Origin of the sequence: Micromonospora musae, assembly GCF_003626545.1 — a bacterium.
Taxonomy (GTDB): Bacteria; Actinomycetota; Actinomycetes; order Mycobacteriales; family Micromonosporaceae; genus Micromonospora; species Micromonospora musae.
Genome location: NZ_RAZS01000003.1, coordinates 55,068 through 516,440, shown reverse-complemented (window position 1 = coordinate 516,440; position 461,373 = coordinate 55,068). Strand labels below are relative to the sequence as shown.

General features: G+C 70.8%; 398 protein-coding genes and 6 pseudogenes (2 of these 404 running past the window's edge). 182 read left to right on the top strand and 222 right to left on the bottom strand.

Translation table 11 applies throughout. The features are described 5' to 3' along the window. The 4 genes from D7147_RS10470 to D7147_RS10455 form a co-directional block, all read right to left on the bottom strand. Positions 1 to 1,324: the 5' portion of a potassium transporter Kup gene (locus tag D7147_RS10470; protein ID WP_233563072.1), read on the bottom strand. Its footprint begins 644 nt before the window's first position; only the first 1,324 of its 1,968 coding nucleotides appear in the window; it begins with the start codon at positions 1,322 to 1,324; the stop codon falls past the left edge of the window. A gap of 246 nt (positions 1,325 to 1,570) precedes the next feature. Further along, positions 1,571 to 2,389: an alpha/beta hydrolase gene (locus D7147_RS10465; protein ID WP_120676161.1), complete on the bottom strand. Its 819-nt coding sequence runs from the start codon at positions 2,387 to 2,389 to the stop codon at positions 1,571 to 1,573. A 286-nt stretch (positions 2,390 to 2,675) separates the two neighbouring features. Then, positions 2,676 to 4,007 (bottom strand): hypothetical protein, encoded by a 1,332-nt coding sequence (locus D7147_RS10460; protein WP_233563071.1) that lies wholly within the window; start codon positions 4,005 to 4,007, stop codon positions 2,676 to 2,678. A 10-nt stretch (positions 4,008 to 4,017) separates the two neighbouring features. Next, positions 4,018 to 5,544, bottom strand: coding sequence for an alkaline phosphatase D family protein (locus D7147_RS10455; protein ID WP_120676749.1), 1,527 nt, complete (start codon positions 5,542 to 5,544; stop codon positions 4,018 to 4,020). A gap of 270 nt (positions 5,545 to 5,814) precedes the next feature. Between D7147_RS10455 and D7147_RS10450 the strand changes: the two genes are divergently transcribed. From D7147_RS10450 to D7147_RS10420, 7 genes are all read left to right on the top strand, one after another. Further along, positions 5,815 to 6,993, top strand: a complete 1,179-nt coding sequence (locus D7147_RS10450; RefSeq protein WP_120676159.1) for an RNA ligase RtcB family protein — start codon at positions 5,815 to 5,817, stop codon at positions 6,991 to 6,993. After that, positions 6,990 to 7,664, top strand: coding sequence for a peptide chain release factor H (gene prfH, locus D7147_RS10445; protein ID WP_120676157.1), 675 nt, complete (start codon positions 6,990 to 6,992; stop codon positions 7,662 to 7,664). Before D7147_RS10450 ends, prfH begins: the two co-directional genes overlap by 4 nt. A gap of 103 nt (positions 7,665 to 7,767) precedes the next feature. Beyond that, positions 7,768 to 8,130: a hypothetical protein gene (locus D7147_RS10440; RefSeq protein ID WP_120676155.1), complete on the top strand. Its 363-nt coding sequence runs from the start codon at positions 7,768 to 7,770 to the stop codon at positions 8,128 to 8,130. A gap of 90 nt (positions 8,131 to 8,220) precedes the next feature. Continuing rightward, complete coding sequence (locus D7147_RS10435; RefSeq protein ID WP_120676153.1) at positions 8,221 to 9,519, top strand: vanadium-dependent haloperoxidase; 1,299 nt, start codon at positions 8,221 to 8,223, stop codon at positions 9,517 to 9,519. A gap of 211 nt (positions 9,520 to 9,730) precedes the next feature. Next, positions 9,731 to 10,270 carry a PadR family transcriptional regulator gene (locus tag D7147_RS10430; RefSeq protein WP_120676151.1) on the top strand — a complete coding sequence of 180 codons (540 nt, stop codon included), beginning with the start codon at positions 9,731 to 9,733 and terminating at the stop codon, positions 10,268 to 10,270. Further along, on the top strand, positions 10,267 to 10,989 hold the full coding sequence (locus D7147_RS10425; RefSeq protein WP_199716415.1) for an ABC transporter ATP-binding protein: 723 nt from the start codon (positions 10,267 to 10,269) through the stop codon (positions 10,987 to 10,989). Before D7147_RS10430 ends, D7147_RS10425 begins: the two co-directional genes overlap by 4 nt. 1 nt (position 10,990) lies before the next feature. Then, on the top strand, positions 10,991 to 12,766 hold the full coding sequence (locus tag D7147_RS10420; protein ID WP_120676149.1) for an ABC transporter permease: 1,776 nt from the start codon (positions 10,991 to 10,993) through the stop codon (positions 12,764 to 12,766). Between the two features lie 74 nt (positions 12,767 to 12,840). Here the strand turns inward: D7147_RS10420 and D7147_RS10415 are convergent, their stop codons facing one another. The 4 genes from D7147_RS10415 to D7147_RS10400 all read right to left on the bottom strand — a co-directional run bounded on the left by D7147_RS10415 (position 12,841) and on the right by D7147_RS10400 (position 16,199). Then, positions 12,841 to 13,422, bottom strand: a complete 582-nt coding sequence (locus tag D7147_RS10415; protein WP_120676147.1) for a DinB family protein — start codon at positions 13,420 to 13,422, stop codon at positions 12,841 to 12,843. Between the two features lie 108 nt (positions 13,423 to 13,530). After that, positions 13,531 to 15,117 (bottom strand): metallophosphoesterase family protein, encoded by a 1,587-nt coding sequence (locus tag D7147_RS10410; protein ID WP_407663332.1) that lies wholly within the window; start codon positions 15,115 to 15,117, stop codon positions 13,531 to 13,533. A gap of 162 nt (positions 15,118 to 15,279) precedes the next feature. Then, positions 15,280 to 15,714, bottom strand: a complete 435-nt coding sequence (locus D7147_RS10405) for a ChaB family protein (protein ID WP_233563070.1) — start codon at positions 15,712 to 15,714, stop codon at positions 15,280 to 15,282. A 2-nt stretch (positions 15,715 to 15,716) separates the two neighbouring features. After that, positions 15,717 to 16,199 carry a phage holin family protein gene (locus tag D7147_RS10400; protein ID WP_120676145.1) on the bottom strand — a complete coding sequence of 161 codons (483 nt, stop codon included), beginning with the start codon at positions 16,197 to 16,199 and terminating at the stop codon, positions 15,717 to 15,719. Between the two features lie 164 nt (positions 16,200 to 16,363). Between D7147_RS10400 and D7147_RS10395 the strand changes: the two genes are divergently transcribed. Together D7147_RS10395 and D7147_RS10390 are read left to right on the top strand one after the other, a co-directional pair. After that, positions 16,364 to 16,894, top strand: coding sequence for a MarR family winged helix-turn-helix transcriptional regulator (locus D7147_RS10395; protein WP_120676143.1), 531 nt, complete (start codon positions 16,364 to 16,366; stop codon positions 16,892 to 16,894). Positions 16,895 to 17,053: 159 nt separating this feature from the next. After that, on the top strand, positions 17,054 to 17,788 hold the full coding sequence (locus D7147_RS10390; protein WP_120676141.1) for an ATP-binding protein: 735 nt from the start codon (positions 17,054 to 17,056) through the stop codon (positions 17,786 to 17,788). A gap of 6 nt (positions 17,789 to 17,794) precedes the next feature. On the opposite strand, the gene D7147_RS10385 is transcribed toward D7147_RS10390, so the two are convergent. Together D7147_RS10385 and D7147_RS10380 are read right to left on the bottom strand one after the other, a co-directional pair. Then, positions 17,795 to 18,337, bottom strand: coding sequence for a cupin domain-containing protein (locus tag D7147_RS10385; protein ID WP_120676741.1), 543 nt, complete (start codon positions 18,335 to 18,337; stop codon positions 17,795 to 17,797). 55 nt (positions 18,338 to 18,392) lie between these two features. After that, a complete protein-coding gene (locus D7147_RS10380; protein WP_158609336.1) occupies positions 18,393 to 18,989 on the bottom strand; it encodes a DsbA family oxidoreductase in 597 nt (198 codons plus the stop codon). A 198-nt stretch (positions 18,990 to 19,187) separates the two neighbouring features. Here D7147_RS10380 and D7147_RS10375 point away from each other — a divergent pair, with 198 nt between their 5' ends. Then, positions 19,188 to 19,850: a TetR/AcrR family transcriptional regulator gene (locus tag D7147_RS10375; RefSeq protein ID WP_120676139.1), complete on the top strand. Its 663-nt coding sequence runs from the start codon at positions 19,188 to 19,190 to the stop codon at positions 19,848 to 19,850. A 71-nt stretch (positions 19,851 to 19,921) separates the two neighbouring features. Here D7147_RS10375 and D7147_RS10370 read toward each other — a convergent pair whose 3' ends face one another. Both D7147_RS10370 and D7147_RS10365 read right to left on the bottom strand, forming a co-directional pair. Then, the gene (locus D7147_RS10370; protein WP_120676137.1) at positions 19,922 to 20,527 is read right to left on the bottom strand and encodes a TetR/AcrR family transcriptional regulator; all 606 of its coding nucleotides are present in this window, start codon (positions 20,525 to 20,527) and stop codon (positions 19,922 to 19,924) included. A 97-nt stretch (positions 20,528 to 20,624) separates the two neighbouring features. After that, positions 20,625 to 21,728: an aldo/keto reductase gene (locus D7147_RS10365; RefSeq protein ID WP_120676135.1), complete on the bottom strand. Its 1,104-nt coding sequence runs from the start codon at positions 21,726 to 21,728 to the stop codon at positions 20,625 to 20,627. Between the two features lie 165 nt (positions 21,729 to 21,893). On the opposite strand from D7147_RS10365, the gene D7147_RS10360 reads away from it, so the two are divergent. Further along, positions 21,894 to 23,120, top strand: a complete 1,227-nt coding sequence (locus D7147_RS10360) for a hypothetical protein (RefSeq protein WP_120676133.1) — start codon at positions 21,894 to 21,896, stop codon at positions 23,118 to 23,120. A 28-nt stretch (positions 23,121 to 23,148) separates the two neighbouring features. Here the strand turns inward: D7147_RS10360 and D7147_RS10355 are convergent, their stop codons facing one another. From D7147_RS10355 to D7147_RS10320, 8 genes are read right to left on the bottom strand one after another with little or no spacing between them, the layout of a single operon-like run. Beyond that, positions 23,149 to 23,934: an IclR family transcriptional regulator gene (locus D7147_RS10355; protein WP_120676131.1), complete on the bottom strand. Its 786-nt coding sequence runs from the start codon at positions 23,932 to 23,934 to the stop codon at positions 23,149 to 23,151. Further along, positions 23,931 to 24,311 (bottom strand): 4-carboxymuconolactone decarboxylase, encoded by a 381-nt coding sequence (gene pcaC, locus D7147_RS10350; RefSeq protein ID WP_120676129.1) that lies wholly within the window; start codon positions 24,309 to 24,311, stop codon positions 23,931 to 23,933. The genes D7147_RS10355 and pcaC overlap by 4 nt, the downstream gene beginning before the upstream one ends. Then, entirely contained in the window at positions 24,308 to 25,087 is a 780-nt protein-coding gene (gene pcaD / locus D7147_RS10345) for a 3-oxoadipate enol-lactonase (RefSeq protein ID WP_120676127.1), read from the bottom strand. The genes pcaC and pcaD overlap by 4 nt, the downstream gene beginning before the upstream one ends. Continuing rightward, on the bottom strand, positions 25,084 to 26,424 hold the full coding sequence (gene pcaB, locus D7147_RS10340) for a 3-carboxy-cis,cis-muconate cycloisomerase (RefSeq protein WP_120676125.1): 1,341 nt from the start codon (positions 26,422 to 26,424) through the stop codon (positions 25,084 to 25,086). The genes pcaD and pcaB overlap by 4 nt, the downstream gene beginning before the upstream one ends. Then, a complete protein-coding gene (pcaG, locus tag D7147_RS10335; protein WP_120676123.1) occupies positions 26,399 to 26,968 on the bottom strand; it encodes a protocatechuate 3,4-dioxygenase subunit alpha in 570 nt (189 codons plus the stop codon). The genes pcaB and pcaG overlap by 26 nt, the downstream gene beginning before the upstream one ends. Beyond that, positions 26,961 to 27,713, bottom strand: coding sequence for a protocatechuate 3,4-dioxygenase subunit beta (gene pcaH / locus D7147_RS10330; RefSeq protein WP_120676121.1), 753 nt, complete (start codon positions 27,711 to 27,713; stop codon positions 26,961 to 26,963). Before pcaH ends, pcaG begins: the two co-directional genes overlap by 8 nt. Next, a complete protein-coding gene (locus D7147_RS10325; RefSeq protein ID WP_233563069.1) occupies positions 27,710 to 28,489 on the bottom strand; it encodes a CoA-transferase subunit beta in 780 nt (259 codons plus the stop codon). The genes pcaH and D7147_RS10325 overlap by 4 nt, the downstream gene beginning before the upstream one ends. Further along, positions 28,486 to 29,304: a CoA transferase subunit A gene (locus D7147_RS10320; RefSeq protein ID WP_120676119.1), complete on the bottom strand. Its 819-nt coding sequence runs from the start codon at positions 29,302 to 29,304 to the stop codon at positions 28,486 to 28,488. The genes D7147_RS10325 and D7147_RS10320 overlap by 4 nt, the downstream gene beginning before the upstream one ends. Positions 29,305 to 29,608: 304 nt before the next feature. Here D7147_RS10320 and D7147_RS10315 point away from each other — a divergent pair, with 304 nt between their 5' ends. From D7147_RS10315 to D7147_RS10275, 9 genes are all read left to right on the top strand, one after another. Beyond that, positions 29,609 to 30,577 (top strand): ABC transporter substrate-binding protein, encoded by a 969-nt coding sequence (locus tag D7147_RS10315; protein WP_120676117.1) that lies wholly within the window; start codon positions 29,609 to 29,611, stop codon positions 30,575 to 30,577. After that, entirely contained in the window at positions 30,574 to 31,410 is an 837-nt protein-coding gene (locus D7147_RS10310) for an ABC transporter permease (RefSeq protein WP_233563068.1), read from the top strand. The genes D7147_RS10315 and D7147_RS10310 overlap by 4 nt, the downstream gene beginning before the upstream one ends. Further along, positions 31,407 to 32,201 (top strand): ABC transporter permease, encoded by a 795-nt coding sequence (locus D7147_RS10305; RefSeq protein ID WP_120676115.1) that lies wholly within the window; start codon positions 31,407 to 31,409, stop codon positions 32,199 to 32,201. The genes D7147_RS10310 and D7147_RS10305 overlap by 4 nt, the downstream gene beginning before the upstream one ends. Next, positions 32,198 to 33,037: an ABC transporter ATP-binding protein gene (locus D7147_RS10300; RefSeq protein ID WP_233563067.1), complete on the top strand. Its 840-nt coding sequence runs from the start codon at positions 32,198 to 32,200 to the stop codon at positions 33,035 to 33,037. Before D7147_RS10305 ends, D7147_RS10300 begins: the two co-directional genes overlap by 4 nt. Beyond that, a complete protein-coding gene (locus D7147_RS10295; protein WP_120676111.1) occupies positions 33,034 to 34,638 on the top strand; it encodes a thiamine pyrophosphate-dependent enzyme in 1,605 nt (534 codons plus the stop codon). The genes D7147_RS10300 and D7147_RS10295 overlap by 4 nt, the downstream gene beginning before the upstream one ends. 41 nt (positions 34,639 to 34,679) lie before the next feature. After that, entirely contained in the window at positions 34,680 to 36,140 is a 1,461-nt protein-coding gene (locus D7147_RS10290) for a benzaldehyde dehydrogenase (RefSeq protein WP_120676109.1), read from the top strand. A gap of 48 nt (positions 36,141 to 36,188) precedes the next feature. Further along, on the top strand, positions 36,189 to 37,391 hold the full coding sequence (locus D7147_RS10285; protein WP_120676107.1) for an MFS transporter: 1,203 nt from the start codon (positions 36,189 to 36,191) through the stop codon (positions 37,389 to 37,391). A 50-nt stretch (positions 37,392 to 37,441) separates the two neighbouring features. Beyond that, positions 37,442 to 38,614 carry a 4-hydroxybenzoate 3-monooxygenase gene (locus tag D7147_RS10280; protein WP_120676105.1) on the top strand — a complete coding sequence of 391 codons (1,173 nt, stop codon included), beginning with the start codon at positions 37,442 to 37,444 and terminating at the stop codon, positions 38,612 to 38,614. 151 nt (positions 38,615 to 38,765) lie between these two features. Further along, positions 38,766 to 39,146 carry a hypothetical protein gene (locus D7147_RS10275; protein WP_233563066.1) on the top strand — a complete coding sequence of 127 codons (381 nt, stop codon included), beginning with the start codon at positions 38,766 to 38,768 and terminating at the stop codon, positions 39,144 to 39,146. Between the two features lie 104 nt (positions 39,147 to 39,250). Here the strand turns inward: D7147_RS10275 and D7147_RS10270 are convergent, their stop codons facing one another. The 3 genes from D7147_RS10270 to D7147_RS10260 all read right to left on the bottom strand — a co-directional run bounded on the left by D7147_RS10270 (position 39,251) and on the right by D7147_RS10260 (position 42,084). Beyond that, positions 39,251 to 40,144, bottom strand: a complete 894-nt coding sequence (locus D7147_RS10270; RefSeq protein ID WP_120676103.1) for an NAD-dependent epimerase/dehydratase family protein — start codon at positions 40,142 to 40,144, stop codon at positions 39,251 to 39,253. Between the two features lie 125 nt (positions 40,145 to 40,269). Beyond that, complete coding sequence (locus D7147_RS10265) at positions 40,270 to 41,049, bottom strand: ABC transporter permease (protein ID WP_233563065.1); 780 nt, start codon at positions 41,047 to 41,049, stop codon at positions 40,270 to 40,272. A gap of 18 nt (positions 41,050 to 41,067) precedes the next feature. Continuing rightward, a complete protein-coding gene (locus D7147_RS10260; protein ID WP_120676101.1) occupies positions 41,068 to 42,084 on the bottom strand; it encodes an ABC transporter substrate-binding protein in 1,017 nt (338 codons plus the stop codon). 348 nt (positions 42,085 to 42,432) lie between these two features. Between D7147_RS10260 and D7147_RS32405 the strand changes: the two genes are divergently transcribed. The 5 genes from D7147_RS32405 (at position 42,433) to D7147_RS10240 (ending at position 46,156) form a co-directional block, all read left to right on the top strand. Continuing rightward, a complete protein-coding gene (locus D7147_RS32405; protein ID WP_233563064.1) occupies positions 42,433 to 42,687 on the top strand; it encodes a DUF6282 family protein in 255 nt (84 codons plus the stop codon). 59 nt (positions 42,688 to 42,746) lie between these two features. Beyond that, entirely contained in the window at positions 42,747 to 42,920 is a 174-nt protein-coding gene (locus D7147_RS32400) for a hypothetical protein (RefSeq protein WP_158609335.1), read from the top strand. A gap of 57 nt (positions 42,921 to 42,977) precedes the next feature. Continuing rightward, positions 42,978 to 43,490, top strand: a complete 513-nt coding sequence (locus D7147_RS10250; protein WP_158609334.1) for a hemerythrin domain-containing protein — start codon at positions 42,978 to 42,980, stop codon at positions 43,488 to 43,490. Between the two features lie 297 nt (positions 43,491 to 43,787). Beyond that, a complete protein-coding gene (locus D7147_RS10245; RefSeq protein ID WP_120676096.1) occupies positions 43,788 to 44,858 on the top strand; it encodes a LacI family DNA-binding transcriptional regulator in 1,071 nt (356 codons plus the stop codon). 308 nt (positions 44,859 to 45,166) lie between these two features. Next, positions 45,167 to 46,156 carry a LacI family DNA-binding transcriptional regulator gene (locus D7147_RS10240; RefSeq protein WP_120676094.1) on the top strand — a complete coding sequence of 330 codons (990 nt, stop codon included), beginning with the start codon at positions 45,167 to 45,169 and terminating at the stop codon, positions 46,154 to 46,156. Between the two features lie 24 nt (positions 46,157 to 46,180). Here D7147_RS10240 and D7147_RS10235 read toward each other — a convergent pair whose 3' ends face one another. Continuing rightward, entirely contained in the window at positions 46,181 to 47,371 is a 1,191-nt protein-coding gene (locus D7147_RS10235; RefSeq protein ID WP_120676092.1) for a cytochrome P450 family protein, read from the bottom strand. Positions 47,372 to 47,985: 614 nt separating this feature from the next. Here D7147_RS10235 and D7147_RS10230 point away from each other — a divergent pair. The 9 genes from D7147_RS10230 (at position 47,986) to D7147_RS10190 (ending at position 61,537) form a co-directional block, all read left to right on the top strand. Beyond that, positions 47,986 to 51,081 (top strand): beta-L-arabinofuranosidase domain-containing protein, encoded by a 3,096-nt coding sequence (locus D7147_RS10230; protein ID WP_120676090.1) that lies wholly within the window; start codon positions 47,986 to 47,988, stop codon positions 51,079 to 51,081. 346 nt (positions 51,082 to 51,427) lie between these two features. After that, positions 51,428 to 53,125, top strand: coding sequence for a ribulokinase (gene araB, locus D7147_RS10225; RefSeq protein WP_120676088.1), 1,698 nt, complete (start codon positions 51,428 to 51,430; stop codon positions 53,123 to 53,125). After that, positions 53,122 to 53,820, top strand: a complete 699-nt coding sequence (locus D7147_RS10220) for an L-ribulose-5-phosphate 4-epimerase (protein WP_120676086.1) — start codon at positions 53,122 to 53,124, stop codon at positions 53,818 to 53,820. The genes araB and D7147_RS10220 overlap by 4 nt, the downstream gene beginning before the upstream one ends. A gap of 148 nt (positions 53,821 to 53,968) precedes the next feature. After that, a complete protein-coding gene (locus D7147_RS10215; protein ID WP_120676084.1) occupies positions 53,969 to 54,979 on the top strand; it encodes an ABC transporter substrate-binding protein in 1,011 nt (336 codons plus the stop codon). Between the two features lie 184 nt (positions 54,980 to 55,163). Beyond that, positions 55,164 to 56,711: a sugar ABC transporter ATP-binding protein gene (locus tag D7147_RS10210; protein ID WP_120676082.1), complete on the top strand. Its 1,548-nt coding sequence runs from the start codon at positions 55,164 to 55,166 to the stop codon at positions 56,709 to 56,711. A 72-nt stretch (positions 56,712 to 56,783) separates the two neighbouring features. Next, positions 56,784 to 57,857: an ABC transporter permease gene (locus tag D7147_RS10205; protein ID WP_120676080.1), complete on the top strand. Its 1,074-nt coding sequence runs from the start codon at positions 56,784 to 56,786 to the stop codon at positions 57,855 to 57,857. Next, positions 57,854 to 58,864 carry a galactofuranose ABC transporter, permease protein YjfF gene (yjfF, locus tag D7147_RS10200; RefSeq protein WP_120676078.1) on the top strand — a complete coding sequence of 337 codons (1,011 nt, stop codon included), beginning with the start codon at positions 57,854 to 57,856 and terminating at the stop codon, positions 58,862 to 58,864. The genes D7147_RS10205 and yjfF overlap by 4 nt, the downstream gene beginning before the upstream one ends. A 16-nt stretch (positions 58,865 to 58,880) precedes the next feature. Beyond that, complete coding sequence (araA, locus tag D7147_RS10195; RefSeq protein WP_120676076.1) at positions 58,881 to 60,386, top strand: L-arabinose isomerase; 1,506 nt, start codon at positions 58,881 to 58,883, stop codon at positions 60,384 to 60,386. A gap of 125 nt (positions 60,387 to 60,511) precedes the next feature. Next, positions 60,512 to 61,537, top strand: coding sequence for a LacI family DNA-binding transcriptional regulator (locus D7147_RS10190; RefSeq protein ID WP_233563063.1), 1,026 nt, complete (start codon positions 60,512 to 60,514; stop codon positions 61,535 to 61,537). 162 nt (positions 61,538 to 61,699) lie between these two features. Here the strand turns inward: D7147_RS10190 and D7147_RS10185 are convergent, their stop codons facing one another. Together D7147_RS10185 and D7147_RS10180 are read right to left on the bottom strand one after the other, a co-directional pair. Next, positions 61,700 to 62,419, bottom strand: a complete 720-nt coding sequence (locus tag D7147_RS10185; RefSeq protein ID WP_120676072.1) for a VOC family protein — start codon at positions 62,417 to 62,419, stop codon at positions 61,700 to 61,702. Positions 62,420 to 62,599: 180 nt separating this feature from the next. Beyond that, positions 62,600 to 63,163, bottom strand: coding sequence for a GNAT family N-acetyltransferase (locus D7147_RS10180; RefSeq protein ID WP_120676070.1), 564 nt, complete (start codon positions 63,161 to 63,163; stop codon positions 62,600 to 62,602). 183 nt (positions 63,164 to 63,346) lie between these two features. Here D7147_RS10180 and D7147_RS10175 point away from each other — a divergent pair, with 183 nt between their 5' ends. The 6 genes from D7147_RS10175 (at position 63,347) to D7147_RS10150 (ending at position 71,288) form a co-directional block, all read left to right on the top strand. Beyond that, on the top strand, positions 63,347 to 64,057 hold the full coding sequence (locus tag D7147_RS10175; protein WP_120676068.1) for a siderophore-interacting protein: 711 nt from the start codon (positions 63,347 to 63,349) through the stop codon (positions 64,055 to 64,057). Positions 64,058 to 64,145: 88 nt separating this feature from the next. Next, positions 64,146 to 65,720, top strand: coding sequence for an MFS transporter (locus tag D7147_RS10170; RefSeq protein ID WP_120676066.1), 1,575 nt, complete (start codon positions 64,146 to 64,148; stop codon positions 65,718 to 65,720). 39 nt (positions 65,721 to 65,759) lie between these two features. Beyond that, the gene (locus tag D7147_RS10165) at positions 65,760 to 66,929 is read left to right on the top strand and encodes an ATP-grasp domain-containing protein (RefSeq protein ID WP_120676064.1); all 1,170 of its coding nucleotides are present in this window, start codon (positions 65,760 to 65,762) and stop codon (positions 66,927 to 66,929) included. Then, positions 66,926 to 68,554: an IucA/IucC family protein gene (locus tag D7147_RS10160; RefSeq protein ID WP_120676062.1), complete on the top strand. Its 1,629-nt coding sequence runs from the start codon at positions 66,926 to 66,928 to the stop codon at positions 68,552 to 68,554. Before D7147_RS10165 ends, D7147_RS10160 begins: the two co-directional genes overlap by 4 nt. After that, positions 68,551 to 70,146: an IucA/IucC family protein gene (locus D7147_RS10155; RefSeq protein ID WP_120676060.1), complete on the top strand. Its 1,596-nt coding sequence runs from the start codon at positions 68,551 to 68,553 to the stop codon at positions 70,144 to 70,146. The genes D7147_RS10160 and D7147_RS10155 overlap by 4 nt, the downstream gene beginning before the upstream one ends. After that, a complete protein-coding gene (locus tag D7147_RS10150) occupies positions 70,143 to 71,288 on the top strand; it encodes an alanine racemase (RefSeq protein ID WP_120676058.1) in 1,146 nt (381 codons plus the stop codon). Before D7147_RS10155 ends, D7147_RS10150 begins: the two co-directional genes overlap by 4 nt. Before the next feature lie 72 nt (positions 71,289 to 71,360). Here D7147_RS10150 and D7147_RS10145 read toward each other — a convergent pair whose 3' ends face one another. The 4 genes from D7147_RS10145 to D7147_RS10130 form a co-directional block, all read right to left on the bottom strand. Then, positions 71,361 to 72,446 carry an alkene reductase gene (locus D7147_RS10145; protein ID WP_120676056.1) on the bottom strand — a complete coding sequence of 362 codons (1,086 nt, stop codon included), beginning with the start codon at positions 72,444 to 72,446 and terminating at the stop codon, positions 71,361 to 71,363. Between the two features lie 151 nt (positions 72,447 to 72,597). Further along, positions 72,598 to 73,554 carry an NAD(P)/FAD-dependent oxidoreductase gene (locus tag D7147_RS10140; RefSeq protein WP_120676054.1) on the bottom strand — a complete coding sequence of 319 codons (957 nt, stop codon included), beginning with the start codon at positions 73,552 to 73,554 and terminating at the stop codon, positions 72,598 to 72,600. Between the two features lie 146 nt (positions 73,555 to 73,700). Next, positions 73,701 to 74,495, bottom strand: a complete 795-nt coding sequence (locus tag D7147_RS10135) for an SDR family NAD(P)-dependent oxidoreductase (protein ID WP_120676052.1) — start codon at positions 74,493 to 74,495, stop codon at positions 73,701 to 73,703. Between the two features lie 26 nt (positions 74,496 to 74,521). Further along, positions 74,522 to 75,223 (bottom strand): type 1 glutamine amidotransferase domain-containing protein, encoded by a 702-nt coding sequence (locus D7147_RS10130; protein WP_120676050.1) that lies wholly within the window; start codon positions 75,221 to 75,223, stop codon positions 74,522 to 74,524. Between the two features lie 131 nt (positions 75,224 to 75,354). Here D7147_RS10130 and D7147_RS10125 point away from each other — a divergent pair, with 131 nt between their 5' ends. Together D7147_RS10125 and D7147_RS10120 are read left to right on the top strand one after the other, a co-directional pair. Further along, positions 75,355 to 76,269, top strand: a complete 915-nt coding sequence (locus tag D7147_RS10125) for a LysR family transcriptional regulator (RefSeq protein WP_120676048.1) — start codon at positions 75,355 to 75,357, stop codon at positions 76,267 to 76,269. 64 nt (positions 76,270 to 76,333) lie between these two features. Further along, on the top strand, positions 76,334 to 76,966 hold the full coding sequence (locus D7147_RS10120; protein ID WP_120676046.1) for a CG0192-related protein: 633 nt from the start codon (positions 76,334 to 76,336) through the stop codon (positions 76,964 to 76,966). Between the two features lie 5 nt (positions 76,967 to 76,971). Here the strand turns inward: D7147_RS10120 and D7147_RS10115 are convergent, their stop codons facing one another. The 3 genes from D7147_RS10115 to D7147_RS10105 all read right to left on the bottom strand — a co-directional run bounded on the left by D7147_RS10115 (position 76,972) and on the right by D7147_RS10105 (position 80,447). After that, positions 76,972 to 78,348, bottom strand: a complete 1,377-nt coding sequence (locus tag D7147_RS10115; RefSeq protein ID WP_120676045.1) for an FAD-dependent oxidoreductase — start codon at positions 78,346 to 78,348, stop codon at positions 76,972 to 76,974. A gap of 72 nt (positions 78,349 to 78,420) precedes the next feature. Further along, the gene (locus tag D7147_RS10110) at positions 78,421 to 79,113 is read right to left on the bottom strand and encodes a response regulator (RefSeq protein WP_120676043.1); all 693 of its coding nucleotides are present in this window, start codon (positions 79,111 to 79,113) and stop codon (positions 78,421 to 78,423) included. Further along, complete coding sequence (locus tag D7147_RS10105) at positions 79,110 to 80,447, bottom strand: sensor histidine kinase (protein WP_120676041.1); 1,338 nt, start codon at positions 80,445 to 80,447, stop codon at positions 79,110 to 79,112. Before D7147_RS10105 ends, D7147_RS10110 begins: the two co-directional genes overlap by 4 nt. A 194-nt stretch (positions 80,448 to 80,641) precedes the next feature. On the opposite strand from D7147_RS10105, the gene D7147_RS10100 reads away from it, so the two are divergent. From D7147_RS10100 to D7147_RS10040, 13 genes are all read left to right on the top strand, one after another. After that, entirely contained in the window at positions 80,642 to 81,238 is a 597-nt protein-coding gene (locus D7147_RS10100) for a PH domain-containing protein (RefSeq protein WP_120676039.1), read from the top strand. Beyond that, positions 81,235 to 82,809 carry a PH domain-containing protein gene (locus D7147_RS10095; protein ID WP_120676037.1) on the top strand — a complete coding sequence of 525 codons (1,575 nt, stop codon included), beginning with the start codon at positions 81,235 to 81,237 and terminating at the stop codon, positions 82,807 to 82,809. The genes D7147_RS10100 and D7147_RS10095 overlap by 4 nt, the downstream gene beginning before the upstream one ends. Beyond that, complete coding sequence (locus D7147_RS10090; protein WP_199734142.1) at positions 82,791 to 83,561, top strand: DUF998 domain-containing protein; 771 nt, start codon at positions 82,791 to 82,793, stop codon at positions 83,559 to 83,561. The genes D7147_RS10095 and D7147_RS10090 overlap by 19 nt, the downstream gene beginning before the upstream one ends. A 231-nt stretch (positions 83,562 to 83,792) precedes the next feature. Continuing rightward, positions 83,793 to 84,833: an aldo/keto reductase gene (locus tag D7147_RS10085; RefSeq protein WP_120676035.1), complete on the top strand. Its 1,041-nt coding sequence runs from the start codon at positions 83,793 to 83,795 to the stop codon at positions 84,831 to 84,833. Between the two features lie 243 nt (positions 84,834 to 85,076). Continuing rightward, entirely contained in the window at positions 85,077 to 85,832 is a 756-nt protein-coding gene (locus D7147_RS10080; RefSeq protein ID WP_120676033.1) for an alpha/beta fold hydrolase, read from the top strand. After that, entirely contained in the window at positions 85,829 to 87,148 is a 1,320-nt protein-coding gene (locus tag D7147_RS10075; protein ID WP_233563062.1) for a cytochrome P450, read from the top strand. Before D7147_RS10080 ends, D7147_RS10075 begins: the two co-directional genes overlap by 4 nt. A gap of 114 nt (positions 87,149 to 87,262) precedes the next feature. Beyond that, positions 87,263 to 88,597 (top strand): glycoside hydrolase family 18 protein, encoded by a 1,335-nt coding sequence (locus D7147_RS10070; RefSeq protein ID WP_120676031.1) that lies wholly within the window; start codon positions 87,263 to 87,265, stop codon positions 88,595 to 88,597. A 336-nt stretch (positions 88,598 to 88,933) separates the two neighbouring features. Continuing rightward, positions 88,934 to 91,012, top strand: coding sequence for a septum formation family protein (locus D7147_RS10065; RefSeq protein ID WP_158609333.1), 2,079 nt, complete (start codon positions 88,934 to 88,936; stop codon positions 91,010 to 91,012). After that, the gene (locus tag D7147_RS10060; RefSeq protein ID WP_267900758.1) at positions 90,916 to 91,800 is read left to right on the top strand and encodes an FHA domain-containing protein; all 885 of its coding nucleotides are present in this window, start codon (positions 90,916 to 90,918) and stop codon (positions 91,798 to 91,800) included. The genes D7147_RS10065 and D7147_RS10060 overlap by 97 nt, the downstream gene beginning before the upstream one ends. Further along, on the top strand, positions 91,797 to 92,861 hold the full coding sequence (locus tag D7147_RS10055) for a serine/threonine-protein kinase (protein ID WP_120676025.1): 1,065 nt from the start codon (positions 91,797 to 91,799) through the stop codon (positions 92,859 to 92,861). The genes D7147_RS10060 and D7147_RS10055 overlap by 4 nt, the downstream gene beginning before the upstream one ends. Beyond that, complete coding sequence (locus tag D7147_RS10050; protein ID WP_120676024.1) at positions 92,858 to 93,421, top strand: hypothetical protein; 564 nt, start codon at positions 92,858 to 92,860, stop codon at positions 93,419 to 93,421. The genes D7147_RS10055 and D7147_RS10050 overlap by 4 nt, the downstream gene beginning before the upstream one ends. After that, the gene (locus D7147_RS10045; protein ID WP_120676022.1) at positions 93,414 to 95,900 is read left to right on the top strand and encodes an Hsp70 family protein; all 2,487 of its coding nucleotides are present in this window, start codon (positions 93,414 to 93,416) and stop codon (positions 95,898 to 95,900) included. Before D7147_RS10050 ends, D7147_RS10045 begins: the two co-directional genes overlap by 8 nt. After that, complete coding sequence (locus D7147_RS10040; protein WP_120676020.1) at positions 95,897 to 96,814, top strand: hypothetical protein; 918 nt, start codon at positions 95,897 to 95,899, stop codon at positions 96,812 to 96,814. Before D7147_RS10045 ends, D7147_RS10040 begins: the two co-directional genes overlap by 4 nt. A gap of 52 nt (positions 96,815 to 96,866) precedes the next feature. Here D7147_RS10040 and D7147_RS10035 read toward each other — a convergent pair whose 3' ends face one another. After that, entirely contained in the window at positions 96,867 to 97,298 is a 432-nt protein-coding gene (locus D7147_RS10035; protein WP_120676018.1) for a VOC family protein, read from the bottom strand. A gap of 187 nt (positions 97,299 to 97,485) precedes the next feature. Here D7147_RS10035 and D7147_RS10030 point away from each other — a divergent pair, with 187 nt between their 5' ends. Beyond that, on the top strand, positions 97,486 to 98,814 hold the full coding sequence (locus D7147_RS10030) for an alpha/beta hydrolase (RefSeq protein ID WP_120676016.1): 1,329 nt from the start codon (positions 97,486 to 97,488) through the stop codon (positions 98,812 to 98,814). A gap of 101 nt (positions 98,815 to 98,915) precedes the next feature. Here D7147_RS10030 and D7147_RS10025 read toward each other — a convergent pair whose 3' ends face one another. From D7147_RS10025 to D7147_RS10015, 3 genes are read right to left on the bottom strand one after another with little or no spacing between them, the layout of a single operon-like run. Next, positions 98,916 to 99,575, bottom strand: a complete 660-nt coding sequence (locus D7147_RS10025) for a dihydrofolate reductase family protein (RefSeq protein WP_120676014.1) — start codon at positions 99,573 to 99,575, stop codon at positions 98,916 to 98,918. Positions 99,576 to 99,632: 57 nt separating this feature from the next. Beyond that, positions 99,633 to 100,361 (bottom strand): helix-turn-helix domain-containing protein, encoded by a 729-nt coding sequence (locus tag D7147_RS10020; protein ID WP_120676012.1) that lies wholly within the window; start codon positions 100,359 to 100,361, stop codon positions 99,633 to 99,635. A 55-nt stretch (positions 100,362 to 100,416) separates the two neighbouring features. Then, complete coding sequence (locus D7147_RS10015; RefSeq protein WP_120676010.1) at positions 100,417 to 102,351, bottom strand: DUF6461 domain-containing protein; 1,935 nt, start codon at positions 102,349 to 102,351, stop codon at positions 100,417 to 100,419. A 295-nt stretch (positions 102,352 to 102,646) separates the two neighbouring features. On the opposite strand from D7147_RS10015, the gene D7147_RS10010 reads away from it, so the two are divergent. Then, on the top strand, positions 102,647 to 103,192 hold the full coding sequence (locus D7147_RS10010; protein WP_233563061.1) for an excalibur calcium-binding domain-containing protein: 546 nt from the start codon (positions 102,647 to 102,649) through the stop codon (positions 103,190 to 103,192). Between the two features lie 116 nt (positions 103,193 to 103,308). Next, entirely contained in the window at positions 103,309 to 104,382 is a 1,074-nt protein-coding gene (locus tag D7147_RS10005; RefSeq protein ID WP_120676006.1) for a hypothetical protein, read from the top strand. 252 nt (positions 104,383 to 104,634) lie between these two features. Here the strand turns inward: D7147_RS10005 and D7147_RS10000 are convergent, their stop codons facing one another. The 16 genes from D7147_RS10000 to D7147_RS09925 all read right to left on the bottom strand — a co-directional run bounded on the left by D7147_RS10000 (position 104,635) and on the right by D7147_RS09925 (position 125,680). Further along, positions 104,635 to 106,509, bottom strand: coding sequence for a DUF2207 family protein (locus tag D7147_RS10000; RefSeq protein WP_120676004.1), 1,875 nt, complete (start codon positions 106,507 to 106,509; stop codon positions 104,635 to 104,637). A gap of 9 nt (positions 106,510 to 106,518) precedes the next feature. Further along, positions 106,519 to 107,094, bottom strand: a complete 576-nt coding sequence (locus tag D7147_RS09995; protein WP_233563060.1) for a LemA family protein — start codon at positions 107,092 to 107,094, stop codon at positions 106,519 to 106,521. A gap of 590 nt (positions 107,095 to 107,684) precedes the next feature. After that, entirely contained in the window at positions 107,685 to 108,935 is a 1,251-nt protein-coding gene (gene mmsB, locus D7147_RS09990) for a multiple monosaccharide ABC transporter permease (protein ID WP_120676002.1), read from the bottom strand. Further along, positions 108,932 to 110,470, bottom strand: a complete 1,539-nt coding sequence (mmsA, locus tag D7147_RS09985) for a multiple monosaccharide ABC transporter ATP-binding protein (protein ID WP_120676000.1) — start codon at positions 110,468 to 110,470, stop codon at positions 108,932 to 108,934. Before mmsA ends, mmsB begins: the two co-directional genes overlap by 4 nt. 171 nt (positions 110,471 to 110,641) lie before the next feature. Then, entirely contained in the window at positions 110,642 to 111,784 is a 1,143-nt protein-coding gene (gene chvE / locus D7147_RS09980; RefSeq protein WP_407663327.1) for a multiple monosaccharide ABC transporter substrate-binding protein, read from the bottom strand. 227 nt (positions 111,785 to 112,011) lie between these two features. After that, complete coding sequence (locus tag D7147_RS09975) at positions 112,012 to 113,538, bottom strand: aldehyde dehydrogenase (NADP(+)) (RefSeq protein WP_233563059.1); 1,527 nt, start codon at positions 113,536 to 113,538, stop codon at positions 112,012 to 112,014. Beyond that, the gene (locus D7147_RS33370; protein ID WP_120675995.1) at positions 113,531 to 115,036 is read right to left on the bottom strand and encodes an FAD/NAD(P)-dependent oxidoreductase; all 1,506 of its coding nucleotides are present in this window, start codon (positions 115,034 to 115,036) and stop codon (positions 113,531 to 113,533) included. Before D7147_RS33370 ends, D7147_RS09975 begins: the two co-directional genes overlap by 8 nt. Further along, positions 115,020 to 115,340, bottom strand: coding sequence for a (2Fe-2S)-binding protein (locus D7147_RS09965; RefSeq protein WP_199734141.1), 321 nt, complete (start codon positions 115,338 to 115,340; stop codon positions 115,020 to 115,022). The genes D7147_RS33370 and D7147_RS09965 overlap by 17 nt, the downstream gene beginning before the upstream one ends. Then, the gene (locus D7147_RS09960) at positions 115,337 to 116,494 is read right to left on the bottom strand and encodes an NAD(P)/FAD-dependent oxidoreductase (RefSeq protein ID WP_120675993.1); all 1,158 of its coding nucleotides are present in this window, start codon (positions 116,492 to 116,494) and stop codon (positions 115,337 to 115,339) included. Before D7147_RS09960 ends, D7147_RS09965 begins: the two co-directional genes overlap by 4 nt. Then, the gene (locus D7147_RS09955; RefSeq protein WP_120675991.1) at positions 116,491 to 117,174 is read right to left on the bottom strand and encodes a GntR family transcriptional regulator; all 684 of its coding nucleotides are present in this window, start codon (positions 117,172 to 117,174) and stop codon (positions 116,491 to 116,493) included. The genes D7147_RS09960 and D7147_RS09955 overlap by 4 nt, the downstream gene beginning before the upstream one ends. Further along, positions 117,171 to 118,172: a proline racemase family protein gene (locus D7147_RS09950; RefSeq protein WP_120675989.1), complete on the bottom strand. Its 1,002-nt coding sequence runs from the start codon at positions 118,170 to 118,172 to the stop codon at positions 117,171 to 117,173. Before D7147_RS09950 ends, D7147_RS09955 begins: the two co-directional genes overlap by 4 nt. Beyond that, a complete protein-coding gene (locus D7147_RS09945) occupies positions 118,169 to 119,074 on the bottom strand; it encodes a dihydrodipicolinate synthase family protein (protein WP_120675987.1) in 906 nt (301 codons plus the stop codon). Before D7147_RS09945 ends, D7147_RS09950 begins: the two co-directional genes overlap by 4 nt. A gap of 47 nt (positions 119,075 to 119,121) precedes the next feature. Beyond that, entirely contained in the window at positions 119,122 to 120,450 is a 1,329-nt protein-coding gene (locus D7147_RS09940; RefSeq protein WP_120675985.1) for an aminopeptidase P family protein, read from the bottom strand. Next, positions 120,437 to 121,792 carry an alpha/beta fold hydrolase gene (locus D7147_RS09935; RefSeq protein ID WP_120675983.1) on the bottom strand — a complete coding sequence of 452 codons (1,356 nt, stop codon included), beginning with the start codon at positions 121,790 to 121,792 and terminating at the stop codon, positions 120,437 to 120,439. Before D7147_RS09935 ends, D7147_RS09940 begins: the two co-directional genes overlap by 14 nt. 273 nt (positions 121,793 to 122,065) lie before the next feature. Then, on the bottom strand, positions 122,066 to 123,871 hold the full coding sequence (gene ggt, locus D7147_RS09930) for a gamma-glutamyltransferase (protein ID WP_120675981.1): 1,806 nt from the start codon (positions 123,869 to 123,871) through the stop codon (positions 122,066 to 122,068). 36 nt (positions 123,872 to 123,907) lie between these two features. Continuing rightward, a complete protein-coding gene (locus tag D7147_RS09925) occupies positions 123,908 to 125,680 on the bottom strand; it encodes a CHAT domain-containing protein (protein ID WP_120675978.1) in 1,773 nt (590 codons plus the stop codon). A gap of 455 nt (positions 125,681 to 126,135) precedes the next feature. On the opposite strand from D7147_RS09925, the gene D7147_RS09915 reads away from it, so the two are divergent. Next, complete coding sequence (locus tag D7147_RS09915; RefSeq protein WP_120675974.1) at positions 126,136 to 126,594, top strand: hypothetical protein; 459 nt, start codon at positions 126,136 to 126,138, stop codon at positions 126,592 to 126,594. Positions 126,595 to 126,787: 193 nt separating this feature from the next. On the opposite strand, the gene D7147_RS09910 is transcribed toward D7147_RS09915, so the two are convergent. Further along, positions 126,788 to 126,967 carry a hypothetical protein gene (locus tag D7147_RS09910; protein WP_120675972.1) on the bottom strand — a complete coding sequence of 60 codons (180 nt, stop codon included), beginning with the start codon at positions 126,965 to 126,967 and terminating at the stop codon, positions 126,788 to 126,790. A gap of 2 nt (positions 126,968 to 126,969) precedes the next feature. Then, positions 126,970 to 127,713 carry a DUF6338 family protein gene (locus D7147_RS09905; RefSeq protein WP_147437383.1) on the bottom strand — a complete coding sequence of 248 codons (744 nt, stop codon included), beginning with the start codon at positions 127,711 to 127,713 and terminating at the stop codon, positions 126,970 to 126,972. A gap of 264 nt (positions 127,714 to 127,977) precedes the next feature. Here D7147_RS09905 and D7147_RS09900 point away from each other — a divergent pair, with 264 nt between their 5' ends. Continuing rightward, the gene (locus D7147_RS09900; protein ID WP_120675969.1) at positions 127,978 to 129,273 is read left to right on the top strand and encodes a ThuA domain-containing protein; all 1,296 of its coding nucleotides are present in this window, start codon (positions 127,978 to 127,980) and stop codon (positions 129,271 to 129,273) included. Between the two features lie 56 nt (positions 129,274 to 129,329). Here D7147_RS09900 and D7147_RS09895 read toward each other — a convergent pair whose 3' ends face one another. Continuing rightward, the gene (locus D7147_RS09895; RefSeq protein WP_120675967.1) at positions 129,330 to 130,169 is read right to left on the bottom strand and encodes an alpha/beta fold hydrolase; all 840 of its coding nucleotides are present in this window, start codon (positions 130,167 to 130,169) and stop codon (positions 129,330 to 129,332) included. 94 nt (positions 130,170 to 130,263) lie between these two features. Here D7147_RS09895 and D7147_RS09890 point away from each other — a divergent pair, with 94 nt between their 5' ends. Further along, a complete protein-coding gene (locus tag D7147_RS09890; RefSeq protein ID WP_158609331.1) occupies positions 130,264 to 130,869 on the top strand; it encodes a TetR/AcrR family transcriptional regulator in 606 nt (201 codons plus the stop codon). Positions 130,870 to 130,875: 6 nt separating this feature from the next. Here the strand turns inward: D7147_RS09890 and D7147_RS09885 are convergent, their stop codons facing one another. The 6 genes from D7147_RS09885 to D7147_RS09860 form a co-directional block, all read right to left on the bottom strand. Continuing rightward, positions 130,876 to 131,688: an alpha/beta hydrolase gene (locus tag D7147_RS09885; RefSeq protein ID WP_120675963.1), complete on the bottom strand. Its 813-nt coding sequence runs from the start codon at positions 131,686 to 131,688 to the stop codon at positions 130,876 to 130,878. Positions 131,689 to 131,824: 136 nt separating this feature from the next. After that, entirely contained in the window at positions 131,825 to 133,273 is a 1,449-nt protein-coding gene (locus D7147_RS09880) for a hypothetical protein (protein ID WP_199734140.1), read from the bottom strand. A 164-nt stretch (positions 133,274 to 133,437) separates the two neighbouring features. Further along, positions 133,438 to 134,613 carry a glycoside hydrolase family 3 N-terminal domain-containing protein gene (locus D7147_RS09875; RefSeq protein WP_233563058.1) on the bottom strand — a complete coding sequence of 392 codons (1,176 nt, stop codon included), beginning with the start codon at positions 134,611 to 134,613 and terminating at the stop codon, positions 133,438 to 133,440. A 95-nt stretch (positions 134,614 to 134,708) separates the two neighbouring features. Then, positions 134,709 to 135,305 (bottom strand): TlpA family protein disulfide reductase, encoded by a 597-nt coding sequence (locus D7147_RS09870; protein ID WP_120675957.1) that lies wholly within the window; start codon positions 135,303 to 135,305, stop codon positions 134,709 to 134,711. Next, positions 135,302 to 135,733 (bottom strand): hypothetical protein, encoded by a 432-nt coding sequence (locus D7147_RS09865; RefSeq protein WP_120675956.1) that lies wholly within the window; start codon positions 135,731 to 135,733, stop codon positions 135,302 to 135,304. The genes D7147_RS09870 and D7147_RS09865 overlap by 4 nt, the downstream gene beginning before the upstream one ends. 103 nt (positions 135,734 to 135,836) lie before the next feature. Then, positions 135,837 to 137,855: a M6 family metalloprotease domain-containing protein gene (locus D7147_RS09860; RefSeq protein ID WP_199716418.1), complete on the bottom strand. Its 2,019-nt coding sequence runs from the start codon at positions 137,853 to 137,855 to the stop codon at positions 135,837 to 135,839. Between the two features lie 389 nt (positions 137,856 to 138,244). Between D7147_RS09860 and D7147_RS09855 the strand changes: the two genes are divergently transcribed. The 3 genes from D7147_RS09855 (at position 138,245) to D7147_RS09845 (ending at position 142,610) form a co-directional block, all read left to right on the top strand. Beyond that, on the top strand, positions 138,245 to 140,281 hold the full coding sequence (locus tag D7147_RS09855) for a hypothetical protein (protein WP_120675951.1): 2,037 nt from the start codon (positions 138,245 to 138,247) through the stop codon (positions 140,279 to 140,281). A gap of 335 nt (positions 140,282 to 140,616) precedes the next feature. Further along, positions 140,617 to 141,135: a SigE family RNA polymerase sigma factor gene (locus tag D7147_RS09850; RefSeq protein WP_120675949.1), complete on the top strand. Its 519-nt coding sequence runs from the start codon at positions 140,617 to 140,619 to the stop codon at positions 141,133 to 141,135. After that, positions 141,132 to 142,610: a hypothetical protein gene (locus D7147_RS09845; RefSeq protein WP_147437382.1), complete on the top strand. Its 1,479-nt coding sequence runs from the start codon at positions 141,132 to 141,134 to the stop codon at positions 142,608 to 142,610. Before D7147_RS09850 ends, D7147_RS09845 begins: the two co-directional genes overlap by 4 nt. A gap of 85 nt (positions 142,611 to 142,695) precedes the next feature. Here D7147_RS09845 and D7147_RS09840 read toward each other — a convergent pair whose 3' ends face one another. The 3 genes from D7147_RS09840 to D7147_RS09830 all read right to left on the bottom strand — a co-directional run bounded on the left by D7147_RS09840 (position 142,696) and on the right by D7147_RS09830 (position 147,198). After that, on the bottom strand, positions 142,696 to 143,652 hold the full coding sequence (locus D7147_RS09840) for a cation diffusion facilitator family transporter (protein WP_120675945.1): 957 nt from the start codon (positions 143,650 to 143,652) through the stop codon (positions 142,696 to 142,698). Between the two features lie 106 nt (positions 143,653 to 143,758). After that, positions 143,759 to 146,347, bottom strand: coding sequence for a M14 family metallopeptidase (locus D7147_RS09835; RefSeq protein ID WP_147437381.1), 2,589 nt, complete (start codon positions 146,345 to 146,347; stop codon positions 143,759 to 143,761). Between the two features lie 230 nt (positions 146,348 to 146,577). Next, the gene (locus tag D7147_RS09830; RefSeq protein WP_199716419.1) at positions 146,578 to 147,198 is read right to left on the bottom strand and encodes a TetR/AcrR family transcriptional regulator; all 621 of its coding nucleotides are present in this window, start codon (positions 147,196 to 147,198) and stop codon (positions 146,578 to 146,580) included. 72 nt (positions 147,199 to 147,270) lie between these two features. Between D7147_RS09830 and D7147_RS09825 the strand changes: the two genes are divergently transcribed. Then, positions 147,271 to 148,017 carry a 3-oxoacyl-ACP reductase family protein gene (locus D7147_RS09825; RefSeq protein WP_120675941.1) on the top strand — a complete coding sequence of 249 codons (747 nt, stop codon included), beginning with the start codon at positions 147,271 to 147,273 and terminating at the stop codon, positions 148,015 to 148,017. A gap of 70 nt (positions 148,018 to 148,087) precedes the next feature. On the opposite strand, the gene D7147_RS09820 is transcribed toward D7147_RS09825, so the two are convergent. From D7147_RS09820 to D7147_RS09800, 5 genes are all read right to left on the bottom strand, one after another. Next, positions 148,088 to 149,704: an amidase gene (locus D7147_RS09820; RefSeq protein ID WP_120675939.1), complete on the bottom strand. Its 1,617-nt coding sequence runs from the start codon at positions 149,702 to 149,704 to the stop codon at positions 148,088 to 148,090. Continuing rightward, positions 149,701 to 150,003 carry a hypothetical protein gene (locus D7147_RS09815; protein WP_120675937.1) on the bottom strand — a complete coding sequence of 101 codons (303 nt, stop codon included), beginning with the start codon at positions 150,001 to 150,003 and terminating at the stop codon, positions 149,701 to 149,703. The genes D7147_RS09820 and D7147_RS09815 overlap by 4 nt, the downstream gene beginning before the upstream one ends. Before the next feature lie 203 nt (positions 150,004 to 150,206). Next, complete coding sequence (locus D7147_RS09810; RefSeq protein WP_233563057.1) at positions 150,207 to 153,482, bottom strand: GH92 family glycosyl hydrolase; 3,276 nt, start codon at positions 153,480 to 153,482, stop codon at positions 150,207 to 150,209. Between the two features lie 342 nt (positions 153,483 to 153,824). Beyond that, positions 153,825 to 154,457 carry a hypothetical protein gene (locus tag D7147_RS09805; protein ID WP_120675936.1) on the bottom strand — a complete coding sequence of 211 codons (633 nt, stop codon included), beginning with the start codon at positions 154,455 to 154,457 and terminating at the stop codon, positions 153,825 to 153,827. A 123-nt stretch (positions 154,458 to 154,580) separates the two neighbouring features. Further along, positions 154,581 to 158,504 (bottom strand): ThuA domain-containing protein, encoded by a 3,924-nt coding sequence (locus tag D7147_RS09800; RefSeq protein ID WP_147437380.1) that lies wholly within the window; start codon positions 158,502 to 158,504, stop codon positions 154,581 to 154,583. Between the two features lie 274 nt (positions 158,505 to 158,778). Here D7147_RS09800 and D7147_RS09795 point away from each other — a divergent pair, with 274 nt between their 5' ends. Then, positions 158,779 to 159,501 carry an SMI1/KNR4 family protein gene (locus D7147_RS09795; protein WP_158609330.1) on the top strand — a complete coding sequence of 241 codons (723 nt, stop codon included), beginning with the start codon at positions 158,779 to 158,781 and terminating at the stop codon, positions 159,499 to 159,501. A 28-nt stretch (positions 159,502 to 159,529) separates the two neighbouring features. Here D7147_RS09795 and D7147_RS09790 read toward each other — a convergent pair whose 3' ends face one another. From D7147_RS09790 to D7147_RS09770, 5 genes are all read right to left on the bottom strand, one after another. Beyond that, positions 159,530 to 160,549 (bottom strand): phosphatase PAP2 family protein, encoded by a 1,020-nt coding sequence (locus D7147_RS09790; RefSeq protein WP_120675930.1) that lies wholly within the window; start codon positions 160,547 to 160,549, stop codon positions 159,530 to 159,532. Positions 160,550 to 160,734: 185 nt separating this feature from the next. After that, complete coding sequence (locus D7147_RS09785) at positions 160,735 to 161,355, bottom strand: TetR/AcrR family transcriptional regulator (RefSeq protein ID WP_120675927.1); 621 nt, start codon at positions 161,353 to 161,355, stop codon at positions 160,735 to 160,737. A 686-nt stretch (positions 161,356 to 162,041) separates the two neighbouring features. Continuing rightward, positions 162,042 to 163,043, bottom strand: a complete 1,002-nt coding sequence (locus tag D7147_RS09780; protein WP_120675925.1) for a hypothetical protein — start codon at positions 163,041 to 163,043, stop codon at positions 162,042 to 162,044. 197 nt (positions 163,044 to 163,240) lie between these two features. Continuing rightward, a complete protein-coding gene (locus tag D7147_RS09775; RefSeq protein ID WP_120675923.1) occupies positions 163,241 to 163,546 on the bottom strand; it encodes a MoaD/ThiS family protein in 306 nt (101 codons plus the stop codon). Continuing rightward, complete coding sequence (locus D7147_RS09770) at positions 163,543 to 164,658, bottom strand: WD40/YVTN/BNR-like repeat-containing protein (protein WP_120675922.1); 1,116 nt, start codon at positions 164,656 to 164,658, stop codon at positions 163,543 to 163,545. Before D7147_RS09770 ends, D7147_RS09775 begins: the two co-directional genes overlap by 4 nt. 358 nt (positions 164,659 to 165,016) lie before the next feature. On the opposite strand from D7147_RS09770, the gene D7147_RS09765 reads away from it, so the two are divergent. The 3 genes from D7147_RS09765 (at position 165,017) to D7147_RS09755 (ending at position 169,861) form a co-directional block, all read left to right on the top strand. Then, a complete protein-coding gene (locus D7147_RS09765) occupies positions 165,017 to 166,639 on the top strand; it encodes an SLC13 family permease (RefSeq protein WP_233563056.1) in 1,623 nt (540 codons plus the stop codon). Further along, the gene (locus D7147_RS09760; RefSeq protein ID WP_120675918.1) at positions 166,636 to 167,700 is read left to right on the top strand and encodes a tartrate dehydrogenase; all 1,065 of its coding nucleotides are present in this window, start codon (positions 166,636 to 166,638) and stop codon (positions 167,698 to 167,700) included. The genes D7147_RS09765 and D7147_RS09760 overlap by 4 nt, the downstream gene beginning before the upstream one ends. Before the next feature lie 520 nt (positions 167,701 to 168,220). Then, positions 168,221 to 169,861: a DUF4127 family protein gene (locus tag D7147_RS09755; RefSeq protein ID WP_120675916.1), complete on the top strand. Its 1,641-nt coding sequence runs from the start codon at positions 168,221 to 168,223 to the stop codon at positions 169,859 to 169,861. An 81-nt stretch (positions 169,862 to 169,942) separates the two neighbouring features. Here the strand turns inward: D7147_RS09755 and D7147_RS09750 are convergent, their stop codons facing one another. From D7147_RS09750 to D7147_RS09730, 5 genes are all read right to left on the bottom strand, one after another. Continuing rightward, on the bottom strand, positions 169,943 to 170,347 hold the full coding sequence (locus D7147_RS09750) for an MmcQ/YjbR family DNA-binding protein (RefSeq protein WP_199734139.1): 405 nt from the start codon (positions 170,345 to 170,347) through the stop codon (positions 169,943 to 169,945). Positions 170,348 to 170,583: 236 nt separating this feature from the next. Then, a complete protein-coding gene (locus tag D7147_RS09745; protein ID WP_120676715.1) occupies positions 170,584 to 172,830 on the bottom strand; it encodes a penicillin acylase family protein in 2,247 nt (748 codons plus the stop codon). A gap of 96 nt (positions 172,831 to 172,926) precedes the next feature. Further along, complete coding sequence (locus D7147_RS09740) at positions 172,927 to 174,864, bottom strand: M14 family metallopeptidase (protein ID WP_199734138.1); 1,938 nt, start codon at positions 174,862 to 174,864, stop codon at positions 172,927 to 172,929. A 280-nt stretch (positions 174,865 to 175,144) separates the two neighbouring features. Next, complete coding sequence (locus D7147_RS09735; protein WP_158609329.1) at positions 175,145 to 177,742, bottom strand: M64 family metallopeptidase; 2,598 nt, start codon at positions 177,740 to 177,742, stop codon at positions 175,145 to 175,147. 235 nt (positions 177,743 to 177,977) lie between these two features. Further along, positions 177,978 to 178,340, bottom strand: coding sequence for an STAS domain-containing protein (locus D7147_RS09730; RefSeq protein ID WP_120675910.1), 363 nt, complete (start codon positions 178,338 to 178,340; stop codon positions 177,978 to 177,980). 237 nt (positions 178,341 to 178,577) lie between these two features. On the opposite strand from D7147_RS09730, the gene D7147_RS09725 reads away from it, so the two are divergent. After that, on the top strand, positions 178,578 to 179,333 hold the full coding sequence (locus D7147_RS09725) for a GAF and ANTAR domain-containing protein (protein ID WP_158609328.1): 756 nt from the start codon (positions 178,578 to 178,580) through the stop codon (positions 179,331 to 179,333). Positions 179,334 to 179,380: 47 nt separating this feature from the next. Here D7147_RS09725 and D7147_RS09720 read toward each other — a convergent pair whose 3' ends face one another. The 3 genes from D7147_RS09720 to D7147_RS09710 all read right to left on the bottom strand — a co-directional run bounded on the left by D7147_RS09720 (position 179,381) and on the right by D7147_RS09710 (position 182,320). Then, the gene (locus tag D7147_RS09720) at positions 179,381 to 180,199 is read right to left on the bottom strand and encodes a TetR/AcrR family transcriptional regulator (protein WP_120675906.1); all 819 of its coding nucleotides are present in this window, start codon (positions 180,197 to 180,199) and stop codon (positions 179,381 to 179,383) included. A gap of 104 nt (positions 180,200 to 180,303) precedes the next feature. Further along, positions 180,304 to 181,308: an SDR family NAD(P)-dependent oxidoreductase gene (locus tag D7147_RS09715; protein WP_120675904.1), complete on the bottom strand. Its 1,005-nt coding sequence runs from the start codon at positions 181,306 to 181,308 to the stop codon at positions 180,304 to 180,306. Between the two features lie 112 nt (positions 181,309 to 181,420). Continuing rightward, positions 181,421 to 182,320: an SDR family oxidoreductase gene (locus tag D7147_RS09710; protein ID WP_233563092.1), complete on the bottom strand. Its 900-nt coding sequence runs from the start codon at positions 182,318 to 182,320 to the stop codon at positions 181,421 to 181,423. A 303-nt stretch (positions 182,321 to 182,623) separates the two neighbouring features. Here D7147_RS09710 and D7147_RS09705 point away from each other — a divergent pair, with 303 nt between their 5' ends. The 3 genes from D7147_RS09705 (at position 182,624) to D7147_RS32640 (ending at position 184,939) form a co-directional block, all read left to right on the top strand. Continuing rightward, a complete protein-coding gene (locus D7147_RS09705; protein WP_120675900.1) occupies positions 182,624 to 183,526 on the top strand; it encodes a LysR family transcriptional regulator in 903 nt (300 codons plus the stop codon). Between the two features lie 142 nt (positions 183,527 to 183,668). Beyond that, complete coding sequence (locus tag D7147_RS09700; protein WP_120675898.1) at positions 183,669 to 184,133, top strand: nuclear transport factor 2 family protein; 465 nt, start codon at positions 183,669 to 183,671, stop codon at positions 184,131 to 184,133. Positions 184,134 to 184,309: 176 nt separating this feature from the next. Further along, entirely contained in the window at positions 184,310 to 184,939 is a 630-nt protein-coding gene (locus D7147_RS32640; protein WP_199734137.1) for a GNAT family N-acetyltransferase, read from the top strand. Positions 184,940 to 185,058: 119 nt separating this feature from the next. On the opposite strand, the gene D7147_RS09690 is transcribed toward D7147_RS32640, so the two are convergent. Continuing rightward, the gene (locus D7147_RS09690) at positions 185,059 to 188,787 is read right to left on the bottom strand and encodes a S8 family serine peptidase (protein WP_199734136.1); all 3,729 of its coding nucleotides are present in this window, start codon (positions 188,785 to 188,787) and stop codon (positions 185,059 to 185,061) included. 192 nt (positions 188,788 to 188,979) lie between these two features. Then, entirely contained in the window at positions 188,980 to 189,402 is a 423-nt protein-coding gene (locus D7147_RS09685; protein WP_120675896.1) for a DUF6069 family protein, read from the bottom strand. 131 nt (positions 189,403 to 189,533) lie between these two features. On the opposite strand from D7147_RS09685, the gene D7147_RS09680 reads away from it, so the two are divergent. Both D7147_RS09680 and D7147_RS09675 read left to right on the top strand, forming a co-directional pair. Continuing rightward, complete coding sequence (locus D7147_RS09680; protein ID WP_233563055.1) at positions 189,534 to 190,703, top strand: sensor histidine kinase; 1,170 nt, start codon at positions 189,534 to 189,536, stop codon at positions 190,701 to 190,703. Then, positions 190,691 to 191,353, top strand: coding sequence for a response regulator (locus D7147_RS09675; RefSeq protein WP_120675894.1), 663 nt, complete (start codon positions 190,691 to 190,693; stop codon positions 191,351 to 191,353). Before D7147_RS09680 ends, D7147_RS09675 begins: the two co-directional genes overlap by 13 nt. Before the next feature lie 324 nt (positions 191,354 to 191,677). On the opposite strand, the gene D7147_RS09670 is transcribed toward D7147_RS09675, so the two are convergent. Further along, positions 191,678 to 194,158 (bottom strand): LamG-like jellyroll fold domain-containing protein, encoded by a 2,481-nt coding sequence (locus D7147_RS09670; protein WP_120675892.1) that lies wholly within the window; start codon positions 194,156 to 194,158, stop codon positions 191,678 to 191,680. 230 nt (positions 194,159 to 194,388) lie between these two features. Continuing rightward, on the bottom strand, positions 194,389 to 194,823 hold the full coding sequence (locus tag D7147_RS09665; RefSeq protein WP_233563054.1) for a winged helix-turn-helix transcriptional regulator: 435 nt from the start codon (positions 194,821 to 194,823) through the stop codon (positions 194,389 to 194,391). A gap of 113 nt (positions 194,824 to 194,936) precedes the next feature. Between D7147_RS09665 and D7147_RS09660 the strand changes: the two genes are divergently transcribed. From D7147_RS09660 to D7147_RS09645, 4 genes are all read left to right on the top strand, one after another. Next, on the top strand, positions 194,937 to 195,638 hold the full coding sequence (locus D7147_RS09660; protein ID WP_120675890.1) for a DsbA family oxidoreductase: 702 nt from the start codon (positions 194,937 to 194,939) through the stop codon (positions 195,636 to 195,638). Between the two features lie 86 nt (positions 195,639 to 195,724). Continuing rightward, complete coding sequence (locus D7147_RS09655) at positions 195,725 to 196,330, top strand: isochorismatase family protein (protein WP_120675888.1); 606 nt, start codon at positions 195,725 to 195,727, stop codon at positions 196,328 to 196,330. Positions 196,331 to 196,435: 105 nt separating this feature from the next. Continuing rightward, positions 196,436 to 197,410 (top strand): SDR family NAD(P)-dependent oxidoreductase, encoded by a 975-nt coding sequence (locus D7147_RS09650; protein ID WP_120675886.1) that lies wholly within the window; start codon positions 196,436 to 196,438, stop codon positions 197,408 to 197,410. Between the two features lie 20 nt (positions 197,411 to 197,430). Continuing rightward, complete coding sequence (locus D7147_RS09645; protein ID WP_120675884.1) at positions 197,431 to 197,871, top strand: nuclear transport factor 2 family protein; 441 nt, start codon at positions 197,431 to 197,433, stop codon at positions 197,869 to 197,871. Between the two features lie 295 nt (positions 197,872 to 198,166). Here the strand turns inward: D7147_RS09645 and D7147_RS09640 are convergent, their stop codons facing one another. The 3 genes from D7147_RS09640 to D7147_RS09630 form a co-directional block, all read right to left on the bottom strand. Beyond that, entirely contained in the window at positions 198,167 to 199,429 is a 1,263-nt protein-coding gene (locus tag D7147_RS09640) for a GTP-binding protein (RefSeq protein WP_120675882.1), read from the bottom strand. Further along, on the bottom strand, positions 199,426 to 199,605 hold the full coding sequence (rpmF, locus tag D7147_RS09635; RefSeq protein WP_120675880.1) for a 50S ribosomal protein L32: 180 nt from the start codon (positions 199,603 to 199,605) through the stop codon (positions 199,426 to 199,428). Before rpmF ends, D7147_RS09640 begins: the two co-directional genes overlap by 4 nt. A 391-nt stretch (positions 199,606 to 199,996) precedes the next feature. After that, positions 199,997 to 200,470 carry a Fur family transcriptional regulator gene (locus D7147_RS09630; RefSeq protein ID WP_120675878.1) on the bottom strand — a complete coding sequence of 158 codons (474 nt, stop codon included), beginning with the start codon at positions 200,468 to 200,470 and terminating at the stop codon, positions 199,997 to 199,999. Positions 200,471 to 200,584: 114 nt separating this feature from the next. Between D7147_RS09630 and D7147_RS09625 the strand changes: the two genes are divergently transcribed. Together D7147_RS09625 and D7147_RS09620 are read left to right on the top strand one after the other, a co-directional pair. Next, on the top strand, positions 200,585 to 201,634 hold the full coding sequence (locus tag D7147_RS09625; RefSeq protein WP_199734156.1) for a permease: 1,050 nt from the start codon (positions 200,585 to 200,587) through the stop codon (positions 201,632 to 201,634). Beyond that, positions 201,631 to 202,362: a TIGR03943 family putative permease subunit gene (locus D7147_RS09620; protein WP_120675874.1), complete on the top strand. Its 732-nt coding sequence runs from the start codon at positions 201,631 to 201,633 to the stop codon at positions 202,360 to 202,362. The genes D7147_RS09625 and D7147_RS09620 overlap by 4 nt, the downstream gene beginning before the upstream one ends. A 40-nt stretch (positions 202,363 to 202,402) precedes the next feature. On the opposite strand, the gene D7147_RS09615 is transcribed toward D7147_RS09620, so the two are convergent. From D7147_RS09615 to D7147_RS09600, 4 genes and pseudogenes are all read right to left on the bottom strand, one after another. Then, positions 202,403 to 203,086, bottom strand: a complete 684-nt coding sequence (locus D7147_RS09615) for a hypothetical protein (protein WP_120675872.1) — start codon at positions 203,084 to 203,086, stop codon at positions 202,403 to 202,405. Positions 203,087 to 203,331: 245 nt separating this feature from the next. Beyond that, a complete protein-coding gene (locus D7147_RS09610; protein ID WP_407663331.1) occupies positions 203,332 to 203,976 on the bottom strand; it encodes a choice-of-anchor M domain-containing protein in 645 nt (214 codons plus the stop codon). A 5-nt stretch (positions 203,977 to 203,981) separates the two neighbouring features. After that, positions 203,982 to 204,629, bottom strand: a complete 648-nt coding sequence (locus tag D7147_RS09605; RefSeq protein ID WP_120675868.1) for a choice-of-anchor M domain-containing protein — start codon at positions 204,627 to 204,629, stop codon at positions 203,982 to 203,984. Positions 204,630 to 204,766: 137 nt separating this feature from the next. Next, a pseudogene (locus D7147_RS09600) lies at positions 204,767 to 205,285 on the bottom strand (iron chelate uptake ABC transporter family permease subunit); the annotation flags it as partial. A 584-nt stretch (positions 205,286 to 205,869) separates the two neighbouring features. Between D7147_RS09600 and D7147_RS09595 the strand changes: the two are divergent. Continuing rightward, a complete protein-coding gene (locus tag D7147_RS09595) occupies positions 205,870 to 210,294 on the top strand; it encodes a S8 family serine peptidase (protein ID WP_407663326.1) in 4,425 nt (1,474 codons plus the stop codon). A gap of 53 nt (positions 210,295 to 210,347) precedes the next feature. Here D7147_RS09595 and rox read toward each other — a convergent pair whose 3' ends face one another. The 8 genes from rox to D7147_RS09555 form a co-directional block, all read right to left on the bottom strand. Next, entirely contained in the window at positions 210,348 to 211,778 is a 1,431-nt protein-coding gene (rox, locus tag D7147_RS09590; RefSeq protein WP_120675864.1) for a rifampin monooxygenase, read from the bottom strand. A gap of 471 nt (positions 211,779 to 212,249) precedes the next feature. Then, the gene (locus tag D7147_RS09585) at positions 212,250 to 217,667 is read right to left on the bottom strand and encodes a ThuA domain-containing protein (RefSeq protein ID WP_120675862.1); all 5,418 of its coding nucleotides are present in this window, start codon (positions 217,665 to 217,667) and stop codon (positions 212,250 to 212,252) included. A gap of 93 nt (positions 217,668 to 217,760) precedes the next feature. Next, a complete protein-coding gene (locus tag D7147_RS09580) occupies positions 217,761 to 218,612 on the bottom strand; it encodes a sugar phosphate isomerase/epimerase family protein (RefSeq protein WP_120675860.1) in 852 nt (283 codons plus the stop codon). After that, complete coding sequence (locus D7147_RS09575) at positions 218,609 to 219,784, bottom strand: substrate-binding domain-containing protein (protein ID WP_120675858.1); 1,176 nt, start codon at positions 219,782 to 219,784, stop codon at positions 218,609 to 218,611. The genes D7147_RS09580 and D7147_RS09575 overlap by 4 nt, the downstream gene beginning before the upstream one ends. 31 nt (positions 219,785 to 219,815) lie before the next feature. Further along, positions 219,816 to 220,820: an ABC transporter permease gene (locus D7147_RS09570; protein ID WP_120675856.1), complete on the bottom strand. Its 1,005-nt coding sequence runs from the start codon at positions 220,818 to 220,820 to the stop codon at positions 219,816 to 219,818. Further along, positions 220,817 to 221,842, bottom strand: coding sequence for an ABC transporter permease (locus tag D7147_RS09565; RefSeq protein ID WP_120675854.1), 1,026 nt, complete (start codon positions 221,840 to 221,842; stop codon positions 220,817 to 220,819). The genes D7147_RS09570 and D7147_RS09565 overlap by 4 nt, the downstream gene beginning before the upstream one ends. After that, positions 221,839 to 223,341 (bottom strand): sugar ABC transporter ATP-binding protein, encoded by a 1,503-nt coding sequence (locus D7147_RS09560; protein WP_120675852.1) that lies wholly within the window; start codon positions 223,339 to 223,341, stop codon positions 221,839 to 221,841. Before D7147_RS09560 ends, D7147_RS09565 begins: the two co-directional genes overlap by 4 nt. Continuing rightward, the gene (locus tag D7147_RS09555; protein WP_120675850.1) at positions 223,338 to 224,462 is read right to left on the bottom strand and encodes a Gfo/Idh/MocA family protein; all 1,125 of its coding nucleotides are present in this window, start codon (positions 224,460 to 224,462) and stop codon (positions 223,338 to 223,340) included. Before D7147_RS09555 ends, D7147_RS09560 begins: the two co-directional genes overlap by 4 nt. A gap of 619 nt (positions 224,463 to 225,081) precedes the next feature. Between D7147_RS09555 and tnpB the strand changes: the two genes are divergently transcribed. The 4 genes from tnpB (at position 225,082) to D7147_RS09535 (ending at position 230,470) form a co-directional block, all read left to right on the top strand. Continuing rightward, positions 225,082 to 226,497 carry an IS607 family element RNA-guided endonuclease TnpB gene (tnpB, locus tag D7147_RS09550; RefSeq protein WP_233563050.1) on the top strand — a complete coding sequence of 472 codons (1,416 nt, stop codon included), beginning with the start codon at positions 225,082 to 225,084 and terminating at the stop codon, positions 226,495 to 226,497. A gap of 8 nt (positions 226,498 to 226,505) precedes the next feature. Then, positions 226,506 to 229,118: a tetratricopeptide repeat protein gene (locus tag D7147_RS09545; RefSeq protein ID WP_147437379.1), complete on the top strand. Its 2,613-nt coding sequence runs from the start codon at positions 226,506 to 226,508 to the stop codon at positions 229,116 to 229,118. A gap of 81 nt (positions 229,119 to 229,199) precedes the next feature. Beyond that, positions 229,200 to 229,997, top strand: a complete 798-nt coding sequence (locus D7147_RS09540) for a thymidylate synthase (RefSeq protein WP_120675846.1) — start codon at positions 229,200 to 229,202, stop codon at positions 229,995 to 229,997. Next, positions 229,994 to 230,470, top strand: coding sequence for a dihydrofolate reductase (locus D7147_RS09535; protein WP_120675844.1), 477 nt, complete (start codon positions 229,994 to 229,996; stop codon positions 230,468 to 230,470). Before D7147_RS09540 ends, D7147_RS09535 begins: the two co-directional genes overlap by 4 nt. 294 nt (positions 230,471 to 230,764) lie before the next feature. On the opposite strand, the gene D7147_RS09530 is transcribed toward D7147_RS09535, so the two are convergent. The 3 genes from D7147_RS09530 to D7147_RS09520 form a co-directional block, all read right to left on the bottom strand. Then, entirely contained in the window at positions 230,765 to 231,577 is an 813-nt protein-coding gene (locus D7147_RS09530) for a class F sortase (RefSeq protein ID WP_120675842.1), read from the bottom strand. After that, positions 231,561 to 232,232: a hypothetical protein gene (locus D7147_RS09525; RefSeq protein ID WP_147434644.1), complete on the bottom strand. Its 672-nt coding sequence runs from the start codon at positions 232,230 to 232,232 to the stop codon at positions 231,561 to 231,563. The genes D7147_RS09530 and D7147_RS09525 overlap by 17 nt, the downstream gene beginning before the upstream one ends. Before the next feature lie 432 nt (positions 232,233 to 232,664). Beyond that, positions 232,665 to 233,513, bottom strand: coding sequence for a helix-turn-helix transcriptional regulator (locus D7147_RS09520; RefSeq protein WP_120675838.1), 849 nt, complete (start codon positions 233,511 to 233,513; stop codon positions 232,665 to 232,667). Positions 233,514 to 233,629: 116 nt separating this feature from the next. On the opposite strand from D7147_RS09520, the gene D7147_RS09515 reads away from it, so the two are divergent. After that, positions 233,630 to 234,457 carry an SDR family NAD(P)-dependent oxidoreductase gene (locus D7147_RS09515; protein WP_120675836.1) on the top strand — a complete coding sequence of 276 codons (828 nt, stop codon included), beginning with the start codon at positions 233,630 to 233,632 and terminating at the stop codon, positions 234,455 to 234,457. A gap of 91 nt (positions 234,458 to 234,548) precedes the next feature. Here D7147_RS09515 and D7147_RS09510 read toward each other — a convergent pair whose 3' ends face one another. From D7147_RS09510 to eno, 13 genes are all read right to left on the bottom strand, one after another. Beyond that, positions 234,549 to 234,983, bottom strand: a complete 435-nt coding sequence (locus D7147_RS09510) for a nucleoside deaminase (protein WP_120675834.1) — start codon at positions 234,981 to 234,983, stop codon at positions 234,549 to 234,551. A gap of 217 nt (positions 234,984 to 235,200) precedes the next feature. Then, positions 235,201 to 236,148 (bottom strand): DUF389 domain-containing protein, encoded by a 948-nt coding sequence (locus tag D7147_RS09505; protein WP_120675832.1) that lies wholly within the window; start codon positions 236,146 to 236,148, stop codon positions 235,201 to 235,203. A gap of 190 nt (positions 236,149 to 236,338) precedes the next feature. After that, the gene (locus tag D7147_RS09500; protein ID WP_120675830.1) at positions 236,339 to 237,802 is read right to left on the bottom strand and encodes an aminotransferase class V-fold PLP-dependent enzyme; all 1,464 of its coding nucleotides are present in this window, start codon (positions 237,800 to 237,802) and stop codon (positions 236,339 to 236,341) included. Then, positions 237,799 to 239,229, bottom strand: a complete 1,431-nt coding sequence (locus tag D7147_RS09495; protein ID WP_120675828.1) for an amino acid adenylation domain-containing protein — start codon at positions 239,227 to 239,229, stop codon at positions 237,799 to 237,801. Before D7147_RS09495 ends, D7147_RS09500 begins: the two co-directional genes overlap by 4 nt. Then, positions 239,226 to 240,434 (bottom strand): cytochrome P450, encoded by a 1,209-nt coding sequence (locus D7147_RS09490; RefSeq protein WP_120675826.1) that lies wholly within the window; start codon positions 240,432 to 240,434, stop codon positions 239,226 to 239,228. The genes D7147_RS09495 and D7147_RS09490 overlap by 4 nt, the downstream gene beginning before the upstream one ends. Further along, the gene (locus tag D7147_RS09485; RefSeq protein WP_120675824.1) at positions 240,431 to 240,661 is read right to left on the bottom strand and encodes a phosphopantetheine-binding protein; all 231 of its coding nucleotides are present in this window, start codon (positions 240,659 to 240,661) and stop codon (positions 240,431 to 240,433) included. The genes D7147_RS09490 and D7147_RS09485 overlap by 4 nt, the downstream gene beginning before the upstream one ends. Then, positions 240,639 to 241,730, bottom strand: a complete 1,092-nt coding sequence (locus D7147_RS09480) for a condensation domain-containing protein (protein WP_120675822.1) — start codon at positions 241,728 to 241,730, stop codon at positions 240,639 to 240,641. Before D7147_RS09480 ends, D7147_RS09485 begins: the two co-directional genes overlap by 23 nt. After that, positions 241,723 to 243,054 carry an MFS transporter gene (locus D7147_RS09475; protein ID WP_120675820.1) on the bottom strand — a complete coding sequence of 444 codons (1,332 nt, stop codon included), beginning with the start codon at positions 243,052 to 243,054 and terminating at the stop codon, positions 241,723 to 241,725. The genes D7147_RS09480 and D7147_RS09475 overlap by 8 nt, the downstream gene beginning before the upstream one ends. After that, positions 243,051 to 244,262, bottom strand: coding sequence for a condensation domain-containing protein (locus D7147_RS09470; RefSeq protein WP_120675818.1), 1,212 nt, complete (start codon positions 244,260 to 244,262; stop codon positions 243,051 to 243,053). Before D7147_RS09470 ends, D7147_RS09475 begins: the two co-directional genes overlap by 4 nt. Before the next feature lie 237 nt (positions 244,263 to 244,499). Next, positions 244,500 to 245,789, bottom strand: coding sequence for an MFS transporter (locus D7147_RS09465; protein ID WP_158609327.1), 1,290 nt, complete (start codon positions 245,787 to 245,789; stop codon positions 244,500 to 244,502). A 232-nt stretch (positions 245,790 to 246,021) separates the two neighbouring features. Next, positions 246,022 to 249,339, bottom strand: a complete 3,318-nt coding sequence (locus D7147_RS09460; RefSeq protein ID WP_120675814.1) for a ThuA domain-containing protein — start codon at positions 249,337 to 249,339, stop codon at positions 246,022 to 246,024. A gap of 77 nt (positions 249,340 to 249,416) precedes the next feature. After that, entirely contained in the window at positions 249,417 to 250,526 is a 1,110-nt protein-coding gene (locus D7147_RS09455; protein WP_120675812.1) for a sugar phosphate isomerase/epimerase family protein, read from the bottom strand. A 399-nt stretch (positions 250,527 to 250,925) separates the two neighbouring features. After that, positions 250,926 to 252,224: a phosphopyruvate hydratase gene (gene eno / locus D7147_RS09450; RefSeq protein WP_120675810.1), complete on the bottom strand. Its 1,299-nt coding sequence runs from the start codon at positions 252,222 to 252,224 to the stop codon at positions 250,926 to 250,928. Positions 252,225 to 252,389: 165 nt separating this feature from the next. Between eno and D7147_RS09445 the strand changes: the two genes are divergently transcribed. Next, positions 252,390 to 252,812, top strand: a complete 423-nt coding sequence (locus tag D7147_RS09445; RefSeq protein ID WP_120675808.1) for a MarR family winged helix-turn-helix transcriptional regulator — start codon at positions 252,390 to 252,392, stop codon at positions 252,810 to 252,812. Positions 252,813 to 252,900: 88 nt separating this feature from the next. Here the strand turns inward: D7147_RS09445 and D7147_RS09440 are convergent, their stop codons facing one another. Next, positions 252,901 to 253,887: an NAD-dependent epimerase/dehydratase family protein gene (locus D7147_RS09440; RefSeq protein WP_120675805.1), complete on the bottom strand. Its 987-nt coding sequence runs from the start codon at positions 253,885 to 253,887 to the stop codon at positions 252,901 to 252,903. Positions 253,888 to 254,141: 254 nt separating this feature from the next. Here D7147_RS09440 and D7147_RS09435 point away from each other — a divergent pair, with 254 nt between their 5' ends. Beyond that, positions 254,142 to 255,113, top strand: coding sequence for a zinc-binding dehydrogenase (locus D7147_RS09435; protein WP_120676699.1), 972 nt, complete (start codon positions 254,142 to 254,144; stop codon positions 255,111 to 255,113). A 74-nt stretch (positions 255,114 to 255,187) separates the two neighbouring features. On the opposite strand, the gene D7147_RS09430 is transcribed toward D7147_RS09435, so the two are convergent. From D7147_RS09430 to D7147_RS09410, 5 genes are all read right to left on the bottom strand, one after another. Next, on the bottom strand, positions 255,188 to 255,976 hold the full coding sequence (locus D7147_RS09430; protein ID WP_120675803.1) for an ABC transporter permease: 789 nt from the start codon (positions 255,974 to 255,976) through the stop codon (positions 255,188 to 255,190). Then, entirely contained in the window at positions 255,973 to 256,953 is a 981-nt protein-coding gene (locus tag D7147_RS09425) for an ATP-binding cassette domain-containing protein (protein WP_120675801.1), read from the bottom strand. Before D7147_RS09425 ends, D7147_RS09430 begins: the two co-directional genes overlap by 4 nt. Positions 256,954 to 257,097: 144 nt before the next feature. Continuing rightward, positions 257,098 to 257,943, bottom strand: a complete 846-nt coding sequence (locus D7147_RS09420) for a DUF4097 family beta strand repeat-containing protein (RefSeq protein WP_120675799.1) — start codon at positions 257,941 to 257,943, stop codon at positions 257,098 to 257,100. Positions 257,944 to 257,980: 37 nt separating this feature from the next. Continuing rightward, positions 257,981 to 258,520, bottom strand: coding sequence for a toxin-antitoxin system HicB family antitoxin (locus D7147_RS09415; protein WP_120675797.1), 540 nt, complete (start codon positions 258,518 to 258,520; stop codon positions 257,981 to 257,983). Positions 258,521 to 259,259: 739 nt separating this feature from the next. Continuing rightward, positions 259,260 to 260,114: an SDR family oxidoreductase gene (locus tag D7147_RS09410; RefSeq protein ID WP_120675795.1), complete on the bottom strand. Its 855-nt coding sequence runs from the start codon at positions 260,112 to 260,114 to the stop codon at positions 259,260 to 259,262. A gap of 119 nt (positions 260,115 to 260,233) precedes the next feature. Between D7147_RS09410 and D7147_RS09405 the strand changes: the two genes are divergently transcribed. Then, positions 260,234 to 260,869: a TetR/AcrR family transcriptional regulator gene (locus tag D7147_RS09405; protein ID WP_120675793.1), complete on the top strand. Its 636-nt coding sequence runs from the start codon at positions 260,234 to 260,236 to the stop codon at positions 260,867 to 260,869. Here the strand turns inward: D7147_RS09405 and D7147_RS09400 are convergent. The 5 genes from D7147_RS09400 to D7147_RS09380 all read right to left on the bottom strand — a co-directional run bounded on the left by D7147_RS09400 (position 260,856) and on the right by D7147_RS09380 (position 267,489). Then, on the bottom strand, positions 260,856 to 261,845 hold the full coding sequence (locus D7147_RS09400) for a ketopantoate reductase family protein (RefSeq protein WP_233563049.1): 990 nt from the start codon (positions 261,843 to 261,845) through the stop codon (positions 260,856 to 260,858). The genes D7147_RS09405 and D7147_RS09400 overlap by 14 nt on opposite strands. 177 nt (positions 261,846 to 262,022) lie before the next feature. Next, positions 262,023 to 264,548 (bottom strand): DUF6493 family protein, encoded by a 2,526-nt coding sequence (locus D7147_RS09395; RefSeq protein ID WP_120675789.1) that lies wholly within the window; start codon positions 264,546 to 264,548, stop codon positions 262,023 to 262,025. Beyond that, complete coding sequence (locus D7147_RS09390; RefSeq protein WP_120675787.1) at positions 264,545 to 265,879, bottom strand: SWIM zinc finger family protein; 1,335 nt, start codon at positions 265,877 to 265,879, stop codon at positions 264,545 to 264,547. The genes D7147_RS09395 and D7147_RS09390 overlap by 4 nt, the downstream gene beginning before the upstream one ends. An 80-nt stretch (positions 265,880 to 265,959) precedes the next feature. Continuing rightward, a complete protein-coding gene (locus D7147_RS09385; RefSeq protein WP_120675786.1) occupies positions 265,960 to 266,793 on the bottom strand; it encodes an oxidoreductase in 834 nt (277 codons plus the stop codon). Positions 266,794 to 266,970: 177 nt separating this feature from the next. Beyond that, positions 266,971 to 267,489 carry a CGNR zinc finger domain-containing protein gene (locus tag D7147_RS09380; protein ID WP_233563048.1) on the bottom strand — a complete coding sequence of 173 codons (519 nt, stop codon included), beginning with the start codon at positions 267,487 to 267,489 and terminating at the stop codon, positions 266,971 to 266,973. Between the two features lie 91 nt (positions 267,490 to 267,580). Here D7147_RS09380 and D7147_RS09375 point away from each other — a divergent pair, with 91 nt between their 5' ends. The 4 genes from D7147_RS09375 (at position 267,581) to D7147_RS09360 (ending at position 275,100) form a co-directional block, all read left to right on the top strand. Then, positions 267,581 to 268,453 (top strand): alpha/beta fold hydrolase, encoded by an 873-nt coding sequence (locus D7147_RS09375; protein WP_120675782.1) that lies wholly within the window; start codon positions 267,581 to 267,583, stop codon positions 268,451 to 268,453. A 161-nt stretch (positions 268,454 to 268,614) separates the two neighbouring features. Further along, positions 268,615 to 270,987 (top strand): IPT/TIG domain-containing protein, encoded by a 2,373-nt coding sequence (locus D7147_RS09370; RefSeq protein ID WP_147437378.1) that lies wholly within the window; start codon positions 268,615 to 268,617, stop codon positions 270,985 to 270,987. 224 nt (positions 270,988 to 271,211) lie between these two features. Then, positions 271,212 to 271,535: a plasmid stabilization protein gene (locus D7147_RS09365; protein WP_120675778.1), complete on the top strand. Its 324-nt coding sequence runs from the start codon at positions 271,212 to 271,214 to the stop codon at positions 271,533 to 271,535. Positions 271,536 to 271,914: 379 nt separating this feature from the next. Beyond that, entirely contained in the window at positions 271,915 to 275,100 is a 3,186-nt protein-coding gene (locus tag D7147_RS09360) for a glycosyl hydrolase family 95 catalytic domain-containing protein (RefSeq protein WP_233563047.1), read from the top strand. A 116-nt stretch (positions 275,101 to 275,216) separates the two neighbouring features. Here D7147_RS09360 and D7147_RS09355 read toward each other — a convergent pair whose 3' ends face one another. Next, positions 275,217 to 275,618, bottom strand: coding sequence for a hypothetical protein (locus tag D7147_RS09355; protein WP_120675776.1), 402 nt, complete (start codon positions 275,616 to 275,618; stop codon positions 275,217 to 275,219). 256 nt (positions 275,619 to 275,874) lie between these two features. Between D7147_RS09355 and D7147_RS09350 the strand changes: the two genes are divergently transcribed. After that, complete coding sequence (locus tag D7147_RS09350; RefSeq protein WP_120675774.1) at positions 275,875 to 276,294, top strand: ester cyclase; 420 nt, start codon at positions 275,875 to 275,877, stop codon at positions 276,292 to 276,294. A 188-nt stretch (positions 276,295 to 276,482) separates the two neighbouring features. Beyond that, positions 276,483 to 277,601 carry a phosphatidylinositol-specific phospholipase C1-like protein gene (locus D7147_RS09345; RefSeq protein ID WP_199716602.1) on the top strand — a complete coding sequence of 373 codons (1,119 nt, stop codon included), beginning with the start codon at positions 276,483 to 276,485 and terminating at the stop codon, positions 277,599 to 277,601. Between the two features lie 64 nt (positions 277,602 to 277,665). On the opposite strand, the gene D7147_RS09340 is transcribed toward D7147_RS09345, so the two are convergent. The 6 genes from D7147_RS09340 to D7147_RS09315 all read right to left on the bottom strand — a co-directional run bounded on the left by D7147_RS09340 (position 277,666) and on the right by D7147_RS09315 (position 282,952). Further along, positions 277,666 to 278,406: a hypothetical protein gene (locus D7147_RS09340; protein ID WP_120675770.1), complete on the bottom strand. Its 741-nt coding sequence runs from the start codon at positions 278,404 to 278,406 to the stop codon at positions 277,666 to 277,668. Positions 278,407 to 278,630: 224 nt separating this feature from the next. After that, a complete protein-coding gene (locus D7147_RS09335; protein WP_120675768.1) occupies positions 278,631 to 279,869 on the bottom strand; it encodes a DUF1501 domain-containing protein in 1,239 nt (412 codons plus the stop codon). A 13-nt stretch (positions 279,870 to 279,882) separates the two neighbouring features. Next, positions 279,883 to 281,184, bottom strand: coding sequence for a DUF1800 domain-containing protein (locus D7147_RS09330; RefSeq protein WP_120675767.1), 1,302 nt, complete (start codon positions 281,182 to 281,184; stop codon positions 279,883 to 279,885). 97 nt (positions 281,185 to 281,281) lie between these two features. Continuing rightward, the gene (locus D7147_RS09325; RefSeq protein WP_120675765.1) at positions 281,282 to 282,046 is read right to left on the bottom strand and encodes a hypothetical protein; all 765 of its coding nucleotides are present in this window, start codon (positions 282,044 to 282,046) and stop codon (positions 281,282 to 281,284) included. A gap of 95 nt (positions 282,047 to 282,141) precedes the next feature. After that, positions 282,142 to 282,438: a LysR family transcriptional regulator gene (locus D7147_RS33365; protein WP_120675763.1), complete on the bottom strand. Its 297-nt coding sequence runs from the start codon at positions 282,436 to 282,438 to the stop codon at positions 282,142 to 282,144. A gap of 1 nt (position 282,439) precedes the next feature. After that, a complete protein-coding gene (locus D7147_RS09315) occupies positions 282,440 to 282,952 on the bottom strand; it encodes a CGNR zinc finger domain-containing protein (RefSeq protein ID WP_120675761.1) in 513 nt (170 codons plus the stop codon). Between the two features lie 109 nt (positions 282,953 to 283,061). Here D7147_RS09315 and D7147_RS09310 point away from each other — a divergent pair, with 109 nt between their 5' ends. Next, entirely contained in the window at positions 283,062 to 283,739 is a 678-nt protein-coding gene (locus D7147_RS09310) for a type 1 glutamine amidotransferase domain-containing protein (protein ID WP_120675759.1), read from the top strand. Positions 283,740 to 283,914: 175 nt separating this feature from the next. Continuing rightward, entirely contained in the window at positions 283,915 to 285,183 is a 1,269-nt protein-coding gene (locus D7147_RS09305) for an Nramp family divalent metal transporter (protein ID WP_120675757.1), read from the top strand. Between the two features lie 131 nt (positions 285,184 to 285,314). Here the strand turns inward: D7147_RS09305 and D7147_RS09300 are convergent, their stop codons facing one another. Together D7147_RS09300 and sodN are read right to left on the bottom strand one after the other, a co-directional pair. After that, positions 285,315 to 286,640 (bottom strand): radical SAM protein, encoded by a 1,326-nt coding sequence (locus tag D7147_RS09300; RefSeq protein ID WP_120675755.1) that lies wholly within the window; start codon positions 286,638 to 286,640, stop codon positions 285,315 to 285,317. Positions 286,641 to 286,785: 145 nt separating this feature from the next. Further along, complete coding sequence (gene sodN / locus D7147_RS09295) at positions 286,786 to 287,190, bottom strand: superoxide dismutase, Ni (RefSeq protein ID WP_120675753.1); 405 nt, start codon at positions 287,188 to 287,190, stop codon at positions 286,786 to 286,788. Between the two features lie 224 nt (positions 287,191 to 287,414). On the opposite strand from sodN, the gene D7147_RS09290 reads away from it, so the two are divergent. Further along, a complete protein-coding gene (locus D7147_RS09290) occupies positions 287,415 to 288,296 on the top strand; it encodes an NAD(P)-dependent oxidoreductase (RefSeq protein ID WP_120675751.1) in 882 nt (293 codons plus the stop codon). 94 nt (positions 288,297 to 288,390) lie between these two features. Further along, complete coding sequence (locus D7147_RS09285) at positions 288,391 to 289,272, top strand: ribokinase (protein WP_120675749.1); 882 nt, start codon at positions 288,391 to 288,393, stop codon at positions 289,270 to 289,272. A gap of 147 nt (positions 289,273 to 289,419) precedes the next feature. Here D7147_RS09285 and D7147_RS09280 read toward each other — a convergent pair whose 3' ends face one another. Both D7147_RS09280 and D7147_RS09275 read right to left on the bottom strand, forming a co-directional pair. Then, positions 289,420 to 289,677 carry a transcriptional regulator gene (locus D7147_RS09280; RefSeq protein ID WP_199734135.1) on the bottom strand — a complete coding sequence of 86 codons (258 nt, stop codon included), beginning with the start codon at positions 289,675 to 289,677 and terminating at the stop codon, positions 289,420 to 289,422. Between the two features lie 26 nt (positions 289,678 to 289,703). Continuing rightward, positions 289,704 to 290,168, bottom strand: coding sequence for a hypothetical protein (locus D7147_RS09275; protein WP_120675745.1), 465 nt, complete (start codon positions 290,166 to 290,168; stop codon positions 289,704 to 289,706). A gap of 90 nt (positions 290,169 to 290,258) precedes the next feature. Between D7147_RS09275 and D7147_RS09270 the strand changes: the two genes are divergently transcribed. Continuing rightward, entirely contained in the window at positions 290,259 to 290,729 is a 471-nt protein-coding gene (locus D7147_RS09270) for an SRPBCC family protein (protein ID WP_120675743.1), read from the top strand. Positions 290,730 to 290,836: 107 nt separating this feature from the next. Here D7147_RS09270 and D7147_RS09265 read toward each other — a convergent pair whose 3' ends face one another. Further along, positions 290,837 to 291,718, bottom strand: a complete 882-nt coding sequence (locus D7147_RS09265; RefSeq protein ID WP_120675741.1) for a helix-turn-helix domain-containing protein — start codon at positions 291,716 to 291,718, stop codon at positions 290,837 to 290,839. Positions 291,719 to 291,867: 149 nt separating this feature from the next. Between D7147_RS09265 and D7147_RS09260 the strand changes: the two genes are divergently transcribed. Then, a complete protein-coding gene (locus tag D7147_RS09260) occupies positions 291,868 to 292,821 on the top strand; it encodes an aldo/keto reductase (protein ID WP_120675739.1) in 954 nt (317 codons plus the stop codon). A gap of 119 nt (positions 292,822 to 292,940) precedes the next feature. Then, entirely contained in the window at positions 292,941 to 293,360 is a 420-nt protein-coding gene (locus tag D7147_RS09255) for a hypothetical protein (protein WP_120675737.1), read from the top strand. Here the strand turns inward: D7147_RS09255 and D7147_RS33675 are convergent. From D7147_RS33675 to D7147_RS09225, 5 genes are all read right to left on the bottom strand, one after another. Then, positions 293,357 to 293,809: a GNAT family N-acetyltransferase gene (locus D7147_RS33675; protein WP_120675735.1), complete on the bottom strand. Its 453-nt coding sequence runs from the start codon at positions 293,807 to 293,809 to the stop codon at positions 293,357 to 293,359. The two genes, D7147_RS09255 and D7147_RS33675, sit on opposite strands and share 4 nt — an antisense overlap. Before the next feature lie 103 nt (positions 293,810 to 293,912). Continuing rightward, the gene (locus D7147_RS09245) at positions 293,913 to 294,206 is read right to left on the bottom strand and encodes a transcriptional regulator (RefSeq protein ID WP_120676697.1); all 294 of its coding nucleotides are present in this window, start codon (positions 294,204 to 294,206) and stop codon (positions 293,913 to 293,915) included. A 68-nt stretch (positions 294,207 to 294,274) separates the two neighbouring features. Then, the gene (locus D7147_RS09240) at positions 294,275 to 294,973 is read right to left on the bottom strand and encodes a hypothetical protein (RefSeq protein WP_120675733.1); all 699 of its coding nucleotides are present in this window, start codon (positions 294,971 to 294,973) and stop codon (positions 294,275 to 294,277) included. 338 nt (positions 294,974 to 295,311) lie between these two features. Further along, positions 295,312 to 295,656 carry an STAS domain-containing protein gene (locus D7147_RS09235; RefSeq protein ID WP_120675731.1) on the bottom strand — a complete coding sequence of 115 codons (345 nt, stop codon included), beginning with the start codon at positions 295,654 to 295,656 and terminating at the stop codon, positions 295,312 to 295,314. 333 nt (positions 295,657 to 295,989) lie between these two features. Continuing rightward, entirely contained in the window at positions 295,990 to 296,475 is a 486-nt protein-coding gene (locus D7147_RS09225) for a DUF2975 domain-containing protein (protein ID WP_120675726.1), read from the bottom strand. 156 nt (positions 296,476 to 296,631) lie between these two features. On the opposite strand from D7147_RS09225, the gene D7147_RS09220 reads away from it, so the two are divergent. Together D7147_RS09220 and D7147_RS09215 are read left to right on the top strand one after the other, a co-directional pair. Next, positions 296,632 to 297,177, top strand: coding sequence for a VOC family protein (locus tag D7147_RS09220; RefSeq protein ID WP_120675724.1), 546 nt, complete (start codon positions 296,632 to 296,634; stop codon positions 297,175 to 297,177). Next, positions 297,161 to 297,964, top strand: a complete 804-nt coding sequence (locus D7147_RS09215) for a MerR family transcriptional regulator (RefSeq protein ID WP_199716603.1) — start codon at positions 297,161 to 297,163, stop codon at positions 297,962 to 297,964. The genes D7147_RS09220 and D7147_RS09215 overlap by 17 nt, the downstream gene beginning before the upstream one ends. 31 nt (positions 297,965 to 297,995) lie before the next feature. On the opposite strand, the gene D7147_RS09210 is transcribed toward D7147_RS09215, so the two are convergent. Beyond that, positions 297,996 to 299,774 carry a glycoside hydrolase family 15 protein gene (locus D7147_RS09210; protein WP_120675720.1) on the bottom strand — a complete coding sequence of 593 codons (1,779 nt, stop codon included), beginning with the start codon at positions 299,772 to 299,774 and terminating at the stop codon, positions 297,996 to 297,998. Between the two features lie 106 nt (positions 299,775 to 299,880). Here D7147_RS09210 and D7147_RS09205 point away from each other — a divergent pair, with 106 nt between their 5' ends. From D7147_RS09205 to D7147_RS09180, 5 genes are all read left to right on the top strand, one after another. Further along, on the top strand, positions 299,881 to 300,024 hold the full coding sequence (locus D7147_RS09205) for an LPXTG cell wall anchor domain-containing protein (RefSeq protein ID WP_120675718.1): 144 nt from the start codon (positions 299,881 to 299,883) through the stop codon (positions 300,022 to 300,024). Between the two features lie 333 nt (positions 300,025 to 300,357). Next, positions 300,358 to 300,837, top strand: a complete 480-nt coding sequence (locus tag D7147_RS09195) for a nitroreductase/quinone reductase family protein (protein WP_120675716.1) — start codon at positions 300,358 to 300,360, stop codon at positions 300,835 to 300,837. Positions 300,838 to 301,364: 527 nt separating this feature from the next. After that, positions 301,365 to 302,711: a YcaO-like family protein gene (locus tag D7147_RS09190; RefSeq protein ID WP_120675714.1), complete on the top strand. Its 1,347-nt coding sequence runs from the start codon at positions 301,365 to 301,367 to the stop codon at positions 302,709 to 302,711. After that, the gene (locus D7147_RS09185) at positions 302,708 to 303,367 is read left to right on the top strand and encodes a TfuA-like protein (RefSeq protein WP_199734134.1); all 660 of its coding nucleotides are present in this window, start codon (positions 302,708 to 302,710) and stop codon (positions 303,365 to 303,367) included. Before D7147_RS09190 ends, D7147_RS09185 begins: the two co-directional genes overlap by 4 nt. Positions 303,368 to 303,536: 169 nt before the next feature. Further along, the gene (locus D7147_RS09180) at positions 303,537 to 304,190 is read left to right on the top strand and encodes a response regulator transcription factor (protein ID WP_158609325.1); all 654 of its coding nucleotides are present in this window, start codon (positions 303,537 to 303,539) and stop codon (positions 304,188 to 304,190) included. Positions 304,191 to 304,211: 21 nt separating this feature from the next. Here the strand turns inward: D7147_RS09180 and D7147_RS09175 are convergent, their stop codons facing one another. The 8 genes from D7147_RS09175 to D7147_RS09140 form a co-directional block, all read right to left on the bottom strand. Continuing rightward, complete coding sequence (locus tag D7147_RS09175) at positions 304,212 to 304,544, bottom strand: hypothetical protein (protein WP_120675710.1); 333 nt, start codon at positions 304,542 to 304,544, stop codon at positions 304,212 to 304,214. Positions 304,545 to 304,572: 28 nt separating this feature from the next. Then, positions 304,573 to 306,543: a TOMM precursor leader peptide-binding protein gene (locus tag D7147_RS09170; protein ID WP_120675708.1), complete on the bottom strand. Its 1,971-nt coding sequence runs from the start codon at positions 306,541 to 306,543 to the stop codon at positions 304,573 to 304,575. Further along, positions 306,533 to 308,638: a YcaO-like family protein gene (locus D7147_RS09165; protein WP_147437377.1), complete on the bottom strand. Its 2,106-nt coding sequence runs from the start codon at positions 308,636 to 308,638 to the stop codon at positions 306,533 to 306,535. Before D7147_RS09165 ends, D7147_RS09170 begins: the two co-directional genes overlap by 11 nt. Next, positions 308,635 to 310,023 carry a SagB family peptide dehydrogenase gene (locus D7147_RS09160; RefSeq protein WP_120675704.1) on the bottom strand — a complete coding sequence of 463 codons (1,389 nt, stop codon included), beginning with the start codon at positions 310,021 to 310,023 and terminating at the stop codon, positions 308,635 to 308,637. Before D7147_RS09160 ends, D7147_RS09165 begins: the two co-directional genes overlap by 4 nt. Then, on the bottom strand, positions 310,020 to 311,120 hold the full coding sequence (locus tag D7147_RS09155; protein WP_120675702.1) for a thiopeptide maturation pyridine synthase: 1,101 nt from the start codon (positions 311,118 to 311,120) through the stop codon (positions 310,020 to 310,022). The genes D7147_RS09160 and D7147_RS09155 overlap by 4 nt, the downstream gene beginning before the upstream one ends. Before the next feature lie 3 nt (positions 311,121 to 311,123). Continuing rightward, positions 311,124 to 312,095, bottom strand: coding sequence for a lantibiotic dehydratase C-terminal domain-containing protein (locus tag D7147_RS09150; RefSeq protein ID WP_120675700.1), 972 nt, complete (start codon positions 312,093 to 312,095; stop codon positions 311,124 to 311,126). A 1-nt stretch (position 312,096) separates the two neighbouring features. After that, complete coding sequence (locus tag D7147_RS09145) at positions 312,097 to 314,676, bottom strand: lantibiotic dehydratase (RefSeq protein WP_158609324.1); 2,580 nt, start codon at positions 314,674 to 314,676, stop codon at positions 312,097 to 312,099. Between the two features lie 186 nt (positions 314,677 to 314,862). Continuing rightward, positions 314,863 to 315,048 carry a thiomuracin/GE37468 family thiazolyl RiPP peptide gene (locus D7147_RS09140; protein WP_199716605.1) on the bottom strand — a complete coding sequence of 62 codons (186 nt, stop codon included), beginning with the start codon at positions 315,046 to 315,048 and terminating at the stop codon, positions 314,863 to 314,865. A 422-nt stretch (positions 315,049 to 315,470) separates the two neighbouring features. Between D7147_RS09140 and D7147_RS09135 the strand changes: the two genes are divergently transcribed. Both D7147_RS09135 and D7147_RS32990 read left to right on the top strand, forming a co-directional pair. Beyond that, the gene (locus D7147_RS09135) at positions 315,471 to 316,502 is read left to right on the top strand and encodes a JmjC domain-containing protein (RefSeq protein WP_325050642.1); all 1,032 of its coding nucleotides are present in this window, start codon (positions 315,471 to 315,473) and stop codon (positions 316,500 to 316,502) included. A 402-nt stretch (positions 316,503 to 316,904) separates the two neighbouring features. Next, positions 316,905 to 317,324, top strand: a complete 420-nt coding sequence (locus D7147_RS32990) for a hypothetical protein (protein WP_120675692.1) — start codon at positions 316,905 to 316,907, stop codon at positions 317,322 to 317,324. Positions 317,325 to 317,398: 74 nt separating this feature from the next. Here the strand turns inward: D7147_RS32990 and D7147_RS09120 are convergent, their stop codons facing one another. Further along, positions 317,399 to 318,829 carry a serine/threonine-protein kinase gene (locus D7147_RS09120; RefSeq protein WP_120676693.1) on the bottom strand — a complete coding sequence of 477 codons (1,431 nt, stop codon included), beginning with the start codon at positions 318,827 to 318,829 and terminating at the stop codon, positions 317,399 to 317,401. A 202-nt stretch (positions 318,830 to 319,031) separates the two neighbouring features. On the opposite strand from D7147_RS09120, the gene D7147_RS09115 reads away from it, so the two are divergent. Beyond that, positions 319,032 to 319,565, top strand: coding sequence for a DUF2690 domain-containing protein (locus D7147_RS09115; protein WP_158609323.1), 534 nt, complete (start codon positions 319,032 to 319,034; stop codon positions 319,563 to 319,565). A gap of 182 nt (positions 319,566 to 319,747) precedes the next feature. Here the strand turns inward: D7147_RS09115 and D7147_RS32115 are convergent, their stop codons facing one another. Beyond that, a complete protein-coding gene (locus D7147_RS32115; RefSeq protein ID WP_158609322.1) occupies positions 319,748 to 320,632 on the bottom strand; it encodes an AfsR/SARP family transcriptional regulator in 885 nt (294 codons plus the stop codon). 274 nt (positions 320,633 to 320,906) lie between these two features. Here D7147_RS32115 and D7147_RS09105 point away from each other — a divergent pair, with 274 nt between their 5' ends. Then, complete coding sequence (locus D7147_RS09105) at positions 320,907 to 323,753, top strand: AfsR/SARP family transcriptional regulator (protein WP_158609321.1); 2,847 nt, start codon at positions 320,907 to 320,909, stop codon at positions 323,751 to 323,753. 88 nt (positions 323,754 to 323,841) lie between these two features. On the opposite strand, the gene D7147_RS09100 is transcribed toward D7147_RS09105, so the two are convergent. After that, a complete protein-coding gene (locus D7147_RS09100; RefSeq protein ID WP_120676691.1) occupies positions 323,842 to 324,699 on the bottom strand; it encodes a helix-turn-helix transcriptional regulator in 858 nt (285 codons plus the stop codon). A 93-nt stretch (positions 324,700 to 324,792) separates the two neighbouring features. Further along, the gene (locus D7147_RS09095; protein WP_233563046.1) at positions 324,793 to 325,794 is read right to left on the bottom strand and encodes an aldo/keto reductase; all 1,002 of its coding nucleotides are present in this window, start codon (positions 325,792 to 325,794) and stop codon (positions 324,793 to 324,795) included. A 167-nt stretch (positions 325,795 to 325,961) separates the two neighbouring features. Between D7147_RS09095 and D7147_RS09090 the strand changes: the two genes are divergently transcribed. Further along, positions 325,962 to 326,765 carry a metallophosphoesterase gene (locus D7147_RS09090; RefSeq protein WP_120675686.1) on the top strand — a complete coding sequence of 268 codons (804 nt, stop codon included), beginning with the start codon at positions 325,962 to 325,964 and terminating at the stop codon, positions 326,763 to 326,765. Positions 326,766 to 326,821: 56 nt separating this feature from the next. Here D7147_RS09090 and D7147_RS09085 read toward each other — a convergent pair whose 3' ends face one another. Continuing rightward, the gene (locus D7147_RS09085) at positions 326,822 to 327,208 is read right to left on the bottom strand and encodes a hypothetical protein (protein ID WP_147434648.1); all 387 of its coding nucleotides are present in this window, start codon (positions 327,206 to 327,208) and stop codon (positions 326,822 to 326,824) included. A 222-nt stretch (positions 327,209 to 327,430) separates the two neighbouring features. Continuing rightward, positions 327,431 to 328,369, bottom strand: coding sequence for a LysR family transcriptional regulator (locus tag D7147_RS09080; protein ID WP_120675682.1), 939 nt, complete (start codon positions 328,367 to 328,369; stop codon positions 327,431 to 327,433). Positions 328,370 to 328,442: 73 nt separating this feature from the next. Here D7147_RS09080 and D7147_RS09075 point away from each other — a divergent pair, with 73 nt between their 5' ends. Further along, positions 328,443 to 329,453 carry a DMT family transporter gene (locus D7147_RS09075; protein ID WP_120675680.1) on the top strand — a complete coding sequence of 337 codons (1,011 nt, stop codon included), beginning with the start codon at positions 328,443 to 328,445 and terminating at the stop codon, positions 329,451 to 329,453. A gap of 153 nt (positions 329,454 to 329,606) precedes the next feature. Next, positions 329,607 to 330,956 carry a M14 family zinc carboxypeptidase gene (locus D7147_RS09070; protein ID WP_120675678.1) on the top strand — a complete coding sequence of 450 codons (1,350 nt, stop codon included), beginning with the start codon at positions 329,607 to 329,609 and terminating at the stop codon, positions 330,954 to 330,956. Positions 330,957 to 331,100: 144 nt separating this feature from the next. On the opposite strand, the gene D7147_RS09065 is transcribed toward D7147_RS09070, so the two are convergent. The 3 genes from D7147_RS09065 to D7147_RS32395 form a co-directional block, all read right to left on the bottom strand. Next, complete coding sequence (locus D7147_RS09065) at positions 331,101 to 331,415, bottom strand: TraR/DksA family transcriptional regulator (protein WP_120675676.1); 315 nt, start codon at positions 331,413 to 331,415, stop codon at positions 331,101 to 331,103. Between the two features lie 33 nt (positions 331,416 to 331,448). Further along, positions 331,449 to 332,264, bottom strand: coding sequence for a rod shape-determining protein (locus D7147_RS09060; protein WP_120675674.1), 816 nt, complete (start codon positions 332,262 to 332,264; stop codon positions 331,449 to 331,451). 137 nt (positions 332,265 to 332,401) lie between these two features. Beyond that, complete coding sequence (locus tag D7147_RS32395) at positions 332,402 to 332,551, bottom strand: hypothetical protein (RefSeq protein ID WP_158609320.1); 150 nt, start codon at positions 332,549 to 332,551, stop codon at positions 332,402 to 332,404. A 243-nt stretch (positions 332,552 to 332,794) separates the two neighbouring features. Between D7147_RS32395 and D7147_RS09055 the strand changes: the two genes are divergently transcribed. After that, complete coding sequence (locus D7147_RS09055; RefSeq protein WP_233563045.1) at positions 332,795 to 333,019, top strand: hypothetical protein; 225 nt, start codon at positions 332,795 to 332,797, stop codon at positions 333,017 to 333,019. A 54-nt stretch (positions 333,020 to 333,073) separates the two neighbouring features. Beyond that, the gene (locus D7147_RS09050) at positions 333,074 to 333,304 is read left to right on the top strand and encodes a potassium transporter TrkA (protein ID WP_120675670.1); all 231 of its coding nucleotides are present in this window, start codon (positions 333,074 to 333,076) and stop codon (positions 333,302 to 333,304) included. Positions 333,305 to 333,308: 4 nt separating this feature from the next. On the opposite strand, the gene D7147_RS09045 is transcribed toward D7147_RS09050, so the two are convergent. Together D7147_RS09045 and D7147_RS09040 are read right to left on the bottom strand one after the other, a co-directional pair. Next, positions 333,309 to 334,538, bottom strand: a complete 1,230-nt coding sequence (locus D7147_RS09045) for a PucR family transcriptional regulator (protein WP_120675668.1) — start codon at positions 334,536 to 334,538, stop codon at positions 333,309 to 333,311. Positions 334,539 to 334,865: 327 nt separating this feature from the next. Continuing rightward, positions 334,866 to 335,357: a winged helix-turn-helix transcriptional regulator gene (locus tag D7147_RS09040; protein ID WP_120675666.1), complete on the bottom strand. Its 492-nt coding sequence runs from the start codon at positions 335,355 to 335,357 to the stop codon at positions 334,866 to 334,868. A gap of 72 nt (positions 335,358 to 335,429) precedes the next feature. Here D7147_RS09040 and D7147_RS09035 point away from each other — a divergent pair, with 72 nt between their 5' ends. Continuing rightward, positions 335,430 to 336,017: a dihydrofolate reductase family protein gene (locus D7147_RS09035; protein ID WP_120675664.1), complete on the top strand. Its 588-nt coding sequence runs from the start codon at positions 335,430 to 335,432 to the stop codon at positions 336,015 to 336,017. Between the two features lie 17 nt (positions 336,018 to 336,034). Continuing rightward, positions 336,035 to 336,844 (top strand): MBL fold metallo-hydrolase, encoded by an 810-nt coding sequence (locus D7147_RS09030; RefSeq protein WP_233563044.1) that lies wholly within the window; start codon positions 336,035 to 336,037, stop codon positions 336,842 to 336,844. 186 nt (positions 336,845 to 337,030) lie between these two features. On the opposite strand, the gene D7147_RS09025 is transcribed toward D7147_RS09030, so the two are convergent. Beyond that, entirely contained in the window at positions 337,031 to 338,251 is a 1,221-nt protein-coding gene (locus D7147_RS09025; protein WP_120675660.1) for an MFS transporter, read from the bottom strand. A gap of 62 nt (positions 338,252 to 338,313) precedes the next feature. Here D7147_RS09025 and D7147_RS09020 point away from each other — a divergent pair, with 62 nt between their 5' ends. From D7147_RS09020 to D7147_RS09005, 4 genes are all read left to right on the top strand, one after another. Beyond that, positions 338,314 to 339,072 carry a DeoR/GlpR family DNA-binding transcription regulator gene (locus D7147_RS09020; protein WP_120675658.1) on the top strand — a complete coding sequence of 253 codons (759 nt, stop codon included), beginning with the start codon at positions 338,314 to 338,316 and terminating at the stop codon, positions 339,070 to 339,072. A 4-nt stretch (positions 339,073 to 339,076) separates the two neighbouring features. Next, positions 339,077 to 339,694, top strand: a complete 618-nt coding sequence (locus D7147_RS09015; protein WP_120675656.1) for an HAD family hydrolase — start codon at positions 339,077 to 339,079, stop codon at positions 339,692 to 339,694. Between the two features lie 154 nt (positions 339,695 to 339,848). Then, positions 339,849 to 340,562, top strand: coding sequence for a hypothetical protein (locus D7147_RS09010; RefSeq protein ID WP_120675654.1), 714 nt, complete (start codon positions 339,849 to 339,851; stop codon positions 340,560 to 340,562). A gap of 119 nt (positions 340,563 to 340,681) precedes the next feature. After that, on the top strand, positions 340,682 to 343,525 hold the full coding sequence (locus tag D7147_RS09005) for an FtsX-like permease family protein (RefSeq protein WP_147437376.1): 2,844 nt from the start codon (positions 340,682 to 340,684) through the stop codon (positions 343,523 to 343,525). Positions 343,526 to 343,780: 255 nt separating this feature from the next. Here D7147_RS09005 and D7147_RS09000 read toward each other — a convergent pair whose 3' ends face one another. Beyond that, complete coding sequence (locus D7147_RS09000; protein ID WP_199734133.1) at positions 343,781 to 344,614, bottom strand: sulfite exporter TauE/SafE family protein; 834 nt, start codon at positions 344,612 to 344,614, stop codon at positions 343,781 to 343,783. 12 nt (positions 344,615 to 344,626) lie between these two features. On the opposite strand from D7147_RS09000, the gene D7147_RS08995 reads away from it, so the two are divergent. Continuing rightward, a complete protein-coding gene (locus D7147_RS08995; RefSeq protein ID WP_120675650.1) occupies positions 344,627 to 345,529 on the top strand; it encodes a LysR family transcriptional regulator in 903 nt (300 codons plus the stop codon). A gap of 162 nt (positions 345,530 to 345,691) precedes the next feature. On the opposite strand, the gene D7147_RS08990 is transcribed toward D7147_RS08995, so the two are convergent. Then, positions 345,692 to 347,332 carry a carboxylesterase/lipase family protein gene (locus tag D7147_RS08990; protein WP_199734132.1) on the bottom strand — a complete coding sequence of 547 codons (1,641 nt, stop codon included), beginning with the start codon at positions 347,330 to 347,332 and terminating at the stop codon, positions 345,692 to 345,694. A gap of 112 nt (positions 347,333 to 347,444) precedes the next feature. Here D7147_RS08990 and D7147_RS08985 point away from each other — a divergent pair, with 112 nt between their 5' ends. Continuing rightward, on the top strand, positions 347,445 to 347,879 hold the full coding sequence (locus D7147_RS08985; RefSeq protein ID WP_120675646.1) for a VOC family protein: 435 nt from the start codon (positions 347,445 to 347,447) through the stop codon (positions 347,877 to 347,879). A gap of 110 nt (positions 347,880 to 347,989) precedes the next feature. Here the strand turns inward: D7147_RS08985 and D7147_RS08980 are convergent, their stop codons facing one another. Together D7147_RS08980 and D7147_RS08975 are read right to left on the bottom strand one after the other, a co-directional pair. After that, positions 347,990 to 349,552, bottom strand: coding sequence for an IPT/TIG domain-containing protein (locus D7147_RS08980; RefSeq protein WP_158609319.1), 1,563 nt, complete (start codon positions 349,550 to 349,552; stop codon positions 347,990 to 347,992). Positions 349,553 to 349,735: 183 nt separating this feature from the next. Continuing rightward, positions 349,736 to 350,707: a helix-turn-helix domain-containing protein gene (locus D7147_RS08975; protein ID WP_120675642.1), complete on the bottom strand. Its 972-nt coding sequence runs from the start codon at positions 350,705 to 350,707 to the stop codon at positions 349,736 to 349,738. Between the two features lie 245 nt (positions 350,708 to 350,952). Here D7147_RS08975 and D7147_RS08970 point away from each other — a divergent pair, with 245 nt between their 5' ends. Next, positions 350,953 to 352,158 carry an MFS transporter gene (locus tag D7147_RS08970; protein WP_120675640.1) on the top strand — a complete coding sequence of 402 codons (1,206 nt, stop codon included), beginning with the start codon at positions 350,953 to 350,955 and terminating at the stop codon, positions 352,156 to 352,158. Between the two features lie 172 nt (positions 352,159 to 352,330). On the opposite strand, the gene D7147_RS08965 is transcribed toward D7147_RS08970, so the two are convergent. The 3 genes from D7147_RS08965 to D7147_RS08955 form a co-directional block, all read right to left on the bottom strand. After that, positions 352,331 to 353,125 carry a maleylpyruvate isomerase N-terminal domain-containing protein gene (locus D7147_RS08965; protein ID WP_120675638.1) on the bottom strand — a complete coding sequence of 265 codons (795 nt, stop codon included), beginning with the start codon at positions 353,123 to 353,125 and terminating at the stop codon, positions 352,331 to 352,333. A 202-nt stretch (positions 353,126 to 353,327) separates the two neighbouring features. Next, entirely contained in the window at positions 353,328 to 354,230 is a 903-nt protein-coding gene (locus D7147_RS08960; RefSeq protein WP_120675636.1) for a DUF2470 domain-containing protein, read from the bottom strand. 146 nt (positions 354,231 to 354,376) lie between these two features. Beyond that, positions 354,377 to 354,673: a DUF1540 domain-containing protein gene (locus tag D7147_RS08955; RefSeq protein ID WP_120676684.1), complete on the bottom strand. Its 297-nt coding sequence runs from the start codon at positions 354,671 to 354,673 to the stop codon at positions 354,377 to 354,379. A gap of 634 nt (positions 354,674 to 355,307) precedes the next feature. Between D7147_RS08955 and D7147_RS08950 the strand changes: the two genes are divergently transcribed. The 3 genes from D7147_RS08950 to D7147_RS08940 all read left to right on the top strand — a co-directional run bounded on the left by D7147_RS08950 (position 355,308) and on the right by D7147_RS08940 (position 362,436). Then, a complete protein-coding gene (locus D7147_RS08950) occupies positions 355,308 to 357,200 on the top strand; it encodes a CocE/NonD family hydrolase (RefSeq protein ID WP_233563043.1) in 1,893 nt (630 codons plus the stop codon). A gap of 121 nt (positions 357,201 to 357,321) precedes the next feature. Further along, positions 357,322 to 358,815 (top strand): glycoside hydrolase family 43 protein, encoded by a 1,494-nt coding sequence (locus D7147_RS08945; protein ID WP_233563042.1) that lies wholly within the window; start codon positions 357,322 to 357,324, stop codon positions 358,813 to 358,815. A gap of 447 nt (positions 358,816 to 359,262) precedes the next feature. Then, entirely contained in the window at positions 359,263 to 362,436 is a 3,174-nt protein-coding gene (locus D7147_RS08940; RefSeq protein ID WP_158609318.1) for a glycoside hydrolase family 97 catalytic domain-containing protein, read from the top strand. A gap of 174 nt (positions 362,437 to 362,610) precedes the next feature. Here D7147_RS08940 and katG read toward each other — a convergent pair whose 3' ends face one another. From katG to D7147_RS08925, 3 genes are all read right to left on the bottom strand, one after another. Continuing rightward, positions 362,611 to 364,887, bottom strand: coding sequence for a catalase/peroxidase HPI (gene katG, locus D7147_RS08935; RefSeq protein WP_120675630.1), 2,277 nt, complete (start codon positions 364,885 to 364,887; stop codon positions 362,611 to 362,613). Further along, complete coding sequence (locus tag D7147_RS08930; RefSeq protein ID WP_120675629.1) at positions 364,884 to 365,339, bottom strand: Fur family transcriptional regulator; 456 nt, start codon at positions 365,337 to 365,339, stop codon at positions 364,884 to 364,886. Before D7147_RS08930 ends, katG begins: the two co-directional genes overlap by 4 nt. A 354-nt stretch (positions 365,340 to 365,693) precedes the next feature. Continuing rightward, complete coding sequence (locus D7147_RS08925) at positions 365,694 to 370,859, bottom strand: peroxidase family protein (RefSeq protein WP_199734131.1); 5,166 nt, start codon at positions 370,857 to 370,859, stop codon at positions 365,694 to 365,696. A gap of 751 nt (positions 370,860 to 371,610) precedes the next feature. Between D7147_RS08925 and D7147_RS08920 the strand changes: the two genes are divergently transcribed. After that, positions 371,611 to 372,078 carry an SAM-dependent methyltransferase gene (locus D7147_RS08920; RefSeq protein ID WP_120675625.1) on the top strand — a complete coding sequence of 156 codons (468 nt, stop codon included), beginning with the start codon at positions 371,611 to 371,613 and terminating at the stop codon, positions 372,076 to 372,078. Next, positions 372,039 to 372,707: an RBBP9/YdeN family alpha/beta hydrolase gene (locus D7147_RS33670; protein ID WP_407663324.1), complete on the top strand. Its 669-nt coding sequence runs from the start codon at positions 372,039 to 372,041 to the stop codon at positions 372,705 to 372,707. The genes D7147_RS08920 and D7147_RS33670 overlap by 40 nt, the downstream gene beginning before the upstream one ends. 218 nt (positions 372,708 to 372,925) lie before the next feature. Here D7147_RS33670 and D7147_RS33665 read toward each other — a convergent pair. Further along, a pseudogene (locus D7147_RS33665) lies at positions 372,926 to 373,567 on the bottom strand (SDR family NAD(P)-dependent oxidoreductase); the annotation flags it as partial. A 134-nt stretch (positions 373,568 to 373,701) separates the two neighbouring features. Beyond that, positions 373,702 to 374,307 (bottom strand): TetR/AcrR family transcriptional regulator, encoded by a 606-nt coding sequence (locus D7147_RS08905; RefSeq protein ID WP_120675621.1) that lies wholly within the window; start codon positions 374,305 to 374,307, stop codon positions 373,702 to 373,704. A gap of 217 nt (positions 374,308 to 374,524) precedes the next feature. Here D7147_RS08905 and D7147_RS08900 point away from each other — a divergent pair, with 217 nt between their 5' ends. Continuing rightward, the gene (locus tag D7147_RS08900; protein ID WP_120675619.1) at positions 374,525 to 375,355 is read left to right on the top strand and encodes a tautomerase family protein; all 831 of its coding nucleotides are present in this window, start codon (positions 374,525 to 374,527) and stop codon (positions 375,353 to 375,355) included. Between the two features lie 112 nt (positions 375,356 to 375,467). Further along, entirely contained in the window at positions 375,468 to 376,004 is a 537-nt protein-coding gene (locus D7147_RS08895) for a DUF302 domain-containing protein (protein ID WP_120675617.1), read from the top strand. A 90-nt stretch (positions 376,005 to 376,094) separates the two neighbouring features. On the opposite strand, the gene D7147_RS08890 is transcribed toward D7147_RS08895, so the two are convergent. From D7147_RS08890 to D7147_RS08875, 4 genes are all read right to left on the bottom strand, one after another. After that, a complete protein-coding gene (locus tag D7147_RS08890) occupies positions 376,095 to 376,463 on the bottom strand; it encodes a GNAT family N-acetyltransferase (RefSeq protein ID WP_120675615.1) in 369 nt (122 codons plus the stop codon). A gap of 173 nt (positions 376,464 to 376,636) precedes the next feature. Beyond that, positions 376,637 to 377,581, bottom strand: a complete 945-nt coding sequence (locus tag D7147_RS08885) for an NADP-dependent oxidoreductase (RefSeq protein ID WP_120675613.1) — start codon at positions 377,579 to 377,581, stop codon at positions 376,637 to 376,639. Positions 377,582 to 377,765: 184 nt separating this feature from the next. After that, complete coding sequence (locus D7147_RS08880; protein WP_120675611.1) at positions 377,766 to 378,239, bottom strand: GNAT family N-acetyltransferase; 474 nt, start codon at positions 378,237 to 378,239, stop codon at positions 377,766 to 377,768. Between the two features lie 34 nt (positions 378,240 to 378,273). After that, complete coding sequence (locus D7147_RS08875) at positions 378,274 to 378,762, bottom strand: GNAT family N-acetyltransferase (RefSeq protein ID WP_120675609.1); 489 nt, start codon at positions 378,760 to 378,762, stop codon at positions 378,274 to 378,276. Between the two features lie 1,369 nt (positions 378,763 to 380,131). Between D7147_RS08875 and D7147_RS08870 the strand changes: the two genes are divergently transcribed. From D7147_RS08870 to D7147_RS08860, 3 genes are all read left to right on the top strand, one after another. Beyond that, on the top strand, positions 380,132 to 381,037 hold the full coding sequence (locus D7147_RS08870) for a ferritin-like domain-containing protein (RefSeq protein WP_120675607.1): 906 nt from the start codon (positions 380,132 to 380,134) through the stop codon (positions 381,035 to 381,037). Positions 381,038 to 381,400: 363 nt separating this feature from the next. Continuing rightward, positions 381,401 to 381,877: a tetratricopeptide repeat protein gene (locus D7147_RS08865; protein ID WP_233563041.1), complete on the top strand. Its 477-nt coding sequence runs from the start codon at positions 381,401 to 381,403 to the stop codon at positions 381,875 to 381,877. Between the two features lie 300 nt (positions 381,878 to 382,177). Next, on the top strand, positions 382,178 to 382,459 hold the full coding sequence (locus D7147_RS08860; RefSeq protein ID WP_233563040.1) for a hypothetical protein: 282 nt from the start codon (positions 382,178 to 382,180) through the stop codon (positions 382,457 to 382,459). Here the strand turns inward: D7147_RS08860 and D7147_RS08855 are convergent. The 3 genes from D7147_RS08855 to D7147_RS08850 form a co-directional block, all read right to left on the bottom strand. Then, entirely contained in the window at positions 382,447 to 384,822 is a 2,376-nt protein-coding gene (locus D7147_RS08855; protein ID WP_233563039.1) for a HelD family protein, read from the bottom strand. The genes D7147_RS08860 and D7147_RS08855 overlap by 13 nt on opposite strands. A gap of 189 nt (positions 384,823 to 385,011) precedes the next feature. Beyond that, positions 385,012 to 385,185 (bottom strand): hypothetical protein, encoded by a 174-nt coding sequence (locus D7147_RS32630; RefSeq protein WP_199734129.1) that lies wholly within the window; start codon positions 385,183 to 385,185, stop codon positions 385,012 to 385,014. Next, complete coding sequence (locus D7147_RS08850) at positions 385,182 to 385,400, bottom strand: hypothetical protein (protein WP_120675601.1); 219 nt, start codon at positions 385,398 to 385,400, stop codon at positions 385,182 to 385,184. The genes D7147_RS32630 and D7147_RS08850 overlap by 4 nt, the downstream gene beginning before the upstream one ends. 608 nt (positions 385,401 to 386,008) lie before the next feature. Between D7147_RS08850 and D7147_RS08840 the strand changes: the two genes are divergently transcribed. From D7147_RS08840 to D7147_RS08805, 8 genes are all read left to right on the top strand, one after another. Beyond that, on the top strand, positions 386,009 to 387,136 hold the full coding sequence (locus tag D7147_RS08840) for a helix-turn-helix domain-containing protein (RefSeq protein ID WP_120675597.1): 1,128 nt from the start codon (positions 386,009 to 386,011) through the stop codon (positions 387,134 to 387,136). Continuing rightward, a complete protein-coding gene (locus D7147_RS08835; RefSeq protein ID WP_120675595.1) occupies positions 387,133 to 387,717 on the top strand; it encodes an HD domain-containing protein in 585 nt (194 codons plus the stop codon). Before D7147_RS08840 ends, D7147_RS08835 begins: the two co-directional genes overlap by 4 nt. 41 nt (positions 387,718 to 387,758) lie before the next feature. Next, positions 387,759 to 388,271, top strand: coding sequence for a hypothetical protein (locus D7147_RS08830; RefSeq protein WP_120675593.1), 513 nt, complete (start codon positions 387,759 to 387,761; stop codon positions 388,269 to 388,271). A gap of 515 nt (positions 388,272 to 388,786) precedes the next feature. Further along, positions 388,787 to 389,353, top strand: a complete 567-nt coding sequence (locus D7147_RS08825; RefSeq protein WP_120675591.1) for an RNA polymerase sigma factor — start codon at positions 388,787 to 388,789, stop codon at positions 389,351 to 389,353. Beyond that, positions 389,350 to 390,417, top strand: coding sequence for a hypothetical protein (locus tag D7147_RS08820; RefSeq protein WP_120675589.1), 1,068 nt, complete (start codon positions 389,350 to 389,352; stop codon positions 390,415 to 390,417). The genes D7147_RS08825 and D7147_RS08820 overlap by 4 nt, the downstream gene beginning before the upstream one ends. A 291-nt stretch (positions 390,418 to 390,708) precedes the next feature. Continuing rightward, complete coding sequence (locus D7147_RS08815; RefSeq protein WP_120675587.1) at positions 390,709 to 391,641, top strand: hypothetical protein; 933 nt, start codon at positions 390,709 to 390,711, stop codon at positions 391,639 to 391,641. Between the two features lie 37 nt (positions 391,642 to 391,678). Further along, positions 391,679 to 392,296: a SigE family RNA polymerase sigma factor gene (locus D7147_RS08810; RefSeq protein WP_120675585.1), complete on the top strand. Its 618-nt coding sequence runs from the start codon at positions 391,679 to 391,681 to the stop codon at positions 392,294 to 392,296. Position 392,297: 1 nt separating this feature from the next. Further along, positions 392,298 to 393,158: a hypothetical protein gene (locus D7147_RS08805; protein ID WP_120675583.1), complete on the top strand. Its 861-nt coding sequence runs from the start codon at positions 392,298 to 392,300 to the stop codon at positions 393,156 to 393,158. Positions 393,159 to 393,287: 129 nt separating this feature from the next. Here D7147_RS08805 and D7147_RS08800 read toward each other — a convergent pair whose 3' ends face one another. Continuing rightward, the gene (locus D7147_RS08800) at positions 393,288 to 394,382 is read right to left on the bottom strand and encodes a class I SAM-dependent methyltransferase (protein ID WP_233563038.1); all 1,095 of its coding nucleotides are present in this window, start codon (positions 394,380 to 394,382) and stop codon (positions 393,288 to 393,290) included. Between the two features lie 228 nt (positions 394,383 to 394,610). Between D7147_RS08800 and D7147_RS08795 the strand changes: the two genes are divergently transcribed. From D7147_RS08795 to D7147_RS08780, 4 genes are read left to right on the top strand one after another with little or no spacing between them, the layout of a single operon-like run. Then, positions 394,611 to 395,588: an ABC transporter ATP-binding protein gene (locus tag D7147_RS08795; protein ID WP_120675581.1), complete on the top strand. Its 978-nt coding sequence runs from the start codon at positions 394,611 to 394,613 to the stop codon at positions 395,586 to 395,588. Continuing rightward, complete coding sequence (locus D7147_RS08790; protein ID WP_120675579.1) at positions 395,585 to 396,349, top strand: ABC transporter permease; 765 nt, start codon at positions 395,585 to 395,587, stop codon at positions 396,347 to 396,349. The genes D7147_RS08795 and D7147_RS08790 overlap by 4 nt, the downstream gene beginning before the upstream one ends. A gap of 28 nt (positions 396,350 to 396,377) precedes the next feature. Then, positions 396,378 to 397,571 carry a sensor histidine kinase gene (locus D7147_RS08785; protein WP_120675577.1) on the top strand — a complete coding sequence of 398 codons (1,194 nt, stop codon included), beginning with the start codon at positions 396,378 to 396,380 and terminating at the stop codon, positions 397,569 to 397,571. Then, a complete protein-coding gene (locus D7147_RS08780) occupies positions 397,568 to 398,191 on the top strand; it encodes a response regulator transcription factor (RefSeq protein WP_120675576.1) in 624 nt (207 codons plus the stop codon). The genes D7147_RS08785 and D7147_RS08780 overlap by 4 nt, the downstream gene beginning before the upstream one ends. Positions 398,192 to 398,212: 21 nt before the next feature. On the opposite strand, the gene D7147_RS08775 is transcribed toward D7147_RS08780, so the two are convergent. The 7 genes and pseudogenes from D7147_RS08775 to D7147_RS08745 form a co-directional block, all read right to left on the bottom strand. Next, positions 398,213 to 398,419 (bottom strand): hypothetical protein, encoded by a 207-nt coding sequence (locus D7147_RS08775; protein WP_120675574.1) that lies wholly within the window; start codon positions 398,417 to 398,419, stop codon positions 398,213 to 398,215. A 323-nt stretch (positions 398,420 to 398,742) separates the two neighbouring features. Continuing rightward, the gene (locus tag D7147_RS08770) at positions 398,743 to 401,382 is read right to left on the bottom strand and encodes a TIM-barrel domain-containing protein (protein WP_233563037.1); all 2,640 of its coding nucleotides are present in this window, start codon (positions 401,380 to 401,382) and stop codon (positions 398,743 to 398,745) included. A gap of 429 nt (positions 401,383 to 401,811) precedes the next feature. After that, entirely contained in the window at positions 401,812 to 401,937 is a 126-nt protein-coding gene (locus tag D7147_RS33360) for a hypothetical protein (protein ID WP_267900757.1), read from the bottom strand. 75 nt (positions 401,938 to 402,012) lie between these two features. Continuing rightward, complete coding sequence (locus tag D7147_RS08760; RefSeq protein WP_120675568.1) at positions 402,013 to 402,231, bottom strand: e9imm peptide; 219 nt, start codon at positions 402,229 to 402,231, stop codon at positions 402,013 to 402,015. Between the two features lie 65 nt (positions 402,232 to 402,296). Further along, entirely contained in the window at positions 402,297 to 402,869 is a 573-nt protein-coding gene (locus D7147_RS08755; RefSeq protein ID WP_158609316.1) for a hypothetical protein, read from the bottom strand. A 214-nt stretch (positions 402,870 to 403,083) separates the two neighbouring features. Continuing rightward, positions 403,084 to 403,413: pseudogene (locus D7147_RS08750) on the bottom strand (MBL fold metallo-hydrolase); the annotation flags it as partial. Positions 403,414 to 403,425: 12 nt separating this feature from the next. After that, the gene (locus D7147_RS08745; protein WP_120675564.1) at positions 403,426 to 404,082 is read right to left on the bottom strand and encodes a TetR/AcrR family transcriptional regulator; all 657 of its coding nucleotides are present in this window, start codon (positions 404,080 to 404,082) and stop codon (positions 403,426 to 403,428) included. 116 nt (positions 404,083 to 404,198) lie between these two features. Here D7147_RS08745 and D7147_RS08740 point away from each other — a divergent pair, with 116 nt between their 5' ends. Together D7147_RS08740 and D7147_RS32625 are read left to right on the top strand one after the other, a co-directional pair. After that, entirely contained in the window at positions 404,199 to 405,209 is a 1,011-nt protein-coding gene (locus D7147_RS08740; protein WP_120675562.1) for a hypothetical protein, read from the top strand. Positions 405,210 to 405,616: 407 nt separating this feature from the next. After that, a pseudogene (locus D7147_RS32625) lies at positions 405,617 to 405,760 on the top strand (hypothetical protein); the annotation flags it as partial. Between the two features lie 96 nt (positions 405,761 to 405,856). On the opposite strand, the gene D7147_RS08735 reads toward D7147_RS32625, so the two are convergent. Together D7147_RS08735 and D7147_RS08730 are read right to left on the bottom strand one after the other, a co-directional pair. Further along, a complete protein-coding gene (locus tag D7147_RS08735; RefSeq protein ID WP_120675560.1) occupies positions 405,857 to 406,279 on the bottom strand; it encodes a DUF6234 family protein in 423 nt (140 codons plus the stop codon). Between the two features lie 358 nt (positions 406,280 to 406,637). Further along, entirely contained in the window at positions 406,638 to 407,198 is a 561-nt protein-coding gene (locus D7147_RS08730; protein ID WP_120675558.1) for a hypothetical protein, read from the bottom strand. A 522-nt stretch (positions 407,199 to 407,720) separates the two neighbouring features. Here D7147_RS08730 and D7147_RS08725 point away from each other — a divergent pair. The 5 genes from D7147_RS08725 (at position 407,721) to D7147_RS08705 (ending at position 412,722) form a co-directional block, all read left to right on the top strand. Continuing rightward, complete coding sequence (locus D7147_RS08725; RefSeq protein ID WP_120675556.1) at positions 407,721 to 408,560, top strand: MBL fold metallo-hydrolase; 840 nt, start codon at positions 407,721 to 407,723, stop codon at positions 408,558 to 408,560. Positions 408,561 to 408,608: 48 nt separating this feature from the next. Beyond that, entirely contained in the window at positions 408,609 to 408,965 is a 357-nt protein-coding gene (locus tag D7147_RS08720; RefSeq protein WP_120675554.1) for a DoxX family protein, read from the top strand. A gap of 117 nt (positions 408,966 to 409,082) precedes the next feature. Beyond that, the gene (dxs, locus tag D7147_RS08715; protein ID WP_120675552.1) at positions 409,083 to 411,008 is read left to right on the top strand and encodes a 1-deoxy-D-xylulose-5-phosphate synthase; all 1,926 of its coding nucleotides are present in this window, start codon (positions 409,083 to 409,085) and stop codon (positions 411,006 to 411,008) included. 230 nt (positions 411,009 to 411,238) lie between these two features. Further along, positions 411,239 to 412,033 (top strand): class I SAM-dependent methyltransferase, encoded by a 795-nt coding sequence (locus D7147_RS08710; RefSeq protein WP_158609315.1) that lies wholly within the window; start codon positions 411,239 to 411,241, stop codon positions 412,031 to 412,033. Continuing rightward, entirely contained in the window at positions 412,030 to 412,722 is a 693-nt protein-coding gene (locus D7147_RS08705) for a demethylmenaquinone methyltransferase (protein WP_120675548.1), read from the top strand. Before D7147_RS08710 ends, D7147_RS08705 begins: the two co-directional genes overlap by 4 nt. Positions 412,723 to 412,800: 78 nt before the next feature. Here the strand turns inward: D7147_RS08705 and D7147_RS08700 are convergent, their stop codons facing one another. Next, a complete protein-coding gene (locus D7147_RS08700; protein WP_120675546.1) occupies positions 412,801 to 413,013 on the bottom strand; it encodes a helix-hairpin-helix domain-containing protein in 213 nt (70 codons plus the stop codon). 163 nt (positions 413,014 to 413,176) lie between these two features. Between D7147_RS08700 and D7147_RS08695 the strand changes: the two genes are divergently transcribed. After that, the gene (locus tag D7147_RS08695; RefSeq protein WP_120675544.1) at positions 413,177 to 414,388 is read left to right on the top strand and encodes a low temperature requirement protein A; all 1,212 of its coding nucleotides are present in this window, start codon (positions 413,177 to 413,179) and stop codon (positions 414,386 to 414,388) included. A gap of 261 nt (positions 414,389 to 414,649) precedes the next feature. On the opposite strand, the gene D7147_RS08690 is transcribed toward D7147_RS08695, so the two are convergent. Continuing rightward, complete coding sequence (locus D7147_RS08690; RefSeq protein ID WP_120675542.1) at positions 414,650 to 415,102, bottom strand: winged helix-turn-helix transcriptional regulator; 453 nt, start codon at positions 415,100 to 415,102, stop codon at positions 414,650 to 414,652. Positions 415,103 to 415,192: 90 nt separating this feature from the next. Between D7147_RS08690 and D7147_RS08685 the strand changes: the two genes are divergently transcribed. The 4 genes from D7147_RS08685 to D7147_RS08670 all read left to right on the top strand — a co-directional run bounded on the left by D7147_RS08685 (position 415,193) and on the right by D7147_RS08670 (position 418,515). Then, positions 415,193 to 415,786: a dihydrofolate reductase family protein gene (locus D7147_RS08685; RefSeq protein WP_120675541.1), complete on the top strand. Its 594-nt coding sequence runs from the start codon at positions 415,193 to 415,195 to the stop codon at positions 415,784 to 415,786. Next, positions 415,783 to 416,244: a PPOX class F420-dependent oxidoreductase gene (locus D7147_RS08680; RefSeq protein WP_233563035.1), complete on the top strand. Its 462-nt coding sequence runs from the start codon at positions 415,783 to 415,785 to the stop codon at positions 416,242 to 416,244. The genes D7147_RS08685 and D7147_RS08680 overlap by 4 nt, the downstream gene beginning before the upstream one ends. Positions 416,245 to 416,322: 78 nt before the next feature. Continuing rightward, complete coding sequence (locus D7147_RS08675) at positions 416,323 to 417,714, top strand: serine hydrolase domain-containing protein (RefSeq protein ID WP_147437373.1); 1,392 nt, start codon at positions 416,323 to 416,325, stop codon at positions 417,712 to 417,714. A 177-nt stretch (positions 417,715 to 417,891) separates the two neighbouring features. Beyond that, positions 417,892 to 418,515 (top strand): HIT family protein, encoded by a 624-nt coding sequence (locus tag D7147_RS08670; RefSeq protein WP_120675537.1) that lies wholly within the window; start codon positions 417,892 to 417,894, stop codon positions 418,513 to 418,515. Between the two features lie 63 nt (positions 418,516 to 418,578). Here D7147_RS08670 and D7147_RS08665 read toward each other — a convergent pair whose 3' ends face one another. After that, positions 418,579 to 419,208, bottom strand: coding sequence for a DUF4291 domain-containing protein (locus tag D7147_RS08665; protein WP_120675535.1), 630 nt, complete (start codon positions 419,206 to 419,208; stop codon positions 418,579 to 418,581). A gap of 169 nt (positions 419,209 to 419,377) precedes the next feature. Here D7147_RS08665 and D7147_RS08660 point away from each other — a divergent pair, with 169 nt between their 5' ends. Continuing rightward, positions 419,378 to 420,001: a YdeI/OmpD-associated family protein gene (locus tag D7147_RS08660; protein WP_120675533.1), complete on the top strand. Its 624-nt coding sequence runs from the start codon at positions 419,378 to 419,380 to the stop codon at positions 419,999 to 420,001. Between the two features lie 69 nt (positions 420,002 to 420,070). Here D7147_RS08660 and D7147_RS08655 read toward each other — a convergent pair whose 3' ends face one another. From D7147_RS08655 to D7147_RS08630, 6 genes are all read right to left on the bottom strand, one after another. Beyond that, complete coding sequence (locus D7147_RS08655; RefSeq protein WP_147437372.1) at positions 420,071 to 420,421, bottom strand: hypothetical protein; 351 nt, start codon at positions 420,419 to 420,421, stop codon at positions 420,071 to 420,073. A gap of 216 nt (positions 420,422 to 420,637) precedes the next feature. After that, entirely contained in the window at positions 420,638 to 421,321 is a 684-nt protein-coding gene (locus tag D7147_RS08650; protein WP_120675528.1) for a GNAT family N-acetyltransferase, read from the bottom strand. A gap of 263 nt (positions 421,322 to 421,584) precedes the next feature. Then, complete coding sequence (locus D7147_RS08645) at positions 421,585 to 422,319, bottom strand: SDR family NAD(P)-dependent oxidoreductase (protein ID WP_120675526.1); 735 nt, start codon at positions 422,317 to 422,319, stop codon at positions 421,585 to 421,587. Positions 422,320 to 422,475: 156 nt separating this feature from the next. Further along, positions 422,476 to 424,305, bottom strand: coding sequence for a carboxypeptidase-like regulatory domain-containing protein (locus tag D7147_RS08640; RefSeq protein ID WP_120675524.1), 1,830 nt, complete (start codon positions 424,303 to 424,305; stop codon positions 422,476 to 422,478). 11 nt (positions 424,306 to 424,316) lie between these two features. Continuing rightward, entirely contained in the window at positions 424,317 to 427,175 is a 2,859-nt protein-coding gene (locus D7147_RS08635; RefSeq protein ID WP_120675521.1) for an outer membrane protein assembly factor BamB family protein, read from the bottom strand. 35 nt (positions 427,176 to 427,210) lie between these two features. After that, positions 427,211 to 428,341 carry a HupE/UreJ family protein gene (locus D7147_RS08630; RefSeq protein ID WP_120675520.1) on the bottom strand — a complete coding sequence of 377 codons (1,131 nt, stop codon included), beginning with the start codon at positions 428,339 to 428,341 and terminating at the stop codon, positions 427,211 to 427,213. Positions 428,342 to 428,542: 201 nt separating this feature from the next. Here D7147_RS08630 and coaD point away from each other — a divergent pair, with 201 nt between their 5' ends. Together coaD and D7147_RS08620 are read left to right on the top strand one after the other, a co-directional pair. Then, positions 428,543 to 428,986, top strand: a complete 444-nt coding sequence (gene coaD / locus D7147_RS08625; protein WP_120675517.1) for a pantetheine-phosphate adenylyltransferase — start codon at positions 428,543 to 428,545, stop codon at positions 428,984 to 428,986. A gap of 107 nt (positions 428,987 to 429,093) precedes the next feature. Continuing rightward, the gene (locus tag D7147_RS08620) at positions 429,094 to 429,486 is read left to right on the top strand and encodes a hypothetical protein (RefSeq protein ID WP_120675515.1); all 393 of its coding nucleotides are present in this window, start codon (positions 429,094 to 429,096) and stop codon (positions 429,484 to 429,486) included. Between the two features lie 75 nt (positions 429,487 to 429,561). On the opposite strand, the gene D7147_RS08615 is transcribed toward D7147_RS08620, so the two are convergent. Then, positions 429,562 to 430,791: a serine hydrolase domain-containing protein gene (locus tag D7147_RS08615; RefSeq protein ID WP_120675513.1), complete on the bottom strand. Its 1,230-nt coding sequence runs from the start codon at positions 430,789 to 430,791 to the stop codon at positions 429,562 to 429,564. Between the two features lie 592 nt (positions 430,792 to 431,383). Between D7147_RS08615 and D7147_RS08610 the strand changes: the two genes are divergently transcribed. Continuing rightward, on the top strand, positions 431,384 to 432,862 hold the full coding sequence (locus D7147_RS08610) for a metallophosphoesterase family protein (protein WP_233563034.1): 1,479 nt from the start codon (positions 431,384 to 431,386) through the stop codon (positions 432,860 to 432,862). A 953-nt stretch (positions 432,863 to 433,815) separates the two neighbouring features. Here the strand turns inward: D7147_RS08610 and D7147_RS08605 are convergent. The 3 genes and pseudogenes from D7147_RS08605 to D7147_RS33515 all read right to left on the bottom strand — a co-directional run. Further along, on the bottom strand, positions 433,816 to 434,058 hold the full coding sequence (locus D7147_RS08605) for a hypothetical protein (RefSeq protein WP_120675510.1): 243 nt from the start codon (positions 434,056 to 434,058) through the stop codon (positions 433,816 to 433,818). Between the two features lie 301 nt (positions 434,059 to 434,359). After that, complete coding sequence (locus tag D7147_RS08595; RefSeq protein ID WP_120675506.1) at positions 434,360 to 434,539, bottom strand: hypothetical protein; 180 nt, start codon at positions 434,537 to 434,539, stop codon at positions 434,360 to 434,362. A gap of 555 nt (positions 434,540 to 435,094) precedes the next feature. Continuing rightward, a pseudogene (locus D7147_RS33515) lies at positions 435,095 to 435,217 on the bottom strand (peptidase M23); the annotation flags it as partial. A 385-nt stretch (positions 435,218 to 435,602) separates the two neighbouring features. Between D7147_RS33515 and D7147_RS08585 the strand changes: the two are divergent. The 8 genes from D7147_RS08585 (at position 435,603) to D7147_RS33660 (ending at position 445,506) form a co-directional block, all read left to right on the top strand. After that, positions 435,603 to 436,565 carry a TIGR03619 family F420-dependent LLM class oxidoreductase gene (locus D7147_RS08585; protein ID WP_120675504.1) on the top strand — a complete coding sequence of 321 codons (963 nt, stop codon included), beginning with the start codon at positions 435,603 to 435,605 and terminating at the stop codon, positions 436,563 to 436,565. Positions 436,566 to 436,766: 201 nt separating this feature from the next. Beyond that, positions 436,767 to 437,606 (top strand): helix-turn-helix transcriptional regulator, encoded by an 840-nt coding sequence (locus tag D7147_RS08580; RefSeq protein WP_120675502.1) that lies wholly within the window; start codon positions 436,767 to 436,769, stop codon positions 437,604 to 437,606. A gap of 61 nt (positions 437,607 to 437,667) precedes the next feature. Next, on the top strand, positions 437,668 to 439,107 hold the full coding sequence (locus D7147_RS08575) for an MFS transporter (protein ID WP_199716612.1): 1,440 nt from the start codon (positions 437,668 to 437,670) through the stop codon (positions 439,105 to 439,107). Between the two features lie 562 nt (positions 439,108 to 439,669). Then, a complete protein-coding gene (gene argS, locus D7147_RS08570) occupies positions 439,670 to 441,388 on the top strand; it encodes an arginine--tRNA ligase (RefSeq protein WP_120675498.1) in 1,719 nt (572 codons plus the stop codon). Between the two features lie 188 nt (positions 441,389 to 441,576). Continuing rightward, positions 441,577 to 442,164, top strand: a complete 588-nt coding sequence (locus D7147_RS08565; RefSeq protein ID WP_120675496.1) for a GNAT family N-acetyltransferase — start codon at positions 441,577 to 441,579, stop codon at positions 442,162 to 442,164. Between the two features lie 125 nt (positions 442,165 to 442,289). Continuing rightward, entirely contained in the window at positions 442,290 to 443,582 is a 1,293-nt protein-coding gene (locus D7147_RS08560) for an asparaginase (RefSeq protein WP_120675494.1), read from the top strand. An 829-nt stretch (positions 443,583 to 444,411) separates the two neighbouring features. Beyond that, a complete protein-coding gene (locus tag D7147_RS08550; protein ID WP_233563032.1) occupies positions 444,412 to 445,155 on the top strand; it encodes an SDR family NAD(P)-dependent oxidoreductase in 744 nt (247 codons plus the stop codon). A gap of 180 nt (positions 445,156 to 445,335) precedes the next feature. After that, positions 445,336 to 445,506, top strand: coding sequence for a hypothetical protein (locus tag D7147_RS33660; RefSeq protein ID WP_407663330.1), 171 nt, complete (start codon positions 445,336 to 445,338; stop codon positions 445,504 to 445,506). Here the strand turns inward: D7147_RS33660 and D7147_RS08540 are convergent. Both D7147_RS08540 and D7147_RS08535 read right to left on the bottom strand, forming a co-directional pair. After that, a complete protein-coding gene (locus tag D7147_RS08540) occupies positions 445,500 to 446,099 on the bottom strand; it encodes a uracil-DNA glycosylase family protein (RefSeq protein ID WP_120675490.1) in 600 nt (199 codons plus the stop codon). The genes D7147_RS33660 and D7147_RS08540 overlap by 7 nt on opposite strands. A gap of 271 nt (positions 446,100 to 446,370) precedes the next feature. Further along, positions 446,371 to 446,997, bottom strand: coding sequence for a mycothiol-dependent nitroreductase Rv2466c family protein (locus D7147_RS08535; protein ID WP_120675488.1), 627 nt, complete (start codon positions 446,995 to 446,997; stop codon positions 446,371 to 446,373). Positions 446,998 to 447,036: 39 nt separating this feature from the next. Here D7147_RS08535 and D7147_RS08530 point away from each other — a divergent pair, with 39 nt between their 5' ends. Then, on the top strand, positions 447,037 to 447,528 hold the full coding sequence (locus D7147_RS08530; RefSeq protein ID WP_120675486.1) for a MarR family winged helix-turn-helix transcriptional regulator: 492 nt from the start codon (positions 447,037 to 447,039) through the stop codon (positions 447,526 to 447,528). A 21-nt stretch (positions 447,529 to 447,549) separates the two neighbouring features. Here the strand turns inward: D7147_RS08530 and D7147_RS08525 are convergent, their stop codons facing one another. Next, complete coding sequence (locus D7147_RS08525; RefSeq protein WP_120675484.1) at positions 447,550 to 448,749, bottom strand: low temperature requirement protein A; 1,200 nt, start codon at positions 448,747 to 448,749, stop codon at positions 447,550 to 447,552. 209 nt (positions 448,750 to 448,958) lie between these two features. Next, positions 448,959 to 450,149 (bottom strand): amidohydrolase family protein, encoded by a 1,191-nt coding sequence (locus D7147_RS08520; RefSeq protein WP_120675482.1) that lies wholly within the window; start codon positions 450,147 to 450,149, stop codon positions 448,959 to 448,961. A 464-nt stretch (positions 450,150 to 450,613) separates the two neighbouring features. On the opposite strand from D7147_RS08520, the gene D7147_RS08515 reads away from it, so the two are divergent. The 3 genes and pseudogenes from D7147_RS08515 (at position 450,614) to D7147_RS32975 (ending at position 452,557) form a co-directional block, all read left to right on the top strand. After that, the gene (locus D7147_RS08515; RefSeq protein WP_120675481.1) at positions 450,614 to 451,138 is read left to right on the top strand and encodes a hypothetical protein; all 525 of its coding nucleotides are present in this window, start codon (positions 450,614 to 450,616) and stop codon (positions 451,136 to 451,138) included. Between the two features lie 184 nt (positions 451,139 to 451,322). Continuing rightward, positions 451,323 to 451,930: pseudogene (locus D7147_RS32980) on the top strand (methyltransferase domain-containing protein); the annotation flags it as partial. 108 nt (positions 451,931 to 452,038) lie between these two features. Continuing rightward, positions 452,039 to 452,557 (top strand): class I SAM-dependent methyltransferase, encoded by a 519-nt coding sequence (locus D7147_RS32975; RefSeq protein ID WP_233563104.1) that lies wholly within the window; start codon positions 452,039 to 452,041, stop codon positions 452,555 to 452,557. A 257-nt stretch (positions 452,558 to 452,814) separates the two neighbouring features. On the opposite strand, the gene D7147_RS08505 is transcribed toward D7147_RS32975, so the two are convergent. From D7147_RS08505 to D7147_RS08485, 6 genes are all read right to left on the bottom strand, one after another. Next, on the bottom strand, positions 452,815 to 453,570 hold the full coding sequence (locus tag D7147_RS08505) for an alpha/beta fold hydrolase (protein ID WP_120675479.1): 756 nt from the start codon (positions 453,568 to 453,570) through the stop codon (positions 452,815 to 452,817). 3 nt (positions 453,571 to 453,573) lie between these two features. Next, complete coding sequence (locus tag D7147_RS08500; RefSeq protein ID WP_120675477.1) at positions 453,574 to 454,509, bottom strand: sigma-70 family RNA polymerase sigma factor; 936 nt, start codon at positions 454,507 to 454,509, stop codon at positions 453,574 to 453,576. A gap of 150 nt (positions 454,510 to 454,659) precedes the next feature. Next, positions 454,660 to 455,175 carry a GNAT family N-acetyltransferase gene (locus D7147_RS32970; RefSeq protein WP_233563031.1) on the bottom strand — a complete coding sequence of 172 codons (516 nt, stop codon included), beginning with the start codon at positions 455,173 to 455,175 and terminating at the stop codon, positions 454,660 to 454,662. Positions 455,176 to 455,444: 269 nt separating this feature from the next. After that, a complete protein-coding gene (locus tag D7147_RS32965) occupies positions 455,445 to 455,585 on the bottom strand; it encodes a hypothetical protein (protein ID WP_233563030.1) in 141 nt (46 codons plus the stop codon). Positions 455,586 to 456,041: 456 nt separating this feature from the next. Then, the gene (locus tag D7147_RS08490; protein WP_120675475.1) at positions 456,042 to 456,581 is read right to left on the bottom strand and encodes a hypothetical protein; all 540 of its coding nucleotides are present in this window, start codon (positions 456,579 to 456,581) and stop codon (positions 456,042 to 456,044) included. 239 nt (positions 456,582 to 456,820) lie between these two features. After that, the gene (locus D7147_RS08485) at positions 456,821 to 457,537 is read right to left on the bottom strand and encodes a methyltransferase domain-containing protein (RefSeq protein ID WP_233563029.1); all 717 of its coding nucleotides are present in this window, start codon (positions 457,535 to 457,537) and stop codon (positions 456,821 to 456,823) included. On the opposite strand from D7147_RS08485, the gene D7147_RS08480 reads away from it, so the two are divergent. Next, positions 457,527 to 457,967: a MerR family transcriptional regulator gene (locus D7147_RS08480; protein WP_199734128.1), complete on the top strand. Its 441-nt coding sequence runs from the start codon at positions 457,527 to 457,529 to the stop codon at positions 457,965 to 457,967. The genes D7147_RS08485 and D7147_RS08480 overlap by 11 nt on opposite strands. A 126-nt stretch (positions 457,968 to 458,093) precedes the next feature. Here D7147_RS08480 and D7147_RS08475 read toward each other — a convergent pair whose 3' ends face one another. Continuing rightward, positions 458,094 to 458,519, bottom strand: a complete 426-nt coding sequence (locus tag D7147_RS08475) for an anti-sigma factor (RefSeq protein ID WP_120675473.1) — start codon at positions 458,517 to 458,519, stop codon at positions 458,094 to 458,096. Positions 458,520 to 458,641: 122 nt separating this feature from the next. On the opposite strand from D7147_RS08475, the gene D7147_RS08470 reads away from it, so the two are divergent. Next, positions 458,642 to 459,166, top strand: coding sequence for a RidA family protein (locus tag D7147_RS08470; protein WP_120675471.1), 525 nt, complete (start codon positions 458,642 to 458,644; stop codon positions 459,164 to 459,166). A 287-nt stretch (positions 459,167 to 459,453) separates the two neighbouring features. On the opposite strand, the gene D7147_RS08465 is transcribed toward D7147_RS08470, so the two are convergent. Beyond that, positions 459,454 to 459,738: a hypothetical protein gene (locus tag D7147_RS08465; RefSeq protein WP_120675469.1), complete on the bottom strand. Its 285-nt coding sequence runs from the start codon at positions 459,736 to 459,738 to the stop codon at positions 459,454 to 459,456. 341 nt (positions 459,739 to 460,079) lie between these two features. Further along, the gene (locus tag D7147_RS08460) at positions 460,080 to 460,433 is read right to left on the bottom strand and encodes a hypothetical protein (protein ID WP_147437371.1); all 354 of its coding nucleotides are present in this window, start codon (positions 460,431 to 460,433) and stop codon (positions 460,080 to 460,082) included. 258 nt (positions 460,434 to 460,691) lie between these two features. Between D7147_RS08460 and D7147_RS08455 the strand changes: the two genes are divergently transcribed. Both D7147_RS08455 and D7147_RS08450 read left to right on the top strand, forming a co-directional pair. Beyond that, positions 460,692 to 461,228: an LOG family protein gene (locus tag D7147_RS08455; RefSeq protein ID WP_120675465.1), complete on the top strand. Its 537-nt coding sequence runs from the start codon at positions 460,692 to 460,694 to the stop codon at positions 461,226 to 461,228. A 109-nt stretch (positions 461,229 to 461,337) separates the two neighbouring features. Next, on the top strand, positions 461,338 to 461,373 hold the start of the coding sequence (locus D7147_RS08450) for a hypothetical protein (protein WP_120675463.1). 408 nt of this gene lie beyond the right edge of the window; 36 of the gene's 444 nt are visible here — the first part of the coding sequence; the start codon lies at positions 461,338 to 461,340; its stop codon lies off the right edge, out of view.

Sequence of the window (461,373 nt, the reverse complement as noted above, 5' to 3'; positions counted from 1 at the left end):
CGTTGGCGCCCAGCAGCAGCAGGTCCCACACCAGCAGCGGTATCGCGCCCAGGGCGAGCAGCCAGAGCGGCACCTTCCACTTCCACCGGCCGAGGTAGAACAACAGGAAGGTGCTGATCGTGATCGTCGCGGTGACCGCCATGCCGTACGCGAAGGCCAGCCCGGTCGAGCTGCCGTAGGCGAGGACGAGGGTGAGCACCGCGACCATCAGCAGCCAGTTGACCCACGGAACGTAGACCTGGCCGATGGTGGACTCCGAGGTGTGCAGGATCCGCAGCCGGGGCAGGTAGCCGAGCTCCGCCGCCTGTGAGGCCACCGAAAAGGCGCCGGTGATCACGGATTGGGAGGCGATGACCGTCGCGGCGGTGGCGAGCAGGGTCAGCGGCAGTCGACCCCAGTCCGGCGCGAGCAGGAAGAACGGGCTGCTGATGTTGCTCGGATCCTTGAGGATCAACGCGCCCTGGCCGAAGTAGCTCAACGTCAACGCGGGAAACACCAGTACGAGCCAGGCGCGGGTGATCGATCGGCGACCGAAGTGCCCCAGGTCGGCGTAGAGCGCCTCGGCCCCGGTGACGGCGAGCACGACGGCGGCGAGGGCGAAGAACGCGACCTCGAAGCGGCCGGCCAGGAACCCCAGCGCATAGGTCGGCGACAGCGCCTTGAGGATGTCCGGATGCGCGGTGATGCCCCGCACCCCGCAGACCGCGACGATGAGGAACCAGACGATCATGATCGGCCCGAAGAGGCGGCCGACCGCGGCGCTCCCCCGGCGCTGGGCGACGAAGAGCAACGCGATGATCACCACGGTGATGGGGACGACGAGATTTTCGAGTGAGGGTTCGACGACCTTGAGCCCCTCGACGGCGGAGAGCACCGAGATCGCCGGGGTGATCATGCTGTCGCCGAAGAAGAGCGCCGCACCGAAGATGCCGAACAACACGAGCACCGGCACGGCTCGCCCGCCGCGGCGTACGTTGCGCCGCAGCAGGGTGATGAGGGCCATGATGCCGCCCTCACCGTCGTTGTCGGCGCGCAGCGCCAGCAGCACGTAGGTGACGGTCACGATGATCATCACCGTCCAGAACACCAGTGACACCACGCCGAAGACGTTCTCCGTGCTGACCGGCACGGGATGCGGGTCGCTCGGATTGAACACGGTCTGCATCGCGTAGATCGGGCTGGTGCCGATGTCGCCGAAGACGACGCCCAACGCGCCGATGACCAGCGCGAGTCGGGCGCTGTCACGGGCGATCGAACTGCTGGCCCCCAGCGGACGCGACGCCGGTCCGGCCTCGGGCGCGCCCGGCTGCTGGCGCTCGGTCACGGCCATCCCCCCTGTAGCCGGCGACGGCACCGGCTGAACGCCCAGGGCACCAGATGCCCGACGTCGGCATATCGGCACATTACCGGCACAACGCCGCCTCCGGCGGCGGGTCACGCAGAGAGCAGCCGTCGCCGGAGGCGCGCTCCGCGGCGCGGGCGTGCTTCCCCTGCGGCGAGCCGCCGGGGAACCGGTCCGGCCGGGACCGCCCGCTCAGCCATTCAGCAGGGTCCGGCCGGGACCGCCCGCTCAGCCGTCCAGCAGGGTCCGGACGTCCGCGAACAGCCGGTCGTCGGCCGCGGCGGCCGCCGGAGAGGTCGCCTCCTGCTGGATGAAGTTGTGCTCCAGGCCGGACTCCTGACGGTGCAGCACCCGCACCCCGGCCTCGGCCAGCCGGCGGGCGTAGGCGTTGCCCTCGTCGCGCAGCGCATCGTGCTCGGCGGTCACGAGGACGGTGGCCGGCATGCCACGCAGGTCCGTCGTCAGCAGCGGGCTGGCGGGAGCCCGGTCGGCCGCCCGCGGCGTCCACTGCTCGACCGCCCAGACGAGGAAGTCGGTGTCCAACGCGTGACCGGACCCCTCGTCCACGATGCTCGGCTGCGAGAGCGTCAGGTCCGTGTTGGGGAACATCAGGACCTGCCCGGCGGGAAGCTCCTCGCCCGCGTCGCGCAGGCGCAGGCAGGCCATGGTGGCCAGGTAGCCGCCGGCGCTGTCCCCGGCCACCGCCACCGGCCGAGCCCAGCGCAGGACCGCCACCACGTCGTCGACGGCCGCCGGGTACGGGTGTTCGGGCGCGCGCCGGTAGTCGACGGCGAGCACCTCGACGTCGCAGGCGTCGGCGAGCCGCCGGCAGATCCGGTCGTGGGTGTCCAGGTCACCCAGGACGAAGCCGCCTCCGTGTGCGAACACCACCCGCGGCCGCGCCTGCTCGGACGGGCGGTAGTGGCGCAGCCGCAGGCCGTTCGGCCCCTCGACGTCCGCCACGCGGGCCAGCGCGGGCCCCCGGGGACGTGCGGCGGCTCGCCGACGCGAGCCTTCGCGCAGTTCCGACGCATCGAAGGACGCCATGAGGTTCTCTCTTCCGGGCAGGATCGACGCCGGGAAGCCGGAGTTCCGGCCCCTGCTCGGGCGACCCTGCCGGCCGGAGCGGCCCGGGTGACGCCACACGCGGCTCAGACTCTAACGCCCGCCGGCGCCGCTGCTCGTACGGGCGGAGCTACCGCACCAGGATCTCCCCCGCCCGGGGCAGCGGCCGATCGGCCCGCAAGAGCCCCGCGCGGTCCGTGGCGGGCTCGGTGACCTCGTCACGGCACCGAGGTCAACCGAGCCCCTCCCACTGGGATATCCGTACCGGTCAGCCTGCCCGGTTCGCGGCTCGGGCCTTCATCCGGCGCAGCTCCTGCGCCGAGACCTGCCAGGTGGAGTTGGTCGTACCCAGGCCGAGGAGCACCTGGTCGAACGTGTTCCCGTCGTTGTCGTCGGTGTAGCAGACGGTCACCTCACCCCACGGCGAGGCGGCGACGGCCATCTGGTCCTGACGACCGGTCGTGGTCTGGCTCAACGCCTGGGCCGGCAGCCGGCCGCCGCTCGTGCCGTCCGGGTTGAGACCCCGCGCCCACACGTCCGAGTCGGCGCCGACGACCGTCCAGCCCACGACGACGTTGCCCTGGTCGTCGATGCCGACGCCGGGCGCGGTGGCCCCGCCGCCGATGGAGACCTGGACCTCGGCGTGCCGGGCGGCACCGGCGGCGCCGAACGAGCGCGCCCAGACACCGCCGGTTCCCGTGTGATCGGATTCCCACGCCACCGTGAAGTCACCGGCGAAGTTCGCCGCGACCGAGGCGCGCTGCTGCTGCCCGTCGCTCTGCGCGTTGGCCGTCCGCCGCGACAGCACCACCGAACCGTTGGATCGCGCCAGCCGGGCGAGGCCGATGTTGTAGAAGCCGTTCGCGTCGGCGTCCTCGTCCCAGACCACGAGGGCCTCGCCGGAGGCGGAGACCGCCACGTCGGGACGGTGGTGCGCCCCGGTGGCCTGGGAGGCGGTCACCTCGTACGCCTTGCTGGTGGCGGCGGTGTATCCGGCGGCCCGGACGGTGGCGGGGGCGGTTCCCTGGATGTCCTCCCAGACCACGGCGAACCCGACCGCGGCGGCGTTGTTGGGCGCGCCGTCCGGGTCCACCGCCACCTTCGGCCAGATCTGCTGCCCGGCGTCGCTCGCGTTGACCTGGCCGGAGCCGAGCACCGCCCCGGCCGGCGACACCACCCGGTACTGGATGTTGTAGACGCCGTTGCCGTCGCCGTCGGCGGCCCAGACCACCACCGCGTTGCCTCGGTCGTCCAGTCCGACGTCCGGGCTGATGTGCCGCCAGGCGGCCCCGCTGGTCCCACCGCCGGTGAGCTTCACCTCGTACGCCGGCACGCCGTCGCGGAACAGCCGCAGGAAGATCTCGCTGTGCGTGTCGTCCGCCGGGTTGGTGCTGTCCCGGTCGTCCTCCCAGACGACCGCCACCTGGCCGTTGCGGTTCATGGCGACGGCCGACAGGTCCTGGTCGCCGGCGGAGGCGCTGTTCGCCGTGGTCCAGGTGACGGCCTCGGCGGTCATCGCGGTCGGCGCGGCGGCGGGGACGGCGCCCGGTACCGCCAGGACGGGCGCGACGAGCAGTGCGGTCAGTAGTGACATCGACATCTTCTCTCTCCTAACCGGCCTGCAGCCCGGGCCGGCCGTCGAGGATGACGAACGAGCGGGCCGTGGAGACGGCCGCGCCGTGCTCGGTCACCGTGTTCACCGAGCGGAAGTCCGCCCGGATCTGGCTGCGGCTGATCGTGGTGCGGACGTAGCCGCGCCGGTTCGAGTAGAACTTCAGGTGCGGATTGGTCGCCGCGTTCGGGATGGTGGTGGTGGCGCTGCCGTTACCGCCCGAGGTGATCGAGGTGCAGACCAGCTCGGTGCCGATCGTCGCTGAGGCGGGGTTCGCGTAGTCGGCCTTGAGCTCGTTGGCCCAGGAGTTGTGCACGTCGCCGGTGAGGACGACCGGGTTGCGGACCCCACGCTGCTGCCAGCCGGTCTGGATCCGGGCGCGAGAGGCCCGGTAGCCGTCCCAGGCGTCCATGTTCGCGGCCCCGTTCGCGTCGAGCTGGCGGGCGAAGAAGACCTGCTGCCCGAGGATGTCCCAGGTGCCGTAGTGCTGAGCCAGCCCGTCGAGCAGCCACGTCTCCTGCGCCGCGCCGGTGAGCGACCGGGTGGCCAGGTCGGCGTCGGAGCAGACCTTCCACCCGTCGCCGCACGCCTGGTCGTCCCGGAACTGCCGGGTGTCGAGCATGTGGAAGGTGGCGAGCTGCCCCCACCGGACGCGCCGGTACAGCGGGACGCTGTTGCCGGCCGGCGCCGAGGTCGGCCGCAGCGGCATGTTCTCGTAGTAGGCCCGGTACGCCGCGGTGCGCCGGGCGGTCCACTGCGCGGTCGTCAGCGCCGGGCTGCTGTCCGCGCGAACCATGTTGGCGTAGTTGTTCTCCACCTCGTGGTCGTCCGGCACCACCAGCCAGGGCGCCGCCGCGTGCGCCGCCTGCAGGTCCGGGTCGGACTTGTACAGGGCGTACCGGCGGCGGTAGTCCGCCAGCGACACGATCTCGGCGCCGACGTGCTGCCGTACCGCCGAGGTGTTGGTGCCACCTTCGTAGATGTAGTCGCCGAGGTGCAGGACGAGGCCCGGATTGTCCTCGGCCATCCGCCGGTAGGCCGTGTAGTAACCCGACTCGTAGTGGGCGCAGGAGGCGAACGCCATCACCAGGTCGCGGCCGAAGGTGCCCGGCGCCGGGGCGGTCCGCGTCCGGCCGACCGGGGAGATGTGGCCCTGCGCGCGGAAACGGTAGTAGTAGTCGGAGTCGGCCGCGAGGCCACCGGCGATGACGTGCACGGAGTGCGCGTCGGCGTAGCGGGCGGCGACGGAGCCGGAGGCGACCAGCGAGGAGAAGCTCGCGTTCGTCGACACCTGCCACTCGACGGTCACGTCCGCGTTGGCCATGCCACCCTGCCCGTCGGCGTTCAGCGGCGACGGCGCCAGCCGGGTCCAGAGCACGACACTGTCGGGCGCCGGGTCGCCGGAGGCGACACCGAGTTTGAAGGGGTACGGCGCTGCGGCTCGGGCACCCTGCAGGGGCGTCAGCGCGGCGCCCGCGGCGGTCAGTCCACCGAGGACGAATATGCGACGGCTCAGCCTTGTCATGGCGAGCACTTTCGAGAACGTCGATGAACGGCGGGCTTTGCGACCCGGAATCCGGAGTGACACCACGCCGTCCGGTGCACGGCGATTCGGTGTACGGCCCCGGCGTCGTCCACCGCGCCGGCTGAAATTCGATTGCCGGACGCCACGGGTTCCACGAGGGTGGTGCGCATGAGGTTCTGACGGACACCACCCACGTTTCCCGAGGCGTCGTGACATCGACCGGCGCCGCGCTGTCGTCCGCCCTCTCTCCTCCGCGAAAAGTGAGCCTCCTTGTCTCTGCACGCCTCCGCTTCGGAGTTCCACCCGCACGCCACCCCCGCCACCGTCACCGTCTTCGCCTCGGCCGAGAGCTGGATCGAGTCGGACGCCCTCCGGCAGTGCCAGCAGGTGGCCGCCCTCGACGGGATGCTCCACGTCGCCGCCATGCCGGACCTGCATCCGGGCAAGGGCGCGCCGATCGGCGCCGCCATGTCTGCCACCGTGCTGTATCCGTTCCTGGTCGGCTCCGACATCGGTTGCGGCATCGCCGTGTTCCCGATCCGGCTCAAGCGCGCCGTGCCCGAGAAGCTCGCCGCCCGGTTCCCCGACCTCGACCGGCCGCTGGACCCCGAGCGGGACGCCGACGACCCCGCCTGGGCCGTCGTCGAGGGCGACCTTCCCGCCGGCCACGTCGACGGGCTCGGGACGGTCGGCCGGGGCAACCACTTCGTGGAGCTGGCCCGCATCGGCACGGTCTTCGAGCCGGGCCACGCCGCCCGCCTCGGGCTGGAGACCGCAGACCTGGTGCTCGTCGTGCACAGCGGCTCCCGTGGGCTCGGCGAGCGGATCCTGCGTACGCACACCGAGGTCCACGGCGCCGGCCCCGCGCCCGACGTCGCCGCCTACCTGACCGCGCACGACGAGGCCGTACGGTGGGGATCGCTCAACCGGCGGCTGCTCGCCGCGCGGGTCGCCCTCGCCCTCGGCGCGGAGCCCACCGAGCCGGTCGTCGACCAGTGCCACAACCTGGTCGAGGTCCGCGACGGGCGCTACCTGCACCGCAAGGGAGCAGCGCCGGGTGACGGCCGCGACGTGCTGATCGCCGGGACCCGCGGCACCCCGTCCTACCTGGTGGCCGCGCACGCCGGTCCGGCCGCCAACTTCTCGGTGGCCCACGGCGCGGGTCGCAAGATGTCCCGCGCCGACGCCCTGCGTCGCGGCCGGGCCAAGCACACGGTCGAGGAGCTGCGCCGCACCCCGGTCGGTTCGGTGGTGGTCTGCGGTGAGCGGCAACTGCTCTTCGAGGAGGCGCCCTCGGCCTACAAGCGCATCGAGCGGGTCGTCGCCGACCTCGTCGACCACGAGCTGGCCACTCCCGTGGCCACCACCATTCCCCTGGTCACCTACAAGACGCCCGAGGCCGGTACCGCCGACCGCCGGGACGGCCGTCGTGGACGCAGGCGCGCATGACCGTGCACCTGCTCCTCTCCGCCGGCCGCGGCCCGCAGGAGTGCGCCTGGGCGCTCACCCACCTGCTGCGCCGCCTCGAGGCCGACGCCACCCGGCAGGGCCTGACGATCCGGCGGGTCCGGACCGTGCCCGGTGAGCGGCCCGACACCCTCCGCTCCGCGTTGATCCGGATCGACGGAGTCGACACCGAGGTCTTCGGCGCCTCGTGGACCGGCACGCTCTGCTGGCAGGCCCCCAGCCCGTACCGGGCGGGCACCGGGCGCAAGAACTGGTACGTGGTGGCCCGCCCCTGTCGGCTCGACGGGCCGACCACGGGCTTCTCCGAGGACGACGTCGACGTCGTCGCCTGTCGTACCGGTGGGCCGGGCGGCCAGCACCGGAACAAGGCCAGCACGGCCGTGCGGGCCACCCACCGCCCGACGGGCACCGTGGTCGTGGTCGACACCGAGCGGCAGTTCAGCCTGAACCGCCGGATCGCCATGCAGCGGCTACGGCAGCGCCTCGAGGACGGCGACGAGGCGGCCCGACGCGACGTCGCCACCGACCGGTGGCGGATCCACGACGAGCTGGTGCGCGGCAACCCCACCCGGGTCGAACGGCCGGAGCCGCCGCCGCGCGACTCAGCGCCCGTCCGACGGTCCCGGCCGCTTCGGCCACGATCGCCGCGCTGATCGCGGCGGGCCGTCCCGCCACGGTGCGACGGCGTGGTGACGCCACAGAGACGGCGGCCGAGGACCATCGGCTACACGGCCTCTCCACCCCCAGGGAGGAAAGATGGACTCCGTCATCCTGCCCGAGCTGCCCACCTACCTCTTCGCTCCCAACCTCGCCGGCGTCCTGTCGTTGGCGGTCACCTTCCTGCTACCGCTGGTCGCCGCCCTCTTCATGCGCACCTCCTGGTCGGCCTTCCGCAAAGGACTCGTCCTGCTGCTCGTGTCGGCGGTGAAGACCTTCCTCGAGGCGTGGCTGGTCGCCGTCGAGGCGGAGGGTGCCTTCCACGTCGGCGAGACGGCGTACGCGGTGGTGGTGAACTTCGGCCTGGCGGTCGTCTTCTACGCCGGGCTGCTGCGGAACACGTCGGTCCAGCAGGCGGTCATCAGCCGCGGCCCGGTCAAGGAGCAAGCCACGGCTGGCTGACCACAGTAGAATCCGGTGCTAAAGTCGACATCCGTCGATGTCTGACCATCGGCGGCCACCCGACCGCAGCACCGACCCTGGGAGCGCCCCATGTCGAGCCGCCCGACGCGCCGGAGCCTCTGGTCCCGCCTCCTCCCCGCCTCCGTCGCGCTCGGCACGCTGATCGCGTCCACCGCGTCCGGACCGGCGGCCACCGCCTCGACCGGAGCCGCCGGCACCGGCACGACCAACCCGGTCGTCGTCTGGGACGCCAACGCCCAGACGGCGATCTGGGACGTCGCGGCGCAGCAGCCGAACGAGCAGGTACGCAGCTTCGCGATGGTGAACGGCGCCGTCTACGACGCGGTCAACGCGATCGCGGGCACGCCCTACCAGCCGTACCTGCTCGCGCCCGCGGCCCGGGGCACCGAGTCGATACAGGCCGCCGTCGCCACCGCCGCGCACGGCGTGCTCAGCGCCCTCTTCCCCGCCCAGCAGGAGCGGCTCCGGACGCAGTACGACGAGGCGCTCGCCGCGATCCCCGACGGGCCGTCGAAGCGCGGCGGCGTCCGGGTCGGGGCCCGGGCAGCGGACGCGATGGTCGCCGCGCGGCAGGACGACGGCGCGTTCGGCGACCAGCAGTGGACGAACGGGACCGAGCCGGGCCAGTGGCGTCCCACGCCGCCGCTCTTCCTGTCCCAGGGCGCCTGGACTGGGCACATGCGCCCGTTCCTGCTCCCCCGCGCGTCGCTGTTCCGCACGCCGGGCCCGCCGCCGCTGACCAGCTGGGCGTACGCCCGCGACGTCGCCGAGGTCGCCGAGGTCGGCTCGGCGTCGAGCACGGTGCGCACCCAGGACCAGACCGAGGCGGCGCTCTGGTGGCACGACCGACGGTCGGCCAACTGGGAGATCAAGCGTCAACTCGCCACCACCCAGCGGCTGAACGCCCTACAGACCGCCCGCTTCTTCGCGATGACCGACCTCGTCGTGGCCGACTCAGGGGTGGCCTGCTTCAGCCAGAAGGAGCACTGGAGCTACTGGCGGCCGGTCACCGCCATCCAGCAGGCCGACGCCGACGGCAACCCCGCGACGGCGGCGGATCCGGGCTGGACGCCGCTGCTCGTCACGCCGCCCTTCCCCGAGTACCCGTCCGGCCACGCCTGCGGCACCGGCGCGCGGATGTCGCTGTACCGGCACTTCTTCGGCCGGGACGACGTGGCGTTCAGCGGCTCCAGCGCGGACTCCGGCACGACGCGGCACTTCGGGAGCTTCTCCGAGGCGCTCGACGAACTCATCGGCGCCCGCGTCTGGGGCGGCGTCCACTTCCGCAGCGCCGACGTCGACGGCGCGGCGCTCGGTGAAGCCGTCTTCCGCTACGCGGTGCGGCACCACTTTCGTCCGCTGAGGTAACCCGGCCCGACGGCCTGACCTTCGACACCCGCCCTGCCGGCAAGGAGCGCCGGCAGGGCGGGTGTCGTGCGGATTCGTCCGTCTCCGCCGCACGTCCGGTGTGCCGAACTCCTCCGCCGATCGCCATCGCCATCCCGCGCGCCCCGCCGCCGGAGGTTGACAGCGCCATGGCTAGCGGTTATCTATTGTTGATCTACAGAGGGGTGCCCGCGTGCAGGACGTGGTACTGGCCATGCTGGCGAAGGAGCCGGCGTACGGGTACGAGCTGCGCAGCCGGATGCGGGGCGCGCTCGGGCCGCTCGGCGAGGCGATGAACGACGGGCAGATCTACGTGACGCTGACTCGGCTGACGAAGGCGGGCCTGGTGACCTCGCAGCTCGCCGACGGCCTGCCGGATCGTCCGGCCCGCCGCGTCTACGCGCTGACACCGGCCGGGCAGCAGCGGGTCACCGCCTGGCTGACCGAGGTGAGCTGGCCGAAGCCGGACCTCACCGAGTTCCACCTGAAGCTGGTGGCTGCCGCTGCCGCACGGCTGGCCGATCCGGTGGCGCTGGTCGACGCGCAGCGGCGCGAGGTGCTGCGCCGGTTGCGGGACGCCCAGCGGGCCGCGCTGGCGCGTTCGGTGGACCCGGTCGCCGGGCTGTTGCTGGAGGGGGTCGTGCTCCGGCTCCGCGCCGACCTGGAGTGGCTGGAGGCGTGCGAGCGCATGTGGACCGGGCGTGATCGGACCGAACGGAAGGCGGGGGCGTGACCGGATCGACGGTGCTGGCAGCACGCGGACTGAACAAATGGTACGGACGGGACAGCGGGCTGGTGCGCGCGGTCGACGAGGTCGACCTGGACGTGCCGGCTGGGCAGGCCGTCGCGATCATGGGGCCCAGCGGTTGCGGCAAGTCGAGCCTGCTGCATCTGCTCGGCGGGCTGCAACGCCCGAGCGACGGCGAGGTGTGGCTGGCGGGCCGCCGGATCGACACCCTGAGCGAAGGCGCGCTGGCCCGGCTGCGGCGCGACAGCGTCGGCTTCGTCTTCCAGTCCTTCCACCTCATGGACGAGCTCACCGCGGTGGAGAACGTCGAGTTGGCCGCGTTGCTGGCCGGTCAGTCACCCCGCCGGGCCCGTCGGCGGGCCCTGGAGCTGCTGGACCGCGTCGGGCTCGCCGACCGGGCGACGCACCTGCCCTCGGCGTTGTCCGGCGGGCAGCGCCAACGGGTCGCCATCGCCCGGGCGCTGAGCAACGAGCCGCTGGTCGTACTCGCCGACGAGCCCACCGGGAACCTCGACAGCGCGGCCACCGTCGAGGTGTTGCGGTTGTTCGAGGAGCTGCGGGTCGCGGGGCAGACGTTGGTGGTGGTCACCCACGACGCGCGCATCGCCGCCGTCGCCGACCGGGTGATCTCCATGCGGGACGGATCGTTCGCCGACGACAGCTGGCTCGCCGGCACCGGCACGATCTACGGCGGAGGGCGCTGAGGTGGGCGGACGTCTGCTGCTCGTGTGCCGGCTGCTGGTACGGGACCTGCGTCGGCGCCGCGCCGAGACCGTGCTGCTGCTGCTCGCGATCAGCGCCGCGACCGCGACGCTCACCCTCGGTCTCGCCCTGGACAACGCGCTCGCCGAGCCGTACGAGCGGACCCGGGCCGCGACCGCGGGCCCCGACGTGGTGGCGACGCCGGTCACGACGGGCCCGGGGGCGCTGGCCGCTCTCACGCCGCTGGCCACCGCCCCCGGCGTCACCGCACGGAGCGGGCCGTACCCGATGGCCTATCTGATGATGACCGCCCACGGCAGAACCGTGCAGACGGTCGTCCAGGGGCGGGACACCTCCCCGGCGGCGCTCGACCGGCCGGCCGTGACCAGCGGAACCTGGGTACGCCCCGGTGGCGTGGTCGTCGAACCCACCTTCGCCAACGCCCTCGGCCTGCACACCGGCGACACCGTCGAGGTCAACGGTCACCCGCTGGAGGTGGTGGGGACCGCGGTCACCGCCGCCCGAGCCGTCTACCCGCGCGCCGACTGGCGCTTCCCGGGCAGCATCCTGATCCAGAGCTCCGGTCTCGTCTGGGTCGACAGTAGCCAGATCGGCGCGCTCGCCGGTGGCCAGCGACTGTCCTACACCATGAATCTCAAACTGGCCGACCCGCACGCCAGCACCTCCTTCCGCAACAAGATCAGAGGCGGGGTCGAATACCGCAGCTGGAAGGCGATCGCCGAGGCGGACGGCAAGCTCGTCCGCAAGGCGCACACGGCCCTGCTCCTCGGCAGCTGGCTGCTCACCATGCTCGCGGTGGCCAGCGTCGCCAGCATCGTCGCCGGCCGCATCGTCGAGCAACGTCGCCGGGTGGGGCTACTCAAAGCCGTCGGCGCCGGACCAGCGATGATCGCGGCCGTCCATCTCGCCGAGTACCTGGTGATCGGGCTCGCCGCCGCCGGCGTCGGTTTGGCCGCCGGTTGGCTCGCCGCCCCCGCGCTGACCAACCCTGGCGCCGGACTCCTCGGCTCCACCGGCGTTCACCCACCCGCACTGCGTACGGTGGTCACGGTCACCGCCCTCGCGCTCGCCATCGCCGCCGCGGCGACGCTGACGCCCGTACTGCGCGCCGCGACCACCGACACCGTCGACGCGCTGGCCGACGCCGCCACCCCACCGCGTCGCCGCGGGTGGCGCGTCTGGCTGTCCCGCCGGATGCCCACCGCTCTGCTTCTCGGGGTACGCGTCAACGCCCGCCGCCCCCGCCGCGCCCGGCTCGTCATGGTGAACACCCTGATCACCACGACCGCGCTCGCCGCCCTGCTCATGGGCCTGGCACAGGACCGGCAGGTCAAGCTCGGCGAATCGGAGCTGGCCGACCCCCAGGACACCCGCACCCTCCAGGCGATGCTCCTCGTCGTCGGCGTGCTCTGCCTCCTCGCGCTCATCAACGCGATCGTGAGCACCTGGACCGCGGTCCTCGACGCCCGCCACCCCCTGGCCGTCGCCCGCGCGCTCGGCGCCACCCCCGGGGAGGTCACCGTGGGCATGGCGGTGGCGCAGCTCCTTCCCGCGACACCCGGCGTCGCCCTCGGGATCCCGGCCGGCATCGGGCTGTTCCTGACCGTCTCCGCGGGGGAGATCCGGTACGCGCCCGCCTCCTGGATGCTCGGCGTGGCGCTCGCGGTCCTGCTCGCCGTCGCCGTGCTCACCGCGATCCCCGCCGTGCTCACCGCCCGGCGTCCGGTCGCGGACACCCTCCACTCCGCACCGGCCTGACGGCAGGTGAATCGGGACGTGCGGACGCCGGGGCCCGTCCGGCCACCGGGCGGGCCCCGCGCAGGGCCGCTCGGCTACTGGCCGATACGTCCGTCGATCCGCTCGCGCAGCAGGTCGACGTGGCCCATGTGGCGACCGTACTCCCAGACCATTCCGACGAGCATCTCGCGCAGCGACGTCGCCCCGCCACCGCTGCCGTGCTGGTTCAGGGGGTCCTCGGCGGTGATGTCGAGACTGGGCGCCTCGGCCACGAACCGGTTCGCGAAGTCCACCTCCGCCCGCCACGCGTCCCACGCCTCGGCGACCACCCGCGGATCGGCGACGGCGCCGTCGAAGTCACCGTCCCGGTCGGTGTCGGAGCAGTACAACTTCGGCACGTCCTGACCCGCCATCAGCACCCGGAACGTCGCCCGCTCCACCTCGGCGAGGTGCCGCACCAACCCCAGCAACGACATCGTCGACGGCGGCACGGATCGCCGGGCCATCGCCTCCGCGTCGAGACCCTCGCACTTCATCTCCAACGTGAGCCGCGCGAAGCGGAGAGTCTCGACCAGCGTGGTGCGCTCGTCGCCCAACGTCGGTCCGTTCTCCCGTGGGTCGTCGTCGGAGGGCTTGCCGTCGGCGGTGAACATGTCGGCGCGTCGAGTGGTGGCCATGCCCGCATCATCGGTGACGCCACAGCTGCCGGCCACACGTTTTTCGGGCGCTCATGGACGTCCACGGAGCACGCCGTGCGCGCTGGACCGGTCTGCGGAGGCGGGCGGTCAGTCCGAACGGGCACCGGCTGGCGGGGGCGTCGTCGCAGCCGGCACGGGCGTCTCGGGTGCCGCACCGCCGGCCCCGGCCCCGGCCCCGGCGACGTCCGCCGGAACGTCCGGATCGATCACCTGCCGGTCCAGACTCACCTGAGCCAGGCCGGTGCCGCCCACCCGGATGTCGTCGTACGCCTCGAGGCGGTGGTTCGGACCGAGGTAGAGGACGGACATGGCCAACGGGGTGGGCTCCTCCCCCTGCAGCCCGCGCAGGCCCGCCCCGCCGGTGGAGCCCTGCACGGCGAGCCGACTACCGGGCTCGCCCTCGGGCCCGGGCAACATCCGGACCTCCCGCTGGTGGGTGTGTCCGGCGAGGATCAGCGGCGCGGTCCCGGCGAGCGGGTCGGCGGAGGCCGGGTCGTGCACGAGGGCGATGTCGACCGGGGCGCCGGCGGCGCGGATGGTGTCGGCGAGCCGCTGGCCGGAGCCCGGGAGACTCGTCGGCCCCTCGTCCCACGGGCCGCCCTCCTGCTCCTGCTTGTCCGGGGTGAACCGCGGGTCGCCGATCCCGGCGATGCGCACGCTCGACACGCTGGTGATCGAGTTGTCCAGCACGACGGCGTTCGGCTGCCCGGCGACGGCCTGGGCGGTACGGGGCGAGTCGTGGTTGCCGCGGATGTAGACGTAGGGCACCTTGAGCTGGCCGATCATCGACACGTAGGAGGTCTCCGGTTCGCTGCCCCAGTCGGTGATGTCGCCGGTGTCGATGACGAGGTCGATGTCGAACTGCTCGACCACGGTCTTGATCACCGGCCAGACGGCCGGGTTGAGGTGCAGGTCGGAGACGTGCAGGATCCGAGTGGTGTCGGCGGACGCCTCGTAGACGGGCAGGCTCGACATGGTGCCGTAGAGCTTGCTGACGTTGCCGACGAGCCGTTGCAGCTGGTCGGCGTACCGGGTGTAGTCGTCGGCGATCCGGCGAGCGTCGCCGACCAGTGCCGGCGCGTTGACTAGGAGCCCTTCGTAGCGTGGCTCGGCGACCGCGGCGGGTCGTACGGTGAGCGCCGCGGCGCCCAGGGCGCCGCCGGTGACGGCGAGGGCGAGGGTTCCCGCCCAGGCCGTCCGGCGGGTGGAGCGGAAGGTCAGCGCGGCGAGCAGCATGGTGCCCAGCACGGACGCGGCGACGGTGCGCAGGCCCAGCCGGAGCAGGGCGTCGCGGATGTCGCTCGGCGCGGAGGCTCCGGCCGCGGCCAGCCCGCCCGGTTCGTGGATCAGCGCCTCGGCGCGCTTCTGGTCGAGGGAGTCGAGGCGGGCGGTGAGCCGGGCCGGTCCGGAGTGGCTGTCCAGGAAGAGCGAGCCCAGCGGTGGGACGGCGATCTCGCTGCCGCCGTCGGTCGACGGACTGAGCCGGAACTCCACTCGGAGCGGACCGACGTCCCCGGTGACCCGGCCGCCGAGCATGGTGCCGCCGGTCACGCCGACGAGAGTCACGATGATCATGGCGAGGGCCACCAGTCCTCGCCGCGCCCAGCGGGCAGCGCTTGCCGTCACGGCTCCCCACCCCTCCCCCGAGACCGAAACATGCAAGGATGCACGTATTCGTGGGGGCCAAGGGTACGCCGGGTGACCGGCTACTGACGAACGTCGGAGCGCTGGCCCGGCGGCCTCCGGATCACCGCCTCCGCTGCCGCCGCAGGGGCCGACCGCCCCGCGGTCGAGGCACGGTGCCGACCGGCGCTGCGCAGGCCGGGACGGCCGTGTTCAGCGCCGGCGGGCGCGTGCGGTGGCCCGAGCGTTGGCCTTCTCGATCGCCCGGACCAGGTCGCCCTTCCCCAAGCGCTGCGGATCCTCGACGCCCACCCGTCGGGCCACGTCCTCGAGGTGGTCCCGGCTCGCGTTGGCGTCCACCCCCTGGGCGGTGGGGCGGGTGCGGTCGCGCGACGCCGGCGTGCCCTGCTCGGCCTGCGGATCGGAGGGGCCGGGCCGCTCCTTGGGCTCCCAGTGGTCGCCCACCTTCTCGTGGGTGTGCTTCAGCGACGCGTACGCCGTGCGGTGCGCCCGCTCGCCGTCGCCGTAGGTCTCCTCGGCCGACTCCAGCGTCTTCTTGTAGGTGCGCACCGCCTTGTCGTCCGAACGGGCGATCGTCGACGGCACGTCGTCGCGCATCTCCTCTGCCTGTTCGTGCTTGTCCGCCATGTTCAGGCCTCGTTCCGTCCGTCGGCCCCGCCGCCGCGAGCGCCGCCCAGGGCCTGGCGGGCGGCCGCCGAGCCGGCGGGCACCACGGCACCGGCCGTCGCCGACACGGCCTCGCGCATCTCGTCGGCCACCCGCCCCGAGCTGTCGCCGGCCGCGCTCAGCTGCTGCAGTCCGAGCCGGCCCAGGACCACGGCCGCGGTGAGGTAGCCGGAGGCCAGGCCGGCCACGGCGAGCCGACGGGGCAGGAACGTCTCCAGCGCGCGCAGCACGGTGGTCGACGCCGCGCCGACACCCAGCATGAGGCAACCGCCGGCCGCCGCCAGCAGGACGATGCCGGCGCCGGCCGGTCGGGCGGCCTGGGTGAGCTGGTGGCGGACCGCGTTCATCTCCTCGCGGACGACCTCGGTGATCTCCTCCGCGAAGCGCCCGGCGGGGTTGCCCGTCCGGTCGCCGCGGCCGGGTTGCTCGGAAGCCGCGCCTGCCATGGTGTCCTCCCCGCTGCTCGCTGCCGACGCGGCTTCGTACCCCGGTTCCTCCGCGGCACACCGGGCAGCCCGTCGGCAACGCCCGACGGTGTCGGCCGGCGGGGTGTTACCGACCGGCGAATCCCCGTCATCCCGTTTCTTGCTGCCGTGCAATCATTGCCACCATGGCGTCGACCGTGCTCCCCGCGAGTACGTCCACGGGCCCCGAGACCGGGCTGGTCGAGAGCCTGGCCGCGTTGAGTCGGGCGCTCGTCGGCATCACCACCCGCAGCCTCGCCTCGCTGGACGTGGACCTCACGCTCTCCCAGTACCGGGCGATCGTGGTGCTCGCGTCGCAAGGGCCGTTACGGACCGTCGATCTCGCCGCGGCCCTGCACGTGCACCCGTCGACCGCGACCCGCACCTGCGACCGGCTGGTACGCCGTGGCCTCGTGGCCCGACACCACAGCGAGGCCGACCGGCGGGTCTCCTGGCTGGGTCTGACCGCGAGCGGAAAGGAGCTCGTGGGTGAGGTGATGCGGCGGCGCACCGAGCAGATCCGCGAGCTGGTGAACAGCCCGCAGACCACCGCGGCCGCCAACCTCGCCGAGCTGGTCGAGGCGTTGGTCGTCGCGGCCGGGGAGCCGACCGAGCGGCAGTGGTGGCAGCAGTGGGAACGCTGCACGGAGGAAGCGGTTGGCGCGGGCGGCTGTTGAGCCGCACCCTCGCTCCCCGGTTACCTGCACGGGTACAGGTATCGTACGGGCATCGTTCGCTCGCAGCATGTCGCGAATTCGATCGGGAGGCACGGTGTCCGGCTCCATCGCCACGGCGTCCTCGCCAGGGGCCAGTGAGCACCGAACGCAGTCGCGCACATGACCGAGGTCGCGCTCGCCTGGTCGGTGCGGCGGGACTTCACCGCCGGTTCGACCACCGTCCGCCCCGGAGCGGGCCGGCCTGATCAGGGACTGATCGCGCTGCTGGACGACGCCGACCTCGACGCCCCGCTGAGCCTGATCGTCGACTTCGCGGAGGTACCGGAGAGCGCCCTCGAGACGGTCTCCTCGCTGCTGGCCGGCTGGGCCGCGGCGCGCCGGGCCGGACCGGAGCTGCTGCTGGCGGTCGGCCCGGACACTCCCGCCGGGCGGCTCCTGTCGGCTCTGCTGGGCCGGCAGGCCATCCTCTCCGCGCAGCCGGCCACGGCGACCCGGGCTCTTGCCACCTCGGGCCGGGCGCACCGCTACCTGACCAACGACCGGCGCTCACCGGCTGCAGGCCGCCGCCTCGTCACCGACTGCTGCCGCTCCTGGGGGCTCGACGCGATCGCCGACCAGGCGTCGGTGGTCGTCTCCGAGCTGGTCAGCAACGCGGTCCAGCACGCGGGCAGCGACCTCGATCTCACCGTCGCCCACGTCGACGGGGTGCTGCGGCTGAGCGTCCGGGACCGGACGGCGCATCCTCCGCTCGCGGCGGCGGCAACTGCCGAGGGGGTGCTCGGCGAGCGCGGCCGGGGCCTGCCGATCATTCAGGCGCTCGCCGCGAGCTGGGGCTTCCTCACCTTCGCCGACGGCAAGACCGTCTGGGCCACGGTGGACGCCGGGCCGGTGTGAGACGCGTCAGTCCACCGTCGCCCGCGGGTGGCGCAGTCCGTGCCGCGCCACGACGTCGTCGAGCCAGTCGGGCGTGCCGTAGGTCAGGCCGTACTTCGCGGCGAGTTCGCCGAACTCGGTGGTGTCGCGCATGCTCACACCGGCCGGCGGCTCGACGGCGGTGAAGAGCTCGCTGAGCTCCCGGAAGTAGTTCTCGAAACCACCGGGCGTGATCACCTCGATGATGCGGCCGGGCACTGTGCCCGCGTTCCACATCGCGTGCATCTGACCGCGTGGTTTGGTGATGTATCCACCAGGGCCGAGGACGACCTCGTCGGCGTCGGACCGGAACCCGATCTCGCCGGCCAACACGATGGAGTGCTCGTCCTCGCGGCTGTGGCGGTGCGGCATGGTGATCGTGCCGACGGCGAACGGATGCTCGACGATCGCCACCTGACCGCCGTTGTCGCGGCTGTGGAGCTTGAAGACGGCGCCGAACCCCGGAATGTCGACGGACTCGCCGCCGCCGGGGGGCACCACCCGCACTTCGGGGGCGTTGCTCACCTCCATCGACATCTCCTCTCCCGTAGCGGGCACCTGCACCTGTCGAGGTGACCGGCCGGCGTCACGCACGGCTGATCGCCTTCTCGGCGAGCCGTTCGAACTCCGCTTGTGGCAGGAGACCCGACACCACTTCACCCCCGATGAGCCAGGTCGGCGTCGCCCGTACGCCGAGGCGGACGCCGAGCGACTCGGACTCGGCGAGGGCGGCCAGCGCGGTGCCGTCGTCCAACGCGGCGCGGAGGGCCTCGAGGTCGACGCCGACCCGGCCGGCGTGCTGCTCGACGACCGCCCGGTCGCCGATCTCCTCGCCGTGCACGAAGCGCGCGGCGAACAGCGCCTTGTTGAAGTCGCCGGAGACGGCCGGCTGGTGGAGACGGATCCATTCCGCGGCGGCCAGCGCCCGGCGTGTGTTGGGCAGTCGCTCGGGCCAGTTCAGGGCGAGGCCGGCTGCGGCCGCTTCGCGCTCGAGGGCCGCGTACATCGGTCCGTTCCGCGGCCCGGCTTCGACGCCGCCGTCGGGGATCTCGGGGTGGATCTGGAACGGCAGGTGCACGACGTCCAGGCCGCGCCGTTCGAGGATGTCGTCGCGCTGCTGCCCGACGTAGCAGAACGGGCAGATGAAGTCGAACCAATGCAGGACGGAAACGCTCGGTTCCACGTCGGCTCCCTTGCCATCGCGAGTCGGTCGGCCGGCGGGTCGAGGGCTCGCGGTTGTTTCGTTACAGCAAATGACTGTAACTAGTCGGGCCTCGGTCGCCCAGTCCGGCCGGCCTGCCGGACCGGTGTTCCGTGTTACAGTCACTGGCTGTAACGAATCCCGCGCCCCGCGCTGACCGTCGCTGTCCCGAGGTGAACCATGGCTCGAAGACGACCACCGGGCGAACCGGTCCGGGACGGTGGACCCGGCGGCGGCGAAGCCGCGCACCCCGGCGGCCGACCCCGGGACGCCGCCATCGACGAGGCGATCATCCTGGCCACCCGCGAGCGTCTGGTGCGCGACGGCTACGCGAAGATGACGATCGGTGACATCGTCGCCGACGCCAAGGTCACCAGACCCACGCTCTACCGTCGCTGGAGGAACAAGTTCGACCTGGTGGTCGACGCGCTGGACTACGGATTCCGCCGACAGCGCGAGATGTACGTGGTCGACCTCTCGGAGCTAACGCCGCGTAATGCGCTCGTCGAGGCGGTCCGCCGGCTCGACCCGGCCTACTTCAACCCGGACGCCATGGTGCTGATGGGCAACTTCGCCGGCGAGGCGCGCCGCACGCCCGAACTGCTCGAGATCCTGCGACGGCATGCAGTCGAACCCCGCGTCGCCCTCGTCGAGGAGGTGCTGAAGCAGCTACGGGAGCGTGCCGCAATCAGGGCCGACCTCGACACCCGCGTCATCGCCATGATGTGCTTCGGCAGCTACTTCGCCGCCTTCTACGCCGGAGAGCCGAAGGAACGACTCCCTGAACGCGTGGTGGCGGTGCTGTGGCCGGCCATCGCCTCGGCGCGACCGCCGGTCGGCTGAGCCCGGGCCCGTCACGCCGCGCCCCCGGAACGGGGCGGGGCCGCATCGACCCCGAGCGGCGCCCGAGCCCGTCAGGAGCCAGGGCGCGGCGGCCGCAGCCCGTCGATGGTGAGGTCGAGGGCGGCCTGGAGGTGGTCGATCCGCCCGGTCGAGAGCAGCAGGAGCACGCCACCCTGGATACCGGCCAGCAGGGCCGCCGCCGCCCGTTCGGCGTCCACCTCGGCGGTCATCTCACCTGTCGACTGCATGTGCCGGATGCCGACGACGATCGCGTCCTCCCAGCGCCGCATCAGCCCCACGATCACGGCCCGGGCGCCCGGTGCCCGGCGGCCCGTCTGGCCGAGCAGGCCGTTGAGCGGGCAGGTGTCGCCCTGCTCCTGGTAGCGCGAGATCAACCGGTCCCGCCACGCCTGCCACGCGGCCCAGGAGGTGAGGTTGCCGAGCATCGGTTGCTGGTCGCAGAGCACCTGGTCGGCCTCGTGCTCGGCCACCGCGAAGAGCAGCTCCTCCTTGCCATCCGGGAAGTAGTGGAAGAGCTGGCTCTTGCTGACGGCGGTGCGGGCCATCACGTCCTCGAGGCGGACCTCGTCGACGCCGCGCTCGCGTACCTCGGCGGCCGCGCCGGCGACGATCCGGGCGCGGGTCGCCTCGCCCTTGCTGGTCAGCGAACGCGCCATGCGGCCTCCTCGGGGATGTGCAGGTCAACGGTAGGTCACAACGGGCGCCGGCGGCGGGGCGGGCGAAACGTCCGGTCGCCCCGCCGCGCAACAGCCGTCAGGCGGCCGGCCGGGCGGCGCCGTTGAAGACCGGCGGCGCGTACCCGGCCGGCTTGTCGCCGATCTCCAGCCCTGGGTTGACGATCCAGGACTGGTACTGCGGCGTGAACATCGAGTAGTGGCCGGGCAGCGGCTCGGCGCTGGCCTCCTCGAGCCGGGCCCGCAGCTCGCCCGGGATCTCGAAGTCGAGCGCGGCCAGGTTGCCGTCGACCTGCTCCGGGCTGCTCGCGCCGATGATCACGGAGCCGACGGCGGGCTGGGTGGCCACCCAGTTGATCGCCACCTGGGCCATGCTCCGACCCAGCTCGGTGGCGACGCCGTCGAGCGCGTCGATCACCCGCCAGTCACGGTCGCTGACCGGACGCCCGTTCGCACTGTCGCCGCCGTCGAGTCGTCCCGTACCCGCCAGGCCGTCCGCCGTCCGGCGGTACTTTCCGCTGAGCAGCCCGCCGGCGATCGGACTCCACGCCGTGAGGCCCATGCCCAGGGACTGCGCCATCGGCAGGTATTCCGGCTCGATCCCGCGCGCGATCAGGGAGTACGGCAGTTGCAGGTTGATCATCGGGGTCAGGCCGTGCGCCTCGGCGTAACTCTGGGCCCGGGCGGCGTACCAGGCCGGTACGTCGGAGAGCCCGGCGTAGCGGATCTTGCCGGCGCGTACCAGGTCGTCGAAGGTGCGCACGACCTCCTCGACCGGGGTGATCCGGTCCCAGGTGTGCAGCAGGTAGAGGTCGAGGTAGTCGGTGCCGAGCCTGCTCAGCGACGCCTCCAGCGCGCGGATCAGGTGTTTGCGGCCGTTGCCGCTGGCGTTGGGGTCCCCGGGGTCGGTGCTGTTGGTGAACTTACTGGTCAGCACCAGCCGGTCCCGGACACCGGCGGAAGTGATCAACCGGCCGAGGATCCGCTCGCTCTCCCCGGCGGTGTAGAAGTCGGCCGTGTCGATGAAGTTGCCGCCCGCCTCCAGGTAACGCCGGAAGATCGGTTCGGCCTCCGCCTCGGTCTTGCCGTACGCGGCGTGGAAGCCCGCGGTGCCGAAGTTCATCGTGCCGAGCGCGAGCCGGCTGACCCGCAGCCCGGAGCGGCCGAGCAGGTAGTAGTGCATCGTCTGGTACTCCAGTCGCCTTGTCCGCCAGATTCGTCGGCGGCCGCAACGGTCCGCCGGAGCACACTGTGGCTCGGCAAAATTGGACCGGCAAGTCCAGAAGATCGGTCCCGGCTCGGCCCGTCCCGCTGCCGCCCGACCGGCGGCGGTGGGAGAACATGGATCATGCTCGACGGACTCGACGACATCGAGTGGCGGCGACTCGGCCACGCCTACGGGGCGGCCGACGACGTGCCCGACCTGATCCGCGCCCTGCGCTCGCCCGACCCGGCGACCCGCGACGACGCCCTCGGCACCCTCTACACCACGGTGTACCACCAGGGCAGCCGGTACCAGGCCAGCGCGTACGCGGTGCCGTTCCTGCTCGAACTCCTCGCCGACCCGGCCACCCCGGACCGGCCCGCGCTCCTCGCCCTGGTCACCTCGCTGGCGATCGGCCCCGACGAGGCCGTCCTGCCCGACGGGTTCCCGATCGGGGCATACCGCCGAACCGCCGAGGGCGGGCGGGAGCTGCTCGCCGCCAAACCCGCACCGTGGACCGGTGTGGACGAAACCGCCAAGGAGTACGTCGAGTACGCGTACGTCGAGTCCCTCGACGCGGCCGAGCGGGATCGGCTGTGGGCGTACATCGACGTGGCGGTCTACGACGCCGCGCTCGCCGGAGTCCCGCTCTTGCGCGACCTGCTGGACGACTCCGATCCGTGGGTGCGCGTCGGGTCGGCGTACGCGCTCGCTTGGTTTCCCGAGGAGGCTGCCGGCAGCCTGCCCGCGCTGGCCCGCGCGACTCAGACCGCACCGGTGACCGGCGCGGGGGCGGTCGAGGTCGCCACCCTGCTCATCGCCTCCGGGCTGCTCGGCGCCGCACCGGACCACCGGTCGCTCGCCGCCCCACACCCGGTGGTCCGCTGCGGCGCCGCGATCGGACGTGCCCGGGTGCGGGGCCCGGAGACCGACCCCGAGGCGGTCGAGGAGCTGCTGGCCTGGGCCGCCGCCCCGCCCACCGGCGCGGACGACCCGACGGACGGCGGCTGGGTGCCGTTCCTCGGTGGTGACCTGAGCGGGTACGCGGGTCTCGCCCTGCGGCAGCTCGGTCCCCGGCACGCGGACCGCGCCTTCGACGCGCTGACCGGCCGGCTGCCCACGGTCAGTGGAGACCAGTCGCTGACCGTGCTGGGCGAGGCGCTCCGGATGGCGTTCCCCGACGGGCCCCTGCCGCCGGGTACACCGGGAGCGGGGTTGACGCCCCGGCAACGGCGACTCGCCGAGGTGCTGAGCCGCTCCCCCGAGCCCTGGCTCATCGACGGGCAGGAGTTCGGCAACGTGGCCATGCTCGTCGAGGAGTACGGGCTGCCGGACGACCGGACGGCCCTGACCGCGTACCTGACCACGTAGCAGCCGCCGGCGTGAAGAATTCCGGCCGCTACCGGTTGAGGCCGGCGCGCAGGTCCTCCTCGATGCGCCCGGCGGTGGCGAGCAGCGGCGGCAGCAGTTCCTTGCGGATCGTCTCCGAGGAGCCGCGGCTGGCGTGCGCCGAGACGTTCACCGCGGCGATCACCGAGTCGTTGTCACCGCGGATCGGCGCGGCGAGGGACCGAAGGCCCTCCTCGAGCTCCTGGTCGACGATCGCGTACCCCTGCGTGGCGATCTTCTTCAGGGCGGAGCGCAGCTTCCCCGGGTCGGTGACCGTGCGGCGGGTCAGCGGCCGCAGGTCCGCCCTGGCGAGGTAGTCGTCCAGCCACTCGGCCGGCTGTGCGGCGAGCAGCACGCGCCCCATCGACGTGGCGTAGGCGGGGAACCTCGTACCGACGCTGATCCCCACCGTCATGATCCGCTTCGTGGGGACGCGGGCGACGTAGACCACCTCGGGGCCGTCGAGCACGGAGACCGAGCAGGATTCGTGGACCTGCGCGACCAGTGCCTCCATGTGCGGCTGCGCGACCTCGGGAAGGCTCAGGCTGGACAGGTAGGCGTAGCCGAGTTGGAGGATCCGGGGCCGCAACGAGAAGAGCCGGCCGTCGGTGTGCACGTACCCCAGCTCGACGAGGGTGAGCAGGAACCGGCGCGCGGCGGCCCGGGTCAGCCCGGTCATCCGCGCCACGTCGCTGAGGGTGAGCTGCGGGTGTTCGGCGTCGAAGGCCCGGATGACGGCGAGCCCTCGTTCCAGCGACTGGACGAACTCCGGAGATCGTGTCGTCTCCTCGGTCACTGCTCCTCCTGCCGCAGGGTCTCCCGAGCCACCTTGAACGCCCGGTTGGCCGCCGGTACGCCAGCGTAGACGCCGACCTGGAGCAGAATCTCACTGACCTCCTGCGGGGTGAGGCCGTTACGCAGCGCGGCCCGCACGTGCATGGCGAGCTCCTCGTCGTGGTGCAGGGTCGCGAGCACGGCGAGGGTGACGCAGCTGCGGGTGCGGCGGTCGAGACCGGGCCGGGTCCAGATCTCCCCCCACGCGTAGCGGGTGATGAAGTCCTGGAAGTCGGCGGTGAACTCGTCGGTGCCGGCGATCGCGCGGTCGACGTGCGCGTCGCCGAGCACCTGCCGGCGTACCGTCATGCCTGCCTCGTGCCGTTCGCGGTCGTTCACGCTTCACCCTGTTCCTCGTCGAAGTGCTCCAGCAGCAGCCGGGTCACCTGCTCGGGTTGTTCGACGTTGGCCAGGTGTGCCGCCCGATCCACCACGGTCAGCCGCGCCCGCGGGATCCGCTCGACGATCGCGTGGGCGTGCTCCACCGGGGTGGCCGGATCGTCCGCCCCCGCAAGCACCAACGTCGGCGCGGCGATCGTGTGCAGGTCGCCGCGGAGGTCCATCCTGGCGATCGCCTCGCAGCAGGCGGCGTAACCGGCGGCGGGTGTCGCGTTCAGCGCGACCCGGTACCGGGCCACCACGGACGGCTGGGTCGCGGCGAAGGCCGGGGTGAACCAGCGGGCGACCACCACGTCGGCGACCGTCCCGACACCGCCGGCGCGTACCTTCGCGGCCCGGTCCCGCCAGCCCTGCGCCGGGCCGAGCGAAGCGGAGGTGCAGAGCAGCGCCAACCGCCGCACCCGCTCGGGCGCGTGCGCGGCGAGCCACATGCCGACCATGCCGCCGAGGGAGAGGCCCGCGTAGTGGACGACCGGCACGTCGAGGTCGTCGAGGAGTCGCAGCACCTCCCGGCCGAGCAGGTCCACCGTGTACGGCCCGGCCGGCAGCGCCGAGCGACCGTGGCCGAGGTGGTCGTACCGGAGGACCCGGAAGCGTTCGGCGAGGGCGGGCACCTGCGGGGCCCACATGGCGCCGGTGGTGCCGAGGGAGCCGCCGAGCAGCAGCACGGGTGCGTCGGCCGCGCCGTCCACCGTGACGTGCAGGCGGCTTCTCACGACCGCGTCCCCCGATGGGCGGCCAGGGCCCGCTCGACGAACCGGTCTGCCGATCCGAGCCAGCCGTGCGGGTCGAGGGCCTCGTCGATCTCCTGCTCGGAGAGGTGGGCGCGGATCTCGGGGTCGGCGAGCAGCGCGGCCCGCAACGGCGGGCGGGACGCGGCCCGGCTGACGAGGTCGTGCGCCGCGCCCCGACCGAGCAGTGGCGCCAGGCGCGCGGCGACGGCCTCGGCCAGCACCAGCCCGCCGGTCTCGTCGAGGTTGGCTCGCATCCGCTCCGGACGCACCTGGAGCCCGCTCAGCATGCGGGCGGACCGCGCGGCGGCGCCGCCGGCGACGTGCAGCAGGTCGAGCAGCGGCTCCCACTCGGCGTGCCAGGCGCCGGCCGCCCGCTCGTGCTCCTGGACGGCGGTGGCGAAGAGGGTCGCCACCAGGCCCGTGCCGCGCCGCGCCGCGGCGGTGACGAGGACCGAGTCGACCGGGTTGCGCTTCTGCGGCAGCGCCGACGAGCCACCCCGTCCGGCACCGCCCTCGGTCACCTCGCCGACCTCGGTCTGGGCGAGCAGGCCGACGTCCACCGCGGCCTTGCCGGTCGCCGCGAGCAGGCCACCGAGGGCGGCGGCCAGGTCGATCAGGGGCTGGCGGCGGGTGTGCCAGGGCAACGGGCTCGTGGCGAGACCGAGGCGCTCCGCGTACCGGTCGCTCACCGCCAGGCCGGCCGGGCCGAGCGCGGCCAACGTGCCGACCGCGCCACCGAGCTGCGCGGGCAGGAGCGCCCGCGCGGAGACCAACCTGGCCCGCGCCTCGACCAGACCGACCAGCCAGCCGGCGGCCTTGAGGCCGAACGTGGTGGGCGCCGCCTGCTGCCCGAGTGTCCGGGCGACCAGCACGGTCCGGCGGTGGGTGTCGGCGAGTCGGGCCGCGGCGTCGGCGGCGATGTCGAGGTGGCGCAGCAGCGGCTCGGTCGCCCGCACCGTCACCAGGACCAGCGCGGTGTCCAGGATGTCCTGACTGGTCGCCCCGACGTGCACCCACGCCCGGGCGTGCTCCGGCACGGCGGCGGTCAGCTCGCGTACGAGCGGCACCACCGGGTTGCCCGTGGCATCGGCGGCCCGGCCCAGTGACACCGGGTCGTACCGCTCGGCGCGGCAGTGGGCGGCGATTGCCTCGGCGGCCGACGCGGGCAGCACGCCGTACTCCGCGGCGGCTCGGGCGAGCGCGGCCTCCGCGTCGAGCATCGCCCGCAGCAGAGACCGGTCGGTGAGCTCCGCGTCCACGTCCGGGACGCCGGAGAGCCCGCCGAGCAGCCCGTCAGACGGCGAAGAAGACGGTCTCATGCTCGCCCTGCAGGTGGATGTCGAACCGGAATCCGTCCGGCGCGGCGGCCGCGACGAGCGTGGCGCGGCGTTCGGCGTCGACACCGGACAGCACCGGGTCGGCGGCGTTCGCCGGCTCGTGCGGGAAGTAGAGCCGGGTCACGAGGCGGTGCAGAAGTCCGCGGGCGAAGAGGGAGAGGGTCAGGTGCGGCGCCTCGGTGCCGCCGTCCGGGTCGGGCAGCGGACCCGGCTTGACCGTCAGCAGCGCGTACCCTCCCTGCGCGTCGGTCTCGCTGCGTCCGAAGCCGCGGAAGCCGGGAATCGCCGGCTGCCGGGCGCCACGGGGGTCGTCGGGGTGGTCGAAGCGGCCGTCCGGATCGGCCTGCCAGGTCTCCACCAGCGCGTCGACCACCGGCGCTCCGGTGCCGTCGAGGACGCGACCGCGGATCCAGAACGCGCCCGACGTGCCCTCGGGCACGACGTACGGGCCGTCCGGCCAGCGCAGTCCGAGGTGCAGGAACGGTCCGACGGTCTGCGCGGGCGTGACACCCAGCCGTTCACTCATCGTCGTCCTCGTCCTCGAAGGGGATGCTCTCCCGGCCGCGCAGCACGATGTCGAACTCGTACGCCAGCGCCCACTCGGGCACCGTGGTGGCGTGGTCGTACCGGGCGATCATCCGGTCCCGGGCCGACGGATCACGGACCGAGTTGAAGATCGGGTCCTGGAAGAAGAGCGGGTCGCCCGGGAAGTACATCTGGGTCACCAGTCGTTGGGTGAACGCCCGGCCGAAGAGGGAGAAGTGGATGTGGGCCGGCCGCCAGGCGTTGTCGTGGTTGCGCCACGGGTACGCGCCGGGTTGCACGGTGACGAAGCGGTAGCGGCCCCGGTCGTCGGTGAGGGCCCGCCCCACCCCTTCGAAGTGGGGGTCGAGCGGCGCCGACCAGTTGTCCACCGCGTGGCGGTAGCGCCCGGCGGCGTTCGTCTGCCAGATCTCGACGAGCGTGTGCGGCACCGGACGACCGTCGCCGTCGAGGATCCGGCCGTGCACGATGATCCGCTGGCCCTGCGGCTCGCCGTCGTGCTGGCAGGTGAGGTCGTGGTCGAGTTCGCCGAGGCGCCCCTCGCCGAGCAGCGGGCCGGTGACCTCGGTCAGCCGCTGGGGCAGGTAGGTCAGCGGCCGTTGCGGCGCGCGTTGGAGCGTCGACTTGTAGCCGGGGCTGAGCAGGGGCGGGTGCGCGTCGGCGTCGTCGCGCCGGTACTGCGGCAGGACCAGGCCGCTGGCGGTCTGGTCGACGGTCTCCTGGGTCATGTTCCTCCTCTTCCGTTCTCCCGCGTGGTCGCCGTCAGGGCCCGCATCCTGGTGAGTTCGTAACGGGTCGGCGGGTCGCCGGTGGTCAACCGCTCGGCGACGGCGAGGTCCCAACCGGTGGCCGCCCGCGCCTGGTCCGTGGTCACGCCGGGGTGCAGCCGGGTCAGGGTCAGCTCGCAGCTGACCGGATCGGGTTCGAGTACGCCGAGGTCGGTGATGACGACGCGCGGGCCCCCGCCGCGCAGCCCGAGCCGCTCGCGGTCGCCGGGGCCCGCGCCGTACCCGACGGAGGTGACGAAGTCGACGCGCTCGACGAAGGTCCGCAGGTTCTGCCGGACGATGACGACGACCTCACCGCAGGAGGCGGCGATCTCCGGGGCGCCGCCGGCGCCGGGCAGCCGGACCGACGGGTCGTCGTAGTCGCCGCCGATGACCGTGGTGTTGATGTTGCCGTACCGGTCGAGCTGCGCCGCGCCGAGGAACCCGACGTCGATCCGTCCGGGTTGCAGCCAGTAGTTGAACACCTCGGGCACGGAGACCACGGCGTCGGCGGTGTCGGCGAGGATGCCGTCGCCGATGGAGAGCGGCAACCGGTCCGGTTTCGCGCCGAGGCAGCCGGATTCGTAGATGAGGACGAGGTTCGGGGCGTGGGTGGCGCGGGCGAGGTTCGCGGCGGTGCTGGGCAGTCCGATCCCGACGAAGCAGGCCGTGCCGTCGCGCAGCTGCCGGGCGGCCGCGACGGTCATCATCTCGTCGGCGGTGTAATCCGCGTTCACGCCTGCACCTCGACCTTCAGCACGTGCCGCTCGATCCAGTCGCGGAAGGCGTCGCGGTCCCGGCTGATCGCGTCCCAGCCGACGTAGAAGGCGTTGTCGCGGACGGAGTAGCCCTGGGCGTAGGAGGGGTGGGAGCCGCCGGGCGCCTCGGCCACCGCGGTGACCGCCCAGCCGGGCAGGACGACCTGCCCGGGTACGGGGTCGAGCTCGTCGACGATCTCCTCGACGGTCACCAGTGACCGGCGCGCGGCGAGCACGGCTTCCTTCTGGACTCCGGTGATGCCCCACATCTGCACGTTGCCGGCGCGGTCGGCGCGCTGCGCGTGCACGACTGTCACGTCGGGGCGCAGTGCGGGAACCGCGGTGAGGGTCTCCGCGGTGAACGGGCAGGTGATGGTCCGGATGTTGGCGGTGTGCCGGGGCAGATCGGTGCCGGTGTAGCCACGCAGGACGGCGAACGGCAGTCCGGACGCTCCGGCCACGTAGCGGTTCGCCATGCCGGCGTGGCTGTGCTCCTCCAGTTCGAGCGGTCCGGGCCAGGAGTTCTGCACCGCGTCCCGGAAGCGGTGCAGCGATCCGACGCCGGGATTTCCGCCCCAGGAGAAGATCAGGCGACGGGCGCAGCCGGCGCCGATGAGTTGGTCGTAGATGACGTCCGGGGTCATCCGTACCAGGGTCAGGTCGCGCCGTCCCTGACGGATGATCTCGTGTCCGGCGGCGAACGGGATGAGGTGTGTGAATCCTTCCAGGGCCACCACGTCGCCGTCGTGGACCAGGTCCGCCACGCCGTCGGAGAGCGCAACGAGCTTCGCCATTGGCCTCACCGCCTCCCGCGGGTCCGGAAACCGTCGGCTGTTCGCTATGCGGACTGCCGTACTTATATCGAACGTAATGCCCGCCGACGGCTTCCGTCAACGACGACCGTCCTCGTGCGACCGGGGCCGTCCGGCTCGTACGTAGAAATGTTTCCGCGACCCGTTGACGTGAGCCAGGTCACGTGCCAACGTTCTAAATGAGAACAGCCGTTCGGCTAGCGAACATCCCCTCGGGGGTCTCCCCGAAAACGGAGGCCCACCACCCCTCGGTCCCCGGTGGACCGCCGGACGCGGGAGTACCTGCATGCGCCGTCTTGTCATCAGCGCCATCACCGTCGCGGCACTGCTCGCGACCACCGCCGGCTGCGGCTCCTCCGACGACGCCGGCGAGGCCGGCGGACAGGCCGGGGGCACCACCAAGGTCAAGGTCGGGGCCATCCCGATCGTGGACGTGGCACCCCTGCACCTCGGCATCGAGAAGGGTTTCTTCGCCGAGCAGCGGATCGAGGTCGAGGTGGTCAACACCACCGGCGGGGCCGCCGCGGTGCCGGGCGTCGTCAGCGGGGAGTTCGACTTCGCCTTCGGCAACGTGGTGTCACTCATCGTCGCCCGCTCGCAGAAGCTGCCGCTCAAGGCGATCGCGGAGGGCAACTCCTCGACGGGCCAGCAGGGCAAGGACTTCGGCGGGATCGTGGTGCCGAAGGAGAGCCCCATCACGACCGCGGCTCAACTCGCCGGCAAGACCGTCGCCGTCAACAACCTCAAGAACATCGGCGACACGACCGTCCGCGCCTCGATCCGCAAGGCCGGCGGTGACCCGTCGTCGGTCAAGTTCGTCGAGCTGCCGTTCCCGGACATGCCGGCCGCCGTCTCCGCGAAGCGCGTCGACGCCGCCTGGATCGTCGAGCCGTTCTTCACCGTGGCTCAGGACCAGGGCGCCCGGGTCGTCGCGTCCAACTTCGTCGACGCCGCGCCGAACCTGACGATCGCCGCCTACTTCACCACCGAGCGGACCATCCAGCAGAAGGCGGACCTCACCGAGCGCTTCACCGCCGCGATCGAGAAGTCCCTGACGTACGCCCAGGAGCACCCGGACGAGGCGCGCAAGGTGCTGCTGACGTACACGAAGATCGACCCCGCGGTCGCCGAGAAGATGACCCTCCCGGCCTGGTCGGGACAGATCAACCGGGAGTCCGTCCAGACGCTCGCCGACCTGATGCTCACCGACGGCCTGGTCACCGAGAAGGTCGACGTGGCGGAGCTGCTTCCGTGACGTCGGCGCCCACCCGCGCCGCGCCGGTCCGCAGTTCCCGGGCCGGCGGGGCCGGTCGGCTGACCGGGGCGAACGCCCTGCTGGGCGTCCTCGGCTTCGCCGCCTTCCTCGCGTCGCTGGAAGCGGTGCCGCGCCTCGGTCTCGTCTCCCCCGACTACCTGCCGCCGGCCAGCCGCATCGGCGCGGCCCTCGTGGAGCTCGTCGGCGAGGCCGGATTCTGGACGGCTCTCGGCGACACCGTCCGCGGTTGGTCCACCGGTCTGCTCATCGCGGTCGTCCTCGGGATCGCCGTCGGGTTCGTCGTCGGCACGGTCCCCGTGCTGCGCGAGGTCACCGCCTCGACCATCGAGTTCCTCCGGCCCATCCCGTCGGTCGCGCTCATCCCGCTCGCGGTCCTGGTCTTCGGCACCGACCTGCGGTCCGTGCTGCTGCTGGTGGTGTACGCGTCGTTCTGGCAGGTCCTGGTCCAGGTGCTCTACGGCGTGCAGGACGTCGACCCCGTCGCCGCGGAGACCGCCCGCACCTTCGGGCTGGGGCGCTGGGCCCGAATCCGGCACGTCACCTGGCCGACCGCCCTGCCGTACCTCCTCACCGGAGTCCGTCTCGCCGCGGCCGTCGCCCTGATCCTCGCCATCACCGCCGAACTCGTCATCGGCGCGCCCGGTCTGGGCAACGAGATCGGCGTGGCGCAGTCCGGCGGCGCCGTCGCCCGGATGTACGCGCTCGTCGTCGTGACCGGGCTGCTCGGCGTCGCGGTCAACGTGCTGGCCCGACGGTTGGAGAAGTGGCTGCTCTCCTGGCACCCATCGCTGCGGCGGGAGGTGGCGGCATGAGACTCGCCGTCCGCGTCACCCGTACGGTCGTGGCGGCCCTCGCGCTGCCCGTCGCGCTGCTCGCCCTCTGGTGGATCCTCACCGCGGACAGCGAGAGCTACTACCTGCCACCGCTGTCGGAGATCCTCGCCGACCTCGACGACGTCTGGCTGCGCTCCGACCGGCTGAGCGCCGACGTCCTGCCGAGCCTTTTGCGCCTCTCCGGCGGCTTCCTGCTGGCCGTGCTGCTCGGCGTCTCCCTCGGCGTGGCCATCGGGTCGTCCCGGCGGCTGCGGGCGTTCTGCGAGCCGGTGCTGGAGTTCCTGCGGGCGATCCCACCGCCGGTGCTGGTGCCGGTGCTGATGCTCTTCGCCGGGATCGGCGACACCATGAAGGTGCTGGTGATCCTCTCCGGTTGCCTCTGGCCGATCCTGCTGAACACCGTCGAGGGCGTACGCGCCGTCGACGAGGTGCTCGTGGAGACCGCGCGGTGCTACGGCGTACGTGGTCCGGCCCGGCTGTGGCACCTGGTCGTCCGGTCGGCGAGCCCGCAGATCGTCACCGGCATGCGGCAGGGCCTCTCCATCGGGATCATCCTCATGGTCATCAGTGAGATGTTCGCCGCGAGCAACGGGCTCGGGTTCAGCATCATCCAGTTCCAGCGCACCTTCGCCGTCACCGAGATGTGGACCGGCATCCTGCTGCTCGGCCTGCTCGGGTTCCTGCTCGCCACGCTCATGCGGCTGTTCGAGCGGCGCGTCCTCAACTGGTATTTCGGTCTGCGCCAGGCGCAGCGAGGTGGGAGTCGATGAGTGCCATGAGCCAGACCCAGACCGAGGCCGGCCCGCGGACCGAGGTGCTGCTCGACGTTCGCGCCGTGCGCAAGGTGTACGAGGGACGCGGCCGCTCGGTGGAGGCCGTACGCGACCTGACCTTCGCCGTCGCCCGGGGCGACCTCGTCTGCGTGGTCGGCCCCTCCGGCGCCGGCAAGACCACACTGCTCAAGTGCATCGCCGGTCTGCTGGCGCCGACCTCCGGCGAGGTGGTCCTCGAAGGTGAGTCGGTCGACGGTCCGCCGCCGGGCATGGCGGTGGTGTTCCAGGAGTACGGTCGCAGCCTCTTCCCCTGGATGACGGTCCGGAAGAACGTGGAGCTGCCGCTCAAGCAGAAGAAGCTGCCGAAGGCGCGCCGGGCGGAGCTGGTCGGTCAGGCGCTGGACGCCGTCGGCCTCGGCGACGTGCACGGCGCGTACCCGTGGCAGCTTTCCGGCGGCATGCAGCAGCGGGTCGCCATCGCGCGGGCCATCGCCTACGAGCCGCACATCCTGTTGATGGACGAGCCGTTCGCCGCCGTCGACGCGCAGACCCGGGCGGATCTGGAGGACCTCGTCCGGTCGCTCTGGCAGCGACTCGGCGTCACCACGCTCTTCGTCACGCACGACATCGACGAGGCGGTCTACCTGGGCCAGCGGGTGCTGGTGCTCTCCTCGTCGCCGACGGTGGTGCTCGACGACGTCGCCGTCGACCTGCCGGCGCAGCGGGACCAGCTCACCACGCGCTCGTCGGCCCGCTTCACCGAGCTGCGCGGGCACGTCTTCGCGCAGATCCAGCGGGCGAAGAAGCACAGCGGGGCGTCGGTGGTCGAATGACCAGCGTCCGCGAGGCCACCCTCGACGTCCTGCGACAGTGCGGGATGCACCGCATCTTCGCCAACCCGGGCTCCACCGAGGTGGCCTTCCTCGCCGACCTGCCGGACGACCTGGAGTTCGTCCTCGCCCTGCACGAGGGCTCGGTGGTCGGCATGGCCACCGGCCACGCGATCGCGACCGGCCGGCCGGCCTTCGTCAACCTGCACACCACCGCCGGGCTCGGCAACGCCGTCGGCGCCCTCGCCACCGCCCGGGTCAACCGGGCGCCGCTGGTCGTCGTGGTGGGTCAGCAGGACCGTCGCCACCTGGCGCTGGAGCCGTTCCTCGCCGGCCACCTCGACGGGCTCGCCGGGCCGTACCCGGTCTGGGTGAACCAGCCGGTCCTGGCGCAGGACGTGCCGGCGGCGGTGCGGCGGGCCTGGCACGAGGCGGTCCAGCATCGTGGCCCGGCGATCGTCGTGGTGCCGATGGACGACTGGTCGGCGCTGATCGACCCGGCGCTCGGGCTCGCCGCGCCGAGGACCGTCCGGCGCGCCGGGTGGGCGCCCGGACCGGCCGTCGACGAGGTGACGAGCCTGCTCGACGACGCCGCGAATCCGGTGGTGGTGGTCGGCGCCGGAGCCGACGAGGACCGTACCTGGGACGCGCTGGTGTCGCTGGTGGAGCGGCTCGGCGCGCCGGTCTGGCAGGAGGCGTTCGGCGCCCGGGCCGGCTTCCCCCAGGACCATCCGCACTTCGCGGGGCACCTGCCCGCCGGCCGGTCACGGCTGCGCTCCGTGCTCGCCGGGCACGACGTGGCGCTCGTCGTCGGCACCGGCGCGTTCCGGCAGTACCCGTACGAGCCGGGCCCACTGACGCCGGACGCCCTCACCGTCGCGGTGGTCTCCGCCGACCCGGACGAGCTGCACCACAGCCGGGCGGACCTCGCCGTACTCGCCGATCCGGCGACCCTCTGCGCCGCTGTCGCCGACCGGATCACCCCCCGGCCGGCGGGCGAGGCGGTGGCGGCGGTACGCCCCGAGCGGGTCGAACCGCCCGCTGCCGGCGAGCCGATGCGGGCCCGACACGTGTTCGCCGCGCTCGCCGAGCGGCTCCCCCGCGACGTCGTGCTGGTCGAGGAGACCCCGTCGACCCGGCCGGAGCTGCACCGGCTGCTGCCCGCCCGGCAGCCGCGCGGGTTCGTGAGCGCGGCCATGGGCGGCCTGGGCTTCGGGCTGCCGGCCGCGGCGGGCCTGCGCCTGGGTGACCCGACCCGGCCCGTCGTCGCCGTGCTCGGCGACGGGTCGTCGCTCTACGGCATCCAGGGGCTGTGGAGCGCCGCGCGGTACGGCTGCGGGGCGCTCTTCGTGGTGCTCTCCAACGGCCGGTACGCGGTGATGGACCGGCTCGCCGACCGGGTCGGCGGCAAGGCCCCGTGGCCCGCCTTCGAGGACGTGTCGGTGCACGGCCTGGCAAGCGCCCTGGGCTGCCCCGCCCGAAGGGTGACCGACCATCCGGACCTCGTCGCGATCCTCGACGAGGTCGTCCCCACCCTCGCCGGCCGGACCGAGCCGCTCCTGCTCGACGTGCCGGTCCGCACCGAACAAGGCTTCGAACCCTGACCCCTTCGGCGCGGCCCCGCGCCAACTCCGAGAGGACCGCCATGACACTGCTGGACACGGCGACGTGGCAGGGCATGCTCTACAGCGACGGCTGGGTGGAGGCGACCGGCGGCAGCAGGGCCGTCCGCTCCCCCGCCAGTCGGGAGGAGATCGGCCGGATCGGCGTGGCGAACGCCGACGACGTGGCGCGCGCCTGCGCGCGGGCCGCCGAGGCGCAGCGCGGCTGGGCCGCGACCAGCTACCTGGAGCGTGCCGCCGTGCTGCGCCGGGCCGGGCAGTTGTTCACACAGCACGCCGCCGCGATCGGCGACTGGCTCGTGCGCGAGGCGGGATCCATTCCGCCGAAGGCCGGCGTCGAGACCGACACCGCCGCGCAGGAGTGCTACGAGGCGGCCGCGCTCGCGTCGCAACCACTGGGCGAGATCATCCCGAGCGCACAGCCGCGGCTGAGCCTGGCGCGCCGGTTGCCGGTCGGCGTGGTCGGCGTCATCGCGCCGTTCAACTTCCCCCTCGTCCTGGCGATCCGTTCCGTCGCCCCGGCGCTGGCCCTGGGCAATGCCGTGGTGCTCAAGCCGGATGCCCGCACCGCCGTCTCCGGAGGCGTCTCGATCGGCCGGATCTTCGAGGAGGCGGGCCTGCCCGAGGGGTTGCTGCACGTCCTGCCCGGCGAGGTCGACGCGGGTGAGGCGCTGGTGGCGGACCCGCACGTGCGGGTGGTGAGTTTCACCGGTTCGACCGCCGCCGGGCGCCGGGTCGGTGCGGTGGTCGCCCGTCACCTGAAGCGGGCACACCTGGAGCTGGGCGGCAACTCGGCGCTGATCGTGCTCGACGACGCCGACCTGGGCCTGGCCGTCTCGGCGGGGGCCTGGGGGTCGTTCCTGCATCAGGGACAGATCTGCATGACCACCGGGCGGCACCTGGTGCACGAGAGCCTGGCCGAGAAGTACGTCGAGCAGTTGGCCGAGAAGGCGGATCACCTGCCGGTCGGTGACCCGGCCAAGGAACAGGTGGCGCTCGGGCCGGTCATCGACGAACGGCAACGCGACAAGATCCACTCGCTGGTCCGGGCGAGCGTGGACGGGGGCGCGCGCCTCGCTGCGGGCGGCACGTACGAGGACCTCTTCTACCGCCCCACCGTGCTCGCCGACGTCGCCCCCGACTCACCGGCGTACGCCCAGGAGGTCTTCGGCCCGGTCGCGCCGGTGATCGCCTTCTCCGACCTGGACGAGGTCGCGGCGCTGGCCGGGCAGACCGAGTACGGGCTGTCGCTCGGCATCCTCAGCCGCGACGTGATGAAGGCGATGGCGCTGGCCGAACGGATCCCCAGCGGCATCGTGCACATCAACGACCAGACGGTGAGCGACGAGGCGGTGGCGCCGTTCGGCGGCGTCAGGGCGTCCGGCACCGGCTCCCGGTTCGGCGGGGCGGCGGCGAACATCGAAGCGTTCACCGAGACGCAGTGGCTGACTGTGCAGGGCGAGATCACCCGCTACCCGTTCTGACGTCGGAGGACGGAGCATGATCGTGTTGGCCGGGGCGAGCGCCCGACGATGACGCGCAGCCAGTCGAGTGTGGGCGAACACCCGGCCGGGGCCCGCCCAGCGGGTCCGCCGGCCGGGCCGCTCACCCTGCTCGGCGTCGTGCTGCTGGCGCTCAACCTGCGGGCCGCGATCGCCGGGCTCGCTCCGCTGCTGCCGGACGTCCGGCTCGAGCTCGGCCTCGGCAGCGGCACGGCCGGGCTGCTCACGACGCTGCCGGTGCTCTGCTTCGGGCTGATCTCCCCGTTCGCCGCGCTACTCGGACGCCGGATCGGCGTGCAGCGGTCGCTGCTGATGGCGATGCTCGTCATCCTCGCCGGGAGTCTGGTTCGGGCGGCACCCGGAATCTGGTGGCTGCTCGCCGGCACCGTGCTCATCGGGGCCGGCATCACGGTCGGGAACGTGCTGGTCCCCAGCGCCGTCAAGCAGGACTTCCCGCAGCGGCAGGGTGCGGTGACCGCGCTGACCACCGCCGCGCTGACCGGAGGCGCGGCCCTCGCGGCCGCCGTCACCGCCCCGCTGGCGCACACCGGCCTGGGTTGGCGGGGCGCCCTGCTCGTGGTCGGCGCGCCGGCGGCGGTCGCGGCGGTCGTCTGGCTGCCGCAGCTGCGCCGCAGGCACGTCGCGCCGCCCGTTCGGTTGGGTGGCGCGGCGGTGCTGCGCTCTCCGGTCACCTGGGCGCTCGCGGCGTTCATGGGGATGCAGTCGCTGACCTACTACGCGATGCTCGCCTGGTTGCCCACGCTGTTACGCGACGGAGGTGTCTCCGCTGCCGACGCCGGGTGGGCGCTCGCCCTGTTCAACCTGCTCGGCATCGCGACGGCGGTGCTCACGCCAACGCTCGCGGCCCGGCGCGGCGACCAGCGCGGGCTCGGTCTGCTGGTCTGCCTCACCTGGGCTGCCTGCCTGCTCGGGCTGCTCGCGGCGCCCTCGTGGTACCTGGTCTGGGCCACGATCGGCGGGCTCGCCCAGGGCGCCGGGATCGGCCTGGCGCTGACGCTGCTCGTGCTGCGGGCCCGTACTCCGGAGTCGGCACGCGACCTGTCGGGCACGGTTCAGTCCGTCGGTTATCTGCTGGGGGCCACCGGGCCGGTGCTCGTCGGCGTGCTGCACGACGGCTCCGGCGGGTGGACTTTTCCGCTCACCACCCTTTGCGTCGCGGTGGCGGCAATGGCGGTGGCCGTCCTCGGCGCAGGACGCGATCGCCAGGTGTGAGCCCTACGGGTGACATGACCAGGAACGGAACGAACGAGGAGGAGGCGAGGATGCGTACCCAGGTCGGCATCGTGGGAGCGGGCCCGGCGGGACTCATGCTGTCGCACCTGCTGCACCTGCACGGCATCGAGTCGGTGGTGCTGGAGTGCCGCAGCCGGGAGTACGTCGAGCATCGGGTCCGCGCCGGAGTGCTGGAGCAGGGCTCGGTCGACCTGCTCCACCGCACCGGTCTCGCCGACCGGCTCCTGCGGGAGGGGATGCGGCACGAGGGCATCGAGCTGCGCTTCGACGGGGAGTCGCACCGGGTACCGATGACCGAGCTGACCGGGCGGGCGATCACCGTCTACGGGCAGCAGGAGGTGGTCAAGGACCTGATCGCCGCCCGGCTCGCCGCCGGCGGCTCGCTCCTCTTCGAGGCCGACGCCGTACGCCTCGACGGCCTCGACTCGGACTCACCGGTCATCCACTTCCGCCGCGACGGACAGGCCGAGGAGCTGCACTGCGACTTCGTGGCCGGCTGCGACGGATTCCACGGCGTCAGCCGCGGCGCCGTCCCGGACGGCGTGCTCCGGACCTACGAGCGGACGTACCCGTTCGCCTGGCTGGGCGTGCTCGCCGCCGCTCCCCCGGCGGTGGAGGAGCTCGTCTACGCCAACCACGAGCGGGGCTTTGCCCTCTACAGCCTCCGGTCGCCCGAGATCTCCCGTCTCTATCTCCAGGTCGACCCGGACGAGGAGATCGCCGCGTGGCCGGACGAGCGGATCTGGGCGGAGCTGCGTACGCGGCTGGAGACCGTGGCGGGCTGGTCGCTCAACGAGGGACCCGTCCTCGAAAAGTCCATCACCCCGATGCGCAGCTTCGTGGTCGAGCCGATGCAGTGGCAGCGGCTCTTCCTGGCCGGGGACGCCGTCCACATCGTCCCGCCGACCGGGGCGAAAGGCATGAACCTCGCGCTCGCCGACGTGGCGCTGCTCGGCGACGCCTTCGCCGCGTGGTACGGCCAGCAGCGAACCGACCTGCTGGAGAACTACTCGACCACCGCGCTGCGCCGGGTCTGGCGGGCGCAGCACTTCTCCTGGTGGATGACCTCGATGCTGCACCGGCTGGAGAAGGACGACCCGTACGAGACGAAGCTGCAGGCGGCGACGCTGCGCTACGCCGTCTCTTCCCCTGCCTACGCCGCGAGCCTTGCGGAGAACTACGTGGGGTTGCCCGCGGTGTGAACTCGGGTCGGCGCCCGGTCCACCAGTCGTCACGGTCCGCTTCCTGACAGTGACTTGCTGCCGCATCGTAATACATCGATAACTATCAGTTCATCGATGTGCACTTGGCTGGAAGGAACCGAGTCACCCGAGCTACCTCGAAGGAGAGGCAGTGGGCAGAATCCGCCGTCCCCTGACCGTCGCCGCGGCATCGATCGCACTCGTCGCCGCCGGCGCGATCGCCGCCCCCTCACCCGCCTCAGCCCACTGGAGCTGCGGAAGGGCAGCCCCGCCCGACCTCGACACCAGCGGTGGCCACCACACCCTCGAGGCCGCCAACATGCGGGTGGGATCCAGCACCCGCTGCGCGATCAGCGGCATCTCGTACGCCAGCCAGTCGCTCGACTACCACTGCTACGCCCTCGACATCAACGGCGTCGACACCTGGACCTACGTCGTCAACGTTCAGACGAAGGCCGGCGGCTGGATCCGCGACGACCTGCTGAACGACTACGGCTCCGGCGTGTGGTGCCCGAACCAGACCAACCTCTGACCCACCCGGTACCCGGGGTGTGACACCCAGGTGGAGGACGCCGGCCCTCATCCCGAGTCCGGCGTCCTCTCACCGGCCGCGTGCGACTCCCGCCCGCGCAGCCGTCAGCTCACGTGGTCGCGCCACGTGTGCCGGGGCTCGTAGCCGAGCATCCGGCGCGCCTTGTCGATGCTGAGCAGCGTCTCGTGCTCGCCGAGTTCCTTGCGGATCTCGACCTGCGGGTACACCTCGCTCATGAGGTCGGCGCTGGACCTGCTCATGACGGTGTCGGCGTTGGCGATGACGAACACCTCGGCCCCGGGCCGGTCGTACGCCAGTGCCCGCTCGACGGCCTGGGCGCCGTCGCGCGCGTCGATGTAGCCCCAGAGGTTCCACCGGCGCAGCTGCGGGTCGGCGTCGAAGGACGGGAACCGGGCGTAGTCCTCGACGTCCATGACGTTGGAGAAGCGCAGGCCCAGAAGGGTCAGCTCGGGGTCCCAGCGGCAGAAGTGCCGGGCCATCTCCTCCTCGAGCGCCTTGTTCAGCGAGTACGTGGACTCGGGGCGCGGCGCGTACTCCTCGTCGACGGGCGCGTACGGCGGCGGGGTGTCGAACGGCAGGCCGAGCACCGTCTCGCTGGAGGCGTACACCACTCGCTTGATGCCCGCCGCGCGGGCGGCGGTGAAGACGTTGTACGTGGCGGCCGAGTTGTTCGCAAAGGTCGTCGCGTTGGGCAGCAGCCCGGGGGCCGGGATCGCGGCGAGGTGCACGACCGCGTCGACGCGGCCGGCGTGTTCGTCGACACCGCCGAGCAGAGCCTCCAGCACCTGCCCGTAGTCGGTCAGGTCGGCGAGGAGGAACTCGCCGTCGACGTCGCGCGGGTCCCGGCCGGCGGCGCGGTCGAGGGCGAGCACGTCGAGGCCCACGTCGCGCAGCCGCGCCACCACGGCACGCCCGAGCTTGCCGGTGGCGCCGGTGACGACGACGCGCCGGGGAAGTGCGGAAGCGGAGTCGGTCATGCTCCCATCTTTGTCCTGCCGCGTGGCCCGCCCGGTGCCGGGGCCCGCCCACCCGATCCCGGGATCGCCGCTCGGCGGTCCGGGCCGGCGCCGCCACAGGGACGGGACTGTCGGAGGGGGGCGGATCAGGACGAGATGGCCTTCGCCCAGGGCGCGAGAAGCCGCTCAAGGCCGACCATCAGGTAGAAGAGGGTGGTGCCCATGATGGCGAGCAGGGTCAGCGCGGCGAAGGCGAGGGGGGTGTCGGCGGACTGCCCGGAGCTGGCGATCACCGAGCCGAGCCCGGCCTCAGGGTTGATCACCTCGCCGATGATCGCGCCGATGATCGCCAGTGAGCTCGCCACCTTCAGCCCGACGAAGAGCTGCGGCAGGGCCCATGGAAGGCGAACCTTCAGGAAGGTCTGCCACCAGGAGGCGGAGAGGGAGCGGGCGAGTTCGCCGAGGTCGCTGGGGGTCGAGGTCAGCCCGGCCATGGTCGAGACCAGGATCGGGAAGAAGCAGAGCAGGACGACCATCACGACCTTGGTCTCGTACCCGAAGCCGATCCAGACCAGCAGCAGGGGTGCGAGGGCCACCTTCGGCACGGCGTTGATCCCGGCGATGAAGGGGAGAGCCATCCGCTCGACCGTCCGCGAGGCGGCGAGCAGGACGGCGAGGAGCAATCCACCGGCCGCGGCGATGCCGAAACCGATGAGCGTCTCCAGCAGGGTCACCCAGGCCTGCTCGGCGAGGTAACCGGGGAGCCGGATGAACGCGTCGACCACGTCCGGGGGCGCGGGCAGGAAGAAGGGATCGATGTCGAAGGCCCAGGTCACCAGCCACCAGAGGGCTATCGCCAGGACGGCGCCCAGGGCGGGCAGGCCGACGCTTCGCCATCGCCGCGGTGGCGGCAGGTTGTCGGTCACGTCGACTCCGCCGAATCGTCAGGGCTTCATCACGAAGCTGGAGTCGACCACGTGCGACGGGGTGAGCCCCGGCCGGATCAGACCGGCGTTCTGGAGAACCTCGATGGTGCGGCTCACCCGGGTCTCGTCCAGGAATCCGATCGGGGCGCCGTCGGCGGGTCGGACGTGCGGAGTCATCGCCTCGATCTCGCTCCGGCCCGCCGCCACCGTGTAGGTCGGCTTCACCTTGTTGAGGATCGTCGCCGCCTCGTCCGGGTGCTCGATGCTGTACGCGAGCCCCTTGAGCAACGCGGTGGTGAACCGCCGCACCAGGTCGGGGTCCTTCGCGATGAGCGACGGGGTGGTGATGACGGCGTTGCCGAAGAGGTCCTTCAGGTAATCGCTGTACGGCAGGACGACGACCTCCTTCCGGGAGGCCGTCTCGAGTGCGCCGCGACTGAGCAGAAAGGTGCCGAGCGCGTCGACCTTCCGGCTCGCCATCAGCCCGTTGAGCGCGGTGGCCTGCACCCCCTCGATCTTCACCGTCTTCGGGTCGACTCCGGCCAGTTGGGCGTACGCCGGAAAAAGCAGCTCGGTCACCGAGCCGGCGCCGGTGGCCATCGTCTTGCCCCGCAGGTCCTTCGGGGTGGTGATGCCGGTGTCCGTGGTGGTCATCACCGAGATCAGGGTCTGCTGGTGCACGGCGGCGACCGCCCGCCAATCGGTGAACTCGCCCCTGCCGGCCTGGATCACCGCGCCGGTGAAGTCGAGCGCCGCGAACTGGACCTGACCGGCCTTGAGCGCGGTGAGATTCTGCTGGTTGCCGGCGCCCTCCTTGATATCGACCTCGACGCCGACCTCGGCGAAGTAGCCCTTCTCCTTCGCCACCCAGGCGAAGGCGTCCCGGCCCACGGCGCCGAAGGCGGTGATGTAGGAGACCTTGTCGCTCTCTCCGCCCGCCGGGTCGCCGCTGCCGCCGTCGGAGTCGCTGCAGCCGGTCGCGACGAGCGCCGTGGCCAGCAGGGCCGCCGCCAGCGCGCGAATGCGCATGGTCATGTGGAGCCTCCAGCTTCGACGCGTCGACGGGACGCGGGCTCTCCGCGCCGGCGGATTCCGGAGGGAGCCGCTTCACGGCGCTCCGATTGATTGAGGATCGTAGATGATGCGGAGCGCGGCTGCCACCGAGTCGATCCGCAGGGCGGCTCAGATCCCTTATGGCGCAACGATTTCCGTCGACCTGGGCATCGTGGACAATGGATATCGGGGCGGGAATCCTTGCTGCAGTGCGTCGGCTCCTCGGCCCCGCGGAATCGATCCCGACCACCCGGCCTGACCGGTTCGGTCCGCCCGGCGCCATCCGCCCCTCCCCCGCCGGCGCCGGTGGCGAACCCTCGAAGGAACCGGATGTCTGATCACCCCACCCCGTCGGCACGCGCCCGCGCCCTGGTCGCTGGCGCGTACGACACGCACGTGCACGTGGCCCCCGACGTGATGGCGCGCCGGATCGACGACCTCGACCTGGCGTACCGGTGCGCCGAGGTCGGTCTCGCCGGTTTCGTCCTCAAGTCCCACTACGTGGCGACGGCCGAGCGAGCGGCAGTGGTCCGCAAGGTGGTGCCCGAAGTCGACGTCCTCGGTGCGATAACACCAAGCGCGTAAGGGGCTCGCTCGACGTTCCGGTACGGGTCGGCGGCACGACCCTCGGCCCCGGCGACGTCGTGGTGCTCGACGCCGACGGTGGTGTGGTCGTGGCGCGGGACCGGGTGGCCGACGTGGCCGCTGCGGCGACCGCCCGGATCGAACGGGAGTCCGGGCTGCGGGCCCGGCTGGCGGCCGGCGCGCACAGCTACGACCTGCACGGGATGCGGGCCGAGGACGAATCGGCCGGGTGACGCGGAGCACCGTCCGAGTCGTTCGTGGTGTGCCAATTGTTTGCTAGCTTTCCCCGCGTGACCCGCCCCACCCCGCAGGGACTCCAGTTGGCTCGCGACCTGCTGTGGGTCCACGACCTGATCCGCCGCGACCTCGAGACGGTGCAGGGCCTGAGCCGGGCGGTCGCGGAGGGGGTGAGCGGCGAGCGGGTCCGCGCCGCCATCGCCGACCTGCGGACTCGCGGGCCGCTCTTCCAGTTGAAGGTCAACTGCCTGCACTTCTGCGAGTTCGTTCATCACCACCACTCGCTGGAGAGCGCGATGCTCTTCCCCGCGCTCCGGCGCGCCGATCCGGAGCTGGGCCCCGCCGTGGACCGGTTGGAGTCCGACCATCGCAGGGTCGCCGAGCTGCTCAGCCGGGTCGAGTCGCTGGCCGGCGAGCTCGGCGGGGGCGGCGTCGACGACGATGCCGCCGTCCGGGCCGAACTCGTCGCGGCGCTCGACGGCCTGGGGAGCCACCTGCTCGAGCACCTCGACTTCGAGGAGAACTCGGTGCTCGCGACCATCCGGACGATGCCGGCCCTGTGGTGACCTCGGATCATCCTCGCCGACCGGCCCGGCGCCCGGACCGTCCGCCGCGCTGATCCTGCCCTCGATCGGCTCCTGCGTTCGGTCGGCGTCGCATCGGGCCATTGCGCCCTGTCACCGGATCGGGGCGTCGAACCACACACCCTCAGCCCGTGGGGCGGGCGGGAAGACCACCTACCCTGCGGCACGAAAACCTTTTCGACCAGTGGCCTGTCGGGTAGCAACCAAGCCACCTGGAAGGCGTACTGTGGATCGTTAAGCTCCGGGTTAGTTCCGAAACAGCACGTCGAAAGGGTTTCGATGGCAAGGCATCGCACGCAGGCGGTGACGTTGAGCGACGTCGCGCGTCGAGCCGGCGTCTCCGTCGCCACCGCCTCGAAGGCGCTCAACGACCGCGGTGAGGTCGCGCCGGCGACGCGGGAACGCGTGCTCAGGGCGGCGAGCGAGCTGTCCTTCCAGCCGAACGCCCTCGCCCGGGGGCTGATCTCCGGCCGCACCCGCACCATCGGCCTGCTCACCGACGAGCTCGGGGGGCGCTTCTCCATGCCGATCCTGCTGGGCGCGGAGAACGCCCTCGGCAACGAGCAGATGTCGGTGCTGCTCTGCGACGCTCGCGGCGACGCCATCCGCCGCCAGCACTACATCCGTACGCTGCTCGCCCGCCGGGTGGACGGGTTCATCCTGGTGGGCGACAGCAACGACGTCCGGCCGTCGCTGACCCGCGACATCCCGGTTCCCGTCGTCTACGTCTACGGCGAGTCCACCGACCCGGACGACGTCTCCCTGCTGGCCGACGACGAGGGTGGCGCCCGACTCGCCGCCGAGCACCTCGTCGCGCTGGGTAGACGCCGGATCGCGCACGTCACCGGGCCGCACAGCTACCGGGCCGCCCGCGACCGGGTGACCGGACTGCGCGCCGTCCTGGCCGAGCACGGGCTGCCGCTGGCCGGACGGGAGCCGTTGTACGGCGAGTGGTCACAACGATGGGGCCGACACGCCGCCCACCTGCTGCTCACCGCCGACCCCGACATCGACGCCGTCTTCTGCGGCAACGACCAGATCGCGACAGGTGTCGCGCAGACCCTGCTCGATCTCGGCCGTCGCATTCCCGAGGACGTCGCCATCGTCGGCTACGACAACTGGGAGGACTTCGCCACCGACTCCCGGCCGCCGCTGACCACCGTCGACGTCAACCTGGAGCAGCTCGGGGCGAGCGCGGTCATGCACCTCTTCTCCGCGCTCGACGGCACGCCGTCGCGTGGCGTCCTCCGGCAGGCCTGTCGCCTGGTCGTCCGCGAGTCCACCGGCCCCGCGGCACCGCCGGTCCAACGACGGCCGCCGAAGACGGACGCACACCGGGCTCAGCCATGACGCCGCCGGTCCAACGACGCCCGCCGAAGACGGACGCACACCGGGCTCAGCCAAGACGCCGCCGGTCCAACGACGCCCGCCGGCGGGGGACTCACCCGGGGCGCAGTCGTGAGACGGTCGGCGGCGTCGCGGCGCGTCACGGCCCCGGCCCGACTCGCCGTCGCTACTGGGCGGCACGCCGACGAGGCGCCCACCACGCAGCGTTAGAGTGATCGGTGTCATCGAGCAGAAGGTGGGACCAGGTGCCACGGGGAGGCTCACCGAGTCAGGCGGGGACCAGCAGTGTGGGTCGGCCCCGCGCCACTGTCATGCGGGACGTCGCGCGGCTCGCCGGGGTGTCGCACCAGACCGTCTCCCGGGTGCTGAACAACCATCCGAACGTCCGGCAGGAGACCAGGGACCGCGTCGTCCAGGCCATGGAGGCGCTCAACTACCGGCGTAACCTGGCCGCGCGCACGCTGGTCACCCGACGCTCCGGGGCGCTCGGCATCGTCGGCTTCGAGAGCACCCTGTTCGGTCCGGCGTCGATGCTCTACGCGATCGAGGACGCCGCCCGCGCCGCCGGATACTTCGTCAGCGTGGCCACGGTGCGCAGCCTGGACCGGCAGTCGGTGCTCGACGCCGTCGACCGGCTGGCCCAGCAGTCGGTGGAGGGCATCATCGCGATCGCGCCGAAGCAGGCCGTCACCCACGCGCTCGTGCAGGTGTCGCCGGTGCTGGCGTGCGTCGGTGTGGGCGGTGGCGCGGACGACGACGGCGTGCCCACGGTCCGGGTCGACAATCGGGTCGGCGCGGCGTTGGCCACCCGCCACCTGCTGGACCTCGGCCACGCCACGGTGCATCACGTCGCCGGTCCGGTCGACTGGCCGGAGGCGGTGGAGCGGCTCGACGGTTGGCGCGACACCCTCTACGCCGCGGGCGCGGTCGTGCCACCGGTGCGGCCGCAGGAGTGGAGCGCCCGATCGGGGTACGAACAGGGCCGGCAGCTCGCCGCCGATCCGAGCGTGACCGCGATCTTCTGCGCCAACGACCAGATCGCGTTGGGTGTGCTGCGGGCGCTGCACGAGGCGGGGCGGCGGGTGCCCGAGGACGTCAGCGTGGTCGGCTTCGACGGCATGCCCGACTCGGAGTACTTCCTGCCGCCGCTGACCACCGTCCGTCAGGACTTCGCCGAGCTGGGCCGCCGGAGCATCAACATGCTGCTGCGCAAGATCGACTCGACCGGTCAGCTGCCGGAGCACATGCTGCTCGCACCCGAGTTGGTCCGGCGGGACAGCTCCGGACGGCCCCGAGGCTGACCGGGCCGCGCCCGCCCGTACGGCTCAGACCAGCAGCGGCAGTTCGTTGCGGTGCAGGCGGAACGCGTCGACGTCGCGGGGATCCACGGCGAGTCGCAGGTCGGGCAGCCGCTGGGCGATCCGCTCGAACATGATCCGGCTCTCCAGCCGCGCCAGGTGGGCGCCGAGGCAGAAGTGGATGCCGTACCCGAACGCGATGTGTTTGCGGACGTCCGGCCGGTGGATGTCGAACTCGTGCGGGCGTTCGAAGACCGCCGGGTCGCGGTTGGCGCCCCACAGCGAGAGTCCCACCCGGTCGAAGGCCGGTATCACTCCCCCGCCCAGTTCGACGTCGCGGAAGGCGAAGCGGGGCGGCACGATCTCGACCGGCCCCCGGAACCTGAGGGTCTCCTCGACCACCAGCTCCGCCAGCGCCGGGTCGTCTCGCAGGGCCTGCCACTGTGGCGGGTGGGTGAGCAGGAGCCGGATGCCGTTCACGATCAGGTCGACGGTCGTCTCCTGCCCGGCGATGAGCAGGAGCTGGACGAGGGCCACGAGCTCGTCCCGGTCGAGGCGGTCCGCCTGCTCCTCGATCGCCACCAGCTCGGAGATCAGGTCGTCGGTCGGGTCGGCGCGTCGCCGCGCCGCGAGTTCGTCGAGGTAGGCGGCGAACTCGACGGTGGCCCTCGGACCGTCGGGGCTGGCCGAGACGATCGCGGCGGACCAGGCGCGGAACTGCCACCGGTCCGGCTCCGGGACGCCGACCAGCTCGGCGATGACGTTCACCGGCACCGGGTCCGCGAGGTCCGCCACCCCGTCGATCCGGCCGCGCCGCAGCGCGTCCTCGACGAGCCGATCGGCCAGGGTGTTGATCCAGGGCTCCAGCCGCGTCACCGCGCGTGCCGTGAAGCCGGCGCTGACCAGCCCTCGTAGCCGGGTGTGGTCCGGCGGGTCCAGGCTGATCAGCTGTCGGGCCTCGATCGTGGCCACCTCGTCGGCCTGGTGCCGGTCGGGTTGGTGCGCGACGGGGCAGTGCCGGTGCACCTCGTGCCCGATCGCCGGGTGGCGCAGGCCCGCCAGCACGTCCGCGTGTCCGGCCACGACCCAGAGGCGGTTGCCGGCCGGGTCGATCTGGAGGATCGGGCGTCCGGCGTCGCGTACCCGGTCGTAGAAGCGGTGCGGGTCTCGGCGGACCTCCGGATCCCACAGCTGCGACACGTCGAAACCGGCGGCCACGCTGCCTCCTCGATCCGAGCATCCATCCGGTGTTCGCGGCCGCGCCGCCCGCGCGGGCGTCGCGCCCTGCCGGTCGGCCGGAGCGGTGTGGACACCACCTTCGGGCCGCCCGCATCCGGCCAGTTGAGCGTTAACATAGATACGTTTCTGGACCGTGTCAAACATCGAACTTACTTGCGTTCAGGGATTGACGGTCGCGTAAGTGAACGTTCACACTCCCTGGCAACGGTGGTCTCGTCTGCGGCAGCGCGCCGCCGCGGACGAGGCCACCCGCGACGCCGGCTTCCACGGATCTCGCCAACGCCCCGGATGGAGGAGCCCCGATGGGCTGACGGTGCACCAGAGAACTCAACCGACGGGCGGCCGCTGGTCGCCCGCAACAGACGCGCAGCGGGGTGTCCGCTACCGGCCACGGACCTCGTGCCGATCCCGCCGCTCGCGCCGGTGTCACTGCGGGCGATCGCCGTGGCGCTGACCGAAACCGATTCGTTCCCCGGCCGGCGGCCGCCGGCACGAACGCGCGCAGAGATTAACCGGTTCCGCAGATCCAGACACCGCGCAGATCGCTGCCCAGACGGTCTGCCCAGCCACCGAACGCGGAAGGACGATCCTCAGTGGCCCAACCCGACAAGCTCTCCGTCAATCGACGTCAGCTACTCCAGGCATCGGCGGTCGGCGCGGCCGCGGTGGCCGGCGTCAGCGCGGTCCCGACGGCGGCCGCCGCGGCACCGGAGACCGCACCGGCGGCCGGCGCGGAGGTACTCCGCCCGGCCGCGCCCGACCCCGGCCCCGGCGGCACCGCCCCGGTCCGGCCCTTCCAGCTGCGCGACGTGAAGCTGGGCAACGGCCTGCTCCAGGAGAAGCGCGACCGCACGAAGAACTACCTCCGGCAGTACGACGAGCGGCGCTTCCTGGTGCTCTTCAACAACCAGGCCGGCCGCCCGAACCCCGCGGGCGTCGCGGTGCCCGGCGGCTGGGAGGACGGCGGGCTGCTCAGCGGCCACTGGGCCGGGCACTTCATGACCGGCCTGGCGCAGGCGTACGCCGACCAGGGCGAGCCGATCTTCAAGACCAAGCTCGACTGGATGGTCGACGAGATCGCCGCCTGCCAGGACGCCATCACGGCCCGGATGGGCAGCGGCGGCGGCCCGGGCGGCGGCGATCCCGAGGAGCCGCAGATCGGCCGTACGCCGGGCAAGTTCGGCAGCGGGCTCCGGCTGAACGGACCCAGCGCGGCGCAGCACGTGACCCTCCCCCAGGAGGCGATCAGCCAGCTCAGCGACTTCACGATCGCCACCTGGGTGAACCTCGCGTCCGCCCAGAACTGGAGCCGGGTCTGGGACTTCGGCCAGAACACCACGGTCAACATGTTCCTGACCGCCCGCGCGGGCGTCACCGGCAACGTGCCGCGGTTCGCCATCACGACGAGCGGCTCCGGCGGAGAGCAGCAGATCAACGGCGACGTGGCGTTGCCGACGAACGAGTGGGTGCACCTGGCCGTCACGCTGACGCAGAACACCGGCACGCTCTACGTGAACGGCCGGGCGGCCGGCACGAACTCGAACATGACCCTCAACCCGTCCCACCTCGGCAACCCCGGCAACAGGTGGATCGGTCGGTCCCAGTACGGCGACGCGTTCCTGGACGCGACCATCGACGAGTTCCACATCTTCGACCGGGCGCTGAGCCAGCCGGAGGTGCAGTCCCTGCTGGACTCGGCGGCGGGCAGCACCGGCGGCGGCACGATCGCCTGGTACCGCTTCGACGAGGAGGGCGGCTCCACCCTCAAGGACGCCTCCCCCAACGGCCGGGACGCGGGTGTCGTGGCGAACCAGAGCGAGACCGAGCTGTGGATCCCGACCCACCCCGGCTACGTGGGCGCCATCCCGGAGGACGCGGTGCTCCGCCTCGGCCCGCCCAGGTGGGCGGTCTACGGCGGCAACAAGGACACCAACACCTGGGCCCCCTGGTACACGCAGCACAAGATCATGCGTGGCCTGCTCGACGCCTACTACCACACGGACAACCAGAAGGCGCTCGACGTGGTGGTGAAGATGGCCAACTGGGCCCATCTCGCGCTGACCGTCGGGGACAAGAACCACCCCGACTACACCGGCCCCATCACCAGGGACAACCTGAACTACATGTGGGACCTCTACATCGCCGGCGAGTCCGGCGGTGCGAACGAGATCTTCCCCGAGGTCTACGCGCTCACCGGGGAGGCGAAGCACCTGGAGACCGCCAAGTGCTTCGACAACCGCGAGTCGCTCTTCGACGCCTGCGTGCAGAACCGCGACATCCTCGTGGTGACGCCGGAGACCCGGCCCGGCCGGCGTCGTCCGGACCGGCTGCACGCCAACACCCACGTCCCGCAGTTCATCGGGTACATGCGGGTCTTCGAGCACACCGGTGACCGGGAGTACTTCCAGGCGGCGAAGAACTTCTTCGGGATGGTCGTGCCGCACCGCATGTTCGCCCACGGCGGCACGGGCGGCAACTACCCCGGTTCGAACAACAACATCGAGATGTTCCAGAACCGGGGCAACATCGCGAACGCGATGGCGCAGGGCGGCGCGGAGACCTGCACCACGTACAACCTCATCAAGCTCGCCCGGAACCTGTTCCTGCACGAGCACGACCCCGCGTACATGGACTACTACGAGCGTGGTCTGCTCAACATGATCACCGGCTCCCGCGCCGACAGCACGAGCGTCAGCAACCCGCAGGTCACCTACTTCCAGCCGCTGACGCCGGGCGCGAACCGCAGCTACGGCAACACCGGAACCTGCTGCGGCGGCACCGGCCTGGAGAACCACACCAAGTACCAGGAGACGATCTACTTCAAGTCCGACGACGGTAAGACGCTCTGGGTCAACCTCTACGCGGCCTCGACGCTGACCTGGGCGGAGAAGGGCTTCACCGTCGTCCAGGAGACGAACTACCCGCGGGAGGATCGCACCCGCCTGACCGTGAACGGCAGCGGTCGGCTCGACATCAAGCTGCGGGTACCGGGCTGGGTGGAGAAGGGCTTCTTCGTCTCGATCAACGGCAAGGCGCAGAAGGTCGACGCCAAGCCCGGACGTTACCTGACGTTGAGCCGTACCTGGCGGCGCGGCGACACGATCGACATCCGGATGCCGTTCAGCATCCGGATCGAGCGGGCGATCGACCGTCCCGACACCCAGTCGATCTTCTGGGGGCCGGTCCTGCTCCAGATCCTCGGCAACCCCGGGAACGGGGCCTACCGCGAGCTCTCCCTCTACAGCCAGCTCAAGCGGGACGGCGACTACGGGCGCTCGGCCATCACGCACGCGAGCACCACGGCGGCGGGAGACCCGCTCTTCACCACTCACGATCTCACCCTGCGTCCGTACTACATCAGCGACACCCAACCGGTCTCGTCGTACTTCCGTCGGGTCGAGCCGACGATCGTCTTCGGGGACGTCGACACGGAGGTGCCGAACCGCAAGCGCAACGAGGGCCTGCCCAACTACAACGTGCCCGTGGAGGGGATCACCTCGCCCGGCACCGACGGCCCGACCTTCCTCGACCTGGTGTGGGACCGGGCGCCCTTCGCCAACCACGGTCACTTCGTGACGACCGTGACGCTCCTCGCCGAGTCGTTCCGCCGGGCGGGCGTCTTCACTCCGGTGGAGCTGGCTCGGGTGGTCTCGGGCGCGGCCCGGGCGAGCCGGGAGCTCGAACCGTAGGCCGGAGCAGGTGTAGCTGACGGCACGACGGCTCCACGCGCGGGCGGCGGTCCGGTCGACGACCGGGCCGCCGTCGCGCGCCCCGTGGCCACTGTCGCGCCGCCCCGGCTCGGGGCGGCGCGGCTGTGAGCGCTAACAGGAGTTACCCCCGGGAGTGCGGCGACCGGAGCTGGGCCGACTCGGCCGCGGGCGCGGGGCCGTCCGCACCGCGAGCGTGCCCATGCGACAGGTCATCGTGGTCGGTCACGGGTGTGGGCCAGACCGTTACCCGCATGTTTCCGGCGAGGCCTTGACGGATGTTTATGTGAGCGCTAACACTATGGCCAGGATGCGAGCGGAGGATGTCATGAACGTTTCGGCGGAGCCGGACGACCGGTTCGTCATCGGCGTCGACTTCGGAACGTTGTCCGGGCGGGCCCTGGTGGTACGCGTCCGTGACGGCGCCGAGTTGGGCACTGCGGTGCACGCCTACCGCAGCGGGGTGATGGACTCGGCGCTGGCCGCCGACGGGCAACCGCTGCCGGCCGACTGGGGACTGCAGGACCCGGACGACTACCGCGAGGTGCTGCGGCAGGCCGTGCCCGCGGCGCTCGCGGCCAGCGGCGTCGACGCCGAGCAGGTCGTCGGCATCGGAATCGACTTCACCGCCTGCACCGTGCTGCCCACCCGGGCCGACGGCACCCCGCTGTGCGAGCTGCCCGACCTGCGCACCCGCCCGCACGCCTACGTCAAGCTCTGGAAGCACCACGCCGCCCAGCAGCAGGCCGACCGGATCAACGCCCTCGCGCACGAACGGGGCGAACCGTGGATCGGTCGCTACGGCGGCAAGATCTCCGCCGAGTGGCAGTACGCGAAGGCCCTGCAGCTGCTCGAGGAGGATCCCGAGATCTACACCCGCGCGGAGCGGTGGATCGAGGCCGCCGACTGGATCGTCTGGCAGCTGTGCGGCGCCGAGACCCGCAACGTGTGCACGGCCGGCTACAAGGGCATCCGTCAGGACGGGCAGTATCCGTCCCGGGACTACCTCGCCGCGCTGAACCCGGACTTCGCCGGCTTCGTCGAGAAGATCGACGGTCCGCTGGTCGCGCTCGGCGAGCGGGCCGGCGGGCTGACCGCGGAGGCCGCGGCGTGGACCGGGTTGCCGGCCGGCATCGCCGTGGCGGTCGGCAATGTGGACGCCCACGTCACCGCCGCGGCCGCGCAGGCGCTCGAGCCCGGCCGGCTGGTCGCCATCATGGGCACCTCCACCTGTCACGTGGTCAACGGCACCGAACTGGCCGAGGTGGCCGGCATGTGCGGTGTGGTCGACGGCGGCATCAGCGCGGGCCAATGGGGCTACGAGGCCGGCCAGAGCGGGGTGGGCGACATCTTCGGCTGGTACGTCGAGCACGCCGCCCCCGACGGCTACGCCTCCCACGAGACGCTGACCGAGCAGGCCGCCGAGCAACCCGTGGGCGCACACGGGCTGGTGGCGCTGGACTGGTGGAACGGCAACCGGTCGCTGCTGGTCAACCACGACCTGAGCGGGGTGATCGTGGGACTCACCCTGGCCACCCGCCCACCGGACATCTACCGGGCGCTGCTGGAGTCCACCGCGTACGGCACCCGCATGATCATCGAGGCGTTCGCCGACGCGGGTGTGCCGGTGGACGAGCTGGTCGTCGCGGGCGGACTGACCGGCAACCGGCTGCTGATGCAGATCTACGCCGACGTCACCAACCGGCCGCTGAGCATCATCGGCTCGGCGCAGGGGCCCGCGTTGGGTTCGGCGATCCACGCCGCGGTCGCCGCCGGAGTCCACGCCGACGTGCCGACGGCCGCCGCCGCGATGGGCCGGGTCACCCGCGACGCGTACCTGCCGGACCCGGAGCGGGTGCGCGCCTACGACGCGCTGTACGCCGAGTACCGGCGGCTGCACGACCACTTCGGCAGGGGCGGCGACGACGTGCTACTGCGCCTGCGCTCCATCCGTAACGCCGCCCGGTCGGCGGCCGTACCCGCGCCGGCCGGCGAAGTGGCGCTCCCCCTGGAGGTGATGGCATGAGCGAGCAGCTCAGCCGGGACGATGCGGTGGCGCGGCTGCGCGAGACGGTCGCCGCCCTGCACGCCGAGCTGGTCCGAAACAACCTCGTCGCCTGGACCTCCGGCAACGTGTCGGCGCGGGTACCGGGTCACGACCTGATGGTGATCAAACCGAGTGGGGTGTCGTACGACGACCTCCGGCCCGACAACATGGTCGTCTGCGACCTCGACGGGACGGTGGTGGAGGGCGACCTGTCGCCGTCGAGCGACACCGACGCGCACGCCTACGTCTACCGGGCGATGCCCGACGTCGGCGGGGTCGTGCACACCCACAGCGGCTACGCGACGGCCTGGGCCGCCTGCGGCGAGTCGATCCCCTGCTATCTCACCGCGCAGGCCGACGAGTTCGGCGGTGAGATCCCGGTCGGACCGTTCGCCCTCATCGGCGGCGACGACATCGGCAAGGGCATCGTGGCGACCCTCTCCGGGCACCGCTCGCCGGCGGTGCTGATGCGCAACCACGGCGTCTTCACCATCGGCCCGAACGCGAAGGCCGCGGTGAAGGCGGCGGTGATGTGCGAGGACGTCGCCCGCACCGCCCACCTGGCGCGGACGCTCGGCGAGCCGCTGCCGATCGCCGCCGAGGCCGTCGACTCGCTGTACGCGCGCTACCAGAACGTCTACGGGCAGCCCACCGTCCCGTCGCCCCGCCGGTAGCGCCACCGGTACCCCGGCCGGCTCGCTCCCCCAGGCGTCGGCTGGTCGAACGCACCTCTGTGCCGTACCACGATCGCCTGCCCGGCGGCGCGCCGCCGGGCAGGCACCGCAAGGAAGGCCCATCTCACCCCCAACAAGGAGTCCGCACATGCGAATCACGGGCAACACCCTCACCCGCCGCGGCTTCGGCGCCATCCTGGCCGCCGGGCTGCTCGCGACCGGGCTGACCGCGTGCGCCAACAGCGACACCGGTGACAACGCCGGTGGCACGGCCGGCGACGACAAGATCGTCCTCGGGTTCTCGCAGGTCGGCGCGGAGAGCGGCTGGCGTACCGCGAACACCACCTCCGTCAAGGAGGCCGCGACCGAGGCTGGGATCGAGCTGAAGTTCGACGACGCCCAGCAGAAGCAGGAGAACCAGATCCGGGCGATCCGCAACTTCATCCAGCAGAAGGTCGACGTGATCGCCTTCTCGCCGGTGGTGGAGTCGGGCTGGGACACCGTGCTCAAGGAGGCCAAGGACGCGCAGATCCCGGTCATCCTGACCGACCGGGCCGTCGACTCGGCCGACAAGACGCTCTACAAGACCTTCCTCGGCTCGGACTTCGTTAAGGAAGGTCGGCTCTCCGCGGAGTGGCTGATCGAGGAGACGAAGTCCGCGACCGGTCCGGTGAACATCGTGGAGCTGCAGGGCACCACCGGCTCGGCGCCGGCCAACGACCGGAAGAAGGGCTTCGCGGAGGCGATCGCCGCCAACCCCAACCTGAAGATCATCGCCTCGCAGAGCGGCGACTTCACCCGGGCCGGCGGCAAGGCCGTCATGGAGCAGTTCCTCAAGGCCAACCCGAAGATCGACGTGCTCTTCGCGCACAACGACGACATGGGCCTGGGCGCGCTCGAAGCGATCACCGCCGCCGGCAAGGTGCCCGGCAAGGACATCAAGATCATCACGATCGACGCGGTCAAGGACGGCATGCAGGCGCTGGCCGACGGCAAGTTCAACTTCATCGCGGAGTGCAGCCCGCTGCTCGGCCCGCAGCTGATGGACCTCGCCAAGAAGGTGCACGCCGGCGAGGAGGTCCCCGCGCGCATCGAGACCGAGGAGACCACCTTCACCCAGCAGACGGCCAAGGAGGCCCTGCCCACCCGTAAGTACTGACGGGCCGGAGCCCTCGGGCAGTGTCGTGCCTCGCGGCGAGCGGTCGCCCGACGCGAGGGAGCGGGCCGGCGGTGTCGACAGCACCGCCGGCCCGGCCACTCCTCCTCCCCGCACCCCCGCTGCGGGAGCGCCGCGCGGCCCCGACGGCCGCGCACCCGACGACAATCACGAAAGGTCTGGTGGGATGTCGGATCCGAATCCGGTCCTGACGATGACCGCGATCAGCAAGTTCTTCCCCGGGGTGCGGGCTCTCGACGGCGTCGACCTGCGCCTCTTCCCCGGCGAGGTGCACGCCCTGATGGGCGAGAACGGCGCCGGCAAGTCCACCCTGATCAAGGTGCTGACCGGTGTGTACGGCCACGATGCCGGCAGCATCACCCTCGACGGCGAGCCGGTCGCCTTCTCCGGCCCGATGCAGGCCACCGAGGCCGGCGTGAGCACCGTCTACCAGGAGGTGAACCTCTGCCCGAACCTGTCGGTGGCGGAGAACATCTTCATCGGGCGTCAGCCACGGCGGCTCGGCGCGGTGCGCTGGCGCGACATGCGCCGCCGCGCGTCGGCGGTGCTCGCCCGCCTCAACCTGGACCTCGACGTCGGCGAACTGCTCGGAAGTCAGTCGCTCGCCGTGCAGCAGATGGTGGCGATCGCCCGGGCCGTCGACGTGCAGGCCCGCGTGCTGATCCTCGACGAGCCCACCTCCAGCCTGGACGCCGACGAGGTCAAGCAGCTGATGCGCATCATGCGCCAGCTGCGAGACGAGGGCATCGCCATCGTCTTCGTCACGCACTTCCTCGACCAGGTCTACGAAATCGCCGACCGGATCACGGTGCTGCGCAACGGGCGTCTCGTCGGCGAGTACCCGACCGCGGAGCTGCCCCAGCTCGCCCTCGTCGAGAAGATGATCGGCAAGGAGCTCGACGCGTTGGAGCGCCTCGACGAGGCGGCCGGGCGGGACCTGGCCGCCGTCGAGGCGGGCACCCCCGTGGTCGAGGCGACCGACCTCGGCAAGTCCGGGTCGGTCGAGCCGTTCAGCCTGACCATCCACCGCGGCGAGGTGGTCGGGATGGCCGGGCTGCTCGGCTCGGGACGTACCGAGGCCGCCCGCCTCTTCTTCGGCGCCGACCGCGCCGACCGCGGTCAGCTGGCGGTGGACGGACGCCCCGTCACCATCCGGGGTCCGGTCGCGGCCATCGAGCACGACATCGCGTTCTGCTCGGAGAACCGACGTACCGAGGGCCTGGTCGGTGAGCTGTCGGTGCGGGAGAACATCATCCTGGCGCTGCAGGCCGCTCGCGGCTGGCTGCGGCCGGTGCCTCGCCGGCGGCAGGACGAGCTGGTCCGGCGCTACATCGACGCGCTCAGCATCCGCCCGAACGATCCGGAGATGCCGGTACGCAACCTCTCCGGGGGCAACCAGCAGAAGGTCGTGCTCGCCCGATGGCTGATCACGGAGCCGCGCCTGCTGATCCTCGACGAGCCGACGCGGGGCATCGACGTCGGCGCGAAGGCGGAGATCCAACGCCTGGTGGTGCAGCTCTCCGACGGCGGGATGGCGGTGCTGTTCATCTCCGCCGAGCTAGACGAGGTGCTGCGGCTCAGTCACAAGGTCGCCGTGATGCGGGACCGACAGCTGGTCACCGAGCTCGCCAACGACGACGACCTCGACGCCGATCGCGTCATGCGCGTCATCGCCGGCGGAGCGGAGCAGAAGGACGGGACGAGGCATGAGTGAACGCAGCGCACGCGCGGTGGCGCCGGCCGCGTCGACACCGCCGGACGGCATGGCGCGCAAGGAGGTACGAGCATGAGCAGCTGGCGAACGCGCCTGCCCGCCGTCACCGGCCACCGGCTCTTCTGGCCGGTCGTGGTTCTCATCCTGCTGCTGGCGGCGAACGCGATCTACCGGCCGAGCTTCCTGGCCGTCGAGATGAAGAACGGACACCTCTACGGCAGCCTCGTCGACATCGTGCGGCTCAGCGCGCCGCTCATCCTGGTCGCGCTGGGCATGACACTCGTGATCGCCACCGGCGGGATCGACCTCTCCGTCGGCTCCGTCGTCGCCGTCAGCGGCGCGGTGGCCTGCCTGCACATCAGCCAGCAGCCGGACCAGAACAGCCTCGGCAGCGTGCTGGTCGCGCTGGCCATGGCCTTCGGCGTATCCCTGCTCCTCGGCCTCTGGAACGGCACACTCGTCGCCGTGATCGGCATCCAACCGATCATCGCCACGCTGATCCTGATGGTGGCGGGGCGGGGCCTGGCGCAGCTGATCACCTCGGGGCAGATCATCACCATCAACAGCGACCCGTACCGGATGATCGGGGTCGGGCACGTGCTGACCCTGCCGTTCGCGATCGTCCTCGCCCTGGCGGTGACGTTGCTCGTGGCCGTGCTGACCCGCCGCACCGCCCTCGGGATGATCGTCGAGGCGGTCGGCGGGAACGCGGAGGCCAGCCGGCTGGCGGGGATCCGCGCACGGCGGATCAAGCTCCTCGCCTACGTGGTGAGTGCCGCGTGCGCCGCGGTGGCGGGTTTCATGATGACCGCGAACGTGTCCAGCGCCGACGGCAACGCGGCTGGCCTCTGGGTCGAGCTCGACGCGATCCTCGCCGTCGTCATCGGCGGCACCTCGCTGGCCGGCGGCCGGTTCTACCTCGGCGGCACGGTCGTCGGCGCGCTGCTCATCCAGACCCTCACCACCTCCGTCTACGCCATGAACATCGACCCGCAGACCGCCCTGCTGTTCAAGGCGATGGTGGTGATCGCGGTCTGCCTCGTCCAGGCACCCGCCTTCCGCGCCAAGTTCCGGCGCCGGCGGGCCATGACAGCGGGGCCGGCGGCCCCGACCGGCGAGCAGCGGAAGGAGCAGGTGGCGGCATGAGCACCAGCCAACTGGCCGAACGACTGAACCGGACGACCCGGTGGCGGCTGCCACGCCGGCAGCTGCCGGTACTGGTCAGCCTCGCCCTGCTGCTGGTCATGTACGGCATCGGCGTCTCGCAGTACCAGGCCTTCTCCAACATCCAGGTCGTCTTCAACGTCTTCATCGACAACGGGTTCCTGCTCGTCGTCGCGGTCGGCATGACCTTCGTGATCCTGACCGGCGGCATCGACCTGTCGGTCGGCTCGGTGGTGGCGATGACCGCGATGGTGTCGGCCGCGCTGCTGCGCGACGGCCTGCCGCCCGCGCTCGTCCTGCTGATCGCGCTGCTGATCGGACCGACGCTCGGCTTCGTGATGGGCTGCATCATCCACTTCTTCGAGATCCAGCCCTTCATCGTCACGCTGGCCGGGATGTTCTTCGCCCGCGGCCTCTGCACCTGGATCAGCTCGTCGTCGATCCCGATCACCGACGGGTTCTGGACCAGCGCGGCCCAGGAACGCATTCGGATCGGCGACAACTTCCTGACCGTCGGCGTTCTGATCACGGTCGTGGTGGTCGCGGTGGCCGCGTACACGCTGGCGTACACCCGGTTGGGCCGCAACGTGTACGCGATCGGCGGCAACCCGCAGTCGGCGCTGCTGATGGGCCTGCCGGTGGGTCGTACCCGGATCGCCGTCTACACCATCAGCGGCCTCTGCTCGGCCATCGGCGGCATCCTGCTGTCGTTCTACACCCTCTCCGGCGCTCCGCTGATCGCCGTCGGCATGGAGCTGGACGCGATCGCCGCCGTGGTCATCGGCGGCACCCTGCTCACCGGCGGCGCCGGCTACGTCCTGGGCACCATGCTCGGTGTGCTGGTACTCGGCGTGATCCAGACGCTGATCACCTTCGACGGCACCCTGAACTCCTGGTGGACCAAGATCGTGATCGGCGGGTTGCTGTTCGCGTTCATCGTGCTCCAACGGCTCCTCGGCTTCCGCAAGAAGTCGTTCTCCACTCGCTGATCGGAAGGCAAACCGCATGACTCGCCCATCACCGGCCCCCGAGGTCTGGTTCCTCACCGGCAGCCAGGGGCTCTACGGCCCGGAGACGCTGCAGCAGGTGGCCGCCCAGTCCCAGCAGATCGCCGCGCAGCTCGACGCCGACCCGGCCATCCCGGCCCGGGTGGTCTGGAAGCCCGTACTGACCTCCAGCGCGGAGATCCTGGCCGTCTGCCGCGACGCGGCCGTCCAGGGCGCCGTCGGGGTGATCGCCTGGATGCACACCTTCTCGCCGGCGAAGATGTGGATCTCCGGTCTGGACGCCCTGCGCACGCCCCTGCTGCACCTGCACACCCAGGCGAACGTGGCGCTGCCCTGGTCCGAGATCGACATGGACTTCATGAACCTGAACCAGGCCGCCCACGGCGACCGTGAGTTCGGGTTCGTGCAGACCCGGCTCGGGGTCGCCCGCAAGACGGTCGCCGGGCACGTCAGCAACCCGCAGGTCGTCTCGCGGATCGCGGCGTGGACCCGGGCCGCCGTCGGGTACACCGCCATGCGGTCGCTGCGGCTGGCCCGCTTCGGCGACAACATGCGCGACGTGGCGGTCACGGAGGGCGACAAGGTCGAGGCGGAGCTGCGCTTCGGGGTCTCGGTCAACACGTACGGGGTGAACGACCTGGTCGCCGCCGTCGACGCGGTCGCCGACGCCCGGATCGACGAGCTGGTGAAGGAGTACGAGGACAGCTACCGTCTCGACGCCGTACTGCGGCCCGGCGGCGACCGGCACGACTCGCTCCGCTACGCGGCCCGCATCGAGGCCGGAATGCGGCAGTTCCTCACCGACGGCGGCTTCGGGGCCTTCACCACGAACTTCGAGGACCTCGGCGGGCTGCGTCAGTTGCCCGGCATCGCGGTGCAGCGGCTGATGGCCGACGGCTACGGGTTCGGCGGCGAGGGTGACTGGAAGACCTCGGTGCTCGTGCACACGCTCAAGGCCATGTCCGCGGGCGCGGCAGCCGGCACCTCGTTCATGGAGGACTACACCTACGACCTCACCCCCGGGCAGGAGGTCGTGCTCGGCGCGCACATGCTCGAGGTCTGCCCGAGCATCGCCGCCGGCACGCCGAACGTGGAGATCCACCCGCTGGGCATCGGCGGACGCGAGGACCCGGTGCGGCTGGTCTTCGACGCCCAGCCGGGTCCGGGTGTCGTGCTGGGGCTGGCCGACATGGGCGACCGGTTCCGACTGGTCGCCAACGAGATCGACGTCGTGGCCCCCACGCAGCCGCTGCCGAAGCTGCCGGTCGCCCGTGCGGTGTGGCGGCCCCGTCCGGATCTCGCCACCTCGGCGGAGGCGTGGCTCACCGCCGGCGCGCCGCACCACACGGTCCTCTCCCAGGCCGTCGGTACCGAGGAGCTGCACGACCTCGCTGAGATGACCGGCACCGAACTCCTCGTCATCGACGCGGGGACGACCCCTCGACAGCTGGCGAACGAGATCCGCTGGAACCAGGCCTACTACCGGCTGGCCAAGGGTTTCTGAGCGGATCCGCTGCCGTCGATCGACAGTCGGTGCGCCCCCGTCACGGGGGCGCACCGGCGGTTCCGCCCCTGGCAGGAGGCCGATTCCGTCGACGGGGGCGGGGCTACGATGACCATGAGGGGGACATGACGATGCAACACCAGCCGGCCGCTCGTGCCGCGGTCATGAGCGATGTCGCACGGCTCGCCGGCGTCTCGCACCAGACCGTGTCCCGGGTCCTGAACAACCACCCGAGCGTCCGTCAGGAGACCCGCGAGCGGGTGCTGCGCGCCGTGCACCAGCTCAACTACCGGCCCAACGCGCTCGCCCGGGGGCTGGCGGCCCGGCGGTCGAAGGTCATCGGCGTGATCAGCTTCGACACCATCCTCTACGGTCCTGCCGCCACCCTGCTCGGCATCGAGCGCGCCGCCCGCGCGGCCGGCTACGGGATCAACATCGTCACCCTGGAACGGTTGGACCGCTCCGGCGTGGCCGCCGCGATCGACGCCCTCAGCGAGCAGTCGGTGGCCGGGGTGGTACTCATCGCTCCGATGGTCAGCGCCGCCGTGGCCGTGCACGGCCTGCCCACCGGCGTACCGGCCGTGCTGGTCGAGCCGGGCGTCGACGGCGAGCTTCCGAGCGTCTCGGTCGATCAGGTGGCCGGCGCCCGCCTGGCCGTCGAGCACCTCCTCGCCCTCGGGCACGAGACGGTCGTGCACATCGCCGGTCCCCGGGACTGGCTGGAGGCCCGCGACCGCCTGGAGGGGTGGCGGTTGGCCCTGGAGACCGCCGGACGACGGGTTCCCCCGGTCATCACCGGCGACTGGAGCCCGCGGGCGGGCTATGAGATCGGCCAGTCGCTCGCCGAGCGACGGGACGTCAGCGCGGTCTTCTGCGCCAACGACCACCAGGCGCTCGGCCTGCTCCGCGCCCTGCACCAGCGCAGGGTACGGGTGCCGGAGGACGTCAGCGTGGTCGGCTTCGACGACATCCCCGAGGCCGAGTACTTCACCCCACCCCTGACCACCGTGCGTCAGGACTTCGACGAGGTGGGGCGCAGGTGCGTGGCCGCGCTGCTGGACCTGCTGAACGGCTCGGTGGGGGACGCACGCCCGTCCCCCGTGGAGCCGACCCTCGTGGTCCGCGCCAGCAGCGGCGGCCGGCCTTCCTGAGCGGTCAGCTCACCTCGCCGAGTCGGGGGCGGACGCCCCCGGCCCGGAAGGCACGCCGCACCTCCCAGTCCCCATGCCGGGGCTGGCCGGTCCGGTCCTCCGGGCGCTGCCGCACGGCAGTGCGCGGATCTGCCGAGCTGAGGGAGGCGTTCGTACGGTGAGTCACCTTAGTGCTGCGGCGAGTTCGGCGGCGTTGTCGAACGCGGATGCCGCCCTTTCGGATTCGTCTTCCGTGAGCGTGACGGAGTGGGCGCGGGCCAGCATCTCGGCCGCCGTCTTCGGATCGTGCAGCACCATCGCCAGTTCGGCGCGGTAGACCAGGATCTCCACCTGCTCGACCGGGTCGTCGTCGGCTTGTGGGCGGGCCAACGCGCTGTCGAGGATCCGAACGGCCTGTCCGACGCTTCCCCTGGAATCGGCCTGCACGACCGCGTTCGCCACGGCCTTGGCCAGCCGCCCGGCAGGCGTGGCGGCCGGCATGGGCGCGGTGGCGGCGTCCCGGAAGACGCGGATCCAGTTGCCGCCCGGGTCGATGACGCTGAATCCGCCCAACCCGTCGGCGTTCTTCCGCGCCCTGGGCCGGGTCATCCGCGGCGTTCCGGACACCAGCACCTTGCCGTACGCGGCGCGCATGCCGGCTGCGAAGGCCCGATGTAGTCCCTCGATGTCCGCGGTGATTACGAGACAGGAGCCATACGACTGCTCCGGGTCGAATCCGGCGATCTCGAAGAATTGCAGATACAGGTCTTCCCGCTGCACCGCCACACACGCGTTGGGCTTGCGTTGCTTGTACGTGGTGCGGAAACCGAGAACTCCGTAGAAGGTTTCGATGTCGTCGATGGATGCGCACGGCAGCAGGGGAACGGTCACCTCGTTGGTCATGCCTCCTTTCTAAGGATCGCGGGGTGTCCGTCGCACATGGAAATAGCCGATCATCACCTTCGGCCATCCGATCGGCTGATGACTCAGAAAGCAACGCTGCCCGGCCGAGCCATCTGCGGTGCAGCGGTGACCGCGCGGACGTGGTGCACGACCGGCGGGGTGTGCACCACGTCCCGTGCGTCATCCGGCATGCGCGCGTTGCGTCGCCTCGAAGCGAGCGCGGTCGAGGAAGGCGAGCTGGGCGCGCTTCTCCGGCAGGTCGATCTCGGGGCCGAGGACGAACCCTTCGATCTCCAGCCGGTGCAGGGCCCGGTGGTTGCGTACGTCGGGTTCGACGACGATCCGCCGGGCGGTCGGATCCGCGAACAGGAACCGGGCGAGGGCGGGACCGATCGCGGTGGTGAGGCCCCGCAGGTAGCGCCGGGCGGGGCTGAGCAGCAGGTGCATCCCGATGTCGCCGGGCTGGACGTCGTACCGCTCGCCGACCGGGTCCGCGTCGGGTTGGTAGGTCTGGAACAGCCCGACCGGCTCATCGTCGATCGTGATCAGGTACGCGTGATGGGTCGGCAGGCCGTCGATGAACTCGTAGATCTCGCGTACCTGCTCGACGCTGTGCGTGCCCATTCCCCAGAACGAGTTGCGGGGTCGGCTGACCCAGGCGTGCAGCAGGTCCGCGTGCGCGTGCGGGTTCACGGTCACGAGCGACAGCTCGCCGAGGTCGGGGATCTTCTCCTGGTAGGTCATGGTGCCCTGTCCTTGGGTGAGGTGAGGTGGATCGGCTGAGCGGGCGGTCGACGCCGGCTCGGGTGGTCCGCGAGGGCGAGACCCGGGTCGTCGTCGCGGGTGCCGAGGTGTGGGCCGGCGTTCCGTCCGGCGCGGCATTAGGTTAGCCTGACCTAACTAAGGCTGACCTTAACTGGAGGGCGCGTGAAACGTAACTGGGAAGCTGTGGTGCTCCGGGCCATGGGCGGCCGGGACTTTCGGCTTACCGTGCGCGCCACCGAGTCCGTCCACGGGCACTACCAGCGACTGATCGTCGACGACGGTGGGCTGCTGGAGACCTGCGGCGTGCACCCCACCATGTGGATCCGCCTCTGGTTCGACGACGGCGGCCGCGCGCACCAGCGCGCGTACACACTGGTCGACCCGGACCCCACGACCGGCCGGTTCGGTCTCGAGTTCGCGCTGCACGACGGCTGCGCCGCCCGGTGGGCGACCACCGCGAAGATCGGCGACACCATCGACGCGACCGTGCAGGGCAGCGCCTTCGAACTCCCGGACCCCGCGCCGGAGCATCTCTACCTGGTCGGGGATGCCGCCTCCCTGCCGGCGGTGAACAGCCTGCTCGACACGGCCGCCGACATCCCGGCGACGATCTGGCTGGAGTACGCCCACGAGGGCGAGCAGGCGCTCACGCCTCGGGCCCGTCCGCACCACGACGTGACCTGGGTGCCGCGCCGGGACGGCGGTCAGCACCTGGTGGAGACCGTCTGCGCCGCGCTCTCCGGCAGCGACACCGCCCACTACTGGGTGGCCTGCGAGGCGGCCAGCACCCGCAGCATCAGCCGGCACATCCGGCGCACCCTCGGCGTCGACCGACGGCAACTCACCTCGCTCGGCTACTGGAGAGCCACGTGACGGAGGCCCCCGACGCCCGCCGCGCCCACCACCGGCCCGGACGAGCGCGACACGTGCACGGACCGGCCGGTGCCGCGACGGCCGCCGCGTGAGCGTTGCCCGAACCGCCGGCCCGGAACCGGTCACGCGGCCGGCCGGCCGCTGGCTGGTCCTCGCCGTGCTCTGTCTCGCCCAACTCGTCGTGGTGCTGGACAACACCGTGCTGACCGTGGCGGTGCCGGTCCTCACCGCCGAACTGCGGGCGAGCACCGCCGACATTCAGTGGATCATCAACGCGTACGCCCTGGTCCTCTCCGGGCTGCTGCTCACCGCCGGCAGCGCCGCCGACCGGTACGGACGCCGGCGAATGCTGCTCGCCGGGCTCCTCCTGTTCGGGCTCGGCTCACTCGCCGCCGGGCTCGCCCGCAGCAGCGAGCAGCTGATCGCGGCCCGGGCCGGGATGGGTATCGGCGGCGCCCTGCTGGTCACCGCCACCCTCGCCGTGGCGATGCAGGTCTTCGACGCGGCCGAACGGCCCCGCGCGATCGGCATCTGGGCGGCCACCAGCGCATTGGGCTTCGCCGCCGGACCGCCGATCGGCGGGGCCGTCCTGGCCCACCTGCCGTGGAACGCCATCTTCCTGATGAACCTGCCGGTCGTGCTGGTCTGCCTGGTCGCCGCGCGGGCCCTCGTACCCGCGTCCCGCGACCGGGCCGGCGGACGCCCCGACCTGGTCGGGGCGTCGCTCTCGATCGCCGGGCTCACCGCGGTCGTCTGGTCGATCATCGCCGGACCCGAGCGGGGCTGGGCCTCGACCGAGGTGGTCGGTGCGGCCGTCGGCGGAGTGCTCCTGCTCGGGGTCTTCGTCGGCTGGGAACGCCGGGGCAGCGCACCCATGCTGGACATGCACTTCTTCCGGGACCAGCGCTTCGTCGGCGCGGTCTGCGGCGTCGTGCTCATCACCTTCGGCGCGACCGGCGCGCTCTTCCTGCTCACCCAGCACCTGCAGTTCGTCCGCGGCTACCCCGCCTGGGAGGCGGGTCTGCGGATGGCGCCGTTCGCACTCTCCATCGTGGTGCTCAACGTCAGTGGTGTCGCCACGGCGTGGATCCGCCGGCTCGGCCGTCCGGCCGCCATCGCGCTCGGCATGGCGCTGCTCGCGGGCGGCCTCGCCCTCGTCACCCACGGCCCGCCCGACGGCTACGGGACGCTGCTCTGCGGTCTGCTCGTGATGGGCACGGGTTGCGCCGTGGCGAACCCGGCGATCGTAGAGGCGGTGATGAGCGCCATCCCGGCGGAGAAGGCCGGCGCCGGCGCCGGCGTCGACGGCACCATGACGGAGGTCGGCAGCAGCCTCGGCATCGCCGTGCTCGGCGCCGTGCTCAACGCACGGTTCACCGCCTTGCTGCCGGCCGCGCTGGCCGGCGCCGGCTCGTTCCCGGCCGCCCTCGCCGCCGCCGACGGGCCGCACCGGGAGACCGTCGTCGCCGCCTTCGGCGCCGCGCTGAAGACCGGCCAGAGCGTGGGGGCCGTCGCCGTCCTGGTGGGCGGCCTGGTCGCCGCGGGGCTGCTGCACCGCGCCGAACGCCGGCACTCCCCGCCGGACGGCCGAGAGCACCGGCCGGAGCGCGAGACCGGTGCGGCCCTCGACGCGCGGCCCCGCACAGCCGGGCCGGCGCGCTAGGCGAAGACGTTCTCGACTCGTTGCATCGACGGAGGCCGGATGCCGCTGTACCTCACCGCGTTGAACCCCACCGACGCGGTCCTGGACGGGTTCCTGCCCGCCGCCGCCCGGCTCGGGCTGCCGGTCACCGTGCTGACCGACCGTCCCGACCAGTGGCCCGCCGGGGTGCCGGTCGCGCGGTGCGCGGTCCGCGACCCGGCGGCCGTGGCCGCCGCAGCCACCCGAGCGCTAGCCCTGCTCTCCAACAGCGACCACCTCCAGGAGGCGACCGCGATTGCCGCGGGCACGCTCGGACTGCCCGGCAAGGATCCCCGATCCGCCCGGATCTGCAAGGACAAGGCCGCCGCCCGCCAGGTGATCGCCGACCGGGGGCTCGACGTGGTACGCACCGTGCCCGTCGACCCGGGCGCGCTGCCCGCGACACCCGACGACCTGTTCCCTGCGGTGGTGAAGCCCCGCGACGGGGTCGCCAGCGAGGACGTCTACCTGGTGGCGGAGCGCGACGAGCTGACCGCCCGGATCGCGGAGATCCGCAGCCGGCGGCCGGAGGTCGCGTTGGTCGTCGAGGAGTACCTCGACGGGGAGCTGCGCACCTACGACACCCTCGGCGACGCGACCGGGCGGGCGCTCCTCGGCGGATGGCGTACCGGCCTCGGCCCGCCGCCGACCTTCACCGAGCTGAGCCTCGACTGGTCGCCCCCGCCGGACACCGACCACGCGCAGCTCCGCACCCGGCTCGACGCGCTCGGCGTCGGCTTCGGCGCCTGCCACACCGAGTACGTCGTGCAGGACGGCCGGGTACGGCTGATCGAGGTGAACTACCGTCTGATCGGCGACCGGATGGACCTGATCCTCGCCGAGCTGCTCGGCGTGCCCTTGTTCGAACACGTCATCCGGCTGCACCTCGGTGAGCCCCTGAGCGCCCTCACCCTGCCGGACCCGGCCGCCGTCGACAGGTACGCCCGCGTCGAGTACGTCTGCGCCGACCGGTCGGGACGGCTCGCCGCCGCCCCCGGCCGCATCGACACCGTCCACGACGGTGTCCGGCTCGGCTGCCGGCCGCTGCGCGAGGTCGGCGGTGTCGCCGAACGCACCGGCACCAACCGCGACTACCTCGCGGTGCTGCACGGCATCGGCCCTGACCGGGACGCGGTCCGGGCCGCGCTGACCGCCTTCCGACGCGATCTACGGTGGACGATCGACGGATGACCGACGACAGCGAGCGGGAGGTCTTCTCCCGGGTGCTCGACGCGCTGCTGCGCGAGGACCATCTCGGCCTGACCAGCAACGGCAGGCCGCGGGGCGGGCAGTGGTGGGAGGCTCCGCACCGCGACGGGCTGCTCCGGATCCCGGTCCGCGCGGACGGCTTCCAACAGCTTCTCCGCAGCGCCGCTCCCGTGCTGCACGTCGAGCCCGCCAGCGGCGACGGGTACCGTGTGGACACCGTGGACGGGCTGCTCACCTTGTTGGCGCCGCAGGAAGACGCGGAGGCCGAGGCGGGCTGGGCGGTCTTCACCGACGAGTGCCGGGCGGACCTGCGGGCACGCCGGCTCGCCGCCCGCGCCCGGCCCCGGGTGTTCGCCTCGATCGCCGCCGAGCTGGCCGCCGCGCCCACGGGGATGCCGGCGGCGATGCTCGACGACGTGCTCGCCGCGTACGCCGGGCATCCGATCTACCCCACCGACCGCTGCCGGCACGGGCTCGGCGACGACGAGCTGCGCCGCTACGCGCCCGAACACGCGCACCGCTTCGCGCTGCGCTGGAGTCCCACCCCGGCGGCGGCGCTGCGGCTCACCGGTGAGCTTCCTGCCTGGTGGCCGCGCTCCCCGCACCCGGAGACGATCCTGGTGCCGGTCCATCCGCTCACCGCCGCCCGCAACGCACTGCCACTGGTCGACCCGCCGCCCGTGCATGTGCGGCCCACCCTCTCCATGCGGACCGTGGCGCTCGCGGACGATCCGTACACGCATCTGAAGCTGCCGCTGCCGACGGCGACCCTCGGCGCGCGCAACCGCCGGATGCTGCACCCGGACACCCTCGCCGACGGCGCCGCGATCGCTGGTCTGCTCGACCGGACCGCCGCCGCCGAACCGGCCTTCGCCGGCCGGATCCGGCACGCCGACGAGGGGACCTACGGGCGGGTCGGCGACGACGACCGGCGCAGCTTCCTGCTGCGCCGCTTCCCCCGCGACCTGGCCGACGTGCGGGTGGTCCCGGTCGCGGCGCTCGCCGCCCCGGACCCCGTCGCGGGCACCGTGCTCGAACGGGTCAGCCCGGGTGACCCCGAGGCGCTGCTCGCGTCCTATCTGGACCTGCTGCTCGACTGGCACGTCTGCCTGTGGCTACGGTACGGGGTGGCCCTCGAGGCGCACCCGCAGAACATCCACCTCCTGCTGCGCGGCGACGGGACGGTCGGTCTGCTCTACAAGGACAACGACGGGGCGCGGCTGGACCCCCGCCACCGCGGTCCCGACCGGCTGTCGCTGCGCGACGAACGGATGTGGGCACGTGATCCACAGGAGCTCGCCGACGTGTTCATCACCATCACGCTCCACCTGGCCGCGGCCGCGCCGCTGATCGCGCTCGCCGCCCGGGGGGTACGGGTCCCTACGCCGGCGCAGGCGTTGACGTCCCGGCTGGCCGCGGCCCGGGACCGGTGGGGCGACGCGACCACGTCGCGGATGTTCACCGAGCGGGTGTTGCGGGCCGCCCGGCTCCCGGTCAAGGCGATGGTCACCGCCGGCACCCTCCTGCCCAAGCAGCGCCTCGGCTGTGCCGACGTCAACAAGTACTACCGGCGGACCGGGCCGAACTACCTGCGGGAGACGCGATGACGGGCACCCGACTGTGCTCCCGGCGGCACCTCGACACCGACCGGCGGGCCGACCTCGCCGCCGCGCACGCCGTCTTCGGCTGCCTCCTGCGCGAGCTCGCGCTGCCCCACGGCGACGCGACCGCGACAGACGGCGAGGCGCGGCTGCGGCTGCGGCACCTCGACGTGACGCTGCGCTGCGCCGTCACGCGCCGCTCGCCGCTCGGCGCCCACCGGTACGCGGGTCCGGTGCAGCGGCAGGTCGGTGAGCAGCGGTGGGAGGACCTGGACCCGATCCAGTTGGCCGATCTCGTCGCGGCGGAACTGACCGCGCGCACCGGCCAGGTCAACGAGGAGTTCCTCGATCAGGTGCGGGCCAGCCGGGACGCGGTGGCACGGCTGCTGGCCGAGCGGCCGGCGCAGGACCCGACCCCGACCGGTGAAGCCGCCGTCGACAGCTACGTGGACTCCGAACAGTCGCTGGTCTTCGGCCACCCGCACCATCCCGCCCCGAAGTGGCGCAGCGGCGACCCGGAGACCTGGCGGTGCTACGCGCCGGAGCTGCGCACCGCGTTCCAGCTGCACTGGCTCGCGGTTCCGGACGAGCTGGTCGCCGACGCCGGCCCCGTCGACCCGCTCCTGGCGGCCCTCGATCCGCCCCGACCGCCGGCCGGGCACCGGGTGCTGCCCGTACACCCGTGGCAGCTGAGCCTGGTCCCTCCGCCCGCCCCGCTGCGCCGGCTCGGCGCGGCCGGCGTTCCGGTGCGACCCACGGCGAGCGTACGCACCCTCTACTCCCCCGCCGCCGACCTGTTCGTCAAGACCAGCCTGCACGTGCGCATCACCAACTGCCTGCGCAAGAACGCGCGGTACGAGCTCACCGGCGCGGTGGCCCTGACCGGCCTGCTGTCCCGGATACCGTTGCCGCCCGGCGTCGCCCTGCTCACCGAACCCGCCTACCGCACCGTCGACGGGCCGGGCGCGGACGAGGCGTACGGATCGATCCTGCGCACCGGGCTGCGCCCGCACCTGCGGTCCGGGGAGACCCCCGTGCTGGCGGCCGCGCTCGCCGCCGCACCGCTGACCCCGCCCGAGCCGGTGGCCTGGTGGCGGGCGTACGTCCGGCTGCTCGTCCCGGCGGTGCTGCGCTCGTGGCTCGCGCACGGCGTGGTGCACGAGGCGCACCTGCAGAACGTCGTCGTGCTGCTCGACCAGGGCCGCCGCCCGGTGCGGATGCTGCTGCGGGACCTGGAGGGCGTGAAGCTGGACACCGAACGGTGGACGGTCTGGCCGGACGGCGTTCCGCCGCAGGTCGGCTACGGCCCGCAGGCCGCCCGCCGACGGGTCGTCTACTGCCTCTTCGTCAACCACCTGGCGGGGATCTGCGGCGCGCTCGCCGACGGGCTGGCCGGGGTCGAGCCCCAGCTGTGGCGGGAGGTGCGGGCCGTCGTCGCGGCCGTCGCCGCCGATCTCGGCGATCCACCGGAGCTACGCGGGTTGCTGCGGGGAGAACCGTTGACCGCGAAGGCGAACCTGCTCGTCCGGTGGCGGCGCGACGCCGACCGGGCCGCCCCGTTCGTTCCGGTGCCGAACCCGTTCGGCGGGGCACGATGACCCGACCGGTCTACGTCCACGACCTCGACGCGCTGGCGGCGCACGTCCGGTCGCTGCGGGACGCGTTGCCGCACCGGGTCGAGCTGCTCTACGCGGTCAAGGCGAACCCGGAGCCGGACGTGTTGCGTACCCTGGCGCCGCTCGTCGACGGGTTTGAGACCGCCAGCCGTGGTGAGCTGCGCAGGCTGGCCGAGGTGCTGCCCGAGCGGCGGGCGGCGGCGTACGCGGGGCCGGGCAAGACGGACGAGGACCTCACCGCCGCTCTCGCGGCCGGGGTGCACCGCATCCACGTCGAGTCGCCGGCCGAGCTGCGACGGCTCGGCGCGCTGGCCGTGGCCGCGCGACGACCGGCGCGGGTGCTGCTGCGGGTCAACCTGCCCGTCGCGGCGCCCGGCGCGAGCCTGGTGATGGGCGGCCGACCCAGCCCGTTCGGCATGGATCCGGCCGACGCGGTCGAGTGCGCCCGCCGGCCGCCCGCCGGCGTCGAGGTGCGCGGGGTGCACGCCCACCTCGCCAGCGGGCTCGACGCCCCACTCGCCGGCGCGGTCGCCGCCGACGTGCTCCGCTGGTCGGTGACCGAGCTCGGCGCGACGGAGGTCGACGTCGGCGGCGGCATGGCGGTGGACTATCTGCGCCCGAGCAGCCGGTTCGACTGGGCCGGGTACGGGCGGACGCTGGCCGGTCTCCTCGACGCCCATCCGCGGGTGCGGCTGCGGATCGAGCCGGGCCGGTCGTTGACCGCCTACTGCGGGGCGTACCTGACCGAGGTGATCGACGTGAAGCGGTCGGAAGGCGTTTGGTTCGTGGTCGTGGCGGGCGGAACGCACCACCTGCGTACCCCGGCGGCGAAGGGACACCCGCAACCGTTCACCGTGCACCGCCGGCGCGGTGCGACCGGCCCTCGCACCGACGGTGGTCCGGTCACCGTCGTCGGGCAGCTCTGCACGCCGAAGGACGTGCTGTCCCGGTCCACCTCGGCGGGCGTGATCGGCGTCGGCGACGTGCTGTTCTTCGGCATGGCCGGCGCGTACGCCTGGAACATCAGCCACCGGGACTTCCTGCTGCACGAGCCACCCGAGTTCCGGACCGGCGATCCACGGGAACTCGCCGCCGAATGGTCGACCCGCCCGATCCACCCGTGATCCCCGTGTCCGCCGCAAGACCGGGCGGGCCCTGACTGGCCACGGCCACCGGGCCCGGCGCCGCCCCCGACCTCAGCCCGGCACCACCGCCCGGCAGGGCGGGTAGTCGGTGTAGCCGGCGGCCACTCCGCCGTAGAACGTCGACGGGTCCGGCTCGGTCTCGGGCAGGTCGTTGCGCCAGCGCTCGACGAGATCGGGGTTCGCGATCGCCGGCCGGCCGACGACCACCGCCTCGGCGACGTCGGCGGCGACCGTCGCCGCCGCCCGTTCCCGGGTGCTGGTGGTGGAGAAGCCGGTGTTCACGACGAGTGGCGCGCCGACGCGGGCACGCAGCCGCTGGACGAGCGCCGACGCCGGCTTGGGGTGCACGACGCTGAGGTAGGCGAGGCCGAGCGGCGCGAGCCCGTCGGCCAGCGCGTCGTACGTCTCGCGCAGGTCGGCGGGATCGGTCTCCAGGGCTCCCTGGATGTTGACCGCGGGCGAGAGCCGGATGCCGACCCGCGATCCGCCGATCTGCTGGGCCACCGCCGCGGCGACTTCGACCACGAAGCGTGCCCGCGCCTGCGGGCTGCCGCCGTACTCGTCGGTGCGGTGGTTCGCGCTGGGCGCGAGGAACTGGTGCAGCAGATACCCGTTCCCGGCGTGCAGCTCGACACCGTCGAGTCCGGCGTCGATCGCTCGCTGGGCCGCGGCCACGAACTCGTCGCGTACGACCGCCAGCTCGGCCGGCGAGAGCGCGTGTGGCGTGGGGTAGGCCCGTTTGCCGTGAGCGGTGTGCCCGTCCCCGCCGAGCGGTACGGCGCTGGGTGCGACGATCCGGTCCGTTCCGGTGACGTCGGGGTGGGAGACGCGTCCGGCGTGCATGAGTTGCAGGACGATCCGGCCGTCGTTGGCGTGGACCGCGTCGGCAACGTGTCTCCAGCCGTCGCGCTGCTGTGCGGTGACGATGCCCGGCTGGTGTGGATAGGCGCGTGACTCGGGGCTGGGATAGGTGCCCTCGGTGACGACGAGTCCGAACCCGGCCCGCTGGGCGTAGTACGTGGCCTGGAGGTCGGTCGGCACTCCCGCCGCGTCGGCGCGCAGCCGGGTCATCGGCGCCATGATCAGGCGATTCCTCAGGTTCAGGACGCCCAGGGTGGTTGGTGTGAACAGGTCCATGGTCGTTGCCTTTCGGTCAGAGATGCCCCTGCGGTGGATCCGCCGACCGGTCACCGGGCGAACGCAGCCTGGGTGCGATCTCTTCCAGGCCGTGGGCACCGGGTTTCCGGTGGCGGCGCGCCTCGGGGCGACAAGCTGCGGGGCGACGCGGCTACTCGGGTTCGGCCGGGGCCGGCGCGACGGCGCAGACGGCGCGGCGGATGTCGTCGAGGACCAGCGCGTGGTTGATCGCTCCGGCGGCGAGCGCGCCCGCGCCGATCGAGACGGCGACGTTCGCCATCGCGTTCACCACGTTTCCGGCCGCCCAGACGCCGTCGACGCTGGTCTGTCCGTTCTCGTCGACGGTCACGAACGAACCCCACGGGTGCTCCGTCCGCTCCGCCCCGAGCTGTCGCAATGGCTCGTCGCGGGGCACCAGGCGCGGAATGGTGAAGATCGCGTCCAGTTCGATGAGGCGGCCGTCGGCCATCTCCACGCCGGCGATCCGGTCGTTCCGGGAGACGACGCGCCGTACCGGGCCCTCCTCGACGTGGATGCCTCGGGCGTCGAACGCGTCTCGGGTCTCGCCGCCGGGTCCGCCGACGGCGTCCGCCAGGTAGCTGATCGATGGTGACCACTGTCGCAGCAGCTGCGCCTGGAACTCGCTGCCCGGACCGGTGGCGAGGATGCCGATCCGCTGGTCCCGAACCTCGTATCCGTCGCAGTAGGGGCAGACCGCGACGCCTCGGCCCCAGCGTTCGGCCAGGCCGTCGAGGTCGGGAAGCTCGTCGCGTGCTCCGGTCGTCACCAGGAGTTTGCGGGCGCGTACCACCTCACCGTCGGCGGTCTCGACGGCGAACCCGTCGCCGTCTCGACGCGTCCGCGTCGCCGTCGCGGTGATGATCCTGCCGCCGTAGGACTCGACCTCGCGCCGTCCGTCGGCCAGCAGGTCCGCCGGGGGCCGGCCGTCGTGGCCGAGGAGGCCGTGCATGTGCGCGGCGAATCTGTTTCGTGGCGCGGCGGCGTCGATGACGATTACGCGGCGACGGGCTCGGCCCAGCATCAGCGCGGCGCTCAGCCCCGCGCTCGCGCCGCCGATCACCGCCACATCCCAAGAGATCTCGTTCATGCGCCCCACGGTGCGTCAGCGCGGCGGCGATCGCAAACCGAGTTGCGGGATTAGCAAACCGGCCCGGGAGCTTGGACGTATCGGGCCCCCGGAAGGGCCTGATACGTCCAAGATCCCGCCCACCGGTGCGACCGGCGGCGGCCGGGTCAGAAGTTGACCAGCAGGTCGTGGGTCAACGCCCGCAGCCGCCGCCGGTAGGCCGGGTCATAGGCCTCCGCCGCAGCGCGCGCCTCCTCCCCGCTGTCGAAGTAGCGGCCGGTCACCCCCGCCAGCTCAACTCCGTCGACCAGGCGGCGCACGGCGGAGACCCCCTTCTCCAAGGTGTCGACGAACCCCATTCCGGAGCGCCTCGACATGCTCGTCGGCATGTACGCCGCCGGGTGGACGCTGTTCGCGGTGACACCACTGCCGGCGAGCTCGTCGGCGAGATCCAGGGTGTGGCAGATCAACGCGAGCTTGGAACGGCTGTAGGCAGCCGGCTCGTGGAAGTCGCGGGCGAACTGCGGATCGTCGAAGTCGATCGGCTGCTGGCCGATCGAGGCCACGTTCACCACCCGCCCCGCCGCGCTCCCGTGCAGCAGTGGGAGTAGTTCCCGGGTGAGCAGCACGGGTGCGAGGTAGTTGACGGCGAGGCGTAGTTCGTACCTGTCGCGGGAGAGGTGACGGGTCGTGCCGTCCACGTGGAAGCCGACACCGGCGTTGTTGACGAGGACGTCCAGCCGGCCATGCTCCCGCGTGACCTCCGCGGCGAGGCGCTTCACCTCGTCGAGCGCGGCGAAGTCGGCCCGCAGTGCAACGCCGCCGGTGGCCCGCGCGACCTCGGCGAGCCGGTCGGTGTCGCGTCCGTGCAGCAGGAGCTGGTGCCGGCCGTCGGCCGCGAGCTCTTCGGCCAGGGCACGACCCAGCCCGTCGGAGGCGCCGGTGATCAAGATCAGTGACATGTTCCGAGTCCTTCGGGTGCGACGGGTCAGGCCGGGCCGAGCCGGCCGAGCAGAGCGGTGGCCAGCTCGGCGGAGGAGCCGGGGTTCTGGCCGGTCAGGAGGTTGCGGTCGGTCACGACGTGCGACGACCACGCCGGGGCCTCGGTGAAGTGCGCGCCGAGCGCGACCAGCCGGTCCTGGAGCAGCCACTCGGCGCGGTCGGCGAACCCGGTCTGGGTCTCCTCGGTCCTGGTGAACCCGGTGAGCCGGTAGCCACGCAGCGGCGAGACACCGTCCGGACCCTCGGTCGCCAGCAGGGCCGCCACGCCGTGGCAGACCAGGGCCAGGGGCCGGCCGGAGTCCAGCGTCTCGGTGATCACCCGGGCGGACCGGGGGTCGCCGGAGAGATCCTCCATCGGGCCGTGTCCGCCGGGGTAGAAGACCGCGGCGTAGTCGGCGGGGTCGACGTCGGCCAGCGCCACCGGTCGGCGCAGGGCCCCCGCGCCGTCGAGCACCCCGGCGACCGCCTCGGCGCCCTGCGGGCCGCCGTTGAACTCGGGCGCCAGACTGACCCGGTCGACGGTCGGGACCACCCCACCCGGCGTGGCGACGGTCACCTCGTGCCCGGCCTCGGTGAGCGCGCGGTACGGGGCGGCGAACTCCTCGGCCCAGAAGCCGGTGGGATGCTCTTCACCGTCGGCCAGCGTCCAGTGGTCGGCGCCCGTCATGACGAACAAGATCTTTGCCACTTCAACTCGCTCCGTCTGCTCGTTCCGGGCCCAGAACCCGGAGACCTTGTCGGCGCGCGCGGGTGATCGCGCCTGTTCACGGGCCCGACGGTAGGCCGGTGTGCGCTCAGCCAACCAATAGGATTACCGGTGTGGTACCCAAGAATTCCGATGGTTCGAGGCAGCTGGACCTCACCCAGCTGCGCACCTTCCTGACCGTCTACCGGGCCGGTTCCCTCACCGAGGCCGCCCGCCGTCTCGGGCTCGCGCAGCCCACCGTGACGGGCCAGATCCGTGCGCTCGAACAGCAACTGGACCGCCAGCTGTTCGAACGGCTACCCCGCGGGGTCGTCCCGACCGCCGTCGCCGCCGACCTGGCCGCCCGGATCTCGGCCCCGCTGGACGAACTGGCCATGGTGGCCGACCGGGACGCGGCGGCACCCACCGAGCCGGTGCACCTGGGTGGCCCCGCCGAGATGCTGGCCATCCGGATCCTGCCGGTCCTCGCGCCGCTCGTCGCCGACGGCGTACGACTGCGGGTCACCCCGGGACTCGCCGACGACCTGCTCGACGGCCTGCGCGCCGGGCGTTTCGACCTCGTGCTCTCCGCGATCCGGCCGCGCGGGCGCTCCGTGCTGGCGGCCGCGCTGATGGACGAGGAGTTCGTGCTGGTCGGCGCGCCGGCGTGGCGGGCACGTGTCGGCCCCCTCGGCCCGGACGACGCCGCCGCCCTCGACGGCGTACCACTGATCAGCTACGCGGAGGACGTGCCGATCCTGCGCCGCTACTGGCGTCACGTGTTCCGCCAGCGGCTGACCACGCAACCCGCCCTCGTGGTGCCCGACCTGCGCGCCGTGCTGGCCGCGGCGGTGGCGGGCGCGGGCGTCACGGTGGTGCCGCGCTACCTCTGCGCCGACGAGCTGGCAACGGGCGCCCTGGTCGCCCTGCTCGAACCGGAGGACCCGCCCATCAACACCGGATTCATCGCCCAGCGCGCGAACACCACACTCCGCCCGGAGGTGACCCGGGTCCGCGACGCGATCCGGCAGGCCGCCCGGGAGTGGTGAGCGCGGCACGCGCCGCCCTGCCCGGGGCGGCACCCGCCGCGCGGGCCTCCCTATGATCCGGCACATGGCATTGCTGCACCGGGCGGAAGTACGCCCCACGAAGCTCGAACTCCTGGCCGCCTGGCTGCCCGACCGCCCCTGGTTCGAGGGGGACCCGGGCGCCGAGGTGGAGCGGGTCGCCGCGTACCGCTTCGACGATCCGGCGGGCGAGGTCGGGATCGAGACCCTGCTGGTACGCGCCGGAGCCGGGCCGGTCCACCAGGTGCCGCTGACCTACCGCGGCGCGCCGCTGGACGGGGCTCAGCAGTGGCTCGTCGGCACCTGTGAGCACTCGGTCCTCGGGCGACGCTGGGTCTACGACGCCTGCGGCGACCCGGTCTACGCCGCGGCCCTCGCCACGGCCGTGCTGACCGGAGCGGGTCAGGTGCAGGAGTACTTCGAGGTGGACGGTGTGCGCGAGGTACGGGCACCGAGCATGACGATCGCCGTGGCGGGTCCCCGGACGGCCGTCGTACCCGAGGTCAACCCGGTCCTGCGGGTGGAGGAGGGCGACCCGAGCCGGATCGTCGGTGAAGCGGTCGAGCTGGCGGTGCTCCGGCGCGTCGGGGAGCACCTCGACCTGCCCGGCAGCCGGCTGACCGGATCGTGGGAGGGACAGTCCACGGCGCTGCCGTTGGCGTACGTCTCGCCGCGCTGACCTGCTCAGCGAGCCCGTCGGTTGGCCCGCAGGGCACCCAGGATCACGCCCGGGGTGACCAGCGAGTTCGGGTGCTCCCGCATGGAGACGACCTTGTTGAATCGCCGGGCGACCGCCACGTCCGTGACGGTTGCCGCGACGATCTGCCCGCTGACCCAGCTACGGAGCCGGTAGGCGCGCGGATAGGGGCCGTGGACGTGCGGCAGCGCGAGATCGGCGGAGGTCGACGTCGACCAGGCGGCGTCGACCACCACCTCCTGCAGGGCGAAGAACTCCCGCGCGGGTTCGCTGAGGTCGGGCTTCGACCGCAGGTACGTCGACAGGCAGGCGGCGTGCAGGGTGGCGGCGGTGATGCCCTGCCCGTACACCGGGTTGAACGACGCCACGGCGTCGCCGACGCTGACGAGCCGGGCGGGGAAGCGCGTCAACGCGCGGAAGTCACGCCGCCGGCTGTCGGCGTGGTGGTACGTCTGGACGTCGCCGAGCAGCTCGTTCCCGGCGACCGCGCCGAACTCCGGCGGGAACTGTTCACGCATCCGGCGGACGAAGTCCTCGGCGGTGCGTCCCGGGCGGTTGTCCCCGTAGCCGGCCATCATGGCCATCCACCGGTCGCCCTCCACGGCGAAGTACGCGGCGCCCGCCACGTCCGAGGAGACGCGGGGGCTGTGCAGGGCCAGGACGAGAGCGGGCTCCGGGTTCGCCTCGCGTCGCCGGAACATCGCCGTCGCGTAGTTCAGGTTGACCGTCATCCGTCGGGTGGCGGGCCGCTCCCAGCCCGCCTGCGCCAGCCAGTCGGAGAGCCGGCTCGCACGTCCCATGGCGTCCACGACGAGGTCGGCGTTCTCGATGCCGGGCACGCCGTCGACGTCCACCTGGACTCCGGTGGCCGCGGCGGCGTCGAAGACGAGGCCCGTGGCCCGGGCGGCCACCGTCTTGACGTTGGGTAGCTGGAGTACCCGCCGTCGGATCAGCCCCTCCAGGAACGGCCGGGTGCCGGCCAGGCTGTCCGCGTCGTCGGGTACGACGACCTTCATGCGGCCGTCGAGGTAGTTGCGCCTGCTCGCCGGCGGCGCCTCGATCGCGCCCCGCTGCACGGCCTCGTCGCGGAAACCCGGGAACAGCTGTTCGAGCTGGAGGAATCCGCCGGGCAGCAGCGCGTGCAGCTGGGTCCCCTGCGGCACGCCGGGTCGCGCGCCGGTCGCGTGCAGGTCGTCGCGGTCGATGATGACGACGCTCTCCGCGAAGTCCGACAACACCCGCGCGGCCAACAGACCGGCGACGCTGCCACCGACCACGACGGCCGTACCCATGACCGGACGTGCCTGATCCGGTGGCCGTACCGCGTTCAGCTCGGCGAAGATCCGGGCCGGCGAGGATGCCATCGTGTTCCTCCAGGGATGCGAAAGCGCTGCTCACTGCATCCTGCCAGCGGCGCGCTCAGGGTCGCCGTCGGGTCACCACTGCGGGCCCGCGTCGTCGCTCGCGTCGTGGGCGAGCAGCGCGAGCTGGATCCGGTTGGCCAGGTCCAGTTTCGTCAGGGCGCTGGAGACGTGCGCCTTGACGGTGCCGACCGACATGAACAACCGATCGGCGATCTCAGCGTTGGTCAGCCCCTCCGCCACGGCCGCGGCGACCTCCCGCTCCCGCTCGGAGAGCCGACCGAACCGCTCCCGGGCCTGCTGGCGGCGAGGGTCCGGCGGGTGTCGGACGTCGCCGGCCACGTGCTGGAGCAGGGTGCGGGCGGCGGTCGGTGACAGGACCGGCTCGCCGAGGGCGGCCCGGCGGACCGCGTCGACGATCCGCTCGGGCGGGGTGTGCTTGACCAGGAAGCCCGCCGCGCCGTTGCGCAGCGCGTCGAGGATCGTCTCGTCGGCGTCGAAGGTGGTCAGCACGATGACCTCGGGGCGGTGTCCGGTCCGGGCGGCGATCGCCCTGGTCGCCGCGATGCCGTCGAGCACCGGCATGCGTACGTCCATCAGGACCACGTCCGGGCGCAGCCTGGTCACGGCGTCGGCGACGTCCGCGCCGTCGGCCGCCTCCCCGACGACCTGGATGTCGGGTGCTCCGCCGAACATCAGTCGCAGACCGGTCCGGACCAGGGCGTCGTCGTCGACGAGCAGCACCCGGATCGTCACGCCGCCGGTCATAGCGGCCACGGTAGCCGAGTCGTCAGCCGAAATGTTCCGTCGGTCACCCCGTGTTCGATGACGCCCCCGTCGATGGCGAGCCGTTCGGCGAGTCCGGTGAGACCGGCGCCGGCGCCCGGGATCGTGGCGGCGGTGCTCTCGGGTGGGAGCGGATTGCTGACGGTGGCGACGATCCCGGTGGCCGGGGTGACCTCCACCCGCACCGCCACCTCGGCCTGACCGGCGTGTTTGCGGGCGTTGGTGAGTCCCTCCTGCACGGTGCGGTACACGGTGCGCTGCAAGGCGGGCTGCAACGACTCGGCGGCGCCGGGTGCGCAGACGAACTCGAACCGCACCCGCTGCCCCGCCGCCTGCGCCTCGCTCACCAGCCGGCCGAGGTCGGCGAGTCGGGGCTGCGGCGCGTTGCGGCCGGTCGGCTGGGCCCGGCCCTCATCAGGCGAGGGCCGGCGACCGTCCTGGTGGAGATCACCGCTCTCCGGCTCGGTGTCGTCCTCGGCGCCGGTCCGCAGCACGGCCAGCACGTCCCCCAGCTCGGTCAGCGCCTGCCGGGCGTTGTCCCGGATGACCTCGATCGCGCCGCCCACCTCGGCGGCGTTCAGCGCCGCGCCCGCGCCCGCGTCGGCCTGCGCCGTGCGGTACGCCAACGCTCCGGCGTGCACCGAGATCAGCGAGATGCGGTGGGCGAGGACGTCGTGCATCTCCCGGGCGATGCGCTCGCGTTCGGCGCGGCGGGCGCCGTCCAGCCGTTGCTGCTGGTCGCGGCGTTCCCGGTCGACCTCGCGGCGCAGGTTCGCGATGAGCTGCCGGCGGGCCCGCACCGCGATCCCCCAGCCGAGCGGTACGAGGTACATCAGGCAGATCAGCGTCACGTACGCCCACCGGGTGACGCCCGGCGGCGGGTTCTCGTAGCCGAACGCCAGGGACGGCAGCAGTTGGATGCCGGTGATCAGGGTCGCGGGCAACCAGTTGCGGTACACGGCGACGGTGAGCACGACGACCAGCGCGGCGCCGAGACCCGTCGCGGCCAGCATCAGCACGACGAACATCGCGATGCCGAGAGCCACCGGATACCGGCGACGCCACCACAGGCTCAGGCAGGCGACCGCACCGACCCAGGGATCGATGGTGTGCATCCATCCGGGGATGCCGTCGACGTGGTGCAGCGGGGTGGTGTGCCAGGTCCAGGCCCAGTGGGCGACCGCGATGCCGAACAGGACGGCGTCGACGAACCAGTCCCGGGCGGTCCGCCGCCGGAGCTCGGGACGCGGGCCGGTCGGCGTACGCGGGGACCACAGCCGGCGACCGGCCGGATCGATTCGCAGAGCCCGATCCATGCCGCCAGCGTACAAACGGAGCCGGCCGTCGGGCCCTGGTCCAAAGGCTGAGGGACCTGGCCAGGCGGCCAGGCCGGGCTGGTCGGCTGGCAGTTGCGGCGACGTCGTCCGACGCCGCACCGTCTACCCATAAGGGAGCGGGTGAAGCTTGTTCGCTCCGTTCGTGTCACTGACGAGCGCGGCGAGGAGATGCCATGAATCGCCTGAGCCCTGGGGTCGAGCCGGCACCGGTGCAGCCACCGCCGGCCCGGCCGGAGCAGGTGGAGGCACGGTCGGTGGCGCCGGCCCCGGCGGAAGGAGCACGATCGATCGGGTTGCGGTCGCTGCGGCACCGGGTCGACCGGCGGGCCGTCTGGTGGTGGACGATACGGGCCGTCCTCGCGATGGCGCCGCTGGTGGCCGCGGTGGCGACCGGGCGCGCCGTGCTCGACGCGGCCCGACCGTGGTCGACGCCGCTGCTGGTCGCCGTGGTGGCGATCGCGATCGCGTACGTCGCCGTCGTGCCGTCCCTGCGTTACGCCGTGCACCGCTGGGAGACGACGCCGGAGGCGGTCTACGCGGTCTCGGGTTGGTTCGTCCGCGAGTGGCGGGCCGCGCCGGTCTCGCGGATTCAGACCGTCGACACGGTGCGTGGGCCGGTGCAGCGGCTGCTCGGGCTCGCCACGGTGACGGTGACCACCGCCTCCGCGCACGGTCCGGTGGTACTCGTCGGGCTCGACCTGGAGGTGGCTGACGAGACCGCCCGGCGGCTCACGGAGATCGTCCAGCGGACCCGGGGGGACGCGACATGACCGTCGACTCGCAGTGGCGTCGCCTCGACCCCCGCGTCATCTGGATCGACGGGCTCTACGCCGCGCTGTCCCTGGCACCGACCGGGCTGACGCTGCTCCTTCTCGATGAACCCGGCGCGGCGGTTCTGCTGCCGGTGCTCGTGGCGGCGGCGGTGGGCGTGTTCGACGCGGCCCGGGACGGCCTGCGGTGGTGGAAGACCCGCTATCGGCTGACGGACGAGCGGGTGGAGATCCGCACGGGTCTGCTGGTCCGGAAGGAGCGGTCGCTGCCGATCGACCGGATCCGCAGCGTGAGCACGACCGCCCGGTTGCGGCATCGGCTCGCCGGGGTCCGGGTCGTCGCCGTCGGCACCGGCCAGCCGGGGGCGGCCGGCTCCGAGGCGCTGCACCTCGACGCGGTGTCGCGGGCGACCGCCGAGGAGCTGCGCCGGAGGTTGCTGACCGGTACGTCGGGGGCGATCCGCGGCGGCGCGGAGCTGGCCCCGGTGGGGGACGAGCCGCGCGATCCGGATCCCACGTCGGACGCCGCGGACGAGCCGGCCGGCGACCGGACCCTGGCCCGGATCCGCTGGTCCTGGCTGCCGCACAACGTCCTCGGGTTCTGGTCCTTGGTCACCGCGGCCGGCCTGCTCTGGGGCGGTTACGCGACGGCCGGCGCGTTCGGGGTCGACGCGGCCGGGTTCGTCGGCGGGCTGCTCGACTGGCGGGCTCTCGGCCCGTGGTGGTCGGCCGTGATCGTCGGGCTGCTGGTCGGCACGCTCGGCGTGCTCGGCATGGCCGTCGCGTTCGTCGCGGAGAACTGGGATTTCCGTCTCGCCCGGGTGCGGACGGCGAGCGGCAGCGTCCTGCGCACCACCCAGGGCCTGTTGAACACCCGGGAGGTGAACCGGGACGAGCACCGGGTGCGGGGCATCGAGATCTCCGAACCGCTGCTCTGGCGGTGGATGGGAACGGCCGACACGAACGTCGTCTCCACCGGCCTGCGGATCTGGAGCATGCACCCGGCCACCACCATCCTGCCGCGCGGCCCGGTCCGGGTGGCCCGTACGGTCGCCGCCGAGGTGCTGGAGCTGGACGAGGCGCAGAACCCGTTCCGGGTGCCGCTGCGCCCGCACCCGCCCGCCGCGCTGCGCCGCCGGATCGGCTGGGCGGTCCTGGCGACCACGGCCTGCGTGGTCGTCCTGCTCTGGCTGGGCGAGGTGGTGCCGGCGCTGCCCGACCGGATCTGGCTGGCCGGCCTCGGCCTCCTCCCGCCGGCCGTGCTCGCCGCCGTGATCGCGTACCGGTCGCTCGGGCACGGCATCGTCGGCGACTACCTGGTGGTTCGCTCGGGCCTGCTCAGCCGCTCCACCACGGCTGTCGCCCGCCCCGCAGTCATCGGCTGGCGGGTGCGTCAGTCGGTGCTGCAACGCCGCCTCGGCCTGGCCACCCTGGCGGCGACCACCGCGGCCGGGCACGGCTGGTACGCCGCGGTCGACGTTCCCGCGGCCACCGCGGTCGCCTTCGCGGAGGCTGCCGCGCCGGGCCTGCTCACCCCGATCCTGGTGGAATCGTGCGAGCACGCCGCCTGACCCGGGCTCTGCTGGCCTGCGGGGCTGCCGCTCCCGCGCTGTTCATCCTGGTGTTCCTGCTCGACGGTGCGACCCGGGCCGGGTACGACCCGACGTACCACCCGGTGAGCGCACTGAGCCTGGGCGAGCGCGGGTGGCTCCAGATCGTCAACTTCGTGCTGACCGGACTGCTGTTGCTCGCCTTCGCCGTCGGGATGCGCCGTGCGTTGCATCCGGGCCCCGCCGGAACGTGGGGTCCGGTCGCCGTCGCCGTGTTCGGACTCGGCCTGCTGTTGTCGGGCACGTTCGTGATGGACCCGATGCGGGGCTATCCGCCCGGCACCTCGCGCGGCGGCGGCACCGATCAAAGTTGGCACCACGTCCTGCACGACAATCTCGGCCTGGTGGTGTTCCTGTCGGTGCCGCTCGCCTGCGTCGTTCTCGCCCGGCGGTCGCTCGGCCGGCCCGGCGGGCGGGGCTGGGCGGCGTACGACCTGCTCAGCGGGGTTGCCGGGCTGGGCCTGCTGGTCGCCTTCGGCACCGCGTGGGAGGTGGACCATCGGTCGACGGGACTGATCCAACGGGCGATGATCCTCGTCGACTGGGCCTGGGTGACCGTACTCGCGCTGCGGCTCCTGATCGGGCTCCGGAACCCCGCGGGCCGCTCTGCGGCCCCGACCGGGTGTGGGGGCCGCAGCGTGGACCCGGTGGGGGATCTGCCGGCCGAGCCTCGCTCTCGACTGCCCGGCACAGAACTACCCAACGGCAGGTGACGCGGTGGTGGCATCTCGGTCGATCGAAACGTAAGCCTTGCCGGCAGGCCCTCCGGTTTGGCCAGATCCGGGTAGTTTCCATGATATCGGGCGTTTTTTCCGTTTCGGAAGCCGACTTCGACCGCGTGTAGCATTTCTGCCGGACAACGTGTCCGACACTGTGTCCGCGCAGCCCGGCGCACGGCATGCTGGCATCTCCGCGCGGCAGAATACGACCAATTGGAGCTATAGGTGAAGTATCGGCTTTTGGGGCGGACGGGCGTCTGGGTCTCCGAGATCTCGCTCGGGACGATGACGTTCGGCGGCGCCGGACACCCGGTGTTCGACAAGATCGGCGCGCTCGGGCAGGAAGATCTCGACAAGATGCTCGGCGTGGCCCTCGACGCCGGGGTGAACTTCATCGACACGGCCGACGTCTATGCCGACGGCGAGAGCGAGGAGATGGTCGGCCGGGCGATCAAGCAGCGCCGGCGTGACATCGTGCTCGCCACCAAGCTCCTCGCCCCGGTCGGCCCCGGCCCCAACGACCAGGGCCTCACCCGCCTGCACGTGATGCGGGCGCTGGAGGACAGCCTGCGCCGGCTGCAGACCGACTACATCGACGTCTACCACATCCACAACTACGACCACCTGACGCCGATGGAGGAGACGCTCGCCGCCCTCGACGACGCGGTACGCCAGGGCAAGGTCCGCTACATCGCCAGCTCCAACCTCGCGGCCTGGCAGGTGAGCAAGGCCCTGGGCATCTCCGCGCGGCAGGACCGGGCCCGGTTCGTCGCCAACCAGATCCACTACTCGCTCGTCTCCCGCGACGCCGAACGCGACCTGGTGCCGATGGCCGAGGACGAGGGAGTGAGCCTCACGGTGTGGAGCCCGCTCGCCGGTGGCTTCCTCTCCGGCAAGTTCAAGCCGGGCAGCACCGACAGCGCGGAGATCTCCCGGCGCAGCCAGGTCGGTGGTGACTTCGTCCAGTTCGACGAGGAGAAGGGCCACCAGATCGTCGACGTGCTGCGCGCCGTCGCGGCCCGGCACGAGGTGAGCCCGGCCCGGGCCGCGGTCGCGTGGGTGCTCGCCCAGCGGGCGATCACCAGCGTCATCATCGGCGCCCGCCGGTTGGACCAGCTCACCGACAACCTGGCCGCCGCCGACCTGACGCTGACCGAGCAGGACCTCGCCGAGCTCGACGCGGTGAGCCGTCCGCAGCCGGCGTACCCGAACTGGATCCAGGAGAGCTTCGGCCCCGTCCGGATCCCGGCCGCCAACCAGGCGTGACCCTCGCCGTCGCGCGGCGGGACCACCCGCCGCGCGACTGATGAGCCGCCACCCGGGCGGGTCGATCCCGGCCGGACCGGTGTGGACCTCGGCGACCGCCCGCCCGGGTCCACACCGGCGCATCGACAGCGGAAATCTGTACAGCCGGCGACCGCCCCCTTCCGCTCGGTTGCCGCGGGCACTACGGTCGCTTCCACGTGCGCCGGGTCCCGTCGGAGCGCCGCAGCAGCGGAAGGGGTCGTCATGACGATCAACCACATCACCGTCGGGCATGGGCCGCGGCGGGTGCTCGCCCTGCACGGCTGGTTCGGCTCCGCCCGCGGCTGGGGCTGGCTGCCGGAGCTGATCGACGGCGACCGCTTCACCTGGGCGTTCCTGGACTACCGCGGGTACGGCGACCGCACCGACGTAGCCGGTGACCACAGCATCGCCGAGATCTCCCGCGACGCAATCGACCTGGCCGACTCACTGGGCTGGAGCAGCTTCTCCGTGGTCGGGCACTCCATGGGCGGCAGCGCGGCCCAGCGGGTGCTCGCCGACGCGCCGGGGCGGGTGGAGCGCCTCGTCGGCATCAGCCCGATCCCCGCCGGCGGGGTGCCGTTCGACCTGCAGAGCTGGACGCTCTTCGACGGGGCGGCCGCCAACCCGGACAACCGGCGCGCCATCATCGACCTCACCACCGGCAACCGGCTCTCCGGCCGGTGGCTCGACGAGATGGTCCGCTTCTCCGTCGAGAACTCCGACCGCGAGGCGTTCGGCGCCTACCTCACCGCCTGGGCGCGTACCGACTTCACCGACGAGGTGAAGGGCAATCCGGTGCCGGCGCTCGCCGTCGTCGGCGCGCAGGATCCGGCGCTCGGCGCCGACACCATGCGCGAGACCTGGATGCGCCACTACCCCAACGCCCGGCTCGAGGTGCTCCCCGACGCCGGGCACTACGCGATGTACGAGGCGCCGGTGCGGTTGGCCACCGTGGTCGAGGACTTCCTCGGACGGTGAGGCTCGACCCGACTCCGCTGGTCGATCCCCGCACCTACGTCGACGGCGTTCCGCACGAACTGCTCGCCGCGCTGCGCGCGACCAGCCCGGTGGTGTGGGTCGAGGAGCCGCCACTGCTCGGGCTGCCCGGTGGACCGGGCTTCCGGCTGGTGCTCCGGCACGCCGACGTGACCGACGTGCTCCGGCAGCCGGAGCTCTTCTCGTCCTGGCTCGGCGCCACCCAGGTCCGTGATCCGTCCAGTGCGGAGGACCTCGGTTACGTCCGGCGGATGATGCTCAACCTGGACCCGCCGGAGCACGGGCGGCTGCGTCGGCCGGTGGCCCGTTCGTTCACTCCGCGCGCGGTCGCCGCGCTGGAGGCGTCGATCCGCGCGAACGCGGCGATGCTCGTCGACCGCGTGCTCGGCGACGCGGACGAGGGGGTATTCGACTTCGCCCGTGACCTCGCCGCCGACCTGCCGCTGCTCACGCTCGCGGACGTGCTCGGGGTGCCCGAGGCCGACCGCTGGTTGCTCTACGACTGGTCCAACCGGGTGATCGGGTTCCAGGATCCGGACTACGCGGTGTCGGCCGCGTTCGACGCGCGGACCGGCACCGAGGCGGCGCGCGAGGCGTTGCGGCAGCGGCCGGCGCCGGGCCCCGACGGCCGGATGCCGGATCCGCGCAGCCGAGCCGGAATGGCCGACCTCTACGCGTACGCGCATCTGCTGGCCGAGTCGAAGCGCCGCACTCCGGGGCGGGACGTGATGTCCGTCCTGCTGGCGCAGCGGGGCGAGGAGCGGCTCTCGACGGAGGAGTTCGAGAACATGTTCTGGCTCTTCGCCGTGGCCGGGAACGAGACGGTCCGCAACGGCCTGCCGGGGGCGATGATCGCCCTGCTGGAGCATCCCGCGCAGCTGGCGCGGCTGCGTCGGGAGCCGGCGCTCTTCGACACCGCCGTCGACGAGCTGCTGCGCTGGTGGACGCCGGTGATGGTGTTCCGGCGTACCGCCACCGTGGACACCACCATCGCCGGCACGCCGGTGCGGGCCGGCGAGAAGGTGGTCGTCTCGTTCACCTCCGCCAACCGCGACGAGCGGGTGTTCGCCGAGCCGGACCGGCTCGACGTGACGCGGCACCCGAATCCGCATCTCGCGTTCGGCCACGGACCGCACTTCTGTCTCGGCGCGCGGCTGGCCCGGTGCCAGCTCCGCGCACTGCTGGAGGCGTTGCTGGCGCGTACGGCCGGCGTCTCGTACGCGGGCGAGCCCGCCTACCTGCGGTCGAACTTCCAGCGTGGGGTGAAGCGGCTGCCGATCCGCTGGCGCCGCCACTGATCGGCATCGCCGGCGAGTGCTCGGTGTCAATGCTTGACCGCAGAGTGTGATCCGTTTAACTTCATCGATCAGGAAGGGCTCTTTACTAATTTCGCGCAATCCTATGGGAGTGCCATGCGAACATTCCGTCTCACCGCCCTCGTCGCCCTGGCGACCATGCTGATCACCGCCGGCCCACCGACCGCCGCGAGCGCGGGCGGAAAGAACCACGACCGTTCCGGTTACCTCCGGGTGGGTTACTTCACCCAGTGGGGGATCTACGACCGGGGCTACACGGTCGGCAAGCTCGAATCCTCGGGGGCCGCGAGCCGCCTGACCCACATCAACTACGCCTTCGGGAACGTGAGCGAGGACGGCCGCTGCTACGTCGACGGCGGGCCGGGTGAGGGCGACGCGTGGGCCGACTACCAGCGCCCCGTCCCGGCCGAGGAGAGCGTCGACGGCGTGGCGGACGCCTGGGGTGAACCGCTCAACGGCAACTTCGGCCAGTTGGCGAAGCTGAAGGCCCGCCACCCCGGCCTGAAGGTGCTGATCTCGCTGGGTGGCTGGAGTTGGTCGACGTACTTCTCGAACGCCGCTCGCACCGACGCCTCCCGCAAGGCGTTCGTGGCCTCCTGCATAGACCTCTACCTCAAGGGCAACCTGCCGATCCTCGACGGGGGCAGCGGCGGACCGGGTGCGGCCGCAGGCGTCTTCGATGGAATCGACCTGGACTGGGAGTGGCCGAACTGGCCGGGCGAGCCGGGCAACGTCCTCCGCCCGGAGGACCGGGAGAACTTCACCAAGCTGCTCGCCGAGTTCCGCCGGCAGTTGGACGCCTACGGCCGGACGACCCGCAAGCACCACGAGCTGACGGCCTTCCTGCCGGCCAACCCCGCCACGATGGACGCCGGTTACGAGGGACGCAAGATCTTCCGCTACCTGGACTTCGCCACCGTGCAGGGGTACGACTTCCACGGCGGATGGGACCCGGTGACGAACCAGCACTCGGCGCTGCGCGTGCCGACAGGCGCGCCGGACGACCCGGACTTCTCTGCGGAGGTCGCGATCGACGGTTGGATCGCCCGGGGCGCGCCGCGCGGGAAGCTGGTCCTGGGCGTGCCGTACTTCGGTCGGGGCTGGACCGGTGTCACCGGGGGCGGGGACGGTCTGTTCCAGCCCGCGGCGGGGCCCGCGCCGGCGACCTTCGAGGCGGGGTTCGAGGATTACCGGCGACTCAAGACCCTGCCGGGCAGCGGCTACACCCTGCACCGTGATCTTCGCGGTGGGCACGCCTGGCTCTTCGACGGCACGACGTTCTGGACGTACGACGATCCGGCGGTCGTCCTGCAGAAGATGCTCTACATCCGCCGCTCCGGCCTCGCCGGAGCGATGATCTGGTCGTTGGACGGCGACGACGACGAGGCCACGTTGACCAGGACGATCGGCCTCGGGCTGGCGACGCCGTAGCTGGTCCTCCCGGCGCTCCCCCGCCGGCCCGCCGTCGACCGACTCCCCGGTCGGCGGCGGGCCGGCGGACGCGGCGACGCCCATCTGAATTCCAACTGTTTTCCGTGGCTCGGAGCGACCCCTTCCCGGCAGACTCGGTACATCGCCCCGGCGCTGGACCGAGCGGGGCGATGGCGGAGCACGACACGCCCGGACGGGGCTCCCGAAGCCGTCCATTGTGGCTAATGTTCATGGCGCCGTCGGCGTGCCGAGCATCGTCAAGGTCCACTGAGAGGGCTACGTTCGGATCGGGTAAACCGATCTTTGCCGTGCGTGATGTCGTCCTGGGGAGCCGACGTGGATGAGGCGGTGCTGACGGGTCTGCGTGAGGTCGCCGGGCCGGAGCTCTACCGGCGTAACGCCTTCCGGGTGACAGGCCTGCCGGTCGACGTGGACCGACCCACAGCCCGCCGCCGGCAGCAGCGCCTGGCGGCGGCGCTCAAGGTCGGCGCGGACGTCGACGGGTTGGGTTCGTCGGTCAGCCCGGAGCAGCTGCGGGGAGCGTTCGACGTCCTGCTCGGTGACCCTCGACGTCGCCTGGTGCACGAGGTCTTCGGCACCTGGGGCGCGCCGAACGGCTGCGAGTGCCCGTCCACGACACACGCCGAACACGATCGCGCGGTGCAGGCCCACGCCGAGGTGCTCGACATGGCTGCGGCTGACGTCCTGGCCCTGGCCATGGATGGTCGGGTGGACGACCGGTGGGCCGCGGCGGCGGCGGCCTGGACGAAGACCCTGCGGTCGGCGACGTTCTGGCGCCACCTGCACCACCGCGTCGAGCGGCTCGACGACCGGCAGCTCGACGCCTCGGTGGTGGAGTCGCTGCGCGCCGAGCTGCCGGGTGTGCTGGTTGCGCCGCTGCTGCAGCTGGCCGCCACCGCGGATTACCCCGCTCCGCTGCGAAAGAGCCTCGCGGACTGGCCCGTTCCGGAGCGTGACCGGGATCGGCTCATCGAGGAGGCCGCCGGTCCGCAGTACGAGAAGCTCGAGACGATCATGGGTGAGCTGCACCGGCTCCTCGAGTCCGGTGACATCGAGGGCACGGTGGCGAGGGTGCACGCGGAGGCCCTTCCCGCCCTCGCCCGCCTCGAAGGGCTCGCCCCGGTCGATCGGCATCGCCGTACCTCCACCGCGCGCAACCGGATCGCGGTTGCCCTGAACAACTGCGCGGTCGCCAAGCAGGGCAAGGTCGGGCGGTACGAGGGCGACGTGCAGACGTGGCTGGACGAGGCGGAGTCGCTCGCGACCGACCCGGAGACGGTCCGCAGGATCGACGAGAACCGCGAGGGTTTCCTCGGCGAGGAGCGGGCGATCCAGGAGTTCCGGGCCCGGGTCTACCTGCTGCAGCGGACTCACGGGCGGTACGCCGCCCTGCAGTTCCTGCGCAACATCCTCAGCCAGTCGGACGACGAGGCCATGACCACCGTGGTCCGGGGGATGCTGGCGGAGCTCAACGCCGGCGAGTTCAGCTACCGGCCCGCCCAGCGGGCGGCGTACGAGCGACAGGGCCGGCGGCGCCGCGTCCTCGGCGCGGTCGCCGTCTGCGCGCTGCTGCTCGTCATCTACGTGCTGTACCAGGTCTTCGACGATCCTGACGGACAGGGGGTCGACGTCCACGGCCGGAGCATCAGCGACAACCCGCCGGTGGTCGCCTGCGTCGCCGACGGGGGCGACTGGCGCGACGGCGACGCGGCCGTCAGTCTCGTGGACTGCTCGCAGGAGCACTGGGCCGAGGTGGTGGCCTATGTGCCGCTGGCGGTGGAGGCTGAGGAGTACCCGGGCACCGAAGAGGTATCTCGACTGGCCAGGTTCCTGTGCGCGGAGAAGCTGGCGCAGTTCAGCCTGCCCGCGCAGACCTACGACCCCGAAGTGATCTATCCCGGCCAGTCCGACTGGGAGGCGTCGGATCCGGAGGCGAACTACGCCACCTGCGCGGCGCGCCGGAGCAACGAGACACGGTGGAACGGCCAGGCCACGGCGGCGAGTTCCCGAAACGTCGAAGTGCCCGCGATGCTGCCGTTGACGTCGCACCAGGGCAGTTTCAGCAATCCCCCGGCCGGCACCTGCCTGGCGGCACCGCAGCCGCTCGCCAAGTGGGACGAGAAGATGCCCGTCGTGCGCTGCGACCAGCCGCACTGGGCGCAGATCCTCGGCTATCCGCCGGTGACCGGGCCATGGTCCGACGAGAGCGAGGTGCGGGCGGAGGCGGACGCCGCATGCAGCAGTCTGGCGAATTCGCAGCCGTCCGACAAGTACACGGTGACCGCCGCCTGGCCGCCGTGGTGGAACGGGCGGGGGGCCCCGCCGCCGGACTACGTGGTCTGTCTGGGCCACCGGGTGGACGACCAGCTCTTCAGCGAGTGGTTCTGGCAGTGAACACGACACCGACGACGACCCGCGGGGTGACGCTGCGAGTGCGCTCACCCGAGGGCAGGGTCACGGGCCTGCAGCTGGCGGACGGCCCGATCACGGTCGGCCGTACCGCGCCGGACCACACTCCCGACGTGAATCTCGAACCGGATCCGCAGCGCTGGGTGGGGCGGCTGCACTGCACGTTGGACGTGGTCGACGGCGGGTGGTCGGTGACCGACAACGCGAGCGTCAACGGCACCCTGCTGCGTACGCTCGGCGGACGCACCGAACGTCTGGTCGGGCGCCGCCGCCTGCGGCACGGCGACACGCTGCTGGTCCTCGGCGACATGTCACCCGAGGGTGAGCCGCTGTACTGGGAGCTGACGCTGCTCGACCCGCACACCACCCAGCCCGCACCGTTCGAGCCACCGCCGGCGGTGCCCGTACGCGGCCCCAGCCTGCGCTACGACTGGGTGGAGGCACGGGCGTACCGCTGCGACTCGGACGGCGTGACTGCGGTGAGTGGGCTGCGTCCGCAGGGCCACCAGTTACTGCGGTACATGGTCGGTCGCAGCAGCAACGGCGCCGCCGTCGCGTGCGGGCACGAGGAGCTGATCACCGCGCTCTGGGGTTCGGCCGAGGAGTGGCCGCCGAGCCGCTCCTACACCCGCGCCGACCTGGCCGGCGTGGTGCGCGCGGTGCGCCGCAGCATCGAGGCGGACCCGTCCGCGCCGCGCCTCTTGGAGACCATCACGGGCATCGGCTACCGGCTCAACGTCCACCCGGCCGACGAGGCGGGAGACGGCCGATGACGCTGCTCGACAACGGTGACCGGGTGACGGAGACGCTGGTCGTGGACCGGATGCTCGGCGAGGGAGCGTTCGCCGAGGTGCACCGGGTACGGCACGAGTACCTGGGCTGGCAGGCGATGAAGGTCTTCAAGCGGGTCGCGTCGCTGGAGGAGACCCGCACGTTGCTGGAGGAGGCGCGGCTGCTCTCCACGCTCGGCCACCCGAACATCGTCCGCGTCTTCGACGCCGGGACGGTGCGCACGGCACGGGGCGTCCGTGGCTTCTTCACGATGGAGTACGTCGCCGGGGGCAGCTTGGAGCGGCTGGCCCGCGCGCACTCCCCCACCGCCCCCGTCGAGCTCGTCGTCGAGGTCGTCGAGCAGATCGCCGCGGGCCTGACCGCCGCGCACGAGCAGGACCCGCCGATCCTGCACCGGGATCTCACACCGGCGAACATCCTCGTGGGGTACGACGGCAGCGGCATGCGGCTGCGCGTCAGCGACTTCGGCCTCGCCAAGCGGGCCGACCCGTTCACGATGCTCGCCAGCGCCCAGGGGACGTTCGCCTTCATGGCGCCGGAGGTGCTGCGCCGGGAGGGGTACTCCCGGGCCAGCGACGTCTGGTCCGTCGGCACGATCGCCTACCTGTTGCTCACCAACCGCCTGCCGTACGACGACGGTGGCCCGCTCTCCTCGTACTCGCCGAGCCGGTTCGCGCGCGGGCCGCTGCCGCCGAGCCGCTACAACCCGGGGGTGGACGCCGAGCTCGACCGAATCGTGCTGGCGACGCTGGAGGTGACGACGGGTGATCGGCTCGCGTCGGCGGGCGTTCTCGCCGACGAGCTGCGCAAGCGGCGGCAGCGCGTCGACCGGGCCGGGAAGCCGGACGGCGGCGTCGTGGAGCCGCCTCCGCCGAGCGCACGGGCCCGGCTACTGGCCGAGGAGGCCCTGGAACTGTCCCGGCGCGCGGGGCAACTCGATCGCGCCGCTGACCTGATGGAGGAGGCGGTGAACTTGTCACCGGATCTCCGGGCGCGTTACCTGCCCATGCTGACCCTGTGGCGCCGGGGGGTGACGTTGTGACCCGGTTGGTTCGGCTGCGCGAGGAGCTGCGTCAGCGTCGGCACCATCCGGCGTTCCGGATCTCCGCGCCGGTCTGGACGGAGCAGCAGTGCCGCCAGATCGAGGCGCTGCTGGCCCAGGCGCAGGCGGCCACGCCGACGCAGCCACCGGATCCGGTGGCGCAGGCCGCGCCCGACGAGCCGGTGGCGGTCACGCCCGCGCAGCCCGACGAGGCGGCGCTCGCGACGGCCGCGACGAACCTGTGGCGGGCGGAGCGCAAGCTGACCCCGCCGGGTGAACGCCCCAGCCCCCGCGACCGTCAGGCCGCGCGATACCTGCGCACCTGCTCGGAGGCGCTGGCCGACGCGGGACTGGTCCTTCAGGATCACGACGGTGACGCCTTCAACCCCGGCCGGGCGCTCGAGGTGCTCGTCTATCAGGAGAACCCGGCCCTCACCGCCGAGACCGTCCTCGAGACGGTGCGGCCCTCGGTCTACCTGCACGGCCGCCTGGTCCAGATGGGACAGGTGATCGTCGGTACCCCCAGCCAATCCCCCGACGGAGGGAACGACAATGCGTGACACCATCGACTTCGGCATAGACCTCGGCACCACCAACAGCGCGATCGCGATGGTCGAAGAGGATGGCGCCGTCGCGGTCATCAAGAACAACGACGGCTGGGACATCACGCCGTCGGCGGTGTGGATTCCGAAGCCCGGCACGGTGCACGTCGGCCGGAAGGCGCGCGAGCGGGTGGAGAGCGACCCCGACAACGCGACCTCGGAGTTCAAGCTCGAGATGGGGCTGGCCGACGCCGGCAAGGACTTCGTCAAGGGCGGGTTGCGGCTCACTCCGCCGCAGCTCTCCGCGGAGGTGCTGAAGTCGCTGCGGGCCGACGCGGCGCACCACGCCGGCAGCCCGCCGGACGCCGCGGTGATCACCGTGCCGGCGGCCTTCTCGCTGAACCAGAACAAGGCGACCCTGGAGGCGGCCACCCTGGCGGGGTTCAGCGCCGCGTGCCCGCTGGTGCAGGAGCCCACCGCTGCCGCGTTCGCGTACGGCTTCCACGACGCCGACGATCGGGCCTACTGGATGGTCTTCGATTTCGGCGGCGGGACCTTCGACGCCGCGGTGGTGAGCAAGCGCGACGGCGACCTGCGGGTGCTCAACCATGCCGGCGACCCCTACCTGGGCGGCAAGCTGATCGACTGGGCGGTTGTCGAGCGGGTCCTCGCACCGGCGGCCGCGGAGGCCCTCGGGCTGACCGACTTCCGCCGGGACAACCCGGCGTGGCGGGGTAACTTCGCCAAGCTGAAGGGTGCCGCCGAGGACGGCAAGATCCAGCTCTCGCGCCGGGACGCGGTCGAGCTGATGGTCGAGCTGACGGTGGGCGACGGCGAGACCGAGACGTTCGAGTACACGCTGCGGCGCGGCGAGCTCGACCGCATCGCCGAGCCGTTCTACGCGCGGGCCGTCAACCTCTGCCGGCAGGCGCTGGCCGACGGCGGGCTGCGCCCGGACGACATCGACAAGCTGCTGCTCGTGGGTGGTGTGACCCTCTCCCCCGGCCTCCGTGAGCGGCTGGCCGATCCTCGGGACGGCCTCGGCATCACGCTGGACACCAGCCTCGACCCGACGACCGTGGTCGCCCGCGGAGCCGCGATCTTCGCCAGTACGGTCCGGCACCCCGACCCGCCGTCGTTCCAGCCGGCGGCGGACGAGTTCGGGCTCGAACTCGCCTACGAGCCGAGCGTGACCACGACGACCCCGACGGTCGCCGGGCGGTTGCACGCCTCCTCGGAGGTGGACTTCACGGGCTTCGGTGTCGTCCTCAGCAATCCGGGCGGCCAGCCCCCGTTCCGCAGCGGCCGGATCGCGGTGAACGCCGCAGGCGCATTCATGGCCGAGGTCGACATCGACGAGCACAAGGTGTCCCATTTCCGCATCGAGCTCACCGACCGGGCCGGTGTGCCGCGGAAGGTGGTCCCCGACTCGTTGACGATCACCCACCGGGAGGTGGAGTTCGGCGGCGCCCGCCTCACCCACTCGCTCGGCATCCAGCTGGCCGACCGGGCCTTCGCGCCGCTGCTGCGCAAGGGGGCGACCCTGCCGGCGCGGGCGCGGGAGGTGTTCCGCACCGCGGCCGCGCTGCGGCGGTCGGACGGCGAGGCCCTGGTCCGCATCCCCGTCGTCCAGGGCGAGCGCAACCGCGCCGACCGCAACCGGCAGGTCGGCATGCTGGAGATCCGCCCGGTGGACCTGCGGATCGACCTGCCGGCCGGCACCGAGGTCGAGGTCACCTTCGAGGTGGACGCCTCCAACCTCATCACCGTCGTGGCGGACGTGCCGCTCATCCAGACCCAGTTCGACGCGGAGATCAACCTCGACGACGTACGCGCGCCGAAGGCGGACGACCTCGTGAAGACCCTCGGCGAGGTCGAGGGCCGGGTGGACACCCTGCGCCAGTCGCACGCCGCCCAGACCCCGGAGGTGCGCGACCGACTCGACCAGCTCTCGGCGGAGGGCACGCTGACCACCGCGCGGGAGCAGGTGCGCGCCGCCGCCGTGGACACCGGCGCTGCGGCGACCGCTGAGGACCGGTTGCGTGAGGTGCAGGCGCAGCTGGACGACATCGAGGAGGCCGCCGACCGGCCCGCGATGGTCCAGGAGCTGCGTGAGCTGCTCGCCGAGGCGGCCGACCTGGCCGCCCGGGCGGGGCAGCAGGCCGACCGTCAGGAGCACGCCGAGTTGGAGCGGCGCGCGGAGGACGCCATCGCCAGCGGCAGCTCGGCGCGGATCCGGGCGGAGATCGACCGGGTGACCGGCTACCTCATCGACCTGCAGCGCCGCCAGCCCGGCTGGTCGGTGCAGGTCTTCTACTGGCTCGGTGAGCAGCAGCACCGGATGCAGCCGGCCGGCGAGGCGGCGAGGCTGGTGCAGGAGGGTCGGGAGGCGCTGGCCGCCAACGACGAGCGGGCCCTCGACGCGGTCAACAGCCGACTGGTCCGGCTGCTCCCGGACGGCGAGCAGAACAAGATCATTGGATTGACCCTCCGATGAGCGGGCCGGCCATCGACACCGACCTGGCGGTGAGCCGGGCCGCGGCGGCGGCCCGCCGTGGCGAACTGGACGCCGCCGCCGAGGTGCTCGCCGGGTTGGAGACCGAGGACGTGGCGGTCTTCGACCTGCTCGCCCGGATCCGCGCGCAGCAGGGCCGCTGGCGCGACGCCGACGAGTACTGGGCGCGGGTGCAGGCCGGCGACCCGGAGCATGCCGGCGCCGCCGAGGGGCGGCGGGTCCTCGCCGGGATCACGGCCGGGCAGCTCCGGCCCCGGCCGGTCGCCCAACCCACGCGGGTGGCGGTGGCGGGCGGGGTGCTGGCCGTGGCCGCCGTCGCCGGCGCGGCCGTCGCCGTGGCCGGCGACGACCCGCCCCGGCCGGTGGCGACCGCACCCGCTGCCGCCACCGCGTCGCCGTCCGACGCGGCCGACGAGGAGCGGCGGCGCGCCGAGGAGCTGGCCCGCCGGTTGGCGCAGGTGGAGGCCGAGCGCTCCACCGCCGCCGAGCGGCTGACCGCTCGGCTCGACGTGATCAGCCGGCGGCTCACCATGCCCGGGGTCATCGTGAAGCGCGGGCCGGGCGCCGTCGAGGTCTACTTCCGGGAGGGCCTGTTCATCGAGGACACTCGGCTGACCGCCGACGGGGCCGCGCTGCTCGAGAGGGTCGGCCGTCGGCTGGACGGGCTCGACGCGTCGATCACCGTCGTCGGGCACAGCGTGCCGGTTCCGGGTGGGCGGACGAGCGGCGGTTCCGGAACGGCGTTGAGCCGGGCCGAGGACGCCGCGCGGGAACTCGCCGCGGCGAGCGGGCTGCCGTTGACGGCGTTCGCGATGAGGTCCGCGGAGCAGTCGGAGCGGCCCTTCGAGCGGGAGGCCCGCAACCGGACGGTCAGCCTGGTCCTGACTCCCCGCTGAGACGGACCGCGGCACCGGCCGGTCCGGGCCGTGGCGTTCGGTGGGCGGCGGTTCAGGAGGCGAACACCTGGGAGTCGTCGGCGAACGCCTTGAACTCCAGCGCGTTGCCGGCGGGGTCGTGGAGGAACATCGTCCACTGCTCGCCGGGGCGTCCGGCGAAGCGCAGGTAGGGCTCGATGACGAAGGACGTACCGGCGGCACGTAGCCGCTCGGCGAGGTCGTGGAATTCGGGGATGCTCAGCAGCAGGCCGAAGTGCGGGATGGGCACGTCGTGGCCGTCGACCTCGTTGTGCGCCGCCGTCGTACGCCGGGGGGCGAGGTGGGTCACGAACTGGCGGCCGCGCAGGTTCCAGTCGATCCAGCTTTCGGAGCTGCGCCCCTGCTCACATCCGATGATCTTCCCGTAGAAGTGACGGGCGGCGTCGAGGTCGTCGACGGGCATGGCCAGGTGGAAGCGCGGGATGGGCGAGTTGAGGCTGGTCACGTGCGCTGGTCCTCTCCGAAGGGTTCACGGCCGGCTGCTGTCGCCTGTCGGGACGGCGTCGCGGCCTCGCCTGCCCCGTCATCCTCCGCCATCGACCGCGCCTGACGAAAGGGTTGGCGGGTCCGCCGCCGTCTGGCACGATACTTGCGCTTGCAGTGCAAAAACCTCGTCGCTCGATGGAGGATCGATGCACACTCTCCGCCGACGGATGCTCGCCCTGCTCACCGGGATCGCGGTCGCGGCCGGGCTCACCGTCACCACCAGCCCACCCGCCGCCGGGGCAGCCGCCGGGGCTTCGTACCGTCCCGTGGTCTTCGTGCACGGCAGCGCCGGATCGGCGTCGCAGTTCCAGACCCAGACCAAGCGGCTGGCCAGCAACGGCTACTCGATCGACCTCATCGAGGCGCAGGAGTACGACTCACCGAACGTCGCCGCGATCCTGCCGCAGATCTACGCGGAGCTGGACGCGCGGATCAGCCGCCTGCTCGCCGCCAGCGGCGCGGACAAGGTGGACCTGCTCGCGCACTCCCTCGGCACCTTCGTTCTGCAGGGGTACCTCAGCAGCTCGCCGGCGCGCGCCGACCGGGTCGCGCACTACGTCAACCTGGACGGGCGCACCGCGACGTCTCCGCCGGGCGGAGTGCCCACCCTCGCGATCTGGGGTGAGGGCGACCCGGCCAGAACGATCGCCGGTGCGACCAACGTGTACCTCCCGGACCAGTCCCACACCCAGACGGTCTCCTCGGCGGAGTCGTTCCGCGAGATCTTCCGGTTCTTCCGAGGTCGGGAGCCGCGTACCACCCGGATCGTTCCGCAGCTGCTCGGCACCGCTCGGGTCTCCGGCCGCGCCGTGCTCTTTCCGAGCAACGTCGGCGTCACCGGCGCGACCCTGGAGATCTACCCGGTCAGCGCCCTGACCGGTCGTCGGCTCACCAACCGCCCCGCACACCGGCTGCCGCTGACCGGCGACGGCTCGTTCGGTCCGATCCCGGTGCTCGCCACCGCGCGGTACGAGTTCGCGATCGTGCGTACGGGCGCGGCGACGCACCACTTCTACTTCCAGCCGTTCCTGCGCTCCGACGCGTTCGTGCGGCTGCTCACCAGCCGGCCCGGCGAGGGGCTCAGCGCGCTGATCGACACCAGCGACCGGCACACGGCGCTGACCATCCAGCGGCAGAAGGAGTGGTGGGGCGACCAGGGCGACGCCGGCGACAAGCTGTGGATCAACGGCCGTGAGGTGCTGAACGCCGCGAACTCGCCGCGCGCCAAGCGGACGATCGGCATCTTCGCCTTCGACGACGGCAGTGACCGGGTCACCGACCTGACCGCTCCCCTGCCGGAGTTCTTCAGCCAGACCTTCATGACCGGCATGGACGTCTTCATCCCGGCCGCGCCGGCGCACCTCGGCCTCGTCTCGATCGCCGTCGACCCGCGCGGCGGCGGGCTCGACCTGATCACCGTGCCGAACTGGAGGTCGAGCGAGCACCGCGTGACGGTGAACGTCGACGACTTCTGACCACGAGCCAGGGCGGGTGTCGACGTCGGCGAGTGGCCGTGGCCGACGTCGACACAGGCCCGGGCCGGAGTTCAGGTCTCGAAACCGGGCGGAGGCCGACGTCAGTCGAGGACCGTCGTCGAGCGCCCCTCGTCCACCGTGTACGCGCCCGCGGAGATCGCGCCGAAGCTCCTGGGGTCGAGGGTCAGCGAGACGACGCCGCCGGGCAGTACCCGTGTGCTCTCCTCGACGGTCGCGAACGTCGTGGGCGTCGATCCGTCCGGGAAGAGGCGCTTGCTCGTGCCGACGACGACCGGGTACTGGAGCAGCCGGTAGACGTCGACGAGCCCCGCCTGATGCAGCGTCTGCACGAGCTTCCAGCTCCCGTGCACCTGGAGTTCCCTGCCGGGAAGCTGCTTGAGGCGGCGTACCTCGTCGGCCGGGTCACCGCGCAGGACCGTCGTCGGGCTCCAGTCGGCTTCGTCGTCGGTCAGCGTGGAGCTGACGACATACTTCGGCAGCGTGTTGAGCTTGGTGGAGATCAGGTTGTCGGGTTCGGTGACCTTCGGCCAGTACCCGCCGAGCAGGCCGTAGCTGGTTCGGCCGAAGAGGAACGCGTCGGCCGCGCGGAACCAGCTCTCGACGACCTCGTTGGTGTGCGTCGAGGCGTACGGTACGAGCCACCCGCCGCGGTCGAAGCCGCCGGAGCGGTCCTCGCCGGGCGCGCCCGGTCCTTGCACGACGCCGTCGAGACTCACGAAGATGTTGACGCTGAGCAGCATGGTGTCCTCTGAACTCGGGTCGCGGAGAGCCGGCCGGGGTCGGCCGGCAGACGGACGTTAGCTGCCGGGCCCGGGGTGCGTCTTGTACAGGAACGACATCGGGGCGAGGTGGCCCGCCCGCAGCTCGCGTGCGGTGCGCCCGACGTAGCGACGCAGCGCGTGCCCGAGGTGGGCCTGGTCGAAGTACCCCAACGTCTCGACGACTCCACGCCAGTCGAGGCCGTCGCGCAGCATCGTGGCTGCGGCGTTCGCGCGGTCGATCTGCCGCACGGCGGTCTGCGACAGCCCGGTGACCGCTCGGTAGCGGCGTGGCAGGGTTCGCTCGGTCGGGTTGGCTTCGGGATGCGCGGCGACCTGCCCCTCATTCCCGAGCGGCGATCGCACCAGCAGAGCCGCGTCCTGCAGCCGCCGGACGAAGTGCTCGACGTTGTCGAACGTCGGCGCTTCCCAGCTCTCGCCGCCGATGACGATCCTGCCTGATTCGGTCACCGGGAACGGCACGTACCCGTCGACGATCGCGGCGGCGGGATGCGGCCGAAGAACCGCGCCGAACGCGAACCGGATCCCGAGGAACTCGGTGCCCGGCGGGACCGGTGCCGTGCTCGCCCTCGTCTCCGGTCCGCGTAGGCCGGCGAGGAGGCGTCCCTGCGCCCGCGAGAGGATCAGATGCCAGCAGGTGCGTGCTGTGGACGTCATCGTCTCCTCCGCGTCGGAGCGGGTGCGCCACACGCGGTCGACGAGGTTCACGTCGATCTCGGTGCCCCGATGCTCGAACCGCAGGGCCATGGCCTCCTCCGTCTGCAATCCGCCGAGGTGTCGGCGACCTCGGGCAGCCTCAGAGCTAGGGGACGATCCGGTAGCCGATCCCGGCCGCCGTGATGCGGTCGAGGTCGGCCGCCCTGATGCCGTGTCCGGTGAACCGCTCCACCGCGACCAGACCCTTCTGTCTGCGGTCGACGTGGTCGTCGAGGTCGAGCCCGGCGAGCGCCGCCGCGATCGCCGGCTCGGCGGCGACCTTCGGGTCGAGGTCACCGACCGTCCCGGGCTCGAACGCGGCGAGCAGTCGCCCGTGCTCCGCGAAGGAGAGCCGGGTGAGCGCGTGGGCGTTCCAGAACATGCTCGCCGACCGACCGCCTGCGGAGGCCCGCCGCAGGACCGACCCCTGCGAGCCGCGGAAGCCGTTGAACTCGACGGCCAGGATCGCCGGCCCGGCGTCGAGCACCGTGACCCAGGGGAAGTTCGCGTCCCCGGCGAACAGGTCCTCCTCGATCGAAGGGATCGGCTCCGGCCGCTTCGGGTCGGCGCCGAAGGCGTTCAGCACCTCCTCGACGGTGGCGCCGGTCGTCACGGTGACCGTCGCCGCCTCCGACAGGGAGCTGCGGCGGATCCACCGGTACGCCTGCTCCGGCCCGGGCGCGCGCACCGGCGCGGTCTCGCCCGGCACGCGGTCTCCCGGCCGGTCGGCGCGCCGATGGACGACCTCCGCGGCGGCGGGGGCCGCCCAGACCATCAGCTCGTACGTCTCCGCGTCCGGGTCCTCGGTCGCGGCGCGGCCGCGCGCGTGCACCCGTAGGCGGTAGTCGCCGGGCCAGGGCGGGGTCTGGGCGCGTAGCTGCGGCTCGCTCGTGCCGTCGGGGCCGAGCACCGACGCGAGCCCTTCGGCCGCGCGCCAGCTGACCTCGACGACCTCCTCCCAACCGGCCGCCACCTCGGGCGGCGCCTCGGCCAGCACCGTGAGGTGGACCCGCACCGCGCCATCGGCCCGGCCGGTCCGGATCACGGCGCCGCCGTCGACCACGGTGACCAGCGCGTTGTCGGGGAGGTCGGCGGCGTCGGGGAACGCGCCCTCGACCAACGCGAACCGGTGGCCCGACACCGGAACCGTGCCGTACGACTGCCGGGGCAGCAGGTACTCGGCTCGGACCTTCTCCAGCAGCGCCGGGGCGTACGTGGGCGGCATCGGCGTCTCCCGCAGCACGACGGCCGCCGCACCGATCCCGATGCCCACGACGGCCGCGGCCCGGTCGACGACGGGCGGCACCTGCGCCGGGCCGACGACGGTGTGCGCCACCGCCACGGCGAGAGCCAGGTGCGTCCTGCCGTGCTGCGCCGCGATGGCGGGCTCGTCACCGGCGTCTGGCATTCTCGCCAGAAGCGGGGCGACGGACGGGTGCGCCGCGAGCCGCCGGGTCAGCGCGAGCACCAGGTCGGCGAGGCCGGGTCGCAGCCCCTCCACCAGCAGCGCCGCGGTCAGTGGCTCACTCTCCTGGCCGGTCGAGGCGAACCCGAAGCGACCGCCGGCGGGTGGCGGCGGCAGGTACGTCGCGAGGCCCGGCAGGTCGGGTGTGTCCGCGCTCGCCACGGTCAGCTCCAGCGCGCCGAGCAGTCGTTCGGGGAGCAGCGGCCCCAGGCCGCGTAGCGCGGCCGTCGTCGCTGGTTCCGCCGGCGTCGGGTCGGGGCGCTGGGCCACTCGGGGCAGCTCCTGAGGGTTCAACGTGCCCAGGCGGCGCAGCCCGACCGGCGCGGCCGATTTGCGCTGCGCGGCAACGGGGGCTTGCAACGATCGGACCGCCACCCGGCCGTGGCCAGCGCGCCCGAGGGTGGATCGCCTCTCCTGTCGCGCCTCGTCAGGTGTGCCCAACCGCCCGAGCCGCGCCGCGGGGCCCGACGGGATCAGGCCCCCGAGCGCCCGCATCGCGGCGGCGACCGGTGGCAGGAGTTCGTCGACGAGTCTGTCGGAGACGTCGAGCACCGCGTACCCCCGTTCGCTGACCATCGGACTGCTCCGTGAGGCTACCGAAGGGATCCGACAGGACGGCTCGCGTCGTCGTCCGGATCAGGCGCTTCGTCCGAGCGGTCAGCCTCTCGGGCGCCTGTCTCGTACCGGACACGTGTCCTGGCCAGGATCACCCATGCTGCCCGTCGTGACTGATCATCCTCCTCCTGACCCTCGGCGCGGCGAGGCACCATACCCACCACCGTCCGACCCCACCGCGAACCACGCCGCCGCTGCCACGCCCTCGTGGTGGAAGCGGCAGTCGACCGCCGTGCAGTCCTTTCTGATCAGCGTGATGGTCATCTTGCTGCTCTGCTGCGGCGGTGCGCTGGGCGGGTTCATCGCCGGAGACTCACCCGAACCCGACTCGAGCGCTACCGCCGGCTCCGGCACGGAACCGGCCCGGGCCGCGGCCGCAGCCGCACCGACACCCTCCGAGCCGTCGACCTCGCCCGCCACGGCCGCCACGTCGGCGAAGCCGTCGCCGTCGAAGGTGGCGCCGAGCAAGGCCGCGCCGACCGCCGTCCACTACCGCAACTGCGACGCCGTGCGCGCCGCGGGCAGGGATCCGCTGCTGGCGGGAGAGCCGGGCTATCGCGCCGGTCTCGACCGCGACGGCGACGGCGTTGCCTGCGAGTCGGAGGGCGCCCGAGGCGACGACGGGGAGCCGGCCGGAGGTGGCCCGGGTGGCGGTGACAACGGCGACGGGGATGACACCGACCCGCGCTTCTCCACCTGCGCCAAGGCGAAGGCGGCCGGTTATGGTCCCTACCGTCGTGGGGTGGATCCGGAGTACCACTGGTACCAGGACCGCGACGGCGACGGCACGGTTTGCGAGTAGCGGAACGTTCAGCCGTCGAGATTCCTCTATCTGATCTTCGCTCGGCGGACACCCGTCCAGCCTCCGATCCCAGAATAATCCACGGTGATCTATTCGTTCGGACGCGGGAGCGGAACATGCGCGACAGGATCAGCAGAGGTCGACGGTCCAGGATGGTACGGGCGTTGACGGCGGCGGGCGCCGCCGCGACACTGGCGGCGGCGCAGCTCGCAGCGCCCGCACCGGCGAGCGCCGCCGTCAGCCGGGCCGAGCTCGCCCTACGCTGGGCCCCCATCCACTACCAGGACGTCGACGCCACCGGGGCCCACGCGCTGGGCGGTCAGTCCGACTACATCGCCAAGGTCGACTTCGACGGCGACCTGAACGGTCGCAACAACTGGGACCGGACGGGCCAGGCCGGCACCTCGCTCGCCGCGCACGCGTACTACTCGGTGGTGGAGACCAGCACCCACTGGTACCTCACGTACCTCTTCTTCCACCCTCGGGACTGGACGGACCACCCGTTCTTCGAGACCGAGCACGAGAACGACGGCGAGGGTGTACTGCTCGCGGTCGAGCGGGACGGCTCCACCTACGGCGCCCTGCGTGGCGCGGTCACCGTCGCGCACAGCGACTTCTACTCGTACACGCCGACGGGCAGCACGTGGAGCGGCGGCCGGGAGACCGTCGACGGCACGCTCCAGTTCCAGGCGTCGCCGCACGACTCCTTCCAGCACCCGGTGACGGCGCAGGAGGCGCAGGGCCACGGCCTGAAGGCGTACCCGCAGTACACGATCAACGGCGACGGCCTGGTCTACTACCCGTCCACCGTCGCCGAGACGCCGAGCGACGGCAACGACCGTGACGTGCGGTACAAGCTGATCGACATCTTCGCCGCCGACGGGCTCTGGGCGCAGCGGGCCGACTCGACCCTCTTCGCCGGGCTCGGCACGTTCGCCGGTGACACCTCCGGTGACTGCGGCTCCGGCACCTGGAGCTGCTCGGCGAACTCGGCGAACGCGCCGTGGGGCTGGGACGACGGCAACGACCTGCCCGCCCGCGGTGAGCTGGCCAGCGACCCGGCGAAGTTGTCCGTCGAGTACTTCACCATCCCGGCCGGGCTGTCCCGGACGTACACCTACAACCCGTACGCCGGCGCGGCGGCCGAGTTGGCGAAGGTGGCGAAGACCGCTCCGCCGGTCGTCGACTGATCGCGGACGAGGGACGCGGCCGGCCCGAGCGGGGCCGGCCGCGTCGCGATGACGCCGGTCCAGAGCCGGCGGTCACCGGGTCCGCCACTAGGGTCTGTTTCATAAGGCTCGCCCGAGCGAGCCGAGGCCCAGGCGGCGATCCGGCAAGGCGGAGGTTCGCGCGGATACCGGTGTCGTATCCGGACGAACCTCCAACGCCGCCGGTCGTCGCCTGGGGCCGGCGCAGCCGGGCACGGTCTTATGAAACAGACCCTAAGGCCGAGGAGCGGCCACGTCCGCCGGGAGACGCGACAGCGCGGTCGCCAGCAGGCCGGCGAGCGCCGCGCCGCCGCCCGGCGCCTCCTGCGGGTGCAGGACGAGCAGGACCACGTCGCCGCGCCGACCAACGACCCGATCCCGTGCGGCATAGGCCTCGTCGCCGACGCCGGGCAGCGCCTGGCCGACGCTGCGGCTCAGCAGCAGCGCGGCCCGCGCCATCCTGCCGCCCGCCACGACGTTGACGACGAGCACGGTCGAGCCCCGGCCGTCGACGAACCGGGCGCCCCACCGCGCCTCGGCGGCGGATTCGGGACGGACGAGCGACACCCGCATCCCGAGCGCGGCGCCGACCTCCGCCGCGCTGAGCAGGCGCTCCGGATGGAGACCACCCGGGGCCGCCCCGGCGGACCCGGTCTCCTCGCCGTCCGCGTCGTCGCGCGGCTCGGCGATCTCGGGTGCCGGCCGCTGCACGGCGACCCGGATGACGCGGCGGGTCCAGGGGCGGACGCGTACGGTGACGACGTCGCCGAGCCGGCATTCGCCCGCGATCTCCTGCGGCAGGACCCAGGCGCGCAGCTGGTCGGCGTGGCCGTCGTCAACGACGAGGTAGTGGTTGACCGGGGTGGAGCTGCTGTCACTGTCGGAGGAGTGCACCTGCCAGACCTGGTGCCAGAGCACCTCACCGCTGACGTCGGCGGGTGCGACCAGATCGATCACCACCCGGACGACGAGGTAGGCGGCGTAGCCGAGCAGCAGCAGGCCGAGCGTGATGACGCCGAGCGTGACGGGGTCGATCGACGTCCACCGCGCCCCGGGGCCCACCGACGCGGCGGAGCCGGAGGCCGAGTCGAGCAGCGCCACGCCGACGATCCTCGTGAGGGTCCAGCCGATCATGCCGGCGAGGACCGCCCGGAAGACGATCCAGCCCAGGGCCTGACCGTAGCGGGGCATGCCCGCCGGGTAGGTGACCGGCACCTGGCGCCAGCCGCCGCCGTACGACGACCAGAGCCGAGTGCGGTCGGCCACGCCGAGATGGATCACCCGCGAGGCGACCCGGGTGACGCCGAGGGCTGCGCCGTAGGAGAGGTACCGGTCCCAGACCGCCACCGCGGCGGGAGGCAGCTCGGCGAACGACTCGTGGCCGGCGAGCCAGGCGCGCAACCCGAGCCACCGGGTGGCGGCCTCCCGCCCGGCCGGGGTGTCCCGTTCGCCGAGGTCCCGGCCGGCGACGCCGACGAGCACCGCCGCCGTGACGACGAACGCGGCGACGCTGCCGAACTGGTCGTCGCCGGTGCGACGGACGAGGTGCCAGACGCCGGCGGCGACCCCCGCGGCGGCCACCACGCCGAACACTCCGAGCACGGTGACCAGAACCTTCGAGAACCGTCGGCGGGAGAGCCCGAGTCGTCGGGCGTCGGCGATCACGTACCGTCGCATCCGCTTCGACCAGGAGGCGGCGCGCCCCGCGTCGGCGAAGCTCAACGCGGTAAGCGGGACCACGCCGTCGACCGCGCGCTCGGTGACCCGGTCGTGGACCAGGCGCTCGTAGCGGGTGAGGTGCTCGGGCGACCGACCGGTCAGGTGGACCGTCGTGTGCTGCGGGTCGGCGTCGGCCTGCCGCAGCTCGACGTATCCGCGCGCGGCGAGGTCGAGCAGAGTGGACTCGGCGGCGTCCACGGTGACCCGCCACTGGTTGGCCAGGAGGCTGACCACCGCGGGCGGCTCCTGCCCGGGTAGCTCCATCGCGGCGGCGGCTGCCGGGACGCCGGCCGGGCTGTTCGACAGCCGGGCGAGGCAGTAGGCGGCGGCCCAGGCCGCGAGGCAGGCCACCGGCAGGCCGAGTTCGACGGCGAGGTCGTAGGCGGTCATCGGGCGGGCTCAGAAGCGCACGGAGACGTCGGCGCGCTCCTCGCCGACGGCATCGAGGTACGGCTCGGCGCGGAAACCGCCGACCCCGGCAATGATGCTGGTGGGCACGGTCTGCACCGCGGTGTTCAGCGACTGGACGGCGCTGTTGTAGAACTGCCGCGCGTAGGCGATCTTGTCTTCGGTGCCGGCGAGTTCCCGCTGCAGGTCGGTGAAGTTCTCGCTGGCCCGCAGCTGCGGGTACGCCTCGGTGATCGCGATCAGTCGACCCAGCGCCTGGGTCAGGGCGGCCTCGGCGGCCAGCCGGTCCGGTGCGCCGCCGGGGGCGCCGGCGGCCGCGGCCCGGGCGGCGGTCACCGAGTCGAGGGTCTCCCGTTCGTGGGCGGCATAGCCCCGCACCGTCTCCACCAGGTTGGGGATCAGGGAATGCCGACGTTTGAGCTGCACGTCGACCTGCGCCCAGGAGGCCTGCACCTGCGTTCGCAGGCGGACCAGGCGGTTGTAACCGCGCACCGTCGCGACGAGCACGACGACCACCAGCAGCACCACCAACGCCACGATGACGACCAGCACCAGGCTCGAACTCACGACACCCACTCCTCGATCGACGTACTCCGCGGGACACCACAGCGGACGCAGCCATGATGATCTCTTGGCGCCGCAACCGAATCGGCTCTGTCGACGATGTGACGCTCCACCGTCCGGTCGACTTCGAGGATCGCGTGAACCGTGCTCCTACCAGCAGTTTCGGGTTCCGGGCCTACGGGTTAACGCACGGTACTCGCGCCGGCGAGGACCCGGGATCGACCAGGTGCGAGGGGGCTTCCGCGGCACGGGGGCGCGAGTCGCCGGGATGACCCGGCGGTGCCGACAGCGCCGGAGGCCGGTTCGCCGTACGCTCGTCGCCGTGCCACCGGGCGGCTGCGACGCGGCGGCCGGCGCGGTGTCGATCGCGGGGCCGCCGGCTGCGGGTGCCGGGAAGGCGTCCGGCTAACGCGGAGGGAGCGATGTTATCGCTAACATCGCTCCCTCCGGAGTGGACTTACGAGATCCACACCGGCCGACCTCGGTGATCGACTCTCGGATTCCCTGACGTCGGCGCGGGCCGCTTTCCGCGACGGATCGCCCGCGCGAGACGTCGAGTCGATCACCGGGGGTCGCCCGGCGTGGATCGTCGGTCAGCGGGCCTGTCCGGCCCGGCGCTTGTTGTACACGTCGAAGGCGACGGCGACGAGCAGGACGAGCCCCTTCACCACCGACTGCGTCGACTGGTCGACGCCCATCAGCTGCATTCCGTTGCTCATCACGGCCATGATCAGGCCGCCGACCATCGCGCCGACGACGGTGCCCACGCCGCCCGTGACCGCCGCGCCGCCGATGAACGCCGCCGCGATCGCGTCGAGTTCGAACATGTTCCCGGCCGCCGGCTGGGCGCCGTTGGAGCGGGAGGAGTAGATGACCCCCGCCACCGCCGCGAGGAAGCCCATGTTGACGAACATCCAGAAGTTGACGGTGCGGACCTTCACCCCCGACAACGTCGCGGCCGAGAGGTTGCCACCGATCGCGTAGACCCGCCGACCGAAGACGGTACGTCGGGTGACCAGCCCGTAGACGAGCACGAGCACAGCGAGGATGATCAGCACGATCGGGAGTCCTCGGGCGTGGGCCAGCTGCCAGGCGAAGTACATGATGACCGCGCCGACCAGCAGCACGCGGGCCACGAAGAGCGGGAACGACTCGACGGGCTGCTGGTAGCGGATGCGCGCGAGCCGGGTCCGGAAGACGCTGACCGCGTAGCCGGCCACCGCCACCGCGCCGATGAGCAGGGTGAAGGCGTCGTAGCCCTGCCCGCCGATGAGTCCGTTGAGGAAGCCGGCCGCGACGCGCTGGTACTCGGCCGGGAACGGCGAGAGCGAGATGTTGTCGAGCACCCGCAGGGTGAGCCCCCGGAACAGGAGCATGCCGGCCAGGGTCACGATGAACGCCGGGATCCCCGCGTAGGCCACCCAGAACCCGTGCCAGGCGCCGACCGCGATACCGACGGCCAGCGCGGCCAGGACGCCGATCCACCACGGCTGTCCCTGCCGGATGACGAGTACGGCGGAGACCGCGCCGGTGAGCGCGACCACCGACCCCACCGACAGGTCGATGTGACCGCCGATGATCACGATGACCATGCCGATCGCGAGCACCAGGATGTACGAGTACTGCAGCACGATGTTGGTGATGTTGCCGGGGCTCAGCGAGACGCCGTCGGTGAGGACCGCGAAGAGGGCGACGATCACGACGAGGGCGACGTAGATGCCGCTCTGGCGCAGGTTGCCCAGGATCAGCGTCCGCGGATCGCTGGTGCCGGTGTGCAGCGCGGCGGCGGGGGTGTCGTCGGACGAGGGGCGCTGCGGGGTCGCCGACGGTTTGGTGGTGGTCATCGGGCGACTTCCCTGTCCTTCGTCATGAGCTCCATCAAGTTCTCCTGGGTGGCCTCGCCGACCGGCACCTCACCGGTGATCCGGCCGGCCGCGAGGGTGTAGATCCGGTCGCACATCCCGAGCAGCTCGGGCAGCTCGCTGGAGATGAGGATGACGGCCCGGCCGTCGGCGACCAGCCGGTTGATGATGGTGTAGATCTCGAACTTCGCCCCGACGTCGATGCCGCGGGTGGGCTCGTCGAGGATGAGGACGTCCGGGTCGGTGAAGAGCCACTTCGACAGGACGACCTTCTGTTGGTTGCCGCCGGAGAGCTTGCCGACCACCGACATGACGCTCGGCGCCTTGATGTTCATGTCGCGCCGGCCGTCCTCGGCGACTTTGATCTCCTCGTTGCCGTTGACCCAGCCGAGCCGGGCGAGCTTGCCGAGCGCGGCGGCGGAGATGTTGCGCCGCACGTCGTCGATGAGGTTGAGCCCGAAGCGCTTGCGATCCTCGGTGGCGTACGCGATTCCGTTCTCGATGGCCTCAGCGACGCTGCGGGCACGTACCTGCTTGCCGCGGACGAGGAGCCGGCCGGTGACGCCACGGCCGTACGAGCGGCCGAAGACGCTCATCGCGAGTTCGGTGCGGCCGGCGCCCATGAGGCCGGCGATGCCGACGACCTCTCCCGCGCGGACGTTCAGGTTGGCGCCGTCGACCACCAGCCGGTCCTGCGTCGAGTGCCGGACGGTCCAGTCCTCGATGCGCAGGACCTCCTCCCCCGGTTCCGAGACCCGATCCGGGTAGAAGCTGGAGAGGTCGCGGCCCACCATGCCGCGGATGATGCGGTCCTGGGTCGCCTCGCCCGAGCTCATGTCGAGCGTCTCGACGGTCCGCCCGTCGCGGATCACCGTCGTGGAGTCGGCGATCGCGGTGATCTCGTTGAGCTTGTGGGAGATCATGATGCAGGTGACGCCCTCGCTGCGCAGCCGCCGGAGCAGCTCCAGCAGGTGCGCGGAGTCGATGTCGTTGAGCGCGGCGGTCGGCTCGTCGAGGATGAGCAGCCGTACCTGCTTCGACAGCGCCTTGGCGATCTCCACCAGCTGCTGCTTGCCGACGCCGAGCTGGATGATCGGGGTGACCGGGTTCTCCCGCAGCCCGACGGAGGCCAGCAGCTCCGCCGCGTCGGCGTTGGTCCGGTTCCAGTCGATCAGGCCGCCGGCGCCGCGGCGTTCGTTGCCGAGGAAGATGTTCTCCGCGACCGACAGGTAGGGCACCAGGGCGAGCTCCTGGTGGATGATGACGATGCCGTTGGCCTCGCTGTCGTTGATGCCGCGGAAGTGCACCGGCTTGCCGTCGAAGACGATCTCACCGTCGTACGAGCCGGTGGGATGGACGCCGGAGAGCACCTTCATCAGGGTGGACTTCCCCGCGCCGTTCTCCCCGCAGATGGCGTGGATCTCCCCGCGCCGCACGGCGAGCGAGACGTCCTGGAGGGCCTTCACCCCGGGGAAGGTCTTCGTGATGTGACGCATCTCGAGGATGTTGTCGGACATGGTCACCGTCCTGGTCGTACCTGTCGTGAACGAACCCTGTCGATCGGGGGCCGCGACATAGGCCGCGCTCCGGTACCTGCCGCCACGACGGACCGCAGGCGAGAGGGACGAGGGTTCAGGGATCCCGTCGGGCCCGGCGCGGTGCGGCCGGCGCCGGGCCCGACGGACGTGTCAGCCCTTGGCCTGACCGCTGGCGACCTCTTCGGCCGTCCAGTAGCCGGAGTCGACCAGGACGGGCTTGATGTCGTCCTTGTAGACGGTCTGGACCGGCAGGAGGTTCGACGGAACGACCTTGACGCCGTTGTCGTACGTCTTGGTGTCGTTGGCCTGCGGCTCCTTCTCCTGAAGGAACGCCTCGGCCGCGACCACGGCCTGCTCGGCCAGCAGCCGGGTGTCCTTGAAGATCGTCGAGTTCTGCACGCCGTCGTTGATGAGCTTGACCGAGGCGATCTCCGCGTCCTGGCCGGTCACCACGGGCATCTTGACGCCCTTGGCGCCGTAGCCGGCGTTCTGCAGGGCGGTGATGATGCCCCGGGACAGGCCGTCGTACGGCGACAGCACGCCCTGGACCCGGGTGCCGTCGTTGTAGCTCGACGTGAGCAGGTCCTCCATGCGCCGCTGCGCGGTCTCCTGCTGCCACCGCAGGATCGCCACCTGCTCGATGGTGGTCTGGCCCGACTTCACCCGGAGCGACTTGTCGTCGATGAACGGCTTGAGCGTGTCCATCGCGCCGTCGAAGAAGAAGTGGGCGTTGTTGTCGTCGAGCGAGCCGGCGAAGAGCTCGATGTCGAACGGCCCCTTCGCGGTGCCCTTCGAGCCGTCCTTGTTCTGCAGGCCGAGACCGACGAGCAGCGCGGTGGCCTGGGCGACGCCGACCTTGTAGTTGTCGAAGCTGACGTAGAAGTTCACGTTCGGGCTGTCGCGGATCAGCCGGTCGTAGGCGATGACCGGGATCTTCGCGTCCGCGGCCGCCTGCAGTTGGCTGCTGAGGGCGGTGCCGTCGATCGCCGCGATGACCAGGACGTCGGCGCCCTGGGTGATCATCTGGTCGACCTGCTGGGACTGGGTGGGGATGTCGTCTCCCGCGTACTGGAGATCGACCTTGTAACCCTTGGCCTCCAGCTTCTCCTTGACCGAGTTGCCGTCGGCGATCCACCGCTCCGACGTCTGGGTCGGCATGGCGACGCCGATGGTCAGATCGGCCGGCTTGTTGCCGCTGGTGTCGCCGCCACCTCCGGCTCCTTCACCGCCGCAGGCCATGAGGCCCAACGCCAACACCGTCGCACCGAGAACGGCTAGAAATCGTTTACTCACAAGCAGTCTCTCCTCTCCGGACTCGCCGGAAACGCGGGTGACACTGCCGTAGTGTTAGCGCTCACAAAGAGGGCGTCAACACTTGTTCTCGAAATACACCCGTCACGGTCTCGTAACGGTGTCGACTATCGAGCGTCAGCGTTGCCGAATGCAGCGCTGTGGTCACGACGACGTCACCCACCGTCCGCGGTCGGCGCCCCGACACCGACCGCGGACGAGGAGGGCGATCAGGTCGTCGGAACGCCGTCGACCAGGCGGGGCAGGCGCAGCGGGTTCGCCTCCCGCAGCTCCGGCGGGAGCAACGACTCCGGCACGTTCTGGAAGCAGACCGGGCGCAGCCACCGCTCGATCGCGGTGCTCCCCACCGAGGTCGAACCGGTCGTGGCGGCCGGGTACGGCCCACCGTGCTGCATCGCGGGAGCGACGGTCACCCCGGTCGGCCAGCCGTCCACCACGACCCGCCCCGCGATCTCACCCAACCCGGCGACCAGCTCCGCCGCCGCGCCGTCCCGCTCGTCGACGCCCAGCTGAACGGTCGCCGTCAGGTTGCCCGGCAAGGCGTTGAGCAGCGCGTCCCGCTCGGCCGTCGAGCCGTAGCGGACCAGCACGGTGACCGGCCCGAAGCACTCCTCCAGCAGCTGCTCGTACGGCCCACCGTCGGCCAGCCGCGACGCCCCGACGGAGAGCACCCCCGGGCGTACGGCCAGCGGAGTGTCGTCGTCGCCGGCCTCGCCCGCCGCGAGCGGCTCCGACACCCCCGGCAGCCCCGCGCGGGCACGAACCCCGGCGAGGAACGCCTCCCGCATGCGCGGGTCGAGCAGCGGGCCGGACGGGACCGCCGCCGACACCACCGCCTCGGCGACGGCGTCGCCCGCCGCCCCCTCGGGGAGCAGCACGAGACCCGGCTTCACGCAGAACTGGCCCATGCCCAGGGTGTACGAGGCCGCGAGCCCCGCTCCGACCTCCTCCGCCCGGGTCTCGGCCGCCCGCTCGGTGACCACCACCGGGTTGAGGCTGCCCAGCTCACCGTGGAACGGGATCGGCCGAGGCCGGGAGGAGGCGATGTCGAAGAGCGCGCGGCCGCCCCGCACCGAGCCGGTGAACCCCACCGCCGCCGTCAGCGTATGGCGGACGAGCTCCGGGCCGGCGTCGAAGCCGTGCACCACGGCGACTACGTCCTCGGGCAGCCCGACCTCGGCCGCCGCCGCCCGCAGGATCCGGCCACAGAGGACGGAGGTGGCGGGATGGTCCGGGTGGGCCTTCACCACCACCGGGCAGCCCGCGGCCAGGGCGCTCGCGGTGTCGCCGCCGGGCACGCTGAAGGCCAGCGGGAAGTTGCTCGCCGCGAAGACCGCGACCACCCCGAGCGGCACCTTGTAACGCCGCAGGTCGGGACGGGGCGCGGGCGCCGCCGACGGGTCGGCGTGGTCGATGATCACGTCCAGGTACGCGCCGGTCTCCACCACGTCCGCGAACGCGCGGAGCTGGTAGCAGGTGCGGGCGAGTTCACCGGTGAGCCGCACCCGGCCGAGGGCCGACTCCGCGTCGGCGGTCGCGACGATCTCCTCGCCGCCCTTCTCGAGCAGCGCGGCGGCCGTACGGAGCAGGTCCGCGCGCCGAACCGGGTCCCGCAGCGCGGCTCCGGCGGCCGCGGCGGCGCGTACCGCCCGGTCCACCTCCTGGGGCGTCGACTCGGTCGCTACGCGTTCCCGCGACCGGCCGGTACGCGGGTCGCGGCTCAGCACGTCAGTCACCGTTTCGTCCTCCTTCATCCAGCGCCTCTGCGGGCGTCGTCTCCTCGGCCAGTGCGGCGAGCTCGCCCAGGGGCACCGGCACGGCGAGGCTGCGGGTGGCGAGTGGACGCAGGTCGTCCAGACCGGTCTCGCGTCCGCCCAGCCAGGCGGCGATACCGGCGGTGGCGAGGCCGCAGACCCGCCCCTGGCACCAGCCCATTCCCGGTCGCGCCAGCATCTTCAGCGTGCGCGCGTCCTCCGCGCCGAGATCGTGGTGGGCCCGGCGCAGGTCAGCGTAGGGGACCTCCTCGCAGCGGCAGACGAGGGTCGTCTCCGTGAGCCAGTCCGGCCAGGCGCGGGGCAGCGGGTAGGTCCGGTGCATGGCGGCGGCGAAGCGGCGTGCCCGCCGCACGGCGGCGCGCAGCCGTCTCGCCCGGGCCGGGTCGGCCGGATGGCCCCGGTCCGCGGCGACGGCGAGCGCGCTGAGCCGCCCCTCCTGCACGGCCAGCGTCGCGCCGCCCACCCCGGTGGCCTCACCGGCGACGTAGAGCCCCTCGACGCTGCTGCGCTGGGAGTCGTCGACGGCCACCACGAGGGAGCCGTCGGTGTCCTGCGCCGTCTCGGCGCCGAGCATGAGCGGCAGTTCGAGCGAGGGCGTGAAGCCCCAGCCGAGCGCCACGAGGTCGACGGCGATCTCCTCGTCCGGTCCGGTCGGGCGGCCGTCGCCGTCCACCCGGGCGACCCGGACCGCCTCGACCCGGCCGTCCCCGAGCACCTCACGGATCACGGTCCTCGTCCGGTACGGGATGCGGTGCCGGAGCATCGACGCGGCGTAGCGCAGGGCCTCCACGCCCTTGCCCGGCGCGGAGACGGCGCCGGCCGGGGAGCGCAGCCAGCCCACTGTCGCGTTGGCCTCGATGACGGCCGCGACGCGCACCCCCGCCCGCGCCAGGCCGGTCGCCACGGGCAGCAGGAACGGGCCGGTGCCGGCGACGACCGCCCGCTGTCCGGCCGGGGTGCGGTGTCCCTTGAGCAGAGCCTGCGCACCTCCCGCCGTGAGTACGCCGGGCAGGTCCCAACCGGGTACGGGCAGTTGCCGGTCGTACCCGCCGGGGCAGAGGATCAGCGCGTGCGCGGCGAGCGTCGTCGGGTCCGCGTCGCCGGAGCGTCGACCCGCGGTGGCCGACGTGGACGTGGCGGCCGTGACCCGGAGAGTGAACGCGCCCTCGGCGTCGCGGGTGATGAGCCACACCTGGTGTCCGGGGAGGTACCGGATCCGGCCTTCCGCCGCCAGCTCGTCCAGACGGGTGCGCAGCCGGGTGAAGACCGGCCAGTCGTGGTGGCCGATCCGGTCCTCGGGGCGGGCGTGGGTCCGGTCGTAGTGCCGCCAGTACTGCCCGCCGGGCTGCCCGGCGGTGTCGATCAGCAGGACGCCGAGTCCCGCTTCGGCGGCTTCGACCGCCGCGGCGAGTCCGGCCGGGCCGGCGCCCACCACTGCCACGTCATGCACGTGCGACATCCTCGCCTCCCGTCCGACCGGCCTCCTCGAAGTCCGCGCCCGGCTCGACGTCCGCGCCCGGTTCGGCGTCGCCGAGTCGCATGCCGTCGGCGGCGGCGACGAGGCAGGCGCGCTGGTCGGGAATCCCGTCGACGGTGATCAGGCAGTCGAAGCAGACACCGATGCCGCAGAACAATCCGCGCGGCCGGCCGCCCTTGCCGGTGGTGCGCCAGTCCGTGATGCCGGCGGCGATCAGGGCGGCGGCGACGCTCTGGCCGGGCTCGGCCGCGACGGTGACGCCGCGGAAGCTCAGCTGGTGGGTCATCGGGGTGCCTCCTCGGCCGGCGGAAAGCGGTCCGGGGCGAACGGCGTGAGGTCCAGGTCCGTCCGCTGCCCCACGAGGGCCTGGCTGATCAGCTTCCCGGTTCCGGCGGAGAGGCCGATGCCGGCGCCCTCGTGACCGCAGGCGTGCCAGAGGCCGGGCGCGCGGGGGTCCGGACCGATGACCGGAAGATGATCCGGGCAGTACGGGCGGAAGCCGAGGTAGGTGCGGATGGCCCGGACCTCCCGGAGCATCGGGAAGAGCGCTATCGCCTTCGCGGCGAGCGTGCCGATGGCGGTGACGGAGATGCTCCGGTCGAATCCGACGCGTTCCCGGGACGCGCCGATGAGGACGGTGCCGCCGGCGGTGCCCTCGACCACGGGAGAGGTCTGCAGCGCCGCGTCGGAGCTGGCCACGTCACCGACGTACTCGGCGGCGTAGACCTTGTGCCGGATCGTCCGGGCCGGCAGCGGCTGGGTGACCAGGATGAACCCGCGCCGGGGCAGTACGGGCACGTGCACCCCGGCGAGGTCGGCGATGCCGCCGGCCCAGGTGCCGGCGGCGTTGAGCACCGCGCCGGCGGTGATGTCGCCCGATGAGGTCCGCACCCCGGTCACCCGGTCGCCGGCGCGCAGGAACCCGGTCACCTCGGTCCGGGTACGCACCTGCGCGCCGCCGGCCCGCGCCAGCCGCAGCAGGTGGGCGGCGACCAGCATCGGCTGGACCTGCGCGTCCTGCGGGTAGAAGGCGCCCCCGGCGAGCTGCGGGGCGAGGTGGGGTTCGTAGTCGGGCAGCTCGGACCGGGTGACGTCGCGGACCTCGACCCCGGCGCGGCGCTGGTGCACGGCGAGGGCGCGCAGGGATGCGACGCCCTGCTCCGAGGCCGCGACGACGAGCCCGCCCTTGGACTCGAACTCCCAGAGGTCGCCGTGTTCGGCGAGGTCCTCGCGCCAGATCCGCTGCGAGTAGAGGGCCAGGTCGAGTTCGGGGCCGGCCTCCTTGTCGGAGACCAGCACGTTGCCCTCGCCGGCGCTGGAGGTGCCGCCGGCGATCGCACCGCGCTCGACGACGACCACCCGCAGCCCGGCCAGCGTGGCGAAGTACGCGCTGGCCGCACCGACCACGCCCGCCCCGACGACCACGAGGTCCACGCTCACGGCGTCTCCTCGACACCGCCGGCCCAGAGGCCCCGTACGTGGCCGATGTGGCGGCGCATCAGCAGTTCGGCGCCGGACGGGTCGCGGGCTTCGACGAGGTCCAGCAGCTCGTGGTGCTCCGCGGCGGAGCGGCCCAGCCGTCCGCTCTCGAGCAGCGGGGTCAGGCCGAGCAGCCGGGTCCGGGACCGCAGGTCGGAGACGACGTCGACCAGGAAGCGGTTCCCGCTGTAGCCGAGCAGGGTCAGGTGGAAGACGTGGTCGGCCTCGATGTAGCCGACCAGGTCGCCGCACTCCACCGCGTCGACGATGGCCTGCGCGAGGGCGCGCAGGTCACCGAAGTCCTCCTTCGGGATCACCGGTACGACGTCGCGCACGGTCGGCGGCTCGATGAGCAGCCGGACCGCGGCGAGGTCGTCGAGGTCCTGCTCGGACATCTCGGTGACCCGGAACCCCTTGTTCGCGTGCGTGACGACCAGGCCCGCCTTCACCAGGTCGAGCATGGCCTCACGTACCGGGGTGGGTGAGACGCCGAGCTGCGCGCCCAGTGCCGGAGCCGAGTAGACGACGCCGGGCTCCAGCTTGCCGGAGATGATCGCCGCCCGGAGCGCCTTCCCGATCCGGTCGCGGAGATTCTCCCTGGGGCCGATGTCCGGCAGGTCCGGCACGGGCGTCGGGCTCACAGCAGGAACCCCGCCGGGAACGGGTCGGTGGGGTCGAGGTGCAGCTGCGACGTCGCGGTGATCCAGGCCCGGCCGGTGATCGACGGCAGCACCGCGGGCAGCGACCCGACAGTGGTGTCGCCGAGCAGCCGCCCGGTGAACCGGGTGCCGATGAACGACTCGTTGACGAAGTCGTCGCCGACGGCCAGCTCGCCCCGCGCGTGCAGCTGCGCCATCCGGGCGCTGGTGCCGGTGCCGCAGGGCGACCTGTCGAACCAGCCGGGGTGGATGGCCATGGCGTGCCGCGACAGCTGCGCGGTCGAGCCGGGGGCCTTGAGGTAGACGTGGTGGCAGCCGTTGATGTCGTCGCGCTCGGGATGCACCGGCCGGTCGTGCTCGTTGACCGCCTCCATGATCGCCAGGCCTGCGGCGAGCAGGTCGTCGCCGCGGGAACGGTCGAAGGGCAGGCCCAGCGCCGCCAGGTCGACGATCGCGTAGAAGTTCCCGCCGAAGGCCATGTCGTACTCGACGGTGCCGAAGCCCGGGACCTCGACCTTGCGGTCCAGCGCGTACGCGAACGACGGGACGTTCTGGATGGTGACCGACTCCGCCGCACCGTTGCGTACCGCCACGGACGCGACGACCAGCCCGGCCGGGGTGTCGAGCCGGATCGTGGTGACCGGCTCGACGACGGGCACCATCCCGGTCTCGACCAGCACCGTCGCCACGCCGATGGTGCCGTGCCCGCACATCGGCAGCAGGCCGGAGACCTCGATGAAGAGCACACCGTAGTCGGCGTCGGGTCGGGTCGGCGGTTGCAGGATCGCGCCGCTCATCGCGGCGTGGCCACGGGGTTCGTACATCAGCAGGGTGCGGATGTCGTCGCTGTTCTCCATGAACCACAGCCGACGCTCGGCCATCGTCGCGCCCGGGATCGTGCCCATGCCACCGACGACGACCCGGGTGGGCATGCCCTCGGTGTGCGAGTCGACCGCGTGGAAGGTGCGCCGGGACCTCACTTGTAGCCCTTGGCGAGAACGGCCTCGGTGTCGGCGGTGATCCGGGCGGCCACCTCGGCCGGCAGCGCCAGCCGCGGCGGCCGGCAGGCGCCGCCCTTGCGGCCGGCCAGGTCCATCGACAGCTTGATCGACTGGACGAACTCGGTCTTCGAGTCCCAGCGCAGCAGCGGGTGCAGGTCCCGGTAGATCGGCACCGCCTTGGCGATGTCGGCGGGGTCGTCCGAGGTGACCAGCCGGTAGAGCTCCACGGTGCTCTCCGGGATGGCGTTCGGGTAGCCGGCGATCCAGCCGACCGCGCCGGCGACCCCCAGCTCGAGCAGCACGTCGTCGGCGCCGACCAGGAGGTCCAGGCCGGGGGCGAGCTCGGCGATCTCGTACGCCCGCCGGACGTCGCCGGTGAACTCCTTCACGCCGACGATCAGGCCCTCGTGGAACAGCTCGGCGAGCAGCGCGGGGGTCAGGTCCACCTTGGTGTCGATCGGGTTGTTGTAGGCGACGACCGGCAGGCCGGCGCGGGCGACCTCCCGGTAGTGCTCGACGACCGCCCGATGGTCGGCGCGGTACGCGTTCGGGGGCAGCAGCAGCACGGAGGTGGCGCCGGCGGTGGCGGCCTGCTCGGCCCAGCGCCGGGCCTCGATCGAGCCGTAGGCGGCGACGCCCGGCATGACGCCGAATCCGGCCGGCGCGGCCTGGACGGCCGTCTCGACGACCCGTTCCCGCTCCTGCGGGGTCAGCGTCTGGTACTCGCCGAGCGAGCCGTTGGGGGTCACACCGTCGCAGCCGCCGGCGGCGAGGAACCGGACGTGCTCGGCGTAGGCGTCGTAGTCGACGGAGAGGTCGTCGTGCAGGGGCAGCGCCGTCGCGACGTGTACGCCGCGCCACGGCTTGGTGGGGGTGGTCATGCTGTTTCTCCTCAGCGTCGTAGGGGGAACGCGTCGATGGTGGGGTGTCACGCGGTCTGGGCGGCGGTCATCCACTTCTCCAGGCCGTCGGCGTCGAGCGGAAGCGCGCGGGACAGCACCTCGGAGCCGTCCGGGGTGACCAGGATGTCGTCCTCGATCCGCACGCCGATGCCGCGCAGCTCCGGCGGCACCGTCGTGTCGTGCGCGTGGAAGTAGAGACCGGGTTCGACGGTGAGCACCATGCCGGGCGCCATCGCCGCGTCCTGGTACGCCTCCTTGGCGGCCCGGGTGCAGTCGTGCACGTCCAGCCCGAGGTGGTGGCCGATGCCGCAGACCAGGTAGCGCCGGTGGTGCTGCCCGGTGTCGGAGAGCGCCTCGTCGACGGAGACCGGCAGCAGTCCCCAGTCGGCCAGCCCGTGGGCGATCACCTCCATCGCCGCGTGGTGGAACTCGGTGAAGCGGCGACCGGTGCCCACCGCGGCCAGCCCGGCCCGGTGGGCACGTTCGACGAGGTCGTGCACCTGCCGCTGGGCGGACGAGAACCGTCCGGAGGCGGGGAAGGTGCGGGTGACGTCGGCGGTGTAGTAGCTGTTCACCTCGACGCCCATGTCGAGCAGGAGCAGCTCGTCCGGCAGTACCGGGCCGTCGGCGCGTACCCAGTGCAGGGTGGGCGCGTGCGGCCCGCTGCCGACGATGGTGGCGTAGCCGGGTCCGTTGCCGTACGCCCGGGCGTACCGGTCGAAGGTGCCCTGCAGCCACCGCTCCCCCGGCCCCGCGATCGCGGTGGGGAATTCGCGGACGACCGCGGCGAAGCCCTCGACGGTGCGGTCCACCGCCGCGCGGAGCTGGCCGATCTCCCACTCGTCCTTGTACATGCGCAGCTCGGCGAGGGTGCGGGCGACCTCGTCGTCGCGGGTCACGTCCTCGGTGAGCTCCTGGAGCGGCCGGACCTCGACGCCCAGCGCCCGCGCCCAGTCGTCGAGGCCGGGCGCCGCGCCCACCCACAGCTCCCCGTAGCGGGCGTCGGAGAAGAAGCGGGGGTCGCCGGGGTAGGCGGGCGGCGGTAGGTAGAGGGTGGGGTGGCCGTCACGGAGCACCACCGTGGCGTTCTCCACCGCGCAGCCGGTGGTCCAGTAGAAGTCGCTGTCCGGACGGAAGTCGTACGCCGTGTCGTTGCTGCGTACGGGCGCCTCCCCCGCGCTCAGCACGATGGTCCGGCCGGGCAGCGCCTCGGCGAGCCGGGCCCGGTGGGCGGCGGCGGCCTCGGCGGCGCCCGCGACGACCGGCGGGGTCCGGTCGGGTACGTCCCATCCCGTCGCCAGGTACTGCGTGAACGCCGGGATCTCGGCGAGCTTCGGCGGTCTACCGGTGCGCATCGGAGGCTCCTTCCTGCCGGATGTCGTGGGGGGCGGTCGCGGCGTCGCGCTGGTCGGGAATGCCTCCGCCGCTCTCGCGGACCAGCTGGGTCAGCCGGGCGAAGACCCGCTCGTCCTCGCGGACGCCATCGTGCTCGTACTCGTTGGTGACCCAGGTCCGGATGTTGCCGACGCGGGACGCGGTGTCGAGTTGCAGGCCGGCGTCGACGTACATGTCGTCGTGGTAGACCGCGGCGGCGACCGGGATCTCGTTGGCGGCCAGCCGGTCCGGGTCGTAGAGCGGCGGCCACTGTGACCGGGTGGCGAGCAGCTCGACGGCGGCGCGGAACGGGCGCAGCTCGGCGATCTCCTCGAACATCCAGGGGTAGATCATCTCGCCGGTGAAGAGCAGGGGCCTGGCGTCCTGGGCGAACTGCGGATGCCTGTCGTGTTCGGCCTGGGCCGCCCAGCCGGTGGCGGTGTTCCCGTGCGCGTAGATGCTCTCGTGCAGGGCCGCGAAGAGCGGGTTGTCGCTGTACGACGTGCGGGCCAGCACCTCGTGCAGGAACGTGGTCGACAGCTCGTCAGCGGAGAACGCCTCGTCGAGCAGCCAGTGCAGCCGCTCGTTGCCGGGCTTCATGCCGAGGTCCAGGCCGAGCGTCTGGAACCGGCGGACGGTGAGCAGGTCGCCGTCGGGCAGCCGGACGTCCCCTGCGGCCAGCCGGTCGGCGATCCGGGCGACCTGCGCGACCTGGTGCGGATAGCGCTGGAAGAACTGCCGGTTCTTGCCCTCGACGCGGGGGTAGGTGCGCCGGTAGACCTCGGCCGCCGACGGGTCGAGACCGGGCAGGCCACCGGTGACGTAGCAGGCGTGCAGGCCTTCGGGGGCGTTCGACAGGTAGGTCAGGGTGAGGAAGCCGCCGTACGACTGCCCGAGGGTGGACCAGCGCCGGCCGCCGAAGACGGTCTTCCGCAGGTGCTCGTGGTCGGCCACGATCGAGTCGGCCCGGAAGCAGGCGAGGTAGGCGGCCGCCTGCTCGGCGCTGGTGAACGCGCTCATCCGGCGGCCGTCGATGCGGGTGCTGCGGCCGGTGCCGCGCTGGTCGACGAGGACGACGCGGTGCTCGCGCAGCGCCCGGTCGAGCCACCCGGACCGGGTGAGCGGGCGGGGGCCCTTTCCGCCGGGCCCGCCCTGCAGGTAGACCAGGCACGGCAGGTCCTCGCCGTCACGTACCGGGTCGACGATCTCCCGGGCGAAGATCTGGATGGTGCCGCGCGCCGGATCGGACCAGTCCAGCGGAGCGTCGCTGACGTGGTCCCGGACGCGCATGCCGGGGAGGGTGTAGGTCGCGGTGACGGTCATCGGCTTCTCTCTTCCGCGGTGCCGGTCGACCGTGGACGGCCCTCGACGAGGCGGCTTGCGCCTCGTGCGGCACCGCGCCGACCTGGGGGCACGGGCCCTACATGCGCCGCTGCGGGGTCGGCAGCGCTCGCAGTAGGGTGTGCCATTGCACTGACCCTAATGTGAAAGCCAGTCGCTGCCAAGAGCAGGCACCACGCGTGACCCGCCGCAGCCGGACGACAGCGGGCCGCGAGGGCGCGGCGACGGCAGACACCGTCGCCGCGGCCCCCCGGGTCAGTGCTGCGGCCACCTCCCGACGACCGCCGCGGCGCCGCCACCACGACGGACCGGCTCGGCCGCGGCGACCATCCGACCGTTGCGCAGAAGCTCGATCCCGGTCGCGGCGCCGAGCTCCGCGGTGGAGGCGAGGACATGCCCCGGCGGCAGATCGTCGGCGTAGGCGGTGATGAAGGCCGGCTCGGCCTGGGTGCTGGCGCCGTTGCGCTGCGACGCCCGCGGCGCGGCCAGCGCCTGCGGCAGGCTCATACCGAGGTCGATCCGGTTGACCAGCATCTGCAGGACGGTGGTGATGATCGTCGCGCCGCCGGGAGTGCCGACGGCGAGGAACGGCCGCCCGTCGGCCAGCACGATGGTGGGCGCCATCGAGCTGCGCGGCCGCTTGCCCGGCGCCGGCAGGTTCGGGTCCGGCGCGCTGCCCTGGGTCGGCGCGAAGTTGAAGTCGGTGAGCTCGTTGTTGAGCAGGAAGCCTCGGCCCGGTACGACCATGCCGTTGCCGCCGGTCGCCTCGATCGTCAGCGTGTACTCGACGACGTTGCCCCACCGGTCGGCCACGGTGAGGTTCGTGGTGCTCTTGCGGTCGTCGCGGGTGTCGGCGGCCGGCGCGGCCGAGCAGCCGCCGTAGGCGCCGTCGGGAACGCCGGGCGCGACCGGTTTGGGCAGCGCCGCCGCGGCGTCGATCAGGCAGGCCCGTTCCTTGGCGTACCCGTCCCGGAGCAGCTCGCGCAGGACGCCCGATGGGGTGTGGTCGCCCACGTAACGGTTACGGTCGGCGAAGGCGAGCGCGCTGGCCTCCAGGTAGTGGTGCATCGCCTGGGCCACCGACATCGACCGCAGGTCGTAGCGCTCGAGGATGTTGAGCGCCTCCCCCACCGCGACGCCGCCGCTGGAGGGGGTGGACATGCCGTACACCTCGAGACCGCGGTACTCCGACCGGGTCGGCGCGGGGAAGCGCGTGCGGTAGCCGGCGAGGTCGGCGGTGGTCATCCCGGCCGGGCGGATCGGGTACGGCCACGCCCCGAGCGGCCGCGCCGAGAGCGGCGGGTGCTGCACCGTGGCGGCCAGGTCGCGCCCGACCTCGCCCCGGTAGAACACGTCGGTGCCGCGCTCGGCGATCAGCCGGTACGTGTCGGCGAGGTCCCGGTTGCGGAAGGTGCTGCCGACCGCCGGCGGCTGGCCGCCGGGCAGGTAGAGCGCGCTGGTGGAGCTGAACTGGCCGAACGCGTTGCGGTTCGCCGCGATCTGGCTGGCGAAGGTCTCGTCGACGGTGAAGCCCTTCTCGGCCACCCGTGCGGCGGGAGTGAGCAGCTGCGCCAGCGACCGGCTGCCCCAGCGGGCCAGCGCATCCCGCCAGGTGAGCAGCGTGCCGGGCACGCCGACCGAGAGGCCGCTGATCCGGGCCTCGTCGAACGCGTACGGCTGCCCGGTGGCCGGGTTGGTGAAGCTGGTGGCGGTCATCGAGGCCGGCGCCGCCTCGCGGCCGTCGATGGTGTGCACCCGTCTGCTCTTGGCGTCGTAGTAGACGAAGAAGCCGCCGCCGCCGACACCCGCGGAGAACGGTTCGGTCACGCCGAGCGTCGCCGCGGCCGCGACCGCCGCGTCGACCGCGTTGCCGCCGCGGCGCAGCACGTCCAGCCCGACGGCGGTCGCCGTCTCGTCGACCGTGGAGACCGCGCCGCCGTAGCCGACGGCCACCGGCTCCTTCGGTGGCTCGGCCGGCTTCGCCGCCTGGGCGGGAACGGCCGCTCCGGCAGCCATTGTGGCCAGGGCGATGGTCGCGGTGAAGAGGAGTCGTGGTCTCATGTGGCCTCCGGGGATCGACGCACGTGGACCCTCTGCCTACTCCCCCGACGGGATGCGGGCAACCCCGGCGGAGGCGACACCCGTCGTCGTGTCGGTCACCATGAGCCCCGCCCAGGCGAGTGGGTTGACCCGGGTCGGATCGACGCCGACGGCGAGCGGTGCGGCGGCGGCGATGTCCCGTAGGGCGGCTCCGCTAGGCAGGCGCCGGTAGATGTGACTCATCAGCCGCCCCGTCGGCCCGTCCGGTAGACGCCACAGCCCGGAGAGGACGGTGGTGGCGCCGGCCGCCAGACACGCCGCGATCATCCCGGTGGCGTCGCTGCCCGCGTCGGCGCCGGAGTAGCAGGCCGGAGCCAGGACGGTCCGCGGTACCCGGGCGGTGAGCAGGCGTGCGGACGAGATACCGCGCTCGCCGTGGAGCTGGAACTCGAACTCCAGGCCGTGTCCTCGGCCGTGGGTGGCGAGGATCAACACATCATGGCGGCCGGTGGCCAGCTCGTCGAGCAGCTCGTCCCGGCTGCCCGCGACGGTCAGGTCGACCTCGCCGGACTCGTGCATCCTCGTCAGCAGTTGCCGTTCCCGCTGCGCCCCGGCCAGCCGCGGATGGAAGTAACCCAGCAGCGCGGGCCGCGTAGGAGCCTCGGCCGGCGGGTTTCCGATCAAGCGGAGCAGGGGAAGCCGGTTGACGGTGGCGTTGGAGATCACGGCGACGCCGTCGGCGAGCGGGAGGGCGGGGAAGGGCATCGCGCGCAGCGGTCCGTCGGCGCAGATGACCAACCGGTGCCGATCCGGTGCACCCACCGGTGTGGACCGGATCCAATCCCGGAGCTGCTCGGGCAGCAAGGTCTTGGCGATCTCGTGTCGGGTCGACTCCCAGAGTTCCCCGAAGGCTCTCGCGGCGTCCGCGCTGCGGGTGGCCGCCCCGCTGCGAAGCTGGTCGAGCACGGTCGCCGCGGCGCCGACCAGCTGGAACTCCTGGATCTTCGGAGCCTCACCCGGCACCCGGAAGACCAGGTGTCCGGCGTAGTCGGCGGTGCCGCTGTCGGTGACCGTGAGGGACAGCAGGCCGTCCTGCCCGCAGCGGTCGAGGAGATCGGTGCCGGCGATGGGGGTCGGCACGTACAGCTCGGCGAAGGTGCCGCCGATGAGGTCGGTGAGCCGGCTCGTCAGCGTCGCCTGTTCGTCCTTGAGCCTGCCGGTCAGGACGTCGATCTCGCCGAGCTGTCCGGCGTGCGCGGGGTCTGCGATGTGGGCCAGGGTGTGCCGCACCTCGTCGGCCCGGTCGGCCACCTCCCGCAGCTGCGGCGGCATCGCGGTCTTCGTCGCGGAGAGCACGCCCACCAACGTGTCCTCGCGCTGGGCCTCGGCGACCTCGATCCCCGCGAGCCCCGCCTGACTTGCTGCCGCGCTGGCCGTGAGCGTCTCCATGAGGCCGGCGAAGCTGCTCCGCTTGGTGGCGAGCAGTCCTCGTCGCTGAGCCAGCCGGCCGACGTGACCACTGAGCAGGTGCAGGTCCCGCACCGCGGCCCGGACCCGGGCCACCGCGACCGTCACGTGGCCGCTTCGGGCCGCGACATCGGCGGCGAGCCCGTACACGTCGGCGGCGACCTCGGGCGTCCCGATGTTCGCCAGCAGAGCGACCATCGCGTCGGCGGCGGCACCGGCCCGGTCGAGCTGACCGTCCGCGCAGAGAGCCGCCGCCTCCACCTGCCGCATCTGGAGGTCCGCCAGCGGGTCGGTGAACGGTTGGCCACCGGCGATCGAGAGCTGCCGAAACGCTTCGCTGACGTCCGCGGGTGAGCGCGACATCGGCGAGCAACGTGGAGACCGCCTGCACGACGCTCAGCGCGTGTGCCGCCTCCCCCATCTCCCGGAGCGTCGTCAGCTCCTCCACCAGGAGGTCGAGGTCCCCGTCCGCCGCGCGGATCTTGGCCACCTCGAAGACGGTCAGGGCCAGAACCTTGACGAGGTACGCCACATGCGTGGTGGTGAGGATGACCTCGCGGTACCGCTCGTCCCCGGCGAGCGTCATCACCGCGTCGACGCAGTGCCGGGCGTCGTCCCGCTCGCCGACGGTGTGGTGCAGACCGGCTCGGGTGGCGGCGGCCGCGATGAAGACCGACAGGTCCTGCCGCTGCCCGGCGGCCTCGAGGACGGAGTCACAGCCGGCGGCGGCCTCGGCGAGGTGTCCCCGCAGCATGTCCAGCCACGCCAACCCGAGCACGGCCTGGTCGCGGTAGTGATCAGTTTCCTTCGTCAGGTTCATGCCGAAGCCGCCGACCCGCTGGCGCAACCGGGTCGCCGCCTCGATGGCCGTGCGGTACGCCCGAGTGCTGCCGGTCAGATCGCTACGGGTCGCGCAGAGCTCTCCCTCGATGAAGTGCAGCTGGACGCCGACCACGTCCGCCTCGGGTGCCCGGGTCCTGCGCAGCAGCTCCAGGCCTCGCGTCACGGATTCCGTCGCGTCCTGCGGTCTGCCGAGCAGCACCTGGGCGCGGGCGCAGACCATCCAGCCCATCGCCGCGTCCACGTACCGACGGCGTCGCTCACCGTCCTGCGCGGCGTGCGCCCCCGCGTCGATCGCCTCCGCGTACCGCAGGTTGTCGAACGCCACCAGCGCCGAGACGAGCAGCCGGTCGCTCCCGACGCCGGCGGCCCCGATCAGCACGACGGTGTACCCGAAGGCGGCGACGAGCGCCCACCAGGGAGCGTCGAGCAGGTGAGCCACGCCCAGCAGCCCCGCGGCGAGGAAGAGTTCGAAGCGTTGCGCCGACGCCTTCGTGGGCCGCCGCTGACCGATCACGACGCTGGCGACCACCGGGATCGCGGGCAGCCAACCGGCGGCCCGCCAGGTCGCCCAGGCCAGGAGGAGCATCGGCGTCCACCGGATCAGCAGACCGGCCGAGCGCATCCCGCCTACTCGTCCACCGGCGGCGGAACCGGTTCGGGCAGCTCGGTGGCGGTCGGTGGGGGCACCTCGGGGTCGACGAGCTGTTGTCCGCCGCGGAAGTCGTCGAAATCGAAGTCGGAGAAGTCGGCGAAGCCCGCGTCCGGGTCGTCGTTGAAGCCGGGAGTTCCACGAGCGTCGGGTTCCACGACTACTCCTCTCGGGTGGGGGTCGGTTGGGCGGGCAGGTTCACGCTCTCGGGGGTCGCCGGCTCCGGTGCCGTCCGGTACGTGACCGTCAGCAGGACGATCCGTCGAGCGCTGATCGCGACCGCGCCGATGTTCGTCAACGGATACGTCTGCTGGGCGCCCTTCGGGCGGTAGACCAGGGGGTGGTCCGGATCGTGCCGCAGCGACAGATCCCGGTCGGCGATCTCGTCGGAGACGCGGCTGAAGCTGTGCAGCCGCCCGGCGACGTACGAGCCGTCGTCGAGGTAGCAGCCCACGTACTTCGGAAGATCCGAGTGCTCCCGCAGCAGCAACCACCAGGAGGACTGCTGTGGATCGGCGTTCCGCCGCAGGTTGCCGAGGCGGGTGTTCGGGCGCAGCCAGCGGTGCCATGGACGCGCCGCCACGAAGTAGGCCCAGAGGCAGGCCAGCGCCATTCCTCCCACAGCCCACTCGGTGACGAGCCACGGCTTCGCGATCACGTACTCCCTCGGCGTACGCAGCAACGCCGCGAGGTCCGGCGCCCGCACGGGCAGGGTCGACCAGACCGAGGCCAGGATCAGACCGGCGAAGCCGTCGGCGGCCACGCCGACGAAGAGGACGGACATGGTCTCGCGAAGCGGTGACCTCGTCCGTTGCGGGATGTCCCGCTCGCGGCGCCGTTCGTAGAGGTATCCGGGCAGCAGCAGGGCGACGAAGATCACGACTCCCAACACGGTCGCGGGCATCGATCTCCTCGCAGCGGGGGCGGCACGTGCCCACGATGATGTCGACACCGTCGGGCGGATCCGGCGTGCGGGTCGCGTTTCCGACAGCAGCGTTGCGGCAGGGCGCTCGCCCGCCACCGGTACGCCCCGGTCGGCAGGTCGCAAGCTGCCCGATTCGTTCACGTCCGAGATTGACCTGAGAATTATTCGGACATAGCCTGTCATCGATCGATGCGCCGCGTCCCGGCGCCCCGGCCAGCGCGACGACAACCGAGAGGACGCGCCATGATCGCCCGTACCCGCCGCACCGTGATTCGAAGGTCGGCCCAGCTCCTCGCGCTCTGCCTGGCGCTGGTGACCGTCTTCGCCCCGCCCGCCCACGGCGCGGCCCGAGCCGCGGCCCCGGACTTCAACGTCATCGCCTTCTACAACGGCACCTGGGACCCGGCCCACATCAGCTTCGTCCGGGAAGCCAACCAGTGGTTCCCGCAGATCGCCGCGCAGAACAACTTCTCGTACACCGCCACCAACGACTGGAGCCGGCTGAACACCGCCAACCTGGCCCAGTACCAGGTGGTGATCTTCCTCGACGACCTGCCGCCGGCCGCCCAACGCCCGGCGTTCGAGCAGTACATGCGCGGCGGCGGGGCGTGGCTCGGCTTCCACGTCTCCGCGTACACCGACAACCCGGGCGGCTGGGACTGGTACCACAACCAGTTCCTCGGCAGCGGCGCGTTCCAGACCAACACCTGGGGGCCGACGACCGCCGTGCTGCGGGTCGAGAACGGCAGCCACCCGTCCACCTCCCGGCTGCCCGCCACCTTCACCTCGTCGGTGAGCGAGTGGTACAGCTGGAGCCGCGACCTGCGCACCAACCCGGCCATCGACGTCCTGGCCTCGGTCGACCCCAGCAGCTTCCCGCTCGGCACCGACCCGAACCAGACCTGGTACGGCGGCTACTACCCGATCATCTGGACGAACACCAACTACAAGATGCTGTACACGAACTTCGGCCACAACGCGATGGACTACGCCCGGGACGTGCCGCTGTCGTCCACCTTCGCCAGCGAGGTGCAGAACCGGTTCCTCATCGACGGTCTGCGCTGGCTCGGCGGCGGTGGCAGCACTCCCCCGCCCACCGACCCGATCTCCCCGACCGCCTGGTACAGCCTGACCAGCAAGGTCAGCGGCAAGTGCGTCGACGCCCGCGCGGCGGGCACCGCCAACGGCACGGCGATCCAGCAGTACACCTGCAACGCGTCCTTCGCCCAGCAGTACCAGTTCCAGCCCACCAGCGGCGGCTACCTGCGGGTGAACAACCGCAACAACAGCAGTCGCGTGCTCGACGTGACGAACGTGTCCACCGCCGACAACGCCCCGATCCAGCTCTGGACCTACAGCGGCGGCAACAACCAGCAGTGGCAGGCGGTGCCGGAGGCCGACGGCTACTACCGGCTCGTCAACCGGCACAGCGGCAAGTGCCTCGACGTGCCCGGCGGGTCCACCGCCGACAGCGTCCAACTGGTCCAGTACGCCTGCAACGGCACCGCCGCCCAGTCGTTCCGGCTCGTGCAGCGATAGGTCCGACCGGTTGGTTGCCGGACACCCTGTTGCCCGGCAACCAACCGCGGATCCGCCTAGCCGAGGAACTCGGTGAGCGCCCGGACGAGGTCGTCGGGGCGCTCCTCGGCGAGATAGTGACCGGCGTCGGGAATCTCCAGGAACCGGATGTCCGTCGCCTTGCCCGCCAGCGCCAACGGCATGGCCTGGTAGTAGAGGCTGCCGAGGGCGAGGACCGGCACGGAGAGGGCGCCGTACGTCTGCATGTCCTCGATGTCCTGCGGAAACGCCTGGTACCAGCCGTTGGCGGCGCGGATCGCGCCGGGCTGGTCGTACGCCGTGGCGTAGACCGTCCGGCTGTGCTCGTCGATGGCGTCCCGGTCTCGGGCCATCTGGTCGACGCACCAGTCGATGAGCAGCCGGGCCCGGCCGGCGAGCAGACGCTCCGGCAGCTCCTTGACCTGGTTGAAGGCGAACCACCACAGGTGGGGCTGCCCGGCCTGGGGCAGCACGGTGAACTGGTAGAAGAACGTGTCCGGGTGCGGCACCTCGATCATCGCGAGCTTCCGCGTGAGGTCGGGGTGGTTGGCGGCGAAGCTGAAGGCGACCATCGCGCCGATGTCCGTACCGGCGATGTTGACGCTTTCGTAGCCGAGCTTGCGGACCAGCTCCGCCACGTCGCGCGCCATGGTCTTTTTGTCGTACCCGGTCTCCGGCTTGCCGGAGTCGCCCATGCCGCGCAGGTCGACGGCGATCACCCGGTACCGCTCGGCCAGCAGCGGCATGACCTTGTGGAACTCCCACCAGGTCAGCGGCCAGCCGGGCAGCAGGAGCAGGGGCTCGCCGGTTCCGCCCGAGACGTAGTGCAGCCTGACGCCGTTGACCTCGGCGTAGCCCTCTTCGAACCCGACGAGCATCTGCTTCCCCCAGAATGTGAATGCGCGTTCTCAATGCGTCGCCCACCGTAGCGCAATGTGTACGCGCGTTCAAATAAGAGCTATCCTGGCGCTCATGTCCAGACCACGGGGCTTCGTCGAGGCCGACGTCCTCGAACGCGCGATGCAGTACTTCTGGACAAACGGGTACGAAGCGACCTCGATGAGCGCCCTCACCGGACACCTCGGGTTGCATCCCGGCAGCCTCTACCGCACCTTCACCGACAAGCACACCCTCTTCCTGCGGGCACTCGAGCACTACCGGGACACCCACACCCGCCAGCTGGCGCCGACGCTGCTCGCGGGCGGCCCGGTCCTGCCCCGCATCCGCAAGGTCCTGATCGACTACCTCGACGCCGCCGCCGACGAGTCCGTGCCGCGCGGGTGCATCGCGGTCAACACGGTCGGCGAACGGCTGCCCCGGGACGAAGCCGCCGGGCGGATCGTCCAGGAGATCCTGGCGCTGGTGGAGGACGGGTTCCGGCAGGGCCTGGAAGCCGCCGCGCGGCACGGTGAGATCCCCGCCGACACGGACGTCGCCACCGAGGCGACCATGCTGATGACCCTGCTCCAGGGCCTACAGGTCGTCGTCAAGGCCGAGCGGGACCCACGCCGGCTCACCCGGATGATCGACGCCGCGCTGACCCGGCTCGCCGAGCCGGTGCGGCACGTCGACGCCTGACTTCGTTCAGTGCCCCTTGAACACGTCGTCCAGGAAATCGGCGCTCGCCTCGATGAGGCCACCGATGTCCGAGCAGCCGACGAAGCAGTGTTCGGCGCCGGGCACCGGGTGCAGATCGCAGCGCACGCCCTGGGCGCGTAACGCCTCGGCCAGCCGTTCGCTCTGCTCGAACGGGACCAGCTGATCGTTCGTGCCGTGCATGTTGAGAAACGGCGGCGCCCCCGCGTGCACGCGGTGCAGCGGACTCGCCCAGGCGGCGAGGTCACGCCGCTCGGCGGGTGGCCCACCGAGCAGCAGCGCCGGCGGGGTGAACGGATACGGGTCACCGGGAGGGGTGACCAGGTCGATCACGCCGTACCAGTTCACCACCGCCTGGATCGCCGTGTCACCCTCGCCGACCAGTCCGGCCATCGCGGCCAGGTGACCTCCGGCCGACTCACCCAGCACGGCGAACCTGCCCGGGTCCAGCCGCAACTGGCGCCGGTGGTGGCGCAACCACCGGATCGCCGACTGCACATCGACCAGCTGGGCCGGGTACTGCGCCTCGAGGGAGAGCCGGTAGTCCACGTCGGCGACCGCGTAGCCACGAGCGAGCAGCCGTTCGTGGAAGCCGAACGGCGCGACGGAATCGGGCAACCCCACGCGGCTGCCCTCCTGCCAGCCGCCGCCGTGCACCCACAACACCACCGGGAAGGGACCCGCTCCGGGTGGGAGATGCAGGTCGAGGTGCAGCGGTCGAAAGCCCGTCGGTGCGGAGACCGTGCAGTTGGCGTACGTCACCGTGGGTCGCTTCGCGGGCGGCGGCCAGAACTCAGTCACGACAGGCGATCCCATCCTCGGCGTGCTCCCGGAGCCATCGACGCACACGATACCGAGCGGGCCGGTGTCGGCGCTGCCTCGCGGCGTCCGGTGGCACTCGTACCACCGGACGCCGCGACCCGACCCGTCGCAATGGTCAGGGGGCGATCCCGACGTTCTCGATCCGGCTCCAGCTCCGCTCCTGGCCGGCGGTCATGGCCGGCCAACGCAGCCCGCCCGGGCGCGGGTTGACCCGCGAGGCGTAGGGGGCGGGACGGAACCGCGGCTCGTAGAAGCAACCGGTGCCGTAGCTGCGGTCGAAGCCGGCGCAGGAGGCCGCGATCGAGGTGGGTGTCGGCTTGCGGCCGGTGCGCACCCACCCGTCGAGCGCGGAGATCGAGGCGGCGTACTCGGCGTTGCTCAGCTCGCTGTGCTCGGACTCCCGGGTGAAGGTCTGCACCAGGTGCTCCTCCCGACCGGCGCCCTGCAGACTGGCGCGGTAGGCGGCCTCGTGCTCGACGAACGCCGTCGGGTCGTCGATGGCGTGCAGGGTCAGCACCGGAATGGAGACCTTGCCGGTGAGGTCGCTGTCGTAGGAGAGGTCGCGTCGGGCGGTCGGGTCGGCGGAGAAGCGCTGCACGCCGGCGTTGAGCGCCGCGTCGTCGTGTGAGCCGGCGTAGCGGACTCCCTCGTTGCTGAACGGGTTACGCCCGCCGAGCCGAGCGTGGACGATGTCGCGGAAGGTGAAGGTGGCGAACCGCAGGTGCGATTCCAGCGTGCGCTCCGGCACGCCCGTCACGGCCAGGATGTCGTCGAGGTTGCGCTGCTGCGACGCCGTACGCTCCAGCGGGTCGGAGGCGTAGCCGGTGCACTCCTGCAGGCGGGCGCGCAGCCCGTTGGTGGTCATGGTCGAGTCGGCTCGCAGGCCCTCCCAGAGCGGGTACTGGGGCTCGCTGGGCCGGGGATGGTTCTGGCAGTAGTACTGGTAGACGACGCGCAGGTCGACCCGGTAGTCGTAGCCGCGCGAGCCGCCGCCGAGGACGCCGCTGGTGAGCAGGGCGCCGTCGTACGGCCCGCGCGCCCCGGCGTAGGTCTCCACGACCTTGGCGGCGACGTCTCCGCCCCACGACTGCCCGTGCACGTACGTCCGCTTCGGCTTGCCGAACTCGGTGACGAAGAGGCGGCGGAGGTTCTCGGTGTCGGTGGCGGCCATCCGGGTGCCGTAGCCGCCTCGGCGGTAGGACGAGCCGGCCCAGGCGTAGCCCTCGTCCACCATGACCGCCCAGCGGTCCAGGTCCTCGACGCTGCGCTGCGGGTCGGACGTGTCGCCCAGGTCCGGCCCGCCGTGGGCGTGCACGACGAGCGAGCGGTTCCACCGGTTGGGGATGGCGATCGCGTAGTAGGCCCCGTTGGTGTCCTGGCCGGTGTAGCAGGTGGCCTTGCCGGTCAGGTTCGCGGGACACTCGGTCACCGCCGGAGGTGGCGCGTCCGCCTGGGCGGCGGGCGCGACGGTCAGGGCGCCGACCAACGCCGCGCCGAGCAGGGTGACCAGCCCGAGCGGGCGGCGGGACCGGCGGGCAGGTCGGGTGGTTCTCGACGTGATCACGGCAGGGCTCCTCGTCCTCACCGGCGCATCGATGCGCCTCGCTGCGAGGTTAGGCAGGGTCTCCGGCAAACGTGATCATTGCGTTCATACTGTTCATCGACGCTCTCTCCACCCGGGACACATCGTCGCGTCGGGCGCGGCGGGAACCAGCGGGCAGCCTCGGCTCAGCCCTTCGGGCGGAGCGCGTCGACCCGGGCGACGGACTGGTCGATCCGCTCCTGGCTGAGCTGCCCGCGGCGGACCAGGTCGACCACCGTGTTCACCGTCTTGTCGACGATGCCCGGGTCGAACACCTGCTGGTTGGCGAAGACGAGCAGGTCGACGCCGGCCTGCAACGCCCGGCGGACGGCGTCGGCGGAGCCGTGCCGGCGGGTGATGGCAGCGGCCTGCATGTCGTCGCTGACCACCGGGCCCTGCCAGCCCAGTTCGCCGCGCAGCAGCTTCGTGACGGTTGCTGGCGACAGTGACGCGGGCAGGTTCGGATCCAGCTGCTTGTTGAGCACGTGAGCGACGAGCACCGAGTCCGCCGAGCCCGCCCGGATCAGTCGCCGGAACGGTTCCAGCTCGACGGGCTTCCAGGTGGAGCTGACGTCGACGACCTCGAAGTCGGTGTTGCCGGCGGCGCTGCCGATGCCCGGGAAGTGTTTGAGCGAGGTCTTGACGCCCGCAGTGCGGTGGGCGTGGATCTCCTCGGTGGCGTTGCTGACGACCACGTCGGGGTTCGCGGAGAAGCTACGGTCGAGCCTCCCGATCGCCCGGCTCTCGGGGTTGACGTTCAGGTCGACGACCGGCGCGTAGTTGAGGTTGACACCGATTCGCGTGAGGCTCGCGACCAGTCCCCGCGCCCACTCGCGCGTCGCCGCCGGCGAGTTCTCGGCACCGATCTCGGCCTCGGACCTGGTGGCGGGAAAGCCGTTGTCCGGCTTCAAGCGGGAGGTGCGTCCGCCTTCCTGGTCGATCGACACGATCAACCGGCGGCCCGGCGCGGCGTTCTTCAGGTCCCGGATCAGCGTCGTGACCTGCTGCGGTGAGCGGATGTTACGTTCGGTGTCCGTCCGCAGGTCGCGATCGAAGAGAATCACCCCGCCGAGGCCGTTGCGGATCGCCCTGATGATCCAGTCATCGCGACCCACGGAGTCGCCGCGGAAGCCCACCACGAGCAGACTCGCGATCTTCCGGCGAAGCGCTGCCTCATCCAGCTGTCCGTTGGTGGTTGGGTGGGTCGGCTGTGGTGTGGGGGGCGTGGTGGACTGGCTGGCCTGGCAGGCCGTCAGCGCGGCCACGGCGGCCGAGCCGGCTCCCGTGAGCAGCAACCGGCGAGGCATACGCACTCTGTCCACGACCGCACGCTACGACCCACCCGGGCCCCGGCGACGAGCGAACGCGAAAGTCTCACCCGTTCGATGTGGGGGTTGATCCGTCGTCTCGGCACCGGCTACGAGGCCAGCACCAGTTCGCGGAGCTTGCCATCGAGCGCCGCCGCGTCCACCCCGCCGGGCCAGCCCCGCAGCAGCGCGCCGCCCTTGGCGATCACCACCACGGTCGGAGGTTCACGCACGGCGTACGACCGCGCGATGGCGCCGTCCTCGTCGAGCACGACCGGATACTCCACCCGGTGCTCCCGCAGGTACTGCTGCAGCTCCTGCGGTTCGTCCTCGGTGGCCACCCCGACGAAGACGACCTTGTCCCGGTGGGTGCGGGCCAGTTCGCTGAGGGCGCCCTGTCGTTCGGCGCAGAGGGTGCACCACGAGCTGAAGAAGGTCAGCACCACCGGACGGTCGGCCCACAGGTCGGCGAGGGTGACGGGGCTTCCGTCGGTGAGCGCGCCGGTGACGGCGGGCGCGCCGGGCAGCCCGGACGGGGCCGGGCGCAGCGCGAGGTTCGCCGGCGCCGGGCCGGGCAGCGCCGAGGCCCCACCGGCGACGGACTCCGGCCGGGCCGGCGCGTCCTCACCACCGGAGCAGGCGGCAGAGGAGAGCGTCACCGACAGCGCCAGCACGACGGCGGCCAGCCGGGCGTACCCGCGGGTCATGAGGGCACCACCGCGACCAGCGCCGGCCCTTCGCTGTCGTTCGGGGTGAGCGCGATCGGCGGGTGCCCGTCGACGACCAGCTGGTAGGCGCTGCGATCGGCCACCGTGACGGGGACGGCGAACTCGCAGTACGTGGGCACGCGCTCCACCTCCAGGTCCTCCTTGAAGGTCGCCACCGAGGTGCCCGGCGGCAGGGCGCCCTCGGCCAGGGTTCGGCCGTCAGCGTCGATCACCTGGAACGGCGACCGGTTGTGGAAGTGGGTGTAGGGGCCGGTTCCGGCGCACTCCACGCCCTCCGGCCGGATGTTGATGTCCCGCACGAGAACCCGCACGGTCGTCGCCGAACGGGCCTCCTCGGCGTCGCCGCACGCGGTCAGCGCGCCGGTCGCCAGCGACGGCAGCAACAGCGCTGCGAGCAGACGCCGCATCAGTCCTCCAGATCGTTCGGTGGCCGCAGGCCCGGAGCGGTGGGCAGGTGATCATCCCACCGCCCCGGGCCTGCGGGCAGGTCTCCCGTCGCGCCCTGGGGCGTCAGCCGAGCTGCGCGCGGGGCCGCTCGACCCGGCACTGGCTGGTGACGGTCTTGCTGGGGTCGCTCTCCGAGGTGGCGGTCAGCGTCACCAGGGTGGTCGGGCTCGCCTTCTTGCTGGCGCCCACCGACACGTCGACCGACGTCTTGTCGCCGAACTCGGCCGTGGCCAGTTCGTTCGGCAGCTCGACCTGCCAGCCCTTGCCTCCGACGCTCGCCGAGAGCCGGTACACGTCGGACTTCAGGTACGCGCTGGCGTCCTCCGGGTGCGGCTGCCCGCCGGCCACGTACCGACCGGTGTTGGTCAGGTCGAACGAGCAGGTGGCGCCCTTGCCGCTCGGCTTGCCCCGGGTCTCGAGGTGGCCCTTGGACAGCTTCACGCCGTGCCGGCTCGGACCGGCGCCGTCCAGCGAACGGACCGCCACCGTGTACGACAGCACGCCGGCGCGGTCCCGGCGGAGGTTGAGCACGTAGAAGTGCAGCCGGTTGGCCTCGTCCACGTACTCGTACTCGCTGCCGGAGTTGGCGCCCGCGTGGAACAGCGCGTCGGAGAGCTGCCGGTAGTCACCCATGGTGATCTTCTGCGGGGTGCCGTCCGGCTGGTAGAAGTCCACCATGTCGATGTCCTGCGGGTTGGCGTCGACGACCCAGACGAACGGCGCGCTGTCGGCGTTCTTCGTCTTGCTGATCAGTACGCCGTTGTCGGGCGTGAACGAGTCTGCGCCCATCCGGTCGACGACCTCGACGGTGTAGTTGTTGTAGCGGCCACCGTCGCAGAGCGGGTCGGTCGCCACGGTGCACGCCGGTGAGCGGTCGGCGTCCATGGCGATGTTGATGCCGGTCAGCCCGTTCTCACCCGCGTCCACCGCGCGGGCGGTCACGTCGGCGACGACCATGCCCGACGTGCCGAGCGCCTCCCGCGAGAGCCGCAGCGCGTGCTCCTCACCGAGCAGCCCGATCTTCAGCTTGTCCCGCAGCGTGTGCAGCGACCCCATGGATCCGCCGTTCACCGGCGGGATCTGCCAGCGGGTGTGCGGGCCGCCGGGGCCGTTGAACGAGCCGCGCGACATCATGCTCCAGATGCCGGTGTACGCGCGACGCAGCGGGGTGCCGTACGGGTTGTTGTAGTTGTCGCCGATGCTCAGCAGGTGGCTCAGCTCGTGGGCGTAGACGCCCATGCCCGAGCTCTCCGCCTGCGTCGACGAGCCGCCGCCCGCGTTCGGCCAGATGGTGGCCGCCGCCTTCCAAGACGTCCAGGGGACGTAGCGGGTCGACGCCCAGTTGGGCAGCGCGGGGTCCGGCGGGCCCCAGGCGTCCGGCACGTCCTCCTTGGTCTGGAACATCATCTGGCCGAACTCCTGCCAGGTGGAGGACTCGTCCTGGCCGGCGGAGAGGATGAAGACCAGCTCGAAGCTGTCGGCCACCTCCTCGCCGACCGCGGCGCGCCAGGCGCCCAGACCGTCGGTGCGGATGTTCTTCGCACACGTGTCCCCTGCCGGGCAGGCGCCGGGGTTGAAGCCGTTGTCGATGCCGTACTGGTAGGACTTCGCCGGCATCTCGTACGGGCCGAAGCCGGTGAGGTCGACGCCGTAGCGGCCGTTGGAGTCCTGCATCCAGTACTCGTGCAGGGTGTGTCCCTTGTTCAGGTCGCCCGGCTTGTTGAGGAAGTCGGTGTAGAACTGCGAGACCTGGGTTCGGGGCACGTTGGTGGCGCTCGCCTGCGGGTTGCCGAAGACCGTCGAGCCGGCGGGCTGGGTGATGACGAAGGGCTGGTCGACGTAGTCCAGGGTGACCAGGGCGATGTTGAAGTTGCGGACGGATCCGCGCACGTTCGGGTCGGCCCAGTTCTTGCCCGGAACCCGCTTGTAGTCGTCCCAGGTCATCGAGTCCGGGTTCTGCCAGTTCTGCGGATCGATGGCCTGAAAGGGCGCGGGACCGTCCGGCGGATGGCCACCTGGTGCGGCGGTGGCCGGCCCGGTGGCGCCGGTCGCGACGAGGACGGTCGCGACTGAAGCGGCCATCACCGAACGCCACACCGCGCGCCTGGAGGGCAGAAGGTGCATCAGATCACCTCTCAGGTCGGGGGTTGGAGAAGGCGGGGCGATCGACGGCCGATGACGCTCACCGTCCACATGATCACTCCAAGTTTCGAATCTAGGAGTCGACCCGTCCCCGGTCACTGTGCAGATGTCGGCACGTGGACCGGGTCGCGTTCCGACACCTGCAGGAGACGGGTTTGCGTCGGTTCCACCGGCACGTCGGAACCGACGGCCTCGCAGTTGGATCACCTCTTGCCGATGGCCGGTACCGGGCGTAGGAAGAACACCACCCCGCACCCGGTCCGCGCCCGCCTCCGCCTCGCACCTCACCGGGTGTCCGTCCACTGAGTCCACCGTCGAAGGAGATGCGTGTGACGACCCGCAGCCGGCTCCGTCTTTCCGTGTCCGCGCTGGTGACCGCCGGTGTCGTGCTGCTCGGCACGGCCGCCGCCGCGACCCCGCCCGGCGGTCCGACGCATCCCGCCACCAACGGCGACTGTGATCCGATCGACCCGACCGCCTGCCTGCTGCCGTTCCCGAACGACTACTTCACCGTGCCCGATCCGGCCAGCCCGACCGGCAAGCGGGTGCGGCTCACGGCCGACGCGATGCCGTCGAACGTGCAGGGCGTCCCGATCGACCCGACGGAGTGGAACCGGCAGGACGGGTTCAGTCCCGGCTCACCGATCCTCGTGCACGTGCCCGGCCTCGACGCGGCGGCCACCGGGATCGCCCCGGTCACCGACATCGGCCGCTCGCTCGCCCCGGACGCGCCGATCGTGCTCGTCAACAGCGCCACCGGCGAACGCACGCCGTACTGGGCGGAGCTGGACGCGCACGGCACCGGTCAGCCCGACCGGCAGCTGCTCATCATCCGCCCGGCGGTGGCGCTCGCCGAGGGCACCCGGTACGTCGTGGGCCTGCGCGGCATGCGCGACGCGCAGCGGTCGGTGATCCCCACGCCGAAGGCGTTCAAGTCCTACCTCACCGGCGCCGGTCTCGGCCGCCGGGATCCCCGCGTGCCCCAACTGAAGCGAGTCTTCGCCGACCTGAGCCGAGCCGGCGTCAAGCGTCACAACCTCTATCTGGCCTGGGACTTCACCGTGGCCAGCCGGCAGGGTCTGACCGGGCGGATGTTGAGCATCCGCGACAGCGCGTTCGGCGCTCTGCGCGCCGCGGCACCGCCGGTCACCGTCAGCCAGGTCACCGACTACACGCCGGAGCAGGACCCGCGGATCGCGCGGCAGGTGGTCGGCACGGTCGGCGTGCCGTCGTACCTGACCGGCGACGGTGGCCCCGGCTCGCGGCTGCACTACGGGCCGACCCGCGGCGACGGGACGCCGCCGACCAGGTACGCGCTGCCCACGCCGTCGGGTGCGACGGTGCAGGCGGACTTCGTCTGCAACATCCCGCGCAGCGCCTCCGCGTCCCGCCCGGCACACCTGTCGCTCTACGGCCACGGGCTGCTCGGCAAGCCGACCGAGATCAACGCCGGCAACGTCAAGACGATGTCGGCCACCTACGACTTCACGTTCTGCGCCACCAGTTGGATCGGCATGGCCGACGCCGACGTGCCCTACGTGGCCGACACCTTCGCCGACCTCAGCGCCTTCCCCGCCGTGGTGGACCGGCTGCAGCAGAGTTACCTGAACTTCCTCTTCCTGGGCCGGGCGATGATCCACCGCAAGGGGTTCGCCGCCGAACCGGCGTTCCAGGACGCTCACGGACGGCCGCTGATCGACGTGGCGGGCGGCCTGCACTACGACGGCAACAGTCAGGGTGGGATCAACGGTGGCGCGCTCACCGCCATCGCCCAGGACTGGACCCGCTCGGTGCTCGGCGTGCCGGCCATGAACTACTCCACGCTGCTGCAGCGCAGCGTGGACTTCGCCCCGTTCCAGCAGATCATGGACGGCTCCTACCCGGATCGCGCCGACCAACAGCTGATCTTCGCCCTGCTGCAGATGCTCTGGGACCGGTCGGAGGCGAACGGGTACGCCCAGCACATGACCGAACGGCCGCTGCCGCGCACCCCCGCACATCAGGTGCTCATGCACGTGGCCTTCGGCGACCAGCAGGTCTCCCCCGCCGCGGCCGAGGTCCAGGCGCGCACCATCGGCGCTCGACTGCACACACCTGCCCTCGCCGCCGGCTGGTCGGCCGACGTGAAGCCCTACTGGGGCATCCGGCCGATCGCGAGGTACCCGTACACCGGTTCGGCGATCGTGATCTGGAACAGCGGCGCGGCGTACGCGCCACCGACGACGAACCTCGCCCCGGCCGGTCCCGAGTACGGCGACGACCCGCACGAGTTCCCGCGCGCCCAGCCCGGAGCGCAGCAACAGAAGGCGACGTTCCTGCTCACCGGCAAGGTCATCGACGTCTGCGCCGGTCGACCCTGCGCATGACTCGGGCCCGCCCGACGCGGCACGCGCCGCGTCGGGCGGTTCGCCGTCGACCGAGGTCTCGGCGCGCCCGGCCCTCGAGAGCATCCATATCCCACCTCGGGAACTCCGGTTGCTCCGCTGCCCGCTGCCGGAGACCGCCGCTGACCTGCTCATCGCGTCGCCCTCGCCGGCCTGGGCCGTGCCCACCGGTGGGCCCCTCCCATCCGTAGCCGCGCTCGCAGTGGTCGGTGTACGTCGAGGCCTGTCAACCTTCGGGCCCCCTTCCGCGTCGTCTTCGGTGACAGCGCGGCGGGGAGGGAGCGGCAGGATGGGCGGTCACGGCGAGGGGGCGGCGGGTGGATGACGGCGGTTTTCGCGAGTTCGTCGAGGTGCGCTACGGCGATCTGCTGCGAACGGCGTACCTGTTGACCGGTAGCCGGGACACGGCGCAGGACCTGGTGCACGACGCCCTGCTCAAGGCGATGCGGCATTGGCGCACGGTCGGTGACCCGATGGCGTACGTGCGCCGGTCGATGGTCAACGAGCGGACAAGTCGGTGGCGGCGATTCGGGATGCGCGAGCTGCTGACCGCGGCCGTGCCGGATCGGTCTCGCCCGGACTCCACCGAGGCGGTCGTTGTTCGGGACGAACTGCTGGCGGCTCTGGATCAGCTGCCCGCGCGGATGCGGGCGGTGCTGGTACTGCGGTATTGGGAGGACCTTTCCGAAGCTGAGGTCGCGGCGACGATGGGCTGCTCCGTCGGGACGGTGAAGAGCCAGGCCGCGCGTGGGCTGGCTCGGTTGCGTGCGGTGCTGCGGCCGGCCCCGGTTGCTCGGCCGGGGGTCGGTGGCGAGTTGATGGGGGATCGGGCATGAGCGTGGACGAACTGCGTACCGGGCTGGCACGGATCGCGGAATCGGTGGTGCCGGACGAAAATCCGTACGGCCGGTTGCTGCGTCACGCCCGACGGCGCAAGCGCCGCCGACTCGCCGGCCTGGGAGCGGCGGTGGCCGGCGTTATCGCCGCGGCGCTGCTCGGCCCGGTCACACTCGGTGCCGGATCGGGCGGCCAAGACCCGTCCGGCGATTGGGTGGCCACCGGCTATCCGATCACCTCGGACTGGGAGTGGCGGCTGATCAACTCACCGACGCGAGGGAGCCTGGCCGCAGACGGGGATCTCATCGAGGAGTTGACCAGGCTGTTCGACCGGAACCGCGCCGAGCTTCGGGTGTCCGAGTCACTGCCGCAGGTCAAGGTGCTCTACGCCGACGAGTCGGCCGGGTTCCGGCAGATACTGGTCGTCTATCACTCGGACACGGCCGCTGCTCTGGTCGACCAGAAGGTTCCGGCGGGCACCCCGCCTCAGCAGGCCCTGCGCAACCACACCGGCTTCGTCAACGGGCGGGTGAGCCCGTTCAGCGTGATCGATGCCGCGTACCTGCAGGGGCCGGAGGCACAGGCATTCCTGGGTCTCGCTCCGGCCGGCTGCATCGTCTCGGTGGCGGACGGAGCCGTCGTGGGCGCGGACGGAGCCGTACGCCGGCGGTGGGAACCGTCGCCGACGGGTGACTACGTCGTCCTGGATGCGTCGCGGGTTCGCGGGTGGTGGCGGGTCGAGTGTGAGGGGCAGGTCCGGGTGGCAGAGCCGGTGGGCGACCGTAGCGACGTCATCCGTGGCGAAGGTGGCCGGTACCAGCCGACCGAGCTGGCCGACGCCCTGCCTGCCGGAGCTACCTCCAGAAGAATGGACGCGTGGCGGGCCGAGCGGTTTGGCGGCGTCTCCTACCGGACGCTGATGGACATGACCGGCCTGCCGTCCACCCCTGACCCCGTGGTCCGCTGGTCCGGACGCTTGGACGGCGAAGGCCATCCGGAGGCCGCCGTCGTCGGCCCGGCCTCGGGCACCGGCCCTCTCGTGCTGCACGTGGGAGCCCAGGGAAGCCTGCTGGCACTCGCCGGGCCCGGCAACATCGCTTCGGAGGACGCTGCGGGAGAAGACCTCTCCAGCGCCAAGGTCTCACTGGTCGCAACGGCGGTCGCAACCTCGGCGAAGTTGGCCGCGGTCCGGGTGCCGGCTGCCTCCGGCGGGCACGCCGTGTTGACGAATCGGCTGCTGGTCGTCCCACCACCCGGGGCGGCCCGCGTCGATGCCGTCGCCGCCGAAGCTCCTGGCGGGGTGCGGGCTTCGGCAGAGGTCCGAAGCGGTGCGGCCGTACTCACGCTGGATGTCGGTGCGGAAGTCACCCTACGCGCGCTGGACCGCACCGGCGCACTCCTCGCGTCGGCACCTCTCCGGGAGCTGGCCCGCGGCGAGCGCATCTTCAACGAACCACTGGTCCACGCCTGGTAGCGACCTGCCGGCCCGGCCCCGCCTCTCGGTAGCCGGGCTGGCAGGTGTCCGCAGGCGACGCCGCCGCGACCCACGTCCCGTCCGGTCAGGTCGGCGAGGTGGGGCGTACCTCGGATCCGCCGCCTCCGGTCGGGTCGAGGAAGACGTAGCGGATCGTCGGGAAGAGCTCAAGGAGGCGCCGCTCGGCCTCGTCGGCGGCGACCTCGACGTCGGTGCTGCTCGCCGTCGAGACGAAGTCGACCTTCGCGGCGACGAGAATGCTCTCCGGGCCGAGGTGGAGGGTGAGCAGCTCGTGCACGCGCTCCACGGCGGGCACGGCGAGCAGCTCGTGCCGGATCCTGGCCCGTCCACGCGCCGGCACCGAGCGGCCGATCAGCAGGGTGATGTTGCTGTAGCCCAGGATCCCGGCGACGCAGATGAGCAGCACGCCGATGGCTATCGACGCCAGGCCGTCCCAGAGCGGATCACCGGTCAGGTGGGTGAGGCCCACTCCGGCGGCCGCCAGCGCGAGGCCGACCAGGGCTGCGGAGTCCTCGAAGAAGACGGCCCTGGTCGGGGTGTCGGAGCCCTGCCGCACCAGCAGGAGCGGGTGGACGACGAAGCGCCGGGCCCGGGCCCGGATCTGGCGGACCGACCGGGCCAGCGAGATGGACTCGAGCACGGCGGCGACGGCGAGCACGAGGTACGCGAGGAGCTGTTGCTGTTGCCGGTCGGGGGACCGGATCGCCTCGACGCCCTCGTCGATCGAGAGGCCGCCGCCGATCAGGAAGGTGGCGACGGCGGCGAGCAGCGCCCAGACGTACGTCTCCCGGCTGTGCCCGAACGGCCGCTCCTCGGTGGGTGGCCGGGCGCCGCGGCGTAGGCCGACGAAGAGCAGCACCTCGGTGGCGGTGTCGGCCAGCGAGTGCATGGCCTCGGCCAGCATCGCCGCCGAACCGGAGACGAACCCCACGATGCCCTTCGCCACCGCCACACCGAGGTTGACCAGGCCGGCCAGCACGACGGTGCGGAGATTCCCTCCGGATTCTGGCGATTCGGGCATGCCCGCAGCTTATTGCCCGACGAGTGGCCGGATCGGACAGTCGGTCAGACCCGGGGACGGCGTGGCGGCCGGGCGCGTGCGCGCCCGGCCGCCACGGGCTGTCAGGTCAGCTCTGACCTCCCAGGTACATCGCGTTGAAGAGCAGGCGGTAGGTGCCGTGCGACTGCGCCCGGTGCTGCGGCTTGAAGCCGATCATCACCACCTGGCCGTCGCCCACCTTGGCCGTCACGACGGCGGCCTTCCCGCCGATGACGTCCTCACCGAGGAGGAAACCGCTCTTGAGCAGGTTCGACTCCGGCCAGGTGGCCGCCACCGAGACGCCCTTCGCGCCCTCCTCGACCTCGAACGCGGGGCCGTCCGCGACGAACGCCGCCGTGTTCGAACCGAATCCGGAGCCGACCGGGTCACTGCCGTCGACGTTCAGGTTCAGCACCGAACCGGGGATGTTGTACTGGGTCTCCTCCACCCCCTGCGTGACGTCCGTGACCGGCACGTCGAACGCCTCGATCGGCAGCTGGGCGGCCCGGTTCAAGGTCACCACGGTGCCGCCGGCCTCGACGAACGCCTTCAGGTTGGCCACGCCGGCGTCGGTCATCCCGCCGGTGTACTCCGCGGGCAGGGAGCCCGCGGCCCGGCCGTTGCGCATCGAGTTGTACGTGGCGTCGGGCAGCACGATGGTGTCGAACTTCGCCCGCAGGTCACCGGCGCGGACCGCCGCGTTCGTCAACTTCTCGTACCCGAACCCGAACTGCTCCAGGATGAGCCGGGTCCAACCCTCGTCGTAGTTGTTGTACCCGTCGTACAGGCCGACCCGCGGCGCGGCGATCTTGGTCACCTTCTTCGGCTTCGCGTCCACCGCCGCGATGCTCAGGCCCAACCGGGTGGCCAGCTCGGTCACCCGCGTGTCGGTGCCCGCCCCGGGCGTGACCAGGAAGGTTCCGGCCGGCAGCTTGCCGGTTCGGGTCGTCACCTCGCCGTCGCTACGGGAGACCTTGTCCCCGGCGGCGAGCAGCGCGTTCACCGCGGTCGCGCTGTCGTTGACCCGGGGGTCGAGGGCGTACGCGTGCTTCGGCGCGCCGGCGACCACCCCCGCCGGCACGGTCGGCCAGTCGACGTCGACGGTGCTGGCGCGCACCTTCTCGTCGAGCTTGTCGACGGTCACGCCCATCTGGAACGACAGGGTGTAGCCGGTGATGTCGTACGGCGGCTCCAGCGGGCCTCCGGGGTAGAGCCGCCGGTCCGGGTACTTCTGCGCGTTGAGCAGGTCGAGGACCGCCGCCCGGTAGGGCTGGGCCTCACGCACCAGGTAGCTGCCGGCCGGGTAGGTGCGCTCCCCCACGACGAACGAGTCCGTGGCGCGCTCGACCCGGACGTTGTTCCACCGCAGCTTGTCCACCAGCTTCGTGGCGGTCGGGAAGTCGGCCTGGTCGGCGGGGATCACGTAGGTGGTCTTGGCGCCGTTCTTGGCACCGTCCCGGGCCATCTTCGCCACGCCGGCGAGCAGGGCCTCCCGGTCGTCGCTGGCGACCCGCAGCATCGCCCACGACGCCGTCTTGATGTACTCGCAGCTCTGCGACAGGTGCCACTCCCCACCCTTCCAGGGGCTGGGGTAGAAGACCGACGGTTCGCTGGTCGAGGTGCCGTCGGCGAACGTCTTCGGGAAGCTCGCCGGGTCGTAGTAGCGCGGCGTCGCCGAGGCGTGCGCCGTCTCGGTCAGGATGCCGATCTGGTTGTGGTAGTACGGCGCGGTGCGGGCGCCGCCGTTCCACCAGATGTCGTAGGACTGGCGGGCCAGTGCGCCGCCCTTGTCCTCGCGCTCCAGCCGCTGGCCCATCGCGTCACCGACGAGGTTGACGCCCCGGACCACCTGGGGGTGGATGTTCGGGTTCAGCGGGTCCTCGTAGGGCGGGATGCTGATCCGGGCGGGGAAGACCGCCGTCTGGTGCACGTTGTGCATGACCTGCGGGATCCACTCGTGGAAGAGTTGGCGACCGACGTTCTGGGTCTCCTGCAGGTTGAACATGTACCAGTCACGGTTGTTGTCGTGGCCGGCGTACTTCTGGTACAGCTCCGGATAGCCGGCGTCCTGGTACGGGCCGCCGAGGTTCTTGCGGTACCACTCGGCGACCTTCGTCCCGCCGTCCGGGTTGACGTTCGGCACCAGCAGGGTGACGACGTTGTCCCGGATCGACTGGGCCTCGGGGGTCTCGCTGGTGACCAGGTCGTACGCGAACTGCGGCGCGGTCTGGTGCCCCGCCACCTCGGTGGAGTGGATGCCGAAGTCGACCCAGGCGACGGCCTTGCCGGTCTTCGCCAGGTCACGCGCGTCCTTCTCGGAGAGCTTGTCGCCCTGGGAGAGCCGTACGGAGGTCTCCCGGTAACGCTCGAGGTTCTCGTCCTTGAGGTTCTTCTCGGAGGAGACGATGGCCATCAACTGCGGCCGACCCTCGCTGGTCTTGCCGATCTCGACCAGCTTCATCCGGTCGCTGGCCTTGTCGAGCTTCCGGTAGTAGTCGGCGATCTGCTCGTAGGTGGCGAGCTTGAAGTCGGCGCAGGGCACCCAGCCGAGCACTGCTTCCGGTTTCGGTACCCGTTTGTCGGCGGTGGCCACGGATCCGGACGTCAGCACCGGCGCACCGATCATCGCCAGTACGCACGCGACCGGAACCGCGGTACGAGACAGTCTTCGTTTCACCAGACATCCCTTCACGTTGAACGACGAAAAAGGGACCGAGAGGGCGGCCGCGCCACATCGGACTCGATCGATTCAACAAGCTTCGATCGATTTGAGGAACGGCCGGGCCCGCACTAGAGCAAATCTTGAGCCTCGCCGGAGCGGCACCCGGGCCGCCCGGGCGGCGATATCCGGTGGAGTGTGCGGATTCCGCGCCGACGATTCGACGGGAACGGTCGATCAGGGAGGAACTATTCCCAGGGGAGCTTGCGCAGGGCGAGTTCGGCCAGGCGTCGCAGCTCGGTGCGGCCGGCGCCGGAGGCGGCCTGGACCGCGAAGCCCTGGGAGAGGGCGATGACGTAGGCCGCGGCGTCACGTGGCTCGACGGCCGGCGGGAGGTCGCCGGCGGCCCGGGCGCGGGCGAAGCGTTCGGTGAGCAGCTCTTCGGCGCTGCGCCGGCGGGCGGTGAGGTCGGCCTTGGCCTCGGCGGCGGTGTCGCCGGCCACCAGCGCGCCCTGGACCAGCAGGCAGCCGGGTGGGGTGTCGGTTCCGGTGGTGGCGTCGGCGGCCCCGAGCAGCCAGCGTCGCGCGACCTCCCGGGCCGTGTCGGCCTCGATCGCCTCGGCGCCGTAGCCGAAGACGGTGCTGCTGTAGTGGTCGACGACCTGCTTGAACAGGCCTGCCTTGGAGCCGAAGGCGGCGTAGATGCTGCCGGGCTTGAGGTTGGTGGCGGTCGACAGATCGGCCATGGTGGCGCCCTCGTAGCCCTTGGTCCAGAAGACGTGCAGCGCCGACTCCAGAACGCGCCCGGTGTCGAACTCGCGTGGCCTGCCCATCGCCATGGTGACCTCCCACACTTTTTGGTCGCTCATTCAAGATATCACTTGGCCGTCCCGACCTCGCATGACATCTTGAATGGGCATTCAACAAAGATGGAGGCAAGTATGACGACGAAGACTCTGGCCGGGAAGGTCGCGATCGTCACCGGCGGCTCCCGCGGCATCGGTGCGGGCATCGCCCAGCGGCTCGCGGCGGCGGGCGCGACGGTCGCGATCACCTACAACTCCTCCGCCGAGCGGGCCGAGACGGTGACGAAGTCGATCGGCGAGGCCGGCGGCACGGCGGTGGCGTTGCGGGTCGACGCCGCCGACCGGGAGGCCGTGCGTGCCGGCGTCGCGGAGGTGGTGGAACGCTTCGGTCGGCTGGACATCCTCGTCAACAACGCCGGCGTCACCGTCGTCGGCCCCGTCGAATCGATCAGCGAAGCCGACTACGACCGCAACCTCGCCGTCAACCTCACGGCCGTCTTCATGGCGAGTCAGGAGGCGCTGCGGCACCTCGGCGACGGCGGGCGCATCATCACGATCGGCAGCATCAACGCCGACCGGATCCACTTCGGCGGCGGCAGTGTCTACGCCCTGACCAAGGCCGGTGTGGCCGGTCTGACGCGGGCGCTCGCCCGGGAGGTCAGTGGCCGGGGCATCACCGTGAACACGGTGCAGCCGGGCCCGGTCGACACCGACATGAACCCGGCCGACAGCCCGTTCGCCGAGATCACCCGACCGCACATCGCGGTCGGCCGTTACGGCACCGCGGGCGAGGTGGGCAGCCTCGTCACCTACCTCGCCGGTCCGGACGCCGCCTACATCAGCGGGGCCACGATCAACGTCGACGGCGGCTTCGCCGCCTGAGGAGAGCCGGCCGCCGCGAGCACCGACGGTGCGGGTGCAGGGCGGGAACGCCTCCCGCCCTGCACGCGCGTCACTGGGTCAGTTCGGCGACCTGTTCGGCCGTCAACCGGGGAGCGTCGGCAGCTCGCGTGCGCAGCGCCGCGGGAGACGGGTCGGCGGGGCGGCGCAGGTGCCAGTCCGTCGTGGCCTGGTAGGCGGCGACCACCGACAGGAGCCGGTCCTCGCCGTACGGGAGGCCACCGAGGATGGTGCCCATCGGCACTCCCGCGGCGGTGAACCCGATGGGGAAGGCGATCTCCGGCAGACCCAGGATGTCGAAGGGCACCGGGTCGGTCTGCACGACGACGTCACACCCGTCGAAGAGCTCGTGCAGGACCCGTTCCATCAACAGCAGCCTGGCCCGTTGCCCGGTGATGAACTCGTTGCCGCCCATCAACGCGCCCTGCAACCAGCTGGTCACCGACACACCGAAACCGCGCAGGTCGCTGCGCAGGTACGGCATGAACGGCTCGCTGCGCTCGGGCAGGCGCACGTTGTTGAAGGTGCCTCCGGTCAGCTGGCTCCACCCCTCGGGCAGAGCCACGTCGACCAGCGTGACACCGGGGATCGCGGCGAGCTGCGTCAGGTACACCTGCCGGGCCAGCGCGGTGGCCGAGGTGCCGTCCGCGAATCCGGGCAGCACGCCGACGCGGGTGTCCCAGCGCAGCCTGACCCGGTTACGCCGGTACACGGGAGTGGCCGCGTCGATCAGATCGGGCACCTCGGGCAGGCCCTGGCTGCGCGGGTCCGCCGGATCCTCGCCCGCCATCGTGGTCAGCATGATGGCGGCGTCCTTGGCGTCGCGGGCCAGCGGACCGGGATGGTCGCGGGTGTACGTGAGCGGAATGATGCCGGCCGCCGAGACCCGACCCATGGTCGGCTTCAGGCCGGTCAGGTTCTGCGCGTTCGACGGGGAGGTGATCGAGCCACCGGTCTGCGTGCCGATACCCGAGGTGGCCATCCGGCCGGCCACCGCCGTGGCGGTGCCGGTGGACGACCCGCCGGGGTCGACGTTGCGGTTGGCGGGCGCCCAGGCGTTCACCGTGGTGACCACGCCGGCCGGGGTGGTGGCCCGGGTGGTGGCCAGCGGCCCCATCTGGGTCTTGCCCAGCAGGATCGCGCCGCCCGCCTTCAACCGGGCCACCGCGGTGGCGTCGTAGGGCGGCACGAAGTTCTCGAAGAGGAAGGAGTTCGCGGTGGTGCGTACCCCTTCGGTGTAGTAGTTGTCCTTGATCGCCAGGGGGATGCCGTGCAGCGCGCCTCGCCGGGGTCGCCGGGCCGCGTCCCGTGCCGCGGCGATCGCCGCGTCGGCGAGCACCACGTTGAACGCCTGGTAGACGCCGTCGTACGTGGAGATCCGTGCCAGCATGGCCTCGACCAGCCGCTGCGGCGTGAGCTTGCCGGCGCGGATGAGCCAGGCCGCTTCGGCGATGGTGAGTTCGGTCGGATCGGCGAGCGCCTCCGGCCGGGGCTTCGTGTAGGCGTTGGGCCGGTCCAGCGCGGGTTCCCGCTTGCCCGCAGGCGTGCCCGCCGTGGCGATCGCGGGGAGCGCGACGGTGGCGCCCGCGGCGGAGGCGGTCGCCAGTACGGCGGCGCGGGTCAGAAAGGCCCTACGGTCGATCGAACGGTCGAGTGGTTCGCCAGTCATGCCTTCCGCCATTCGGTGCTGTTCGCGGGGTAGAGGACCGGGGCGTGCTGCTGCGACAGCGCCTTGGCCACCTCGGGGTCGGTGGCGCCGCTCACGGGCAACTGGTACGCGGCGAGCGTCGCCACGGTGCCCCGCAGGAACGAGCGCAGCGACGCGAGTACGGAGTCCTGACCCGGCGAGCCGGTCTCCGGATCCGGGGTGCTACCCGGCGGAAGCTGGTCCAGGTCGATGCCGAGCGCGGCGAGCCGGGCCCGGATCAGGGTGTTCAGCTCGGCGTCCGTCGGTGGAGTAGGGGCCATGCGCTCTCCTCCAAGTGCTTCACGGGTGGGGGTGGCATTGCGCGAAATGATCTGAACCTAGGCCCGACCCGATGATCTGAAAGCGCGGAGAGCATGGAAATTGAGCAATATTTGAGTCTGTCGTTCGGCGGCCCCCTCCCCCGCAGACGGAGGAGGGCCCGCTCCGCCCCGTGGGGTGGAACGGGCCCTCGCCCCGGCTTCGGTCAGGCGGTCGCCACCCCGAAGACGTGGATGACGCCGCCGTTGGCGTTGGTCGGCAGCGTCAGGCTGGTCAGCTGCTTGCCCGGCTGCAGCTCGATGGGGGTCGTCGCGAAGACGTAGGTGCCCACTGGGTCGATGCCGTTGCCCAGCACGTCGCGGTACGCGGTGTGCACGGCCGTCAGGTTGCCGAAGGACGGCTGCTGGAAGCCGCCGCTCAACGTCCAGTCGCTGAAGCCGATCTCCGCCTGCTGGGTGGTGCCGTCGGCGTAGGTGAGCGTCACCGTGCCGCTCGCGTCGCCGAAGGCGGCGCTGCCGAGCACACTCAGCTTCGTGTCACCCTCGGCCGACGCGACGCGCAGCACCTGGTTGCCGCCGCCGACGAGGATGTTGTCGGGGTCGCCGGGGGCCACGTTCGGCCAGGTGAAGTCGAACCCGTTGACCGAGACGGTGGAGCCCGGCGTCACCCCGGCCGCCTCGAGCGCCTTGGCGGAGTAGCTCCAGCCGCCGGTGTCGAAGTTGGCCTGCGGGTTGGTGTCGTCGGCCGAGATCCCGTTGTTGTTCAAATTCCACAGCACGCTGTCGCGTACGGCGACCGTCACCGGGAGCGTCACGGTGGGCAGCGCCCGCCCGGACGAGGTGGCGGCGGTGACCGAAACGGTGTAGGCGCCGGGCTTCACGCCGGCGTCGGCCGAGACGGTCAGCGTGATGGCGGCGGAGCCGTCGCCGGAGAGTCGGAGTTCACCCGCGCCGGGGGTCACGGTCAGCCCGGCGGGCGCGGTGACGTGCCAGCGAACCTTCGCCGGGTCGTCGGTGAGCGCCTGCACCTTGTACGTCGTCTCCGCCTTGCTGCCCGGCTCCACCTTCATGGCCTGCGGGCTGACACCGGTCAGGTACGGCTGCCGGCCCTGACCGAACGACGGCGGCGTGTCGGCGGGCGAGCTGCCCCAGGATCGGTTCGGCTTGGCGCCGAGCGCGAAGTCCAGCTTGCCGCCCTTCTCGACGAGCGAGGCGGGGACCCAGGTCTTCGTCGACTTCTTGCCGTCGACCCGCAGCGACTGGATGTACAGGTTCTTCGCCGAGGCGTCGGGGGCGTTGACCGTGATACCCCGGCCGTGTCCGGTATCGATCACCGCGCGGGTGAAGAGCGGCGCGGAGAGCACCAGGTCGGCGCGGCTGGGGTTCTGCGGGTACAGGCCGAGCGCCGAGAAGACGTACCACGACGACATGGTGCCGGCGTCGTCGTTGCCGGGGATGCCGCCGGGGGTGTTGCCCCAGAGCTGGTCGAGCACCGCCCGGACCGTCTCCTGCGTCTTGTGCGGGACACCCAGGTAGTTGTAGACGTACGGCGCGTTCATGTCCGGCTCGTTGGTCGGGTCGTAGCGCGTGAGATCCCGGGCGGAGAAGTCGAAGCTGCCGTCCGGCGTACGGAAGAAGGCGTCGAGCCGCTGCTCCGCCGCCTTGTCACCGCCCATCGCACGGGCGAGACCGGCCACGTCGGAGTAGACCATCCAGGTGTAGCGGGCGCTGCTGCCCTCGACGAACCCGTTCTCGGTCGCCGGGCTGAAGGACCGCTCCGCCCACGCGCCATCGGCCTTGCGGGCGCGGGGGTACCCGCCCTGCGGGGTGGCCGTCAGGTCGAACACGTTGCTCCAGTTCCCCGAGCGGTCGAGGAAGGTCTTCTGGGTCGCGTGGTCACCGAGCCGCCCGGCCAGCTCAGCCAGGCCGAAGTCGGCGACGGCGTCCTCCATCGTCTCGGCCGTACCACCCCAGCAGGAGCAGCCGTCGGCCGGGACATAGCCGAGTTCGAGGTACTTGTCGAGGGCGGGACGCTGACCGACGCAGGCGACGTTGCAGCCGGCGCTGTCCGAGTCGTTCGCCGTCGGGACCGTCGCGGCGGTGATCAGCGAGCGGAGGGCGCCCTTGACGTCGAAGTCCCGGCCACCGAAGGCGTAGATGCCGGCGAGCGCCGGCGCCGCCGGGTCACCGGACATGACGCTCGTCTTCCCGCTGCCCAGCAGCCAGCGGTCCCACTCGCCGTCGCGCTGCGACGCGTAGTTGAACAGCGACTGCGCGAAGTCACTGCCGGCCTTCGGGTTGATCAGGGTCATCAGCTGCACCTGGGCGCGGTACACGTCCCAGCCGGAGAAGGTGCCGTACTGCGCCTTCTGGCCCTTGGCCAGCTGGTGGGGCTTGCCGTCGGCGCCGAGGTAGCGGCCGTCGACGTCGTTGGCGAGCGTGGGCTCGAGCATGGAGTGGTACAGCGCCGTGTAGAAGGTGCTGAGCTGGTCGGCGGTGCCACCACCGACCTTGATCTTGCTCAGTTCACGCTGCCACGCCTTGCTGGCGTCAGCGCGGACCGCCTCGAAGGTCTTCTGCTGCGGGTTCTCCGCCCGCAGGTTGGCCTCGGCGTTGTCCAGGCTGACGTAGGAAACGGCGACCTTGACGCCGACCTGCTTCGTGCCGTCGGCGAAGGTGACGTAGGCGCCGGAGCCCTTACCCGCCACCGGGTAGCCGTTGTCGAAGCCGGTGCTGCCGGTGGCGGAGGAGCCGCCGGGCGTCACGGTGCCGTCCTGCCAGGTGCCGAAGCGGGCGAACGGCTGGTCGAAGTGCGCGGTGAAGTGCAGGGTGTAGAGACCCTTGCGGTTGTTCGGGCTCTGCGGGCCGCAGAAGTTCCCCGCGGTCACCGAGCCGGTGACCGTCCGGGCCTTCGCGTCCACCTGCACGGTGGCGTCGGTGCTGCCGGTCTCCGAGTTGGCGGTGCGGAACAGCATGCTGGCGGGTTGGTCGGCCGGGAACCCGAAGCGGCCCGTTCCGGTGCGCTCGGTGGTGGTGAGCTCCGCCGAGGCGCCGTTGGCGAGGCCCACCCGGTAGTAGCCGGCCCGAGCCGTCTCGTCGGCGTGCGAGAAGTCGCTCGCGTACTTCGCGTCGGAGGTGTCGGCCGTGGGTGAGGAGTCGACGTCACCCACGTACGGCATGATCGGGATGTCGCCGGCGCCGCCGTTGCAGCCGACGCCGTTGAGGTGGGTGAGGCTGAAGCCGCGGATCCGGGTCGCGCCGTACTCGTAGCCCCCCGGCGCGGGGGTGGAGACCTGGTTGCCCCGGGTGGTCTGCGGGCTCCAGGCCAGCATGCCGAAGGGGCGTACCGCCCCCGGGTAGGTGTTGCCGAGGTTCGTGGAGCCGATCAGCGGGTTGACGTAGGAGACGGGGTCGCTGACCAGTCGTGGGGCCGGGGCGGCCGAGGCGGGGGTGCCCGCGGCGGCGGTCGCGAGGGCGACCACGGCTGCGGTCGCTACTCCGGCGAGGGTTCGGCGCCGTGCGGTGTGCGCCGCACGCGCCAGTGGGTCTGACACAGTAGATGCCCTTCAGTTGACGGACCGTGTGCGCCGTGAGCACGGCGGATACGGCGCTCCGCCGGTGCTCCATCCACACCGGAGGGCCGTACCGCACCGTTCTGACAACGTTGTCGGAAGCCAACGAAGGATGTTCTGCCTTCACTCAAGGCGTGTCAAGATCTCGTGTGAAGGTCACCTGTCGGACCGGTTCGACCTCACCCGATCCGACAGGGGGCTCCGGTCACCGAAGAGGCGACCGGGATCGCCGAGACTCCGCTCACCCGCCGATCACCGGTGCCCTGCGGGCGTCGCCGGGTCCGACTCTGTCGGCTGCGCCACCATCGGCTCCGCCACCGGAGGGTGCTCCTGGGTTGACCGCCCGCGCCGGGCCCGCACCATCTCCCGGAGCCGGTAGGACCAGGCGGCGAGCAGCAGCAGGAGCAGCCCCGCCCCGAGTGACCAGGCGATCACGTCGGCCGGCTTCCTTACGGCGGGCAGGGTGATCGCCAGCGCCACCGTGGAGACACCCGGAAAGATCAGGCCCATCGCCAGGGCCTGGGCGAAGTGGCCGTCGTGCTTGCGCTTCCAGTAGAAGCTCTCCCAGCCGAAGACCCTCGCGTTGCCCGTGTACCGGGCGATGGCCGGGCCGAGGACCTGCTCGATGTACTCGCCCGCGATCCGGATGTCCCGGTACTGCGACACCACGTTGAGCCCCAGCGCGGTGCTGAGCAGCGGGAGGAGCAGCAGCAGCCGAAGGTCGGCCCGCTCGACGAGGATGAAGCCGGCCAGCGCCGCGACGACCGTGAGGTGCAGGCCGATCACGTTCTGGTTGTGGTTCGCCTTGCGCTCGATGGTGCTGCGGATCGCCGCGGCGTCGGCCAACGCGGCGGTCAACGCTCGGTTCTGCATCTCCTCGGTCATGGCGTCCCTTCGTACGCGGCCCCACTCCGGTCTACCAATCGCGATCAATACCCGGCGGCGTCGGCGTGCAGCAACCGCCGTGGCCGGCGCGGAAGGATCCGCGCCGGCCACGTCGGAGATGGTTCAGCTGGTATACGCCTCCAACTCCCAGGGCGAGTGCCCCCACGGGGTGCCCCGGGCCGTGCCGTAGATCCGCAGGTAGCGGCCGTTGGCGGCGAGCGCGGAGTGCTCGTCCACACCACCGTCGGCAGCGGTCACCGTCTTCACGTCGACCCAGGTGGTGCCGTTGTTCGAGGTCTGGATGACGTACGAGCTGCTGTAGGCCGCCTCCCAGGTCAGCTTGACCCGGCCGATCGCGGTCGGGCTGCCCAGGTCCACGCGGATCCACTGCGGATCCGAGAAGGCGCTCGACCAGCGGGTGGTGAGACTGCCGTCGACCGCCTGGGCGCCGGACATGCCGGCCCCCTCGTCGCTTGAGGTCGACGTCGGCTTGTTCAGCAGCAGATTGCCGCCCGGCGGACCGGTCGGGCCGCCGCTGTCGCCGTACACCTCGAACTCGAAGAGCGAGTAACCCCAGGCGGTGCCCCGCGTCGTGCCGGTGAGGCGGACGTACCGGCCGCTGCCGGTCAGCCCGGTCAGGTCGTCCACACCGCCGTCGCCGCCGGTCACCGTCCGGATCGTGGTGAAGTTGACCCCGTCCGGTGAGGTCTGGATCTGGTACCCGCTGCCGTACGCCGCCTCCCAGGTCAGCTTGACCCGCTCGATGTCGTACGTCGCCCCCAGGTCCACGTCGATCCACTGCGGGTCGCCGAAGGCGCTGCCCCAGCGGGTGCCGAGCGCGCCGTCGAACGCGTTGGCGGCGACGAACGCCCCCTCGACGCTGGACGCCCGCGCCGGCTTACCCCGGGCCAGGTTGCCGCCCGGGTCCGGTCCCGGCCCAGAGCCGGTGGAGAGGGTGAACTCGTCGACGTCGAAGTACGGCCCGGTGCCCTTGAAGACGAGGTAGAGCGAGCGGGTGCCGGTCGGGGCGGTGACTGCGCCGGTGACCGTGGCGAAGGTGGCGTACCCGCCGGTGGGCACCACCGTCGCCTGGCCGACCAGCGGACCGGTGGGCGAGTCGACGCGCAGCTCCAGCGTTCCACCGCCGCCGGGCGGGGCACCGACCCGGGCACTGAACGACTGGACGCCGGCCAGGTTGTACGGGTGGAACGAGATCCAGTCGTTGTTGTCGACGTAGCCGATCGCGGCTCCGCCGTGCGCGCTGCCCGGGTTGACGACCTGGATACCCGAGGAGTCGCCGAAGTGCTCGGCCTGGCGGACCCGCGGTTGCAGGACGGCCTGGGCGTGCGTGGTGAGCGGCGGCTGGCCGCCCCCGCCCAGGTCGGTGTACTCGGCGTCGATGATGCCGAAGATGTTCGCCGCGGTGTCGTGCTCGCCGTCGACCGAGGTCTGGATGACCCCGGAGCAGCCCTGCACGCTGCTGAGCTGGTGGCCGTGCGAGTCGTGGCCGAGGACGTAGTTCACCTTCACCCGGGCGCAGTTGATCGGGCCGTCCTGGGCGTCGGTGACGGTGACGGTGAACGGCACCGCGTCGCCGAAGTTGAACGTCTGCCCGTTCGACGGGGTGTTCACGGTGACCACCGGGGCGCTGTTGCCGACCGTGATGACGGTGCTCGCGGTGCCGACCTTGCCGGTGCTGTCCCGGACGGTCAGGGTCGGCGTGCGGGTTCCGCTGGTGGTGTAGGTGAAGCTCGGGTTCGCCGCTGTCGAGTCGGTGCTGCCGTTGTTGTCGAAGTCCCAGGCGTAGGTGAACGGGTCACCGTCCGGGTCGAGGGTGCCGGCCGAGGAGAACTGGACGGTCAGCGGCGCGACGCCGCTGGTCGGGTTGGCCGAGACGACCGCGCGGGGTGCGCGTCCCTCGCGGGCGTACTCGATGCGGTAGAGCGCCGAGTTCGCGTCGCCGTTGAACCAGCCGGTGCCGTAGTCGAGGACGTAGAGCGCGCCGTCGGGGCCGAACTCCATGTCCATGACCTGGGTACCGGTCCACGGAAACGGGTTGATCTTCAACGGTTGGCCGGTGCTGTCGAGCTTGATGTTCTTGATCCAGCGGCGGCCGAACTCGCCGGCGAAGTAGGTGCCGTCGAAGTACTCCGGGAACGCCACGTCGGAGGTGCTGGCCGGGTCGTACCGGTAGACCGGGCCGCCCATCGGGGACAGCCCCCCACCGGTGAACTCCGGCGGTGAACCGGAGCCGCCGTACGGCAGCCAGGCCGAAACGGCCGGCGGCAGCTGGGTGATGCCGGTGTTGTTCGGCGAGTTGTTCACCGGCCCGGCGGCGCAGGCGAACTTCGGCCCGGACGGGCCGGAGGGGAAGGTGTAGTCGTTGTAGGCGTCGTTGCGGGCCGTGCAGTACGGCCAGCCGTAGAAGCCGGGCTGGGTGATGCGGGCGAACTCCACGTTCCCGGCCGGTCCCCGGTTCGGGTCGGCGGTGCCCGCGTCCGGACCGTAGTCGCCGAGGTAGACGATGCCGGTGGCCTTGTCCACGCTCATCCGGAACGGGTTGCGGAAGCCCATGGCGTAGATCTCGGGGCGGGTCCGCGCGGTGCCCGGGGCGAACATGTTGCCGGCGGGGATGGTGTAGCCGCCCGCCGCGCTCGGCCTGATCCGGAGCACCTTGCCGCGCAGGTCGTTGCTGTTCGCCGAGGTGCGCTGGGCGTCGAAGGCCGGGTTGCGGCCGGACCGCTCGTCGATCGGGGTGAACCCGCTCGACTCGAACGGATTGGTGTCGTCGCCGGTGGAGAGGTACAGGTTGCCGGCGGCGTCGAAGTCCATGTCCCCGCCGACGTGACAGCACATGCCCCGGCTGGTGGGTACGTCGAGGATGAGCGTCTCGCTGGCCAGGTTGATGGTGTTGTCCGGGTTCACGGTGAAGCGGGAGAGTCGGTTGACGCCGTCCCAGCGGGCGAAGTCCGCCGGGGTGCCGGTGGCCGGAGCGCCGCCGCCAGGGGTGTCCAGCGGGGGCGCGTAGTAGGCGTACACCCAGCGGTTGGTGGCGAAGTTCGGGTCGGCCTTGATGCCCTGCAGGCCCTCCTCGTCGCCGGTGTAGACCGGAAGGGTGGCGGCGACCTTGGTGTTGCCGGCCGCGTCGGTGTGCCGGATCACGCCGCTGCGGGCGGTGTGCAGCACGCCCCGGTCGGGCAGGACGGTGAGGCTCATCGGCTCGCCGGTCTCGGCCACGCCCTTGGCCAGCTCCACCTGCTGGAAGTTGGTGTCGACGGTGCCGCCGCAGTCGGCCTCGGTCTCGCCGGCGGCGGTCCGGATGCCGCCGAGCAGGTGTTGCCGGAAGTTCGGGTCGGTGTACGACTCGTCGGTGTGGCCCATGCCGGTGTACCAGGCGCGGCCGCCGGAGTAGTTCTGGCACCAGGAGATGGGGTGGTCGTAGCCCATGCTGCCGCCGGTGTAGGTGCTCTCGTCCAGCGTGGCGAGCACGTGCACGCTGCCCCGGGGGTTGGTGCGGTAGTTGTACCACTCGTCGAGCCGGCTCCACCGCTGCGGCAGCGTCTCGGTGGAGGGGTGCACGTGGTCGGCGACCTTGACGGTGGCGGTCTGGTTGGCCGGGTGGGAGGCGAAGTACGCCCCGACCAGCCCGCCGTACCAGGGCCACTCGTACTCGGTGTCGGAGGCGGCGTGCACGCCGACGTAGCCCCCGCCCCCCTGGATGTAGCGCTCGAACGCGGCTTGCTGGGCGGCGTTGAGTACGTCACCGGTGGTGGAGAGCCAGATCACCGCGGCGAACCGGTCCAGGTTGGCGTCGGTGAACTGCGCGGCGTCCTCGGTGGTCTCGACGGTGAACCCGTTGGCGGCGCCGAGCTGCTGGATGGCGGCGATGCCGGGGCCGATGGAGCCGTGCCGGAACCCGGCGGTCTTGCTGAACACCAGCACGGTGAAGGGTGCGGCGCTGGCTGCGGGCGGAAGGGCGGTGATGCCGCCGAGCACGAGGATCGCGCTCAGCGCGGCACCGAGCCACGCTCTCAGGGGTCTGCGCACGGTGGGTCCTTTCGCGCGGTGGGGACGGCGTGCGCCGATCACGCCTCGGTGGTGTGGAGGGGGTGATGGTCGGGCCTTGATTGCCGCTCGCCCGGCGCGCCGACGCCACTACGAGCCTGAGACATTTAGCTGCATCGTTGCGATACGCGTGGCGAGCGTCAAGCGGTCTATCGCCATTTGTGAGAGCGCTTTCTCCGCAGTTCAGGGACGACCGTCGAGCGCGAGCTCAAACACGGGTGAGAAGAAGGGAACGACGATGTCTAGACTTCGCGTCGTGACAGGCATCGGCGCCGATGAGCGCGTTCGCGAGGCGTGGATGCGGGTCGAGGGTGGGCTCGGTCGCGTCCTGCCGGCTTCCCTACCGCAGCTTGCGGCACCGGCCGAGCTGCCGGCGATCGACGCGGTGGAGGTCGCCTTGGCCGTGTCGCTGCCGGAGGATTTCCGCGCCAGTCTCCGCATCCACGACGGAACGGGGTGGCCCCACTCCGGCTCCGGCCAGCCGAGCCCGGTACCGCTGGATCACCTCTACGACACCGACCAGATCATCAAGGCGACCCGGATGTGGCGCGACGGCTATCATCCGGAGCCGGATTGGGACGACCCGCAGGTCTGGGCGCACCTGGTCGACAAGGGGACGCTCCTTCTGAACGGGCCGGTGCGGCCGGTCGTGGGTGCGCCGGGCGCGGTGGTGGTGGGCGACATGAACGGCGACGTGCACTGGCTGCTCGACCTTGATCCAGCGCCGGGAGGCACGCCCGGACAGGTGGTTCGGGTCGATATCGAATGCGCCTCGTGGGACGTGCTGGCGCCGTCCTGGACTCAACTGCTCGTGCGCTACGCCGAGGATCTCGAGCTGTTCGCCGCCGATCCCGACAGCTCGACGTTGACGATCGATCAGGACCTCGGACCGGAGTGCGAATGGGGCGTGTCGCTCGACCTCGGGGGTACGCGTCCCGCCTGGCTCCGGGACGTCCAGGCCCGCGATCCGCACCAGTGACGGCCCGCGCCCGCGGCCGTCGACCGCGCTAGCCGAGGTACTGCCGGTGTTCGTGGTCGCCGGCGACGACGATGCCCCGCTCCAGGTCGCCCTGCCGCAGGTCGAGGCGGCGCGGGCCGGTCCGGCGGACGAGTTCGGCGAGCGCCGGGAGGTCGACGGTCGGCGCGGCTCGATCAGCTGCGCGCACGCCGACGACCAGGTCGTCGCGGCTCTGCCACCGGCCAGCCTGCCGCACCGGTGAGGTGGGCCAGTACCCGTCCGGGGCGAGCCGGGTTCCCGCGACAGGGACAGCGGCCGGCACCGGCACGGGGCCGGCTCGCGTCGCCGCGGGCGTTGTCGCCCTGGCGAGCGCCGTGCGTGGACGCGGCACCACCAGCACGATCACGCCGAGCAGGGCCAGGGCGGCCACGGCGTCGAGCCAGTAGTGGTTCCCGGTGAGGACCACGATGCTGAGGGTGAGCAGCGGGTGCAGCAGCCAGAGCCAGCGCCACCGGCTGCGGCCGGCGGCGATCAGGACTATGGCGACCACCGTGGCCCAGCCGACGTGCAGGGAGGGCATCGCGGCGTACTGGTTGGAGAGGGTGTCGGTGGCGGGGTCGCCGTAGGCGCGCGGCCCCACCAGCTGTCCGGTGTCCAGCACGCCGGTGGCGGAGAGCAGGCGCGGTGGGGCCATGGGTACGAGCGCCTGGATGGCGAACCCGACGGCGGTCAGCACCGCCAGGAGCGTCCGCGCCCACCGGTACAGGGCGGGGCGGAACAGGTACGTGAAGAGCAGCAGCGCCCCGGTGGCCGGGAAGTGCACCGAGGCGTAGTACCTGTTCGCCGCGCGGACCAGGCCGTCGTGCGGCAGGACGCCCTGCTGCAACGTCGCCTCGTCCGGCAGCGCCAGCGTGCGCTCCAGCGCCCAGACGTGCGTGGCGTTGTCGTACGCGGTGGACAGGTCACCCACGACGAAGAGTCGGCAGATCTTGTACGCCAGGAAGAGCGCGGCCACGAGCAGCAGTTCCCGGAGAGGGTGCGGGCGCTTCCCGCGGTCGTCGGCACCCACAGCTTTCCTTTCGCGCGACGAGGTTCGGGCGGGCGACAGGACTGGTTGTCGCCTGCGAGCGGCGGCGGCCCTTCCACCGGCCGGCTGGTCAGGTGGGGGGGGACACACCCCGGAGGTCCGGCTCGAGGTCGAGCCGCAGGCGGAGTGGATCGATCAGAGCAGGCTGGGCCGCCTCCCGCCCGAGGTCAGGTGGGCGGTGCGGCACGGCCGAGGGGGAGGCCGTCGCGCAGCTGCGCGATGCTCATCCGGACCAGGTCGGGCAGGGCGTCGCCGGCGGCTCCCCCGGCCCAGCGGGTGACGACCGCGCGCATCGTGATTGCGGGAACGGCGGCCAGCAGGAGCGGGGCGAGGTCGCGCTCGACGTCGGCGCCGGTCCGCTCGGCGATCACCTCAGCGATCATTCGCTCGACGCGACCGAGCATCGCCAACTGCTGCGCCAACATCGCCGGATTCTCGGCGCAGGCGCGCGCCATTGCGTCGGCGTCGCGCTCCCGTTCACCGAGCAGTCCCATGATCATGTCGGGCAGGACGTGCGCGAAGGAGTCCCACACCGGTTCGCCGGCCGGTCGGGCGCGCAGTGCCTCGACGAACGTCTTCGCCCGCTGCAGGATCCCGTCGAGGATCGCCTCTTCGCGGCTCGCGAAGTAGTTGCGGAAGGTCCGGGGTGAGACGTCCACCGCTGCCGCGACCGCTTCGGCGGTGACCGCCTCGATGCCACGCTCCGTCATCAGCGACCACGCCGCATCGCTGAGCGCCGCGCGGGTCGCGCGCTTCTTCCGCTCACGAAGGCCAACGTCCGAGGTCACGGCACAACTATCCGCGCGCCCTTCCGGACCGGCAAAGTTTCCAAGTCGGAAAAATCGTGGAATGAGTCACATTCATGATCCGCTACGGAGAGCTACCAAACGCGGGGCTGACGCGGGTCGCCCGGCACCGTGCAGCGAGCGGAGCACCGCACGAACCGGGCGGCCGGCGGCCCTCATGCGCGCCGATGATCGACTCGGTTTCCTTGATGTCGGGGTGTCCCGGCCGTGTGATGACCCGACTTCAAGGAACCCGAGTCGATCACCGGGTGCGGCCGGGGTGGTTGGCGAACGATGCCCGGTTTGCGGCCCGCGCGGCCCTCGAATGGACGTTCGCGCGGATCGGGCTGGCACCCCCGGGGCAGAGCCCGGTCGCTGGCACCACCCGCCGCCCCTCCAGGCCCGCAAACCGGACACGGTGCGCTCATCGCCCTGCGCCCGCCGATGATCGATTCGGTTTCGGAGCGGGCCGGGCAGACGGACCGGAGCGGGCCGGGCAGACGAACCGGAGCGGGCCGGGCAGACGAACCGGAGCGGGCCGGGCAGACGGGTGCCGGGCGGGGCCGGCACCCGTCACCGGCGTGGTGTCACAGCGGCTGCCACGGGAGACCCGCCGGCGAGACGGGACGAGTCAGGCCGGGGGACGCCAGTCCCGCCGGAACGGGACACTCGGAGCTTCCGACGCGAAGTCACACCCTCGCCCGCGCTTCGGAGCGCTGCTCCCGCCCGATGGGCGAGGCAGATCGCCGACGGGCACCGGCGACCACCGCGGCGGCCGTCACGATGGTGAAGACCGCCACGCCGGCGAAGACCATCAGGGTCTGCCGATCGAGCTGGGTCACCGGAATGCCGCGCTTCGCCTGCCAGGTGAGCGCGGCGAAGACACCGGTGTAGGCGAGGCCGGCGATGCGGACGAGTCGGGCCCGGACCCGTTCGTCGCGGAGCCAACCGTGGCTGGTCGCGAGCACACCCAGGATCGCCGTCATGAGCAGCAGCACCTGGATCGCGTGCAGGCCGACGAAGTGCGGTACGCGCAGGTCCCCGCCGGTGGTGCTCCAGTTGGTGAGGAACATGCCGTTGCCGTCGGGGTCGCCGATGCCGTGGCCGCCGTTCATCGACACCGGATCGCCGTCGGCGTCGGTCACCGTGCGGGGTCCCGCGGAATTGCTGAGCCAGAGGGCCACCACCATGCTGGCGGCGGCGAGCCCGAGCCCGGCGCGGAGGGCACTGGTCATGGCGCGGTCGCCGGTGCGTTGGATCAGGACCAGGATCGCGATGACCAGGGTGATCAGCAGAAGCGGCGCGACGCCGAAGGAGAACACGGTACGCACGGTCTCCGCGACCGGCTCGGCGTTGTTGTTGAAATGGCTGATGGTGCCATGCGCGGCGGCGAGGACGACGGCGCCGACGTCCAGCAGGCCGGCGACCGCGAAGATGGTGCCGAGCCACCAGCCGAGGCGTCGGCCCTTATGCAGCTTGCTGAGCAGCCACGCCAGGGTCAGTCCGTACACCCCCATGGCGAAGCCGAACTTCATCGGCTTCACCCAGACCGACTCCCCCAGCAGCAGGCGATCGTCGACGAACAACGCGGCGGCGGAGAAGAGCGTCAGGGTGAACATGAGCGTCGCGTTCACCACGAGCGGGCGGTGCCAGCCCCGCATCGCGCGGAGAGATGTGGCAAGGATGGTCATCGGCTTCCCCACGAGGATCGGCCGCTCCCAGCTCCGCTGGACGGCCTTGGACGATGACCATCAGCCTCATCGAGCGCGCGCCGGGCAACCATCCGATGCGCCCCCGGACCGGCCCGCCGGTCTACCCCCGACCGGCCCGCCGGTCTACCCCCGGCCGGGCCGGGGGCTAACCCCCGGCCCGGGGCGTTCAGCTGGGGCTATCCCCCGGCCATCGCGCCGAGCACGATGAACGGCTCCTCGCCGGCGACGACCCGCTCGGGCAGCGGCGTGTCGGGCGAGGAGTTGGAGAGGTCGTCCTCGCAGGCGTAGAAGCGGACGAACGGTCGGCGCTCGCCGCTGTGCCGGTCCCGGATGGTCCCGAGCAGCATCGGATACCGCGTCTCGAGAGCGTCCAGCACCCGTCGCGGGGTGACCGGACTGTCCTGCCCGGCCACCTCCAGTCTCACCTCTCCGGTGACGTGCGCCAGGGTCTTCAGATGGGCCGGGAGGACCACCCGGATCACGGCAGCACCTGGACTTCCACGGAGAGTACGGGCGGCAGGTCCCGGACGATCGGCGCCCAGCTGTCACCGCCGTCGGCCGAGTGGTAGACCTGACCACCGGAGGTGCCGAAGTAGATCCCGCACGGGTCGAGCGCGTCGACCGCCATCGCGTCACGCAGGACGTTGACGTAGCAGTCGGACTGGGGCAGGCCCCGGGTCAGCGGCTCCCACTCGTCGCCGCCGGTGCGGCTGCGGTAGACGCGCAGCTTCCCCTCCGGCGGGTAGTGCTCGGAGTCGCTCTTGATCGGCACCACGTAGATCGTCTCGGGTTCGTGCGCGTGTACAGCGATCGGGAAGCCGAAGTCCGACGGCAGGTTGCCGCTGACCTCGCGCCAGTTCGCACCGGCGTCGTCGCTCCGCATGACGTCCCAGTGCTTCTGCATGAACAGGGTGTCCGGACGGGACGGGTGCTGGGTGATGTGGTGCACGCAGTGGCCGACCTCGGCGTCGTCGTCGGGAATCTCCCCGGAGCGCAGGCCCTTGTTGATCGGCAGCCAGCTGACGCCACCGTCGTCGCTGCGGAACGCGCCGGCGGCCGAGATGGCGGTGTAGATCCGGCCCTGCTGCGCCGGGTCCAGGATGATCGTGTGCAGGCAGAGGCCGCCCGCGCCGGGCTGCCACGACGGCCCGGTCGGGTGCGTACGCAGGGCGGTGAGCTCCGTCCACTTCGCGCCGCCGTCGGTGGAGAGGTAGAGGGCCGCGTCCTCGGCGCCCGCGTAGACCGTGTCGGGGTCGTCGCGGGACGGCTCCAGGTGCCAGACGCGCTTGAACTCCCACGGGCGCGGGGTTCCGTCGTACCAGAGGTGTTCGCCGACGTCACCGTCGTAGGCGAAGTCGTTGCCGACCGTGGTCCAGCTCCTACCACCGTCGTCCGAACGCTGGATCAACTGCCCGAACCAGCCGCCGGACTGGGAGGCGTAGAGCCGGTCCGGGTCGGCCGGCGATCCGGTGAGGTGGTAGATCTCCCAGCCACCGAAGTGCGGCCCCTCGACCGTCCAGTCGCCGCGTCTGCCATCCGACGTCAGCACGAACGCACCCTTGCGTGTTCCCACCAGCACTCGTACGCCACTCATGCCGATTCCTTCCGCTCGGTTCGGCGGTGGCCTCGGGTGACACCCTCCACGACGCCGAAGACTCATCGGTCGATGTCAGTCGTACCCGGAGGGTACGACGAAACAGCGCCTTCGGGGTGCGACGGCGTGTCGGAGGGCCGGAACAGCGCCTGACCAGCGCGTCAGGCGGGGTGGGCGATCGCCTGCTCCAGGAGGTCGCGTAGCTCGCGCAGCTCTAGTGACACTCGGCGAGGGAACCCGGGTGGACGACGACCCGGCGGAGCCGGTCGGCCCAAGGGGCTTGCGTGAGCCAGGTCACTGGTCGGATCATCGGACGATGGCAGACATCGATGCTGATGGACGTGATTCACGTACGGCGGTGCCGGAGCAGCGACGCGACGGCCAGCCGGACGATCCGGCCCAGGTCGACGTCGACCAGGCACTTCTCGGCGGTGCCACGTACCGGGGCCTCGCCGAGCAGCGCCTCTCCCCCGCCGAGGAACGCTTCGAGAAGCGGCGGCGGACGTCGGGCCTGATCCTCGCGCCCGCACTGGCGTTGATCTTCCTCGCCCTGCCGCTCGACATTCCGCCCAGCCAGCAGACCCTGGCCGGAATCCTGATCGGCGTCATCGCCCTGTGGATCACCGAGGCGGTGCCGATCCCGGTCGGCGGTCTCATCGGCGTCGGCGTGATCGTGCTGATGGGCGTCGCCCCGGCCGGTGACGTGCTGGCGCCGTTCGGCTCGTCGACCGTCTTCACCTTCATCGGCGCGTTCATCCTCGCCCAGGCCATGCTCAAGCACGGCCTGGCGCAACGGTTCGCGTTCCGCGTCCTGTCGCTGCCCGGCGTGGGCAAGACGACCGGCCGGGTGGTCGTCGCCTTCGGCGTCATCACCTGCCTGCTGTCGGCGTTCGTGTCGAACACCGCGACCGTCGCGATGCTGCTCCCCACCGCGCTGGGCATCCTCGCCGTCATCGCCAAGCTGCTGCAGAGCCGCGGCCTGGCCAAGCCCGGCTGGGACCCGACCCGCCTGCGGATCGGCTTCGCGCTGATGCTGATGCTCGCCTACGGAGCCAGCGTCGGCGGCCTGCTCACGCCGGTGGGCACGCCCCCCAACCTGATCGGCCGCGCGCTCATCGAGGAGGCCACCGGCGAGCGGATCTCGTTCGCCGGCTGGATGGCCACGGCGTTCCCGATCTGCCTGGTCATGTTCGTGGCGCTGGCCACCATCCTGCTGCTGCTCAACAAGCCGGAGATCCGCCGGATCGAGGGGGTGGAGGAGTACGTCGCCGCCGAGCGCGCCCGGCTGGGCAAGCTGTCCCGAGCCGAGAAGAACACCCTCATCGCCTTCACCGTGACGGTGACACTCTGGATCTTCCCGGGCGTCGTCGCGCTGATCGCGGGTACCGACTCCAGCGTCTACGAGACGGTCAGCGGCCGGCTCAACGAGGGTGTCGTCGCGGTGCTCGGTGCGTCCCTGCTCTTCCTGCTCCCCACCGGCTGGCGCAACCGGGAGTACACCCTCAACTGGAGCGACGCCGCGCGGATCGACTGGGGCACCATCCTCCTCTTCGGCACCGGCATCATCTTCGGGGCGCTGCTCGACGACACCGGCCTCGCCGCGACCATCGGCAACGCCAGCTCCGACTGGCTCGGCCTGACCAGCGTCTTCGCGATCACCGCGTTCGCCGTGCTGCTGGCGATCGTCATCTCCGAGACGACCAGCAACACCGCCTCGGCGGCGGTCGTCGTACCGATCATCATCCCGGTCGCCGTCGCCGCGGGCGTGGACCCGTTCGTACCCGCCCTCGCGGCCACCTTCGCAGCCTCCTTCGGGTTCATGCTGCCGGTCTCCACACCGCAGAACGCGGTGGTCTACGGCTCCGGGACCGTACCGATCACCCGGATGATCCGATCCGGCGCCTCGTTCGACGTCATCGGGGCGATCGTCATCCTGCTGCTGCTACCCGTGATGCTCAGCCTGACCGGGGTCGGCCGATGAGTCAGCGCATCGCCGTCATCCCCGGCGACGGCATCGGCACCGAGGTCATCTCGGCCACCCGCACCGTGCTCGACGCCGTCTGCCGGCGGCACGCCATCACGCTCGACTACGACGAGTACGACTGGTCGTGCGAGCGTTACCTGCGCACGGGCGCGATGATGCCGGCCGACGGGCTCGACGTGCTCCGGCCGTACGACGCGATCCTGCTCGGCGCGGTCGGCGCGCCCGGCGTACCCGACCACGTCTCGCTGTGGGGCCTGCTGATCCCGATCCGGCGGGCCTTCCGGCAGTACGTCAACCTGCGGCCGGTGCGGGTCTTCGACGGGGTCGACAGCCCGGTACGCGGCGCGCTGCCGGGCGAGGTCGACTTCGTGGTCGTACGCGAGAACGTGGAGGGCGAGTACAGCGAGATCGGCGGCCGGCTCGGCCGCGGCCACCCCGAGGAGATGGCGGTGCAGGAGGCGGTATTCACCCGGGCGGGGGTCAGCCGGATCGCCGACTACGCCTTCGAGCTGGCCCGCACCCGCCGCGGGCACGTCACCTCGGCGACCAAGTCGAACGGCATCGTGCACACCATGCCGTTCTGGGACGAGGTGGTGGCCGAGCGGGCCGCGGCCTTCCCGGACGTGCGATGGCGAAGTGAGCACATCGACGCGCTCGCCGCGAAGTTCGTGCTCCAGCCGGGGAGCTTCGACGTGGTGGTGGCCTCCAACCTCTTCGGCGACATCCTCAGCGACCTGGCCGCGGCGGTGGCCGGCTCGATCGGGATCGCCCCGTCGGCCAACCTCGACCCGACCCGGAGCTATCCGTCGATGTTCGAACCGGTCCACGGGTCCGCGCCGGACATCGCCGGCAAGGGGGTGGCCAACCCGCTCGGCGCGGTGTGGTCGGCGGCCCTGATGCTCGACCATCTCGGCCATACTCCGGCCGCGCAGGACCTGGTAGCCGCCATGGAGGCGACGCTGCGGGAACCGGGCACCCGGACCCGCGACCTCGGTGGCACCGCCGACACTCGGACGGTGACCGTCGCGCTCCTCGACCGGCTGGGGCCGGTCTCATGAGGCTCGCCCGAGCGAGCCGAGGCCAGGCGACGGTCCGGCGAGGCGGAGGATCCCTCGGCGCCTGAGCCAACTGAGGCCCCGATGAGGATCGCTCCTCGCCGGCTCTTGACATTGCTCCGGTGAACCGAGCAGCATCCCAACGCAACCCGCGTGCTAATACGTATTAGCCAGCAGGAGGATGCCCCGCCGTGCCGAGCGCACCACGTCGTGTCAGAGCACACGTCACCGTGCGCTCGTCCGGATGGACCGGTCGACCGTGGACGCCACCGGGACCACTCCACGCCGGCCGGCAGACCGCCTGGCCCGGTCTCACGCTCGTGGCGCGACCCGCCGCGCTGAGACCGGTTCCGGCAACGGCCGAGGGGCCGCACCACACCAGGAAGCAGGTCGGCGCGGCCCTCCGGGGCCGTCGCGCACGCGGTCCTGATCGGCGAGGACCGACGCTTCCCTGTGGTGAGTCACGCACGGCTCGTGCTGGCACGTCTCCGCACGGCGGGCGATCCAGAGAAGAGGACGAGACATGAGAAGACGTGCCCTGCTCGCCGCCGGTGTGGCCGGCGTGACCACCGCAGCCATCGGCCGACCCGCGTCGGCCGGGCCCGGTAGGCGGCAGCGAACGGTGGCCCTGGTGCCGCTGGACGACCGGCCGGTCAACACCTACTGCCCGGAGATGACCGCGGCGAGCGCAGGTGCCCAGGTGCGCCTGCCGCCCCGGGACCTGCTCGGTCGCTTCTTCGTCCCCGGCGACGGCGCTGCCGTCGCCCGCTGGCTCACCGCCGTCGAGGGGGTCGACGGATACGTCGTCTCGGTCAGCATGCTCGCCTACGGCGGCCTGATCGCCTCCCGCACCGCCGGCCCGACCCTGGCCTCCGCCCTGGAGAACGTGGGCGCCATCCGCACGCTGCGCTCGACCCGGCCGGACGCCGTGATCGAGGTGCACGACACGATCCAGCGGCTGGCCATCACCAGCACCGGCACCGACCTGGACAACTACCGGACGCTTCTGGTCGATTGGGCGAAACTCTACGACCAGGTGGTCAACCTCGGGCAGGAGGAGCTGCGGGCCCGACTCGACGCCGTCCGGGCCCAGATCCCGGACCAGGTCGTCGAGGACTACTTGGCCGCGCGGGCTCGTAACCACCAGGTCAACCGGTTGATGGTCGAGTGGGTCGCGGACGGGACCATCACCCACCTCGTGCTCTCCGAGGACGACACCGCACCGGTCGGCCTGGCTCGGGCTGAGCGGGTCGAGCTGGAGGCCCTGGTGGAGCAGCTGGACGTGGGCGATCGGGTGGAGATCTTCCCCGGCGCCGACGAGGTCGACGCGCTGCTGGTCGCCCGGGTGCTCGCCGCCGGGACGGCGCCCACCTACCGGGTCCAGTACGCCGGCGTCTCGGGTGAGGAGTGGACCGCGCAGCTCGAGGGCATCCCGTTCGCGGAGAACATCCGGCGGCATGTGACCGCGGTGGGCGGGCGGGTCGTGACGGGCGACGCGGACATCGTGCTCGCCGTCAACACCCCCTCGGCGGCGGCCACACAACGGGCCGCCGACCTGGACGCCTTCGTCGACTCGATCGGCGGCCTGCTCTCCGCCGGGACCCCGGTGATCGTGGTGGACCCGCTGATCGTGAACAAGGCGGACCACGAACTGGTCACCCGGATGGAGGCCCGACTGGACCTCGCGGCGCTGCTGTCGTACTCGGGGTGGAACACCGGTGGCAACGCGCTCGGCCTGGCCCTCGGCCACGGCACCGCCCGGTGGGCCTACCTGCGCTCCTCGGGCAGTGGCTACGGCGTACCGGAGATGCGGGGGCCGGGGCTGGCGCACGCCGAGTACCTGCTCTACCGGTTCGTCAAGGACGACCCGTGGAAGAACGTGGTGCAGGTCGAGGCGTACGCGCACGCACGGGCACAGGGCTGGGACCCACTCGCCCTCACCGCCGAGCAGAAGACCTACTTCGACGGCTGGGTGCGCGAGCGGTTGGTCCCGCTGACCGAGCGCTACTTCGCCGACCACTTCGCCGGGCACCGCGTCGTGCTCGGCCGGCGCGGCAAGCGGGTGTTCACCGGGACCCTGGCCTGCTTCGAGTCGGCCCGGGTCGAACTTCCGTGGGACCGGCTCTTCGAGGTGATCCTGGAGCCTCGGCTGCGGCTGTCGTGACCGGACGCCGGACGCGTCGGCGCGGCCGTCGACGCGTCCGGTTCGCCCGGTGCGACCCGGAGGGGGCCTCGGCCCGAGGAGCTACTGCTCGGCGCCGAGCGACGAGCTCAACGAACCGGCGTCATCGTCGAGGTCGCCGGCGATCTCCCCCGGCGCCCGCATCCGCCACGCGTCGGTGACCAGTTCGCTGAGACGCTCGACCGTCACCTGGTCCAGCCGGAGCATGACCAGCGGCAGGCCGTCGTAGGCGGGGGTGGTGAAGAAGCGCTCCGGCTCGCCGAGCAGGAGGGCCTGCTTCTCCGCCTCGTCGCCGACGTAGAGCACCGCGATGTCGCCGCGGATCAGGCGCGGCTTGCCCGGTCGCGGCTCGGGATAGGACCAGACGAAGCCCTTGTCGGCGACCCGGAAGTCGAAGCCCGCGCTGTCGATCTCGACGACGTGGGGCAGCGCGAGAGCCAGGTGACGTACGTCTTCGGCGTCAGCCACGGAGGTCTCGCTCGGATGTCCGCTCCCGCATCGGCACAGGCTAGCGCCCGGCGGTGACATCCGGCGCGCGATCGCGCGGGCCGGGCCGCCCCGACCGCCCGATTCCGGTCGGCTGCAGGCGACGACGCCGAGGCGCGTACCGGCCGGTCGGTCGGCTGCGCCTCGGCGTCGGCGGGCTGTTCGCGATGGGGCCGGCGAACCGTCTCTCGCGCGGTCGCCGGCCCCGCCGCCGGTGGTCAGCTACCCGGGCGGTAGACCCGCTCGATGTGGCCCTTGAGGTCCTGCGGATAGAAGTAGACCGGTCGCAGGTCGCCGCTCGCGTAACGGTCGACCTGGTCGTCGAAGTGCGGCGATTCGGGGTGGCCGCTCGCGCCGCCGGCCGTCACCGCCCAGGCGCGCAGCCTCCGCCCGAACTCCACCACGGCGACGAAGCTGTTGCCGCTGGTGCCGTAGTAGCGCTTCGTGCCCGGGTAGCGCCGCGCGCCGAACGAGGCGAGGGAGCCCCACTGCGCGGAGGTGAAGGGCACCGGGAAGCTCGGCTTGGTGTCGTCGAAGGTCTGGGTGATCGCGCCGTCGTTGCGCTGGAAGCGGTTGATCTGCCCCCAGGGCACCTGCCAGCTGCCGAAGTCCTGCGTGAGCCGCGCCGCGGCCTCCGCGAGCGCGGTGAGCCGCTGCGCGTCGGTGGCCCGCTCGGCCAGGTAGTCCCACATCGACAGGCCCGCGTCCCGGGCGGCCTGGGACAGCGGGGCCCAGAGCGCCTCGCCCCAGAACACGGCCAGCGACGTCGCCGTCGACTGGGCGCCCCACCGGTAGTCCCAGCGGCGAAGCAGGTCGATCGGCTCGGCGAGGTCCGTCTTCTGCTGATCGCCCTCGGGCAGCTTGTCCCAGGCGTCGACGAGCTGCGGCACGAGCCGGGCGAAGGCGGTGAGGTAGGTGTCGAAGGCCGCCTCGATCAGGCTCTGCGGGGTGAAGCGGCGTTGCGCGGTCAGCACCCGGATCGCCTGCGGCCCGCGCGGGTTCTCGCCGGCCTGGTCGAAGTAGCGCGGGTAGTCCTCCGGCTTCGGGCTGTACGGCCCGGCGGCCGTCCACGGCCAGTTGTTCGTGTTGAACGCCCAGCCGTTTCTCGGGTTCACCGCCTGCGGCAGGCTCTTGAGGCTGTGCAGTCCGCGCCAGTCGGTGGCCGGGTCGCTGCCGTCGACGGGCTTGCGGTAGTCGAAGCGGTCGTTGCGTACCGGCATGAACTGCGGCACCAGGAAGGCGATCTCGCCCTTCGAGTCGGCGAAGAGCGTGTTGTTCGAGCTGTTCGCCTTGTAGCCGGCCACCTGCATGAAGTCCGCGTAGTCGCGGGTCTTGGTGCGCAGGAAGCTCTGCAGCAGCGCCTCCACGGGCTTGTTCATCAACGCGAACGCGATCCACTTGCCGTCCGCCTCACGCACGATCGGCCCGTGGTGGGTGGCGAGGGTGGTGAAGGTGCGCTTCGCCCGCCCGCCGTCGGTCGTGCGGTACGACAGCGTGATGGTCTTCTTCGTGACCGGTCGCAGCGCGTCACCGTAGCGGTAGTAGTGGCGGCCGTCGGCCTTGGTCACGATCGTCTCGGCGAACTCGTCGACGTTGTCGACGCCGCTGGAGGTGTGCATCCAGCCGGTGTTCTCGTTGAAGCCCTGGTAGATGAAGAACTGCCCCCAGGTGGCGGCGCCGTAGGCGTCGAGCCCCTCATCGCTGGTCACGTGCTGCTCGGAGCGGAAGAAGAAGCTGGTGTGCGGGTTGATCAGGAGCAGCGCGTGGCCGTCGCGGGTGTGACTCGGTGCGATGGCCATGCCGTTGGATCCGGAGGGCTCGCGGAAGACCAGTCCGAGCTCCTCGTCGGTCATCTCGACCGACCGGTTGTCGTAGAAGGCTTCGAGCTGGCTGAGCGGAACCCGCTCGATGTCGCCGCCGATGCTGCCCTCGGAGAAGCTCAGCGGCATCCACGGCTCGAAGCGGGTGATCACGCGTGGCCGCACCTCGGGGTGCGTCGCGAGGTAGTAGTTCAGCCCGTCGGCCCAGGCCTGCATGAGCTTGCGCAGCCAGGCCGGGCTGTCCGCATAGTACCGCTTCAGCACGCCCGGGTCGATGAAGAGCCGCTGGCGCAGGTCCTGCCAGATCGCGCTCTCGCCCTCGGACTCGGCGAGGCGGCCGAGGCTCACCAGGTAGTTGCGTTCGATCCGGTTGAAGTCGTCCTCGGCCTGGGCGTAGATCATCCCGAAGACCGCGTCGGCGTCGGTCCTGCCCACCACGTGCGGGATGCCCCAGTCGTCGCGGGTGATCGTCACGCGCGCCGCCTGCTTACGCCAGCGGGCCAGGTCGGACGTGTTCTGTTTGGGGGCGGCGACGGCGCCGCCGGACGGCAGGCCCGTCGCTACGGCCGCGGCTGCGGCGGCCAGTCCGGCTGCTCCGCCCAGCACCCGGCGTCGGCTGAGCCTTCCGTTCTGCACGTCGTTCATGAGCTGGTTCACTTTCTCCGTTCCGGGGGGTTGTGCACGGTTGTGGGCAGGGAGGTGGGCGTCGCCGCGGGGGCGGGCGACGCCCACCTCACGAGTTCAGCCCAGGCGTACGGAGGCCGAGTCCAGACCGCCTCGGACGCTTACCGCGTTCACCGTGACCGTGTCGCTGTCGGCCTTGGCGACGCGGAGGCGGACCTTCTGGTCGTCACCGCCGTCGAGGTAGAACTGCGGGGCGTCGCCGACCCGGCGGGCGCCCTCGACCGTGATGGTGTCCGGCGCGACGATCTTGATTTCCTTCGCCTGCTCCAGGGCCGTCGGGATGCGGCCGGTGTTCTTCACCGTCGCCGTGATCTCGTGCGTGGCCCCGTCGCTCTGCGCGCCCTTGAGCTTCTTGACCTGGACCCGGGTGAGGTCGAGCTGCGGCAGCGACTGGGTCAGGTAGAGGTTGAACCGGGCCTGGTTGGCGGCCCACTCGCCGATCAGGTCGTCTGACGGGTTCTGCGACCAGAACTTCGGGTTGATGCCGCCCACCTCGACAGCCCCGAGCGTCGGGTGCTGCGCCTTCGTCCAGGGCAGGAAGCACTTCGTCTTGCCGTTCTCGGCGCACCACCGCGACCGCTCCCAGTCGGCGTACCGGCCGTCCTTGTCGTAGTCGGTGAAGTCGCCGCCGTTCCAGATCTCGTCGCCGTACCAGACCGCGCCGTACTGGAAGTAGCCGAAGTCGGGGCCGTGTCCGAAGAGCGCCTCCGGCTCACCGCCGTTGCGGGTGGCGTAGTCGATGTAGACGCTGCCGGCGTTGCGGTATCCGGTGAACGAGACGCCGGCCTTGTCGAAGTGCTCGTAGAGCTTGCGGTCGGGCGTGTACATGCACTCGACCGGGTCGCAGGTCGACGGGCCGCGCAGGTGCATCGGCACGCGGGTGTCCATGCTGTTCACCGCGGCGATGTTGGTGTGTGACATCAGCCAGGTGTAGACGTGCTTGGTCTCCGGCTCCGAGAGCGGGTACTCACCGGCGCCGCCCTGGGTCAGGTTGCGGCCCGTCGCGTCGTCCTCGGCCATCGGGTGCCAGTTGTAGGGGTAGTTGCGGTGCAGGTCCAGGCCGCCGACGCCGTCTTCGTTGAGGCGGCCGTCGCCGTCGTTGTCGACGCCCTCGGAGAACATGAGGTAGTCGCCGTTGCCGGCGCCGACGCTCAGCATCGCGTTTCCGGCCGGGTCGCGCGCGTCGACGACGTGGGTGCCCTTGCCGATGCCGACGTACTGGCGCATCTGGCTCAGGTAGCCGTCGTCGTTGATGTCCTCGCCCGAGTCGTCGTCACGCTTGCCGTCACCGTCGTTGTCGTACGGGCGGACGGTCGACCGGTTGGTCTGGGCGGTGTAGAGATACATGTCGTGGCCGTCGGGGTTGTTGACCGGACGGATGTAGACGGTCTTGTCGTCGAGCATCTTGTCGACGGTCCGGTCCTTGCCGGCCTTCGTGATGAGGTGGTGCGCCAGCCACAGCGAACTCTCGGCCGAGGAGGTCTCCCCGGAGTGCCGGTTGCCCTCGAAGTACGCGGCCGGCTTGTCGGTGTCCCGCCCGGTGGACTTGTCGGTGATGGTCAGCTGGTAGATCGGTTGACCGCTGTAGCTCTCTCCGACGATGTACAGGTCGACGATGTCGGGGCGCTCGTGGGCCCACTTCTTCAGCCACCACTGGATCTCGATGCCGGTGTGGAAGTGGTCGAAGTCCATCTGGCCCGGGTTCGTCGGCTGCACCTGGTCGTACTCGACGACCTTGAAGGTGCTCTCCCCGTCGCGTTGGCCGGCGATCGTGATGGTGGGGGTCGTCGGGGTGACGCTGCCGGGGAACGGCCCCGGGTCCTGCGCCTGCTGGAGGCCGACGGTGAAGGTGGGGGTGGCGGAGAGAGCGGCGTCGTCGAGCGAAGCGCCTCCGCCGGCACCCCAGAGCGGTGCCGTCCCGACGGCGAGGACACCCGCTGTCAGGACCGCCAACATGGCTGTCGGGCGCTTCTTCTTCGACGCGTGCGCGGGCACGACGTCGTGGTGGTCGGATTCCGGCTGATCAGACGAGCGGGGTGAAACTTCGGAGCCCAAGGCAAATCTCCCGGTGTCACGTCGGTTGCCCGTCGCCGACAGGCAGGGCAATTACTCTGCGTAATTGGGTGGCCACCCTGTGGGTACTCGAGTTGAGATCACCGTAATCGGCTGCACCATCGATGTAAATATCTAAATGCCTTTCGGTCCTTACGGCACGGCCGGTGGCGGGCCGGCTGTCACCGACCCGCCACCTGCTCCGCCGAGCCGTGTGCGCGCACTACAGAGCCGCGCAGTCACCACCCTTGGCGCCGTTGACCGTGTTGGGCGCGCCGAAGTCCTTGACCGCCGCGCTGTTGCCGGCGCAGCTCAGCGCTCCGTTGATCCGGCTACCGACCAGGACGGGCCCGTAGGCGCCGGCCAGCCGGGTGTACCGCTCGTTCGCGGTCACCTGGACGTTCTGCGCCAGGCTCACCGCACCGTTGAAGGTGCTACCGGCGATCGTCACGTCCCGGGTGGTGCCGGCGATCTGCGTCGAGCCGTTGACCTTGCTGCCGAAGATCTGCACCGCCTGCGCGCCGGTCGCCGCCAACGTGCCGGTGATCGTGCTGTCGCTGACCACCAGCGAAGCGCCGGGCCGCACCGAGACCGCACCGACCACCTGGGCGTTCTTCAGGCAGGTCACGCCCTCGCTGGCCACGACGCGGAACTGCGTGCCGGTCAGCGTCCTCGTGCAGTCGGGCGAGGAGCCCGGCAGCACGGTGGCCCGGTAGGAGCTCGGTTCGCCGACGTTGCCGGCCGGGTCGATGGCCCGGTGCTCGACGAGGTGCGTGCCGAACCCCGGCACGAACCCACCGCCGGGGTGGTCGTCCGGCAGCGTCTGCTCGAACGCGGCCTTCGACAGGCCGCCGGTACCGAGGTTGCCGTAGGTCAGCGCCTTGACATCGGTGCCGGAGTGGCGGAACTGGAACGGCGACTCGGGCATCGGCTTCTCGGGGAAGCCGAAGTAGTTGTACCAGCCGTCCTTGTCCAGCCGGAGCTGACCGACGACGTAACGCTGCTCGGCGTAGCCGCTCTGGTCGTCCCGCGGATCCAGGCGCATGTCCCACCCGTTGAAGTAGACCGGGTGCTCCAGGTTGCCGGCGAGCCGGGTCAGCGGCTGCGACAGCGTGCGGGGCGCCGTCGGGCGGGCGTTGTCGACGGTCCACTCGACCTGGTCGGAGACGCCACCCGGGTCGGCCGGGTCGGTCACCGTCGCGGTCAGCTTGTGGGTACCCGGGGCGAGCTTCAACGCTCCGAGGTCGAGGTTGCGGCTGTTGTGCGGGTTCGCCACCGGCTTGCCGTTCAGCGACCAGGCCACGTCGAGGATTCGGTCGTCGGGGTGGTTGGTCCGCACGTACACGACCTCGTCACCGGCGACCGGCTGGCTGTTCATGGTGTGGCTGGTGATGGTGGCGGCGGGCGACGACGGCGTCACCTTGGTCTCCCCCACCGTCCACTGCCGCGTCTGCACGAACCGCGGACCGTTGTAGCCGGAGTTCGTGGCCGTGTTGCCGGTGGACGGGTTGCGTACCCAGTCGGTGCCCTCCGGCCCCACCGGGTCGCGCACCTCGACGTGCACCACGGTCCCGGCCGGCAGGTTGAGCGAGCCGAGGTCGAGGTTGGGGCTGTTCTTCGTGTCGAGCACGGTGCCCTCCGGGCCGCCCACGCGCCAGGTCACCTGCAGCTCGTGGTAGCGCGGCTGACCCGGCTCGACCCACAGCACGGCGTCGGAGGCGACGGTGCCGGTCGGCGTGTTCCGCACGTTCATCTGCCCGGAGTTACGCATACCGGTCACCCGCGCGACCATGTGCTCCAGGCCGATCTGGTCGAAGTCGAACCCGATCCAGCGCATCATCGAGTGCTCGCTGGGCCGGCGCTGCCCGCACGGGTAGCTGCCGCCCCCCTCGTGCAGCCCGATCGTGCCGCCGGAGAGGCTCTCCTCGCCGACCCAGCGCCACCACTTGTGCTGGTCCTCGACCATCTTCTGCGGGTCGGTGTAGGTGCTGTGGTGGAAGCTGTTCGGCTCGCCGCCGGTGTAGCAGGGGCGGACCACGTCACGGGAGGAGTACGGGTACTCGTCGGCGAGCGTGCCGAGCGAGTGGCCGATCTCGTGCAGCGAGATCAGCGGGCCCTGTGGGGAACCGCCCGAGGTCGTCGCGTTGGTGCCGCCGATCCCGCCGTACGTGAACGTGTTGAAGATCGCCAGCGTCTGCACGTTCTGCGAGGTGCGCGGAATGCCCAGCACCGGCGCCACGTAGTTGTCGAGGATCCGGTTGTGCGCCTGGTTGCCGGTCTCACAGGGGTTGACCCCGGCCGGGTAGTAGGCGGCGAAGTCCTGACAGTTCTCCGGCGCGCCGCCGTAGACGGTGCCCCGCGACAGCGGGTCGGCGCAGCCGTTCTGGTAGATCATCCGCAACGCGGTGTTCTTGGCGTTGATCGGACCCTCGCGCTCACCGGTGTCCCGGATCGTGCCGTCCGCATGGCGCACCCGACCGTCCGGATCGCACCGTACGCCGTAGTCGATCGAGGCGATCTCCACCGCGTACACGTTGATGTAGTCGCGGTAGGTGCGGAACGGCTCCGTGGCCCACATCACGGCCAGGTTGCGGTCCACGTCCTGGAGGAAGAGCTGCTGCTGGTCCCACTGGTAGCCGTCACCCATGATGATCAGATTCAGCCGCTCGGCCGCCGGGCCGGTGACCTGGATCGGGTGCACCTTCGGGTTCGGCAGCGGCATCGGCGGATCATCCGCCGGAGCGCCGCTCGCCGGGCCGACCCCGGTCAGCAGGCTGGCCACCAAGGCCACCGCCGCCAGGGTCGCAACCTTGAATCTCACGAACTCCCACCTCACCTTCATCAGCCGGCATCACTCTCCGGCCACCAGAAGCTAGTGCGGGGTCCGCTCAGGAATCACCAGACAGCTGATGGAACTTCCGCAGCCATCGGCCGTTCAGCCGACGGGCCAAGGGGCCGAGGAGCCGACGTCACAGGTTTAGGTTGATCAACTTTGGGAATGTCTTCGGTACGGGTGGAGAACTCGCGCAGAGCACGGACCGGGAACGAAAGGCAGGTCACTCGATGATGAACTCGTCGCTGAGGCCGACCAGGCTCAGAACGGTGACAGTGATCCGGGACGGCCTGCGCACCACCAGCCCGCAACCCCTCGTGGCCGCCCGCTCGCGTACGGTCAGCAGCGCGGTGATTCCGGCGGCGCTGAAGAAGCTCACTCCGCTCAGGTCGAGCACCAGCACCGGCGGCGGCACACCGCTTAGAACCGTCATCGTGAAGTCGACAAGCAGCTCCACGGTGGCCATGTCGAGTGGTCCCCGGACCTCGACCACCGAATCCGGGCCCTCCGTGGTGAGCACGACGGAGAGAACAGATTCGTCGGTGGCGAGCGGCGGTGCCGGATGCGGCACCTGATGAACGGACATGAGTCTGCTCCTCGGTGAGGATCTCCGGACCGGGTCGATGCCCCACCACCTGCGGTGGGCGGCACTGGTCCTGGGCTCATGTCCGAACCCACGTCGACCTTAGCCGGGAATCACCCGATCCGCACCCTGCCCAGCCCAGAGCTTGGGCCCCCTTGGCAACGAGACGCACCGCCGGCGCCCCCGAGAGGGACGAGCCAGGACGGTCACCCACCTTCGGTACACCTTCAGGAGGTAGCGATGATGTCCGAAGCCACCGAGTCGCACCTGGCCCCCGCGTACGGCCGGCTGCTGACCCTGCTCGCCGACTCACCTCATGTCGACGTCTTCCTCGACCAGGTCGTGCGGGTCGCGGTGGAGGTCGTCACCCCCGCGGTCGGCTGCGGAATGACCGTGCGCCGCGACGGTCCGGCCTTCACCGTCGCCGCCAGCAACGACCTCGCCGCGCGGGCCGACGAGATCCAGTACGGCGCCGACGAGGGCCCCTGCCTGCACGCTCTGCACAGCGGAGGAATCGTCGAGGTCCCCGACCTGCGCCGGGACGACCGCTGGCCACGCTACCGCGAACACGCCCTCGAGCTCGGCATCGCCTGCTCCCTGTCGCTGCCGGTGACCATCGACGGCGAGACCGTGGGTGCGTTGAACCTCTACGCCACCGAGCCCACCGCGTTCGCCGCCAAGGCCCGCCGGCAGGCGGTGGCCTTCGCCGAGCAGAGCACGGCGGCGCTGACCGTCATCCTCCGTCAGGCCGAGCAGGCTCTCGTTCATCAACAACTCACCGACGCGATGGCCTCGCGCAGTGTGATCGACCAGGCGCTCGGGGTGGTGATGGGTCAACAGCGGTGCACCGCAACCGAGGCCTTCGCGTTGCTCCGGCAGGCGTCGCAGCACCGCAACCGCAAACTGCGTGACGTCGCCGCGGAGATCATCACGCAGGTCACCGGCAAGACGCCGCAGCCGGCCTCCGAGTTCGTGGTCGCCCGCCGCGACGACTGACCACGGCAGCGCGCCCACGCCGACGGTCTTCGGTCGGCCTCGCCTCGTTACGGCAGCACGCCGTCGAGCAGGCGGGCCAGACCGAACTCGAACCACCGCTCCAGTTCCCGGTCCGGGTCCGCCGGGACGGCCCCGGCGGCGGCCAGCCAGGGGCGCTCGGCGGTACGCCCGGTGCGCTCCAGCCGAGCGAAGGTACGGGTCGACCAACTCCCCCACGCCGCGCCGCCGGCGTCGCGCTCCGCGCGTTCGGCCACGTGCAGCAGCGCCATGCCCTGCACGAAGCCACTCAACGCGAGATAGCCGGCGAACGCGTCGGGCGGGTCGTACCCGACGCCGGTGAGCACGTCCACCGCGCCGTCGACCAGCGCCAGCACCGCCGGGCCGGTCGGCGGCCGGGTCTTCGCGAGGACGGCCAGCAGCCACGGATGCCGCCGGTACAGCGACCACTCCGCGCGGGCGAGCCGTTCGAGGCGTTCACGCGGCGTCCGGCCCGCTCCGTCGCCGGCCCGTTCGGTGCCGAGCACCTGCTCGGCCATCGCGGCGAGCAGGTCGTCGCGGTTGCGTACCCACCGATAGACCGCGTCAGTGCTGAGCCCCGCGTGGTGGGACACGGCGCGCATCGACACGGCGTCGAGACCGTCGGCGTCGGCCAGTCGCACCGCGACGCGGACCAACTCGTCCCGGGTGACGGCACGGTCGCCGCCGCGGGCCGCCGGCCGTCGCCGTGCCGGCGCGGTGCGGCCCCGATCCTGGCGGCGGCGGTACGCCCGGGCCTGGCAGCCGCGTGAACAGTAGCGCCGGGGCCGCCCCCGGCCGGCACTCGGGGGCAGCCCCACCCCACACTCGACGCATCGTGGTCCGTCCACCCCGGCACCATCTCTTCGTCCCGCAACCGCTGTGCCGAACGTACTCCCCGGCCGGTCGGACGGTCAGCCTCGGAGAGCCCGCGCTGTCCTGGGTGACGCCGAGACTATTGGATCTCGCTGTTGGTCAGCTGTTCGCTCAGGTCCCACAGGCGGTCGGCGAGCTGCGCGTCGACGGCGTAGGACATCACGCCGACGGCCGTCTCCACCCGACCCGTCATCACGTCTATGGATTCGTCGTGCGAGGTGAGCAGCGGGGAGATCTCGTTGTTCTCGCAGTAGACGCCGCCCATCCCGTCGAGCTGCGGGGCGGTGGCGCACCAGACGATGGTGGATGCCCCCTGTTCGACGGTCTTGCGACCCGACTCCGGGTCGACGACGCGGTTGCCGTACTCGTCGACGAGGTTGTTCGTTCGCAGGTACTCCGGCGTGGTCCACGGGCTGAGGTTCGTGCCGATGATGAGACCCGGGTGCAGGGAGAAGCCGCGGATGTCGTCGGCCTCGCCGCGCCGGTCGAGCCCGACCGCGAAGAGGATGTTCGCGGTCTTCGACTGGCCGTAGGCCAGCCAGCCGTCGTACTCGCGGCGTTCGAAGTTCGGGTCGTCGAAGACCACGGGCGAGAGGTTGTGCGCCCATGCCGAGACCGAGACCACCCGCGCGCCCCCGGCCCGGTGCAGGGCGGGCCAGAGCCGGGTGGTGAGCTGGAAGTGTCCGAGATGGTTCGTGGCGAACTGCGCTTCGTAGCCGCGGGCGTCCCGGGTCAGCGGCACGTTCTGGATGCCCGCGCTGTTGACCAGGATGTGCAGCGGCCGTCCGGTCGCGAGGAACCTGTCGGCGAACACGTCGATCGAAGTGGAATCCATCAGGTCCAACTGTTCGACCTCGACGCCGTCGATGCCGGCGAGCAGGTCCCGGGCGCGGTCCGGGGAGCGGACCGGGACGACCACGGTGGCGCCGGCAGCGCGCAGCGCACGGGTGGTCTCCAGGCCGAGGCCGGAGTGGCCGCCCGTGACGATCGCGGTCCGGCCCGAGAGGTCGATCCCCTTGATGACGTCGGCAGTCGTGGCGGCTGCGCCGAAGCCGGAGCCGATCGGAGATTGTGGAGTGGGCATGTCAGATCCTCCTGAAGAAGAAGAGGTGTTGCGGGGCTGACTGGCGTCCCGTTTCGGGGGCGTCGCCGTGACGGCGGGGTCGACGCCTCGTTCAGGGTGGGCGGGTGCCGCGTCACGACACGTTCGTCGAGCGGCTGACCGCCTCCCAGGTGACCATGTCGGCCAGCAGGGACTCGTGGTGGGCGCGCAGCGCGTCGACCGCGTCGCCGCCGAGCACGAGGCGCAGCGGCGGGTTCTCGGCGTCGAGCACCTCGATGATGGCGGCCGCGGCCTTCGCCGGGTCGCCCGGTTCGATGCCGGCGATCCCCGCGACCATCTGCCGGAGACCTCCCGAGCTCGCCTGGTAGGCCGGGTTCTCAGGGGCCAGGAGCATGTTGTTGGTGATATTGGTGCGGAACATGCCGGGCTCCACCAGCAGCACCCGAACGCCGAGGGGCGCCAGTTCGCTCGACAGCGCCTCACTGAAAGCCTCGAGCGCGTGCTTCGCGGCGTCGTAGGCCCCCAGCCCCGGGTAGGTCATCCGACCGCCCAGCGAGCTCATCTGCACGATCGTCCCGCTGCCCTGCTCGCGCATCAACGGAACGATGGCCTTGGTGACCTCCGCGGCGCCGAAGAAGTTGACCTCCATCAAGGAGCGCAGCTGCTCCATCGACGTCTCCTCGACGGCGCCGATCATGGTGAAACCGGCGTTGTTCACCAGGACGTCGATGCGACCGAACACGGCCATCGTCGCCTTCGCCGCGGCCTGGACCGACGCCGGGTCCGTGACGTCCAGCGCCGTTGTGCTGAGCCGGTCACCGCCGGTCTCCGCGAGGTCGGCGAGCACCTCCGGACGGCGCGCGGTGGCCATCACCCGATCGCCGGCGGCCAGCGCGGCGAGCGCGACCTCCCGACCGAACCCGCTCGAACAGCCGGTGATCAACCAGACGCGATCCTGCGTTCCGTTCGTCATTTCCGTGCCTTTCAATGGGGTGTTTGCCGAAATCAATAGTGGTTCTGGCGCACCGAACACGTCCAACACCTATCGCCTGTCGTGGTGGCAGGATTTTCCTGTGACCCTGGCTCTTCGGCAGCTGAGGTATTTCGCCCAGGAATCCATTCCCAGACGTGCCGCCGAACCATTCCGGGCCACCGGTTCGAAGACCAGAGTCTTCGTCGGCGAGCCGGTACGGGTCGTCCCGTCCGAAGTGCGTCCGCTCTCCGCCCGGCGGGGCTCCCCACTGCGCTTCGTGTCCTCGTCGGCAGGAGCAATGCTGCTCGCGGGCAGTCCGGCGCGGCCAACACCGGTTACCTGTCACGGCGGTAGTCTCGGCCTGTGAACCCTGATCTTCGGCAGCTCCGCTACTTCGTCGCCGTCGCCGAGGAGTCGAGCTTCACCCGGGCCGCCAGCCGGCTGATGATCACGCAACAATCGCTCTCTCAGCAGATCAACGCGCTGGAACGGATTCTCGGCGCGAAACTTTTCCACCGGGACAGCAGAGGCACCACCCTGAGCGATACCGGGTCGCTTTTCCTACCCGAGGCACGCGCGGTTCTGGACCGCGCCGACGAGGCCGTCGCCGTGGTCCGGCGGGCCGTACGGGGCGAGACTGGTCGGCTCCGCCTCGCGTTCCTCGCCACGACCGCGAACCACCTGCTGCCGCCGGTGGTCCGGGCCGCCCGGGAACACCTCCCCGGCCTGGAGCTGATCACCGAGGAGACCAGCATCGCCCCATTGGTCGAAGGCGTGCTCAGCGGCGAGTTCGACCTCGCGTTCACCCGACCCCCGCAGGTCCCGGGCCTGGCCGCACGGACCATCGTCACCGAACAGGTGTGCGTCGTCCTGCCCGAAGGGCACCCACTCGCCGACCGCACCGAGCTGACCCTCGCCGAGCTGGCCGGCGAACGGTGGGTGATGACCCCGCGCAGCTCCTGGGAGCCCTGGCACCGGACCTTCGACGAGAACTTCCGCGCCGCCGGGTTCAGCCCGGAGATCGTCGCCCGCGACGCCAGCGTGCAGGGGCTGCTCGGCCTCGTCGCGGCCGGCGTCGGGATCACCCGGCTCGGCTGGTCGGCGCACAACCTGCGCCGTACCGGTGTGGTGTTCGTACCGCTCGCCGGCGAGGTCACGCCGACCGAGATGATCTGGCGGCCCGACAACACCTCGCCCGCCCTGCGCCGGGTCATCGACGTGGTGACCGAGCTGGCCGCCGCGACCGACCTCACCACCACCGGCTGACGAACCCGCCGGGACCAGGGGCCCACAGGCCACGGCTGCCGCCGTGCCAGGTAATCGATGTTGGCCTGCCCGAAGCTGCCGGGCCAGTATCGTCCCTGGCTGTGCGCAAGGAGCCGCCATCCCACTGACCTGAGGAAGCACCATGAGCAATCCCACGACGTTCGCTGATCAGCTCGCCGATCGACTGGCGATCCGCGAACTGGTCGACTCCTACGCCCACCTGGCGGACCGACGCGACGCCCAGGGGCAGGCGGCGCTCTTCACCGACGACGCCCGGGTGGCGGTGTACGACGGCGAGCCCGACCTGACCGAACCGGCGCAGGTCCTCACGGGTCGGAACGACCTGGCCACCGCCTTCGGCTCGCTGCGGAACTACGACAAGACGACCCACTTCAACGGTCAGAGCAGCGTGACCCTCGACGGGGACCGCGCCACCGGCGAGACGTACTGTCTCGCGCACCACCTCTGGACCGAGGAGGGGCAGCGCACCCTCATGGTCATGTCGATCCGCTACCACGACACCTTCGTCCGGCAGGGCGGTCGGTGGCTCTTCGCCGAGCGTCGGCTCATTACCGACTGGGTCGACCGTCGCCCCTCGGCCAACTGACGGTCTCCGGGTCGGTCCAGGCCCCTTCGCACGACGCCTGCGGCGGATCCCGGTAGGCACCCGTCGGCGAAGCCGGCACCTTTTCGTCACCGCATCCGCTGTGACGAAAGCACTCCCCGTCACGGCACCCGAGCGGACAGCCTCGGAGTTGACCACCCGCGATCCGAGGAGCGCCCGTGTCCCCTGCTTTCGCCGTACGCGCACGCCGCGCCGTACCCGCCGAGTTCGATGCCCTCCTGCCCGCCTACCTCGCGGTCTTCGCGGACGAGGCCGTGCTGTCCTGGGTGATTCCGGACCCGGTGGAGCGGGCCGCGAGTGCCGTGCCCCTGGTGCGCGAAGTGCTGCACGCCGCGGTCGGCGCCAACCAGGTCATCGTCGCGGAGCTCGCTGACGGCTCCCTCGGCGGGATGTCACTGTGGCTGCCACCAGTCGACGACGTGACGCGTCGGCGTCCGGCCCCGCCACCGGCGCCCGCCGGGCACGTCGACGGTCTCATCGCGCACCGGTTCGCGGCGGTCAGTGAACTGGTGGCGGCGCACCGGCCCGCCGAGCCTCACCTCTACCTCGCGTCGATCGGCGTCCGAGCGGACCTGCGCGGCCGTGGCGTCGGTGGCGTGCTGCTCGCTGCGGGCCTGCGGGTGGCGGACGCCGAGAACCTGCCGACCTACCTGGAAGCGTCGACCGAACGCAGCCGTCAGCTCTACCTACGCCACGGCTTCGGCGACCACGACCGGCCAGTGGTGCTGCCGGACGGCGGACCGGTCCTGTGGCCGATGCGGCGGCCGGCGTCGTCCGACCGAGCGTGACGCCGGAACAACTTCGCCGAGCTGCGACGTGCTCCCCACCTGCGAGCGAGTCGGTGGCCTCGCGAGGACAGGCGGAGGACGGGAATCGCCGTACCTGACGGTCCCCGTCCTCCACGCGGTCAGCGCAGGCCGAAGGCCCGGGTGATGAGCTGGTCCACGCTGTTGCCCCGGGTGTCGCGGGCGGTGGCGCGCAGGGTGACGAACCGCGCGCTGCGCGGCGCGTCGATCCGGGTGCGCCAGCCGTCGCCGTCGCGCCGGAGCTTGGCGTGGTGCCAGGTGGCGCCGTCGTCGTAGGAGAGGTCCAGCGTGACCGTACGAATGGTGGACGCCTCGGTCGCCGTCGGCAGGTGCAGTGCGGTCACGGTGAGTTCGGCGCCGCGCTTCGCCGTCCCGTCGACGTCGGTGTCGACCCCGTAGTCGAGCTGGATCAGCGACGGGTTCCACACTCCGGAGCTGACCGCGCCGGAGGTGAAGCCCCACTCCGTCCGGGTGGCGGTGGAGTACGGCCCGGCCCAGGCGTCCCGCCTGTTCTCCGAGACGAGACGGTAGGGCAGCGACTCCCGGCTGAGCGGCTCGCTGCTGAGCATCGTCCGGTAGCGGTCGGTCTCGCCGACGAGCCGGTCGCCCTGGTAGAGCCGCAGGACATTGTCGACGGCGAAGTTGCCGGAGGTGTTGCCCTCGTGCGCGCTGCCCGAGTCTCCCCAGCCGGGGATCACGGCGGTGATCCCGTCGCCGTCACCCCGGAAGACCGTGTAGTTCGTCAGCAGCCGGGGCCGCTGCACGGGGCCGAACCAGCGCTCCTCCTGCACCGAAGCGGCCCGGTAGGCGATCGGGGCCGTCTGCTGGTTCTGCTCGTCGGGGATCGAGACGTTCGTGGTCCACTGCGCCCCGGCGGTCACCCAGTCGGTGCGCTCGCCGCGCGCGGGAACCTCGTGGAAGTCGATTCCTGTCGACGATCCGGACGGGGCGAGGCTGGCGCGCGTCTCCAGCGCCCGCGCGGGACGCCAGTTGCGGAACGACATCTCGACCCGGGCCAGGTCGCGGAGGCTCACCCGGTACGCGAGATCCGCCGGCACGGCGCCGGTGTAGTCGCGGACCAGGTCGTAGACGTACTCGCTCTCCGGCTGGGAGGTGACGTCGAGCCGGACCCGCCGGTCGTGCCGGATCCGGGTGATGAGCTGCTCCCCCTCGTCGGCGGTGAGGGTCGCCACGGTCACCGGCGGTGGGTCCTGGGGCACCCACACCGAACCCGGCCAGGGCGCGAGGCGTCCGATGCCGTCGTTCACCACGAGCAGGAGACGGGCACCGGCCGTCGCCGCCGCGGCGGCCTGCTGCTCCACGGGTACGGAGTCGTCGCGGCGCACCACGACGGCCTTGCCGCGCGCGTTCAGCGTGGCGTACGCGTCGCTGCCGCCGGCCCCGGCGTACACGGCGTCGAGGTGGTGCTTGCCTCGCGGCAGGGGCGTGCCGGCGCGCCGCACCCGCAGGTCGTCGTAGTCGCGGCTTCCGGCCGCCACGGTCAGCGCGGGCTGCGCCGTACGCCACCGGGTGCTGAAGGAGAAGTCGCCCTTCGTGACCTTCCCGCTGGTGGGTAGCACCCAGACGCTGTCGTACTCGGGCTCCGGGTACCACGCGGAGACCCAGGGGTTGCCGCCGAAGTCGCGGAACAGTTCGAAGCGGGATCCGTCCACGGTGGAGGGCAGCGGCGTGCTCACCGTGGCCCGGCGGGCCTTGGTGGCGTCGAAGACGACGGTGCGGTCCCGATCGAGGGTGATCTCGGGTACCGGCAGCAGGCCGAGTCCCCGCGAGTGTGGCCCGTTGGCGCCTTCAAGGTCGGTCTTGAGCCACGCCGCGTAGGTTCCCGCCCGCAGCCGCAGGTCCACGCTGCCGGTCTGGTCGATCTGCTGCTGCAGGACGGTGTTGTCCTGCCCGAGCAGGACGAGCTCTCCCCCGGTCGGTCTGCCGCTGCGGTCCTTGGCCTGCAGGGTGAGGCGGTGGCGCACACCTTCGCGGCCGACGGCGAGCGCGGTGCGGGTGCGGGCCGCGCCGGCGGCGTCGGTCGCGGTGAGCAGGCCGGAGAAGGGGTGGTCGGCCGGTACGCGGTCGAAGTCGGTGGTCACGGTCACCGAGGTGGCGCCGCGCGCGGGGACGGTGATCTGCCGGGCGGAGAGGGTGAAGAGGTCCTCCGGGCCACCGTCGACGGTCGCGGCGAGGTCGAGGGTGACGGCGCTGTCGGCGAGATTCGTGTAGCGGACCTCCCGCTGGACGGGCTCCTCGGGAGCGGTGGGCCAGTCCGGGTAGCCGAAGTCGGCGCTGGTGGTGGCGAAGACGGAGGCCGTGGTGGTCGTGGCGATGTCCAGCCGGCCGTTGCCGCCCTGGTACGGGGTGAGCCCCGGCGTGCCCTTCGCGGTGCTGACCAGGGCTTCCTTGAGCTGCTTCCCGGTGAAGTCGGGGTGTCGGGCGGCCAGCAGCGCGGCCGCTCCCGCGACGTGCGGGGCGGCCATGGAGGTGCCGTCCGACAGCCGGTACAAGCCTTCGCCCGTGGAGTACTGGGAGCGGGCGGCCAGGATGCCGACGCCGGGGGCGGTGAGGTCAGGCTTGAGCGCGTGGTCGCCGACGCGTGGTCCCTGGCTGGAGAAGAAGGCGAGGGTGTCGCTGCCGTCGACAGCGCCGACGGTCAGGGCGGCGTCGGCGGCGCCGGGGGTGCCGATGGTGGAGGCGGCGGGCCCGAGGTTGCCGGCGGCGACGACGAAGAGGGCCCCGGTCTCCTCGCTGAGCTCGTTGACGGCGACGCTCATCGGGTCGGTGCCGTCGGTGGGGTCGGCGCCGAGGCTCATGTTGACGATCTTGGCGTGCTGGTCGCGGACCGCCCACTCCATGCCGCTGATGATCCAGGACTCCTGGCCGGAGTTGTCGTCGCCGAGGACCTTGCCGACGTGCAGTCGTACCCCGGGGGCGACGCCCCGCTCCTTGCCGTCGGAGGCGGCTCCGGTGCCGGCGATGGTGGAGGCGACGTGCGTACCGTGGCCGAAGACGTCCTTCACCGTCTCGCCGGGAACGAAGGACTCGGCGGCGGCGACCTGGCCGGCGAGGTCGGGGTGGGTGGCGTCGATGCCGGTGTCCAGGACGGCGACGTCGACGCCCTGGCCGGTGTTGCCGGACTTCCAGACCTCGGGGGCGCCGATCTGGGCGGTGCTGTCGGCGAGCGTGGCCTCGACCTTGCCGTCCAGCCAGATCTTTGCGATACCGCCCTTGAGCGCGAGCTGCCCGCCCACGGACCGGGCCGCCACGTCGCCGCCGCCACCGGTGATCGAGGACCAGAAGGCGTCCGAGCGGTCGACGTTGAGCGCGGCGCCCTGGATGCTGTCCAGCGTCCGCACGCTGCGTGCACCCTGGGGCGTCGAGGCGGCGCGGGACCGGGCGGCGACGTCGGTGTAGGTGACGATCAGCGGGAGACGGTCGAGGTGGGCGTCGTCGTAGCCGTCCGCCAGCAGCTCGGTGATGTTGAACAGCTGCTTGTCGAGCAGTCCGGCGGCGACGTACGGCAGCGCGCCGTGCGGGTAGACGTAGGTGTCCGCTCCGTCGCGGGACGAGGTGAATCCGGTCAGCCGGCCGTCGGCGTCGCGCACCTCGGGGCTGAGGCCACCGTCGGCGGCTCTGGTGGCGGTGACCTTCTCCCCGGTGATCAGCGTGACGGTGGGGTCGGCCGGGGAGTTCGACGGCGTGGCCGCGGAGCCGGGCGGAGGTTCGGTGGACGGGGCCGAGGCCAGGGCGGGTGACGGGGCGAGCAGCGCGAGAGTCGTGCAGAGCGCTGTCAGTCCGTACCCGCGACGATGCGAGAGCAGCAACGGGATTCCTCTAGTTGATCAACAGAAGCGCCACATCGTAATATCCAGATGGTTTGTTACGGCAAGGATTCTTTTCCGTTGCCGTAGACGCGTCCGCCTTCGATACCCGGTCGCCGCCGCCGGCCGTCGTGCCTGTTCCACCAATACGGCGGGCGGGCGCGCCACAGCGCACCCGCCCTTGCGGACCTGCGGTTATCGGCAGTCGCGCCGACCGGGCAGCCCGAGGATCAGCGCCGCGCCGACGGTGACGTGCATGCCGAGCAGCGCCAGCCGGCTGCCGGTGTCGACGCCACTGGCCAACGGCCCGGCGAGCGAGAGCAGCAGCACCGTCGACGCGATGATCCGGAACGTCCGGGCCGGGTGACTGACCGTGCGCTCCAGCAGCGCGAGCAGCACCCAGGCGGCCACCCCGGCGATCAGCGCGGCCACCACGACGGCATCCGGGCCGATGTGCTGGACGGTGTCGCCCTGCCCGACGGTGAGGTCGGCGCCGGCCCAGGGGTCGTTGACGACCCAGAGCAGGAGAGCGCCGGCCACCCCCGCGGCGACGGTGATCAGCCGGCCGGTACGCCGGGCGGTGGTCCTGGTCGTGCAGGTCAACTTGTCGTTCGTCATGCCGATGAGCGTCGCGGTCCGGCCCCGGTGCCCGCATCGGACCGAGAGCCGCGCCGAGCCCCTCCTAGGAGAGGTCGACCACCAACTTTGGAAGGTGTCGGCCGCCGCTGGCAGCCGGTTAGCCTTCCCGCGTGAACAGGTTCTCCCTCGGCCCGGAAGACTGCGACCGACGCCCCGGCACGCCGCTCATCGCCACCGTTCTGGGGGCGTCGGGCGTGCTCGTCGCGGCGACGCTGCTGGCCTGGTGGGTCGACCACCCGCTCGGTTCGCTCTTCGCTGTCGACCTCGCGGCCGGGGCGCTGAGCTGGCTGCTGACGCCGTTGGCGCTGTGGCGGCCGGTCGCCACCACGGCGGTGCTCACCGTGCTGGCCGCGATGTCGCCGGCGGCCACCCCGCCGGCCACGATCGGCGCGCTGCAGGTGGCCCGGCGTCGGCGCTTCCCGGTCGCGGTCGCGGTGGCGGTGGCCGGGCTCGCCGCGCACGCCGTGCAGGGTGCCTGGCGGTCCCACGGCGGCATGTCGTACGGCTGGTGGCTGGTGCTGGTCACCATCGGCTACGGCGCGCTGCTCGGCTGGGGCGCGTGGGCGCGGGCCCGCACTGCGCTGATCCGCTCGCTGCACGACCGGGCCGTACGCGCCGAGGCGGAGCAGGGCCGCCGGGTGGCCGAGGCGCGCATGCTGGAACGGCGCCAGATCGCCCGGGAGATGCACGACGTGCTCGCCCACCGCCTGTCGCTGCTGGCCACGTTCGCCGGAGCGATGGAGTACCGGCCGGACTCCTCGCCCGAGCAGTTGTCGCGGGCCGCCGGGGTGGTCCGCGACGGGGTGCATCAGGCGCTCGAGGAGCTACGCGAGGTGATCTCGTTGCTGCGTGACGACGACCCACCGCAGCCGGAGGGGAGGCGACCGCAGCCGGTGCTGGCCGACGTGCCGCGCCTGGTGGAGGAGTCCCGCGACGCCGGCGCGGAGGTGCTGCTGCGCGAGGCGGTGGACGAACCGACCGAGGCGCCCCCGGTGGTGGCGCGCACGGCGTACCGGGTGATCCAGGAGGGTCTGACCAACGCCCGCAAGCACGCTGCCGGGCAGCCGGTGCGGGTCGCCCTGCGCGGCGGGCCCGGCGCCGGCCTGGAGATCGACGTGCGCAACCCGCTCGCGTCGCACCGCACCACGCCGCCCGGTTGGTCCGGAGGCGCCGGGCTGGTCGGGCTCACCGAGCGGGTGCACCTGGCCGGCGGGCAGCTCGACCATCAGGTGACGGGCGGCGAGTTCCGGCTGCACGCGTCGATACCATGGCCCGCGTGAACCCGTTGGTGCGTGTGCTCGTCGTCGACGACGACGCGCTCGTGCGCGCCGGACTGACCATGATGCTCGACGGCGCAGACGGCATCGCCGTGGTCGGTGAGGCCGCCGACGGTGACCAGGTGCCGGCCGCGGCTGACCGGCACTCCCCCGACGTGGTGCTGATGGACCTACGGATGCCCCGGGTCGACGGCATCGCCGCCACCCGCCGGCTGCGGGCCCGCCCCCGGCCGCCCGAGGTCATCGTGCTGACGACCTTCGACACGGACGAGAACATCCTGCACGCACTGCGCGCCGGGGCCAGCGGATTCCTGCTCAAGGACACCCCGCCGGCCCGGATCGCCGAGGCGGTGCGGCAGGTCGCGGCCGGCGAGCCGATCCTCTCCCCGCGGATCACCCGCCGGCTGATGGACCGGGTCGCCGTCCAGGCCGGGGCGTACGCCCGGGCCAGGGCGATCCTCGCGGCGCTCAGCCCGCGCGAGCACGACGTCGTGGTGGCGATCGGCCACGGCAGCAACAACGCCGAGATCGCCACCGCGCTCGACATGACCCTGGCCACCGTGAAGACCCACGTGTCGCACATCCTGACCAAGCTCGACCTCGACAACCGCACCCAGATAGCGCTCCTCGCCCACGACGCCGGCCTCGCCTGAGCCTGGCCGGCGGCGAGCAGCCGGCGCGGAGGCGAGTCTCCTACCCCGGAACGCAAGGTAGGTCCGGACCGACATCGATCCGGACCTACCTTGTGCGTGCCGCCCGTTCCGGCCAGTGGGGTGTCCAGGAACGTTGGCGGTGTCGCGGCGAGGTCCAGGCGGCGATCCGGCAAGGCGGAGTCGGGCCCGGATACCGGTGTTGTATCCAGGCCCGACTCCAACGCCGCCGGTCGTCGTCTGGGCCCGGCGCGGCCCGGTGAACGTTCCTGGACACCCCACTAGGGGATGCCGGTCACGACCTGCGCGCTCGTCGGGGCCGTCGCGTCACTGGCCGGAGGTGTGCAGCTGGGCCACCTCGGTCGCCGAGAGCGCCCGGTCGTAGACGTGTACCTGGTCGACGGCGCCGCGCCAGTAGTCGACCGGGTTGCCGTTGAACTTGGCGCGGCCGATCACGGTGTGGCCGCTGGACGCGTCGCCGACGCAGGAGCTCGCCGTACCCGCCGGCTGACCGTCCACGTAGAGCGTGAGCGAGCCGGTGGCGGCGTCCCGCACGCCCGTCAGGTGGTACCAGCGCCCCGCCTCCGGCGCGGTGGGCGCCAACGCCCGTACCCCGGCGAAGCTGAACGCGAACCGGTTGTCCGCGCCGGAGTACTGGAGGAAGAAGGCGCTGTTGGTGTTGCCGTCCTGGCTCACGGCGGTGGCGAATCCGCCGAGGCTGTCCAGCCGAACCCAGGCCGACGCCGTGTAACTGCCGGTGGTGTCGAGGATCGCCGCGCCGGTGTCGACGTACTGGTTGACGCCGTTGAGCTGCACCGCGCCACCGGACCGGCCCGCCGTCCAGCTCGCGCCGTTGACCAGTGTCCCGTCGTGGTCGCCGGCCAGGTCCTCGGCGGCCGTGCCGGTGCCTTCGTCGAGCGGCCAGTAGCCCACGCCGGTCAGCCCGGGCGTGCCGGACCCTGGCGGCGGCAGGTCCGCGCCGGTGCCGTCGACCGAGCGGACGATGGCCCGGTTGATCTCCCGTACCCGGGCGAAGTCCATCTTCTTGATCTGGCGGTCGTAGGTGTAGAAGCCGTTGACCTCGTGTTCCACGTCGGTCGTCTGGGTGTAGACGCCGCCGGAGAGCCCGCACCGGTTGGCCACGGTCAGCAGGTCCTGCTGGTTCTCGACGTAGCGGCGGGTGAGGGTGGCACTGTCCGGGGTCATCTCGTAGGCGTGGCCCTCGCCGAACCACATGTGACCGTCGACCTCCAGGCCGAACCCGCCGTGTTCGCCGTCGATGGCCACCCGGTCGGCGGTGGGCGCCGGTGACGCCGGGCCGACGTACTGGTGGAAGTCGATCATGTCGCCGCGGCCGGAGTCACCCCGGGAGGCGCAGCAGTTCACGCCGCTGTGGGCGTTGACCAGCCGGCTCGGGTCCTGCACGCGCAGCTCGTCGGCGATCCGTCCGGTCGCCGTGCGGTCCCACTCGCCCCAGCCCTCGTTGAACGGCACCCAGGTGGTGATGGAGGTCCAGCTCTGGTGCTCCGTCACGATCTCGCGTAGCTGCCGCTCGAACTCCTGCTGGGCGTCGACCGGCGGGGTGCCGCCGGTGCGCATGGAGGGCATGTCCTGCCACACCATGAGACCGAGCTTGTCGGCCCAGTAGTACCAGCGGTCGGGCTCCACCTTGATGTGCTTGCGGATCGTGTTGAACCCGAGCCGCTTGGTCTCGGCGATGTCGAACCGCAGCGCCTCGTCTGTCGGTGCGGTGTAGATGCCGTCGGGCCAGTACCCCTGGTCCAGGGTGGACATGTTGAACAGGATCTTGCCGTTGAGGGTGAGGTAGAGCTTGCCGTCGGCGCCCTTGGCCTTGCCCACCTCGCGCATGCCGAAGTACGAGTCGACCTGGTCGACGACCTTCCCGCCCTGGCGCACCCGAACCTTCAGGTCGTACAGGTGCGGAGAGTCGGGCGACCAGAGCTTCGGCTTCGACACCGGGAGCCGCAGTTCGCTGCCGGCCGGGCCGGAGACGCGGCCGACGATCCGCTTGTCGTCGTACGCGACGGCCTCGACCGTCCGACCGCTGCCGGCGGCGACGTGCGGGGTGAGGCGCAGGCTCTTGTCGTCGAGATCCGGCGTCATCTGCAACCGCTCGACGTGGCTCGCCGACACCGGCTCCATCCAGACGCTCTGCCAGATGCCGGACGCCGAGGTGTAGAAGATGCCCCGGTCCGGGACGTTGCGCTGCTTGCCGACGGGTTGCCATGTCTGGTCGGTGCGGTCGGTGACCCCGACCACCAGCTCCTGGGCGCCCCGGCCGCGCAGCGCGTCGGTGACGTCGGCGGTGAAGCCGTCGAAGCCGCCGCGGTGGGTCGCGACCTCGATGCCGTTGACCCAGACCGTCGCCTCGTAGTCGATCGCGCCGAAGTTGAGCCGCAACCGGTCGCCGCGCTCCCCGACCTGCCAGTTCCTGGGCACCTGGAACGTGCGCCGGTACCACATCCGGTCCTCGTGTCGCTGGATCCCGGAGAGCGCCGATTCGATCGGGTACGGCACCAGCACCCGTTCGCCGAGCTGCTCACCGAAGGGCGGGGCCTCGCCCTGCGTCGCGCCGGCGAACTGCCAGACGCCGTTGAGGCTCTGCCACTTCGCGCGGACGAGTTGGGGGCGGGGGTACTCGGGGAGGGCGTTGTCGGCGGAGACCTCGTCGGTCCATGGGGTGGCGATCGGTGGTGTGCCCGGCTGCCAGGTGGCGTCGGCACGCGCGGCGGTGGGGGCGCTGGTGGCCACGAGGGCGGCGGCCAACAGCGCGGTGAATACCTTCATGCGTCAGGGTCCCTTTCGCACGACGGAGGTGTGGCGGGCCGGAGAACCGGGACGGTGGCCGGCAGGAGCCGGCGCGCTCGGGTAGACAGCCGCCAATGATCGATGAGTAACAATCAACCATCATCATCGATCTAAAGTCAACATGATCCCACCAGATTCGAACACCAACCGATCAAATCCGGTCGATCGCCGAGTGCTGGCGCCCCAGGGGGATCGGCCGCCCCGCGCGGCTATGTCTCGTCGGCGCTGTCGTACTCGGTCTGGTGCCGGCGGATCTCGCCGTGGTGGTCGGCGGACCAGGCCGCCAGGGCCAGGACCGTGGAGAGCAGCGATCTGCCGAGTTCGGTAAGGGCGTACTCGACGCGGGGCGGGACTTCCGGGTAGGAGGTCCGGCTGACCAGCCCGGTGCGCTGCAGGTGCTTGAGGGTCAGCGTGAGCATGCGCTGGGAGATGCCGGGGATCGCGTCGGCCAGATCCGAGTAGCGGACGGGATGGTCGGCGAGCGTGCCGATGATCAGCACGCTCCACTTGTCGCCGACAAGATCCAGGACCTCGCGGATGAAGTCGGCGTCCTCGTCGTTCCAGTGCGCACAGGGCCCTGGAACGTTCCGGACGTTCGCCCGGACGTTGGTTCGGGTCCGCCGAAGATCCTCTGCCCTCATCATCTCCGCCTACTCCGTCACTCGGTCGCTACGCACACGAATGTGCCTTTTGTGGCTCTCAAATTCTAATGCATGATGGGGCTACGAACAGGAAGTAAGAATTAGGAGGAGGTGCCATGAAGATCGAGTTCTGGTCGGACATCGTCTGCCCGTACTGCGGGCTGATGGATCATCGGCTGCACCTGGCCCTGGGCCGGTTCGCCCACGGCGACCAGGTGCAGGTCGTCCACCGGTCGTTCCAGCTGCACCCCGACCTGCCGCGGTCGGGCGTGACCCAGCGGAAGCTGATCGAGATGGCCGGGGCGCCCGCGTCGACCGTGAACCAGGTCCTGCGGCCGATCGAGCGAGCCGCCAAGGCGGAGGGGCTGACGCCCTACCACGCGGTCGACCGCACGCTCGGCCCGACCGACCTGGCCCACGAGCTGCTCGCCTACGCGGCGGACCAGGGCCGGGGCAACGAGATCTGGACGGCGATGTTCCGTGCCCACTTCGGGCAGGCCCGCAAGCTGTGGACCACCGACGAGGTCCTCGGCTTCGCCGCCGAGGTGGGTCTGGACCGCGCGGAGGCAGCCAAGGCGCTGCGCAGCCGCCGTTACCAGGCCCGGGTGGCGGCCGACCAGCGTGAGGCGCATCGCCTCGGCGCCCGCGGCGCGCCGTTCCTCGTCTTCGACGGCCGCTTCGCCGTCCCCGGCGCCATCGGCACCGACGACCTGCTGGCGGTGATCACCAAGGCGTGGGACGAGAGTCACCCCAAGGCCTGGTCGCTGCCGGTCGTCGACGGCGCCGACGGCGTCTGCACCCCGGACGGCTGCGTCTAGCCGAGTCCGGCACCACCTGACAGTTCGCCCGGAAACAAGGAGTGGACCCACGAGGGCCCACCGAACCCGATATGGAGTTACGGACAATGACAAACCTGAAGGCACAGGACAGCGCGCTTATCCTGATCGACCACCAGGTCATCTCGATGGGATTCATCAAGACCCAACCGCCCGAGATCGCCAAGCTGAACAGCGTCACGATGGTGAAGGCGGCGAAGGTCCTCGACATCCCCAACGTCTGGACCAGCAGCACCGAGGACGACAACCAGGACTGGTGGATCCCCGAGCTGGCGGAGGTCGACCCGGAGGCCTACGCGAGCCGGATCAAGCGAACCGGCATCGTCGACTCCTGGGACGACCCGGAGTTCGTGCGGGCCGTCGAGGCCACCGGCCGCCGGACACTGATCATGGCCGGGACCACCAACGACGGCTGCCTGGTCTACACCGCCCTCAGCGCCAAGCAGGCCGGGTACGACGTGTACGCGGTGCTCGACGCCGGAGGATCGGTGTTCCAGTACTCCGAAGAGGTGGCGCGGCTGCGCATGATTCAGGCCGGCGTCAACCTGATCACCACCGCCGCGGTCCTCGGTGAGCTCGCAAAGGACTGGGCCACTCCGGAGGGCGCGCAGATTCGCAGGCTCCTGGCCGAGAACCTCACGACCACCATCGGTGGATTCGGGCTGGCGAAGTAGACGCGTGCCCCGGCGGGCCCGGCGTCAGGCTGCACGTGGCCCGCGCCGGGCCCACATCGGGGTCGAGACGGAGACTGGCCTACCAGCATCTATTGGAGCAGGAGCATGAAGTACAACGCTCGACTCACCACCCCCTTCGGGGCGACGTCGACCACTGATGACGTCATCGCGGGCGTCGACCTCTACGGCAAGCGAGCGATCGTGACCGGCGGGGCTTCTGGCATCGGCGTAGAGACAGCTCGCGCACTGGCGGCGGCCGGCGCGGAGGTGGTGATCGCGGTCCGAAACATGGAAGCCGGCGCTCAGGTGGCCTCGGACATCGCCAAGAAGACCGGCAGTCCCAGGGTGGTCGCCGCCGAGCTGGAGCTGACCGATCGCGCCTCGGTCGCCCGGTTCGTCGCCGAGTGGACCGGGCCGCTGCACATCCTCGTGAACAACGCCGGAATCATGGCTCTGCCCGAGCTGCATCGCACTCCCGAGGGATGGGAACTACAGTTCGCGACGAACCATCTCGGGCACTTCAACCTGGCGCTGGGGCTGCATCCGGCGCTCGCCGCGGCAGACGGAGCGCGCATCGTCTCGGTCAGCTCCAGCGGCCACCGCACCTCGCCCATCATCTTCGACGACATCCACTTCGAGCGGCGCGTCTACGACCCATGGCTGGCCTACGGGCAGTCCAAGACCGCCAACGTGCTCTTCGCGGTGGAAGCGGCCAGGCGCTGGGCGGACGACGGCATTACCGCGAACGCGCTGATGCCGGGCGCGATCCGGACCAACCTCCAGCGTCACCAACTGGCAGGCATGACCCCGGCGACCCAAGCCCACTTCGACAACGCACCCTGGAAGACCCTTGAGCAGGGCGCTGCCACCTCCGTCCTGCTCGCGGCCTCGCCACTGGTCGAGGGCGTCTCCGGCCGGTACTTCGCGGATTGCAACGAGGCCGAGTTGACGACTGACCTCAGTACGGACCTCAGCGTCCTGCTGCGGCCCGAGGAAGCGTCCACCGTCCTGCCCCACGCCCTCGACGATGACGACGCGGCGCGGTTGTGGGACGCGTCTCTGGCCATGGTTCGTTCCTAGCGAACCCGAGGAGGCAAGTCATGATCCGCACCCCGCGCGAGATCGTTGAGCAGGTCGGTCGGATGGCGGCCGGGGAGAGCGTCGATTTCGCCGCTCTCTTCGCCGCCGACGGCGTGCTGCGCTACCCGTTCGCACCACCCGGGACGCCTCGGGAGCTGAGGGGTCGCGATGCGATCCGCGCGTTCCACGACCCCGTTGAGCTCCGGCGGAGCCGGATGCTCGACGTCGAGGGAGCCGATGTGATCGTCCGGGCGACCGACGACCCGGAGATCGTGATCGCCGAGGTCGAGCATTACGGGCACTCGTACGCCACTGGCAGGCCGTACCGGTTCCGTCTGCTCGGCGTGATCCGGGTCCGCAACGGCGAAATCGTCTCCTATGACGACTACATCGATCCCATCGCGATGGCGACGCTGTTCGGACGTACCGCTGATCTCATCGCCACCCTGTCCACACCATGACCTCCGGTCCGGCGGATCGACGCCCTTGATGGGCGACTGTCATCTACGCCGGGATGCGCGCCGCGCAGGCCGGGGTAGGACGTCTACCCGGTGCTCGACGCTGGAGAAGCCCGAGTCAAGCTCACGCGGACCGGCGCTCCGGTTCGGTCCGCGTGAGCTTGGCACCAGCGCACGCTCTGCTCGGGCTGTGCCGCGAGACAACCCCAAGAATGCTCTGCATGTGCCTCGCGGGGCCGCGTCGGAGCGTCGATCCTGAGCGTCCGGGGCGTGTCGCCGGAGGGGCGCCTGTCGCCGATCAGATGGGCGCTGGTCGGCGCCCAGCACCAGCCGACAGCTCCTCGTGCTGGTGACGGTGATCCACGAGGTCGTCGACGTCCCATCCGGGGAACGGGTCGGGAAGCTCGCGCCAGGCGTCCTCGCCGGCGGCGAGCTCGGCGGCGGTGAGCAGGCATTCGGTCAACCTGTCCCGCAGGCCGTCCGCGTCCAGTCCGACACCGATCAGCACGATCTCCTGCTGCCGGTCGCCGAACAGCGGATGCCAGCGTGCTTCCAGCTCGGCGCGTTCGGCCGGGTCCTCGGGCCACTGACCGGAGACGACCACCGGCACTCCGACCGGCTCGCACCGCCCGGAGGAGCCGGCCTGGGACCAGAGCGCCTGGAAATGTGGGCGGCTGGCCAACCAGAGGAAGCCCTTGGAGCGGATCACCCCGAAGCGGTCGAGGCCGTCGGAGAGCAGCGCCCAGAGCCGGTCGGGGTGGAACGGTCGGTGGTCCCGGAAGACGAGGCTGCCGATGCCGTACTCCTCGGTCTCCGGAACGTGCTCGCCGTTGAGTTCGGCGACCCAGCCGGGTGCGGTCTCGGCGCGCTCCAGGTCGAACAGGCCGGTGTTCAGGATCTCCGCCGGCGGCACCCGGCCGTGCGTGGCACGGATCTGCCGGGCATTGGGGTTGAGGCGGGAGAGCAGTGCCTGCACCACGGCCAGGTCTTCGGAGCCGACCAGGTCGGTCTTGTTGACCACGAGTACGTCCGCGAACTCGATCTGGTCGACCAGCAGGTCGGCGATGGTCCGGTCGTCGCCCTCGTAGGCCGAGAGTCCCCGCTCCTCCAGCGACTCTCCGGCCTCGATCCGGTTGAGCACCCCGGCCGCGTCCACCACGGTCACCGTGGTGTCGAGCCGGGCCAGGTCGTCGAGCACGTGGCCGCCCTCGACGCCGAAGGCGAAGGTGGCGGCGACCGGCATCGGCTCGGAGATACCGCTCGACTCGATGAGCAGGTAGTCGAACCGGTTCAGTCGGGCCAGACGAGCAACCTCGTCGAGCAGGTCGTCCCGGAGCGTGCAGCAGATGCAGCCGTTCGTCAGCTCGACCAGCCGCTCCGTGGTCCGGGAGAGCGAACCACCCTCGCGCACCAGCGAAGCGTCGATGTTCACCTCGCTCATGTCGTTGACGATCACCGCGACCCGCAGCCCGTCCCGGTTCTGCAGAACGTGGTTGAGCAGGCTGGTCTTGCCGGCACCGAGGAAGCCGGAGAGCACGGTGACCGGCAGGCGTCCGGTCACGGCACGTCCACGATCTGACGTCCCTTGTAGAGCCCGCAGTGGGGGCAGGCGCGGTGGGGCATCACCGCTTCCTTCCGTGGGCAGGGGCACGGGGTGAGCTGCGGGGCGCTCGCCTTCCAGTTCGCCCGTCGGTGCCGGGTGTTGGACCGGGACATCTTGCGCTTCGGTACGGCCACCGGTTTCTCCTTAGTGAGGGGGCCACCGCAGCTTAATGCAATTGGTTTTCGTTTCAGATAGCGCCCCACCTCGAACGACGGGGGGCCGACGACCGGGAGCGCACAGCGGCGACGATCCGCCGCCCGGAACACGACACCCGACGCCCCATACGCTCCGCCGCGACTTAGCCTTGGACGACGCCGAGCCCGGGCTGCGGCACGGGCGGGCCGGGCGACACGCGCCGCCTTTCGCCCCCATCGCCCGATCCGCCCGCTACAGTATCGCTCATGGAAACGGTTACCATTATCGACTTGACGGCGCGAACCGATCCTGACTTCCGGATGGAGTCGTACGGGTCGAGCCCGCCGGCGGCAGCGACCGTCTGATCCGATGCCCGCCGTCCACCCGACGTCAGCGGGCGCACTCCGCGCAGGTGCCGAAGATCTCCAGGGTGTGGTCGACATCGGTGAACCCGTTCTCGCCGGCGACCCGTTCGGCCCATCGCTCCACCGCGGGCCCCGCCACCTCCACCGTCCGGCCGCAGGAACGGCACACCAGGTGATGGTGGTGTCGACTCTGACTGCACCTGCGGAAGAGCTGCTCCCCGCCGGGCAGCCGGGTCGAGTCGATTTCACCGGCGTCGACCAGCAGCTGCAGGGTGCGGTACACGGTGGTCAGGCCGACCCGCGCGTCGCGGGCGAGAAGCATCTGGTGCAGCTGCTGCGCGGTGTGGAAACCGTCAACCTCGCGCAGGAGCGCCAGCACCTCGCCGCGCTGACGCGTGTTGCGGGTTACGTTCGGCATCGCCTGGTTCACCGTACCGCCGTCTCCGCTCTCGGACGCGCCGCTCGTGGCGCGGTCGCTGACTGCCGACCCGGCCCGCATACGCGGGGAGCCCGACCCATTATGCGCTGCGCATATGTGCACGCTTCGACCTCGCCGGGCACCCGCGCCGGTCGCTCCAGGCTGTTCCTCCCCGCATCGGAGTAGGTGATTGCGCTGCGTACGAGCAACCGGCACGGTCCTGTCCCCCCGGCACCTGCACGCCCCGGCCAACCAGCCCCGGCCGACGGCGGCGGATCCGCTCCGCAGGCGCACCGCCACGCGTTCGGCTCGATCGAGATCCTCTGCGTCCTGCTCATTCTGGTCGCCGTCCTGCATCGGCAGATCTCCGAGCTGGTGGCCGACGCGCGGCTGCAGACCTGGCTGACGGTGTTCGTGTCGGTGCTGGTGCAGGCGGTGCCGTTCCTCGTCTTCGGCGTGGTGCTCTCCGCCGTCATCGCGGTGTTCGTTCCTCGCTCGTTCTGGGCTCGCGCGCTCCCCCGCCGGCCGGCCCTCGCCGTTCCGGTCGCCGGAGTGGCCGGCGTGGTCCTGCCCGGCTGCGAGTGTGGCTCCGTGCCGATCGCCGGGTCGCTGATCCGCCGCGGTGTGACGCCCGCCGCGGCGCTGGCGTTCCTGCTCGCCGCGCCGGCGATCAACCCGATCGTGCTCACCGCCACCGCCGTGGCCTTTCCTCGCAACCCCGAGATGGTGGCCGCCCGCGCCGGTGCCAGCCTCGCCGTCGCCCTGCTCATGGGCTGGTTGTGGCTGCGTCTCGGCCGCGTCGAGTGGATCCGCCTGCCCCACCGCGCCCACCTCGACAGGCTGCCGAAGTGGGAGGCGTTCTGGGTGGCCTGCCGGCACGACGTCGTACACGCCGGCGGCTTCCTCGTGCTCGGCGCCATGGCCGCCGCGACCATCAACGTGGCGGTACCCCAGACCTGGCTCAACGACCTGGCGGCGCGGCCGGTGCTCTCCGTGCTCGCCCTGGCCACGCTCGCCGTGCTCCTGTCCATCTGTTCCGAGGCCGACGCGTTCGTCGCCGCGTCACTGTCCCAGTTCTCCCTGACCGCCCGACTGGCGTTCCTCGTCGTCGGTCCGATGGTCGACCTGAAGCTCATCTCGATGCAGACCGGCATCTTCGGCCGAGACTTCGCCGCCCGATTCGCGCCGGCGACCTTCGGCCTCGCCGTGCTGACTGCCGCAGTGGTAGGGATGGTGATCTGGTGAACCGAGCCGCCCAGGCCGTCGTCATGTTTCTTCTCGGTGGTGCCGTCCTGCGCATCACCTGGACCGACGTCTACCTGCGGTACGTCAAGCAGGGCCTACGCCCGTTCCTGATCGCCGCCGGCCTGCTCCTGGTCGTGGCCGCCGCAATGACACTGGTCTACGAGGTGCGCGACATCGTCCGCCACCGCGGCCACCCAGCGCACGACGACGGCCACGGGCACGGACGATCCGGACAGCTCGTGGGCTGGTTGCTGTTGCTGCCCGCGCTCGCGCTGCTCGCGATCACGCCACCGGCGCTCGGCGCCGACACCGCCGCGCGCAGCGGGTCCGCCCTCGCCACGGTCGGGGAGAGCGAGACCGCCTTCTCACCTCTCCCCCCGGGCGACCCGGTGAAGCTCACCCTCATCGAGTACGGGTACCGCGCGGTCTTCGACGGAGGTCGCACCCTGCGCGGTCGGCAGGTGCAGCTCACCGGTTTCATCGCCACCGGCCCGGACGGTCGGCCGATCCTGGCCCGCATCATGCTCGCCTGCTGTGCCGCCGACGGCATCCCGATCAAGATCGGTCTCCGTGGCGACGTGCCGGACCTCGCACCGGACACCTGGGTGCGGGCCACCGGCCAGTGGATTCCGCACACCGTCAAGGATCCGGTCAACGACTCGGAGATCCCCTACCTCGAGGTTGCCGCCTGGTTGAAGATCGACCCGCCGGCGAACCAGTACGACTAGCGGGACATCAGCCCGTCGCCGTCGGCGACGCCGGGCCGCATCACCGCCCGGTCAAGCCGCCGGAGCCCTCGGCGGCACCGTCCGGAGCGAAGGCGCCGTCCGCCTCCCCTGGCCCGAGGTGGACGTGCTGGTGCCCCTGCCCCGAGTCGATGTTGATCTGGTCGAGCTGCGTCGCGGCCACCGACCACGCGGTCGACGCGAGCGCGGCCTGCCGCGCCGCCAGCTCCAGGTACTCGTTGCGGGCGGGGACGGGCTTGGTCACGGCCAGGGCCACGGTGTCGACCGCGACCCCGGTCTGCTCCACCGCGCCCTTGAGGCTGCCGCGTGCCACGTTGGTGGCGGTGGTGCCCGACGGTGGGTCGGCGAACGTCTCGACGAGTTGCCGCACGGTCTGCTGCCACTGTCGGGCCTGCGACGCCTCGGGCGTACGCCCGGTCTCGGCGGCCTGCTGGATCGACTCCAGGATCGGCGTTAGCTGCTCGCCGATCCCCCGTGCCGCCGCGGTCAGCTCGATGATCTGCTGGACGTCGCGCTCGGCCTCCGCCCTACGCAGCTGGTCGACGGTCGACTCGACCCGCGTCGGCCGCCCGACGTTGAAGCCGATCACCCCGCCGAGCAGGCCGAGGGCGAGTGCGACCGCGACGGCGGCCGCGACCACCGCCGGTTTCGGTCGCCGGGTACGCGGCGTGGTGAGATAGGAGGGTCTTCCGGTTCGGCGGGACACGGCACCCCCACGCATCGATGGTCGTCTGCTCCGGAGGGTAGCCCGTCCGATGACGCGAGTCGATGCTTTCGACCGTCGCACCAACGTCTCCTGTCCGCCTCCGACGAAAGGTGCGTCGAGGTCCCGTCCGTGGCTGCCGCCGGGGCCGGCCGACGCGAGGATCAGATCGCGCCGGCCGGCTCCGTACCGCCGGTGTCGCTCGTGCAGGGGCGTCGCCTATCGGGGCGGTGACGCCTCGGCGGCGGTCAGGCGAGGACCTCGAAGGTCCAGGTCTTGGCGCCGGAGCTGATCGTGCTGCCGTCGCTGGCCCGGGTGCCGGTGACCTCGAAGGTGACCGTGTAGGTGCCGGCGGCGTCGAAGCCCCAGTTGACGTGGGCGTGGGTGTTTCGGTTGACGTTCAACGTGTCGGGCAGTCCGTTGCCGCTGTCGAACAGGACGGTCGGCGTACCGCCGGAGACGGTGTAGATGCTGAAGCCGGCCGGCCCGGTGACGTTGGTGAGCCGGAACGACACCCGGTTGTTCTGGAGCACGCCGCTGGGCACGTCGGTGGTGTTCCAGCCCGCCCAGAGCAGGCCGGCGGTGCTGGCCTGTGGCAGCACCCAGGCCTGGCCGCCCGAGCCGAGGAACGACCAGGCGCCGCCGGCGGGAACGGTGAGCCGGGCGGCGCTCGGCACCTGGAGAACCACGTCGGCGGGGTTGCGCTCCACGTCGGTCGTGCCGGTGCCGTCGAGCAGGTCGACGGTGAGGGCGCCGCCGGTGTAGTCCACGTCGATGACGTCCACGTGGCCGCTGGACAGCACGATCGGAGCCGCCACGGCCGGGGCGGACGCGCCGGCGAGCAGCGCGACGGTCAGGGCGAGCCCGGCGAGGAGCTGGTTGCGGGTACGCACGGCGCTCACGCCTTGACCACGAGGCGCAGGGTGGCCGGGGCGGAGGTGACGCTCTGGCCGGTCGCCGCGAGGGTGCCGGTGGCCTGGACGGTCACTCGGTAGTCGCCGGAGCGGTCGAAGGCCCAGTTGGCGTGGGTGTGGTCCCCGGCGGCGAGCGTGATGGCGTCGGGCACTCCGTCGCCGCTGTCGGCGAGGATCGTCGGCTGCCCGACGGCGTCCTCGGTGTAGATGGCGAGCTGACCCGGGCCCGCCACCGACTGGAGCCTCAGGGTCAGTGAGTCGGCGGCGAAGACGCCCGCCTCGATCTCCTCGGCCGCGATTCCGGGCCAGATCAGTTCGCTGTTCTGGATCTCGGGCAGGATCCAGACCTCCGCCACGCCGGGACGGCCGAGGAAGGCGAAGGCCGGATTGTCGGGGACGGTGACCTTGGCCTGGCGCTTGACGACGAGCTTGACCTCGTCGGTGGCGTACTCGACGTCGTTCTCCTCGTCGTGGACGCCGATCTCCAGATCGCCGTCCTCGTAGGCGACGTCGACGACGTCGAGGTGCCCGGCCTTCAACGTGACCGCGGCGGCCTGCGCCGGGAGCGCGGTGGCGACGAGCGCCGCGGTCGTCACTCCCGAGGCGAGCAACAGCCGGATGGACTTACGCACGAAGATGCTCCTCTCCTGGGTCCTTGTCGGACCGTCTAATGAAAACGATAGTCGTTTTCGTTAGATTGCGAAAGGCCTGACGACGGCAGCGCCCGCAGCCGTGGCAGACGGCTGCGGGCGCGAGAACTACTCGTTCGTCAGGCTGCTACGGCCGCGGGCGGTCGGCCGGTGCGTCGCCGGGCGAAGAGCCCGTACCGAGGCGCGGCCAGCCAGCACCCGGCGAACACCAGGGTCAGGCAGAGCACGATCAGCCCACCCGAGGCCAGGTTGTAGTAGTAGGAGACGTACAGGCCGGCGACCGCACAGACCACGCCGATGCCGGCGGCGAGCAGCATCATCACGCCGAGACGCTCGGTGAGCATCCGGGCCGAGGCGGCCGGGGTGATCAACAACGCGAGGACGAGGATGTTGCCGACCGCCTGCAGGGAGATGACGATCGCCAGGGTCACCATCACGTACAGCACGGTGTCGAGCCAGAAGACGGGCAGACCCGAGGCGGCGGCGGTCTCCCGGTCCAGGCTCACGGTGACGAGTTCCTTGCGCAGCAGCAGCGTCACCGCGATCAGCAGCGCGCCGACCACCGCCACGGTGATGACGTCGCCGTAGGAGAGCCCGAGAATCTGACCGAACAGGAAGGATGCGAGGTCGCCGGTGTACGTGCTCTGCGTGCTCACCGGGTCGCCGCAGGGGCGCCCGACAACTCGGCCCTGACGCCACCCCCGCGGGACCGGGCCGATGACACCGGCCGGTGCCACGACGTGGGTGTGCCGGTCGAGGCGGTCCCGAGAGCGCGACCGATTCGCTCCGCGGTGACCAAGCTTAACAACAACGGTTTTCATTTTAAAGCCATCCGTTCGGCCGACCCGCAGCAGGGTCCGGACGACACTCCGCCGCCACCGGTCCGCCCGGGGGGGAGTCCAAGACGCGCATCGTGGGCCGAGCGCCACTGTTCGTGGATGACCGCCGGGCCCGCCCGTGGAGCTCCTGCGGCGCGACCCGCGACCCCCCGGGCGTCGCGGCCACAGACCGCCCGTCTTGCCCACGAATTGCGTACCGACTGCTCAGGTCCTGCCCAAGTCCGTTTGTTGATCATGCTCTGTCCTCACCGGACAATGATCAAATTCGTGTCGAGGCGCCGTCAGGTGCGGCGCGTCCCGCACGGGTCGGGCGAGCTCGGGAGGACCCACGAGTCCGCTCGCCGGCACCGGAAACCGATCGGTGCCGCTGAAGTGGAGGAACGTTGTCAGAAAGACGCACACGCCGGGGCAGGATCGGGCTCACGATCCGTCCGGTGATCGCCGCAGCGGCGGCTGTCATCCTCGGCCTGACCGCACAACCGACGGTCGCCGAGGCGGCACCCGCACAGGCCGCCGTGGACGGCCAGGTGCTCAAGGAGCTGTCGGCGAAGGGCAGCACGAGCTTCCTGGTCTACCTGAAGGACCAGGCGAAGCTGGACGCGACGGCGAGGCTGCGCGGCGACGCCCGCGCCACGGAGGTGCACCAGCAGCTCACCAGCACCGCTGACCGCACCCAGGCCGGGCTGCGCGGCGTCCTCACGCAGCGCAAGGCGCGGTACACCTCGTACTGGATCGCCAACGCGCTTCAGGTCGACGGCGACAAGGCCCTGCTGGACCTGATCGCCGCCCGACCCGAGGTCGCCCGGATCGACCCGGTGCGGTCGTACCCCCTGGTCGAGCCCGAGCAGGCGAAGGTCGGCACGAAGGCCGCCGCGGCGACCGAGTGGGGCGTGGCCAGCATCGAGGCGCCGCAGGTCTGGGACGAGTTCAGCGACCGCGGCGAGGGCGTCGTGGTCGCCAACATCGACGGCGGTGTCCAGTACGACCACCCGGCGCTGGTCGGGAAGTACCGGGGCAACAACGGCGACGGCACCTTCTCCCACGACTACAACTGGTACGACCCGACCAACGTCTGCCAGCAGTTCGAGCCGTGCGACACCGGCGGCCACGGCACCCACACCATGGGGACCATGGTCGGTGACGGCGGCGCCGGCAACCAGATCGGTGTCGCCCCCGGAGCCACCTGGATCGCCGCGAAGGGCTGCGAGCGCGAGTGGTGCTCGGACGCCTCGCTGCTCCTCGCCGGCCAGTGGATCCTCGCGCCGACCGACCGTAACGGGCAGAACCCCCGCCCGGACCTGCGGCCGGACATCGTCAACAACTCGTGGGGCGGCGGCCAGGGCAACCTCTGGTACAAGCAGACCGTCGACGCGTGGCGCGCCGCGGGCATCTTCCCCGTCTTCTCCGCGGGCAACTCCGGTCCGGCCTGCGACACCGCGAACACCCCGGGCGACTACCCGCAGTCGTACGCGGTCGGCGGCTACAACTCGGCCAACCAGGTCTACCAGTACTCCAGTCGGGGCAGCTCGGGGGTGGACGGCGGCATCAAGCCGAACATCTCCGCGCCCGGCGAGGACGTACGGTCGAGCTGGCCCGGCGGCGGCTACGCGACGCTCAGCGGAACGTCGATGGCCGCGCCGCACGTCTCCGGGACGGTGGCGCTGCTCTGGTCCGCCGCGCCGAACCTGCGCCGTGACCTCACCGCCACCGAGAAGCTGCTCGACGAGACCGCCGTCGACGTCGACGCGACCGAGTGCGGTGGCACCGCCGCCGACAACAACGTCTTCGGCGAGGGGCGGCTCAACGCCTACCGGGCGGTGACGAAGGCGCCGCGCGGAGCCGTCGGACGGGTGACCGGCCGGGTCACCGACTCGGCCTCGGACGAGCCGCTGAGCGGCGTCCAGATCAGCTCCGGCGACACGCGGGCGGTCACCGGCGCCGGCGGCGACTACACGCTGGTGCTGCCGGTCGGCGAGCAGACGGTGACGGCCGGCGCGTACGGCTACGGAAGCCGGAGTGTCACGGTGACCGTGCCCGCGACGGGCGCCGTCACGGCGAACTTCACGCTGGACCCACCTTCGATGGTGACCGTCTCGGGTCGGGTGACCGACGGGTCCGGTCACGGCTGGCCGCTCTACGCGAACATCACGGTGGCCGGTCGTCCCGGCGGCCCGATCTTCACCGACCCGATCACGGGCAGGTACTCCTTCACGGTGCCGGCCGACAGCACCTACACCGTGGAGACCACCGCGCGCTACCCCGGGTACCGGAAGGACACCCGCAGCGTGCAGGTGGCCGACGCGGCGAAGACCGTCAACATCAAGGTCCCGGTCGACCACGGCTGCACCGCCGGCGGCTACTCCGACGCCTTCTCCGGCCCGCTGTTCGGGACGGAGACGTTCGACGGCGACGCCGTGCCGCAGGGCTGGTCGGTGGTCAACCGGACGCAGTTCCCGGGGTGGACCTTCAACGACCCGGGACGCCGGGGCAACCAGACCGGCGGCAGCGGCAACTTCGCGATCGTCGACAGCATCTCCCAGGGGCTCGACGCGCGGCAGGACACCGACCTGATCTCCCCCGCCTTCGACCTGCGAACCGCCCGGGCGCCGTACCTGCGCTTCAACAGTGACCTCTACGCGACGGCGGGCGATGACGTCGGCGACATCGACGTCACCACCGACGGCGGCAAGACCTGGACCAACGTCTGGCACGGGGACGACTGGCGACGCGGCCCGACCCAGGAGCTGGTCCCGCTCGAACCGGCCGCCGGCAAGGCCAACGTTCAGGTGCGGTTCCGCTACCGCGCGAACTTCGGCTGGTGGTGGGCGGTCGACAACGTCGAGCTGATCGACCGGTCCTGCACCCCGACCCCCGCCGCCCTCGTCGCCGGTTTCGTCACCGACAAGAACACCGGGGAGGGCCTCGACGGCGTCACCGTCGTCAGCCCGGACGCACCGGCGGAGCAGACGCAGACCGAGGCGACGCCGGAGGACCCGAACATCTCCGACGGGTTCTACTGGTTCCTCTCCACGCTGACCGGCACCCACCCGTTGCGGGCGAGTCAGCGGCCGTACCAGCCGCTGGCCAAGGACGTCGAGGTCACCGCGGACCGGCTGAACAAGGCGAACTTCGCCCTCACGGCGGGTCGGCTCACCGTGAGCCAGACGAACATCGAGCTGAACCAGCCGTACGGCGCCACCCGCAGCACCACGGTGACGCTCAAGAACACCGGCAGCGCCCCGGTGACGGTCGAGACGCTGGCCCGAGCGGGCCAGTTCGAGGTGCTCGGCCGCAAGGGGGCGCCGCTGGCGCAACGGCAGGTTCCCACCGCCAGCAAGGCCATGAACGGGATCGCGGCCGGCCACGACGCCAAGGCCACGGCCACCGCGTCCGCGACAGCGGCGGGTGATCTGGCCTGGAGTCGCATCGCCAGCGCTCCGGCCCAGGTCTACGACAACGCCGCCGTCACCATCGGCGGCAAGGTCTACTCCGTCGGTGGTGGTGCCGGCACCGGCACCGAGCGTTCGACCTGGGTCTACGACCCGGCGACGAACCTCTGGACCGGCCTGCCGCTGATGCCCCGGGGTCGCAGCGCGCCCTCGGCCGTGGCGGTGGACGGCAAGATCTACGTCCTCGGCGGCTGGAACGCCAGCGGCGCGCCGGTGCCCACGGTGGACGTCTTCGATCCGGCGACGAACACCTGGAGCACCCTCGTCGGGGTCTCCAACCCGGCGCCCCGCGCGGCGGCCGGCACCGCGCTCGTCGACGGCCGGATCGTCGTCGTGGGCGGTTGCGCGGACGGCAACTGCGCGGGCACCAGGAACGTCGTCGTCTTCGACCCACACACCCGTACGTTCACCACCGGGGCCGACTACCCGCTGCCGGTGGCGTACCTGCCGTGCGGTGGTGTCGGCGGCGGCATCTACTGCGCCGGTGGGATCGACACGATGCCGTACCGCGACACCTACGGCTACGACCTGGCGGCCGACGCGTGGACCCGCCTGCCCGACCTGCCGATCGGCCTGTGGGGTTCACCGAACACCGTCGCCGGTGGCCTGCTGATCCTCGCGGGCGGGATGTCCGAGAACTCCACGGTCACCAACCGCACGGTGGCGTACGACCCGACCACCAGAGCGTGGCGGGACCTGCCGAACACCCAGGTCGCCGTCTACCGCGGCGCGATGGCGTGCGGGGTCTACAAGATCGGAGGCGGTAGTGACCTGGTGACCGCCGAGTCCGAGCGGTTGAGCGGTCTCGGCGACTGTGGCGCGAGCGGTGTGCCGTGGCTCGACGTCACGCCCGGTGATCTCACCCTGGCTCCGGGCGCCTCGAAGAAGGTCACCGTCACGGTGACCGCGACCTCCGGCACGGGTATCGGGCAGCCCGGCACCTACCGGGCGGAGTTCGGGTTCACCACCGACACCCCGTACCCGGTGCCGGCGGTCGAGGTCGAAGTCGGGGTCGCCGCCCCCGCCGACTGGGGCAAGATCCAGGGCACGGTGAGCGGTCGCAGCTGCGACGGAAGCGTGTCCGGCGTCGGCGCGACGGTACACCTCGATCTCGTGGGCAGCGGCGGCAAGACGGGCTACACCGTCGTCGCCGACGCCGACGGCCGGTACGTCTACTGGCTGCCGGCCGGGAAGTACCAGGTCACCGTCGCCAAGGACGGGTGGACGCCGAAGGTGAAGCGGCAGACGGTGAGCGAAGGGGTGACGTCGACGTACGACGTCGTCCTCGATGCGGTCTCGGCCTGCCGGACGGGGTCGACGCCGGAGGGACGCCTGCACGGCGTGTTCCGGCGGATGTGAGAGAGCGGTGGCCGCCGGACCTCGATCCGGTCCGGCGGCCACCGGCTGCCCGCTCAGTCGGCGGCCGCGCCGAACCACTTCGGCAGTTGGGTGAGCAGCTCCTGCTGGTCGTCGCCGGCCCAGGCCACATGCCCGTCCGGGCGCAGCAGCACGGCGGGCACGTCCAGCTCCTCGCTGACGTCGACGACATGGTCGACCCGGTCGGCCCAGCCCGCGACCGAGAGCCCGCCGGTCTGGTCGAGCAGCAGGCCACGGCCGCCGTGGGTCAGCTCGTAGAGCCGCCCCCGCTTCAGTCCCACGTCCCGCATCCGTCGGCCGAGCAGCTCATGCCCCTCGCCGAAGTCGTAGCGGACCGCCATCGCGGTGATCTTCTCGATGAGATAGCGGTTGACCTCCTCGAACTCCATCAGCTCCGACAGCAGCCGGCGTACCGCCTGGGGGCCGGGTTCGGTGGAGAGCAGCTGCATCTGCGCGCGGGTGTTGTCCAGCACGTCGGCGGCGACCGGGTGCCGCTCGGTGTGGTAGCTGTCCAGCAGCCCCGCCGGCGCCCAGCCGTGGACCTCGGCGGCCAGCTTCCAGCCGAGGTTGAAGGCGTCCTGGATGCCGAGGTTGAGGCCCTGACCGCCGGTCGGCGGGTGGATGTGCGCCGCGTCGCCGGCCAGCAGCACCCGGCCGACCCGGTAGCGCTCGGCCAGCCGGGTGGCGTCGCCGAAGCGCGACAGCCAGCGCGGCGAGTGCACACCGAAGTCGGTGCCGGCCACCGCCTGCAGCTGCTGCTTGAACTCGTCGAGCGTCGGCGGGACCGCGCGCTCCCCGGTCACCCCGGCGGCGGGAACGATGACGCGGTACACCCCGTCTGCGCCGAGCGGCCCGAGACCGAACCGTTTCTGCGTCTCGCGGACCTCGGCGACCACGGCGGCCACCGTCTCCGGCGGTACGGCCACCTCCATCTCACCCAGCAGCGTCTCGACCCGGGTGGGCTCGCCGGGGAAGCCGACGCCGAGCAGCTTGCGCACCGTGCTGCGGCCGCCGTCGCAGCCGACGAGGTACCGGGCGCTCAGCTGGGTGCCGTCGGCCAGCTCGGCGGTCACCCCGTCGTCGTCCTGGCGGAGGCCGACCAGCTCGCAGCCGCGCCGGATCTCGGTACCGAGCTCGGCGGCGTGCTCCTCCAGCAGGCGATCGATGATGGTCTGCGGGATGCCGAGGACATACGGGTGCGCGGTGTCCAGCCGGCCGGGCCAGGGCTTGACGATGCCGGCGAAGAAGCCCCCCACCGCGTACTGCTTGCCGTGCGCGAGGAACCGCTGCAGCAGACCGCGCTGGTCCATCACCTCGATGCTGCGTACGTGCAGACCGAGCGCGCGGACGAACGGCGTCGGCTCCTCGTCCTTCTCCAGCACGAGCACGTGCACGCCGTGCAGCCGCAGCTCGGCGGCGAGCATCAAGCCGGTCGGTCCGCCGCCGGCGATGATCACGTCAATCACGAATGCCCCCATACTCGTCGGCCCGCCGCCGCGCGCGGTTCGCGCGAAAGCGCACCTACTCCGCGAGTACCTGATTTCCGCAGGTACCCGGCTACGGCCGACGATTCTGCGCCACCACCCGGGTCTTGCCGCAAGACCCCCTATGTGGTATATGTTTACCTTGGCAGGGAGTAGCAGACTCCTTGCCATTGCTTTTGTCTCGCTCCGGGCGGCAGATCTCCCCGTAGAGCACTCACCGGTCAGGGGTCTCCCCCACAGCGACGCGCTATCGGGCGCTCCCCATCAACGCGTCGTTCGTCCGCGAACGCACCGGGACACCTCGGCACCCGGCAGGACGTGCGCTGCCTCGGGGTGATCAGCGTGTTGGCCGGCAGATCAAGGGTCGCCCGGTGGAGGACCGGGTGCCGGAGCACGCGTGGCGTGCTCCGGCACCGGTCGGGAGCCGGCCGGCACCGGCTCGCCGTCATCACCTCACAGGTGGGCCCTCAGATAGGCGCCGGCCGCGACGAGCTGGGCCCGCGCCTGCGCGTCCGGAACGGTGTCGGCGAAGGCCGTGAACCGGTCGAGCGCGGCCCGGGCCTGGGCCTTCAGCCCGGCCTTGGCCATCGCCTCGGCGACCTTGAGCTGCGTCGTCAGGAGGATCGCGCGAGCCGGCGGGACCGACCCCTCCTTCCGGTAGCGCTCCAGCAGCGTCCGGGTGTTGGTGAACGTCGCCACCACCTCGAACGACGCCGTCGACTCGACCACGTTGCCGGCCTTGTCGGTGGCGACCGCGGTCACCCGGTGGGTGCCCGCCGTCGGCGCGACCGCCCCGCTGACCGGCTTGCCGTCCAGCGTCACGACCACCGACGCGACGCCCGACGCCGGATCCACCGCCGACGCCGTGATCGGCAACGCCTTGCCCAGCTGGTAGGAGCCGCCATCCTTGATCCCGCCGAACTTCACGGTCGGGTCCGTGGCGTCGACCCGCAGCGACACGGCCGCCTCCGTCGAGACGTTGCCGGCCTCGTCGACCGACCGGAAGCGCAGTTCGCGGCTGCCGTCTCCGGTCACCGCCACCGGCTCGCGGTAGTCGGTCCACTCGCCGTCGCCGACCCGGTAGGAGATCCGCACCGGGCCACCGCTGTCGTCGGCCCCGGTGGCGGTCACCGTGATCGGCGAGACGTACCAGCCGTTGTCGCCGTTCGGCGCCGCCGGGTCGACCGTCACCGACACGGTCGGCGGGGTCAGGTCGACCACCCGGAAGTAGTCGAACGCGACCGTCACCGGCGACACCTGCTCCGGGCCGAGCGCCATCAGACCGAACGACGTCATCGCGGCGTCGTTGGTCACCGGCTCCCCGAGCGAGGTCCAGTTGACCCCACCGTCGCTGATCTCGGCCGAGTAGGTGTTCCCGGTCCGCTTCAGCCGCAGGTCGTACCAGCCGCTCTCGGTCGTCTCCGCGACGTCGACGGACCGGTTGCCGCCGTTGCCGAACTGACCGTTGCGCTCCGACACCAGCTCGGCGCGCAGATCGGTCGGTGAGCCGTTGGGGTTCGTGGCCACCACGTCGAACTTCACGTAGTTGTTGTCGTCGGCGTACACCAGGAACCCGGCCAGCTGCCAGCGGTGCAGCATCGTCGGTGTCAGCCGGGTCTGGATCGTCCAGTCCCCGTCCGGCAGGTCCTGGAGGATGAAGTTGCGCGGGGACGCGGGGTTGTCGCCGTTGATGTCGCCCAGTTGCGTCTCGATGCGCAGCTGCCCGCCGTTCATCGCGACCTTCGACGAGTCGTAGCGCACCACCGAGTCCCACCGGCAGCCGTCGAGCGTGTCGCCGGTGAACTCGTCGCTCGGCGCGCGCTCACCGCCGTCGGTCGGGTCGCAGCCCGGTCCCGGATCGGGATCGGGGTCCGGCCCGGGGTGGATGGCCTCGTTCACCAGGTTGAACCCGGAGAACTCCACCTCGCTCGTGGCCGACGTGCTGTGCGCGGTCACCGCGAGGCCGATGTCCTGCGGGGTCGCCGCGCCGGTGAGCGTCACCGGATCGCCGACCCGGGTGAAGGTCACGCCGTCCTTGCTCCAGTACCCGTAGTACTGGTTGCCGTCGCGCACGACCCGCACCCACGACGGGTAGCTGGTCGTGCTGGCGCCGGTGCTGGCGTCGAGCTGCCCGTTGCCGTCGGTGTCGCGCAGCCACTCGAATCCGAGGCCGGCCCGCAGCGTCATCGCCGCGTACCCGGCCGACACGCCGGGTTGGGTGATGTCGTTGCGGACGATGATTCCGGCCTTGGCGGACGAGTTGGAGTTGCCCTGCCGCTCGATCTTCACCGTCGCGGTCCACTCGTTGCCGGCGGCGGCCGGAAGGTACACCGAGCCGTACTGGTCGGTGCCCTGCCACATGTTCGCGCCGCCGGAGTTGATCACCCAGGTGTCGGTGTCCGGCCGGTCGAACGTGGCGTTGGTGTTGGTGAAGCTCTGCCAGTCGCCGTAGAGGTCACCGACCTCCACCTCGACGATGCGGGAGGTGGTGCTGGCGCCCTTGTCGTTGGTGGCGACGGCGGTCAGCTGGTAGCGCTGCTGGGTCGTGGCGTTCCACGTCACCGCGTACGGGGCCGTGGTGTCGGTGCCGATCGAGGTGTCGCCGGCGAAGAACTCCACCTTGGTGATCGTGTTCTCCGCGTCGCTCGCATCGGCGGTGACCTGGATCGGGCCCGGCTGCAGGTCGTCGTCCGGGGTCGGGGCGGTCACCGCGACCTTCGGCTTGCTCGTCGGTGAGACGCCCTTGCCGTCGGCCTCGATGAAGTTCAGCCGCCGCTCCCCGGCGCCGGGGAAGACCGCGTACAGGGTGAAGGTCTCCCCCGGGTCGGTGACGTCGACCGGTACGTCCACGTACCGGCCGGCCGGCGTCGCCGGGACCTGAGCGGTGCCCAGCAGAGCGCCATCCGGGGCACCGCGGCGCAGCTCGACGGTGCCCGCGCTGGCGGCGCCGACCCGCAGGATCAGCCTGTCCACACCGCGCAGGTGCACCGGGTCGTACGACGCCCATCCGCCGTTCTGCCCGGTGATGGCGTTGGCGTGCCCCTCCACGTCCCGCGCCGGCACCACAGTGACGCCGTGCGAGGCGTCGAAGAACTCCGCCTCCCGCTGCTTCGGGAAGAGCAGGGTGGTGTCCGAGCCGGTGAGCGCGGGAATGCCGCCCGCGCCGCCGGAGTCGGTGTAGCGGCCGTCCAGGGCGTAGAAGACGTTCATGTCGTCGCTGTGCCCGCCGCCCAGCGACGTGGCCACCGTCCCGGTCCGCCCGTGCAGCGGGTCGGCCGGGTGGGCGTGCTCGTCGTGGCCGAGCGCCGGTTGGATCACCACGTCGGCGTCGTCGATCTGGGTGTCCTCGGCGTCGGTGACCGACAGGTTCCAGCTGATCTCGTCACCGAAGTCGAAGAACCCGCCGTTGGGTGGCAGCTCGAAGCGCACCTCGGGCCGCTTGTTACCGACCGTGATCGGCACGGTGGTGGTGCCGGTCTTGCCGTGCGGGTCGGTCACCGTGAGCCGGGCGTCGTAGACGCCGTTGTCGGTGTACGTGTGGGTCGGCGCCCGGTCGGTCGAGTCGACACTGCCGTTGCCGTCGAAGTCCCACGCGTAGCTGAGCTGCTCGCCCTCCGGGTCGGACGACGGCGCGCCGTCGAACCGCACCTCGAGGGGCGCGTGCCCGGAGTCGGGTGCGGCGGTGGCCTTCGCCTCCGGCGAGCGCGAGCCGGAGATGTAGTCGACGCGGTACAAGCCCGAGTTCGGGTTGTCCCGGCCGAAGCCGCCGCCCCAGTCGAGCACGTAGAGGGAGCCCTCCGCGCCGAACTTCGAGTCGATCGGGGCGAGGAACTGCTCCTGCGGCAGGAACGGGTTGACCTTCTCCACGTTCCCGTCGCCGTCGGGGATGATCGAGTACATCTTGTTGCGGGACCACTCGTAGAAGAACGGCTTGCCGTCGTAGTAGGCCGGGAACTTGGTGTCCGACTCCAGGTCCGCGTCGTACTGGTAGAACGGTCCGCCCATCGGCGCGAGGCCGCCGCCCTGCGGAATGACCTCCGGCACCGAGGAGCGCTTGTAGCCGTACCACATCTTCGCCGGCTTGGCCGCCGGCAGCTGGGTGAGGCCGGTGTTGCGGATCGAGTCGTTCACCGGGTTGGCGCAGTCGAAGTAGGCGCCGACGGTCACCGGGTTGGTCCGGTAGTCGACGTCCCGGAACGGTTCGTTGTCGCCCATGCAGAGCGGCCAGCCGTAGAAGCCGGGCTCGGTGATCAGGTTCCACTCGGCGATGCCGGCCGGGCCGCGGTCGGGGTTGTCGTTGCCGTTGTCCGGCGAGTAGTCGGCCATGCCCAGCGCGCCGGTCTTCGGGTCGATGGAGAACCGGAACGGGTTGCGGAAGCCCATCGCGTAGATCTCCGGGCGGGTCTTGGCGGTGCCCGGCGGGAAGAGGTTCCCCTCCGGGACGGTGTACGTGCCGTCCGACTCCGGGTGGATCCGCAGGATCTTGCCGCGTAGGTCGTTCGTGTTGGCCGAGGTGGCCCGCGCGTCGTGGAAGGTGTTGTCGCGTTCCGACAGTGGTGCGTAGCCGCCGGACGGCTCGGAGTGCGGGTTCACGTCGTCGCCCACCCCGAGGTACAGGTCTCCGTTCAGGCCGAAGGCCAGCCCACCACCGGTGTGTCCCGGCTCGTCGGGCAGCCGCCGGGCGGGCACTTCCAGCAGCACCTTCTCGCTGGCCCGGTCGATCTGCGAGCCCTCGCCGACGGTCAGCCGGGAGAGCCGGTTGACGAAGTTGTCGGGGTTCGTGTCGTCACCGCTGGCCGGGGAGTAGTAGATGTAGAGGTGGCCGTTGGTGGCGAAGGCCGGGTCGAGGGCGATGCCCAGGAGGCCGTCCTCACCGCCGGAGTAGACCGGGATGCTGATCGCGGTCGACGTGGTCTGGGTGTGCGGGTCGTACACCCGGATCTCGCCGCGGACCAGCTCGGTGTAGAAGACCCGGCCGTCGGGGGCGACGTCCATCGCGTACGGCGCGCTGGTGTTCTGGTCCAGCGGCACGCGCTCGAACTTGTCCCACGTGGTCCCGCCGCAGTCACCCTGGGCCAGGCCGGCCGCCCACTTGACGCCGCCGACCATGTGCTGCACGAGCTGCGGCTCACCGGTGTAGTGGGCGCCGAAGTGGCCCATGCCGGTCATCCAGGCGCGGCCGCCGTCGTACGGCTTGCACCAGGAGATCGGGTGGTCGTAGCCCATGGCGTTGCCGCCCGGGTCGTACGTCGTCTCGTCCATGGTGGCGAGCACGTGCGCGTCGCCGCGGACGTTGAGGGCGTAGTTGTACCACTCGTCGGCCCGGTTCCACCGCTGCGGCAGGTGGCTGGTCGACGGGTGGGCATGGTCCTCGACGCGGACGGTGCCCGGCAGGCCGGGGCTGCTGCCGGTCGCGGCGTGGCCGGGCATCAGCGAGCCGATCATGTTGTCCCACCACGCGTAGTTCCCGCGCATGTCGGTCGCGTTGTGGATGGCGACGATGCCGTGGCCGGCCTGCATGTAGCGCTCCATGGCGGCCTTCTCGTCGGCGGTCCACGGGTCGCCGGAGGCCTGGAACATCACCAGGGCGTCGAAGTGGGCGAGGTCCTCGTCGTTGAAGATCGACGAGTCCTCGGTGTGTTCCGAGGTGATCCCGGCGTCGGCGAAGGCGGCCTGCAGCACGGGTACGCCCTGCTCGATCGCCTCGGCGTGCCGGTACTGGGTGGTCTTGGTGAAGATCAGCACGTGGGCGTCGCCGTGTGCGCCCGGGTGTGCGGCTGCTGGCGCCGTGCTGAGCATGGAGATCGCGAGCGCGGCGGCGACCGGCATCGCGAGCAATCGTCCCCACCGGGGACGCCAGTTCACGTTCATGGGGTGGTTCCTCCCTGGGACGTGAGGTTCTGTTGTGGTCGAGACCGTGCGGCGTGCCGGCGCCGCCGGGCTGCTGTGGAGTCGGTGGTGGGGCTAGGGCATCACCGTCCTCAGGAACGTGAGGCCGTCCACGGCGATCGCGTCCTGGCTCGCGGCCAGTGGCCGCCAGATGGAGGCGGCGGTGGCGATCGTCGCGTTCTCCGCGGTGAACGACTCGATGCAGAGCGGGCCGGGGTAGCCCGCGTCGTCGACCGCGGCGAGGATGGCCGGCCAGTCCAGGTGGTCGGCGCCGGGCGCGCCCCGGTCGTTACCGCACACCTGGACGTGCGCGACCCGGCCCGTGGCCGCGCGGATCGCCGCCGGGATGTCGGTCTCCTCGATGTTCTGGTGGTAGAGGTCGAGCGCGACACCGCAGTGCGGCAGCTCCCCGATCGCTTCGAGGGTCTGGTCGATGGTGTTGAGCAGGCTCGTCTCGTAGCGGTTGAGGGGCTCGACGGCCACCCGGACACCGGACGCGCCGGCGTGGTCGAGGACGGGAGCGAGGCTCTCCCGCAGCTGCGCGTACGCCGCCGTCCGCTCGCCGGGTGAGAGCCGCCAGGTGCGCCCGACCGAGGCGTACGCGGGCCCGGCGATCACCGGCGAGCCGACCGTCGCGGCGGCGTCCACCACGTGCCGCAGGTAGTCCTGGGTGGACCGGATGGTGGCCGGGTCCGTCGCGACGAGTTCCCGGCCGGGTGGCATGACGAGGCAGACGGTGGCGGTGAGACCGTGGTCGGCGAGCACCCGCGCGGCTCGGCGCGGATCCCAGTCGTCCGGGTTCTCGACCGGGAGTTCGAGCACGCCGAAGCCCCACCCCGCGACCTTGGCCGCGAGGGCGGCCAAGGTCGCGTCGGTCAACGGTGAGGTCCACACCCACGTGTTGACGCCGAGTGGACGTTCGGTCACTTCCACGGCCCCGGGTAGCCGGGCATGGTCTCGCAGCCGCACATCGCGTAGTGCAGTGGCGGCATCTCCTGCTGGACGTACTGCCGGACGTTGTCGCTGGTGATCCGCGGCTGCGGCAGCACCCACTCCTTCGGCACCTGCTCGCCCTTGAGGATCTTCACCGCGGCGATGACCGGGGTGCGCCACTGGTAGGTGGGGTAGGTCGGGGCGACAGCGTTCAGGCCCTCGTCGACCCAGAGCCGCAGGAAGTCCTGCTGGTCCTCACCGACGAACGCGGGCACCTCGACGCCGGCGTCCTGGAACGCCTCCACGGCGGCGACGGCGGTCGCGCCGGCGTCCATCCACACGCCGTTGATCTCACCCTCGCGCTGGATGTAGTCGGCCACGATGCTCTTGGTCTTGGCCGCGTCGCCGTCGGTGAACTCCACGCCGACCACGTCGAGTTCGCTGCCGGTGAAGATCTCGTTGGCGGCGGCCCACCGCTGCTCGAGCACGTCCACGCCGGGCAGGATTCGCAGGGCGAGGATCTTGCCGCCCGGCTTGACCTGCTCCTTCAGGAACTCCGCGCCGTTGGCGCCGAAGGCGAAGCCGCCGATGGGGTGGATGAAGGTGACCGGGCAGCTGGTGTTGACGCCGCGGTCGAAGACGATCACCGGGACACCGGTCCCGCAGGCCTGCTCGACGGCGGGCGTGAGGGTGGCGGTGGTGTTCGGCGAGATGATGATCGCCGAGCAGTTCCGGCCGGTCAGCGACTGGATGTCACTGATCTGCTTGTCGTCCTTGGCCTCGGCGTCCAACACGACGAAGTCGCCGATCTCCGGGTGCAGCTTCACCTCCTGCTGCATGGTCTTGAAGCCCACCTGCCGCCACGGGTTGTCCACGGCGGCGTTGGAAAAGCAGAGCGTGTACTTCCCGCCGGTCTTGGCGAACTTCGTGGTGTCCACCATCTCCGGTTCGAGCATCTGCTCCCACGGCTTGCCCTCGGGGCCCTGCGGGGTGGCGTCGCGGAACTTGAGCTGCCGGTCGTACTCGGCCTGGTCGAAGAACTCCGACTTGCGGGTGTCGGATCCGGACGACCCGCCGCCGGGGTTCGAGTCCTCGGGCAGGTCGCTGGAGCAGCCGGCGAGCGCGAGCACGCCCGCCGCGGCCAGCAGGGCCCATCTCTTGGTCATTATTCGTGTTCTCCTTACCAGTCGAGGGACGTCAGGAGGGTGCGGGTTGCACGGTGTTGCGCTGCCTCGGCCGCAACCGCAGCCGTTGCCGCAGGCCGCCGCCGAGAGAGGCGTAGGCGACGGCGGCGATGATGATCAGGCCCTGCACGGCCGATTCGAGGGCGCCGCTGACACCGAGCAGGTTCAGCAGCGTGAACAGGGCCTCCAGGGAGAGGGCGCCGGCGGCGGCCGCGACCACCGACCCACGCCCACCGCCGAGGAGCACGCCGCCCAGCACGACGGCGGTGATCGCCCGGAACTCCAGGCCGCTGCCGACCTGCGCCGAGACGCCGGCGAAACCACCCAGCAGGATCGCGGCGACCGCGGCGAGCAGCCCGGAGAGGACGAAACCGAGCAGCCGGAGGCGGTCGACCTGACCACCGGACATCCGCACGGCGGCCTCGTTGTCACCGGCCGCGACCAGCGCCCGGCCGGTGCCGCTGCGCATGAACAGCGCCGCGGCCACCAGGATCGCCAGCAGGATGAGCACCGACCACGGGATCTCGCCGAGCAGCGGGACGTCCAGCGCGCCACGTCCGAAGGTCCGGAACCCGGCGGAGAGCGCGCCGCGGGGCGCGCCGTCGGTCCAGAGGAACGTCGCGCCGTCGAGGACGAGCAGCATGCCGAGCGTGACGATGAACGAGGGCACCAGCAGCTTCGTCGTGATCAACCCGTTGAGCAGGCCGACCAGCAGGCCGAACCCGAGCACCAGCAGGATCACCGGGGTGGTCGCCGACTCGTCGCCGCCGATGAGCCGGGCGGCGATCACCACCCCGGCGGTGACCAGGGCGCCGACCGAGAGGTCGAAGCCGCCGGAGACGATGACGAAGTACTGCCCGATGGCGAGGATCATCAGCGGCGCGGCCCGCTTGAGCAGCGCCAGGTACCCGGAGGGTTCGTCGTAGGCGGGGCCGACGATCGCGAGGCCGACGAGGAGCAGGAGCAGGACGACGAGCACCGGCGCGGTGCCCTCGGCGAGGCGGGGCCGCCAGGTCACGTCAACCTCCCGCGGGTGCGATCGGCCATCATGCGTCGGGCGTAGAGCGCCACCGCGGTCACCAGGACGACACCGCGCACGACGTCCTTGAAGAACGGGTCGACCTCGAGGTCGTCGAAGATCGTGTCGAGGGTGGCGAGGATGAGGACGCCGCCGATGGTGCCGATGACACCGCCGCGGCCACCGGCGAGCAGCGTTCCGCCGAGCACGACGGCGGCGATGGATTCCAGGTCGTAGCCGGCGTCGGTGCCGACGTACGGGGCGCCGGAGCCGAGCCGGCTCGCCAGGTAGATCCCGGTGAGGCCCGCGGCGAGCGAGCAGAGCACGTGCGCGGTGACGACGACCCGGCGGGTCGGCACTCCGGAGAGCCGGGCCACCTCGAGGTCACCGCCGACGGCGTACATGTGGTAGCCGGGGCGGGTCCGTGACAGGTACCACCAGGCCAGTGCGGCGACGGCGAGCATGAGCAGCGCCGCGACGGGCAGCGGGCCGATCCGGTCGTAGCCGAGGTGTTGGAAGCCGCGCGGGACGTCCCCGGCCGGGCCGGTGTAGTTGTTCTCGAGGTAGCCGCGCAGGATCAGCGCCACCCCGAGGGTGGCGATGAACGCGTTGGCTTTGAGGACGGTGATGACCAGCCCGTTGACGAGGCCGACGGCGGCGGCCACGGCGAGCGCGAGCAGGACGCCGGGGACGATCATGCCGTTCTGCCCGGCCATCGTCTCCGCCGCGATCAGCGAGGTGAGGCCGATCAGGTAGGCGACGGAGAGGTCGAGCGAGCCGGTGAGGATCACCATCGTCTGCCCGATCGCGACGAGGCCGAGCGCGGTGGAGCGGGTGAGGATGTTCAGGATGCCGGCCTGGTCGAGCAGGACCTCGCCACGCAACCCGACGAGCACGCTGCCGACGACGAGCAGAGTGACGAGCGCCAGGTAGACGACGACGACCGGGGTGAGCCGTAGGCGTGGCGCGGGTCGGGCGGCCGCGGGTCCGGCCGGGGCGGTGCGCTGCTGCACGGTGCTCATGCCGCCGCCCCGGCCCTGTGCCCGGTGGCGAGTGCCATCACGTCCCCCTCGCTCGCGCCGGCGGGTAGTTCGCCGGCGAGCGCGCCGGCGTGCATGACGAGGATGCGATCGCTCATGCCGATCAGCTCGGGTAGCTCCGAGGAGATCATCAGGACCGCCACCCCGCGCTTGGCGAGGTCACGCAGCAGCTCGTGCACGGCGCGCTTCGCGCCGACGTCGATGCCGCGGGTCGGTTCGTCGACGAGCAGCACCCTCGGTTCGACGGCGAGCCACTTGGCGAGGACGACCTTCTGCTGGTTGCCGCCGGAGAGGAAGCGCACCTCCTGGTGTTCGCCGCGGGCCACCACGGTGACCAGGTCGAGCAGCGACGGCACGTCGTGACGGGCGCGCGAGCGTGGGCCGCGCAGCGCCGCGCGACGCACCAGCAGCGTGTTGTCACGTACGGACTGGCGAAGCGCGAGGCCGTCGCCCTTGCGGTCCTCGGTGACCAGCGCGATCCCGAGGCGTACGGCGGTGCGTGGCCGGGTGACCCGCTGCGCCGCCCCGTCCACCTCCATCCGGCCGGTGGTGAACGGTTCGACGCCGAACACCGCGCGGGCGAGCGCCGAGCGGCCGGAGCCCTGCAGCCCCGCCAGTCCGACGATCTCCCCGGCGCGTACCTCCAGGTTCAGGTCGCGTACCCGGGCGTTGCCGGCGTCGCGCAGCGCGAGGCGGACGCGCCCGAAGTCCTCGGGGGCGGCGCGGTCGGGGTAGTAGTCGCCGAGCTCGCGGCCGACCATGTGCCGGACGAGGTCGTCCGGGGTCAGCTCGCCGGTCGGGGCGCAGGTGACGAACCGGCCGTCCTTGAGCACGGTGATCCGGTCGGAGAGATCGAACACCTCGCGCATGCGGTGCGACACGTAGAGGATGGCGATGTCCCGCTCGCGGAGCCGGCGTACCAGGTCGTAGAGGAGCTCGACCTCGTGATCGGCGAGCGCGGCGGTCGGCTCGTCCATGCCCAGCACCCGCGCGTCGGTCGAGAGCGCCTTGACGATCTCCACGACCTGGCGTTGGGCGACCGAGAGCGAGGAGACGGCGTCGGTCGGGTCGATGCCGTCCTCACCGAGCCAGTCGAGCAGCTTGCGGGTGTCGGCCACCATGCGCCGCCGGTCGACCTGCATGCGGCGCACGGGCTCGCGACCGAGGTAGACGTTCTCGGCGACGCTGCGGTGCGGCAGCAGGGTGAACTCCTGGTGGATGATCGCGATGCCGGCCCGCTGCGCGTCGGTCGGGCCCGCGAAGGACGCCGCTTCGCCGTCGACCTCGATGGTGCCGCTGTCGGGCCGGTGCACCCCGGCGAGCACCTTGAGCAGTGTGGACTTGCCCGCACCGTTCTCACCCATCACGGCGTGCACCTCGCCGCCGCGCAGGTCCAGGTCCACTCCGTGCAGCACGGGTACGCCGAGGAAGGACTTGGTGATCGCGCTCAGTCGTACCCGGGGCGTCGCGTCGGACGTCATGTCGGCACCTCTGTCCACGTGCCGTCGGAGGTCGCGGAGGCCAGCACCGTGTCGGTGATCCGCACGGCGCGCAGGCCGTCGGTGAAGGTGGGCAGCCCGTCCGGGGCCTCGCCGCGCACCGCCCGGTAGGTGTCGGCGACGAACGCGTCGAAGCAGTCCTGGTAGCCCTGCGCGTGCCCGGCGGGCAGCCGGACGTAGCGTGCGGCGGAGGCGTGCAGGGTCGCCGGGTCACGCAGCAGCGTCTGGCCGCCGTCGCGCCGGCCGACCCAGAGCCGCTCCGGGTCCTCCTGGTCGAAGCCGAAGCTCGCGTCGGCGCCGGAGATCTCCAGCTGCAACCGGTTCTTTCGGCCGGCGGCGACCTGCGACACCACCAACGTGCCGACCATTCCGGCGGCGGTGAGGAAGTGCACGGAGGCGACGTCCTCGGTCAGGCCACGGTCCCCGCGGGTCCGTTCGTGCACCACGGCGGTGCGGGCGGAGAGCCGGGCGATCCGGTCGCCCGTGACGAATTCGAACAGGTCGCACCAGTGTGAGCCGATGTCGGCGAAGGCCCGTGACGGCCCACCCAGTGCGGCGTCGACCCGCCAGTCGTCGTCGGACGGGCGGGACAACCAGTCCTGCAGGTAGCTGCCGGTCACGCTGGAGACGACACCGGCCTCGCCGGCGGCCAGCCGCGCCCGCAGCTCGCGGACCATCGGATGGAAGCGGTAGACGAAGGGCACGGTCGCCACCCGATCGGCTGCGGCCGCCTCGAGAGCCGCGGCTTCCGTGGCCCCGGTCGCCAGCGGCTTCTCGCAGATGACGTGCGCGCCGGCGGCGAGCGCGGCGGCGGCGACCGGGGCGTGTGACGCGTTGGGCGTGCACACGTGCAGCACGTCGATCTCGGCGTCGTCGAGCAGCGCCGTCAGGTCGGGGTAGCCGTTCGCCGCGCCGATCGCGGAGGCGGCCGCGGCGGCGCGATCGGGCCGCGAGGCGACCGCCGCCACGACGCTCGCCCCGGCGCGCCGGGCGGCCTCCGCGTGCACCTGCCCCATGAATCCCGCGCCGACGATCGCCACGCGCAGCGTCCGCTGCTTGGTTTCGAGCCCATCGGATGCCGTTGCCAGATCGGCCATAGACATGCGTCGACGGTAACGACGACTTATTCCACGGTCAACCAAAAGTCATGTCGGAATCGCGGATAGTTAGAAGATCAGCGTGGAAAGTCGGTGGGTCGCTCGACGTAACATCCCGTTTCGCTGCGGAATCGGGCAATGATCCACAAGCGATGGCACCGCGGCCATCGAAGGCCGGAGCGGCTCGCCGCTTGTCCGGTCCGCATCTCCTTCCTGTCCGGCGGTACGACGTCTCCCGCCGCCGATTCATCGCAAACTCCATGTCGGCTGTCGCTCGTGGCAGAACTGCTGCCGCCGACGGGGCAGCCGACCGACACTCCATCCACTTTGGAGGAAGCGGTATTCATCGGTCGCGCTGCCCTGTACCGTCTGTCGCACCATGGCGGACCGCCCGACTTCTGTGGCCCCGGGCGCGTACATCTGAAGCGAGGGTTGTCAGCTTGTGCCATCCGAGCGTCCCGAGCGGTCGGTGACGCGCTGTGGTGTTCGATGGCGAGGAGGTGGCGTGTCCGGCTGTTTCCGGTCGAGCCGCTTGATGACAGGCTCGGTGATGATCTCGTTGCCTCATCGGCCGGCCAGGGCAAGGCCGCTCACAGTCGTTGCATCGCTTCAGTGGGTAGCTTGCATGTCGGCCGCCGTCGTTATGGTGGTCGTCGTGCGGGTGGTTCAGGCATACCGGTTCGCTCTTGATCTGACGCCGGTGCAGCAGCGGGCGGTGTTGGCGCATGCGGGGGCGGCGCGGGTCGCGCACAACTGGGCGCTCGCCCGGGTGAAAGCGGTCATGGATCAGCGGGCAGCGGAACGCTCCTACGGCGTCCCGGATGACGAGCTGACTCCGACCGTCGGTTGGACGCTACCGGCGCTACGCCGGGCCTGGAATGCGTCGAAGGAGGGTGCGGCGCCGTGGTGGCGGGAGTGTTCGAAGGAAGCGTTCAACACCGGCCTGGACGCGTTGGCGCGCGGGTTGAAGGCGTGGGCTGATTCTCGGTCGGGGAAGCGGGCGGGACGGCCGGTCGGGTTTCCGCGCTTCAAGTCCCGCCGCCGCGCCACCCCGTCGGTGCGGTTCACCACCGGCACCATCCGTGTCGAGCCGGATCGTAAGCATGTGGTGTTGCCGAGGTTGGGTCGGCTGAAGCTGCACGAGTCGGCGCGGAAACTGGCCCGCCGCCTCGACAACGGCACCGCTCGGATCATGTCCGCCACCGTGCGCCGCGACCGCACACGCTGGCACGTGTCGTTCACCGTCGAAGTCGACCGCGCCGAACGAACGCCGGCCCGGCCCGGCTCGACGGTCGGGGTGGATGTCGGGATCAGACATCTGGCCGTGTTGTCGAGCGGCGAACTGGTACTCAACCCGCGTCACCTGGACGAGGCGCAGCGCCGGTTGCGGATCCTGGGGCGGCGACTGTCCCGCCGGCAAGGACCTGACCGGCGCACCGGGCAGCGGCCGTCGAACCGGTGGCAGCATGCTCAGGCCCGCCTCGGTCGGGCGCATGCGCGGGTGGCGAACCTACGCTCCGACGGACTGCACCAACTCACCACCCGAATGGCTCGCGAACACGGCATCATCGTGGTCGAAGACCTGCACGTCTCCGGGATGCTGCGTAACCGGCGACTGGCCCGGCGTATCGCGGATGCCGGGTTCGCCGAGTTGCGCCGCCAACTCGCGTATAAGACGGAGTGGAACGGTGGGCGGTTGATCGTCGCCGACCGGTGGTATCCCTCTAGTAAGACCTGCTCGCGCTGTGGCACGGTGAAAACCAAGCTCGCCCTGTCCGAGCGGACCTACACCTGCACCACCTGCGGCCTGAGCCTCGATCGTGACCTCAACGCCGCATACAACCTGGCCGCCCTCGCGGCCACCTGCGATACCGCCGGGAGTGGCCCGGTGGCAGGACGCGGAGCCAACCATAAGACCCCGCTTGCGGGGCAGGTGGCCGTGAAACGTCAACCCGGCACCGCACCCGCGGGTCAGACCGGGACCGTCCCATCGCAAGGCGGGACTACCCAACAGACGCTCACTCGAGCGTCTGAAAGGTAACGGTGCTCATGACGGCGGCCGACTTCGGCGTCGACCCGACCACCGCGACCAGCCCTGAGCAGTACGTCACGCTGCTGCGTCGCGTCCGCGACCAGTCCGGCCTCGCCTACCGCGAGATCGCCCGCCGCGCCCAACGCGACGGGGCGGTGTTGCCGGCGAGCACCCTGGCCACGATGCTCGGCCGGGCGACACTTCCCCGCCGCGATCTGGTGTCGGCCCTGCTGCGGGCGTGCGACCTACCGGAGGACCGCGTGACGGCGTGGCTCGCCGCCTGGGGCCGGTTGGCGGCAGCCCGTACGACGACGACGCCTCCGACGGCCACGCCCGCAGGCCCGCCAGGCCGGCCCGCCCCCTCCCCGACCGGCCGTTCCACCCGCCTCACCACGGCCGGGGGCTCCGTCGCGCCGCTCACCGAGGATGACCGGCCGGCACCGCAGACCGAGGGCTCCGCCGCCCTACGCCTGGTCCCCGGTGGCGCGACGACCCCGTACGCCGGTCAGCGCGGCAGGCCGACCGACGGACCGGTTGACCGGCGGGACCGGGCCACACCGCACAGGTCGCCGTGGCCGATCGCCGCCGAGACGCAGTCCGCCGACGACGCCATCGAGGCGCCTGCCCCGTATCAACTGCCCCCGGCACCGCCGCTGATGATCGGCCGATCGGCGGAGGTCGGCCGGCTGTTCGCCGCGGCGGAGGCGGACGCGGCGGTCTGCCTGGTCGAAGGGGCGGGCGGCGTCGGCAAGTCCGCACTCGCCCTGCACGTCGCGCACCAGATCGCCGGAGGCTACGACGGCGGCTGTCTCTACACCGATCTGCGGGGAGCCGCCGCCGGTATCGCGGCGGCCGAACCTGCGGACGTGGTGGGCCGATTCCTCCGCGCGCTGGGCGCGCCGAGCGCCCCCGCGTCGCTCGACGAGGCGTCGGCGCTGCTGCGCACCTGGACCGCCGAGCGCGGTGTGCTCGTGGTTCTCGACAACGCCGCGTCGGCGGCGCAGGTCCGGCCCCTGCTGGCCAGCGGTCCCCGGTGCACCACGATCATCACCAGCCGGTGGATGCTCCCCGACCTGGACACGACGTCGCGGATCCGCCTCGAACCGTTGCCCGACGACGCGGCGCTCGCCCTGCTGACCGGGCTGACCGGCGCGCAACGAGTGCGGGCGGAGCCAGCCGCGGCCGCGACGGTGGTACGCCGCTGCGGCGGGCTGCCGTTGGCGTTGCGGATCGTCGGCGCCCGCGCGGCGGCCCGGCCGGACGCCCCACTCACCGGGCTGGCCGAGCGGATGGACGACGAGGGACTCCGGCTGGACGTGCTGGAGGTCGGCGACCTCTCCGTGCGGGCCAGCCTGCACCTGGGCTACCAGGCGTTCGAGGACGCGCTGCAGCCGGAGCGCCGGCTGGCGGCCCGGCTCTTCCGGCTCGCCGCGCTGCCGGACTGGACGCACTTCACGTCGTACGGCTGCGCGGCGCTGGCCGACCTGCCGGTGACCGATGCGGAGCGGGCGCTGGACGCGCTTGTCGACGCGTACCTGATCGAGTCGGCCGGCGGTGGTCGATACCGGTTCCACGACATCGTCCGGCTCTACGCCCGGGAACGGGCTCACGCCGTCGACGCTCCGACCCACCGGGAGGAGGCGCTCGGCCGCCTCACCGCGTGGTTGCTCGCGGCCACCGTCCACGCCGCCCGGCTGCTCTATTCGCAGGACACCTTCGGCATCGGCAAGCCGGTCGCCGCGGCGCGTCCGGGCCCGCCGCTCGGCGACACCGCCGACGCGTGGGCGTGGTTCGAGCGGGAGCACACCAACCTGCTGCTGATAGCCCACCAGCAGACGGCGGCCGGACGAACCCTCACCGAGGTCAGCGACCTGGCTCTGGTGGCCGCCAAGTTCCTCGACTACGCCGGTCACATCGCCGAGCAGCAACAGTTCGGTCAGCTCGCCGTGACGGCGGCGAGTCGACATGGCTACCGCTCGGGCGAGGCCTCCGGGCTGAACATCGTCGCGGTGTCGATGCTGCGGCAGGGCCGGCTCGACGAGGCGATCCCGCTGCTGCAGCGGTGCCTGGGGGTCCAGCGCGAACTCGGCGACCGCAGCGGCGAGGCCGCCATCCTGAACAACCTCGGGAACGCGCTGCGCGACCGAGGCGACCTGACCGGCGCCCTGGAGCACCTGGAGGCCGCGCTGGTCATCCGTCGCGAACTCGGTCAATGGCACAAGGAAGGCTCGGTGCTCGACAACCTGGCCCTGGTGTACCGGGCTCTCGACGACTTCCCGCGGGCCGTCGCCTGCCACGAGGCGGGACTGGCTGTCGCCGACGGTGGGACGGATCCGCTACGTGAGGCGCAGGCGCTGGTCAACTTCGCCGAGACGCTGCTGGCCGCCGGCGACCATCGGGCGGCGATTCTCCGCGCGGGCGAGTCGCTGGAGATCTGCCGACGCTACGAGCATCAGCGGGGCACGGGCTTGGCGCTGCAGATGCTGGGCAACGCCCATGCGGGTCTCGGGCACGGCGAAGTGGCGCGCCGGCACTGGCGGGAGGCGCTCGCCCGGCTCGACGGGCTGGACCCGCAGGCTTGCGTCCGGCTGCGCGCCGCCCTGGCCGCGACTGCGACACCGCCCAGGTGAGCGCTACGTGATCGACTCGTGACTTGACGCCGGGCGGAGGACGTGATCGTGGCACCGGAGGCCAGCGCTAGGCTCGCGGGTATGCCGGACACCCAGTACGAAGATCTGCTCCGCCACGTCCTTGCCACGGGCACCCGCAAGGAGGACCGCACCGGCACGGGCACCAAGTCGATCTTCGGTCACCAGCTGCGCTACCGGCTCTCCGACGGCTTCCCGCTGATCACGACGAAGAAGGTGCACTTCCGCTCGATCGCGTACGAGCTGCTGTGGTTCCTGCGCGGCGACGGGAACGCCAGGTGGCTTCAGGAGAACGGCGTCACGATCTGGGACGAGTGGGCGGCCCCGGACGGTGATCTCGGCCCGATCTACGGCGTGCAGTGGCGCTCGTGGCCGACCCCGGACGGCGGGCACATCGACCAGATCAGCGAGGTGCTGCGTACGCTGCGTGAGAATCCGGATTCCCGGCGGATCATCGTCTCCGCGTGGAACGTGGCCGACATCCCCCAAATGGCGCTGCCGCCGTGCCACGCGTTCTTCCAGTTCTACGTCGCCGACGGCAGGCTCTCCTGCCAGCTCTACCAGCGCAGCGCCGACCTCTTCCTGGGCGTGCCGTTCAACATCGCGAGCTACGCGCTGCTGACCCACATGATCGCGGAGCAGGTGGGCCTCGGGGTCGGTGACTTCGTCTGGACCGGCGGCGACTGCCACATCTACGACAACCACGAGGAGCAGGTCCGCACGCAGCTCGCGCGCGAGGCGCGGCCGTTCCCCACCCTGAGCCTGAAGCCGGCCGACAGCCTCTTCGACTACACCTACGGGCACATCGCGCTCGACGGCTACGACCCGCACCCCGGCATCAAGGCACCGGTGGCGGTGTGATCGGGGTCGAGTGGGCGCAGTCGGCCAACGGCGTGATCGGCCGCGACGGCGCGCTGCCGTGGCACCTGCCGGAGGACCTGAAGCACTTCCGCGAGCTGACCTCGGGCGCCACCGTGCTGATGGGCCGGCGGACCTGGGAGTCGCTACCGCCGCGGTTCCGGCCGCTGCCGGGCCGGCGCAACCTCGTGCTGTCGCGTACGCCGCAGGAGGGGGTGGAGACCTTCCCCGACCTTCCGCGAGCGCTCGCCGCGACGTCCGGCGACGTCTGGGTGATGGGTGGCGCGGCGGTGTACCGGGCGGCGCTGCCGCTCGCGGACCGGATCGTGGTCACCGAGATCCGCGAGCACTTCGACGGGGACACGTACGCACCCGACGTCGGGCGCTCGCCGGACTCCGTCGGGGCCTGGCAGGAGTCGTCGACCGGGCTGCACTACCGCTTCCTGACCTGGGACCGAGGTCAGCGACTGGGCTGAGACTCAGGGGATGCGGGGTCGGCGTGTGACCAGCGGCCGCACTCTCGGCCGTGCCGTAGTCGTCACGCTTCAGCTCGAACTGCTGGTGCTCGTGCGCTTCGCCGGATGCGACGTCGGCAGTTGGTCGTACGCCGCCCAGTCGCCCTCCTCAGGGTCAGCCGCGGATCCCCTCGCCGGGAATCACGAGGGCTGGACGGTCTGGCGACAGCCGACGAGGAGATCCGCTTCAGCGCTCGCCGCCACGCTTCTCCATCTCACTGAGGTGCTGGCAGCGCGGCACGACGGTGCAAGGCCTCATTTGGCAGGGCCGGTGGCTAGGGTAGCGAACACCACGATGTTGTCTTTGTACGACTTCGCTTTCTTGTCATAGTCGCCACCACAGGTAATCACGCGTAGCTGCGCCTTGCCGGTGTGACCGTAGACCTGGTTCAGCGGGAGCTGCTTCTTCGGGTAGCGGGCCACGCCGTCGACGATGAAACGGGCCTTCTTGCCGTCTGTGCGGAGCACTTCGATGGTGTCCTTCGGTTTCAGGGCACCCAGGCGGAAGAAGACTGCCTGGCCGGTGGCGCGTGAGTCGACGTGGCCCACCACCACCGCGGTCCCGATCTCGCCGGGACTTGGTCCCAGCTTGTACCACCCGGCCGTCTTGGGCTGGTTCAACGGCGGGACCGCGATCTGCTGATTCCGGTCCAGGCCGACCGGACTCGTCGGGGCGTCAACGCCGATCCGCGGGATCTTGATGCGGGTGGGTTGCGATCGCGGCATCCCGGCCACCGTCGGCAAGCCGTGGACACTGCGCGCCTCGCCGCGAGCCGCCCCGGTGGTCGGTGAGGCGTTGGCTTTGCTCGGCGTCGGCGTCGGCGTCGGCGTCGGTGTGGGCGTCGCGGTTGGTGTGGTGGGTTCGTCCGCCGACGGTGAGGGCAGGGACGGCGGTGCGGCGGCGAGGTCGGGCTGTGGCGGCGGGACCGGATCGGGAGTCAGGGCCGCGAGGCCGACCAATCCTGCTCCGCTGAGCGTGACAAGGACGACCAGGAAGAGGCCAGCGGCGCGCCACGGGAAACCGTGGCGGCCGCTGGCGCTCCTGGCCGCCTTAGGCGACTGTGCCATTGGCGGACCGCCGACGCAGCAGTGCGATGCCGCCGAGCGCGCCCACGCCCATCATGCTGGCACCGACCGCCGTCAGAGCACCGGTGTTGGTGTCGGAGAGGGAGCCACCGTCACCGGCCGCGACGCCGGCCGTCTTCGGCAACACCCAGGCTCCGTCCGGACCCGCGTACGCGCCGACAGGCGCCGAGGCGTTGTTGGCCACCGAGCCAGCCTCGCCGAGACCGGCCTGGACCATCGCGAGGAGGTCGCTGAGCAGATCGGTCTTCACGTCCACGTCGACGTCGATGTCGCGGATGCAGACGACGATGTTGTTGGGCTGGGTTCTGACTTCGTTCGACGCCGACTGCGCCGCGGACAGGTGGAAGCTGACGATGCTGTTCGTGATGGTGTTGTCCTTGACGATATTGGAGATGTTCTGTTCGTTGGCCTGCTCGGTGGTCGCGCAGGTGACGCCGTTGCCCTCCTTGTCCTTCAGGTTGAACGTCTTGGGCTCTTCGTGTGACTTCTTCTTCGACTCCTGCCCCTGGCTCGAGGCCTTGGGCTCCTTGGGTTCTTCGTCGGCTGCGGCGAGCGCGGTGGCGGGCGCAGCGAGCAGCAGGGCGGCGCTACCCAGCACCACCCCGCCGGCGAGCTTGGTCAAAAACCTCGACGACATGTTCCTCAACTCCTTCTGGTCGGGCTCCGGAGGACGAGCCATGTCGAACGTTAGGCGGATTCATACCAAACAAGAGGAACTTCCGGATTTCGTAACATCTGTTCCACAGGACGCCATAAGTAGTTAATTCACATGCTCTGCGGCTTAAGGGGTGTTCTGTCCACCCGGCTTCGGCTCGACGGCTGGCAGGAGTCGTCGACCGGGCTGCACTACTACCGCTTCCTGACCTGGGCCGCGTCCCGTGGCACCCGATCGGCGGCAGAAGCGGGCATCCGTCGGTGAGCGCCGGTCCGCTCCAGGAGTCGCTCTTGGCCATGGTCGATCGCCTTGCCGTTCGGAGCTGTCCCGGTTCGCCGGCGTGGCGATCCTGAGGGCGGCCGGGGACGGAACCGCCCTGGGATCAGGCGGTCGGCCGGCGCTCTTGTCGCGGCTTCATCTCGTCGTGCTGCCCAGTGGATCGTGGGCCTGGGCCAGGGCCAGTAGCGTGAGCCGCTCGGTGGTGGCGGTTCCCGGCAGCGGCGAGAAGAGGGCCAGGATGTGCGAGCGCGCCTCGTCGACGAGGAACTGGCAGTCGAATTCGAGCAGTCCGACCTCGGGGTGCCGGATCCGCTTCTCGCGCCGGCGCAGCACGGCGACGTCGTGCAGCTTCCAGAGCGCCGCGAATTCCGGACTCTCGGCCAGTAGGCGGGTGACCAGCAACTGGGCGTGCGCATCACCGCGGCGTGCCACCGCGGCACGCAGATCGGCGACCAGCGCGCGGGACTCCGCGGCGTGGTCCTCGACGGGGTAGCCGGCCCGTGCGGCGGGCTCGCGGAACCAGTGGTAGATGAAGGTCGCCTCCGGCCCGCCGCCGGTGTTCGGACCGAAGACGGCGCGTGCCAGATTGTTCTGCACGAGGGTCTCACCGAGATCGGTCATCACCTGAGCCGGGATGTCGGTCAGCGCGTTGAGGACGCTGAGCAAGGCCGGGGCGACATGTTGATCGTCCGTTTGGCGTGCGGGAACAGGGTGACCAGTGAGGCGGTAGAGGTGGTCGCGCTCGTCCCGGCTGAGCCGTAGCGCCCGGGCCAGCGACCGGAGCACGGCCTCGGACGGCACGGCGGTCGCCCGCCGCTGTTCGAGCCGGGTGTAGTAGTCGGTCGAGATCCCGGCCAGCGCGGCGACCTCTTCGCGTCGCAGCCCCGGGGTCCGTCGCCGGCCGGCCGCCGGCAGGCCGACCTCGCCGGGGCTCAGCGCGGCCCGGCGAATCCTCAGGAACTCTGCCAGCAGGGCGGCATCCACCTCTCCAGTCTGCGCGCCCGCATACGCCTAGGCAGAGTGAAACTCACTCTGCCAAGGCCGCCGGGAAGCTCGCAGGCTGGATCACGACCGATCCGACCGATCTTGGGAGCAGCACCATGTCCACCTGGTTCCTCACCGGCGCGTCCCGCGGGTTCGGCGCCCACTGGGCCGAAGCCATCCTGGAACGCGGCGACAACCTCGCCGCCACCGCGCGCGACGCCGCGACACTCAAACCGCTGACCGATCGCTACGGCGACCGGGTGCTCGCGATCCAGCTGGACGTCACCGACCGCGCCGCCGTCGACGCCGCGGTCGACGAGGTCGAGCAGCGCTTCGGTGGTGGTATCGACGTACTGGTCAACAACGCCGGGCACATGCTCATGGGGGCGGTGGAGGAGGTCACCCCCGAGCAGGCCCGCGCGCAGATGGACGTCAACTACTTCGGCACGCTCTGGACCACCCGCGCCGTGCTGCCCGGCATGCGCCGGCGTCGCCGTGGCCACATCATGCAGGTCTCCTCCCTCGGGGGCCTGATCGCCTACCCGACGATGGGCATCTACCAGGCGACGAAGTGGGCGATCGAGGCGATGAGCCAGGCGCTGGCCGCCGAGGTCGCCGCCTACGACATCCACGTCACCCTGATCGAACCGATCATGTTCCCCACCGGCCTGGCCGCGAACTCACCACAGGCCACGTCGACCCCCACGTACACCCATGCCCGCGAAGCTCTCTACGCGGAGTCCGCGGGGTTCACCGCTGGAGACCCGGCCGCCACCGGCCAAGCGATCCTCGCGCTCGCCGACACCCCGAATCCGCCCCTGCGCGTGCTCTTCGGCACCAACGGACTCGACGTGTTGCGCACCGAGTACGCCGGCCGCCTCGCCGGACTCGAGAAGTGGGACCATATCTCCCGCCTCGCCCAAGGCAACCCGGATCAGCGGTGACCTGACCGACGGAGCGCGCCGCTCGGCCCCGCCGACTCCGGCGGGGTCGGCCGACGCGTGCGCTGGTCGGCAGGACGGGTGCCGCCCCCGCTCAGGGCCGGTAGAAGGCGTCGATCGGGACGCGCGCCTCGTCGAAGAGGGCCGGGCCGTCCTGGGCCACTGCGGGCCAGGCGCCCGAGGCCGGGTTGAGTTCGACGAGCTGATCCGTCGCCAACGCGTAGACGACCCGGCCGAGTCCGGAGCGGACGATGCCGCCCGTGCACATGCCGCACGGCTGGCAGCTCGTGTACATGGTGGTGTGGGCGGCGGTCTCCGGGTCGAGTTCGCGGGCCGCCCAGCGGGCGAGCTTCAACTCGGGGTGGGCGCTGATGTCGTTGTCGCGCTGGACCGTGTTGTGGGCTTCGACGAGGATCGCGCCGTCCGGACCGGCCAGCAGGGAGCCGTAGGGGGCGTCGCCCAGGGTGACGGCGTGCGCCGCGACGGCGATGGCACGCCGCAGGAGTTCCTCGTCGGCAGTGGTAATCACGATGGTCTCCTCCAGTGTGTGGGCAGGGCGGTCAGCGCCTGCCCCGCCGTGTCGAGCCTGCGAACGACTTCCGGATCGTGGACACCTCTGGAACAACCCGCTCACCTGGTGGCTGGGTCGGGGTCAGCGCCCATTTGCCCAGCCCCGCACCGCACCACACCGCTGATCGTCGGCGCGGCCGGGCACGACGGGGACGATCCGCCGCCGCGGGTCCTGCTCAGGCACCGGCCCGACGCCGCGAACGACGGGCCAGGTTCCACCACCAGAGCTGCTGCACGGCGAGGGTGAGCAGCCCGGCCAGCACGATAGCGCACATGTTGATGATCAGTTGGAGGGCCGAGCCGCCCGCCTCGTCCCAGACGCCGTACGCGCCGGCGACCGCGACGTTCGCGGCCGCCGGGACCGTCGTGACCGAGATCAGCACCCCGACGAGGCTCCCGGACTTCTTCGAGGTGAGCGAGAGCATGCCGGCGACTCCGGCGAGCAGGCCCACCACCCAGGAGAGCGCGTCCGGGCGCCAGATGAAATCGGTCAGCGGACGATCGGCCAGCAGCATCGCCCGGTTGACCAGGCCCACGGCGGTCAGCGCCCAGGTGCTCAGCACCGTGGCCACCATGGCGGCGAGGAAACCCACCACGAGGGCCTGAAGCGACCGCCACACGGTGTCGAACCGGCGACGCAGCAGCCCCACGCAGATCGCTGCGAGCGGCCCGAACTCCGGGCCGACCACCATCGCGCCGACGATGAGGATCGGCTGGTCGAGCAGCACCCCGATTCCGGCGATCATGGTGGCCACGATGATCAGGACCAGGTAGGTGCCGCTCAGTTCGGTCTGCTCACCGGTCTTCGCCGCGATCTCGTCCCAGACCACGGCGTCGGCGCCGCTGCCGGGCGCCTCCCGCGCCGCCCGGTCGGCGGCCACAGAGATGGTCAGCTCGACGTCGTCGGCTGCGATGCCGCCCTGCGCCTCCACGCCCAGCCGTTGCAGGCCCTGCAACACGCCGTCCGCGCTTTCCCGGACCACATCGCAGGTGATGAGGTCACCCGCGGGCTGGCGGGCGGCGCCCGGAAGCACCACCAGATGCGTCACGCCACGTTCGGCGGCCAGCAGATCGGTGACCGCCGCCGACTGATCCGGCGTCGCGATCACCCTCAGGTGCAGCACGTTCTCCCCCTCGATCGGCTGGCCGGTCCTCCCCCGTCCGGCCAGCCGTCGGGACTCTACCGCCCGGTCCGAAGCGGGCGCGGACCGCGAACCGGCCTGCGCGCGCGATTCGAACGCGCACGGTCCTGGTCCTGACGCGGGCAGGGACGGAGGAGGCTCAAGATCCGTCTATGACGAGAGGTGACCGTGGTCAGCAGCGGATCCGTGGCGCCAGCCGGATGTCGGCCCGGCCGCTTCGGTCCAGGTAGGTCGACTCGGCGAAGGAGAGGAACCGCTGGGCGTCGGCGGCGGTCGAGGCCAGCCCGAAGGAGATGCGTACCGCCCCGCCGGTCGGCAGCCGCAGCGTGGCGAGGTGCTGGTCGATCGTCTCGGCGTGCGTGAGGACCGCCCGGCGCAGCAGACCCGGGTCGATCCCGAAGGCCGCCTCGGCGGAGCCCGGATTGCAGAAGCAGCCGGTACGCAGGGCGAAGCCGGCCGCCGACGACTCGACCGCGACGAGCCGCTCGTCGACGAGCGAGCCGTCGGGGTGCAGGAAGTTGAGCGCCACGGTGCCGCCTCGACCGTCCCCGGTCGGCGGTCCGTAGACGCGCACCAGCGGCCGGCCGTTGCGGTGTCGCAGCGCGGTCAACTGCTCCAGCAGCCACCCGGTGAGCAGTCCGACCCGGGTGTGGATCAGGTCGACCCCGATCGCGTCGAGCCAGCGCAGCCCGAACTCCACGTCGGGAATGCTGAGGAAGTTGAGGGTGCCGTCCTCGAACCCCGTCTCGTCGCGCATCGGCTGGTGCCAGTCGCCCTGGATGCTGACGGCGCGGATGGTGCCACCGGCGAACCAGGGGCGGCGCAGCCGGGCCAGCACGTCACGCCGGGCGAGCAGCGCCCCCACGCCAGTGGGGTAGCCGAAGAGCTTGTACCAGCTCAGGCAGACGAAATCCGGGCGGACCTCGCTCAGGTCCAGCCGGTTCGTCGGGGCGAACGCGGCGGCGTCGAGCAGCACGTCGTACCCGTGCTGTCGGGCCAGCTCCACCCAGCCCAGCGGATGCTGCACGCCGGTGAAGTTGCTCTGCGCCGGGTACGCGAACAGCCCCGAACCGCTGGTCGGGCGGCTTCGGCCGGCGGTCAGCGCCGCTGCCACGTCGGATTCGGCCACCCGTAGCTGCGGTCCGCTCACCGGTACGTAGCGGACCGGCGCGTGGGCGGCGCGGGCGTACTCCCGGATGCCGTTGACGGAGTTGTGGTTGTCCCAGGTCAGTACGAGCGGGCTGGTGGGCCCGAAGGCGTAGGACTCGGCCACGAGGCGGCAGGCGCCGCTGGCGTTCGGGGTGAAGATGACCGCGTACTCGCCCGGGTCGGCGTGGAAGAAATCGAGCACGGTACGCCGGGCCGAGTCGATGAGTGATCCGGCCGCCTCGGAGGTGGGGTTCTCCGAGTGCGGATTGCTGTACAGGCCGGTGAGCAGCCGGTCGTGGTGGGCGGTGACCTGCGCGCGGGCGGCCACCCCGGCGCCCGCGTAGTCGAGGTAGACCTGTCCGTCGCGGTCGAGGTGTCGGTACTCGGTGGCGCGCAGCTCGTCGATCCGGGCGGTGCGCCGGTATGCGGCGCTCGCCGCGACGCCGATGTCGGTAGGTGCGGCGGGGATGGGTTCCTCGGTCGTCATCTGGGGTGCGGCCAATCCGGGCGGTGGGTCGAGCCGTCGGGACGTACCTCCCGAGAATCGCATGACGTCGATGTAACCTGTCTGTCGCAATTCTGCGGATCGGCGGAACTATGGCCGGACGGCTCATCGTGGCGCTCCCCCGGTCGGCCGTTCCGGCTCAGGGCACCCCGGTCGAGCTTCCCGTTGGGCAGGCTCGGCAGCCGTGGCACCCGCTCGAACACGGTGGGCACGGCCACGGCGGGCAGCCGGTCGAGCAGATGCGCGCGCAGCGTCCGCTGGTCCACCGGTTCGGCGCAGACCACGTACGCCACACCCTGGTAGGGGACGGCGACGCCGGCCAGGAGCACCGCCGGGTGGGACATCAGGGCGTGCTCGATCTCGGCCGGTTCGATGCGTACACCGCCGACCTTGAGCTGCTCGTCGATCCGCCCGTGGTATCGGAGCAGGCCGTCCGAGCCCATGCTGACCCGGTCACCGGTGCGGTACACCGCCGCTCCGGACACCACCCCGGGCGAGGAGACGCAGAGCTCACCGTCCTCGATGGAGATCGTGGTGCCGGGGATCGCCCTGCCGATGGGCACCGGATCCTCCCCTGCCGCGCATTGGTGCACGGTGCTCCAGACGGTGCACTCGGTGGGGCCGTACTCGTTGTAGAGCGTCGCCTGCGGCATCCGCTCGTAGTGCAGGTCGACCAGGCCGGGCGGGCAGGTCTCACCGGCCACGATCACGGTGGAGAGGCTGCGCATCGGCGACCGCAGCGTCAGCCGGTACAGCGACGGGACCATCAGCGTGTGGGTGGGCCGGTGCGCGTCACCGGCGCGGACCAGCGCCCGCACGTCGAACGGCCGGTCGGTCGCAATGATCAGTGTTCCGCCGCTGCACAGGGTCCAGTAGATGCCGGCCACGGAGCTGTCGAACGAGATGGACGAGCAGAGCAGGAACCGCCTCGGCGGGCGGTCGTAGTAGTCCAGCCGGGCGCGGGTCGAGTAGCTCAGCGCGGCCCGTGACACGGTGACCGCCTTCGGCTCGCCGGTCGACCCGCTGGTGAACATCGTGTAGGCGTCGGGCCCGTCCCGCCAGGGCGAGCAGGTCGGGGGCAGGGACGCCAGCAGCTCCTCGGTGAGGGTGACCCGGGCGCCGCTCGCCGTGGCCATCAGCTCCCGGCGGGCCGGCGGGAAGGCCGCGTCGACCGGGACGTAGCGCGCTCCCGCCCGCAGCACCCCGAGCATGGCCACGACGGCCCAGCGCGACAGCCGGGTGTGCACGATCACCGGCTCGCCGACGGCCACCCCCCGCTGGCGGAGGTGGGCGGCGACCGCGCCGCTGCGGCCGTCCAGGTCCGCGTACGTCAGGGTCTGCTCCGGATCCACCACGGCCGGCGCGTCCCGGCGGGCGCTCAGCTGGGCGGCGAGCGCGTCGGGGATCATCGTCGCCGGCCCTCGACCGGCATCCGCTTGATACCGCCCAGCCAGTTCGACCGTACGTGTTCGACGTCGCCGACGGGTTCGAAGGAGACGAAGGTGGCGAAGAGCTCCTCGAAGAAGATTCGAAGCGTCAGTCGGGCCACGGCCGCGCCCAGGCAGTAGTGCCGCCCGTCGCCGAACGCGAGGTGCCGGTTCGGGTGGCGGCCCAGGGTCAGCGTGTCGGCGTCGGCGAAGACGGCCTCGTCACGGTTCGCCGACCCGAGCCACACCACGACGGCGTCGCCGGCCGCGATCGGCACGTCCCCGACGGTGGTGTCCCGGGTCGCCAGGCGCATGAAGTGCCCGGCCGGCGAGGTGAACCGCAGGGCCTCCTCCACCGCGCGATCGATCCGCTCGGGCTGCCGGGCCCAGTGCTCGTACCGTCCGACGCGGATCAGTTCGGCCAGGGCCGCGCGGGGCACGTGCGGGATGGCGGCGCTGCCGCCGAGCAGGAGGCTGTAGCAGTTCGCCACGACCGCGCCGGGGCGCAGTGGCATCGAGCCCAGTACGTCGACCAGGTCGCCGCGCGGGCGTCGCCGATGATCGAGCACCAGGTTGAGCAGGTAGGCGAAGAGTTGCCGGTGCCCTCGGTCGAGGGTCGCCGAGGGGCCGTCGGGCAGCATGACGTCCGGGTCGTGTTCGGCCACCGACATGGACACCCACCGGGCGAGGTCGGGCCAGTCCGTGGCGGGGATGCCCATCAGCGGCCCGAGGAAGGCCAGTGGCAGGGTGGCGGTGAGCTCGGCGAAGTCCAGGACTCCGTCGGCGGGGCGGAGCATCTCGCGCACGAAGGACCGGATGGCGGGTGCGTGCCGGGCCACCGCCCGGGTGGTCATCTGGTGGTGCAGTGGCCCGCGGATGAGGCTGTGCCGCGGCGGGTCGCTCGCCGCGAACTGCTGGTTCTGGGCCGGCTCGGGGCGGCCGAGCATGTTGAGCATCACGCCGCCGGTGGAGGTGAACCGGGCGTGGTCGTTCAGGACGGTTCGGGCGTCGGGGTAGCGGGTGACCGCCCAGAAGCCAGAGCGCCCCTCGACCGGTTGCCAGCGGACCGGGTCCCGCCGACGCAGCGTCCGCCACAGCTCGTGCGGACCGCCGGCGCCGTAGAGGTCGGGGTCGGCGAGGTCGAACCGGTTCGGGGGGCGGGTGTGACCGCACGGCGGGGTTCTCATCCGGCGAGTACCTCGTCGACCAGCTCGGCGATGGTCGGCTTGAGGAAGAGCACCGCGGCGTCGACCTCGACCCCGAGCCGGTCGTAGAGGTCCATCAGCAGGTCGGCGGCGAGCAGCGAGTCGCCGCCGAGGGCGAAGAAGTTGTCCTCGACGCCGACCGGGGTGATGTTCAGCTTCTCGCTCCACAGCCGGGTCAGCATCGCCTCAAGCTCGGGTCGCGTGGGCATCGATCTCCTCCCATCGGTCGACGAACCGCCCGATCAACGCGCGCATCTCGGCCTCCCGGTAGGAACGGTGGTAGCGCAGGCAGACGGTGTAGGCGCCGCCCGCGCCCGGTTCGAGCCAGAACGTCAGCCCGTTGACGGGCAGCACCGGGCCGCCCAGTCCGAGCCCGGGCGGAATGGTGAGCGGTTCGATCCCGCCGCCGGCCGGCACCTGGATGACCTCGAACTGGGCCAGGCTCGGCCCGCCCTCGGTGAAGAGCGCCTCGGCCTGCGGCACCGCGTCCAGCAGCAGCGGAAACGGGATCTCGTTGGCGTACGCCTCGGCGAACGCGCTGTGCACCGCGCCCACCGTCGACGTGGCGAGCCGCACCGGCAGCACGTTCATGTACAGCCCCACGGTGTCCCAGTCGGATCTGCGCCGGCCGTGGGTGAGCACCGGAACGACCGCGTCACCCTGGCGCAGCTGATCGAGGGCTCGGGCGAACGCGGTGAACAGGACGACGAACGGGGTGCTGCGTACGGCCCGGGCGACCGCCCCGGCCCGCGCCTGGGTGATGCCGCTCGGCGCCCGGACCTCCGCCGTGCCGACGTCGCCGCCACCGCCCGGCGCGAGGGCCGGCACGTCGGTGAGCATCCGCTTCCAGAACGGCGCGAAGCGCGCGACCCGGTGGGGTGGGTGCGTGGAGGCGCTGTCGAGGTAGGAGGGCGCCGGACCGCAGCCCGGCTTCAGCACCTCGCGGACGAGCAGCCGCATCGACCACGGGTCGGTGACGTTGTGGTGCGCCACGAGCAGCAGTTCGGTACCGGCCAGGTACGCCCAGAGCAGGCACCGCGCGTCGGGCGGGTACCGGCCGGCCGCCGCGGCGGCCCACACGTCCTCGACGGTCCGCAGCGGAACCGGCCCCTGCCCCAGCACGGGGTGCCGGGCGACGGCCGCGTCGAGGGCGTGCCGCAGCGCGGCGGGGTCGGGTTCCGCCGGCAGCCGGATCCCGCCGAGGGCGACGAACCGGTCGGCTTCCGCCGGCCCGCCCGCCCAGGACAGGATGCGCTGCCCGAACGGCTGGTCATGCACGTCGTCCTCCTCCGGTGGCCTTCCCGGCCGGTTCGATGGACACCCGCTCGGGTGCGGCCGGCGGCTGCGGTGACACCCCGTGAACGGCTGTCGGGTTGGCCTCGTCCGTCACGTCACGCCGCAGCCGCAGCGGTGAGAAGTAGAGCCACAGGCCGGACGCCCACACTCCGGCGGCCGCGATCCACAGCGTCGGCCGTACCCCCAGCCAGTCGCCCAGCAGACCGCCGGTGAGGGCACCCACCGGCATCACCCCGAAGATCACCCACCGGACCGAGGCGGTCATCCGCCCCAGCAGCTCGGGTGGGCACGCCCCTTGCCGGTAGCTGACCGCCGCCGCGTTGTAGATGGCGAAGAGCGCGCCCAGCCCGGCCATGCCGACGGCGTAGGCCACCGGACCCCACCCCGGCCGGGCGGCCGGTACGAGCAGCACCGTCCAGCCGAGCGCCAGCGGCGCGACCCAGATGATCCGGGCGGTGCCCACCAGGCGCGCCAGCCGCGCGGAGAGCAGGCCGCCGCCGATCCCGCCCAGGGTGGTCAGCGCCAACACCAGCCCGACCATCTGCTCGCTCAGGTGCAGGTCCCGCACCAGGTACAGCACGCCCAAGGCGAAGATCATCTGGCTGAAGAGGTTGAGCGACGCCGACGCCGCCACCAACCTGGGCATGATCGGATGGCGGAACACGAAGGCCAACCCCGCGGCGAGTTCCCGGCGGAAGTCCCGCCGCCGCGTCGCGGCCGGTGGCTCCTCCGCACGCCGGACGAAGAGCAGCGAGACCGCGTTGACCAGGTAGGCGAGCGCGTCGATGCCCGCCGTACGCGCCACCCCGAGCACCGAGGCGAGCAGACCGCCCGCGCTGTAGCCGGCGATCTGCGAGACCGAGTACGTGGTGGCGAGCTTGCCGTTGGCGTCGAGCAGTTGACCGCCGGGAACGACCGCCGGCAGGAAGCTCTGGTGCGCGGTCTCGTACAGCACGGTGCAGACGCTGGAGAGCAGCGCCACGATCCAGAGGTGCGCCATCGTGACCCAGCCGGTCCAGGCGCCGACGGCGACGGTCGCCACGAGCCCGGCCCGGACGAGGTGACAGATCACCATGACCCGGCGTTTGCGCATCCGGTCCACCCACACGCCGGCGGGCAGGGAGAGGAAGAGGTAGGCGACCATCCGGGTGGCGCTGAGGATGCCGACCTCCACCGCGGAGGCGTCCAGGACGGTGACCGCGAGCAGCGGGATGACCAGCAGCGAGACGGCGTCGCCGACCTCGCTGAGGGTCCGGCCCGACCAGAGCACCATGAAGTCGCGGTTGCGCCACAGGCTCCCGCTCATCGCGCCTCCTCGACGGCGCGGTGCAGGAGGTCGGTCATGGCGGTGAGGAACCGCTCGGCGTCGGCTCGCCCGTACCCGTCGCGCATCACCCGCAGGGTGAGCTGCACCGTCGGGTACGCCTTGGCGACCAGGTAGAAGCTGGCCCCGCTGTGGGCGCGGGGCGCGAGCCACTCCAGGCGTGCGGGCGTGACCTCGGTCGGCGTGGGGTCGGCGTCGTCCGGCGCCGGGATGAAGGTGAAGTAGCTGCCGTGGTCGAAGTCCTGGGGTGTCACGGCGAACGGGTCGAACACGCCGTGCCGCATCGCCTGTACCGCCGCGACGTTCACCTGCCGGGCCGGCGGGCCCAGCGGACCGTCCGGATCGCAGGAGGCCACGGTGGGCACCCACTGGGTCATGGACGACACCAGCCGCCGTACCGAGGGGTCGAGGCGGTTCGCGGCGAGCTGCCACAGCAGCTGCTCAGCCGTGCCCGTGGTGGCGGCCAGTGCCTGCGCGTAGACCGCGAGCAGCAGGTTGGGCAGGGTCACCTGCAGGTGCTGCGCCGCGCGGCGGGCCGCGTCGTACGGGACCCCCGTGTGCAAGAGCGCCCGCAGTAGCGGGCCGCGCGACGCCGCTGCCCGCGGCGCGGCCGCCAGGGTCTGCCGGCGGTACTCACCGGCCGCGGTCAGCCTCTTCCGGAACGCGGTGCCGCGCTGTCGTTCGGCCAGCTCTCGTGGTGCGGGGGCGGCGCCGAGCGGCTCACCGCGCAGCAGGGCGTGCAGGTCGGACTCCAGGATCCGGAGCGCGGCCCCGTCGGCGGCGATGTGGTGGATCAGCAGACGCACCCGCGCCGGCCCCTCGTCGGGGGTGTGGATCCAGGCCCGCCAGGCCGGCTGGGCGGTCAGGTCGAACGGCTCCCGGAGCGACGCCGGCGTGAAGCGCACGAGCGGGTCGGCAAGGACCACCTGGCGCAGGTCACCGGGGTCGTCGGCGGGGCGGTAGACGGTGCGCAGCGACTCGTGCCGCGCCGCCAGCACTCGCAGGCTGTCGCGGACCCGCGCCTCGGTGACGCCGGCCGGGATCGGCCACGTCGCCTCCAGGTTGGACTCCCAGAGCTGCTCGGGTGGGCGCACCGCGAGGGCGCTCCACATGGACAGCTGGCCCATGGTGAGCGGGTAGACGCCCTGGATCCGCATGAAGTCCTCCAACATGTGCGCGGAGGTGGCCACCTCGCGGTGGCCACCCGTCGTGTTCCGCCGCTGTCTCAGCTGGCGCAGTCGCCCTTACGCATCGCCGCACCTCCTCTCGTCAGTGCCGCCGACCTCCTCCGGCGATGAGGGTGGGCTGGAGGAGATCGCCGAGGTGATGGAGTGTTGGGGTCAGGTCCAGCTGACGCCGCGCTTGCCGACGCTGCGCATGGCTCGCCCTCCCTCCGTCGGGGCGGCCCCCGTGTCCGCCCGGTCACTTCAGCGTCGGCCGCCGCTGCCCTCGGCGACAGGGCTGCCGGCGATCGAGGTTGTTCGAAGTCGTTCGAGCGACGCCTCGCTCGTCACCGGTCTGTCGGCTCGCCGACGGGGCCAGAGCGGGGTGATGGCGAGAACCAGCAGCGCGCCGGAGAGCCCGCTGAACCCGACGACGGTGGTGGCCGGCCAACGGTCGGCGGCCAGGCCTGCCAGCACCATCGCCATCCCCTGGAATCCGGCCAGGCCGGTGATGGCCACGCCGAACGCGCGTCCCCGGTACTGCGCCGGCACGGCCCGACCGAAGAGCGCGTTCAGCGGGATCGCGAAGGCGCTCGCCGCGCCGGCCAGCACCAGTAGGGACAGGACCAGCCAGAGCGGCGGGACGAGCCAGACCACCGTGAGCACGCCGGTGGAGAGCACGGCCAGCGGCAGGATCAGTCGCGCCCGTGCCGCCGGTGGGCAGAACCGGGTGAGGGCGACTCCGCCGAGGGCCATGCCGGTCGGCGCCGCCGCCAGCAGTAGTCCGACGGTGCCGGGGCCGCCGCCGTACTGGTCGGCCAGCGGCGCCATCAGCCCCTCGGCGGCGTAGGTGAAGGAGCTGCCGATCCAGAGGACGAGCACGTAGGCGCGCAGCCGCGCGTCGGTGGAGATGACCCGCAGACCGGCGGCTCGGCCGGGGCGGTCCGGGCTCGGCGACAGGCCCGGCGCGGGGCGGCTGCGGACACCGATCACGATCAGGAGCGCGGAGAGCAGGAAGGTGGCGGCGTCCACCAGCAGCGCACCGCGCAGCGACAGCAACGCCACCAGGCTTCCGCCGACGGCGAAGCCCACCACCTGCACGATCTGGGCGCAGATGTTGTCCACGCCGTTGGCCACCGGGTAGCGGTCGCCGTCGAGCACCTCGGGCATCAACGCGGCTCGCGCGGCCACGAACGGCGGCCGGAGCAGGTTGACCGCGAAGAGCAGCACCACCAGGGCGGGCGCCGCGAGGCCCGGCAGCGCCGCCAGCGGGATCAGCGCCGCGCGTGCGAGGTCGCAGACGATCAGGACCCGCCGCCGCGGGAACCGGTCGGCGAGGCCGGAGAGCAGCGGTCCGCCGGTGAGCCAGGCCAGGTAGGAGCTGGCGTACGCGGCCGCCGCCAGCGCCGCCGAGCCGGTGCCGGTGTAGACGAGGTACGCGACGGTGACCGCCGTGAGCTGGTCACCGGCGAGGGAGAGCAGGTACGCCGCGAAGAGGTAGCGGTACTCGCGTACCGCGAACACCTCTCTGTACGTCGCGGCCCGCTCGGTCATCCCGGCCCCCGTCCTGCCCGCCGCCGGCTGCCGTGACGGCAGTCGGTGCCGACGGTAGCCGCGCATTCACCGGCCGGGCGGGGTTGGCGCGTTCGGGGTCGTTCGGATCCGTTCGGGCGGGCTCGGGCGTTCGGGCGGGTGGTCGCCGCTGCTCGGTCGAGCCGCGGGTTCACGCCGCGCCGGTCGTGGTGGCGGCTCCCGGCGGGAGGGCCGGGAGCCGCCGTCACGGGGCTTACGGGGTGAACTCGACCCAGTTCAGGTTGCCCAGGCCGGTCGCCGGTCCCCCGCTCACCGACTGGAAGACGAGGTAGAGACGGTGTCCTCCGGCCGGGTAACTGACCGGCACGGTCTGGCTGGACCAGGCGTTGTTGCCGGTGGTGGCGTTCAGTACAGCCGTGGCGACCAGCGGACCGGTCGGCGAGCCGACCCGCAGCTCGACGGCGGCGCGCGGAGTGCCCGCGGTCGCTGCCGAGCCGCCCGCGTACCGGAAGGTGACGGCGGTGGCGTCGCCGACGTTGATCGGGTCGAAGGCGATGTGGTCGCCCGGATCGAGGCCGCTGAGGTGCTGGCCGCCGCCGGTGTCACCGGTGTTCGCGACGGTCACGCCCTGCTGGATCTGGGCGAACTCGGCCTGCTGCCGGGGCACCTGGATGATCGCCTGACCGACGGTGGTCAGCGCCGGTTGACCGCCGCCGCCGAGGTCGGTGTAGGAGGCGGTGATACCGCCGTAGAGGTAACCGCCGGCGTGGTCGGCGCCGTCGGCCGGTGACTGGAGCACTCCCGTGCAGCCGGTGGTGGAGCTGTCCGGGTGACCGTGGGTGTCGTGGCCGAGGACGAAGGTCACCGTGACCCGGGAGCAGTCGACCGGCCCGTCCTCCGGGTCGGTGACCTCGACGGTGTAGGGAATCTGGTCGCCCCAGTTGAAGAAGGTGCCGTTGACCGGGGCGGTGACGGTCACCGTCGGAGCGGTGTTGCCGACGGTGATCTCCCTGGTCAGTACGGCGGTCTTCCCGCTGGAGTCGGTGACCGTGAGGCGTGCCGTGTAGGTCCCGTTGCCGGTGTAGGTGTGGGAGACGGTCGGGTCCGCCGAGTCGACGGTGCCGTCGCTGGTGAAGTCCCAGGCGTAGGAGATGGACTCACCCGGGTCCGGGTCGTGCGAACCGGCCGCCGAGAACTGGACGGTCAGGGGCGCCTGGCCGGAGGTGGGGGTGGCGTTGAGCACCGCGACGGGTGACCGGGTGCCCTTGACGTACCGGATCACCGAGAGCTGGGCGTCGGGGTTGGCATTGAAGAAGCCGTCACCGTACTCCAGGAGGTAGAGGCTGCCGTCGGGGCCGAACTCCATCTCCATCGGGTTGTCGAAGACGACTCCGGGCAGGAACTGTTCGACGCCGACCAGGTTGCCCCGGCCGTCGGTGCGCATCATGAAGAGCTTGTCCCGGGTGAACTCTCCGAAGACCACCGCGTTCTGGTAGTACTCGGGGAACTTGGTGGCCGAGGTGCTCTCCGGGTCGTAGGTGTAGATCGGTCCGCCGTGCGGGCCGACGCCACCGGTGCCGATGACCGGCCACTTGAAGTCGCAGGCGATCGGCGGGGTCTCCAGGTAGGCGCTCGCGCAGGGGGTCCGGTTCTCGTACGTGTACCAGAACTGGGGTTGCTGGACGGCCGGCAGGACGCTGCGGCCGGTGTTGCGGGGCGAGTCGTTGACCGGGGCGCCGCAGTTGAACGGCTGCCCGGAGGTGCGGGTCACGAAGTCGAAGTCGACGTAGGCCAGGCTCGGTGAGTAGCAGTACGGCCAGCCGTAGTTGCCGGCCTTGTCGGTGGCGAACCAGCGGCCGGTCCCCTCCGGTCCTCGGGTGGGGTTGGACGTACGGCTGTCCGGCGAGTAGTCGGCCACGTACACCCGGCCGGCATCGTCCACGTCGAACCGGAACGGGTTGCGCAGCCCCATCAGGAAGATCTCGGGTCGGGTCTTGTCGTCGTGGTCCTGCGTCTCGGGGAAGAGGTTCCCGGCCGGGCTGGTGTACGTCCCGTTGGGCTTGACCTTGATCCGCAGCACCTTGCCGCGCAGGTCGTTGGTGTTGCCCGAGGAGCGCTGCGCGTCGTACCCGGGGCCCTGCGTCGGCGACTCGTTGATCGGGGCGAAACCGTCCGAGCCGCCGGCGTTCGTGTCGTCACCGGTGATCAGGTACAGGTTGCCCTTGCCGTCGAACTTCACCTTGCCGGCGACGTGGCAGCAGATGCCCCGGTCCACGTCGACGCGGAGGATCTGCTGTTCGGTCGTCATGTCCAGGTGTGGCGTCGGAGTCTCGACGAACTTCACCCGGGACAGTTGGTTGTAGCCCTTGAACTTGTCCCAGACGGTCGGGTCGGTGCTCGTGGCCGGGGCGTCACCCTCGTTGACGCCCGGCGTGGCCGGGTTGTCGACGGGGGTGTTCAACCGTGGTGAGTAGTAGACGTAGACCCACTTGTTGGCGGCGAAGTCGGGGTCGATCGAGATGGTCTGCAGACCGTCCTCGTCGTGGGTGTAGACGGGGATCGTGGTGATGACCGGGCTGGCGCCGCTCTCCGGGTCGTAGAGGCGCACCTGGCCGCCGCGGGTGTTGTGCAGGACCCGGCCGTCGGGCAGGACGGCCAGGGACATGGGTTCGCCCGGCTCGTCGTTGAGGGTGACCTTCTCGTAGTTGCCGAGCACGGTGGCGCCGCAGTCGCCCTCGACCACACCTGCTGCCCACTGGATGCCGCCGAGCAGGTGCTTCTTGAAGGCGTTGGCCCGGTACGTCTCGATGGAGTGACCGAGCCCCGTGTACCACGAGCGGCCGCCCTGGTAGTCCTTGCACCAGCTGATCGGGTGGTCGTAGCCCATCGTCCCGCCGGCGAAGCTCTTCTCGTCGGCCGTGGCGAGCACGTGCGACTGACCCCGTACGTTGGCGGTGAAGTTGTACCACTCCTCGGTCAGGGTCAACGTGCGCGGCACGGTCTCGGTCGAGGGGTGCGCCCGGTCGGCGACGTCGACGTTGCCCGGCTCGACTCCGCTGGTCGAGGCGACCTTCGCGCCGACGAGGCTCTGGTAGAACGGCCAGTCCGGCTCGGTCTCGGCGGCGGCGTGCACGCCGACGTACCCGCCGCCGGCGGTGACGTAGCTTTCGAACGCGCCCTGCTGGCCGGGGTTGAGGACGTCGCCGGTGGTGTTCAGGAACACCACCGCCCGGAACTTGGCGAGATTGGCGGCGGTGAACGCGCCGGCGTCCTGGGTCACGGTCGCCGTGAAGCCGTTGGCCTGGGCGAGGGCGCGGATGCTCGCCACACCGTCCGGGATGGAGGCCCGGCGCTGCCCGGCGGTCTTGGTGAAGACGAGCACCCGGTAGCTCTGCGGTGCGCGTACCGCGGAGCGTAGGGCCGCGGGGCCGTTCTCGACGCCGAGGTTCTCGGCGCTCGGCGCGACGGTGGGGGTGGGGTCGGGCGCGGCGGCGGCTGGCGCCGCGGCGGCGGGAATGGCGAGGGCGGCGGCGGCCAGGATGGCCACCCGGCGACGCAGGGGTCGTGCCATGTCTCCTCCGGGGTCGGGGGGTGGATTCCGAGTGGTGCCGGGAGGCCGGGCGCGCGCCGCCGCGCCCGACCCGGCGGTCAGCGGCGGTAGATCGTCATCTCGGACATGTTGGTGTAGCTGAGTGCCGCGAAGTCCAGCGACTGGCCGGGGTTCGTCGTGCCGCCGGGGGCGTTGTCCTGCTCCCAGTTGGCGTGGCGGAAGTCCGGGTCGCCGATGGTCTGGAAGAACTGTTGGAAGTTGATGTCGCCCTCGCCGAAGTGCACCATCTCGTGGCCGTTGGCCAGAGCGCTGTTGCGGTTGCCGTCCTTGGCGTGGAAGAGCGGGAACCGCTTGCTCTGGTTGACGACGTTGAGGATCGGGTCGAAGAGGTCGGTGCGCTCGTGGCCGTACCGGTCGACGTACTTCTGGTGCTTGAACCGGGCCACGTACGCCCAGTAGATGTCGAGCTCGAAGAAGACGTAGCGCGGGTCGGTCCTGCGGAAGAAGTACTCCAGGCGTCGGGTGCCGGAGGAGCGGGTGGGCCGGCCGTTGGCGTCCAGCGGCCCGGCGTCGAGCAGGAACGAGTACGCGGCGTCGTGGTTGTGGGTGTAGAGGCGCAGCCCGCGCTTGCGGGCCTGGCGGCCCAGGTCGTTCCAGACGTCGGCGGCGGCGTCCCAGTCGGCGGTGTAGCTGGAGTTGGTGGGGTCGCTGCCGGTGCCGAGGTTCTTCATGCCGAGCGTCTCGGCGATATCCATCTGCTCCTCGAACGTGGCCGGGTTGATGGAGACGTGGCAGCCGTTGGCGACCAACCCGTTGTCGTCGAGGATCTTGCGGATCTCGGCCGGGGTGATCTGCCGGCCGAGGATCGAGCTGTGCTGGGTGTAGCCGGCGAACTCGATCTCCTTGTAGCCGAGTTCGGCGAGTCGGGCGAGGACCCGTTCGAATCCGTACGGCACGCCGCTGTCGTCCGGGGCGGCGGTGATCCGGTCGCGGACGCTGTAGAGGATGATGCCGCGATTGCGGGTCGGGATCAGGGGCTCGGCCCGGAGCTGGCCGTGGGCGATCGCCGGTTGGTTGGTCTGGAGCACGTTCATACCGACCGCGCCGAGCGCCGCGGCGGCGCCGGCCGAGGCGGCGAGGATGCCACGACGGGTGAGCTTGCGGCGTACCGCCGGGTCCTGGGGGAGTTCGGGTTCGGTGGTGGGCATGGTCGTCCTCTCCGGCGGCCTGGCCGCCTGCTGGATCGTTTCAATCCCCGCGCTGGACCGTCACCCGGATCGTCTGGTCTTCGGGTGTCGGCCGGATCGGGGTGCGCACGGGACGCCGTACGTCGTGACCGGAGCCTCAACGTCGGTTGCTTACATCCGTAGGGGCGTTGACCTGCTCATCCATGGTCGCCGAATCATGGACTGACTCACGGTAACGGCTGTGCCACCGGAATGAAATAGACGTTGATCTCTAACTTCCGCCAGGCTATGCAGAACTTTGGTACGAGCGACGGAAAGCTGCCTGCTCGACGGCACGAACGCCGCTCGGGCGCGCAGCGACCGCAGCCGGCATCGTCGGCCGGCTGCGGTCGCTGTTCTGATTGATCGGCCGGTCAGCGATCAGGCGTTTCGCAGTACGGACCCGCCCGCGTACCGTGCCGAGGCGCCCAACTCCTCCTCGATCCTGATGAGTTGGTTGTACTTCGCCGTGCGGTCCGAGCGCGACAGTGAGCCGGTCTTGATCTGGCCGCAGCCCGTCGCCACCGCCAGGTCCGCGATCGTGGTGTCCTCCGTCTCGCCGGAGCGGTGCGACATGACGACGGTCCAGCCCGCGCGGTGTGCGGTGGTGACCGCGGCCAAGGCCTCGGTCAGGGTGCCGATCTGATTCACCTTCACCAGGATCGAGTTGCCGACGCCCGTGCGGATTCCCTCGCGCAGCAGATTCTCGTTGGTACAGAACACGTCGTCGCCGGTGAGCTGGCAGCGGTCGCCGACGCGGGCGGTCAGCTCGCGCCAGCCGTCCAGGTCGTTCTCAGCCATTGGGTCCTCGACGGAGACGATCGGGTACGAGTCGATCAGCTTGGCCAGGTAGTCCGCGTGCTCGCTCGGCGTGCGCCGCACCCCTTCGCCCGTGTACACGTACGTGCCGTCCTGGAAGAACTCCGACGACGCCGGGTCCATGACCAGGCCGATGTCCGCGCCGGGGCGGTATCCGGTGCGCTCGATGGCGGCCAGGACGAAGTCCAGCGCCTCTTCCGCGGTGCGCAGCGCGGGCGCGAAGCCGCCCTCGTCGCCGACACCTGTGGAGTGCCCGGCGGACAACAGGTCGCGACGTAGCGTGTGGAAGACCTCGGAGCCCATCCGAACAGCCTGAGCGAAGGTCTTCGCGCCCACCGGCGCGATCATGAACTCCTGGAAGTCCAACGGGTTGTCGGCGTGGGCACCGCCGTTGATGATGTTCATCATGGGCAGCGGGAGCAGGCGGGCGTCGGCGCCGCCGAGGTAGCGGTAGAGCGGCTGGCGGTGGGCGGCCGCGGCGGCCTTGGCGGTGGCGAGAGAGACGGCGAGCAGGGCGTTGGCTCCGAGCCGGGACTTGTCGCTCGTGCCGTCGAGCGCGACGAGCGCTGCGTCCAGGCCCGCCTGGTCGTCGGCGTCGCGCCCCACGACCGTCTGCGCGATCTCGCCGTTGACGTGGGCGACGGCCCGGTCGACGCCTCTGCCGTGCCAACGCTCGGCGTTTCCGTCGCGCAGTTCCACGGCTTCGCGTGCGCCGGTGGAGGCGCCGGACGGAACTGCGGCGCGCCCGAGGGAGCCGTCGGCGAGGAGGACGTCGGCCTCGACCGTGGGGTTGCCGCGGCTGTCGAGGACCGATCGGGCGGTGACGGACTGGATGGCGGTTTGCGCAACTGCCTTTGACACGGGGAGTTCCTTCCCGTTGTGGCACGCCGCGGCCCTGCTGCGACAGCGCTGGCGCGTGCCACGGCGGAGCGAACTCTACAGCAATGCTGTTCAGCATTGCTGTAGAGGTGAGTTGCGCAGGTCAGGGTGCGCGGGCTCGCAGGTTGGCGGGCGTTAAAGTGCCCTATGCCCGCCCCGGAATCCGCCAACGTCGCCACCGAACTGCGTACCGCGATGGGTAAGCTCACTCGGCGCGTGCGGCACGAGGACCGAATTCCGCTCGGCCAGGTCGCCGTGCTCGGCACGCTCGACCGCGACGGCGCCATGACCACCAGCGATCTCGCCGCCGACCAGCGCGTACGCCCGCAGTCCATGGCCCGCGCGGTCGGGCTCCTCATGGAGCAGGGCCTGGTCGCCCGCCGGGCGCACCCCACCGACGGCCGCAAGTCCCTGGTCGAGCTCTCCCCCGCAGGACGCGACGCACTCGACGCGGAGCGCAGCCGAAGGGCCGGCTGGCTCGCCCAGGCCATCGAGGCCGAGCTCACCGCCGAGGAGCGGGAGGTGCTGGCGCGCAGCGCCGCCCTGATGGAGCGGCTCGCCGCGCGCTAGCGGATCCGGCCCATCGGGCCGCCCATGACCGGCGGCGGACGCTCTGCCGCTGACCGGTGAGCGGACGTCACCTGACCACGAGCGGACGTCACCGCAGCGCGGTGAGCAGCGCGCGTTCACGCTCGGCGCTCAGCCCGGCCCGCCGCGTACGGTCGAGCCCCTGCTCCCGCTCCCAGGCCAGCGTGTCCGCGATCAGCTCGCTGCGCGGCCGGTGCCGTAGCCCGGCGCGGGCGGCGGCCTCGCCGCTGCGGGCGGACCAGCCCTCCCATCCCGGCTCGACCAGCCACATCGGCAGCGACTCCGGGCCCATGTACTCCGCCACGCCCTGCTCCAGCAGCCAGGCCGGATCGGCGGTGACCAGCGGTCCGCTGTGCCCCGCCGCCACCCGGCACAGCTCGACCCACTCGGCGAAGGGGACGATCGGACCGACGGCGTTGTAGGTCCCGGTGATCCCGTCCCGGGCCGAGTCGAGCAGCCAGGCGGCGAGGTCGCGGACGTCGATGACCTGCGTCGGTTGCTCGGAGGTGGCCGGGACCAGCATCGGGCTCTGCGGGTCACGGGCGGCGCGGGCCGGCCAGTAGCCGGTGCGGTCGCTGTGGTCCCCCGGTCCCCCGATCAGTCCGGCCCGGGCGATCAGCAGACGGTCCCCGAGCGCGGACACCGACGCCTGCTCGCACGCCGACTTGGCCTCGCCGTACTGCTCGCGGGTGACGACGTCCAGCTCGGTCGGCGGCATCAGCTGCGCGGACTCGTCCGCACCGGGGCTGGCCTGGGAGGCGTAGACGTTGCCGGAGGAGACGTACGTCCAGTGCCGGGCGCGCTCGGCGAGCGACCGTAGCGCGCCTCGGACGAAGCCCGGCTGCCAGGACACCTCCACGACGGCGTCCCAGTCGCGGTCGAGCAGCTCGTCGTAGGCGTCCGGCTGCCGCCGGTCGGCGCGGACGAGGGTCGTCCCGTCGGCCACCTGCCCGCTCTCACCCCGGGCGAGGCAGGTCACCGCATCGCCCCGCCGCACCGCCTGCCGGGCCACCTCGCGGCCGAGCCAGGCCGTGCCGCCGAGTACCAAGATGTTCATGCGGGCACTGAAACATGCGTAGCGGGCTCGTCACCAGGGCGGTTAGCCAGCGGCAGAAAACCTACGCTGTCGGCGAAATCCCCGGCGCCTCGGCAGTGGTCGTCGATCCGGCGGGCAGCTCTCGACGGTATGCCCGACACGTCGCGTCCGGTCGGACGATCCGTGGGGTCGTCGCCGGTTGACTTCAACGCCGGTTGAGGTCGAACACTCCTTGTGTCGCGGTGCGACGAGCCACGTACAGGAGAGTGATCGGTATGCGGGTAGTGCAGGTGACCCGGTTCGGAGGTCCCGAGGTGCTGGTGCCCGGCGAGGTGCCCGATCCGGTGGCCGGAGCGGGTCAGGTCGTCGTCGACGTGTCCGTCGCGGGCATCACCTTCGTGGAGACGCAGATCCGGCGGGGTACCGACAAGTGGCACGACCGACCTGAGTTGCCGTACGTGCCGGGCGGTGTGGTGGGCGGCCGGGTGCGAACTGTCGGCGCGGGTGTTGATCCGGGCTGGTGGGGACGGCGGGTGATCGCGGGCACCGGCGGGAGCGGCGGTTTTGCCGAGCAGGCGGTGGCCACGGTCGAGGACCTCGTCGCGGTGCCGGAGGGGCTCGGCCTGCCGGAGGCCTGCGCCCTGCTCCCGGACGGAAGCACCGCGCTGGGGCTGGTGGAGGGAGCCGGGATCCGTCCCGGCGAGTGGGTGCTGGTCGAGGCGGCGGGTGGCGGTGTCGGCAGCCTCTTGGTGCAGCTGGCTCGGTCGGCCGGCGCCCGGGTCGTGGCGGCGGCCCGTGGCCGTCGGAAGCTGGATCTGGCCCGGGAGTTGGGCGGGGAGGCGACGGTCGACTACTCCGAGCCGGGGTGGGCTAAGCAGGTGGTCGAGGCGACCGGGGGCGCTGGTCCCGACGTGGTCTTCGACGGGGTGGGTGGGGAGGTCGGCCGGGCCGCGTTCGAGGTGACGGCGGAGGGCGGCCGCTTCTCGGTGCATGGCGCGGCCAGTGGCCGGGCGACGGCGATCGACCCGGCCGAGGCCCGGCGGCGCGGAGTGCGGGTGCTCGGCATCGAGCAGCTCTTCGGCTTCGTGCCGCACAAGCAGCGGTGGGCCGAGCAGGTGCTCTCCGAGGCGGCGGCGGGCCGGGTGCGGCCGGTCATCGGGCAGACCTTCGCGCTGGAGCGCGCGGCCGAGGCGCACGCCATGATCGAGGCCCGGCGCGCTCTAGGTAAGACCCTGCTCCTCGTCTGACGGCGCTCGCAGATGTCCGTGGCGGCGCGGGGCGGAACGCCGTCGGCGTTCCGCCCCGCACTCGCGCGCTCGACCTACCGTGCGGCCCGGCGGCGGAACGCGCGCTTGGCCCAGAGGTACGAGAGGAGCGAGATCACCGCGCACCACGCCAGCGAGATGAGCGCGCTGGCGCCGATTCCCGAGCCGAGCAGCAGCCCGCGCAGCGTCTCGGTGACCGGGGTGAAGGGCTGGTAGTCGGCGAACCAGCGCAGGACGGTCGGCATGGTGTCGGTGGGTACGAAGCCGCTGCCCAGGAAGGGCAGCAGGATCAGGAACATGGGCGTGTTGCTGGCGGTCTCGACGCTGTCGCTGATGAGGCCGAGCGCGACCGAGAGCCAGGTCAGCGCGAATCCGGCGGCGAGGAGCACACCGGCGGCGGCGAGCCACTCGAGCGGGGTGGCGGTGGGCCGGAATCCGATGGCCAGCGCGACGCCGAGCAGGACGGCCATGCAGAGCATCGTCTGCATCAGGCTGCCGAGCACGTGTCCGGTCAGGACGGACGCGCGGGAGATGGCCATGGTACGGAAGCGGTCGATGATTCCCTCCGTCATGTCCATCGCCATGGAGATGGCGGTTCCCTGGGCGGCCCCGGAGGCCGCGAAGAGCAGGAGGCCGGGGACCAGGTAGTTGATGTACGCACCGCGGTCGCCGCCGCCGGGCAGTCCGGCGCCCAGCGTCTCCCCGAAGACGTAGACGAAGAGCAGCAGCAGGACGACGGGCATTCCGATCAGCATCCCGGTCAGCGACGGGTACCGCTGGATGTGGCGTAGCTGCCGGCGGAACATGGTCGCCGAGTCGGTCAGGGTGTAGGCGAGGCTGGTCATCGGTGTCCCCCAGTGGTCGCATCGGTCGCGGCGGCGGTTACGGGCGTGCCGGTGAAGGCGAAGAAGACGTCGTCCAGGTCGGGTGTGTGGATGGAGAGCCGGTCGACCTCGAGATGCGCGTCGTCGAGTCGATCGAGCACGGCGCGCAGCGAGCGCACATCGCCGTCGCTGGGAACCTGCAGGGTCAGGGCGTCGTCGTCGATGTGCGCGGCGGCGAGCACTCGGGCGGCGGTGTGCAGCGCGGTGGGGTCACCGAACCGCAGCAGGATGTGCCCGCCGGGGATGCGGCTCTTGAGCTCGTCGGGCGTGCCCTCGACGACGATGCGGCCGTGGTCGAGGACGGCGATCCGGTCGGCGAGTTGGTCGGCCTCGTCGAGGTACTGGGTGGTGAGGAAGATCGTGACTCCGTCGGCGACGAGTCCGCGGATGATCTGCCACATCGCGTGCCGGCTGCGGGGGTCGAGGCCGGTGGTGGGCTCGTCGAGGAAGATCAGCCGCGGCTCGCCGACGAGGGTCATCGCCAGGTCGAGGCGGCGCCGCATGCCGCCGGAGTAGACGGAGGCGGGCTTGCGGGCCATCTCGCCGAGGTCGAAGCGTTCGACGAGCTGGGCGATGCGACGTCTGCCGTCGACGCGTCCGAGGTGGTGCAGGTCGGCCATCAGCTTGAGGTTCTCCTCGCCGGTGAGGAGGTTGTCGACGGCGGAGAACTGGCCGGTGACGCCGATCGCCGCGCGTACCGCGTCGGGCTCCTTGGCGAGGTCGTGCCCGGCCACCCGGATCGATCCGCCGCCGGCGGGCACCAGGGTGGACAGGATGCGGACCATGGTGGTCTTGCCCGCGCCGTTGGGCCCGAGCAGCGAGAAGACCGTTCCTTCGGTGACCACGAGGTCGATGCCGTCGAGGACGACCTTGTCGCCGAACGACTTGCGGAGGCCGGAGACTGAGATAGCCGGCCGCGTGGCGGTGGTGACCGTCATTGCTCCTCCAATGTTCAAGAGTTTCGGGATTCGGGCGCGTGCCATCGCCGGTCGGGCCGGAGGGGCTGGACCGGGGTACGAGGGCGCGTGTCATCGCCGGTCCGGGCGTCAGCCCGCGACCGGATCAAACGGTGGTGGGGTCGCTCAGGCGCGGTGGATCATGATGTCGCCGAATGCGGTACGGGCACGTACCTCGGCCTTCTCGTCCGTGTCGGCGGGGCCGGGGGTGGACTCCAGTTCGTTGCGAACCTTGCCGTAGTGCGTGTGCAGGTCGAGTCGGGCCGCGGTGCCGCGCCGGATGCCGACCTCGATCCGTCCGGCCGCGGTTCGCAGCGTCGCCGATCCGCGGACCAGCTCACCGATGCGGATGTCACCGTTGGCGGTGTTGGCCGTGACGGGGCCGGCGGTGTGTTCGGCGGCGACCTGGCCGTTGGCGGAATTGATGCGAAGCTCGCCGCCCGCCTCGCCGATCCACGTGTCGCCGTTGCCGTTCTTCAGTACGGCCCGCCCGGCGACGGCGCGGACGCTGAGCTTGCCGGAGGCGGTGGTGACCTCCGCGTCGCCTGCCACGTTCTCGGCGATGGCCGCACCGAAGCCGGTGTGCAGGCGCAGTGCGCTGGTGTCCTCGACCTGGAGGTCACCGGCGCCGCTCTTGAGCCGGCAGTCGGCCAGTGGGCCGGAGCAGTTGACGGCGCCGACGCCCAGCTTCCCGTCGAGGCCCGAGCCGGCTGGCAGGTCGATGGTCACCTCGATGGAGCCGATCTTGTTGAAGATGCCGAAGCCGGACTGCTTGGGGCCGCGTACCACGAGGCGGCCGGAGGCGTACTCCACTCGGGTCTGTGCGGCCGCGCGCACGTCGCGGTCGTCGGACTCGTCGGCCGGCCGCACCTGTACGACGGTGTCGGGGCGCTGGCCGGCGTTGATCCGGACGTCGCCGGCGACGAGTTCGACGGATGCCGAGATGGGGCCGGGGGTGTCGAAGGAAGGCATGGTGCTCCCCTTTCGGGTAGTCGGTGGGCCCGGTGCGTCAGCGCACCCAGCCGGTGAAGCGCTGCCCTCCGGTGACGGGGGCGGAGCGCCGGGGGTTGTCGGGCTCGGGCCGCTGGTGGGGGGCGTCGACCGCGGCGGCCGCGGCTCGGATCAGCCAGGTGTTGATCGAGACGCCGGCGCTGGCGGCTGCGTGCTCGACGCGGGCCTTGAGGTTCTCCGGCAGGCGGAGGCTGATCCGTACGGTCGCCTCGTCCTCGCCGTCGGTGGGGGGCTGCGGCAGCGGGTTGGGCGGGGGTGCCGCAGCCCCCTCGGTCTCGTCGGCCCACTGCTCGGCGGCCGGTGGCGTCACGACGAAGCTCGGTTCCCGGTTACGCAGACGCAGGTCCACCGAGCCGGGCGCGAGATCGCGGGTGATCTCGGTGGCCGCCTCGGAGAGCGCATCCAGCAGGGCGAGCCGGATCGCCGACTCCAGCGGCGCGACGAGCCGCTCGCCGAGTTCCTGGGCCTCTTCACCGCCGGCCGCCGCCGCGACCGCGAGATCACGCCGGACCGCATCCACATACACACCAAGCTCCATGACGCCAGTATGGCATCACGGTGATGCCACTGGCAAGAGTCATGATGCCAGGTGATGCCACCGTGGTGCGATCAATCGCTGTGGAGCTGATGTCGCGGGCATGTCAGCGTACGTGCGGGCCTCGGGGCTACCTGGCGGCGTGCCAGCGCACGGGGCGCTTGGGGCTGATGTGGCGGGTGAGTCGCACGGCCTTGGGGGGCTGATGGTGGCGCGTGAGTCGCACGGCCTTGGGGCTGATGGTGGCGCGTTAGCCAGGTGCGCGCGGAGCCTTTGGAGCTGATGTCGCAGGCGAGTCGGCGAGCCCGCGGTTCGGCGTTGACGCTCCGCCGTGCCCGTCGTCGCCTCACAGGGGGCCGGGGGCCGGGGCCCACGAAGCCGGCCCGGCTGGCGACACCGAACGCCGCGCCCACGCGAGCCGATGTCGTAGGCGATTCAGCTCCAAAGGCGGCGGGCACCATATCCCGTCGATGCCGGTAGCCCTCGCGGATTCACCTCGGCGGCCGTCCAGGCGCCCACATCGCGCGCCACGGCCGCGTCTCCCGGCGCGCCGTTCGGCCGTCGGGGCAGGTATGCAGCGCGGCGGCCAGCGCCACGACCACGAACAGCCGAGAGTCGGAGAACCGGAGCGCGCACGTCAACGCGTCGCCGGCCGCCGACCCGGCCGCCCGCCACGAGTTCGGGCGGGCAGCCGGGTCGGTGGTGGTGTTGTGATGCCGTGGCCTGGCCGGACGTCGTGAGGTCAGTGTGTCGCATCGGCGGCGGGGACGGCATGCTCGGCGGCCCGGCTGACCTGCTCCCAGCCCGCCCAGGTCTCCATCCGCCGCCGGGAGATGTCGAACGCCAGGTCGTACACCATGCTGCCGAGCAGGAGTCGCAGCGGCGGCTCGTCGCTGTCGACCAGTTTCAGCAGCGCCTCGGCGGCCAGGCGGGGTTCGCTGTCGATGGAGCCTTCGGCCCACTGCCGCTCCAGCTCGGCACGGAGTGGACCGTAGGCCTCGGCGGGGGTCGTGGCGGTCATGCTGGTGTAGAGGTCGGTCCAGTAGCCGCCGGGCTGCACGATGCTGACGGTGACACCGAAGGCCGCCGCCTCCATCGCGAGGGCCTCGCTCATGCCCTCCAGCGCGAACTTGCTCGCGCTGTACATTCCGGTGCTCGGGAAGCCACCGAGTGCGGCGATGCTGGAGACCTGCACGATGTGGCCGGCCCGCTGGGCCCGCAGGTGCGGCAGCACGGCCTGGCCGACCCAGAGCGCGCCGAAGAAGTTGACCTCGAACTGCGCCCGCGCCTCAGCCTCGGTGAACTCTTCGACCATGCCCATGGACATGGTGCCGGCGTTGTTGACGACGATGTCGAGCCGCCCGAGGTGTTCGACTGCGGTTTCCACGGCGGCGAAGACCGCCGCCCGGTCGGTCACGTCGAGCGTCAAGGCGAGGAGCCTGTCACCATGGCGCTCGTCGAAGTCGTGCCGGCTGATGGTCCGGGCGGCGGCGGCCACCCGGTCACCGCGTTCGAGCGCGGCGATGGCGAACGCGCGGCCCAGGCCGCGGCTGGCGCCGGTGATGAACCAGGTACGCGGGGCGGGTGAGGTGCGCACAGTCGATCTCCATCCTGCATGAGACGAGACGGTCCGTCTCGCTGATGGGATGAGAGTAGGTGTGGTCGATCCACTCGTCAAGACGATACGGTCCGTCTCGGCTTTGCTAGGTTGTACGCATGACGACGCGGCAGAGAGCCACGCCCAACGCGGCCCGCCGGAGAGAGACCTCGCGGCGCGCCATCCTCACCGCCGCGTTCGACCTGCTGCAGGAGGTCGGCTACGCCAAAGTCAGCATCGAGGGCATCGCCACGCGCGCGGGCGTCGGCAAGCAGACCATCTACCGCTGGTGGCCGTCGAAGGGCGCGGTCATCTTCGATGCCTTCCTCATGCTCAGTGAGGGCAGCGACGGGGAGGCTCCGGTACTGCCCGACACCGGGGACCTGGAAGCGGACCTGACTGCGGTACTACGCGCCACGATCGAGGAGTTGAACGATCCCCGCTACGACCAGCCGATGCGCGCGCTGGCGACCGAGATCGCGCACGATCCCGAGCTGGCCGCCGCGTACGCCGAACGACTGGACGGGCCTTTGAAGGAGGCCAAGCGACGACGGCTGCGCAGTGCTCAGCAGGCCGGCCAGCTCGCCGAGGACCTCGACCTCGACGTGGCAGTGGAGCTGATCTGGGGACCGGTGCTCAACCGGTGGCTACAGCGCACCGGGCCCCTCACCACCCAGTACGTCGACAGCGTCGTGACCACCGCCCTCAACGGACTCCGCCCCCGCCCGACCGACGGGACCCCTACCCGCGGGTGAGGCTCTGCTCGTGTACGCGTAGGGCAACCGTCGTGGCATCCAACAACGGGGTGGATACGCCGAGCGCACGGGCCCGCGCCGTCAGGTCGCCGAAGATCTGCTCGGCCTCGGTCGGCTGCCGGGCGATCAGGTCGCGGTAGAGCGAGGCCGTGTCGACCGAGCCGCGCCGGGTGACGAACGCCCGCACGTTGTCGAGGGCCTGCTTCGGCACCGGGTAGCCCGCCGCTGCGGCGACGGCGGCGGCCTCGGTCGCGATCTGCCGGCCGAGTTCCTCGCCGCCCGGGACCGCCGCCGCGTTGCCCACCGAACCGCGGACCAACGTGTTCAGCGCGCCCAGCGTGCTGATGAAGACCCACTTGTGCCACATGGCTCGGCGAATGTCCGACGATACGGAGAATTCGAAGCCCGCGCCGGCGAGCGCTTCGGCGATCTGCTCGACGCGCTGGGACGTGCCACCTTGCTGTTCGCCGATGACGATCTCGGCCAGCGTGCCCAGCCGGACGATGTCACCCTCGGCGTCGAGTGTGGTGAGGACACGGACGACGCCTCCGAGCACGGCATCCGAGGTGAACCGGTCGTTGAGCGTGTCCATGTGCGCCAGTCCGTTCAAGAACGGAACCACCGTGGTGCGCGGGCCGACCGCGGCGACGACGTCGTCAAGCGCCGCCGGTAGCGCGGTGGCCTTCACGGAGACGAGGACGACGTCGTAGTGTCCGTCGATCTCGGCGGCGGTCAACAACCGCGGTGTGAGTACCGTCTCGGCCCCCAGGCCGGTGATGCGCAGCCCCCGTTCGCGGAGCACATCGGCGCGCTTCGGTCGGACGAGGAAGGTGACGTCCCGGCCGGCCTGCTGAAGTTGGGCGCCGAAGTAGCCTCCGGTCGCGCCCGCACCGACGACAAGAATCCTCATGCGCCGAGACGTTACTCGTCCGGCTGCACACAGAGGCGCGGCCGTACTTGAGGGGTGTCCGCTCACGTCAGGCCACCTCAACCGTCGACTCTTCGATCGGTTTCGGGTCTCACCGAGGGTGTATGCATCACGAATGCAGAAATGGCACGACGGCCGTCAATTCGCTTCGGCGACCTGCGGCCGTCGCAACAAAACCGGACCGGTGTCGGCCCGCCCGACGATACGGGCGGGCCGACATCGGGGTCAGGCGGCCAGCGCGGTGGTGAGCCGGCGCGCCTCGGTCACCAGCCGACTTCCGCCGCCGCGCGCCACCACGTCGGCCAGCCCCGGCACGTCGATGCGTACGCCCGTCGCACCAGCCGTCTCGGCGGCCAGGGTGAGCAGGTCGGGCGTGCCGCGCGGCGGGGTCGACGCGGCTAGCAGCGGCGGCACCGCGGCGGCGAGCAGCCGCCACACGCTGAGGCGGGCGCCGGCCGCGACCGCGTCGCGCAGCGGTGTCACCGCCCGGGTCAGCGTCACCTGGCCGTCGGCCGCCAGCGCGCCGAGCTGACCGCCGACGCCCGAGGCGTCCAGGTCACCGGCGGCGGCGAGCATCAGCAACGCGTCGACCGCGGCCGCCCGGTCCACCTCGTGCCGGGCGCACAACCCGTAGGCCAGCGCCAGGTCGAGCGCGGGGCCGCCGGCGCCGGTGCACTCGGCGAGCACCGGCAGGATGGTGGCGGTCTCCCGGACGTCGTCCTGTGCGGCCAGGGCGATCCGGGGTAGCAGGTGAGCGGCGACCAGGCCCCGATGTCCGGGTAGCAACGCGGGCCACAGGTCGCTCCAGCCGCCGTTGCGCTGTCCGTGCTGCTTCGTCGGTACGGTGAGCAACCCGAGCGGGTCGGCCACTCCCTCGGGTGGGGTGCTGGCGACGACGGTACGCATGACCCGCCGGTCGTAGGCGTAGTCGTGGCTGCCGGTGACCGTGAGGACCTGGTGCACCGGCGTCGGCAGGGCGTCGCCGCGCAGCCAGCTGGCCAGCTCGTCCCCGGCCGTGGTGCCGAGCGCCGCGGCCCGCGAGGCCAGCGTCTCGTCCACGCCGACCGGTAGCCGCAGCAGCGCTTGGGTGAGGTCCCACCGCCACACCGGACGGTCGCCGAGGGCGGCCAGCCGCTCGTAGAGCGCAGCTGGGTCGATGGCACCGGTGCTCGACGTCGGGGCGGCCAGCAGTCCCGGGTCGCGCTGGCCGGAGAGCCGCTGGCCGATCTCCGCGAGCCGTGCACTGTAGAGCAGGGTGAGCGCGGACCGGTTGGGCGGCTGCACGGCCGGGCGGCCTCGGAAGGGACGCAGCGTCCTGGTCAGCGACTCGCTGAGAATGCCGGACCACTGGTCGTGGTTGCCGGCCGCTTCCGTCGGTGAGGCGGCGGCCAGCAGGACGTTGTGCAGCTGAACCGCCAGGTTGTACACCGCCCACGGGTGGTCGTAGACGCCCACCTGCTCGCGCCGCAGCAGCGGCAGCAGGGCGGCTGCCAGCCGGTCGCGGTCGGTGGTGGCCAGCCGGACCAGCCCGTCGAGGACCCGCTCCACGGCCGGTGCGGACCACCGGTGCGCGAGCAGCGCGGACACCTCTTCGGTCAGCTCGTCCACGTCGGTGATCGGTGCCGATGCGGGGGCGGGCGGGACCGGCGACGGCAGTTCGTCGTGGGCTCTCGGGGCGGTGACCGTGGCGACCGGCCGGTGACCGTGCCGCTGCGCCAGGGCCGCCGCCCGGTCCCGCAGGTCGGCCGCCGGGTGATCGGCACCCACGGCGAGGACTTCGGCGATCTCCGCGGCCCGGTCCGGCCGTTGCCGGGCCAACCGGTCGAGCCAGGTCAGCTGCGCCCGGACGAGACCCTTCTCGGGTCTGCTGAGAACGGTCCGGGCGGCGTCGAGGACGGCCTCCAGCTCGACCGTCTCCCCCAGGCTCTGCAGGGTCCGCTGGGCCAGGGTGGCCACCGGGCCGGGCGCGTCGGCGAGCAGCCGCAGGTAGGGGGCGGTTCGGTCGGCCGTCTCCGTCGGGGTGGGCGCCAGCAGGTCGTGCAGGGCCAGGAACGGGCGCAGCGCTGCGGGCCGGTCCCCACGCAGCAGCCGTCCGAGCACCCCGTCCAGCAGCACCGACCGGTCCAGCCGCCCCTGCTCGGCGAGAGCGGCCAGCGCCTGCGGCACCCGCTGCCGCTCGTAGGGGGAGTTCAGGTAGTCGCCGATTCCGTCCACTTCGAAGAGCCGGGGCAGCAGCACGTCGAGGAACGGATCGACGCGAAGCCGGTCGGCCAGCGGGGCGAGTTCCCGCGGAGAGTTCCGCCACCACATGGCGTACGCCCAGCCGGAGACGAACGCGTCCCCCGTCGGTGGCGCCGCCCGCTCGGCCAGCAGCAGCGCCTCGACGAAGAGCCAGTTCTCCCAGGGCCGGTTGCGTTGCAGCCGGTCTGCCAGCTTGTACGCCAGGTCGGCCAGCCAGGTGACGCCGCGCTGCCGCGCCACGGCGATCACCGGCTCGCAGTCGACGTCGCGCAGCTCGACCGACCGGCGGCCGAGCAGCGTCGCCGCCTTCGAGGCGGTGCTCAGCGTGCCCACGGCCACCACCGCCAGAGCGGTCGCTTCCTTTCCCGACCACCAGTTGTCCCGCAGACGCCGCACATGAGCCACGAGCTCGTCGCCGAGCGCCCGCCGGGCGGGCTCGTCCAGCCCGGCGAGCATCGACTGGACGACCGGCACGTCGCCGCGGCCCAGCGGGCCGAAGATCTTGTTCACGCCGGCACCTCCGCCTGCGCCGTCACCATGGACACCGCGAGGGCGTGCTTGCACGGGCCGCGTTGTCCCTGGTGCCGCGCCCACCAGCGGCAGGAGCAGGTGAGAACCCCGTCGGGCAGCCGGCGCACCCGGTACTCCTCCTCGCCGCCGCGTACCGTGGCGTGCTCCCCGTCCCGGCGGACGGCGTCCTGCTCGACCAGGGCTCGCGCGGCGACCAGACGTGGGTTGTCCCGTTCGGCGCGGCCCGCGTCGTACGGCATCACCCGGTGGAAGTACGCGCCGTCGGCGACGTCGTAACCGACCCGCCCGGCCGTGCCGAGCTGCGCCAGGGCGGCGCGGACCCGATCGTCGGGCAGGCCGGCCGCGTCGGCCAGCGCGGCGACGTCGACCGTCGGGTCCCAGGAGAGCAGGGCGCCCACCAGCTCCGCGTCGTCGATCACCTCGTCGGCGGCGAGCGCGAGCAGGGCGGCGCCCTCACCGGAGAAGCCCCGGTACGGCTCCGGAGAGAGGGTCAGCGACAGCCGCATCGCCCCGGTGTCCAGCTCCCAGGTGCTCGGCACGGCCGGCGAACCGGCGCGCACCGCGGGCCCGTACACCCGCAGGGTGCGGGCGTGCCGGACCAGCCCACGCAGCGCCGCGAGCCGTCCCGCGCCGGCCAGGCAGACGGCACCCGGTGCGGGCCGTGAGGTCAGCCGGAGGGTACGCCCGGCCGGTAGCGCCCACAGCACCGAGCGGTCGCCGGCGCCGGGCAGCCGGCGCAGGAACGCGGCCGCCTCGGCGGCGGGGATCTCGGCGCGTGGCTCGAACCCGGCCGTGAGCACGTGCACCTCGGCGAAGCCACGCAGCCACCGCCCCGGCAGCGGTACCTTCCGCTCCACCACCGCGCCGTCGATGGTGGAGACGGTGAGGTCGTCCGGGCCGACGGCCATGTGCAGCGGCTCGATCCCGCCGACCCGGGCGAGCGCCTCCCGCAGCGGCGGGTTGACGTCGACGTTGGTGGTGCCGTGCCCGACGACGTCGCCGTCGAAGCCGGCCGGGCCGACATCCATCCGGGCGTAGACGCCGCAGCAACCGGAGAAGGACTCGAAGCGCAGCCGATCGCGGCTGCCGGTGACCACCGGATCCAGACTGGCCGGACTGACAGGCTGGTGGTAGCGGGTGCGAGCGACCTCGGCGACGGCGAGGAGGCCGGCGGCGGCTGCCGCCGGGGCGGTGAGGAACCCGGAGAAGAAGCGCGGGTTGGCCGCCGGGCCGCCGCAGGTCTGCAGGTCGAGGCCGGTGGCGCCGAGGGCGGACGGCTGAAGGTATCGGTACGTCTGGACGGCATTCACGGCGCACACCGTAGGGCGACCGACCGACATCCTCACCCGGGGACGGCCGCAGTCGACGCTGAGCCCTACGGGCCACGGCGCTATTCCTCGTCGTAGCCGACGGACTCGCTCACGGCGCGCCACTTGGCGTCGGAGGCTGCGAGGTTCTCCGCGGCGGCTCGTGCGACCGCGACCGCGTCGGATCCGAGCAGCAGGTGCAGCGGAGGGTCCGGGGCCTCGGTGAGGTCCAGGATGACCTGCGCGATCCGCGCCGGGTCGCCCGGCTGCTTGCCGCTCGAGGCCTGCATGCGGGCGACCGTGGGTTCGATGACCGGCTTGTAGGGCTCGCTGATGGGGTGGGTGGTCATCGAGGAGCCCGCCCAGTTCGTACGCATACCACCGGGCTCGGCGACCGTGATCTTGATGCCGAAGGAGGCCACCTCCTTGGCGAGGACCTCGGAGAACCCACCGACCGCCCACTTGGCCGCCTGGTAGGCGCCCAGACCTGGGCCGCCCACCCGGCCACCGACCGAGGAGATCTGGATGATGTGGCCGCCGCCCTGTTCGCGCAGCACGGGTAGCGCCGCGCGGGTCACGTTGACCACGCCGTAGAAGTTCGCGTCGACCTGAGCGCGGAACTCGTCCTCGGGCATGTCCTCGATCGAGGCCACGTCCGCGTAGCCGGCGTTGTTCACGACGACGTCCAGGCGTCCGAACGCGTCGGTCGCCTCCCGTACGACACCGCGGGCCGCGGCGGCGTCGGTGACGTCCAACGCCAGGGCACGGACCCGGTCGCCGTGGCGTTCCACGAGGTCGTCGAGCTGCTCCGGGCGTCTGGTGGTCGCCACCAGGCAGTCTCCGGCCGCCAGGACGGCCTCGGCGAGTTCGCGACCCAGCCCTTGAGAGCTTCCCGTGATCAGCCACGTCTTCGCCATCGGCGTCCCCTTCCTCGTGATGACTACGATCGTCCACGACCACGAGGGCTGAGCGCGGTTCCTCGAAGTCGTGAGCGAGCAGGTGACGGGCGGGTGCGGGGAAGCGCCTGAACATGAGTTGGCCTCCACCTCGGTCTGCACCGTCTGCGACGCACCTGCCGTCGCGTAGCCCCTGTTTCAGCCGGCTTGCGGCCGGCGGCTGCGCTCGTAGTGCCGGCGGGCCTTCATCCGGTTGCCGCAGATCGCCATCGAGCACCAGCGGGCGCTGTTGGACTTGCTGTGGTCGACGAGGAACCGCCGGCACTCCTGGTTGGCGCAGGGGCGCAGCCGGCCGGGGCTCGACACCCGCAGCGCGTCCCAGGCGAGCACCGCCCGGGCGGCCGCCGACCGCCCTCCTGGCAGGTCGAGGGTCCAGGTGATCCCGTCGTCGACGATCGACGGCCGGTAGCTCACCCCGTCGACGAAGCGCGCGACGGAGCTCGCGGACCCGTCTCCTCGGACGAGACGCTGCAGCGCACGGCGCGCGTCGAGCAACGCGCGCCACTCGCCCTCGGTGGGCGGCTGGCCGTGGGCGGTGAGCCACTTCCGGGCGGCCTCGACGGCGCCCAGGTCGTCGCGCTGCACGCCGTCCACAACCGGGGTGGTGTTGAGCAGGTCGAGCAGCAGGGTCTCGTCCGCCTCGTCAATCTTCGACACGACCACCATCCTAACCCCCAAACGGCAGTTGACAGGTTACGCCATCTCATGCTTGGGTTCTAACCGCCAGCGCAAGCTTTGGAGGTTAGGAATGACTGTCGTTCACCACCGTTACGCCACCGTTCAGGGCCAGCGGCTCTTCTACCGGGAGGCCGGCCCGGCCGACGGACCGGCGATCGTGCTTCTGCACGGCTTTCCCACCAGCTCTTTCATGTTCAGGAACCTGATCCCCGCGCTGGCCGACCGGTACCGGGTGATCGCCCCGGACCACCTCGGCTTCGGGCTCTCCGCCGCTCCGCCGGCCGACGAGTTCGACTACACCTTCGACGCCCTGGCCGACCTCACCGCCGGACTGCTCGGCCAGCTCGAGGTGCGGCGCTACGCGATGTACGTCCAGGACTACGGCGCCCCGATCGGCTGGCGCCTGGCCCTGGCGAACCCGGCTGCCGTGACCGCGATCATCAGCCAGAACGGCAACGGCTACGACGCCGGATTCCTCCCCGACTTCTGGCGCACTGTGTGGGACTACCACCGCGAGCAGACGCCCGAGACCGAGGCCGGCATCCGAGGCGCACTGACGCTCGAGACGACCAGGTGGCAGTACCTCACCGGCGTACCGGACGAGACGCTGGTCAGCCCGGACACCTGGCAGCACGACTTCGCGCTGCTGTCCCGACCCGGCAACGACGCCATCCAACTCGCGCTCTTCCGCGACTACGCGACCAACCCACCGCTCTACCCGGCGCTGCACGAATACCTGCGCCACCACCGCCCGCCGGTGCTCGCCGCCTGGGGCAGGAACGACCCGATCTTCGGACCCGACGGCGCCCGCGCCTTCGCCGCCGACGTCCCGAACGCCGAGATCCACCTGCTCGACGGCGGCCACTTCCTGCTGGAGAGCGCCGGGACCGAGGTCGCCGAACTGATCCGTGACTTCATGGCCCGCGTGACGGCCCGCCGCTGAGGCCGCCGCCTCGCGCTGGGCAGGGATCACCACCGGGACTTGCGTCGCCGCGCCGACACGACTAACCGTTTCATAACGTTTTGTCCGCTTTCTCGTTCCATCTGAGGACGGGTGGCCGTTGCCGCCGTCAACTGACTCGAACGGGGGAAGCGGTGGGTTCTGTGCTGCGAAGATTCACTACGGCGTCGGTGGCGACGCTGGTCGGCGCGGTGGCCAGTGTGGGCGTGGGAGCGCCGGCACTGGCCCAGCCCGGCAGCGCCAGCGCCAGGGGCGTGGTCGTCGACCTGTCAGCGGACGTCCTCGGTGTGGCGGTCATCAGCGCCGACGCGGTCATCGGTTCGGCCACGGCGCCGCCGGGCGGCGGCACGGACACCTCGACACTGATCGCCATCTCCCTGCCCGGCGCGCTGGGGGTGAGCGCGAGCGGGACGGTCGAGGAGGTGACCGCCACGCGGTCGCCCGGAGTGTCGTCCGCGCTGTCCCGGGTCAGCGGCCTCAACCTGAACGTGCTCGGCATCGACGTGGTGGACACCGCGGAGGCGACGGCGAGCGTGTCGTGCCCGTTCGACGGCGCGCAGAGCGCCGACACGACCTTGGTCGATCTGGAGTTGTTCGGCCAGGCGGTGACGTTGGTGGCGAACGGACCCAGTGTGGACGCCAGCGCGGCGGTAACGGTGCCCGGGCTGCTCGGAGCGGCTCTCAACGCCTCGTTGACGCGCACCGAGACCACGACCGCCGCAGGTGCGGCGGCGGCTGCCGTACGAGCCTCGCTCACCCTCAGCGGCTCGGTCCTCGGGCAGCCGGTGGTCATTCCGGTCGGCACGGTCGTCGTGGCCGAGGCGATCTGTGAGCGTCCGGACGCACCCCAGCCGCCTACGGCTGCGTCGATCACTCCGGATGAGGGTCCGCAGTCCGGTGGGCAGACGGTGACGATCACCGGCACCGGGTTCGTACCCGGGGACACCACCGTCACCTTCGACGGCACGCCCGCCACCAACGTGGTCGTCGCCCCCGGCGGCACCTCGCTGACCGCCGTCACCCCGCCCGGCGCGGTCGGCCCCGCGACAGTCGTGGTCACCACCCCCGGAGGATCCGCACCACCGCTGAACTACACCTACCTCGCTGACGGCAGCGACGCCGTCATCACCGACCTGACACCCACCACCGGACCCACCTCCGGCGGCACCACGGTCACCATCACCGGCACCGGCTTCACCGGCGCCACCGGCGTCACCTTCGACGGCGTACCCGGCACCAACTTCACCCTCAACCCGGCCGGCACCGCCATCACCGTCGTCACGCCACCCAACACCGCCGGACCAGCCGTCGTCGAACTGGTCTTCCCCGCCGGGGAAACCACCGCACCCACATTCACCTACATCGCACCCACCATCACCTCCGTCGTCCCCGACCAGGGACCCAGCACCGGCGGCACCACCGTCACGATCACCGGCACCGGCCTCACCGGCGCCACCGGAGTCAACTTCGGTGACACACCCGGAACCAACCTCGTGGTCGACCCCAGCGGCACCTCGCTGACCGTCGTCACCCCACCCGGCACACCCGGAACCGTCGACGTCACCGTCCTCATCCCCGGCGCCAACGCCACCGCACCCGACAGCTACACCTACCTCGCCGCCCCACCGACCGCTGGGGCGATCAGCCCGGATGAGGGTCCGCAGTCCGGTGGGCAGACGGTGACGATCACCGGCACCGGGTTCGTACCCGGGGACACCACCGTCACCTTCGACGGCACGCCCGCCACCAACGTGGTCGTCGCCCCCGGCGGCACCTCGCTGACCGCCGTCACCCCGCCCGGCGCGGTCGGCCCCGCGACAGTCGTGGTCACCACCCCCGGAGGATCCGCACCACCGCTGAACTACACCTACCTCGCTGACGGCAGCGACGCCGTCATCACCGACCTGACACCCACCACCGGACCCACCTCCGGCGGCACCACGGTCACCATCACCGGCACCGGCTTCACCGGCGCCACCGGCGTCACCTTCGACGGCGTACCCGGCACCAACTTCACCCTCAACCCGGCCGGCACCGCCATCACCGTCGTCACGCCACCCAACACCGCCGGACCAGCCGTCGTCGAACTGGTCTTCCCCGCCGGGGAAACCACCGCACCCACATTCACCTACATCGCGGCCCCGCCGACCGTCGGCACCATCAACCCGGGTCAGGGTCCGACCACTGGCGGCACCACGGTGACCGTAGGCGGGTCTGGTTTCGTCCCCGGGCAGACCACGGTGACGATCTGCGGGCAGACCATTCCTGCGGATGAGGTGAACGTGGCCGCGGACGGACGTTCGTTGACGTTCCGCACGCCGGCCTGCCGGGCAGGTGACACGACGGTCGTCGTGACCACGCCGGGCGGCTCGTCGGACCCGGTGACCTTCCGGTACGTCGGTCAGGTCCTGCCCGTGACCGGCAACGCGATCGGGACGCCGCTCACCGCCGGCGCGATGCTGGTGATCATCGGCGGCTTCCTGATGCTGCTGCACCGTCGTCGTAGCGTGGCGTAACACCTCGCCGGTTCGACGAACAGGAGTCGCCTGGGCAGGGCCGCGAGGCCCAGCCCAGGCGACTCCGTTTGTGCGCCGTGGTCCGCTCGCCCATGACGTTTCGGTATCCGGCGGTCAGGGCACTTCTGCCCAGGTCACGTGAGCGCGGACGACCTGGGCTGTGGTGCCCGACGGACAGCCGCCGGAGCAGTCGCCCGGTCCCGTACCAGCACCGGAGGCGAGCGATGCCAGCAGGAGCCAGCCCGAAGCGGGAACGGCAGTACCAGCACATCAAGGCGAGCGCGAAGAAGCGTGGCGCCTCCACGGACCGGGCCGAGGAGATCGCCGCCCGGACCGTCAACAAGGAGCGTGCCCGCTCCGGCGAGGCCCGCACGTCGAGCCGCTTGTCCCGCGAGGACGTCTCGTCGGGGCACCGGGGCGGCAAGCGTTCGCACAGCGGCGCGCAGGGGCGCACCAAGGAGCAGCTGTACAACGAGGCGAAGAAGCGTGGCATCAAGGGCCGCTCCGGCATGTCGAAGGCGGAGCTGGAGAAGGCGTTGTCGCACTGAGTCCGGAAGCACCGCGCCGCCGAAGGCCGCCCAGGCCTCGGCGGCGCTTCGTCTGCTCCGGGCCGGTTCGGCTACCCGGCTCCGGCGCGGACTGCTCCAGCTCCGCGAGCAGCGCCGTGGCCGGGCCCGGCCGCCCTGCCGATCGGCCGGCATAGATCCGATGTCTCCACCTCGATCGACTTGCTACCTCAGGTCGGGTCGCCCCAGATTCTCGGGCGCGAGGGATTGACGCGCAGAGACATCCGATGTTAACTGCTCGATACAGATGCAGGTCGATGTCTTTCCGGAGTCGGCGAACCCTCCGGGTGGGCACCGTCCCAGATCCGTCTCGACATCGCCCGCGTTTCGGCGGACGCGGCCCCACCGGGCGACTCCCGGGATGCGAGGCATCATCCGCGACGATCCAGAGGAGATCGTGTCGATGAAGGTGACAACGCCGCTGCGCATCGCCCTCGCCGTCCTGCTCAGCGGTGGCATCGTGGCCGCCGCACCGAGCCGGCCGGCCGCCGCAGCCCCCACCGACGCCGCGTTCAACACCAGCACCGGAGCGCTGAACGTCAACCGCGCCGCCTACCTGGCCAAGCACGACATCGTCTACAACCGCCCGAACACCAACCCCCTGCACGGCCTCACGGTCGGCAACGGCCGTACGGGCGCCATGGCGTGGAACGCCAACGGCCTGACCATGCAGGTCTCCGGCGTCGACCTGTCCCAGCAGTCCACCTACGCCGCAGGCCTGGTCAACCTGTACAGCAACCCGCAGCTCGACACCGGCTACACCACCTTCCAGCAACGGCTCTCGCTCCACGACGGGACGTTGACCACCAGGTACGACAACAACCGCACCGTCACGGTCATGGGCGCGCCCAACTCCGAGGTGATGGGCATCCACGTCGAGGACAGCCGGCCCGGCGTGACCAGCGTCGGGCTCGACCTGAGCCTCTGGGACATGAGCACCGTCCAGAACATCGCCGACGTGCCCGACCTGAACACCTGGCGGACGGTCTCCACCTTCGCCGATGCCAGTGGCGTCGGGCTGAGCCGGGGGCAGACCGACGCGAACAACTTCGGCTACACCCTGGCGGCCACGGTCGAGGGCGCGTCCTACACCTCCCAGGTCGTCAACGGCACCCGGGTTCGGCTGAACATCACCCCCACCTCCAGCTACACCATCTGGTTGACCGCGGCCAGCCGGATCAACTCCCCCGGCCTCAACTCGGTGGCCCAGGCGAAGAGCCAGCTCACGGCGGTCAAGAACACCGGCTACACGTCGACGTTGAACAGCTACCGCGCCTGGTGGCACGACTTCTGGGCCAAGTCGTTCGTGCAGTACTCCAACACCGCCGGTGACGCCGACTACCTGGAGAACGTCTACTACCTGGCGACGTACATGATCGCGGCCGGCGGGTACGGCAACTACCCGATGCACTTCATCAACGGCGTCTTCCGCGCGACGCAGGACAATTCCAAGTGGAGCAACGGGTACTGGTACTGGAACCAACGCGACGTCTACAACTCGTTCCTGGCCAGCAACCACGTCGACCTGCTCTCCGGCTTCAACCGTCTCTACAGCCGCAACCTCGCCGCGCTGAAGTCGTACACCACCACCCGGTACGGCAGTGACGGGCTCTGGGTGCCCGAGACGATGGGCTGGGACGGCAACGCCCGCGGCACGATCAACAGCGACTTCGTCAACGACCTCTACTCCACCGGCACCGAGGCCGCCTACAACATGTACCTGCAGTACCGGTACAGCAACGACGAGGCGTACCTGCGCAACACCGCCTACCCCTACATGCGGGAGGCCGTGAAGTTCTACGAGGACATGCTGGACTACGACAGCGGCACCGGCCGGTGGTACATGGCCAACTCCAACGCGCACGAGACGTACTGGGACGTCCGCAACGCCATCACCGACCTGGCCGCGGTACGGCTGCTCTTCCCGCTCACCATCCAGGTCAGCCAGCAGCTCAACCTCGACGCAGGGCTGCGCGCCGGCTGGCAGAACATCGTCGACAACCTGGCGCCGTACCAGGTGCAGAACGGTGCCTACCTGCCGCACGACCCGCCGTCCTCGCCGACCCGCAACGGCGAGAACGTGGCGCTGGAGCTGGTGTGGCCGTACGACCGGACCGGCATCGGCTACCCCGACCAGCAGACCGCCATCACCACCTGGAACGTGCGCCCGCACCCGTACGGCAACGTCTGGGCCAACGACCACGTGCACGCCGCCCGCCTCGGCCTGGGCAACCAGGCATTCCAGGGCATGCGGACCATGCTGCAGAAATACCAGAACCACCCGAACGGGATGACCAACAACACCAACGGGGTCTTCGAGTACCTCGGCATCCACCTGGCGGCGATGAACGAGTCGCTGATGCAGTCGTACAACGACAAGATCCGGGTCTTCCCGGCCGTGCCGACCGACTCCAGCTTCGTCGGGAAGTTCACCCTGCTGGCGAAGGACGGGTTCCTGGTCAGCTCCGAGCGGGAGGCCGGCGAGGTCAAGTACGTCGGCCTGCGGAGCCTGTACGGCAAGACCGCCCGGGTGGTCAACCCGTGGGGCGGGCAGGAGGTACGGGTCCGCCGCGCCTCGGACAACGCGGTGCTGACCACCACCACGGCCGCCGAGGTCAGCTTCGCGACGACGGCGAACACGGTCTACGTGCTGGAGCGCACCGCGAAGCCCCTGTCGACGTACACCGGCACGACGCTCACCGGCACCGCCAACCAGGGCGAGAAGACGCTGTCGGGCACCGCCTCGACGCTCGGCCTCGGCGGCCCCGGCGCGGGCGGGCTGGTCAACGGCACGATGCTGACCTACGACTCCGGCTGGCACCACACCACCAGCCGCGGGTACGGCGACTACAACGACGACACCCACCACAGCACCACCGTCGGCGCGGCGGCCAGCTACACCTTCACCGGAACCGGGGTGGAGTACCTCTCCGAACGGTTCAGCGACATGGGCAACGTCGACGTCTACCTGGACAACGTCTTCCAGACCAACGTCAACCTCTACGTCGCCGGTCCCCGTCAGGCCCAGCAGGTCGTGTTCCGCAGGACCGGGCTGACCAACGGCACCCACACCATCCGCATCGTCAACAGGGCCACCTCGGTGGGGATGGTCGACGCACTGCGGATCCTCACCGGCGGCGGCCCACCGACGAGCGGGGCGGTCGCGCTGCGGGCCCAGGCCAACGGGCGGTACGTCTCGGCCGGCAACGCCGGGGTCGGCAATCTGGTCGCGTCCGCCACGGCGGTCGGCGGACCGGAGCAGTTCGACCTGGTCGACCGCGGGGGTGGAAACGTCGCCCTGCGGGCCCGGGTGAACAACCAGTTCGTCTGCGCGGAGAACGCCGGCGCCAACCCGCTGATCGCGAACCGGGCGACGGCCGGGTCGTGGGAGACCTTCGCCCTGGTCCGGAACACGGACGGCTCGGTCAGCCTGCGGGCGACGGTGAACAGCAAGTATGTGGTCGCCGAGAACGCCGGGGCCGAGGCGCTGATCGCGAACCGGGACGCGATCGGCCCCTGGGAGAAGTTCGACCTGATCACCGTCTGACCGTGCGGCGGTGCGGCCGGACTCCCGGCCGCACCGCCGCACCCTCACGAGCGCGGGCCACCCGACGAACAACCCGTCAGCGCCCTCGTCGACCGATTCGGGTCGCGGTGCAACCGTCAGTGGTCGTTGAGCCAGAACGCGACGTTCCTGAACTCGTAGTCCAACCCGCCGGTCTCCATCAGGCTGATCGTGAACTTGTACTCGGTGCTCTCGTACAGGTTGTACTCGCCGCCCTGAGAGGCCCGGTGCGTGATGCAGTTGCCGTTGCCGCTGGCGTAGTCCCACCAGCCGTTCCCGAACTCGTCGTAGACGCCCAGGACGACGTAGTGGCCGTCCGCCTGGACGTCACAGAGCTTGATGATGTCGCCGTACTCGGTGAACTCGACCCGGCCGCCGGGGTTGTCGTCGAGGGTGTACATGGTGTGGTCGGCGGCCAGCGCCGGGCTGCTCATCATGGACGTCAGCAGGATGGCCGCGGCGCTCGCCGCGGTCATCCGCCCGAACCTGCCGAGCTTCATGATTCCTCCGATGTGGTCGACCCGGCCGGAGCGCCGGGCCGTTGATGGTGGTCACCGCGTTGCGGTATCCGTCTGCGGTGGGCAGGGGAACAGCCGATCTGCGGAGCGGGTGCAGATCCTGGCAGCCAACCCTTGCCGCCTCCTTGCCACCGAACGGCTAGCCGCCGGCAAGATCCGGTTCACCATGACTTCGTACGGCGCGTACCGTCGGTGCCCCTGAAACGGATCGATCGAGAGCAGCGTGCGAAGCTGATCCGTGATCAACGCAGACGTGACTCGCCGCGTTGTGGCGGCATTTCTCGACCAGGTTCGATCCGGTCGTGCCCCCGATCGAGCGGTCGAGCTGATGGCCCCACGAGTTCTGGCTCATCAGGTGCATTCGGAGCATGAGGTCACGATCGAACGGACTCCCGCGGACTATGTCGAGCACGTGCGGGAGATGCAGGCGACCTGGGGCGACTTCTCACTCGAGGTGCACGAGTTCCTGGTCGACGGGGCGCGGGCGTACGTCCGGCTGACGCAGACGGGACGCCACCTGGCCTCCGTCGACGGCCATGCGGCTACCGGCCGGCTGGTACGTCAGATCAACTCCGTCGTCTACCACGTCGAGAACGGCGTCATCACGCAGTACTGGATGCAGATCGACCGGGCCGGGCTGACGCACCAGCTGACATGACAGCGGTTACCCACCCTGACCGGTTGGCGAAGGTTCACAACCCGGATGGACGAGCCACGAGTCCCTGACACGGTCAGTTCACACCGGATTTCGAGCATGATCGCGTGAAGATCCAGTTTAGAGAACGTTCTTCCGTTGTCGGGCGACTCGGGGCGGTTGCCGCCGCTGTCGTGGCCGCCGTCGCCGCCGTGAGCGTGCTCTCGGCCGTGCTGCCGGCGCAGCAGGAGGCCCTCGCGGCAGGCGCCGCGAACGGCGACAACATCCGGATGAACCAGATCCAGTTCATGGGCGCCCACAACGCCTTCCACCGTGAGATGCAGGGCGCGGAGCTCGTGGAGTCGATCAACATCGACCCCGGCTACCCGTCCTGGGGCTGGTACTCGCACGCCTCCATCCCCGACCTGCTCGGTCGGCAGAACATGCGCGGCATCGAGCTGGACCTGCTGCCCGATCCGCAGGGAGGCCTCTACCGCAACCCGCTCGCCCGCCAGCGCGCCGGCCTGGGACCGATCGACGACCCGGCGATGGCCGCGCCGGGCATGAAGGTGCTGCACGTCGCCGACCAGGACTACAACAGCACCTGCCGTACCTTCGTCGTCTGCATGCAGCAGGTGCGGAGCTGGTCGCGCGCCAACCCGGACCACGCGCCGATCGTGCTCCAGCTGGAGCTGAAGCAGACCGACGACCGTTGGGAGAAGCTCGGCGGCGCGGTCAGCCCGGCGTGGGACGCCGCGCTGCTCGACGACGTCGACGAGGAGATCCGCTCGGTCTTCACCGAGAACGAGCTGATCACCGCTGACGACCTGCGCAAGCCCGGCCTCACGCTCGAACAGTCGGTGCTGAAGAACGGCTGGCCGACCCTCAGGTGGGCCCGCGGCAAGGTGATGTTCTTCTTCGACAACGGTGGGCCCGGCACGATCCGGGACATGTACCTCGACGGCCACCCGAGCCTCGCCGGCCGGGCCGTCTTCACCCGCGGAAACCCGGGTGACGCGGACGCCGCGATCACCATGGTCAACGACCCCCGCGGCGCGAACGCCGCGACCATCACCGACCTGGTCAAGCGCGGCTACATCGTGCGTACCCGGTCGGACGAGCCGTTGAGCACGGTGAAGAACGAGGAGTTCAGCCGGCTGGACGTCGCGCTGTCCAGCGGCGCGCAGATGGTCACCACCGACTTCCCGACGGTGGGCATGGCCGCCCGGTACGACAGCGACTTCGTCGGTGAACTTCCCGGTGGGGTCTCGGTGCGCTGTAACCCGGTCTCCGCACCCCGCAACTGCCACGACGGCAAACTCGAGCGCTGACGTCCGCACTCCCGGCCGGGCGCCGGTGGCTCGAAGCCACCGGCGCCCGGCCGACATCGTTCACTCAGGCCACCGAGCCGGTGTGGCAGAGCAGCTTGAGCTGGTCGAGGGTGAGTTCCTGGGTACGGTCGGCCGCCTTGCTGCTGATCCAGCCGTACACTCGCCGGTTCGGCAGCTCGGCCGGGGTTCCGGGGGTCACGTCGGCGCCCTCCGACCGCACGATCTTCTCGATCATCCTCGCCAGCTCGGTGGGGCCTCCGCCCCCGTAGCCGACGCTGTACCCGGCCCCCTGCGTCTCGGGCAGGAGGTGCAGGTTGCCCCGGTCGCTGCGCACCCAGACCAGGTCCGCCTCCCGGTCGATGATCAGCGCGTCGAGGCGTTCACCGGCGGCGAGCGCGAGCGGCGCGTAGGTGAGGTGCTGCCAGCTCTCGTGATCGCCGCCGACCGTGCGGTGGTGGTGCGCGGCGACCGGGAGCCAGGTCAGCGGATCGCGGTACGTCTGCCAGCAGGCGCATCCGTCGCCGGAGACGGCGGAGGGCGAGTCGGGGTCGTCACGGACGCAGGGGTGCCAGAGGTTCGGCGCATCCTTCGGACCGACGAGGGTGACGTGGAGGGCGTCGGCGTCGCAGGGGACCAGTCGTTCGAGCCACTCCGCCGCGTACCGGCTTCCGGCGGGGTCGAACCGCTGTGCGGCGTTGAGGGCGCTTCCCGGGCCGATCGGCGGTTCGATGTGCAGGACGAAGTTCCAGTAACCCCTTGCCGGGTCGTGCGTCAGGTGCAGGTCGCGCTCGTACTGGTACGTCATCGAGGACCTTCTCCTTCCTGACCGGCGCAGGCCGGAAGAGTGATCAGCACGGCACAGACAGTAGTTCGATCGGATGGGATGAGCCACCGCTGGGACCGAAGTCCCGCCGTACGATCCGACATCGCCCCGCAGTCGCCTCGCCGATCAGCCCACAGTGGAGGCAGTCCGGTGCGCCGCCCGTCCACGCCGGAAGTCGCGCCCCAAGAACGCCCGCACGGCAGCCGTCAGAGCACGCCGTCGAGGCGTCCCCGCCAGCCCGCCAGGACCTTGCCGGGGTCGGTGGCCAGCACCCGGTCGAGGATGGTCGCGTAGACGTCCCGGAAGTCGGTGGTGAACTTCAGGTCACCGTCGTCGAGGTCGGTGAGGCTCGGCGGCTCGCCGTAGAGGCCGCCGCGCACCGGCGCGCCGACGAGCAGCGCGTTCGAGGCGGTGCCGTGGTCGGTGCCGTCCGAGGCGTTGGCGCGCACCCGCCGGCCGAACTCCGAGTAGATCATCACGACGACCTTGCGGCCCGCGTCGGTGCGCGACATCCGGTCGACGAAGCGGTCCACCGCCCGGTCCAGTTGCCCGAGCAGCACCTCCTGCAGTTGCTTCTCGTCCGCGTGGGTGTCGAAGCCGCCGAGCGACACCGAGAAGACCCGGGTGGAGACACCCGCGTCGATGCACTGCGCGACGAGGTCGAGCTGGGCGTCCAGGGAGGACCGGGCACCGCCGGTCGCGGTGGCGGGGGCCGCCTCCCCCTCGCTCCCCTCCCCCGGCTCGGCCGCGTCGCGTACCCCCTTGATCATGTCGTCGACGGCGTGCAGGTCGGCGAAGCAGGCCGCGGCGCGGGCCCGGGCCGGCGAATCGTCCGGCGCGGCGGCGGCGAGCGCGGTCAGCGTCGGTTGCGTCAGCCCCCTGGCCGCCTTGCGTTCGGTCACCGGCACCGACGCGCCGGCGCTCCTCTCCCCGGCCAGCAGCGGTGGCAGCGCGGGCTCGAAGGAGACCGCGAGTCGCGGATCCCCACCGGCGTCGTCGAGCCACCGGCCCAGCCAGCCGGTGGTGCCGGGGCGATCCGGCTGGGCGGTGTGCCAGATGTCCATGGACCGGAAGTGGCTGCGGTCGGGCTTCGGATAGCCGACGCCCCGCACCACCGCGAGCTGTCCCTCGCCGAAGCGCCGGTGCAGGCCGGTCAGCGCGGGGTTGAGACCGAACCCGTCGTCGAGCCGCTTGACCTCCTCCGCCTGGTACGCCAGGTCGGGGCGCGCATCCTGGTACGCGGCGTCGGCGTACGGGATGACGGTGTTCAGGCCGTCGTTGCCGCCGTAGAGGGTGACCAGGACCAGGGTGCGGGCCTCAGGGTCGCGGTCACCGGCGGTGGCGAGCAGGTCCTCCAGGCGGTACGCGGCGGCGCCGGCCGCGAGCGCGGTCGCGCCGACCACGCCGCTGGCCACCAGGAACCGCCGTCGGGTCAGGGTGTCCACGAATGTCTCCTTCTCAGCTCACCGCGTACTCGGGACTGACCAGGCCGGTCACCAGCAGCCGGCGTGGGTCGTCCGCCAGCGGGGTCAGCGCGGCCCGGGTGCGCGCGCTCCATCTGTCGACCACGAGCAGTCGGGCCAGGGCGTCGGGACGTCCGGCGGTCGGCGCGGCGGTGAGCCGTGCCAGGACCGCCGGGGCGGCCGCACCGGCGAGCTGGTTGGCGAGGCGCAGTCGGGCCTGCAACGACGAGGTGGTCAGCCAGGCGGTGCCGGCCGGCCAGCCGCCGACGCTCGGTGGGCGCAGTGGCATCTGGTCGAGGGCGTTCAGTCCGGCCATCAGTTGCCGCCGGCCCTGCTCGGGCAGCGCGGACGGTCGCACGCCCAGCTGGCGGGCCGCGCCGACCAACCACTCCACCGGCTGTTTCACCAGTCTGTCCCGGGTCTGCGGGAAGGTCGGGGCGGTGAACAGGCGACGCAGCACGGTGACCGTGTCCGGGCCGGTGATTCCTTCCGGGGGCGGTACGTCGGCGCCGGCGTACCGGAACCAGAGGCGGCCGGCGATGAACCGTGCGGCCTCCGGGTGGCCGGCGAGCAGCCGCGCGTACGACCCGGCGTCGAAGGTTCCCCGACTGCCGAGGATCGTCTTCGGCGCCTTGTCGTGGCGTCGCGCTTCGAACCGGGCGACGGCGGTGCGCCGGTCGACGACCCAGCCGGTGAGCGCCCGCGCCCCCTCCTTCACGTCGGCCTCGGTGTAGCCACCGCCGATGCCGAGCGTGAACAGCTCCATCAGCTCCCGGGCCAGGTTCTCGTTCGGCGCCTTGCGAGTGTTCTTCTGCCCGTCCAGCCAGAGGATCAGGGCCGGGTCGCGCACCATCGCCTCCACCAGCGGGGCCAGTGGGCCCCGTCCCAGCCGGCGCAGGGTGTCGAGCTGGCGCAGCATCAGCGAGGCGGAGCGGACCTTCTGCACGCTGGTCGCCCAGTGGCCGTGCCAGAAGAAGAGCAACTTCTCGTCGGTCTGGTGCTCGGCGGCGACCATCCGGTCCAGCCACCAGTCGGTCACCGCCGTTACCTGCTCGCGTCGCTGCTGGTTGGCCTGCTGGCGTTGCTCGCGGCTCGCCCCCTTCTCCAGCTGGGCGGCCGGGTCGGGGCCGAGCGTCGGCGTCGGTGTGGCCGCCGCGCCCCGGTCGGTACCGCTCGGGGTGAGCAGCCGGTTCAGCGTGGCCGGGTAGCCGGCCCGCTCCGCGGCGTCGACCTCCTCGGCGGTGGGTCCGAAGGTCGCCCGGCGTAACAGGTGCGCGACCGCTTCCCGCTCCGTCATGTGACCCGACGCTAGACCATCTATGTTCGAGGACGGTCAAGGCGAGGTGCGGGACGGGTCTGGCCGACCGAGGCCAATCCGTGCCGCACGGCCGGTCTCAGCCACCGAGGCCGAGCTGGGGATACAGGGCGGCTGGCGCGGGGACCGCTCCTTGCGGTCGGACGACCTCGACTGCCTTTCCGAAGTCGGCGTAGCCCAGGGACGCGGCCGGCAGGCCGTCGGCCTCCGGGATCACGAAGCTGACGAGCCGGCCCTCGGCATCCAACGTGGCACGGAACGGCTGGCTACGCACGGTGTCGGGAAACGTCTCGCCCGGATTCGGCTGGAAGTTGATCCCGTTTCCGGGGCGCATTCGGGTCACGTCGAGCGTCCCGGCGACCTGGGAGCCCTCGATCCGGGCGGTGACGATCGCGTCGATGAGGCGCGCCGAGCCGCCAGGGTCGTTCTTGCCCGGTGCGAAGCTCAGGGCGAAGTCCGACGGCACGCGGGCGGGGTCGAGAGACATCCATTCCTTGCCGACGCCAGGGAGATCCGCGTTGGTCTTCATGTAGATCGCGTTCTCGATCATCCGGATCTCGATGACCTGCCCGGACGCCGAGAGCTTGGTGGCGGCGCGCCTCTTGACGTTGTCGGCGTACGACCGGATCGTCACTATTCCCCCGATATCGGTGTCGACTCGGAAGCCGGTCTCGTCGATGAACTTCGTACCCGACCGCAGCAGGTCCACGGCCTCCAACGTCGCGCCGGCGTCAACGCTCGCGTGCGGCGCGGCGGCCGGTTCGTCTCCGCCGCTCGCGCCCACCGAGCAACCCAGCAGAAGCAGCACTCCCACGGCGATCCCGCCGACCGCGCCCCGTGTCATGGCCGCATGCTAGGTGGGGTTCGCAAGCGGGATACGGGCTCGGTGTGAGCGCGGCATTGCCCGTCGTCGGCGAGCGGCGGCTCTCCGAGCAATCGTCAGCGCGGGGTTGTCGACGGTTGCGGGCACGCGGCCGGACACGGTTGACGCGCGGCGTCGCGAACGGCCTCGGCGGCGGCGAGTGCCGCGCGAGCACTGTCCAGAGTGGCGTGTCCGGTCTTCGTCAGCTCGACGTAGTGCCTACTGCGTTCGAACAGTGGAAGGCCGAGTTCGCGTTCGAGCGCCTGCACCGTACGGGAGACCGCGGACTGGGCGACGCGCAGGCGGGTGGCGGCCCGGGAGAAGCTGCGCTCCTCGGCCACCGCCACGAAGGCGTGCAGGTGGCGCAGTTCCACGTCAGGCCGCCTTCCGTCGGTTGCGGTAGGCGCGCATGGACGCCTGCGAGGAGCAGGTGGGGCTGCAGTAGAGGGCGGACGTGTTGCGGGTCTTGTCGAAGAAGCCCCGGTGACAGTTGTCGTTCTTGCACACCTTCACCCGCGTCCACGCGCCCCGGTAGGCGAGGTCGGTGACCGCGCCGAGCACCTGGGCGAAGCGGCCGAACGCGCCGTCGTGTGCCGGCACGAGCGAAGACGTCTCCGCCCCGATCACCGCGACCAGCGGATAGCGCGCCGCCACCTGCCGCAGGTGACTCTCGGCGGCCTCCACCTCGGTCGGATCCAGCGAGCAGCCGGAGTGTTCGCGCAGCAGCACGATCAGGCTGGCGCGCAGCTCGGAGGCGGCGGCGACATCCGAAGCGGCTCCGGCAGGGGTCGCCCCGGAATCGCCGAGCCACTCGTCGAGCGACCCGGAGTTCACGAACGCGAGCAGCAGGTCGCTCGCCTCGCAGACCACGGGCGGGCAGTTCTCCATGTAACGATCGTAGCGCGTACGGCTCTAACCCTGATGCCCAGAAAGCATAACAACGTGAGGTTCTAAGTTCGTAAGGTGACAACGTCAATCGGCGTAAGGAGTTGATCCCATGTCATCTGTTCTGATCGTTCTGTCCGGTGCCCGCTTCTGGACGCAGAAGGACGGCAGCCAGCGTCCCACCGGCTTCTGGGCCGAGGAGTTCATCACCCCGCACCGGATTCTCACCGAGGCCGGCGTGCAGGTCACCATCGCAACCCCGGGCGGTCGCGTGCCGGTCGCCGACGCGGTCAGCCTGACCGACGAGAGCGAGAAGACCTACCTGGCAGGCCTTCGTGACGTGCTCGGGTCGCCGCTACGGCTCGAAGACGTGGATCCGGCCGACTACGACGCCGTGCTGGTCCCCGGCGGACACGGCCCGATGCAGGATCTCGCCGTGGATCCCGACATCGCACGCATTCTGGAGGCGATGCTGCCCGACGAGAGCAAGGCCGTCGCCGCGCTCTGTCACGGGCTGGCCGCGTTCCTGCCCGCCGGGAACGAGGACGGCAGTTGGCTGTTCCGCGGCCGTCGGATGACCTCGTTCACCGACGCCGAGGAGGACCAGGTCGGGCTGGCGGCGAACGCTCCCTGGTTGCTGGAGTCCCGGCTGCGCGCCGCCGGCGCGGTGTTCGACGGCGGGCCGGCGTTCGGCTCCTACGTCGTGGTCGACGGCAACCTGATCACGGGGCAGAACCCGCAGTCGGCTGCGGCCGCGGGCGAGGCGCTGCTCAAGGCGATCACGGCGTAGCCGGCCGGTCGGGCCGCCGGGTACCCGAGGTGTGCTGTCGTCGGAGCTTGCCGGCTCCGGCGACAGCCGCCGCGTCGGTGATCCTGGCCCGCCCGGGCCGCCCGGTGGCATCAACGGGTCACTTCCCCGGGAAGGAGAACGACGCTCGTTCCCCGTCGTTCTCGGGAGGTGTCTGGTGGTCACGAACGAGGTAGCCGCGCGGCCCGCGTCGCCACTGCAGATCGCCCGCGCCCGAGGCCGGATCCGGGGCCGGTTGATCCTCCTGGGACCGGCGTTCGTGGCCGCTGTCGCCTACGTCGACCCGGGCAACTTCGCGACCAACTCCACCGCCGGCGCCCGCTACGGCTATCTGCTGGTCTGGGTGGTCGTGGTGGCGAATCTGATGGCCATGCTGGTGCAGACGCTGACCGCCAAACTGGGCTTGGCCACCGGGCGCAGCCTGCCCGAATTGTGCCGGGAGCGGCTTCCTCGTCCGGTGAACCGGCTGATGTGGGGCCAGGCGGAGCTGGTCGCGATGGCCACCGACCTCGCCGAAGTGATCGGCGGCGCGGTCGCGCTGTACCTGTTGTTCGGCATCCCGCTGCTGCCCGGCGGGTTGATCATCGGCGCCGCCGCCTTCGCGGTGCTCGCGCTGCGCTCCCGGGGCTTCCGCACCTTCGAGATCACCATCGCCGTGCTGCTCGGCGTCATCGTCCTCGTCTTCGCCGCCAGTCTGCTCGCCGCCGGCTCCGACCCCGGCTCGACGGTGGCCGGCCTGGTCCCCCGCCTGCAGGGCACCGACAGCATCCTTCTCGCCGCCGGCATCCTCGGCGCCACGGTGATGCCGCACGTCATCTACGTGCACTCCGCTCTCACCGGCAACCGCATCCCCGCCACCAACGACGCCGAACGCAAGACCCTGTTCCGCGGTCAGCGCACCGACGTGCTGCTGGCGCTGGCCGCCGCGGGAACGGTGAACCTCGCGATGCTGCTCATCGCGGCCGTCAGCTTCCACGGCACCGCCACCCCCGACACCGACAGCTTGGAGGGGGTGCACGCGGGGCTCGGCCAGACCGTCGGCACCGCGGCGGCGTTCGGCTTCGCGGTCGCCCTCCTGGTCTCCGGGCTCGCCTCCACCAGCGTCGGCACCTACGCCGGCGAGATCATCATGCAGGGTTTCCTGCGCCGCCGGATCCCCCTGCTGCTGCGCCGGCTGATCACCCTCGTTCCGGCCGTGGTCATCCTCGCCATCGGCCTGGACCCGACCCAGGCGCTGGTGCTCTCCCAGGTCGTGCTGAGCTTCGGCATCCCCTTCGCGCTGATCCCCGTGGTGGCGTTCACCCGGCGCCGCGACCTGATGGGCAACCTCGTCAACCACCCGCTCACCACCGCCGCCGCCGCAGTGATCGCCGTCCTGGTCATCGCGCTCAACACGTTCCTGCTCTGGCAGGTCGTCGGCGGCTGACCGGCGCGGGCCGGGAGCTGCCCACGTCGGCCGCGGAGCTGCCCGCAGCGGCGAGGGTATGCGCCGCGGTGCCCGGCCGGTTCAGTCCGGTCGGGCACCGCGGCGTTCGGGACGGGAATGCCCGAGCCCGCTCAGCCGTGAGTCGCGGCCTCGGAGTCAGCGGGCAGGCTGTCCATGAACGAGCTGACCGAGAAGACCGCCCGGCCGGGGCCGGCGGGGCCGTACCCGGGCGGGCTGGTCAGGCCGTTGGCCTCCATGGTCGCGCGGTAGACCTCCAGGAGACGGATGTGGTATTCGAGCGGCGCGCCCTGCGGGTTGGCCCGGCCGAGCGGGGTGGTCGGCTCCGGGCACCAGGTGGTGAAGCGCGGGGTGATCCCGCGGGACATGAAGTACTGCAGGCCCTCGGCCGTCGAGTCGATCGCCTCGTCGACGCTGGTGAAGCCGTGCGGGGCGGCCATCTCGACGCCGGCGACGAAGTTCGGGATGACGTTGCGGGAACCGAAGACCTCGGCGGAGTCGAGGATGCGCCGGTGCCACTCCTCGCGGCCGACGTACCGCTCCTTGCCGGGGCAGTAGAGCTCGAAGAGCCGCTTGTCCCACACCTCGTAGTTCGGGTGGTAGATCCGGATGCCGTAGTCGTGGAAGCGCTGCACGTCCGCCCGGGGCAGGGCCTGGGCGACGACCTTGCCGATCCACCGGCCGGGGAACCGCTCCTCGATCGCCTGTGCGTAGCGGCCGTAGAAGTCGGCCTCGGCCAGCCCGTCGACCTTCGAGGTGATGCTGCCGCCGGTGAGCGTGTAGGCGTGTGAGGTACGGGCGGTGTCGTACTTGTCGATGATGGCGAGCGCTTCGAGGACCTCGTCGACGGGCTTGACGCCGGTGTACGGGCGGCCCGCCTGCTTGTGCTGGCGCCAGTTGTGGTTGATGTCGCAGTACTGGCACTCCTCCTTGGCGCCGAAGTACTGGCAGACCCGGAACGCGGTCAGGTAGATGAGGTAGCCCCACTGGATCGTGGGTGCGACCTCCATCACCGACTTGCCGTTGCTGAGGGTGTGCCGGTAGTACTCCGGCATCGGAGGCAGGCCCACCTCGGCGATCGCCCGTCCGTCCAGGAAGAGCATGAGCCGGCCGTCGTCGTCGGGCTTGACCCGGTACGGCGAGTCGGGGTTGGTGCGGACCGACACCACCGTGCGGCGAAGGTCGTACGGTCCGCCGGTGAGCACGATCTCCTCGGGCGGCCGGCGCAGCGCGGCGGCGCCCAGTTCGGGCAGCGTGCGGTGGTCGAACGAGAAGATGAAGTACGACTTCGGCTTGACGTCGCCGTTCTCGTTGTCGGTGAGCGCCGAGTCGTCGAAGGCCAGGCCACCGCGGAGCAGGTCTTCCTTGATGACCGCTTCGCGCGGCACGTGCGGGAATCGGCCCATGAGATCTTCGATGAGATCGGTACGAGATTGCATGGGCCACTCCTGAGGGTTGTGCGAAGGGCTTCGTCGGTGGGGCGTGGTCGGTGGGGTCCTGACTGTTTGAGCCTACTTCCGCCGGAAGCCTGCGGTTTCGGGCACCCAGGGTTGCCCGGCCGGCAACCCTGGGGCTGCCGAAAAATCAGCTCTGCTTCGTCTCCCAGAAAATCTTCGAGATCTGCTCGATCTTGGCGAGGAGCTGATCCGCGACGGCCGGGTCCGCGGAGCCCTTCGCGCCGCCGGCGCCGGCCAGCTTGGTGGCCTCGTTGAACAGCGTGTGCAGCTCGGGGTACTTCTCGAAGTGCGGCGGCTTGAAGTAGTCGGTCCAGAGCACCCAGAGGTGGTGCTTGACCAGCTCGGCCCGCTGCTCCTTGATGATGAGAGCCCGGGTGCGGAACTCCGCGTCGTCGTTGGCCTGGTACTTCTCGCAGACGGCCTTGATCGACTCGGCCTCGATCCGAGCCTGAGCCGGGTCGTACACCCCGCAGGGAAGATCACAGTGTGCGCTCACGACGGTGCGTGGACGCAGAAGGCGCGCCAGTCGCATGAGGTTCCTTCCGTTGACGGTGTTGTCTCTTCGGATCATCGGCCCTGAACCGCTCCTTGATCCACATCGCGACGCTAGAGCCTGAACCTCACTTCATGTCAAGCGCGGTCGCGCAGCCGTAGGCCCCGGGGACGTCCGTCACCAATCGTGGAACCACCGGAGCATGATCCGTAGGGTTACCGCAGCCACCCGGAGCAGCACGAGAGCCAGGAGCGTGACCAGCAATGAAGATCGGATTCGTCGGGCTCGGGGCGATGGGCAGCGCGATGGCGAGCAACCTGCTCGCCGCCGGTCACCCGGTCCACGTCTGGAACCGATCGCCGGAGCCGGTGCGGGAGTTGACCGACCGCGGCGCCACCGCCGCCACCGACCTGACCGAGATCTTCGCCTGCGACGTGGTGCTGAGCGCGCTCAGCGACGACGACGCGGTGACCCGACTCCTCCTCGACGAGGACCTGCTGGCCGGCGCCCCGGCCGGCGCCGTGCACGTGAACACCGCCACCATCAGCACCGAACTGGCGGCCCGCGCCCATCGGCGCTACACGGAGCTGGGCCTGCGCTACGTGGCCGCGCCGGTGCTCGGCAACAGCGAGGTGGCCCGCGCCGGAAACCTGACTGTGCTGGTGGCCGGCGACGCCGCAGCGACCACCGTCGTACAGCCCCTCATCGACGTGATCGGCCGTCGCACGTGGACGATCGGCGACCAACCGCCGCACGCCAACCTGCTCAAGATCCAGGTCAACTACCTGATCGCCTGCTCCATCGGAGCGATGGCCGAGGCGACCACCGTCACCGAGGCCGCGAAGCTCGACCCGACGCTGCTGATCGACATCATCAGCGACCAACTGTTCACCGGCGTGGTCTACCCGACCTACGGCCGGAAGATCGCCGCCCGCGACTACGAGCCGGTCGCGTTCAAGCTGGCGCTCGGACACAAGGACATGAACCTCGCCCTCGACACCGCGCAGGCGCACGGAGTGCCGCTGCCGCTGGGCGCGGTGCTGCGCGACGCGTACATCGACGCCATGGCGCACGGACAGTCCGAGCAGCACTGGCTCGCGGTCACCGAGACCGTGCGACGTCGCGCCGGCCTCGACCACGAATGAGCGACCGGACCGCAGGACCGTCCGCCGCGCCGCAGCTGCCGGCCGGCGCGGCGCGCCGACCCACCCGGTCGAGGGCGTACCGGCGGACGCCTCGATGACCGACGAGCGTGACGCCGCCGACGGTTTCGACGTCACCTTCGTCGGCCGGGCCACCATCGACCTGACGGTCCGGGTTCCGCACCGCGCCCTCCCGGGACGCGCCGCCTTCGGCTCGCCGCCGACCGCGAGCCCCGGCGGCAAGAGCCTCAACCAGGCCATCACCGTCGCCCAGCGCGGCGGACGCGTCCGCCTGGTTGCGAACGTCGGCGCGGACCCCTGGGGTCACCAGATCCGGGCCGCCCTCACCGACGTGGGCGTCGACACCCGCCACCTCACGCTGATCCCGGCCGTGACCACCGGCGCGGCAGTCATCGAGGTAACCCCGGACGGCGAGAGCTACATCACCCTCGCCCTTTCACCCGCGACCGAGCTCACCACACCCGACGTCGAGCGCGTCACCACTCTCGACAGCCGCGTCGTCGTCCAGCTCGACCTGCCTCCCGAACCGGTGACGGCGCTCCTGCGGCGGCGGCCCGCACCGACCGTCATCGGCAACCTCGTACCCCACGCCGATCTCGAACCCACCCTGCTGCGGCACCTCGACGTCCTCGTGGTCAACCAGCACGAAGCCGCCGTCATCCTGCGTACCGTCGGCGGTGAGCCGCGCGAAGCGGCCAAGGCTCTGCAGCGCCTCGGGCCACCCACGGTCGTCGTCACCGCCGGCCCGCACGGCGCCGCCTACGCCCACCCGCACGGGTCCGCAGCGGTTCCCGCGCCCACCATGCCGGTCGTCGACACCACCGGAGCCGGCGATGCCTTCCTCGGATCCCTCGCCCTCGACCTCTCCCGGGACATCCCACTACCGGAAGCCGTCCGCACCGCTGTGCAGGTCGGCTCCCGAGCCGTCGGACGGCGCGGCGCGAACACCGCGACGTGACCTCGCCGGCGCGGGTTTCCCGCCGCCATTCCCGGTGCCCGCAACACCAAGCAGGTCAGGGGACGGCCGGGGGCTCCTGCCCGTGCCGAGCCAAGCGCCCACCGGGCGTACCTGGTCTCCGGGCCGTCGGTCGGCGGGCCGGTAGCGCTACGCGTCGCCGATCAGCGCCCGTAAGGCCGCGCAGTGATTCTGGTAAGCGGTCTGTCCGGCGCGGGTCATCCGGTAGGTGGTGCTGCCTCCGCGGCCGTAGCCGGTCTTGGTCGAGCTGACGTAGCCGGCGGCCTCCAAGGTGGACATCTGCCGCGAGAGGTCGGAGTCGCTGATCTGCAGGTGGTCCTTCAGGAACCGGAACGTCACGGTGGGCGCGTTGGCCAGGACGGCCATCGCCGCCAGACGCTTCGGCACGTGGATGACCGGATCCAGCCCGTCGATCACCGCAGGCGCGACCGGGTTCTGGCGGCGGCCCGGGCGTAGCGCCGCTCGTAAGCGCTCAGCCCGATTGTCACGAGGACGAAGGCCGTCCCGGCGGCCGCCGGGACGCCGATCAGCCACCAGACGAGCCCGACGAGCAGAGCGAGCACGGGCAGCGCGGCCAGGAACTCGCGCCAGACCTGGGCGATCTCGGTGGGTGGTGTTCCGGTGCCCGGCATCGGAAGCGCCCCGTGCCGGCGCCGCATCCAGACGACGAAGAGGATCTCGACGGCGAGCAGGGCGGCGAGCGACCCCAGGAACAGCCCGGCGCTCTCGCGCCACCAGGTGAAGGTGCCGACCATGGCAGCAGACCAGGCGCCGACGGCGGGCGCGTACCACCACGGTGTGGGCGGGTAGGTGGTGTAAGGGGCAGCGGCGCTGCGCTCGGCCGTTCTGAGCGCCCCCTCCAGGTCAATACTTTCCATCACGGAAACTTATGCGATAACTTTCCACATCCGCAAGTACGGGTTTGACCCGCAGCCGCGCCGCACCGGTCGTTCCCGTAGATTGCCCATGTGCCGCTGATCGACCTCACCACCGTCGTCCGGGCACCGGTGGAACAGGTCTTCGACCTGTCGCTGGACGTGAACGCACACACCGCTTCGATGTCCTCGGCCGGCGAGGAGGCGGTGGCCGGCATCCTGTCCGGCCGGATGTCCCGGGGAGACTCGGTCACCTGGGTCGCCCGACACTTCGGCATCCGCTGGCGGATGACGTCCAGGATCACCGCCTACGACCGTCCGCACCGGTTCGTCGACGAGCAGGTCGCCGGCCCGTTCCGCCGTTGGCGCCACGAGCACGTCTTCGTGTCGGATGCGGCGAACGGAACCACGATCATGCGGGACGTCATCGACTTCGCCGCCCCGCTCGGCGTACTCGGGTGGCTGGTCAGCAAGGTCCTGCTGCACCGGTACCTGCGTCGACTCATCGAGGACCGTAACGCCTACCTCGTACGTGCTCTCGCCGGCAACCCGGCACGGAACTGACCGAATCCCGGTCCTCACGCACTCGGAAGCGCCTGCGGACCAGTGCCCGTGTCTACGGGTCTACTTCAACCGAACCCGCACCACGGATCGGGTGCACGGCAAACCACTCAGGGCAAGTTCTCGTCGCGGTATCCATGGTTCATCGACGGAGCGGGGTCTGCTGCACGCTCTGCGCTGACAGCGATGCTGCCGAGCAGGGCGAGCGCCTGCGCCGAGGCTGTGCCGGGTTCGGCGTGGTAGATCACGAGAACCTGGTTGTCGGTCCCGGCGACAATCAGCTTCTCCCGGTGCAGGTCGAGGTCACCGACCTCAGGATGATGCAGGCGGGTCCGGCTGCCGGTGCGGCGGACGATGTCCTGCCGGACCCAGAGCCGTCTGAAGCGTTCGCTTCTGTTGGAGAGCTCACCCACGAGCGCCACCATGCGAGGGTCGGCCGCTTCAGTGCCCATGACCGCGCGCAGTTGACCCACGGCGGCAGCGGTGGCCTGCTCCCAGTCGTCGTGCAGTTCCCGGTCGTGTGGGTCGAGGAACGCGGCGGCCAGTCGGTTGATTCCCGCACGCATGTTCGGCGACAGAGCTTGCGCCAGTTGGTTCGCGGCGAGCACCGTCAGATAGCGGTCCTCGACGAACGCGGGCATCGGTAGCGCGTCGAGCAGGCGGAGCGTGCCTTCGAGGACCTTTTCGAGGCGGGCGTGCGGGCCCCGCTTGGTGCGGGCCCGGGTGAGGGCGTACAGAAATGTCGTCTCGTCCGCGTCGAGCTGCAGAACCCGGGCGAGGGCGTCGAGCACCTGGGCGGATGGGGTACGGTCGCGTCCTTGCTCCAGGCGCAGGTAGTAGTCGGTGCTAATGCCGGCGAGCATCGCGACCTCCTCGCGACGCAATCCCGGGGTGCGGCGGTATCCGGTCGTTGCGACGCCGGCGTCCTCGGGCCGCAACCGTTCGCGTCGCGCACGTAGGAACTCGCCGAGGGCGTTCGTCCGTTCCTCCATGGCCCAACAGTAGGACGGCTGCCGCACTCGGTGACTGTCCCTGATTATCCCAGGAAATCGGGGACCTGTTTGAGCAGATAAAGAGGGGCGATTCTGGATCAGTCAACCTCACATGCGGTTGTGCGGATCTCCGGAATGGGATGAACAATATGAAAAGGGTAGAGCTCGGCGGCCTCAGCGTCTCCGCAGAAGGGCTGGGCTGCATGGGGATGAGTTCCGTCTACGGCGCAGCCGACTGGGACGAATCCATCGCGACCATCCGGCGGGCTCTGGACCTCGGCGTCACGCTGATCGACACGGCCGCCGCCTACGGCATCGGTCACAACGAGGTACTCGTCGGGCGAGCGATTGCCGGCCGACGCGACGAGGTGCAACTGGCCACCAAGTTCGGCATGGACTTCACCACCGCCCGCGGCAAGGTCGTCATCAGGAACGAACCCGCCGCGATCAAAGCCGCCGCCGACGCCTCGCTGCTGAGGCTGGGCACCGACTACATCGATCTGTTCTACCTTCACCGAGTGAACCCGCAGGTACCCTTCGAGGACTCGATCGGCGCCCTCACCGAACTCGTCGAGGAGGGCAAGGTCCGCCATATCGGCCTCTCCGAAGTCACCGGAGAGCAGTTGCGCGCCGCGCACGCGGTCCACCCGATCGCGGCCGTGCAGAGCGAGTATTCGCTCTGGACACGCGATCCGGAGACGGTCGTGGCGGAGGCGGCCCGCGCGCTGGGAGTCGGTCTCGTCGCCTACTCTCCGCTGGGCCGAGGTTTCCTCACCGGCACAGTCGACCCTGCTCGACTCGCTCCGACTGACGGGCGCCGCCGCCTCGCCCGATTCACCGACGAGGCAGCCACAGCCAACCAGGCCATCGCCGACGGGGTCAGGCGGATCGCGGAGGGCAAGGGCGCCACGTCGGGTCAGGTGGCCATCGCCTGGGTCGCCTCGCGAAGCGGGACGCTGGGCATCCCGGTGGTGCCGATCCCCGGCACCAAGCGGGTGCCGTGGGTGGAACAGAACGCGGCCGCCCTGCAGGTGCAGCTGACAGCGGACGACATGGCAGCCCTCGACGAGTTGGCCGGTCAGGTCGTGGGTGCCCGCTACTAGCGCGCGCACGCACGCCCGAGGCCGTGGCCGACCACGACGGCGGCGCGTGAACCTGCCGCCCGGCAGTCGCGAAGGTCGCGGGCACGCGAGCCCTGCCGAGCGGGTCTAATATCCGCTCCATGACGATCAGCGCAGTCGATGCGACTGCTCTCCCGGGCCGTTCCGGCCGGGCCTTGGCGCGCGTGCAGTTCACCCTGGCCGCCGTCTACGTCATTGCCATCGGTGTCGCGCTCGGTCGGGCCGCCTCCTTCTCCGGTCACCTCTACCTGCCTCATCAGGGCGACGAGTTCACCGGTAGCGCTGACCTCTGGCCCGGCCTCTGGGCGCCGACGGCGCTAGTGATGATCGTCGTGATCGGCGTAGCGCCGTGGGCCGCCGCAGCGGCGTCACTCGTTGCCGGCACCCGGCTCCTGACGGCCGGGATGCGGGCCTCCGCGCACCGCCGAAGTCTCATCGTCGGCACGGTTCTCGCCGCCCTCGTTGCCGTTTCCTCGTTGACGCCGCAGGTCAAGGCGTTGCTCGGCTGGCTCCTCGACTAGTCCGGCGGTCGCTGTAGAAGCTGTCGGGACGACTCGAAGCCCAACCGTTCGTACACCGGCACTGCCTTGCGACCGGAACGGACCGTCACGCGAAGGGACCCGAGGCGAGTCGCGTGCGCCGATGCAGCGTCCACGAGCGCGGAGCCGATTCCCCGGCCTCGTTGATCCGGCATGACGAAGACGCTCTGAATGTCGGCGGAGAGCCGACTCGTCGCGCCGGGTCTCGGGACGCGCGGGACGAGCGCGACCCAGGCCATGCCGACGGCCTCCGGCCGGTGGAGTCGAGCGACGAACGCCAGGTGCGAATCCTGGTGGGTGGCCCACCACTGCGCCAGCTCCGCTGCGAATGCGGCGACGGACAGCTGTGGTGGCTCCTCGGAGTGGGTGTCCAACCACAGCAGCCGGGCCAAGTCTGCGACGTCGTCCGCATTCGCCTGGCTTATTTCCACGAGGCGAGTCTGGCACGGTCACGGGATGGCGCATCAACCGGCGACACCTGCGCCCCCACGACGAGCAGGGCCCTCCTTCGCCGACGGTCACCCCTGTGAAGCGTCACCCGGATTCCCCTGTCTCGGCGGCGTCGACCCGCGCGATGAGCTGCTTCAGGCGCCCGATCTCTTCGGCGAGCGCGGTGTTGCCGGCTGCGGTGAGCGTGATCCAGGTACGGCCGCGCCGCCCAGCGTACCCCTTCTCGACCTCGACCAGGCCGGCGGTCTCCAGCACGGTCAGGTGCTGGGAGAGGTTGCCGGCGGTCAGCTCCAGCTGGCCGCGCAGGTAGCCGAACTCGACCCGGCGGGCCTCGTGGGCGATGGTGAGGATGCCCAGCCGGACCCGCTGGTGCACCATGTCGTCGAGGCCGGTGGCGGGATGGGGGGACTCGGCGTCGTCCGGCTCGGGGGTGTTGGCGGGGCCGTTCACCGGGGGCGTCGCAGTCGTTGCGCCAGCGCGAACCCTACGCTGCCGAGCAGCAGCAGGCCGCCGTTGATGGCCAGCTGCGGGGCGAACGCCCAGTTCGGGCCCCAGCCGACCCCCCAGCCGAAGTTGATCGGCGCCAGCACGACCGCCAGGTAACCGAGGGTGAATACCAGTAGCTCGACGCGCCGCTCCAGCCAGGCCAGCATGAGCAGGGCCAAGCCGATCACGCCGGTGGGGTCGAGCAGCCGGAACAGGAGCTGGACGGAGGCGGGTGGGGCGTCGGGGTAGTACGGGTGGTCGAGGATGCTCCACACCGCGGTGGCGGCGGCGGAGAGCACGACGAGCCCGACACCGGTGAGCACGTACGGCAGCACGCGGGTGCCCAGTCCGCGGGCCCGGGCGATCCGCAGGTAGCCGCCGGCGATCACCACGTACGCGAGCAGCAGCGCCGCCCACCAGTAGAACTGCGCGGCCTGGAACCAGGCCTTGCACACCTCGCCGGTCGCCGTCGTCTGGCAATCGCTGAGGACCGGTTGGGCGAACCGGTACACCGGGATCGCCCCGAACGTCACCAGGGCCAACACCAGCAGCGGCAACCACGTCGCCTGTTGGGCGAGACGAACTCGGCGCGCGAGGGCGCGCGCATCAGCGAGGAGCCGGCGGGGGTCGCCGCCCGCAGGTACCGAATCAGCAGTCATGCCAATAGGTTTCCATAGCAAACCTGTTGGCGCTAGTAGTTTCTTGCTCTTCCGGTGGCAAGTGCTGAGGCGACCGCGTCCCGCATCGGGTGATAACGGGCTGAACCTGCGCAAGCGTCAGGCGGTCGAGATGAAGATCGCGGCGCTGGAGCGTCGGCTGACAAGGCTCCGGGCGTCCCGGCGAGGCACCTCGCCACTTTGCGCATCCTTCGGATCTCGCCCGGCGCACCCGAACCTTCGACGCACCAGAACGCTGACCGCCGTCACCTCCGGGGGCGATCGCGCGTGCGCGCCAGGTGACGTGAGCGCTCACCACCGAGGTGAGGTCGGGTGCCAGTTCAGGGACGCGGCGGGTAGCTGAAGAGTCGGCCGACCGCGGTGATCGCGAGGACCCGAGCCGGCGTGCTGGCAGCCGCGGTGATGCTCACCTGCTGACCGCGTGTCAACGCGGCCTTCCTGACGGCCAGCAGCGCGGCGAGCGCGGCGCAGTCGAGAAACTGCAACGCCGTGAGATCGAGGATGAGACTGGTCACCCACGCTGGAGCCAGCAGGAAGTTCAGCTCCCGCTCGAGTTGGTGGGCGTTGGCCAGGTCGGCTTCACCGGTCAAGGTGACGTACCGAGTGCTTGGCGCTACGTCGTAGTAGTCGTGCCGTAATACGCCGGGACCAATGATTATGTCCATTGAACGGCTCAGTCCCCGTCCGGCGAAGGACGAATGGTAGGGCCGGATGAGGTGGCCACCTTCGATCCGGCGCCGAAGAGGACAGAGCTGGTGTGCGGCGATGCCGACCCCGACGTGGCGCTTTGGGCGCCAACTCAGACGCTACTCTCGGCCGCCGCCACCCGCCAGCTTCCCCGACTGCCGCGCTCGCGCGGCCGCCGATACGCCACCCCGTCCCCGAGGCAGCGTTTCGCGATGGTCGGGGTCGTCGCCGCGGACTCGACGGACCACACCCGGCGGCCACCGCCGCCTTCCGAGTGACCGGCACCACGTCGAGGTCGGCGTCGGCCGGCGTCAGATCACGTCGTCCAGCTCGGCCCGCAGCTGCGTCGCCTCGACGTCGCGCGCGACGGCCTGGGCGAGCAGCATTCGCAGCACGAGCACGATGAGCGCGACCCCCAGGATGGCCACGCCGATCCCGCACATGATGACGGTGACGCCCGGATCGTCCCGCTGGCCGGGGGCGTTGACGGCCGTGACCGCGAACCAGACGAGCGCAGCCGCCACGATCGCACCGATCAGGACGTCCACGTACCGGAAGGCGGCATGCGAGAAGACGGTTCCGCGTCGCACCATCGCCACCAGCCGCCATACGCAGACCAGGGCCACCTGGGCCGACACCATGCCCAGGATCGTGATCACGCGCAGCGGGGTCAGCGGGAGCGACCCATCCTCCGGGTCGGTGAACAACGCCCACACCATCGACGCCTGCACGAAGACGGTGCCGGCGAGCAACACCACGAGCACGGCGCGCAGCCCACGCACTATCAGCTTCCCCATGACCTCATCCTCCCATCGACTGGCGACAGGAACCTATCGAATCTCGATAGGGAAGGCAAGATTTGAGCGAGCGGATGGGCGACGGTTTCGCAGCGTGGCGCGACCGGCATGGGCCGGCTTGACCCTCACGCGGCGTGAGGCCGGAGGGTGGGGTGCATGAGTGACTACTACAACGCCTTCGAGATCAGTCCCGTACCCGATCCCGGCCCGGACGCCGTTGCACCGGAGCCGTTCCGCGGCATCTACGGAATGCCCGCGTTCGTGACGATCCCGGCGAGTGACCTGGCCGAGTCGGTGGACTTCTGGATCCGCGGGCTGGGATTCTTCGAGCTGTTCAGCATCCCCGGCACGCTCGTGCATCTGCGTCGCTGGGCGTTCCAGGACGTCCTCCTGGTCTCGGCGCCGAGCGTTCCGGAGCAGGCACCATCGATGAGCGTCAGCTTCGCCTGCGTACTCAACCAGATCGACCCACTCGTCGAGGCGTGCCGGGCGCTGAACCCGAGCTCCGTCGACGGTCCCCGAGACACTTTCTGGAACACCCGGGACGTGGAGGTGGTCACGCCCGAGAACGCGCGGATCGTCTTCACCGCGGCGAAGCCCTTCGATCCGTCCAGTCAGGAGGCGCGCAACCTTGAAGCCATCGGCATCACCGCACCGAGCGCCGGTCGCGGCGACAATGAAGGGCATGCCTCATCTCGCTGACACCGACGGCCTCACCGTCGGTCAGGTCTCGACGCGTCTGGGCGTGACAGTCCGCGCGTTGCACCACTGGGACGAGACCGGTCTGGCGCGACCGTCGCTGCGTACGCCCGCCGGATACCGGCTCTACACCGCCGGCGATCTGGAACGCCTGCACCGCATCGTCGTCTACCGTGAGATCGGCCTCGGCCTGGACCGGATCCGGGCCGTCCTGGACGACCCGACTGCGGACGCCACCAGCGCACTACGCGCGCAGCGCCGCCAGGTCGCCGAACGGATCGACCACCTCCAGCAGCTCAGCGTCGGACTGGACCGGATGATCGACGCCCACGAGCGCGGCCTGCTGCTGACAGTCGAGCAGCAGGCCGCGATCTTCGGCCCGGAATGGAACCCGGACTGGCCCGCCCAAGCCCGTCAGCGCTACGGAGACACGCTGCAATGGCAGCAGTACGCCGAACGCTCGGCCTCCCGCACACCAGAGGAGTGGCAAGCTGTCGCCGACGCCAATGCCGGCCTCAACCGCGCGCTCGCGGACGCGATGGACGCCGGCGTCACACCGGGCAGCCCGGAGGCGAACCAGCTCGTCGAGCGGCACCGCGAAGTCTTCTCCTCCTACTTCCCCCTCACCCGGCAGATGCAGGTCTGTCTCGGCCGCAAGTACGAGGCCGAGCCGGCCTTCGCCGCCTACTACGACGACCTCCGCGCCGGTCTCGCCACCTGGTTCCGCCAGATCGTCGACGCCAGCGCACGCGCCCACGGCATCGACCCCGACACCGCCACCTGGCAGTAGAGCGCGCGCTACGCCTCGGCGGACGGCGGGATCAGACGAAGCCGGGTTTGGTGAGTCGCCAGGCCGCGCCGACCAGGCCGGCGTGGGAGAGTGCCAACGGCGTGTTGCCCAGGTGCGCGCCCGTGCGAGGGTCGATCTGCTCAGCGAACAACCCGAGGTCGTTGGCGCGAGCGACGGTACGTTCGAACAGCGCCTCGGCCCGCTTCAACTCGCCGGTCATCGCCAGGCACTCGACCAGCCAGAAGGTGCACACCACGAATCCGGCGGGGTCGTCCGGCCAGCGGCGGACCAGCCCGTCGGTTGTCAGCTCCGACGCGATGGCGTCGATGGTGGCCCGCATCCGGGGGTCGTTCGGCGACACCATCCCCGTCGACGGCAGGACGAGGACCGAGGCGTCCAGCTCGGGCGAGCCGATGGCACCGGTGTAGGCGCCGACCCGTTCGTTCCAACCGTCCCGCAGCACGGCGGTCCGGATCTCGTCGCGGACGGCGGCCCAGCGTGCGGGATCGGCGTGCTCGCCGAGCAGCGGCGCGAGTTTGATCGCGCTGTCCAGCGCACCCCAGCTCAGCGCCTTGGACGCCAGGTAGTGCTGGCCCGGGCCGCGGTCCTCCCACATGCCGGCGTCCGGCTCCCGCCAGTGGGTGGCCTGCTCGGCGAGACCGACGAGCAGCGCCTGGGTCTCCCGGGAGAGCTCGCCGAGCTGCTCGCGGATCAGGTGGGTGCCGAGCAGCACGCCGCCGGGCACGTCCTGCTGCCGTTGCCGCCAGGCGTCGTTGCCCACCCGGACCGGGCGGCTGCCGGCGTACCCGCGGAGGTGGTCGAGGGAGTACTCGGAGAGGTCCCGTTCGCCCGCCACCCCGTACATGATGGGCACCGGTCGGTCGCCGGCGTTCCCCGCCGAGCGGGCGGCCCAGTCGAAGAGCCGGCCGGTGTCCTCCTGGCAGGCGGCCACCCAGAGGGCCCGCATGGTCACGACGAAGTCGCGCAGCCAGGCGTACCGGTAGTCGTAGTTGTCCGTGCCACCGAGCCGTTCCGGCAGTGACGTGGCGACGGCGGCGACCACCGCGCCGCTCGGCCGGTACGTCAAGCCCTGCAGGACCAGGCCGCTGTGCTGCACCAGGTCGGGATAGCGCCCGTGGTACTGGTGCTGCCCCCGCATCGCCCGCCAGGTCTCGACGGTGTCGGCGAGGGTCGGCACCGGGTCGAGTTGCTGCGGCGGAGGTCCGTACGCCGGAGCGTAGGCCAGGTCGAAGCCGAGTACCTGACCGGCGGCGACGTCGAACTCGGCGTAGGCCCGGCCCTGCGCGCAGGCCAGCGGCACCGGGCCGCGGAGCGTCAGGGCGAGCGGCCCGGCACCGACCAGCACCTTGTTGTCGCGGCAGTGCAGGTACGGGACGATGAGCCCGTACTCCGGCCTGGGCACGAACTCGCAGCGCATCCGCGTCGTGCCGGTGAGCCCTTCGACCACCCGGACCAGCACTGCCGGTGAGTTGCGACCCAGGTCGTGTCCGCGTGCTCCGGGTTCGGCTGCCAGCGCCTCGGTCACGGCGACGCTGCCACCGCCGGTGTGGTGCACGGTCCGCAGTACCAGCGAGCCGTCGATGTACGCCCGCTCGGTCCGTGTGCTCGGCTCGGCCGTCACCGGGCCGAGCGTCCAGTGCCCGGCTTCCGGGTCGAGGAGCCGACCGAAGACCGACGGCGAGCCGAACTGGCCGGGGCACCACCAGTCGACCGAGCCGCCGCGGGTAACCAGCGCGGCCGAGGCGCAGTCGGAGAGCAGGCCGTAGTCGGCGATCGCTGACTCGGGCACCGGGGGCGGTTACCCGATTCTCGGCGGTCATACCTCGCACGATGGCTGACAAGCACTCGCCTCCTCGTGCGGTGTCACCCGTCGATCCGCCGGGTAATGTGTCGGCGTGGATACCTCGCCCGCGAGCGACGAGCCCGAGTCAAAGGCCCTGCCGGAGGCGACCGTCGCGGGCGACTGGACGATTCTCGGTGTCATCACGGTGGCGATTGCGGGCCTGCTCTTCTGGCGCAGGCGCAAGCGACGCGGCTAGGCCCTGTCTTCAACGTGCACAAACGTTGGAGTAGCGCGGCGATGGTGACGGTCGCCTAGAAATCGGCATTGGTCGGGGTCACTCCCGTTGCCCGGTTGCGATGTGCTGACGCCCCGCCTGACCGGCAACGGCGGCTTCTACGTCTCCGCCCCGGCGGGTCAACCCGGCGGCACCGGCACGACCGATCTCCTGCTCGCGTATGCCTGAGAGCGGCCGGTCAGGCGTGTCAAGCCACGTCCCGGGCGACGAAGGCCCGTTCGGCGTGGCGGGACTGCCCGAAGCTGCGATTGGCGACCCGTTCACACCGTGGCCTGATACGGGTGGGAGGTCATCATGTCGGTCAATGGCGAGGCGAAGGTTCCGAAGCTTCCACCGCGCTGGTTCATCCGGCTGGCCTGGAGGGTCCACCGAGGTTTGTATCGGGTCTTCCGCGGCCGGGTCGGGCTCTGGCAACCACGCACCGACCGCTGGGGCACGTTGCGGCTGACCACCACCGGACGCCGCAGCGGCGAGCAGCGCAGCGTCATCGTCGCGTATCTGGAGGACGGGCCGAACCTGTTCACGTTGGCGATGAATGGCTGGGGCGAGGGTGAGCCCGCCTGGTGGCTGAACCTCCAGACCCATCCGGATGCGACGGTCGACCTGGTCGACGGCCGGCGGCTGGTACGCGGGCACGCCGCAGCGGGCGACGAGCGGGTGCGGCTGTGGGCCCGCTGGCGTGAGATCGATCCGAAGATCGACGCCTTCGCGACGCTTCGCCCGTCCGAGACCGCCGTGGTGGTCCTGGAACCCCGGCCCGACGCGGTCAGCTGACCAGGAGCCGATCTTCCACGCCCAGCCGTGGTCGGCCTCGGGTCTCCTCGAAACGGCGGACTTGATCGGCGGCCGACGCATTCGGGCTGTCGCGGCATTTTGGCCGTCACTCCGACCACGGACTGACAGTGATTGGGCCGCTCGTGGCCACTTCGATTGCACCGTTTCCCTTTGGGCACGACCAGCCAAGAATTCCGTTGCGGACGATGGGAATTTCGCGCTGCTCGATATCGAACGGATCGGCAGCGGGGGCGCTCCAGCCCGCACCGAACGATTCCGAACAGTCCCGAACGGGCGTACCCCTTGCCGGCGTCCCACCTCTGGATCATCGTTGACACCAGCGCTGCGGCAGTGACGGGTATCTAAGCAGCTCACACGAGCCTGGCTTACATCGTTCAGGCGGAATGCAATTCTCGCCGGAGAGCGAACGCCGCAGTGGCAACGGCTGCGCCCCTCGGAGAGAAGAGGTCGATGAATGCCTGACCAGCCTGTCGACAACACCGTTATTCGACCGACGGTGGTGGCCGTTGAAGCTGCGTGACCGCGTCCCCAAGGTCGGGCCTACCCGCGAGGTGACCACGCTCCGGACCCTTGAGCGCGTCACTCCCCTACTACGGACCGTGGGAGTGGCCCGGGTCGCCGATATCACCTGGTTGGACCGCATCGGCATTCCCGTCTACAACGCCATCGTGCCGCGATCCCACGACCTGCTGTCGGTCTACAACGGTAAGGGACGCACCCACGATGATGCGCGGGCGTCGGCGATCATGGAAGCGGTGGAGCGTTTCGCCGCTTGGCAGCCCAGGACACCGGACCTCGTGGCCGCGTACACCGAACTGGACGCCGCCGGGCAGGCAGTGTTGGACCCGGCGGACCACAACCTCGCGCCGGGCCACGCCTACCGCCCGGACGTACCGATCTCATGGGCCCAAGGCTACGACTTGCTCCACGACGAGCCGGTCTACGTACCGCTGAGCCTGGCCGGCTACTACATCCGCTTCCACGAAGTCCAGTGCTTCGCGATCAACAGCAGCAACGGGCTGGCATCGGGCAACTCGCTGGAGGAAGCCATCTGCCATGCCATGTGCGAGGTCATCGAGCGCGACGCCCTGACACTGGCGGATCTGGTCAGCAACCGGATCACCCACATGATGCGCAACAAGCTCGGCGCGTCCGCCACCCGGGGGGCGGTGACCACGCTGGAGGACAGCACCCCCAGCGTCGATCTCGCCACCCTTCCCGAAGCGGCACGCTGGTTCGCCGACAGGATCCAGGACGCTGGGCTGCCCCTGGTCGTCAGAGACATCACCTCCTCGATCGGCATCCCGAGCTTCGCCGCCGTGGTCAGCGAGTCGTTGGCCGACACCTTCTCGCCGGGCCACTCCGGATACGGAACGCATCCCAACGCAGAGGTGGCGGTCATCCGCGCGCTGACCGAACTGGCGCAGAGCCGAGCGGTGGACATCCAAGGGATGCGCGAGGACATCAGCCTGCCCGCGGGCGAGGTCGACAACTGGAACCACCACGTCTCCCGCGGCGGATCGGTGGACCACTCGGTGTGGCCGTGGCGGGAGTCCGAGTCACCGGCGCGCTTCGGCGACGTACGCAGTTTCCCGAACGACGACGTCATGGCAGACATCCAGCTGATGCTCGGCCGGCTGCGCGACAACGGACTGAAGAGGGTGATCGTGGTCGACCGCACGCCACCGGGCTTTCCAGTACACGTGGTCCGGGTGATCGTGCCGGGACTTGAGTCCTGGGCGATCGATCAGAGCCGGCTCGGACCGCGGGCAAAGGCGCACTGGAACGAGTCGCTGCAACTGGTGGCCAGACCGCGTGACCGGGCAGCGGCCCGGGCGGGAGCGGGACGGTGACCCGCGCCGTCGTCTTCGCCGGGCCGAGTATCGACGCCGCCGCGATCGCCGAGATCGCACCGGTGGAGGTGCGTCCCCCGGTCAAGCGCGGGGACATCGACCTGCTACTGGCCGATCCGGAGCCGCCGACCCACATCGGCATCGTGGACGGCCAGTTCCTTCAGGGACTCATGATCTCCCCCAAGGAGGTGCTACGAGCCATAGATCGCCACCCTGACCCCGTGCGGGTGTTCGGCTCCTCCAGCATGGGCGCCCTACGCGCGGCCGAACTGGTGACCGAGGGCATGGTCGGGGTCGGGCAGGTCTTCGAGATGTACCGTTCGGGCACGGTCTACGCCGACGACGAGGTGGCGATCACCTTCGACCCGGATTCGCTGCGCGCCCTGTGCGAACCCATGGTCAATATTCGGGTGGCGATCGCCGCAGCGGTGGCGCGTGGCGTGATCTCATCAGCCAGCAGCGCGATTGTGCTGGCGGCGGCCAAGGAACTGTACTTCCCCGACCGCACCTACGCCCGGATTCTGCGGCTGTCGGTCGTCCGGGACAAGGTCAGCGACCAGAAGTTGGTGGCGTTGCGGGAGTTCCTCGACACGGATGCCCCGAACGCCAAGCGCGACGACGCGGTCGCCCTGCTTCGCCGTATGGACCTCGGCTAGCCGTCGGAGAGCCCTCGGCCGGCGGCTGCGAGCAGTGGCCCGCCGCGGCCGCCGGCCGAGGGTCCGGTCAGCACGTCTCACAGGGGGCACCTTGTCGGCATTGCACAACCCGGGAGCGGACTCGCGAGAGGTTCCCCGGGGCTGCCCGCAGCAGATGACGATCGAGATAGTGAGCGAGACGCCGCTGCTTCAGCATGGCCTCGCCGAGTTGCTGAGAAAGGTGCCGAACTTCTTCGTGTACGACGACCGCCCGCCGCTGACCGCCTCCCCGCTGTTGGCGAAGGATCGGTGGCACACGACGATTCTGATCACCGATGCCGGTGATGAGTTTCCCGACGCGATGGTCTCACCCATCCTCGGCGAACGGCCTGACTCGAGGATCGTCGTCCTGACCGACTCTTCTGATCATCTCTTCCTTTGGAAGGTGCTCACCTCGGGTGCGCACGCCTGCCTGGCCAAGGGCGTGCAACTGGACGAGCTGGTCAGCGTCATCCACGCGGTGCACCGCAAGGAGGATCGTTTCATTCTCTCCGCACCCGTCGGTGCGCTCCGCAAGCTGCGTCCGGCCACCGCGGAGCCGGGTCCGTTGACGAACCGGGAAGTTGAGATCATGCGGTTGGTAGCGGCGGGCATGAGCAATCGGCGGATCTCCCAGCAGTTGTTCATCACGGAGACGACCGTGAAGCGACATCTGACGAACGTCTACGCCAAGCTCGACGTCACCTCACGGGTCCAGGCGATCCAGAAGGCGTTCGGACGCGATCTGGCCGACGTGGCGGCGGCACTCGGCGCGCTGGACCTCGACGGTGAGCCACTGCCCTGACGCAGAACCCGGGTGGGAAGCTCAGGCGAAGGCCCGGCCGAGGGCCATGAGACCGTCGTAGGCGCTCGCACCCTCGGCGATGGCTTCGACGTCGAAGACGCTGACCGAGGTTGGCGGGTATCCGATCAGCTCGACGGCTCGGCTCACCCGGGCCGGGCCGTCCATGTATTCGGCGCCGTCCCACAGGTACACCGCGCCCCACACCTGCCGGTCAGAGTTGGCGAACCACGTCTTCAGGCGCATCCCCGGGAGCTGTGAGTACGCCTCGACGGCGTAGTCGCGCAGGTAACCGCGCAGGTCTTCGACGGAGACGCTCGACTTGCTCAAGTCCCAGAGGACGAACTGCAGATACATCCCGGTGGGCTCCTTGATCTCGGGGTGGTCAGGGGAACGGGTGCGGGTGCGGGTTGATGTCCGAGGCCCGCAGCCGTCGATCGCGATATCCGAGCCGGTGGGGAATCTCGTGAAGTCGAGGTATCCCGTCCACTCGACGCAGGCTGTGACCGAAGGTCATCGGCAGGGTTCCGGGGATGATCACCTTGGCGCAGGCGAGGCCCTGTGCGTGCTGTTCGGGGGTGGTCTGGTCGACGGCGACCACGTCCATGCCCTCGTCGAGATAGCGGCGCAAGAGCTCCCGGAGATCGTCGGCGAGGTCGGCGTTGCGGAACCCGTCCGGCTGTGCCATCTCCGCGAAGCTCGTCCAGCGCGGCGAGCCGGCCAGGAAGTCAAAGCGGGTGAAGGCGGTACGTGCGGCGTAGAGCAGGGAGTGGTCTGCCATCTCGGTGACCAGCGTCCCGTCCCGCACCATCCGTTCGGCGCGCTCGCGTTGTCCGGGATAGCGGCGCATCAGGTCCACCAGGATCGCCCCCAGTTCGCTCAATGCGTTCTCGGCGGCGATCTCCGGGTCGAGATGGCTGCCGGCGGCGCAGACTGCCCTCGGCCGGTCGTCGTCGTCGGACGGGTCCACCGCCATCGCCCATACGCACGGGATGCCCTGTTCGAGGGTGATGTCGAAGGTGTGGACCAGGTAGCCGGTCTCCGCCTGGATGGCCTCGGCGATGAGCGGGACGGTCCGGCGGCACGCGGAGCGCAGGTCGATCCGCGGCACCGGCATGCGCGCGTACCACGTCATCAGAAACGCATCCCGCTCGGCAATCTCGAGAATGCCGTGCAGGATCGCCTCCTCCAGGCTTCCGCCGAGGGCACAGCCGTTGGAGATCTCGTACACGAACGGCGCCGGTTCGTTGTCGGAGCGGTGGATCCGGTAGTAGGCGTACGTTTCCGGCACCAGAATCGGCTCGTCGCGCCGGAAGGAGTGTCCCCATACCCAGCGGTACCGCTGGTCGACTTCGAAGGGGCGGTAGCGAACACCGTCGATTCGGTAACGATCGGCCGGGTACAGGCCGAGGTGCCGGGGGTCGAGGGCCCGCTCGCGCAGGTCGGCGTAGCTGCCGTGCGCCGTCGTCCGCCTGCCGCCGGGCTCCATCCCGCCGTGTCGCTCCAGTGCCTCGAGGATCGAGACCAGCTCGCTGCTGCGATAGCTGCGGGTCCGTCCGTAGCCGCCCTCGGTCGCGCCGTCCGGCAGTCCCATCCAGGCCGCGGCGACAACCGAACCGGCGTTGTTGTCCCGGGCGAGCAGCCGGATGAGTCCGCACTCGGGGTCCACGTAGGTGGCGATCAGGTCGTCCTGGTGCTCGGCCAGGCTTCGGGTCCGGTAGCAGTCGGGCGCGCTCTTCGGGCGGGGTTGCAGCACGATCCGGGCCGCGTCGGCGTTGTCCTCCGGGAGGTTCCCACAGACCGGGCAGGACGGGTCGGGCAGGAACGGGTGCCGGGTCACCTCCAGGGACTTCAGGTCAAGACAGATCAGGGCCCATCGGGTCCTGGGTGCGTGCGGGTCCCGGGTCAGTCGCGCGATCTCGTCGTCGACCAGCGCGGCGACAGCGTCGGCGGCCAGGTCGGTGATCCAGGCGGAGGGCCGGCTGCCCAGCGTCGAGCGGCTGTCGGCGATCAGCGTGTCGTGGGCGCGGGAATGTAGACGGTTGCGCCGGCGCCGCCGTTCGGCGCAGTCCACGCAGCCGGGCTCACCTGCGCGTTCCAGGGGTCCGATCACCACTCGGCCCAGTTCGGTGCGGACCGGAAGCCAGGACGGCCGGTCCGATGTTCCCGCGGCGCGTACCGCCGTGCGGTCGCCGAGGTCCCAGGCGTCGGTCGCGGTCACGATGACGGTGTCGGTGCTGACCGACTTGGAGCCGGCGGGTTCGGCCACCGCGATCACGCCCGCGGGTCGGTGGACGTTGCGGGCGATGGCCTCGGCGAGGGTGCCGGTGCCGAGCAGCCGCACCTCAGCGGTCATGGGTCACCACCACGTGCACGGTGTTGGACATCATGGCGCTCACTTCCGGATCGTGGTCGAGCGGTACGGCCACCGGCTCCCTGCCGTGTGCCGTCAGGGCGACCACGACCGCGTCCAGGTCCAGCGGGTCGGGGTCGGGTCGGCGGTCCGGCCCGGGCGGGGACGCCGGCGCACGGGCCTGGATCGACGGCGCGGGCGACGACGGCACGGGGATCGGTGGCGGCGCGTACACGGGCTGTCCGTGCAGCGACGACTGATAGGACAGCACCGCCTCGGCCAAGGCGTCGCGCACCGCCTCGGCCACCGACAGGCCGCTGGCGCAGCCCCGCGCCTCGGGACCCACCCGGCAGAACACGGTCGGCACCGCGAGCGTCCCGGTGATGTCGAGCACGAGCAGGCTCTCACCGACGGCCGCCAGGATCTCGCGGTATCGCCTCCCGACCGGATCAAGAGCGACGGCGTCGACGTCGATCCCGGGAAACAGTCTCGGGGCCGCGACCATCTCTTCGAGGGTCAACCGCCTGACCTGTCCGAGGACGCCGGCCGTCACGGCCTCCTGCCAGCTGTAGGCGGAGGCGATTCCGGGCGGGAGTGGGCGGGCCCGGTCAACCGAACGCAGCGCCGGGAAGGCTCGCGCCACCGGCACCAGCCGGCTCCGTCCGTCGGTGAGCGCGATACCTGGCAGATAGCCCGCCCGCACTCCGTCGTCGCGTAGGGCCAGATCCGGGTCCACGTCGTCGGCGAAGAGCGGCTCGTCGTCGATGCCGACCAGCCGGCGTGGGTCTAGCATGAGCGCCCCGTAGGCCGAGAACGCGTGGAGCCCGGCCGCGAGGCGGGCGGCGGCGAAGTCCACGCCGGTGCCGAAGACGCGGAGCGGAACGGAGCCCTCACCGAGCAGCCCCACCGGATCCGGAACCTCGATCTCGCACACATGCAGCGGCAGCTGACCGAAGTCGCCTTCCGCAGGTCGCCCGAAGACTCCAACTCGATCGTCCATACATCCGGCGGCACGTCGAGAGAAGATCTCCGGGTCCAGCGGTGCGGCGGCACGTCGTTGCGCGATGCGTCCGCGTACCGCCTCGGCGGTCGGGTCCTCGGCCGCCGCCTCGAAGGGATGCGGCACGACGCAGTGCGCCTCACTGCTCAGGCTGGCCTCGTCGAGACGGGTGACCCCGGCCGGTTCCGGTCGTGCCGCGCCGGTTGCCGTGCGGAACGCACGGGACAGGAGCTGGGTTGCGGCGACGCGACGGGTCGTACCGTCCAGTTGCGCCGATCGCGCGGCGCCGGCGCCATGACGCGCGCGGTGCCGCCGTGCCACCGACGACCATCGCGTGCCGGTTCCCGCCCTGGGGCCGGATGACAGGAACCAGACGCCGTCCCCCATCATGAGCGCCTGGAACAGGTCGGCGCGCGAGGCCGCGCAGACCTGTTCCAGTAGCCGTACCTGGTCGACCGCCGGTCGGTCGCACATGTGCAGGACGAGGTTCGCGCCGTGCAGCGCCGACGTGACCGCCGCCGCGTCCGCTTCGGCGTCGAGGTGGGTACGGGTGACGCGTTGTGCGGGGTCACGGCGGCCGCGCTCGACGTCGGCCAGCAGCGTGTCCCACCCCTCCGCAGGTTCCGGCGCCACCAGGCGCACCTGGCTCAGCCCTGAACGCAGCGCGGCGACGGCCACGGCCGGTACCAGATCTGCCGGGCCCACCACCGCGACCGTCTCGCCGCGGTACTCCCGGAACGCCTGTGGAGCGGAGTCGGTCAGGTGGTTGAGGAAGGAAATCTCCCCGTGGTGGTCGTCGACCTGTTCGGTGCCGGCTGGGGACGCCTGCCCGTACGGGGTGATCGCGCCTTTCTCGACCAGCATGGTGATGAGCTGCCGCACCATGTCCCGCCGCGGGCCGGTCAGTTTGGCGGTCAGGTCGGCCAGGGAGTACCGGCCGTCCAGGTAGGGGGCCAGCCGGGCGAGCAGCGGATACGCGGAATCGCCGCCCACGACGACCGGCCCCTCGTACGTCAGCAGGTACAGGCCGTCCTCGGAGCGGGTGTAGTAGGTGTCGGGACGCAGCAGAAGGCCCATGGTCTCCGGTTGTCCGTTCATCGGGCGGTAGGACGGCTGCCGAGCAGGAACTCGCCCACCGCGCTTTCGTGCGTGTAACCGACGCCGGTCACCTCGTTGAGGGTTTCGCGGTCGCCGCCGCCGAGCCCACAGGCGGCCAGACCCATGGCCGTGGCGGCCAGGTACATCGTCTGATAGAGCACCCCGACGTGTTTGAGCACGAGCGAGTACGGCATCTGCTCGTAGGTCCAGGCCAGCCGCCCGAAGCGCGCCGCCACGACGATCAGCACCTGCGGCCTCAGCTGCTCGAAGGTGCCTCGACGCGCCGCGGCGATGAGGCGGGACATGCCGGGCCCAGGCCCGCGCACCAGCCGCAACGCGTGTTCGTGATCGTCGTAGTGATACACCCCAGCGGCTAGCCCCGAGGCCAGCCGCACCACCGGATACAGCTCCAGCTCGTACACGGAACCGCCGGACGGGTACGGCCGACCGAGCTGCCGCTCCCCCTCGGGACCGGAGCCGAACCGCATCCGCGCGCACCGGTAGAGGAACTCGCCGAGCTCCTCCAGGGTGATCGGGGTGTCGTCGTCGTGAGCTCGGATGGAACGCCGGTCCTCCATCACTGCGGCGAGCGGCGGGTCGACGCGACGCAGCTGCCCCAGATCGGGGGTGGGCAGCGGGACGACCGGTCCGGGATAGGGCTCGTGCTGGGCGGGCAACGGCTCGAACAGGCCGTCGGCCCATCGGGTACGGCCGTATCCGCTACCCAGCCGGTCACGGTGCCCGATCCGGCTGCGCTGGTGAAACCACAGCTCGTGAGCGCCCCACTGGCGCAGGTGTAACGCCTCGTCCTCGGCGCCGCCGACCGGCACCGCCAGCCCGCACTGGTACAGGTCGTGCAGGAACCGAGCGGCGGGCGCCCGCACCGGCGCGTCCGGGTCGGCCGGTACGGGCTTCTCCCCCGTCAGCAGGCCGAGCAGTGCGGGGTCGTGGACGTGGACCCGGGCCCAGGCCAGGGGCGACTCGATGACCAGGTCCCGCTCGTCGCGTTCCCGGTGCACGATCGCGAACCGCGACAGGAGCAGCCGGTCGGGGGTGGGGTGCGGTGCCGGCACCGGCCGTCGGGTGGGCTGGACGGCGTACAGCGGCCCCTTCTCCCGGCCGATCTCCGTGACCAGCCAGCCGCCCGCGCCCAGTGCTGCGAGGAACCCGGCGCGCTGTTCCTGCGCAGCCAGTTCCGCGGCCGGGCACGGTCCCGCCGCGAGCTGCTGGAGAAGGTCACGTTTCCAGGTCTCCGCGACGCCGAATGTTTCGGCCCGGGAGCCCGCCACCAGTCGCAGCCGATCGTCCTCGCCGACCGCGCTGTAGACACTGGTGACCAGCGACAGGCGTTCGGTGAGCGGCGCGTCCGTCAACGGCTCGATCATCGTGCCGCCTCCGCGGCGGTCACCGACGGGTCGGCGAGGGTCCTGATCAGCTCCACCGCCGACACCCCGTGCGCCTGCTCCACCGCGCAAGCCGCGAGGTGGCACAGCAGGAACCGTTCGACGGGGTTTACACCCAGCCGGGTCAGGTGCAGGTACGTGTAGTTGAGCACCAGCTTGTAGCTGAGGAACCACTCGGTGGCTTCGGTCTGCTCCTGCCAGGCGCTGGTGGCGAACAGTTCCCGGTGGAACGGACTGACCTGTGTCAAGTCGACGATATCGGCGTCGGCGTCGACCGGCGGGGCTTGGTCCATCAGCAGCCCGGCGCTGACCAGCCGACCGGCGCGATCCCGGTACGGTCGCAGGGCGTCGAGCCAGTCCCGCACGTACGGCACGGCCGACGTCGCGCCGTCCAGGTCTGCGACCACTGCCCGGACACGTCCGACCAGCGTCGCTGCGCTGCGCCGGTAGTGCCGGTCCCACGCGTCGCGCAGGCCCCGCCCCTCGGGAAAGCCGTGTAGAAACGCCTCGGCGTGCGAACGGAAGGAGAGGCCGCCGCGGGCGAGCCCGACCCCGGACAGCGAGTGCGCCGTGGCGATCATGAGATCGAACGCGATCCCGAGCCGCCGCCCGCCGGCAGCGATCTCCTCGGTCATTCGGAAGGCCAGCTCGGTGGTGTCCGAATAGAAGTCCGCCAGCAGGCCGGCGGTCGTCGCCTCGGACGGCGGCGGGTCCACCTCGGTGCTGAGGTGTAGCGAGTTGTCCGGATACCACGGAAGCAGGTCGCCGCTCTCCGACTCCAGTTCGGCCAGCCGCCGGTGCATCGGCAGGTGCTCCTGCGGATCCAGGCGTACGGTCGACGGCACCTCGGCCAGGAAGCGACCGACGAGTTCGTCGATCGCCGGACGAGCGAGCGTTGCCAGGACCTCGGGGGTGCAGCGGACGTACAGCCGCACGTGCGGACCGCGCAGCCAGTGCCGCAGGTAGTAGAGGGAGTCGACCTGGTCGCCGAGCCGCCGCGCCACCGGCCGGATCGCCTCCAGGATGAGCCGATCCTTGTTGTCGGCGTGGTAGTAGATCTGGAAGCAGTGCCATCGCATGGTTCAGTCCCCCTCGGCGAGCGTCGACACCGCTGCCCCAGCCAGCTGGCGCAGGGAGATCTCCGCCGGCAGGGTGACGGCGAGGCGGTTGCAGACGAGGTGTGCGCAGATGTCGATGATGGTCAGCACCGAGGTGGCTGGTCCCGCGGTGACGATGCCCCCGGGCCCCTCCCAGCCCGCGGCCGGAGGAGCCAGTGCGCCCCGGTCGAGCTGCTCGTTCAGCACGTCCCGCAGCGCCGCGACCGAGCGGGCCCAGCCGGCGAGCGTTCCCGGGTCGCTGTGCCGGTCGTTGGCCGCCACCAGCGCCCGCATCCGTTGGGCCACGGACACCGCCGTGCCGAGCTGCGCCGAGGGCTGCGGCAGGTCGAAGGGCGCCGCCCGGTCGTACCCGGGTCCGGATTCGATCAGGTCGCGTAGCCGCACCGGGTCCGTTTCACAGGTGAGCCAGGCGATGAGGATCATGGCGAACGCGGCGGTCGAGCGGGCCTGCGCAGAGGCCCCCTGCCGCAGCAGACGCATCGCCAGCGCGCTGGACTGCACGAAGTGCCGCTCCACCGCCTCGATCGCGGCACCGTGACCGTAGCGGTGATGCTCCCGGCGGTACGGGACGTACGCGACCGAGTCGTTGGGTTGCGGCGAGGTGAAACCGGGTGCGACCTGCTCCCAGGCCGCCAACATCGCCGCGGTCTCCGCGTAGCTGTCCGCGGTCATCACCGGGTCCGAGGGATGGTCCCGGAAGTAGCCGTCCAACTGCTTGTCGGTTGCCTCTCTGATCTCGTCCGGGTCGACGCCGTCGGCCGGGAGCAGACGCAACCGCACGTGCGGACCGCCGTCCCAGTAGCGCAGGTAGAACCATCCGGCGGCCCGGCCGCCGGACATCAGCTCCGTCACCAGCGGATCGACCGCCTCGACCAGCAGGTGGTCCTGGTCGCCCTGGTAGAAGGCGTGGGCGCTGACCCAGTTCGTCTCTTCCATCTCACCCTCGGTCCGAAATCTCGACCAGGTACTCGGCGACGGCCGGCTCGTCGGCAGGCCCTGACACGTCACCCGGTGCGGGCAACGCCTCTTCGAACACCATCACCGGCCCCGGCGTTCGCAGCATCCGTTCGAACACCGCGAGCAGATACCAGTTGGCGAAGTCGATGTAGACGGGCTTACGGGACTTGTCCAGCACCCACCTGCCCCACTTGTCGTCCGCTGGATCGTTGCCCCACAGCCCGTCGGTCCACATCCGCACATAGCAGCGGTCCGGGATCCCGTTCGCCCGCAGCCACCCGACCAGGCGCACCAGATAGTCGGCGTCGGCCTCCGCCTTCTGCCGCGTCGGCACCTGCGCGGTCGGCACCCGCCACCGCGCCCGACGCAGAACGACCCGGCCGGTCTCCACCCTCGGATGGGTGGTGAGGCTCTCGGGCGGCGTCAGGTCGGTGCCGCTGGCCAGCGGCGAGAAACTGGGGTGCAGGTAGTAGGTCACCCCGAACGACCAACTCAGGAACTGAGCGATGGGCGGCAGCAGAACGTCGGCCATCATGCCCAGATGCAGCGGCACGACCTGCTGAACCAGCCGGGTCGAGACGATGTTCACCAGGTCGCTGCGCGGATCGTGGACCACCCTCAGATCCCCCAGCGGCAACCGCTCGGCGTCCGGCCGCCCGGTGACCGTGAACGGATAGTCGATCTCGTAGTCGGTGCTGGCCGTCCGGGCGTTCAACGCCGACGAGAACGTCCCGCTCAACTCCGCGTGAATCACCGCACCGGACGCCCCGGGCCAGACCCGGCCCGGTGGCAGGGTCCCACCGGCCAGGGTGGTCAACCGTGTCGTGCGGCTGCGCCCCCGCCCGTATCCCGAATGCGCGACGTTCAGCGCGAGCGCCAGCTGCGGACCCCGCTCGACCACCTGCACGTAGCAGCCCAGCGATCCGGGCGGGGTGACCCACTGCGGCCAGCCGGCAGCCATCGCCCGCAGCTTCTCGGCCGGCGTACGGATGACTCCGTCCGCCTCCACCGGACCCAGCACCCCGCGCCGGGCCGCCTCCTGGATCCGGCCGAGCTCCCGGAGCCTGCTCAGCGGACTCACGGCCAGGGCGGTGCTGTTGGCCAGCGGCGACGCGCGCAGAAACTGCGCCACCTCCTGCCCGGCGGCGGACCCACCGGCCGGCTCTCCGCGCGCGATCTCCTCGTGCACCGCTCGGCACAGCTCCAGCACCGAGACCTGGGCGCCTGCGCCGAAGCGTTCCCGGAAATAGACGCCCAACGCGAGCCGCAGGGGCAGAGCCGGATCGAAGACCGCCAGCCAGCGCCGGACCGCGTCGAGGTCGTCCAGTGCCGGACGCCACCGCCCGGTCGCGCACTCGACCGGCGGGTCGGGAAAGACCGCGTTCTCGTGGTACACGGCCTTGCTCATTTCAGCCACTGGCTGGAAGGGCAACCCGAGGCGGGTGACGATGGCGGCCACCGCGTCCCGCAGCCGGTCCTGGCGGGCGCAGTGCCCGTCGACGTCGTCGACCGGCACCGGCAAGCTGACCTCCGTACGCAACCGGTCCAGCAGCACCGCGACGTCGACGAGCTCGTCGCCGCCGTGCGCGGCGACCCAGGCGATCAGATCTGACAGCGGGTCGAGGGCCTGATCGGTCACCGGGGGCTCAAGGATGAGCAGACCAGCTCGCACCAGCGCGTCCAGGAACGGCCGAACGTCAGCGGGCGTCCTGGCGCCGGAGGCGAGGCGTTCGGCCAGCCCGCCCAGCGTGCCCGGCGCACCCTCCGCAACCAGGCGCAGACAGGCGCGGATGGCGGGAGTCTCCGGCATGGTCACGATCGGTTCGCGTGGCGGCAACCCGGAGAAGGTGACCTTCCCTGCCGACCTGGTCACGCTCGGGTTCACCCGTACCCACAGCGACGCCTTGAGCGCCGGCGTTTCCCGAAGGGCCCGGATCATGTTCTGTAGCAGGAAGCCGTCCAGTTCCAGGATCCCGGCAACCGGCGCCTTGGCGGCGAACAGCTCCGGTGCCGTGCCGTCGACCCAGGCCCCCTGACCACTGATGGTGAAGGTGCTGTACGGGCTGGTCTTGGCCGCCGCCCGCGCCACGTACTTCGCGAGGCGGGCCAGGCTCTGTGCCCTCGGCCGGTGCGCCGCGTCCGCCAACCACTTGCCGAGTTCCAGGTGCAGCGCGGGGCTGGCCTGGGACAGGGCCCGGCGAAAGCCGGGATCCGCGGCCACCTCCCGCAGTACCCGCTCCCGGTCGGTGACTTCGGCGGCAAGGACCGCAGGCAGTTCAGCAACGACCCGGTCCAGAGTGTCGAGCTTCGACAGCCAGACCTCGATCCGCTCGGTGACGTGCGGAGCGAGCAGCGCCGCGACGGCCTCGTTCCACTCCTCGTCGCGCGGCCGCCGCGATTGGAAGACCGCCCGGCGTAAACCCACCAGCCGGGGCTTCAGGGCCGTGTGCTGAAGCGCCCCGATCTCGGCGAACAGGGCGTCGGACAGCGCCTGGCCCTCCAGAGCCAGCCACCGGCGCAGCCGCGCCTGCTCCTCAGCGCACCGGAATGACTTCGTCAAGCGCAGCCGGCCCAGCGCCGCCGCAGGTAGCCCGGCAAGACGCAGAATCGGAGGCGAGTCCACGCGTGCGCCACCCGAGAGGAGCACCCCCCCGTCCGTCATCATGCCAACGCTTTCGCCCATAGCCCCTCCCGGCCCTGGGGCTGTGCCGCCGGCCGAGGCCGACGGCACAGCCGATTTTCAAGGTCAGCTGCTGCTGCTCGGGCAGCAGCTGCAGGTCGCGCTGCACGAGCAGAAGGGCAGCGAGGCGCCGTGCTCGGGCATGCCGTGACCCGCCGTCAGCGACTCGATCGTGAGCCCGCTCTCGGCCAGGTCGAACACGTCCATCGGCAGGTCCTCGAGCTCGAAGTCGAGTTCGTCGGATTTCTTCACCGCTTCTCCTTTGCTTGGAATTCGCATGACTGGAAGACCTTCCGCCGAGGACGTTAGGCCACGGAAATCAATTGCGGGAAGGCGCAGAAATACCGGCCGTCGATGTTCGACGAAGGTGTCAGCCGGCCGCTTACTACCGTGTACGCCCAAAGGCGTAGTCCCCGCTACACCGGACCCCGTCCTTGCGTCGACCAGCAGAAGAATCACATGATGGCGAGCGGGCAACAATCGGTGCAATTAGCGGAGGCGGCATGAACAGCCCACTGGAATGCCTTACGGCTCGGCCGGAACAATTCATTGAGCAATGGCCGCAACAGCCTGAGGTCCACCACAGCGATCCGGCCGCGCTGACTGCGCTCCTCGACCTCGACGACGTCGACCGGCTGATCAGCGACCAGGGCCTGCCTGCATCGTCAGTCACGATGACCAAGAACAACGTGATGGCGCAGCCGGGAAGCCTCGTCAGCCCCGACCTCGCGGCCTTCCCGGACGCCGCCGGAGCCGTCGACGCCCGTCGGGTCGGCGCGCACCTGCGCACCGGGCACACTCTCCTGCTCATGGGTCTGCACCGAAGCTGGCGACCGCTGACCCGCTTCTGCCGGCTGCTCTCGGCCGAACTCGGGCACCCGCTGTACGCGCACGCCTTCCTCACCCCGCCGAAGAGCCAGGGGTTCGCGCACCACTGGGACACCGAAGCCGTCTTCATCGTCCAGACCGTCGGACAAAAGACCTGGGAGCTGCACGAGCCGTACCTGGCCGATCCGCTCCCCCGGCACCGCTGGGGACGAGTCCCGGTCCCCGCCACCGCGCGTGCCCGGTTCGAGAAGGGCGAACCGTTCCTGCGGGTCCGCCTCGCACCCGGAGACGTCCTCTGGGTGCCTCGGGGCTGGATCCACAACGGATACGCCGAGGAAGGCACCTCCCTACACATCAGCGTGGGCGTCCTCCAGTTCACCCGGCACTGGCTGCTCGAACAGCTCTTGGACGTCGCCGCCGGGGAGCCTGAATTCCGCACCGCGCTCCCGCCCGCGCTCCACGACCACAGCATCGACACCGCCGTGGGCGATGTCGCCGAGCGCTTCGCCCGCTGGCTGGCCGACCTCGACGTCGAACGCGCCGCGCGGTCTCTGCACGCCCGGGCGCTACGCGCCCAGTCCGCGCCGCGCCGGCCCGCGGTCAGCGCGGCCGTGGGCGTGCTCAGCCACGACGTCGAAGCGGTGACGTACCTGCCGGGCGCGGTACTGGCCACCAGCAAGGGAACGGACGGCACCGTCCTGCACCTCGGCGACCACAACCTTCACCTACCCGACCCGGTCACCGAAACGATCACGCAGATGATCGACCACCCCGGCACCGTGGTCGCGGTCGAGGAGCTACGCGCCGCGATCGGTCTCGACGAGGCCCGCCGGCTCGTGCGCGAACTGATCGATGAGGGAGTCGCCGTCCCGGCCTGAGCATGAGTTGAGCGGTGCCTCTCGGCGGGCCCGGACTCCTCCTGTGCAGCGCTCGCTACGGATCACCCGGGCTGCCACCCGGAGCAGTCGGGGGGATCACCGACTCGCAGAGCGTGACGGGCGCCGAGACCGTCGGCAGACACAGCCGAGGCTACGACGCGGGCAAGAAGATCAACGACCGGAATCGGTTCATCATTAGCGACACCTGGGCTTGCTGGTCACCGTTGCTTTCGTGGCCGGCAGCCGCTGCCGACCCGCACGCCGTCAAACCCGCAGCACTCGCACCTGGAGCTGATCAACCGCATCCCAGACAGGCACTCAGGGCGAGGCCTGGCAGAACGCGAGCCGGGCCCAACCCAACGGTCTAGCCACAGCACCGATGGTTTTCTACGCTCCACCGCCATGGGAAACCTTGCCGCAGCGGGCTTCGGCGCCCTCGCCAGCCTCGTCGTCGTAGCCCTCGGTGCCTGGCTTCAGGCCCGACGGGAGCGTCGGCAGTGGCTCCGTGATCAGAAGCTTCGGGCGGCGGTCGAGTACGTCACCAGCACGCGGTACCTGCTGAGCCAGTATCGGAAGGTCGGCGAGCTGGGCATGGATCAGGACGACCGCCGGGAATGGCGGAATCGGATGCAGTCCGCTCGCTCGACCCTCAGCCTCCTGTGCGGCGCTCGCACGGTGTCACTGGCGAACGACGTCGCTCGGGATCTCTACCGACTCGGCCCGGACGCAGACGCGGCTCAACGGGCCGCCGCCGAGACCGCCTTCCAACAACTGGTCTGGCAGCTGCGCAGAGAGCTCGGTTCACCCCAGCTCAATGGATGACCGGTGACTGCGCCTGCCGACCACCCGGGAGCCGACGGTGCCGGCGCAGCCCCGCAGGGGCTCCCCCGCGTCGGTCAGGCCTGCGGCGCTGCGGTCCCTGCGGCTGCCGAGTCGTCCACCGACGGTTCCGCGGTCGGGTCCACCGATGGCTCCGGCGTCGGGTCCGAAGACGGATCCTCCGTCGGCTGCCCGGTGGGGGTCGCCGACGTGCCACCCGTCGGCTCCACCGTCGGTTCCGGGGAGGCGCTCCAGGACATGGTCGGGTCTGGCGCACCCGAACTGCTCCCACCCGAAGGCGTCGGCCGGCCCGCCGTCCTCTCTACGGCCGGACGGGTGGCCACCGGGGCGGCGGACCCGGTCGCGCGAACCGGGATACCGGCAGAATCGCGCGTCTCCGGTTCGCCGCCACCCGCGCCGGGTCCCGGCTCGTCCGGCTCGGACGGCGCGCCGGGCGGAACCGCGGGCGGCGCCGACGGTCGCCCGGTCGGCCCCGACCTCAGCCCGGTGGGATCGGCGAGCACCAGGACGGCGGCCACGGCTGCCAACAATCCGAGCAGCACCGCCAGGTTCGTGTTTCCGCGACTGGCAGCCCTGCGGGACACCTCGGCGGACCCCGGCTGCCGGGCGGCCAGGCGCACGGTCGGCGACTCGGTAACGGCCGTCACCCGCTGCGCGGGCGAGTCGGCGAGGTCCTGCGCCACGGCGGCCATCGCCGCCGCCGTCGGGTACCGCTGCTCGGGCTCCTTCGCCATCGCGGTGGCCACCAGCTGCCGAACCTGCGCCGGCACGTCCGCGGGTAGCGGCGATGGTTCGTCTTCGAGGTGCCGGAGCGCCACCGCGAGGGCGTTCTCCCCCTGGTACGGAGGTCGACCGGCGAGGCAGTGGTAGACGACGGCACCGAGCGCGTAGATGTCGATCGCCGGCGTGGTCTCGTTCTTGGACACCTGCTCGGGCGCCATGTACAGGGCGGTGCCGACGACCTCGTTCGCCGCGGTCAGGCTCGCCGCGTCCTGCGTGACGGCAACGCCGAAGTCGACGAGTACGACGTGCCCGTCGGGCTCGATGATCAGGTTGTGGGGCTTGACGTCACGATGCACGACCCCGGCATCGTGTGCGGCCTGCAGAGCGCGGGCCGTCTGCGCCGCAATCGACATCGCCTCGGCCGGGTCCAGTCGGCCGACGTCGGCGATGCGCTCCGACAGGGGCTGTCCCTGCACGCACTCCATCACGATGTAGGCGAGGACCGTCCCACCAGGTCGTTCCAGCTCGCCGTAGTCGTAGACCTGGGCGACCCCCGGATGGCGCAGCGCCGCCATCGCACGCGCCTCGCGCCGGAACCGTTCACCGAAGCCGGCGGCGGTGAGCAGGCGCGGGTGCAGCATCTTGACGGCCACGCAGCGGTCCAGGGTCTCGTCGACGGCCCGCCACACGTCGCCCTGGCCGCCGCTGGCGATTGTCTCGACCAGGCGGTAGCGCTCTCCGACGAGTTGCCCCACATTCGGCATGAGCTTCCGGTACCCCGGATCGCCGATCTCAAGCACCCGGCGCCTGCGCGGCGCCGGAGGTGCCGCCATCGCACGGTCATCTCCGCCGGCCGGCCGGGTGCCCACGGGTTAGCGGATCGATGAGGGCCGGGGCGACCCTCTCCCCCGCACACGACTTTGCGAGGAGAGGTACATGCGGGTGAGGCTTACCGGCGCGCGACGGATGTCGCTGCAGGTGATGGCGATCATCTCGATGCTGGGGGCCGGCGTGCTCGGGGCCACGGGGCCCGCGCAAGCCGGCCCCGGCCTGGCCGGGCTCTCGAGCGTCGCGCGGGCGGAGATCGCCGTGGGGAACGCGGCCTACATCAGCGAGGCGCAGCTCGCGACCTCGGGGTGCGGTGTCTCCTGCGACGGACGCGACCCACAGACGTTCAAGATCTACTACAACGGCAGCAGCTACTACACCTGCGCCGAAGACGCCACGTCGCCGGTCAAGCAGGATTTCCGGAGTTACGGCGGACCGGTGGTGGAGATTCGGGTGAGTGCGCGCTGCCGCACCGCGTGGACGAAGCTCGACAACGGGAACTTCAACCCGACGATCAAGAGCTTCAACCTCTCCGGCGCGCTGCGGACGTCGGAGTCCGGCTTCATTCAGGGCTTGTGGACCAGGATGTTGAACAACAAGGACCTCCTGGCTCAGGGCTGCGCCGGCAGTGGTTCGATCGTGTACTGCACGACGGCGAAGTATCGGGGCTGACGGCAACCCCCGGATCGAGGAGGCGCCCCACCGACCGGTGGGGCGCCTTCTCGTGTGGCGGCCCGGCCGCGCGCCGCGGACTTCTGCGCCGCCGCGCCGGCACGCCGGGCGATGAGCCCGCGGTCGGCTGACGACGAGCCCCCGCGCGACGCTGCTCCGGCCGGACCTGTGGTCTACAGGCTCTACAGGCTCGACGGGCTCGCGCCCTGCCCGAGCCGGCCGCCCTCGATCGCCCTGGTCAGCAGATTGACGGCGGCGGTGAGTCGGACGAGAGCGGCGTGGAGCATCTCCAGGCTGGACCCGGCGACGCGTTCGGGCTCGACGGCGTCCGGTCGCGGTGCGCGTAGCTGCGCCTCGACCCGCGACAGCTCGGCCCCGAGGTCGATGCCCAGATCCGTTCGCAGCCGTCGCCGCACGCCGTCGATGAGGGTCAGCGCGTCCCCGGTACGCCCCACCGTGTGGTAGCCGAGCGCCAACTGGCCGTGCAGCCCCTCGTGGTAGGGCTGCTCCCGCGCCCAGGCCGACAGGTCACCCAGCACGGCATCGGCGCGCCCGCGGGTCATCTCGATGGCGACCAGGCGCTCCATCGTCCGCACCCGGGCCTCGTCGAGCTGCACCGCCGCCGGGGTGAGCGCGTCGGAGGAGACGTCCTCCATCGCGCGACCGTGCCACAGCCCGAGGGCACGTCGCAGCGTGGTGCAGGCGTCGTCGGTGTCGCCGTTCGCGGCCGACCGCTCGGCGAGCAGAACCAGGTCGGTGAAGATCCGGGTGTCCACGGCGTCGTCCCGGACCGAGAGCGAGTATCCCGTCGGCATCCGGTTGATCGACGGCTCGTGGCCGACGTCCACCAGCATCCGCCGCAGCGAGCTCACACAGTTCTGGACCTGCTGGACGGAGGTCGCGGGCGGTTGCTCGCCCCAGACGACGTCGACGAGTCGGTCGACGGAGACGACGCGATTGGCGTCGACGAGCAGCGCCGCCAGGATCCGCCGTTGCCGGGCTCCGCTGATGGTGCGGTAGCCGTCTGCTGCCCGCACGCGCACCGGGCCGAGGAGCTGATATCTCATCCGCGTACCGCCGATCGGTCCGCGGGCCGGACGGCGTGGGGTGGCACAGACCCCCGTTGAGGTGCGCTCTCGGCCGCCGCGGGGCCGGCAGGTCGGCGTTGTGGAAGCCCCCAGGACATTGATGCTCTCCCTCTTGCTTGTCTCGCCGGCGGTTGGGCGAGCGAGAAGACTTCGAGAATCAAAGACGTCTGTGGTTGTCCGCCGGTATGTCGGCAGTATGGTGATCCCCGATCTGCTGTACGGGGTCACTTTTGCAAGGCCCAGGAGGAGCTGCGTGAAGTTTCGGATCTTGGGTCCGCTGACCGTCGTCGATAAGGTCGGCGAGGTGATTCCGCTGCCGGCCCTGCGGATTCGTACGCTGCTGGCGGCGTTGCTGTGCTGGGCCGACCACGCCGTGACCAGCGACGCGCTGATCGACGCCGTCTGGGGATCCGACCCGCCGCGGACGGCGGCGAAGAACCTGCAGGTCAACATCCACCAGCTGCGCCGGCGGTTGGGCCATGAGCGGATCGTGCGCCGCCCGCACGGCTACCAGCTGATCGCCGAGACCGGCGAGGTCGACGCGGACGTCTTCGGCGCCCTGGCCGAGCAGGGCCACCAGGCGATCGCGGCCGGCGACGCCGAGCTGGCCCAGGAGCTGCTCACCCGCGCCCTCGACCTGTGGCGGGGGAATCCGTTCGCCGACATCCCCGACTTCGACCTGGGGCGCGAACTCTCCGCCCGCCTCGTCGAACGCCGCTGGCTGGCGATCGAGGACCGGTTCGATGCCGGCCTGACGCTCGGCCGCTACTCCCACGTGGCCGCCGAGGTCGCGCCGTACATCCGAGAGAACCCGCTGCGCGAGCGGCTGCGCAGCGCCCACATGTGGGCGCTGTTCCGGTCGGGTCGGCAGGCGGAGGCGTTGCAGTCCTACCGGGACGCGCGTCGGCAGCTCGTCGAGGACCTCGGTATCGAACCCTCCCCCGCGCTGCAGCAACTCTTCAAGAGCATCCTGGCCGGCGACACCACCGGCCGCGACGCTCCGGCGGACTCGACGCCGGCCGCGGCACGGCCCGTCGCCGCACGAGCGGGCGTCACCGGCGTGTCCCAACTCCCCCTCGACGTACGCGGCTTCGCCGGGCGGGCCGCGGAGCTGGCGCAGCTGACCGACGCGATCGGGGCGGCACCCGACCGAGCCGGCGTCTACGTGATCACGGGCGCGCCGGGCATCGGCAAGACCACGTTGGCGGTGCACCTCGCGCACACGATGGTGGGCGCGTTTCCCGACGGGCAGGTCTACGTCGACCTGCACGGCTCGGGCTCGACCAGGGCCGAGGTCTCCCCCGAGGACGCGCTCGGTCGGATGCTCGGCGCCTTCGGAGTGCAGCCGCGCCGACGGCCCACCGACCTCGACGCGCAGGCGGCCCTCTTCCGCGCCGTGCTCGCCGGTCGCAGAGTCGTGATCATCCTCGACAACGCCCGGAACAGCGCCCACGTACGCCCGCTCCTGCCCGGCGCGCCCGGCTGCGTCGTCCTGGTGACCAGCCGGAACAACCTCACCGGGCTGGTGGCGTCGTCGGGGGCCGAACATGTCGCGCTCGACGTGCTCGACCCGTTCGAGGCACGGCACCTGCTGGCCGGCCGGCTCGGTGACGACCGGGTGGCCACCGAACCGGAGGCCGTCGACGACCTCGTCGCCATGTCCGCGGGTCTGCCGCTCGCCTTGGCCGTGCTGGCGGCGCGGGCGGCTGCCGGTGGCCGCCGACACCCGCTCTCCGCCGTCGTCCGCGAACTTCGCGACGAGCATGTCCTCGACGCGCTCGCCACGGACGACGACCGCACCGACGTCCGGGCCGTCTTCTCCTGGTCGTACCAGCGCCTCAGCGCCGACGCCGCACGTCTGTTCCGGCTGCTCAGCCTGGCCCCCGAAGGCCTGCTGTCGACTCGCGCGGTGGCCAGCCTGGCGGGACGGCAGCCCGCCGCGACCCGATCGGCGCTCACCGAACTGACCGACGCTCACCTGGTCGTCGAACACCGCCCCGGCCTGTACGGGATGCACGACCTGTTACGACGGTTCGCCCGCGAACGTCTCCTCGCCGGCGAGGAGGAGAGCGTCCGGGAGTCGGCGGTGGTCCGGCTGCTCAACCACTACCTGCGCGCCGCGCACCTCGCCGATCGTTGGATCGACCCCAACCGGGACCAGGTCGACCTGCTGCCGCAGCTTCCGGAGGTGACCGTCGCGGATCCCGGCGATCCGGCCGCGGCGATGGCGTGGCTGGACCGGGAGTTGCCGGCGCTCATCGCGGCGATGGAGATCGCGGCCACGGCCGGTCTGCACAGCTACGTCTGGCAGCTGGCCTGGACGCTGGCCCCGTACCTCGACCGGCGCGGCCGCCGGCAGGCGTGGGTCTCGACCCAGCGCGCGGGCCTCGACGCGGCCGTCGCCGCCGACGACACGGCCGCGCAGGCCCTCTGTGAGCGCCTGCTCGGTGCGGCGCTCTGCCGCAGCGGAGACCTGCAGGAGGCGCTCGAACACCTCGGCACCGCCCTGCGCCTCTACGAAACCCTCGGCGACAAGCCTCGGCTGGCGACCACCCACATCAACATGACGGCGGTGCTCGAGCAGCAGGACCGGGTGAGCGAGGCGCTCGAGCACTCCACCGCCGCGCTCGCGCTGTTCCGTGCCGGGGCCTCCGCCACCCCTCACGCGGGCGAGGCGGAGGCTCTCAACGCGATGGGGTGGGAGCACTCGCTGCTCGGCGACCACCAGGCCGCCCTGACCTACTGCACGGAGGCGCTCGGCATCCTCGACGCCATCGGTGACCGGATCAAACAGGCGGCGACCTGGGACAGCGTCGGCTACGCCCACCACCACCTCGGCGAGTACCGGCAGGCGGTCGAGGCGTACCAGCACGCGCTGGACCTCTACCGCGAGTTCGGCGACCGCTACTTCTACGCCGTCGTGCTCACTCACCTGGCCGAGACCTACAGCGCCGTTCACCAGCCGCACGACACCCAGAAGGCGCTCCGAGAGGCGCTGTCGATCATGGAGGAGCTCGAACATCCCGGAGCGCCCGAGGTCCGGGAGCGACTCGGTGACCTCCAGGCCGACGAGCACGATGATCGGGCCAGCGGAAGCTGACGTACGCAGCGGTCGCGAAGCGTTCCACACCGTCGCCGGCGTCAGCATCTGCTGGCGCCGGCCCCCACCCGCCCGCGGCCAGGAGTTCTCAGACCGGCCCCACGTCGGGCGGAGCGAAGGACTGTTCGCCGAGGACGCGAAGGAAGTCGAAGCGGTCGGCAGTGGCCGTGCCGGGTTGCGGGCGGAAGATGACCAGCCGCTGGCCCACGGTGGTGCTCAGGACGACGTCGCACTGCACGTCGAGGCGTCCGGCTCGTGGGTGAATGAGGATCTTGCGGGTCGTCCGGAGCTCGGCGACCCGCATCTCGGACCAGTACCGCGCGAACTCGTCGCTGGCGCTGGTGAGATCGGCGATCAGCTGCTCGGCGGCCGGGTCGTTTCCGGGGCGGACCGCGGCGGCCCGCAGGTCGGCGACGTATCCCCGGCCGATCACCTCGTGCTCCTCCGGCGCGTTGAGTGCCCGTGACTGCGGGGTGGTGAACCAGCGCCAGGTCACGTTCGCGGAGCGGGCGTCACCCTCGGCCCAGGAGCCGAGAAGCGCACGGCTCAGGGTGTTCTGGGCGAGGATGGTGGTGCGGTCGTCCATGATGTGCGCAGGCACGGTGGTGAGTGCGTCGAGCAGGAACATCATCGCGGGATCCACGTAGCCACTGACGATGTCGGTCGTCGGCGGCGGGTGCCCGGCGAGGCGGTAGAGGTAGTCGCGCTCGTCCACGGAGAGCCGCAGCGCCCGGGCCAGGCTGCCGAGCAGCGCCTCCGACGGGTTGGCGCTGCGGGACTGCTCCAGCCGCTCGTAGTAGTCGACGGACAGGTTGGCCAGCAGCGCGACCTCCTCGCGGCGCAGGCCGGGGGTGCGGCGCCGCCCGCCTGCCGGAAGCCCGACGTCGGCGGGGCGTAGCGCCTCCCGGCGCGCCCGCAGGAAGTCTCCGAGTTCGGTAGGTGCCACGTACTGCCTCTCCGCTCGCGACGTCACCGACGTCACCCGGTGTTCGTCGATGACACCGGGTGACGTTGGATGACGCTTCCGTCAATCGGGATGTTATTCCTGAATCGCGGCCATCGCCGCCGCGGTGTACCGCGCGCCGACCGCGGCGCCGACCGGCGCGGCAGCGTCGAGGGCGGCCAACACACCGGCATCCAGGCTGAGCTGCGCCGCGGCCACGTTCTGCTCCAGGTAGCCTCGCCGCTTGGTGCCGGGGATGGCGGTGATGTCATCACCCTGCGCCAGCACCCAGGCCAGCGCGAGTTGGCCGGGGGTCACGCCGGTCTCTGCCGCGATCGCCGTGATGCGGTCCACCAGGAGCAGGTTCTGCCGCAGGTTCTCCTCGGCGAGCCGGGGCCAGGTGCGGCGGAAGTCGTCCTCCGGCAGGTCGTCGACGGTGCGTACGGCGCCGGTGAGGAAACCACGGCCCAGCGGCGCGTACGCCATGAACCCGATGCCCAGCTCGCGCACGGTGTCGAGAACACCGTTGGTTTCGACGTTACGGGTGAACAGCGAGTACTCGGTCTGCACCGCCGACAGCGGGGCCACGGCATGCGCGGCCCGGATACTGGCCGGCGACGCCTCACTGATCCCGAGATAGCGGATCTTGCCGGCGGCGACGAGCTCACCGAGCGCACCGAAGGTCTCCTCGGCCGGCACGTTCGGGTCGACCCGGTGCTGGAGGTACAGGTCGATGTAGTCGGTACCGAGCCGTCGCAGCGAACCGTCGAGTGACTTGCGCACGTGGTCGGGCCGCCCGTTCGGACCCCCGATGATCTTCCCGGTGCCGTCGAGCGTCACCCCGCCGAACTTCGTCGAGATGATCGCCTGGTCGCGGCGGCCTCGCAGGGCCCGGCCGAGCAGTTCCTCGCCGGTGTACGGGCCGTAGAAGTCGGACGTGTCGAACAGGGTCACGCCGAGTTCGAGGGCACGGTGCACCGTGGCGACCGACTCCGCGTCGTCCCGCGTGCCGTACATCGCGGTCATGCCCATGGTGCCGAGCCCCTCGACGGACGCCACAAGGCCGTGGCCACCAATCGCGTGCTTTCGCAGCGTCACTGTCGTCTCTCTTCCTGTCTCGCGAACCGGAGAAGGTCCGATCGCTGCGGACCAGCCTGCGCCTGATCGCGGCCGCCATCGGCGTCCTGCTTATCCCCGGTACGGCAGGGCGACGATCCCTCAGCGCTGTCTGTGCTTCCCAGCGCGCTCGTGGGTAGGGTGGGCCGATGCCAAGATCGAAGCCTCCGCTGTACGTGGTCGCGGATGTTCATGGTCACCGGTCCGAGTTGCGGACCGCGCTTCACGACGAGGGACTCGTCGACCGGTCGGGGCAGTGGTCCGGGGAAAACGCCCGGCTGTGGCTACTGGGCGACTACGTCGATCGTGGCCCGGACGGCATCGGCGTCATCGACGACATTCGACAACTTGCCGTCTCCGCCGCAGCCGCCGGCGGCGAGGTGCACGCGCTGCTCGGCAACCACGAAGTGCAACTGCTCGCCGCGCACCGGTTCGGCACCACGCCCATCGCCGGGTGGGACGAGCCCGGCGGCTTCCGAGGCGGTTGGGCGCGGTTCGGCGGGCGCGAGGACGACTTGCGCCGACTGGCTCCGCAGCACGTCGCCTGGATCATGAGCTTGCCCGCGGTCGCGGTCGTCGACGGGCACCTGCTCGTCCACTCCGACACCGCACGGTATCTGGAGTTCGGATCGAGCGTCGAAGCCGTCAACGCGGCCGTGGCCGCGGCCCTGGCCTCTTTGGAGAGCGCGAAGTGGCTGGAGTTCTGCGGCCGGATGAGCGACCGGGGCGCGTTTCGTGAGGCCGAGTCGGCGCGGCCGGACGATGCGGTGTCGACGATGCTGCGCGTGCTCGGTGGCGAGGTGCTCGTGCACGGGCACAGCACGCTCACCAAGTACTTCGGTGTAGCGCCGCAGGACGTCCGGGCGGCGCTGAGGTACGCCGACCGCCGGGTCGTCGCAATCGACGGCGGGGTGTACGAGGGCGGCCGAATCCTGCTCACCCGGCTCGTCTGACTCGTCGCGCTCCCCGCGCTGAAGGAGTCGGCCAGCCTCGGAGAGCGATCGTCCGATCAGTGAGTCCTGTGAAACTCGATCAGGTGGCAGTTGTCCGGGTCGCCTTCGAATCGGTACAGCCAGGGCTCCTCTCGGTCGCCGGAGATCCACACTTGGAGGTCGTCAAGCATCATGTCCTCGCTGCCCTCCGATTCGAGATCGAGAGTCCACGTGCCCTCTGCCGTACGGCCCCTATCCCCCAGCAGATTGTCAGCGCGGTACCCGTCCTCTCCTAGCTCGATTCGTCCACCTTCGGAGCCGCTGTAAACGCCGGCCAGGTCTGACACGGTGATGTCGTCGGGAGGTTCAGGTACACACCCCAAGAGCCGAGAACATCCTGCGACGGTCGTCGGCACGAGCAAGCTGAACGCCAGGGCGGCGGCAACTCGTCGGGCTCTTCGCATGAGAGGGCTCCGTCCTGCCCGGCGGGAGAGGGCAGGGCGCAGTGGACGGTAGCAGCGCTGCCTGCCCGGGGGCGTGCGGGGCCGCAGTCGGTCAGCGGTTCGCGGCCCAGCGAATTCAGACAACTTCGGGGTGCAGGAATGACCAGCCGCCGCGGGTGAGGCTGTTGTCAGACGGCTTGCGACCCGATCTACAGCCGCCAGCAGTGCTCGGGCCAGAAGAAGCTAGGCATCGGAGCCTGGTTCGATGTGGTCGAACTGGTGCGCCTGCTGGGTTATCGCGATCAGGAAGGCGGTCAGCGCGGGAGCGGGCGGGGCGTCTCGGGTGACGGCGACCAGGCGGCGTTTGAGCGTGGTCTCGGCGACGTCACGGATGGCGAGCGCGGGGTCTTCCCTCGGCAGGGTCAGCGCCGGCAGCAGGGCGACGGCTGCGGCGGCGCGGACGAGTTCGAGCTGGACGTCGGCGTCGCTGGAGCGGTGTCGCAGGTCGGGTTCGTAGCCGCCGAGGGCGCGGCAGGTGCCGATGACCATGGCGTGGTGGCCGGTGCCCTCGGCGGAGGCGGTCCAGATGTCGGAGCGCAGCTGCGTGAGCGCGACGGGTCCGCCCGGCGCGGCGAGTGGATGCCCGGCGGGTAGGACGACCTTGAGCGGTTCTTCGAGCAGGAGGGTGAAGCGGAGCCCGGCCGGGCGAGGACGCGGGTGGCCGTCGTACTCGTCGCCGATCACCAGGTCGACCGCGCCCAGCCGTAATCCGGGCAGCGCCTGTTCGAGTTCGAGTTCGAAGACCTCCAGCCGGACCGCTGGATGGTCGACCATCAGGTGGGCCACGGCCGGTACGAGCAGGCGTCGCGCCGCCGACTGCAGGCCGCCGGCGCGGACGGTGCCGCGGACGTCTCCGCCGAGCGCGGCGAGGTCCGCTTCGGCCGCCTCGGCGGCTGACAGCAGGACGCGCGCGTGGTGGGCCAGCAGGTGTCCGGCGTCGTTGAGCCGTACGCCTCGGCCGGCCTTCTCGAAGAGCCGGGTGCCGGCGTCCCGTTCCAGCAGGGCCATCTGCTGGGAGACCGTCGACGGGCTGTAGCCGAGGGCTGCGGCGACGGCGCCGAGGGTGCCTCGCTCCTCGAACTCACGGAGGAAGCGCAACCGCCGAAGATCCCACGCGACCATGCGGAAATCCTAATGAGTCTCCTTCGGTAATCGTCGCTGGACCTGACGGATCGGGGTGCTCGATGATCGACGCATGGGTGCGGTGTGGTGTCTCGTCTCCGCGGCGTGCTTCGGCGCCATGGCGATCTTCGGCAAGCTCGCCTACGACGCCGGGGTCACACCGCAGGCGCTGCTGCTGGTGCGCTTCACCCTGGCGGCCGTACTGCTGGGGCTGGTTCTGGTCCTGCGGCCGGGCCTGCGCCGGATGGCGCCGGAGCCGCACCGAGCGGCCCCGGCGGGCCGGGTGAAGGCCGGGCGCGGCCGGGTGCTGGCGACCGCCATCGCGCTGGGCGCGGTCGGGTACGCGGCGCAGGCGAGCCTGTTCTTCTCGGCCCTGCAGGTTATGGACGCATCGCTGCTCTCCCTGATCTTCTACAGCTACCCGGTCCTGGTGACCGTGGTGGCGGTGCTGCTCGGCCGGGACCAGCTCACCCACGGGCGCTCCGCCGCGCTGGTGGCCGCGTCGGGCGGGATGCTGCTGGTCCTGCTCGGCGCCGGCGACGTGAGCTTCCACCTGCTCGGGGCGCTGATGGCGTTCGGGACCGCGATCACCTACACGGTCTACATCCTGGTGGCGGACACCGTCGTGCACCGGCTGCCGCCGGTGGTGCTCTCCACGCTGGTGATGACCGGGGCCGCCGGCACCCTCGGCGTGCGTGCCTTGCTCACGGGCGGCGTCGACCTCGACTTCGGGATGTCGGGATGGTTCTGGCTGGCCTGCATCGCCGTGGTCTCCACAGTCGTGGCGATGCTGACCTTCTTCGCCGGTCTACAGCGGATCGGCCCGTCGAACGCCGCCATCCTCTCCACCTTCGAGCCGGTGGTCACTACCGCGCTGGCCGCGCTGACCCTCGGCGAATCGCTGACCCTGATGCAGCTCGTCGGCGGTGTCCTGGTGCTCTCCTCCGTCGTCGTACTGCAGATCCGACCGACCCGAACGCAGCACCCGACGCGTCCGGTCTCCGACCGCCCCGACCGGGCGGCCGCTGAGACGCCGTGCCCGGTCCGTGACGGCGCCGCCGAACCGACGAGGGTCGCGCCGTAACCGCGGGTGCACGAGGAAACCGCCGTAGTTACCAAAGGGAGATCGAAGTCGGGTGGCCCGTGCCCTGGTGGCGTTCTTGGATGGGGAAATCAAGTCCATCGATCGAGTTGATGAACTCGCAGACTCGGATCCCCGCGCAGAAGGGAATCACTCGTGATCGAAGCCCATCCGTCCCGATGGAGGCACCGGCTGCTCGCCGCCGGCGCAGCGCTCACGCTCAGCCTCGGCGCCGCCGTCGCACCCGCGACCGGCGCAGTGGCGAACCCGAAGTCCACACTGCCCAGCGGCAACACCGACTATCGGACGCTCGCTGACTACGAGAACGACATGGCCGAATTGGCGGCCCAGCACCCGACGCTGGTCAAGCCGATCACGCTGCCCTACAAGACGACGTCCGGTCGCACCGTACGCGGCATCGAGATCAGCAGGAACGTTCAGGCGAACGACGGCAAGCCGGTCTTCGTCGACGTGGGCATGCACCACGGCAACGAGTGGCCGAGCGGGGAAATGACCATGGAGTTCGCCATCGACCTGGTGAAGAACTCGCGCAACCCGTACGTCTCGAAGCTGCTCGACCGGGCCCGCGTCGTCATCGTGCCGGTGGTGAACGTGGACGGGTTCGCCCGCAACCGCCGGCAGACCGACACCAACACGGACATGAACCGCAACTACGGCCTGGGCTGGTCCCCGCTGTCGTCGGCCGGGGCCGCCCCGTGGTCGGAGCCGGAGAGCCGGAACATCGCGTGGCTGCTCTCCACCCGCCAGGCGACGGTCTTCAACACCCAGCACACCTGCATCCAGGTGGTGCTCTACCCGCCGCTGCAGCTCGCCGCCGGTCCGGCGCAGGACGTCAAGCGTCTGCACCGGCTGGCCTCCGCGGTCGCCGCGGAGTACGGCCCCACGTACCGGGCGCTGCCCTCCGCCGAGGACTACGAGACGACCGGCGAGGCCATCGACTGGGCGTACTACGCGACCCGCGGCCTCTCCATCACCAGCGAGACCTGCCCGGACCCGGGCGTGGCCCGGACCTTCCAGACGCAGGTCCTCGACACGTACGCCGCGCACCGCTCGGCGATGTTCGAAGCGCTGGAAACCGCCGCCGACCCCCGGGAGCACGCGGTCATCGAGGGTAAGGCGCCGAAGGACGCGGTGCTGCGGCTCACCAAGTCCTTCGACATGTACACCAGCCCGTACGCGCAGCCCGACGGGAGCGTCCGGCCGACGTCGTTCACCACGACACTCAGTTCGGACCTGGACATCGAGCGGTCGAACGGCAAGTTCGAGTGGGCGGTCAACCCGTCGTACCGGCCCATTCCCGCCTACCAGGCCGACGGCGTACGCGGAAACCAGACCGGCTTCTACACCGAGCCGTGGATCCTCACCTGCGAGCGCCCGGACGGCACGGTGCTGCAGACCACCCGGGTCAACGTGGACCTGGGCAAGCGTGTCGAGGTCGATCTGAAGCAGTGCAAGCGCGACTTCCACCGCAAGGACGTCCGTTGAGCCCGAACCACTGAGCCGTTGACGGCACGCGGGGCGGCAGGTGAGCACCTGCCGCCCCGCACTCTCTGACGACCGAAGGCATCAGGGCCGCGACCGTACGCCGCTCATCGGCCTCCCGCTGCACGGTCCGCGAGCGCCCGCCAGTCAGCGACGTTGCTGACACGGTACGCAGTGTCGGGCGGAGGGCAGGATCTCCAGGCGGGCCGTCGGGATGGCGCCGCCGCAGCCCTCACAGAGGCCGTAACTGCCCTCGGACATTCGCTTCAGCGCCTCGCTGATGTCGGCTATGCCTTGCTGCGCGACCTCGACCAACCGGCGCAGGGTGTCCGGGTCGTGGCCACCGTGATCGCGCTGCCGTGAGTAGACCGTCAGCTCTGCGAGCTGGTCGGTGTGCTCATCGAGCTGGCGTGCCAGCAGCTCACGCAGGAGATCGGGACGGTCGTTCAGGGTCTGCGTCATTGTCGGTAGCTCCTTTCCGGGAACATGTCGGGTTCAGTTGCCGACGGGGTGGCGGGTCGCCGCGGCGGCGGCGAGGCTGGCGCCCGTCAGTGCGGCGGTGCGCGGTGACGCGGCACGGTGCACCGCTGTGCCCAGGGTGGCGACCAGCCGGGCGGTCAGGTCGGGTCGGGTGGCTCCGTCCCCGACGACGATCACGCCACGGGCCAGGGACGCGGAGATCAGCGGGCGCACTGCTGGTGCCTGCCTCAGCTCACGTATCAGCCCGGCAGTGGTGTCGGCGAGCATGGCGACGGTCGCCGCATGGTTCAGGTCGCGGGTACCGATGTCGGCGCGCCGGGCTGCCACCACCCGCCCCTCATCCAGCACGGCCACCTCGGTGAGTTGGGCGCCGATGTCGACAAGCAGCAGGGTGCCGGCGACGGCACCGGCCCCGATGGCTCCCGCGCGAACGCTGTCGACGAAGAGCAGCCGGGAGGGCGCGAAGACGGCAGTGAGCACTCGACGGGTGGCTTCCTGGTCGGCCGTGGTGGCGAGGACAGGACGGCAGGCCACGATGAGCGCTCCCACCGGCACCGGGGTGCGGTGGTCGCGCAGCAGGCGCCGTAGCTCGGCGGCGCAGGCGGGGCCGTCGACGATCCGTCCTCGCCGCACGACAGGTGTCCGAAGGCCCTGGCCGGCCGGGACGCTCAGCACCCCGCCGGGCCCCAGCCAGATGCGCAGGTGGGCGCTGCCGAGGTCCACGGCGATCGGCTCCGGGTCGACGGTCGCCGCGGGGCGGGAAGTATGGGAGCGGCCGACCATCAAGCCGCTGCGCTGCCCGGAGCGGGTGGAGGTGATGTTGTCGGACATACCGGCCTCTCTGACGGTGGGGTACGGCTTCGCAGCCGTCCGACGGGACGGCACGGCGTGGAAACGATGCTCGGATGGCCCGGGTGCGGGTGGGCCTCAGGTCGCGGCGCTCAGCGGCGTCGCCGGGTCCGGGAGCGTCAGCCGCTGCTCGCGGTGGGACGGACGCGGCCGATCCGGGCAGTTGGGCCGACGAAGACCGGCCCTGGACGCCGGGCCGACCCGGGGCGGGACGGCAGTGGACGACCGGCCGGTACGGGTGGGTACGCCACCAGCATGCGGATCATCATCACCGCCTCCTCGCTACTCGGGTATCGCGTCGGACCTCCAGCGTCGCCCGAAAAGCAAGGGCTGACATTGCCCGGCACCGGCCAATATCGGCAGGCTCGATTGCCGATCGCCGGAAGAACATGGTCTTGACCGCGTGGCTGTGATCCCCGGGGGCGGCGGCCCGAACTGCGGCGACGGCCGCTTACGGAAGTTCCTGCAACCGGGGCCCGGACGATCTCCGACGGGCGGCTATGGTGTCCCGCATGCGCAACCAGCAGCACTCCATCGGCGTCGAGCGGCCGCTCGTGCTGTCGATGCTGGCCGTGCTTGCGGTTGTCGTCACCGCCGTTCGTACGGGTCGCGGGCTGGGCATGTGCATCGTGTTCCGGCTCAATCGCGCCGTGGCGGCTTGCGTTCCCGCCTGGTCGGCCGACCGAGCTCCGCCGGACGTCGCGGTTCTCGCCCGCCCGTCCACTGCGCTGCCCTGACGTCGACCCGCTCCCGGCCGGCCATGGGCAGCCATCCCTAACGGAGCTTTCCCCATGGACATCGAACGCACCACACTGCCCGGTATCGGAGTGCGGCAGACCTTCACCACGGATCAGGGTCGACGGATCGGCATCGTCGAGTACCAGGTGGGCGGCCACCGGGATGTCGTTCACGACGACCCGGACGACCCCGACCGGATGATCACCCTTTCTCTCACCCGGACCGAGGCGACGGCGTTGGCCACCCTGCTCGGCTTCCCGGAACTGGTCACCTTCAACGGCTGACCTGTCACGTCGGCAGCGGCCGGCGCGGCCAGTCCAGCGCCCGGGCGCCGAGCACTGCGGCGTGCAGCGTGAACCGGTCCCGCGGATCGGCGGGGTCGTAGCCGCTCAGCGTCCGGATCCGGTCCAGTCGGTAGGTGACGGTGCGGACCGACACGTGCAGGCGGCGGGCCGCCTCCGTGGCGACCTCGCCGCACGCGAAGTACTCGTTCAGGGTGTCCAGCAGCGATTCGGCACCACCCCTGGCCCGGGTCAGCGGCGTCAACACCGCCTGCACCAGGTCCACCATGGCAGGCTGGTCCCGCAGCAGGACGCGGTAGATGAGCAGCTCGTGGGCGTCGATCACGGCGGTGTCGGTGCGCAGCCGCCGCGCCGTGGTCAGCGCCTCACGGGCCTCCTCGTAGGAGCGAGCGATCCCGTACAGGCCGGGGTGCGGGCGGCCGACCGCCACCTGCCACGGCCGGCCCCGCGCCAGGCGGTCCAGCTCGGCATGCATCATCCGGCCCAGGTCCCCCGCCGATCCGCCGTCGCCCGCGCCTCGATCGGCCGTCACCGTATCCGCCGGCGCGATCACCACGAGCAGGCCCTCCTTCGTGGCCACCAGTACGTCCCGGTCACCCAACCGGTCGAAGATGACCCGCTCCAGGGCGCTGATCGCCGTGTCGGTGTCAGGCAGCCGCCGGCTCGGCGAGGCGAGCACCACCTGGTGCACCCGCGCCAGGTCCAGCCCGAACGGCTCGGCCCGCTCGACCAGCCCGCCGAGGTCCGAGTCGCCGCGCAGCAGGTCGTCGATGAGTTCCCGGCGCAGCGTCTCTTCCCTGCGGACCAGGTCCCGACGGGCCGCCGCGTACCCCTCGGCGAGCGTGGCGACGGCGGTGTCGACGACGTGGAGCACGGCGTCCGCCGCCGCGCGTACCGTCTCGCTGTCGGCGGAGCGGGCGAGGTGCGGCAGCTGCCGCCAGAGTCGCCGCGCAGCGGAGAGGTAGAGGCGGACGACCCTCCCCGCTGAGACGCCCTGCTCGGCGGCGCGCCGCCCGAGTGCGCCCACCGCGTCGAGTTCGCCGCGGCGCGGCCGACGGCCGGTCACCGCCGCGTCCGTCAGCAGCCGCAGATAGTCGCCGAGCAACTCCACCGGCACCCCGCCGGCGTCGGCGCTGGCCTCGCGCGCGACGAGGGTCAGCCATCCGTCGTCGGAGCCTGCCGCGTCGGGAGCCGCTCTACGGACGCTCTCGGTCATCGCGGTCCCTCTGTGCGGGGCCGGCACCGCGCCGACCCGATTCGTCCAGCGTATGGCGGTAGGCATGGCCACGACCCGGGTGGGCGAGGGTGGGTCGTTCGTGTGATCACCTGGCAGTGTCGTCGGCAGTGAATTCCGCACACCGCGCCGTCGGCTCCGCGAAATGGCTGACCCATCCGCAGGCGCCTGGCAGGCCGTGGGACGTTGGCCGCGACGAGACGCTCCTCGCCCGTGCCTCGAGAGGCTGTTTCGAAGGGGCCCGAGCGAGGCGAGGTCCAGCTCTCGTCTGGACCACGCCGCAGCCCGGATCTCCTTCTGAAAGGGGCCTTAGTCGCGGCGTTCCCGCTCGGCGGCGTAGGCGGCGTTCAGGCGTTCGAGGGGGCTCGGGCCGTCGTGGGGCTTCGGCGGGGCGTCGAGGTGGCGCACCCGCAGCTCGTCCATGAGCTCCTCGACGAACGCCGGGCCCGCGTCGCGCATGATTCGCTGCCGGATCTGGAGCTCCTCGGTGCCGGGGCGCCAGTCGAGGCCCCAGTTGCCGAGCGCGTAGAGGACCGGCAGGGTCCGAATGCCGGCTTCGGTGAGGCTGTAGCGGGCCCGCTGCCCACGTGCCGCGGTACCGCGGGTGAGGATTCCTGCCTCGACGAGTCGCACGAGGCGGTCGGCGAGGATGTTCGAGGCGATGCCCTCGATCGACCCGGTGAGCAGCGCCCGGAAGTGGCGGCGGTCGCCGAAGATGACGTCGCGGAGCACGAGCAGCGCCCATCGGTCTCCGAGCACCTCGATGGCCGCGTTGATCGGACACCCGGACCGTGGTTCCACGACTCCTCCTTGACAGGCACGTGGCCCCCAATATAGTGGTTGCAGATTGCAACCACTTGAGAGGTGGGGATGATGGGCCGTTTCCTGTACTGGATGAACGTCTCCCTCGACCTGCGGATCGAGCAGGTTCCCGGTGACGACGGCGCCGGCGAGTGGCTGCGCATCGACGAGGAGCTGCACCGGGAGTTCAACGCGCGAGCGCGGGCGCTCGCCGGCATGGTCCAGGGCCGGGTCATCTACGAGACGATGGAGGAGTACTGGCCGTCGGCGCGCGAGGACGCGTCGCTGCCGGACTTCATGCGTGAGTACGGCGAGATCTGGACCTCCGCGCCCAAGGTGCTCGTCTCCCGCACCCGACACACCGCCGATCACGGCACCCGGATCATCGGCGGGGACGACGCGATCGAGCAACTGGCCGCCCTCCGGGCCGAGACCGCCGGCACCCTCGGCGTCGGCGGCGCGACGCTCGCCACGCAACTGCTCCGGGCGGGACTCCTCGATGAACTGCTGCTCTTCACCCACCCGGCGATCCTCGGCTTCGGCAGGCCGCTCTTCGACGACTGGGACCTGCCGATCGAGCTCGACCTGATCGAGCAGCGCTCGTTCAAGCAGGGTGTCGCGATGCACCACTACGCCATCCGGGAGACGAACCCGTGCTGAGGCAGATAGCTGACGGCGTGCTGGTTCACGAGAGCGAGTTCCTCCGGAGCAACACCACAGTCGTGCAAGGCCACGCCGGGGTGTTGCTCATCGATCCCGGCTTGCAGGACCACGAACTGGCCTGCCTCGCTAACGACCTGTCCGGGTCGGGCCGGACCGTCCTGGTGGGCTTCTCGACGCATCCGGATTGGGATCATCTGCTCTGGCACGCACAGCTCGGTGAAGCGCCCCGCTACGGCACGGCCGGCTGCGCGGCCGCCGCCCGGGAACAGCTGTCCGACCCGGACACCAAGACCCAGATCACCGAGCACCTGGCCGAGACGGAGATCGCCGGGCAGGTCTCGCTGGACCTGTACGGCTGCGTCACCGCCCTGCCCGCCGGGACGACGCGGATCCCCTGGGACGGCCCCGAGGTCCGGATCATCGAGCATCAGGCGCATGCGCCGGGCCACGCGGCGCTCGTCGTCGAGGAGCGCCGGGTTCTCGTCGCCGGCGACATGCTCTCCGACGTCCTGGTTCCGATGCTCGACCTGGACGCCGCCACCGACCCGGTCGAGGAGTACCTCGCGGCGTTGCGGTTGCTGGAGGGCGTGGCCGCCGACGTCGACGTCGTCGTCCCGGGCCACGGTTCGGTCGGCGGGGCCGGTCAGGTGCGGGAGCGGATCGAGCGGGACCGGGCATACGTGCTCGCTCTGCGTGAGGGCCGCGAGCCCGTCGACCCCCGGATCGGCCCCTCGGCCAGGCCCGGCTGGGAGTGGGTGAGCGATCTGCACCACGGGCAGGCCCAGGCCCTCGCCGCTCGCGTCCGGGACGCGGCGGCGCGCTGACGTCCTCGGCGTCCCGCAGCGCGACGAGGCGCGGTTCGCGTCGCCGACCTCGACGGCGCGGACCGGGAGCGTCCGAGTCACTGCGACGGCCCGCGCCGGGCGGGCGCGGCGCACTCCCCCAGCTCGTCGGCGGCGCTCCCGGCAGCAGGATCGCCCGGCAGTACGGGAGGGATCGGCTGGCGGGGCTCAGGCGTGGACGTCGACCGCTGCCGGCCGGTCGCCCTGCGGCCGCGGCTGAGCCGCCCCGGGGCGCAGGATGCGGGCGCTGAGCGCGGCGGCCACGCAGAAGGCCACGGGCAGGAAGAACGTGTGGTTCAGCGGCATGAGATGGGTGAGGGGCCCGATGATGGCGGGCCCGGCGAGCACACCGAGGTAGCCGAGGCCGGCGACGCGGGAGACGTTGGCCCCGGCGGCGGCGGGATCGGCGTGGCCGGCCGCGCTGAAGAGCTGCGGGACGGTGCCGGACAGCCCGACGCCGAACAGCGCCCATCCGGTGATGGCGAGCGGGATCGACGGTGCGAGCGCGACCAGCGTGAGCGCGATCGCGGCGAGGGCCGATCCGTGGCGGACGATGGCGACCGGACCGAAGCGTGCGGCGACCCGGTCGGCGAGGAGGCGCCCGACCGTCATGGCGGTGGCGAAGGCGCCGTAGGCGAGGGCGGCGGTGGCGGCGGGCGCGTCGAGCACGTCGCGCAGGGCGAGAGCGCTCCAGTCGTTGGCGACGCCTTCGGTGAGCATCAGCATCAGGGCGAGTCCGGCGAGCGCCCAGATGCGCAGCGGCGTGGTCCGCCAGGTGGTGGCCTTGGTGGCGGAGCGCTCCGCGGAGCCGGCGGTCTCCGACCTGGGCAGCAGCGCGGGCGCGGCGGCTGCGCCGACGGCGACGGCGAGGATGCCGACGGTGGTCAGGGTGGCCGTGGTACTCCAGCCCCAGCCGAGGGCCTGGGCGCCGACCAGCGCGGCTAGGACCCCGCCGACGGAGAAGACGGCGTGGAACGCGGACATGATCGGACGCCGGTACCCGGCTTCGACCTGAACGGCGTGGGCGTTCATGCTCACGTCCAGGCTGCCGTTGCCGAGACCGAAGACCAGCAGGGCCACCCCCAATGTCCAGGCGTTCCCGGCGAGCCCGGGCAGGGCGAGTGACGCGCCGCAGAGTGCCGCGCTCAGCGGTACGACGCGGCGGGCGCCGAACCGGTCGGTGAGCGGGCCGACCAGTTGCATCCCGACGAAGGCGCCTGCGCCGAGGAGCAGCAGGAGCCAGCCGAGCGTGGCGTGGCTGATGCCGACCTGGTGCTCGATCGCGGGGATGTGGACCACCCAGAGGCCCAGGACGAAGCCGTTGAGGGCGAAGTACGCGAAAGTGGCCCGCCGCGCGGACCGCAAGGGCTTCGTCATGGCTCCGAACATATCAAACAGATTTCTTGTTCGATAACTTGCACTTCGAACAGCTCTGGCGTTCAATGAAGGGTATGGCGAGCGCGGACCGACACCGACAGATCACCGACGCCGTGCGGCAGACCGGTCAGCTCAGCGTTTCGGAGCTGGCCGAGCTGACCGGCACCTCGGAGATGACGATCCGCCGGGACCTGGAGATCCTCGCCGAACAGGGCCTCCTGGAGCGCTACCGCGGCGGGGCGAGAAGCCTGCTGCTGCGCGGAGAGGAACCCCCGTTCGCGCTCCGCGAGCACGACGAGCTGGAGATCAAGCGGCGTATCGCCGCGGCGACGGCCGACCTGATCGCCGACGGTGAGGCGGTCGTCGTCGACAGCGGCACCACCTGCCTCGAAGTGGCCCGCGCCCTGAGCCACCGCCGCCTGACCGTCATGCCGCTGTCGCTGCACGCGGCCAACGCGCTGGTCGGCGCACCCCAGCTGAAGCTGCTGCTACCCGGCGGCGAGCCCCGCCCCGGCGAGCTGGCGCTCACCGGTCCCCTCACCGAGGCGTCGCTGGCCGCGCTGCGCTTCGACACCGCGATCATCGGCTGCTGCGGCCTGAACGCCGCCGACGGCCTGACCGCGTACGACCTGGCCGACGCGGCGATCAAGCGTGCCGCGATGGCCTCGGCACGCCGCGTCATCGCGGTCACCGACGCGGCCAAGTTCTCCCGTACCGCGCTCGCCTTCGTCGCGCCGGCGTCCGCGCTGCACAGCGTCGTGACCGGGAGCGACGCCCCCGACGACCAGACCGAGGCGCTGAGCGCGGCCGGCGTCGTGGTGCGCAGGGTGTGACCGGATGCCGCAGACCCTGCTCTTCGACCTGTTCGGCGTCATCGCCCGCCAACAGTCTCCCGCCGGTCAGGAGCTGCTGGTGGCGACGGCGGGCGCCTCGGCCCCCGAGTTCTGGGCGGCGTACTGGGCGCTGCGGGCGCCCTACGACCGTGGCGAGGTGACCGGGCCCGAGTACTGGCGGCAGGTGGCGTCCGCCCTCGGCGCGACCTTCGACGACCAGCAGGTCGGCCGCCTTCTCGCCGCGGACATCACCAGTTGGAGCGCTGTCGACGACGACATGGTGGCCCTGGTCGAACAGGCGGCGGCCGCGGGGTGGCAGCTCGCGCTGGTGTCGAACATCCCGGAAGAGCTGGCAGTGCACTACGAGCAGCACCACCACTGGTTGCGGCACTTCGACCTGGTCGCCTTCTCCTGCCGCATCGGGCACGCGAAACCCGAACCGGAGGCGTACCGGTGGTGCTGCCGCGCCCTCGACCTCGCACCCGGACGCATCCTGTTCATCGACGACCGCCCCGAGAACATCCGCGCCGCCGAGGCCATCGGCATGCACACCCACCTGTTCATCGGTTCCGCGCAGGCCCGTCAGGTCATCGCCGAACTGGAGGCCGCGCGGCAGCACTGACAGTGGACCTACGCGCCCCTGTGGGCACCGGCGCCGACGCCGGACAAGGTCAGGTGTCCTGGCTCGCCTGCTCCCCCACCCCGTCACCGAAGGGGGCGAGTCCCACGCATTAGCATTGCCGCGGTCCGGGACGGCGATGCTGAAACGAGGCGAAATGCGTTGGCTGCGGCGATTGCTGGGCGGCAGGCGAGTCCAACTCGACCCGGGGCGACAGGCGGCCCTGCACCACGACGTCCAGCACCTCTACGGCGCCGGCGCGCAGGTGCGCTTCCCCGAGCAGGTCGAGGCCGTGACCGCGATGCTCGACGGTGACGACGGCCTGGTGGTGGCGGCCCGGATCGTGAGCCAGGTCGCCGACGAAGCCCACGCGGACCTACAGGCTCAGGCTCACGAGATACACCGACGGACCGGTCGTCGGCTCCTGGTGCACCGCCGGAACTACCGGCCGCTGTGGAAGGAGGCGGGCCACGCGCTGCGATGGCCGCTGTTCGCGTTGCCGTCCGGCTTCCACCCGTACGCGCAGCTGACCGCCGCCGTCACGGTCGTCGGCGGCCGGGCGTCCCGCCTCGACCGGGTGACCGACCCGAATCCACTCGCGACCAGCGTCTTCGAGGTGCTCGACCTCACCACCGCGGGCTGGGAGTACGGCCGGGTGCGGGTCGACCCCGACGCGGCAACCCTGGCGGATCGGCTGATAACGAGCGCCGCTCAGATTCTCGCGACCATGGACGACCCACCCCGACTGCCGCCGCCGGTCCGGGAGCTGATGCGCCGCAACAACACCGTCCACGTACACGACCCGAACGGCCGGGGTGTGGTCGGTGGGATCAATCCGGGCGCGCGGATGCGGGAGAGCCTGCTGGCCTGAAGCCGACGCTGCGGGGCGTCGAACGAGTAACGGGTTCGTCGCCCGGTCGCCACCGTGCCAGCGCGCGACTTACAGTCCCTTCGACGGTTCGTTGGCCGAGACGCGGAGAGGCCACGCCGATGTTGCGGATGGTCTGGTCCCAGCTACGGCACACGCGCGGGCGAAGCCTGGCGGTGTTCACCGCCGTACTGGTCGCGACCACCGGGTTCACCGTGCTCACCGGAGCCGCCAGCACCTCACGGCTGGTCGCCCGAGGCTCCGTCGACACGCAGTTCCGAGCGTCGTACGACATCCTTGTCCACCCCTCGGAACCGGCCGGCGGGCTGCTCGACCAGGACCTGCCCACCGCGGCCTACGGCGGCATCAGCCTCGAGCAGTGGCGGCGGATCGAGGGTGTTCAAGGCGTCGAGGTCGCCGCCCCGCTCGCGGTCCTCGGCATCGCCGATCTCCGGCCCGACCTGAAGATCGACGTGACCGACCGGGTCGACCGGTCGGCCGAGCGGCAGGTCATCGAGGTCGCCCCGCAGGTGAGCGGAGACCGCGCGCTGAGCACGCTGACCGCCGCACCGACCTACGTGTACGTCTCCCGCCGGCCGCTGATCCCGCTGTCACGGATCAGCGGCGACCGGCGACTCTTTGTCTACGCCGACGGCACCCGGGTCGACCAGACCAGCTCCGCCGCCGAGTGCCCCGGCACCGGCGGGGGCGGCGCGCTGGAGGTGCAGGCCGACGGTCGGCACCTGCAGGTGTGCGCAACCGCCGCGGGCAGCTTCGAACCGACCGCCCGACGGACCCAGGTCAGCGAGGTGCAGGCCTACCAACTACTCGGAGACGGCACCTTCCGGTTGGCCTCCGTGATCACGCTCGGCCGCCCGGCGTCCGCGGTGCCCGCCACCGCCCGGCTGGAGATCCAGCTCCCGGCGGTGATACCGGCGCTGCTGGCCGGGGTCGACCCGGCGGCCGAGACGCGCCTGGTCGGCCTGGACCGGGCGGTGCGCCAGGGCCGCTACCTGACCGCCTCCGACACCGTCGGCCCCGCCGCCGCCCACGACACCTCGTCCTCCCCGTTCACGACGACGCGGCCGGCCGGGCTGACGCTGCCGGTGCTCGCCGCCGCTGACCTCGCCGTGGACGAACAGATCGACGTCGCCGTGTCCCGGCTGACCGGCCGGACCGCCGGCCAGGTGCCCGGCGCCACAACCGAGGCGCTGTGGCCGCTGCTCCGCGACTCGGCGAAGGAGCCGCCGCGGACGGTCGAGCACGACCTGGCACAGCTCTACCGCGCCCGGCTCGACGCCGCCCTGACCACGCGGACCCCACTGTCCGGCGTCCGGGCGCTGCTGCGGCCCGGACCTCAGGCCTACGCACCGCAGCCCGGCGGAGCCGCTCGGGTACTCCAACGCAGCGGCGAACCCGGCTCGACCGACCCGGCGATCGACGACATCTGGCGGGACTCCTGGCTCAGTGGCGGCGGCGTCGGAACAGGAAGCCCGATAAGCCTGGACGGACAGCCGCAGGAGTGGTCGGTCACCGCGGTGGGCAGCTTCGCACCGGACGCGCTCGACTCCGTCGGCGGCGCCGCACAACAGGCACTCGACCTCTACCGCCGGGCCCCGCCGATGGGCGCCGACCCGCGTACCCGGAACCTCCTCGGCGACCGGCCCCTGCTGCCCGGCGACGACCCACTGGGCTACCCACACCGCCCGCCCCACCTGCTGACCACCCTGACCGCCGCCCACGACCTCCACGCGAGCCTCGGGTCGGCGTCGGCCGCCGCGCCGCTGAGCTCGGTGCGGGTCCGCGTCGCCGGCATCGACCGGTTCGACGAGGTGGCCCGGGAGCGGGTCCGGTTGGTGGCCGACGAGATCGTCCGGCGGACCGGCCTGACCGTCGAGATCGTGCTGGGCGGCTCGACCGTACGCGGCCCGGTGCTGCTGCCCGCCGGCCCGCTCGGCCGCCCCGACCTGACCCTGCTGGAGGCCCGCACCCGCACCGGCGTGGCGGCCGAGATCGTCACCGCCGTCGACCGCAAGAACCTCCTGCTGCTCGGGTTGCTGCTGGTGGTGTGCACCCTGCTGGTCGGCAACGCGGTCTCCACCGCGGTCCGCACCCGCCGACGCGAGCTGGCCATCCTGGCCTGCCTCGGCTGGCCCGGCCGGCGGCTGAGCCTGCTGGTCCTCGCCGAGACCACCGCGCTCGGGCTGGCCGCCGGGCTGCTCGGCGCCGCCCTGGCACAGCCGCTCGGTCGGCTCGCCGAGGTACGGGTCTCCAGCACGGTGGCCCTGCTCTGCGTGCCGCTCGCGGTGCTGCTGACCGCGGTGGCCGGTGCCTGGCCCGCGCTGCAGGCCGCCCGCACCCGGTCGGCGGCGGCGCTCCAGGCGAGCGCCGTACGGGCCCGGCGGTCCACCGCGCTGCGGACCGTCGCCGCGCTCGCGGCGGCCAACCTGGTACGGACGCCGGCGCGCACCCTCGTCGGAGCGGTGAGCCTGGCCGCGGGCGTCGGCGCCGCCACGCTGATCGCCGCCGCGCTCTGGGCGTTCAACGACGGCATGGTCGGCTCGCTGCTCGGTCAGGCGGTCTCCGTGCAGGTACGCGGGGTGGACCTGCTGGCGGTCAGCGGAGTGCTGCTCTTCGGGGTGCTCGGCGTGGCCGACGTGCTCTACCTCAACGTGCGGGAACGGGCCGCGGAGTTCGCCACGCTCCGGGCCATCGGGTGGCCGGACGCCACGCTCAACCGGCTGCTGGTCTACGAGGCACTCGGCGTCGGGGCGCTCGGCTGCGCCCTCGGGGTCGGCGGCGGCCTCGGCTCGGTCGTCCTGCTGGTCGGTCGAGTGGACGGCCGGTTGGCGGCGTTGGCGGTGGCGGCGACCGCGGCGGCGCTGCTGCTGACCGTGCTCGCCGCGCTGGTCCCGGCGATCCTCATCCGGCGGCTACCGACCGCCGTCTTGCTCGGCGAGCAGTGAGCAGCCCGGGGCGGGGCACAGGAACACTTCAGCCTCCACCTGATGGAGCATCCCCGAAACCGAGTTCCCCGGTGCATACAGCGCGATAATTTCGCGATATGGGCATCACCGGGGGGATAGCGTGCGTCATTCTGACCATCGTCCTTGTGGCGTACATCGTGCTCCTGGCGGTGCGTTACGGGTTCGGCCCGAAGAAACCACCACCGCCGTCAGAGCCGGAGGATTGAACGGTCGCGGCCGCAGCCCGGCGCCGGGTCACCCGCGCAGGAAGTAGAGGATGGTCATGGTGGCGGCGGTGGCCAGGATGATGCCGCGCAGTAGCCGGGCGGAGAGGCGACGCGCGACGTGGGCGCCGGCGAAGCCTCCGGCCACCGCGCCGGTCAGCATCGTGGCGAGCGGGAGCGGGTCGTTCAGGGCGTCCGAGGCGACGAGGAAGAACGCGGTCGCGGTCAGGTAGACGGCGGTGACCTGGGCGACTCGGGCCGGGTTGCTGCTCGCGGTGTCGAGCCCGAGGCCGATCCCCCACAGGGCCAGCATGAGGATGCCTACGGCGCCGCCGAAGTATCCGCCGTAGATCGCCAGCAGGAACTGCCCGAGCAGGATCGCGCGGCTGCCGAGGTCGAGCGGCCGGCCCAGCGCGGCGGTCAGGGCACGGGTGAGCCGACGCCCGAACGCGAGGACCAGCGTGCCGAAGGCGAGCAGCCACGGCACCGCGGCGTCGAACGTCGCGGAGGGCAGCGCCAGCAGCAGCACGGCCCCGATCCCGCCGCCGAGCACGCTGGCCGTGGTGAGCGCGGTCAGGGAGGTCTTCCCGACCGGGCCGAGCTCTCTGCGGTAGACCCAGGCGCTCACCACGGACCCGGGTACGAGGGCGACGGTCGTCGAGGCGTTCGCGGTGACCGGCGGCACGCCGACGGCGACGAGGGCGGGCAGCGCCACGAAGGTCCCCCCGCCGCCGATCGCGTTCAGCGCCCCGGCGGCGAGGCCGGCGAACATCACGAGCATCATCTCCGGCATGAAGCCGAGCATCACCGCGCCGCCGGCGCCGCACAATGCGCTATCGACGTAGCCAGCCTTAGGCTGTGCCATAGGCTGAGCGGGATGCGGTACGACCTGGACGACCTACGCCTCTTCCTGCACGTCGTCGCCGAGGGTTCGATCACCTCGGGCGCCGGCCGGATGCACCTGAGCCTCCCCTCGGCGAGCGCCCGGGTACGTGCGCTCGAACAGAGCGCCGGAGTGGCGCTGCTGATCCGGGGCCGGCGGGGCGTCCGCCCCACCCCCGCGGGCACCGCGCTCGCGCGGCACGCCCGAGACGTCCTCACCCAGACCGCGCGGCTCGACGGCGCCGTCGCGAGCTACCGTCGCCCTCCGGCCGAGCCGCTGGTCCTGCTCGCCGGGGGTTCGGCGATGCACCGGCTGGTGCCGCTGGCCCTGGTCTCGTTCCTCCGGGAACATCCCGACGCCGACGTGGCCATCGCCGAGTGCCGCACTCCGGAGATCGTGCGGAGGCTCGCGGACGGTCAGGCGGACCTGGGCATCGTCCTCGACGGCGAGGCGCGCGACTGCGGTTTGGCGACCGAACCCCTCGGCGACGACTCACTCGTGGTCATCGGGCAGGCCGGCGGCGTCCTCGCCGGGCGGACCGCGCTGCCCTACAGCGAGGTCGCCGAGCACCCGCTCGTCGGTCTCGACGCCGGGGCGTCGCTGCGACGGTGGATCGAGAAGCACGTGGGCGCGCACGCCCCCGTCCCCCGGTACCGCACCAGCGTCGCCAACCTGAACACCGTCGTCGCGCTCGCCGCCGCCGGCGTGGGGTTGGCCGTCGTGCCGCGTCGTGCCGTCGACCCGAACCAGCCGCTGGCGATGTGCGAACTCCAGGAGCCCTGGTCACGCCGGCACCACCTACTGGCCTGGGGTACGAAGGCGGAGACGGCGTCCGGGGTCACCGGCGCGCTCGCGAAGCATCTGCGCCGCGCTGCGCTGTCGGACGCTAGCAGCTGAGCCTGGACCCGCGTCGGTCGGCAGCGCGTGGTCGAACTCTCTGGCGCCTGTCGCCATACACCGAGTTCAGTGGCGACCAGCAGCAACGCCAGGACGGCGAGGGCCGGTGCGCCTCGTCGATCAGGTCCGGCGCCGCGCAGACAGCGCCGGACCTGATGCGGATCAGGCACCCGCGGCGATGGTGTCCCAGAACGAGCACTGGTGCTCGGCCGCCAGATCGACGTTGCCGGTGCGATCGGCGGCGAAGAGCCGGTGGTACGGCGTTGCCGCGTTCGGGCGTACGGCCGGCCAGGGCGCCCGCCCGGTGGCCGCGAAGCGCGCCCAGGCGCTGATCATGTCGGCGGCCAGCTCCGGTTGCACCGTGCCGACCGTCAGGAAGTCGGCGACGTCGAAAAGGTACGGCAGCTCGTACCCGTGCGCGGCGCCCCACGGGTAGTCCGCGGTCAGCGCCGGTCCGTGCGTCTCGGCGAACTCGTAGCCGTAGGTCGGCGCGTGCCGGGCGAGCAGGCGCTGGGTGGTGAGGGTCGGGCAGGCCCAGATCCGGTCGGTGGCAACCGCCGCCCACGCCAGGCCCGGCGTCTCGTACGCTCCGAGCGGGTAGTGCGCGGCCACCTGTTGCGCCTGACCGCCGAACGCCGCCCCGAGCATCGCCTCGTAGTCGGCGGCGGTGTAGGCGCCTCGGGTGATCTCGAGGACGCCGAGGATTCCTCGGTGCTCGTCATGGTTGTTGCCGGCCAGCACCGGAACCCGCTGCGCCGTCCCGGCCCGCAACGCCGCCGCCGGCGAGACCGGTAGCAGCGCCGTCCCGTACGCCGGGGTGATGAACGCCTCGACGCCGGTTCCGGTCGTCGCGTTGAGCAGCACCACCGGATCCTCGGCGCGCAGGCAGGCGAGCGCCTCTCCGGCAGGGCAGCCGAGCGTGGCGGCGAGAGCCGAGCCGGTCTGCTCGACCTTCGCGCGGGGGCTGAACTGCGATCCGGCCTCGATGCCCGGCAGGAAGAGTGCGTCCGGCCAGTCGGTCAGGCACGATCCGGACTGCATGATCGCCTTGTCGAAGAGGCCGCGGGCGGACGGCGAGGTGAGCTGTGCGCAGACGCTCTCCGCGCCCGCCGACTGGCCGGCGAGGGTCACGTTCCGGGGATCACCGCCGAACGCGGCCGCGTTACGCCGCACCCAACGCAGCGCTGCCTGCTGGTCCTGAAGACCGAAGGTGCCGGACCCCGCCAGCGCGGGCAGCCCCAGGTAGCCGAACACCCCGAGCCGGTAGTTGATCGTCACCACGACCAGGTCGCCCTGGGTGACGAGTCGGGTCGGGTCGTAGTCGGCGCCCGAGCCGTTCTGGAAGCTACCGCCGTGTACGAACACCAGCACCGGGTGTGGGCCGGGCGTGGTGGGCTTGGTGACGCTCAGGTAGAGGCAGTCCTCGACCCCGACCGGCGACCCGAAGATCGGGTTCTGCGCGCACTTCTCGTGCGGTTCGCGCCCGTCGCGAATCCCGGACCAGGCGGTCACCGGTTGCGGAGCACGCCAGCGACGGTCACCGGTCGGCGGCGCCGCGTACGGCACCGCGTGAAAGGTCCGGTAGCCGTCGCCGGTCACCCCGCGGATCAGCCCGCGGTCGGTCCGTACCACCGGCCCGGTCGTCGCCGGGGCGGCCGCCGCCGGGGCCGTCTGCACCGTGAGCAGCACGGTCAGCACCAGGGCGCCGCACCTGAGGATCCGCATCACGGTTCCGGGTTGGGAGTCCTTGTGCCGCGGCCGCTGTCGGCTCTGTCGAATGAGGCGTACGAGGAGGTCACGCATACCCGTCACGCTATGGACGCGCGGACGGCGCCGGCAGATTCGCCGGTACCGGGTGCGCGGTGACAAATGTCCCGGGTCGGAACGTGTGCTGCCGCACCCTTATGGTTGACCGATGGCAACGGTGAGGCAGGTTCAGATCACCTTCGACTGCGCGGAACCTGAGCGCGTCGCCCGCTTCTGGTGCGAGGTGTTGGGGTACGTCGTTCCGCCACCCCCGGAGGGCTTCGCCAGCTGGGCCGATTACAACGGCTCGCTGCCGCCAGAGCAGCAGGATGCGGCGTTCGCCTGCGCCGATCCGTCGGGGGTGGGCCCGCGGCTGTTCTTCCAGCGCGTTCCGGAAGGCAAGGTCGTCAAGAACCGGGTGCATCTCGACGTGCGCGCCGGCACCGGGCTCGTCGGAGAAGAGCGCGTGGCCGTACTCGAGGCCGAAGGCGCGCGACTGGTCGCGCTCGGCGCGACCCGCCTGGAGCTACTGCCCGCCGACGAGGAGAACGAGTCGTGCCTCGTCATGCAGGACGTCGAGGGCAACGAGTTCTGCCTGGACTGAATGACCGCTGAGGCGGCGCCTCCGCGCCGCCCGGCCAGCGAGGGTCTCCTCACCGGCCGGGCGGCGCGGGGCCGCGCCTCGGGCATCGGGGCGCGGCCGGATCAGGCCGGTCAGACAGGCTTCCTGCGGTTGCGGGCGGCCAGCAGCAGCGCCGCACCGGTGAGCAACATCGTGAGGCCGCCCGCGATGGGCAGGCCGAGCGAGGCGCCGGTGACCGGCAGGTTCGCCCGGTAGTGGAACGCAGCCTCGTTCGACCTACCACCCGGCGTCGTGACCCGGACCGCGGCGTCGCCCGCCGCGCACGGCGGCGTACGGAAGGTCAACGACCGGCCGTCCGTCGCGACGGTGACCTCAGCCGCGGCGATCGTCCGTCCGCAGAGGCCGACGGTGGTCCCTCCCGGAACGAACCCGCTGCCCCGGACGGTCACGACGGTGCCGCCCGCGGTGCCACCCTGGTTCGGGGAGAGCGACTCGATCGTCGGCGCGACCGCGACCGGGCGGTAGGCGAAGGTGCCGGCGTTCGCGGTGCCGGCCGGGAAGACCAGCGCGACGGTCGCCGGTCCCGCCGGGTTCGGCGGGGTCACCACCGTGATCGTGGTGCCGGCCGGGTTGACGGTGAAGCCGGCGCCGGCCACTCCGGCGAAGTTCACCCCGGTCGCCCCGGTGAACCCGGAACCCGTGATCGTCACGGTCGTGCCGCCGGCGGTCGGCCCCTCCCCCGGCGCCAATCCGGTCACCTCGGCGCCGCTGCCGTCGGCCAGATAGGTGTACGGCAACGGGGGCGCGGAGCCGCCGGCCGTGGTGACCACCACCGCGGCCGGGCCCGCTGCCCCCAGCGGTGTCACGGCCGTCAACGACGTTCCGTCGGTTGTCACGACCACGTTGGTGGCCGCCACGCCGTCGAAGGTCACCGTGCTGTTCGGCGCGAAGCCGGTGCCGGTGATCGTCACCTGCTGACCACCCGATTGCGGGCCGGAGGTCGGCGAGATGGACGACACCGTCGGCGGCACCGCGGACGGGCTCTGGCACGAGGCCTCCGCGAGGATCACCTGCCCGAGCGAGAACCGCACCGGTTCGACGCCGTCGAAGCCGGCGACGGAGAGCACCGCGCGCACGTTGATTCCGATCACGTTGTTCGGTGTGCCGGTGAGCTGTCGGTCGACGACGGCGTGCAGGGTGGCGCCGGTGAGGCCGGTGACGGTGACGTTCGCGCTGAACTCCTGGGCCGTGTCAGTGATGGTGATCGGCTGACCGAAGACCGTGATGTCGTCGCCGGTGGCTCCGGCGCTGGTGTTTCCGGCGCGGCACTGGGTTGTCACCCCCAGCTCGGAGACGTCCAGCACCTCGACGCCGAGGACGCTGAGCGTGAAGTCGGCGAGCTGGGACGACGCCGACGAGGTGATCTGCCCACGGGTGGCGGTGACCTCCGCGACCGTGCCGGCGGCGACCACGTTCACCGGATCGGAGACGGTGACGTCCACCGACGTCTCGTTGTTCGTACCGCCGCCGGGCGGGGCGGTCACGCTTCCGAAGGTGCCCTGGGCCTCTACCGACTCGTCGCCGGGGCCTCCGACCAGGTCGAGGACGACTCCTCGGGCGGCGGCGTCGCCCGGGGCGGCGAACGCCGGCGGTGCCAACCCCAGACCGGCGGCACCGGCCACCAGTAGTCCCACCGACGTCACCGACAGTCTTCGCCGGACAGATCCCATCGCATCCCCCGTTTGCCTCAGTCGGGCCGTGGAGCTGGATCCACGCCACCCGAAGGGCGAAACGAGACAGGGGGCGACGCGCAACGGCTTCCGCTACTCAGCGCATACGATCAGCTACTTTGCGTGCCTGCGTCCTGCGTGGTGCCGTCAGTGCTGACGCTGCGCGCCGCGTTCCGGGGCCGGCAGTTCGGCGAAGCCGGTCGGTCGTTCCTGCGAGGCGTCCGCTCCCCAACTGGCCAGCAGTCGCAGCGCCTCCTGCGACTGTGAGCCGGGCTCGGCGTGGTAGGTCGTGAGCGACTGCTCCGGATCACCGGGGAGCGCGAGGGTTTCGTAGCGCAGCGTCGAGTCGCCCACCAGCGGGTGCGACAGGCGCATCGTGCCGTACGTCTTCTTCTTGACGTCGTGGGCGGCCCACAACCTGCGGAAATCGTCGCTCTTGAGGGAGAGCTCACCGATCAGCGAGGCGAGCAGTCCGTCGTCCAGGTGCAGGCCGGCCCCCAGCCGCAGTTGTCCCACCACGTCGTACGCCTTGGACTCCCAGTCCGTGAACAGCTTTCGGGATGCGGGGTCGAGGAAGGTGAACCGGGCCCAGTTCCGCTCCTGCGGGGCGCGGGCAGCCCAGTCTCCGAAGAGGGCGGCCGCGGTCTGGTTCCACGCCAGCACGTCGGTGCGGCGGCCCCACACGTAGGCCGGCACGCCTTCCATCGCGGTGAGCAGCTCTCGCACCTCGGGCCGCACCTGCTGGCGGGGAGGTTCGGGTTGCCGCCGGGCCCGCTTGGGTCGCGCCAGGCGCAGCAGGTGGGTGTGCTCGGCGTCGGAGAGCTGGAGCACGCGGGAGATCGCGTCGAGCACCTCTCGTGAGGCGTTGCGGGCGTTGCCCTGTTCGAGTCGGGTGTAGTACGCCGCGGAGACCCCGGCGAGTTGCGCCAGCTCCTCCCGCCGCAGGCCCGGTGTGCGCCGCCGCCGGCTGTGGTCGACGAGCCCCACGTCGGCCGGCTTGAGGCGGGCCCGGCGCGTACGGAGGAACTCGCTCAGCTCCGCGCGCGGGTCGAGGGGCCGCTCCGGATCCGATTGCGGGACGGCCTGGAGGCCGCTGCCGGCGGCGCGGTGAACTGCCATTTCTCAAGTGTTGCTCGGATTCGGCGACCCAGCCTGTCCCTGCCGGTGGTAGCCATCCGAGACGTGGACGAAGCGAGTGTCTGGTTGACCCGGCGCGTCGGAAGCAGGCTCGACGGGTCCCTGAGTCACGGCTCGCGAGCCGTGGCCCGCCCCGGCCCTTCAGGTCACGGCTGCAGCGGTCCGTCCCGGCTCATGCCAGGGCGCTCCGTGCCGTGACGGGCCACGTACCGCCTGGAAAACGTCACATGAGCCGCACCAGCACCGAATCCGTAACGCCGACCCCAGCCGTCGCCCGACGGCACCGCCTCCCCGGCAAGGCCCTGCTCGGCCTCTTCCTGGCCGGCTTCGTCAGCATCCTCACCGAATGCCTCCCGGCTGGGCTGCTGCCGGAGATGAGCCGCACGCTTGACACCAGCGTCTCGCTGACCGGTCAGACCGTCACGCTCTACGCGCTCGCCACCGCGCTCGGCGCCATCCCCCTTGCGCGGGCGACGAACAAAATGCCACGCAAGCACGTCCTGCAACTCGCCCTGGGTGTGGTCGCCGTCACCAACACGCTCACCGCGCTCTCCGACGACTACCTGCTGACACTGGTCATCCGCTTCGTCGCCGGTCTGGGGACCGGACTGATCTGGCCGCTCCTCGGTGGCTACGCCGCCCGTCTCGCACCAGCGGGGCGACAGGGACGTGCCATCGCCATCGCCCTGGCCGGAACCCCGATCGGTCTTGCTCTCGGTATCCCGGTGGGGACCTGGCTCAGCGGTCTCGGCGGATGGCAGCTCGCCTTCCACGCCTCGGCCGTCGCGACCATCGCGACCATGGCCTGGGCCATGGCGACCCTTCCGAACCTGCCCGGCCGGCCGGCCGAGGCACGTTTCACGATCTCGCAGGCCCTGGTCATCCCCGGGCTGCGTACCATCCTGTTCGCGCTGGCCGCGTACATGGTCGCGCACAACATCCTCTACACGTACATCACCGACTTCCTCTCCCACGCGGGCATGGCCGGGCAGACGGGGTGGGTGCTGTTCGCGTTCGGGGTCACCTCCGTGCTCAGCGTTCTCGTGGTCGGCACGCACATCGACCGTCACCTGCGCAAGCTCGCGGTGGGCAGCACCGCGGTCTTCGCGGCCAGCGTGCTCGTGCTGGCCCTCTTCACCAACGCGCCGGTGCTGGTCTACGTCGCCGTCGCGGCGTGGGGCTTCGCGTTCGGCAGCTCCCCGAGCCTCTTCATCGGCGCGGCGATCAACGCCACAGGCGACGCCGCCGACGTCGCCCAGTCCGTCACCATCACGGTCTTCTCCGCCTCCATCGCGGTCGGCGGACTCACCGGTGGTCTCCTGATATCGGGCCTGGGCACCGCGTCGATCACCTGGGCGGCGCTGGCCCTCCTGATAGCCGCCGCGGCGACCGTCATCGGTGGCCGGAAACACGCTTTCCCTCGGAATTCCTGACGACGAAAACTCCGCAACGAGAAAACCCATCAACGGAGAGCCCAATTTCAACAAAAAAGATTCCCGAACAGTGCCATTGATTCTTCACGGGCGCCGGCGCGTGAACCGGACGCATCCGCACACCGTTCAAACGTCGGAAACCCGGCCTCCGCAGGGATAATAGGGATCGTTGTTACACGGACGGGTCCCAGGCGATGAGCTGGTCGAAGATGCGACGATCGCCGCCCAGCTCCAGCTTCAGAGAATCCGGCGGTATACGGCCGTAAAAGAACAGGACCAGGTCACTGGCCGTGCCCCGGGCGGAGGCGTCGGCCGGGTCCGGGGCCTCGCCGACAGCGGGCTCGCCGAGGCGGGCGACCCGTGCCCCGTTGCGGGACAGCCGAAGGCGCCAGGAGCGGCCCTCAGTGGCGTGGTAATCGACGACGGCGGGTTCGTGCGGCCAGGCGACATCCGTCGAGCAGAGGGTGAACTGGCAGTCGTCGAACCCGTCGAGGGCGACCTCGTCCGGCAGCGGCTCCGGGTTTCCCACAGTGAGCTGGACATCGTAGGTGTGCACCGCGATCTCGGGGACCTGTCGCCGCGCCCAGGCACCAGAGGTTTGGGGTGACTGCGAGTCACCCCACCACGTCCAACAACCGCGGTCCGGGCCAGCCTCACGCAGCGCGCTCGTCAGTCGCTCGACGGACTCGGTCCACCAGGCCAGCAGAGCCTCGCGTTCCCGAGGCGCGCCCATGCCGTCCTCCCAAGCTGACTTCTCCGGGGGCGCGTCTGCAGGCCCTGCGGCGACGATGGCGGCTGATTTGCGCCGGCCCATGCCCACGTGTTGCACGAGATCGAACAGCGTCCGCTCGGGATGGGTCGGAACCTGCATGTCGAGGCTGGGCGCCGCCGCGACCGCGGCGCGGAAGGCGGTCGACCGTTCGCCGATCAGCCGCAGATGATCAGCGAACGTGAGGAACTCGTGCACCCCGGCTTTCTAGCACTGCGCTCCGACAACCGGACAGCGATTTTCGCCGCCGACACGGCGGGCGCCGCGGCACTGGCGCGCCAGCGTTCCACCTGCCGCGACCTGCACCGTCACGATGAAAAAGGCTCACTGCATGTGCGGATCGGCCGGCTACCGATGTGGCCCCGGTCCTTCGGTCGCTGCACGGCCCGGTCGGCCCGTATCACACGATGGGTAGGCCGCAGGCAGTCGCGGGCAGATCGCAGGGGGCCGCCGGAGGGCGTCCCACGTCAACCGTGGCGCGGGAAGGCCGGCGCCCCGCCGCCTCGGCGAGCAGCGTCCGCAGCCCCTCGGGAAGGCCGGCGCTGCCGGTGATCGGCCGGGCGAACGCCAGCCGGACGTCGACATACCCGCCGAGGGCCTCCGCACGGAGCACCACGCCGGCGGTGTCGACAGCGACCGGCACGACCCGCGTCGACGCGGCGGTCAACGCCGGGTCGACGAGTGTCGCGAGCCGGTCGAGGACATCGCGGTGGTGCCGGCTGAGGTGTTGCAGGTGTACGGCTTCGGTGGCGGCGAGCGGGTCCGGACGCGCGGCACGGTAGGCGGTGATACTCGTCGTGGCTTCGCTGTCGTCGCGGGTGACGCGGACGTCGGCCGGTTCCACCGCCCACAGCGCGACGGGGGGCAGGTCGAGCAGGGACAGGAGGGTGTCACCGTCGCACGAGTCCAGACTCGCGGGGTCGAACCGGCGGACGATGCCCCGCATCGACACCTTGGCTCGGACGCGGGACCGGACGGCGACGGGGACGAGTTGCGTGACGTCGAGCCGTACCGCCCCTGGACGGCCACGCGCGGCGACCAGAAGGCCACCGGTGCGGGTCATCGCGTCGATCGCGAGGACCACTTGACCGTCGGGCAGGACGACGTGGGAGTCGATGAGGTCGACGGTGCTGTCACCGAGTCCCAGCCGGAGCGACGAACTGGTGGACAGGGCTGAGCGTGCTGTCACGGCGTTCGGGTCGGGTGAGGCTTCGGGCGCTCCCGCCGCTGGCACCTCCGCTGTCGCGTCGACGCCAGCGGCGTGCGCCAGCTCCGCCGGCCGCCCGGCTGGATGGAGCGCCATGTCAGTCCCCTCGGCCAGATAGTGCAGGTCAACTCGGCCCAGGGCATGACTTTAGTAGGTAAGGCTTACCTATGACAACGTGACTCCGGCCCCTGCTGTCTTCGTCAGGGCGCTGTCACGTCGGGATGATCAGCGTCGTGCGGCGATCAGCCGGGCTGGTACGTGAGGCAGTCGCTGGCGGTAGCGCCGGGACCGACGGTGATGGACTCGGCCGTGCAGGCGAGGTTGGTGTTGTAGACACACTCGGAACGCGCGCACGCGCCGACAGCTCCGGTCACCTCCGCGATCCCGCCGCTCACCGACGACTCCACGAACGTCGCGCAGGACGCGGCGTCACCCGTCGAGGCGACGGTGATCGCCGGAGCGTGACAGCCGTTGTCATTGAAACTGCATGCCGTAGCGGCGCATTCACGCACCGGGGGCGATTGCAGCAGGGTCTTCATGGTGCCCTCCACGCTCTCGAGGTCCACGGGAGATGAGCGCGCCGGTCAGGCGACTCGCATGCCAGCTTGTAATTGCCACTGAGCGGGAGAACCAAACCGCCGCCGGCAAGCATCCTCCATCCCATTTCGAATAGCGCCACCCTAGCAGCGGACCGTTGCCGCAGCCGCCCTCCGCCAATTTGATGGAGTGTCGTTATCCGAGAAAGCAAGCCTTACCTTAATTAGGCGAGTCTTGCTTTACCGGGGGGGCAATAGGCGTACCAATAGCCCCGATCTTGTCAACGCGGCGAGAAACGCGGAGCCCGGCATCTGTTGCCGACCGGGGCGACAACCGGCCACCCGGAGCACGCGGCGCAGGCGTGACGACGACACTCCGCAGCGGCGGACGATCAACCAGTCCCCCTGCGCAGCGGACTCTGCTCCCCCGCCGCCGGCCACCGCTCGGCCGCACCGGTCGTCCGGCTGCGGTCGCTCGACGACGACCGCGCCCGCGCCTCGGCAGATGCCTATGCGGCGCGCCACGGACTTCGTGCATCTGCCGGAAGACGATCAATCGCCCTTTTCGTAGCGTGCGGTGATGGTCGCGCCGGCGCGTCAGAAGCGCGTGCCCGCAGGCCGGAGGAGGAGGGAAGCCGTGAGGACGATCATTTCGGTCGGCGCGGTGATGACGATGCTTGCCGTGTCGGCGCCGGCGATCGCCGCCGAGCCGGTGAAGACGCCGAGGGTCACCGTGGCGGGTGGGGTCACCCAGCCGGTGTTCGGCTACGCCGATGCGATCCGCGAACGGGTCTGGGTCGACAGTGACTTCGACAGCGACCGCGACGGCGTCAAGGACGTCATCCGTGTCGACCTCATCCGGCCGGCCGCCACCGAGGACGGCCTGAAGGCGCCCGTCATCATCGACAACAGTCCGTACTACGCGACGCTGGGACGCGGCAACGAGTCGGAACTCAAGGAGGACGTCGACGGTGACGGCCTCCTCGACCGGTGGCCGCTCTTCTACGACAACTACTTCGTGCCCCGCGGCTACGCGGTCGCGCTCGTCGACATGGCCGGCACGGCCGGCTCCACCGGCTGCCCGACGATCCAGGGCGCCAACGAGAACGCCACCGGGCCGGCCGTGGTCGACTGGCTCAACGGCCGGCGGAGCGCGCACGACGCCGACGGCGATCCGGTGGTGGTCGACTGGCACAACGGCAAGTCGGGGATGATCGGGAAGTCGTACGACGGATCCCTGGCGATGGCCGCGGCGGTCTCCGGCGTGAAGGGCCTCTCCACAGTCGTTCCCATCGCCGGGCCGTACAACTACTACGACTACACCCGCGGCAACGGCATCGTCACGCGCGGCAACAACTATCTCGGGTCACTCGCCCGGACCATCACGGATGACGATCCGGCCCGCCAGGCCAGGTGCGCCCCGGTCTGGGACGAGATCGCGGCCGGCGACGGCGACGAGCACGGCGACTACACGCCGTTCTGGACCGAGCGCAACTACCTGGACGACGCCGCGAAGATCAAGGCCAGCGTCTTCCTCGTGCACGGCATCCAGGACGACAACGTCCGAGCCGACCACTTCAGCAAGTTCTGGCAGGCGCTGAAGAAGTACGACGTGCCGCGCAAGCTGTGGACCGGCCGGGTCGGGCACATCGACCCGTTCGAGTTCCGCCGGGAGGTGTGGGTCGACACGCTGCACCGCTGGTTCGACTACTGGCTCCAGGGCGTCAACAACGGGATCACGCGCGAGCCGAAGGTCGACGTGGAGCCGTCCGCCGGCGTCTGGGAGCAGCACGCGGACTGGCCGATCCCCGGCACGGGCAACGTGAACATCTTCATGCGCCCCGGGACGGCCGACAGCGCCGGGAACCTCGCGCTCACTCCGGCCAAGGGCGCCCCGACGACCCGTTCGTTCGTCGACAACCCGAGCCAGACCGAAGCCACGATGATGAACAACCCGGAGCAGGCGAACGGGAACCGCCTGGCGTTCCTGTCGCCGCCGCTGGCGAAGGACCTGCGCATCTCCGGCACCCCGGTCATCAACCTCACCGCGTCGTCGAGCCTCGATCAGGGCTACTTCGGCGCGATGCTCGTCGAGTACGGGCCGAGCCGCCAGAACAGCCGATCCGGTGACGGTGTCGTCCAGACCACGCTGCCCGAGGAGTGCTACGGCGAGTCGAGCCCGACCGACGACGGCTGCTACCGGCCGATCGCGTACCGGCCGGCCGACGTCACGCAGTGGCGGGTGACCAAGGGCATCCGCGACGGGCAGAACCGGGACTCGGTCTCGTCGCCCAAGCCCATGACGCCCGGCAAGATGTACGAGATCAGTATTCCGATGCTGCCGGAGGATTACGTCTTCTCCGCCGGCAACCGGATCGGCGTCATCATCGTCGGCAGCTACCGCAGCTACTCGGCCCAGACGCTCTCCTCGCTACCGGCGATCACCGTCAACACCAAGGTCAGTCACCTCTCCCTGCCGGTCCTCGGCGGTCAGCAGGCCGCCCGCCGCGCCGGGATCCCGCACCGCTGACGATTCGCCGGCCCGCGACAACCAGTGACGCAACCGGAGGGGCACCCTCGCGAGAGGGTGCCCCTCGCGTCGTGCGGGGCAGACCTTGACGGCATCGAACACCACCGGAAAGCATTGTGAAATGTCGATGCTTAGATCTGTTCTCAGCAAGGTCGTCGCCGTCGCGGGGGTGCTCGCCGCCACCGTGGCGGCCGCTCCCGCCTCGGCCGCGCCGCCGGAGTACACCACCGCCGAGGCGGGCAACCCGATCGTGGCCGGGTGGTACGCCGATCCCGACGTGGCGATCTACAACAACCGCTTCTACGTCTTCCCGACCGCGTCCCGCCCGTACGCGGAACAGACCTACCTCGACGCCTTCTCCTCGACCGACCTGGTCAACTGGACCAAGCACCCGAACGTCCTCACCACCGCGAACGTGAGCTGGGCGCGGTACGCGGTCTGGGCGCCCGCCCCGATCGCCCGCAACGGCAAGTACTACCTGTACTTCGCCGCCAACGACATCCAGAGCAACAGCGAGCTCGGTGGAATCGGGGTGGCGGTGGCCGACCGGCCCGAGGGGCCGTACAGCGACGCGATCGGGCGCCCGCTGATCGCGCAGTTCGTCAACGGCGCCCAGCCGATCGACCAGGACGTCTTCATCGACGACGACGGGCAGGCGTACATCTACTACGGCGGCTGGCGGCACGCCAACGTCGCCAAGCTGAACGCCGACATGACGAGCCTCGGCACGTTCGACGACGGCACCACGTACAAGGAGATCACTCCGAGCGGGTACGTCGAGGGTTCGCAGATGTTCAAGCGGAACGGCAAGTACTACCTGATGTGGTCGGAGGGCGGCTGGACGGGGCCCAACTACTCGGTGGCGTACGCGATGGCCGACTCCCCCATCGGCCCCTTCACCCGCCTCGACCGGGTGCTGGCGCAGGATTCCGCGGTGGCGCGCGGCGCCGGGCACAATTCGGTGCTGAACATTCCGGGCACCGACACCTGGTACATCTTCTACCACCGCCGGCCGCTCTCGGAGACCGGCGGCAACGCGCGGCAGGTCGCGTACGACCGGATGAACTTCAACCCCGACGGCACGATCCAGCCGGTGAAGATGCTCGTGAAGGACAACTTCGCCGACGGCAACGCACTCGGCTGGAAGACGTACGGCGGGGCCTGGTCGGTCAGCGGCGGCCAGTACCGGACGAGCGCCTCCTACGGCGGCAAGTCACTGCTCGACGACAACCACGTGAACGCGACCTACGACGTCGACGTCCGGGTCACCTCGGGCATCGGCGACGCCGGGCTGGTGTTCCGGGCCTCCAACGCGGGAACCGGGACCGACGCCTACCGCGGCTACTACGCCGGCATCACCCCGGCTGGGCGGGTGATCCTCGGCCGGGCCGACAACAACTGGACGCTGCTCGGCTCGGCGCCGCTGCCGGTCGTCGCCGGCCAGAGTTACCACCTGCGGGTGGTGGCCGTCGGTTCGTCGATCAAGGTGTACGTCGGTGACCTGACCACACCGAGGATCTCGGTCACCGACGCCACCCACCCGTCCGGCAAGTCGGGAGTCCGCGTCTACAACGCGGCCGCCGCCTTCGACAACGTCGCTGTCACAAACCAGTAGGCGCCGGGCCGCCGGTTCCCAGTTCGCGGTGGTCGGGTGCGATTCACCGGTCCACGACGGAGCGCCCCCGGCAGTACTGGGGACCGGCGGCTCATGGGCCGACCATTGTCACCGTCTGTCGAGGACCCTGCGCCCCGCCGCGTTCATACCGCTCGCCCGTGACCCGAGTAACAGAATGCTTCTTTCATAATTGCGGCGCAAAGTGCCCTAATTCGCAGGGAATCTGGCTGTTGACCATTGTCGCGCGGCGTCCCTAGGGTCCGTGAAGTATTTCGGCCGGGTTACGGCCGCTTCGGGCAAGGATGGGACAGACAAATGAACAGTGGTGGCCGAAGGCCGACGCTGAGAATCGGACTGGCGACGACGACAGCCCTCGTACTCTCCGCCGGGCTCCTCGCGGCGCCCGCGCGCGCGGCCGAGCCGGTGGCTCCCGCCGCACCCGCGGCCATGACCGCGGTCTCCGAGCGGGCCGGGCAGGTGGTGAAGTCCCCCGACGGTTCGCTGGGCGTCGCGATCAGCGCCGAGGACGGCCGGCTCACCTACAGCGTCACGAACCACGGGAAGGTGGTCGTCGGCGCTTCCGGGCTCGGCATCGACCTGGCGGGACGGCCCAGCCTGACCCAGGCGATGAGCATCGAGTCCGTCGAACGCCGCACGATCGACGAGACGTGGAAGCCGCTCTGGGGCACGGACGCCAAGGTCCGCAACCACGCGCGTGAGCTCACGGTCCACGCCGTGCAGGCCGACACGGGATTCCGGCTGGACGTCGTCGTACGCGTCTTCGACGACGGCGTCGGGTTCCGCTACCACATCCCGGCCCAGGCGGGGCTGGACGCCTACACCGTGACCGCCGAGCGGACCGAGTTCGGTCTGGAGCCCACCGCCAGGAGCTGGTCCATCGCCGCCGGCAAGGACTGGAACGCCGACGAGCAGCACTACCGCGACCAGCCGCTGTCGGCCGTACCGACCGCGCAGACGCCCATCACGGTGGCGACCGGCAACACCTACCTGGTGGTGCACGAAGCCGACCTGACCGACTACCCGAGCATGACGCTGAAGGCAGTGCCGGGTCAGCCGGGCCGGTTCTCCAGCGACCTGATCAGTCTGCCGGACGGCACGAAGGCGAAGCTGCGCGGCGAGTTCTCCACCCCGTGGCGGACGCTGACCATCGGTGAGCGGCCCGGGGACCTGGCCGAGTCCCACCTGATCGAAAACCTGAACGACCCGTGCGGGATCTGCGCCGGCGACACGTCGTGGATCAAGCCCGCCACGTACGTCGGTGTGTGGTGGGAGCTTCAGCGCCGTCAGACCACCTGGAACTACGGGCCGAATCACGGGGCCACCACCGCTCGCCTGAAGCAGTACATCGACCTGGCGAAGCGGGCCGGTTCGAAGTTCGTGCTGGCCGAGGGGTGGAACACGAACTCCGGTGGCGCCTGGGCGAACCAGGACTTCCTCACCCCGCAGCCCGACTTCGACCTGCCCGCGGTGCTCGACTACGCCGCGCAGAACGGTGTGCAGTTCATCGCGCACAACGAGACGCGGGGCGACGTCGACTACTACGACGCGCACCTCGAGGAGATCTTCTCCCGGTACGAGGAGCTCGGGATCCACGCGATCAAGACCGGCTACGCCACCAAGTTCCTGCTCGGCGGGGTGAACCGCAGCCACTACGACCAGGAGGCCGTCCGGCACTACCAGCGGGTCATCGACGCCGCGGCCCGCCACCACATCACGATCGACGCCCACGAGGCGATCAAACCGACCGGCCTGGCCCGCACCTACCCCAACATGATGACCGGCGAGGGCGTCGCGGGGATGGAGCAGCAGAACTACAAGGGCGCGAGCGGCAACCCGCCGGCGCAGGCCACGATCCTTCCGTTCACCCGGTTCATGGGCGGCCCCGCCGACTACACCCCGGGCGTGCTGAACGTGACCTGGGACCCGGGCAAGCTCGGCACCCGCGTCCAGACCACCTCGGCCGCCCAGCTGGCGCTCTCCACGATCTTCTACAGCCCGCTGCAGATGCTCGCGGACACCCCGGAGAACTACGCCGCGCACCCGGGCTTCGCGTTCCTGAAGGACCTGCCCACCACCTGGGACGAGAGCCGGGTGCTCGACAGCGCCATCGGCGACTACACGACGACGGCCCGACGTCACGGCGACACCTGGTACCTCGGTGCGATCACCGACGAGAACGACCGGGTCCTGAAGATGCCCCTGTCGTTCCTGTCCCACGGCGAGTACGTGGCCGAGATCTACGCCGATGCGGCCGAGACGACCTGGCGCGGGAACCCGCTGCCGATCGAGATCAGCAAGGTGCTCGTCCGTTCGTCGACCGCGCTCACCATGTCGCTGGTCGCCGGCGGTGGACAGGCCGTCCGGATCCGACCGGCGACCGCGCAGGACCGCCGTACGCTCGACCGGTACGACCCGCCCCGCGTGAGCTTCGGCGCGGCGGACGCCACGCTGGACGCGCAGACGCAGCAGCTGACCGTGACCGCGTCGCTGGCCAACACCGGAAGCACCGTGGCGGCCGTCCCCGCCCAACTGTTCCTCGACGGGCGTGCCGTCGGTGAGCCGCGGACCGTGCGGGTCGCCGGGAACGGCAGCGGCGCCGTCGAGCTGACCCTGCCCGCGAGCCAGGTCCCGGACGACGACTTCAAGGTCGCAGTCGGTGCGCCGAACGGCGCGCGCGGTAAGTCCGTCCGGGTCGTCCAGACCCGGTCGACGCTGGAGCTGATTCGTCAGCTGCAGAAGTCCCGGCAGCTGACGCGGTCGGCGCTCACGACGCTGCAACACCGGCTGAACCAGGCCGAGTCCGAGCTGCGGCACGGCGATGTGACGGGACGGCTGCTCGCCCTCCAGGACCTGCGCCTGGAGCTCTACCGCCTGCCGGTGCCGGAGGTGAGCGTGCCGGCGCGGGCCGCGATCGACGACCTGCTCACCGTGCGGCTCGGCGACGCTCGCGGGCTGCTCGCCATCGCCGGGGACGTACGACTGGCCACCGACGACGGGACCATCGCCCCGGCGCTGTCGCAGCGGCTGCTTGACGAGATCGCCGCGGCGGCGCGTTCGGCTTCCGCGAGCGACAGCACGGCGATGCGCACGGCGCTCGACCGGCTCGCTGCCCTCGTCACGGCCGCCCCGGCCGGACAGATCGCCCCCGACGTCGCGGCGGAGCTGCTCGCCTCCACCGGCGCGATCGCCGCCGGTCCCCGCAGCCACGAGGCGGAGGCCGCTCAGCTGCTCGGCGCGGCGTGTCTGCGGACCGATCACACCGGTTACACCGGCAGCGGATTCGTGGCGTGTCTGAAGACCAAGGAGAGTGGTCTGCGGTTCAACACCGCCGTGGCGGCGGACGGCGACTACACGCTCCGAATCCGGTACGCCAACGCCATGGGTGCCACCCAGACCATGACCCTGAGCAGCGGGGCGTCGTCAGTCGTGCTGCGGCTGCCGACGCTCGCGAACTGGGACACCTGGTCCGAGTACACCGTCGAGCTCCCGATCGCTGCGGGTGACGCCGTGAACATCGTGTTCGGGCCCACCGACAACGGCAACGTCAACGTCGACTCGATCACCCTCGAGCCGGATCTGGGTGTCGTTACGCACGCCTGAGCCGGAGGTGGGAGGGCCGGCCCGTCGGGGCCGGCCCTCCCGTCGTTTCCGTCCGCCGTGGCCGTGGAGTGCATGCTCGGCGGGTGCCGGCGTCGTGACCGTCGGAGTTCCTGACAGTGGGCGAGCCCCGGTCGATCCTGGTGGATCGGCCGGGGCTCGTCAGTTGGTGCAGGGTCAGGCGATGTCGAACCGGTCGAGCTCCATGACCTTGGTCCAGGCCGCGACGAAGTCGGTGACGAACTTCTCGCGGGCGTCCTGGCTGGCGTAGACCTCGGCGAGGGCGCGCAGCTGGGAGTTGGAGCCGAAGATGAGGTCGACCGCGGTGGCGGTCCACTTCACCTTGTCGGTGGCCAGGTCGCGGATCTCGTACACGTGCTCGTCGGACTCCGACGCCTTCCACCGGGTGCCCGGGGAGAGCAGGTTGGCGAAGAAGTCGTTGGTGAGCACGCCGGGCCGGTCGGTGAGGACGCCGTGCTGCGCGCCGCCGACGTTGTTGCCGAGCGAGCGCAGGCCGCCGATGAGGACGGTCATCTCCGGGGCGGTCAGGTTGAGCATGTAGGCGCGGTCGATGAGCAGCACCTCCGGCTGGGTCTTCTCGCCGGGGCGCAGGTAGTTACGGAATCCGTCGGCGCGCGGCTCGAGGACCCGGAACGACTCGACGTCGGTCTGCTCCTGGGTGGCGTCGGTGCGGCCCGGGTGGAACGGCACGGTCACCTCGACGCCGGCGTCACGCGCCGCCTTCTCGACGGCGGCCGAGCCGGCGAGCACGATCAGGTCCGCGAGCGAGATCTTCGCGCCGCCGGCGGCGTTGAACTCCCGCTGGATGCCCTCGAGGGTCTCCAGGACCGTCGCGAGCTGCTCGGGCTGGTTGACCTCCCAGCTGCGCTGCGGCTCGAGGCGGATCCGCGCGCCGTTGGCGCCGCCGCGCTTGTCGGTGGAGCGGTAGCTGGCGGCCGAGGCCCAGGCGGTGGAGACCAGCTGGGCGGTGGTGAGACCGGACTCCAGGACCTTCGCCTTGAGGGCGGCGACGTCGGCGTGACCCACGAGCTCGTGGTCGACGGCCGGCACCGGGTCCTGCCACAGCTGGGGCTCGGCGACCCACGGCCCGAGGAAACGGTCGATCGGGCCCATGTCGCGGTGCAGCAGCTTGTACCAGGCCTTGGCGAAGGCCAGCGCGAACTCGTCGGGGTTCTCCAGGAACCGGCGGGAGATCTTCTCGTACGCCGGGTCGACGCGCAGCGACAGGTCGGTCGTGAGCATCGTCGGCTTGTACTTCTTCGCCGGGTCGAACGGGTCCGGGATGATCTCCGGGGCGTCCTTGGCGACCCACTGCTTGGCGCCGCCGGGGCTCGTGGTGAGCTCCCACTCGAAGCCGAAGAGGATCTCGAAGAAGCGGTTGCTCCACTGCGTGGGCACGTCGGTCCACGTCACCTCAAGGCCGCTGGTGATCGTGTCCGCGCCCTTGCCGCTGCCGTGGGTGCTGAGCCAGCCCAGGCCCTGCGACTCCAGCGAGGCGCCCTCGGGCTCGGGGCCCACGTGGTCGTCGGCGACGGCGGCGCCGTGGGTCTTGCCGAAGGTGTGGCCGCCGGCGATGAGGGCGACGGTCTCCTCGTCGTTCATCGCCATCCGGGCGAAGGTCTCGCGGATGAAGTGCGCCGCGGCGGCCGGGTCCGCGTTGCCGCGGGGGCCTTCCGGGTTGACGTAGATCAGACCCATCTCGGTCGAGCCGACGCCGGCCACCATCTCCTTCTCGGAGGCGTAGCGCTCGTCGCCGAGCCAGGTGTCCTCCGGGCCCCAGAAGATCTCCTCGGGCTCCCAGACGTCTTCGCGGCCGAAGCCGAAGCCGAAGGTCTTGAAGCCCATCGACTCCAGGGCCACGTTGCCGGCGAGCACGAGCAGGTCGGCCCACGAGATCCTCTGGCCGTACTTCTGCTTGACCGGCCACAGCAGCCGGCGGGCCTTGTCGAGGTTGGCGTTGTCCGGCCAGCTGTTGAGCGGGGCGAACCGCTGGCCACCGTCGCCGGCGCCGCCGCGGCCGTCCTGGATGCGGTAGGTGCCGGCGGCGTGCCAGCTCATCCGGATCATCAGACCGCCGTAGTGGCCGAAGTCGGCCGGCCACCATTCCTGCGAGGTGGTGAGGACCTCGGCGATGTCCTGCTTGAGGGCCTCGACGTCGAGCTTGGCGAACTCCTTGGCGTAGCTGAAGCTCTCCCCCAGCGGGTTGCCCTTCGGGGAGTGGGCGTGCAGCACCGAGAGGTCGAGCTGGTTGGGCCACCAGTCCCGGTTGGTGCGCGGACGGCCGCCGGTCTTCGGCGTCGGCGAGTCGATCGCCGGGTTCTCGCTCTCGCTGCCGTGCGCGGTCACGGAGTCGTGTGCGACCGGGCAGCCGGCCGCCTCCTTCTTGTCCACACCCTGCGCGCTGGAGGGGGTGTAGTCCTCGGTGTCGCTCATTTACTTCCTTCCGAACTGGCGGATCGTTGGGAGGTGCGTTCGGTCGCGCAGTCGGGGCAGGTGCCCCAGTAGACGACCTCCGCCTCGTCGACCACGAACCCGTAGTCGTCGGAGGCGGTGAGACAGGGAGCGTGTCCCACGGCGCAGTCGACGTCGGCGATGGCGCCGCAGGAGCGGCAGACGACGTGGTGGTGGTTGTCCCCCACCCGTGACTCGTATCGGGCGGTCGCGCGGGCAGGTTGGATGCGCCGCACGAGACCGGCCTCGGTGAGTGCGCGCAGTACGTCGTACACCGTCTGGTGGGAGACCGTGGGATGGTCCGCTCGTACCAGTGAGATCACCGTGTCGGTGTCGACGTGCGGATGGTCGCGCAGCGCGGCGAGCACCGCCAGCCGGGGCCCGGTCACGCGCAACGAAGCTGCCCGCAGCTGCGCCTCGAAGCCGGACGTCATGCCCTGAACATAGCCCATTCTTCTGGAACTGTTCAAGTTTTACCGGGATCATAATCCGCACAGTTCGCCGCAAACCTGATCACCCAGGCAGGGACCGACCCGGCGGCAGCCAACCGACAGGTGGGCCCGGCGGCGGCGGGCGGCGACCCGGATCCCGGCGTCCAACGCTCGCCGACATTACCGACCATCTGGGCCACGGCAAGGCGACGCGGCAGGGACGACGACGGGAACTTTCCGTGCCGGGACCCGGGACGTTGCGGCGGCTCGAAAGATCGGGCGAGCGCGCGACCCCGGTGACACGCCAGGGCGCTCCGGACCGGAGTCCGGAGCGCCCCACCGGGTCGTGCGGTCAGGTCAGGAACCCGTGGTGAAGGTCCATGACGTGGTGAGCAGGGGGTTCCCGGCCAGGTCGCGCAGGGCGGTGGGGCCACCGGTCAGGGTGACCTCGTACGCCACGTTGGCCTGGAGTTGAACGTTCGGGTCGATCGTGAGCAGCCGGGTGGCGGGGTCGTAGCTGACCCGGGTCACCAGGACGTTGCCGTTGGAGACCCGTTTCAACTGCACGGCGGCGGCGCTGGCACCGGTGACCGCCTCGTCGAAGGTCACCGTGATGTTGCCGGTGCGGGACACGCCGGTCGCCCCCGGCTCCGGTGTCCGGGCCGTCACCTGCGGCGCGGGGCCGGTGGTGAAGGTCCAGCTCAGCTGTGTCAGGGCGTTGCCGGCGGCATCCGTGATCCCGGTCGTCAGGGTGACCCGGTACGTCGTGTCCGCAGCCAGGCCGGCGTCGGGGTTGAGGGTGAACCGCCCGACCTGACGGTTGTAGGCGACCGTGGCCGGGACCAGGGCGTTGGTGGCGGCGTTGCGCAACTGGACGGTGTTCGCGTTCACGCCGTTCACCACCTCGCTGAACAGGCCCTGGACGTTCGTCCCCCGACCGACGCCGGTCGCGCCGGGCAGCGGCCGTTCCACCGTCACCGTCGGGGGCGTCACGTCGAGGATGGGCGTGACCTCGTCGGAGAGGGCCGAGTACGCCCCCGTGCCCACCTCGTTGACCGCCGCCACCTGGAACCGGTAGGCCTGACCGTTGGTCAGGCCGGTGACCAGCAGGCTCGTCGCGCCCGCCGGGGCGGTACGCGGCTCGCCGACCTGGGTGCCCGCGGCGTTCACGACCCGGACCAGGTAGCCGGAGACCGCCGGCCCGCCGTTGTCCGCCGGTGCGGTCCAGGTGACGGTCGCCGACTCGTTGCCACCGTTCGCGGTCCCGATCGTCGGGGCCCCGGGGGTGAGCATCGTGACGGTGGTGTCGGTGAACTCCAGCCGCTCGACGTTCCGGAGCGTGTCCGTGCCGTCGCCGCCGGCGCCGCCCTGGTCGCCGGCGGGTGGCACGTTGCGGGCGTGGACCACGGTCAGCGTCCCGTCGGCGTTCGGGATGATGTCGTAGTCCGCCCGCGGTCCGGTGAAGACGGCCGTGTCGACCCCGGCCGGTCCGGTGTGCAGGATCTCCCGGACGATCACGATGTTGTGGGGGTTGAGCGCTCCACTGAACACCGCCTGGTGCAGGGTCTGCCCGGTCGGGTTCCCGGCGGCGTCGCGCAGGTACTGGCCGTTCAGGGAGGTGGTGGTGCCGATCTCCGTCGTCGCGTCGGCCGGGTTGGTCCGAACGCTGAGTCGCACGTTCAGCCAGGCGTCCCCGTCGATGATGTCGTCGGCTCCCCGGCCGGTGATCTCGTCACTGCCACCACCGCCGAGCAGGATGTTGCCGCCGCCGAAGCCACAGACCGCGGCGGACGGGCTGACCTCCGGCGGGCTGGCGACGCACGCGGTGCGACCCGCCACGAGCGACCGCAGACCCTTGATCCGGTCGATGCCCTCCTCGGTCAGTACGTTGGAGCCCCAGGGCGTGTTCAGCTCCAGGTCCTGTTCGAGCGGGACCAGGTCGTCTCCCTTGAGGACGTCGTCCTTGTCCCAGCCCGACAGCGCCTCGGTCAACAGGAAACGGTCGGCGAGCATGATCGGCGCGTCGGCGATGGCGATGGTCAGGTCGGAGTCCGCGGCCTCCACCGAGCGGGCGTGGATCGCGAAGTCGAAACCGCGTACACCGTGGTTCCGCTCGATGCCCGGACCGGCGACCATGATGTCGTCGCCGCCCTCGGCGTCGTAGTCGTCCTCACCGCTGTTGCCGATCAGGACGTCGTGCCCGGGTTCGTTGATGTCGTCGAAGAACGGCGCGCCGCTGTCGCCCTGGAGCAGGTCGTTGGAGTTGCCGCCCTCCTGCCAGTCGTCACCGCCGCCGCCGAACACGGTGTCGGGCCCGTCACCGGCGATGACGAAGTCGTCGCCCTCACCGGCGAAGGTCTGGTTGCCGTTGAGGCCGCCGTTGGTGAAGTCCTTACCGTCACCACTCATGATGATGTCCAGGCCGGGCCCGGCGTCGATGGCGTCGTTGCCCGCGCCGCCCTTGTGCACGTCGTCCCCGGCCGAGTCGGTGATGATGTCGTCGCCCAGCCCGCCCAGTGCTTCGTCGGCGCCGTCGTTGCCCTCGATACGGTCGTTTCCGTCGTTGCCCCAGAACGTGTCGTTGTCGATGCCGCCCCACATCCTGTCGTTGCCCGCGGTGCCGTTGTAGGTGCTCTGGGCGTTGAGACCCGGCGGGTCCACGGAGTTCGACTGCCGGTACCGGATCGTCCCGTCAGCCATCCGGATGAGCACCTTCGACTCGTCGCACTCCGATTCCGGATCGTCCGCGATGTTGTTGCCGGTGCCGGCGAAGGTGGGCCGGCTCAGGTCGAACTTGCAGTCCGAGGTGGCGAAGACGTCGGCCTTCAGCGCCTGCGCGGTGGTGTTGCGCATGACGAGTTCGGCCATCGAGTTGCCTTCGAGCTCGGTGCGCAGGTTGAGCCCGGAGGTACGCGACAGGTAGTAGAGCCGGTCACCGTCCTGCAGGTCGGTCATCTGCCGCTCGAAGACGTAGTTGAAGGTGGAGCCGAGCAGGCCACCGAAGAAGACCTGCGACTCGGCGAGGCCACCGATCCACAGGTCGATGCCGTCGACACCGGTCGTGGAGCCGCCACCGGCGGTGTTCGCCCAAGCCCCGATGCTGTTGACGAAGTCGGCGCTGTCGGCCGGCGTCTTCGGCACCGGGTTCAGGGCGGCGTCGTTCTCGTAGATCAGCCGGGCGGCCGCGCGCCGCGAGGCCAGGGTGGCCGGCTTGTTGTCAGCACTCTCGTCGACGGCGGTGTCGGGGACGTCCTCGACGATGTGGTCCGGGCCCGCGTCGGTCAGGATGCGCGGGTGCGTCCCGTACGCCGCCATGAAGTTGATGACGGAGTCCGGGTGCTTGATGCTGAGCCCGAAGTCGACCCAGTTCGTGTACGGCTGCAGGGCGCTGTCGTTGGTCTGTGCGTACACCTGCTTGCGGAAGTTGTTCAGCGACGGGACACCGGCGTCGCGGGCTCGGGTCATGTTGACGGCGGCGAGGTCCAGCGGCAGCCCGAGCAGGTTGTTGCGGAGTGCTCCGGTGACGAACTCGTCGAGTTCGTTACCGGTCTGCTCGGTCATCCCCTGGGCGATCGCGCCGGCGGCCTGGGCCGCGGTGTACGTGCCTCCGTCGCCGTCGCGGAAGAAGGCCGGCGGGTTGAGGAACGCCTCCAGCAGCGGGATGTCGCTCTTCGAGCCGTCCTCATTGGTCCGGGCGACCGTGTCGGCCAGCATCGAGTGTCCGAACCGGTACACGGCGTGGGCGAATTCGGCGCGGACGTCGGGGTTGATGCCGGTGTCCGACTGGGTGAAGACGTTGAACGGGTTGATCCCGGGCTGGATCTTGCGGGCGAAGTCCTCGAAGACGATGTGCTGGTACTCCATCTCCGTCACGAACCGCGCGGCCTGGAAGATCCGCTCACCGTTCCAGCCGTCGGCGCCGGTCGGCGACTGCCACTCGGCGACGTCGATGTTCTCCTCGATGATGAGGTTCTTGATGTAGTCCACCAGCCGGTTGTGCTCGGAGTGGAACACCTGGTGCACGGCGACGAGACCGATGTTCTCGTTGACCCGTCCGTCGCCGGCGACGAAGTGGGCGTCGAGCATCTCGTTGTCGTACCGGTCGGCGGGCAGTTGGGTGCCCGGCGGGTTGATCACGGTGTCGGCGTCCGGGGTCTTGGCGACCGACGGCACCGCGTGGTGCGCGATGTCGTCGAGGAAGGCGATGTTGATCCGGCTGACGTTCGCCGGGATCGCGATCGGCGCGGCGGGGTTGCCCTCGACCAGGCCGGTGGCCGTCACCAGCTGCGGGTATCCGTTGGGGCCGCGCAGGAACCGGCCGTACTGGTCGGCGGCGACCATCGGCACGTTCAGCACGTCGACGTCGGTGAGTCGGATGCCGAGCAGCGAGGCGGCCTGGTTCTTGACGCTCGCCCAGGTCCCCATGCCATCGGTCGGGCCGTTCAGCATCCGGCCGGTGGCGACCGGCTTGCCGGCGCTGTTGTTCTTGTACTGGCGCAGGAAGACCTGGTGGGAGGAGTGCGACGCGTACGTCTGGCTCTGGTCGACCCACGACGAGTTCAGGTTGGTGGCCTCCTGGACGTCGTCCGCGCTCTCGTCGGTCGCGGTCGCCGGGTTGTCCCCGAGGTGGCCGTCCGGACCGGGCTGGTTCTTCGCCCGGTTGACCACCATGAACCGCATGTTCGGCGGCAGGTCGTCGGCGGTGCCGAGTTCGCCGTCCGCGCCGGGGATCAGCGGGTCGTCGGCTTGGAGGGGCACGATGACCGAGCCGCTGCCGCCCTTGGCGGTGAGGTCGACGCCGTGGTCGAAGAACTGACCGAAGAGCGCGAACCACGAGTTGTACGGCGGGGAGAGGCCGAAGTCGGTGGTGACGTTCGGGATGAACAGGGTGCCGCCCCGGGGTGTACAGCCGGGCGGTGAGCCTTCGGTCGCTGGTGGACCGGGGTCCGGCTCGACGACGCAGGGCACCGCGGTGGGGTCCTGGTTCAAACTTCGGTGCGGTCTGCCGGCGGCCACGACGGCGGCCGGGTTGGCCGACGACTGGTCGACGATCAGGTTGCTGATCACCCGCGGTGCGGCGTCGGCGACCACGCCCTTCTTCTGGGAGTACGACGAGTTCGCCGGGCCGCCGAAGGCGGTGGCGTCGTCACCGGGCCGCCACTGCGGTGCGGCGTGCCGGGGGAACGTCTTGGCGACAGCACCGTAGGAGCTCTGGCCGGGGACGCCGTTGTTGTCCGACCCGTCCACCGTCCGCAGACCGTACGGCAGCAGCGCGCTGCTGACCTGGTTCGCTCCGGATCCGAAGAGCGGTTGTCCGGCGACCGGCTCCCCACCGGGCCCCTCCCTGGTCGCGTGGTTCTCGGCGATCTTGATCTGCCTGAGGATGAACCTCAGGTCGCCGGCGTTGAGCTCGAACCCCTGACCGACGGGTGCGGCCTGGGCCGGGCCGGCCGTCAGGGGCAGCAGGCTGAACCCCACGATGGCAGCGAGCCCCGCGGCCAGGATCTTTCGGCGTCTGGTCACCATTCTTCCCTCTCGGTAACTGATAGATATCGATTGGGGTGCACGATCGACGACAGGGAGAGGGCGTGCAGGAATGCCGACACCGTTACCCGGCGCGCGATGGGAATAGCGCGCGATGAACTGCGCCGGCTTCGTGCGGCACCTCACCCTGTATGGCGTTGCCTCAACGCTGTCTAAGGCGGACGGACCTGCGATAGGCGGTGTTCATCGAGCGGCTAACTAATGTTCCGCTAAGGCAACTTGCCAGCGATATTAGAACGGTTCCAGTCAACGAGTTGATGGCCGTTCGGGTGATGTCGGGCGGTCGCAAGGACCAGCAGGGGGCGGCGTTCGCTTGACGGAACGTAGCGGTTCGGCTGCAAGGTGTGGGGCTGACGCGGCCGGGCACCCGCTCCCGGCGTGGGTCCGACACTCGGCTCGGCCGGGCGCTTGACTACCCGCCGCAAGCGGCGGAGCAGCGCGAATCGGCAATCGAGCGCCTGGCGATCCGCGCTCCGCTGACGGCAGGCGGCCGAGGAAATCACCTTTTCCGACAGCTGTGCGAATTGCTCGGCCGTATCAGCGACCCTGCCAGGGAAAAAGGGAAGTGTCGACTTCCGGACGTAGCCTGCCGGCCGCCCGGTTTCGCGCAGATACACCGGTCGCTCGAATGCCTCGGCGAGATCCGAGATACGGCGATATGGGAGCAAACATCGAAGATCGCCGCCCGCGGGTACCGACCGGACGGGCGCGTGGAGATTAGCCTCCAGCCATGCCGAGCTTCGAGATCACCCCGATCGGTACGGTCCGGAACGACCGCACGGACATCCAGCACACGGACAACTGGGGAGCCGTCCGCAGCACGATCACCATCGACGAGCGTTTCGGCGAGGCCAGCCTCCAGGGGCTGGAGGGCTTCTCCCATGTGGAGGTCCTCTTCGTCTTCGACCAGTTCCCCGAGGGCGGCGACTACCGCGAACCCCGCCCCTACCGTGGCCGCCCCGACCTTCCGCCCGTCGGCGTCTTCGCCGGTCGCGGCCCCCGCAGACCGAACCGCATCGGGGTGACGTGCTGCGCCATCGAGTCCGTCCGCGGTCGCGAACTGACCGTGGTGGGCCTCGACGCGGTCTCCGGCACTCCGGTCCTCGACGTGAAGCCGACGATGGTGGAGTTCCTCCCGGGCGAGGTCCGGCAGCCGGAATGGGTCAGCGCAATGATGTCGGAGTACTTCCAGCCGTAGGCGGTGGCACCGAGGAGGCCGAGGCGCGGCGGCCGGCCCGTTGGGGGCTCGACGACGGTGAAGCGAAGGCCGATAGCGTCTCCGTCATGGAGAACATGATCGTCGTACCGGGCCTGGGTGGTTCCGGGCGTGATCACTGGCAGTCCCACTGGCTCCAGGACTGGGCCGGCGCTGTTCGGGTCGAGCAGCGGAACTGGGATCAGCCGGACCGGGACGAGTGGGTCGCCGAGCTGCACGGCACGGTCCAGCGGGCCGAAGGAGCGGTCGTACTGGTCGCACACAGCCTCGGCTGTCACACCGTCGCCCACTGGGCTCAGCGGCACGTCGCCCAGGTCCGCGCGGCGCTGCTGGTGGCGCCGCCCGATATCGACTACTCGGCGTCCCGTGGTGCGCCGATCGCCGGCTTCGGCCCGACCCCGGCGGACCCGTTGCCGTTCCCGACCGTCCTGGCGGCCAGCAGCACCGACCAATGGGCGGAGATCGGCTGGTCCCGGCTGCTGGCGAAACAGTGGGGCGCGCGCTTTGTGGACCTCGGCGCCGTCGGCCACGTCAACCCGGCGGCCGGCTTCGGCCCATGGCCCCGGGGTGAGGAGTTGCTCCGGGACCTCCTCGCCGAGACCGCCGACTGAGGTCGCACCTGTTCGGATGCCGGCGCCGCCGCGGCTTCAGCAACGTTCCCGAGGGTCTCGCGGCAACGCGCGGACGGCATGAGGCGCCGCCACCAGTCCAGCGGCGCGGCGAGGAACGGTGCGTCATCGGGCGCCGTTCTGCGCGCCGCCAGCACGGTCGTGGCCGTCTGACCCACGGGGACTCGGAATGGTGCCGTGGCACCCTGGTCGATCGTGGCGGCGACCGCGTCGGCTACCTCTTCGACCGAGACGGGCGCGGAGCGGAACGGTCCGAGTTTGTTCAGCAGGGGTCGGTAGGGGCTGTCCTCGTCGAGGTACACCTTGGCGAGCTCCGCGCCGCCGGAGGTGACCGCGGGTGGCTGCACCACGTGCACGGACACGCCGAAGTGGCCGGCCTCGATGGCGATGGTCTCCGCGAACGCCTCCAGCGCGTGCTTGGTCGCGCCGTACGCGCCGATCAGCGGGATGACCAGCCGACCCTGGATGCTGGACATGAAGATGAGCTGTCCCGATCCTCGGTCGCGCATCTGCGGGAGTACGGCCTGGGCGATCCGCAGCGCCCCGAACGTGTTCAGCTCGAACAGGTCGCGCAGCGCGTCGAGGGGGATCGACTCGAGCGGTGCCCGGACAGTCGTGCCGGCGTTGCTGAGCAGTACGTCGACGCGTCCCGCCCGGGCGACCGCGGCGTCCACCGAGTCCTGGTCGGTGACGTCGAGCCGCAGCTTCACCGCTGCGGGAACGTCGTCGAGGGTGGACAGGTCGCGGGCGGTCGCGATGACCTGGTGGCCTCTGGCGGCCAGGGCGATCGCGGCGCCCCTGCCGATGCCGCGCGACGTTCCGGTGATCAGTACTCGTGCCATGCGAGGTAGGTCCTTCCTTGGGGTTGCCGCCGGTCCGGCGTCGCCGGCACTCCGAGCCGCAGCCATAATAGGTATGACGGCATGCATATTATCTGGACATGTGTCGAGGGCCGGTCGACTTCGGCGCCCAGATTTCAGGCTCTGCCGCGACGCGAGCCCTTGGGCGCCCCGCCGTCCGCGAGACTGACCAGGGCGGCCCGAACCGCGTCGAAGGGAGCCGGGCTACGCAGAGCGCGGGCGGTGACCAACGCGCCTTCGACGCCGGCGACCACCGCATCGGCCAGCACGCGTGCGGGCGCCTGGTCGATGCCGAGGACGATGAAGTGGAACGCGAGCCGGTCGATCATCTGCGCGAACGCGCGTCGGCTCGTCTCCGCCATGTCGGCGGACTGCTGAGCGGCTCCGTCGATCACCAGCGGTGCGATTCCGCAGCCCCGGGCGTACTCGCTGGCGATCATGCCCTCGCGACCCAGGTCCACGTAGCGCTCGATGAGCTCGGCGGCGGAGCCGGCCCCTTCGGCGGCCTGGTCGATGATGACGACCTGGTCGTGGGCGTGCGCCTCGGCCGCCGCCATCGCCAACTGCGCCTTGCCGCCGGGAAAGTGGAAGTAGACCGAGCCGCGCGGCGCCTCGCTGAGCTTGAGCACGTCGGAGAAGGCCGTCGCCTCGTAGCCGCGCTGCCGGATCAGCTGCTTGGCCGCCTCCACCATCCTCTGCCGGGCATCCGACCGACGAGCCACGACTTCACCTCGCCTCTCCTCGCTCCGCCTTCTATCCTGAAGTATGTATGCTGCTCGGCATAGTTGCAAGCGGAAGCCCAGGAACCCTGGCAGGCCGGACGCCTCACCGGTACCCGGCAGGTCCTCCGCTTTCCCGGACTGCCGCCTGGAACGCGCCCCGGCTCGACAGAATTGACCAGACGCCGCCCAGGCCATCGGCCCGTCGAGAGGAGCGCGCATGCCCTTCGTCACCATCTCGCTGGCCCGGGGCAGGTCGGACCAGTATCTGGCTGCCGTATCCCAGGCGGTGCACGACGCGCTGGTCGCCGAGCTGAACATGAAACCGGACGACAACTTCCAGCTCATCCACCAGCACGAACCGGGCGAGATGGTCTTCGACCGTGGCTCCCGCGGCGGCCCCCGCTCCGATGACTGGATCGTGTTCACGATCACCGACGGTCTGGAACGTGGCGAACGGGCCAAGCGCAGGTTCTATTCGACGCTGGTCCGCCTGCTCGAAGAGGGTCCGGGCGTCCGCCCCGCCGACGTGTTCGTGGTCATGACCGTGGTCCCGCCGGAGAACCTCTCCTTCGCCGGCGGAGTGATCGGCACCGACGTCGCGGCCGCGGAGTCGCTGGCCGCCGCAGCGCAAGCCCCAGGCACGCGCGACACGTACACCAGGGCCGAGATGACGTACGCCGTCACCCAACTCTTCCAGAACCGCGATCGCGGCCCCATCCTCCCGATGCTGCGCGACGACGTCGTCCTCACCCTGCCCACGACGCTGCCCTACGGCGGCCAGTTCACCGGCCCCGCCGCCTTCGACGACTTCTTCGCGAAGCTCCCGGGCGGTGGCGCCGTCTGGAAGTCGTTCCAGGTCGTCGTCGATGACGTCCTCGCCGCCGACGACCACGTCATCGCCCGACTCACCAACACGGCCGTACTCAAGGCGACCGGCAAGACCGTCGTCTTCCAGAACCTCTGGTTCTTCGGCGTCGCGGGCGGCCGCATCACCAGCGTCCAGCTCTACGCCGACACCGCCGCCACGACCAGTGGCGCAGCCGGTTGATCGTGGTCCCGCCCGCCCCGCGCTGCGCTCTCGCGCGACATCGCCACTCCCCCGGTCCATCGAGACGATCGTCGCTGGGCCCGTCGGGACACAGCACGTGAAGGAGTGAGACATGCCAGTCGAACAGGTGGTCTCCAATGCGCATCCGATGGTGCGCCTGGACATCCCCACCGGGATGCCCTTTGACGCGTTCATCACCGCCTTCGAACAGGCGGCGCCGGCGTTCGATGAGGCGGGCGCAGTGCGGGCCGGTCGCTCCACGGGAAGTTGGCACGATCTCCAGGCGGCGGTGGCGGCCAACGCGCCGAACGAGCTGATGATCTTCAGGAAGATCGACGCGACACCGTTGATGGCCCTTGCCGGGCATCGGACGAACACCATCGAGTACCTGTTGGGCAATCCAGTGACCGCCGAGAGCATGTTCGGTTACCACCCGGCGACCCTGCTCTACGCGCCGCTGCGCATCCTGGTGCACAGCGACGACGACGGCTGCGCCATCTTCACCCTGGATCAGCCGAGTGTGGCGTTCGGCGGCTTCGGCATCCCGCAGGTCACCGAGGTCGGCATAGGCCTCGACCGCAAGGTGGCCAACCTCCTCAAGCTGATCGGTGTCGAACCGCCCGAGGTGCTGGCCGGCCCCGCCACGTGACCCGAGCCGTTGCACGCTGTCGTCTGAATTCTCGGACCACGCGTTGCGGCCGGTCGGAGGTCAGAAATCGCCTGGGCGAGCCCGCTGGGCTCAGCCACCGACCTTCGCGCGCGCCGACTCGGCGGCAGCCCGGTCGGAGTAGCCGGGGTGTCGGGCGTCGATCAGATCGGCATAGGCGGTCGTTCGCGAAAGGTAGTCGACCACAAAGGGGCAGATCGCGGTGATCGTGCCTTCCCGGGCGCGGATCTCGTCCAGTACTCGCCGGACCATGGCGCCGGCCACGCCCTGGTGTTGATGACTCGACTCGACTTCGGTGTGCCGGAGGGCGTACCGGTTGGGCTTGAGGTGGGTGTAGTAGAGCCAGCCGACCAGCACGCCATCGCGATAGAGCTCGAAGCGGCCATGATCGAGGCTGTCGATCAACTCCTCCGCCACCGGCGCCTGTCCCTCAGTGCTCATCGGCTCACCTTCCCAACGTGTAGTTACGCCGCACGGTCAGACGGCTCGGTTTCGGACCTTGAGGTCCGAGCATGGCAGTTGGCTTCCCGGTATGCACCGCGCGGGTGCGGCATCTTTGGACCAAATGGTCCCTTGAAGTGGTCCACGCGGGCCCGGTTGCTTCCTGTGAAGCCTTATGGGCGAACGCGGATGATCGTCTTCCCCCTGGTCCGCTCGGTCGGATTGAGGGCGGCCACGGCGCCATCGAGGGTGGCGACGGTCCCGATGTTCGTCCGCACGCGCCCGTCCCAGACCCGCCGGGCGATCTCACCCAGCTGGACGCGGTCGGACACGACAACGAAGTCGATCGCCCGGCCGTCAGCAGGCCGCACCTCCGGCGGTCCGGTGACGGTCACCAGCGTCCCTCCGGCTCGAACCAGACCCGCGGACCGCTTCTGGATGTCGCCACCGAGGACATCGAAGACGAGATCGACTTCGCCGACGTCTTCCAGGGTGTCGTTGTCGAGGTCGACGAACTCGTGGACGCCGAAGTCGACTGCGGTCTGCCGGCCGCTGGCACGTCCGGTGCCGATGACGTAGGCGCCGGCCTGCCGAGCGAGCTGCGTCGCCATCGAACCGACCACGCCGGCCGCGCCGTGCACCAGGACGCTATGCCCCTCCAGGAGCTGGCCGTGATCGAACAGCCCCTGCCACGCGGTCAGGCCCGCCATCGCGACGCCGGCGCCCACCGTGAAGTCAACATCGCCCGGCAGCGGCGCAAGGTTGCGCGCCTCGACGACGACGTACTCTGCGAGTGTGCCGTCGCGAGTCCAGTCCGTAAGGCCGAACACCCGCTGTCCCACAGACAACCCGGTTGCTCCGTAGCTGAGCGCGGTGACCACCCCGGCCACCTCGTGGCCGGGGATCGACGGCGTCCGGTCACGACCGAGGCGGTCGATCCAGGTCGAGGGCCACTCCAGCTCATCGCCGGTGAATCCAGACGAATGAACTTCGACGACGACATCGCCGTAGTTCGCGCCCTCAAGACTGGCGAGCCTCGCCGTGTCCGGCTCGGGCCGCTCCACCAGCCTCATCCCCGCCGTCCCGGCGGCCCGGTCCGTCACCACGATCGCTTTCATCTGAACGCCACTCCGAATCAGTCCTCGTCCACCCCGTTACGACACAACAGGGGTGCTGCTGTCTGCGCGTCATGACCGACCGCTGTTGACGCACTCGCCCTCGACCGGCCCGGTCAAAAGCGGCGACGGCGTCGTCGAGGGTCGCGACGTTGCCGATCTTCGTCAGCAGTCGCCCGCTGGGCGACTACCTCATGTCCTTCTCGAACGCGGTGAGCTCCTCGCCCTGGTCGCCCGCTGCGCGTTCGCGCTGGGGGTAGGCGCCGGCACCGGGATGGACCTTGTCGATGAGATCGAGGTACTGCGGGTTACGGGCAATGAACCTACCGACGACCGGGCAGATGATGGTGATCTTCTTCCCGCTCTCGCGGATCTCGTTCAGCACGCGAGCGACGAGCTCCGTGGCCACCCGGTTGCGCCGGTAGGCGGGGTCGACCCAGGTCGTCAGCAGCACGACACGGCCACCCACGAACCGGTACTGGAGCTCGGCGATCGCTTCGGCGCCGAGGGCGGCGATCCAGCGACCGCGCTCCACGTCGTTGATGACATCGAGCTCCCAGCTGGATTCCACCTCGCTGAGACTTGTCTCGTTCAGAGCGGCGATGACCGCCGCGTTGTTCTCTTCCCGGGTGGCCGCCTCGGCCTCGAGATCGATCGCCATTGTCACGCTTCCTGTCGGGGTGCTAAAGGTGGGTTCAGGACGAATGGGTGCGACGCAGGGTTACTCCCGGATGCTGAGGGTCGACGAGGTCGGCGTACTCGGGGTTGTGCTCGATGAACGTGCGGACGATCGGGCACAGGATGGTGACCGTCTTGCCTTGCCCGCGCGCGTCGTCCAGGACGTGTCGGATCAACTCGGTGGCGATGCCCTGTTCGCGGAACTCGGAGAGCACGGAGGTGCCGAGCAGCACGAGTCGGTCGTCTCCGGCGACGCTGTAGGTCAGCCCGGCCACCTCCCGGCCCCCGACGAGGGCGTCGTAGGTGCCGAGTCTCTCGTTCTTGACGACCTGCAAGTCGAGCGCGGGGGTACGGGGATCATCGATTACCTCGTCGATGAGGACGGCCTGGTCCTGACTGAGGATGTCTTCCTCGTCGGGGTGTCCGGCCCCGTCGGAATACCCGAGGGCGTGGCGGGTCGGCTCGATGGGGTTGATCATGGGGGGTACGCCTTCGGTGCTGGTCATCGGGTCACTTTCAAATCGTGGCGGTAGTCGTACGCGCCCAGTTGCATGTCATCGACGGGAGATGAAGGCGCAGTCGTCGACGCGCTGACTTCTCTTGCGAGGCGGCAATCGCGCTTCGTCGTACCGGGTCCGCATGAGCGATGGCGCATGATCGCCTCTCCCCTCCCTCCGCCCGGTCGGCGTGGAGGCGTCAGCCGAGGCCGGGCCGGTGTCGGCACCTGTGGCGGTGGGACCGGCGCAGCTGTCATCGAGTCGTTCCTCGCATCGTTGGATCACCTCGCGCTGCGACCGGGAGTCGCCGGGCACCGATGTCGCCCAGTTGTCCGGATTTGAGTCCGCCCGAGTCGCGGGACGCGATGACGATCGCCGCCCTGATGCGTGAACGACGACTACTCGCTCATCCATCAACCGGAGATCGCCGCAATCGTAGCTGCAACGGACTTGATGGTCCAATCTAGCTCCGGCTAGAACGAGTTCAACCGGCAGCCACTTGACCCATAGCACCTGCGCATCCAGCGAGCTTCCGCGTGCGACAACGGCCCCGAAGGTCGAGCGGTTCTTGCAACGCACCGGTAACTGGACTGTTTGGTCCGCGAAGACTGACCTGCGGAGGCGGCGGCCAGTGTCATGCCCGACGCCAGGAGGGTTCGATGGGACCGGCTCCCGCCGCCGAGGATGTTGTCGACGGCCAGCCGGTCGACGCGGTGGACATCCTGCCGATCAAACGCTGCCGTCTCGGTCGACGTCCTTTACCGGAGTGGCCCAGCACCCACCCGCCTCCGCTCCGCAAATTCGGCCGCGTACCGAGAAACCGCTCGAAAAGCCCCGCTTTCGACGCCAAGTACCGGCAAGAGCACGTACCGGAGCAACCCAAAGCCGAGGGCGCATGCGGCCCGGAGGAGGCAGTTGCGCCGCTTATGCCTCAATCGACGCCAAGTCCGTGTGCCCACGCCCAGGAAGCCGCCGGCCCAGCATCGAAGGCACGCGAGAAGCGAACGAGGACCCGCCGAACTCGCAACGGAGCGGGGATCAGAATCCACGCAGGTGACTGAACCCGGGAGATATGGGAAATGAATGATCCGACAGCAGCAAAGCCAGCCATAGGCGCCGCGTCCACCTCATGACCCGCTCGGGCGGCACCGCGGGCGAACCGATAGATAATGCGTGAACGTGCCTCCGCAGCCCGTAATACATGACGACTGCGCGCGCCACGGCCAGGGAGCATAGTCGACGTTTGATTCGTCCCGCTCCGCCTTCCGTCAAACAATTCCTGAGGTTCGTGTGCGCAACTAACGTGGTGTCATCCCTTCCAGCCAGGTCGGCCGGTGCGGACAGCCAAGGGACCTGGATGCATCGAATCGGAGGCAGCATGGACAACTGGTTCATCTCAGAGGCGGTGTCACGAAGTGCAGAATCCGAAACGGATCGGCAAAGGCTCGCGGCCCTGGTAGATCCAGAGGTGTGCAAGGCCGACCCGGCGGGTGGGGGCTCGCCGAGCGACGCAGCCATCCTCAACTTCGCGCTCAATCTCGAATATCTCGAAGCCGAGTTCTACCTCCGCGCGACGACGGGATCCGGGCTTCCTGACGAGATGACTACCGGCACCGGGGTCCGCGGCGAGGTGTCCGGCGGAGGATCAGTCAACTTCAGCAGCAACTTCGTGCAGCGGTTCGCGAAGGAGATCGCCGCCGACGAGATGCAGCACGTCGCCTTCCTGCGATCCGCGCTCGGCGATTCCGCTGTTGCTCGTCCCGCGATTTCACTGGATACGAGCTTCACCGCGGCCGCGACCGCCGCTGGTCTGATCAAGCAAGGCGAAAGCTTTGACCCGTACGCGAACGACCTGAACTTCCTCTTTGCGGCGTTCCTCTTCGAAGACGTAGGAGTCTCGGCCTTCAAAGGATCCGCGTCACTTTTGTCGAACAAAACGTACCTTGATGCGGCCGCCGGCCTGTTGGCCACCGAGGCATACCACGCCGGGATCGTCCGATCCGCTCTCTACAGCGTCGGACTTACCGACGACGCCGTATTCGACTCGGTGCAGAAGCTCTCCGACGCGCGTAACAGTCTCGATGGTCCGGCGGACGACGACCAGGGGGTCGGGACGGCGGCAGACCCGAATTTCATCCCCACGGATGAGAACGGGATGTGCTACGGCCGAACGGCCCAGTCCGTTCTGAACATCGTCTACCTGAGCCCGACCCCGGCGACTTCGGGTGGCTTCTACCCAGCCGGCCTGAACGGCGAGATCGTGATGAGCGCCGGAGCCGCCTGAGCGGGGGTGTAAAAAGATCTGTTGTGGACGATGTGGCGAGATGAGGCCTGCCGGCAGGTCCGGAGCGGGTGGCGCGGCGTCCGCGCGTCGCGGCTACCCCTCCGACCTGACCGCTGCCCAGTGATCGCATGCCCTACGAAGTGCCTACACGATCACCCCGATCCGGCATGATCCGCCGACCAGGGCTTCACCGGCCGACTGATCGAATAAACCCGCGCAGGGCCGCGACGGCCGGCATGGCCGGCCACATCGCCCGCGGCAAACCGGCACGCCGTCAAACCCGCTGCACCGTCGCCTACGCCTGATCAACCCCATCCCATACACGCTCCGGTTAGGATCCGTGACATCGTCGGGAGCCGAGCCGTGCAGGAGCAGCTGATGATCGTCGATGCGACGCTCGCCCGGATCAACGAAGGCGTGCAGTTGCACCATCATCAGGGCCGGCGTGCGGCTGCGCGCGACGTGTTCACGCAGATCTGGGACGAGATCGGCGGAGAGCAGGGCGACCCGTTGCACGTGTGCGTCCTCGCGCACTCGATGGCCGATGTGCAGGACGACGTCCACCAGGAGTTGGCCTGGGATCTACGGGCGTTGGCGGCGGCCGATCTGCTCACCGACGCCCGGGTCACTCAGGCCGGCGTGACCCTGCCGGTGGCCGGCCTGTATCCGTCGTTGCACCTGAACCTGGCGGAGTGCTACCGCAAGCTCGGCGACCTCGACCGTGCCCGCGAGTACCTCCAGCGTGCGCAGGCGGGGATCGGCGCGCTCGGCGATGACGAGTACGCGCAGCTGATCAGGGGCGGCCTCGATCGGGTGGCGCAGCAGCTGGCCGGCGAGTAGGCGTACCGCTGCCGACGAGACCGCCGGCAGCCGGCGGCGGTCGCCGGGCAGGATCCCGGATCAGCCGGCGGCTTCCCGTGCGGACGGCGTGAAGCGCCGTTTACCAGTCTAGCGGCGCGGCGAGGAACGGCGCGTCGTCGGGCGCCGTCCTGCGCGCCGCCAGCACGGCCGTGGCCGTCTGAAGACGAAATCCTTCGCCGGTACGGTCTGCGCCCGTCCGCCGCCGATCTGCCTCGCATCCGCGAAATACCGCTGCAAGCTCAGGAAGACCGTGAGCAGCATGACCAGGACACAGAGCTCATGAAGCTGTGCTGTCTGCAGCTGTTCAACGCCGGCCAACTGGGCGACGTGCTCGTCATCTGGCAGGCCAAGGAATCGAGCTGGGATGCCCACTGCTCGATCGACGTTCAACTGCTCTGCGGAGCAGGGTTGGACGCCACCAGGGCGTACCTGGAGGCTGACGGCTTGGCGCAGGCTGTGGAAGCGCTCCGCTACCTACTGGACTGCGAAGCCGCCGGCGACTTCGTCGGCTTCTCGGCAGCGGAGGAATCCCGCTGGAGGGCCAACTACTACCTGGGCTGACTTGGAGTGGCTACGGAACCGCGGGGTGACGTTTGCTGTTCGAGTATCAGCTGTCCGAGTTCCTGGGTGCATCGGGTGAGCGCGACGTAGAGGCCGTTCCAGCCGCGCGGTTCGGCGGCGATGCCCTGGGGATCGATGAGTAGCGTGGCGTCCCATTCCAATCCCTTGGACTGGGTTGCGGTGAGCACCGGCACGTCGTCCAGCACGGCCAGGAGTTCGGCGATGCGGTCGGCGGGGGCGATGACGCCGACCGTGCCGCCATGCCACCGTTGCTGCAGCTGTCGTACGGCTTGGGAGGCGGCGCCAGCAAGCTCGGCGGGCGTGATCGTGAGCTCCCAGGGGGCGATGCCGGAGGAACGTACCGCCCGTGGCGGCGCGTTGTGGCTGCCGGCTTTCTCCAAGACGGATTCGGTGAGGTCCATGACCTCACGCGGGGTCCGGTAACAGATGGTCAGCTCCGCGGCGGTCCAGCGGTCTCCGAAAACGGACTGCACCGCTTGTGCCCAGCTGGTGTGCCGGTGCGCCGCCTCCGCCTGGTCGATGTCGCCGACCGCGGTGATGGAGCGACTGGGACAGCGCCGTAGGACCATTTGCCACTGCATCTCGGAGAGCTCTTGTGCCTCGTCGATGACGACGTGGCCGTACACCCAGTCGCGCTGCCGGCGAGCGTGGTCGGCGACGAACTCGCCCTGTGGTTGCGGGGCTTCGACCTCGCCCAGCAGGTCGGCGAGGGCGTCGAGCAGGGGAATGTCGCTCGATGCCCACGGGGCAGGCTCGGCCGAGACTGCGGTGATCTCCGCCGGGGACAGCTGCGGGGCGAACCGGGCCAGCAGGGTGCGGTCGGTCAGGAGATCACCCAGCAGGGATTCGGCTGCGAGGGTGGGCCACCACGCCTCGATGAACCGGGCGATGGTGGCGTTCTCGGCGATGCGAGAACGGAGCTGTTCGATCTCGTCCTCGGAGAGCAGTCCGTCGACGTCGCTGCCGGTGGACCTCCTGTCGGGGTGGTGATCATGTTCCATGCTCCTGTCGACACGGGCGAGGATGTCCTCGAAGCCCTCCTCCATCTCGTTCATCAGCGCCTCGCGCTGCTCGGCGACGGCTTCGGCAAGGAGATTGTGCAGCTGCTCGGCGAACGCCGCCCGGGCGCGGTGGTACGCGCGCCCCTGCACCGCCGAGGCGAGCGCCTGTGCCACGGCTGCGGCCGTGATGACGTAGAAGTCGCCCTCCCAGCGCAGCTTCAGCTCACGGGGCCGGGGAAGCAGCGACGTGACGTAGTTTTCGAGCGCGGGTTGCCAGAGCGCGCGGCCCTTGATCTCGGCGAGGAGCCGGCTCTCGTCGCGGCCCACGCGGATCCTGGGCAGCAGAGTGTCGCAGGTCGCCGAGACGACGGCGGTCTCGCCGAGCGCGGGCAGCACCTGGGCGATGTACTCGAGGAACCGTGACGAGGGGCCGAGGACCAGGACCGCTTGGTCGGCCATCTTGGGGTGGGCGAACAGCAGGTAGGCGACGCGGTGCAGGGCAACCACGGTCTTGCCGGTGCCGGGGCCGCCCTGAACGATCAGCGGGCCGGTCGCCTCGGCCCGGATGATGTCGTCCTGTTCGCGTTGCAGGGTGGAGATCGCCGTCGACATGTGGCCGGTGCGCCGCTGGTCGAGGGCGGCCAGTAGTGAGGCTTCACCGACGAGTTCTGCCGTTATGGTCCCGTCCAGTGGCTCGTCGTCCACACCGACGACGATCGATCCCGTGGTGCGTATGTGCCGGCGCCGTGCCTGACCTTGTGAGTCGACGGCCGTCGCGGTGTAGAACGGTCGCGCTGCGGGAGCGCGCCAGTCCACCAGCAGTGGCTCGTTGTTGTCGCCGTCGTTGCGGAGACCGACACGGCCCACGTGTCGCACGGTGCCGTCGAGGCCGTCGAGGCGGCCGAAGACCAGCCCTTCCTCTGCTCGCCGTAGCTCCTCGTACTGCTGGCGGAGCATGCGCTGCCGGGCCCGTTCCAGCGAGTCCAGGGCCTCTGACGAAAGCTCGGCCTGCAGGTGGTCGATCAGCCTGTCGCGTCGGGCCGTGGCCGAGTCGAGAAACTCCTGCTCCTCGGCGACCGCGGATCGGCGCGCGACATCCTCTGCGGTAGAAGCCGACGGTTCACCGCCTGGTGTTACTCCGCTGACGCCAGCAGTGCCGTAGTTCGGAGCAGAATTCCGGCGCATTCGCGAATCCTCGTATCGGTGTTCCCCGTCGGCTCGGATGAGCCGCAGCGCATTCCGGCGGCAAGCATAGGTTTGGTTCTCCCTCGTCGCCAGGAACTCCGTCGGCAGAGATGGAAATCTCAATGCCTTGCAGGTACGGGTCGATTGTGGCCTCACCTAATCGTGATTTGCTTATTGACAGTTCGGTCCATATCTGATCTGACTGCCGACGCTGGCACTGCCCGCGCGCGACCCGACCACCGTGCGAACATCGTCGTTCACAATGCGAAACCAATCGGCCTGAGGCCGCTCGGCGCAGGTCGGTTCGACCGGCAGGTCGCTGTACTGGCTGCTGTACTGCTGGCGTCAGACGGGGCGCTGGATGCGGACCTTCGGGCGCTCATTGCGCAGGTGTCCGTGCTTGTGTTGGCGGATTTGCTCGTCCCAGACCTCCTGGTCGTAGTCCGGGTTCGGCAGGATCCACCGGTGCGAGCCGTCGCTGTAGTGGAACTTCTCGTCGCCGGGCCGAAGGATGCTCATCGAATCCAGCCCAGGAAGCGTCGGTGCAGCAATCCCGCCGGCATCCAGGTCAGGTCCTCGGAGGCGCGCACGAGTTGGGCACCGAGGTAGAGCGCCAGGGATATCGGAGCGCCGTCGAACTCGGCGCGTAGTTCGTATTGCCGGCTGCGGCAGGGCCAGGGCGCGTCGCAGCCGCCGCAGCTCCAGATCGGTAGCACTGGGCCGTGGGTGCTCATGCGCACCCGCCGAGTGGGCCCGCTGTCAGGAACCGCGGCCGCCGGTTCATGGCCCAGTCCGCCTGCCGGCACGGGTACGCCATACACAACCACGACGCCGCACGACCGGCAGTCGGGCCGCGTTTCGCCCGCAGTGGTACGACCCGGTTGCGCGGCTCCGCCTCGTTGCTCACTGCCCCTCCTGGGTGGGCCAGTGCCCTCGGTTGATCGGTATGCGATGTCGGTTACGGCAGGGCAGGTCGACGCCACAGCGGCAGATCCAAGCCCACTTTCGCCACGACCATGCCGTGCGGTGCCGTCGTGCCAGGGTCATCGCGACGGCGGTCACGTATTGGTCGTAGGAGACTCGCCGCCACGGTGGTGGCCCGTCCCGCATCCCTGTACTCCCTCCGCCGGGCAGCACTCCATGGCCGGTCCCGAGCCACGGGACCGGATCTGGAACGTTCGGTAACTGCGACGCTACGATCACGACGGCGACGATTGGACTCACCGGCAGTACGCGTGAGCAGGCCAGACACCCTTCTGAAGATGGCGTTGACCGATCCGGCGCGATCTGGAGGGGGCGGCTCGCCAGGAACGTCGACCAGCGGTCAACGTAGGGATGTGGCATGGCAGGTCGCGGACGGTCAGCAGCGCAGCGGGGCGAGGTGACCGGCTATCTGTTCAAGCTGATCCGGGAGTCCATCCCGCTGACGCAGGAGCAGCTCGCCGTTGACCTGGGCGTCGACCGCGTGACCGTGCAGAGCTGGGAATCCGGACGCCGACCATTCACGGCAGTACCGCTCGGGCAAGCGATCGCCGTCCGGCACCGGCTCGGACGGCTCGGGGCGAACGCGACTCTGCTCGCCGCGCTCGAAGACGCCGCCGAGGCAGACGTCATCCTCGCCGCAGTCCTCGACGAGCAGGTGGATCGCTGCGACATCGCCGAGCAGCCGCTCGGCTGGTCCGTGCTCACGCACCGATTGAGCGACCTGATCCTTTGGGCGGTCCTCGGACAGGCACCGACTTTCGCGAGAGGGATGCCCGCCACTCACCCCCGACGGGGGCCGGTAGCGTCCGGGCCGACCCTGCCCACCGACGAGCAACGCGCGTTCTTCGCCCACCTTCGCGTGCTCGCCGAACGCGCCGCGGCCGGACGCGAGCCGCACGTGCTGCTGCACCGGCAAGCCTGCTTCCTCGCCGGAATGGACCCCACTCAAGCAGCGGCCGGATGGCTCACCCAGACCACCGGACGCACCCACCGGGTGACCACCTTCCACACCTGGTCACCGCTCTGGCCGGACGCCCGCTCCGTCGCCACGTCCCTCGCCAACCAGGGCGACCCAGAACCGTTACGGGACTTCCTCGCGCGGGCGCACCCGGACGACGCCTGCGAGCGCGCGGCCCTCAACTACTCGGCCTACTGGGTCGGGGAAGTCCCCTACCGCCAGCGCGACGACTCGTTCATGCCCGGAGCGCTCGCGTGCTGGCACGGCTCGATACTTCTCCGGCACCTGGTCGAGCGCCTTAACCCAGGGCATCCCTTCGTCGACCTCAACATCCACAACGTGTGGGCCCTGCTGGCCGCACGACGCGGTCTCACCCTCGACAACCCCACCGCCAGTCAGGCGCTCCTCAACCGCGGAATCCGACTCCTGGACAGCGACCGGATCTCCGCACAATCCCGACAGGAACTAACCTCTATCGTCTACCGCCTGCGAGCGGACGGACTCACCGGCACAGGGACGGGCAGATGAGCGACGACCACGACGCCGCCGGAGCAATGAGCTTCATCTTCGAAGCCGGCGTACTCAAACGCGCCGCCCGCACCGGCTGGTGGTTCGCCGGCGTCAAGCACCCCGAGACCATCGCCGAACACTCCTTCCGCACCGCGCTCATCGGCATGATGCTCGCCGCCATGGAAGGCGCCGACCCCGCCCGGGTGTCCATGCTGTGCGTCCTGCACGACACCCAGGAAACCCGGATCACCGACATCCCACACATCGCCAAGCGCTACCTCACCGCCCAGCCCAACACCGCAGTCACCGCCGACCAGGTCGCCGCCTGCCCACCCGCAGTCGCCGACGTCATCACCGCCGCCGTCGCCGAATACGAAGCCGGCGACACCCTCGAAGCCATCATCGCCCGTGACGCCGACAAACTGGAATGCCTCGTCCAAGCCGTCGAATACCGCCACCAAGGCATCGACAACGTTCAACGCTGGATCGACAGCTCACGAGCAGCGCTCAAAACCGCGAGCGCGCACCGCCTCGCCGACGCCGCCCTCACCGGACAGCCCCTCGCCTGGCTCACCCCTTCCCGAACGCCGGGGCCCTAGCTGCTGACAGCTGGGCCGCTCCGTCAGGGCAGGCTTGGCACGTGCGCATCCGTTGGCAGGCCAGCATTGACGTGTTCACGCAAATGCTGGGGCGGCGCGGCGTCGAGCCTGCCGCCGTGACGGACGTCGAAGCGGCATGGGATGTGTTCGCTGAGTTCCTTCAACTGGAGATCGATGGCATTGACCCGACTCCGGACTCTGATGCTGATGGCTTCATAGTTCAATGGGGTCGACGGTCTTGGAGCGACAACCGCCCGATTCTGGCGTTCGCTCGGCAGTTGGCCGTCGCTGATGTCGGTGATCGTGCCGATCCCTACTGGCAGCCTGAACTATGGCAGCTCGACTTCGAGATGACCTTCGACGATGAGCCCCGTCTGACCGGCCTCGACAGCCTCGACGTCCAGAACACGGGATTCAGGTTCGCTCCCATCGGACCGCCGCGCGCTGCGGCTCTGGCCGATGCCCGGGCGGAGGCGCAACGGCATGCCCCTGTTCGGGCGGCTTGGATCACGACCCCAGCGAGTAGCGTCTTGTCCTTCGAATGCGTCAGTTGATCTCCGAACCATGAGGTGGAGGCGGTTCACCAATCGGTAGAGCAGGATCAGGCCCGATTGACGTATCGGCACCCGGTGCGGCTCTGGCGCCCGTCGAGCACGCCAGCGCGGTCTTCCTCCCGGATCGTCGGACTCGGCTTCCGAGACGCCGAGCCGCCTTCCTGCCGCTGATGCAGACCACATCCCGCTGGCGCTCGATTGCACCGCCTGGTCTCCCGAAATCGCCGAGCGGCCCAGCACGCCCCTGCCTGCCGTCCACGATGGCCCGGATTCGCTCACCTCCACGGGTGGGGGCACGCTGCGCAAACCCCAGGATGCGATGTCCAGGCTCCCCACCCGCGCCGGCCCATTCGTCAGGCCCACGAGCGTGAACGAACATGACCCATCGCGAAAAGGTGCGCGGCCACGCTTCCACCCCCGGGCGTTCTTCGTCTGCGGCGGGGCCACCTGCCCGATGTTCCACATTCCTCGGCCTGGGCTGTCACGATCGGACCTCAACCGGACATGGGGTGTGTGTGAGCTCCGGGACCGAGCACGAGGAACGCTTCCGACGCATCTACGCGAGCAACTTCCAGCCGCTGCTCGCGTACGCCCTGCGACGTGCCGCGCAGCCCGAGGACGCGGCCGACGTCGTTGCCGAGACCTTCCTCGTCGCTTGGCGCCGCGGTCACGAGATGCCGGCCGACGCCGAAGTCAAGTTGTGGCTGTACGGCGTCGCCCGACGCATTCTTGCCAACCACCACCGCACCGGACTACGCCGCGAGCGACTGGGTGAGCGGCTCCGGCATCGAATGAGGGCCGCCGTCGCCGCCGACCCAGGCAGCGAGGTACCCGAACGACTCGCCATCCAGGCCGCGCTGGCCCGCCTCGGCGAGCTGGACCGGGAGGTGCTGACGCTCACCGTCTGGGAGGGCCTCGAGCCGCGCGAGGTGGCAATGGTCCTTCGGGTGGACCCGGCCGTGGTCCGCACCCGCCTTTCGCGCGCGCGAGCCAGGCTGCGCGATCTCATCAGTGACGACCTCGCCCCACCCGGACATGTACTCGACGTCCTGACCGCACCCGCCCCGAAGGAGGGCAGATGACCGACGAACACCTCGACCGGCTGGTCCGGGACGCCGACCCCTACCGACCCGATGTCATCGGACACCTCGACGGGGCTCAGCAGACACTCCTGGAGGAAATCATGTCTGTGCCGACCCTCCAGCGCGTCCTCGAACCGCCGCCGCCACACCCCACGACGCCCCGCAGCATTGTCCGCCGCTCCGTCGGCGCACTGGCCGCGGCCGCCCTTTTCGCGGGCATCCTCGCCGTGCCCGCCATGCTTCCCGACCATCGGGACGACCGCCAGGCCGTTCCCGCCGGCACCCCGATCGTCTACTCGGCCGCGGCGATCAAGGCTGCCGAGGAGAACCCGCGGTTGCTGATCAACCAGCCCGGCTGGACGGTGACCACCGTCTACGGATTCGCCAAGCAGCAGGGCACCATCGCCTTCCGCAACGGCCAGGCGGAGCTGGAGATGAACTGGTACCCCGCCGACGCCTACGACGACTTCTACGCCGACCGGCTCCGCGCCAGCAAACCGGAGCCCGTGACGATCGACAGCTGGTCCGGTCACCTCTTCACCTACAGTGCCGGCGACTTCGCGGTCACGCTTCGTCCCCGCGACGGTGTCTTCGTCGAGCTTCGCACCCGAAGCCGCTGGACCCGGGACACGTTCGAACGACTGCTCACCGATGTGGTGCGCGTCGACGCCCGCACCTGGCTCGCCGCGCTTCCGGCGGAGGTCGTCACGCCCGACCGGGTGGCCGCGGAGGCGGCCATCGCGCTCGCCGACGTGCCGCTGCCGCCGAGGTTCGACATCGCCGCCCTGGGTCACATCGGCATCAACGATCCCTACCAGTTCGGCACGGAGGTGACCGGCAGCGTCGGCTGCGCCTGGGTCTCGGAATGGCTCCGCGCGAAGCGCATCGGCGACGACGCGGCGCTCAAGCAGGCAAGCGACGCGCTGCTCAGCAGCCACAAGTGGCGAGTGCTGCACCAGATGAACGACAAGGGTGACTGGCCGGAGGTGTTCTGGGGCATCGCCGACAAGGTCGCCGCCGGGACCCCGCCAACCGGCTATGTCCAAGCGTTGGGCTGCGACTAGCTGTTCGTGGGCCCGACACACCGAAGGCCCTGACCTGGACTGCGTCCTGTCTGGGCCTTCGTGCTGGAGCGGGCGCGCACAACGGCACGCCCGCCATCGACTGGACCGTCCAGCGGCCCGTCGGAAAACCTCACCGGTAGTGCCACCACCAGCCGCCGGCGACTGTCGGCTAGCCGACACTTATCGGTCACATCCGTTCGCAACCGGTCGGGGGGTCAACGAGTGTCTTGCCCGTGACACCGTCGACGGCGAGCGCCGCCGACGGACAAACGGGGAATCGGAGGCTCCAACATGACCAGGACCACCACCCGCCGGCTCGTCGCCGGCGTTCTCGGGGCGGGGCTCGCGCTGACCGGCGTGGCCACCCCCGCCGCGCACGCCGCCGCCGCGCACGACACGTCGGTCTCGGTCGGCCGGCTGGTATTGAACCCGACCGACCGGGGCTACACCGGCAGCCTGCCGGTGACCGTCAACTACCGGGGAGCGGAGGCCTCCTACCTCGAGCTGACCCTCACCGAGCCGGTGCCGGGGGCGTTCGCCGGGCTGGTGCCCAGCGAAGCGTGTATCACCATCAGCCCGACGCCGCTGCGTACGATCTCCTGCATCGTGCCGGGCGGCGACCTCCAGCCCGGCGAGCGGCGCCGGTTCACTGTCGATTTCCGGGTCCTCACCGCGCCCCGGGCCCACGCCATGTCGGCCGCGGGCGGCCGGGTGACGGTGGACGCCGGGGACGCGAACCCCGCGAACGACACCGCCTCGTTCGACACGCGGTTCCGCTCCGCCACGGGTTCGCTGCGCAACCCGCAGCCGTACCAGTGGGACACCCGGACCGACGCCTCGCTGACCGTCGGCTCCGCGACCCTGACCCGGCAGGAGGACGGGAGCTGGGCCGGCCGGCTGCCGATCACGGTGCGCTCCGCCGGCGACGCCGCGCACGACATGTACTGGCTGGAGCCGACGTTGCCCGCCGGCGTGGAGGTCGCCGGGATCGAACCGGAGGAGGGCTGCGCCGGGGTCTGCGGGGTGGCCGGCGGGGCGTTCATGCAGGGCGAGGAGCGGGCGCTCACGCTGCTGCTCCGGGCACCCGCGGAGGTCGCGCCCGGGGACCTTGGCACCGGTTCGGTGCGGCTGTTCGCCCTCTTCGGTTGGGGCGACGAGCTCGTCGACGTGTCGCCCGCCGACAACACCGCCAGCTTCGGCGTCCGTGCCGTCGACGCGGCCTGACACCTCTATGACGAAAGGGCAGGCGCGGCCGTGGATCATGGATTCACGGCCGCGCGTTCCCGCCCCGCCGGCCCCGCGGACCGCATCCGAGCCGCACACTGCCGCCCGGACCGCCTCCGACGAGACCGGCCCCCGCTTCGACGAGATCTACCGGCACAATTTCCAGAGCCTGGTGGTGCAGCTCTACGCGTTCGTCGGAGACATGAGCGAGGCCCAGGACCTGGTGCAGGAGGCGTTCAGCCGGGCGTGGCCACGCTGGGAGCGGATCGCCCGCTACGACGACCCGGTGGCCTGGGTACGGCGAGTGGCTTGGAACGCCGCAGCCAGCCGCTGGCGCCGGCTACGCACCGCCTGGCTGTTCCACCAGCGGCAGCGGCTGGATGTCGTGGCCGGGCCGGAGCCCGATCGGGTGGCGCTGACCGCCGCGCTGGGCGCGCTCCCCGCCAGCCAGCGGCGCGCGGTGGTCCTGTTCTACCTGGCCGAGCTCACGGTCAACGAGATCGCCGAGGACTGCGGTGTGGCGCCGGGGACGGTCAAGTCCTGGTTGCACCGTGCTCGTACGGCGCTGGCGGCCGGCCTCGCCGACGGCGAAGCCGGCCGACCGGGCGGCAGACGGACGCCCGCGGGCGGGTCGACGGAGAGGACGGTGAACTGACGTGGACGACCGAGACCAGAGCGCGGACCGGTTGGCCGGCGCCTTCGCCGAGTTCCGCGCCGCCAGCCTGCGCCGGGCCGCCGAACCCGACCCAGATGAGCCCCGCCGGCGGGCGTACCGCCGGTTGCGGAACCGCGTCGCGGCGCCGGTCGTCGCGGCCACTGTTGCCCTGCTCGCCGTCGCGGTCGGCCTCGCCGGCAATGCGGTCACCCAGCCGCCGCTCGTGACCACCGACGAGTCACCCCCCGCCACCGAGAACCCGCCGGCCACCCCGAGTACCGCGCCGACCGGTCCGACCCCGAGTTCGTCGGCTACACCGACCACGCCGACCAGCCCGACGCCTACGGCCACCGCCTCCGGGACGCCGTCGGCGGCCTCGGCCACCCCATCCGGCGGCCGATCCGCGGCACCACCGTCGGCGACCTCCACCCGCCGGCTCGACCTGTCGATCAGCTCCCCCGGGTCGGTCACCCTCGACCCGACCGGTGACGCCTACACGGGGTGGTTGACGTTCACCATCTCCAACGCCGGCGACCGGGCGTACGACGCCAACGACATGATCGTGGTGCTGCCGGTGGAGGCGACGGTCAACTTCGGCGACAGCGGCATCGGTGGCTGCTTCAACCAGGGGCAGGACGACGACACCAGGACGATGTTCTGCACCGGGGACCGGCAGATTCCGGCGGGTGGGTCCCGCTCGTACCGCTTCGGGTTGCGAGTGGAGATCGCGCCGGGCCCGACAGCCCGTACCCTCGACGGCCTCGCTGTCACCGTGCGCGCCAACGACCGAGGGGCCTTCCCCGCGGACCGCACTCCGGCCGACAACACCGCTCGGATCGACCTCGAACTGCCTCCAGGCTGATCGCGACGCGGCGTCCCGACTCAAGCGGACCGGCACGCCGCGGCCGCCTGCCAACTCACCCCGTCCTTCGCTCGCCGCATCACCCGCCGTGACCTGTCGGCCTGACACGCGTCTCGTGGGCGGCGCCTGTCACGACGAAGGGGGCGTGGTCGGGGACCGATGTTGGCCAGGCTGTTGGCGGGCGGCGATGGCGAGGAACCGGTGTGCTGGGTCGTCGTAGTGGGTGAGGTACCAGCCGGTTCGGAGCAGGGCGAAGCGGAGTGGGGTTTCGGCGAGGGGTTCGTCGGGGCGTAGGGTCCGGCCGTGGCGGGCGGCGAGCGCGGCGCGGCCGGAGGGGTGGAACAGGACTAGTCGGCCGCCGGGTCGGGTGACGCGGGCGAGTTCGCGTAGGCCGTCGCCGGTGTCGGGTAGATGCGTGATGAGACCGGCGGCGAAGATCACGTCGGCGGCCGTATCCGGGAGGGGCAGGCGGCGGGCGTCGGCGAGGACGAGGCCGGCGTGGGCGGTGGTGGCGCGTGCGCGGGCAACGTCGAGCATTTGCGGGGTCAGGTCGACGCCGACGACGGTGCCGGTGGGTCCGACCGCGTCACGCAGGGCGGGCAGGGCGCGGCCGGTGCCGCAGCCGACGTCGATGGCCACCCCGCCGCTGGGGATGGTGGCTTCGGCGATGGCGGCGGCGTAGGCGGGCAGGTCGTCGCCGAATTTGGTGTCCCAGGTCGCGGCGCGGGCGGCGAAGAACGCTTGGGCTTCGGTGCGGTACCAGAGGTTGGTGGGCGCGACCCATCGGTCGAGGTGCTGGATGACCGGCCAGGTGGCGTCGTGCAGGTCGACGACGATATCCGCGTCGTCAGCCGGGCGGCGGTTGCTGCTCCGGGTGGGGGCGCTGCGCACCCAGATGCTCAGCTGCCAGCGATCGGCTGGGTGGTCGGCGCGCCAGCGGGAGCCGTCGGCGATGACCACGGTGTCGGCGGCGCGGCCGTTGCGGGCGTCGGCGTGGGTCGTGCAGGTGGCCTCGGTGAGCCGCACACAGCGGCGGCCGGCGTTGCGCAGGACAGCGGTGAGCCGGTCGGCCAGCAGCGCGGCGCGGTGATCGTGCCCGTCGATGAGCACGGCAGGCGAGCCGGCCGGGATGGCGGCGGCCAGGTGGGTGAGGACGGTGCTCCATCGGTGCCGCTGTTCGCTGGTCATGGTGTCCCAGTGAGCCGCCGCCATCCGCGCGTTCATCTCATCATGATGCAGCTGCGAGACCGTCAGGGCTAGACGTACGGCACTTGCGATGCGATCCGGTTGATTTGCACCGCAGATGCGATCGGCTCACCAAACCCGGCCAGCGCCACCACCCGCAAGGCCCGTGGTCGTCTCGACCCCCGCTGGCTTCGTAGCTGACAAATGTCATTCCGGCGATGACGGTCGTGACTACTCGGGCTCCGGTAGACACGGGAGCCTGGGAACATGTCGCTCTCCCAGCAGCTGCCCGAGCGGGTGCCTGTCGTCGCAGTCGAGGCAGTCTCGTGTTCGTACCGCGATTTCGTCGCCGTCGAGACCGTCAGCCTGTCGGTGCGGGCCGGCCGCATTCACGCACTGCTCGGCACGAACGGTGCGGGGAAGACGACTCTGCTGGAGACGATCCAGGGCTTGCGGCGCCCCGCATCGGGCAGCATCAAGGTGTTCGGGCGCGACCCTCGGCGGCACCGTGCCGAGGTTGCCGGGCGCACCGGCACGATGCTCCAGGAGTCCGGGCTCGTGGATGAGATGACGGTCGCGGATCAGCTCTCGCTGTGGCGAGGCGTGAGCGTACGTGAGGACTCGGTGAATCGCGTCCTCGAACTCGTCGGACTCGATCACCGCCGTCGGGTACCGGTATCGGTGCTCTCCGGTGGGGAAAGGCGACGCCTCGACTTCGCGATGGCGCTCTGGGGCGACCCGGAACTGGTGGTGCTGGACGAGCCGACGACGGGCCTGGACCCGCAATCGCGTCGCACGATGTGGTCGATCATCCGCGACCTCAACACCCGTGGTACGTCCGTGCTCCTCACGACGCACTACTTGGAGGAGGCACAGCACCTCGCGGACTCGGTGACGATCCTCGACAAGGGGCGGATCGCGGTCGAGGGCACGATGTCCGACGTACTCGCGGCGATCCCCGCCCGCATCACGTTCATCTCTGCGGCGTCGTCGGCCGAGCTGGCCGAGCTGCGGTCGCTCGTCGTCGGCGACGTCGCGCAGACGCCCAGCGTCGACACCTCCGCTTCAGCGGATACCTGGTCGGTGACCGTCCAGACTCCGCGGTTGCAGGACGATGTCGCCGCCGTCATGGACTGGGCCCGCGCGCATGCTCTGCGCTTGGCGCAGCTTCGTTGCGCCCCGGCCTCGCTGGAAGAGGTCTTCTTCGAAATGCCCGCCCTCGCCGCCGGTAGGGCCGACTCATGACGACCACCACGACCCACCGCAAGAGCTCCGGTCGGCTCGTCGCATCCCTCATCGCCGCCGAACTACGGGTGTTCCTGAGACAGCCCGTCATGCTCGCCCTGACGCTGCTGCTCCCCGCCGGGCTGCTCGCGATCACCGCGATCGGCGAGACCTCCGATATCTCCGAACTCTGGGCGCAGGTCGCGGGCCGCAACGTGGTTGCGATCCAGTGCATCACCGTCTACTTCGTCGCCCTGAACACGATCACCGCACGCCGGCACACCCTCGCGCTGAAACGGTTGCGCACGACCGCGCTGCCCAGCTTCGGGATCGTGGCCGGCCTCCTCACCCCGCCCCTTCTCGTCGGAGCGTTCCAGGTCATCGTGGTGCTCGTCGGGCTGGTGGCGCTCGGCGCGCCCACGCCCGATGCGGCGGTACTGGTCGCCGTGTCGGCGCTCGCCGGGATGGTGATCGCGGCACTCGCCGGCGTGGTGACGAGCGCGTTCACGGCAACACCGGAGAAGGCGCAATGGACGATGCTGCCGCTGTTCGTCGCGACGATGGGTGCGGTCGCGGTGCTGCCGTCGATCGGTGACGGCGTAGGCGGTACGGCTCTGCGGCTGGTGCCGCTCGTGGCCAACGCGCATCTGGTGACGGCAGGATGGCACCTGGACGGTGTCGCCAGCGAGGCGGCCGCCGCCGATCTCGGCACCATGGCCGCCTGGATCGTCCTGCTCGGGGTGCTCGCCTGGCGCACGTTCCGATGGGAGCGCCGACACTGAACGCACGGCAACGACGACGGGAGGGCGTATGAGTAGGCAGAAGCGTGATCGCTTCCGCGGCATCGCCGCCTACGTGCACGCTTCTCATGCCGCACTCGCGCTGGCCTCGTTCGCCGCGCCCGTGGTGGCGCTCGCTCTTGAGGCTTCGGTAGTACCCGGCTTGGCGTTCTTGGTCGCGCTCTTCGCCGGGATCGTCGCGGCGGGTGGGGCACTGGCCGTCGCCGTCGATTTCGCGCCCTGGCATCGCCTCACCCGCCCCTTCGCTCCCCCGCGCCGCCGTGCGCTGTTGAGCGTTGCTGTCGTGGTCGCGGCGCTCGTCGTCATACTCCTCCTACCGTCGTCGGGAGGAGCCGTGGGTGTTGCGGTGATCCCGCTGGCGTGGGCGCTGCGCGCAGTCGCGGACGGGTCGTTCTGGTCCGGTATCGCCCGCATGTTCGCCGCCGCCCTGGGCTGCGGACTTGTCACCGCGCTCACCTCGGCTTGGAGCGGAGAAGTCTGGGACTCCCTCGGCCTGGCTGTCGCCGTACTCCTGGCCTTCGGGTTACTCGGGCAGGACTCGATCTACACCCTCGCGATCGAACTCGACGACCTGCGCGCCCTCGAAGCCGATCGTGCGGTGGCGACCGAACGCAAGCGCCTCGCCGGCGACCTCCACGACATCCAGGGTCAGCATCTCGGCCTCATCACGGTCGAAGCGGAACTCGTCACGAAACTCATCGCGACCGGAGACACCGCAGGGGCCGCAGCTCACGCCCGGCGGCTACAAGCCATCGCCGGCGATGCGCTGGACGAACTGCACCGGGTCGTGCACGACACCCGCGCCGTCACTCTCGATCAGGAACTCACCAACGCGGCTCGCGTGCTCGAAGCGGCCGGCATTACGGTCGCCCGGAACGTCGACCGTATCGACTTCCTGCCCGAGACGGCGGACCGGCTGTTCGGCCTGACCGTGCGCGAAGCAATCACCAACATCCTCAAACACTCGCGCACCCGGGACTGCACCATTCAGGTCAGATGCGAGGCACGAGCCGGCAACGATGGCATCGTACTGACGGTGACGGACTCCGGCCCCGCCGCTACTCATGCCGTTCGGACCCGTGGTACCGGGTTGACCATGTTGCGCGAGCGCTACCGGGACGCCGGTGGTGAATGCACCTTCGTCTCGGGTCCGGGAGCCGAGCTCACCGCCTGGGTACCAATGACCGGAGGAGGTTCCCGATGACCGAGCCGGGCACGCCGATCCGCGTCATCCTCGCCGATGACGAACTCCTGCTGCGTGAGGCCGTGATGACGCTCCTCGCCCTCGAAGACGGCATCACCGTGCTCGGTACCGCCGCCACCGGCGCTGAGGCGGTCGAACTCGTCCGGAAGGCCCGCCCCGATGTGGCCGTGCTCGACCTCGAAATGCCGGCCCAGGACGGCATCGAAGCCGCCGCCGAGATCCAGCTGATCGCCCCCGGCACCCGGGTCGTGCTGCTGACCCGCCATGCCCGCCCGGCGGTACTCCGCCGCGCCCTCGACGCCGGGGTCTCCGCGTTCGTCACGAAGGCCACCTCCGTCAAAGAACTCCCGAGCATCCTCCGGTCCGTCGCGTCCGGAGGTCGATACGTCGACGGTGCCGTGGCTACCGCCGCCCTGTCGGAGAGCAACTGCCCGCTCACCGAACGCGAGATCGATGTGCTCCGCGAATCCCTCGACGGCGCAACCATCCGCGTCATCGCCGAACGTACCCATCTCGCCCCCGGTACGGTGCGCAACTACATCTCCACCGCTATGACGAAACTCGGTGCCGCCAACCGCGTCCAGGCTGCGCGCGTCGCGTGGAGTGAGGGCTGGATCTAGCGCGCCACCCCCAGAAAAGGGTTATCGCCGACGCCACTTCGGTAGGCCGGCGGCGGCGCGGAACACGAAGTACACCACCGTCGCGCCCAGCAGCGCCCACCGCCACAGCTCCCGAAGACCGTCGGGAAAGATGACGAAGACGAGGAGAGCAACCGCCCCGATCTGCACGATCGCGGACAGCACCTCCCGGGCCGGGGTGGATGCCGGGCCGACGCTCATCAAGTCCACCGCCAAGCTCCGCTGCGGAGCCCTCTGCTGCCGTGGTCCATCGCTCCATCCGCTCATGCGTCCACGGTTCCGCACCCGCCCGGAAGTCGTTAGGCGCAGTTGTCACCGCTCCGATGACAAACGTCACGAGCAGTCGTGACGGGGCATACTGCCGTCCGTTTCCGGATCTGTCGCAGCGGACGGGGTCTTCGGTTCGCGGGCCGCTGGAATGCTTGAGCGCGCCGGCCGGGTGGGTTGCCCCACCCGGCCGGCGTCCGGACCCGTCCGGCAAGTCGGCCCCCGGAGGGCCGGCAGCGGTGGGTACCGGTCTGGGACTGACCGTCTCAGTGCTTCTTGAACACCGGCATGGTGTCCAGCGTGGTGGTGATGTTCTGCGTGGTGCCGCCCCGATACGTCTTCCCGGTGAAGATGTCGGTCCAACTGTTGCCCGGCGGGAACCACACCGACGTCGTGGCGGTGTTGCCGGGCGTGGTCACCGGCGCCACCAGGTAGTCCGGGCCGTAGAGGTACTCGGAACCGGCGGTGGCGTACGCGGCCTGCTCATGCGGGTAGGCCAGGTACATCGAGCGGACGATGGGCGTACCCGTGCGGGTGGCCTCCTTGGCGGCGGCGTAGGTGTACGGCAGCAGTTCCTCCCGCAGGTTCAGGAACTTCTTGGCCGACGCCTCCGCCGCCGGGCCGTACTGCCAGGGCAGCCGGTCGCTGTGGTTGGAGTGCAGCCGGTCGATCGGCTGGAACGTACCGAACTGGACCCACCGGGCGTAGAGGTCGTCGGGCAGCTTCGTGCTGCCCGGCTCGCTGCCTGGCTCCTGCAGGCCGCCGGTGTGCCCGCCGATGTCGTGGCTGACCGCGGCCAGCCCGGTCGCGGCCGACTCGCCCGGCGTGTAGCCGACCTGCATCTGCAGGGTCTGCCAGTTGGAGACGGTGTCGCCGGTGAAGTGCAGCGTGGTGCGCTTGTCGGCCCACGGGCCGGTCGGCACCGGGGTCGGGCTGCTGTAGCCGCCGGCCTGCAACGATCCGTACGCCCGGGAGAAGGCGAAACCGGTCTTGTCGGCGTACTGCTGGTTGATCCAGGCGTCCGGGGTCACCCCGGCGAGGGAGGACTTGGAGTTGTCGCAGCACCAGTCCATCCACCAGAGGTCCGGGCCCTTGCTGCCCTTCGGCACCATCCCGTCGTGCAGCTGCAGGTACGCCTTGAGCTGATCCGGGTCGCCGAAGTCGAACGCGTAGCAGTCGGCGCCGCCGTTGCAGCCGACGCGCTGCAGCTTGCCCTTCGCGGTGGCCTGCGCCTGCGCGAACTTCGGGTCCGAGCCGAGGATGCTCGGGTGGATGTTGATGCCGGTGTGCAGACCCTGCTTCTTGGCCCAGTCGAAGAACGCCTTTGGGTCGGGGATCCGGGTGGGGTCGATGCTCCAGCCGCTCCACTTGTTCGGCGCCTTGATGTCGGTGTCGAGGACGAGCACGTCCATCGGCACACCCTCGGACTTGGCCCGGGCCACGAGGTTCTGGAACTCGGTCGCGGTGCGGTCGTAGTACTCGGACCACCACACCCCGTACGCCCACTCCGGCAGCAGCTTCGTGGGCCCGGTCAGGGTCGACAGCTCTTTCAAGCCACGGGTGTAGTCCTGCCCGTACGCGGAGACGTAGCCGTCCTGCTCGGCGGCGGGCCGGGGCTTGGTGTCGCGCAGGGCCGAAGCCGAGTCGTCGAGCAGGTACCAGCCGTCCTGGTAGAGCAGGCCCGCGGAGGTGAGCGCGGAACCGGAGACCCCGTCCAGGCCCCGGCGGTAGCCGCCGAGCGGCGCGTGCGGGGCGAGCAGCGGGGACTTCGCGCTCGTGACGGCGACCGTGTCCACGTTGACGTTGCAGCTGGCGTCCGTGGGGCAGCCCAGCGTCACGGTGTTGGTGCCGCGGGTGAGGTGGACCGGGACGGAGATCGTGTTCCAGTAGTCCCATCCGCTGGTCGGCGGAAGGCTCGCCGTGACCGGTGCCGCGGTTCCCGCCGTGACCGACATGGTGCGCGTCTGGCTCGGCTGGGAGCCGGCTTGGCCGTTGGCGTAGCGGATCTGCACCCGGTAGTCACCGGCGGACGGCACGTTCGTCACGGTGAGCGCGGCGGCGGACTTGGTGCTCTCCAGGCCGGCGAGGAAGCCCGTACCGGAGGCGCCGTTGTGGTCGTTCGCGGGCTTCGCACCGCCGGTCAGCGCGCCGGTCTCCGCCTCGCCGAGCGTCCCGAACGGCAGGGGCTGTGGCTGGGGTGCGGCCGGCGCCGGGAACGGTTCGCCCGGGTTGACCACCGCGAGGCTGTCGATGTTCACATTGCCGGAGTCGTTGGGAGCCCGCAGGACGCTGATCTCGTGCCGGCCCGCCGTGAGGTCGACCGGCACGCCGGCCAGGCCCCAGGTGTCCCAGTTCGCGCTGGGCGGCAGCGTCAGCGTGCGGCCGGGCTCGCCGTCGACCTGGACCGTCAGGGTGCGGTCCACGGTCTGACCGTCACCGCCGGCGCTGTTGGCGTAGCGGACGGTGAGCTGCTTCGTGCCATCCGCCGGGGCGTCGAGCGCGAACTTGACCGAGTCGCCGGAGGAGGTGAAACCGGCCGCGAACCCGCGCCCGGTGTATCCCCGGTGGTCGGTTGCCACGCCGGGGCCGCTGAGCTGCAGCGCTTCGGCCTCACAGAGCGCGCCGAGGGCGCAGTCCGGAGCACCGCGGCCGGCCCAGGGCTGGGCCTGCACGACCTGCTTGCCGGTCTTGAGCTGCACGGTGAGGTTGTCCGCGGTGAACGCGCCCGAGCTCACCTGGTAACGCAACGTCATCGCGCCGGTGTCGATGGTGAGCCAGCCGTGGTCGACGTGCTTCGTGAAACGCGTACGGGGGAAGTCGTCGCGCCCGACGGCGTTGAACGTGGCGGCGTCGGTGAACTTGCCGTCCTTCTGGTATTCGGTGCGGATCAGGGTCGGGGAGAGCACTTCGAAACGTGCGTTCCCTGACCGGACGGCTCCGTCCTTCGCCTGGTTGTGGCTGGCCTGGGCCGTCGCGGACGGAACGAGTGTCAGCCCCGTGATGAGAATGCCGGCCGCGGCGGCTGCTGTCGCGCGGCGGCGGCGTGGACCCCGATAGAGCAAGTTGCACTCCTCGTCGTATATGGAGGAAATGGGTCAATGACAACGTTGTCACTAGTCCGAAACACCTGTCAACGGATCTTGGAGGGTGTCCCTGCTCTCTTCCGTCGCGCTCGCACTCGTCCGGCAGGCGCCTCGACGACCCGCCGACCCGCAAGCCGAGCGGAGCTGCGCGGCCTCGCTCCTGCCGACCCAGCACGCTGTACTCGGGTCGACCCGGTGACTTCTTCGGCGTGAGCACCCGGCGAGCGCGTTGCTGTCGACAGCCGCTATGCCTTACAGGAGTCGTCGTGTCGAAGCCCGCTTGTCGGTGTAGAGGATGGCCGCCCACCGTTCGGAGGTGGGGCCGCGAGTGGTTCGGAGGTTCGTCCAGTCGAGCAGGTAGCTGTCTGCACGGTCCACCGGGAGTCCCTGGCGTCCGGCGCTGCCCGCGCCCGTCGTCACCCAGTTGGTCGCCGAGCCCGGCTGCTCCAGCACCTAGAGGGCAAAAGGCTGATACTTGAGAGCTTCTTCGATTACTTCCTCGTCACTCAACTCGGGTTCTCTGAAGAACATGAGGAAGATGACGTGTGGACAACGCAGGATGCGTTCCAACTCGTCAACTCGCGCGCCGGTCTCCTCTTCGGGGATGACAGGATTGCGCAGTTCACGAACGAGGGCCAACGCCCTGCTTCGCGTCGGGTCGTCCAGCTCCACAGCCACGCAGAATACGTGGCCCAGCTGCCATCCCGTCTGACGCCGAGCCGCGCCAGGGTTGCTCTCTACGGGGCCACCCTTTCCAGCTCTGAGCGGAAGTCGCGCACCTCGCGTGGGTTGCCTTCTTGCGTAATCACAGCTCCTGCGATGCGGTGAGCCAGAGCCTTGTCTCCTGCCATCGCCGCCGCGAACGCGGCTGCCTGCAAGGGCGCGGTGCCGCCCGGGTACACCTGCCGGAACGGTCCCCAGGACCCCTGTTGGGCATGGACCTCGGCCGCCCACCTGCTGAAGCCTTGCAGTTCTACGGCGTGACGCAGGAAGGCGACGCCCGGGCCGGCGACGTCGTCCACCAGCTCCGTCGGCAACGGCTCCTCAGACGCGGGACGCGGGTACTCGTCGAGCTGGCGGATCGGCTCAAGGTGAGTCCACAGCGCTTCGCGGCGAAACTCCACCAGTGGCTCCGGCAGGCCCATGATCCGAACGCTGAGGAAGACCTGGATTCCCTTCGTGGCGGGGTCGCCCCAGCGAGGGGTGTAGAACCGCATCTCCCGAAGGAGTCCGTTGTCCGTCCGCGTGCAGCTGTTGCCGTGGCGCTCGAACCCGATCGGCGCCAGAACATCGCGATGAAGACGGTTCACCGCACGAGGGAGACTCCAGCGACCGGGCACCCACGAGATGTTAGGCGCCGGCCAATTTCTTGCCACGGTTGTCACCCAGGTCCCGAGATCGATGGGGTCGTGCCAGAGCACCAGCATGTCGTCTGCTGGACTGCCCCGCGTCAGAGGGACGGTGTGAGCGTGCACGCTGATGAGGCTGACCGCGCCGGCCAGGAGACCGACCACCGCCGTACGGTCAGCGCGGGTCACCCAGGTCCAGGCGGTCAGCCAGCCCTGCCGCGGCGAAGGCGGCGACGAGTTCTTCGCGGCCCTCTGTGAAGTGGGCCCAGCTGTCGTAGTGGACGGGAACCACCTGGCGGGCGCCGAGAATCCCGGCGGCCTCGGCGGCCTGGGCGCTGTCGAGAACGATGAGCGCGCCGTCGAAGAGAATGCCGGGGAAGCGGGGGGCGCCGGCGAAGAGGATGGCGGTGTCGACCGGCCCGGAGTGTTCCGCGATCTCCCTTACGACGTTGAGTGAGGCGTTGTCGCCGCTGACGTAGACGGTGGGCAGACCCTGCCCGGTCAAGTTGGGTCGACTTCACGGCCGGGTGCGTCGCTCGGCGCCGTCGAAGGCGGGCGCGAGCGGGGCCAGTGCTGCGCGGAGTTGGCCGGGCAGTGAGCCGGAGGGCACGACCAGCCCGCTGGCGCCGGAACTCCCGGCGGCCCCCGCGTTCCCGGTCGGCTGGAGCCAGCCTTCCAATGCGATGCGAACCGCCGCGGCCACGCTTGCCGCGAGAACGCGGGCTGTGTGCGCTCCGACGCTACCCAGGCGGTCGGTGATCACCGCCGCGAGAGGGGGCTCGAGATCGGCGGTGGCATTGAGGAACGCGTTGCGCAGCGCGGGCCGGGTGGTGATCAGCAGCAGTGCCTCATGTTCGTGCTCACCGGTGTTCGTGTACTGCTCGACTACTGCTTCGGTGACAGCGTCAGCCAGGCGCATTCCTGCGGGCCGGGCCGCGACCGCCGCCGCGATCCGCGCGTCCCGGTCAGCGGTGACAGCGGAGACGATCGCCTGCTCGCGGCTGGCGAAGTAGTTGTTGTAGGTGCGCGGCGAGACCCCGGCCGCCTCGGCGATGTCCTCGACCCTCACCTGGTCCAGTCCGTGCTCCACAGCCAGGCGTAGGGCCGCCTCGCGTAGCGCCTCGCGGGTGGCCTGTTTCTTCCGCTCCCGCAGCCCTGGTGGTGGTGTCGTCACGGCGTCAGCGTTCCACACTGGGCTGCGTGCACGCAAACTTGCGTGCACGCACTTTTCCTGTGATTCTCGACCCGACCGAGACCGGCAGAGAGGACGTCACCATGCGAGCAAGAGGAATGACCTACGACACCGGATTCGTCGTACACGGCCAGACATCCCGCGAGCACTTCCACCCCGCGGTGGTTCGGCGCGAGCTCGCCATCATCCGCGACGACCTGCACTGCAACGCGGTCCAGATCATCGGCGGCGACCCGGACCGACTGGAGCTGGCCGCCGGTGCCGCCGCCGAGCTCGGCCTGGAGGTCTGGTTCTCGCCCTATCCGCTGGAGCTGGATCCGAAGAAGATCCTCACGTTCTTCCGCGACTGCGCCGAGCGAGCGGAACGGCTCCGGCAGCAGGGAGCCGCAGTCGTGTTCGTCGCAGGGGTCGAGCTGAGCGTGATGAACCGCGGGTTCCTGCCGGGAGAGAGCCCCGAGGAGCGGGTCGATCAGCTGATGAGCCAACCCGAGCGGCGGGCCGAAGCGATGCGCGAGCTCGGCGTGCGCATCAACACATTCCTCCGCGACGCCGCAGCCACGATCCGCGAGCGCTTCCAGGGCAAGCTCACCTACGCATCCATCCAGTTCGAGCAGGTCGACTGGACTCCCTTCGACATTGTGACGTTCGAGCTGATCCGCTCCGCCGAGGTCGCCGACCGGTTCCGGGACGCGGTGCGCACCCTGGCCCAAGGCCCCAAGCCGCTCGCTATCACCGGGTTCGGCACCGCGGCCTACCGCGGCGCGGGAGACCGAGGTGGGCGGGTGCTGGAAGTGGTCGAGCACGACCCAGAGACCAAGGCCCCTGTACGGCTCAACGGCATATACGAACGCGACGAGGCCGGCCAGGCCGCATATTTGAGCGAACTGCTGGAGATCTTCGAGACCGAGGGCGTAGACAGCGCGTTCGTGTTTTTGTTCGCCTTGCCTGGCTACCCGCACCGCCCGAACGGCGACCCCAGGGACGATCTGGACCGGGCCGGCCTGGGCATCGTCAAGCTCCTCGAAGGACGCCGGGGGAAGACCTACCCCGACATGGAATGGGAACCCAAGGCCGCCTTCGCGGCAGTGGCGCAGCGGTATCAGAGGTGACAGGCCCTGCACGCGGTGACCACGGTTCGGGATCTGCACTGCGCCGCAGTGCAGATCCCGAACCGATGGAAGCGGTATTCGCTGAACTCACCGCAGACCTCGCACCGGTCTACCGCCGCCGCGACCTGCGGGCCAACGGCGTGTTGTACCTGCGCGGGTTACTGACGGGGCCAACCTCCGAGGCCTCACTGCCGAACGCGTCATCGGATGGCCGTACGACCTCGCCGACCCGGCGGTTGCATCGGGTTGACCCGCCGGCGCCCGCTACTGCTTCCAACTCCTTGAGCGCGCCTGCCTCGTCCTCCCTCGAAGCAGTAGTACGCGCAGGTGCAGCGCACGCTCCTACTCCCTGAGCCTGATGGATGCCGAACGGCAGGGGCTCGCCACCCGAATCCAGGTGCCCCACGGTGCATCACGGGTTCATCCCCGACAACGGGCTTCGCCTGGCCGGAACCCACCACGAGATCTACCTCAGCGACCACCGCAAGGTCGCGCCAGACAAGCAGCGCACCATCCTCAGGCAGCCGATCACCATCGGCACCGAGGGGTGAGCGGGATTTCCCGTGGGATCGGTGTACCAGATATGGGCGCGCTGGCCCGCCTAATAGGGGTCCCGCGTAACACCGTCCGCGTTCGAAACTCCCGCGCTACCCACCGGGGCAGCGGTTATCGCCGCCGCTGTGCTCCTGGCATCTCGTCGGCGGTGGCGGCGCAGGCGGGGGCGGGGCGAGATCCCGGTACGCTCCGGCGGCGACCGGAACGGCGAGTACGCCGAGACCGAGCGCGATGACCAGGTAGACGGCGGCGGTCCGGCGCAGGAGCCCGCTGCGGGCCACGACGGCGATCACCACCGGGCCGACCACCACCTCGGCGGCCAAGAGCAGCAGGGCCACGTTCGCCTTACGCGCCAGTGCGTCAGCTCCGACACCCTGGTTACTGTGTTGGTCTGCCCAGCCTTCGAGGCCGAGGGCGAACATCCACCCGAGCAGCACCAGGCCACCGATGAGCCACGCCACCGTCAGGAGCGCGACGACGGCTGGCGCCCACGGCGCCGCAGATCGACGATCCACGCCTGCACGCTACCCACGGCAGACAAGTGAAGCGAAGGTGGCAACCGGTCGACGGCAGATCTGAGGCGCCCCGGGCTCGGCGTCGGCACCGCGCTGGGGTCCTTTCCTCGGGCCGGCCGCCGTCTGGCCCGGCGTCGCGATCGCCGCGCTACGGAAGCGGAGCGCTCGGCGGATTTCCGTCTGTCAGACAGGCGCTTGAAGACTGACCAACGCGCCGGACGATGAACACCGTCAGGAGGGCTCGAAGTTGCCAAGACCAGACCAGCCCCCGGCTCCATCGGCTACGCGCAGGCACCGCTCGCACAGAAGACTGTGTCGGGGCCCGTGTTCGTGCTGCCGCAGAACAGCGCAAACGTTGCTACCGACGGTAGACCTCCGGGATGGCGTCCTTGATCTGTCGCACGGTCTCGGCGACGTCCAAACGAGTCGTATCAACACCGACGTATCGATAGTCGGCGTCGGTCGCTTGCCGGATGGTCCGATCTTCAGGAATCAAGTCCACCATGTCACGCCAGTCCTGCGTCGTCTGCTTCGCTCTGGTGATCCGCCGGTCGTCACGCACGTCCTTGTCGACCAGGAGCTCAACCATGTACACGGACCTCGGCGGCGAGAGCGACCGACGAAAGGCAAGGTAGTCCGGGTAGTTGCGTAGGAAGCTTCCGGCGATGACGTTGACGTAGCCAGCGGTCCAGAAGTTCTCCACCAGGGCGGCAACGTTACGGCGGAGCAGGCCGAAGAACTCGTCGTCCATCGGGCATGGATTGGTCTGCCCGATATCTTCAGCGTCAATCCGAGCGCCGTCGGGCGTGTGGGCCAGCAGTTCACGAACGATGGTCGATTTACCGGCACCCTCCTCGCCGTTGACCAGGATGAGACGGTTCCCCAACGTCGGCGAGGCCGGCCGCTCCGGAGCGAACATCCATGGATTATGGATGGTCTCGAAGACGCAAAGTTGTCCGCACCGTCGTCGGGATGTGCGAACGTCGCCGGCTTTCTAGGGCGTAGGCAACCATCACCGAGTGCACGGACATCGGCGGGCTCTTCGTCGACCCTGTGTTCCCGCACGAGCCACTGCGCGCTACACCCCGGTGAGCTGCGCGCCGTCCGGACCGCTCCTCGCCGCGATCGACGGCGCGGGGCCGACTTGGTTCGGAAAAGTCGGCGTCGACGGCGCACAGTCGGCCGATCGGCCTCCCTCCGGCCCGTCAGCGGGCTCCCCCGTCCGAGGGAGCATGCTCACCCATCGCGGGGAGGTCTGGCATTTCGGTGCGCGAGATGCTGGTGCAATCGGAACGAAGGGACACACCGTGACCACCGTGAGACCTGAGCCGTCGCCTCCGCTGCTCGGCGACGGGCGTCGGCCGGTACGGACAGCCCACCTCGTGCCGCTGCGGACGCTGCTGTCGGGCCCGTGTCAGCTGCGGCTGCCGACAGAGTCCGCATGAACACCACGAATATCGACGAGCTGCCGGTGGCGTCGCGATGGTTTCGCTTCACCGGGCTGGACGAGCGCACCACCCTGATCGAGGAACCTCACGTCCGTGGCCTGCTGCGCGCGAATATCTGGCACCTGCGTGGCCGCGAAGGCGATCTCCTCATCGACTGCGGACTGGGCGTCACCACGCTGGCACCGCTGCTGCGCGAACGCTTCGACCGCGAACCCGCGCTGGTCCTGACTCATGGACACCTCGACCACATGGGCTCCGCGCACGAGTTCAGCCGGGTCTGGGCGCATCCGCTCGAACACGTCGACAGTCCCGCTCCCGGCTCCCTGCACGGTCCGATCCTGGCTGCCCAGATGGGTCTCCGCGAGACCCTGCCGCCCGCGCTGCTGACCGCCCGTCCGCACAGCGACTACGACCTCGGAAACTACCGAGTCCAACCCGCGACGCCCACCCGCTCACTGGCCGACGGCGACATCTTGGACCTGGGCGACCGCCGGCTGACCGTCCTGCACCTGCCCGGTCACAGTCCCGGCAGCATCGCCCTGTTCGACGAACATGACGGCACGCTGTTCAGCGGGGACGTCATCTACGACGACGTCCTGCTCGACTCCCTGCCCGGCAGCGACCCCGAACAGTACGCACACTCTCTCCGGCGGCTACGCAGCCTGCCGGTACGGCTGGTGCACGCAGGACACGGACGCAGCTTCGGTCAGGAGCGCCTGCACCACCTCATCGACGATTACCTGCGTGAGCACCTTGACGCGACCGACGAGCACCGTCGCGGGAACGAACGCGATACGTCGAAGTCAATGCGCCAAGGAGATCACTCGCGCTGAGGAGATCCGGCACCGCGGGGGCGCCTTCCGACGCAGAGAGGGGATCTCATGTTCGCCGCGTACGTCACGGTCACCATCGTCGCCGCCGTCTTCACAGGCTCCGCGGCCGTCACCTACCTGGCCCGCCACCCTTACCCCAAGGCCCAGCTGGACATCAAGCGCCTGCCCCGCTCGTGGGGACCGAAGTTGGGCATGTTGCTCGCGGCGGGTTCGTTGGGGTTGCTGTCGGGGTTCGCCGTGCCGCTGCTGGGTGCGCTCGCCGCCGCCGGCCTCGTGCTCTACTTCATCGGCGCGATCGGCGCCCACCTGCGGGTGGGTTCCCGCCAACTTCTCGGACCGGCCGTGTTCCTCGCCGTCTCCCTGGCCGCTCTGGTCCTGAACCTCGGCTACCACGACCCGTGGTGACCCGCCGCCATACGTCCGAACCGAAGGTGGTGCGACTTGTCGAATGAGGATTTCGAGCCGTCGAGGCCGGCCTGCAACGATCCGAAACATCTGATATGCCCGCTAGACTCCCGGAGTATGACTGACCACGCGCAGTCCCTGCTGAGCACGATCGGTGGACCCCAGGACCTCAAGACTCTGACGCCTGAGCAGATGACAGTGCTGGGTGCGGAGATCCGGGACTTCATGATCGCCAAGGTGGCGCGCACCGGCGGTCACATCGGCCCCAACCTCGGTGTCGTCGAGCTGACGCTGGCGATGCACCGGATCTTCGACAGCCCGCGCGACCGGTTCATCTTCGACACCGGGCACCAGGCCTACGTGCACAAGATTCTGACCGGACGACAGCGCGGGTTCGACCTCTTGAAGCAGCGAGGCGGGCTCACGGGATACCCGAGCCGAGCCGAGAGCGAACACGACCTCGTCGAGAACTGCCACGCCTCCACCGCGCTGTCCTACGCCGACGGAATGGCCAAGGCCTACGCACTGCGGGGCGAGCGGCGGCACGTGGTGGCCGTAGTGGGAGACGGTGCCCTCACCGGCGGTATGTGTTGGGAGGCGCTCAACAACATCGCAGCCACCGGTAATCGTCTGGTCATCATCGTCAACGACAACGGTCGCTCCTACGCGCCGACCATCGGCGGGCTCGCGGATCACCTCGCGTCCCTGCGGCTCAACCCGGCGTACGAGAAGGTGCTCGAACTCGCCAAGGACGCCCTGGAGAAGGCGCCGCTGGTCGGCAAGCAGCTCTTCGACACCCTGCACGCGGTGAAGAAGGGCATCAAGGACGCCGTGGCGCCGCAAGCGATGTTCGAGGATCTCGGGATCAAGTACGTCGGACCGGTCGATGGCCACGATCAGGCGGCGATGGAGTCGGCGCTCACCCGGGCAAAGCGATTCGGCGGTCCGGTCATCGTGCACGCGGTGACGCACAAGGGCCGCGGCTATGCTCCGGCCGAGCAGGATGAGGCCGACCGGCTGCACGCGCCTGGAGCCTTCGATCCGGAGACGGGCAAGCCGCTGGCTGCGTGGAGCCTCAAGTGGACGAAGGTGTTCGCCGACGAACTGGTCGCTATCGCGGGTGAGCGGCCCGATGTCGTCGGCATCACGGCTGCCATGCCGGAGTCGACAGGTATCGACAAGCTCGCCGCCGCGTACCCGGACCGGGCGTTCGACGTCGGTATCGCCGAGCAGCACGCCACCACGTCAGCGGCGGGGCTCGCGCTGGCTGGGCTGCACCCGGTGGTGGCCATCTACGCGACGTTCCTCAACCGTGCCTTCGACCAGGTGCTGCTGGATGTGGCACTGCACAAGCTGCCCGTGACCTTCGTGCTCGACCGGGCAGGCATCACCGGGCCGGACGGGCCCAGCCACTACGGCATCTGGGATCTGTCCATCCTCGGTGTCGTGCCGGGCCTCCGGGTGGCCGCGCCTCGTGACGCCGAGACCCTGCGCACGTCACTCCGCGAGGCGGTGGCGGTCGACGACGGCCCGACCGTGGTGCGCTTCCCGACCGGGTCGGTCCCGGCGGCGCTGCCCGCGCTGCGTCAGGTCGGCAGTGTCGACGTGCTCGCCGAGACGTCTGAGTCCAACGACGTTCTCCTGGTCACGGTAGGACCCTTCGCTCACCTCGGCGTACAGGTCGCGGCCGAGCTCGCGAAACGAGGCTTCGGCGTGACAGTGGTCGACCCGCGCTGGGTCCGTCCCGTACCGGTCGAGCTGGTTCAACTCGCAGGCTCGCACAAGCTGGTCGTGACAATCGAGGACGGCGTACGCAACGGTGGCATCGGCGACGCGGTCGCCAAACTGCTGCGTGACCACGAGCTCGACGTGCCACTGCGCGACCTGGGTGTGCCCGCGCGGTGGATCGACCATGGCACCCGCTCCGAGATTCTCGCTGAGGTCGGCCTGACGGTTCCCGATGTGACGGAGCGGGTCGGGGGCTGGATCGAGGCGTTGTCGGTGCCTTCGAAGCCGGGGCTGTCCAGCGTCAGTCGCGGCTAGCGGGTCTGCGCCTCGACCCGGCCGAGATCTCTGCCTGCGCGGCTGCGGCGAGCCTGAGGCAATGCCGGCAAGCTCTTGAGGCACAGGTCTCGCCGGGACGTATTCCGACCAGTCGCGGTCGGCGATGCCGGAGTGAGAGGCGCTGCGACGGACCGGGTCCGCCACGCTCACCCGGGACCATCGGATTCAAGGGCGCCTTCCGTGATGAGGGAGGCGTGATGAGTGCATCCATGACCACGTGGGGTGCGGGCGACTATCCGGCCATGGCGCGGCGGCTGATGCCGGTCGCCGAAGCGGTGGTGGCAGCTGCCGCGATACAGCCGGATGACCGGGTGGTCGACGTCGGCACCGGTACGGGCAACGCCGCGATACTGGCCGCACAGTGCGGAGCCCGTACCGTCGGAGTGGATCTGGAGCCCGCGCTGTTGGAGCTGGCCCGGGGGCGTGCCGCGGGTGACGGCCTGGCGGTCGATTGGCGGGTCGGCGACGCGTGCCGGTTACCCCTTCCAGACGACTCGGCCGACGTGGTCCTGTCCGTGTTCGGCGTGATCTACGCGAACGACCACGACGCGGCAGCCCGAGAGCTGAGCCGGGTGTCTGCCCCCTCGGGCCGAGTCCTGCTGGCCGCCTGGACACCGGGCAGCCTGTTGCCGGCCATGGGGCAGGTCCTCGGCCCATATCTACCGCCGCCGCCGGCCGCAGGCGCCCCGCCGAGCCAGTGGGGTGACCGCGAGCTGGTCGGACGGCTCCTCGCAGCCGCCGGCCTGCGGATCACGTCGGCTGTCGTTCACCGGTTGGGTTTGCGCTTCGCCAACGCCGACACAGCGACCAACCTGCTGATCGACAGCGCCGGGCACGTCGTCGCCGAACGGGAGCTGCTCGTGGCACAACGTCGGTGGGAGGCGTTGCGCGCCGACCTACGTTCGTTCGTTGACGATCGCGGGGTAGCCGACGGCGGTCACTTCCGGCTGGAGCTCGAATACCTGCTCGTGACGGCCACGCCAGCATCGGAGGTGACAGTATGACGCGCGCGCAGCTGGACAAGCAGCCGCCGGCGGTCGCCGCGATGTTCGACGGCGTCGCCGAACGGTACGACCTGGCCAACAGGATCATCTCGTTCGGCCAGGACGCCCGGTGGCGGCGAGCGACCAGAGCGGCGTTGGGCCTGCACCCAGGCGAACGCGTGCTCGACGTGGGCGCCGGCACCGGCGTCTCCACCGAGGAGTTGACCCGTTCCGGGGTGTTCGCAGTGGGAGTGGACCCCTCCACCGGCATGCTGCAGGTCGGCCGACGCGCCCGGCCCGCGGTGCCGCTGGTGGCAGGCGACGCGCTGCGCCTGCCGTTCCCGGATGGCGCGTTCGATGCGGTGACCACTTCCTTCGCGCTGCGCAGCGTGGTCGATCTCGAGGCTGCCTTACGCGAGTTCGCCCGTATCGTCAGGCCAGGAGGGCGGCTCGTGGTCTGCGAGTGCAGTCACCCGACGAACCCCACATTCCGTACGCTCTACCTCGCCCACCTACTCCGGGCGGTACCCGTGGTGACCCGATGGGTCTCCAGCAACCCGGACGCCTACGTCTACTTGATCGAATCCATCCGTGCCTGGCCGAATCAGCCGGACCTGGCGAAGCGGATCGCCGCATCGGGCTGGCAGCAGGTCGGTTGGCGCAACCTCAGTGGCGGTGTCGCCGCGCTGCACAGCGCCACCCGCTGTTAATTCGTCTGCTCCGGGAAACGTCCGCTTCCGCCGCAGAAGGCACGATGACACGGGCGCACTCGTCGACCGCCACTGCCGTCAATCAGCAAAGGCGAGGCCACGCTCAGCCAGTGCGGCGGCAAGGGTGCGGACCGCCTTCGGCCCGACCCCGTGCATAGCCAGTAGATCGCGGCGCCGGTGGGCGGCCACTTGCGCAAGCGTGGTGATACCGGCTTCGAGCAAGGCAGTGTTGGCTGGTCGCCCGATCGGTGGCAGGTCACCGATCTGTGCGGGTTCGCGGCGAGTACTCATGCGGTCACGATATTAGTCCGCCCACTGAATTCGCGGAGCTTGTCAAGGGCTCCGCGTCTCTACGCGGTGGATCATCGACCACGCTCGAAGTCCATCACCGACATTCCTGGTTCGGTTGAGGCGACCCCCGGCCTTCTGGGTGTCGAACCACGACAATGTAGCGATGAAGCGGATCTTTCGGTCCCGGCCGATCATGACCGAGGAGACGCACCGGGCGACCACGGTCGAGATCTTCTTCGACCTCGTGTTCATCTTCGCTCTCACCCGGATCGTCCTGCTCATGGGGCGGCCGCCCACGTTTCTCAGCTTGGCGCAGGGGCTCATCCTCCTGCTGCTGCTCTGGACCACCTGGACCATCTACACCTGGGTGGGCAACCTGGTCCGCGCCGACGCCGGCCTGGTCCCCGCCGGAGCGATCGTGGCGATGGCGGCCGTCTTCGTGGCCGCCCTGGTCATACCGAATGCCTGGCAGCACGGGAACGAGGTCATGGACGCACCCCTGATCCTGGCCTTGGCCTACATCGCACTTCGAGCGATCAACATCGCCCTCGGCCTGCACGCAGCGGGTGGCGACCGGCAACTGCGCTTCACGCAGGGCCTCTTCGCGACCACGGCGATCCTCGCGTGGATACCGCTCGTCCTCGGCGCCCTGCTCCACGGAACCGCTCAGACCCTGCTCTGGGGAGCGGCATTCGTCATCGACTTCAGCGGCGGCGTCATCGCCTCGGCCGTCAGCGGGTGGCGGCTGCGCAGCCCCAGCCACTTCGCCGAACGGCACGGCCTGGTGTTGATCATCGCGCTCGGTGAGTCACTGATCTCGGTGGGGACCGGAGCCGAGTTGGCAGTGACGCGCGGCCCGGTCCTGCTGGCAGCGTTGCTCGCGATCACCAACGCGGTGTGCGGGTGGCGGCTCTACTTCAAAGAGACCGCGATGGTCGCGCGCCGCGGCTTGGAAACGGCACCTAGCGCACAGCGCGGTCGGATAGCCACCTACGCGTACAGCCTGGCGCACTTTCCTCTGGTCGCCGGCGTCATCTACGGCGCGCTTGGCGTCGAACAAGTCCTCGGCCACCTGGCCCATGGCGAGCCCTGGCACGCCACCCGGCTGGACTGGGCCTCCACCGTCGCGTTGTACGGCGGGACGGTTCTTTACCTCACCGGTCGACTACTGTTCCTCCGGCTCGCCGTCCAGTCCGCCCCACGAGCGCAGATAGTCGCCATCGGCGTGGCGCTGCTACTGCTACCCGCCGCCCGGAACCTGCCCGCCCTGGCTGCGCTCGGGCTCCTCACCGCGTTCCTCGTCGCCCTGGTCTGGTACGAGCAGTTCAGCGTGGGCTCACGACACCCAGTCGCGGGCGAGGCCACTCCGGCCTGACCCATTCCGACCGTGAGGTGTCGAGCGTTCCGCCACGCCCCCACGGGCAGCCCGTGTCAGGCAGCGGACGCCGAACGTCGCGACGGAGAGGATCCTTCAATACAGTCGAGGGCTGCCGCCTGAGGGCGTGCCAGCTCATCACCAGCCGACCCGAGCGCCTGAGGCCCGCTCCGGGAACCCGCGGGCTCGACTTTTCCTGTGCCCATCGTCGTTAGCCGGACATGGCGCGCGGCCCTCGGACGATGACGGGGAAGCGTTCGGTCACCCGGCTGCGCCGGGGCCCGGCAGCAGGTCGATGTCGTTTGCGTGCATCGGCTCGCCGCACTGGGCGCAGCTCAGGTCGACACTGCTGATCTCGCCGCAGGCGTGGTGGCGGTAGAGCACGGGTGGGCCGGTCGCGCCAGCGAGCCACTTGTCTCCCCAGCCGACCATCACCATGAGCAGGTCGACCAGCTCGGTGCCCTTCTCCGTCAGGACGTACTCGTAGCGGGGCCGCCGGTCGTAGGGGCGGCGCTCGAGCACGCCCTGCTCGACGAGGTGGTTCAGCCTCTCGGTCAGAACCTTGCGCGAGATGCCGAGGTCGCCCTGGAGTTGCTCGAACCGGGTGAGCCCGACCCACACGTCGCGCAGGATCAGCGGTGACCAGGGCTCTCCGATCACGTCGAGCGTACGTGCGATCGAGCAGGCCATCTTGCTGAAGTCCGTGCGCTGCATGGGATCAGTTTACCAATCGGGGTTCCCTGAGGGAACTTAAGTTGCTACGGTCACAGAGTCCCTTAAAGGAACCCACGGAGGGTCACGGAGATGAGCAAGGTCTTCAGCGTCCACGCCGTGTCGGTCGACGGTTACATCACCGGCCGGGAACCCGGCGCGGGGCGCGGGCTCGGCGGCGGCCCGATGCTCTTCGACTGGTACTTCAACGGCGACACCCCCAGCCAGGTCTTCGACGGATTCCGGTTGAGCGCGCCCAGCGCCCGGATCTTCGACGCCCTCTCCGAGCGAGTGGGCGCAGTCGTGGCAGGCCGCAACACCTACGAGGACTCCGAGCACTTCGGCGGCGGCAGCCCCCACCCGGCGGCCCCACTGATCCTCCTCAGCCACCGGCCGGCACCGGAGCTGACCGAACGGCAAACCCTCGTCACCACCGGCATCGAAGACGCAGTCGCCACGGCCCGCGAGGCCGCCGGCGCCAAGGACGTCGGCCTCATGGGCGGTGGCGTCGTGACCGAGGCGCTGAAGGCGGGCCTCGTCGACGAGGTGGTTCTCCATCAGGTGCCGGTCCTGCTCGGCGGCGGGCGCCCCTTCTTCCAGTCACTGCCCGAGCACGTGCGCCTCCGGCTCATCGAGGCCGTCCCGGCGCCCGGCGTCACCCACCTCCACTACGCCGTCGAGCGATGACCGGCGTCCCCGGCCCACTCGCCGACCAACACCGTCAGAAACCGACCCGGAATCTACGCCAGGAGATGACGACCATGCTCAACCCCGACGTGCGCCGCGTGCTCGACAGCACCCCGATCGCCCACCTCGCCAGCGTCCTGCCCGACGGTGCCCCGCACTCCGTGCCGGTCTGGATCGGCACCCACGGCGAACACATCGTGATCCTCACCGGTCCGGGCAGCCGCAAAGCCCGCAACCTGCGCCGCGACCCACGAGTCGCGCTCTCCCTGACACCAGCCGACAACCCGGCCCAGCCAATCATCGTCCGCGGCCGCGTCATCGAATGGCTCGAAGGCGACGCGGGCTGGACGGTCATCGACCAACTCGCCACCAAGTACATCGGCCAGCCGTACTCGCGAAGCGAGGAGCGCGTCGTCGCGGTCATCGAACCCGAGCGGCAGACGGTGGGCATCGGATGAGCGGGTCGAGCACTCGCAGGAGATAGGGGCCATTCGATCATTTGATCCGCTGGCTGCCGGTGGTCGAGAATCGGCGCCGTGACAGACGTGGAGTTCTCCCAGGACTGGATCAAGCTGCTCGGCCGACTCGACCGGCAGGTGTCTTCCGGGCGGCCTTCGCCGGACACCGCGGCGTTGTCCGAGTTGATGACCAGCTATCAGGTGCCGGGGGTCAGCATCGCCGTCGGGCACGTGGATGGGCGGGTCTGGGCCGCGGGATACGGCGTCACAGGTGGCGAGTCGTCAACGCCGGTGACCGCGGACACCGCTTTCGCGGCCTGTTCGATCAGTAAGCACGTCGCCGCGTTCGGCGCACTGCTGCTGGTTCAGAGCGGCGTCCTGAACCTGGACACCGACATCGGCGAGTACCTCACCTCGTGGCACCTGCGCGACCGCGCGGGTCGGCGACCGGGAGTTACGGTACGCCAACTACTGGCGCACACGGCAGGGCTGTCCGACACCTGGTACCGCGGCTATGCCGCGGGTCGCGCCCCGTCGCTGCGGCAGGTCTTGGAGGGCAGCGGCTCGACGACCACTCCCCCGGTTCGATCGACCCTCTTGCCGGGTAGCCGATTCCGATACTCGGGCAGCCACTACTCCGTACTCCAGCAGCTGATGGTGGACGCGACCGCAACCCCGTTCGAGGAGCTCATGCGGACTCTGGTGCTGCAACCGTTGGCGATGGACGACAGCAGCTTCGACCAGCAGGTCCCGCACCAGCGACCGCCGCAGCTGGTGGCTCGTGGCCATCACGGTGGCGGCACAGGGATTCCCGGCGGTTGGCGAGTGCAACCGGAGGCGGCCGCGGCTGGACTGTGGAGCACCCCGACCGACCTGCTCCGGCTCGACCTCGAGATCGCCCGGGCGGTCGCCGGCGAGTCGAAGCTGCTCGACCGCGACCTGGCCACCGAGATGTGGACGCCGCAGATTCCGGGCGGCAGCTACAGCCTCGGCACCGAGGTCGACGACCGCGCCGGGCGCCGTCGTTTCGGACACACCGGGCAGAACGTCGGCTATACGTGCTTCTCCTACGTGTGGCCCGACAATGGCATCGCGGTCGCCGCGATGACCAACTCCGAGGATGGCTGGGAGCTGCTGGCCAGCATCCGCGCCACTGCGGACCGTCGGTACGCCACCCGCATCGCAGCCGCGCCACTCGGTGATATGACGGGCCGCTACCTCTTGCACGACGGCTACCCGATCGACATCGCGGTCACCGACGGCCAGCTGACCTTCTCCGCCGCGGCCCAGCAACCGGTCGTCCTCCTGGCGGAGCCGGACGGTCGCTACCTGCACCCGGGGCTTGACCTGGAAGTCCGGTTCCTACCGACCCACGACCAGCCCTGCGTCCTGGAACTGTGGCAGGAGGGAGTCACCCAGACCGCGAGACCAGCAACCGAGCAACCAGAGTCGCCGAGCATTCACCCGTGAGCTGGCGGCGGCCGGCGATGTGCTGGACTGCGAAGACTGCCTAGAGTCACGATGGAATCCGGTCCAGGACAGCCCGCCGAGCGCTGCTGCCTCCGCGCCACCGCGCCAAGGCCCGCGAGACCTCGACCGCTCACGGCCTATCGATCACTGGAAGCATGCCGTACTAGTCTTCGCCGCATGGCCTTGCGACCGGACGAGTTCTTTGACCATGTAGTCGCCGTCGCGGACAGCGAGCGTCGGCTTCCGTTGGCGCGCATGACGGGATGGGAGATCAGTCCGTTCGAGCCGGATGGACTGCGCGTAGCGCCGTTGCGCCCGCCGGTGCTCCCCGAGCCTGCGCGGCACGGCGAGGATCCGTCGGCCTGCAACGCCTGCCGCGACCGGGACGAAGGGATCTGGTTCAACGATCACTGGCGGCTGGTCCGGATTCCCGGAGTGGGCGTCCCGCTGGTGCTCATGCTGTTTCCGCGCGATCACTACGACATGGCGGATCTACCGGACGAACTGGCCGCCGAGCTGGGCCTGCTGAGCACCCGTATCGTTCGGCACGTGCAGGCGCTGCCGAACATTTCGCGAGCTCACGTCTACCGCATTGGAGATGGTGGCGCCCACCTGCACGTCTGGTTCTTCGCTCGCCCAGAAGGGCAAGCCCAGTTGTACGGGTCGTGGCTGGTCGTCTGGGACGACCTGCTACCGGAGTACCCCGCGGACGTCGCAGAAGCTGACGCGGAGATCGTCGCAGACGCGCTGGTCGCGTCCCATGGGGGCAGCCGATCGGCCGTCACCCCACCGGCTGCCTGACCGGTTGATCCGCAGCAGCCACTGCTCCCCTCACCGCTGCGCCGCCATCCTCCGCCGCGGGCGTCAATGTCCGTCCTGCTGTTCGGGCATTCCTCCGTCGGTAGCGTTCAGGCTGGCGGCGATCTGAGCCGGGAGTGGGTAGACACGTTCGATGGGCAGGTGGGCTGCCGCCGCGTGTTCGTCACCGGCGCGCAGAAGCTCACGGACACGCTGGACGGTGGCGGTGATGTCCGTGACGGCAACCACCCAGTCGTCCACGTACCGGTCGACGGCCTCGCCGGACAACCCGACCTGCAGCGATCGGTAGGGCAGCGCCTTCAGCTGCAGTGACCGTTCCGGATCCCACTGCACTCGTACCGGGCTGGCCTTCAGTTGCCGCGACCAGGCCTTCCTGTCGCCGTGCAGGTCCCGGTCGTAGTGACTCAGGCAGGCTCGCGCCAGCGCCCACTCGAAGCCCTCCCGGCTGATGTCGATGGACAGCACGTGCTCTTGCCCTGGCTTCGTGGCCCAGCCGCAGCGGTACATCATCCACAGGAAGGACGGCTTGATCCAGGTCATCCGATCTCGTCTGAAGGGGGCCACGAAGCGGCCGGCTGCCACCGCTGGCAGCGCGATCTGCGGCGAATACGCCTGGTACACGGTGATGGTGTCGGCCGTATAGCGGGCGCGGATCTGACGGGCGGGAACGGACACCGCATGATCCTCACCGATCAGGACCCGACCGCTCCACACAATTCCGCACCCACGCCGGCGCGGGCCGCGTCCGCTTCCGCCGTAGACCGAGTGGTTGAGTGTTCGGCTGGCGGGCCGGGCTGGTCCACGGGAGGCAGCTGTGGCGACGGGGCAGCGATAGCCTGCCGTCATGACGAGCGCCGAACTGGACGAGTTGATCGTCGCCGACGCAGACGCGCTGCGGGCGTGGTTGTCGGCCAACCACGCCACGTCGCCCGGTGTCTGGCTCGCCCTGACCAAGAAGGGCGGCACGGTCACGACGCTGACCTGGCAGCAGGCGGTCGACGAGGCCCTGTGTTTCGGCTGGATCGACGGGCAGGCCCGTAGACGGGATCAGGACAGCTCCTGGATCCGGTTCACCCCGCGCCGGCCCCGCAGTTCCTGGTCACAACGCAACGTCGCGAATGTGGCCCGGTTGGAGGCGCAGGGGCGGATGCTGCCCCCAGGCCGCCTCGCGGTGGAGGCCGCGAAGGCGGACGGGCGGTGGGCGGCTGCCTACGCCCCGCCGTCGGAAGCCGAGGTGCCGGCCGACCTGCTCGCCGCCATCGCCGCCGACCCCGCCGCCCAGGCCATGTTCGACGTTCTCACGAAGACCAACCGGTTCGCACTCATCTACCGCGTCAATGCCGTCAAGCGGGCGCAGACCCGAGAGCGGAAGATCGGCGAGTTCGTCGCCATGCTGGCCCGCCACGAGACCATCTACCCGCAGAAGGCCAAGCCTTCGACCTCGCCGCAATCGGCAGCTGGGCTCTGACTGCGGACGTTGGCGTGCCGGATTGCGCAGGACTGAGCGGTGCCGTCCGGCGGTCAGGTCGCCGACGGGTCAGGCTTCGTCCCAACGCTCGGCGTCGGCTCCCCACCCGGACGGCGCTGCCTGACGTACGTCGTCTCGGCTCACCGTCCGCAGGTCGGCCGCTCGGACCTTCACGACCGGGACGTCGAAGGCGAACTCCACGTTCGACCCGTCGGCGAACGAGACCGTAACGTGAGTGTCGGGACCTGCGGGGTGGTTGTCCATCCATTGCACGTGGACAACCTCGGCCGTCAGGGATCCGTCCGGACGCACCAACACGAATCCCTCGAGGTCGCCCTGGGCAACATCCGGTTGCAGCCGTCCACGCTGCTGCGCGAGCTGCTGCTCTCGCCAGCGACGTCGTGCGTCGGTGTCCGCCACGGAGTGCATTCTTCAACGGGCCAAGCAGCCGCGGAACCCGCGAGGTGCGCGACCCACGAAGTATGAACGTCCGGATCTGCCGCTGATCAAGGCGGCACCGATCGGCCAAGGTCGGGGGTGCGCTGATCTGCCGCCGTAGGTGCGCCGGCCGCGGGCGGTCCCAAGCGTTTGCGCCTCCTTGGCGCTGGCGACCCCGCTCCCAGCCTGTCTACGCAGTCAGGATGGGTACGTGTTGCCGGGCGTCGTTGCGATCAGCACATCGGCCACCGGCTGCCAGCCGAGGGTCATGTAGAGGCGTTGGCCGGCCTCGCTGGCGATGAGAATGCCGTGTTCGACGCCTTCTTCGATCGCGGAACCGGCCAGTGCGCTCATGACCGCACTGGCCAGGCCCTTGCGGCGATGAGCCGGCGTGGTCTCGATTCGGTCTGCGACCGCATCGGTTCCGGCCAGTCCCATCGTTCCGCGCGCGCCAACCTCTCCCGACTCGTGCCGTACCGTCGCCGTGACCAGGGTGTCGCTTCCACGGGAGTCGACCTGGGTCAGGAGCCGGTACGGCGCCACGGGCATGTTCTGCGGATGCCCCCGAAGATGGGCCGTCATCAGTAGTTCCGAGTGCTTGAGCACGATCAGGCCTGCGGCAACCAGTGCCGAGGCCGCCCTTGCCGGGTCGGTGGTGGGCACGGTCAGCCACGTGACGGTGTCCTCACCGGCGACCAGCTCAGCCAGCCTGGTGAGCGATGAGAGATCCTCGCCGGCGTCGAGCGCCACATATTCGATGTCGCGGCCGGGCTGCATGCATCGGACCCGCAACGCGCCGCCTACATCCTCGGCGGCGGGCAGTCCGCGGGCCACGGCCCAGCCACGCTGCCAGCGGACAATGAGATCTCGCAGGTCGCTCACCCATCCAGTAGATCAGTTGCACCTGAGGGACGCGCCACACCCTGGGGTGCGACGAGCCCGAGGTCACGACCCTGTCCCGGTGGAGGCTCGGCACACACGGCGACATCGTGATCCACACCGGTCCAAGCGGCCGCGAAGAGGGCAACCTACGCCAGCCAGCGCGGACGGCAGTTGACGGGACGGTGCAATACGTGCCGACGAGCGGACATGTCGCATGTACCTCTGGGGCTTCGTCGAGAGGCTGCGGCTGTCTTCACGCGCGCTTATGGGGTGGGCACGAGTGGCTGATCGCCTCCCCGCATCTCCACCACCGTTCCACCGGCTCCTTCTCGGATGAGCTGCAAGACGACCGCCACGACATCGACCGGGGGGATCAGTGGGCGTGTCGCCGCGCGTTCGGCGGGGCTCATGAGCGCCCACTGAGCCTGGGCGCGTTCGAGACCGATCCAGTCCGGGGCCACGCACATCATTCGGACCCCATGGCTGGTCGCCAGGCCACTCAGGCTGCTGGTGAAGCGGATCAGACCGGCCTTGGCGGCCCCGTACTCGGGTGAGCCGTACGACGTGGAGTCGAGGCCTGCGCTGGAGGAGATGTTGATGATCGCGCCGCCGCCCTGTTCGCGCATGGGTGACAGCACGAGCTGGCTGAGCATCATCGGGGCGACGAGGTTCAGGCTGATCGTCGCTGCCCACTCCTCGGCGGTCGCTTCCGGATACTGCCGCTGCGGGGTCCAACCACCGGCGTTGTTGACGAGTACGTGCGGACCGCCCAGTTGCCGGGCGGCGGAGACGATGCACTCCGCGTCGGACGGCACTCGGACGTCTGCGCAGACCTTCCGCACTGGCACCGCGCGCTGCTCGATCAGGTGGGCGCACGCCGTGGCGGCTCGTTCATCGCGATCGGCGACGATGATGCCGTAACCGGCGTCGGCGAGTCCTACCGCGATCTCTCGCCCCAGGCCGGCGCCGGCCCCCGTCACGATCGCGATTCGCGCCATGATCGCCCTCCCTGAGTCGCCCCTATGCGCCGGTTCCTACCCGAGGCTGCCCGCGCGAAGCAGGTCGCGACCCGCCGCATTGTGCTGGCGGCCCGACGCACGGGGGCCGGCCCGGCCGGAATCCGGACCGGCCCCGTGTGGTGGGGTGGGTGTGGGTTACGGCGCGGAGACGCCGTCGAGGATGCCCACCGCGTCGGTGCCCGGGGTGACGACGACCTTGCGGGTGAGGGTGTAGGAGCCACCCGCCGGCACGTCGACGTTGAACCGGCTCATCACCCAGTTGCCCGCGGCGTAGACGTCGAAGGCGCTGGCCGGCGTGCCGTAGACCAGCCCGAAGACCTGCGGGTCGGTCCCGGTCATGCCGATGTACGGCTTGGTCGGGGTGTACGCCGCCGTCGCACCCGGCGGCACGACGCCGGCGCCGGGGATGACGCTGGCCTGGCCGGCCGCGTCGTGGTCCATCGCGTCACCGGTCCACACGCTCAGCGGCGCCGACCCGGAGTTGCTCAGCTCCGTCGAGACCGTGGCGAAGTTGTCGCCCGGCTTCAGCGTGTACGTCGTCGTCGCCGTCAGACCCGTGAAGCCCTTGACCGGCCCGGACACCCGGACGACCGCCTGGTCGCCGGTGGCCTGGACGATCTGGACGTCGGTCGCCGTCACCGACCGGATGTCCCACGCGCTGGTGCCGGTCGGCTGGGTCGCCGAGACGTAGGGCAGGTTGATCCAGTCGAACTGGTCGGCCATGCCGCGGACGGCGACGTCGACGGGCTTGCCCCGGGTGCCACCGGAGAGCTGCGAGTCGTTGTAGGCGTCGGCGATCGCCATCGAGAGCTTGTCGTTCTCGAGCATGACGTCGCCGTAGCCCGCCTCGACCAGACCCGATCCGATCTGCTTGCCGTAGCTCGCCTCGACAGCGACCGGGCGCAGCGCGACGTCGGCGACGCCGCTGCCCGCCGCCGGCACGGTGACCGTACCGTCGGCCGTCTGGTAGCCCAGCTTGGACACCCGGACGTCGTACCGACCGGTCGGGGCCTTCACGAGGTACTTGCCCTGGGCGTCGGTGCTGGTGGTCGCGACCACCGTGCCGGCCTGCTCGAGGACGACCCGGGCACCGGGGACGGCGGCACCGCCCGCGGTGATCGTGCCGGCCGCACGGGCGGCGTCCGGAACGGCCGGGTCGTGCAGGTCGATCTCGTCGGCCCACTTCGCGATGTTCCCGGTGGGGTCGCCACCGGCGGTCGCGTAGTCGGTCAGGTGGTAGAAGCTGAACTGCTTGGTGGCGCCGGGCGCCATCGTGGCGTCGTAGTAGAGACCCTCGACGTAGCCGTACGCGCCGACCGCGGCCGGGGTGTCCAGCGCCCACGCGAGACCGTGCGCGGCCTGGCCGTTCGTGGTGGCCGCGTCGGCGCCGACGTAGACGTAGTTCCCGGTCCAGCCCGAGGTCTTCATTCCCGGGTTGGTGCCGGCGAACCCGGGGATCCGGCCGTTGTCGACCGAGCTGTCCGGGTCGATCATGTAGTTGAAGTAGCCCTGGTAGCCCGTCGTGCCGGTATTGGTCAGCTTGACCGTCATCTTCACGATCGGCGCGTCGGGCAGGGTCTCGTAGCGGACCTGCGCCTTGATGGCCGGGTCCGCCCGGTACTGGCCGTTGCCGACCACGGCGGCGCCGTCGACCGCGAGATCGGGCAGGTCGAGCTGGTCGTTCGGTCGCTCCCACGAGTCCGGCGGCGTGAGGCTCGGACGCAGCAGCATCTCACCCCAGTCGAGGGTCTCGGCGCCGTTGGCGTCGTTGAGCATGAGGTCCGACAGCGCACCCTGGCCCAGGCCGCCGACGCCGTTGTTGGCGGCGGTGTACGGGGTCACGGACGCGCGGATCTTGTCGTTGGCCAGGTAGTAGTACTCGGTGCCGGCGACGACGTCGGTGCGGGTGCTGCCGTTGCCGTAGTCCGGCGCGTACGTCGACTTGCCGGCGACCGGCTTGACCACCTTGATCAGCTTCAGGTCGGCGGTCGCGTTTCCGCTGGTGCCGACCTTGACGGTGGCCCCCGAGCGGCGTCGGCGATCAGCCCGCGCTTGGCCGCCGTGACGGTCCAGGTCGACGCCGGCAGACCGATCCGGTAGTGGCCTCGGGCGTCAGTGCTGGTCACCGCGGTGTCCTGACCGGCGGCGACGGCGGTGACCTTCGCGCCGGCGATCGGTGCGCCCGTCTGCGGGTCGCTGACCGTGCCGGTCACGGTCGCCCAGCGCTTCGCGGACTCGCCGCCCGGCACGTAGGCGTAGAGGTTGCCGTCCCAGGCGCCCGTCACCACGGTGTTGCCGCTGACGGCCGGGCCGGCGCCCACCCAGGTGCCGGTCTCGTGGCTCCACAGGATCTGGCCGGTGTCGGTGGCCAGGGCGTAGAACCTGCCGTTGTTGGCGCCGACGAAGAGCGTCCCGCCGGCCACCACGGGGCTGGACATGACGCCACCGTGGTAGATGTCGCCGGGCAGCGCCCGCTCCCACAACACGTTGCCGGTCTGGGCGTCGAGGGCGACGACGGCGCCGCTGGGGAAGCCCATGTAGACGACGCCGTTCTTGACCGCCGCCGCGCTCGGGGTCGAGCCGCTCGACACGAGCGAGGAGCGCGTGCTCCGGTAGGTCCAGAGCGTCGCGCCGGTCTTGGCGTCACGGGCGGTGATGCCGTTGTTGGCGCCGATGAAGACCTTCCCCTCGGCCGCGGTCGGTACGCCGTCCTGCCAGCTTCCGAGCGACTCGGTTCCGGTCCACTTGCGGGCGCCGGTGGCCAGGTCGTAGGCGAGCACGCGGTCGGCGGTCTCGTTGCCGACGAACACGGTGCCGTCCATGACGGCGGGCGTGCCGTCGCTCATGGTCGCGCCGGACATCGGGGAGGCCCAGATCTGCCGCCCGGTGCGGGTGTCGAGCGCCTTCAGCACACCCTGGCTGCCGATACCGAAGCGGGTCTGGTAGGGCCAGAGCACGGTGTGGCCGGAGACGGCCGGCGAGTAGTAGCCGTAGGTGCGCTGGTTGTTCGGGGCCGGCGCCTGCTCGGGTACGGCCTTCCAGCGCAGCTTGCCGGTCCTCGCGTCGACGGCGTAGAGCTCCGAGCCGAGGGTCGGCGCGAAGATCAGGCCGTCACCGTAGGCGAGGCTGCCGTGGATCGACTGCGGCACCTGGAAGTTCCACAGCTCCTTGCCGTCCTTGAGCCCGACGGCGTGGATCCGGCTGTTGCCGTCGCCGTTCTCGTCGCGGGTGCCCGCGTAGACGATGCCGTCGTGGATGACCGGAGACCCGGTGAGGAAGGTGCCCTCGGTGCGGAAGCTCCAGGCCAGGCGGCGACCGGCCTCCTGGGCGGGCGCGACACCGGAGTGGGCCTCGTTGCCGTGGTGCTGGTTCCAGTCACCGCCGGCGACCGGCTTGAGCGCCGGCTCGCCGGTGAACGTGAACTCCGCCGACTTGGTCCAGGTCTTGCCCGCCGCGTCGACCACCGTCACGTCGATGCGGTGCTTACCGACCCGCTGCAGGCTGTTGGGCAGGTTGGCCTGCCAGGTGAACTCACCGCTGTGGTGCAGCGGCATCGAGTTCTTTCTGCCGTCGATCTGGTAGCGCGCCGAGACGACCTCGTCGCCGGTGTCGTAGGCGTTGATCTGGATGCCCGGGAACTTCGCCGCCGGCACCTTCGAGCCGGGCGCGGGGCTGACGATGGTGAGGTGCTCGTTCTCGCCGTACATCCGGAACGGGTTGTCGAAGCCCGGACCGGCCATGTGGATGTAGCGGAAGCCGCGCGGCGCGTTGTCGATCGTGTACGAGCTCGACACGGTCTGGATGTGCTTGGCGGTCGAGGCGAACGCCGAGCGGTTCTCCACGTGGTTGGAGTGCTCGTGGCCGACCAGGATCAGCTGCGCCTGGTAGTGCTCCAGCACGTCACCGAAGGCGTCGTAGGTCGACGGCGAGCCGAACGGGACGTTCATCGGCTGGTGGGTGAGCACGACGACCTCGATGTCGTTCTTCGGGTTGTCATCGAGCGGGACGCTCGCGGCGAGGTCCGCCTTGAGCCACTCCAGCTCCTCGTCGAACGGCGCCGAGCCGTTGTTCTCGAGCACCACGAAGTGCCGGTTGCCGTAGTTGAACGAGTACCACTCCGGGCCGACGTTCTTACGGTAGTTGTCGATCTTGTCGGCGTACGCCGACCCGCTCGCGTACTCGTGGTTGCCGACGGCCGGCCACACCCCGACGGCCGACTGCTGGGTGCCGCGACGGTACGTGTCGAACTGCCCCTGGCTGGCATCGTTGGTGAGGTCGCCGCTGACCGCGATGAACCGCAGGTCGGTGCCGGTGGAGTTGATCTCGCGGATCTGGTCGGGCAGCTGCGCGTTGACGTGCGGGTCGGCGATGTTCGCCCAGGAGAACTTGTCGCCGTCGGAGAGCTCGTCACGCACGAGTGCGAAGTCCGCCTTCGGCGTGGCGTCGTCGGCGAGCTGGCCGAGGTTCGCCCAGAACTTCGGCTCCTTGTACTCGTCCAGGCCGAACCGGTAGCCCCGCGGCTGGCCGGCCCACACGATGTCCGTCTTGCGACGGTCGGTGGAGATCGTCAGCGAGTAGGAGCCGTCGGTGGCGGTCGTGGTGGTGACCACGCCGTCGGAGAGGCGTACGCCGGCCAGGCCGGCCTCACCGTCGTTGCGGACGCCGTCGCCGTTGGCGTCGACGTACACGACGCCACTGACGGTGGCCTCCGGCGGGTCGATGGCGTACGCCGCGTACGACGCGAGCGGTCCCGCCACGACGCTGGCGCCGAGCGCCAGCGTGGCGGTGTACAGGACGACGCGCAGGCGCGCGCGTGTCCATCTGAACGCGGACATCGGGATCCTTCGGGATGGGGGTTGGGAGATGAGCGTCAGGTCAGGAGCGACGAGCGTTCGACGAACCAGACCAGACCGGCACCAGCGACCGCGACGGTCGCCGTGGCGGTGCCGAGCGTGAGAGCGCGAGCGGCGACCGGCCTGGTCGCGGCCCTGCGCAGGAGGAGCAGTCCCGGGAAGGCGAGCGCGATGATCGCCAGCTGGACGAGTTCGATGCCGACGTTGAAGGAGACCAGGTCGGTCAGCGTCGAAAACGACAGCGGCCCATCGACGCTGAGCGCCCCCGCGAAACCAAGCCCGTGCAGCAGCCCGAAACCGAAGACCACGGGCAGTCGGTGGCTCGTCTTCGGCGAGAGCAGGTTGTCGACCGCGACGAAGGCGATCGACAGCGCGATGAGCGGCTCGACGATCCACTCGGGCGCGCTGACCCACCCGACCGCGGCCAGCACCAGGGTCACCGAGTGTGCGAGCGTGAACGCCGTGGCGACCTCGACGACGTCGCGCAGCCGCTTCGCGCCCAGCAGCAGCGCCAGCAGGAACAGCACGTGGTCGAGCCCGAAGAGCAGGTGCTCTCCCCCGAGCCGGACGAACCGCGGAATGTCGCTGAGCAGATCGGTCTGCCCCACCGTGACGCTGGTGCGGGCGGAGTCGAGCAGCCACGAACCGCGGTGACCGTCGATGTCGTAGGCCACCAGCGTGGTCGTGTCGTCGATGACACCGTCGGAGGCGCGGAAGATGTCGCTGCGGACGGTGAGCGCGCCGGACGCCGGGCAGTCGTAGGCGAGCGCGACCTGCACCCGGCCGGAGTCGGCGAGCTCGACCCGGGCGTCGTCCCCGGCGGTGCAGCCGATCGAGCTGCGGCTCAGCCGCAGCCGCTCGCCGACGTACGCCGCCACCTCGCGCGCGTGCGCGTCCAGCGACCTGCGCCGCACCTCGGTCGGCACCTCAGCGGCCGCGCCGTCCACGCCGACCGCGTCCGGGCCCAGCACACCGTCGAGGTTCAGCAGCCGGGCGATGACGTCGTACTCCACGTCGACGGCAGCTCCGACGCCGTCGCCCTGGCTGCGCAGGTCGACGGCGACCTCGGTCACGTGGACGTGCGCCTGCGCGGGAGCGGCGACGCCGAGCGTGGCAACGAGGGCGGTGATGATTGCCAGTAGACGCACAGGCATGCACTTTGCTGTGCTCGCTCCACACTGGACAATACGGGCACGGCCCAATTCACCGAACCTTCCGCTGGACGTCACCACCGGCCGGACAGCTGAGTTTCCACAGTCGGGCGGGTGCCAGACGTATTCAGGGCGCTGCGACACGTCGCCCACGCGCGGAGGCCAGCGGAGCCGACAGCGGATCCCTACATTCGGGTCATGAGCAGCGGCATTCCTGTGCGAGCTGTCTACCCCGGCAGCTTCGATCCCTTCACTCCCGGGCATCTCGACGTGGTGAACCGGGCGCGCGGCCTCTTCGACGAAGTGGTCGTGCTGGTCGCGGTCAACGGCCGCAAGCACCCGGGCACCGACGAAGAGGAGCGAGCGGCCGCCGTCCGGGCGATTCTGCCGGTCGAGTGGACCTCCGTCACCGTTGCGGCCTGGAGCGGATTGACCTCCGCCTACTGCCGCCGGCATGAGGTGGGAGTGATCGTCCGCGGCGTGCGTAACACCAGCGACCTGCAGGCCGAGTATCAGCTCGCCGGGATGAACCAGTCGCTGGGTGTCCCCACGGTCTTTCTGCCTACGCGGCCCGAACTGGCCACGATGTCCTCGACCGCGGTACGGGCGCTGGGGAAGGGGTCTTCATCCGCTCGGCCGTAAACTGCCGGACATTGACGGGCGTCTCGTCGGGCCGCCGCCGGACAATCGTGGAGACCGCCGCGTGACGTTGCAGCACCCGGCCGGCGTTACCCGATCAGGGAGGGCCAATGACCAGTTCGGTGACCCTGGGCGCACTCGCCGCTGTTCTCGCCGTCGCTCTCCTGCTGCTGATTCGCCGGCCCGCCGCCGCCCAACGGCTCGCCCGCCTGGCCGCTCTGGCGATCACCGTGCTGGTCGCCGCCGCTCTCACCCCGTGGACAGTCCAGGACTCCGGACCAGCGGCGAGCTTCCTGCTCGGCGTACCGGTCCTCGCGGCGACGGTGCCGGTGCTGGCCGAGCGCTCCGGTCGCCGGGCCGAGATCGCCGACCTCGTCGCGGCGGTCGTCATCGGCAGCTGGGGTCTGCTGCTGGCGCTCGGCATCGGGGTGGCGTTCCTGCCAGTGGTGCTGCTCTACCTGCTGAGCGCGACCTGGAGCACTGCACCACGTAAGCAAGCCTGACCGAGCAGTGCGGCGCTCGGCGGCGGGAGGTCGGACAGAATCCGACTTCTGTCCGACCTCCCGACGCGCATCGCCTCAGTCGTCGAGGGCCTGGTAGACGGTGGTCCAGAAGTCGTGGAACGCCCACGTGGAGTTCGGGACGGTCGCTCCGACCTGGGTGAGCAGGATGCCGGTGAGCTGCTTCTCCGGGTCGGCGTAGGTCGACGTACCACTCCCGCCGTCCCAGCCGAACTGGCCCACGGAGGCGTAGTCGCCGCGGTAGGTGCGAACCGCCATTCCGAAGCCCCAGCCGCCGTGCTGACCTTGGCCGAACGAGATGTGGACGTTGTCGCGGGCCATGGCGGTACGAGGGGCCTGCTGCTCGGGCGTGAGGCGGTTGGTCGTCATCAGTTCGACCGCGGGCCGGGACAGGATCCGCTCGTTGCCGTGGATCCCGCCGTTGAGCAGCATCCGGAAGTAGGCGTGGTAGTCGTCGACGGTGGAGACCAGCCCGCCGCCACCACCCTGGAACGCCGGAGGCTGCGCCCAGCGTCCCCCCTCGGCGTCGTCCCACACGGTGAACTCCCCGGTCTGCGGGTCGGGAGCGTAGAGGGTCGGCAGTCGGTCGATCCGGTTGCCGGGTACGTGGAAGCCGGTGTCCTTCATGCCCAGTGGGTCGAAGATGCGTTCCCGCAGGAACGTCTCGAACGACTGGCCGGTGACCCGGGCAACGAGCACGCCGACCAGGTCGCTGCTGAGCTGGTACTGCCAGCGTTCCCCGGGCTGGTGCATCAGCGGCAGCGTTCCCAGGCGGCGCATCCACTCGTCCGGATCCGGCATCGGCTCCGGCAGGTTCGGGGTGAGCCCCTGCGCGAAGACCGCGCCCATGATCGGGGTGCCGAGCGCCGTCATGTCCATGCCGAGCCCGAACGTGGAGGTCAGCACGTCCCGTACGGTGATCGGCCGCCGCGCCGGCACGGTGTCGTCCAGCGGGCCGTCGATCCGCTTCAACACCTGCCGGTCGGCGAGCTCCGGCAGCCACGGCTCGACGGGGTCGTCCAGCCGCAGCCGGCACTCGTCGAGCAGCACCATCGCCGCGGCGATCGAGACCGGCTTGGACGTCGACGCCATCCGGAAAATCGTGTCCCGGCTCATCGGCGGGCCACCGTCGTGGCGCATCGATCCGATCGTTTCGACGTGCGTCTCCCCACCCCGGCTGACCAGAGCCACGAGCCCGGGGATCTTCCCCGAGTCGACGTGCCGGGCCAGCACCTCGTGGAGTCTGCGTAGTCCGCTTGCGGAGAAGCCGCTGTCAGCAGTTCGCATCACGTGTTTCCTTCCGTACGTTCTCGATCTGCGGGGTCCGCCTCGGCGTGGCGCTCATGGGCTTGCATGGCCGCCACGCGACGGGTGAGTGCGGTGTGGTCCAGCCGCGTTCGCTGAACCGTTCATGGCAGCCACCATCGCCAACCGCTCTGACACCGGGCTGTCACCGTCCTGACGCGGCCGCTGACAGGTGGCGGGATGTGACCGGCGCGCTGGGTATCCCACTGAGGCGCTGCAGCCGGCGGCGCTGGCCGATCCGATGTAGCCGCGGTTCGCCGGACGCCCGCGGAGACGTGTGTAGATAACTCGCCGTTCATGCGGACTTTCGATCGCGGAAGGAGTTGACACTCCATTGGGGCAGTCGTCGGCTGGTTGATCATTCTGCGCAATACCACGTACGCCCAGATCAGTCGGCCTCCCCGTAGCGTCTGACTCGCTCATCTGGTCGACCCGCAAAGGAACACGCATGTCCATTCACGAAGATGACGGTGCCTCTACGTCACAGCAATCGAGGGGGCAGGACCGGCGCGGTTTTCTGCGTAACGCGGCGCTCGCCGGGGCCGGCGCCGCTGCGCTGAGCACGGTTGGCTCGATGCCGGCGTTCGCCGCAGAATCCAACAAGGCAACCAAGACCGGCACCTGGCGGCCGAACCCGACGTCGCTGCAGTTCACCCTGGCCGTCATGCCCGACACGCAGTATCTCGCCTGGGGCAGCCAGGACAGCATCAACATGAAGCCGCTGGAAGAGTCGTTCCGCTACGTCATCAACAACAGCGGCGACGACTCCGGCGACAACATCGTGTTCCTCGCCGGGCTCGGCGACATCACCCAGGACGGCGACCCGACCTCGTTCGAGGCGGTCGGCAAGGCGTTCAAGGTGCTGGACAACCACGATGTCGCGTACAGCGTGCTGGCCGGCAACCACGACGTGACCGGCGACGACAGCCGCGGCGACTCGGCCTACCTGCAGACCTTGGGCCCGCAGCGGTTCAAGCGCGCCAAGACGTTCGCCGGGGCCGACCCGTCCGGTTACAACACCGCGCACATCTTCCAGGCGGCCGGCCGCTCGTGGCTGCTCCTGGCACTCGACTGGCGGACCACGGACGCGGGCCTCGCCTGGGCCAACGACATGATCAAGGCCCACCCGAAGATGCCGGTCATCGTCACCACCCACGAGCTCGTCGACTCGACGTACGGCGACGAGGTGTTCCCGTACGAGTCGGGCGACCCGGAGAACAACGCCGTACTGACCTCCTACGGTCAGCGGCTCTGGGACGAGCTGATCAAGGACAACGACCAGATCTTCCTGACCCTCAACGGCCACTTCTGGCCGAACGGGCGCATGACGAAGAAGAACGCGCACGGCAACGACGTGCATATGCACATCACGAACTACCAGAACCGGTTCATGGGTGGCGGCGCGATGCTGCGCCTCTACCACTTCGACCTGGCCCGCAACACGATCGACGTGGAGACCAAGAATCCGTGGATCCTGGCTGAGGACGCGGCAGCGCGCAGTCCGCTGGCCCAGGAGCACTCCCGGATCACCGGTCCGGTCGACAACTTCTCGATGCCGATCAACTTCGGCGAACGGTTCGCCAGCTTCATTCCGCTGCCGATCCGGCCAGCCCGCCCGGCCAGCAAGGTGCTGGTGAAGGGCACGCTGGCGTACTGGCGCTTCGACGGTGGGGGCGCGGACGGCACGCCGGTCACCTCGGCGCAGACCATCCGAGACCTCTCCGGCAAGGGCAACGATCTCACTCTGGTCACGCTGCCCGGCGCCGACGCCGATGCGCTCACCTGGTCCGCCGACCACCACCCCGACCAGCCCGGCCACGCGAGCCTCAAGTTCGCCGGCGGCCGCAACCCGGTGCACGGCGGTTCAGTGGAACCACTACCCGCTGAACACCACCTACCCCACGACCAACTGGAGCCACGGCCTGGTCGAGCTGCGGTGGTGGCACATCGCGGTGGTGAACGACGGCCGGCTGAGCAAGCTGTACATCGACAGCTCGCCAGTGGCGGACAACCCGTCCCGGGAGTCAATCGGCGTCACCTCGCTCGGGCTTGAGTGGTTGCTCGGCGCCCACGAGAACGCCGGCAAGGTCGACGTCGTCTTCCACGGCAACGTCGGGGATATCCGTATCGTGAACCGGCCCTTGGACTTCAAGGACTTCATGACCGGAAAGTAGGCCGTATTACTTCGAGAATCCCGTCTCCGCGTCGGTCGCACTCGTGGAGGCGGGATCCTCGCTGTAGGTGTACCGCCACCGGGCGATCTGTTGCATACGGCTATCTGTTACTCACCGCCATGAATGGCGGGGATTCCCTCCGCGCCGCGCACGGAACGCGCAACGCCCAGGTGGGTTCCTGCTTCACCGCGATCCGCCGAAGGTTGCTCCGGTCTTACGTCCACTCCACAGGCGTTCATCGTCTCCGCAAGCCCTGCGGCGACGGTGGTGCGTTAGACCCCGGCTTGGTTATCACCGGAGCCCGACGGGACGTTGCCACGGTCACGGGCACGCTCGGGCCTGGCGGCCCTCCCGCGCGGGCCTTCACCCCCGCCCTGAAGGGCGGAGCACTGGCCCGCGTCGCGGTAGCGCATGTCGACTCTGGAAAGCCTGCTTCATGATCGTCCCGCGCGCGCCTTCACGCTGTGGCCGGCCTCCGCTGTAAACGGCCACGTCGGTCAAGCCAGACCCATCGGCCTGGCTTCGGTGGCCGCGACCGACGAACAGGCCGCGCCCCACTCGCTGACCGTGATGCAGACATCGAAGAGCGGCGGCGGGGCGGCTATTCCCGCCCGATCCGCCTCACCAGCACCATCGCCGCGTCGACCATGGCACCGGCCGGATCCTGCACGAGCACCACACCGACGAGCCGCCCGACCAATCACCGTCCAAGAGCACGCAGCAACCGCCGCCGATCACAATGCGCCGACTACGCCTGGGTCTACGCTGGAGACGAGGCGGTCGGAGCCGCGCAGGTCCCGGGTGGCCAGAGTCGCGGCCTTGACGGTCTGGCTCACCGCTCACCCCCGAACGTGCCGGTCGGGTAGACGTAGACGTGGCCGCAGCGGCGGGTGATGTCCGGCGACATCCGCACCGAATGCGGGTTGAGGCCGCCAGCCATGACCATCAGCGAGACTTCGTCAGTGTGCTGGGGGCAGGCGTACACGGAGGCGTCGAGGGAGGCGCCGCTGTAGACCTCGATGCGGTCGGTGGCTGCCTGGCCGCAGCTGGCCGGCACGAACGGTAAGGCGCTCACGGGTCAGGGCTCGCTTCCTGACCAAGGGAACGGACGATGGGTGGGATCACCGCGTCTGGCCGATCCTCCTGCGTGGCAACCGCCAGCATGTCCGCACCGGACCAATCGCCCGCCTGACGTCGCCGGCACTCCGGCTCCGGGCACACGCACCGCCAGCCAAGCTCGGCAGAGGGGATCCGGTCGCCGCCGCAGCCGTGGCTGACGATACCGACGAGGATCACGGGCGCGCAGCCGAGACACGTCGAGTCCTCGACGGCTGGGGCCGGCCGCGGTGTCGCGGCCGGCTTCCGCTTGCGCGGCATTAGATTTCGCCGTCTCGGATCTTCTGCTTCAGCGTCTCGAACGAGGCCGCGGGGAACTTCGCAACGTATGCCGGGTTCTCGCTGTCCCGCAGGTACACGTTGTCGCCGTCTGTGGCGATCGCGGGGCAGTTCGGGCCGCTGTTGTCGCGGCGTAGCGTCGTCCAGTTGAGCCTCGGCACGTGGGATCTCCTTTGTTGCGCCGCTCGTCTCAAGCGGCCGGTTGTCGGCAGGAGTGATGCGTGGGGCGTGGCTGGCAAAGGGTCTGCGCGCCCAGTCGTTTGGGGAAAGCCCGTCGGGCGTGCGGCACCGGCAGCCGCAGCCGCCGTTTTGTGCTCAGGCGTCCGGCGTACGGAAAACGTCACGGACGCTTGCTCGACGGGCGTGTCGAGGCGGCAAAAAAGCACATTCCTTCCCGAGATATAGGTCAAAGTCGTCCTCCAACAACAGCTCATCCGACAGCGCCGGCAGAGTCCCTGCTCATGGTGCTCGTGCGCAACCTTCAAATTGCGCCTGCTCGACATCCTCGCGCCGGAAGCCGTTGTCCTCAGCGATGGCGGTGGGCTTAAGCGGACCGTGCTGCGGCCCGTCGTGGGGCCGGCAAGGTGGCCCGCCTGCTGACCGCGGGCTTGATCAGGCTAGGCGCCGAGGCGTCGGTCGAGCCGGTCCAGGTCAACGGCTGGCCGGGTCTCATCCAGCAGCTCAACTGGGAGGTCGACGGCGTTATAGCAATGCGGGTCGAAGACGGTCTCCTGGTGCGGGTAGTCCTGCGACTCCGGCAGCACACCGCTGGCGTAGTTGTAGGGGCTGCTCTCCTGCATCGCCGTGGCCACCGCGACGACCAGCGCGCGGTGGGGAACGCATCTTCTCGCCGGTGCGTGACCAGGACACCATCCGGGTGACCGACATCCGCTCGACGGGAGGCCGAGCCTGTTCGCCAGGCCGCTTGCGCTATGTCGCGAGCTAGCGATCAGGTCGACAGATACGAATGTCATGATTGAAGGGGTTCTCGGCCGGATTGACGTGGTCAGTCAGATTAGCTGGTGTGACCCTGGAAACGGGCCGAAGTGTCCGGCGTGGGAAACCTTCGTTGATCCACGTCGACCACCAATACCCGTCTCAACGTCGCTGACTGCCCGTTGAACGGCGTACGGCCGCGACGCACGACCAGGTCCTGGCGTCGCTGACTCGTCGGGGCTGTGATTTCTGACAAGCCGTCTATGAATTCCACTTGTTGGAGGACCCATGGAACTCGGGCTCGCACTGCCCACCGCCGGCCCGGAGACCTCGCCGGAGACGATCATCAAGGTCGCCAAGGAGGCCGAACGGCTCGGCTACGCCGCCCTCTGGACGTTCGAGCGCCTGCTCCGCCCGCTCGAGAAGGTCGTCCTCTGGACGGGGGGCGAACCCCAGACGGTGCCGGAGTTCTACGGTTCCACGTACGAGCCGCTGGAGACGCTCAGCTATGTCGCCGCTGAGACCGAGCGGATCAAGCTGGGCACCGCGGTCCTGCTGGCGCCGATGCACGTACCCGTGATGCTCGCCCGCCGGCTCGCCACCCTGGACCAGTTCAGCGGCGGCCGGGTCATCGCCGGCATGGGACAGGGCTGGCAGCACCACGAGTTCGAGACGGCGAACGTGTCGAGCCGACGCAAGGGCGTCCGCACGGAGGAGTTCATCGCGGCGATGCGGGCCGCCTGGGGCCCGGACCCGGTCCAGCACGAAGGCGAGTTCTACAAGATCACGCCGTCGCAGGTGAACCCCAAGCCCGTCCAGGCCCACATTCCAGTGCTGCTGGCCGCGACGTCACCGGCCGCCATCAAGCGCGCCGCCCGGATCGCCGACGGACTGCTCCCGCTCACCTCCTCGGCGCAGGAACTGGCCGGCGTCGTGTCCACGTTCCACGACGCCGCCCGGGAGGCGGGCCGCGACCCCAAGGACCTCCAGGTGATCAACCAGGCCGCCTGGCCGACCCCGGTCACCCGTGAGCCGATCGGCGACGGCCGGCCCTTCCTCGGCGGATCGCCTCGGCAGATCGCCGAGGACCTCATGGCCGCCCGTGAGAGTGGTGTCACCCAGGTGTACCTCGCCGCCGGCCAGGGCCTCGGGCTCGACGTGGGCCTGAAGGGCGCCGACGTGGACGAATGGCTCGGGTTGCTCGGTGAGGTGATCGAGGCGGCCGAGCAGCTCGGCGTTCTCGCGCCGTGAGGATCGGTGAACAACGGGGACCGGCGCCCACCGGTCTGGAGCACCAGCCGCCACTACGGCACCGCGACCGCGCCGGCGGTGAGGGCGCGAGTGCTGGGCACGGTGCCGGACCGGTCGGGTCTGCACCGGGTCGGCCCGGCGCAAGACTTCGACAGGCGTTCTAGATGTCCTCGTCAGGAGCCACATCGGTAGGCTGGAATCATGCGGGAAAGTGCGATTCGGCCGAATGCCGCGCTCGGCGATTTTCTGCGGTCGCGCCGGGCACGACTCGATCCCACCGAGGCGGGTGTGGTCAGCGCCCGGCGCCGCCGAGTCCCGGGCCTGCGCCGTGAGGAACTAGCGGCGCTGGCCGGGATGAGCGTCGACTACTACACGCGCCTCGAACAAGGACGGCACTCCGCTGCCTCGCCCGGCGTGCTCGATGCGATCGCGCGTGCGCTGCACCTGCCCGAGGCCGACCGCAAGTACCTGCATCGCCTGGCCGAACCGGCGCCGCCGCAGGGCGATCCGGTTCCCGTACGCCCCGAGACCCGCGCTCTGATGCGCGCGCTGGGCCCAACACCGGCCGTTCTGATCAACGCGAGCATGGACGTGCTCGCTATGAACCCGGCCGGTCGGCGGCTCTACGCCGGCTTCGACGCCATGCCGCCGCACGAGCGCAACTCGATCCGATACATGCTCACCGCTCCCGGGGCCCGCGAACTGCACGGCGAGGACTGGACCGCGATCACGGCCGAGATGATCGGCATCTTGCGGCTGCGAACTGGGCGAAAGCCACTTGTTGGCGGTGCCCGGGGTCTGGTCGACGACATGACCGCCTCGAGTGACCTGTTCCGCCGGGTCTGGCAGGACCAGACCGTGTCACTCGCTGACCGTCGCCGCAAGATCTTCCATCATCCCCAAGCCGGCCGGATCGAGCTCGCCGTGGAGAGCCTGATGGTCCAGCACGCTGAGGGACAGATCCTGATCGTGCTCTCGCCCGAGCCCGGATCCGCCGCCGAACGCGCCTGGCACGAGGTGATGGCCCGCGACCCGATGTGACCGGGATCCTGGCCATCACTGAGCCAGGTAGGGGCAGCTCTCCGCGCCTACCGTCGCCCGAGTGACGATCGACCCGCCTTACCCGCGTCGCTGGGCCATGTTGCCCGCGATCCTGAGTGCCAGCTTCATGACACTGTTCGACTTCAACGTCGTCAACGTCGCCGCCCCCTCACTGCAACACGACCTGCACGCCGGGCAGGCCGCTCTCCAGATGGTGGTCGGTGGCTATGCGTTCACGTACGCCGCCGGGATGGTGATCGGCGGACGACTGGGCGACCAGGTCGGCCACCGACGCATGTTCCTCATCGGCATCACCACGTTCGCACTCGCCTCACTGCTGTGCGGCGTCGCTCAATCGCCCGGCCAACTGATCGCCGCACGGCTCCTCCAGGGCCTGACCGGCGCGATGATGGTGCCACAGGTCCTCGCACTGATCACTTCGGTGTTCCCGACGCCGGAACGACCGAAGGCCATGTCCTGGTTCGGTGTGACGCTCGCCCTCGGCAGTGTCGCCGGGCAGATCCTCGGCGGCGTACTCGTCCAAGCCGATCTGTTCGGGCTCGGCTGGCGCGCCATCTTCCTACTCAACGTGCCGATCAGCGTGGTGGCGGTGCTCGCTGCGGCTCGGCTACTGCCAGACCATTTGAGCACCGACCGCCGCCACCGGTTCGACGTGCTCGGCGCGATCGGGATCGCGACCTCGCTCGGCCTCGTGCTGGTCCCGCTCATCCTCGGCCGCGAGCAGGGCTGGCCTGTGTGGGGCTTCATCCTGATGGTGCTGGCGGTTCCCGCGTTCGGCGCCACGCTCTGGTGGGAGCGCCGTCACGCCGAGCCAGTCCTGGATATACAGCTGTTCCGCAGCCGCGCATTCATGGCCGGTCTGCCCGCCAACGCCGCCTTCATGGGGTACTTCGGCAGCTACTTCCTGGTCCTGACTTTGGTCTGGCAAGAAGGGTTGCGCCTGTCCGCCCTGCAGGCGGGCCTGGCGTTCCTCCCGATGGGCGTGGTGTTCGCCCTGGTCTCGGTGCTCGGCCGGAGCGCCGTGGCCCGCATGGGGGCACGGGCCGTCACGCTCGGCAGCCTGATCGTCGCGCTCGGCCTGATCGTGATGATCGTCGAGCTGCACGTGCTGCGCGCTGATCTCACGGTGGCGTGGCTGCTGCCGGCCACCGCCATCATCGGGTTGGGCAGCGGGCTTGCCTTCCTGGCCCTGATCGGCTCGGTACTGGCCAACGTGGAGCCGACCCGGGCCGGCGCGGCGGCCGGGGTGCTGACCACGACGCAGCAGTTCGCCAGCGCGGCGGGTGTGGCAATTCTCGGGTCGATCTTCTTCGCCAACGTCGGGAGGAGCACGAGCTTGGCGGCGTACGCAAGAAGTGCCGAACGCTATTCGTACCTGGCGCTGATCTGTGTGCTGGCCACCGCCGTGCTGGCCACCCTGATCCAGCGTCGGCAGGCCGCGCCGGAAGCCCGGGCCGAGCTGGCGGACTCCCGGGGATAGTTCACGGCCGCACGTCGTGGGCCTGGCCCTGACAGGCCCACGACGCCGGGCGGATTCATCGTCTCCCTGATAACCGGCAATCAGGACCCTCAGCAGGTCATACGCTCCGGCGGCTTCAGGTCGGGCCCGAGACTTCCGGACTGCCTGGTGAGACCGGCAACAGAACTGGCGGGGCTACGGCCGCGAGTAGGGCATGACTCGGGACCCCCGGCCCACGCCCCGAGGTGCGGGCCGGGGTGGTCTCGGATGCGAACGGCCGGACCCTCTTGATCGCTCGTCTGACAGGACGGGCTCGAAACGGTCGGCGTGGGAAATGGCGTTGCACCGGCGCCACTGCGCACGGTTAGGTTGATGACATGACCAGCTCGCACGCGTTCCCGACGGCGTCCCCCGACGTCCTGCTCGGCGCGCTGCGACGCCGGCGGTCCAACGACCGCCTGCGCTGAGCAATCCTCTCTGCGACCGGCGGATCGAACCGCCGGTCATCGTCGATCGTCTTCGGTCCGCCCGCATCCTCATCCGGTGATCCGCGACCGCGGATCCGAGCGAGATCGGCGTACCCATGGATCTGGAGCAACTTCTGACCGACCGGCTGGCGCCGGCGTTCGCGACGGTGGCCGGCACGCCCGTGGACCCGGTCGTGCGGCGCTCCCCGAGGGCTGACTTCCAGTCCGACGGCGCGCTGGCCCTGGCCCGGCAGCTCGGCCGGACGCCGCGCGCCATCGCCACCGAGGTGCTGCGGCACGCCGACCTTGCCGACCTGTGCAGTGTGGTGGAGGTCTCCGGCCCAGGGTTTCTCAATCTGACCGTCGCCGACGACGCCCTGGCCGGGATGGTCTCCGCGCTGGCCACCGACCCGCGGCTGGGAGTGGCGATGGCCGCTACGCCGGAGACTGTGGTGGTCGACTACTCGGCGCCGAACGTGGCGAAGGAGATGCACGTCGGGCACCTGCGATCGACGGTGATCGGCGACGCGGCGGCCCGGCTACTGGAGTGGCTGGGGCACCGGGTGCTGCGCGCCAACCACCTGGGCGACTGGGGCACGCCGTTCGGCATGCTGATCGAGCATCTGGTCGACCCGGGCGAGGTCGAGGCGGCGCAGGAGCTGTCGATGGGTGACCTGGACTCGTTCTACAAGGCGGCTCGGGCCAAGTTCGACACCGACGAGGCGTTCCGTGAACGGTCCCGGCGGCGGGTGGTGGCGTTGCAGGGCGGCGACGAGGCGACGCTGCGGCTGTGGCGGTTGCTGGTGGAGCAGTCCGAGCGGTACTTCCTCACCGTGTACGGCCTGCTCGACGTGACCCTCACCGAACGGGACTTCCACGGTGAGAGCAGCTACAACGACCTGCTCGGGCCGGTGGTCGAGGAGCTGGACCGGCTCGGACTGCTGCGCGAGAGCGAGGGAGCGGCGTGCGTGTTCCCGCCAGGCTCCGTCGGGCGCGACGGCGCGCCGCTGCCGCTGATCGTGCGCAAGTCCGACGGTGGGTACGGCTACCCGGCGACCGACCTGGCGGCGGTCCGGCACCGCACCGGCACCCTGGGCGCGACCCGGCTGCTCTACGTGGTCGGGCTACCCCAGCGGCAGCACTTCGAGATGGTGTACGCGGCCGCCGCGCAGGCCGGATGGCTGGCCCCGCCCGCCCGGGCCGAGCACGTCGGGTTCGGCTCGATCCTCGGATCGGACGGGCGGATGCTGCGCAGCCGGGCCGGCGGGTCGGTGAAGCTGGTCGGGCTGCTGGAGGAGGCGATCACCCGGGCCACCGCACTGGCCCGGGAGCGGAACCCGGAGCTGGGTGAGGCTGAGGCGGCCGAGGTGGGCCGGTCGGTCGGCATCGGCGCGGTCAAGTACGCGGACCTGTCCAGTGACCGGCACAGGGACTACGTGCTCGACTGGGAGCGGATGCTCGCGCTGGATGGCAACACCGCGCCCTACCTTCAGTACGCGTACTCGCGGATCCGGTCGATCTTCCGGCGAGCCGGGCTGACGGCCCGGCCGGACGCGGGGATCTCGCTGACCGAGCCGGCCGAGCGGGCGCTCGCCTTCGAGCTGGTCGGCTTCGGCAAGGTGGTCGGCGAGGTGGCGGAGAACCTGGAATTCCACCACCTCGCCGGGTACCTGTACCGGCTGGGCGCCACGTTCAGCACGTTCTACGAGCGGTGTCCGGTGCTGCGGGCCGACGGGCCGGTCCGGGAGAGCCGGCTGGTGCTCTGCGACCTGACCGCCCGGGTGCTCCGGCAGGGGCTCTACGTGCTCGGCATTCGGACGCTGGAACGAATGTGATCAGGCAGGTGAACAGGGGTTCCGCTCGGCTGAGCTGCTGATGGGCGTGTCCGGCATCGGGTACGGGTCGCTGCCCGTCCAGATGCCGGACGTCCTGCCCCAGATCTCGACCGACCAAGAATTGTGAACCCCAGCGGGGAGTCCGAGCGGGCGCATGAGGCGACACGGCCGCCTGGCAGGATGGGCCGGTGAACGTCACGCGACTCATCACCTCGGGGGACGCACCGGCCCTGGCCGAACTGTTCCGCCTCAACCGTGAGTTCCTAGCGCCGTGGGAGCCGGTCCGGAGCGAGGAGTACTTCACCGTCGACGGTCAACACGCGGTCATCCAGGCCGACCTCGGGCAGCACGAGCAGGGATCGAAGCTCCCGCACGTCATCCTCGACGACTCCGGTCAGGTGATCGGCCGGATCACGCTCAGCGGCATCGTGCGCGGTCCGTTCCAGTCCTGCGCCATGGGCTACTGGGTGAGCGCCAGTCACAACGGCCGAGGCTTCGCGACCAGGGCGGTACGTGAGATCGTGCGGGTGGCCTTCGAGGAGTTGGGGCTGCACCGGGTGCAGGCAGAGACGCTGCTGCACAACGTCAGGTCGCAGCGGGTGCTGGAGCGCAACGGGTTCGTGCAGTTCGGCGTGGCACCGGAGTATCTCAACATCGCCGGCCGGTGGCAGGACCACGCCGTCTACCAGGTGCTGTCTCCGACGGCCGCCGAACGGAATCGCTCACCACGCAACGCTGAGACCCGCGCGCCACAGCCAGCTCCACAAGGGACATAGACCTCCGAACCACCCGATCACTCCATGCGGCTGCATGTCAGAGGTAGCGATAGACAGGGATCAACCTGTAATACCGAGGATGAGCGCGTACGAGATCGCGCTTCCCGGCTATCGCGGAGGTCAACTTGCCCAGCCTGCAAGACCGACTGCTCATCTCGCCCCGCCGCCTCGGCGCCATCCTGACACCGGTGATCACCGCTGCGGTGGCCGCCGCCGTCGTCCTCGCCGTCACGGCGCAGCCTCAACCGCCGGCGGACGCTCCGCTCGACCACGCGCTCGGGGTGACCGGGCCGGAGGGGATCCGCAGCGTCGCATACACCCAGGCCGTCGCCGCGGCGAAGACCAAGAAGCCCAAGGTCACCGTGATCGGGACCGGCGGCACGATCTCGGGCGTCGCCACCTCGCGGAGCAGCTTCACCAACTACCAGTCCGGCCGGATCGCGATCAGCGACCTGGTCGGCCAGCTGCAGCCCGAGATCGGCGAGGTCGCCGACGTGACGACGGTGCAGTTCGGCAACAAGGGCTCGGGCGGGTACAGCATGGCCGAGTTCCACGCGTTGACCCTCGCGGTGGAGTCGGCGCTAAGGACCTCGGACGGCGTCGTGGTCACCAGCGGCACGGACACCATGGAGGAGTTCGCGTACTGGCTCGACCTGACGGTGCAGAGCCAGAAGCCGGTCGTGCTCACCGGGGCGATGCGTCCGTGGGCCGCGGGGACCCCGGACGGTCCGCAGGTCATCGGCGCTGACGGCCCGGCGAACCTCTATAACTCGATCGTCCTGGCGGCGAGCCAGTCCACGTACTGCTACGGCACGGTGCTCATGCTCGGCGACGAGTTCCACGCCGCCAGGGACGTCACGAAGACGAGCACCCACCGGATGGACACCTTCCAGTCCCGCGAGCTCGGCGTGCTCGGCTGGATCGACGGGCCGAACATCAAGGTCGGTCGGGCGCCGGCGCGAGTGGATGACTGCGACAGCAAGAAGCGCTGGAGGACGCCGTTCGACCTGTCCCAGATTCCGCCGACCGCGCTACCCCGGGTCGAGGTGGTCTACGGCTACCAGCAGGCCGGCGGCGAGGCGATCACCGCCTTCGCGGCGGCCGGGGTCAAGGGCATCGTCACGGCGGGCACCGGAGCCGGTGGTCTCTCCTCCGCCCAGAGCAGCGCCCGGTCCGCCGCCGCGCAGTCGGGCGTGGTCTTCGTGACCGCCTCGCGCACCGGCTCCGGCTCCACGTACGGGGGAAGCAGCAGTCTCCCCATCGTCGCCGGCGACGACCTGCTGCCGCAGAAGGCGCGGCTGCTGCTCCTGCTCAGCCTCGCGTTCTCCCCCACCGACACCGCCAAGGTCCGGGAGTGGGTGACCACCCTCGGCAACCCCGAATGGGACACCACGCCGAGGGGCACGGGCGGCAACTGATCACCTCCGGTGGCCGGGTCGTATCCCGCCCGGCCACCGGAGCCGCCGCGAGGATTTCTGCGGGCCGTCGATGGGCAGTCTGCTCCCCGGCGGCCAGGGCCGGACTACGCGAAGCTGAGGCCATCGGTCCGGGCTCGCTTCAGTTCGGTGAACGCTCGGTAGCCTGCGAGCAGGCGGGCGCTGTCGAAGAGGATAGGTCCACCGCCAGGATCTCCGTACCCGGCGTCGGCGCCTCGCAGGGCTCAGTCGACTGCAGCAGCCGTGCCGCGCGCAGCTGTTCCCGGACCGACGCTCCGAGTCGACCTGGTGGCGGACGCCCCGTGTCGGTGCAGTTGAGCAGTTGAAGGGGGCGCCGGATCGGGTGTCCCAGATCCCGAGGCCGCCCCGGCGTGGCACGCGGGCAACCCCGGCGCCCAATGCAGTTCGTTCATGTCCTCGACCAGCCCCCACCGCGTCGAATTGTCGAGACAGGGGGAGATCGATGTCTCCTCCGACTGCGCTGAAAATCACCATTCATGGACCATGTGGTCCAGGATAGATGCTTGACAGCAGCGGGATGAGTACCCACGCCACGGTGGCTGGCCTGGGCTGCGGCGACTGCGCAGTAGCACCCGCATGACCTCTAGACTGGACTTGACCGACCAGTTCCGGCGCGACTACGTTCGGGGCGTCCGGCTCGGTGCCTCCGCTAGGGACGAGCTGTCGGGCGTGCCCACGGGCGCCGAGTTCTACGGACGTCGCGCCACCTGGGGGGACCGGGTGCCGCGGATCGCGAATCGGTGGGGAAGGAATAGTTGGTATGAGTAAGAGTTTCGAAGGCCGTAAGGTCGTGGTCGTCGGCGGCAGCAGCGGGATGGGCCTGGCCACGGCCCACCAGGTCGTCGCCGGGGGCGGCACCGCCGTGATCACGGGTCGAGACCGGGACAAGGTCGGGGCCGCGGTCGAGGCCTTGTCGGAGAACGGAAAAGCCTGGGGCATCACGGCCGAGTTGACCGACCGCGACCAGGTGCCCGAGCTCCGGAAGCAGCTCGCTGCCGAGCACGCCGACGCGACGATGCTCGTCAACGCCGCGGGTTTCTTCATCCCGAAGGCGTTCAGCGAGTACGACGAAGCCTTCTACGACTCGTACAACGAACTGAACCGTGCGCTGTTCTTCATAACGCAGACCGTCGTCGCGGGCATGGTCGCCGGGGGCCGGGGCGGCGCCATCGTCAACATCGGCTCGATGTGGGCGCACCAGGGCATCGCGGCGACGCCGCACACCGGCTACTCCGTGCAGAAGGGCGGCCTGCACTCGTTCACCAAGGCCCTCGCGATCGAGCTGGCGCCGCACAGCATCCGGGTCAACGCGGTCGCCCCCGCGGTCGTGAAGACGCCGCTTTATCTGGGCTTTGTCCCAGCGGACAAGTTCGATGAGACCGTCGGCAGCTTCGACAGCTTCCACCCGCTGGGGCGTGTCGGTAGCCCGGAGGACATCGCGAACGCGGTGTCGTTCCTGCTGTCGGACCAGTCGAGCTGGATGACCGGCGCCATCGTCGACGTCGACGGCGGCATCATGGCCGGCCGCAACTGACCTCGAACGCAACGCAGGGATGGCGCCGGCGGGGGCCTCGACTCCGACGGCGCCATCCCGAGGGCCTCGCAGTAACGCTCGCTGGAGTGGCAGGGATGAGCTGGTGGAGCGGCCCGAGCCGGACGCGGCGGCGAACGAGTCGTTGTCCAGGTTCATGCCTCGGGATTCACCCCGGGTCAGCTGACATGGCCCTCGATCTGGACTGATCGACTCGGCCGTGACCGGACGCCGTCGATTCCCGAGCACGAGCTGGCCGGAGTGGTCAGCGCTCTCGGCTATGGCACTCTGGTCTCAACTCACCCTGGCAGACAGGCTCTTGCTGGTATCACTTCAAGTGAAATACGTCAGTAGCCGGAAGTACGAGGCGAACCGAGCGCCCTTGTGACCTGGTCCCGCAGGACCGGGAGTAGATCGGTGATGAACCAGGGGTTGCGTGCCTGCCAGCGGAAGTTCAGCGGGGATGGGTGCACGAGTGGGATGGTGTCGGGCAGGTAGTCGTGGAACGCGTGGACGGTCTCGGTGAGGTTGCGTTTTGTCCGACCGGCAAGGTAGTGCTGTTGCGCGTAACTGCCGATAAGGATCGTCAGGGCGATCTCGGGCATCAGCTCGAGCAGGGGTCTGTGCCAGCGGGCGGCAAAAGACTTACGCGGTGGCAGATCTCCACTGGCGCCTTTACCGGGGTAGTAGAAGTCCATCGGTAGGAGCGTGAACAGGTTCGGGTCCCGAAATTGAGTGTCGGTGACGCCGAGCCAGTCGAGCAGTTTCAGACCGCTGGCGTCGTACCAGGGGACGCCGGATTCTTGGGCTTTACGTCCGGGTGCTTGCCCGATTACCGCGATCCGGGCGTGCGGGCCCGCCGTGTACAACGGCAGAAAGCCGAGATCGCCTGCCCACGCATTGTCGGGGTCAGCGATGATGTCGGCACGGATGGAGTTGAAGCTCACTGCTGCCCCTGCACTCGTTCGGCGTGGCGGACGAGCCGCTCCTGTTGCTCAGGATACGGCAGCTGCCATTTGTTGCTGAGCGGGCAGTAGTCCCCACGATTCAAGAACGCGCTGTCCGCGTGGTGGGCCGGTTCACGTTGATCGTGACTGTCGCAGTCGGCGACCCACACCCGGTTCGGCAGCGTCGCTCACAGCGGTGAGGAGCTGCGCGCGCGTGAGGATCTCTGACGTCCGCCGATTGGCAGTCTGCTCGCCTGCGGCCAGGACCTGGCTACGCGAAGCTGAGGCCATCGGTCCGGGCTCGCTTCAGTTCGGTGAACGCCCGGCAGCCGGCGAGCAGGCGGGCGCCGTCGAAGAGGCGCAGAGCCTCGTCGCCGCGAGGGATCGAGGTCAGTACGGGGCCGAAGAAGGCCACGTCGTCGACGATGACCGTCGGGGTGCCGAGGTCCTCGCCGACGAGTTGTTGGGCGCGGGCGGTGCTCGCCCGCATCTGCGGGTCGATGTCGTTTCGGTGAGCGACGTCGGCCAGCTCGGCGGGAAGGCCCGCCTCGGCCAGGGCTGCCGGGATGACGGTCTCGAAGTCCTTGTTCTTCTCGTCGTGGATCCGGCGGCCGAGTGCCGGGTACAGACGTGCGAGGGCGGCGGTGCCGTGTTGTGCGACCGCCGCCGCGCATACCCGCGCCGGCCCCCAGGCACGGTCGTTGAATTCGCGGTACCAGGGTTCCAGGTCGCGATGCTCGTTGATCACCGCGAGGCTCATCACCTCGAACCGCAGTGCGATGGGACGCAGCCGGGCCACCTCCATGAGCCAGCGTGAGGTGATCCAGGCGAAGGGGCAGGACGGGTCCACGTAGGCGGTGACTACCGGGCCCGGCGCACCTGCAAAGCTATCTTCCACGGAAGGTAAATTACCTTCCGTGGAAGGTAAGGTGCAACCGTGGATGAGGACCGCATCACCGAGATCGTTGGTCAGTGGCGTCGCGAGCGACCGGACCTCGACCCGAGCCCGCTGCTGATCATCGGTCGGATCCAGCAGCTGTCCGAAGCGCTCGACGCGGCGCTGCGACCGCCGTTCGCCGCGGCGGATCTCGGCAACGGCGAGTTCGACGTGCTCGCGGCGCTGCGCCGAGCAGGCGAGCCGTACACCCTCACCGCGGGTCAGTTGAGCCAACGGATGCTCGTCACCACCGGCGCGGTGACCAAGCGGGTGGACCGGCTGATCACCCGAGGTCTCGTGTCACGCTCGGTCTCCGAAGCCGACGCCCGCGGCAGAGTCGTCGGGTTGACTCCCGCCGGAGTCACGTTGACGGACCAGCTCATCGAGGAACATCTCGCCAACGAGGCGGCCCTGCTGCGCGGACTCAGCGACATCGACCGCAGCGCGCTGGAGCGCCTACTCTCGACCTTGGCCCGAGCCGTGACTCCCTGAGTCCCCACCTCCCCGACACCGTCAGCGTGGCGGCGAGGCCTGCTCCAAGGGGCGCCCGTGAGCTCGGATCGCGTCCGAGACGGCGACGCCGAGCAGGACCACGGCAGCTGCCGCGGCGACCCCGAGTGGCGGGCGGCCGACCATCAACGGCGCAATGGCCAAGAGCACGAGGATCCCGATCGGCCGTGGCCGGGACACGCGGGCGAAGGCCACATACTCGAATAGTGAGCGCCCGGCGAGGTAGAGCGCGGGCCCGCCGAGGATGGCACTGACCCAGGCGGGTTTGGCGTGTCCGGTCGGGTCCATGAGGAGGAGTTCGGAACCGGCTGAGGTGACGACGACGCCGGTCACCATGAGCAGATGAGAGAACTCGGCCGACCGACCGAGCCGGCCGGGATTGGCGGATGCCGCGATGGCCTCACCCAAGATCTGGCCGGCTCGGTAGAAATAGATCCGCCACAGCAACACCGTGGTGAGGAATGACAAGGTAAGGGCCAACGTTCGTTCAGCCACGATCGGACCGCGCAGAAGGCTGGATCCGGAAGTCAGGATCGTCTCACCGAGCGCGACGATGACGAGCTGCCAGTAGCGTTCGGCGAGGTGCTCGCCCGCGACGGCCCACGGGGACACCCGCGCGCGACCCAGCCCCGGCACCGGCCAGCCGAGTCTGGCCCCCAGGTAGTCGATGGCCACGGCCAGCGCCCACAGCAGATTTCGCGTCAGCTCTGGTGCGAAGGCGCCGACCAGCCACGGTACGGCCGACGCGGCGAACCAGACGAGCGCGAGCATGTTGACGCGGCGCAGACCGTGACCTCGCAAGGTGAGTACGAAGAAGAGGGTGCGGCCCACCTGGATCGCCGTGTACGTGCCCGCGAAGAGCATGCCGGTCGAGGCGAGAGCCCCGGATATCGCGACCGCCAGGAACAGACTCCCGAGCATCGTCGCGACGACAACGACCTGGATCGCCGGCTGGAACGGGTCGAATCTGCTCGTCGTCCACGCCGTCTGGGTCCAGATCGACCAGAGGGCCAAGAGCAGGAGCAGGGTCTCGCCGTTCTCCGACAGCGAAGTGCTCAACGTCTCGGCGACGTGGCCCCTGGTGTAGTCCAGCACCAACTCGTGCACGATTCGAGTGAGCGCGAATACGTACACCAGATCGAAGAACAGTTCCAGGAAGGTCGGCCGCTGCGGACTCTCTCGCTTGCGCAGCAGATTGGCCACTCTGTTCGTCGTCACCGGCCCGTCCGCGTCGTCGGCTTGTCGCTGAAGCAGTCGTACCACGTCGCCGCGCCGCCCACGGGAAGATGCACGCAATGTGGGTTTCGGTCTGGCGGGCACGATCGCAGAAACTGATCTTGATCGCGTCAGGCCACAGGTCGAGACCAATCATTTCGGCATGGTCTGCATGACTCAGCCATGCCGGGCAGCAGTCATCCGCTCACCGGGTCGCCGGCGCGGTACACGGCGAGCGGGCGGCGCAGTACGGTGATGTCGCTCGTCGGGTCGCCGTTCACGACCAGTAGGTCGGCGTCGAATCCGGGGCGGACGTAGCCCTTGCGCCGCCCGAGACCACAGACCTCGGCACCGACCGAGGTGGCCGCGGCGAGTGCGGCGGTGGCGGGGATCCCGCATGCGACGTACTCGACGAGCGTCTCCGGCAGGATCCCGTGCGGCTTCGCCGGGCCGAGGCCCGCGTCCGAGCCGGCCACCAGGCGGACCCCGGCCCGATGCAGCGTCGTGGCGCCGTCGCGCAGCGTGGCCTCGCTGAGCCCGAGCCGCGCCGCCATCGCCACCACCTCCGGTGGCGTGACCACAGCCGGGTCGGTGCCGAGCGTGGCACAGACCGCCACCCCGGACGTGGCCAGGCGGTTCGCGAGATCGTCGGGGACGTGGGCGCCGGTCGCGGTCACGCACGTGCAGTGTTCGATGCCGTCGACGCCGACGCGCAGCGCCTGCTCGACCGCGCTGAGCGCGTGCGCGTGCGCGGTCACCGGCAGGCCCAGGTCGTGCGCCCGGGTCAGCGCGGCGGTCAGCTCCCGGTCGCTGAACTGAGGCCGGGAGGTGTCGGTACCGGGGGTGAACACCCCACCGCTGGCCATGACCTTCACGACGTCGGCGCCGGCCTCTGCCCGCAACCGCACGGCCTCGCGAATTTCGTCGACGCCGCTCGCCTCGCCCCCCATCGACCAGCAGTGCCCGCCGACGCTGGTGATCGGCGCGCCCGACGCCACCACCGTAGGTAGATCGTCGCGCATCTGCCGCTCCCGCCACCGGAGCACAGCCCCGCTCCGGTCGCCCAGGTCACGAACCGTCGTGACGCCGGCCGCCAAGTGCGAGCGCAGCGACGCCTCGATGACCGCGTCGAGGTCCGGCTCGGGACGCTCGGCGAGCCGGCCGAGGGCGTCGGGCCCAGCACCGGCGCACAGGTGCACATGCGCATCGATCAAGCCGGGCAGCACGGTGCCGTCCGGCTCCTCGCGCACCGGCCAGCCCGCCGGCACCTCGGCCCGGCCCTGGTGCACGTCGGCGATGCGCCCGTCGTCCAGCAGGACCAGCACCCCGCCGTCCACCAGCCGCTCGCCGTCGAACATCCGCGCCGCCCGGACAGCATGCTTCGTCATCAACTTCCCCGCTCTTCTGGACTAGAGCCGAGTTGCCCGTCTCGCACCGCGATTCAAACGTCAACGTCGCCGGAATACCGGGTGCTCATTGATGTGCGGTTCCGAGACCCGGGTGACGTCACCGCCGGCATCGGCCAGCGCATTCCAGTCCATTTTGCCCACTCCGACCTACTCGACGATGTCTTCGCGCATCCCGGACTTCCCCTCGCTCTCCAGCAAACCTCACGATCCGAGGTCTGCACTCCCCCGGTAGAGGGAGCGCATCCCCCCGCTACCGGGAGGACACGGCGACCAGTCGTCGCAGAGCGTTGATCCATGACCGTCAGGCGATGTTCTGTCAGTCCTGGGGTGGCTGCCCGGCCTCGTCGGGAGCGGGCCACGAACACCGGCCGTTCGCTGAGCCAGCCTGACCAGGTCACGGCCGATGCCTCAGCGACTCGGCCCCTCGAAAGATCGGAGCACTCGTGAGTCCCACCGACTCTACGCGTACCTCGGCTGCGGCCCCATCGCCCTGGGCGGTCTGGGCCGCCTACGCCGTCCCGCTCTGCGTCCTGCCGTCCGCGGTCTGGCGACTGTCCCTGCTGTTCACCGACGACGCCGCTAGCACGTGGTACATGATCTTCCTGTCCGTCCTGTCGATGCTGCTTGCCCTGTCGACACTCGGGCTGGTGCATCGTTGGGGACAACAGGTGCCGGCCCGGGTACCGCTGCTCGGAGGCCGGTCGATCCCAGCTCGCCCCGTCGTGATCCTCGCGATGGCCGGCGGCTTAGTGCTGGTCGCGATCACCGTGTACTTCGTCCTGAACCAGATGTTCCACTTCGTGCCGCGCGGATGGGCCAGCGTCGGCAGCGACGAACCCGCACATCCGGTGCCCGGCTGGGAGGTGCTCCGGTACTACGTCCCGCTGCTCGCTTGGGGTCCGCTCGTCATCGCCGTGGCCGCCGACTACCGGCGGCGCGTCGCCCCGGTTCGAGCACCGTCTCGATAGCGTGTCGGACCGCTCGGCTGCCGCCGCATCCTCACATCGACAGGCCGAACAGTTACCGACCGCGTCACCGCCTGCGCGGCTGCCGCCACCAACTGGATCCAGGCGAGCTCTTTTGTCACATGCGCCCTATATTGTCGTTGCGCGCCCCGCATCCCCGCCGACTCCCGCCCACGGAGGTCAGACGATGGCTGGTTCCGCGCTCGACACCATCTCCGACGACGAGGCGCGCGCGAGGCTCGTCGACCAACTCCTCGCCGACGGAAGGATCACCTCGCCAGCGGTGGAGCGGGCATTTCGCCGGGTGCCGCGGCATCTGTTCGCACCCGACGATGTCAGCATCGACGCCGCGTACGCCGACGACGTGATCATCACCAAACGCGGCCCGGACGGGCGCGCGACGAGTTCGATCTCCGCGCCCTGGCTGCAAGCGATGATGCTGCACGCCGCCCGCCTACGCCCCGGCGCGCGCGTCCTGGAGATCGGCTCCGGCGGCTACAACGCCGCACTCATCGCCGAAGTCGTCGGCCCGCACGGCAACGTCACCAGCATCGACATCGACCCCGACGTCACAGCCCAGGCTCGAGCCGCGCTCGACAGCACAGGTTATCCGCACGTCCAGGTCGCCACGGCGGACGCAGAAACCGGCCGCCCGCCGCCGCGCCATACGACGCGGTCATCGTCACCGTCGAAGCCAGCGACATCCCACCCGCCTGGATCGACCAACTCGCCCCCGAGGGCATCCTCGTCGTGCCCCTACGGATGCGCGGCAACACGCGATGCCTCACCCTCACCCGCGAAACCAATCACCTCATCGCCATCGACTCGATCGTCTGCGGCTTCGTACCCATGCGAGGCGCCGCCGCCAACTCCGTCACTCGACGGGCCCTACGCGGCGACGACGTGACGCTATGCATCGACGACCCCGACACCCAGGCCCTGAACTTCGACGCCCAGACCAGCACACTGAACGGACCCCATATCGAGGCCTGGTCGGCGGTCACCACCCCACCCGCGACGTCATTCGACTCCCTGCACCTATGGCTGGCGAGCCAACCACACCCCTACGGACAACTCGCCGTCGACCGCGACCGCGCCGCGGACCTTGAGCCGCAGAACTGGGTGGCGTGCCCCGCTCTGCTCACCGACGACAGCATCACCTACCTCACCATCCGCAGACTCGACGACACTGCCTGGCAGTTCGGCGCCCGCGGCTACGGCCCCCACGCCGCCCCGCTCACCCAACACCTGCTTGACCTCATCGCCGACTGGGACCGCCACCACCGCAACACGCCCGGCCCGCACATCGCCGTCTACCCGAACGGAACCATTCTCCCGCCCACGGACCAGCCCCGTCTTGTCGTGGCCCGCCGGCACAGCACCACCGCGATCACCTGGACCACATCGAGGAGCCGCGCGTGACAGCCGACGACCCGGTCCTCGTGACCGTGCGCGGAAACTCGGGAAGCGGAAAGGCGACCGCAACCCGAGAAGCGCCCCGCCGCTATGGCCGCGGCGCGGCGCTGTTCAAGCTTTCCGACCGTCCTCGTGTACGTGATCTCCGGGAATGCCTCGGTTGTTGATCCCTCGGCGGCCTCAACCTTTCATGATCTCTACGTTCGGGAAGTGCGGATGTGAGAGCGGTTGGACCGCAGGCGGCTTGTGGGGCGCAGCGCCGCTCAGCGGGAGGGTTGGTCGGCGCGCGCGATCGGCATGTATGTCGCGGCAGCGTCGGTGGTCAGGAACTTCAGGACGATGTCGCGCACCGCGTCGGCGTGTTCCAGCAGCAGCAGGTGACTGGCGTTTGGCAGTACGGCGAGCTCGGCGGTGGGCAGCGCCCGGTAGAGCGCCACCGTGTGGTCGAGTGTGACGAGGTCGTCGTCGCCGGCCAGGACAAGGGTGCGGGCGGTCACGGCGCGCAGGTCGTCCGGGTCCGGGCCGGGCTCCGTCGCCGCCGCATGGGCGATCTTGCCGACTACCACCGGAAAGTGGTCCCGGCCGTCGGGTGACACCTCGGCGTAGGCGTCGACGATTTCGGTGGGCATCTCGCCACCGGTCGTCGGTTTGAAGATCAGTCCGTCGAGGTCGTAGGCCGTGCTGATCAGGACGAGACGTTCGACCAGGTCGGGGCGGCGCATCGCCACCCGCAGCGCCACCGTGCCGCCGGCGCTGTAGCCGACCAGCCGGGCCGGGGCGCCGACCACCTGCTCGAGGAACGCGATGGTGTCCTGCGCCATCAGCTCGATGGTGATCGGGCCGGGAGCATCGGGGGTGCGGCCGTGGCCACGCCGGTCGGGCAGGTACACCCGGAACGTGTCGGCGAGGCCGTCGAGGTTGGCGGTGAAGCAGCGGCTGTCGGTCAGGCCGCCGTGCAGGAGCACCACCGGGTCACCGGTGCCGCGTTCGTCGTGCCACATGTCAACGGTGTTGGTCATGCACTACATACGAGGCGGCGGGTCCAAACTCATCGGCAGACCGAACAGTGCGAACAGAGACGGCTCGAGGTACGACGTCGTGGCCGCGATCAGCCCGTCCCGAACATCCAGGACGACCAGGCCGATAGCCTGCCCGCCGCGGTACTGGCCGAATGCCGGTGAGCCGTTGGCCGCGGTACGGACGAGCCGGTCATCGGCACACACGCCGGCCGCGCCGAGCAGGGCGGCCCGGATCGCTTCCCGGCCGGCGAGCCACCAGGCGAACGGCGGCATCGACATGGTGGCGTCCTCGTGCAGCAGCGCTACGAGGCCGTCGACGTCGTAGGCGGTGAACGCCTGGACGTACCGTCCGAGCAGGTCCTCGGGCACCTCACTGGTTCCGCCCGGTTGGTCGCGCGGGGAGATGCTGGCCCGGGCACGCTGCAGGGCACTGTTGACTGCGGCCGGGCTCATGTCGAGGAGTGTCGCTACCTCCTCCGCCGACCAGCAGAGCACCTCACGCAGGATGAGCACCGCCCGCTGGCGCGGCGCCAATTGCTGCAGGGCGGCGACGAACGCCAGCCGGATCGTGTCGCGCTGCACGGCGAGCTCCGCCGGATCGCCGTCGACAGGGAGCACGCGCCGGTCCGGGACGGGTCGCACGAAGGCGGCGGCGCTCAACGGCGCGCCGAGGCCACCCCCGACAGGTGAGGACGGGCCGAGATCCATGGCGAGGGCACGCCGCTGCACGCTGCGGGTCATGTCGAGGCAGACGTTGGTGGCGATCCGGTGCAACCAGGTACGCAGACCCGCTCTGCGCTCGTCGAACCGATCAGCACTCTTCCAGGCCCGAAGCAGAGTCTCCTGCACGGCATCCTCGGCCTCGGCGGCGCAGCCGAGCATGCGATAGCAGTAGCCGGTCAGCTCAACGCGGTGCACTTCCAACCGATCCTCGAACATCACCCGCCCACGGTAAGTGCCGAGCCCGACACCTGGCTTCAGGGTCCACGGCGGTTCGACGACGCGGATGGCCCGGCCTGCCCTCCGATCCGCAGCCTCGGCGAGGCGGTCCGAGCCCGTGTTTGCGGGGTCGGTGCCGGTCTTATCTGTCTAGGGCTGGACGTCGTTGGAAAGGTTGATCCGGATCTCCGTGTTGCGGTATCCGGCGCGACCGAAGGCGGCCGCCATAGGCGTGTTGCCCATGTCGGTGGTGGCGGTGATGCGCGACTCCCCGTTTGCCGCGTGAAGGCGGGTGATCTCGGCGAGCACCTCGTCCACGTAGCCACGCCCGCGGAACTCCGGCACCACCCCGAGGTAGCCGATGTTCACGTTGTACGAGGTCGCGGAGGGAATCGCCATGCCCGCCACCTCGCCCTCGCGCGTGTAGGCGATCCGCCACCACTCGCGCTTGCCCGGCGCCCTGAGATAAAAGTCCATCTCCTCGCGTGCGGTCGCATCCACGCCCTTGGCGGCCAGGTTCGCACGGGTCTGGGCGTCCAGGCTGCCCTCGGCAATTCTCCTGAACACCGCGAGGAACTCCTCGTCGGAGGCCTCGGCGAACCGCAGCCTGCCGGCCGCGGGGGGCACCCCGCCGGCGGGTGCCCACTCGAACTGCAGCCGCTCCACCTCCCGAGTGAGGCCCGCCGCGTGCGCCGCCGCCACTCCACGGCTGCCGAGGTGGCCGGATCGTCGCGCCAGCCACGGGTGACCTTGATCCTGTACTGCACCGGCTCCGGGAACCCGGCCAGCGCGGCCCTCATCAGCTCGGCGGCGACAGCGGCACGGTCACCCACGACAGGATCCACGTCGAGGCAGTCGAGCGCGACCGGATGCGGGCTGGCCTTCGGCCCCCACCACAATGCCCGTCCCACGACCTGACCGTCGTGCTCGGCGATCTACGTCCATTCCGGCCGGTACATGCCCTCGGCCAGTTCGGCCAGGTAACGGTCGGCGGGAATCCACCCCACGGGCTCAGTCACGGTCCACGAGGTGACGCGGTCGAGGTCCACGGGAGCAGCAGCACGGTAGTTGATCATGTGCAGAGGCTAGCGAAGCCCGCACCATGACTCGCAGGGCGTACCAAGTGAGATGGCCGGCGACGCCAGCACGGCGGAAGTGCCCTTGGTGTTGGAAGTGGCGGTGCTGCTGGCGACGGTAGAAGCGGATCTCCTTGTCGGGCAGTCTGCGACCATCCAGCCACCCGCGGGCCACAGGCTTGGCGGCTTGGTCTCGGCAGTCTCTCGTGGCCTCGGCGCGCCAGTGTTGTCCTCGCCCAACGGCACGCTCATGGCACGCGAGGTCCTTGCCCCGACCGTCGCCCGGAGGCGATCACCGGCCGGCGCCTCGCACTTGAGCGGAGGTCGGCGTGCGTACTCCTCCCCCAGTTCGACGATCTCGTCGCGACGTGCCGCAGCAGCGTTCACCTGGCTGGGGTGCCTGCCATGAGTCCTCGCCTCCATTCCACCCGGTTCTCGGGCGTCTGCCCCTCGGACCTAAGCGACGAATGAATCGAGTCGGTTGTCGATGGCGCGCGCGAGCGAGACCATGCCTGGCATCCGTTCGCTCGGGTCCCCGTCGGCGACGACGTACCAGATCGACACCACGATGTATCCGCGGCGGAACAACACCTCCGGTTCGGCGGCGGATTCCGCGGAGCGCGCACCCTCGTCGCCGAGGCCGGGAATCTCGATGTTCGGTGGCACGATGGGCCGACGGAATTCCTTGATCGCGGTCGCCTCGGCAGCATGCCGAATGACCGCGACGGTCAACTGGCTGGCCTCGGGAGCACCCCACAGGCATGTCTCCACCTGCTGGCGTCGGCCGTCGTCGCTCCGTTCGCAACGCGCCGCCTCCTCTCGGCCGAGGAACGTCTGGACGTCCGTCTCGTGTACGAGCCTGTCCGCCACCGAGGGGAACGATGCGAACTGGTCGTCCGGCCCGTTGAACGCCCCTCTGGCCAGCCAGATCAGCACGACAGCGAGGACCAGGAGGACCGGCAGAACCGGCGACCTCCAGTTGACCGAACGGTTCATCGCGCCTCTTTCTAGCGATCCGACGTTGGCACTTATTCTGCGGGCGATGCCTCGAATGGTGTTGTCGTGACCAGCTCGCTCAGCTGTACGGCCGGCGACGGCATCGCGGGCGCAGATGGCTCGGGCGGTTTCCCAGGGGCAATACTGCGTCCAGGACGACCCCGGCCACCGATGAGGTGCCGGTCGGCCACGTGGAAGCGCTGGTCGGCGCGCCGGTCATGGCCTGTCTCAGGCTCGCGTCATTGGTGGCGTAATTTCTGCGCTGCGACGAGGAACATCGGCACCGCGACGAGGATCCGGTTCGCGCGGGCTCGCTCGGCCTGCTCGGCGAGCCAGCGCCCCTCGTCGGTGATCCGTTGCAGCAGGATGAGCGCGGTGCCATCAGTGAACACACCGGTGTGTACCTCGACTACCGGGTCGGTGAACCCGGCGTCGAGCAACAGGTTGCGGTACCTGCGGGCAATGCGCGGCGACGGGAGCAGATCCGCCTTCGCGTGGACCAGCCGGCGGGTGGTCTCTGGCTCATCCGAGTCGATGGCGATCATGTCCCAGTCCTGGCCAAGCAGCACGGCCCGTCCTCCCGGCACGAGCACTCGGCGGGCCTCGAGCACGGCTCGCAGCGGGTCGGCGAGCGTGTGCAACACCTTCTCTGCGCGGTAGCAGCTAACTGATCCGGTCTCGAGTGGTAGCTCGCAGGCGTCGGCGACGTGGAACTCGCCGGCAGGCCAGCGTTCCCGGGCCACCGCGATCATTTCCGGGTCGAGGTCGACGCCGATTGCGTGGGCTCCGCGCTCGGCCAGCTCGGCGACCGCACGGCCACTGCCGCAACCGGCGTCAACCACGGTTCGGCCGGTGAAGTCGCCGAGTAACTCGTAGGAACGGGCGCGCAGCTCGACAGCCACGGGCTGCGCGTCAGCGGCGTCGAGAGCGGCGAGGAGACTGGACATGCCCGCCATGGTCCGACTTAATGTCGACATGAAGTCAAGCCCGATGACGATCGGTCAGGTGGCGGACCACTTCGGCCTGCCAGCGCACGTGCTGCGGCACTGGGAGTCGGTGGGCCTACTCTCCCCTGCCCGCGCCGAGGGTGACCGCCGCCGCTACACCCGCGACGATCTGTTCCGGGTAGCCTCGATCGTGCGCGCGAAACAGGCCGGCCTACCGCTACCGGACATCCGCGCGTTCCTCGCCGCGCGCGACCCGGCAGCCCGCAAGGACGTGCTGCGCCGCAACCACCGCGCTTTGCAGGACAGGATGGCGGCGCTGCAATCGGCGCTCGATCTTCTCGAAGCCGGGCTGAACTGTTCGCACGAGGACATCGCGACCTGCCCCACCTACCAGGCCCACCTCGCAGCGTCAGTGCAGGTCACGGGCAGCGTGCGCTGACCGGCGCGAGGACGCGGCCAGTATCGCGGTGGTAGTGGCGATGCGATGGAGCCTGGTGATGCGACATGCGGGCGGCGGACAGGAGCGGGCCGGCCGACGGTGTGATCGCGGCCGGCCCGGTCCAGCTCAACTCAGCTCGACTGTTCCCACGATCCGTGTGGGGGTGACGGAGCCGCCGACGGGCTCGTTGGACACCCCGAACGTGCCTGCCTCCGCGAACGGGCCGATAACCGTGGTCGACGCCCTGACCCCCGCGGCGAGTCGCCCCACCTTGCGGGGCTCGGTGCCGCGGATGAGCCAGAGCTCGTAGGTCCGCCCGGGGCCGGGATCGGGCAGGTCGCGGAGCAGCACCACACCGCTGTCGCGATCACGGGAGACGACCACGGTCGCGGCACCGCGGGGCTGCAACGACCGCTCGAACACCTGGGCGTCCGGGGCGTCCAGGACGGCGGCGATCTGCCGTGCCTGGTGCGCAGGCCGCGATGAACTGGTGCTCGCTGAGGTACCACTCGAGTAGCGGCCAGGGTGGGCCCTTGGCGAGCTGGTCGGCATGGGTGGAGTCGCTGATCTCGCGATCGGGCGCGACCGCGTGCGGGTCGGCCGAGTCACGGTCTCGCCGAATTTGCAGGTGGCCAAGACTCCGACGCCACCAGGTCTGACTGACTAGACTCGCGATGACGTCGAGTAATGACACGAGCATCTTCGGTGACCACCTCAGGTCCCTCGAGAGCAGCCGTCCTCACAGAGACGCAGAGGGGAAGGGCGACGTGGTCCATAACGTCCACGCGGGAGAAGTTGACGGGCTGAAGTTCATCAATCCAAAGGGTCTCTACGATCCTCGGCCGAACGCCTACTCACATCTTGCGATCTTCCCGGCCGGCTGGCGGATGATCCTTCCAGCTGGACAAGGCGGCGAGACCGAGGACGGCGTTCTGTCGGAGGACTTCGGGACGCAACTCAGGCAAGCGCTGACGAACGCGGCAACTGTGCTGGCAGCCGCCGACGCCACGATGGCGGACGTAGCGAAGTTCAACCTCCTCATCGTTGACCACAATGAGGAGAAGTTTGCAGTGGTACGACAGGAGTTCGATCGCGTCTGGGGCGACCGGAAGCCGGCATGGACCCTGATTCCGGTGCCCGCCCTGGCACTGAAGGGGATGCTCATTGAGATCGACGTTATCGCTGTGGTGCCGCGGTGAGACTTCCGGACGGCCGAACCCTCTAACGCCGGCTCGGTCCTACCGATAGACACCGCCGCCGGCCCCAGGGTTTACCGATCTCCGACAAAACTCAGCGTGCTGACGGTGCCCCGCCGACCAGCGGCTGAGGACGGTCGCGCTGACCTGGCCGTCTTCGCCGTCGATGGCGCCCGCCTGGGGACCATGCAACGCTGGCCGGATCGTCCACCGCCGCGCCTGACCCCAGACGACCCACGTGCCGGTCCATCACTCCCTTCTGTGTTGGGCCGGTGGCGTGCCGGCTCGGCTCAGGAGAGCCGCGTCCAGGAGCGGTCGACGCCGGAGCCGGTGCCCAGGAAGATCCCCGTCGGGTAGCTCATGACGATCGGGTCGTCCCGAAGCACCCGCACGATGAAAGCCTCGCCGCCGTCCCGCTGCCTCCCACCAAGGGCAGGCTTGTCGACGTACCGCCCGTCGACACAGTAACCGCCGCCGCCGTAGACGCCGGTCACCGCCAACACCCCACCGTTCGCGGCAACGGCCGCGAAGCTGTCGTCGGGCAGGCCGGACTGCTCCTGCCAGCGGTCGCCCACAACGCCCACACTCGCCTCGAGCTCGCCGAGCCGGACCCACTCTCCGGGTTCATACTCCGGTCGCCGTCGCGGACGGCCACCCACAGTCGGTCGTCGCCACCCTCGATGAGCCACTGTCGGCGTTCGCCGTCAGGCGAGTGATTCCACAACCGGTCGCCGATCCGGCTGTGGCGCGAGCTGCAGGCCGACCACGGTTGGTCGGGTATCGGCCGGGTACTGATCCTAATTGCCATGATCTTCTGGGCCTGGACCGGGCTCATGGGTGCGACCCGTCGGCCGCACCCTCCGCGCGTTCGTAAAGCCAGCGCCGCCGCTGCCGGTCAGCGGCCGCCTGGTAGGAGTCACCATGCCTCACACGGGAAGTGCGTCGATCGGATACAGGCATGGTCCAGCAGCAGGATCACGCGATACCGGGCAAGATCGGCCAACCGCTCGAACAGAGAGGTCACGTACGGCAGCTCCGGCTCGCTTGTGGTGACGTCGAGGTTGAAGGGATGGCTCCGGAACGGCTCAAAGTCCTCCCACTCCAGCGTCAACCACGCGTGACCCCGATCGTCGCCCCCGAGGAACATCTCCTCTGCCGCCGGCTTTGGGAAGAGCCTGAAACCGAGCACCACCTCGAGGTCTGCCACGACCTCGCTCATTTGTGGATCCCAGTCAGGAGATGCGGCACCCAACAGCAGGGTCTTGTCCATAGCCATCTGTTCACCGATCAGCAGCTGAGCCAGTCGAGGAATCCGCCGCGACAATCACCGAACCAGTCGTGTCACTGCGGCGCCGTCGTCGGCTGTCGACCAGATTCTTGTCGCCGCCGGCGATGAGCTCCACCCCGTCCGAGCCCTTCGTCCCACCGCAGCCCCTCGGCCACCCCGACGGCCGGTGAGAGAAAGCGTGGGCGGGCTCGCTGGGCATCCGCTGCAAGGTGAGGCGGTAGCGGGTGGTTCACTCGCTGCATGAACATCTGCGTCTTCCTCTCCGCCGCGGACCTCGACGCGCGCTACACCAACCCGGCCCGCGTCTTCGGCGAGCTGATCGGCAAGGCCGGACACACGCTGGTCTGGGGCGGCTCGGACATGGGCCTGATGAAGGTCGTCGCCGATGAGGTACGCGCCGCCGGCGGCCGCCTGGTCGGCATCTCGGTGGAGATCCTGGCGGACGTGGCCCGCGAGGACGCGGACGAGATGGTGATCGCCGCGAACCTCGCCGAACGTAAGGCTCTCCTGCTGGCGCGCGCGGACGCCATCGTGGTCCTGGCGGGTGGGCTGGGCACCCTGGACGAGGCGACGGAGATCCTCGAACTGAAGAAGCATGCTCTGCACGCGAAGCCGGTGGTCCTGCTGAACACGGACGGCTTCTACGACGGCCTGACCGCACAGCTGCGCCGAATGGACGCGGACGGTTTCCTCCCGGTCCCGCTGGACGACCTGCTGCACGTCTCCGCCGACGGCGCGGACGCCCTCGCGTACCTCGACGCGGCGGTGAACGGCTGAGGCTTCTTGGTGTAGCGGAGGGGAACGCTGGAGCGCCAGGCTGCGGCCGACGTCCCACCGCAGCCTCAGCCATCGGCATCCCTCGACGTCCAATGGAATAGTCGCTCGGGTGAGCGGCACGCTGAAACTGAAGGACGGCCACGAC

What these genes read in the sequence shown, in the direction of transcription:
- D7147_RS10465 (WP_120676161.1), bottom strand. Translation starts at nt 2,389, where the DNA reads ATGGCGTCCTTCGATGCGTCGGAACTGCGCGAAGGCTCGCGTCGGCGA.
- D7147_RS10460 (WP_233563071.1), bottom strand. Translation starts at nt 4,007, where the DNA reads ATGTCGATGTCACTACTGACCGCACTGCTCGTCGCGCCCGTCCTGGCG.
- D7147_RS10455 (WP_120676749.1), bottom strand. Translation starts at nt 5,544, where the DNA reads ATGACAAGGCTGAGCCGTCGCATATTCGTCCTCGGTGGACTGACCGCC.
- prfH (WP_120676157.1), top strand. Translation starts at nt 6,990, where the DNA reads ATGACCGTGCACCTGCTCCTCTCCGCCGGCCGCGGCCCGCAGGAGTGC.
- D7147_RS10440 (WP_120676155.1), top strand. Translation starts at nt 7,768, where the DNA reads ATGGACTCCGTCATCCTGCCCGAGCTGCCCACCTACCTCTTCGCTCCC.
- D7147_RS10435 (WP_120676153.1), top strand. Translation starts at nt 8,221, where the DNA reads ATGTCGAGCCGCCCGACGCGCCGGAGCCTCTGGTCCCGCCTCCTCCCC.
- D7147_RS10415 (WP_120676147.1), bottom strand. Translation starts at nt 13,422, where the DNA reads ATGGCCACCACTCGACGCGCCGACATGTTCACCGCCGACGGCAAGCCC.
- D7147_RS10405 (WP_233563070.1), bottom strand. Translation starts at nt 15,714, where the DNA reads ATGGCGGACAAGCACGAACAGGCAGAGGAGATGCGCGACGACGTGCCG.
- D7147_RS10400 (WP_120676145.1), bottom strand. Translation starts at nt 16,199, where the DNA reads ATGGCAGGCGCGGCTTCCGAGCAACCCGGCCGCGGCGACCGGACGGGC.
- D7147_RS10395 (WP_120676143.1), top strand. Translation starts at nt 16,364, where the DNA reads ATGGCGTCGACCGTGCTCCCCGCGAGTACGTCCACGGGCCCCGAGACC.
- D7147_RS10390 (WP_120676141.1), top strand. Translation starts at nt 17,054, where the DNA reads ATGACCGAGGTCGCGCTCGCCTGGTCGGTGCGGCGGGACTTCACCGCC.
- D7147_RS10385 (WP_120676741.1), bottom strand. Translation starts at nt 18,337, where the DNA reads ATGGAGGTGAGCAACGCCCCCGAAGTGCGGGTGGTGCCCCCCGGCGGC.
- D7147_RS10375 (WP_120676139.1), top strand. Translation starts at nt 19,188, where the DNA reads ATGGCTCGAAGACGACCACCGGGCGAACCGGTCCGGGACGGTGGACCC.
- D7147_RS10370 (WP_120676137.1), bottom strand. Translation starts at nt 20,527, where the DNA reads ATGGCGCGTTCGCTGACCAGCAAGGGCGAGGCGACCCGCGCCCGGATC.
- D7147_RS10365 (WP_120676135.1), bottom strand. Translation starts at nt 21,728, where the DNA reads ATGCACTACTACCTGCTCGGCCGCTCCGGGCTGCGGGTCAGCCGGCTC.
- D7147_RS10360 (WP_120676133.1), top strand. Translation starts at nt 21,894, where the DNA reads ATGCTCGACGGACTCGACGACATCGAGTGGCGGCGACTCGGCCACGCC.
- pcaB (WP_120676125.1), bottom strand. Translation starts at nt 26,424, where the DNA reads ATGAGACCGTCTTCTTCGCCGTCTGACGGGCTGCTCGGCGGGCTCTCC.
- pcaG (WP_120676123.1), bottom strand. Translation starts at nt 26,968, where the DNA reads ATGAGTGAACGGCTGGGTGTCACGCCCGCGCAGACCGTCGGACCGTTC.
- pcaH (WP_120676121.1), bottom strand. Translation starts at nt 27,713, where the DNA reads ATGACCCAGGAGACCGTCGACCAGACCGCCAGCGGCCTGGTCCTGCCG.
- D7147_RS10320 (WP_120676119.1), bottom strand. Translation starts at nt 29,304, where the DNA reads ATGGCGAAGCTCGTTGCGCTCTCCGACGGCGTGGCGGACCTGGTCCAC.
- D7147_RS10315 (WP_120676117.1), top strand. Translation starts at nt 29,609, where the DNA reads ATGCGCCGTCTTGTCATCAGCGCCATCACCGTCGCGGCACTGCTCGCG.
- D7147_RS10305 (WP_120676115.1), top strand. Translation starts at nt 31,407, where the DNA reads ATGAGACTCGCCGTCCGCGTCACCCGTACGGTCGTGGCGGCCCTCGCG.
- D7147_RS10300 (WP_233563067.1), top strand. Translation starts at nt 32,198, where the DNA reads ATGAGTGCCATGAGCCAGACCCAGACCGAGGCCGGCCCGCGGACCGAG.
- D7147_RS10295 (WP_120676111.1), top strand. Translation starts at nt 33,034, where the DNA reads ATGACCAGCGTCCGCGAGGCCACCCTCGACGTCCTGCGACAGTGCGGG.
- D7147_RS10290 (WP_120676109.1), top strand. Translation starts at nt 34,680, where the DNA reads ATGACACTGCTGGACACGGCGACGTGGCAGGGCATGCTCTACAGCGAC.
- D7147_RS10285 (WP_120676107.1), top strand. Translation starts at nt 36,189, where the DNA reads ATGACGCGCAGCCAGTCGAGTGTGGGCGAACACCCGGCCGGGGCCCGC.
- D7147_RS10280 (WP_120676105.1), top strand. Translation starts at nt 37,442, where the DNA reads ATGCGTACCCAGGTCGGCATCGTGGGAGCGGGCCCGGCGGGACTCATG.
- D7147_RS10270 (WP_120676103.1), bottom strand. Translation starts at nt 40,144, where the DNA reads ATGACCGACTCCGCTTCCGCACTTCCCCGGCGCGTCGTCGTCACCGGC.
- D7147_RS10260 (WP_120676101.1), bottom strand. Translation starts at nt 42,084, where the DNA reads ATGACCATGCGCATTCGCGCGCTGGCGGCGGCCCTGCTGGCCACGGCG.
- D7147_RS32405 (WP_233563064.1), top strand. Translation starts at nt 42,433, where the DNA reads ATGTCTGATCACCCCACCCCGTCGGCACGCGCCCGCGCCCTGGTCGCT.
- D7147_RS10245 (WP_120676096.1), top strand. Translation starts at nt 43,788, where the DNA reads ATGGCAAGGCATCGCACGCAGGCGGTGACGTTGAGCGACGTCGCGCGT.
- D7147_RS10240 (WP_120676094.1), top strand. Translation starts at nt 45,167, where the DNA reads ATGCGGGACGTCGCGCGGCTCGCCGGGGTGTCGCACCAGACCGTCTCC.
- araB (WP_120676088.1), top strand. Translation starts at nt 51,428, where the DNA reads ATGAACGTTTCGGCGGAGCCGGACGACCGGTTCGTCATCGGCGTCGAC.
- D7147_RS10220 (WP_120676086.1), top strand. Translation starts at nt 53,122, where the DNA reads ATGAGCGAGCAGCTCAGCCGGGACGATGCGGTGGCGCGGCTGCGCGAG.
- D7147_RS10215 (WP_120676084.1), top strand. Translation starts at nt 53,969, where the DNA reads ATGCGAATCACGGGCAACACCCTCACCCGCCGCGGCTTCGGCGCCATC.
- D7147_RS10210 (WP_120676082.1), top strand. Translation starts at nt 55,164, where the DNA reads ATGTCGGATCCGAATCCGGTCCTGACGATGACCGCGATCAGCAAGTTC.
- D7147_RS10205 (WP_120676080.1), top strand. Translation starts at nt 56,784, where the DNA reads ATGAGCAGCTGGCGAACGCGCCTGCCCGCCGTCACCGGCCACCGGCTC.
- yjfF (WP_120676078.1), top strand. Translation starts at nt 57,854, where the DNA reads ATGAGCACCAGCCAACTGGCCGAACGACTGAACCGGACGACCCGGTGG.
- araA (WP_120676076.1), top strand. Translation starts at nt 58,881, where the DNA reads ATGACTCGCCCATCACCGGCCCCCGAGGTCTGGTTCCTCACCGGCAGC.
- D7147_RS10190 (WP_233563063.1), top strand. Translation starts at nt 60,512, where the DNA reads ATGACGATGCAACACCAGCCGGCCGCTCGTGCCGCGGTCATGAGCGAT.
- D7147_RS10185 (WP_120676072.1), bottom strand. Translation starts at nt 62,419, where the DNA reads ATGACCAACGAGGTGACCGTTCCCCTGCTGCCGTGCGCATCCATCGAC.
- D7147_RS10180 (WP_120676070.1), bottom strand. Translation starts at nt 63,163, where the DNA reads ATGACCTACCAGGAGAAGATCCCCGACCTCGGCGAGCTGTCGCTCGTG.
- D7147_RS10165 (WP_120676064.1), top strand. Translation starts at nt 65,760, where the DNA reads ATGCCGCTGTACCTCACCGCGTTGAACCCCACCGACGCGGTCCTGGAC.
- D7147_RS10160 (WP_120676062.1), top strand. Translation starts at nt 66,926, where the DNA reads ATGACCGACGACAGCGAGCGGGAGGTCTTCTCCCGGGTGCTCGACGCG.
- D7147_RS10155 (WP_120676060.1), top strand. Translation starts at nt 68,551, where the DNA reads ATGACGGGCACCCGACTGTGCTCCCGGCGGCACCTCGACACCGACCGG.
- D7147_RS10150 (WP_120676058.1), top strand. Translation starts at nt 70,143, where the DNA reads ATGACCCGACCGGTCTACGTCCACGACCTCGACGCGCTGGCGGCGCAC.
- D7147_RS10145 (WP_120676056.1), bottom strand. Translation starts at nt 72,446, where the DNA reads ATGGACCTGTTCACACCAACCACCCTGGGCGTCCTGAACCTGAGGAAT.
- D7147_RS10140 (WP_120676054.1), bottom strand. Translation starts at nt 73,554, where the DNA reads ATGAACGAGATCTCTTGGGATGTGGCGGTGATCGGCGGCGCGAGCGCG.
- D7147_RS10135 (WP_120676052.1), bottom strand. Translation starts at nt 74,495, where the DNA reads ATGTCACTGATCTTGATCACCGGCGCCTCCGACGGGCTGGGTCGTGCC.
- D7147_RS10120 (WP_120676046.1), top strand. Translation starts at nt 76,334, where the DNA reads ATGGCATTGCTGCACCGGGCGGAAGTACGCCCCACGAAGCTCGAACTC.
- D7147_RS10115 (WP_120676045.1), bottom strand. Translation starts at nt 78,348, where the DNA reads ATGGCATCCTCGCCGGCCCGGATCTTCGCCGAGCTGAACGCGGTACGG.
- D7147_RS10110 (WP_120676043.1), bottom strand. Translation starts at nt 79,113, where the DNA reads ATGACCGGCGGCGTGACGATCCGGGTGCTGCTCGTCGACGACGACGCC.
- D7147_RS10105 (WP_120676041.1), bottom strand. Translation starts at nt 80,447, where the DNA reads ATGGATCGGGCTCTGCGAATCGATCCGGCCGGTCGCCGGCTGTGGTCC.
- D7147_RS10100 (WP_120676039.1), top strand. Translation starts at nt 80,642, where the DNA reads ATGAATCGCCTGAGCCCTGGGGTCGAGCCGGCACCGGTGCAGCCACCG.
- D7147_RS10095 (WP_120676037.1), top strand. Translation starts at nt 81,235, where the DNA reads ATGACCGTCGACTCGCAGTGGCGTCGCCTCGACCCCCGCGTCATCTGG.
- D7147_RS10080 (WP_120676033.1), top strand. Translation starts at nt 85,077, where the DNA reads ATGACGATCAACCACATCACCGTCGGGCATGGGCCGCGGCGGGTGCTC.
- D7147_RS10070 (WP_120676031.1), top strand. Translation starts at nt 87,263, where the DNA reads ATGCGAACATTCCGTCTCACCGCCCTCGTCGCCCTGGCGACCATGCTG.
- D7147_RS10055 (WP_120676025.1), top strand. Translation starts at nt 91,797, where the DNA reads ATGACGCTGCTCGACAACGGTGACCGGGTGACGGAGACGCTGGTCGTG.
- D7147_RS10045 (WP_120676022.1), top strand. Translation starts at nt 93,414, where the DNA reads ATGCGTGACACCATCGACTTCGGCATAGACCTCGGCACCACCAACAGC.
- D7147_RS10040 (WP_120676020.1), top strand. Translation starts at nt 95,897, where the DNA reads ATGAGCGGGCCGGCCATCGACACCGACCTGGCGGTGAGCCGGGCCGCG.
- D7147_RS10030 (WP_120676016.1), top strand. Translation starts at nt 97,486, where the DNA reads ATGCACACTCTCCGCCGACGGATGCTCGCCCTGCTCACCGGGATCGCG.
- D7147_RS10025 (WP_120676014.1), bottom strand. Translation starts at nt 99,575, where the DNA reads ATGCTGCTCAGCGTCAACATCTTCGTGAGTCTCGACGGCGTCGTGCAA.
- D7147_RS10020 (WP_120676012.1), bottom strand. Translation starts at nt 100,361, where the DNA reads ATGGCCCTGCGGTTCGAGCATCGGGGCACCGAGATCGACGTGAACCTC.
- D7147_RS10015 (WP_120676010.1), bottom strand. Translation starts at nt 102,351, where the DNA reads ATGGTCAGCGAACGGGGGTACGCGGTGCTCGACGTCTCCGACAGACTC.
- D7147_RS10010 (WP_233563061.1), top strand. Translation starts at nt 102,647, where the DNA reads ATGGTCATCTTGCTGCTCTGCTGCGGCGGTGCGCTGGGCGGGTTCATC.
- D7147_RS10005 (WP_120676006.1), top strand. Translation starts at nt 103,309, where the DNA reads ATGCGCGACAGGATCAGCAGAGGTCGACGGTCCAGGATGGTACGGGCG.
- D7147_RS10000 (WP_120676004.1), bottom strand. Translation starts at nt 106,509, where the DNA reads ATGACCGCCTACGACCTCGCCGTCGAACTCGGCCTGCCGGTGGCCTGC.
- mmsB (WP_120676002.1), bottom strand. Translation starts at nt 108,935, where the DNA reads ATGACCACCACCAAACCGTCGGCGACCCCGCAGCGCCCCTCGTCCGAC.
- mmsA (WP_120676000.1), bottom strand. Translation starts at nt 110,470, where the DNA reads ATGTCCGACAACATCCTCGAGATGCGTCACATCACGAAGACCTTCCCC.
- D7147_RS33370 (WP_120675995.1), bottom strand. Translation starts at nt 115,036, where the DNA reads ATGTCGCACGTGCATGACGTGGCAGTGGTGGGCGCCGGCCCGGCCGGA.
- D7147_RS09965 (WP_199734141.1), bottom strand. Translation starts at nt 115,340, where the DNA reads ATGACCCACCAGCTGAGCTTCCGCGGCGTCACCGTCGCGGCCGAGCCC.
- D7147_RS09945 (WP_120675987.1), bottom strand. Translation starts at nt 119,074, where the DNA reads ATGACCACCCCCACCAAGCCGTGGCGCGGCGTACACGTCGCGACGGCG.
- D7147_RS09940 (WP_120675985.1), bottom strand. Translation starts at nt 120,450, where the DNA reads ATGCGCACCGGTAGACCGCCGAAGCTCGCCGAGATCCCGGCGTTCACG.
- D7147_RS09935 (WP_120675983.1), bottom strand. Translation starts at nt 121,792, where the DNA reads ATGACCGTCACCGCGACCTACACCCTCCCCGGCATGCGCGTCCGGGAC.
- ggt (WP_120675981.1), bottom strand. Translation starts at nt 123,871, where the DNA reads ATGAGACCACGACTCCTCTTCACCGCGACCATCGCCCTGGCCACAATG.
- D7147_RS09925 (WP_120675978.1), bottom strand. Translation starts at nt 125,680, where the DNA reads ATGTCGCGCTCACCCGCGGACGTCAGCGAAGCGTTTCGGCAGCTCTCG.
- D7147_RS09915 (WP_120675974.1), top strand. Translation starts at nt 126,136, where the DNA reads ATGCCGAAGCCGCCGACCCGCTGGCGCAACCGGGTCGCCGCCTCGATG.
- D7147_RS09905 (WP_147437383.1), bottom strand. Translation starts at nt 127,713, where the DNA reads ATGCCCGCGACCGTGTTGGGAGTCGTGATCTTCGTCGCCCTGCTGCTG.
- D7147_RS09900 (WP_120675969.1), top strand. Translation starts at nt 127,978, where the DNA reads ATGATCGCCCGTACCCGCCGCACCGTGATTCGAAGGTCGGCCCAGCTC.
- D7147_RS09895 (WP_120675967.1), bottom strand. Translation starts at nt 130,169, where the DNA reads ATGCTCGTCGGGTTCGAAGAGGGCTACGCCGAGGTCAACGGCGTCAGG.
- D7147_RS09890 (WP_158609331.1), top strand. Translation starts at nt 130,264, where the DNA reads ATGTCCAGACCACGGGGCTTCGTCGAGGCCGACGTCCTCGAACGCGCG.
- D7147_RS09870 (WP_120675957.1), bottom strand. Translation starts at nt 135,305, where the DNA reads ATGACCCGCGGGTACGCCCGGCTGGCCGCCGTCGTGCTGGCGCTGTCG.
- D7147_RS09865 (WP_120675956.1), bottom strand. Translation starts at nt 135,733, where the DNA reads ATGCGGCGTCTGCTCGCAGCGCTGTTGCTGCCGTCGCTGGCGACCGGC.
- D7147_RS09860 (WP_199716418.1), bottom strand. Translation starts at nt 137,855, where the DNA reads ATGGCCGCTTCAGTCGCGACCGTCCTCGTCGCGACCGGCGCCACCGGG.
- D7147_RS09845 (WP_147437382.1), top strand. Translation starts at nt 141,132, where the DNA reads ATGAGCGTGGACGAACTGCGTACCGGGCTGGCACGGATCGCGGAATCG.
- D7147_RS09840 (WP_120675945.1), bottom strand. Translation starts at nt 143,652, where the DNA reads ATGCCCGAATCGCCAGAATCCGGAGGGAATCTCCGCACCGTCGTGCTG.
- D7147_RS09830 (WP_199716419.1), bottom strand. Translation starts at nt 147,198, where the DNA reads ATGAGCGACCAAAAAGTGTGGGAGGTCACCATGGCGATGGGCAGGCCA.
- D7147_RS09825 (WP_120675941.1), top strand. Translation starts at nt 147,271, where the DNA reads ATGACGACGAAGACTCTGGCCGGGAAGGTCGCGATCGTCACCGGCGGC.
- D7147_RS09820 (WP_120675939.1), bottom strand. Translation starts at nt 149,704, where the DNA reads ATGACTGGCGAACCACTCGACCGTTCGATCGACCGTAGGGCCTTTCTG.
- D7147_RS09815 (WP_120675937.1), bottom strand. Translation starts at nt 150,003, where the DNA reads ATGGCCCCTACTCCACCGACGGACGCCGAGCTGAACACCCTGATCCGG.
- D7147_RS09805 (WP_120675936.1), bottom strand. Translation starts at nt 154,457, where the DNA reads ATGACCGAGGAGATGCAGAACCGAGCGTTGACCGCCGCGTTGGCCGAC.
- D7147_RS09780 (WP_120675925.1), bottom strand. Translation starts at nt 163,043, where the DNA reads ATGACCATCCTTGCCACATCTCTCCGCGCGATGCGGGGCTGGCACCGC.
- D7147_RS09770 (WP_120675922.1), bottom strand. Translation starts at nt 164,658, where the DNA reads ATGAGTGGCGTACGAGTGCTGGTGGGAACACGCAAGGGTGCGTTCGTG.
- D7147_RS09760 (WP_120675918.1), top strand. Translation starts at nt 166,636, where the DNA reads ATGAGTCAGCGCATCGCCGTCATCCCCGGCGACGGCATCGGCACCGAG.
- D7147_RS09755 (WP_120675916.1), top strand. Translation starts at nt 168,221, where the DNA reads ATGAGAAGACGTGCCCTGCTCGCCGCCGGTGTGGCCGGCGTGACCACC.
- D7147_RS09745 (WP_120676715.1), bottom strand. Translation starts at nt 172,830, where the DNA reads ATGAACGACGTGCAGAACGGAAGGCTCAGCCGACGCCGGGTGCTGGGC.
- D7147_RS09730 (WP_120675910.1), bottom strand. Translation starts at nt 178,340, where the DNA reads ATGTCCGTTCATCAGGTGCCGCATCCGGCACCGCCGCTCGCCACCGAC.
- D7147_RS09725 (WP_158609328.1), top strand. Translation starts at nt 178,578, where the DNA reads ATGATGTCCGAAGCCACCGAGTCGCACCTGGCCCCCGCGTACGGCCGG.
- D7147_RS09715 (WP_120675904.1), bottom strand. Translation starts at nt 181,308, where the DNA reads ATGCCCACTCCACAATCTCCGATCGGCTCCGGCTTCGGCGCAGCCGCC.
- D7147_RS09700 (WP_120675898.1), top strand. Translation starts at nt 183,669, where the DNA reads ATGAGCAATCCCACGACGTTCGCTGATCAGCTCGCCGATCGACTGGCG.
- D7147_RS09685 (WP_120675896.1), bottom strand. Translation starts at nt 189,402, where the DNA reads ATGACGAACGACAAGTTGACCTGCACGACCAGGACCACCGCCCGGCGT.
- D7147_RS09675 (WP_120675894.1), top strand. Translation starts at nt 190,691, where the DNA reads ATGGCCCGCGTGAACCCGTTGGTGCGTGTGCTCGTCGTCGACGACGAC.
- D7147_RS09670 (WP_120675892.1), bottom strand. Translation starts at nt 194,158, where the DNA reads ATGAAGGTATTCACCGCGCTGTTGGCCGCCGCCCTCGTGGCCACCAGC.
- D7147_RS09665 (WP_233563054.1), bottom strand. Translation starts at nt 194,823, where the DNA reads ATGATGAGGGCAGAGGATCTTCGGCGGACCCGAACCAACGTCCGGGCG.
- D7147_RS09660 (WP_120675890.1), top strand. Translation starts at nt 194,937, where the DNA reads ATGAAGATCGAGTTCTGGTCGGACATCGTCTGCCCGTACTGCGGGCTG.
- D7147_RS09655 (WP_120675888.1), top strand. Translation starts at nt 195,725, where the DNA reads ATGACAAACCTGAAGGCACAGGACAGCGCGCTTATCCTGATCGACCAC.
- D7147_RS09650 (WP_120675886.1), top strand. Translation starts at nt 196,436, where the DNA reads ATGAAGTACAACGCTCGACTCACCACCCCCTTCGGGGCGACGTCGACC.
- D7147_RS09645 (WP_120675884.1), top strand. Translation starts at nt 197,431, where the DNA reads ATGATCCGCACCCCGCGCGAGATCGTTGAGCAGGTCGGTCGGATGGCG.
- D7147_RS09630 (WP_120675878.1), bottom strand. Translation starts at nt 200,470, where the DNA reads ATGCGGGCCGGGTCGGCAGTCAGCGACCGCGCCACGAGCGGCGCGTCC.
- D7147_RS09585 (WP_120675862.1), bottom strand. Translation starts at nt 217,667, where the DNA reads ATGAACGTGAACTGGCGTCCCCGGTGGGGACGATTGCTCGCGATGCCG.
- D7147_RS09575 (WP_120675858.1), bottom strand. Translation starts at nt 219,784, where the DNA reads ATGACCAAGAGATGGGCCCTGCTGGCCGCGGCGGGCGTGCTCGCGCTC.
- D7147_RS09565 (WP_120675854.1), bottom strand. Translation starts at nt 221,842, where the DNA reads ATGAGCACCGTGCAGCAGCGCACCGCCCCGGCCGGACCCGCGGCCGCC.
- D7147_RS09560 (WP_120675852.1), bottom strand. Translation starts at nt 223,341, where the DNA reads ATGACGTCCGACGCGACGCCCCGGGTACGACTGAGCGCGATCACCAAG.
- D7147_RS09555 (WP_120675850.1), bottom strand. Translation starts at nt 224,462, where the DNA reads ATGTCTATGGCCGATCTGGCAACGGCATCCGATGGGCTCGAAACCAAG.
- tnpB (WP_233563050.1), top strand. Translation starts at nt 225,082, where the DNA reads ATGTCGGCCGCCGTCGTTATGGTGGTCGTCGTGCGGGTGGTTCAGGCA.
- D7147_RS09545 (WP_147437379.1), top strand. Translation starts at nt 226,506, where the DNA reads ATGACGGCGGCCGACTTCGGCGTCGACCCGACCACCGCGACCAGCCCT.
- D7147_RS09540 (WP_120675846.1), top strand. Translation starts at nt 229,200, where the DNA reads ATGCCGGACACCCAGTACGAAGATCTGCTCCGCCACGTCCTTGCCACG.
- D7147_RS09530 (WP_120675842.1), bottom strand. Translation starts at nt 231,577, where the DNA reads ATGGCACAGTCGCCTAAGGCGGCCAGGAGCGCCAGCGGCCGCCACGGT.
- D7147_RS09525 (WP_147434644.1), bottom strand. Translation starts at nt 232,232, where the DNA reads ATGTCGTCGAGGTTTTTGACCAAGCTCGCCGGCGGGGTGGTGCTGGGT.
- D7147_RS09515 (WP_120675836.1), top strand. Translation starts at nt 233,630, where the DNA reads ATGTCCACCTGGTTCCTCACCGGCGCGTCCCGCGGGTTCGGCGCCCAC.
- D7147_RS09500 (WP_120675830.1), bottom strand. Translation starts at nt 237,802, where the DNA reads ATGACGACCGAGGAACCCATCCCCGCCGCACCTACCGACATCGGCGTC.
- D7147_RS09495 (WP_120675828.1), bottom strand. Translation starts at nt 239,229, where the DNA reads ATGATCCCCGACGCGCTCGCCGCCCAGCTGAGCGCCCGCCGGGACGCG.
- D7147_RS09490 (WP_120675826.1), bottom strand. Translation starts at nt 240,434, where the DNA reads ATGAGAACCCCGCCGTGCGGTCACACCCGCCCCCCGAACCGGTTCGAC.
- D7147_RS09485 (WP_120675824.1), bottom strand. Translation starts at nt 240,661, where the DNA reads ATGCCCACGCGACCCGAGCTTGAGGCGATGCTGACCCGGCTGTGGAGC.
- D7147_RS09475 (WP_120675820.1), bottom strand. Translation starts at nt 243,054, where the DNA reads ATGAGCGGGAGCCTGTGGCGCAACCGCGACTTCATGGTGCTCTGGTCG.
- D7147_RS09465 (WP_158609327.1), bottom strand. Translation starts at nt 245,789, where the DNA reads ATGACCGAGCGGGCCGCGACGTACAGAGAGGTGTTCGCGGTACGCGAG.
- D7147_RS09460 (WP_120675814.1), bottom strand. Translation starts at nt 249,339, where the DNA reads ATGGCACGACCCCTGCGTCGCCGGGTGGCCATCCTGGCCGCCGCCGCC.
- D7147_RS09455 (WP_120675812.1), bottom strand. Translation starts at nt 250,526, where the DNA reads ATGCCCACCACCGAACCCGAACTCCCCCAGGACCCGGCGGTACGCCGC.
- D7147_RS09445 (WP_120675808.1), top strand. Translation starts at nt 252,390, where the DNA reads ATGCCCGCCCCGGAATCCGCCAACGTCGCCACCGAACTGCGTACCGCG.
- D7147_RS09440 (WP_120675805.1), bottom strand. Translation starts at nt 253,887, where the DNA reads ATGAACATCTTGGTACTCGGCGGCACGGCCTGGCTCGGCCGCGAGGTG.
- D7147_RS09435 (WP_120676699.1), top strand. Translation starts at nt 254,142, where the DNA reads ATGCGGGTAGTGCAGGTGACCCGGTTCGGAGGTCCCGAGGTGCTGGTG.
- D7147_RS09430 (WP_120675803.1), bottom strand. Translation starts at nt 255,976, where the DNA reads ATGACCAGCCTCGCCTACACCCTGACCGACTCGGCGACCATGTTCCGC.
- D7147_RS09425 (WP_120675801.1), bottom strand. Translation starts at nt 256,953, where the DNA reads ATGACGGTCACCACCGCCACGCGGCCGGCTATCTCAGTCTCCGGCCTC.
- D7147_RS09420 (WP_120675799.1), bottom strand. Translation starts at nt 257,943, where the DNA reads ATGCCTTCCTTCGACACCCCCGGCCCCATCTCGGCATCCGTCGAACTC.
- D7147_RS09415 (WP_120675797.1), bottom strand. Translation starts at nt 258,520, where the DNA reads ATGGAGCTTGGTGTGTATGTGGATGCGGTCCGGCGTGATCTCGCGGTC.
- D7147_RS09405 (WP_120675793.1), top strand. Translation starts at nt 260,234, where the DNA reads ATGACGACGCGGCAGAGAGCCACGCCCAACGCGGCCCGCCGGAGAGAG.
- D7147_RS09385 (WP_120675786.1), bottom strand. Translation starts at nt 266,793, where the DNA reads ATGGCGAAGACGTGGCTGATCACGGGAAGCTCTCAAGGGCTGGGTCGC.
- D7147_RS09375 (WP_120675782.1), top strand. Translation starts at nt 267,581, where the DNA reads ATGACTGTCGTTCACCACCGTTACGCCACCGTTCAGGGCCAGCGGCTC.
- D7147_RS09365 (WP_120675778.1), top strand. Translation starts at nt 271,212, where the DNA reads ATGCCAGCAGGAGCCAGCCCGAAGCGGGAACGGCAGTACCAGCACATC.
- D7147_RS09360 (WP_233563047.1), top strand. Translation starts at nt 271,915, where the DNA reads ATGCGAGGCATCATCCGCGACGATCCAGAGGAGATCGTGTCGATGAAG.
- D7147_RS09355 (WP_120675776.1), bottom strand. Translation starts at nt 275,618, where the DNA reads ATGAAGCTCGGCAGGTTCGGGCGGATGACCGCGGCGAGCGCCGCGGCC.
- D7147_RS09340 (WP_120675770.1), bottom strand. Translation starts at nt 278,406, where the DNA reads ATGACGTACCAGTACGAGCGCGACCTGCACCTGACGCACGACCCGGCA.
- D7147_RS09330 (WP_120675767.1), bottom strand. Translation starts at nt 281,184, where the DNA reads ATGACGGAGCGGGAAGCGGTCGCGCACCTGTTACGCCGGGCGACCTTC.
- D7147_RS09325 (WP_120675765.1), bottom strand. Translation starts at nt 282,046, where the DNA reads ATGACACGGGGCGCGGTCGGCGGGATCGCCGTGGGAGTGCTGCTTCTG.
- D7147_RS09315 (WP_120675761.1), bottom strand. Translation starts at nt 282,952, where the DNA reads ATGGAGAACTGCCCGCCCGTGGTCTGCGAGGCGAGCGACCTGCTGCTC.
- D7147_RS09310 (WP_120675759.1), top strand. Translation starts at nt 283,062, where the DNA reads ATGTCATCTGTTCTGATCGTTCTGTCCGGTGCCCGCTTCTGGACGCAG.
- D7147_RS09300 (WP_120675755.1), bottom strand. Translation starts at nt 286,640, where the DNA reads ATGCAATCTCGTACCGATCTCATCGAAGATCTCATGGGCCGATTCCCG.
- sodN (WP_120675753.1), bottom strand. Translation starts at nt 287,190, where the DNA reads ATGCGACTGGCGCGCCTTCTGCGTCCACGCACCGTCGTGAGCGCACAC.
- D7147_RS09290 (WP_120675751.1), top strand. Translation starts at nt 287,415, where the DNA reads ATGAAGATCGGATTCGTCGGGCTCGGGGCGATGGGCAGCGCGATGGCG.
- D7147_RS09285 (WP_120675749.1), top strand. Translation starts at nt 288,391, where the DNA reads ATGACCGACGAGCGTGACGCCGCCGACGGTTTCGACGTCACCTTCGTC.
- D7147_RS09275 (WP_120675745.1), bottom strand. Translation starts at nt 290,168, where the DNA reads ATGGAAAGTATTGACCTGGAGGGGGCGCTCAGAACGGCCGAGCGCAGC.
- D7147_RS09265 (WP_120675741.1), bottom strand. Translation starts at nt 291,718, where the DNA reads ATGGAGGAACGGACGAACGCCCTCGGCGAGTTCCTACGTGCGCGACGC.
- D7147_RS09260 (WP_120675739.1), top strand. Translation starts at nt 291,868, where the DNA reads ATGAAAAGGGTAGAGCTCGGCGGCCTCAGCGTCTCCGCAGAAGGGCTG.
- D7147_RS09255 (WP_120675737.1), top strand. Translation starts at nt 292,941, where the DNA reads ATGACGATCAGCGCAGTCGATGCGACTGCTCTCCCGGGCCGTTCCGGC.
- D7147_RS09245 (WP_120676697.1), bottom strand. Translation starts at nt 294,206, where the DNA reads ATGGTGCACCAGCGGGTCCGGCTGGGCATCCTCACCATCGCCCACGAG.
- D7147_RS09240 (WP_120675733.1), bottom strand. Translation starts at nt 294,973, where the DNA reads ATGACTGCTGATTCGGTACCTGCGGGCGGCGACCCCCGCCGGCTCCTC.
- D7147_RS09235 (WP_120675731.1), bottom strand. Translation starts at nt 295,656, where the DNA reads ATGGACATAATCATTGGTCCCGGCGTATTACGGCACGACTACTACGAC.
- D7147_RS09225 (WP_120675726.1), bottom strand. Translation starts at nt 296,475, where the DNA reads ATGGGGAAGCTGATAGTGCGTGGGCTGCGCGCCGTGCTCGTGGTGTTG.
- D7147_RS09220 (WP_120675724.1), top strand. Translation starts at nt 296,632, where the DNA reads ATGAGTGACTACTACAACGCCTTCGAGATCAGTCCCGTACCCGATCCC.
- D7147_RS09215 (WP_199716603.1), top strand. Translation starts at nt 297,161, where the DNA reads ATGCCTCATCTCGCTGACACCGACGGCCTCACCGTCGGTCAGGTCTCG.
- D7147_RS09195 (WP_120675716.1), top strand. Translation starts at nt 300,358, where the DNA reads ATGTCGGTCAATGGCGAGGCGAAGGTTCCGAAGCTTCCACCGCGCTGG.
- D7147_RS09175 (WP_120675710.1), bottom strand. Translation starts at nt 304,544, where the DNA reads ATGTATCTGCAGTTCGTCCTCTGGGACTTGAGCAAGTCGAGCGTCTCC.
- D7147_RS09170 (WP_120675708.1), bottom strand. Translation starts at nt 306,543, where the DNA reads ATGACCGCTGAGGTGCGGCTGCTCGGCACCGGCACCCTCGCCGAGGCC.
- D7147_RS09165 (WP_147437377.1), bottom strand. Translation starts at nt 308,638, where the DNA reads ATGAACGGACAACCGGAGACCATGGGCCTTCTGCTGCGTCCCGACACC.
- D7147_RS09160 (WP_120675704.1), bottom strand. Translation starts at nt 310,023, where the DNA reads ATGATCGAGCCGTTGACGGACGCGCCGCTCACCGAACGCCTGTCGCTG.
- D7147_RS09155 (WP_120675702.1), bottom strand. Translation starts at nt 311,120, where the DNA reads ATGCGATGGCACTGCTTCCAGATCTACTACCACGCCGACAACAAGGAT.
- D7147_RS09150 (WP_120675700.1), bottom strand. Translation starts at nt 312,095, where the DNA reads ATGGAAGAGACGAACTGGGTCAGCGCCCACGCCTTCTACCAGGGCGAC.
- D7147_RS09135 (WP_325050642.1), top strand. Translation starts at nt 315,471, where the DNA reads ATGACCAAGAACAACGTGATGGCGCAGCCGGGAAGCCTCGTCAGCCCC.
- D7147_RS32990 (WP_120675692.1), top strand. Translation starts at nt 316,905, where the DNA reads ATGGGAAACCTTGCCGCAGCGGGCTTCGGCGCCCTCGCCAGCCTCGTC.
- D7147_RS09120 (WP_120676693.1), bottom strand. Translation starts at nt 318,829, where the DNA reads ATGCCGAATGTGGGGCAACTCGTCGGAGAGCGCTACCGCCTGGTCGAG.
- D7147_RS09115 (WP_158609323.1), top strand. Translation starts at nt 319,032, where the DNA reads ATGTCGCTGCAGGTGATGGCGATCATCTCGATGCTGGGGGCCGGCGTG.
- D7147_RS32115 (WP_158609322.1), bottom strand. Translation starts at nt 320,632, where the DNA reads ATGAGATATCAGCTCCTCGGCCCGGTGCGCGTGCGGGCAGCAGACGGC.
- D7147_RS09090 (WP_120675686.1), top strand. Translation starts at nt 325,962, where the DNA reads ATGCCAAGATCGAAGCCTCCGCTGTACGTGGTCGCGGATGTTCATGGT.
- D7147_RS09085 (WP_147434648.1), bottom strand. Translation starts at nt 327,208, where the DNA reads ATGCGAAGAGCCCGACGAGTTGCCGCCGCCCTGGCGTTCAGCTTGCTC.
- D7147_RS09080 (WP_120675682.1), bottom strand. Translation starts at nt 328,369, where the DNA reads ATGGTCGCGTGGGATCTTCGGCGGTTGCGCTTCCTCCGTGAGTTCGAG.
- D7147_RS09075 (WP_120675680.1), top strand. Translation starts at nt 328,443, where the DNA reads ATGGGTGCGGTGTGGTGTCTCGTCTCCGCGGCGTGCTTCGGCGCCATG.
- D7147_RS09065 (WP_120675676.1), bottom strand. Translation starts at nt 331,415, where the DNA reads ATGACGCAGACCCTGAACGACCGTCCCGATCTCCTGCGTGAGCTGCTG.
- D7147_RS09060 (WP_120675674.1), bottom strand. Translation starts at nt 332,264, where the DNA reads ATGTCCGACAACATCACCTCCACCCGCTCCGGGCAGCGCAGCGGCTTG.
- D7147_RS32395 (WP_158609320.1), bottom strand. Translation starts at nt 332,551, where the DNA reads ATGATGATCCGCATGCTGGTGGCGTACCCACCCGTACCGGCCGGTCGT.
- D7147_RS09055 (WP_233563045.1), top strand. Translation starts at nt 332,795, where the DNA reads ATGCGCAACCAGCAGCACTCCATCGGCGTCGAGCGGCCGCTCGTGCTG.
- D7147_RS09050 (WP_120675670.1), top strand. Translation starts at nt 333,074, where the DNA reads ATGGACATCGAACGCACCACACTGCCCGGTATCGGAGTGCGGCAGACC.
- D7147_RS09045 (WP_120675668.1), bottom strand. Translation starts at nt 334,538, where the DNA reads ATGACCGAGAGCGTCCGTAGAGCGGCTCCCGACGCGGCAGGCTCCGAC.
- D7147_RS09035 (WP_120675664.1), top strand. Translation starts at nt 335,430, where the DNA reads ATGGGCCGTTTCCTGTACTGGATGAACGTCTCCCTCGACCTGCGGATC.
- D7147_RS09025 (WP_120675660.1), bottom strand. Translation starts at nt 338,251, where the DNA reads ATGTTCGGAGCCATGACGAAGCCCTTGCGGTCCGCGCGGCGGGCCACT.
- D7147_RS09020 (WP_120675658.1), top strand. Translation starts at nt 338,314, where the DNA reads ATGGCGAGCGCGGACCGACACCGACAGATCACCGACGCCGTGCGGCAG.
- D7147_RS09015 (WP_120675656.1), top strand. Translation starts at nt 339,077, where the DNA reads ATGCCGCAGACCCTGCTCTTCGACCTGTTCGGCGTCATCGCCCGCCAA.
- D7147_RS09010 (WP_120675654.1), top strand. Translation starts at nt 339,849, where the DNA reads ATGCGTTGGCTGCGGCGATTGCTGGGCGGCAGGCGAGTCCAACTCGAC.
- D7147_RS09005 (WP_147437376.1), top strand. Translation starts at nt 340,682, where the DNA reads ATGTTGCGGATGGTCTGGTCCCAGCTACGGCACACGCGCGGGCGAAGC.
- D7147_RS09000 (WP_199734133.1), bottom strand. Translation starts at nt 344,614, where the DNA reads ATGGCACAGCCTAAGGCTGGCTACGTCGATAGCGCATTGTGCGGCGCC.
- D7147_RS08995 (WP_120675650.1), top strand. Translation starts at nt 344,627, where the DNA reads ATGCGGTACGACCTGGACGACCTACGCCTCTTCCTGCACGTCGTCGCC.
- D7147_RS08990 (WP_199734132.1), bottom strand. Translation starts at nt 347,332, where the DNA reads ATGCGTGACCTCCTCGTACGCCTCATTCGACAGAGCCGACAGCGGCCG.
- D7147_RS08985 (WP_120675646.1), top strand. Translation starts at nt 347,445, where the DNA reads ATGGCAACGGTGAGGCAGGTTCAGATCACCTTCGACTGCGCGGAACCT.
- D7147_RS08975 (WP_120675642.1), bottom strand. Translation starts at nt 350,707, where the DNA reads ATGGCAGTTCACCGCGCCGCCGGCAGCGGCCTCCAGGCCGTCCCGCAA.
- D7147_RS08970 (WP_120675640.1), top strand. Translation starts at nt 350,953, where the DNA reads ATGAGCCGCACCAGCACCGAATCCGTAACGCCGACCCCAGCCGTCGCC.
- D7147_RS08960 (WP_120675636.1), bottom strand. Translation starts at nt 354,230, where the DNA reads ATGGCGCTCCATCCAGCCGGGCGGCCGGCGGAGCTGGCGCACGCCGCT.
- D7147_RS08955 (WP_120676684.1), bottom strand. Translation starts at nt 354,673, where the DNA reads ATGAAGACCCTGCTGCAATCGCCCCCGGTGCGTGAATGCGCCGCTACG.
- D7147_RS08945 (WP_233563042.1), top strand. Translation starts at nt 357,322, where the DNA reads ATGTCGATGCTTAGATCTGTTCTCAGCAAGGTCGTCGCCGTCGCGGGG.
- D7147_RS08940 (WP_158609318.1), top strand. Translation starts at nt 359,263, where the DNA reads ATGACCGCGGTCTCCGAGCGGGCCGGGCAGGTGGTGAAGTCCCCCGAC.
- katG (WP_120675630.1), bottom strand. Translation starts at nt 364,887, where the DNA reads ATGAGCGACACCGAGGACTACACCCCCTCCAGCGCGCAGGGTGTGGAC.
- D7147_RS08930 (WP_120675629.1), bottom strand. Translation starts at nt 365,339, where the DNA reads ATGACGTCCGGCTTCGAGGCGCAGCTGCGGGCAGCTTCGTTGCGCGTG.
- D7147_RS08920 (WP_120675625.1), top strand. Translation starts at nt 371,611, where the DNA reads ATGCCGAGCTTCGAGATCACCCCGATCGGTACGGTCCGGAACGACCGC.
- D7147_RS33670 (WP_407663324.1), top strand. Translation starts at nt 372,039, where the DNA reads ATGGGTCAGCGCAATGATGTCGGAGTACTTCCAGCCGTAGGCGGTGGC.
- D7147_RS08900 (WP_120675619.1), top strand. Translation starts at nt 374,525, where the DNA reads ATGCCCTTCGTCACCATCTCGCTGGCCCGGGGCAGGTCGGACCAGTAT.
- D7147_RS08895 (WP_120675617.1), top strand. Translation starts at nt 375,468, where the DNA reads ATGCCAGTCGAACAGGTGGTCTCCAATGCGCATCCGATGGTGCGCCTG.
- D7147_RS08890 (WP_120675615.1), bottom strand. Translation starts at nt 376,463, where the DNA reads ATGAGCACTGAGGGACAGGCGCCGGTGGCGGAGGAGTTGATCGACAGC.
- D7147_RS08885 (WP_120675613.1), bottom strand. Translation starts at nt 377,581, where the DNA reads ATGAAAGCGATCGTGGTGACGGACCGGGCCGCCGGGACGGCGGGGATG.
- D7147_RS08880 (WP_120675611.1), bottom strand. Translation starts at nt 378,239, where the DNA reads ATGGCGATCGATCTCGAGGCCGAGGCGGCCACCCGGGAAGAGAACAAC.
- D7147_RS08875 (WP_120675609.1), bottom strand. Translation starts at nt 378,762, where the DNA reads ATGACCAGCACCGAAGGCGTACCCCCCATGATCAACCCCATCGAGCCG.
- D7147_RS08870 (WP_120675607.1), top strand. Translation starts at nt 380,132, where the DNA reads ATGGACAACTGGTTCATCTCAGAGGCGGTGTCACGAAGTGCAGAATCC.
- D7147_RS08860 (WP_233563040.1), top strand. Translation starts at nt 382,178, where the DNA reads ATGAAGCTGTGCTGTCTGCAGCTGTTCAACGCCGGCCAACTGGGCGAC.
- D7147_RS32630 (WP_199734129.1), bottom strand. Translation starts at nt 385,185, where the DNA reads ATGAGCATCCTTCGGCCCGGCGACGAGAAGTTCCACTACAGCGACGGC.
- D7147_RS08850 (WP_120675601.1), bottom strand. Translation starts at nt 385,400, where the DNA reads ATGAGCACCCACGGCCCAGTGCTACCGATCTGGAGCTGCGGCGGCTGC.
- D7147_RS08840 (WP_120675597.1), top strand. Translation starts at nt 386,009, where the DNA reads ATGGCAGGTCGCGGACGGTCAGCAGCGCAGCGGGGCGAGGTGACCGGC.
- D7147_RS08835 (WP_120675595.1), top strand. Translation starts at nt 387,133, where the DNA reads ATGAGCGACGACCACGACGCCGCCGGAGCAATGAGCTTCATCTTCGAA.
- D7147_RS08820 (WP_120675589.1), top strand. Translation starts at nt 389,350, where the DNA reads ATGACCGACGAACACCTCGACCGGCTGGTCCGGGACGCCGACCCCTAC.
- D7147_RS08815 (WP_120675587.1), top strand. Translation starts at nt 390,709, where the DNA reads ATGACCAGGACCACCACCCGCCGGCTCGTCGCCGGCGTTCTCGGGGCG.
- D7147_RS08810 (WP_120675585.1), top strand. Translation starts at nt 391,679, where the DNA reads ATGGATTCACGGCCGCGCGTTCCCGCCCCGCCGGCCCCGCGGACCGCA.
- D7147_RS08800 (WP_233563038.1), bottom strand. Translation starts at nt 394,382, where the DNA reads ATGAACGCGCGGATGGCGGCGGCTCACTGGGACACCATGACCAGCGAA.
- D7147_RS08795 (WP_120675581.1), top strand. Translation starts at nt 394,611, where the DNA reads ATGTCGCTCTCCCAGCAGCTGCCCGAGCGGGTGCCTGTCGTCGCAGTC.
- D7147_RS08790 (WP_120675579.1), top strand. Translation starts at nt 395,585, where the DNA reads ATGACGACCACCACGACCCACCGCAAGAGCTCCGGTCGGCTCGTCGCA.
- D7147_RS08785 (WP_120675577.1), top strand. Translation starts at nt 396,378, where the DNA reads ATGAGTAGGCAGAAGCGTGATCGCTTCCGCGGCATCGCCGCCTACGTG.
- D7147_RS08780 (WP_120675576.1), top strand. Translation starts at nt 397,568, where the DNA reads ATGACCGAGCCGGGCACGCCGATCCGCGTCATCCTCGCCGATGACGAA.
- D7147_RS08740 (WP_120675562.1), top strand. Translation starts at nt 404,199, where the DNA reads ATGACCTACGACACCGGATTCGTCGTACACGGCCAGACATCCCGCGAG.
- D7147_RS08730 (WP_120675558.1), bottom strand. Translation starts at nt 407,198, where the DNA reads ATGTTCGCTCCGGAGCGGCCGGCCTCGCCGACGTTGGGGAACCGTCTC.
- D7147_RS08725 (WP_120675556.1), top strand. Translation starts at nt 407,721, where the DNA reads ATGAACACCACGAATATCGACGAGCTGCCGGTGGCGTCGCGATGGTTT.
- D7147_RS08720 (WP_120675554.1), top strand. Translation starts at nt 408,609, where the DNA reads ATGTTCGCCGCGTACGTCACGGTCACCATCGTCGCCGCCGTCTTCACA.
- dxs (WP_120675552.1), top strand. Translation starts at nt 409,083, where the DNA reads ATGACTGACCACGCGCAGTCCCTGCTGAGCACGATCGGTGGACCCCAG.
- D7147_RS08710 (WP_158609315.1), top strand. Translation starts at nt 411,239, where the DNA reads ATGACCACGTGGGGTGCGGGCGACTATCCGGCCATGGCGCGGCGGCTG.
- D7147_RS08705 (WP_120675548.1), top strand. Translation starts at nt 412,030, where the DNA reads ATGACGCGCGCGCAGCTGGACAAGCAGCCGCCGGCGGTCGCCGCGATG.
- D7147_RS08700 (WP_120675546.1), bottom strand. Translation starts at nt 413,013, where the DNA reads ATGAGTACTCGCCGCGAACCCGCACAGATCGGTGACCTGCCACCGATC.
- D7147_RS08695 (WP_120675544.1), top strand. Translation starts at nt 413,177, where the DNA reads ATGAAGCGGATCTTTCGGTCCCGGCCGATCATGACCGAGGAGACGCAC.
- D7147_RS08690 (WP_120675542.1), bottom strand. Translation starts at nt 415,102, where the DNA reads ATGCAGCGCACGGACTTCAGCAAGATGGCCTGCTCGATCGCACGTACG.
- D7147_RS08685 (WP_120675541.1), top strand. Translation starts at nt 415,193, where the DNA reads ATGAGCAAGGTCTTCAGCGTCCACGCCGTGTCGGTCGACGGTTACATC.
- D7147_RS08680 (WP_233563035.1), top strand. Translation starts at nt 415,783, where the DNA reads ATGACCGGCGTCCCCGGCCCACTCGCCGACCAACACCGTCAGAAACCG.
- D7147_RS08670 (WP_120675537.1), top strand. Translation starts at nt 417,892, where the DNA reads ATGGCCTTGCGACCGGACGAGTTCTTTGACCATGTAGTCGCCGTCGCG.
- D7147_RS08660 (WP_120675533.1), top strand. Translation starts at nt 419,378, where the DNA reads ATGACGAGCGCCGAACTGGACGAGTTGATCGTCGCCGACGCAGACGCG.
- D7147_RS08645 (WP_120675526.1), bottom strand. Translation starts at nt 422,319, where the DNA reads ATGGCGCGAATCGCGATCGTGACGGGGGCCGGCGCCGGCCTGGGGCGA.
- D7147_RS08635 (WP_120675521.1), bottom strand. Translation starts at nt 427,175, where the DNA reads ATGTCCGCGTTCAGATGGACACGCGCGCGCCTGCGCGTCGTCCTGTAC.
- coaD (WP_120675517.1), top strand. Translation starts at nt 428,543, where the DNA reads ATGAGCAGCGGCATTCCTGTGCGAGCTGTCTACCCCGGCAGCTTCGAT.
- D7147_RS08620 (WP_120675515.1), top strand. Translation starts at nt 429,094, where the DNA reads ATGACCAGTTCGGTGACCCTGGGCGCACTCGCCGCTGTTCTCGCCGTC.
- D7147_RS08615 (WP_120675513.1), bottom strand. Translation starts at nt 430,791, where the DNA reads ATGCGAACTGCTGACAGCGGCTTCTCCGCAAGCGGACTACGCAGACTC.
- D7147_RS08610 (WP_233563034.1), top strand. Translation starts at nt 431,384, where the DNA reads ATGCCGGCGTTCGCCGCAGAATCCAACAAGGCAACCAAGACCGGCACC.
- D7147_RS08585 (WP_120675504.1), top strand. Translation starts at nt 435,603, where the DNA reads ATGGAACTCGGGCTCGCACTGCCCACCGCCGGCCCGGAGACCTCGCCG.
- D7147_RS08580 (WP_120675502.1), top strand. Translation starts at nt 436,767, where the DNA reads ATGCGGGAAAGTGCGATTCGGCCGAATGCCGCGCTCGGCGATTTTCTG.
- argS (WP_120675498.1), top strand. Translation starts at nt 439,670, where the DNA reads ATGGATCTGGAGCAACTTCTGACCGACCGGCTGGCGCCGGCGTTCGCG.
- D7147_RS08520 (WP_120675482.1), bottom strand. Translation starts at nt 450,149, where the DNA reads ATGACGAAGCATGCTGTCCGGGCGGCGCGGATGTTCGACGGCGAGCGG.
- D7147_RS08505 (WP_120675479.1), bottom strand. Translation starts at nt 453,570, where the DNA reads ATGACCAACACCGTTGACATGTGGCACGACGAACGCGGCACCGGTGAC.
- D7147_RS08500 (WP_120675477.1), bottom strand. Translation starts at nt 454,509, where the DNA reads ATGTTCGAGGATCGGTTGGAAGTGCACCGCGTTGAGCTGACCGGCTAC.
- D7147_RS32965 (WP_233563030.1), bottom strand. Translation starts at nt 455,585, where the DNA reads ATGATCAACTACCGTGCTGCTGCTCCCGTGGACCTCGACCGCGTCACC.
- D7147_RS08490 (WP_120675475.1), bottom strand. Translation starts at nt 456,581, where the DNA reads ATGAACCGTTCGGTCAACTGGAGGTCGCCGGTTCTGCCGGTCCTCCTG.
- D7147_RS08480 (WP_199734128.1), top strand. Translation starts at nt 457,527, where the DNA reads ATGCCCGCCATGGTCCGACTTAATGTCGACATGAAGTCAAGCCCGATG.
- D7147_RS08485 (WP_233563029.1), bottom strand. Translation starts at nt 457,537, where the DNA reads ATGGCGGGCATGTCCAGTCTCCTCGCCGCTCTCGACGCCGCTGACGCG.
- D7147_RS08475 (WP_120675473.1), bottom strand. Translation starts at nt 458,519, where the DNA reads ATGCCGACCAGCTCGCCAAGGGCCCACCCTGGCCGCTACTCGAGTGGT.
- D7147_RS08470 (WP_120675471.1), top strand. Translation starts at nt 458,642, where the DNA reads ATGACGTCGAGTAATGACACGAGCATCTTCGGTGACCACCTCAGGTCC.
- D7147_RS08460 (WP_147437371.1), bottom strand. Translation starts at nt 460,433, where the DNA reads ATGGACAAGACCCTGCTGTTGGGTGCCGCATCTCCTGACTGGGATCCA.
- D7147_RS08455 (WP_120675465.1), top strand. Translation starts at nt 460,692, where the DNA reads ATGAACATCTGCGTCTTCCTCTCCGCCGCGGACCTCGACGCGCGCTAC.